We start from the raw sequence: 461373 nt of genomic DNA on the forward strand, positions 1-461373 counted from the left end.
GCATTGGCGGACCGGTCGGCAGCGGCAAGACGGCGCTGGTGCTGGCGCTGTGCCGCAAGCTCCGCGAGCGCCACCGCCTGGGCGTCGTCACCAACGACATCTTCACCCAGGAGGACGCGGAGTTCCTCGTCCGCAACCAGGCGCTCGCTCCGGAGCGCATCAAGGCGGTGGAGACGGGCGGCTGCCCTCACGCGGCCATCCGCGAGGACATCAGCCACAACCTGCTCGCGCTGGAGCAGCTCATGGAGACGCTGGCCCCGGAGCTGCTCATCGTGGAGAGCGGCGGCGACAACCTGGCGGCGCAGTACAGCCGCGAGCTGGCGGATTACACCGTCTACGTCATCGACGTGGCCGGCGGGGACAAGGTGCCGCGCAAGGGCGGCCCCGGCATCACCCAGTCCGACCTGCTGGTCATCAACAAGACGGACCTGGCGCCCTTCGTGGGCGCGGACCTGGGCGTCATGGACCGCGACTCGAGGAAGATGCGCGGGACGGGGCCCTTCGTCTTCACCCAGGTCACCAAGGACGTGGGCGTGGACGCCGTGGCCGAACACATCCTCTCCGCGTGGCGGGAGCGCACCGGCGCCCGGGCATCCTGAAGCACGGCGACATGGAACGCTCGCGGCGGCACCCGCGCCGCGAGCGAACCAGCGCGTTCAGCGAGCGCGCGTCAGGGGCTCGGCCACGTCCACCGTGAAGGTGTCACTCCACACGGTGCCGTACTCGTCCTTGACGATGGACAGGTCCACCGTGTGGCTGCCACGCGCGGTGGACGGAATCGACTTGGTCATCGTGAAGGTGAAGGCGCCGCCCGGAGGCAGATTCACACCCCAGTCGGACCAGTCCGTGTCCCAGCGTGCGGGCAGGCTGGAATAAAAGTCGTACCAGACCCAATCACAGCCACCCGCGTCGTTGTTCGTCACGGACACCGTCCAGGTGACGTCCGTGCCCGGCGCCGCTGTCACGGATTGCGGAGACACCGTCACCGTGGGCGGCGCGAGGACACATCGCGCGAGGATGTCGATGGACGCCGTGCCCTGCACCGTGTGCCCATCCCGCGTGGCGCTGAGCCCCACCGAGTACGTCCCGGGCACCGTGGTGTAGGGCGTGTACGTCTGGAGCCCCAGGTACACCGAGGACGACGCGGCGACCGTGCGCTGCGTGGGCACCCGGTCGGAGCCCCAACCCTGCGGCAGAAGGGTCGCGAGCTGGAAGGTGGACGGCGCGCAGGACGGCGAGTCGCGGTTGATGAGGAGGACCTCGAACTCCGGCCGGCCCCCGGGCCAATCCGTGGGGGCCAGGGACGTCACCTGCACCTCGTGTGGCGCGCGGACACAGGCCGCCTGCCGGTACGCGATGCTCACGGTGAGGCCCACCGAGGTCGCGGCGTCCACCGTCACGGAGAGGGTGCTGTAGGGGTCGTCCCACGTCGCGCCCGGCAGCAGGGCCGGGTCCGTCCACGACGGCGTCTGCGGCGTGAAGTCCAACAGGTGTGAGCCGTCCATCGTCACCGCGTCGACGTAGTGCACGAGCGCACCGCCGAACACCTGGCTCCCCAACGTCGATTCATAGACGCCCATGGGTTGGCGGTACTCCAGCCACAGCCAATCCGAGCTCCCGGGCCGCCGCCGCACCTTGAGCGCCTTCAGCCCTCCGGAGGCCACCACCGGCGCGAGGGTGAAGGTGCCGTCCACCCCGTCCACCTCGGCCACGGAGGACGCCGCCAGCCAGCCGATGCGCGCCTTCTGCGGCGCCGCGTAGTGGCCCAGGTTCCACCGGCCCATCGTCGAGAAGACATCGCCGTACTCATCGAGCGCGCCCTGGGTTCCCGGCAGGCCCAGCGCCTCCGTGCCGAAGTCACGGGTGCTCGCGTGGTGCAGCGACAGGTTGTGCCCCGCCTCGTGCGTCACCAGCTCCACGGCCCTGTCATGCGGCGTCAGGGCCTCCGCCACCAGCCAGGCGGTGGAGGCCGTCACGGCCCCGTCCTGCGTCTGCACGGAGCCGCACGACAGCGTGGCCTGCCCTGAATACCGGCAGCCCTCCTGGGGCATGGGGTGGACGATGAAGATGCGGTCGTACTGTGTGAAGTCCACGTCCGCGTCCACCGCCTGCACCGCGGCATCGCGCATGGCCGAGGTCTCGCTGCACGAGTAGGCGCGGTCCAGCGTGTACCAGCCCACCACGTCGCCGGTGGTGGTGGTGCGGCCCTCGGACACCTCGCTCCAGTAGTCCGCCAGCGAGCGACGCGTGGTGGAGAAGAACATGTCGTGAACGGCCTGCGACGTGAGGCCAGGCCGAGGCATGCCGGGGAACTCCGCCAGGATGACCAGGCTGCGCTGCACGCCGAGCGGCCCACAGGTGTTCAGCGAGGCCGCGGCATGCGTGTCCACGTCCGCGCCCTGGGCGACGAGCTGACCGTGTTTCTCGCGGCCCTGCACCTTCACCCGCTGGCCGCTGCGCAGCCCCGCGGGCGCGCCGTGTTCGAACACCACCTGACGGCGCTGGCGCCCCTCCGTCACGAAGTACTCCTCCCAGGACGCCACGGGAGCGGGAGGGTCCACGACGACGACCTCCAGCTCGCCTTCCCAGGAGGTCTCCCGGCTCACCGCTTCGTGCGGTGGCGAGGCGTCCCGTGCTTCATCCGCTTCGGGAACCTGCGCGCTACAGGCCGCGAGCCACACGGCCGACACCACGATGCTCCATGTGCGGGACATTGCCCCTCCGGCGAACGGACAACCGGCGCGGAGTGCGACCGTTGACCGCCGCGGCGTTGTGCCCGGCGCACCCGACACCCGCAACGCTTCCCGAACGAAGCCACGAGGAGTTCACGCGGGCGAGACACCGCGAGGCACTTGCCTCAGCAGGAGGAGTTCACGCGGGCGAGACTCCGCGAGGCACTTGCCTCAGGGGGAGGAGTTCACGCGGGCGAGACTCCGCGAGGCACTTGCCTCAGGGGAGGAGTTCACGCGGACGAGACACCGCGAGGCGCTCGCCTCAGGGGAGTTTCAGCGTGCTGCCGTAATTCACGTCCCAGTCGGCGTGACCGACGATGTAGAGGTCCCCGCCCAGGCGCGGATCCAGGCCCAGGGGGCCGAGGTGCTCGACGTCGGGCGCGTCCTTGAGCTGGCTCAAGGGCCCCACGCCGAAGTGGCGACCCAGGCTCCAATCGGTGTCGTGCGCCATGGCGATGGTGCTGATGGGCGACGGGTACTCGCCTCCCGGCAGGATGTGAGGGCCATTGCCCGCGGTGCCCCCGAAGGGGTCGAACTCCATCCACCAACTCGCGGGAATCTGGCCACCGGTGCGAGCGCTGGCGGCCTCCGCCCACGCGACGTGCGCCGGCGAGCCGTAGTAGCCCTTGGCCTGCGACCACTCCTTGAAGGAGCCGTGGCCCGAGGCCCTCAGGTCATCCCCGTAGGCCTTCTCGTCGTCCGCGCGCTTCTCCGCCACCGCGCGGTCCAACTCGGCCTGGAGCTTCTCGGGAGGAATGCCCAGGTCCAGCGGCTTCACGCTGATTTCGATGTGGTGGCGCACCGACACGCCAAACGGCCCCTGGGTGACGCCCGTCTCCACCCGGATGGTCTTCTTGCCGGAGCCATCACGGCCCGCCTTCGCCGCCACCGACTGGGCGGACGCGGTGCCATCCAGGGACATGGGGCGCCGGGCGACCGCCTTCGCGAGGTCGAGCCCATCCAGGGCCTGGTAGGGATTCCGGAGGGCGTTCGATGACTGTCGCGCCGCGTCACCCGTGGAGCGACGAGCCGTGTCGCTCTCCGCGCGAATGGGGAGCCTCGGGGCGGACGGAACGGGCCTGGAAACCTTGGACATGGGGGCTCGGGGGGCATGCCCCAGGGCAGACTGCCCTGGTCTCCGGATTATCGGCCGGAGCCTCCGGAAGTTGACTGCCCCGACCCCGGGTTACGGCGATTCCTCTTCGTCGAACATCGGGATGACGACGGCCGAGTAGCGCGCCTCCGGAAGGTATCGAATCTCCAGTTCCATTCCGGGCACCAGTCGTCGGGCATGCTCGGGCCGCAGGGTTCGCTGCTGCACCAGCAGCCACGGCGTGCCGCTCTCCAGGTCGTCGACCTGGAACGTCATGAGGGTGGTGGGCTCGCGGTTGCGGTCCCGAACGCCAGGCTCGGCCTTCACCAGGCGCGCCCGGGCCCGCTGTCCCTGCGTCCACACGTTCACCCGCGTTCGACGCGCCCGTCGCAGGATGACGGCGGCGATGAGCGCCATGGCGCCAGCGAACGCGCCCAACGCGAGCGCCCACTCCATTCCGTTGTCATGGCCCAGCATGGTGGCCGGAGCCTACCGCCTGTGCGCGACCCGCGGGAGACTCCGAGCCAGCCACCCGTGTCACGCGGCTTTCTTCTTCAGCATCCCGTTCGGGTCGATGACGAACTTGCGCGCCACGCCCGTGTCGAACTCGTGGTAGCCGCGCGGCGCCTCGTCCAGGGAGATGACCGTCGCGTTGACCACCTTCGCGATGGGCAGCCGGCCGTGGAGGATGGCCTGCATCAACTGGCGGTTGTAACGCAGCACCGGTGTCTGGCCCGTGTAGAACCGATGCGACTTGGCCCAGCCCAGGCCGAAGCGCATGCGCAGGTTGCCGTGCTGCGCCGCCTCGTCCTTCGAGCCCGGGTCCTCCGTCACATACAACCCGGGAATGCCAATGGCGCCCGCGGCCCGCGTCACCGCCATCAGCGAGTTGAGCACCGTGGCGGGAGCCTCGGTCGAGTGCTGCGCGCCATGGCCTCGCGCCTCGAAGCCCACCGCGTCCACGGAGGCATCCACCTCCGGCACGCCCACCACGGCGGCGATCAGCTCCTCCAGCTTGTCGCTCTTCGTGAGGTCAATGGGCTCGAAGCCCACGGACTTCGCGTGCGCGAGCCGCTCCTTGTTCATGTCCCCCACCATCACCACCGCCGCGCCCAGCACGTGCGCGGACGCCGCCGCCGCGAGCCCCACCGGCCCCGCGCCCGCGACATACACGGTGGAGCCCACGCCCACGCCCGCCATGACGGCGCCGTGGAAGCCCGTGGGCAGGATGTCCGACAGCATGGTCAGGTCGAGAATCTTCTCCATCGCCTGGGCCTTGTCGGGGAAGCGGATGAGGTTGAAGTCCGCGTAGGGCACCATGACGTATTCCGCCTGTCCGCCCACCCAGCCGCCCATGTCCACGTAACCGTAGGCGCCGCCCGCGCGCCCCTCGTTGACGTTGAGGCAGACGCCCGTCTGCTGCTCGCGGCAGGTGCGGCAGCGGCCACAGGCGACGTTGAAGGGCACGGTGACGAGGTCACCGACGTTCAGGAACTCGACGTCCTTTCCCTTCTCGACGATTTCACCGGTGATTTCGTGCCCGAGCACCAGCCCCTTGGGCGCCGTCGTCCTTCCTCGCACCATGTGCTGGTCCGAGCCGCAGATGTTCGTGGAGACCACCTTGAGGATGACGCCGTGTTCGATGGGCTTTCCCTTCGGGTTGGCCAACTTCGGGTAATCGATGGACTTCACCTCGACCTTTCCAGGGCCGAGGTAGACGACGCCGTGATTGCTGGGCATGGGCGGAACCCTCCTGGAGCTGCGATGCCAGGATTAAGGCTGGGGACCCGCCCCGCCACCGGCACGCACCAGCACGAGCGCAACGAAGGGGGTGCCTTCTCGTCCGCTGGACAGGCTGCGCAGGGGGCACGCTGGTCAGCGCGCTCGCCCCGCCCCATCTTTCACGACGTGGCGCTTTGAGGAGCGGGAGTGAGGGCCACGACCCAGGTCCGAACCCATGGACCGTGGCCACCTCACTTCCATCCTCTTCCCCTGCGTCCGTTACTGCGTCTGCTTCGGCGCCTGCGTGGGCGGCGTATCCTGCGCGGGCACTCGGGCGGGAGGCACCTTCCCCACCGGCGTCTTCCTGGCGCGTCCGAGGTACCGCTCGATGCGCCGCTGCACGTCCGGCAGCACATCGTTGGGGATGGGGATGGACAGGTTGTACTGGGCAATCTTCCAGGCGCTGGCCTCCTTCACGAGCACGCCGCTGCCACGGGCGGGGCCCATGTTGGCCGTGTCCAGCGCCTCATCGAACCAGGCCACCGCGCCATCCTTCGAGAACGTGATGTGACGCGACACCGCCTTGAAGTTCCAGGCCTTGCCCTTGGCGAAGTACGGCTTGGCCCAGGCGCGGAACTCATCGCGCGTCCAGCGCTCGGTGGCGTCGGTGCCCAGGTAGACGGCGTCGTCGGTGAAGTGGCCGAAGTAGCGCGCCTCATCCGCCGCGGCAGCGGCCTGGTGCCAGTCGTCCAGTACGGCGGTGACCGCGGCCTTGGGGTCCGCGGGAGCGGTGTTCGCGGGAGCGGCGGCGAGCACGAAGAGCAACAGGGAAACGGTAGGCACGCGGAAGACCTCGTCAGGCAGGGCGTTCAAGGTATGAAGCGGCACGGCCCGCCCCGCGTCAAGGCGAACGGGGCGGAGAGAAAGGCACGAATCGCATGGTCCTCGAGAGCTTCCTGGTGGGTGAGGGCGATGTGCCCACGGTGATGCTGCACGGATTCCTGGGTACGGGGCGCAACCTGCGCTCGCTCGCGGCGGCGTGGAGCGCGGCGGACCCGAGCCGGCGCCTCCTGCTGCCGGACCTCACCGGCCACGGCACGTCCCCCGCACCGCAGTCGAATTCGGACCTCTACAGCATGGCCCGTGACGTGGTGGACACCGCGCGGGCGCAGGGCTTCGACGGTGCGTTCGATTGGGTGGGGCACTCCCTGGGCGGCCGCGTGTCGCTCGCGGCGAGCCTGCATGTCCCGGAGGCGGTCCGCAGGGTGTCGCTGTTGGACATCGCGCCGGGGCCCGTCCCGGGTGACTTGTCGGAGAGCGGGAAGGTGCTGGGCATCCTGCTCCAGGCACCGGCCCGGGCGGAGAACCGCCGGGCGATGCGCGCGGAGCTCACGGGGCGAGGGTTGTCGGAGCCGCTGTCGGACTGGCTGCTGATGAACCTGGTGACGACGGACAGCGGCGTGCAGTGGCGCTTCGACCGGCAGGCGCTGGCGGAGCTGCACTCGCGCGTGAATGGCACGGACCTATGGGCGGCGGTGGAGCGCAAGGACGGTCCCCCCACGCGCTGCCTCCGGGGTGACCGGTCCAAGTACGTGACGGACGCGGACGTGGAGCGCATGGTGGCCGCGGGCTGCCCGGTGGAACATCTCCCGGAGGCCGGCCACTTCGTCCATGTGGACGCGCCGAAGGAAGTGCTCGCATGGGTGATGCGCTGAGCGCTGGCTGAATCTGAAGGACTCGCCAGCCGCGCGCATCGACGGCGGCGCTGGCGCCCATGTCCAGCGTCGCGGGCAGACCGGAACGGGTGGCGCCGGGCACATATGTCATTGGCGGATGGTGATATGCGCTTGAGTCGAAAGACTGAAGCCCTCACCTTTGCTGAGAGGACATGGCCATGCGCTTCCGGATGTGCGGTGCCGTCTTTCTTCTGCTCATCTTCTCGGCCTGCGCTGCGACGGAGCCCATCCCGAAAGCGCCAGCAGTACGCAATCGGAGGGTTGCCAACCTGCAGCGAGCAGCGACGCTGCCCTGGCGGGATGGCGGGCACTGTGTTGTCCAGGAAGCCAGCCAACCCTGGCCCATTCTCGTGGAGCGATGCTATCGAGCCCTCGACCACGACCGGGTCGAATTTCACGACACGACGGGAAGCTGCGCGGTTGCCTCAGCGGGCGCCGCTGCCGTCGGCGTCGGGCTTTGCGTGCTGATGGCTCCTGAAATCGTCGTGGGAGCAGTCATCGTCCTTGGCGTGATGGTGGTCGCCGTCGCCATCAAGGAGGAACTGAAGGCGTATGAGCTGCGCCACCTTGCCCCCGAGGAAGCAGGAGCCACGAGAGGCACGAAGGCACTCCCCCAGGAAGCGCAAGCGCAACGCAAGCCCACACGAGAACCTGAGCCAGCAGGGCAGGACTGGCAGCCTCCGATTCCGCCTGCGACCGTGGACCGGCCGCGCCACGCCCGTTGCGAACCGGTTCCGGTGCCTCACCGTGGTGGGGACGACAAACACAACGAGTGCGCCGATACGTTTCCGCCGAACCGGTATCCCGGCAACGACGTACTCGTGAACGGCAAGCGTTTTGATGCACTGCAGGTTGGCGCGCGCGTCCTCTGGGAAATCAAGATCTACCAGTTTGAAACGTACAGTGACTTCCTGCGGGTTCGGGTGGTCGAGAACCAGGTGCTAGAGTTCCAGGAGGACCGTGACGTGGCGGCAGCGTGTGGCTATGGCTTCGCTGTCGGGGTGAGCAGTGCCGCGCACCAAGAAGCACTCCTGGAACAAGACCCCAGCCTTAGAATCGTCGTCACGGGATGCACACGATGACCACGCCACAGCGCCTGATTCTGACCGCCTATGCGCCAAACCTCGTGGGATCTGATGGCCGCACACTCGCCATCGTCCGGGGCATGGAACAGGCGCTGCCTGGCTTGCGCCTGGAATGGGAAGTAGGCGATGGAGGACAGCCCATCGAGTTACCGCACCGCGCGGCATGGCTCGCCGACGCCGCAACACGCGGACGGTTCCCACTCCTGTGCAACGGCGACGCGAGCTACCCCGTGACCGTCTCCGGGATGCGACGCTCCGCATCTGCGAGCCCTCGCGGCCAGCCACAGCTCCAAATCCACGCGAAGTTGCCGCTGGACGCGGCCGTCCGCGCGGCAGCGAAGGCCATGATTGAAGCCGTGGCGGAGGGCGCTCACGCCTTTTGGGGACATGCCACACCGGATGACGCCGCCCTGGACATCGCGCACCAGATAGCGCCCACGCTGGAAGGGCCACCAGCCCCACGCCGGGGTCTGCCCGCACTGAAGCTCTTCGATCGCGTCCGCGCGCCAGAGATTCCCTACTATCTCGGATGGCTGAACTACTGGTCGGCCGCCGCCGCGCGGGCCATCGGGTTTCCAGACGCGGCTCGCGATGCCGACCTGCTCTCTCGGGCGCGCCGTACGGAGACGGGCGGCTGGGTCGTGCAGCTCACGGAAGCGCCGCTCGACTTGGAAGACCCGGCCCACCTGGAAGCGCTCAAGCAAGCCTACGAGCGATTCCCTGAGATTGGCGCGCGCACGTCGCCTTGAACCGGGCCAAGAAGCATCCGTCTCCTGACCGCTGAGGCAAGCGGTGTCGGGCGGCATCGCCGCGAAGCGCGTATGCCCCGCCCGGCCACGCCGCCGACTGTCAGATGCGCACGCCCAGCAGCAGGCCCGGCCACATGCGGATGCCGCCGGGCCCCTTGCCGAGCTTCCACTGCGGCAACCAGCTCACGTTCCGGTCCTCGTCCTGGGACGAAGGGTCATACGCGTTGAGGGACACACCGCCGAAGAGCGCGAAGCGGCGGCGCAGCTCCCAGCCCAGCGTGGCGCGCATCCGGAACAGGGTGTTCTTGGGGCCCGAGCCATAGAAGTTCGGCTGCCAGCTCCCGTATGACAGGTCCACGTCCAGCGAGTAGCGGTCCGCCATGTCCAACGGGAAGTGCACCCCCAATCCCAGGTTGAGGAAGGTGCGCAGCGAGTCCTCGCCGATGCCCACGCCCGTGGTGGCCAGCACGTACACCGTCCGGCTCCCGTACTTGATGCCCACCGACAAAGGCATCACATCGTCGGCGGACAGCTCGAGCACGAAGCGCCCCTTGCGGACGATGCTCAGCAGCCCCAGGGGCACCGACACGTCATCGGCGATGTTGATGAGGCCCAACTGCACGCCGCGCACGTCGGCCGCCACGTTGATGAGGCCCACCTGCGCGCCCGTGACGTCGCCGGAGATGTTGATGAGCCCCACCTGCGCGCCCGCGAGCCGCTCCGCCAGGTTGATGCCCGCGGCCGCCTGGAAGCCCTGGAGGCTCGACGCGGCGCGGTTCGCGGTGATGCTCACCTGGAAGCCCTTGAAATCGCGCTCGGTCATGTTGAAGACGGCGGAGACCTGCCCGCCCGTCCCGCCGCCGAACGCGAGGTTCCCGCCGAACGCCGTCTGGAGTCCGAAAATCTCTCCGCCCGCCACGTTCGCCACGCCAGACACCTGGAACCCCTCCACCGTCCCATCCACCCAGCCCACGCCCGCGGAGGCGCCCAGCCCCTGGAGCTGCACCGAGCGCACGCCCAGCACGCCCAACGCCAGGTGGTTGCGCCCACCCCCGCCCTTGAGCGAGCCCGTGGCCAGCGGCGGCACCAGCGACAGGTTCAAGGGCACGGAGGGCACCTCCAACCGCGCCACCGGCTCTCCCGTGGACAGCGCCTCCGCCCGCACGCCCGTGCCACCCCGCGCCGCCGTGCGCGTCAACGTCACGGGCACGAAGTGCTCGGCGCGCAGCTCCGAGCCGCCCTTCGGAGACACCGTCAGCTCCGCCTCGAGGCGCTGCGAGGGCCGCTCCAGCACCACATGGTAACGCCCCGCCTCCAGCCCCAACGCCAGACGCCGGCCCGCGGGCTTCTGCAGCTCGGCGACGAGCTGGTTGCCCCAGTCCCGCACGAAGAGGCGCCCCTGCACGTCCTCCGCCACGGTGAGGCGCACGCGGGAGCTGCGCAGGTCCGTCAGCACCAGGTCGCCACTGCCCGCGAGCTGGATGTCGTAGGCGGCGTGCTGCGGCCCCCCTTGCGAGCGCTCCGTGCGCGCCAACGTTTCATGGAAGGCGAACTGGTAGGCCTCGTGCAACGTGACGCGGCCATCGCCGCTGGAGTCCGCTGCGCCGCGCAGCCCCGTCACCAGGAAGTGCGTGAAGAAGGACGCGCCGATGCTGTCCGACTCCTGCGCCACTTCATTCGCCGAGCTGGAGGCCAGGTACGCGTGGCCTCGCACCTGGGACGACGCATCCGTGAGGAAGCCGGGCCGGTGCACGCCGCCCTTGAAGCGCGTCAGCCCGCCGGAGCCACACGAATCCAGAATCGCGATGCGCACGTCCACGGGCACCGCGCGCAGGCCCTGCTTCAGCGCGTCGTAGGACAGCCGCTCACCGCGCGGCAGCAGGCCGTCTTCATCCGAATGCCCCGAGTAGTAGAGCACCAGCTCGCTGCGCACGCCCTCCGCGTTCGCGGTCTCCACCAGCACCCGCATCCGCTCCAGCGCCGCGAGCAGCCCCTTGCGGTCCGCCTCCAGCAGCAACACGCGGTCCGCCACCGCCACGCCGCCCAGCTCCTCCAGCACGCGTGACATGGCGAGCGCATCCGAGCCCGCGTAGCGCAGCCGCTCACGGCCCTCGCCGCCCTCACTGGAGCCCACGAGGAGCGCGAAGCGGCGCAGCGTCACCGCGGGCTCCGCCACCGGCTGCGTGGCCGCGGCGGACGCCTGCCCCCAGACGCCCAGGCACACGGCCGCCAGCAGCCCCGCCAGGCGGACCCATCCTCCCGCAGTGGTGCGTCCCATCATCCGCGTCCCGCCCCACGCGTCAGGCCCGGCCAGCCCCACGTGTGCCCCCTCGGCATATCTCGACTGATGTCCCGGCGCGAGCCCGGCTCAAGGACTCCAGAGGGCGCGGCGCACCACCCAGGAGCTGCCACCCCGGCCGTCGCGCACCACCACCCAGAACGTCACCTCTTGTGCCTGGGCACCCGACGGCGGCTCCCACTCCGTGCGGTGCCGGCCTTCCTGCCCGCCGAACGTCGAGCCGCCCGTCTCCTGCGGCGCGAACTCGCCCAGCGTCGTGTGCCACGACATCTCCCAGCTCTCGCGCAGCGTCACCGCCTCCAGCCGCAGGCCGGGCACCACGTAGGTCTCCTGAAGCCCCGTCACGTCGTCGGACGTCACCACGAAGGGCCCCGGGCCTCGCAGCTCCAGCGGCGTGTCCTCGGGCCAGGCCACGTCGTCCACGCGCAGGCCCGGGATGCGCGGCTGCACGTTGACCTGCATGCCCTCCACCGCCGGGCACCAGAAGACCATCAGCTTCTGCGCGTACACCACCTCGTCGCCCGCCTGCACGCGCAGCACCAGCGGCATGCGCAGGCCGCCCAGGCCCCGGTACGGGTCCAGCTCCTGGACGCGCTGGAGCAGCGGCACGTCCTCCGCCAGCGTGGATGCGCCAGGACGAACGTTGACCGCCAGCTCGCCCGCCAGGGTGGAGCCCTCCGACAGCAGCACCCGGTTGGCCGCGTTCTCACACCGCCGGTCCTCGGTGTCCGCGCAGGCCCACAGCGCGTACTGGATGGGACGGCCCTCCCCCTTCGGGTCCACCAGCAAGGTGCGGTACGTCACCTCCTCGGAGAGTTCATCCAGCGTCTGCGGCGTGATTTCACACGCGGACGCCATCAGCTCCGGTGGCTCCGTGGCGATGCCGAGCACGCGGAAGTCATGCACGCGCGAAGGCTGGTCCTCCACATCGACGCACGCGGTGGCGCCCAGCAACAACGCGAGGCCGCCGTACTTGAGCAGGGCCTTCATCAGAAGCTTCCTTTCACACCCACCACGGGGAGGATGGGAATGCCCGGCACCTCGTACTCGCGACGGAACCGGTAATCATTGAAGACGAATTCGACGTTCTTCGCGTTGTAGAGGTTCTGCACGTCGAGATACGCCGTGAGCGTCCAGTTCTGGAACTGGAAGCTCTTGTCCAAGCGCACGTCCAGTTGGTGGAAGCCGCCGGTGCGCGCGGAGAAGTAGGGGCCGAACGTCGCGTTGAAGCGGTTGCGGTCCGCGTCGTACACGTCGGCGCCGCCCGCCAGCGGCGTCATGGGCCGGCCGCTGGTGTAGCGGAAGCGTCCGCCCAGCTCCCAGCCGTTGCCCAGCACGTAGCTGGCCACCAGCGTGAGGATGTGCGTCTGGTCCCAGGGGCTGAGGCCATACGTCGAATCGTCGGGCACGGCGCCGCCACCGCCAAAGAGTCCTCCGCCCTGGGGCCGGGGCCCCGCGCGGCCGTCCTCGGCGCGGCTGAAGGTGTACGACAGCCAGCCGGACCACTTGTCCGTGGCGGAGGTCCGCTCCTTCTTCACCATCACCTCGACGCCGTACGCGCGGCCGATGCCGTCGTTGGAGTACGGCTGCGTGAAGACACCGCCGCCCTCGTTGGTGACCAGTTGGCCGGGCGCCACCACGTTGTTGAAGCGGCGGTTGAAGAAGCCGGTGACGTCCACGTTGAACGCGTCGGTGAAGCGGTGCTCCACGCCGAGGCTGCTCTGGAAGGCGCGCTGGTAGGAGAGGTTCGGGTTGCCGTACGGCATCGTGATGAAACGGAACGTCTCCGGCGGCTGGCTGTACAGACCCACCGAGCCCTTGAGGTTGGTGCGCGAGGTGGCCGTGTAACGGACCCACAACCGCGGGTCCAACGCCAGGTTCCGCGTGTTGCCCACCGACTGGAGGTTGCCGCGCACGCCCGGCGTGAAGGTGAAGCGCCCCAACTGCAGGTCGGCTTCCAGGAAGAGCGCGCCGTCGAAGGCGCTCAGGGCAATCTGCTCCTCCAACTGCTGGCCCACCGGCTCGGCTCCGGGGAAGGGCACGTACTCGATGCCGCGCGGCGCGGGGAACGCCACGTCGTAGCTCTCGTGCTCGAAGACGAGGTCCAGACCGGTGCGCACGGTGAGCATGGAGGACAGCTCGATGCCGAGCACCTCGCGGGCGCCCAACGTGTACGTCCTGCCCTCCTGCCGCGCGAGGCCGAAGTCGATGTTGCTGCGGTCCAGGCCGACGAAGGGCGTGAACACGGACCACATGTTGCCCTTGCGGTAGGTCCAGTCGCCCTTCACGCGGTGGAAGTTCGTGCGCGTGTCCAGCTCCAGGTCGCGCTCCGTCTCGGGGCCGGTGGACACGATGCGAAGCTGGTCATCGCTGCCGAAGGCCATGATGTAGCCGGAGCTGCGCGCGCCATTCGCCGTCACCTCCGGCTCATCGTTCGGCGTGCTCCGCTTCGCGCCGAAGTCCACGCGCACCTGGTAGTCCCAATAGCGCGGCACCACGGAGAGCGTGCCCCCCTCCGTCTGGGGGAGGACGGCGGGCAGAATCGTGTCGATGTACGAACGGCGCGCGGCCGCGGCCACGCTGATGCCGTCCGTAATCGGGCTCTCCAGGAAGAAGCCCGCGTCCAGCAGGTCCACCTTCACCGAGCCGTGCAGCGTGTCCGAGGCGCCCTTGCGCGTGCCCACCTCGACGATGCCGCCCACCGCGCGGCCGTACTGGCTGCCGTAGCCGCCCGGGTAGAAGTCGAGCTGGTCGATGAACTCGGCGTTGACCACCGAGGGGCCGCCGAGGAGGTGGAACAGGAGGGGGATTTCAACCCCGTCCATCATCGTCGCCGTCTGGCCCGGGTTCGAGCCACGGACCAACAACTCGCCGGAGATGAAGGGCGCGCGCGCCACGCCGGGCAGCGACTGGATGACGCGGATGGGGTCACCGAAGGAGCCCGGCGTCTTCTGCGCCTCCTCACGGGTGATGGTGCGGCGCACGACCTCCTTCTTCGGCCGCTCGGAGCGAATCACCGTCTCCAGGCCGCCGCCCGACGGCGCGAGGTAGAAGTTCACCTCCGTCGTCTCGTTCGGCCGCAGCTCCTCCTTCGTCTGGTAGAGCTGGAAGCCGGTGGCCACCACGCGCACTTCACAGACGCCCGCGGGCACCTCCAGCGTGAAGCGGCCGTCCTCGTCGGACATCACCTCGGGCGCATCCGGGTCGTCACCGCAGCGCACCGTGGCGTTGGGCACGCGCGAGCGGCTGCCGCGCGAGATGAGCTGGCCGGTGAGAACGGCCTTCGGCTGCGCGGCCTCCGCTTCCGACGCGCCCTCCTCCGGCTCCGGCGCGCTCAGGGTGAAGTGATAGACGTACTCCACCTGCACCGCGGCGGGCACGCCGTCGACCTCGGCGGGAGAGAAGCGGAACTGACGCACGGCCGCCATCGCCGCCTCGTCGAAGCCATTGCCCACGGGCTCGGTGGGCAGTACCTCCGCCACCGAGCCGTCATCCGCGATGGTGATGATGAGCTTCACCGACGCGGTGAGCCCCTGCGCCAGCGCTTCGGACGGATATTGCGCCTCCACCTGCTGCACCAGCTCGGGCGGCTTGGTGATGGTGGGCTGGGCCTGCGCCGGCGCGGCCGCATCCGCGGGAGGTGCGCCGGACTGTGGCGCCTGCGCGTGCACGGGCACCGCCAGCAGGAGCGATGCGGCGGCGAGCGCGCCTCGGGCTTTCAAGGTGGAGGACATGGCGTGTGCAAGCATACGGGTGAGGGGGTTCGCGCTCCCGCTGAAAGAGAGACGGAGCGAAGGCGAGGTGGAATCCCGGCGACGTCTGTGGGGAGGGGTGCCCCTGACATGCCGGGCACGCCCCCGCTCCGCCTCTCTTTCAGCGGCAGTGACGGCATCAATCGAGGAGGAAGGTGTAGGAGTACTTCATCTCCGTGGCGACGGGCTCGCCGCCCTTGATGGCGGGCTTGAAGCGGAAGCGGCGGATGGCGTCCCGCGCGGCTTCGTTGAGGCCGTAGCCGGGGCCCTTGAGAATCTTCACCGAGGACACCTTGCCCTCGTGGTCGATGGCGATGGACAGCGTGACGGTGCCCTCGACGCCCGCACGCCGCGCCTCCTCCGGATAGGGAATCTTCACTTCGGAGGCCACGGTGGGCTCGGAGTCCACCTGGTAGATGGGCGCGTACTTGGGCGCGCTGTAGCCCTTCACCTCCTTGGGGTCTGTGGCGGTGTTGCCCGTGCGGCCGTAGGCGGTGTTGCCCACGGGCGCGGCGAAGGAGCCCGCGCTGGTGGTGGACGACATCGTCATGCCCACCACGAGCGGCGGCGGCTTGGCCGACGGCTCCGGCGGCGGCGTGTCGTTGGGCGGCGGAGGCGCATTCACGGGCGGAGGCGGAAGCGGCCGAGGCGCCGCCGCGACCTTCACCGGAGGCGGCTTCACCGGTTTGGGCGGTGGGGGCTTGGGCTCCTCCGGCTTGGGCTCCTCGGGAGGCGGCGGGGGCGGCTTCCGCACCTCCACCATCACCATCTCCACCGGGCGCACGGGCGCGGGGCGCGAACGGTCCACGCCCTCGCCCAGCACCCAGAAACCGCCGACGTGAATCCCCAGCGAGACGAACAAGAAGACGCCCACCACGACCAACGATCGGTCGTGCGCGGGCGGCGTGGATGCAGTGTCGAGGACCGCCTGACTCATGCGCTGATGCCTCGCTTCAAGGCGCGGCGGCCGCGGCCGCGGGGGCTGCGTCCTTCTCGATGTTGAGCGCGAACTTCGCGATGCCCTGGCCCTTCACCACGTCGATGAGCCGCATCACGCGGCCGTAGGGCAGGGACTGGTCGGCGCTGATGATGGCGCGCGTCTCCTTGTCCTTGGCGATGGCCTCCACGACCTTGGCCTCCAGCTCCTTCTCCGTCACCTCGGTGCCGTCGAAGAAGAGCTTGCCCTCCTTGTCCAGCACCACGTTGACCAGGCCCTGCACCGTCTCACCGCCATTGGCGGCGCGGGGCAGGTCCACCTCCACCGTCTCGCGGACGATGAAGTTGGCCGTCACCATGAAGATGATGAGCAGCACCAGCACCACGTCCACCAGCGGCGTGACGTTGATGCCCGTGATTTCCTCGTCGTTGTCCTGCGCGCCGCCAGCCATGGACTAACGGGCCTCCGAGCGCAGGGTGCCCACCAGCGCGTAGCCCAGCGCATTGGCGCGGCTGGTGAGGGTCTTGAGCTGACGGCTGAAGACGTTGAAGGCCACCACGGCGGGAATCGCCACCGCCAACCCCACGGCCGTGGCGACGAGCGCCTCGGAGATGCCGGCCATGACGGTCTGCTGCATGCCGCCGCCACCGCCCTGGGCATTCATGTTCCCCAGGTCATGGAAGGCCTTGATGATGCCGAGCACCGTGCCGAACAGCCCGATGAAGGGCGCGTTGTTGCCCAGCGTGCCCAGGTACGACAGGAAGCGCTCGTAGCGCGGGCGCTCGCGCGACAGGGTGGACGCAATCACCTGCTCCACGGTGTCCGGGCCCTGGTCCGCGCACGCCAGCCCTTCGCGCAGGATGGCGGCCTCCATGCCCTGGCGGCCTTGGATGGCGGCCTTCACCGCGTCCAACTCACCGCGCGCCAGCCGCACCGCCAGCGCCTCCGAATCCGGCAGCCGGTGGCGGGCGAAGTACACCGTGCGCTCCAACATGATGGCGATGGAGAGCACCGACAGGCACACCAGCACCCACAGCACCCACTCGGCGGAGGTGAGCGTCACGCTCAGGAGCTTGGTGCTGAGCCACCCCAGTTGCTCGGGATGCGCCTGGGCGAGTACGGCGATGGACGGCATGGTGTCTTTCCCCTCGCGAAAACACGTTGGCGCGAACGGAACACCGGCCCCGAATTGAAGTGTCACCTGCCCGTCGGATTTTTTCCGGGCCCCTCTGACGGCGAGGGTCCAGAATGCGCGGCATGCGAGGAAAAACGGTGGTCGTCACGGGCGCTTCCGCGGGCATTGGCGAGGCACTGGCGGTGGTGCTGGCCGGACGCGGCGCCAACCTGGTGTTGGCGGCGCGCAACGAAGAGGCGCTCCAGCGGGTCAAGGCGCGGTGTGAAACCGCGGGCGGACGCGCGGTGGTGGTGCCCACGGATGTAGGCGACGCGGAGGCGTGCCACCACCTGGTGGACCGCGCCGTGGAGGCCTTCGGTGGCATCGACGTGCTCGTCAACAACGCAGGCGTGACGATGGACGCGCGCGTGGACGAGGTGAAGGACCTGGGCCTCTTCGAGCGGGTGATGCGCATCAACTACCTGGGCTCGGTGTACTGCACCTACCACGCCCTGCCCCACCTCAAGTCCCGGCGCGGGCTGGTGGTGGCCGTCTCGTCCCTCACGGGCAAGACGGGCGTGCCCAACCGCAGCGGCTACGCGGCCAGCAAACACGCCATGCACGGCTTCTTCGACTCGCTTCGCATCGAGCTGCGCGGCACCGGCGTGGACGTAACGGTGGTGTGCCCCGGCTTCGTCGCCACCAACATCCGCGACAGCGCCCTGGGCGCGGACGGCCAGCCCGTGCGGCAGAGCAAGCACAACGAGCGCGCGGGCGACAACATGGACGTGGACACCTGCGTGGCCATCATCCTGAAGGCCATGGACCAGCGCGAGCGCGAGGTGGTGATGACCACCAAGGCCCGCGTGGCCCAGTTCCTCAAGCTGGTGGCTCCCGGTCTGGTGGACCGCATCGCCGCGAAGACCATCCAGGACCGGCAGCGCTGAACCGCGCGTGAGGCTCAGGCGGCCGGCGGAGGCGCGCCCGGCCGCTCCACGCGCGTCAACAATCCGGTGATGCCCTCGAAGGTGGCGTTGCCCACCTGGTGCAGGCCGAAGCCCCAGAGGAAGGCCGTCATGCCCGCGCCGAAGCCGCCCCAGGTGGGCGAGAAGACATTGAGGAGCTGAAGTCCCAGGGCCACCGCCACCGTGGTGAGCAGCGCCAGCACGCCCAGCTCCACCAGCCACAGGTGACGGGGCGACGGCAGCGGCATGCCGTCGAAGTCGCCCAGCCCCGCGGCCAGCCCTCCCGCGGGCGCATCCGGCAACGCGGGCAGACTGCCGCCGCTGGGCGCGGAGGGCGGCGGGACGGAGGGCCCCGTTGGCGCGGCATCGCCCTCGTCGCTTCCGAGCGACTCCAGGTGGAAGCTCCTCGCCGTGCGCTGGGACTGGCTGACGGCGACGAACCGGATGCGCGCCTCGCCATACTTCACCGCGGCCTCATGGGACGACTGCTCCACCAGAAGGACCATCGCCTCCTGCAGCCGCGTCTCCACGTCCTGGAGCGCCTGCGTCTGCGCCTCGGAGCCGCTCACCTGTCGAGCATCCTCCACCGCGCCGCGCAGCTCCTGGATGAGCTGCTTCACGTAGGCCGCGTGGGCGCTCTGGTACATGCGGACGGCGTCATCCACGTTCGTGCTCGCGCGCTCCCGCGCCTTCTCGAGCTGCGTGTTCACCTGGTGGGTGAGGGTCTCCCACTCCTCCTCGGTGAAGCCCCGGGGCGGCGTGCGGGATGCCAGGGCGGCGGACAGCTCCTCGCAGAGGATGTCGAAGTACGAGCGCCGCGCGATTTCGAGCTGCTTCCGGGCGGCATCCAACGCGCCCTGGGCCAGCGCCTTGTTCACCGTCGCCAGCAGCGACAGCAGCTCGTACTTGAGCCGGAAGCCCAGCGAGTCCTCGCCGTGGTGCTCCATCAGCGTCCGCGCCTGCCGGTCGATTTCCTGGAGCTGGGCCTCCAGGCCCGCGCGCGCCAGGCCATCCACGTCCAGCTCCCGCACCTTCACGAGCAAGGCGTCGAGCTGCTCGGCCGCGGGCTCCTCGGAGCGCAGCGCGCCTTCGACCTCCACCAGGAGCTGGCTGGCCTGCTCTGGACGCAGCTCCGCCGGCAGCACCTCCCACTTGCGGGAGGCGTCACACCACGCGCCGTAGAGCCGCAGGCGCGGCTCGAACGCCGCCAGCGCGTCGTCCCCCACGCCGATGCCCCGGACGGGCCGGCGAATCTCGGACACGAGCGCGTCCACCTGCCCCACCATCACCTGCCCCACCTCCCGCGCCCGCCCGACCTGCCCGTTCACCAGGAGCTGAAGCCGACGGTGCAACTCCAGGGCGCGCTGGAGCCGCAGCGCGCGCGGACGGATGCGCTGCGAATACAGCCGCACGCCGAACGACGACACGGCCCCGGCCGCGATGAGCAACGCGCCCCACAGCCACGGCGAGCTCACCCAGAGGATGAAGGGCTGCTCCACCGGCATGCCCGAGCGCACCGCCAGCCGCACGGTGCCGGTGTACTCGCCCGGCCCTTCCAGGCCCCGCAGGCTCACCAGCAGCGCCCCGCTGCCATGCGCGCTCACGGGGATGCCGCCATCCAGCGACGTGACCTCCAGGTTGCCGCCATCCGGCCGCCCGCCCTCCAGCGCGAAGTGCACGCTCTGGAAGCGCGGCTGGATGAGCGCGGAGTCCATGTCCGGCGCCTTGCGCTGGAGCTGCATCAACTGCGGCGCCGACACGACGCCGCTCACGCCCGCGGTCTCCTTGAAAGGCAGGCGCACGGTGGCATCAATGGAGTTCCAGCCCCAGCCCGCCGACGTCACCGCGGGCGAGGTGGCGACGAACTGCACCGCGGGCACCGCCTGCACGCGCGTGACGATGAGCGCGGTGGTCTCCCGCCCTCCCGAGTGCACCAGCACCACGTGGCCCGTGTAATCACCCGGGGCGGGGAGCCGTCCCGAGAGCTCGACGTGGATGGGGCTTCGCGTGGAGATGGGCGCCGTGGCGCCGCCGCCCGCCGCTTCCTTCACCACCGCCTGCAAGGGCACCTGCACCCCGTCCTGGGACTGGAGCGGATCCACCAGCACCGTCACGCCGCCGGGCAACTCACCGTCCACGCCCCCATCCACGCCGCCGTCCACGCTCGGCGCGGCCAGCAGGTCCACGCGCAGCACGTGCCGGAAGTCCTCCGACGCCGTGCGCAGCTTCACCTCGTTGCTGGCGGAGGCACCGGCCACGCGCAGCGCGGAGTCGGCGTGGGCCCTCCAGGGCAGCGCGAGCAGCAGGACGAGGGCCGGAAGACACACGGCCCCCCACGCACGGTGAACGACGGCGGGGCGGATACCAGCGGGTTGCATTCACTGACTGTATCAGGCGCCCCCCATGCCTCCACTTCGCGCCCTCACCCCCAGCCGAGCTGGTTCAACATGCTCCCGGACAGGCTGCCGCGGATGGTGTCGATGGGGATGCCCTCGTTGTGCCCCACCACCGACAGCGGCATGCGCGGCCCACCGCTGTGGTGCAGCGCGGCCAGCCGCAAATCCTGGGTGAAGCAGGGCGCGCCCGAGGACCCCGGCCCCGTGCAGGCGCGGTACGCCACGCGGGTGCGGCCCGGGTTGACGCCCAGAAACTCGTCCAGCGCGACGCTCATGGGCTGGCCCGCCGGGTGTTGGACGATCAGCACCAGGCTGCCCGGGGTGAAGGACTCGCGGGAGTCGGGCAGCTCCAACCAGCCCCGGGACTCGCCGTCGACCAGGTCCTCGCCGGGGACGCCCGCCACCTCGAGGAAGGCATAGTCCAGCTCGCCGGGTGTGGCGTCGCGGGGACGCGGATGCATCAGGTCCGCGGGGCTGTAGGGGCTGCGCGCCAGGCACCGCGTCACGCGGTACACCGTGCCGGGGTGCAACAACGTCCCGTCCTGGAGGACCTTGCGGCCAAAGCGCACGCGCAGCGACTCCAGCAGCCGGTTCTCGATGACATGGAAGTTGGTGAGCACCACGCTGGGCGACACCAGGAAGCCGGTGCCCAGCGCCGCGCCCACCTCCGGCTCCACGCGGCACACCTGCCGTTCGATGGAGGCCAGGCGCTTGCGCCAACGCTCGCGCTCCGCGTCCGCCCGCCCGCTGCCGAAGATGCGCTCCAATCCGACACGCGGAATGCTGCGCTGCACGGATGCGAGGTAGGCCTGGACGAAGCGATGGAGGCGCGGGTGGCGGGGCAAGGCCTGATGTGCGCCGCGAATCAGCTCTCGCAGCCAGCCCTCCGCCTCCGCCCGGTGGATGAGCGTGAAGACGCGCTCACGCAAACCTCCCGAGATACCCAGCGATTCCAGGTCCCTGCGACAGGTGGTGGCCACCACCTTGCGAAGGTGCTCCACCGAAGCAAAGGCGCTGGTCAGCGCCCGCTGCAGCTCGTCCCTCTCCGCGCCGTCGAGCTCCATGCTTGCCACCCACGACGAAACGACCCTGGGAGTGGTTGCGACTCCGTGATGCTGAGGGGAAAGCTGTGCATCCTCCGCGGGACTGCACAGCGGGGAGCGCGGACTACATTTCTTGGAGGCCCGTGATGTCACCACGAATCGACACATAACGCGCCCCCCAGCGCCGGGGCAGTGGCCCGGGGGGCAGGACGCAGCCGCGACTTTCGCTCAGCGCACCGCCCATATAGCGGGGGGTACGTAGGACACGAGGTCAGGTCGAGACTGGGTCGTCAGTGACGAGGCACCACCCTGTAGCGCGCCCGCCAGCGTGGGGATGACGCGGAAGCGCGCCTGGAAGGGCTCGCCCGGCCCTCGGGGCGGAAGCCACAGCGTCACCGCGCCATCCTCCGCGGACCACGAGGCCACCTTCCCCGCTTGGACGAGGGCTTCCAGGCTGGCGGTGTCCACCTGCACACCGGCAGGCAGCCCATGGCGCAGCACCAGCGGCAGGCCCGACGGCGTGGACGCCTGGAGCGTCACCTCCGAGGGCTGCCCCACCTTCGCGTCCGAGGGCACCTGCACGGCGAGCTCCAGCCCCGCCTGCGCCTCCTGCTTCCACGGCACCGCGGCGCGCAACGCCAGGGAGAAGCCCAGCCCCGGCACGGCGGGCTCCGCGCGCACCGTCCACGCGTGCGTGCCGCCCGAGCCCGGCGCCGCGGCCTCCATCGCCAACACCTCGCGCAAGGCCTTGGCGTCGAAGGAGCCCTCGGTGATGACCTGCCCGTCGCGCTCCAGCACCACCCGCACCTGCGCGGGCAATGGCTCACGGAAGAGCGCCACCACCGCCTGCAATGCCAGACGGTTGGCGCGCCCGCTGCCCCAGCCATTCACGGGCTCATAGGCGGCGAGCAGCGCGGCGCCCAGGTCCGCCAGGGGCGCCTTCGCATCGCCTTCCAGGGCGAGCACGGCCAGCGCGGTGGCCTCGGCCTCCGTCGGCGTGGCGCCCGTGGCGTCCACCACGCCGGCCTCCACGGGAAGGTAGGCCGCGCCCTCATCGCGCCGCTTCACGGCCTCGCGCACCTGCTCGCGCAAGGAGTCGCGCAGGGAGCCACTCACCGCGCCGCTCGCCAGCATCGCCGCCGCGGTGTAGCCGTCCTTGACGTGCGCCCGGTTGCGCTCCAGCGCGCCCTGGGCCCGCGCGTGGAAGAAGGCCGCGCGGCGCTGGCCCTCGGGCGTCCCGGCCGCCGCGCTCACCGCGCGCGTGCAGTCCGCGGTGGCGACCAGCAAGCGCTGCAGCGTCCAGCCATCGCCGCCCTGGCAGGTGCCATCCGGAAGCTGCGCCGCCGCCACCTGCGCGGCCAGCCGCTCTCCCAGACGGGACAGCACGGGGTTCTCGGGATGCGCCAGCGCGCCCTCCGCCAGCATCGCCGCCAGCGCCACGTCCGGCGCCCGGCTCCAGCGCAGCGCGCGCTGCGTGGCCCGCATCAACCCGGTCCGCACCGCCTCCACGTCCACCTCACCCGACTCCGGCGGCACGGGCGCCGTCAGCCGCCGCTCCGGCGCGTGCATCGCCTTCAGCGCCTCCGCGGAGCGCGTCTCGCCCAGCGCCGTCAGCAGCTCCGGCGCGCGCCCGGCCAGCAGCAGCGCGTACGCCACGCCCGCCGCGTCCTCGCGTCCGCCCGCGTTCAACAGCTCCGAGCGCAGCACGCCCAGCCCGCCGGGATACACCTGGAGCCGCACGCGCTCACTGCCCGCCTGCGCGTCCGGCGCGCCGGTGAGCGACAACGTGCGCGGCGCCGCCAGGGTACCGCCGCGCGTCTGGAGCACCGGACGGCCCGTGGCCCACACCGGGAAGTCCCGCACCACCGCGTCGGTGGCGCCCAGCGTCGCCCGGAGGGCCACCGGCCCCGGCGTGGCCACGCGCACCGTCACGTACTCCACCACGCTGCCGCGCGCGGGCACCCGCACGGTGCGGTTGCCCCCCTCCACCACGGCGCCTTGCGCCTCCACCTTCAAGGGCGCCTCCACCGGCGAGTCGGTGGTGTTCATCACCTGCACCGGCAAGCGCACCGCGTCGCCCGCGCGAAGGAAGGGCGGCAGCACCGGGTCCACATACGTGGGCAGCGTGCCCGTGAAGGACGTCTCCGCGCCGGACTGCGCACCGGAGCGGGAGTGCGCCAGCGCCAGCACCCGCCACTGGGTGAGGCGGTCTGGCACGCGCACCGGCACCGTCGCGGCACCGGACGCGTCCGTCACCACCAGGGGCTCGAAGAGGAAGGTCTCCGGGAACCAGGAGCGGCTGGGCGCCGCCTCCGCCTCCGCTTCCGACTTCCCGCCGCCGCCCTTCTTCTTCGCGCCATCCAGGGGGGCAACCTGCGCCCTGCGGAGGTCGTGCGCGACGGAGGGCTGCGCGACGTCCTCCTCCCTCTCCGCGTACATCTCCGCCGGTGGTGCGTCGGCGTCGCCCCTGGCGCCATAGCCCTCGTTCGCGCCAAACGACTGCACCAGCTTCGCCGTTTGCGGCGGCGCCCCGCCCAACGCATCCGCGGAAGCGCCGAACAGGCGCCGCGCGTTGTCGCCAAAGAGCGCCACGAACAGCACCAACCCCACCAGGCTCGCCAGGGAGCATCCCACCCCGGCGAAGAACGAGCGATTCATGGTGCCTCCCGGGCAACCCACGCGTTCCAGTTCTCCACGTCCTCCGGCAGCCGCGTCCCGCTCGACACCACCGACCGGGGGTCGGTGAGGGCCAGCAGGTCCGTGGGCAGCCGGGACAGCTTCAACTTGCGGCCAAAGGCATCCGTCACCTTCTCACCGCGCTTCTCGCAGGCCGCCAGCGCGTCTTCCCACAGCCGCGCCATGCCCGCCGGGTCCAGCGTCTGCCCTTGCGGCGCCTTCTCCTCCCACGTCCGCACCTGCGTGTGCAGCTCCGCCAGCACCGCGTAGAAGGGCTCCGTCAGCTCCGCGTCCGCGTCGAGGGACGTCACCGCGCTCGCCGACATGGAGGGCTCCGTCCCATCACGCTGCGGCGCGTCCGTCACCCGCAGCACCGCCGCCGCCGACGCGTTCGCGCCCCGGATGCGGCCCATGGCCAGCGCCTGCCCGTCGAAGACACCGAAGGCGGGCGAGGCCACCGTGGGCATGGTCTGCACCGAGCTCATCGCGTCTGGCCCTGGCAACGGCGCGAGCTGCGCCAGCGTCTCATCCACGCCGAAGAGGCCCACCGCCGCCGGGCCGTCCTGGCCATCCACGCGCGTGCGAATCTGGAGCCGCGCCAGCTCACCGGGCGCGTACCGCGGCTTCTCCGGTGACACCTCCACGGAGAGCTGCGCGCGCGGCGCCACGTAGACGCGGCCCTGCGCGCCTTCCCAATACGACAGCGCCCAGCCCTCGAAGTTCTCCGGCAGCTTGAACCGGACCGACCGCGTGGCCTTGTCCACCTTCTCCTCGAACCGCTGCTGGCCCGCCTGGAGCACCAGCGTGTCGGGGAGCTGGCCCAGGAACTGCGGACCGCGCAGCAGCTCGATGCGGACCTCCTCGCCGCCCCGCGCCAGCACGGGTGTGGCGCGAAGCCGCGTCTTGGGCACCTCCGCGGGGCGCAGGGCCAGCTTCGTCTCGCCCACGTCCTCTCCACCCTGGGTGCCCCGCACCTTCAACTCGTAACCCAGGAACGTGGTGGCCATGGAGCTGCCCCCCTCCTCCGTGTCCCCAGCGGGCAGCACGGAGAGGCGGGCCACGCCCAGGGCGACGCCCCGCTGCGCGGACTCGGGCAGCCGGATGCGGGCGAAGCGCTCTTGGATGCACGACGTGACGGAGGCCGGCAGGCTGCCATCCGCCGCGACGGGCACCCACGTCAGCGACTCCAGACCGCGCGTCCCCAGCCGCCAGCTCGCCGCCACCGGCGGGGACGCCGGCATGCTCAGGTTCCTGGGCAGACACGTGCGCGCGTCGCGGGCCGCGGCGTTCATCGCCGCCACCACCTCGTCGGGGACGCCAAAGGCGGTCTCCACCTCCACCTCCACCGAAGGCAGGTTGGGGTCGCTGACGACGAAGCTCGTGTGAAGGACGCGCTCGACCCCAGCGGACAGCGCGCGCGCGCGCAGGACCGAAGCCATGCAGGCTGGCAGCGCCCCCTCCCCGGCCACGACGTCCAGCACCGCGCCCGAAGCCCCCACGCGCAGGCCGAGCTCGACCTCCATCAACCCCTCGTCCCGCGACACGAAGCGCGCGCAGGGTTCGAGCGCGGGCAGTGACTTCTCCAGCGCCAGCATGTCCGCGAGCGAGGCCTCGTGCCCCGGCGCCAGCAGGCTGCGCGTCTCCCCCAGGCGCACCGTCGGCTCGGGCGGCGGCGGACGCACGGGCATGGGCGGCACCACGACGTTGACGGGCGGTCCCGGGTCGAGCTGGAAGGAGGCCACGCCGTCCTCGTCCGTCACCGCGCGCACGCCCTCGTCATGAGGGTCCCACGCACGCGTCACCGTCAGCTCGGCGTTGGGCAGCACCTGCCCCGCGGCCGTCGTCGCGCGCAGGTAGACGCGGTTGTTGAAGCCGGGCGCCAGTCCGCCATCCAACTCCGTCACCGTCGACACCGCGAGCGCGTCCTCGGACAGCAGCAGCGACACGCGGCCCTCGATGCGGTCCCCCGACGCGTCCCGCGCCACCACGCGCGCGCTGAGCCACGCCTGCCCGCGCAGGTCCATGGGCACGCGAGGCAACACCAGGCGGAAGCGGCCCGTGGCGTCGGTGCGAGCGCGGTCGGGCAACGCCCCCGTGGTCCACTCCGTCGGCGGGGGCCAGTCACCCTGCACGTTCCACGTCAGCGCCACCTCGACGTCGGACACCGGCGCGCCCGACGCGTACACCACCTGCCCTTCCACCACCGGCACGTCCTCGGCGCGCCAGAAGGGCCGGGCGCTGCGCACGTCCACGCGGAAGCGCGGCAGCGTGAAGGGTTTGACCTGGAACGGGGCCTGCGCCTCCACGGCACCACTGGACCAGCTCACCGACCACCAGCCCTGCGGCGCGCCCCGGTCCAGCGGGAAGCGGCCGGCCACCACGCCCCAGGGTCCCGCCGGCGCGCGCTCCTCCAGCACCACCTCGCCGGAAGGGTCCTTCACCCGCCACGTCCCAGGCCGCCCATCCAGCGGCGACAGGTCCTTGGACCGCAGCGCCACCGCGCGGAAGAGGACCTCATGCCCCGGCTCGTACAAGGGGCGGTCCGTCAACACGTGCGCGCGGGCCGGCGAGTACAGCGGGAGCGCCGCGTCCACGGTGTCCGTGCCCACCGGCGTCGTCACCCGCGCCCGGAGCTGGTAGTCGCCATCCGGCACCTCGGGCAGCAGGACCTTCGCGCTCAGCCGGTGGGTGTCCACGGAGCGCTGCCACGCCTCGCCCTCCGCGAGCGCGAGCGGCGTCTCCTTGCCCTCCGCGTCCACCAGGAAGACAGAGGCTGTGCCGCGTGACACGCCCCCGTGCATCAGCACGCCCGTCTTCGGGTGGGGCGCCATCACGACGGTCAGCAGCGACACGTGGCCCTGCCCGCCGCGCACCAGACCGTGGGCGTTGAGCTCCACCACCTGCCGGAACTGTCCGTCCGGACAGGCCGGGACGTTGACCCCCTTGAAGGCCCAGGCCGAGAAACACACGTCCCAGGAAGAGAAGGCCACTGCACCACCGACGAGCAGCGCGGCCAGGCCTCCCCCCACCAGCCGGCGGCGCCGGATGCGGATTGTCATCTTTCCTCCCCTTCCCACCACTCTATGCCGGGAAGGCGGGTCCCTGACGAGCCCCCTCCGTCGCACGACCGATGGCGGTGCGCTAGGGTCTCGCTCCTTTCGCGGTACCCCGCTCCGACATGCCCGCGCCGACGCCCAAGCCCCGCCCGCCCCAGGACGCCCTCCCCGCGCGCCTGGAATCGCTCCTGGAGTCCCTCACCGACCGCCACCTCGCGGACCGGCTGGAGCGCGTGCACCGCGCGGCGGCCGTGGCCATCGACCGGCTGGGGCACTTGAGCATCGCGAAGTACGAGCCCACCTCCGTGGAGACGGACGGCGGCGCGGACCTCTCCCTCTGGGAGACGATGGCCCCCGCCATTGGCGACACGCTGGTGGGCGTCAACCAGCTCATCGCCGCCACCCACCAGGAGTTCCCGCCGCCCTCGCGGCCCACGGGCCTGGGGGACGGAGGCTGGGCGCCGCCGCCGGCCAGCTCGGACGAGCGGCTGGCGCAAGAGGTGGAGGCGGTGCTGCACGCCGTCGCGGAGCGGCTGTCCAAGCGCGTGGCGGAGCTGGGCCAGCAGATGCGCCGCCCGGAGGTGGTGAGCGACCGCTGGACGCTGATGGCCGAACTGCAGTCCTTCCGCGCCGACTTCCGCGTCCGCATTGGCGACCTCGTGTACCTCACCGCCGCGGCCTTCGAGGACGTGCGCCGCGAGGACGTGGTGCCCGGCTACGCCAACCAGGTGGCCGCGCGGGCGGCCCTGCGCGCGGCGGCGGCGGACCTGCGCCGCTCCCTGCAAGGACGGCTGGAGCGCGCGGCCAAGGCGGAGGCCCGCGCGCGGCCGGCGCTGGCGCGGCAGGTGGCGGAGAGCCTGTCCGCCTTCGTGTCGCTGCCGGCCTCGGTGGCGCTGCGCACACCCCAGAAACACCAGGTGCTGGAGCTGCGCACGCGCCTGATGGAGACGGGCGCCGGGCCGGAGCTGGCGTCGGACGTGCTGCCGGGACTGGTGGAGCCCTACCTCGCCGCGCTGGAAGAGCAGATGGAGGAGGTGACGCGCACCTGGCTCGTCGTCCACGACCGCGCGGTGTGGGCCACCTGCGGCATGAAGCTGGAGCAGGCGGACATGCACCTCACGCTGGGCTCTCGCGGCGCGGAGCGCGTGCTGGCGGAGGCGGTGGACGCGGCGGGCGCGCTCCAGGGACGCTCGGCCCCCTTCGACACCTTCCTGCGCAAGGCGCGACAGGAGGCGGGCGACGGGCTGGAGGAGGCAGGGGCGCGGGAGCTGCTCGGCCGGTTCCGGGAGCGGCTCGCGGCCCTGCCCTTCAGTTGAAGCGGACTACGGCTTGGGGGCGTCGGCCTTCGCGCCCTCGGGCAGCGCGGGCGCCTCCGGCTTCGGCGGGAGGATGCGCAGCTCGTCGAAGCGCGCGGCCAGCGACTCGTGCGTCATCTCCTCCTGCCACTGCTTGGGATTGGTGTTCCAACCGTAGTCGGCCGGAACCTTGCCGCCACCCTGGCTGGCGTAGCCAATCATGTCCGGGAACTGCTTGGACCAACGACCCGCCGGGTCCGGCTCCTTGGTGATGAGCTGGCGGTTGGGGCGGTGCAGGAAGGGCTTGGGTGCGTCACTCATGCCCCGTAGCCTCTCCGAAACCCGCCCGCGAGGGTAGAGAGAAGACGCGGAGCCTCAGGCCGCCCGGCGGGTCCGCTTGCGGCGCCCGGGGCTCACCGGCGGCACCACGCGGGGCCCCATCTCGAACACCGCGGCGAAGAAGCGCGCCTGGGCCTCGCTGCCATACCGGTAGCGGCGCACGGCCCCACCCCACGTCTCCACCTCCACGCCCCAGCCTCGCCGGTCCTGGAGGAGCTCCACCCTCAACACCCCACCCAGGCCTTCCCCATCACCCAGTGCATCCATGCCCCGGGCTCTTGAAATCCCCGTGCCAGGGCGATCACCCGACATCACCGGCTTGCGGTGTCGGACATCCACCAGAAGACAGCGAGCCGGTAAGAAGTGCAGGAGGGACTGCCTGCCCGCTTGCTTGCGCGGTGGAAGGCCCCGGAGAGACCAAGGGGCACCCCAGGTCGCCTTGTGCCGCGCGATTCCTGCGTTAACTCAGAAGCATGACTCAATTCGAGAGCAACACCGGCGAGCGGTTCGCCGAATTCGTCCTCCCCGACGGCTGCGTGCTCTGCGGTGGAGAGGTGACTGTGCGTGCCTCACAGGCGGGTGCGCACAGCTACTGCCCGCAGTGCCACTGGCTGTCCAAGCCCAGCATGCGCGTGCGTGACAACAGCGTGGAGCTGTCGTTCGCGACCACCGCGCTCGCCTGAGCCCTCTCACTTCCGTCTCCGGGCGTGTGCCTTCGCGCCACGCCCGGTGACACCGCTTCAGGGCAGCATCCGCTCCGACAACACGAGCGCCAGCAGCGCCGCCTTCTCCCCTGTATCGAGGGCCAGCACTTCCTCGGGCAGCGTCAGGGACACCGGCCCCGGCTGGAGGGTCGTCCCCGGCTGACACGTGCGCCATCCGGCGTAACGGCCCGCCGTCACCGACAGCGTGTAGTCACACCCGCCCATGGTGCCCGCGATGGCGAAGGGCGCGACGATGAGGCTCGACGGCTGGCTGGCGAAGTTCCCCTCCAGCCGCAGCCCGGGCTCCGGCGTGCGCGGCAGCACCTGGAGCGCCACGGTGCCCTCCCCCACGCGCCCGAGCAGGCTCCCACCGTCCCACCCCACGTCGACATCACTGTCGCGCACGTGCCCCACCCAGGCGGCGCCGCGCTGGTGCAGCTCGATGCCCGGGCCGCGCACCGTGCTTCCGTCCAGGGAGAGCTCCACGGACTGCTCGCCCGCCTCCAGCCGGATGGGGCCGCCCTTTCCCGCGACGGACACCTGGGCCTGGACGGCGGTGGAGGCGAGCAGCAGCCCCACCGCGCCCAGGACGGCACCGGCCTTGCGGACCTTCGTCTGTGTCACGTGGCACCTGCCTTGCGCGAGTCCTCCGCCGCAAGGTGCGCCTCCGCCACGGCGGAGGCACGGCCCACGGCCCTGGCGCCCTCATGACGGCGCTGTCGAGGGACCGGCCCGCGGGGGCCGGCCCGCCCGCTCAGTGCGAGCCGTAGGAGCCGCTCGCGGCGGCAGGCACGTCGTCCTGCTCGCGCTCGCGTGCCCGTTCCACCTCATCCCAGGTGCGGCCGTCCTCGTAGCCCCACTCGTCGACGTCCACCTGGTAGCTGACCTGGGACAGCAGCCGGCCTCGGCACAACTGCGAATCCCAGTTGCCCTCCGCCACCGAGCTGTTCGCGCGGGACAGCAGGTCGCGCATCACCCATTCGGGGACGATGTCGCGGTCCGCCGGGTAGGCGAAGCGGAAGAACATCAGGTGCGCGAGCAGCACCTCCCAGTACCGGTCGAAGCGCGCGAGCAGCCGGGGCCAGTCGAACGTCCGCCCCGTCTTCAGGAGCAGGTGCGTCAGCTCGTGGCCGTCGAAGCGCTCCCGCTCCAGGACGAAGGACTTGCTCCAGTAGATTTCCTCCGCCGGAGGCACGTTGCACTCGCAGTTCAGCAGGCGGGCGCAGACGGCGTGCTCGAACCAGCCGTCATCCACGACGGTGATGCCATTGCCGGACGCGAAGATGAGGTCGACGAGGAAGTCGTCCCAGAAGGCCTTGTGCAGCCAGCCATGGACGTTGCTCTGGGTGTTCCAGCCATTGCTGGCCAGGACCTTCAGCGCGCGGTCCGCGTCGTCCTTGCGGATGAAGAGGTCCAGGTCCTTCGTGTCCCGATAGATGCCTGTGTAATGGGCGAACGCGTACGCGCCGCCGACGAGGAAAGGGATTTGCGCATCGGTCAGCAGTTGGATGGCGTAGGCCCTGGCGCCCAGCTCGGCGACCGGCCGTCGGACTTCCATCCGCCGTGGGTCTCCCCCGGGTGCACCCGAGGCTTTCGGTGGTTGCTCAGCCATGCGCCAAAAATAGGAGCGCGCTGCCGGGACGACAGCGGTCCGGCCGCGCGTCCGGCCGCAGGGCAGCCAGGCGTGCGTCAGCGCACGAGCATCAGCATCAACGGCGCCGTGGCGAACGAGAGCGGGATGCCCACCCCCACCATCAACACGGCCAGGTCCGGGTCCAATTCATGCTCGGCCGCCAGGATGGCCGCGCTCACCATGGGGCCCATGGCCGCCTGGAGCAGCGTGGCCTGCACCACCACCGGCGACAGGCCGGGCAGCGCCAGCAGGCCCAGCGCCGCCAGCGCGGGCACCAGCAGCAGCTTGTAGGACAACCCCAACGCCAGGGCGGGCAACCGGTGGCGGACGCCCGACAGCCGCAGTTGCAGGCCAATGGCGAAGAGCGCCAGCGGCGTCAGCAGCGAACCCAGCCGCTCCAGCACACCATCCAACCAGACGGGATAGGCCCAGGGCCGCGTGGCCAGCGCCACCACCAGCGCCAGGAACGGCGGGAAGGTGGCCACCTTGCGCGCGAGCTGCCCCAAAGGCAGCGGCGTCTCCGCGCCCGCCCGCGCCGCCGCCAGCGTCGCCAGGGAGGACAGCACGAGGAACGAGCCGAGCTGATCCACCACCACCGCCACCGGCAGGCCCTCGCGGCCCAGCAGCGCCTCCGCCATGGGCAGCCCCACGAAGGCCGTGTTGCCCAAGCCCGCCGTCAACACCAGCGCCATGATGGACGGCTTCGCCAGCCCCAGCCGGGGCCCGAGCAGCCGGAAGAAGGGCCCCGCGCCCAGGTAGTAGAGCCACGGCACCGACGCGGCGACCAGCAGCTCCGGCACGAAGACCAGTTGGTGCATGGCGCGCAGCACCAGCGCGGGCAGCGCCACGTACAGCACGAAGGTGTTGAACGCCCCGGCGGAGCCCTCCGGAAACTTCCCGCTGTGCCGGGCCAGGACGCCCAGCACCATGCACGCCCCCAACAACCCGATGACATTCCCCATGGCGCGCCGCAGCGTCGCAGCCCACCGGGTGGAACTCCAGCGCCATGGGGCGAAAGCCACGGGCGGCCGGCCCGCACCCGGAGGCCGCCCGTCATTCACATCCCATCGGTACCGCGGCTACGGCGCGGTGTAGTCGATGTCCACGTCAATCATCGCGCCGGAGTAGCCATGCACCATGACGTACGCCTTCGACTGGCCCGCGGGCACCGTGAGGTCGCACGTCTCATGGGGACCAACGACATACGGGCGGCAGTCATACGTATCGAACGTGGGCGGCGCGCCGAAGCGCACGTAGAGGTCGGGGTCATCCGTCTCCGCGCCCAGGCCTCGCATGTCCACCCGGAACTGCGTCCCGGGCTTCACGTCGTAGGTACCGAAGTCACGGTAGGTCCCCTGAGCCACGTAGGTGGACCACTGCGCCCAGCGCGGCCCCGTGATGAACCCCGTGAGCGGCACATACCGGATGTTCAAGTGGAAGGAAGGGTCCCCGCCATAGCCGGGGATCATGACGTAGGCGGTGTTCACTCCCGCGGGCACGACGAGGGTGCAACGCTCGTTGGCGGAGTACTCATACGGGCGGCAGTCCCATGCATCCATCGTGGGAGGCGCACCGAAGCGGACGTAAAGGTCCGGATCCCCCGTGCCCGTCATCTCCACGTCGAAGGTCGAGCCAGGCGCCACGGAGAAAGGGCTGTAATGGACGATGCCCGGTTCCCACGTCGAGCCTGACAGCGTCTCCGTCACGTACACGAAGCCATAGAGCGCCCGGGCGCCGTCGATGTCCCTCTGCGTCAGCACCAGGTCCCCCATCTGGGTGCCGTTGCAGTGCGGGTAGTGCATGACGGACGCGCGGTCGTAGGTCGTCAGCGCGCGCCAGTTGTTGTCCTCGAAGCACCCGCTGGCCTGCGTGCGCGTGTGCTCGTGACGGAAGCCGAGCACGTGGCCCAATTCGTGGCGCGTCACGCCCTCCAGCGTCCAGGGGCCCAGGCCGCCGAAGGCGCTGTTGTCGAAGAGCAGATTCCGGACAGCGCGCGCATGACTCGGGAAGAAGGCACGGGCGAAGTACGCACCGCCCGCGTTGACGGGGTTCACGTCGAACACGACGTCGTCATTGAGGGCATCGCACCGCGCATCCTCCGTGCTCACGTGCCTGAACTTCACATCGCTCGCGGCTTCCCATGTCGCCGCCGCCGAGGCCATCGCCTGGACCACCCGGTCGTAGCGGCTGCCAAAGGTGGTGCTCACGCAGTAGGTGAGGTCCCGCTTCTGCGTGTCGCTCCACTTCGCATCCAGGCCGCCCACCTGGTGGACGGTGAGCCGCCCGCTCCGGACGTGGTCCTCGTAGAACTCACGGAGCAACGCCTCGGACAGCACCGGCACGTCACCATCGACGATGAAGATGCCCGTGTCAGGCTCCTGGTACACCTGCGCGCGGAATACCTCCCAGGACAGCCCCTGCCCCACGGCCTCTCCGGGAACGGGGAAGCCGCCTTCGCCTTCGCCACAACCGGCGAGCAATGACAGACCCGTGAGGGCACCAACGAACTTGGACCGAAACATGAAGCTCCTTGCCGAGATGAGGGCTCGTGCCCCCACGGCATCGTCTCAGCCCCCAGGCTTCGTCACGAATCCAAGTTTCCTGATGAATCCCACTTCCGCCCGGCTCACTCCGGGGCTCCCGCGCAGCGACACTTTCGGGTAAGGGGCGCGGCCCCACGGCGCCGGTCACCAAAAGAAACGGGCGGCCATCCCGCGAGGGAGGCCGCCCGTCGTTCACGTCATGCCCAGGCCAGGACTACGGCTTGGTGTAGGTGATGGTCAGGTTGTAGGTGGCGCTCGTGAAGCCACGCACCATCACAAACGCGCTGGTCTGACCCGCGGGAACGGGGATGTCGCACGTCTCGTTGGCGCCGTTGACGTACGGGCGGCAGTTGTACGCCGACGTGGTGGGCTGCGCGCCCCACCGGACGTAGAGGTCCGGGTCACCCGTGCCCGTCATCACGACCTTGAAATTGGTGCCAGCCTTCACGCTGAAGGAGCCAATCTGGACGTTGGCGCTGCTCCCCACGCTGCCGGTCCGCGTCTCGGTGGTCACGCCGCCACCGGTGCCCCGGGGCGTCAGGTAGTTGACCGTCAGGTTGAACGAACCAGCGGCGTAGCCGTTCACCATGACGAACGCGGAGGTCACGCCCGCCGGCACCTCGAGGGTGCAGGTCTCGGTCGAGGTACCACCGAGGTACGGGCGGCAGACGAACGACGTCGCGGTGGGCGCGGCGCCCCACTGGACGTAGAGGTCCGGGTCACCCGCGGACCCCGTCCGCTGCAGCGTCGCGGTGAAGGTCGAACCCGGAACCACCGTGAAGGGGCCCCGGTGGAAGTTCCCACCCGTCGCGACGGTGCCCGTGAAGGTCTCCGTCCGCGGGTCGCCTTCCGGCGGCGGCGGGGGCGGCGGGGGCGGCTCACCGTTCGGCGTGCCGTAGAGCGCCTGGATGCCCTCGACGTCCTTCGCGGTCAGGACCAGGTCCCCGTTCTGGGTGCCGTTGCACTGCGGGTAGTGCATGACGGACGCGCCGTCGTAGGTCGTCAGCGCGCGCCAGTTGTTGTCCTCGAAGCACGTGCGCGCCTCGGGGCGGGTGTGCTCGTGGCGGAAGCCGAGCACGTGGCCCAGCTCGTGGCGGGTGATGCCCTCCAGCGTCCAGACGCCCAGGGGCTGGAAGGAGCTGGGGTCGAACACGACGTTGCGCGCGGCGCGCGCGTCACCCGGGAAGAACGCGCGAGCCAGGTACTGGCCACCGGCGTTGATGGGGCTCACGTCGAACAGCACGTTGTTGTTGCTGGCGGTGCAGTTCCCGTCCTGCGCGCTCACGTGAGTGAACTTCACGTGGCCGGCGGCCTCCCACTGCGCCGTCGCAGTGGCCATCGCCTGAACCATCCGGTTGTAGTTGTTGTTGAAGCGGGTGCTCACGCAGTAGGTGAGGTTCAGCTTCTGCGTGTCGCTCCACTTCGCGTCCTGGCCGCCCACGCGGTGGACGATGAGCTGCCCGTTCCGGACGTTGTTCTCATAGAACTCGCGCAGGTGCTTCTCGGTCGCGAACGGCGTGTCCCCGTCGGCGATGTAGATACCCGTCTCAGGCTCCTGGTACACCAGGGAGAGGAACTCCTCCCACGACATTCCCTGACCGACGACCTCGTCGGAAGCAGGGTTGGTGACATCGCCGCCGCCGCAACCGGCGAGCAGCGCCAGGCCCGTGAGGGCGCCGACGAACTTGGACTGTGACATGGACATCCTTGTTGGGATGAGTGGTTCACAGCCGACCAAGCAGCCGCCGTGCCAGAATCCAAGTCATTGCCGTTATTCAGATTTTTTATCGGCTCCGGGTTCAACGCGGTGTGCCGGGGCTCCAGCGCCCACACGTCTTTTCGTAAAGAGCTTTGACGCTATTGAACCAAAGTCGAGTAGTTCTAAGTGCTTACCCGTACGAACAGGGCCGACCTGATTTCAGTCACTCCGTCCGAACTCAGGACGCCGGCAAGATCTACCTGCCCTGGAAAGCGACAATTTGAACGGAAGCCTCGGCCTCAGAGCCCGACCAGGGCCTCCGGGCGGTTGAGGCCCCGGGCACGGCCCAGCGGCTGGAGGATGTCTTGCGGCAGCCCGTCCGCGGTGAGCAGGAGCGCGCGCACGGCGGTCTCCACCACGTCCTCGGCCCCCGGGCGGACCATGCCGCGGCGGGCGTCCTCCACGCGCTTGCCGCGGTAGGCGTCGAAGCGCTCCTTCACCTTGAGGGCCAGGTCCGCCACGGCCTTGTCGCCCACCTCCACGCGCAGCTCCAATTCGTTGCGGAGCTGCACGGGGTCGGCGAGCACGCCGTACCGGTCATAACCCTTGTGCGCGGTGTCCTCGTGCACCACCGCGTAGTCATGCGTGTTGGGCGCCACCACCTGCTGCTCCTTGAGCAAGTCCCGCATCACCGCGGTGACGGAGGCCGTCACGGTGAGCCGGTGGAGCTGCACGTCGAACACGAACTCCGAATACATGGGCTCCTCCACGGTGATGGGCTCGCGGAAGGTGGTGTCCCGGTGCCGCTGCACCTCGGTGCGCTGGCCCTCCGCCTTGTCCAGCGCGGCCTCCAGCACCTTCTCCTTGTCCAGCGACGCGGCGACCTTGGCCACCAGCAGCAGCTCCTCGGCGACGCAGGACTTGGCGTTGCACCGCGACGGGTTGCACTCACTGGGGAACTCGCCCCGGCGCGTCTCGCGCGCGGCCTCGCCACACTCCTGCAGGGCCTCGCGGCACTCCCGGCGCTCGCGCTCCCGGCAGCGCTCGGCGGCCACGCGCACCATGCTCAGCTCCGCCTGCATGCGCAGGTACTCGCGCAGCGCCGTGGCCTGCTTGCGCTCGACGTCCTCCAGGGTGCGCTCGGACTGGAGCAGCTTGCCCTCGTAGCCCGCGCGGCGCGGGTTGGGCACGGAGCGGTTTCCCGCCAGGTAGCGCTGCGTGCGCTGCGACTCCTCCACCACCTGCAGCGGCAACACCCGCTCCAGCGCCAGGTCCAGCCGCACGCCCTCGCGGCCCTCCGGGGCCTCCGTCACCACGCGCAGGGGCAGCTTCGTGGGGAGCATGGACGCCAGCCGCCCGGCCGCCAGCCGCTGCGCCACGTCCGGCGCGCCGGCCCGGTCCTCCACGGGCGAGGCCACCACGAGGAAGGCCACCTCGTCCCGCAGCTTCTGGCGCACGGCCTCGGCCCGCTCACGCGCCGCCGTGGCGCCCACGCGCTCCTGGTCCGCGCGGACATAGGCCACCAGCGCGTTGCCCAGCTTGCCGGACTTCTCCAAGTCGCCGCCGGTGGTGAACCAGCGCTTCGCCCAGGCCACCTGCACCCCGTCCACGCCCCGCTTCGCGGCCGAGTGGTCCGGCGCCACCGACAGCACGGCGTCGAACTCGGCGCGCGCGTCCTGGAGCCGCTCCGCCTTGAGCGCCACGTTGCCCGCGGCCACGCGCGCATCCAGCGTCTCGCTCAACAAGTCGCGCGCGGGCCCGTTGTCCCCGTTGAGCTCCAACGCGCGCACCAGCAGCTTCATCGCGCCATCCAGGTTCCCATCCGCGTGCACCGAGCGCGCCTCCGCCAGCACCACCTCGCTCCAGGCCTGACGCACCTTGCCCAGCTTCACCTTGACCTCGGAGGCCTCCGGGTCCGCGGCCAGCGCGCGCAGATACGCGGCCTCCGCGTCCGCCCACTTCTGCTCCTGGCTGGCGAGGTCTCCCTCCTTCACCGCGCGGGAGAAGGCGGAACACCCCGCCAGGACGAACGCCAGCGCCAGGGCCAACGCCCCCAGCCAGTGACGTGAAGGAGCGGGTGCGGGACGAGGGTTTCGGACGAACGCGTTCACACCCGCATCTTCGGGGAAAGCCTCCACCGGGTGAAGACTCGGGACGTCCTCCTGGCTGGCCGCCTTCCAGGGGCTCGCCGGACAACGGGGCGCGTCCGAAAAACGCGCGCCCCCACGCAATCCCTGTCCTGCCTGCAAGCCCTCACTGCGCGTGGCAGCGATTACCGTGTAGGTTTTTCAACAAGCACGGATTCTTGCGACGTGGGTTGCATAACCCCAAAATGAGTCTATATAGCCCCACCTCTTGGGTTATTCCTGAGTTTTTACAGTGCAGTTGCGATGATTCGGCGTAACTGTATATATTCACCCCATTCCCCGCCCCTGAGTCGTATATCCACCTGGAGCATTCTGGACCCGTCCCCATGGAACTTGCTCCCCGCCCGTTGAGCCCCGCTCCCCGTCAAGTCGTACGGACCGTGCTTCACGAGGCCCTGGAGAGCAAACTCGGTGGGGAGGTGGTTGTCAGGTCCACCACCGTGTCCGGGCGGATCTTCGTCGTCGCGAGGAAGGTGGCCTGGGCGGTCCTCAACAGCCCGGGGGCGCTCAACTTCTCGACGGTCCTCATCCGGGACCAGGTGGTGAGCCGCGAGGACGTGGAGCAGGTCGTGGCGGAGTGCCGGCAGAATGGCGGCAACTTCTGCGAGACGCTGGTGACGTGGGGCCTGGTTCCCCGGGACACCATGCGAGACATGCTGCGGCGGCACATGTCGGAGCAGCTCGAGGCCCTGCTGTCCCTCACGGACGCGCAGGCCCTCTTCGTGCCCCAGCCGCGCACCTACTCCAGTCAGTTGACGTATGGCCTGGATGAGTTGATTTCCGCGGCCCCGAAGCCGTCCACCCCCCACCCCCAGGTAGAAAGCGAAGTCATGGCGAACGTGAAGCAGTCCCTGGAAGAGACGCTGAAGATTGAAGGAGCCTTCGCGGCCTGCCTCGCGGATTCGAAGAGCGGCATGTGCCTGGGCAGCGTCGGTGGCAACGCCGCCTTCAACATCGAGACGGCGGCCGCGGCCAACACCGAGGTGGTGCGCGCCAAGATGAAGGCGATGAGCCTCCTGGGCATCAAGGACCGCATCGAGGACATCCTCATCACGCTGGGTGAGCAGTACCACCTCATCCGGCCGCTGGGCTCCAAGGACGGCCTGTTCCTCTACGTGGCCCTGCACCGAACCAGCGCGAACCTCGCCATGGCGCGCTTCAAGCTGTCGGACATCGAGAAGTCGCTTCAGGTGTGAGCAGCCCCCCTGGCGGATGAGCGCCCGCCCGCCTCACGGGCGGGGCGCCCCGCTGGCCTCTGGACGCGCCCGGGTGGATGCGCGCCGTGGCCCCTCCTCGTTAGAGAGTGGACTCCCTCCTGCTGAGCGCCGTGAGGCCCACGTCCTGGGTGGCGTGGGTGGCTCCGGACGCGCCGGGAATGACGCGGCGCAATGGCGGGTAGAGGAATGACACGTCCCATGAGGGGGGCGAGAGAGGCACCATGTCCTGTCCACTGCCACGACCCACCGAGTTCCGCCTTCCGCTGCGGGCCGAGTCCTTCTCCATCGACGAGCACCGCAACGTGCACTGCCGCTTCTACGGCGGCTGCATCGACGTCGCGGTGAAGAAGGACTGGGACAGCTTCACCTGCGCCAAGTGCCCTCTCTTCCACGAGGACCGGGCGCCCGGCGCCAGCGCCTACGCCTTCAACCAGCCCGCGGACCCGGGCCGGCCCTAGCAGCACCTGACGGACGTCACGAGGCTTCGGCGGCACGCGCTCCCCTGGGACGAGGAGCGCGCCTCCTCCGATGCCTTCGTTGACCACCCCACGCGCGCCGGGACTCCCGGAGGGAGTAGGCACGCGGGGCCCCTGACGCCAGCTTGGGCGCGACCTGCACGGGCAACACGCCCGCCTGCCGGGAGGCCGCCATGCTGCGCCAGCTCCTGCTCTCCGACTTCAGGACCGAGGGCCCCGCCGCGGGCCATGGCTGGCTCCTGGTGCAGCGGGAGTTTCCCTCCGTGCAGATCGCACCGCTGTCCGCGGGTCGCGGCGCACGGGTGCTCTCCCTGGACGCCGCCGAATGGAACGCGCAGTCCTTCGACCCGCTGGCCTGGGACGGGCGCATCCTCGACGCGGCCGAGAGCACCGAGTGGCTGGCCATCCACCTGACGGGCGCCAGCCGCGAGGCGCTCACGGTGGCCGCGCTCGAAATCCTGACGCGCTATCAGTGTCTGATTGCCCGCGGAAACGCGGCCTCGTCCGTGCCCGCCTTCCGCCGACTGTTGGCGAGACACCGAGCATTGCATGACCTGAAACATCCGGCGTCGCGCGCGGACTTCTACCGGGCGTTGGACACCTGGCAATGGGTGCTGCGGCTGCGGCCGGAGGTGGACGCCCCCGTCCAGGCCGCGGCGCTCCTGCGCGCGGTGGAGCAGCCTCGCGGCGCGGACCGCCTGGCGTGGATTCTGGAGGAAGCGGGCGCGGATGACGCCCTCTGCCGGCGCGTGAGGGAGCTGGTGATGCGCGGTGGACCGACTGGCAACGCCCGGGACGTGGCGCTGCTGGAGGCCGCGGACGCGCTGTCCTTCTTCACCCGGGATGCCTCGGCGTTCTCCCGCGAGACGACCCCGGAGCACCGCCGCCGCCACGTGGCGCGCACACTCGCGCGCCTGCGGCCCGAACACCTGCCCTGGCTGGGACAGGTGCGCGTGGCCCCTGCCATGTGCGCGCAGCTCGAGTCCCTGCTGGGCGCGGTCTTCCCTCCCGCGGACGCCCGCGCGGGCCCCCTGGCCCGGCCTGGCGTCAACACGGGCCCCAGCTAGGTGTGCACCGCGCGGTCCGTCGGGTCACCCAGTCGGTCATTCATGGTGACGTCCCCCGTCAGCCCCGCCGCCCGCTGACGCTCCGTCAGCTCGCGCAGGTTGCGCTCCTGCTTGTTGCCAAAGGCCCCGCCCAGAATCACAGCCATGATGAGGACGGCGAAGATGACGACTCCCAGAATCGTGGCGCCAAGGATTTCCATGGGCTGACACACCTTTCGAGCAGGGGCCGCGCCACCCTCCCGGACGCGGCCACGTGAGCTTCACCTGTCAAAGGTGTGTCGTCCCGCCGCTCGCGGCGCCGTCTCCCCGGATGCTCCAGGCCTGTCCGTCCGCGTGCCCGGCGGGCAGGCGGCCAGCTACCGCAGCGACGCGCCCGCCGACTCGAAGCGCGGCAGGTACAACCCGAAGCGCGTGCCCTCCTGCGGCGTGGAGGACACCTGCACCATGCCGCCATGGGCGCGCGCGATTTCGTAGGTGATGTAGAGGCCCAGGCCCAGCCCGTTGCGCTGCGCGCTGCGCATGTCCTGCGCGCGCACGAAGGGGTCGAAGATGTGGGGCAGCCGCTCCCCAGGGATGGGCAAGCCCCAGTTGTGCACCTCCATCCGGAGGCCTTCGTCCTCGTCGTGCACGGACACGGTGACCGACGTGTCCTCGGGCGAGTACTGCACGGCGTTGCCCACCAGGTTGGAGGCCGCCTGCGCGATGCGGTCCGCGTCCCATTCCCCCCAACCATTGCCCGCCAGGGTCAGCTCGAAGCGGCGCAGGGGGTGCGCCACCTCCAGCTCCTCCACCACCTGGCGCAACACGTCGTGCAGGTTCATCCGCGCGCGCGTCAGCGCATAGCCTCCGCCCAGGCGGGTGCGCGTGAAGTCCAGCAGGTCGTTGATCATCCGCGCCATGCGGTCCGCGGAGATGGAGATGCGGTTGACGGCCTTGCGCTGCGGCTCCGCCAGTCCGCCGTAACGCAACAGCAGCGCCGCGTTGCCGGAGATGGCCTGGAGCGGGTTGCGCAAGTCATGGCCCAGGATGCCCAGGAACTGCTCGCGGAACACCGCCGTCTGCCGCGCCGCCTCCTCGCGCTGGAGCCCCTCCTCCACGCGCTTGCGCTCGATGGCGTACCGCAGCGCCCGCACCAGCAGCGGCCCCGTCACCTGCCCCTTCACCAGATAGTCCTGCGCGCCCTCGTGCACGGCCTGCACCGCCAACTGCTCGTCGTCCGTGCCGGTGAGCACCACCAGCGGCACCGCCGGCGCGGCATGGAGCAGGCGCGGGATGTTGGCCAGCCCCTGCCCGTCCGGCAGCGACAAGTCCAACAGCACCGCGTCCACGCCGGAAGCCCCCAGGACCCGCACCGCGTCCGCCAGCCGCTCCACATGGAGGACGTCGAAGCGCGCGGTGGAAATCTCCTTCAGCTCCTCTTGGAGCAGCCGTGCGTCGCCCGGGTTGTCCTCCACCAGCAGCAGGCGCAGCGGCCGTCCCTCCATGCTCCGCTCGCTCATGGAGCCTCGGGCTTGGACGGCAGCCGGACGACGGAGAGCCAGAAGTCGTCGATGGAGCGCACCACGGAGATGAACTGCTCCAGGTCCACCGGCTTGGAGATGTAGCAGTTCGCGTGCAAGTCGTAGGTGCGCAGGATGTCCTCCTCCGCCTTGGACGTGGTGAGCACCACCACGGGGATGCGGCGCAGGGACGCGTCCTCCTTGATTTCCGCCAGCACCTCGCGCCCGTCCTTCCGAGGAAGGTTGAGGTCCAGCAGGATGAGGTCCGGCCGGGCCGCGTTCGCGAACGCGCCCTCGCGCCGCAGAAAGGCCAGGGCCTCCACGCCGTCGCGCGCCACCGACAGGCTGTTGCGCACCTTGCCCTCCTTGAGGGCCTCGATGGTCAACCGCACGTCACCCGGGTTGTCCTCCACCAACAGGATTTCAATCGGTCTGCCAGTCGCGTCGTGACTCATGTCTTCAAGACTCCAGGTGGGGCGGGACGGCGGGCAGGGTGAACCAGAAGGCCGTGCCTTCGCCGGGCCGCGACTCCACGCCGATGCGTCCGCCATGGCGCTCGACGATTTTCTTGCAGATGGCCAGGCCAATCCCCGTGCCTGGATACTCTTCCTTGCCGTGGAGCCGCTGGAAGATGACGAAGATACGCTCGAAGTACTCCGGCGCGATGCCAATTCCAAAGTCGCGCACCGTGAAGCAAACCTCCTCTCCCTGGGCCTCGGCGCTCACCTGGACGCGGGGCGGCGCGTCCCCATGGAACTTCAACGCATTGCCCACGAGGTTCTGGAACAACTGGGTGAGCTGCGTCTCGTCCGCGAGCACGGCGGGCAGCGGGCCGTGCTCCACCGTGGCGTGCGTCTCCTCGATGGCGGCGCGCAGGTTCGCCGTCGCCCGCGCCATGGCCCGGGACGTGTCACAGGGCCGCAAATCCTTGCCGCGCGTGCCCACGCGTGAGTAGGCCAGCAGGTCCTGGATGAGCCGCTGCATGCGGTTGACGCCATCCACCGCGTAATGGATGAACTCGTCCGCGTCCGAGTCCAGCTTGCCCTTGTAGCGCCGGCCCAAAAGCTGCGTGTAGCTGGCCACCATGCGCAGCGGCTCCTGCAAGTCATGCGACGCCACGTAGGCGAACTGCTGGAGCTCCTCGTTGGAGCGGGCCAGCTCCTGCACGTGCTGCTGGAGCGACTCCTCGGCGCGGCGCCGCTCCACACCCTGCGCGATGGCGTCCGACACCGCCGCCAGCGCCGCCACCGCGTCATCGTCCAAGGGCGTGTCGCGGTAGACGCCGAGCGCCCCCACGAGCTGCCCGCGCACCATCAGCGGCATGCCCGCGAACGCATGGATGTTCATCTCCCGCAGCCAGGCGTGGTCCAACACCCGCGGGTCCGTCCACAGGTCATCCACGCGGAGCTGCGTGCGCAGCCGCGCCACCTCGCTCACCATGCTCAGGCCGTCCACCCGCACCCGCATCCACCTGTCGCGCGGCGGCGCGGTGGACCCCGCGTTGCCCGCCAGCTCCAGGGTGTGCGTGTCGCGTGCGTAGAGCCACAACCGGACCGTCTGGGCGGCCAGGTGCGTCACCACCGCCTCCGCGCAGTCCTGGAGGATGTCTGGAACCGTCCCCTCCCGGGACAGGGCGAGGCTCACGTCCGCGCGCAGCGCCTCCAGCCTGCGCACCGCGGCCTCCCGGGCGGCCCGGTGCGAGGCCTCCTCCACCAGGCGCTGGGCGGAGATGTCCGTGGTGGTGCCCACCCATTCCCGGATGGAGCCGTTGGGGTTGAGCACCGGCACGGCCCGCACGCGTGAAGGGGTGTAGTGCCCCTCCGGGCGGCGCAGGCGCTGCTCGGACTCGTAGGGGCGGCGCTGCTCCACGGCGGCGAACCAGGTTCGGGCCGCCGCGTCGCGCTCCTCGGGGTGCACGGCGGTGAGCCAACCGTGGCCCCGCCACTCCGCGAAGGTCTGCCCGGTGTAGGCGCGCCACGACGGGCTGTCCTCCTCGATGTCGCCATCCGGGCGCGTCACCCAGACGGCCTGCGTGGACGCGGTCACGAGCGAGCGGAAGCGCTCCTCCATCCGCCGCGCGTCCTTGATGAGCCGGGCATTGTCCAGGGCCACCGCCGCGCGCTCCGCGAGCTGCGAGGCGAGCAGCATGTCCGACGGACGAAACCGCCGCCCGGACTCCGCATGGACCAGGGAGAGCGCGCCAATCGTCCGCCCGCGAGCCTTCAGCGGCAGCACCATGACCGAGCGCAGCCCCAGCTCCCGCGCGATGCGCAGGTGTTCCGCGTCACGCGCACCCGCCACCAGCAGCGCGTCCGGGACCTCGGGCAGCAACACCGGCTCTCCGGTGCGGATGACGGACAGCACGCCCGAAGGGTCCTCGTGGCGCGGCGGGTAGCGCACCCGCAGCTCCTCGCCGTAGCGCACCTTCTCCGGGTCCACGTGGGCCACACCCACCTGACGCGTGGAGCCATCCTCGTAGGCGATTTCGATGGCGCACCAGTCCGCCTGGGACGGCACCACCAGCCGCGTCAGCGCCGCGAGCGTCGCCTCGTAATCCAGCGAGGAGGAGGACAAGAGCGCGCTGGCCTCGGCCAGCAGGGACATGGAGTCCGTGGCGCGCTTCTGCTCCTCGATGTCCGTGCAGGTGCCAAACCACTTGAGGATGCGGCCGCCGTCGTCGCGGACCGGCTGCGCCCGGCCCAGGTGCCAGCGCCACACGCCGTCATGCCGGCGGCAGCGGTATTCCACCTCGTAGGGCTCACCGGTGCGCAGGGAGTGGGCCCAGCGCCGGTTCGCCTCCTCCAGGTCGTCCGGATGGAAGGCCCGCTCCCAGCCCGTGCCCACCGAACCCTCGGGGGACAGGCCGGTGTAGGCGAACCACCGAGCGTTGAAGTACTCATGCCGGCCGTCCGCGCGCGTCACCCAGACAAGGTGGGGAATGCTCTCGGCAACCTGCTGAAAGGCGTCCAGTCCGGGGAGCACCGGCTCCGGGGCCGCGTCCGGAGAACTTCGATGGGGGTGCGTCATGGAAGGCACACGACGTTAACAGCCCACATGGGAGCTGCCCTCCTGGGAACCTGCGGCTTTCCACCAGCCGACAGTCCCTTTCCTGGCACGCCTGGGCGCAGACATGCACAGAAAACATGATTTGCTGATTAATTCATGCCCGCAAGCGCATGGCATCTGTCACTGCATGGACGAAAGTGACAGAGCAGACATTTGCAATGGCAAAGAGATTCAGTAGCCTTTCACACGCAGACATCAGACGCGGGTCGGGGCCGGGGGGAGGTTTACTGTAAGCCTTTAGAGGACCATGGACCCCATTGACCTCCGTCGTCGCCGTCAATCCGGCCAGGTCGCGGTCGAGTCAGCGCTCATCATCCCGATGATGGTCTTCATCGTCCTCGGCACCATCCAACTGGGCATGGTGCATCACGCCCGGCTGATGACGGAGTACGGCGCCTACCGCGCCGCCCGGGCGGGCATCGTCAATCACGGCGACTGCAACATCATGCGGAAGGCCACCCTGACCGCGTTGTTGCCCACGCTGGCGCCCCTCAATGGCGTGAAGAGCCGCGTCGACACGCTCGACTTCACGAAGGACGTCCACGAGGAGTACCTGGGGACGCTGTTCACCGGGCCCTTCGAAAACACTTTCGTGCCCATCTTTCCGAAGTACGCGTCGGGCGGGCTGCCGCTGTTCCGGCTCGAGGTGGTCAACCCCAGGCTCGGGGACCTGGACAACCTCTTCGCAGTGTACGGCGCGCACATGCAAGCCCGAGAGGTCGACTACGACGATGTGCGGGATGACCGCATCGTCGAGGCGAATCTCCTCTCCATCCGGCTGACCTACTTCTACGAGATGCGCATCCCCTTCGCGAACTGGCAGTTGCACAGCTTCTACATGGGCCGCGAATACCTGGACCAACTGCGCGGCCTCCAGTTCGAGAATCAGCGCGTGGGTGGGCAGTCCGCCACCACCTATCTGGAGCAGCGCGGCGCCGCGCGCAGCCTGGACCACCGTCGCGTGAGCACGCTCGCCGGCCAGCGCACCTATGTGATGCCGCTGGTCGCGACCTGGTCCATGCGCATGCAGTCCAACTACTTCGACAACGACGAGCACGGGCCGCGCCGCTGCGCGGTCGATAGCTGAGTCCCCCACTCGGACTGGAGCAGCCCCCATGTTCCGCCTCCTCCGCAGGATGCGCCGCGATGAGCGCGGCCAGGCCATGGTCATTGGCGCCGTCGCCATGCTCGTGCTGGCCGTCAGCGTCATGGCGTCCGTCAGCATTGGCCATGGCGTCTACGAGAAAATCAAACTCCAGGACGCGGCCGACGCCCAGGCGTACTCCATCGCGGTGAAGGAGGCCCGGGCCTACAACTTCCTGGCCTACACCAACCGCGCGATGGTGGTGCACTACTCGGCCATGCTCACCGTGATGTCCTACGTGAGCCACGCCGTCTACCTGGACCAGACGATTCGCAACGTCGCGAGCGTGCTCAAGGTCATTCCTGTCATCGGCGGCATCTTCGCCGCGGTGGAACAGGCCCTGAAGTTATGGAAATCCGCCGTGGAGGTGGTCGCCAGGGCGCTGATTCCCATCCTCACCGGCTTGAACATCGCGCTGTGGCTGGCCCAGGAAGCCATGCTGTTCGGCACGCTCATGGACCTGGTCACCTCCGATGGAAACCTGGTCGTCCAGGGGACCGACCCCAAGGCCCAGGTCGGCCTGGCGATGACCTATGGCTCGGGAGGCTCCAACCCCGGGCTCTCGGTCCTGAACGCCGTCACCAGCACCAACTATTCGAACCTGAAGAACTTCCTCCACCCCATCGACGATGGACCTCGCAGCAGCGGCAGCGTGAGCATCTCCGACCCCACCGGCATGGGCACTCGCTCCAGGCTCTTGCGAGACAACAAGCTCTCCGAGCCGGACATGGCCAAGTACCGGCTGCTCATGGGCAACATCGCCAATGCCATGCGGCGGGAATGGACGGCCGTGGGTGACGGTCCCATCCTCATTGGCCGGCAATGGAACCTGAACCTGTGCCTGGCCGCCTTCCAGGTGCGCATCGAGAAGACGGCTGACAGTCAAATCAAGAGCTTCGACGAGAACTTCGAGAACAACCGCAAGGACCAGCTCTACGCCGCGGACGACATCCGGATTCGACTCCGCCCGCTCTGCTACTTCGGCCGCTGGCGCAATGTCTTCCAGTTCCGCTTCCGCGCCGCCGCGGATGCCCAAGGCGGCTTCCACCAGGAGTTTGGCCGCCGCAAGACGGACGACCACCACAACTGGGAGGGCATCACGCCCTTCGTCACCTCCGACCCCAGCTTCGTCCGGCCCTGGCAGTACCACTTCGGCTACCCGTGCAACGTCACCGTCCTCTCCAAGGACATGGGCGCGGAGAGCGGGGAGACGGAGGCGCCCTTCCAGATGAAGAACCTGCGGGACAACGCCTTCATGACGAACGAGTCCGCCTGGTGGAAGTCCGAGAAAGCGACTGAGAACGAAGTCGTGGGCGGCGGGTTTCTGGACATGACCTGGAAGTACGTGGGCGGCTACAAGATGAAGAGCGGGGCCCTGGACGGAGACGCGGCGCACTTCCGCGAGACGACCGGCGGAATGATGGCCATCGCCGTGGGCCGCGCCGTCTACCACCGCCCCGGTGTCTGGAAAGAGCAGCCCAACTTCTTCAACCCGCTGTGGACGGCCCGCCTGGCCCCGGTGAAGACGCATTGGGAGGACTCCGCCATGCGCGTGATGATTCGGGAGTGGGACCTCAGCGCGGGCTGGTTCAGGAACGCCTTCAATTACTGACGGAGCCACCATGAAGCCTCGCATCGCTCCTCGCCGCCGGCGCGGCTCCTTTCGGGCACGACGTGGCGCCGCCACCGTCGAGTTCGCCCTGCTGGCCCCGCTGCTCATCGTGCTGGTGCTCTGGTCGAACTACTTCTGGGACATTCAGCGCGTGCGCCTCAAGGGCGCCGAACTGGCCCGCTACGTCGCCTTCGAGCGCACCGTGAGGACGGACGTGGACCGCATCGCCGCGGACGCCCAGGCGCGCTACAAGGACCTGGATGGCTCCACGAAGACAGGGGACCTGCACCCCAGCTTCGAGGGCCGGTTCACGGTGTCCGTCACGGCCCGGAACGCGGATGCGCCCCTGACGTCGCGCTCCATGTCGGGACAAAACACGGGCGGCGGCTTGATGGCGGCCGCCAACACGGCCATGAGCGCGCTGGGCGGCACCGCGGCCGCTGTCGCACGGCAGATGGGGCTGGAAGCACGCGTGGGCGCCGTCCAGACCGACATCGAGCTCACCCTCCGCAACGCCTTCATCCCGGAGACCATCGCCATGTACACGACGGGCTTCGGCGACGACCCGTTGGACCTGCGGATGACGGAGCGGTTCTACCTCTTCCATGACACGTGGCGGGCCTGGGAGCCCGGCGACGTCCCAGCAGACAACGACGCCGCGTACAACCGCGTCGAGCAACGCACGTATGACCGCGTGCGGCGCATCGCCTACGCGGGCGTCTCCGCCAACTCGGGAGGCGCGCTCGACTCCATTGGAGACGTGCTCGGGGTGCTGGGCTTGGATTTCCCATTCTCCAACAGCTATCTCCGTGACTCCGTCTGGATTCGGCCCGTGACTGAACACCCCAAGCGCCCATCCAAGGATCGGTATTGGGCCACGGGCTCGGTGCGCACGGTGCCAGGAGATGCACTGCAAGCCGTCTACTGGGAGAACGACACGAAGTGGTGCTTCAACGACTGTGAGCCTGACGCCGTCAAGAAGAAGCGGGGGTTCTCGCAGGATGGCGGCAATGGCGACAACTGGCCCATGCGTGCCCACAACTGCCGCGGCCCGTTCTTCCAGGGAGCGACGGGCTCGTTGCGCCCCGAATCCATCTACTCCGACCAGTACATCTTCAGCATCAAGCGGCAGGACTATCACAACTACGAGGGGTCGGACGCGTGTGTCCAACCCAGCCCCACATCCCGTTGAGTGCGCGCATGGAATCACCACGCCCTCGGCATGAAGGGACCGCATGAGCCGGCTCACCGACAGGACAGGCGCGCTGACGCGGTGGCTCGGGCTCGGCGGCCTGCTGCTGCTGGTGCTCACCGCCGTCACGCTGCCAGAGCCGCCTCCGGAACCGGTGCCCGCCTCCCAGGCCGAGCCGGCCCCCGCCCGCGAGCCGGTGGCGCCCACGCCAACACCTTCCCCCATGCAGGACCGCTTCCCGGCCTTCCCCCGCACCACGCTCATCCCCATGGGCCGGATGGAGACCAACGGCAATCCCATGGAGATGGCGTTCTTCGAAACGCAGAGCCCGCCGGGCGAGGTGATGGAGTTCTACGCCCGTGAGTTCCGCCGCCAGGGCCGCCGCGTCACGCACCAACCGGACGGCGCGGGCGGCGGCGTGGTGAACTACTACGACGAGATTCGGGGCGCGCTCGTCTCCATCACCGCCATTGGCATGGGGAGCAAGCCCCAGCGCACGCTCGTGTTTCCCTCCATCGTGGAGACGCCCCAGGGCATGCACCTGCACGGGAGCGCGCCCGCCACGTTGCCACGGCCTCCCGGGGCCATGACGGTGCTGCGCGTGGATGACCGGAGCACGGGCCCGGCCGCGAACAGCATGACGCTCACCGAGGTCGCCACCGGCACGCCCACGATGCTGGCGGCCTTCTACCGCGAGGCCTTCGCCGAGCGTGGCTACACCCCATCCGAAGCGCGCTCGGGCACGCACGGCGTGGAGATGCTCACCTTCCAGAAGCGAGGCGAGCGGCTCTCCGTGTCACTGGCGCCCGTCGCCAAGGACGGTCCCCCCGAATCCCTTGTCACCGTGGTCCAGGAGTGGACCCCCCCTCTGACGGAGTCCATTCCATGACTGGATTGATGACGCGAACCCTGAAGTGGTTGCGGCGCCCGCGCACGCGGGGACAGGCCATGGCGGAGTTCTCGATGCTGCTGTTCGCCCTGATCATCTTCATGGGAGGCATCGCCACCTTCGCCCCCGACATGTTCGCGGGCTTCACCATCTACGTGCGCGGCTTCTACCTCGTGCTCGGATACCCGCTGGGGTGAGCGGGTCCTCGCGCTCACTGCTGAGGCAGCCGCGGAATGGCGATGGGCACGGCGCTCAGCGCGGGCTGCGCGCCGGTCCCCGATGCGCGCGCCACCCAGGTGGCGGTGTCATCGCGGATGGATTCGACACCGGACACCGGCACCTTCGGCGTCATGACCACGGTCACCACCCGCTGGTCCTCCTGGCGGTAGACGCGCTGCGCGGCCTTCCCCGCGAACTTCCCCGCGCGGATGTCCGTGGGCTTCTCCTCCGTCAGCGTCCCTCGCAGCTCGGGCTGGTCCATGTAGAGGTCCACGGGCAGGGAGATGGGCGCCGTGGGCGGAACCGAGACGGCCATCCGTTCGACGATGGGCCGCGCGCCGCCCACGACCCAGGCCACCATCAAGGTCCGGGGCTCCGTCTGATAGTCGAGCTCGACCTGATAGAGCACCTGCCCGTCCTCGCGCTGGGTCGTCCCCACCACGGCCACTCGCACGGGGAAGCGCGCCTGCTTGGAGCGATACTCGTACTCCACCCAGGTCCCCACCACGGGCTGGAACCGGGCATGGAGCAACGGAGGCGGCACCAGCGCCCGGGCCTCGGCGATGCGCGAGGGCGCCACGGTGATGGTCTCCGCCGGGGGAGGCGTGGCGGGCGCGTTGCCCGAAGCTTCCGCGGAGGCCCCCGCGAACCAACACACGACAGACACGGCTGCCAGGAGGCGTCGCATGCACGCGATGTTATGGCAAATCCATCCCATTTCCAGACAGATGCCTGACCTTTTGGAGAGACGATGACACGCACCGCTTGGAGCCTCGGCGTGTTGCTGTTCTGCCTGCTGGCCGCACCCGTGACGGCCCAGGACAGCATGCTGGGATTGCCGCTCGTGCTCCGTGACGGTGGCTGGGCCCGCTACGTGGGCAACACCCCGGCGGGCTCCGCCACCTTCGTGTTCAAGGTCGGCGCGCATGACACGCACGAAGGTCAGCGCGGGCGTTGGTTGTTGCTCGAAATCGAGGTGCCTGGCACGGGCCGCGTGTTGTTCGAGTTCCTCGTGAAGGGGAAGGTCTTCACCGCGGACCAGGTGCTGCACACGCGGGTCAGCGTGCCCGGAAGGCCGCCGCAGGAGACGAAGGACGCCTTCGCCAACCCGGAGCGACCCGGCGTCTGGAAACCCAAGCTCCTGCGCGAGACGACGGCGAAGGTGGCGGGCCGCGAGCTGCCCGTGACGGAGTACTCCTTTCCGGCCGGGCTCACCGCCGCGTGGTCCCCGGAGGTCCCCGGCGTGGGCCTGGTGGAGGTCACCGGCCCGGAGCCCTTCCAGCTCGTGGCCTTCGGCGTGGGCGGAGACCCGTGGAAGGGCATGACGGGCCGCTCGCACTGGCCCGCGCCGCCCGTGGCGAAGTAGCGCTCAACGCCCCTGCGCGCGGGGCGCGAGGCCGGCCTGGACCATCTGCCCGCGCGCCCGCTCCGCCTCATCGTGGGGAAGGCGGACCTCCAGCCGGAGCGTGTCGCCGCGCCCCGCCTGGAGCCACGTGCGCGGCAGCTCGCCGTCCTGCTTCCGCAGACGGAACCACTCCAGCTCCGTGAAGCGCGTGCGCCGACCCAGGTGGTCCACGAAGCCGTCGCGCCCCAGGAACAGCGACGGCACCAGTTGGAAGCCCAGGGCGCTCAGCCAGGTGGCCAATCCCAGACAGAAGCCTCCCAGCGCGGGCCGTGGCTCGGCGGATGTCAGGAGGTGAAGCCCCAGGAGGCCCAGTGTGGCCACCCCGGCCAGCACCAGCACATACGTGCCCACCTCCGCGCGTGAGCGCAGCGCGGTGAGCGGGCGGGCAAGCCACAACGACGCCAGCGCGTGGCACGACAGGAGCAACAGCCCTCCGGCCGCGACGGCCACGGCCACATCCACCTGCCCTCGCCGACCGCCCAGTGATTCGGCCTCCTGGAGCAACCAGGGGATGCAAGCGCCAAAGCCAGTCACCGCGAGGACATGAAACGCGAGGGAGGGCGTGGGCATCGTTGGCCGCCCATCGTACGCGGAGTGCAAGGACAAGGGCAGACAGGCAGGCGTGCGCCTCGCGTCTCTCCCGCTCCCCCACCCTTCGGACAGGGAGCGAGCAACTCCCACATGGCGAGTTCGCGGAACGCTCACCACCTTCCGCCAGCGGATATCGCCTGCGGGGGATAGGCCGAGTGAGGAGTGTGACATCCCATGTGGACCCCGTCTCCCCGGAGAGTTCGTCCCGCCCCGTGGCGCACGCGCGGAGGCACGCGCATGCCCGCCCGGCCCCTGGGCCCCGGCCTTTCAGCCACGGACGCCCACGCGCCGCCGCGCCCGCTTCGGGGACGGCCGCACGGAACGTCGTCGGTGGCGTGTGGTCTGGCGCTCGCGGCCCTGGGCGGCGCGGGCATCCAGGTGCTGGGGCCGTCCTGCCTGGAGCGGCTGCGGCGCCGCAAGCGCGGGCACCATCGCTGGTGGCACCGCTCCCAGGAGCCCCTGATGGAGTCCATGGAGACGGCCCTGGCCATGGCGCTGCTGGGCGTGTCCGTGCTCCCCCTGGTGGGCGAGGGCATCCCGCTGGAGCAGTCCGCCTTCTCGGACGACGAGGACACCGAGCGCCAGTACGCGGCGGCGAACGACGAGGACTCACGTCCAGTGACGGACTGGGATGATGACGCGGATGACCTCGACTTCGAGGCAGCCTTCGCGTCCTACTAGCGCGCCTGCTAACACGGGCGCATGACCGCGCCCCGCCCCAATCCCTTGCTGTCGGACCGCGACGTGGACTTCCAGCTCTACGAGGTGCTGGACGCCACGTCGCTGTGTGCCCTGCCCGCCTTCGCCGAGCACTCGCGCGACACCTTCGCCCTGCTGCTGGACAGCACACGCCGCTTCGCCCGCGAGGTGCTCTACCCCACCTACCGCGCCATGGACGCGCAGCCGCCGTCCTTCCAGGACGGCCGCGTCCACGTGCATCCGCTGATGCGCGACCTGTACCCGCGCATGGTGGAGCTGGGCCTGCTCACCGCCACGCGCCCGCCGGACGTGGGCGGACAGCAGCTCCCGCTCACCGTGCACGCGGCGTCCACGGCCTACCTCATGGCCGCCAACCTCAGCGTGTACGCCTGGCTGGGTTTGACGCTGGGCGCCGCGCACCTGCTGGAGGTGTTCGGCTCGCCGGAGGTGAAGGCCACCTTCATGGAGCCGATGTACCGCGGCGAGTGGACCGGCACCATGGCGCTCACCGAGCCCCAGGCGGGCAGCAGCCTCGCGGACGTGCGCACGCGCGCGACCCCCGCGCCCGATGGGAGCTGGCGCATCCAGGGTTCGAAAATCTTCATCAGCGGCGCGGACCAGGACTTCAGCGAGAACGTGGTGCACCTCACGCTGGCGCGCATCGAGGGCGCGGAGGGCGGCACGCGGGGCATCTCCCTCTTCGCGGTGCCCTCGCGGCGGCCCGAGGGCGGGAAGCTCGTGGACAACGACGTCCGCGTGGCGGGCGTCATCCACAAGATTGGCTGGAAGGGCATCCCCAGCCTCGTCCTCAATTACGGCGAGTCCGGCGACTGCCACGGCTGGCTGGTGGGGCCCGCCGGCCGCGGCCTGGCGTGCATGTTCCAGATGATGAACGAGGCGCGCATCATGGTGGGCATGAACGGCGTGGCCACCGCGACGGTCGCCTACCACGAGGCGGTGGCCTACGCGCGTGAGCGGCCCCAGGGCCGCCCCGCGGGCCTCCGCGACGCGTCACACCCGCAGACGCCCATCATCGAGCACGCGGACGTCCGGCGGATGCTGCTGCGCCAGAAGGCGATTGTCGAAGGCGGCCTCTCGCTGCTGCTCGCGGCCGCGTACCACGCCGACGTCGCGGGCCACGCCGCGGACGAACAGGCGCGCCAACGCGCGGGCCTGCTGGTGGACCTCCTGACGCCCGTGGCGAAGTCCTTCCCCGCCGAGCGCGGCTTCGAGTCCAACGCGCTCGCGGTGCAGGTCCACGGTGGCTATGGCTACTCCACCGAGTACCTGCCCGAGGCGTGGCTGCGAGACCAGAAGCTCAACAGCATCCACGAGGGCACCACCGGCATCCAGGGCCTGGATTTGCTGGGGCGCAAGGTGGTGGCGGGCGGCGGCGCGGCGCTCCAGGCCTTCGCGGAGGAGGTCGGCGCCACGGTGGCGCGAGCGCGCGCCGTGGACGTGACGCCCGCGTGGAGCGAGGCGCTCGAACAGGCCCTGGCGGAGACCACCGCCGTCGTGTCGGAGCTGGGCGCCCGCGGCATGTCCGGCGAGGTGGAGCTGATGCTGCGCCACAGCGCGGACTTCCTGGACCTCTTCGGCGTGCTCGCGGTGGCGTGGCGCTGGCTGGCCCAGGCCGCGGCGGCGAAGGAGGCCCTGGCCCGTGGCGCGCCGGAGCGCGACTTCTACGAGGGCAAGCTGGCGGCCGCGCAGTACTGGTTCGCGGTGGAGCTGCCCCGAGTCCCCCTCCTGGCCCGGCTCTGCCGGACAAGCGAGGATTCCTACGCGCGCATGCGCCCGGAGTGGTTCTGAGTCCACATCCTGGGGCGACCTGCCCCGGGCCCCTCACGATTCTCCTGCATGAATCGTTGGAGCTCGTAAGATGTGAAGCGTGACTGTTTCTTTCCACCTGTGCCAGCCCGGTGGAGGCGCTTCCTGCGGTGCCTGCTGCGGCCTCTATAACTTCCGGGACCATTCCCGCATGGCGGTGGCCGAGCAGCTCGCCATGCAGACGGAGCGGCTGCGCCGCGTACCGTGGGAAGCCTCGGCGTGGCAGGAGGCCGCGCGGGAGCTGCTCGAGGCGCGGCGCGCGGAGCCCATGTTCTCCGCGGTCCGGGTGTGTCCGCTGCTCGGCTTCCTCGACAACGAGCGCAAGCGGGTGGGCTGCCTGGCGCATCCGCTGACGACGGGCGGCGTGGACCTGCGCGACTGCGGCGTCTACCGCGCGTCGGTGTGTGAGACGTTCACCTGTCCCTCGTTCGGCTGGCTCACGGACGCCCAGGCGCGGCTGGTCCAGGTGGCCTGCGCGGACTGGTATCTGTACGGGCTGGTCATCACCGACGTGGAGTTCGTGCGCGGCTGCCTGCGCCTCCTGGAGTGGGAGCTGGCCGGCCCCGCGCGTCCGGAGGTGCTGATGGAGCGGCCCGACGCGCTCGCCGCCGTGCGCCGGATGTTCGCGCTGAAGGAGACGGCCCCCCGGCGCGGCACCCATGCCACCGTGTTCGGCCGCTTCAACCGCGACACGGACGGAGAGCCCGTGCCCCGCACGTTGGACTACGTGAAGCTGGGCGTGCGCGCGGCGCCGGAGGACGACGTGGTGCTGTGCCTCGGCTACGCGCCAGAGAACGCCACGGAGCTGATGGGCGCCCGCGAGTTGGTGCGCTCACACGTGAAGGGCGTGGCGCGCGCCCTGGCGGCGGTGGCCGCGTAGCGCGGACAGGCCCCCCCCGCCGTTTCGTCGGCCGGCGCACACCGGCCCGTGACGAGTGTCCACCCCTCAGCGCCGCTTTCCAACGCGCGCCTCCCACCCGAGGGCCGGTGCACGCAGTTTGCACAGGTAGGCGCGAAACGGTTCGAGTGGGAACTCTGGGGGAACGGGATGGGAAAAGGATGGGCGTGGGTGGGGATGCTGGGCCTCTGTGCGTTGGCGTCGGGTTGCCGTGAGCGGGAGCCCCGGGCGGACGTCACCGCCTCCAGCAATATCGAAGCGAACACGGCGGACGGCCTCGCCACCGCCGCGCCGGTGACGGGCGTGCGCGGTCCGACAGGCAACGCGGCGATTCAGCCCGCGACCGCGGTGTCGGAGCGGACGCCGGTGATGAACGCCACGGCCCAGGAGCTCTCGGACGCGTCCGCGCGGGCGGCCCCGCTGGAAGGCGCGCCCGTGCGTGCCCCCGCCCCGGTGGACCCGATGCCCGCGCGGAACAGCGCAGCGCAGGCGAACGCGGGCCGGGTGATGATTGGCTCCGAGGCCGTGCAGGCGAACGCGGATGAGGACTGGTACCTCGGCGCGGCGCGCGCGGCTCAGGATGCCTCGCAGGGAGGAACGGGCGGCTCCGGCGGCGAGGGCCTGGAAGAGGTCATCATCGCCAGCAGCTCCGTGAGCGGGCGCGTCACCCGCGTGAAGCAGAACACCATCACGGTGATGGACCGAGAGGGTGGCGAGTACGAGCTGGAGCTGGACCGTGGCAGCCGGGGCCTGCGGCAGGGCCGGAAGGTGCCGCTGCGCGAGCTGAAGGAAGGCACGCCGGTGCGCGCTCGGTTCGTGCTGATGGGGGGCCGCACCGTCGCGCGCGACGTGCAGATTCGCCGCTGAGTCCCGCCCATGGCGAGGCAGGCCCTCCCGCGAGGAAGGCCGCCCCGGCACGGCCACGCTCCTGCCCGTCCGCCCTGATGGCGAGCGGGCAGGAGGACGCGGGCTTTCGCTCCGAGCACACTCCGCCTAGACGTCGGAGTGGCATCCCTTGGAGGCGAGCCCATGCAGGTCCCCAGTCCCCGGCAGTCCCAGACGTCCGGCGGGCGCGGCGTGGCGCCTGGACCCGCGCCACGCAGGCGGAGGCGACACGGCGCGTGGCTGGGGCTGTTCGCGGTGCTGGGCACGATGAGCGCGTGCGCGTCCCGTGGTGCTGGCGCGGCCTCGCCGCCGATTCCACCGCAGCCCCGGCTCTCCGCGTCCCAGGTCGCGAAGCTGATGCCGCCGAAGCTGGCGAACCGCGAGGGCTGGGCCCGCGACGTGCTGGCCGCGTTGGAGGTGGAGGACCTCGTGCCGTCGCCGCCCGCGGTGTGCTCGGTGCTGGCCGTCATCGAACAGGAGTCCGGCTACAAGGAGGACCCCGCCGTGCCCGGCCTGCCGCGCATGGTGCGCACCCGCCTGGAAGAGCACGCGGACAAGCTCGGGCCCCTGGGCCGGAAGGTCCTGACCTCCGTGCTGGAAGGCAAGGCGAAGGGCAGCACGAAGACCTTCGACGCGCGGCTGAATGCCCTGCGCACCGAGCGCGACCTGGACCGGCTCTTCCGCGACATGCTCGCGTACTACGAGGACGGCTACCCGGGCGCCTTCAAGGTCGTGGACTTCACCAGTGGCCTCTTCGCCTCCGGCCGCCTGCACGAGTTCAACCCCGTCACCACCGCGGGCTCCATGCAGGTCAGCGTGCGCTACGCGATGCTGAAGGCAGGCGAGGACGCGGACCCCGCCCAGGTGCGCGAGTCCATGTACACACGCGCGGGCGGCGTGCGTTACGGCACCGCGCGGCTGCTCGGATACGAGGCCGCGTACCCGGAGCCGCTCTTCCGCTTCGCGGACTACAACGCGGGCGTCTATGCCTCACGCAACGCCGCGCTCCAGTCCCAGGTGAGCCGCCTCACCGGCCATCCCCTGGCACCGGACGGCGACTTCCAGCTCTATGACAAGCAGGGCGAGCCTCGAAGCCAGGACAGCAAGTCCCTGCAAGCGCTGCTCGCATTCCGCCAGCGCTACACGCCCGACCTCAGCGAACGGACGGTGCGCCGCGACGTGGGCAAGGAGAAGGAGCTGGCGTTCGAGTCCACCGACACGTTCCGCGCGGTGAAGCGCATCTACCAACGTGAAACCGGTGAGGCGCCTCCCTACGCCCAGCTTCCCCGGGTGACGCTCCAGAGCCCCAAGCTGAAGCGCGAGCTCACCACAGCGTGGTTCGCGCGCTCGGTGGACCGACGCTTCCAGCAGTGCCTGGCCCGCTACCAGGCGATGACGGCGAAGTAGCGGGCCTGGGACTCAACGTCCGCGCCTCACGGCGTGGTGAAGAACGAGCTGATGGCGTCCGCGCGCGAATGCGGCAGCCGGTCCATCGTGCTGAACGGGTTCTGCGCCAGGTCGTAGCCCGACACCTCCATGGCGGCGACACGCAGGTAGTGGATGGCGGCCGGGTCCAACGTGCCGGGGGGCAACCGCACCTGCGTCGCCGAACCGGGCACGTACAGATTGCGATGCAAGACCCCCATGCGCCGGGTCGTGTCGAACCGGTAGATGAGCACCCGATAGAGCGAGGGCGTCCCCACCACGGGCGGGAGCCAGGCGATGACGGGGCTGGCGGTGCCCACCTCGCGCGGCGTGCTCGCGGGCACACCGTCGATGGTCACCTCACGCGGAGGCGACACCCGCGGAACAACGGGACCCGCGACGTAACTGTCCAACTCCTCGTAGGTGTACATGTTGGCCCCCAGGGAGAACAGGGTGCCCGAGCCATCCGGCACCTCCTCCAACACCCGGAAGGTGTATTGCGCGGCGGCCACCATCTCCCAGGAAGACGGGAACGGATTGCCGTAGGACAGGCGTCGGGTGAAGTTGAACGAAGTCCCCCGGGGCAGCATCAGCGACAGAGTCTCCCCCGAGTACCCCACCCAGCCATCACTCAGGCCGTGCGCCGCGGGCATCACGTAGAACGAGGCGTAGTTGGCCGAAGCGAGTGGATGCACCCCCTCCGCGTGGCGGGTGAACTCCGGCAGCCGCCATTCGATGGGGAACTCCCGCATCGGGACCGGCCGCATGACGCCCGTGAGGGGCATCGGCGTCACCCCGTCCGGAACGAAGTCGAACGCGCCCATCTCCACGCTGCGCACCAGGGCCGAGTACCCCAATGGGCGGCCATCCGGCAGCGTCCCCGCCTGGAGCTGGGCGTGCTGGCTCACATACAGCCGGTCTCCCTTGTTGGCCTCGAAGACAGGCAGGGCATTGGCGGTGCTGGTGAAGACGTCCGCGTCGTTGGTGAGCAGGTGGGTCTGCCCATCCGCCACGGCGTCAAAGACATTCACGGCCCCGTAGAGGTTCACCTGGGCGGAGGCAATCTGGAGGCTCGACCCGGGCTCCGTCACCCCGTTGTAGGTCGACCACGGCGCCAGGTTCACCAGGTTCATCTGCAGCGGCGTCCACAGCGTCTGGCTGAACACCGTGTCGGGGCGACCCAACTGCTGGGAGCCGATGTCCACCTCGCGCGCGGACGTGATGATGAAGGAATTGCCGGTCCGCAGGTAATAGGCGCCCGACGGGATGCCCGTGAAGCGCCAGCCTTGTGGAGACGCCGAGCCAGACACGACGCTGAACGTCGTCCCCGAGGGCACGTAGATTTCGGGAGGATTCGCGGAGAGGTCTTCGCTCCGCTCGGCGATGCCCACCGCCGTGTGGAAGCGCGTGGTCTGCTTCACCAACACCACGTCCGCGGAAGGCGTTTCGGAATCGCCGGGCCCGGGCTCAATCACATCCACATCGGACTGTGGCTCGCCCGAAGGACTGTCCCGATTCACAGGCGACTGTCCGTCGCCGAAATCCGAGGCAGAACCCGGCTCACCCCCCGCGCAACCCAGCCAGGCCGCGCAGGTAGGAACCAGCAGCAGCGACCAGTGACGCAAACGCATATGACCCCCAATTGAGAAGAAGCGCCGAGCACCCTACCAAGGGCCTGCGACGTCTGCTGATGGGCGACCAGACGGGCTGCGTTGGGAATGGAGGATTCCGCCACGAAGGCACCGCCGGCCCGGCGACATCCCGGTCCGGCGGTGCGCGGCGCGCCTCAGCGCTTCGCGGGCGGCGCGAAGTGCTTGTCGGAGATCTTCATCTCCGTGACGGGGCCGTACTTCCGGGCCATCTCGCGGATCTCCGACGCCTTGCCAATGAGGACGAACGTCAGGTCCTCCGGCGTGGGCAGCTTGCGCTGGATGATGCCGTGGATGCCTTCCCGCGTGGTGGCGGACACGGCGCTGGCGAAGCCATCCACGTCACTGGCGTCCAGTCCGTAGAAGGCCAGCTCGGACAGCTTGCCCGCCACCTGCGACCCGGTCTCCAGCGTGGGCGGGAACTGGCCCAGCACGTACGACTTCGCGGACGTGAGCATGGCGTCATCCATGCCGGACTTCCGGTAGCCGGCGAGCACGTCCAGGGCCATGTCGATGGCGCGGCCGGTGGACTCCGTCTTCGTGTACGAAGCGATGACGACAGGCCCCGGACGCGAGTGGCGGACGAACACGGAGTTGGCGCCGTAGCTCAGGCCGGACTTCACGCGCAGCTCGGTGTTGAGCAGCGAGGTGAAGCGCCCGCCGAACACCGTCTCCGCGAGCTTCACGGACGCGCGGTCCGCGTCATCGCGGGCGATGCCGGTGTTGCCAATCCAGAAGTACGTCTGGGTGGCGTCCGGCTTGTCCACCAGCAGCACGCGGCGGCCCTTGGAGCTGGCCGTGGCGGGCACGGTGGGCACCGGCGTGGCGGCGCGAGCCCAGCCGCCCAGCGAGGCCTCCAGCTTCTTCGCGAGCGCCTTGGCGTCGAAGTCACCGACCACGGAGAGGATGAGCCGGTCTCCGCCCAGGTGGTTCTTGGCGTAGCCGAGCACGTCCTCGCGGGTCAGCGCCGGGAGCGACGCCTCGCTGCCGTTGACGGGCGTGCCGTACGGGTGCCCGGCGAAGTGGAAGGCCTGGAAGTACGCGCCAATGAGGCCGCGCGGGTCGCCGTCCTTCGCGGCGGCGATTTCGGAGGCCTTGCGCGCGCGGACCTTCTCCAGCTCCTTCGCGTCGAAGCGCGGGCGGGTGAGCAGGTCGGTGAGCAGCTCCACCATCAGCCCGGTGTCGCGCGACATGAACTGGCCGCTGATGACCAGGGCCTCCAGGTTGGCGGCCACCTGAATCGCGCCGCCCACGCCGTCGACCGTCTCGGCGAACTGCTTGGCGTCACGCGAACCGGCGCCCTTCTGGAGCAGCTCGCCGGTGAGGGCGGCCAGGCCCTCCTTGCCCGCGGGGTCACCCAGGGCGCCGCCGCGCACCCACGCGCTGAACGACACGAGCGGCAGCTCCTTGCGCTCCACGAGCTGGACCTTCGCGCCGTTCTTCAGCGTGACGACGGTGGCCTTGGGGAGCGTCACGCCCTGCTGCGAGGCAGGGGCCGCGGCGGCCTTGGGCGGGGCGGCGGCGGTTTGCGCGGCAGCGGGAACGGAGGACAACAGCAGCGTGGTGAACGCGGCCTTCCAGGAGAGGGGGGCGCTCATCGCGAGGCCTCCTTGCGGGTGTCGGGGGTGGCGGCCTCGGCGTCGGCGGGCACGAGCCAGCCAACGGTGCGGCGCTGGGAGTTGAAGACGCGCGTGGCGACCTTGCGGACGTCGTCACGCGTCACCTTCTCGTAGCGGGCGGGAGCCTCGAAGAGCTGGCGGTAGTCGCCACGGAACGTCTCCGCGGCACCCAGCGCGCGGCCCCGGCCGTTGTTGGTCTCCAGGCTGCGCCAGAACTGGGACAGGATGATGTTGCGCGCCTTCTGGAGCTCGGCGTCGGTGACACCGTCCTTGACGACGCGGGCCAGCTCCTCGGTGAGCAGCGCCTCCACCTTCGTGAGGTCCGCGCCGGGCGGCAAGTCCGCGTACACCCAGACGAGCGACGGGTCGAAGCCGGGGCTGAAGTGCGTGTTGACGCGCAGGGCGGCGCGCTCCTCCTCCACGAGGCGGCGGTGCAGCCGCGAGGACTCACCGTCGGAGAGGATGCTCAGGAGCAGCGCCAGCGCCTCGACGTCCGCGTCCTTCCCGGCCATGCCGTGGTAGGCGAGCTGGATGAGCGGGGCCTGGGCCTGCTTCTTCACGAAGATGCGGCGCTCTCCCTGCTGCTCGGGCTCCTTCGTGCGGACGGGCTCGGGGGCGGGCTGCGAGGGGATGGGCTCCAGGTACTTCTCCGCGAGCGCGAAGATCTCCTTGGGCGTCACGGCGCCCGTGAAGATGAGCGTGGCGTTGTTGGGCGCGTAGTACGTCTTGTAGTAGCGCTGGAGGTCCTCGATGCGCCACGACTCGATGTCGGACGGCCACCCGATGACGGGGAACTGGTACGGGTGCGCGACGAAGGCGGTGGCCTGCACCTGCTCCATCAGGGCGCCCATGTTGTCGTTGTCGATGGCGGAGCGGCGCTCCGAGTAGACGACGCCACGCTCGGACTCGGTGACCTTGGGGTCGATGGCCAGGTGCTGGAGCCGGTCGGCCTCGAGGTCGAAGATGACGTCGAGCGCGGAGCGCGGGAACCAGTCCATGTAGACGGTGACGTCCTCGGAGGTGAAGGCGTTGTTGGCGCCGCCGTTGGCCTCCATGACGCGGTCGAACTCACCGGGGCCGTACTTCTTCGCACCGTTGAACATCATGTGCTCGAAGAAGTGGGACAGGCCGGTGATGCCGGGATACTCGTTCCGGCTGCCCACGCGGAACCAGTTGTAGAGGACGACACTGGGGATGTCGTGGTTGGGCCAGACGACGACCTTGAGCCCGTTCTTGAGGGTGCGGGACTCGATGCCAGCGGCCAGCTTCGGCGCGGCGGCCACGGTGGGCTTCGCCACCGCCTTGGCCTGCGTCTGCGCACAGGCGACGGGGCCGGAGAGCAGGGCCAGACACGAGGTCCAGAGTAACGACTGACGGAACATCCGTGCTCCTGTCGGAGAAGAGCGCCCGGGAACGGGCGGCGGAGCACGATATTCCACTTGCCGCCCTCCCGGGTTGCCCAGGAGGACGGCGCGGTGCGACTGCTCAGGCGCCGAGCACGCCCCGGAGCACTTCCTGGAAGTAGTTGATGCTCCCAGTGTGCGTCTCGAAGTGCTTGGCGGACTGGTGGAGGCGCTGGATGACGGCCTCGAACTCCGCCTGGCTCACGTCGCGCAGGGACATGTAGAGGCGCACGGCGCCCTGGAGGTGCGAGAAGAGCGGGTTGCGGTCGGGGCGGCGCAGGAGGTGGCGGTAGAGCCGCTCGAACTCCTGGTCCGTTTCCGTATTGCGCACCGCGCGGCAGTAGGCGGCGGCGGTGGCCTCGATGAGGAGGAAGAAGGGCTGGTACTCGAGCGGCGGCGCCTTGGTGAAGCTGGGGGGCTTCGCGTCACCGGTGAAGAGCTGGGAGATGGGCTTGAGCGTCACGTGGGCAAGCTGCTCGCCCGCGCGAATCTGGACGCGCTCGCCCACCGGACGCACGTGCTTGCCCTCGCCGTCCCATTCCACCGCCACGTACAGGCTTTCGGGCGCGTCCACCCGCACACCCGCCTGCTCCAGTTCCGCCACTGCGTTCGCGTCCATCGTGTTTCGCTCCTCCGACTCCCTCTCTACCCTGCTCCAGGCAGCCCGTGCACCCCGCTTCATGGGGAAGCGGCCAAGAACCGGACACGGGTTCACGTTCCGTGATGGACCGTCCGTCGCCCGCCCCACAGCGAAGGCAGGGCCCCTGGGCCCCAGGGTGAACTGGAACCCGGAATTCAGGGCCTACCTTGGCCGAGAAGCTTGCTGATATGGATTGGGCCATTCCCATGTTTGAGAACTTCTTTCGCTCGCAAGGCAATGGCAATGACCCGCTCGAGTTCCTGGGGAAAAGTGACACGGTTCACCGGCTCCAGGGGCTCATTGACGACGCCAAGAAGCAGGTGACGCTGATCAGTCCCTACGTCAGCATCGAGAAGCTGCGTGACCTGGAGCGCAAGATTCGAAATGCGCTCGACCGCAAGGTTGACGTGACGCTGATCATGCGCGCCGAGGATGCACACACCCGAGCGCCCACGGGCCAGGGGAAGGAGATCCTGCTCAGCCTCATGAGCGAGGGGATGCGATTGGCCCACGTGAGCGACTTGCACGCCAAGCTCTACTTCTCCGAGCGCCATGCCCTCATCACCTCCCTCAACCTCCTTGAGTCATCCTTCAACAACAGCATCGAAATTGGCGTATGGGTCCCGGCGAACCGCCCTGAATACGCTCAAATCCTCAAGTTCATCCAGGACGAGATTCAACCGCACCGCAGGGACCGCATCGTCCGCTTCGACCCTTTACCCCGTCGGAAGAACGCCGCTCCAGAACCTCAACAGCCACCCCACGGCTACTGCATCCGCTGTCAGGTCGATATCGAGTTCGATATCGGCAGGCCGTACTGCGACAAGGACTTCGCGACCTGGGCCCGCTATAGCGACCCCCATTACGAAGACAAGCACTGCCATCATTGCGGAGCGGCTTTCAACGCGACCAAGAACAAGCCCCTCTGCCGAAGTTGCTTTGTGACGCTGAGGCCGCTTTTCGAATAAGCGGTGCCCCGGAGAAACAGGCGCTTCGAGGTAGGGCCCATGTCGAATCACCCCGAGTTCCCTCAGAAACCCCTCCCGGAGGCCGCGGCCGACGGGCAGTGGCCCATGGTCCTCCTGGGGCTGCTCGAAGCCTGGCGCGCCGCGCCGCATCGCGAACTCGCGGACCGCATCGCGAGGGTGGGTGCGAAAGTCGCGCAGGAGCAGCCGCTCTCCGGGGACTGGGAGACCCTCGCGAACACGCGTGATGCCACGCGGCTCTCGCTGCTCCTCGGTGCGCTGCTCGACAAGGGCTCCGTCAAGGCACGCTCGCGTCTGGAGTCCCTCGGGGATTGGCCCACGGACCCGCGTATCGACCGGTGGGTCGCGGCGCAGTACGCGGACCCGCCGTTCACCAGCACCGGCGCACGGCCCTTCTGGACGCGGCTCGCACCGCTCGCGCGGCGCATCCGCGATGCCCAGGCCCGGGAAACCCTCGCGAAGGCTCGCGCGGGATACGACTCGTCGGTTTCGTGGCAGGAGTTCCTCGCGGGCCATCTCGACCGCCTCCAGCCCGAACTCGACGCCGTGCGCGACGTGGACCTCGCGCCCGACCTCCGGAAGGCGCTCGACGCCATCGACCAGGCGCTGAATGAGGCCACCCACGCCACGAAACCCGCGCGCTCGGGTGATGCCGCCGCCCTCCTGGCGAATGTCCTCACGAATCCAGAGGACGATGACGCGCGCGCCGTGCTGGCGGATGTCCTCCTCGAAACAGGGCATCCCCGAGGCGAGCTCATCGCCCTTCAGCTCGAAGCCACCCGCCGGGCCCTGAAGTCCGCGGAAGCCCGACGGGAGCGCGAGCTCATCAAGACGGCCCGCGCGGAGCTGCTCGGTCCGCTCGACGCCGTGCTCAAACCCGGCTGCACCTTCACGCGGGGGTTCCTCTCACACGCCGCGCTCAAGCAGGGCAACGCACGCGCACTCGCGAGCGCCATCGAGAAGACGGTGGGCCACCCGCTCTGGTCCACCGTCGAGCACCTCGAGGGCTTCGGTGACCGCGACATCACTCCGCACGAGGTCATGCGGTCGCTGCGGTCGATTGCGCAGACCGACGTCGGCATCGACGTGCTCGCCAGGCTGCCGAAGCTGGAGTCCCTCGCGACGAACAGGCGGCACGAGGCATGGCCCGAGCTGGCCTCGAACCCCAGCGCCTTCCCAAGGCTCCGCGCGCTCGATGCCGCCTTCCATCCGCGGCAAATCCCCCTGTTCCTGACGTCACCGCTGGCCACGCGGCTGGAACGGCTCCAGCTCCGGCTCCATGCCTCCGCCGGACTGCACCTCGACGTCGACTTCCTTCAGACACACGTCTTCGAGCGCGTGGCCTCGCTCAAAGCCACCGACCTCACCTTGCGGCTCGTCCACAACGACGCCCGTGACTGGTCCAGTGGCTGCCGCTTCGTCCATGACGCAACAGGGGCGCTGACGGCCACCGTGTTCACCACCCCCATGAATGAACCCTTCGAGGCCATCGTCCAAGCCGACGTCCTGAGCCTCCTCGAACAGGCCGCGAGGCTGCGGCCCGTGAAGCTCGTCATGGCCCACCAGTTCCGCACCGCCCACCGAGACGCCCTTGACGCGCGGGCCCGTGAGCTGGGCGCCTGAAACGACAAAGGCCTCTGGACTTGAGTCCAGAGGCCTTCATCTCCGCGGAGTGCCCAGGGGCGGAATCGAACCACCGACACGGGGATTTTCAATCCCCTGCTCTACCGACTGAGCTACCTGGGCGTAAGGGGCAGCGCGCGGAACGGCGCCTTCATAGCGAGCCCTTCCCTACCCCGTCAACAGCATTCGCCAAGGACATGGCGGACAGGTGTCAGGCCGCCAGGGACATGGCCTCCCCGTCCCAGGCCGTGAGACTGGCCGTCATCCGGCGGCGCAGCTTCGTCCGCAGGCCCTGTTCGATCTGCCGGATGCGCACCGCCGTCACCCCGAAGCGGCGCGCCAGCAGCTCGGCGCTCACCCCGTCCTCCGCCAACATCCGCTCCTCCACCAGCGCCCGCTCGCGGGCGTCCAGCTCCGGCCAGGCCTCGTCCACGCTCGCCCGGAGCCGCCGCGCCCACTGCGCCCGGTCCACCAGGTCCTCCTGGGAGTCGGCGTCCGCCATCAGCATGTCCATGCGGGTGAACTCCGAGTCCTGCGACAGCGGCGCGTCCAGGGACACGTCCCGCGAGAGCGCCTCCATGGCGCGTGCCACCTCGTCCTCCCGCTTGCCCAGCGCCTCGGCGAGCCGCTTCTCCACCTCCGGGTGGCCCTCGCCCCACCGGGACTCCAGCCGCGCCCGCTCCCGGCGGAGCTGGAACACCACCCACGGCGCCCGCCCGCCGCCCATGCTCCAGTTGCGGCCCACGTAGGCCCGGATGCGCGCGCGAATCCACTGGCTCGCGTAGGCGGCGAACGGCACCCCGCGGTCCTCGAAACGTCCCGCCGCTTCCATCAACCCGACATTGCCCTCCGCCACCAGCTCCTCCATCGACAGGCCGGTCCACCGGTATTTCCACGCCAGCCGCCGCACGAGCTCCATGTGCGCACGCACGCGTGACTCCACGACCTCGGCCGCAACCACGAGCTCAGGGGACTCACAGGACATGTTCAGGCTGATGGCTTCCATGGACCTCCTCCGGGTTGAGCGCGCCCACACGACGGCGCGACGCAGAGGAAATTAAAGGCCCGAGCCCTATAAGAAAATTAGATACTTTGACGACAACACTTCGGTTATCTCTATGGTCATGAGCTGGCTCAACTACCACCACCTCCTGTACTTCTGGACGGTTGCTCGGGCCGGAAGCATCGCCAAGGCGGGCGAGGAGCTGCACCTCGCGCAGCCCACCATCAGCAGCCAGCTCAAGCTCCTGGAGGAGTCGCTGGGCCACAAGCTGTTCGAGCGGCAGGGCCGCAAGCTGGTGCTCACCGACGTGGGCCGCACGGTGATGCGCTACGCGGATGAAATCTTCCGCCTGGGCAACGAGCTGAAGAACGTCGTCTCCGGCCTGCCGCCCGGGCAGCAGCTTCGGCTCAACGTCGGGGTGCTCGACGTCATCCCGAAGCTGGTCGCGGAACAGCTCCTCAAGCCCGCGCTCGAGGCGGGTCCTTCGCTGCGCATCATCTGCCGTGAGGGTCCGCTGCCCCAACTGCTCGCGTCGCTCGCCCTGCATGAATTGGATGTGGTGCTCGCGGACGCGCCCAGCTCCGAGCCAGTCAGCGTGCGCTCGTTCAATCACTTGCTGGGCAAGTGCGGCGTGTCCTTCTTCGCGGCGGGGAAGCTGCTCGAGCTCAAGGAGAACTTCCCCCAGTCACTGGACGGCGCGCCCGTGCTGCTGCCGTCGGACGAGTCCTCCGCGCGCCGCTCCATGGACCTGTGGTTCGAACGCAAGGGCCTGCGCCCCGTCATCGCGGGCGACTTCGACGACAGCGCGCTCCTTCAAGCCTTCGGACAACGCGGGCACGGCGTCTTCGCCATGCCCACCGCCATCGAGGCGGAGGTCGAGCGCCAGTTCAACTGCTCCGTCATCGGCCGGACCGACGAAATCGAGACCTGCTTCTACGCCATCACCGTGGAGCGCAAGATTCGCCACCCCGCCGTCGTCACCATCGCCGAGGCGGCGCGCTCGCACATCTTCAGCGATTGAGCGTGATGCTCAGGCCGACGGGGGCGCGCGGTACACCTCCGCCCCCGCGACCACGGTGGCGATGACCCGCGCCTTCACCAGCGCCGAGGCGGGCCCCTCCAGCGGGTCCTCCGACAGCGCCACGAAGTCCGCGTCCAGACCCGCCACCAGCCTCCCACGGCGGTCCTCGTCGAAGGACGCCCAGGCAGGTCCCGTGGTGAAGCCCTCCAGCGCCTCGTGGGCCGTCAGCCGCTCCTCGGGCCGCCACCCCGACGCGGGCCAGCCGGACGCATCCTGCCGCGTGCGCGCCGCGTACAGCCCCGCCAGGACGTCCGGGTTCTCGATAGGGAAGTCACTGCCCAGCGCCAGGTGCGCGCCCGCGTCTCGGAGGCTGCGCCAGGCGTAGGCGCCCTTCAGTCGCGCCTGTCCGAGCCGCGCGTCCGCCCAGCGCATGTCGCTGGTCGCGTGGGTGGGCTGCACGCTCGCCACCAGCCCCGCGGCGCCCAGGCGGCGGATGTCATCGACGCGGAGAATCTGCGCGTGCTCCACGCGGTGCCGCAACGCCTGGGTGCCCGTCGCCTCCGACGCGCGCAGGAGCACATCCAGCACCAACGTATTGGCGCGGTCTCCAATGGCATGGATGCACACCTGGAAGCCCCGCGCCATGAAGGCGTGGGCCCGGGACGCGAGTTCCTCGGGTGGCAGCAGCAACAAGCCTCGCTGCCCGGGTTCGTCGCAGTAGTCCTCATGCAACGCCGCGCCCCGGCTGCCCAATGCGCCGTCGGAGAGGAACTTCACCGAACGCATCGCCAGCATCCGCCCCTGCCAGGGCCCCTGGTCGAGGTACGTGTGACGTTCGTCGCCCTGCCCCGCCGCCATCGCATAGACGCGCAGCGGCAGCGTGCCGGCGGCGTCCCACGACTGGAGCATGCGGAAGGCATCCAGCTCCATGCCGGCGTCATGCACGCCCGTCAGCCCCACCTGCGCGCAACGCGTCAGGGCGGCGCGCAGCCGGGCCTCCAGTTGCGCGCGGGACGGCGGAGGCATCACCGCGGACACCACGTCCATGGCGTTGTCCACCAGCACGCCCGTGGGCTCGCCGTGGACGTCCTTGAGGATGCGGCCGCCCTCCGGGTCCGGTGTGTCCCGGGTGATGCCAGCGCGCCGCAGGGCCTCGCCATTCACCCAGGCCGCGTGGTGGTCCACGCGGGTGAGGAACACGGGCGTCGAGGGGAAGCGGGCATCCAGTTCCTGGCGTCCCGGAAACGCGCCGCCGGGCCACGCGTTCTGGTCCCAGCCTCGCCCCAGCAGCCAGTCTCCCTGGAAGCTGGAGGCGGGCGCTTCGGACAGGCGATGGATGACCTCATCCACGGAGCCGGCCTGCTCCAGCCGCACCGTCGTCAGGCTCCGTCCCAAGCCATGAATGTGCGCGTGCGCGTCCACCAGCCCCGGCACCACGGTGGCCGCGCCCAGGTCCACCTGACGCGCGCCCGGCCCCGCCGCGGCGGTCACTTCGTCGCGAGTCCCCACGGCCAACAGGCGCCCATCACGCACCGCCAGCGCCTGGGCCCGAGGCCTCGCCGCATCCAACGTCCACACCCGCTCCGCCAGATAGACGGTCGTCTCCACCCGCGCCTCCTTCCACGTGCCTCAGCGCGGACGGACTCGCGCCACAGGACAGGTGGGACGCGAACTGTGCGTGAGCTGGGGTGCGGTGTCACGGCCCACGCGTGGTGGTTGCCACCGCGCCCAAGGGAAGCGGCGCGTCAGGCCTATTCGACCAGCCCGCCGTCCGTCGGCGTTCCCGCGTCTATGTCCGGGAGGGGCGTCGCGGGACCGGCTGGGGTGTCTGTCACCGTCTGCACGGGCTCACGAATCTGGTCCGGTCCCATCAGGGGCTGCTGCTCCTCCGCGCCCTCGGGCTGCGTGGTCCTACAAGCGAACGCGGCGGCTCCGGCCACGCATACGGCAATGAGTACGGCACGACGCATGTCGCCTCCTTATCGGGTTGCCGTCTGACGGTAGGGAGCGTGCACGCCATCGACAATCTGTCGATGACGGTGAACGTCCACCAGCGGATGCCCGGACATCTCGAAGGACGCTTGCTTCCACTGCCGGACACCAGGCCAGCAGCCGGTGGCATCCGTCGCGTCCGCGCCACGTGCGTACCGTTGCCAGGAGCGCTCACCCGGGAGGCCGAGGCCATGCTGGACGTCGTGGACGTCGGCAAGCGTTCGCTTGCCACCTATCGCGGAATCGCCCCCGAGACGGACCTCGACGAGCTGCACCAGCTCTCCGAGGACCTTCGAGGCGCCCGGTGCATGCACCTGAGCGCCACCCCCTATGGCGGCGGCGTCTCCGAAATCCTCCGCTCCCTGGTCCCGCTCTACAACGACCTGGGCATCGTCACCGACTGGAAGCTCATCCACGGCGACGACGCCTTCTTCCAGGTCACCAAGCGCATCCACAACGGCCTGCAAGGCGCCCCCGGCGAGCTCACTGAAGCCGAGAAGGCCACCTACCTGGCCAACGCACAGCTCAATGCCCACCGGCTCGTCACGGACTCGGAGAACTACGACTTCGTCTTCGTGCACGACCCGCAGCCCGCCGTGCTCGCCGCGCTCAGTCCCCACCTGGACGCGCGCTGGATATGGCGCTGCCACATCGACACCTCGCACCCCAACCCCACGTTCTGGGACTTCCTGTCGCCCTACCTGCACGCGTACGACGCCGCCATCTTCACCCTGCGGGAGTTCGTGCCGCCCCAACTCCCCATCTCCGACGTGCGCGTCTACGCGCCGGCCATCGACCCGCTGAGCCCCAAGAACCACCCGCTGCCGGAGATGCTCGCGCGTGATGTGCTGGAGTGGATTGGCATCCGCACCCACCGGCCCCTCGTCACCCAGGTCAGCCGCTTCGACCGGTGGAAGGACCCGCTGGGCGTCGTTCGCGCGTACCAGCGCGTGCGCCCCCACGTGCCGGACCTCCAGCTCGCGCTCGCGGGCTCACTGGCCCTGGACGACCCCGAGGGCTGGGACGTGTACGAGGAGCTCCGCGCCGCCACCGCGGGCGACAGCCTCATCCACATCCTCACCAACCTCGTCGGCGTGGGGAACATCGAGGTCAACGCGCTCCAGACCCTGTCCGACGTCGTCGTCCAGAAGTCCGTTCGCGAGGGCTTCGGGCTCGTCGTCTCGGAGACGCTGTGGAAGGGCACCCCCGTCGTCGGCGGACGCGTGGGCGGCATCCCGCTCCAACTTCCCGACGGCACCGGCGGCGTCCTCGTGGACACCGTGGAGGAGTGCGCCGAGGCCATGCTCCACCTGCTGCGCCGCCCCGATGAAGCGCGAATGCTGGGCGCCCGCGGACACGAACACGTGCGGCAACACTTCCTGATGCCACGGCTGCTCGTGGACCACCTGCGCCTGCTCAAACATCTGGCCTCCGTGCGCCCGCTGCCTCCGCGCGGCATCGTTCCCGCGTCCTTCTCGGCCGCGAACCTCCAGGGGGTGTGACATGCCGCGCCAGTCCCCATGGAGACGCACGGCCCCCGCGCTGCTCTGCGTCCTGCTGGCGGGACTGCTCGCGTCCGCGTCAGAGGCCCCCAGCGCCGGGACCCAGCCCGTCGTGGCCCGCTGCGAGCTGGACGGCGTGGTGGACCTGGGCGCCAGCAGCTACCTGGCCGACTGCGTGGCGCGCGCCGAAGCGGGCGGACACGGCGCGCTCCTGGTGCGGCTCGACACGCCCGGTGGCTCCTTGGAAGCCACGCGCGCCATCGTCCGCACCTTCCTCGCGTCCCCCTTGCCCGTGCTCGTCTGGGTCGGTCCCTCGGGCGCACACGCCGGCAGCGCGGGCGTCTTCATCACCCTGGCCTCCAACGTCGCGGCCATGGCGCCGGGGACCAACATCGGCGCCGCGCACCCCGTGGCCGGTATCAGCGGCCAGGACCCGGAAGCCGCGGGCGGAACACACCTGGCGCGCAAGGTGGAGAACGACGCCGTCGCCTTCGCGGAGAGCATCGCCCAACAACGCGGCCGCAACGTGGAGTGGGCCGCCTCCGCCGTGCGCGACAGCGTCAGCGTCTCCGCCGCCCAGGCCCGGGCGCTGCGCGTGGTGGAGTACGAAGCCGCCACGGAGGCCGACTTCCTGGCCCAGGCGGATGGCCGACAGGTCACCGTGGCGGGCGGAGAGTCCGTGCGCCTGTCCACGCGCGATGCGCGCATCGTCGAACTGGAGCCGAGCCTGTCGCAGCGAGCAATCCACGCGCTCGCCAACCCCGGCATCGTCTATCTGCTCTTCCTGGTGGCCGCGCTGGGGCTGGTGGTGGAGGTGTCTCATCCGGGCGGCATCGTTCCGGGCCTCATCGGCGGCGTGGCGCTCGTGCTCGCGCTGGTGGCCTCCTCGGCGCTGCCGGTCCGCGCGGGCGCCGTGGTGCTGATGATGCTGGGCGCCGCCCTCATCGTCGCGGAGCTGTTCGTCACCAGCGGCCTCCTGGGCGCCGCGGGCGTCGTGCTGCTGGGACTGGGCGGCCTGTTCCTCGTGGACCGCTTCGACCCGGCGTGGTTCGTGGACCGCTCCTTCCACGTGTCGTGGACCTGGCTGGTGCCCACCACCGTGGTGCTCGCGGGCGCGGCGGCCTACGTCGCCTATCGGAGCGCGCAGACCCGGCGGCTCCCCCAGCGAGTTGGCGACCTGGGGCTCGTGGGCGAACACGGCACCGCGCTGGCGCAAGTCACACCTCAGAACGGCGAGGTGTTCGTTCACGGAGAGCGCTGGCGCGCGACGTCCACCACGCCCATCCGCTCCGGCGCGCACGTGGTGGTGCGCGGCATGGAAGGACTCACCCTCTTCGTCGACGAGGTGCCGACATGATGCAACTGACCGGGCTGCTCGGACTGCTCATCCCCCTCGCCATCCTCTTCATGCTGTTCCTGTCCGGCGTGCGAATCGTCAACGAGTACCAGAACGGCGTGGTGTTCCGGCTCGGGCGCTTCGTGGGCCTCAAACGCGCGGGCTTCCGCTGGCTCATCCCGTTCGTGGAGCGCATGGTCATCATCGACCTGCGCACCGTGGCGCGAGACGTACCCCCACAGGACGTCATCACCCGGGACAACGTGAGCGTGAAGGTCAACGCCGTCGTCTACTTCCGCGTCATCCACGCGGACAAGGCGGTGCTCCAGGTGGAGGACTACCTCTACGCCACCAGCCAGCTCGCCCAGACGACGCTGCGCTCCATCCTGGGACAGGTGGACCTGGACCAGCTCCTCTCCGAGCGCGACCGCATCAACCACGAGATTCAACAGGTGCTCGACGCACGCACCGACCCGTGGGGCGTCAAGGTGTCCAACGTGGAGGTGAAGCACATCGACCTGCCCTCGGAGATGCAGCGGGCCATCGCGCGGCAGGCCGAAGCCGAGCGCGAGCGCCGCGCGAAAATCATCGCCGCCGAGGGCGAACACCAGGCCGCCGAGAAGCTCTCCATGGCCGCCAAGGTCCTCAGCCGCTACCCGGCCACCCTCCAGCTCCGCTACCTCCAGACGCTGGTGGAAATCACCACCGGCGGCAACCACACCATCCTGCCCATCCCGCTCGACCTGCTGCGCACGCTCGGCGGCGTGAAGGCCCGCCTGGAACAGGCCGATGACGAGCTCACGGAGCGCTACGGAGACGCGGAGGACGAGGAAGGTCCTCCGGCGGGCGGCCTGTCCTGACGGCGGCTAGGAAACGGGCGGCGGGAGCGATTCGTCGAAGAGTTCCTGCCGCTCCAGCTTGATGGCCCGACGGCTCAGCCGCAGCGAGGCCAGCACCAGCAGCGCCGTCGCGCCGAGCAACACCACGCCCACGGAGAAGGACACCACCGGAAGGGTCTCCGGAATCTGCGTCTGCCGCTTCGTCAGGTACAGCAGCGACGTCACCACGAAGGCCAGCAGCGCCGTGTAGGTGAAGCCGATGGCCCGGGCGAGGATGGCGTGCCGGCGGTCCAGGATGGCCACCTCCTGCCGCAACAGGCCGCGCCGGATGTGCCCCTCCGGAAGCAGGCGCCATTCACGCGTCATCTCCCGGATGCGCGTCGTCATGCGCGCAATCTGGTTGTCCAACCCCGTCGCCACGATGCCACACGCCGACACCATCACCGCCGGCGTCACCGCCGTGCCGATGAGCTGGATGGAGGAGAGGTCCACGATTTCCGCGACGCCATTCATGCCCCCTTAAGTTCCATCCCCTCTGAAATGACGCAACCGCTCCGCCGCGCCGCTCGCGGAAAGGTCCCCTCGGCGCCCCGCCAGGTCGTGACAGCGGAAGGAGGGGTGGTGGCAAGACGTGGCACTTCCACTGTCAAGATAGGTCCTTCGAGACCCACTCACGCCTCTGACAGCGCTACTGCCAAATCACCACTGTCGACTTGACAGTTACAATGGCGAGTCCTACTGTTTGAACCGTGAGCACGCCAAAGACACAGACCGAATGGAAGTTGGCGGAGCTGGCCGAGGCGGTGGGCGTCTCGTCGCGCACGGTGCGCTACTACGTCCAACGCGGGCTGTTGCCCGCGCCGCCCTTCCGGGGCCCAGACACCGTGTACGGGGAGGAGCACCTCGTCCGGCTCAAGGCCATCCGCGTTCTACAGGCGCGGTTCCTCCCGCTGGATGCCATCCAGGTGGAGCTGCAACGCCTGCCCCTGGATGAACTGCGGCGTCTGGCCGAATCGGACGCCACCCCCACGCCCCCGGTGTACGCGCAGCCAGCGCCCGCCACGGTGGCGCCAATGCCAACGGCGCGCAGACCGGACGCGGGCCTGAATCGTTACGAGCGCTGGGAGTTGCTCCCGGGGCTGGAGCTGCACGTCTCGGAAGCGGCGGACACGAAGACCCGGGCGCTCGCGGAACGCGTTCGCGCCCTCATCGCGGAGTTTCAGGAAAAGGATAAGCCATGACCCACGAGCAAGCAGGGCTGTACACGAAGCACGGCGCACAGGTTCCTCTCCAAGGTGTCGAGGTCACGGGTGAGCTGCTCGGTGGACATGCGCGCGTCCGCGTGCGGCAGCGCTATCGCAACGACGAGAAGCGCCCGGTGGAGGCCGTCTACGTCTTCCCGCTGCCCTCGGATGGCACCCTCTCCGCTTTCTCCATGACGTGCGCCGGCCGCCGCGTCGAAGGGGTCGTGAAGGAGCGCGAAGAGGCCTTCCGCACCTACGACAACGCCATCACCGACGGCCACGGCGCCGCGCTGCTGGACGAGGAGCGCCGCAACGTCTTCACCGCGCAGGTGGGCAACCTGCTGCCCGGCGAGGAGACCGTGGTGGAGGTGGAGTTCCTCCAGGCCGTCACCGCCGAGGAGGGCAGCGTCCGCTGGATGCTCCCCACGCTGGTGGCGCCCCGCTACATCCCCGGCAAGCCCACCGGCGACCGCACCGCGCACGGCCGTGAAGAGCCCACGTCCCAGGTGCCGGACGCGGACCGCATCACCCCGCCCGTGGGCGCCGTGAGCTACGGCCTGCGCATGGACCTGCTCGTGGACCTGGGCCGCGAGGTCGTGGTGGAGAGCCCGTCCCACGCCATCACCGTCACCCGGGAAGAGGGCTCGCGCGTGCGCGTCGGCTTCTCGCGGGGCGAGGTCTCCCTGGACCGGGACCTGGTGCTCAGCCTGCGCAGCCCGGACAACAGCGCGGTGTTCACGCCGCTCGTCACCCACCGCAAGGGCGGGGACGGCCCGGGCACCTTCGCGCTCACGGTGGTGCCGGACCTGCTGGGCATGGCCTCCGCGCCGCCGAAGCAGGAGGTCGTGTTCGCCGTGGACGTCTCCGGCTCCATGGACGGCGAGAGCCTGCCCCAGGCGCAGGCCGCGCTGCGGCTGTGCCTGCGTCATCTGCGCGAAGGCGACCGGTTCAACATCATCGCGTTCGAGAGCGGTTTCACCACGTTCCAGCCCCAGCCCGTTCCCTTCTCCCAGCGCACGCTGGAGCAGGCGGACCAGTGGGTGGCCGCGCTTCGTCCCCTGGGTGGCACGGAGCTGCTCGCCCCCATGAAGGCCGCGGTGCAGGCCGTCCCCGACGGCGTGGTGGTGCTGCTCACGGACGGACAGGTCGGCAACGAGAGCGAAATCCTGCAAGCCGTGCTCGCGGACCGGAAGTCGGCGCGCGTGTACTCGTTTGGCATCGGCACCAACGTCAGTGACGTGCTGCTGCGGGACATGGCAAAGCAGACTGGCGGCGCGGTGGAGTTCATCCACCCGGGCGAGCGCATCGACGACAAGGTGGTGGCGCAGTTCTCCCGCGCGCTCGCACCTCGCGTCTCCGAGCTGGAGGTCCGCTTCGACGGCGTGGAGTGCTCGGAGCTGGCCCCCGCCGAGCTGCCGCCCCTCATCGATGGTGTGCCCTGGACGCTGCTCGGCCGCTATGCCGCGCCAGGGACGGGCACGGTGACGCTGCGTGGGCGCTCGGGACGGGAGCCGTTCTCGCTCACCGTTCGCGTGGACCTGCCCTCCGTGTCGGACCGGCCCGCGGTGGAGAAGTTGTGGGCCGCCGAGCGCATCCGGAGCTGGGAGTCCGCGCAGCTCACCGGACGCCGCGCGGAGTCCATGAAACAGCGCATCATCGACCTCGCCGTCGCGCACCAGATTGTCACCCAGTACACGTCGTTCGTCGTCGTGGAGGAGCGCACGGGTGAGCGGCGGACGTCGGAGCAGGCCGAGACGCGCGTCGTCCCGGTGAACGCGCCCGCCGGCTGGGCGATGTTCGGGGCGCAGAAGGCCGAGGACATGCGCAACGCCTCCGTCGGGGGTAGCAGCCAGGGGATGCCGGCCCCGGGTGCGGCCTCCGCCGGTCCGCAGAGGCCCGCCATCCGGATGCGGCGCACCGCCGCGGCCCCTGGTGCCGCCGCTCCGCCCCCGCCTCCTGCTCCGGCGTATCGCAGCGCTCCTGCACCCAAGGAGTTCGAGGCCGTCGAGCGCGACCGGCTTGAAATGCGGGAGCAGAGCAAGTCCTCCAAGAAGAAGGGCGGGTTCCTCTCCGGCATCTTCAACGGGGCCTCTGCTCCGGAGCCCATGCCGGCCGATGGGTTCGCGGAAGAAGAGAGCGTCATGAGTCATGGGGCCGTCCCCGCCGCGGACGCGCTCGATCATGACGACGCGATCCTCGAGGGGGCGCCCTCCGTCGCCAGCGAGAGCCACGCGAGCGCGGAGGACCTGCTCAGGCGGCAGCTCGCCAATGGCCTCTGGGACGGCAGCGGCGCGGGTTCGGAGCCCGTGCGTCAGGCCCGCGCCACCGCGCTCGCCCTGCTGACGCTGCTGCGCGAGGGCATCACCAGCAATCACCCGCTGCACGGGGCGCAGGTGAAGAAGGCGGTCGAGGCGTTGCTGGCCCTGGCCTCCAACCTCGGCGGCGACGCGGAGGTGGCGGAGCTCGCGCTGGGCGTGGCCTGGCTCGCCTCGGCGGGCCCGCGCACCCGGGGCCGCATCGAGCAGGCCGCGCAGCCGCTGGCCGGCCTCAGTGGAAGGCTGGGCAATGAGGTCGCCCTGCGCGAGCACGTGGACACGTTGGCCGCGCGCTGACGAGAGGCACGGTGGGGCCGGCGCACCTGACGCGGTGTGCGCCGGCCCTACTCAAGTACCTGGAGACGCTCGCCGCGCGCTGCTGTGAGATCCTGCGGGGCCTGCGCACTCGATTCGGTGTGCGCTGGCCCGTGAGAGCGCGTGGACATGTTGGCCGTGCGCTGGGACTCGGCCTGACAACGACAGCGCCTCTGTTTGTGCTCGCTCCGCGTCGAGGATGCACGTGTCACGATGCAGGCAGCACCGCGTGACACAATGGCACTCCGCCGAGGTGGAACAAGGCAGCTCGTATCAGCGCTTCGGGCTGCCTTGGAGGTGTATGCAGCGCCGTGACGCTCCTCCCCTGGTGTGTGACTTGCAGTGCGGTGCATGACGTGAGCGCCACTGCGGGCTTCGCCAGAAGCGCCGCTGGAGCATGAAACGGGGGATGCCCATGATTGAGATGAAGCATTCGCGCACCATCACGAGGCCGCGATGGTGAGTCTGTGGGACATGCTGTGCATGATGATCGTGGCCAGTTCGCTCGGAGGGGCCACCTCGAGCGCCCAGCTCGCTGGGGGCGGCGTCGTCAGGTACGGGATTGGCGCGCTCCTGGGCGTTGGCCTGGGGCTCCTGTCCATGGCCGCCATGCGGAAGGCAGGTCACCTTGTCTTTCAATCCCTCCCGCCCGGCGATGCCTCGACGAAGACTCCGGCCCGGCTGACCCTGATCTACGTGGCGGCGGCGGTGTGGCTCATGGGCCCCAGTCCGGTGCTCAGCCTGTGGCTCACGGGATACGTCCTTCGGACCGTCCTTCCCTGAATCACTGGGTCTGTGCGCGCGTCAACGCTGACGCACCGCGCGACGGGCTCCAGCATGGACACGCCATCCGGCTGACACATGTCGCCGCCGTGGTTCGCGTACAGTGCGGTGCGCCATGACGCTCGCCACACTCCTGCTGCTTGCCACGATATCGGCCCAGTCGATGGAGGCCCCACCGCCCTCCGAGACCGTCACCGCGCCACCGTTGATGTCCTCGGCCGACGCGTGCGCGCCCGACGTCGAAGCCGAGTACCAGTCGGGCTTCGATGCGCTCGTGAGCGGCAATGACACGAAGGCGCTGAGGCTGTTCGAGCAGGTGCTCGCCCGCTGTCCTCAGCACCCCTACGCCGGTGAATTCGCCCGACTCACCCAGGCCCGGCTCCAGCCCGGTGGACGGCTGGCCACGGCCGCCGCGAGCACCGTGGGCAAGGAGCCCCACTCCAGCGCCGCGCGGGCCTCACTGGTCGTGGTGCAGACGCTGCACGGCGCCGCGCAAGGCGTCCTCCTGTGCGCCATTGGTGACTGCAGCGGGCAGGGCTACGCCGCGGTGTCACTGCTGGGCGCGGGCGCGGGCGCCGCGAGCACCCTGCTGCTCACGCGAGGCGGCATCACCGATGGACAGGCCGCCGTCATCAACTCCGGCACGGTGTGGGGCTTCTGGTTCGGCGTCGCGTCGTTGCTCGCATTCGACCTGAACGACAATGACGCGCTGGGCGCCGCCATCCTCGGGGGTGCGGGCTTCACCGGCGTGGGCGTCCTGCTGGCGCACTTCGTGAGCCCCACGTCGGGTCAGGTGTCACTGGCCAACTCCGGTGGACTCTGGGCGGGCGTGGTCACGGCGCTCTTCCTGGGGACTTCGGACAACAACGACACACGGGCCTTCTTCGGCGTCGAATTGGGCGCCACCGCCGCCGGCATCCTGTCCATGGCCATCCTGTCGAAGTACGTGGAGGTATCCCGAGGCCGCATGCTCATCATCGACGCGGGCGGCATCCTCGGCGGGCTGGTGGGCGCGAGCGCCGTCTACCTCACCGCGGGCAATGACGCGGGGGACGCCATCCTCATCGGCAGCGGCATCGGCGTACTCGGCGGGCTCGCGCTCACCACGTATCTCACGCGGAACTTCGACCTGCCGGATGCGCCGCAGGTGACGCTGGCGCCACTCACCACACCGCACGGTGGCAAGGGATTGTCGCTGGCCGGCAGATTCTGACGGGCTCAGCGCCGGCGCAGGCCGTAGAGGGACATCAGGAGCTTCTCGAAGGTGCGCGAGGGCAGCACCGCCTTCGCCACCACCGCCGCCCGCTGCGCCAGGTTCGCCACCGGGTAGCGCACACGTGGCGCTTCACGCTCCATCACCGCCAGCACCTTCTTCGCCACGTCCTCTGCGACCAGGCCGTCCCGTTCGCCAGACTCGATGGCCTCGAGCGCCGCTTCGAAGCGCTCTTGGTACGCGGAGCCCGCGCCCGCCTTCGCCACGCGGACTCGGTTCTGCGTGATGTGCGTTCGCACGTCTCCGGGTTGCACCAGCGTGGCCTCGATGCCGAACTCGGCCACCTCCTGGCGCAGCGCCTCGGTGAAGCCCTCCAGGGCGAACTTGCTCGCGCTGTAGAGGGACTGGAAGGGCAACCCCACCTGCCCTCCCAGGGAGCTGACCTGGATGATGCGCCCGAAGCCCTGCTTCCGCATCGTCGGCAACACGGCCTTGCACACGCGCAGCGCGCCCAGGAAGTTGGCGTCGAGCTGCGCGCGGGCCTCCTCGATGGAGGTGTCCTCGGCGGCCCCCGCGAGCGCGTACCCCGCGTTGTTCACCACCGTGTCGAGATAGCCGCGCTCCTGCGCCAGCACCGTCTCCACGGCCCGCTGCACGGAGTCATCCTGGGTGACGTCCATCACCAGCATCGGGTAGCCCGGCGGCGCGGCCTCCACGGAGCGGCGACTCGTGCCGTAGACGGCGTACCCGCGCGTGCTCAGCAGCTCCGCACACGCCTTGCCGATGCCCGATGAAGCACCGGTGATGAGAACCACTCGCTTCCGCCTCGCCGTCATCCACGCTCCGTGCGCCAGTCTTCCTGGCGCACAAACCATGACGGTGCGGGGCACGACAAGAGGCTCACGCCCCGCGAGACATCCGGTAGCGCCGGCTCAGACCGGCTTGCTCACGGTGACGCGGCGCTTCCCGGCGCGGCTTCGCCATCCACGGTGAGCTGGTGGCGCTGCACCTCCCTCACCATGAAGAAGGCCGCGGCGGACAACACGCCCAGGTCATCCAGCCACCCGAGCACCGGAATCACATCCGGAATCGCGTCCACGGGTGACAGGAAGTAGACCACCGCGAGTACGCCGGCGAGCTTCCGCCAGAGCGCCACGTGCGGGTCGCGCACGTACCGGAAAAAACGGCTCCCCATTCCACGAAGGCCTGCGATGTTCATACCTACCTCTACGCATGGGAGGCCCAGGTGATTGCGGCCCCAGCCCGCACCCAGCGTATGCCGTCCGGCCGCCTGGAGGACAGCCAGGCTCAGTCCGGAATGTCCTCCAACACCATCGCCCGACCCACCACTTCCAGCCGCGCCCGGTCGCCCGCCCGCAGCGGCGACTCAGGGGCTCCGCGCACGGTGAGCTCCAGGCCGTTGCAGGCAATCGTGTACTCGGCGGAGGGCCCCTGGAACTCGCGCGCCAGCACCTCCGCGCGCAGGGCGCCGCCGATCGCGACGCTGTCCGTGTCCGGCACCAGCTTCAGCGCCTCCGGGCGCAGCGACAGCAGCACGTTGCCCTTCGCGGGCGCACCCATCACCGGGAGGATGCCGAGCAGCGTCCGAGCGCCGTTGCCAAAGCCCACGCCCGGCAGCAGGTTGGTGCCGCCCAGGAAGTACGCCACGAAGGCCGTGCGCGGCGTCGCGTAGACGGCCTCCGGCGTGCCCACCTGCTCCACCTTGCCCGCACGCATCACCGCCAGCCGGTCCGCGAAGGCCATGGCCTCCTGCTGGTCATGCGTGACGAGCATCACCGTGGCGCCAAGCGACTTGAGCACCCGCCGCACCTCCATCCGCGTGGAGGTGCGCAGCGCGCTGTCCAGGCTGGAGAAGGGCTCGTCCAACAGCAGCACTCGGGGCCCCGGCGCCAACGCCCGGGACAACGCCACGCGCTGCTGCTGCCCGCCTGAGAGCGCGTGCGGCATGCGCGACTCGAAGCCCTCCAGGCCGAAGAGCTTCAGCATCTGGCTCGCGCGGGCGCGGGCATCCTGGCGAGACATCGCGGTGAGACCGAAGGCCACGTTCTCCAGCACGGACAGGTGCGGGAAGAGGGCGTAGTCCTGGAACACCATGCCCACGCTGCGCTGCTCGGGCGGCACGAAGGCGCCCGAGCCCGCGAGGGTGCGGCCCTCCAGGGTGACAGTGCCACCGTTGGGGCGCTCGAAGCCCGCCACCAGCCGCAGCGTCGTCGTCTTGCCGCACCCCGAAGGCCCGAGCAGCGCCAGCACCTCGCCGGGCTCCACCTCCAGGGACAAGCCATCCACCGCGGCGGTACCGCTGGAGGCATAACGAAGGGTGACGGCGTCGAGCGAGAGCAGGGACATGGCGGCCGGCGCACCCTACCGCGTTCCCGCGTGGCAGGGCGCTTTGCCTTACCCGGGAGACGAGCGGCCCTCTTGCGAGACGAGCAGTCCCACACCCAGCGTGGAGACCGCCATCAGCAGCAACGCCGGCGCGGCGGCCTCGGCGAAGCGGCCCTCGGCGGTGGCGCCCCAGACGCGCGTGGCGAGCGTCTCGAAGCCGATGGGCGCCAGCAGCAACGTCGCGGGCAGCTCCTTCATCGCGGTGAGGAAGACGAGCGCCGCGCCCGCGAGGAGTCCGGGCCGCAGCAGTGGCGCCGTCACCCGGCGGAGCACCGCGGACGGCGGCTGTCCCAGGGACGCCGCGGCCTCTGGCAGGTGCGGGTTGAGCTGGAGCAGCGACGCGCGCACCACCCCCACCGCCTGCGGGAGGAAGCGCACCACGTACGCGAGCACCAACATCACCAGCGTGCCGTAGAGAAAGGGCACCGCCTGCACGCCGAGGAAGACGAGCGACAACGCGAGCACGATGGGCGGCAGCGCGTAGCCCGCGTAGGACACACGCTCCAGCGCCACCGTGAGGCGGCTCGGGTAGCGAACCGCGAGGAAGGCCAATGGCAGCGCGCCCACCACCGCCGCCACCGCGCCCATCATCGAGGCACTCACCGAGTTCCACGCGGGCCCCAGCATCGGCCCCGACTCCACGGACAGGCCCTGCACGCCCCAGTACACGAGCACGCCCACGGGCAGCGCGACGCCCACCGCCACCACCGCGCCGCACAGCAACAGCGCCGGCACGCGCCAGCCTCGCAGCGACACTGGCGCGACGGCCCTCGCGGCGCCCTTCGCGCTGCGGTGGTAGCCCGCGCGGCCTCGCAGCCACAGCTCCAGGGCCAGCACGCCCACCGTCACGGATACGAGCGCCAGCCCGAGCAGCGCCGCGTAGCTGCGGTCATACGCGCCTTCGTATTGCACGTAGATGGCGCGCGAGAAGGCGTCGTATTGGACCAGCGCCACCGCGCCGAAATCAGAGAGCACATACAGGCCCACGAGCAGCGCGCCGGACGCGAAGGCCGGGCGCAGCAGGGGCACGGTGATGCGGAAGAAGGCCCGCGCGGGCGTGAGCCCCAGGCTGCGAGCGCCCTCCAGCCACGCCGGGTCCTGGGACAGCAGCCCGGCGCGCAGCGCGAGGAAGAAGTACGGATACGTCGACACGGTCAGCGCCAGCAACGCACCCGGGAAGCCGTACACGGGGGGCACGGGGAGGCCCCAGCGCGTCAGGGGCTCCTCCAGCGCGCCGCCCACGCCGAACGCCGCCAACAGCACGTAGCCGCTGACGAAGGTCGGCACGGCCAACGGCACGCACAACAGCACCGTCCAGAGACGGCGCCCCGGCAGGTCCGTGCGCGTGGTGAGCCACGCGAGCGGCAAGGCCAGCAGCGCCGCGCAGCCAGTCACCGCCGCCGCGAGCCCCAACGTGCGGCCGAGCAGGCCCCACGTCCGGTCTCGAAACAGCAGTCCCCAGGCTTCCGCGTCCGCTTCCGCGGCGCGCACGCACAGGTACACCGCGGGCACCAGCGCCAGCGCGGCCATGGCCACGCCAGCCACCCACAACCCTCCCGGGGCACGACGGCGCATCAGAGAACGCCGGTGTCCTGGAGCAGCTTCACGGTGCCGCGCAGGTCGTCGAGCTTCGACAGGTCGAGGTCCGGCGAGCCCACCTTGTCGAGCGCGGGCAGTCCTTCCGCCATCTTCACGCCAGCCACCAGCGGGAACTCGTAGGTCTCCTGCGCGAAGTACGCCTGCGCCTCGGAGTCCAGCAGGTACGCGGCCAGCTTCTTCGCCGCGTCCGCGTTCTTCGTCCCCTTGAGGATGGCCACGCCCGCCACGTTCACCAGCGCGCCCGGGTCCCCCGCGGCGACGAAGTGGTTGGCCACGGGCAGGTCGGCTTTGTTCTTCTTCGCGGAGAACAGGTAGTAATGGTTCACGAAGCCCGCGTCGATTTCACCGCGGCCCAACGCCTCGATGACCGCCGAGTTGTTCTTGTAGACGCGCGGCGCGTTGGCCTGGATGCCCTTGAGCCACTGGGTCGCGGCCTCGTCACCCTTGAGCAGCCGCAGCGCGGTGACGAAGGACTGGAACGACGCGTTGGTGGGCGCCCAGCCCAGGCGGCCCTTCCACTTCGCATCCGTGAAACCCAGGATGCTCTTGGGCAGCGCGTTCGCCTTCACCTTCTTCGTGTTGTAGGCCACGACGCGCGCCCGGCCGCTGGTGCCCACCCAGACACCCTGCGGAGAACGGAAGCGCGCATCCACCTTGTCCAGCGTCTCCTTGGGCAGCGCCTCCAACTGGCCCGACTTCGCCAGCGCGCCGAGCGCCCCCGCGTCCTGCGCGAAGAACACGTCGGCGGGCGTCTTCGCGCCCTCCTCCAGCAGCGTGGCGGCGAGCTGCGGCGTCTCGCCGTAACGCACCTTCACCCCGATACCCGTCTTCTCGGTGAACTTCTTGAGCAGCGGCCCCACGAGCTTCTCGTTGCGGCCGGAGTAGATGGTGAGCGTCTCCGCCGCGAGCGCGGGGGAGGACAGGGTCAGGACCAGGGAGAATAGAAGTAGACGAACCATGGGGCGGCACCCTAACGGAGGGGATGCCCGGCTTCCACCGGATGTGCGGTGTCGCCTTTCGGAGCACGGCGCAGGTGACACCAGCGCGTCGCCTCGCGCCGGAGTAGCCTCTGGGGACGCTTCCTCCCGACACCGTGGAGACATCATGCCTCGCCCGTTCATCATCGCCTGCGCCGCCGCCCTGCTCACCGCTCCCTCCGCGTTCGCGCAACCAGCGCCCGCCGCGCCGCAGGTTTCGTCCTCCCCCGCGCAGAAGAAGCTGGCGCCCAACCCGATGAACGAGGCCATGCGGCGAATCCGGAGCGAGCTCCAGACCGTGCCCGCGCCGCGGCCGGAGGACGTGAAGTCCGTCGACGCCATCATCGCCGCGCTCTACAACGTCATCAGCGGACCGGCGGGACAGCCGCGCGACTGGGAACGGTTCCGCTCGCTCTTCCACCCGGGGGCCCAGATGATTCCGATGCGCAAGGCGAAGCCGGGGCCCTCGCCCGTGGCCACGCCCTTCTCACCGGAAGCCTACGTCGGCTCCGCCACGGTGGCGTTCGGCAAGCGCGGCTTCTTCGAGAAGGAGCTGCACCGCCAGACGTCGGGCTACGGCCACATGGTCCACGCGATGAGCGCGTATGAGACGCGCGAAAGCCTGAACGGCCCGGTGCTGGTCCAGGGGGTCAACAGCATCCAGCTCGTCTTCGACGGCCAGCGCTGGTGGATCCTCAACATCGCCTGGACGGACGACAAGGCCACGGAGACGCCCGTGCCGAAGGACTTCACGCGGAAGTAGCACCCACGCCATGCGGCCCGCGGCCACTCGCGACATCCTGGTCGTCGGCAATTACTGCCATGACCTGCTCAGGCATGGGCACGGCAGGGAGACGCACGCGCTCGGCGGGTCGGCCGCGTACATCTCCGCCGTGCTGGATGCGATGAACCGGGATTACGCGGTGGCCGCCGTGGCGGGCGAGGACTTCCGTTACGCGCACCAGGTGCGGTACCCACCGCGCGTCGTTCCGGGCACTCGCACCACGCAGTTCATCGCGGACCTGACGGGTGAGACGCGGACGCTTCACGTCAGCGCGAAGTCGGAGCCCATCCTCCCCGAGGACATCACAGTGGACGCGCGCGTGGCGCTGGCGTGTGGCGTGGCGGGTGAGGTGTTGCCCGAGACGCTGCTGCGTGTCTCGGAGCGCGCCCGGCATGTACTGGCGGATGCGCAAGGGCTGCTGCGGACGTTGGACGCCCAAGGGCGGGTCCTCAACGTGAGGCTGGAGGACACGCCGTTCGACGCGATGCTGGAGCGGCTTCGCGTGCTGAAGGCCAGCGAGGAGGAAGCCGAGGCGCTGGACATCGAACGGGTGCGGCGGCGCACGTGCCTGGTGGTGACCCGTGGCCCTCGGGGGTGCACGGTGTACACGGCGGATGCGCGTCTGGATGTACCCGGTGTTCCCGTGGAGGAAGTGGATGCCACGGGCGCGGGGGACTGTTTCCTCGCGGGGTTCGCGTTGGGATTGCTGCGGGAGCTGCCGCTCGCGCGGTGTGCTGAGATTGCGAATGGGTTTGGCGCGCAGGCCGTGACGCAGGTCGGTGTGCCCAGGCTGGATGCCAGCCGGATTCCAGCAGACCTGCGTTGAGCTACCATCCCCTCAGTCAGCGTTGAGGACGTCTCTCTGGGGGGAGCATGGGACTGAATCGAGGCGTACTGCTGGTCTTGTTACTGGGGTGCGGCGGCCAATCCTACCTACGTACCGGCGACGGGAGCCTTTTTGGCCGCAGGAATGGCGATGTGTGGGTGCGCGGCCCCTGGCCCGCGATTCAGCCTTCTCGCGACATCGACGACGTCATCGACCAGCTCTGTCCCGCCATCATGCAAATGGACGGCGCACAGGCAAAGAACTTCGGCCAGGAGTACTGCGGCGCGATCTATACGCTTCGCGACGGCATGCACCATGCGAGCTTTCCGTCCCCGCTGGGCAGAACGACCATTGTCTTCGAAGACAAACGCAAGAGCTGCCATGCCCCCCGGTATGTCGATGACTCGCGAGGCTACGCATCCATCGTCGCGGACTACCACAGTCATCCATGGTTCCCATCGCCGATGTCTCCGGAAGACAGGCGCGCGAACCATCAGCGCTGGCTCATTCGCGTGCAGTTCGATGCGGAGTGCCGAGTCATGAAGCTCATCCCCAACCTCGGCGACCCTGAACGCCCAGGTGAGGTCTACGTCCGGCGAGGGAAGCGTTGGCAGCTCATCGGCATCATCACCCCCGCCGACAAGCCCTTCGGCTACATCACACCTGTAGACGATGCTTGAACACGCCGCTGCCGTAGCCAGGAGGGAACATGCCTCGCCCACTGCTGCTTTGCCTCTGCATCGCCCTGCCCGCCTGCGGACTCCTCCGTCGTCCAATGATGCCGGAGCGCGCGCCTCCGGAAGACGCGGCCCGATTTACGTTCCCCATCGACCTTCCAGCCGAAGGGCGAACACGGATTCCGGCGGACATCGCAGCGGCCATCAGCCTGGCGATGGATGACTTCCGGCCATTGGGCGTGCAGCCTCATCGCGGAGCGACCCCGGATGAAGTCTGCCTGTATCAACGGGCGTCGTTCGACGTCACGGTCGCCCCAGGGCCTGAAGGCGTGGTGTTCGTCCGGTTCACCGTGAAGGACGGCGCCTGTGACGAAGAGGGCCCTGCCACGGACATGGGCTCGACCTACGCAGTGGAGGTCTCGAAGCACCGCATCCTGGCGATTCAGCGCCCGTGAGACCTTGAGGCGGCCTCACGGGATTCAGGAGCGGAGGCCCTCAGGCCCCCGCTCCTCACCTGCGGACGACTCAGCCCTGCGGAGGCTCCTCGCCACCCGAGGAGCCACTGTCGTCGGACGCGGGGGCCGGCTCGGCGGCCGCTTCCGTCGGCGCCGCGGCGTCCACCGGGGCAGCAACCTCACCCGTGGCCTCCGCCGGCGCCGCGACCTCGCCCTCCGCCGTGGGCACCGCGCCCTCGACCGGCGCCACCGTCTCGCCGTTCTCCTCCGACTCGTCGCTTTCCGGCAGCTTGGAGATGGCCATGACCTTCTCCTGCTCGTTCTCCAGCGCAATCAGCCGCACGCCCTGCGTGTTGCGGCCGATGACGGAGATCTCCTTCACCCGCATGCGGATGAGCATGCCGCCGTTGGTGACCAGCATCACCTCGTCCGACTCCTTCACCTGGAGCAGACCCACCACCTTGCCGTTCCGCTCGGTGGTCTTGATGTCGATGATGCCCTTGCCGCCACGGCCCTGCTGCCGGTACTCGGCCTCCTGGGTCCGCTTGCCGTAGCCGTTCTCCGTCACCGTGAGGATGGCCGCGTCCGTCTCCACCACGTCGGCGCCCACCACCTCGTCGCCGTCCTCCAGCGTGATTCCCTTCACGCCGTAGGCCTGGCGGCCCATGGAGCGGACCTCCGTCTCCGGGAAGCGGATGCTCATGCCCGACGCCGTCGACAGCAGGATGTCCTTGCTGCCGTCGGTGATCATCACCGCCACCAGCTCGTCCCCGTCGTCGATGCCCAACGCGATGATGCCGCTGGAGCGGACGTTCTCGAACGCGCTCAGGTCCGTGCGCTTCACCACGCCCCGCTTCGTCACGAAGAAAACGTAGCGGTTCTCCGGGAAGTCGCGCGTCACCAGCACCTGCGCCAGCCGCTCGCCCTCGCCGAACTGCACCAGGTTCACCATCGCCTTGCCGCGCGACGTGCGGCTGGCCTGCGGAATCTGGTGCACCTTCAGCGAGTACAGCTTGCCCTTCGTGGTGATGGGCATCAGGAACGCGTGCGTGCTGGCCACGAACAGCTTGCTGACGAAGTCGTCTTCCTTCGTCGCCGCGCCCGTCTTCCCGCGCCCGCCGCGCTTCTGCGCCCGGTACTCGGTCAGCGGCGAACGCTTCACGTAGCCCGTGTGCGACAGCGTGACCACCATCGTCTCTTCGGCGATGAGGTCCTCGCTGGTCATCTCATCCACGGCGCCGGTGATTTCCGTGCGGCGCTTGTCGCCGTAGCGGTCGCGAATCTCCAGCAGCTCCGTCTTGATGACGTTGAGCAGGCTGTGCTCGTTGGCAAGGATGTCCTGCAGCCGCGCGATGTCGCGCACCAGGCCAATCAGCTCGCGGAACAGCTCCTCGCGCTGCAGGCCGGTGAGCCGCTGCAGGCGCATCTCCAGGATGTTCTGCGCCTGGCCCTCGCTGAAGCCCGCGCCCTCGTACTTGTGCGCCAGGCCCGCGTAGCTGGGCTCCTCGTTGCGGGCGCGGGAGACGAGCAGCTCCATCTGCGCCTTCGCCTTGGCGTAGTCGATGCGCTGGAGGGTCGCGAAGCGCTCGTGCTCGTACAGCGCGGGCGACAGGATGTTCATCAGGCCCCAGCGTGCCTCGTCTGGGTCCTTGGACGCGCGGATGAGGCTGACCACCAGGTCGATGAGGTCCTGCGCGACGAGCAGACCTTCGACGATGTGCATGCGCGCCAGCGCCTTGCGCAGCTCGTAGCGCGTGCGGCGCGTCACCACGTCGCGGCGGTGCGCGATGAACCGGTCCAGCATCTCCTTCAGGTTGAGCGTGCGAGGCTGGCCACCGTCGATGGCCAGCATCACCGCGCCGAAGGTCGTCTCCAGCGACGTCATCGTGTACAGGTTGTTGAGCACCACCTGCGAAATCGCATCGCGCTTGAGCTCGATGACGATGCGCATGCCCTGGCGGTCGCTCTCGTCGCGGATGTCGCTGATGCCTTCCAGCTTCTTCTCGCGCACCAGCTCGGCGATCTTCTCGATGAGCCGCGCCTTGTTCACCTGATACGGAATTTCCGAGAAGATGATGGCCTCGCGGTCACCCTTCTTGGAGGTCTCGATGTCCGCGCGCGCGCGGATGGTGACCTGGCCACGGCCCGTCTCGTAGGCGCGGACGATGCCCTCGCGCCCGGTGATGATGGCGCCGGTGGGGAAGTCCGGACCGGTGATGAACTCCATCAGGTCCCGGACCGTGCAGCCCGGGTTGTCGATGAGGTGCAGCGTGCCGCTGATGACCTCGGTCATGTTGTGCGGCGGGATGTTGGTGGTCATGCCCACCGCGATGCCGCTGCTGCCGTTGACCAGGAGGTTGGGGAACTTCGACGGGAGGACGAGCGGCTCTTCCAACGAGTCGTCGTAGTTGGGACCGAAGTCCACCGTCTCCTTGTCGATGTCCGCCAGCAGGTCCTCCGCCAGCCGCTCCATGCGCACTTCCGTGTAGCGCATGGCCGCGGGCGAGTCGCCGTCCACCGAGCCGAAGTTGCCCTGGCCGTCCACCAGCAGGTAGCGAAGGCTCCACTCCTGCGCCAGGCGCACCATGGCGTCGTACACCGACGAGTCACCGTGCGGGTGGTACTTACCGATGACGTCACCCACGACGCGCGCGGACTTCTTGTACGCGCGGTTGTGGAGGTTGCCCAAGTCGTTCATCGCGAACAGCACGCGGCGATGCACGGGCTTGAGGCCGTCTCGCACGTCAGGCAGCGCGCGCCCGACGATGACGGACATGGAGTAGTCGAGATACGAACGGCGCATCTCGTCTTCGATGTTGACGGGAATGAGCTCTCCAGCGCTGTCCGGAGGAGGAGGCGCGGAGGGCGATGCCGGCTTGTCGGTCGTGTCGTCAGCCATGAGCTCTGGAAGTTTGCGGAGGGGCCCGCCAAAGGGGGCCGCCATCCAGTGAGTGAGCGTTCGTAACCCCTGGATTTCCCAGCGTCAACAGAGGAAACAGGGGGGTCGTGCCCCGGACGGCGGGATGCCGGAAAGGGACCTCTTTTTGAACGCTTGGACGGGCCTTTTTCAGCCCTGCGGACGCAGGGGAGCGGCCAGGCGCTCGGCCTCCGCGCCCACGGGCCCTTCCGGGTCCAATTCCTTCGCTTTTTCGAACGCCGCCAGGGCCCCGGAACGGTCGCCCTGGAGCTTCAGGGCCACGCCCACGTTGAGGTGCGCGGAGGGCTGGTCGCGGTCCATGGCGACGGCCTCGCGGAACAGCGCCAACGCCTGGTCCACGTCTCCCGACAGCAGCGCCTCCTTGCCCGCCTGGATGCGCTTCTCCGAGTCGTTGACGAGCTCCACCTGGAACACGCTGCCGCCCACCACGTTGGCGATGAGCACGCGCAGGATACCGCCCCAGTAGAACGTGAGCCCCTCGGCGGCCACGACCGCGGCCAACGGCAGGTCCGGCAGCAACTGCTTGCCCCGGAACTTGAAGCGCACCCGCGTGTAGCGGCCCTTGTTGGCCCAGTGGACCATCTCCCCCTGGAGCTTGCGCAGCCCTTCTTCCATCCGCTTCGGGTCGATTTCGAAGGGCAGGACGCGGCCTGACGGCTCGCCGGACGGGAGCGCCTTGGGGGTCTTTCGGCCCGCTTCGGGGACGTCCGAGAACACGGGCTCGGCTTCAAGGACGGGAGGCCGGGAGGACTCGGCCTCCGGGGGCACGGCCGCGCGTGCCGACGAGGCCCGCTTGGGCGGCGTGGGGGGCTTCGGAGCGGCGGCCTTCTTCGGCGCGACAGCCGACTTCGGAGCGGCGGCCTGCTTCACCTTCGACTTCGACGTCGCGGCGGACGTGCCGCAGGCGGCGGGCTTCTTCGCCTTCGACGGACGCTTCTGGGAGGGGCTCTTGGCCATGGACACCACCTTAAACGAGCCACGGCGCCAGCGCTTGCATCGCCCCGCCAGATAGCGGGCTTTGCACGGTTCTTCGCACGCACGCCACACGACTTCACGCGGCGCGAGTCCCTTCCCGTCCGCACCTCGGGGAAGATGCGCGTCCCTTCCCGAAAGGACCTCCCCCCATGAGTCGCGTCCGGCCCGCCTTGCTCTCCGCCCTGCTCCTCGCCGCGCCCGTCGCCAGCGCCGCGCCGGGCAGCCCCATCGTCGCGGAGGACGCCTGGCCCCGCATCCGCAAGGCGCGCATCCAGAAGCTGCTCCCCGAGGCCATGGCCCGCGCCAACGTGGATGCCTGGGTCCTCATCTGCCGGGAGAACCACAACGACCCGCTGGCCATCCACGTCGGCTGTGAGAACGCGGGGGGCACCGCCGCCTTCCTGTTCTTCCGGCAGAAGCAAACCGTCCACGGCGTGGCCCTGTCCCCCGCGGGCGAGGCCACCGCGCTCAGGGACGTGGCCCCGCTCGACGAGGTCGTGCCCCTGGAGCGCGGCGCGGACCTCTACGCGCAGGTGGCCTCCCGGCTGGCCGCGGCGAAACCCGCGCGCATCGCGGTGAACTCCTCCACGTCCGTGATGGTGGCGGATGGCCTGTCCGCCACGCAGCGCGCCGCGCTGGAGAAGGCCCTGACGCCCGCGCTGCGCAAGAAGCTGGTGTCCTCCGAGGACCTCGTCTCCGAATGGCTCTCCGTGAAGCTGCCCGAGGAGGTCGACATCCTCCGCAAGGCCGCCGAGCTGACCTCGCAGATGCAAATCGAGGCCTACCGCGCCGTGGTGCCGGGCAAGACGCGCGACGTGGACGTGGCCCGCTTCCTGCGCAAGCGCATGGCGGAGCTGGGCGTGGGTGACGCGTGGGCGCCGGACCAGAACCCCAACGTCCAGAGCGGCCCCACCCGGGGCCACTCGCACGCCACCGAGCGCGTCATCCAGCCGGGCGACTTCGTCAAGACGGACTTCGGCATCCGCGTGGGCGGCATGTGGGTGACGGACATCCAGCGCTTCGCCTACGTGCTCGCGCCGGGCCAGACGCAGCCCCCCAAGGAGGCCCTGGAGAAGTGGGAGAAGGGCAAGAAGGGCAACCGGATTGCACTCGCCACGCTGAAACCCGGCGTGCGCGGCTGGGACGTGGACAAGGCCCAGCGCGACTGGATGCGCGAGGCCGGCTCGGAGCCCGTGATGTGGGGAACGGGGCACCCCGTGGGGTACTGGGCGCATGACGTGGGACCCGCGCTGTCGGGAGCACAGAAGGGCGCGCCCGCGAAGGGGCAGTCCGCGCGCATCGTCCGGCCCGGGCAGGTCTTCGCCTTCGACGGCTTCTACGCGTGGCCGGACGGCGGCGAGGGCGCCCAGCGCATCGTCTCCGTCGAGGAGATGGCCGTCGTCACCGAGACGGGCGCCGAGTACCTCATCCCGCCCCAGGAGGACCTGGTGCTCATCCCCTCCGCGCCCGGTGGCGCGCTGGGACAGGGTCCGTCCCACCCCGCCCCCTGAGACGTGTCGCATGTGACAATCCTGTCGACACAGCTCGGATAGGATGGGCCGAAGCGCACTCGGAGAGGCCCTTGATGCAGAACGTGTTGGTGATTGACGACGACGCCTTCGTGCTCTCGGTGGTGAGGGACATCCTCGAGAGCGCGGGCTACGGCGTGGTGACCGTGCAGTCGCCCTCCGAGGCGTTCAACCTGGACCTGTCCAGCATCGCGGCCATCCTCTGCGACTACAACATGCCGGACATGAACGGCTCCGACGTGCTCACCGTGATGCGGGAGCTGAAGGACTGCCGGGTGCCGTTCATCTTCCTCACCGGACACGAGGACCTGGATGACCTCGTGTCCGTGGCGATTCGCTACGGCGCGGAGCTGCTGCCCAAGCCCATCCAGCCGGTGGAGCTGGTGCGGCTGCTCATCAAGCAGCTCGCGTCCGCCGCCGCCTGAAGCGGCGCTCCCACGTCACCCCAGCACGGCCACCAACTGGCGGCACTGGGCCAGCAGCTCCCCTTCCCGCGTCCACAGTTGCTGGAAGTCCTCCGAGTAGCCCTCCGCCGCCTGCCGTGAGCGCCCCGTGCGCAGGAACTGGGCGTCCGCGCTCAAGCCGGGACGCGGCAGGTCATGGAAGAAGTGCACCGTGAAGTCCACGCTCGCCGCCGCGTGGAAGCCGTCCACGCGCGCGAGCACGGACGGCGGATAGGCATCCATCAGCCCCACCACTAGCGGCGCGTCCAGCACCAGCGCGTCCTTGGAGCGAATCCACCCGCCCGTCTCCGCCACGTCCGCGCCGGAGTACGGCGCCGAGCCCACGCAGAAGCGGTACTCGAAGAACTGGCAGAAGGTGGGCATGGGCACGTCGTCCGGCACCACCGGGACGTCCTCCGGCGGCGGCACCACCGGGCGCTTCACGTCGAAGTACTCCGTCGCGCCGCCCCGGGTCGCGCCGAACGTCGCCGTGGCCACGGCCAGCACGCCCGCCGCGCTCTCGATGCGCGCCGTCGCATGCGTCACCAACCGCCCCGCCCGCTCGATGCGCGTCTGGATTTCCGCGTCACCCGCCACCGCGGGCGCGCAGAAGTGCACGGTCAGCGTGCGCACCGGACGCCCCGCCTGGTCCGCCTGCGCCAGCGTGTGCTCCAGCGCGCGCATCACCGAGCCCCCGACGATGCCGCCATAGGCGCCCTTCCCCTGGTACCAGGGCGCGGAGAAGCGGATGCCGTAGCGGTTCGGAGAGAGCGGCTCGGGGGTGGTGGCGGCGAGGAAGGCAGCGGTCATGTCGCACCGCAGCGTATCAACGCACCCCGGCCCTGTCCGGCCCGAGTCTCAAGCAGGCAGGCGCCAGTCCACCGGCGGCTGGCCGTGCGACTCCAGGGCCGCGTTCACCGCGCTGAACGGACGGCTGCCGAAGAAGCCGTTGCTGGCCGACAGCGGCGAGGGGTGCGTGCCTTCGATGACGACGTGCCGCTTCGCATCGATGAGCTTCTTCTTCTTCTGCGCGTAGCGGCCCCACAGCAGGAACACCGCCGGGGATTCCCGGTCGCTCACCGCGCGGATGACGGCGTCGGTGAAGGCCTCCCAGCCGTGCCCCGCGTGGCTGTTGGGCTTCGCCTGCCGCACCGTCAACACGGCGTTGAGCAGCAGCACGCCCTGCTCGGCCCATGGAATCAGCGAGCCGTCGCGGGGACGGGGCACGCCCACGTCGCTCTCCAGCTCCTTGAACATGTTGAGCAGCGAGGGCGGCGGCGTCACACCCGGCTGCACCGAGAAGGCCAGGCCGTGCGCCTGCCCGGGGCCGTGGTACGGGTCCTGCCCCAGCAGCAACACCCGGACGTCCGCGTAGGGCGTGAGGCGGAAGGCGGAGAAGAGGTCCTCTTCCGACGGGAAGACGGTGGCCTCGCGCCGCTCCGCCTCGACGAAGCGCTCCAGTTCCTTGAACGACGGCGCCTCGAGCGCCTCACGCAAGACCTGCTTCCAATCCTCGGGCAACCCATCCGCGAGCAATGCGGCCTCCCCTCACCGTGGCGGCGGCATTGAAACACCGGGTGCTCAGGGGTCCCACCGCTTTCCATCCGGACCCGCCCGAAACCGGACGCGGGCGGCCCCTGCCCCAGAAACCAGCCGGGCAGGCAAGGCGGGTTCTTGGGCCCTGGGGCCAGAGCGCGCTAGCCTGGGCGGCGCCATGACGATGTACAACGAGTCACTCCGCGCGTTCCTCAAGCCCGTCCTGCCCTACATGGACGACGAGGCCGTGTCGGAAATCATGATCAACGGCCCGACCGACATCTGGATTGAGCGCAAGGGCCGGCTCACGAAAGTGGACGCGTCGTTCACCGAAGAAGGGTTGATCGGCGCCGCGCGCAACATGGCGCAGTTCGTCGGCCGCATGCTCAACGAGGAGCGCCCTCGCCTGGACGCGCGCCTTCCGGATGGCAGCCGTATCCACGTGGTGATTCCGCCCATCGCGCGCAAGGGCACCACCATCTCCATCCGCAAGTTCTTCAAGGAGAAGCTGACGGTCAACTCCTTGATGAAGTTCGGGTCGCTCACGCCGCAGATGGCGCGCCTCATCGAGGCGGGCATCGCCACCAAGCTCAACATGCTGGTGGCCGGCGGCACGGGCTCGGGCAAGACGACGCTGCTCAACATCGTGTCGTCGCTCATCCCGGACGAGGAGCGCATCCTCACCATCGAGGACTCGGCCGAGCTCCAGCTCAACCAGTCCCACGTGGTGCCCTTCGAAAGCCGGCCGCCCGACAAGTTCGGCAAGGGCGCGGTGGACATGGGCGACTTGCTCCACTCCGCGCTGCGTCTGCGCCCCGACCGCATCGTCGTCGGTGAGGTGCGCGGCGGCGAGGCCTTCCACCTGATGCAGGCCATGAACACGGGCCACGGCGGCTCGCTGGCCACCACGCACGCCAACACGCCCACGGACACGCTGCGCCGCATCGAGTCGCTGTGCCTCATGTCCGGCGTCGAGCTGCCCATGGTCGCCGTGCGCGCCCAGGTGGCCAGCGCCATCAACTTCATCATCTGCTGCGAGCGCCTCCACGACGGCAGCCGCAAGACGATTGCCCTGTCGGAGGTGCTGCCCCTCAACGAGAAGGGCGACTACCGCACCCAGGACATCTTCGTCTTCACGCCCGTCACCAAGGACGAGGACGACCACATCCTCGGCTACCACGCGCCCACCGGCATCATCCCCAACTTCGTCAGCAAGGCCCGCGCGTACGGCTTCAACGACCTGGACGAGTCCTTCTTCGACCCGGCCACCTATGGCCTGCCCCCGCCGCCCACCTTCCACGCCGGCGAGGCGTACTCGGTGCGCTGGGCCCCGTCGCTGAAGCACCGCGAGTCGGGCACGCCGGACCCCGCCCACTTCAAGTCGGAGTGGGCCGCCTTCGAGCAGCGCCTCAAGCAGGAGGCCCGCGACGTGAAGGCGGGCAAGGCCGCCGCCGCGCCGCCGCCTCCCGCGCCCGCCAGCCCGCCCGTGCAGGTGCAGGTGCCCGCCAGCCACCCCACGCCGCCGCCGTCCGCGCGCGTGCGCCCACCCGAGCCGCCCCCCGCGGCGAAGCCCGCCGCGCAGGCCGCCCGCCCCCCCGCCGCGCCGCCGCGTCCGCCCCCCGCCCCCATGGACGACGACGCGACGCCGCCGCCCACGCGCAACCCCTTCGCGGACGCCCCCGACGAGACGCGCACCGCCGCCGCGCCCATCGAGGCCAAGGTGGAAGTCTCCGAGGACCTGCTCGCGGAGGATGACGGCCCTCGCACGGTGCCCCCGCGCCGGCCGCCGCCCTTCACCCCGCCGGCCCGGGCGCCCTCGCCCAACCTGGCCTCGGGAGCCCGCCCGGCCCCCGGCGCGCGCCGCCCGGCGCCGTCCCGCTCCGCGGAGGACGAGGAGGAAGACACCGGCGGCTCGCACAACGCTAACGGCGGCTCCGAGAAGACACAGATTCGCCCGCCTCCGTCCGAGCGGCCCCGGCGCTGAATCCCCGCCCCGGCCCGGCGCGTCCAAATGGACCCCGGGCCGGTGGGGCGGCCTCCCACCACACGCGCTCCGACCTGAGAGGTTTCACTCGAAGCGCGGGCGGTGATTCCCGACCTTGCGAGGAGGTCGTGTCAGGGGGAAAGTGTTTGCGTGTGGATCTCCCTCCTCGCCGCGCTCACCCTGGCCACCCAGGCGCCCGCCGCGGCTCCCCCGCCGCCCCTCTCCGTCCTGGTCGCGCCGCCTGACGCGGCGGGAGCCCCCTCCCACGTCGTCGAGTTCGCTCAGGAACACGTGGCCGAGCAGCTCCGGGCCCGTGGGCTGGTGGTGGTCCGCATCGAGGACATCACCCGCAAGCTGACCGCCGCCAAGCGCCGCCCGCTGCTGCGCTGCAACCGCACGCAGCCCGCCTGCATCCGCTCCCTGGGCGCCGCGGGCAAGACGGAGCTGGTGCTGGTGACGGAGCTGGGCCAGTTGCTCAGCGGCTACCGCACCGGTGCGCGCATCTACACGTCCACCGACGGCGCGCTCGTCACCGAGCACCTCATCCCCGGGGTGCGCGAGGAGCAGTTGCTGGACTCGCTCACCCAGTCGCTCGACGCGGTGTTGCCCGTGGCGCAGACGGCCCTGCGCGGCCCGCCCCCGGCGCCGCCGCCCGTCGAGCCGCCCCCGCCGCCGCCTCCCGCCCCCACCGTGGTGGAGGCGAAGCCGCTGGCCCCCGAGCCCGTCCCCGAGCGCATCCACCCGCTGCGCGGCTGGTCCTGGCTGCCCGCCGCGGGAGGCGTGGCGCTCGTCGGAGCGGGCGCGTTTTTCTACAAGCAGGCCGGTGACAAGTACGGACAGCTCGACACCGGGGGGACGCCGGACACGCCGCTGCGCGACGCGGACGGGCTCGCGTCGTCGGGCCGCCGGGCCCAGACGATGAGCCGGGTGGCCTTCGGGTTGGGCGCGGCGGGGGTCGTCGCGGGCGCGGTCATGTTCCTGCTGCCGGGCGAAGAGGCTCCGGCGGTGCAGCCCGCCGTCACCCTGGTTCCCGGCGGCGGCATGGTGGGCCTGTCCGGGGCGCTGCCTTGAGTTCGAGGAGAGTCATGCGGAAGACGAGGATGCTCGGCGCCACGGGTACCGCCATCGTGGCCACGTTCGCCGCGGGCGCTTGCTACGACTTCGACGGCGCGCGGCAGCGCTGCAGCGACGAGGGCCGCTGCGAGCCCAACGTCGCCGCCTGCACGCCCCAACCCGGCACCGACTGGCCCGACGACACCTTCGCGGACACCGACTGCGACGGCGTGGATGGCCAGGCGGACGCGGGCCTCTTCATCGACCCGGTGGACGGGGACGACGACGCGGGCACCGGCACGCGGCAGGCGCCGCTGCGCACCGTGGGCCGGGCCCTGGCCATGGTGCGTGGCTTGGACGGCGGCCCCGGCCCCAGCCACCTGTTCCTGGCGGGCGGCGCTTATGACGAAGCGGGCCTGGTGCTGGACGTCCCCGTCTCGCTGCACGGCGGCTACAGCGGCCGCGGCGGCGGCTGGCGGCGCAGCGCGGAGCAGGTGGCCCGGTTCGATGCCGGCTCGCTGGGGATGACCGTGCGCGGCCTGCACGATTCGGGCGTCGTCGTGGAGTACGTGGACATCCACGCGGCCAACGCGACGGGGGCCGGTGAGCCGTCCATCGCCTTGCGCACGGTGGACTCGACGGGGCTCCGCCTCCGTCACGTCACGCTCGCCGCGGGCCGAGGTGGCCCGGGTTCCCCAGGTGCCGTGGGCGCTTCAGGCACCGAGGGGCTCCCTGGCGGAGCGGGCCAGGATGGAGGCATCAACAACTCCGACGTGGGCGAGGGGGGCTACCCCGCGGAGGCGAACTGCCCGGACGGCACCCAGCCCAACGGCGGCGCGGGCATGATTGGCAACGCCGGGAGCCGGCCTGGCAACGACGGTGAAGCTGGCAGCCCCGCGGATGGCGGCGCGGGAGGCAGGGGCGGCGACATGGCGGATGCCGCGTGCTCTGGAAATCAGTGCATCTGCAACCCGCCGCCGGGCGCCCCCGGTGGAGCTGGCGTGGATGGCGGCACGGGTGCCTCGGGCGAAGGCGGCGCGGGGTTGGGCCAGGTGCAGGACGCGACGTGGGCCCCAGACCCGCTCCAGGCAGGTGAGGCGGGCGGCGATGGCACCTCAGGCCACGGCGGCGGCGGCGGCGGGTCTGGAGGAAGCTGCTACGTGCCGGGTGTGAGCGTCGCGGGAGGCGGAGGCAGCGGCGCGGGCGGCGCGGGCGGCTGCGGCGGTGGCGGCGGCGGCGGCGGCGGCGGGGGCGGTGCCTCCATCTCACTGCTGCTCGCCGGTTCGCAGGTGGCCGTGGAGCAAGGCAGCGTGCTGCGGACGCTCGGCGGAGGCCCCGGAGGAGAGGGAGGCTCGGGCGGACCGGGCGGCGCGGGCGGCCCGGGCGGCGCAGGCGGCGTGGGCGGCAACGTCACGCGCTTTCGGGGCACGGAGCCCAACATCCTGTCGTACCAGACGACGGGCGGCCACGGCGGCCCCGGGGGTCCTGGAGGAAACGGTGGCCCGGGCGGCGGCGGCGGCGGCGGTGGTGGTGGCCCGTCCGTGGGCGTCTGGTGCGGGCCGGGCTCGGGGGTCGTCGTCACCGAAACGGGCATCACCTTCGAGCTGGGCCTGGGCGGTCCAGGGGGAGCGGGTCCGGGTCAGACGGGCAGCACGGGCGAGCAGCGGCAGGACGTCGGCTGCACCGCGCCCAACCCGTAGCGTCCGCTGTCCGACGTTGGAGTGCCTGTCCGTGGGCGAAGGCGTGCTGCGCCTGACCGCTCGACAGGCACTCCTGGACGGAGCACATCGCCCCACCCGGCTCCCTCCTGGTACGCTGCTTCCCGGTTAGAGATGGCTTCCGAGTTGATCTGCGATACCTGCGGCCACGCCGTACCTGCCGACACCGCCGTGTGCCCACGCGATGGGACGGTGGTGTTGACGTCGTTCGACGTACCCGCTCGCGTGGAGGAGCCGAACGTCGTGGTGCACCCCCCGGAACCGCTGCCCGCCGCACCGCAGAGAGACCCGCTCATCGGCCTGAAGCTGGGTGAGTACGAGCTGCGCTCACGCATTGGCGTGGGCGGCATGGGCCTGGTGTACGAAGGCATCCAGCCGCTCATCGGCAAGCGCGTGGCGGTGAAGGTGCTGCGGCCGGAGCTGGCCCACTCCACCGAACAGGTGGAGCGGCTGCTCGCCGAGGCCCGCGCCGTCAACGCCATCCGCCACCGCGGCATCATCGACATCTTCGGCTTCGGCCAGGTGCCGGACGGCCGGCAGTACATCGTCATGGAGTACCTGGAGGGCCAGGCGCTCGACGCGGTGCTGACGGAGAAGAACCGGCTGCCCGTGCAGGAGGCGCTGGCGCTGCTCGACGAGGTGCTCGCCGCGCTGGCCGCCGCGCATGGCGCGGGCGTGGTGCACCGCGACCTCAAGCCCAGCAACATCTTCCTGGTGCAGCAGCCGGACGGCTCGCGCTACGTGAAGGTGTTGGACTTCGGGCTCGCCAAGCGGGGCCAGGGCCCCACCGGCCGCACCGCGCAGACGCGCACGGACATGGTGGTGGGGACGCCGGAGTACATGGCGCCGGAGCAGGCGCGGGGCCAGGAAGTGGGGCCCATGACGGACCTCTACGCCCTGGGCGTCGTCACCTTCGAAATCGTCACCGGCCGGCTCCCCTTCGTGGGCAGCTCCCCGGTGGACCTGCTGATGAAGCACGTGGAGGCACGGCCGCCCCGGCCGTCGGAGTTCGTGTCCGATTTGCCGCCCGCGCTGGACGCCTTCATCCTGCAGATGCTCACCAAGGACCCGGAGACGCGGCCCAACTCGGCGGACGCGCTGCGGCAGCAGTTGCAAAAGCTGCGGCGCACCCTGCGGGCCTCCACGCGCTCCAACCCCAGCGCGCTCGCGCCCGGCTTCGAGAAGTCCGCCGCGGCGGAGGCGGACTCGCGCCGCCCCACCACGCCGGTGCCGGTGCCCCCGGAGCTGACGGCGGAGCTGACATCCCAGGAGCCGCGCACCGCCGGGGCCCCAAGCCCGCTGCGCAAGCACCTGCCGTTGATTGCCGCGCTGGCCTTCGCCGGGGTGCTGCTCACGGGCGCCGCGGCCGTCATCGTCCGGAGCTCGAACGCCAACGCGCTCATCCCGCCGCTCACGGGGCCGGTGAAGACCGCGCCCGTGCTTCCCGTTCAGGCCGCGGCCACCCCGCCCCCGCCAGCGCCGCCCGTGGAGACGCCCCCGCGGGCCCCGGTGGTGGAAGCCGCGCCGCTGGAGCCCCAGGTCCCGGAGGCCGTCGCCGGCACCGGGGCGGCCTCCGAGCCCGACACCCGCGCGAAGGCCGTGCGGGCGCGCCCCGAAGCCGAGGTCGCCGTCGCTCCGCCCCGGCCGATGAAGTCATCCGCGCCCACGCTGGAGGACATCCTCCAGAGCATCGACCGGCTGGAGCGCCGGGTGGAGCGGCTCGAGACGTCCGGGAAGCTCGACGCCCCCAAGGCGAACGCCGCGCGCAACCTGCTGGCGAAGTACCGCGACGACGCCCGCGCCGACACCAGCGCCCCCGCCCGCATCGACCTGCTGAAGAAGGTCACGGGCGTGGCGGGGATGATTCGCTAGCGACGCTCAGCGCGAGCAGGCCAGCGGCTGGTCCATGGCGTTGCGGGCGCGGTCCTCGCTCACCAGGCGCCAGCCCGCGAGGTCCTCCAGCAACATGTTGCGGTTCTGCCGCAGCACCGTGGGGTTCTTGCAGAGCTTGATGCTCCGGTAGTCGTAGTAGGGCGGCAGGGCGAGCTGCAGCTCCGCGAGCTCCTCCAGCTTCAGCTCCCCCAGCTCCTTGTTGAAGAGCTTCAGCGCCGCGTCCTCCACGCCGACGATGCCCCGCTCGAAGTAGATGGTGGCCAGGTCGTACGCGATGAGTTGGTCCTTCTGCAGGAAGGTGTGGATGCGGTGGGCGGCCACGGACTGCTCGCGCGTGCCCTTGATGCCCAGCGCATCGGCGATGCGCATGGCCAGGATGCGCTCACACGCGCCATCTCCCGGCGGCGCCGTGCCCAGCAGCACCCCCGCGAACAGCCGCCAGGCCCACTTGGGGCCGTCCTCGCGCGGCGTCTGGAAGTACCGAGGGCACTCCATGTGGCGGATGTAGAGGGCCACCAAATCCTTGGGCAGCTTGGAGAAGTCCGGCCGCGAGAAGGTGATGGGGCGCGGGTTGCGCTCGTACTGCCCCGCGCGGAGGCTCATCCGCTCGCCTTCGATGCTGTGCTTGAGCTGTTTCTCCACGTCGAATTCGCTCTCCAGCGGCGGCAGCTTGCTCGCCGTGTAGAGGTACGTCAGCGGAATCACCACGCCGGCCAGGCCCAGCATGAACAGAGTTATCCAGAGCAGACTCTTCACCCCCCCAGGCTAGCAGGGGCGGCACGCGGACGGCGTGTGGGTTAGAACCGCGACATGCCCGACTGGCACCCCGCCACCGTCACTGAAAGTGCGCCCGCCGCCGACGGCCTCACCGACCTCGTCCTCGACGTGCGGGGCACGCCCCTGGCCGGAACCCACGAGCGGCCCGGCCAGTACGTCCACCTGCGCCTGCCTGGGGTGGGACAGGGGCTGTTCGCCATCGCCTCCCCGCCCGGGCCCCAGGGGACGCACTGGGAGTTCCTGCTCAAGGTCGGCAGCCCCCTGCCCGACGCGCTCATCGGCCTGCCCAAGGGCGCCCGCGTCGAGGTGTCACGCCCGGAGGGCCGGGGCTTCCCCATGGAGCGCGCGCGGGGCCAGGACGTGCTGCTGTTCGCCACCGGCTCGGGCATCTCCGCCATCCGCTCCGTCATCACCAGCATCCAGCGGGAGCGCGGCGACTACGGCGAGGTGACGCTCTACTTCGGGGCGCGCACGCCCGGCGCCTTCGCCTACGGGGATGAACTGCAGGAATGGGAGGCCGGCGGCGTGCGCGTGGTGCGCACCGTCAGCCAGCCCGGGGCCAGCGGCTGGCAGGGCCTCACCGGCTACGTGCAGGCCCACCTGGGAGAAGGCCCCCTGCGCCCCTCCGCCGTCGCCTTCCTCTGCGGCCAGAAGGAGATGGTGCAGGGGGTGATGAAGACGCTCCAGGCGCTGGGCATGCCCACCAGCGACATCCACCTCAACTACTGAGCGGCGGAGGCCCCCGACGCGCCGAGCCCTTCCACCGTGGGCGACGTGTAGGCCACGTCCAGCAGCACGGCCGCCGGGTCGCTGTCGCCGTCGCGGCTGGCCACCTGCGGCGTCCACGCGGCCACGCCCACCCAGCGCCCATCCGGGCTGAAGCGCACGCGCCGCACGGACCAGTCGAAGCGGTGCTCGCCCTTCGCGCCCGCGTCGCCCTCCGTGAAGAGGTACACGCGCTTGTCCCAGCCCCCGCTGGCCAGCGAGCGCCCGTCCGGAGAGATGGCCGCCGTGGCCACCACGCCGTGGTGCAGCGGCCACTTCGACAGCACCTGACCGGAGCCCGCGTCCACGATGACGCCCGCGTTGAAGGGGCCCTGGGGCTCCTCCACGCCCTTGCGCTCGCGCTCATAGACGGCGCGGTCGCGCTCCGGCTTCTGCTCCGACAGCCCCACGCCCAGCCGCTGCCCGCGCGCGTCCACCGTGACGTCGCTGACGAAGGCCGGGAAGGTGAAGTCCGAACGCCGCGCGAGCACCAGCGCCTCCACCGTGGGCGCGCTGTCGGACGGGCCGCCCTTCAGCGCGAGCACCGCCTCCTGCGTGACTTCGTCGAAGGCCACCTCCACCCGCTCGGAGAACGGCGCGCCCAACACGCCCTGGAGCCCCTGCGGCACACACGCGTCGCAGATGGCCACGTCCACGCCCTCCACGCGCATGGACTTGAAGCGCAGGGACTGGGCCCGCGCCAGCCGCGCGGCCACCGTGCCCAGCGGCCCGGGGACGTTGACCGTCTCCTGAAGGAAGGGCACGTCGATGCCCGCCGAGGCGGCCGCCTCGCGGGTGAGGACCAGGGCGGGAGCCCGCGCATCCACCGCGAAGGACAGCGGCGCCTTGTCGTTCATCGTGCCGCCCAGCACCACCGAGCCGGCGCGGCGCTCGAAGCGCGTGCGCGCCTGCCCGGGACGCAGCGCCTCCACGGCGGTGCGCCACGCGCGCACGTGTTTGTCCCAGCCACCGGAGTACAGCGTCCCGTCCGGCGCGAAGACCAGCGCGCTCACCTGCCCCACGTGTCCGCGCTCCTCGGAGCCGTACTCCAACGCGGGCGAGGACAGCACCGTCATCAGTCCCTTGTAGCTGCCCACCACCAGCCAGGGCAGCACCGGATGGAAGGCCACCACGGCCAGCGGCTCCTCGGTGCGGCGCTCGCTCTTGAGGGCGCCCGTGGCGGCGTCGAAGAGGCGCACCACGCCGTCCTTCCCCGCGGTGGCCACCCACGCGCCGTCCGGCGAGAAGGCCACGCCCTCCACGTCGAACTCGTTGGGGTTGATGGCCGGGTCCGCGAGCAGCGTCGGCGCGGCGGAGCCCAGCTCCCAGACGGAGAGGAAGTAGGACTTGCTGCCCAGGCGCGAGTACGCCACGCGGGCCCCCTGGGGCGCGAAGGCCAGGCCCCAGATGAAATCCTTGTTGTTGAGGACGGCCCTGGGCACCAGGCCCGCGGCGCTGCCGGACAGCCAGGTGCCCGGCTCCGCGTCCAGCCGCGCGCTCAGCTCCGGGGACACCCGAGGGGGTGCGTGTGCACAGCCAGAACTCCCCACCGCCACCCACCCGCCCACCAGCAGTGCGACAGCCCCCCTCACGACCTTCATGTCCCCGAGCCTCCTGACGCCGAGGCGGCCTTCTGCCGCTCCTTCTCGACGTTGATTTCCGTGACGCCCTTGTTGTCGATGGACAACAGGAACAACTGCTTCACCGCCTCGCGCTTCTCGTTGAAGGACGTGCGCCCGGTGGCGCCGTCGAAGTCCTTCAGGTTGGAGAGCGACTCGCGCATCTGCGCGCGGGTCCGCGGCGCATCCTTCTGCTCCATGAGCTGGCGCAACATCCGGCCAGAGTCGTAGCCAATCGCCTCCAGCAAACCCGGGTCGCGGCCCGTCTCCGCCCGGTAGGCCTCCCGGTACTGCTGCACGAAGCGGCGCGTGGCCGGGCGCTGCGAGTCCACGAAGAAGCCATCCACGTACACCGAGCAGGTGACGAACTTGCCGCCGCGCTCCACCAGCTCCGGCAGGCCCGAGCGCCCCTTGGGGCTGCTCCACTGGTTGGCGCCGAAGAGCGTCACCGTCTTCAGCTCCTTCTTGCCCGTCGTCTTGCGGATGCGCTCCAAATCGCGCGGGTCGCAGGCGTTGGTGACGATGTCCTCCACCGCCAGCGCGGGCGCGACGAGGCTGACGCGGCGCCAGTCGTCCGGCATGAAGATGGCGTCGAAGTCGATGATGGGCTCCACGCCGCTCTTCACCTTCTCCAAGGCCTTGCGGCGGCGGAACGCGTCCAGGTTCTCCCCCTGCACGTCGCGCAGCCCTTCGATGTAGTCGCCGCGGTCATCCAGGTAGTAGCGGCCCACCAGCTTCTTGGCCTCGGTGGTGAAGGTCGTCTGGTCGTGCGAGTACCGCTCCGCGCCGCGCACCCCGCCGCCGCGCGCCACGACTTCGTCCCAGAAGGCATCCGCCAGCTCCACGCCGTAGGGGATGTTCGGGTAGAGCACCGCGAAGCGCTTGTAGCCCTTCACGTTCATCGCGTAGTCGGCGATGGCCTCCGCCTGCGCGGCGTTGGTGAGCATGTTGCGGAAGACGAAGGTGCCCAGGTCGGTGATGTTCTCCTGGCGGCTCATGGTGAGCAGCGGCACCTGGAGCTCCTCCGCCAGCAGCGCCGCGCGCTTGGAGTCGTCTCCGAGCAGCGGCCCCAGCACGGCGATGGCGCCGTCGTCGAAGGCGAGCTGCTCCATCGCCTGGCCCGTCTTGTTGACGTCGCCCTGCGTGTCCTTCACCACCAGCTCCACGCCGCTGCCTTCCAACCCGAGCTGGATGCCGCGCAGCACGGCCTCGCCAATGGGCTGGTAGCGGCCCGTCATGGGCAGCAGCACGCCCACGGTGCGGGGGCGGGCCTCCACGCGGCGGGTGGCGCGCGCCAGCAGCTCCCGGGCCTGCGGCGCGAAGGCATGGTTCGGCGCCTCCGCGAGGAAGCGGTTCAGCGTCTCCTCCAGCCGCGTCCAGTCCCGCAGGTGGTAGTAGATGCGCGCCAGCTTGAAGTGGATGACGGGCCACGCCGGGTTGGACGGCGACAGGCCCTCCGCCACGCGGGCGATGTCCACGAAGCCCGCGCGGCCCTCCACCAGCGCCTCCACCTTGGCCACCGCGGCGGCCTGCGCCTGGGAACCCTGGGCCTGACCGGCCTCGTCCACCGCCAATTGCAGCGCCTGGCCATAGAGGCCAGCGCCCTCGGCGGCGCGGGCGGCCTGGTTCAGCAGCGCGGTGCGCTCGGCGCCGGAGGCGCGCTCGGCGAGGCTTGCGAGCGTCTGGTACGCGTCGCGGTAGGCGCCCACCTCCATGGCGGAGACGGCCAGCTTGTACTTGGCGTCATCCGCCTGCGCGTGGAGCGGGTTCTCGAAGAGCAGCTCGTTGAAGCTCTTGCGCGCGTTGACGAAGTCCTTGGACTCGAAGAAGAGGACGCCCGCCTGATACAGCGCGTCCTGACCGGCGGTGGTGGCGGGATACGCCTTGCGCACCGACAGGTAGGCCTCCGCGGCCTTCTTCTTGTCCGGGGTGGACTGGGCCGTCTGGGCGGCCTGCGCCAGGGCCGTGTCCGCGGCGGGGTCCTTCTTCGCCTCCACCGTGGGACGCCGGGGGAAGGGGTCTCCCGTGGGGACATCCCCTCCGCTGTCACGGCCCGAAGGCGTGCGGGAGGAACGAGGGCAGGCCGTCAGCAGCAGGGCCAGGGCGATGACGAGCGAGCGGCGCAGGGTGGGCAGGACATCCATGGCAGGGGCGTGCATAGCAGTGGGGTGCGCCCCCGTCGACACCCGAGCGGGGGGAAGATTCCACTGCCAGAATCCCCTGTTTGCAGCGCCCGTGCCCACGGCCGCCCGCCGCGGCGCGGCGCCCGCTCGCAGGGCGAGCGCGGCATGAGGGCCGCACCTTCGCGGCCCCACGCCCGCGAACCGTCGTCAGCCGAACAGCTCCTTCACCTTGGCGAAGAAGCTCTTCGACTGCGGGTGCGACTCCTCGCCGGAGGCCTCCGCGAACTTCTCCAGCAAGTCGCGCTGCTTCGAGGACAGCTCGGTGGGCGTCTCCACCACGACGCGCACGTGCTGGTCTCCCCGCTGCTGGCTGTGCAGGTGGGGGATGCCCTTGCCCTTGAGCCGGAACACCTTGCCGGACTGGGTGCCGTTGGGGACGGTCATCTTCACCTTCCCGTCCAGCGTGGGGACGTCGATTTTCGCGCCCAGCGCCGCCTGCGTGAAGGAGATGGGCACCTCGCAGAAGACCTCGTACTCCTCGCGCTGGAAGAGCGGGTGCTCCTTCACGATGACGGTGACGTACAAGTCACCGGCGGGGCCGCCCCGGTCTCCGGGCTCACCCATGCCGCCCAGCCGCACGCGCGTGCCGTTGTCCACGCCGCCGGGGATGGCCACCTCGATGACCTCCTCGGAGGGCACCTTGCCGGAGCCCTTGCAGCGCGTGCACGGGTCCGGCACCACCGCGCCCGTGCCGCCGCAGTCACCGCAGGGCCGGGACACCGCGAAGAAGCCCTGCGTGTAGCGCAGCTCGCCGCTGCCGCCGCAGCCGGAGCACGGCCGGGGACCGGTGTTGCTCTTGCTGCCCGAGCCGGAGCACGTGTCGCACTTCTTCGGGCGCGGAATCGTCACCTTGGGACGACAGCCGAAGGCCGCTTCCTCGAAGGTGATTTCCAGGTTGTAGCGCAGGTCCGCGCCACGCGAGCTCGTCCTGCGCCCACCCCGGCCACCGCCGAAGATGTCGCCGAAAATCTCGCCGAAGATGTCGTTGATGTTGACGCCCTGGAACCCGCCCCCGGCGCCACCGAAGCCGTCGAAGGGGTTGCCCGCGTGCCCGAAGCGGTCGTACTTCGCCCGCCGCTCGGGGTCGCTCAGCACCTCATAGGCTTCCGAGGCCTCCTTGAACTTCTCCTCGGCCTCCGAGTTCCCCGGATTGCGGTCCGGGTGGTACTGCAGCGCCACCTTGCGGAACGCGCTCTTGAGCTCCTGCGCGGAAACAGACTTCTGGACGCCCAGGACCTCGTAGTAGTCGCGCTTCTGACCCGCCGCCGCTGGCATTGATTACAACCCCTGGAATTTGCTGTGCTTTTCTACGCTGCGTCAAAACTCGAGTCACTATAACGCAGCGAAACGCACCGGCAATCCAGCGGGAACACACGGAGCCCCCGACCCACCCGGTGCCAAGAGGGCAACCGGGCGGGGGCGCGGTGTGGCGAAGTCGGACCGTCAGACGGTCCAGACGCGGTTGGCCGTCAGCTCCATCCGGGCCAGCCTGCGTTTGAGCGCCGGATCCACGGCGCCGGTAGAGGCCCATTTGGGCACCACGAAGTGGAGCTCCGCGTTGTACAGCTTCGCGGCGCTGGCCAGCAGGCTCCAGCGGTTCTCCGCCGTGGGGTCTTCCACCATGTGCGGGGTGACGATTTCCAGGATGATGGGCGTGCGAGCCGAATCAGACTGTCGACAGGTGAAGTCGGGGCGGTGGTCCTCGATGGTGCCCGACAGGATGGGAGGAGGCATGAACCCGGGAAGGCGCGCCTTGATGTCCGTATAACCGATGGTGCGGAAGTACTCGGCCATCAGCCACAGGAGCCGTCGGCGCTCCTCGTCCTCCACCACCGGCTCACAGCCCGGATTGAGCAGGGCCTCTTTTTCGTTATTGGTTTCCATGGCTCCCCTGAACCTGTCCGCAGGGTTGAAGGTGGGCAATGGAACTGGCCTGTGCGCTGCAGGCGCCCGGTGGCAGGGCAGCCGACAAGGCATCAGACTCCAGCACCCGGTAGCCTTGGACGTTCTGGCGACTCAGTGACAGAGTCCGCCGCCGAACAGTGGCTCCCCGTCCTTCACCTCACGTCTACCGTCGGCTCCTCGGCTACCTCCGCCCGTACCGGCTGCTGCTCGCCGCGGGTGTGAGCGCGTCCGTGGCCGCGGCCATCGCCACGTCCGCCTATGCCTGGGTGGTGGGCCCCCTGCTGCGCGCGGTGCTCACCCACGAGCCCGTCACCGTCGCCGGGGTGTCGCTGCCGGGAGATGCCCTGCTCAAGCGGCTGCCCCTGCTCGTGGTCGCGGTGGCGGCGGTGAAGGCCACGGCCCAGTTTCTCCAGGGCGGGCTGATGCAGCGGCTGGGGCAGCGGGTGATGGCGGACCTGCGCGGCTTCCTCTATGGGCGGCTGCTCGGCCAACCGCCCGCGTTCTTCGAGAAGCGCCACTCTGGTGAGCTGGTGTCGCGCTTCACCGCCGAGGTGCCGCTGGTGGAGTTCTCCATCACGCAGGCGCTCACCTCGTACGTGAAGGACGGGCTGCAAATCATCGCGCTGCTCGTCACCTGCTTCCTCATCGACCGGACGCTGTTCCTCTTCACCTTCATCGTCGTGCCGGTGACGGTGCTGCCCATCAACCGCTTCGCGCGTTCGCTGAAGAAGGTGGCCGCGCGCTCGCAGCAGCGGCTGGGCTCGCTGACGGCCATCACCGCCGAGCAGCTCCAGAACCTGCCGGTGGTGCAGGCCTACAACGGCCAGCCGCGCGCGCTGGACGCCTTCGAGGTGGAGGCGGACAAGTACCTGAACGAGATGCGCCGCTCCCTCTTCCTGCGCGGCGCGGTGAGCCCCACCGTGGAGCTGATGGGCATCGCGGGCGTGGCCATGGCGGTGGCGTGGGGCGCGCGCGCGGTGGCGGCGGACCCCGCGCTGGCGGGGCGGCTGCTCTCCTTCATGGCGGCCGCGCTCCTCCTGTACCAGCCGGTGAAGTCGCTCAGCGGCACGCTGTCGCAGGTGCTGACGGGGCTCGCCGCGGCCGAGCGCCTCTTCGCCATGGCGGACGAGCCGTCCCCGACGGACGTGGGCGAGACGGCCGGGCCGCTGGCGCGCGAGCTGAAGCTGGAGGGCGTGCGGGCCACCTACTCGGACGGGCGCGAGGCGCTGCGGGGCGTGGACCTGGTGGTGCCCGCGGGCGCGCGCGTGGCGCTGGTGGGCCCTTCCGGCGCGGGCAAGACGACGCTCTTCTCCGTGCTGCTGGGCTTCCTCCCCGCCTCCGGGGGACAGGTGCTGTGGGACGGCGCGCCGCTGTCCACGCTGAAGCCGTCCAGCGTCCGCGGCCAGGTCGCGTGGGTGCCCCAGGAGCCGGTGCTCTTCTCCGGCACCGTGCGGCACAACCTGCGGCTGGGCATGCCCGAGGCCACGGACGACGCGCTGTGGGAGGCGCTGCGGCTGGCGCACGCGGACGACTTCGTGCGCGCGCTGCCCGGCGGGCTGGATGAGCCGGTGGGTGAACGCGGCGGCCGGCTGTCGGGCGGACAACGGCAGCGGCTGGTGCTGGCGCGCGCCTTCCTGTGCAAGCCGTCCGTGCTGCTGCTGGACGAGCCCACCAGCGCGCTCGACGCGGCCAGCGAGGCGGCGGTGGGCGAAGGCCTGGTGGCGCTGATGCAGGGGCGCACGGTGCTGGTCATCGCGCACCGGCTGTCCACCGTCCGCGACGCGGACCTGATTGCCGTCGTGGAAGGCGGCCGCGTGGTGGAGGCCGGCACCCACGCGCAGCTCCTGGCCCTGCGGGGCCGCTATACCCAGCTTCTGGGCGAAGGCGCCGTCGCGGCTTGAGCGGGTGGGCACGGGCGCGGTGTGCGCCCTGGCCGCTGATGGACACCGCGCACGCTTCCGTCCTTGCCCCCACCCGGCCCCTCTGCCACCGTCCCGCTCCGGTTCGATGCGACCCCGGGAGCCCCTGTCCCTCAACGGCCTGCTGCTCATCCCCGCGCTGGTGCTCGCGGCCGTGGCCTGTGTGGCGATCTCAGCGCGGCAAGGCACCCTGGCCTTCGCCGCCACCCTGACGCTGCTGCTGCTCCCCGTCGTCTTCCGGTTGTGGACACGCACCTGGTACCGCGGGCTGGTGTTGCGCGGCGTCGGCGTCTTCCTCATGGGTATGCACGTGCCCCTGCTGCTGGCCGGCGTGCTGGCCTACGGCCGCATCGGCTGCGCCGAGGGCGGATGTCCCAAGCTCTACCTGACAGGTGTGCTCGTCTCTCCCGTGGCGGGGGCGCTGGCGAGCGTCATCTACTGGCTCGTGGGTCGTCCCCCGGTCTAATTTCACAGGCTTCACCGGAGAGACTACTCTCTCCTGAAATGCTCGTTCCGCTCCGGCTTCGTCTGGCGTCAGGCCTTCCCCTGGCGTTGGCCGTGCCCTTCACAGTGTTCGTGTGGTGCTTCACACTCGGTCCCCTGCTGGATGGGACGGAGGGCGTGACGCGCGCGTTCCATGCGGCCGGGCCGTTTGGCGCGCTGGTGGTGCTGGTGCTGGCGCTGGAGGTCCCCCTGCTGGCCATGGCGCTGGTGAGCACGGGCATGGAGCGGCGGGTGCCCCTGTCCGCCATGCTGGGGCTGGCCACGCTGCCCTGGATGCTGGGGCTGATGGGCACCGAGGTGTTGGTGGATCGGGCACTGGCCGCCCTGCCCCGCCTGGACGTGGTGGAGGCGGGCGTCGTCCTGGCGGCCAGCACGGGTGAGGCCATGGCGCCCAGACTCCTCGGGGCATGGACGAGCACCGCGCTGCTGATGGGCGTGGCGCTGGGGCTGGTGCTGGCGCACTTCGGCTCCGCGAGCGTCCGGGAGGACGCGGGCCACCGCGGCCGGGGACTGCTCCTGGCCAGCGGCGTCTCCGCGTCCCTGGCGTCGGTGGCCATGGTGGGCGCGCTCGAGGCCCGCCACCTGCTGGGCTTCCTCACGGGGCTGGCGCGCATGCCGGAGTCCGAGCGCGCGGAGCTGATCGCCGCCGGACTGGCGGCGACGGCGAACCTGCGCGCGCTGCGGTGGACCTTCACGGGCGTGCTGGCGGTGCTGGGCCTCACGCTGATGGCGCGGCGGGCGGGCGAGGACTCCCACACGCCCCTGGGCTGGTCCGCCCGGCTCGTCCCCGCCACCGCGGTGGCGGTGCTGCTGGTGCTGGACGCGCACCCGGTGAGCTCGGCCACCGAGAACGCACCCGTGGCCATCCCCGCCGGACACGGCGAGGTCCCCGCACCCGGAATGACCGCGTCACCGTCGTGACCCGGCGCGCCCTGGCTCAGCCCGCCAGGATGAACGCCAGCATGCCCAGGCCCACCAGCAAGCCCAGCGCGAGCACCCACACCATGGTCATGCCCTCGCCGGGCCTCACCACCGGCGGCTCGACGTTCTCCACCACCACCGTCCCCGGCTGCTGGGTGGGTGGCACGTCGAAGAGGGCCTGAGCCGTCACCGGCGGCGCCTCCACCGCGGGCAACGTGGGCTCCGACGGACGCTGCGAACCACCCTTCATCTCCAGTCCTTCTCGCGCCAACGCCAGCACGCGCTGCATGTGGAGCAGGTAACGGTCCTGCCCCGTGTAGGTGCCCATGGCGAGCGCCGCGCGCAGCAAACGCTGCGGCACGAGCTCCGGGTCCGTCTGGACCACCGCGGCGGCGGCGGCCCTGGCGCCCGCGGCGCGCTCCAGATGGCCGGTGCGGACGCCCTCGCCGCTGGCCCACACGTAGTGGTCCTCCAGCAGCGTCAGCTCCTGCCGGCGCACCCGGCCATCCAGGTCCACCAACGACATCAGCTCCGCGCCGTCCGGGCACAGATGCCAGACGGTGCGCAGCCCATTTTCGCCCGGCGGGCCCTCCACCGCGTGGACGCGGTAGAGCGCCTGCACCGCGGACTTCAGCGTCTCCACGGAGGTTTCTGCCATGTGTGAACGGAGACTAGGGGCGGAGGGCCCGAAACGGAAGACGGCCCACCGCTTGTCCGCCTGGCTTCCCCGCTCCCCGAACGCATTGCGCCTTCCTACCTTGAACGAAAGGCGCTCGCCGCGTGTGGCACCGGACATCTCGCGCGGTGTGGCCGCCTGGAGGAGCAGGCCCATGCCCATCACCCTTCCCGACGAGCCCATCGAAACCCCGTTCGAGGTCCCCGAGAATCGCCGCGAGGTGACGGAGGAGCCCACCGACGCCTTCATGAAGTCGCAGGTGAGCTGGGACGGTTGGGCCGCGCACGGCGGCGGCCACGTGCCGGACGACTACGCGTGGACCTCCAACCCCAAGGAGCGGCAAGACGCACTCATGGGCGAATGGCCTGAAGAGACGTGAAGCTTCGTGCGCCTGCCTGCCCGCTGTGCTTAGCGTGCCGACCCCATGAGCCGCTCCCGCGATAAAGGTGATGAGTTCCAACGCCAGTTCGAAGGCGCCCCCACGCTCGACGGCCTGCTGGACCTGGCGGGCAGTTCGCTGAACAGCGCCCAGGTGCTCGAACGCATGCGGGAGGCCCTCGGCCAGGGCGTGCCGGTGAGCGACGTCATCCCCTCGCTGTTCGACGAGGAGCCGCGCTTCCCCTCGCCCGACATCGCCCGGCGGCTGTACCAGAACCTGCTGGGCCTCTGGGATTTGGTGGAGGAAGGCAAACAGGTGCGGATGGAGGACGGCGCGCGCCCGCCCCGCCCGAAGAAGGTGAAGGCCACCGCGCCCGCGCCCTTCCACCCCGGGGTTCCCACGAGCGAATTCGTGGAAGGCGCCTGGCGTTACCTGGAGGACGACGAGAAGACGCGCACGCGCTTCACCCACGCCTTCGAGAACCGACAGGACGCGCTGCTGGGCGCGCTTGACGCGGCGGCGCTCACGGACGAAGGATACGGGGTCGCCCGCCACCTGCTCCTCGAGCTGTACGCCATGCTGGAGCTGGGCTGGCCGCCGGGACTCACGTCCGTCAACCCGGCGGTGCTGGAGGCGGACACCGATGCTCCACCAGTGCCCCAACCGCTGAAGGACTACGCGGACGAGGCGCTCTTCGAGGCGGAGCAGGACGAGGAACAGCCCCTGTCCTCGCAGGAGCTGGAGGTGGTGCGGCGCCTCGTCCATCGCGGACTCGCGGCGCTCTGGGGCGCCCGCAAGGAGAGATGAAGGATGGCCAAGGACAGGGACGACAACGGCGGCGGCTTCTCCGGGAAGCGCTCCAAGAGCTGGCGTGAAATCGACGCGGGCCGCGCCAAGGGCAGCAAGTACACCTCCCGCCAGGATGACCCGGCGCAGCAGAAGCTGGAGCGCAGCGCGAGCTACCAGAAGTACAAGGCCGCTGCGGACGCGCTCTTCACCGGCGGCGAGCTGCCGGAGGGGCTGGCCAAGACGTTCGACCCCGAAGGCAAGCGCAAGGCCCAGAAGCAGGCCATGCAGAAAGTCACGGAGTCCGAGACGCGCGCCGACTGGGTGAAGGCCGTGGTGGACTACCTGGAGAAGTATCCGGAGATGCCCGAGGACGCGTACTTCCTCGACAGCCTGCTGGACCACCCGCGCGAGCGCATCGTCGACAAGGCGCTGGCGAAGCTGGAGGTGCTCGGCGAGGAAGGCAAGCTGAAGACCAAGGTGCCGCAGAGCCTGGACCAGCGCCTGAAGTCCGTCGAGCTGACCAGCATGGACCCGGACATGCAGGGCCGCGCCAAGGCGCTGCGCGAGAAGCTGCGCGCCTGAGTCCGCCGGTTCAGCGCACCACGGCGGGGCCGGGCCCGGGAGCGGGAGGCACCACGGTCCGCCCGCCGCGGTACACGAGCACCACCGCGCGCTGGTTGCCTTCGCCCGGCTCGTGCACCACGCGCAGCTCCTCGCCGGGGCGCACGTAGAAGGACGTCTCGCCGTCTTCCAGGGTCCAGCCCGCGCGCTTCAGCGCGTCCGCGTAGAAGGCGTCCACCTGCGCGCCGGACAGGGGCACGTGGAAGGCGAGCGTCCGTGAGCCCTCGCCATTCACGCGCAGGACCTGACTGGCGTGGGCGGGCATGGGCGCGAAGTCACCCGCCGCCGCCGGGTCTCTGCGCAGCGCGTGGTTGGCCTCGCCGAGGTACAGCAGCGTGGTGCGGTCCGGCTGCGGCTGGAAGATGACGGTGTACGTGATGCCTCGGTGGCCATCGATGGCGGTGAGCATCACCGCGCCGCTGGCGAGCTGGGGCTGCTCCTTTCCCGGAGGCACGTGCAGGCCCGCCGCGAGGAACGCGTCCGCGAAGCGCTGGACCAGCGCGTCGAGCCGCTCCTTGGCGTGGACCGCGCGCAGCGCGACGGGGATGCCGCCAGCCTCGACGATTTCGCTCGAGTCGACGGACTCCAGGACCTGCACGCGGGGCCACGCGAAGCGCGGCCGCTCCAACGGTGTTGCGTCGGGTGCACTGCTCGCCGCCGGGTGCTGAGGCGCCGCGCCGGGCGAAGCGCTCGCCACCGGGCCCCGTACCGCTGTTGGCGCAGCACCGGTCGAGGCGCTCGCTGCCGAGCCCCGAGCCGCCGCACCGGGCGAGGCGCTCGCCGCCGTGCCCCGTGCCACGCCAGATGCCCGCGCCGCTGACTCACGCGCCGCGACGGGCGCCGCGCCCACCGGCTTGCGCCCCACCACATCCTGAGCCGCCACGGGCGCCGCACCGGCCAGCCACGCCGCGCCCAGCAGCCCCCAGCTCCACCTCAACGGGGCACTCCGAGCCAGCGGTTCGCGCGGTTGGCGTTGTGCGAGCGGATGTTCGGCGCCTCGAAGGGCGTCACCTCCCAGCGCGCCTGACCTCCGGCGTGCGTGGAGCCGAGGTTCTCCTCGTAGCGGTCCTCCTCGCCACGGAAGCTCATGAAGAACTGGTCTTCATTGACACCGTCCGCCCCCGTGAGCCCCGCGAGCGCGGAGCCAGCGTTGCCACCGCCGCCGTTGGCCCGGTACACGCGCTGGGCCCACTCGTAGTAGTCCGGGTTCGCGCACCGGCGCGCGCCATTGATGTTGAGCGCGCAGGACCGGCCCTCCTCCACACCCGACAGGCCCCAGTCATCCAAGAGCATGCCGAAGCGCGCGGTGCAGCGACCTCCCGAGGCACGCCCCGCCGCGCACACCGTGAAGGCATCCGCCGCCCGGCGCTGTGACTCCTGAAAGAAGCCAGAGCGCCCCTCCTCCAGGTACCGGCCAATGCGCACGCCACGGATGCTCGAGGACGCGGTGCACCCCATGCCCTGCGTGCCCATGACGAGCGTGCCCCCGAGGTCCGGGTCGGCGGCGGCCATCACGAGCCCGCGCACGTTCCCCGGCAGCTCCGGGCGGCAGTCGACCTGGATGGGCTGCGCGCGGGCAATGGCCTGCTGGATGGCCACCCCCGTGCGGCCCATGCGCTGACGCCCGTCGAAGTCCGCGTAGCGGTTGTTGGCCTCCGCCTCGGCGGCGAGCACCGTGCCGCGACGGCCCCACTCGTTGACCTGCGGGTCGTGCATCACGCGCCCGGTGGCGTTCCACAGGGCGAAGTTGGCGGCCTCCTGCACCTTGAGCGAGAGCACGCCCACCTCGGCGAAGTAGATGCCGAACAGGAGGATGGTGACGAACACCATCGTGCCCAGCGCCGTCTCCACCAACGACTGACCGCGTGCGTGGCGATTGCGCATGTCAGTAGCCCCTGTCGCTGGGGCCACCGCCCCGGTAGCCCACCGAGTGCAGCTCGCGCAGCGTCCGCGCGTGGCCCGAGAAGCCCGCGGCGCCCAGGCTGTCCGCGGGCCGGTCATCGCGAGAGCCCTCGGCGCTCACCAGCGTGGCGCGCCAGAAGGGGTTGAGGAAGTTGGGAGGCTCACGCCACCCGCCGCCCTGCGCCGCGGGGCGCGGCCGGTGGTAGTAGACCTGTCCCGCCGACAGGGCCACCTGGTTGCGCTGCACGTCCTCACGGCCCGTGGGGCGGATGCGGCCCAGCGGACTGCTGTTGTCGAACTCCGTTTCGGTCCCCGCGAAGCGGAAGCGGAAGAAGAGGTTCCACGGGTCCGGACGGGCCCGGCGCTCATCGCTCGCGTAGTCCCGGTACAGGATGCTGTACAGCTTGGGCTGGCCGAAGTGGTTGGACGCCCCCGCCTGGAGCTCGTCCACGTTGTAGCCAATGGAGTAGGGCCAGATGCCAGGGCACACGACGCAGGCGCCCAGCGTGTGCGTCTCGTAGGGCGGCACGCCGTCCTCGGGCGCCTGCCCCGGAGGCAACCGCGCGCCATACACGTGCTGGTCCTCGTGCGTCTGCAACTCGTCGGACATCACCCACGCGTCCAGCGCGACGGGGGGAATGGGCGGCGCCGTGGGGCAGCGCGAGGGATAGACGACGCGCCCATGGTCATGCGCCGTGGAGTTCCGGCCGGAGATGGTGTTGTACGTCGACGGGTCCATCTGCGACGCCGAGCCGTACCGACGGAAGGCCGTGGAGACGGCCGCGCCACCCGTGCCGAAGCCAGCGCTGCCGCCCGGACGGTTGTGGACCCACGTCCACCCCATGCTGCCCATGGTGGCGTTGAGCGCGGGGATGCCGCCGCCAGACGGGCACAGCGTCCCGTCACCCACGCCGCAACTGTACGTGCCCGCCTTGATGGACTGGATGACGGCGTCCCGCTCCGGGACGTCGTTGCCACCGTTGAGCTCGGAGAAGCTCTTGGCCGCGCCCTCGGGCGGCGCGCGCAGCTCCGGATTGACGGTCTGGGCGACGCGCCGGGTGAGGTCCTGCCTCGCGATGTGGTCACTCAGGAGCCGGCCGTAGATGTTGAGCCCGGCCCGGTACATGTTGCCGGCCCGGCCCTGGAGCTGCTGCACCTGCGTGGCGGCGGCCGTGTCCGCGGCGAACCACACGGGCGGCGGGATGACGCCGGGGCAGGCCACGTCGTGGGCCGCGTACTCCTGGCTGCTGTTGCTGATGAGCGACTGGGTGCCGGCCATGGCCACCATGTGCGCCACCTGCGCGCGGTTCATCACCGCGATGGCGTTGAAGGCGCGCGCCGTCGCCACCGCCTGGCTGTAGGCCGCAGCGTCCGCGGCCATCTGGATTTCGACGCGCTCCTTGGCGCGCATGCCAAAGCCCAGCGTCATCAACACCATCAACGCGAGCAGCAGCAGCGTCAGCGCGAAGAACACCAGCGCCTGACCTCTGCGCGCGCGCCTCATGAGCCGTGGAGATTGCACGCGGGACCTCCCATGAAGTGCTCGGACATGACGGGCGTCATCATCCGCATGGCGGCGTTGACCTGGATGGGGAACAGGAAGTGGCCCTGCTCGCTCCAGCGCAGCATGCGCGTGCCCAAATCGCCCCCGGGCCAGCCATCACGGCCCAGGGTGGCGTCCGTCTCGCCCCACCACGCGGAGCGGCGCTGCACCGGCATCAGCGGGTTGGCGGCCGTGTAGCGCTGGATGTTGAAGTGGGCGAGCAGCATGCGGCTCATCACCCAGTTCGCGAACGGGATGCGCATGTAGTACCAGGCCACCATGCGGATCTCCAACGTGCGCGCCCGCAGCGCCGCCGCGTTGTCCGTGGGCTGGTCGAAGAGGAGGTCCTCGCCCCCGGTGAGGTCCTGCGCCCACCCCGAGTCCGGCGACTCACGGACGATTTCGATGAGGGGCTCGTTGAAGTCCCGCCCGTAGGAGCTGCTCACCCGGTAGTGGTTGTGACGCCGCGGGGAGAAGGCCGCCGCGAGCGCCTCCGCGCTGTCCGTGCGCGCCACGGTGGGCAGCATCGTCACCAGCGCGGCGTGCATCATCGGCAGGCAGTTGCCGTGGTTGATGCTGCCCGCGCGCACCGCACGGTACGCCGCCACCTGCGCCAGGATGCGCGCCTGCAGCATCATGAAGAGCTGCAGTGTCCCCAGCACGAGGAACACCACCAGCGGAAGGGTCAGCGCCGCTTCCACCGCGGCCTGTCCCGACTGACGTCGTGTGCGTGGGGTGCTCCGGTGGATCATGCGCGCCTCCACCATCCTCTTTCTCGTTGATTGAGGAATCGGTCAAATGGCCCGGCGGGCTGAAGACGCGCGATTTCACTGGGAGAACAGAAGCGGTATTCCCCGAAGTGCTAGAAACACCCCCTCGCGCGTCCACCGGTGGACACCCCACCCGGCACTGACCTCCGGTCACCGATTGAGGACGAATCCGCAGGCCGAATCGAGCACCACCTTGGCGCCCGCCAGGGCCTCCAGCAGCGCCTCGTAATGGGCGTGCTCCGCGGCGAGCTGCGCCTCCACGGCCTCGGTGGAGAGGCCCTGGTGCCCCAGGGACAGGCGCTGGCGGGCCACGGCGGCGTCGCGCTCGGCTTCAATGGCCTTGCGCGCCTGGGTGGCCAGCCTGGCCAGGTCCGCTTCGGCGGCCTTGTGGCCCACGGGCACCGCCGCGTCCACGAAGTCCGCGAAGCCCGGGAAGGCCAGCGACACCTCGTCGCCCTTGAGCGTCTTGCCCTCCTTCTCCAGCGCGGGCAGCAACGTGGGCTCGGACTTGGGCTTCCCGCCCGCGTCCGCCACCACCACATGGACGAGCGTTCGCTCCAGGAAGCGGGCGAGCTGACGGCTGGGCACCCGGGCGCCGGGGGAGGTGTCCTCCGGCTCCGGCAGTTGGACGTGGAAGAGCAGCTCCACGCCACGTCCCTTCTGGGGCCCGCGCCGCTCGATGAAGCGGAACGCGCTGCGGCCATAGGGCCCGTCGCGCAGGAAGCCGAAGAGGGCCTCCACCAGCGAGTGGCCGGTGGCGAAGTACTCCAGCTCCTCCGCCTCCACCGCGGTGTCGCGCCAGAAGGTGCCCAGCCGGGTGTGGTCCTCCATCACGTCGATGCCCGGCAGTCCGTCCACCTTCAGCGCGTGGCCGAACTGGAAGGCCACCTGGAAGGCCTCGACCTGCTCGTCGATGTCCACGCCGATGCCCACCCGGCGCGCCAGCTCCGTGACAGTCTCTTCCAGGCGCTCGTCCAGGTCGCGGGCGATGCCCCACAACCCGTCCTCCACGTTGGACGGCGCGTCCTCCCCGTCCTCGTCCTCGTCTTCGTCCGCCTCGATGCCCATGCGCTCCTGGGCGCGCTTCACCAGGCGCTCCACCGCGGGCTTGTCGAAGCTGCGCACGTCCAGCAGCGGGTCATACGCGCGCTTCACCTGCGCGCGCGCCGCCTCCACGCGGGCCTTCAACTCCTGCGCGTACGCCATGCGCGCCTCGCGGGGCAGCAGCGCCAGCTCCGCCAGCCGCGCCTCCACCTCTTCCAGCACCGCGTCCAGGCCGCCCACCGTCTCGCCGAAGACGCCCACCGCGTCCGCCAGCAGCATCAACACGTCGGAGGCCAGCGTGCCCGCCGGGTCGAAGACGTGGATGTCCACCGGGTGCGTCTGGCCAATGCGGTCCAGGCGGCCAATGCGCTGCTCCACCGTGGCCGGGCTCCAGGGCAAGTCATAGTGGACCAGGTGGTGCGCGAACTGGAAGTTGCGGCCCTCGCCGCCGACCTCGGTGCACACCAGCACCTTGGGCCCTTCCGGGTCGCGGAAGCGCGCCACCTGCCGGTCGCGCTCCAGCAGCGGCAAATCACCGTGGTAGCCCAGCGCCTCCACGCCCTCGCGCCCCAGCTCCGCCTGGAGCGCGTCCAGCGTGTCGCGGCTCTCCGTGAAGACGAGCACCTTCGCCGCGGGCTCCGTCTTCCAAATGCCGCGCAGCACACCCAGGAAGGCGCTGAACTTCGCGTCGCGCGAGGGCAGCCGCAGCGCGTCCGCCTGCCCCTTGAACACGGGGTTGGAGCGCACCGCGCCCGCGAAGGCCGCGGGGCTGGACTCCAGCCGTCGCAGCACGTTGCCCAGCGGCGCGCCGCGCAGGCTGCCCCCCGCGAGCACCGCCAGCGCGGCGTCGCGGACCTTCAGCTCCTCGGTGGACAGCGCCACCGGGTGACGGTGGAGCCGGCGCGTGGAGAAGCCGCCCACCACCGCGCGGCGGTTGCGCACCAGCCGGTCACTGAGGCTGTACGTCTCCGCCAGGTGCTGGAGCAGCGCGTCGCGGTCCTTCAGCGACGACAGCTTCGTGTCCTCGGGGAAGCGCTTCGCCAGCGCCTGCACCGCGGCGGAGGGCTTGCCCCCTTCCATCAGCGCGCGCACCGCGGCGGACAGCTCCTCCTGACGCTGCAGGCGCGCCTCGAAGCCCGCGACGGTGGGCGCCGTGGCCGCGTCGATGAGCGTGAGCAGCCCGTGGTACTCCGCCGGGTCCAACTGCATGGGCGTGGCGGTGAGCAGCAGCAGGCCCCACGTGTTCTTCGCCAGCACCTGCGCGGCCTCGAAGGCGCGCTCGCCCTTGAGGTGGTGCGCCTCGTCGATGATGACCAAATCCCAGAAGGCATCCTCCTGGGCCAGCGCGCGGCGGTGCTCCTCGCTGCGCTGGAGCATCTCCAGGCTCGTCACCACCAGCGGGAAGCGCGCCCAGGGCGACACGTCCGGCGCCTCCTTGAGCGACTGCGAATAGCGGTCCGAGTCCATCAGCGTGAAGAGCTGGTTGAACTTGTGGAACAGCTCCACCAGCCACTGCACGGTGAGGTGGCTGGGCGCCACCACCAGGCAGCGCCGCGCGAGGCCCGACAGGCGCAGGGCGCTGAACACCATGCCCGCTTCAATCGTCTTGCCCAGGCCCACCTCGTCCGCCAGCACGAAGCGCGGACGGCGGGCGGACAGCACGCGCTGCACCACGCCCACCTGGTGCGGCTTCACCATGATGCGGCTGGCCAGCAGCGCGCCCAGGGCGTCGCAGCGGCGCTCGTCGTCCAGCATCAGCGCCTGCTTGCGCAGGGTGAAGGCCCTCGCGTCGCCCACGCGGCCCTCGCGCAGGGTGGACAGCAGGTCGGAGCGCGGCGGCAGCGCCCGGAGCGAGGACTCGGGCAGCTCGTCCTCCTCGTCATTCTCGATGTAGCGCAGCACGTAGCGACGCAGACCGCGCGCGCCCGGCTCCTCGCGCACCACCACCGCCAGCCGACCCTTGTAGGTGATGACCGGCTCGCCCGGCGGCAGCGGGTACTGCACCAGGGCGCCGCCCTTGGTGGACACCAGCACCGGGGCGTCTTCCCGGGCAGGGAAGGCGACGAGCGCCTTGGCGCCCTCTTCCTGCAGCGACAACAGATGCCCCACGCCCCATTCGGGCTGCGGGAGGTAACGGACCTTGGAACCTTCGACGAGAGACATGAGCGTTCGCTCATAACCCCCTGTCTTCATGAAGGCCATTCCGTAGCGTCCCTGGCGACCCACCTCGTGCGGGAGCCCGCAGCTCGCGCCCCCGCCCCCCTGGGGCGGAGTCACCCCGTCCGCCTGGACGATGTCGTCCAGCGTGCAGTCTGGGTGATGCTTTCTTTACCGACGGCACGCCCGAAAGGGTGCCTTGGGGGGGAGTCACCACATGATGCGCCGTTGGACGTTCGCTCAGCGGGTGAGCGCGGGTCTGTCCGCCTGCCTGTTCGCCGGGCTGATGCTGCTCGCGACCCTGCTGTCCGCGGTGTACGCGCAGGCCACCACGCCCGAGGGCCACGGGGCGCTCCCCCAGGCACTGCTCGCGGGGCTGCTGGGCCTGGGCTGCGTGGCGGCGCTGGGCTTCGTCCTCCACCGCGCGCTGGCGCCGCTGCACGCGCGGCACGAGTCCAGCGAGCAGCACCTGCAGCTCCTCATGGACGGCGTGACGGACTACGCGCTGTGCTTCCTGGACTGCCATGGCCGGGTGACGGCCTGGAACGCGGGCGCCGAGCGCCTCACCGGCTGGGCCGAGGCGGAGATGGCCGGCCGCGACACGGACCGCATCTACCCCGCGGACCAGGTGACGGCGTGCGTGCCCCGCGCCCACCGCGAGCGGGCCGCGCGCGAGGGGCGGCTGCTCGCCGAGGGCTGGCGGGTGCGCCGCGATGGCAACCGCTTCTGGGCGGAGACGCTGCTCACCGCGCTCTATGACGCCCACGGCCGGCTGCGCGGCTTCGTGAAGGTGACGCGCGACATCTCCGAGCGGCGCCGCATCGAACGGGCCCAGGCGCTCTTCGCGGAAGCGGGCCGCGTGCTCCAGCCGCTGTCCGGCGCCCGCGAGGTGGGCGAGGCCCTCACCCGGCTGTGCGTGCCCGAGGTGGCGGACGCCTGCATCCTCTTCCTCCCCGCCGAGGACGGCACGGTGCGGCCCCACGCGGTGGCCTGCGCGGACACCGCCACCCCGCACCGCATGTGGGAACCGCTCCTGCGCTGCCCGGAGGACGGCGAGGTGGGCCCCGCCCGCGTGGTCCGCACCGGCCGCAGCGAGCTGCTCCCGGAGCTGGACGCCGCCCGCCCGCCGCTCGCGCTGATGGGCACCGCGCACGGCGAGCTCCTGTGCGCCATGGGCGTGACGTCCGCCCTCACGGTGCCGCTGGCCGTGGGCTCCCGCGTGCTGGGCGCGCTGTGCCTGATGTCCACGGGGACGCACCGCCGCTTCGGCGAGGTGGACCGCGCCTTCATGGAGGAGCTGGCGGCGCGCGCCGCGCTCGCGCTCGACAACGCCCGGCTGCTGTCCCAGGCCCAGGACGCGCTCGAGCTCATCGGCATCGCCGCGCATGATTTGGGCAACCCGCTCAGCTCCCTGCAACTGCGGCTGCGGCGCCTGAGCATGCAGAGCGCCGCCACGCCCGACACGCGGCTGCGCGAGGGACTGGCCGGGGCCGAGGGCGAGACGCGACGGCTGGGTCGGCTGGTCCACAACCTCCTGGACCTGTCCCGCCTGTCCGCCGGCCGCATGGTGCTGGACACGGAGCGGCTGGACCTGGCGCAGTTGGTGCGCGAGGTGGCCGAACGTCACGCCGACCAGGCCACCGCCGCCGGCTGCGCCCTCTCCGTGCGCGTGGACGCGGACGCCACCGGTGACTGGGACCGCCAGCGCCTGGACCGCGTCATCACCAACCTGCTGAGCAACGCCCTCAAGTTCGGCCGGGGTCACCCCGTGGAGCTGCGCGTCCAGGCCAGCGCCACCTGCGCGCGCTTCAGCGTGAAGGACGGCGGCATCGGCATTGGCGTGGAGGCGCAGCAGCGCCTGTTCCACCGCTTCCAGCGCGTGCACCCCGGCACCCAGCACCCGGGCACCGGCCTGGGCCTCTACATCGTCCGTCAACTCGTCGAGGCCCACGGGGGCACCGTCCACGTCCAGAGCCGGACCGGGGAAGGCGCGGAGTTCACCATCGAACTCCCGCGCGAGCTAAACAAGGATTCCTGCTTAGCGCCTGAAGCAGAGGTGTGACGTTGTAGGAACCCTGCCCTCCAGGGCAGTCCTCCATCTCCTTGAAAACACAGCGAGATGCACCCTGGGTGGATTGTTTTCCCAGAAGTTGAACAAATCTGCTCGTTGCAGATAATCTTCGTACGGCTAAAAAGGCTCGAACCGGGGAAACCCGGAAACGGGAGAGGCCAACCCACACCGCCCCACAGGCGACGGGTGACACGGCCCACTGGCCCCAGGCGCCATGGCGGCGTCGGCTTTCACACGTACGAGGAGTTGCACCATGGGTGGACTTGGAGCCCCCCGGGCCCTGCTCTCATCGCTCGCTGGGCTGTTGCTCGCCTGCGGCGGACAGGACGTCACGGACGAAGCCTCGATGAGCACGCTGCCGGCGGAGGAGAACTTCCTCGGCGAGGAATCCCAGGCCCTGCTGGGTGGGTGGCCATGGCCCAACCCCACGCCCACGACGCCGGCCGTCGCGCTGGCGCTGGAGGTGGAGAACGGCGTGGGCAAGCCCCTGCGCGTGCGCGAAGGCACCACCTTCTTCATCAACCAAATCGACATCCGCTCCTTCGTGACCTCACGCAGGGACCAGGGCCTGACCAACCTCATCCGCCAGAGTGACTTCGGCGGCCTGGGCTGGCTGGGTGTGCGCCAGGTGGACCAGGAGTCTGTCGGCGCGCCGGGGCCCTACACCCGCCGCCGCTACTACCGGGAAGCGGCGTGGATGAACCTGCCCAGCCACTTCATCGTGGAGCAGGTGGACGCGCGCGGCCGCATCACCGGCGTGCCCATCCTCCTCAACGCGGGCGTCGAGCATCAGCGCCGCCCCGGCATGGACGACTTCTTCATCCGCCGCTTCCGCGGCATCCAGACGGCCACCGGCTGCGCCACGCCGGATGACTGCTCGGCGTCCACGTCCTTCGAGGAGGAGGCCATCCTGGAGCTGCGCAACGCGTATGACCACGCCAAGCGCCAGACGCTCTCGCTGCGCCCCGAGACGCGCGCGCTGCGCCTGCGCTGGACGCTGCGTCCGGGCGCGCCCTACGAAATCCCCGTGGAGCAGGTGCGCAACGCGCAGTACGCCTATGGCTTCCGCATGGGCGTGGAGCCGCTCACCCGCGCGCGCGCGGACGGCACCTACGCGCCCGGCACGGAAATCTCCTTCCAGCTCACCCTGCGCGACGGCGCGGGCAACCGGCTCCACCCCAAGGGCTACCTGCCGCCGTACAACCAGGTGGCGCCCGACGGCACCGACTCCGGCCTGCAGTACTACCGGGCCTTCTTCGACGCGACGGCGACCTACTACCGGCGCAAGCACCGCGAGCGCATGCTGATGACGCAAATCATCGGCCCCGCGCAGCACATCCAGCCCATCCGCTCCGTCGTCGCGCTGGAGGCGTTCCTGGACCCGGCCGTGGACGAGCAGGTGGTGGCCACGCCCGAGCGGGACGGCGTCTTCTCCCAGTTCGCCACCCTGCCCTTCGCCAACATCCTCTTCGGCGGCGCCTTCATCGACCCGGCGCTGTGGGACGTGCCCAACACGGACACGTGGCAGTTCAAGCTGCCGCACAACGCCGCCCCCGGCACCTACCTGGTGACGGTGAAGGGCCGCCGCACGTACCTGGGCGAGGACATCCCCGGCTCCACCACCATCGAAATCCAGGTGGGCACCCGCCAGCGCACCGAGCCCAAGCTCACCACCGGCCCCTGCACCTCCTGCCACAGCCAGGGCGGTCAGCTCAGCGAAGTGCTGCACGCCAACGAGAACCGCGCCGCGTGCGCCGGCTGCCACTCCCCGCTCGCCTTCGAGCTGGAGGGCCCCATCTTCGTGCGCACCCACTTCATCCACTCGCGCTCGAACCGCTTTGACGCACCGCTCCACCAGTGCTCGTCCTGTCACCTGACGAAGGAGAGCATCCAGCGCACCAGCAAGGCCGCGTGTCTGTCCTGCCACAAGAGCTACCCGGACAACCACGTGGCGCAGTTTGGACCCATCGAGAGCATGTACGTGGGGGGTGGTGCGGAGTCTTTCCAGCAGTGCACCGGCGCCTGTCATACTCGGCACCCCGGCAGCGGCCTCTAACCCCCCGCGCGCACACCTCGGAGTGCCTCCATGGCCCAAGTGAAGATGCAGACGGCTCGCACCACGTTGAAAGAGCCGGATGCCGCCGCGGAGGATCTCCTGAGTCAACTGGGCGGGGACACCCCCCGCCTGGTGACGATGTTCGCCTCGCGGGAGCGGGACCAGTTGGCCCTCAACCGCGCGGTCCGGGCCCGGCTCCCCGCGGGTGTGCGTCTGATTGGCGCCACCACCGCGGGTGAGCTGGACAACACCGGCATCCACGAGGGCAGCGTGGTGATGAGCGCCCTCTTCGGTGACTTCGAGATTGGCCTGGGCCTGGGCATCGGCCTGTCCGTGGACGCCATCAGCGCGGGCGCGGCCGCCATCAAGCGCGCATGTGAAGACCTGGGCGTGCGGCAGCAGGACCTGGATCCGCGCCGCTACGTCGGTCTCGTGATTGACGACGGCTTCCGTTACAAGAAGGAAGAGCTGCTGCTCGGCATCCTGGAGAAGTGCCAGACGCTGGTGCTGGTGGGCGGCGGCGCCAGTGACGCCAACCGCGACCCGGCCAAGCAGTCCGCCCTGGTCCACGTGGACGGCGAGGTGGCCACCGACGCGGTGCTGGTGGCGCTCTTCAAGACGAACGCGCCCTGGGCCGCGCTGCGCTCACACTGGTACGTGCCCACCGGCGAGAAGCTCACCATCACCAAGGTGGATGAGAGCCACACCCGCGCGCTCGAAATCGACGGGCACCCGGCCGCCAAACGCTACGCCGAAATCCTGGGCGTGGGCGTGGACGAGCTGGAGTTCGGCACGCCCCGCGGCTTCGCCGTGCGCCCCACCGCCCTGCGCGTGGGCCGCGAGTACTTCATCCGCGCCGCCTGGAGCCCCCAGGAGGACGGCTCCATCCTCTTCGCCAACCTCCTGGAGGAGGGCACCGAGCTGGAGCTGATGAAGCTGGGGGACATGGCCGGCATGACGCGCAGCTTCTTCACCGACGAGGTACCCCGCAGGGTCCAGAACCCCCAGGCCGCCCTCCTTTTCCACTGCGGTGGACGCATGTGGTACGCCAGCGCCACCAATACCACGCAGCAGTTGGCGGAAACGCTGAGGGCCGCACCCACCGCCGCTGGTATGAACGTGCACTTCGAAATCTATTCGGGGTTCCACATCAACACCACGCTGACCGCGCTGGTCTTCGGGGCGAACTGAGCCATGGCCAACTCACAGCCTCCCTCGGAGTCTCCAGCGGACAACGCCTCCCTCCTGCTCGTGGCCAGCGAGCGGGAATGCCAGCGCGTGGAGGACGCGCTCAACCACGCGGGCGTCACGGTGCGCACGGAGCGCGCCACCACGGCCGCCGCGGCGGAAGCGGCGCTGTCGCGCACGTGGAGCCTGGTGCTGTGCGGCGCGGAAGTGCCCGGCGCGGGCTTCGCCGAAGTCCAGGCACTCTGGGGCAAGTACGGCAAGGAGCTGCCCTTCGTCGTGATGTCGCGCGACTGGAACGAGGACACGCTGGAGGCCAGCGTGCGCGCCGGGGCGCTCGACTACATCACCGAGGACCGCTTCAGCCGGCTGGTGCCCATGGTGCAACGCGAGCTGCGGATGACGGCGGACCGCCGCCGCCACACCGCCACCGCGGAGCAGTTGGAGCGCACCAACTACTTGATGGAGAACATCATCGACGCGATTCCGTTCGTCCTCTTCGTGAAGGACGCGGACTCACGCCGGCTGGTGGTGGCCAACAAGACGTTCGCGGATGCCTTCCGCGTCACCAAGCAGTGGCTGCTGGGGAAGCTGGACCATGACTACTTCCCCAAGGAGCAGGCCGAGTCGTTCATCGCCATCGACACGGAGATTCTCGAAACCAAGCAGATGAAGTCCTTCGAGGAGGTGGCCCGCGCCGACGGCGTGGACCGCATCTTCGCCACGCGCAAGCTGCCCCTGCTCGACGAGCACGGCGTGGCCCGCTACGTGATGGGCGTCACCGAGGACATCACCGAGCGCAAGCAGCATGAAGAGATGCTGCGCGCGTCCAAGGCGGAGCTGGAGGCGGCCAACAAGCAGCTCGCCGCCAGCCTGGAGGAGATCAAGCGCACCCGCGCCGTGTCCGCCCGCTCGCTGGCGTCCTACCAGCAGCGCGCGCTGCAGATGGAAATCATCCGCCAGCAGAACGAGGACCTGGACCGGCTGGCCCAGGAGCTGGCGGTGGCCAAGCGCAACGAGGAGGAGCGCGCCCGCGAGGCCGAGGCCGCCGTCCGGCTCAAGAGCGAGTTCCTGGCCAACTTCAGCCACGAGATCCGCACCCCGCTCAACGGCATCATCGGCTATTGCGACCTGCTGATGCGCGAGGAGGGCCAGCGGCTGACGGCCCATGGCCGCCGCGACCTCAACGTCGTGAAGACGAACGCCAAGACGCTGCTGGCGCTCATCAACGACATCCTGGACCTGTCCAAGATTGAAGCGGGCCGCGTGGAGGTCGTCACCGAGCTGGTGGACGTGCAGGAGCTGGCCGAGGAATGCCTGGCCACGGTGAAGGAGTACCTCAAGGGCAAGGACGTGGCCCTCACCACCAACATCGACCCGTCGGTGCGCACGCTCCGCTCGGACGCGCTCAAGCTGCGGCAAATCATGCTCAACCTCTTGAGCAACGCCGCCAAGTTCACCGACGCCGGCGAGGTGGCGCTCAACCTCGTGCCCGCGGGCGACGAGGTCCTGATGACGGTGGAGGACACCGGCGTCGGCATCCCCTCCGACCAGCTCCCCTTCATCTTCGAGAAGTTCCGCCAGGTGGACGGCTCCACCACGCGCAAGGTGGGCGGCACCGGACTGGGGCTGGCCATCGTGCGCGAGCTGTCGCGCGTGCTGGGCGGCAACGTCAGCGTGACGTCCACGCTGGGCCGCGGCACCACCTTCACGGTGCGCATGCCCACCTCCGTGGAGAACACGGACACCGTCCCGCCGCATCTGGAGCGCAGCGTGCCCGTGTCCGAGGTGGCCCAGCACGTGGGCGCCATGGCGCAGCCGGGCGGCACGGTGCTGGTGGTGGACGACGACCCGCTCACCCAGCAGCTCGTGTCCGGGCAGCTCGAGCCCGCGGGCTTCAAGGTGGTGGTGGCCGAGGACGGCATCGCGGCGCTCAAGCGCGCCCGAGAGCTGCGGCCCCAGGCCATCCTGCTGGACATCCACCTGCCCAAGCTGGACGGCTGGTCGGTGCTCAGCCAGCTCAAGAGCGAGCCCTCGCTGGCCGGCATCCCCGTCATCCTCATCTCCGTGGAGGAGCAGCGCGCGCGCGGCTTCTCGCTGGGCGCCTGCGAGTACCTGGTGAAGCCGGTGGAGCCGGACCGCCTGGTGGAGGTGGTGCAGCGCAGCCTCAGCCAGAGCACCGGCTCGGCCACCAGCGTGGGCGAGGTGCTGGTGGTGGACGACGACTCGGCCACCCGCGAGCTGGTCAGCCGCAACCTGCGCCGCGCCGGCTTCTCCACCACGGAAGCCCGCAACGGCGAGGACGCCCTGCTCAAGGCGCGCGTCTCGCCGCCCGCGCTGGTGGTGTTGGACCTGATGATGCCCAACCTGGACGGCTTCGAGGTGCTGCGCCGGCTGCGCGCGGAGAAGCTCCAGGTGCCCGTGGTGGTGCTCACCGGCAAGACGCTCTCCCACGACGAGGAGGCCCTGCTGCGCGACGGCTTCGCCGGCTTCGTGAAGAAGGGCGGCCACGCGCTGGAGGACGTCATCGCCCAGGCCAAGGGCCTGCTGCTGTCCCAGCGCGCCGCCACGGCGGGCAAGCTGGCCCGCGTGCTCTACGTGGAGGACAGCGCGCAGAACCGGGACATCGTCCGCCGCTACCTCAACGGCCACTTCGAGGTCATCGAGGCGGAGGACGGTGAGCACGGCCTGGAGCGCGCCATCCGCGACGCCCCGGACCTCATCCTGATGGACTTGTCGCTTCCCCGCCTGGACGGCTGGGAAGTCACCCGCAGGTTGCGAGCCCTACCGGCCGCGGCCACTGTTCCTGTCATCGCGGTGACGGCACACGCGGGGCGGGAGTATCAGGAAAAGGCGCATGCGGCGGGCTGCACCGCCTACCTGACCAAGCCCCTTGATCGTGACCAGTTGCTCGAGATGATTCGCAAGCATCTAGGGAGAACCCATGTCTGAAGAAAAAGCGCGCGTCCTGGTGGTGGACGACGACCCGGACCTGCTCGACCTCGTACAGCGCTCGCTGAGCGCCTACGGGTTCGAGGTGCTCACGCACACCTCCGCGCTGGGTGTCTCCAACCTCGTCCGCTCCGTGGAGCCGGACTTCGTCCTCATCGACGTGAACTTCCCCGCCCTCAAGGGCGACAAGGTGGTCAACCTGGCGCGCCAGTACGCGCTGCCGAAGACGAAGTTCATCCTGTATTCAGCATCAGACGAATCCAAGCTGCGCTCACTGGCGCTCGCTTCCGGTGCGGACGGATATATCTCTAAAAGCGTGCAAGGCGAGGAGCTGGCCCAGCGCCTGCGCGCCTTTCACCTGAAGCCCCGGCCGCCCACACCGACGCCTGCTCCAGCCACCTGAACGCCGGCTGACATGCCCGCGGGTCCCTCCATTCTGGTAGGGACCCGCGCGCTTCCACACCTTCCGGGAATCCCCCCACTCTGGAGGGCCGCATGAGCGCGTCCATGGATTACAGTCCTGCTGAAAGGTTACGACTCGAGTTGGCTGAACCCCTCTTCAACCCCCTCTTGAAGAAATGGGTCGGCAAAGGCGAGCTCGACTACGAGGTCTATTTGAAGACGCCCACGCTGCTGTCGCTCCAGGCGGCGGACGGCGAGCGGGTGGCGCACGACGAGCTGATGTTCCAGGTGGTGCATCAGGCGCAGGAGCTGTGGCTGAAGCTGGCCTCCCGCGAGGCGGTGGAGGTGGTGGCGGAGCTGGACCGGGACGCCTTGTGGGCGGCCTCGGCGCGGCTGGAGCGCATCTGCCGCGTGCTCCAGGCCGTGAAGCAGGAGCTGGCCATCATGGAGACGATGACGCCGGACACCTACCAGGTCATCCGGCGCAGCCTGGGCAACGGCAGCGGCCAGGAGTCTCCCGGCTACAACATGCTGCGCAAGGTGGCCCAGGGGCTGGAAGGCGCCCTGGACCGGCTGCTGGCCCGCCGCGGGCAGACGTTGACGTCCGTGTACCGCGCTGGCGGCCCGGACGACCTGAAGCGCATCTGCGAGCAGTTGGTGGACATGGACGAGGCCTTCCAGGGCTGGCTCCACGCCCACTTCCAGTTGGTGCGCCGCACCATTGGCGTGGACCGCTCCGTGAAGGCGCTGGACGGCCTGCCCACGCAGGTGCTCCAGGGCCGGATGACGCTGCCCCTGTTCCGCGAGCTCTGGGACGTCCGGCTGGAGCTGACGGCCGGCTGGCGGCGTGAGGGCGGCGTCGCCCCGGGCGCGGACCGGGGTTCACCGGGCGGAGGCTGCCCCATGGCCCACGCGGCACGGACCCAGCAGGTGGAGCGCCCATGACGGTGGAGGCCACGGCCCTGGCCCCCACCCCTCGCGCACTCCTCCACCTGCTCTACAACGGCGCCCGCGCGGTGGACGTCCTGGAAGCATCATTGGAGCTGGGGCTGCTGGACGCCCTGGAGCCCGGCCCCGTCACCCTGGGCGAGCTGGCCGCGCGGCACCGCCTGGTGCCGGTGCGGCTCTACAAGCTGCTCGACTGCCTGGAGAGCTTGGGGCTGGTGCGGCGCGAGCAACCCTCCGACGCCCTGGAGTCCGCGCGCTACCAGGCGGTGCCCGGCCTGCGCGCGGCGGCCCAGGCCGTCCTGGGTCCGCAGTCGCTGGAGAAGGACCGGGAGCGCTACGCCTGGCGGGAGCTGCACGGGCACCTGCCGCAAGTCCTCCGGGGAGAGCGCTCCATGCCCTCCGCCGCCTTCGACTGGCCCCCGCGAACGGACGCCCAGGTGGAGGGCTTCGAGGCCAGCATGGCCGCGGGCCTCCCGCCCATCCTGGAGACGTTCCGCGCCCACGGCCCACGGCTGTGGCCCGGCGGCGGGCGGATGCTCGACGTGGGGGGCGGCGACGGCACGCTGGCCGCCCACCTGGCGAGCGAGCACCCCCAGCTCCGGGTGGACGTCTTCAACCTGCCCGCCACCGCGCCGCTCGTGGCCCGCACCCGCGAGCGCTTCGGCCTCCCCGAAGCGCGGCTGGGCTTCCGCGGCGGTGACTTCCTCAAGGAAGCCCTGCCCTCCGGCTACGACACGCTCAGCTTCGTGCGGGTGCTGCACGACTGGCCCGCGGACACCGCGCGCACGCTGCTCACCGCCGCGCGAGAGGCGCTCCCGTCCGGAGGCCGCATCCTCATCTGCGAGGAGTTCCGCACCCCGGAGCGGCTCGCCGCCCAGTTCTTCTGGTCCTACTTCCTCATGGGCGTGGACACCTGCGTGAGCCGCCTGCGCGAGGTGGAGCACTACCTGCGCGTGCTGGACGAGACGGGCTTCAAGAAGGCCGAGGTCCTCCCCGGCCCCTTCGAACTCATCATCGCCCACCGGTAAAAACGACAGGGCGTGCCCCCCAATTGTCACCCCCACCGCCGCTTGGCGTCAGGGAAGCCCTGGTAGAATGGGCCCATCCCCGGGCCTCCCGGAGGCCAGCCAAGCATGCCCCCGTCTGTTGAAGCCCTGGCACGGGTTCTGCACAATTCCAACGACAGAAGTGTGTAGCAGCAGCACGGCAGCGACGCAGTCCGACGAAGAGGAGGGACTCCGCATGAAGAAGCAGGGTTCACGCAGGTCGGATGAAGGCTCGGAGAAGGCGGTTCGCGGGCTGGTGACGCCCGAGTCCGGGGCAGGTTCCTGGACGCCCCCCATGGCGGACGGAGAGGTCCGCATCCCCGTCGAGGAAGGCGTGGAGTTGAGGGGTCTGCTCCAGGTGCCACCGGGCGCCACGGGCGTGGTGGTGCTGGCCCGGGGCCACGGCAGCAGTCGCCGGGGTGCCACGGACCTGATGGTCGCGCGGATGCTGCAAAACGAAGGGCTGGCCACCCTCGCGGTGGATTTGCTGACGGCGGCGGAAGAAGAGGCGTGCCGGGAGCGCGACCTGCGCTTCAACCTGGGCCTCTTCGGCGGGCGCCTGTCGGGCGTGGCGCGCTGGCTGCGCCGCTCCCCTCGGACGACGGGGCTGCACATCGGTTACTTCGGGGCCTACACCGGCGCGGGCGCGGCCCTGGCCGCGGCGGCGATGCGGCCGGAGTACGTGGACGCGGTGGTGTGCCGCGGCGGTCGGCTGGGCCAGCCGGGCGCCACGCTGTCCAGGGTGCGCGCGCCCACGCTGCTCATCGTCGGCGCGGAGGACACCACCGCGCTGGAGCCGCACCGCCGCGCCATCAGCGCGATGACGGCGGAGACGCGCCTGGAAATCATCCCCGGCGCCACGCACCGCTTCGAGGAGCCCGGCACGCTGACGCAGATGGTGGACCTGGCCTGCCTCTGGTTCCTCCAGCACCTGGGCGCGCCCCGCTGGGAATCGCTGCCTCCGCAGCGCGTCGCCGGCGGCTGAGCGCCTTTCCCGAATGGAAGAAGTGGCGGGCCAGGGCAGCCTTCGTGGCTGCCCTGGCCCCCAGGGGACACCCTGGCGTGGGGGGAGAAGGCGCGCTGCGCCTGACGCCGAGGCACTCCGAACGGTGCCACGCCTCGCGCCGCGCTCCCAGTGGCCAGCGGTCCAGGAGGCGCTGTCCCGCGGTCTGACGCGCAGGCCCTGGAGCCTCAGAGGCTTGCCGGGCGCTGCACACCCAACTGGCACCCGAGGACCGCCAACTGCGCGCGGTTCTCCGAGCCGAGCTTCTTGTAGATGCTGGTGATGTGCGCCTTCACGGTGCGCTCGGTGATGCCCAGGCTGGTGGCGATGCGCAGGTTGTCCGCGCCCGCGGCGATGTAGCCCAGCACCTCGCGCTCACGCGGCGTCAGCCGGCGCAGCTCGCCCTGGAGCGCCGTCTCCGGCTGCGGCTGAAACCCCAGCGACGGCTGCGCGGGCGCCAGGCCCACGGGCAGCAGCCGCTCGCCCCGCACCACCCGCTCCACCGCCTCCACCACCTCCGCGCAGCCCACGTTCTGCTTCCACAAGTAGCCCGCCGCGCCGGCCTGGAGGCACTGCTCCACCAGCGCCGTCTCCCGGTGGCCCGACAGCACCAGCGGCTTCACCGCGGGGAAGAAGTCATGCAGGCACTGCAGCGCGGACATCCCGCTGACGGGCAGCTCCCATTCGGCCAGGTCCAACTGCAGGTCCACGAGCGCGACATGCGGCAACGTCTCACGCACGCGCGCGAAGAAGGGCTCGGGCTCCGCGAAGCCCGCCACCACGTCCATCCCCGCGCCTTCGAGCACCGCCTCCAAGGCCTCCCGGAAGACCTGCTGGTCCTCCAGGATGGCGACGCGGATGCGTTCCGATTCCATGGCCGTCCAACTCCCGCGAAGCCCACCACCCAGGCACCTGACGTGCGCCACCACCAACCCCTTCACCCTCCCCCGTTCATCCCCTGGAGTTCAACCCCTCTAAGGGAATTCCCTCAGACGGGGGGCGACACGAAGTGACGACTGGAGGATACTCGGGACGTCGTTTGATTCTGGAGTGACCATCCGCACGCTGAAGGGGGAAGCCATGTCGGAGTCGAAAATCCGCGTCCTCATCGTGGACGACGAACAGGACCAGCTCTCACTCGTGGAGCGGACCCTCTCCGCCTTTGGCTTCGACGTCCGCACCCACCGCTCCTCGCTGGGCGTGTCCAACCTGGTGCGCACCACGCAGCCGGACCTGGTGCTGCTGGACGTGAACATCCCGGCGCTCAGCGGAGACAGGGTGCTGGCGCTCGCGCGGGGCCAGGCGCCCCAGGGCACCAAGTTCATCCTCTACTCCTCCTCGGATGAGAGCCAGCTTCGCGCGCTGGCGCGTTCGTCGGGCGCGGACGGCTACATCACCAAGAGCGTGCAGGGCGAGGACCTGGCCCGCAAGCTGGAAGCCATCCACAAGAAGCCCGCGGCCGCCCCCGAGCCCCTGCCCATCGCCCGCTAGCGGCTCAGGTTGGCAGGTCCGTCACTTCCAGGAACACCGCGCGGAAGTCTCCCCGCGCGCCGATGAGCCGGAGGTTCTGCGCCAGCCCGCCCGTGGAACGGAAGAACATCACCGCCTCCGCGGGCGGCTTGATGCGCAGGAAGCGCGGCGCGTTGCGAGAGAAGTGGTTGCGCATGTCGCGGTTGATTTCGCACGTCGCGTAGTCGTAGTCCGGCAGGCGCATGGGGCGCCCGGCGATGCGCAGCACCTCCGCGATGAGCTCCTCGGCCTCCGCGTCCGGCAGCTCCACCGTGAAGCCCACCTCCCGGCTCATGGCCAGGATGTCCAACGGCTCCATGCGCATCGTCAGCGAGAGCATGCGCTGGTTGGTCTCCACGAAGCGCGGGGAGAAGCGCTTGATGGAGCCGAAGTCCAGCAAGCCCAGCCGCCCGTCTGGCATCACCATGAAGTTGCCCGGGTGCGGGTCCGCGTGGATTTCGCCCGCGCTGAAGAAGGGCACATACGTGGCGAGGATGAGCTGACGCGCCACCCGGAAACGCTCCTCGTTCGAGGGCTCCGTGGGCAGCCAGTCCTTGAGCGTGAGGCCCTCCAGCAGCTCCAGCGTGAGCACCCGCTTCGCGCTGTGACTGGCGATGACGCCGGGCACGCACAGCTCGGGCCGCGAGGCCACGCTGCGCGCGAAGCCCTCCGCCAGCGAGGCCTCGCGGCGGTAGTCCAGCTCCAGCAGCAGCTCGTCGCGGAACTCCTGGAAGTAGGCGGAGCCGTCCATGAGGCGAGACGCCTTCGACACCGTCTTCACCACCAGGCCCAGGTTCTCCATGTCGTGGGCCAGGGACGCGTCGATGCCGGGGTACTGCACCTTCACCGCCACCGCCCGCCCATCCTCCAGCACCGCGCGGTGCACCTGTCCCAGCGACGCGGCGGCCAGCGGCGCCTGGCTGAACTCGCGGAAGAGCGCCTCGGGCGGCGCGCCCAGCTCCTCCTCCACCACGCGGGCCACCTGCGCGTAGGACATGGCGGGCGCCTGGTTCTGGAGCCGCGCCAGCACCTGGCGCACCTCGGGGGTGAGCAGGTCCGGGTCCATGGACACGGCCTGCCCCAGCTTCATGGCGGCGCCCTTGAGTTCGCCGAGCGTGGAGACCAGCTTCTCGGCGGCCTCCTTGCTGAGCAGGTCCGGCGCGCCGCCCGCCAGCCGCTTCGCGCCGCTCTTGAGTACGTCCGTGCCCACCTGCATGGAGAGGCCCGCCAGCTTGCGAAGGCGGTTGAAGCGCCCCTGGGGAGGAAGCTTGTCGTCGGAGTCAGAGGCCATGGGAACTGAAGGGATTAACGAGGAGCGCCTCGCAAGACGCAAGACATGACACCCCCTCCTGACAGCCAGGCCGCCCTACCGGGAAGCGGACATGTCACCCAAGAGGCTACAGCGCGTACCAGCCCGCGAGCCCTCGCAGGCTCGAGGGACTCAGTCCCACCGCGGCCCCGTCCAGCGCCAGGGAGGCCTGCAGGGCCTCCCGCAGGGCGCCCGCGCTCGAATAACGGTCCGCCGGGCGGCGCGCCATCGCCTTGACCAGCACCCGTGACAACGTCGAGGGCAGGTCTCCGCGCGACGACGGCCCTCGGCATGCGGGGCCCGGCAGGGACGCCTCCGCCCCGCGCCCGCGCAGGTGCCCGGTGAGGAGCAAGGTGCCCAGCTCGCCCACGGCGTGGAGGTCCGCGCGCAGGGCCCGCGACGTGTCGTCGCCCGCCGTGCCAGACACCACCGGGTCGAGCGTGTCCGTGGCCGCCGGCGTCCGCTCCCCCGCGCCGGGCCCGTCCGCGGGAGGGAGCAACCGGGCGATGGCGAAATCCAGCAGCTTCACGTGCTGCCGGCCCAGTGCGTCCGGGACGAGGAAGACGTTGGCGGGCTGGAGGCTCCCATGGGCGATGCCATGCGCGTGCGCGGCGGCCAGCGCGTCACACACCTGGCACAGCAGGTCCACCACCAGCGCCGGGGACAGGGGCTCCTGGGTGAAGGCCGCGAGGCTCTGCCCCTCCAGGTACTCCATGACGAGGTAGGGACACCCGTCGCGCATGCCCAAATCGTAGAGCGACACGATGTGCGGGTGCTGGATGAGCGTCAGCGTGCGCGCCTCCGAGAGGAAGCGGGCGACCCGCGCCGAATCCCGCGTCACGTGCGCGTGGAGCACCTGGATGGCCACCTGCTTCTGGATGAGCGCGTGCTCCGCGAGCAGCACCGTGCCCAGGCTCCCGCGCCCCAGCTCGCGCAGCAGCCGGAAGTGTCCCAGTTGCTGACCAATCAGCGAGGGCGCGCCGGACGCGGACCGCGCCTCCGTGGCGAGCAGCGTCCCCACCCGAGACAGACACTCCGCCGAGGACTGCGCGCGGGCCGGACGCGCCCGGGACGGGCAGTCACAGGCCCCCACATGGGCGGGCACGCAGCCACACGCGGGCCCCATGGCCGGAGGGAACAGGGGAACGGAGGTGGTGAGGTCCATCCTGGACATGGAGGTCGGGACCACGCGAGCACATTCAAACGGACGTGAAGCCGTGACGGTGTCGTGCGGAACGCGCGCGATGGCGCTCTGGAGTCCCCCTCCTTTCAGACACAGGCAACCGCCCGTGACACGAAGACCCTATCGCCGCCAAGACACAGCTCGCGACGGCCCTCCAGGACGTGCGTCGAACGCGCAACGGCCGCGGTGTTCGCCGGCGTACGCACGGCGTCGAAGCGTCCAGCGGCGGAAGTTTCCATGTGCTCGGAGCACGAGGGCGGAGCCTGCACGAATGTGCTGCGCTCAACGCCCGTCATCTCGCCGCGGGGCGAACACCTGGCCCGCACGCGCGGGTACCTCCCTGCTCGACCGCGAACAGGGAGGCACCTCGCACCGGGTGCGTCAGCCGATGATGGGCTCGCAGAACCCTTCAGCACCGCACGTCAGCCCGAAGCAACACGCGGCCCCTTCCCCGCATGCGCCGTCCACGGGCACGCACGCCGGAGCGCCCGCGTCCAGGCCGCCACCGCCCGCATCCGGCGCCCCGCCGCCTCCGTCGGCCTCGTGGCCACAACCCGCGTCGTAAGGCTCCTCACCCGAGCCCGCATCGGGCTCACCGCTCCACTCACACGGGCCCAAGGTATCGCCGTGTCGCTCGTGCGCGGGCCATGCCGCCGCGCCCACCGACAAGGTGTGCGCGTTGGCGGGGTTGCCCGGCGGGTAGTGGCAGAGGGTGACCTTGCCAGAGGCCGCGGCTTCATCGTCCCTGCCACCCAATCCACCGCTCTGTGGAGACTGCGTGTCGGGTGAATCATCATTCACCGGTGAGCCGCCGCAGCCCCCCGTGAGCAGCGCGCACAGCGCCACCGCGACGGCGGAGGAGAACACAGGCTTGAGGCTTCGCATCGAGACGCTCCTGGTACGAGGGTCCAATGGCCATCACCCGCGCACGCCAGCGATGCGTTCAGGGCTCAGCCCCCGCGGATGCGGCCACCACGCAGGAAGGACCCAGGCATTCGTGCTCCGGCCACCCTTGAAACATCACGGAGCACGGCACGACAGCGAGGATGAAAACATGTGCTGTCAGCTCACGCTTTCGGCGCTGTATCGCGCGATGAGTCCGGTGCGAACGGCCTCGCGGTGAACCCGCGTGAAGAAGGCGCACGCGAGCAGGATTTCCACCACCGCCAGACCCGCGCCCCATAGCAACGTCGACACATGAAACGAGCCCCCGGCCGCGAGTGCGCGCATGCCCTCGAACACGTAGGAGGGCGGCAGGACCTTCGAGACGGCCTGCATCCACGCGGGCAGCGTGGACAGGGGATAGAAGACGCCGGCGAAGGGCGATAGCAGCGCGGGGATGGGCCAGACGAACCACTCCGACGCCGGCCCCAGTCGCAGCACCAGCGCGCAGCCGAAGATGCCCAGCGCGATGCCGAACAGGAACAGCACCAGCAGGAAGGGCACGAAGAGCGCGCCGTACATCGCGAAGGACAGGCCGAAGACGGTGCTGGCCAGCACCAGCATCACCACCAGGCCCAGGGTGCTCGTCGCGATGCTGGAGAGCACCAGGCCGCTCAGGTATTCGGAGATGGAGAGCGGCGACGCGAACATGTTGAGGAAGTTGCGCGACCACACGTCCTCGAAGAACACCATCGTCACGCCCTGCATGACGCGGATGAAGAAGTCCCACAAGAGGACCGCGCCCAGCAGCGCCGGGACGAAGTTGTACGGCTGCGCCGTGATGTCGTTGAGGTAGCGGCTCATGAAGCCCCACAGCACCATGTCGATGGCCACCCAGGCGAAGAGCGGCAGGAAGCGCGCGACGCTCCCCCTCAACAGGTAGTAGTGGCGCAGCGAGACGGCGGCGGCACGGTGGAGTCGCATGGTCAGTTCCGTCCCAGCGCGAGCGGCTCGCGCGCCACGGTGATGAAGAGCTCCTCGAGCGAGGGCTGGCCATGCTCGCGGGGCAACGTGCGCGGGTCCCCTTCCAGCAACACCTGGCCGTGCGACAGGAACATCACGCGATCACAAACCTCCTCCACCTCGTACATGTTGTGGGACGTCCACAGCACGCCGCCGGTGCCCTCCGCGGCGAACTCGCGGATGCGGGTGCGGATGTCGCGCGCCGTCGCGGGGTCCAGCGACGCGGTGGGCTCGTCCAGCAGCAGCAGGCTTGGCCGGTTGAGCATCGCCTTCGCCAGCGCCACGCGGGTCTGCTCGCCGGAGGACAGCACGCCACACTTCGCGTCGCGGTACTTCACCAGGTCGAACTGCGTGAGCAGCTCCTCGATGCGCGCGCCCAGCGCCTTCACCCCGTAGATGAGGCCGAAGACGCGCAGGTTCTGGTACACGGTGAGGTTGCCGGGCAGCGGCGAGTAGACGGCGGCGAAGTTCGTCAGCTCCAACGCCGCGGAGCGCTGGGACGCCAGGTCCAACTGCTGGATGTGGATGGTGCCGGACGTGGGCGCGAGCACGCCGAGCACCATGTTGATGGTCGTCGTCTTCCCGGCGCCGTTGGGCCCCAGCAGTCCGACAATCTCGCCCCGCCCCACCTCGAACGAGACACCATCCACCGCGGCCTTGCCGCCGTATTCCTTGCGCAGGCTCGCCACCGACAGCACCTTGGACACCCCGGCGCTCGCCTGCGCCCCGGGCCCCGTCCCTGAAGTCACCATGGCGCGCACTATGCCGTGGCCCGGGCCCCAGGCACGCGCAACCTGCACGCTGACGACTTCCCGACGCGCTCAGCGCCCGCCGCGGGGCAGACGCACGGTGAAGACGGAGCCCGCCCCGGGCCGGCTCTCCACCTCGATGCGCCCACCCATGGCGTCGACAATCTGCCGGCTGATGTAGAGCCCCAGCCCCAGGCCGCCGTAGTGCCTTTCGGACACCGCGCGCTCGAAGCGGCCGAACAGGCGCGGCAGGTCCTCCGCGGCGATGCCAATGCCCTCGTCACGCACGGACACGCGCACGTCCTTCTCGCCCTCGAAGGCCGCCTCCACGAGGACGGGCCGGCCCGCGCCGTACTTGGCCGCGTTGGTCAGCAGGTTCACCAGCACCTGGTCCAACCGCAGCGAATCCCACCGGCCCGGCAGCGGCCCGGGGACTTCCACGCGCACCGAGCAGCCCGCCTGGGTGAACACCTCTTCCATCCGGTCCACGGCGTCGCGCACGGCCTGTCCCAGGTCGATGTCCGCGGGCTCCAGCGTCAGCCGCCCCAGCGAAATCCGGCTGACGTCCAGCAGGCTGTCCACCAGCGCGCTCAGCCGCTGCACCTGCCGCATGGCCGTGGCCAGCCGGGGCCGCACCCGCTCCCGGCCCTCCTCGCCCACGGCGCGCTCGATGAGCCCGTGCTGCAGCTTGAGGCTGGTGAGCGGCGTCTTCAGCTCGTGGCTGGCCACGGAGAGGAACTCGTCACGCAGGCGCACCGCGGCCTGGGCATCCCGGTAGAGCGACGCGTTCTCCAGCGCCACCGCCACCCGCCGCGCCAGCTCCTCCGCCATGGCCACGTCGGCGGTGACCAGCCTGCGGCACGGCGCCGACGTCCCCAACGTGATGACGCCCAGCGTGCGCCCCCGCGTGCGCACCGGCACCGCGAGCAGGGAGTGCGGGTTCAGCGACTCCAGGAAGGCCCGGTGCCCGTGCCCCTGGCTCATGCGCTCGAGCAGCTCCGGCCCCACCTCGGGCAAGAAGCGCGTCTCCCCTGACAGGAAGCACTCGCGCGCCGGATGCAGCGTGCCCTCCACCCAGGACGGTGGCAGCGCGGCCAGCAGCGACACATCCCGCTCCTGCTCGCGGTGGGACGCGGCCACGCACCGCAGCTCACCGTCCGAGCCCACCAGCTCCACCAGGCAGTAGGTGGCCACGTTCTCCGCCGCCACCCGCGACAGGTGCTCCAGCGTCCACTCCACGTCGTCCAGGTGCTCGGCCAGCGCGCGGCTCGCCTCCAGCAGGAAGAAGAGCCGCTCCTCGGCCTCCTTGCCGACCTCCAGCGCCAGGTGCAGCTTGCCGCCGCGCTCCCGCAGCGCCTCGTACAGCGCCGCGCGCTCCAGCGCCTGCGCGCACTGCTGCGCCAGCGACGACATGAAGCCGCGCTCCTCCGCGAGGAAGCGCTGCGGCGTGTCCCACGCGAACATCAGGAAGCCCCGGACGCGGTGCTCCACCTTCAGCGGCAGCGCGGCCCACGCGCCCGTGCCCATGACGCCCAGCACGTCCCGCGCCGGCTCGGGAATGGCGCGCAGCACCGCCTCGTGCGTGCCGAACCACTGGGGCTCCAGTTGCGACAAGGCGCGGTCCAGGAGCGGCACCTGGTCCGCCCACAGCCCCCGGAGGCTGTCGAGCACGGCCGGCGCGTAGCCGAAGGAGCCCAGCACGTGGAGCCGTCCATCCTCCAACATGCCCAACACCGCGCCGCGCGAGGGCCCCGCGGGCCGCAGGTCCTCGTGCATCAGCGCCTCCGCCACGTCCTCGGCGGTGGCCGCGCGGGACAGCGCCGCGGTGACGGCCTGGAGACGTTCGGTGCGCTGCTGCACGCCGCGCGCCTCCGCGTACAGCAGTGCGTTGTCCAGCGACAGGCTGGCGCGCCGAGCCAGCTCCAACGCCAGCTCCAGGTCGGCCGCGCCCGGCGCGCCGGCCTCCTCGCACCGGACCAGCGACAGCGCGCCCAGGACGCGGCCTCGCGCCAGCAACGGCACGATGAGGCCCGCGCGGATGCCCAGGCGCCGCGCCACCTCCAACTGCGCCGCCGTGCTCACCAGCCCTGGCAGCGTCGCGTCCGGGACCTCCGGCAGCAGCGCGGCCTTGCCGGTGCGCAGCACCTCCGGGATGCCCCCCGCGGCCGCCAAATCCAAGGGCTGAAGACGCGCCAGCTCGAGGACCAGCGCCGCCTGCTCCGGCGCCCGGTGCGCGGCCGCCACGCGCTCCACGCAGCCGTCCGCGGTGAGCACGTCCACCGCGCACCAGTCCGCCAGCAGTGGGACGGCCAGCTCCGCGAGCCGCTGGAGCACCGTGCGGGACTCCAGGGAGGAGGACAGCAGCTCCCCCGCGCTCGCCAGGAACGCGATGCGCTCCTCGGCGTCGTCGCTCCCCCGCAGGCGAGCGGACGGCCCGGCGCCACCCGGCAGGCCCTCCGCCACGAAAGGTGGACGCACGTCTTCCCTCTCCGTGGAGCCGGGCCCTTCGGGCGCGTGCTCGTCCACGGACTCGGGCCGCGGGGATGAAGAAGGGCGGCGCGACATGGGTGCCCGAGATAATGACGCCGTCGCCATGCCGACAACGGCACTCCGACGTAGGTACGAGACAACTGTCAGGTGGATGACCTGCCAACCGGTGGCGCGGGATTAACCCGCGCCGCGCCGGCCCGCGCGGTTCTTGTCCCAGATGGCGTACAGGATGAGCAGGAAGGCGAAGAGCCGCACCACGTAGATGTAGTGGCGCCGCTCGTCATCCGTGTCCATCAGCGCCGCCACCACCGCGTTGCCCCCCAGCATCGTGAAGGCCAACGCGAAGAAGCCGAAGAGCCGGTCCTTGGACTGGACCCAGAAGCGGAGGAAGAACAGCGCGCACGCCAGCCACGCCATCGCCGCCGCACCGTTGAGCATGGGCTTGAGCATCAGGGCACCTCAGGATGCGTCCCAGATGAGGCCATAGAGCAGGATGGAGGCGCTGGACAGCGTGGCGATGAGCCGTGGCATGAACAGGTCGATGCTCGACGGCAGCACCACCAGGTCCACGAAGAGCAGCACGTTGCTGACCACCATCCCCACGAAGCACAACCCGCTCCACAAGAGCAGCCGCGTCCCCGTGCGCTTGTAGGCTCGCAGCAGCATCACCGCGCACGCCAGGCTCGTCAAAGCGCAGAGGATGTAGACCGCTTCAGCCATCACCGTCCCTGTCCTTCTTCAGGATGAATGCCTCGGCAAAGCCTCGTACCTTGTCCAGCGGCCGCGAGAAGATGAACGAAATGATGCTGACACGCTTCACGCTATACACGGCCGCCAGTTCCGTCACCGCCTGGACATCCTCCGACGACGCGGGACTGTAACGGTAGGATGGGGGCGAACCTCCATCGCTCACCAGCATGCGGCGCTGTGTCAGGTCCTCCAGTCGGGAGGTGGCGGAAGTATCTGTAATGCGCAGTTCCAGACTCACCGCCGATGCCGTCCACTCCCTGTCCGCGCGCGCACGAAGCAGGAGGAGCACCTCCAGCTTCTCCAGGGAGTCGATGTGCGTCGAGATGAAGCGCTGGACCCGCGGCGGGATTCCGGCGTCACTCACACGACCACCTTGCCCATGTTATTTTGTGCGTCAACCATTTCTCGCCCGGCGATGTTCACCGCCCGGGGCGTTGAGGTTGTCCGCCTGGCCGCTGTCCTCCGCAGGAGAGGAGCCATCCGCATGCTCCTGGCCGGGCCTGCCGGTGGACAGACCTGGCAGGTTCCTCAGCACGTCGATGAGCCGGGCGAGCGACCCCGCGTCCTCACCCCGTGCCTCCAGTGTAGCGATGTGCTCCGTCACCGGCAGGGGCAGCCAACCGTGGCTGGCGGTGGCTCGCAGCGCCGTCACGTCCATCAGCGCCAGCAGCATCGTCTCCGGGCGGCCGTGCATGCGCGGCAACCGCTCACAGTAGGCGAGCACCGAGCCGCGCCGCCCATTCACTTCCCATTCCACGGGAAAGGCCTGGAACACCTCGCCTCGGGTGGCGCGCCGCAAGGGCAGCGCCTCCTCGGCGAGGCGCCGTCCATCCTCCCCGCGAAAGCAGGCATCGGCGTGCAACACGCGCGCCTCGCGATAGGCCAGACATCCCGCCGCCAGACCCTGGGCCGCTTTGTTGGCCAGCAGCGTGTGCCCGCTGCCCGGCTCCACCAAGGCCAGCGGCATGGGCAGCGCGGCCAGTACCGCCTCCAGCCAGCGGTGCTGATTGCGGCTGGCCTCGGAGCGCAGCCGCTCCGCCTCCACGCGCCGCTGCGCCTCCAGCAGCTCGCGGGCGTGCTCGCGCTGCTGCGCCTCACGCAGGGCCTCCGCTTGCCGCCGCACCAGCTCCGTCTTGCGGAACAGCTCCACGAAGACGCTCACCTTGGAGCGGAGGATGGACGGCTCGAAGGGCTTGAGCAGGTAATCCACCGCGCCCATGGCATAGCCGCGCAGCTCCGGATGCGGTCCGCGGGACAGGCCCGTGAGGAAGATGAGCGGCGTGCCCCGGCTGCGCTCGCGCTCGCGGATGAGCTGCGCCGTCTCGAAGCCATCCATGTCTGGCATCACGACATCCAGGAGGATGACGGCGAAGTCCTGGGTGAGCAGGTGGCGAAGCGCCTCGCGGCCGCTGCGCGCGGTGATGAGCCGCTGCCCGAGCGGCGCCAGCGTGGCCTCCAGGGCCAGCAGGTTCTCCTGTTGGTCATCCACCAGGAGCAACGACGCGGGCTCCAGCGGCGGCGTGGGCAAGCGCTCGCGGGTGGGACCGCCGGTCAAGGTTGCACCTTGGAGCGCGGCACATAGGCCAGCCGCGCGAGCCACCCTCCTACGGTTCCCAGCGTCAATCGCGACATCTCGCCCTCCTCCCCTTCGCCCCCGGTTTGAAAATCCCCCACCACCGCCACGCGTCCGCCGCGTGCGTGCAGCGCGTGCAGGCCCGCCACACCATCCTCGTGCCCCGTGAAGAGCAGCCCCGCGGCCCGAGCCCCCTGGCTGTCCGCCGCGGACTCGAAGAGCGCGTCCAGGCCGGGCCGCTGCCCATGTTCGGGCGGCTCCACGGACAGGGCCACGCAGCCGCCATCCACCAGCAGGTGGTAGCCCGCGGGGGCCAGGTACACGCAGCCGGGTTGCAGCTCGTCCTTGTCGTCCGGCTCCACCACGGGCAGCGCGCAGCGGCGGCCCAGCGGCGCGGCCAGCGCGTCCAGCGGCCCCCGGTGCAGCGCCAGCACCACCGGCACCGAGAGGTGGGGCGGCAAGAGCGCCAGCACCGACTCCACGTCCGCCGCCGCGCTGCGCGGCGCCCCCATCACCAGCAAGCCCATGGGACTCATGCCACCCTCCGGTAGATGCGGCCGCAGTCCTCCAGCGCCTCGTAGGCCCCCGCGTGGGGCGTGCGCGCCACGGTCTCCTTGCGTCCCAGACACAAGAAGCCGAAGCGGGCGAGGCTCTCGAAGAGTCGGCCGTGCACGTGGTTGTGCAGTGCGCGGTTGAACGTCAGGAGCGTGTCCCGGCACACGATGACGTGGAACTCGTTGAACGAGCCATCCGTGGCCAGGTTGTGCTGCGTGAAGAAAATCCGGTCGCGCAGCTTGGGCTGGAGCAGCGCCCAGTTGCCGTCACGCGTGTAGTAGTCGCTGAGCGCGCCCTTCCCGCCCGCCTCCAGGTAACGGCGCGCGTCCTCGTCCGTCGGGAGCGGCAGCACCCCGGTGCGCGCGTCCGCCAGCAGGCCCTCGCTGGCGTCGGACGCATACAGCCGGCACTTCCCCCACAGGCCCTCCTCGTGCAGCAGGATGGCCAGCGCGTAGCTGTCCTCCCCGGTGCCGCAGCCCGCGTGCCACACCCGCACGGACGGCCAGGTGCGCAGCACCGGCACCACCCGGGCGCGGAAGTCCCGGAAGAAGGCGGCCTCCGAGAAGAGCGCCGGCGGCGTGCAGGACAACGTCCGCAGCAGGGCGTCCATCGCCTCGGCGTCGTGCAGCACGCGGCCCTGGAGGGAGGAGAAGCTGTCCAGCCGCTCCTCGCGAAGGTGGTGTCGCAGCCGCCGCAAGAGCTGCGGCCGGGAGCGGCTCCGGAGGTCGAAGCCCCACTGCCGGGCCACGCCCTCCAGGAGCAGGTCCACCTCCAGCGCCTCCAGCTCCGCGCCGCGCGCGCCGGGCCCCGTCATCCGGAGACCTCCGTACGCAGCCCTCGGGCCAGCGCCCCCCGGGGCGCGTGCAGCCACACGCGCAGCAGGCTGAGCAGCTTCTCGATGTCCACCGGCTTGGTGATGTAGTCGGACGCGCCAGCCTCCAGGCACTTCTCGCGGTCACCCTTCATCGCCTTGGCCGTCAGCGCCAGGATGGGCAGGTGGGCGAAGCGCTCCATGCGGCGGATGGCGCGCATGGCCTGGTAGCCGTCCATCTCCGGCATCATCACGTCCATCAGCACCAGCTCGATGTCGGAGGACTTCTCCAACTGCTCGATGCCCTCGCGCGCGCTCTCCGCGAAGGCGACCTTCATGCCGTAGCGCTCCAACACGGTGTTGAGGGCGAAGATGTTGCGCACGTCATCGTCCACCACCAGCACCTTGCGTCCCACCAGCAAGGGGTCGCGCTCGCGGGCCTTCTCCAGCATGCGGCGCTTGGGCTCCGTCAGGGCCGAGGGCGCGCGGTGGAGGAACAGGCTCGTCTCCTCCAGCAGCCGCTCCGGGCTCTGCGCGTCCTTGACGACGATGGCCTCGGCCACGCGCCGCAGCTCCGTCTCCTGCGCGCGCGTCAGCTCGCGGCCGGTGTAGACGATGAGCGGCGGCCCGCCCGCGCCGTGGGCCTCGCGGATGCGGCGGATGAGCTCCGCGCCGGGCATGTCCGGCAGGCCCAGGTCCAACACCATGCAGTCGAAGCGGCGCTCGGACAGCGCGGTCAGCGCCTCGGCCGCCGTGCCCACCGCCACCGTCTGCACGTCATCGCTGCCCAGCAGCTCCGTCAACGTCTGACGGTGGACGGCGTCGTCCTCCACGATGAGCAGGCTGCGGCCCTTGCGCTCCACGAAGTGCTTGAGGGACTCCAGCGCCGCCTGCGCGGCCTCCGGGTCCGCCGCCGCGAGCAGGTGGCCAATGGCGCCCAGGTTGAGCGAACGCTCGCGGTGGTCCTCCGCGGACACCGTGTACACGGGCAGCGCGCGGGTGGCCGCGTCGTGCTTGAGCCGGTCCAGCACCACCCAGCCCGCCATCTCCGGCAGGTCCAGGTCCACCGCCACGGCCGCGGGCCGCGCGTTGCGGACGGCGTCGAGCGCGCCCTCCACCTCCGTGGACACCAGCACCTTGAAGCCCGTGCCCTGGGCCGCGGAGCGAAGGCGCGCGGCGTGGTCCGCCAGGTGCGTCACCGCCAGCAGCACCCGGTCCCCGGGCTGGATGGAGCCTCGGTCGTCATCGATGTCCAACCGGTTCAGCGACGGCAGGGACGGCTCCGCGGACGGAGCCTCCACCGGCGCGGCCACCACCGTGGCGGGCAGCGGGCCGTACTCCCAGCGCGACGGCTCCGGCGGCGGGCGCTCCGCCATGAACGTCTGCGGCAGGTACAGGGTGAAGGCGCTGCCCCGGCCCACGTCGCTCTCCAGCCGGATTTCGCCGCCGAGCAGCCGCGCGATTTCGCGGCTGATGGACAACCCCAGGCCGGTGCCGCCGTACTTGCGCGCGGTGGAGCCGTCCGCCTGCTGGAAGGCCTCGAAGATGATTTGATGCTTGTCCTTCGGAATGCCGATGCCGGTGTCCACCACGGTGAAGGCCACCACCGCGGGCGCGACGGACAGCGTGGCGTGGTCCGGAGACCAGCCGCTCTTCGCCAGGCCGATGTGCAGCGACACCGTGCCGGCCTCGGTGAACTTGAAGGCGTTGGACAACAGGTTCTTGAGCACCTGCTGGAGGCGCTTGGCGTCCGTCTCCAGCTCGCCCGGCAGCGAGTCCGCCAGCGCGATGTGGAAATCCAGGCTCTTCTTGTCCGCCACCTGCCGGAAGGTGCGGTCCACGAACTCGCGCAGGTCGCCGAAGCGCAGCGGCCCCACGTCCACGGCCATGGTGCCGGACTCGATTTTCGACAGGTCGAGGATGTCGTTGATGAGCTCCAGCAGGTCCGCGCCCGACGCGTGAATCGTCTTCGCGAACTCCACCTGCCGCGACGTGAGGTTGCCGTCCACGTTGTCGCTGAGCGTCTGGCTGAGGATGAGCAGCGAGTTGAGCGGCGTGCGCAGCTCGTGGCTCATGTTGGCCAGGAACTCGGACTTGTACTTGGACGTGAGGCTGAGCTGTTCGGCCTTCTCCTCCAGCGCGAGCTTGGCCTGCTCCACCTCGCCGTTCTTCCGCTCCACCTCCGACTTCTGCTCGGAGAGCAGCCGCGCCTTCTCCTGCAGCTCCTCGTTGGTGCTGCGCAGCTCCTCCTGCTGGCGCTTGAGCAGCTCCTCCGACTGCTGGAGCGAGGTGGCCTGCTGCTCCAGGCGCTTGTTCGTCTCCGTCAGCTCTTCCTGCTGCTTGCGGAGCTCGTCCGTCAGCGCCTGCGACTGCTTGAGCAGCGCCTCCGTGCGCATGTTGGCGGCAATCGTGTTGAGCACGATGCCGATGGACTCCGTGAGCTGCTCCAGGAAGCCCATGTGGACCTCGCTGAAGGTGTGGAACGAGGCCAGCTCGATGACGGCCTTGACCTCCCCTTCGAAGAGCACCGGCAGCACCACGATGTTGCGCGGCACCTCTTCACCCAGGCCGGACGCGATGCGGATGTAGCTGTCCGGCACGTCCGACAGGAGGATGGGCTCCTTCTCCAGGGCGCACTGCCCCACCAGCCCCTCGCCGTACTTGAAGGTGTTGGCCAGCCCCTTGCGCTGACGGTACGCGTAGGACGCCAGCAGCTTGAGCATCTGGTCGCCGGCGTCCGCGCGCTCGGAGATGTAGAAGACGCCGTGCTGGGCATCCACCAGCGGCGCCAGCTCCGACAGGATGACCTTGGACACCGTGAGCAAATCCCGCTGCCCCTGGAGGACGCGGGTGAACTTGGCCAGGTTCGTCTTGAGCCAGTCCTGCTCCGTGTTCTTCCGCGTGGTGTCCTTCAGGTTGCGGATCATCTCGTTGATGTTGTCCTTCAGGGCGGCCACTTCGCCCTGCGCGGACACGGTGATGAACCGCGTGAGGTCACCCTTCGTCACGGCGGTGGCCACCTCGGCGATGGCGCGCACCTGCGTGGTGAGGTTGGCGGCGAGCTGGTTCACGTTGTCCGTGAGGTCGCGCCAGATGCCGGCCGTTCCAGGCACGCGCGCCTGTCCGCCCAGCTTCCCTTCGATGCCCACCTCGCGGGCCACCGTCGTCACCTGGTCGGCGAACACCGCGAGGGTGTCAATCATGCCGTTGATGGTGTCCGCCAGCTCCGCGATTTCACCCTTCGCGTCCACCACCAGCTTGCGCTTCAGGTCGCCGTTGGCCACCGACGTCACGACCTTGGCGATGCCACGCACCTGGGTGGTGAGGTTGGAGGCCATGGAGTTCACGTTGTCCGTGAGGTCCTTCCACGTGCCGGCCACGCCCTTCACCTCGGCCTGACCACCCAGCTTTCCTTCCGTACCGACTTCGCGCGCGACGCGGGTCACCTCGGACGCGAACGAGTTGAGCTGGTCCACCATCGTGTTGATGGTGTTCTTCAGCTCCAGGATTTCGCCCTGAACGTCGACGGTGATCTTCTTCGACAGGTCACCCTTGGCGACGGCCGTCGTCACCTCGGCGATGTTGCGCACCTGCGACGTCAGGTTCGACGCCATGGAGTTCACGTTGTCCGTGAGGTCCTTCCACGTGCCGGCCACGCCCTTCACCACGGCCTGACCGCCCAGCTTGCCTTCCGTACCGACTTCGCGTGCGACGCGCGTCACCTCGGACGCGAACGAGTTGAGCTGGTCCACCATCGTGTTGATGGTGTTCTTCAGCTCCAGAATCTCGCCACGCACGTCCACGGTGATCTTCTTCGACAAGTCGCCGTTCGCCACGGCCGTCGTCACTTCCGCGATGTTTCGCACCTGAGACGTCAGGTTCGACGCCATCGAGTTCACGTTGTCGGTCAGGTCCTTCCACGTCCCACCGACACCGCGCACAACGGCCTGTCCACCCAGCTTGCCTTCCGTACCGACTTCACGCGCCACGCGCGTCACTTCGGAAGCGAAGGACGAGAGCTGGTCCACCATCGTGTTGATGGTGTTCTTCAGCTCCAGAATCTCCCCGCGCACGTCCACGGTGATCTTCTTGGACAGGTCGCCGCGTGCCACGGCCATCGTCACTTCAGCGATGTTTCGCACCTGCGACGTCAGGTTCGACGCCATCGAGTTCACGTTGTCGGTGAGGTCCTTCCACGTCCCACCGACGCCGCGCACGATGGCCTGGCCGCCGAGCTTGCCCTCCGTACCCACTTCCTTCGCGACGCGGGTCACTTCGGAAGCGAAGGACGAGAGCTGGTCCACCATCGTGTTGATGGTGTTCTTCAGCTCCAGCACCTCGCCCTTGGCATCGACCGTGATTTTCTTCGACAGGTCACCCTTGGCGACGGCTGTGGTGACTTCGGCGATGTTTCGCACCTGCGACGTCAGGTTCGACGCCATCGAGTTCACGTTGTCGGTCAGGTCCTTCCACGTTCCACCGACACCGCGTACGACGGCCTGGCCACCCAGCTTGCCTTCCGTACCCACTTCGCGCGCGACGCGCGTCACCTCCGAGGCGAACGAGTTGAGCTGGTCCACCATCGTGTTGATGGTGTTCTTCAGCTCCAGAATCTCGCCCTGCACGTCCACGGTGATTTTCTTCGACAGGTCGCCGTTCGCCACGGCGGTGGTGACCTCCGCGATGTTGCGCACCTGAGACGTCAGGTTCGACGCCATCGAGTTCACGTTGTCCGTGAGGTCCTTCCACACGCCGGCCACGCCCTTCACGTCGGCTTGGCCACCCAGCTTGCCGTCGGTGCCCACCTCGCGGGCCACGCGCGTCACTTCCGACGCGAACGAGTTGAGCTGGTCCACCATCGTGTTGATGGTGTTCTTCAGCTCCAGCACCTCGCCCTTGGCATCGACCGTAATCTTCTTCGACAGGTCACCCTTGGCGACGGCCGTCGTCACCTCGGCGATGTTGCGCACCTGAGACGTCAGGTTCGACGCCATCGAGTTCACGTTGTCCGTGAGGTCCTTCCACGTACCGCCCACGCCCTTCACCACGGCCTGTCCGCCCAGCTTGCCCTCCGTCCCCACTTCACGCGCCACGCGCGTCACTTCGGAGGCGAAGGACGAGAGCTGGTCCACCATCGTGTTGATGGTGTTCTTCAGCTCCAGAATCTCCCCGCGCACATCCACGGTGATCTTCTTCGACAGGTCACCGTTCGCCACGGCGGTGGTGACCTCGGCGATGTTGCGCACCTGGGACGTCAGGTTCGACGCCATCGAGTTCACGTTGTCCGTGAGGTCCTTCCAGGTGCCGGCCACGCCCTTCACTTCGGCCTGACCGCCCAGCTTGCCCTCCGTACCGACCTCGCGGGCAACGCGCGTCACTTCGGAGGCGAACGAGTTGAGCTGGTCCACCATCGTGTTGATGGTGTTCTTCAGCTCCAGCACCTCGCCCTTGGCATCGACCGTGATCTTCTTCGACAGGTCACCCTTGGCGACGGCCGTCGTCACCTCGGCGATGTTGCGCACCTGAGACGTCAGGTTCGACGCCATCGAGTTCACGTTGTCCGTGAGGTCCTTCCACGTACCGCCCACGCCCTTCACGACGGCCTGTCCGCCCAGCTTGCCTTCCGTACCGACTTCACGCGCCACGCGCGTCACTTCGGAGGCGAAGGACGAGAGCTGGTCCACCATCGTGTTGATGGTGTTCTTCAGCTCCAGAATCTCGCCGCGCACATCCACGGTGATCTTCTTCGACAGGTCGCCCTTGGCGACGGCCGTCGTCACCTCCGCGATGCTGCGCACCTGGGCGGTGAGGTTGGAGGCCATGGAGTTCACGTTGTCCGTGAGGTCCTTCCACGTGCCGGCCACGCCCTTCACCTTGGCCTGACCGCCCAGCTTGCCGTCGGTGCCCACCTCGCGGGCCACGCGCGTCACCTCGGACGCGAAGGCGCCGAGCTGCTCCACCATGCCGTTCACCAGCCGGGCGGTGCGGAGGAACTCGCCGCGCAGGGAGTGGCCATCCACCTCCAGGGCCATGGTCTGCGACAGGTCGCCCTTGGCCACCGCGCCGATGACGCGGCCCATCTCGGTGGTGGGCTGGACCAGGTCGGCCACCAGCGTGTTCACCGACTCGACACAGTCACCCCAGGAGCCGAGCGCGCCCACCACGTTGCCACGCTGGGTGATGCGGCCCTCCTTGCCCACCACGGTGCCAATGCGCTCGAACTCGCGGGCCATGCGCTCGCTGAGTTCGATGATTTCGTTCAGCGTGTCCGCCACCTTGCCGGCGCTGCCCACCTTGTCCACCGGCATGCGCACGGAGAAGTCGCCCTTGCGCACGGCGGTGAGGACCCGCAGAAGCTGGCGCGAGTCGAGCGACTGAGAATCATCCTCCCGGGCTCTCGGCGGAGGGGGAGCCGCGAGGGGCGCGCGGCGGGAGGAAACCTTCTTCGTGGGCATATGCGTTCCTGGTCGGTCCCGGGGCGGAGGAGCACCAACCTCCGACCTGCGGGAATCTCGCAGCTCAGGCTCTTTCTCTCCCGATTTCGCAGACTTGGACCAGCCCCCCCGGGCCGCCCGGCTGGCCATCAGGCGACACTCCAGAAGGCCTTCGTCGGGCAGCCAACACTGCTCCGAGCGCGGCGCCACCGGGCGTGAAGCCCCGCCGCTCGCGCTGAGCGACCTGGCAGCCTCAGTTCCGAACGCGAGGCGCTGGCGCGCGGACGCGCACCTGCATTTCGGCGTCGCCCGCGACCACGTTGCTGAGCACTTCCCGCTGCGTGGGTGACAACCGTGCCACGGCGCGCAGCGCGGCCACCAGCACCAGCGACTCCAGCGGAGACGGCACGCCGATGCCGTCAGGCCCTGTCTTCAGCGGCAACGGCAGGCGGGGCGCGCGGCCCGCGGCAGTGAGCGCGGCCACGGCATAGGGCGGAGACGTGTCCAGCGTGACGGCAATCGCGGGCAGTTGGGTGGCGACCTCCCCCTGACCGCGCGCCTGCATCTCCATCAGCATCTGAAGCGCGCCGGGCTTGAAGTACAGCGCGAGCCCCGCGCGCCCGTCGCCCATGTGGAAGACACACCCTTCGAAGGCGTGATTCAACGGACCGGTGACGGCCACCTCGAAGGGCTGGCTGTCATCCCAGTGCGTCCAGGGCTTCGCGTCCCAATACTCCGTCGCCGCCTGCACGAAGAGCAGCGCCTTGTCGGACCCCAGCCCCGACAAGCCTCGCTGCCCCCAGGCCAGAAAAGTGGCGATGGCCGCGCACGAAGCAAGTGCCTGCGAAGGCGGCGCCTCCACCATCAGCCCCAGCCCTTCCGCCGCGGCGGTCAGCGCGGGCTCGCAGCGGACCTCCGCCGCCTCCACGCCCTCCAGCAGGGTCCGCAGCCCCGTGACGTCATCCGACTCGAACACGGGGGCCGCCGGCTCACCCGACTCCGAGATACGCAAGTACACCTGCACCTGCGTGGTGCCCTGGCTGAGTGGCACGGGGCCCAGCTTGAACAGATAGAACATGGGGGCCTCAGGCGCGCTTCGCGTCCAGGGCCTTTCGGACCTGTCGCATCAGCGCATAGATGTCGAAAGGCTTCTGGAGGAAAGGCATCCCCGGATAGACGCGCCGCAACGCGGACACGTCCACGGCACTCATCCCCATGAGTGTGACATCCTTGTAAGCTGGCTCGGTCCGGATGCGCTCGATGAGCGCGGGTCCGTCCATGACGGGCATCATCCAGTCGGTGAGGACCAGGTCTGGCCTGAGTTCCGCCATCCGCTCCAACGCCTCACGGCCGTGAGACGCCGTCAGCACGCGGTAGCCCTCCTCTCGAAGGAGGTCCGCCAGGGCTTCCAGGATGCCCTGCTCGTCATCCACCACCAGGACCGTCTCCATACGGGTGGCACTACTCCTCGCGGTTCGTTCAGTAATGGCCAGTGCCCGGGTGTCGGGCAAGTCCCGTGAGCAGGGTATCCACGGCGATATTGAAGGGTGGCAGCACCTCGATGCCCTGGGATGTGATGACGAACTCCCTCAGGGTGGGGTCATAGTGGGTGTCACGCATTTTGAAGATGCTCAGTAGCCTGCGCAGGCGGCCTTCAAGCTCGACATGTCTCAAGAAGAAGAGGTTCTCCGCTACAGCGGAAGGACCCACTTCCATTGGCACGTCCAACACCGGACCGAACAGCCGCGGCGTCTCCATGCCGAACAAGGTGGTGGTCCCTGTCTCGCGCAGCGCCTGCGTGAGGGCGGCGAAGAACGAGTTCATGCGCATCGGGTCCGGCGACGACTGCTGTATCGCGCTGAGCCCGTCCACGAACACCCGCTTCACCTTGCGCCGCCGCACCTCCGACACCAGTTGCTCGGCCAGGATGTCCAGGACGCACTCGGCGGGCGGCTGCCAGAGGATGCCCAGTTGTCCATTGTGCGAGGCGCTGCTCAGGTCGATGCCCGCGGACGCCACCTTGCCCAGCAGCCGGTTGGGCGGCTCGTAGAAGCCCATGAGGAGGCAGGACTCGCCCTGCTTCAGCCCCTCATACAGGAAGCTACAGCCCAGCATCGTCTTGCCCGCGCCGGGAGGGCCGAGCAACAGCGAGGTGGACCCCGCCGCCAGCCCCTCCGGGAAGAGCGCGTCCAGGGACGGCACGCCGAAGTGGACGCGGAGGGCGCCCGGGTCCGGTGGCGGCTGACGCGACACACGCGACTCCAGCCGGGGGAAGACCTCCAGTCCCTCGCTGCTGATACGGAACGTGTGAACGCCCTGCAACGTGGCGCTGCCGCGGAACTTGCGCACCTGCAGCTCGCGCCAGGAGCGCACGCCCAGGGTGCGCTCGCGCAGCTCCAGGATGCCGTCCACCATGGTGTATTCCGGATGGACGGCGGGGCCGTTGGCGCTGGTGAGCATCAGCGCCGTGAAGCGCGCCAGGCCCGCGGCGACCTGCAGCTCATGGATGAACTTCTTGAAGTCGCGGCTGCTGCCCGCGGCCTCCTGCGCCTGCACCAGGCCATCCAGCACCAGGATGCTGGCGTTGTGGTTGCGCACCTCGCGGCGCAGGAGCTCCAGGAGCCCCGGCAGGCCCTGCTCCTCCAACATGCGGAAGCCGCTGACGTAATAGACGCCCTCGGGCAGCAGCGCCGAGTCGAAGAAGGCCATGTCCCGCATGTTCGCCAACATGCGGGCATGGGACTCCGCGAGGAGCGTGACGTACAGACAGCGCGCCCCGGCGCGGCCCTGGTGGTAGCAGAGCTGGTTGGCGAAGAGGGTCTTCCCCGCGCCCGGCTCACCCACGACGATGTAGACACCCGAGGCGACGAGGCCGCCGCCCAGCACGGAGTCAAGCCCAGGCACGCCCGTAGAGACGCGTGCGTCCTGCCGCGAGGGTTGCTCGGAAGAGGACATGATGCCCGTTCCATACAGGAATTCGTCCGGGCGCGCGCCGTTGATGTGAGAAGAAAGCGGCCCACGGGTGGCCCCCGTGGACGGACACGGTGCCGCGGCGTCAGCGGTCCGCGTCCAGCAAGGCGCGCAGGTCGTCGGGGATGGGCATGGGCGTCAAGATGCCCACGTTCGCGCCCCCCGTGTTACCCAGCGGCGCCCTTCCAAGCCATGAGCCCGGAGCGGCGACCAGCAACCTCGCCACCTGTCCCCACAGCTCGCCCAGGTCACGCTGACGCCACCCGAAGCCCAGCATGCGCCAATGCACGCGAAGATGTGGCACCGCGTACGCCTGGCTCAGCACGTGGGCCCGCTCGAGGTGCCGCCAGGCGCGCGTCGGCTCGGCACGGGACTCGGCCTCGGTGGCCTCGCGCAGCTCCGCCTCGAAGGCGGCGCGCAGCTTGGGCTTCATCGACATCAGGAGTTCCTCCCGGTCAGCGACGTGGAGGACCACCCTGCCTCGAAGCGCCCGGCCGGACTTGTAAGAACACGCTATCGCGTGGAAGGCCGGACCCACTGCACCACGCCGGCGATGTCCGACGGGTTGAGCCCGAACGTGCGCCGGAAGGTGTGGTTCAGGTGCGCGCTGTCGGTGAAGCCCGCGGCGTGCGCGGCCTCGGTGAGGGACGCCCCGCGTTGCAGGTGCTCGGCGGCGCGATGCAGCCGCAGCCAGAGGATGTAGGGCCGCAAGGGGAAGCCCACCTCGGCGCTGAACAGGTGGGACAGCCGCCCCACGGACAAGCCCACGCGCGGCGCCAGAGCGGACAGGCGTACATCCTCGTCGAGCGCCGTGGGCAGCAGCCGCAGCAGCTTCTTCACCGCGGGATGGGTGGGCGGCGCGGTCCCCGCGTCGGCCTGAAGCGCTTGGAGCAGCGCCTGCGTCCAGGACTCGGCCTCCGCCCAGCGCACGGGGAGCCGGGCGCCGCCCCCTCCCAGGAGCGCCTCCCCCGCGCGCCCCCACGCCGCCGCGTCCTCACCGATGCCCAGGGTCCGGAGCTGGCGGCCCACCCGGTCCTCCGCGGGGACGTGGAGCAACACCGTCTCCATCGCCCCCTGGACGACGGCATGTTCGACGTCCGGAGGAACCACGGCCGCGCGACCTTCCACCTCCCGCTGGAGGGCATCACACAGACGGACCGGCGCCCCCAGGGAGAGCAGGACCTGGAACGTGGGGTGCGCGTGCCGGTCCGTGGGTGCCAGCGGCCCCGCGTACATCAACCATCGGGGACCGAAGAAGACGCGTCCCAGCCATTCTCCTGGCGACGAGGAGCGCGGGCTTCGACGGGCGCGGCGAGGAGGCGTCATGGGGCTTGCTTCGCACGCATCCTCGCACGATACCCCTCGCTTGACGCTGGCCGATGCACCCTGGGCGGATGGGACGGGTGGCACCCGCGCGCCAGGGTGCATTGATTGAGGGGAACCCGGGACACGGGAGAGCCCCCGCTCCAAGGGAGGGAGCGTGTGATGGCGCAGAGGGAGCCAGGCCTGGAAGCAGGCGCCAAAGCCGTCAAAGCCGTCCTCCATGCCCGGCGTGGACATGCGGCGCTGGTGGACAACATCGACGGCATCGTCTGGGAGGCGGACCCCTCCTTCCGCTTCGTCTTCGTCAGCAAGCAGGCGGAGCGACTGCTCGGCTATCCGGTGGAGCGCTGGCTCGAGGAGCCCCAGTTCTGGGTGGACCACCTGCACCCGGAGGACCGCCACTGGGCGCCCGACTTCTGCATGTCCGCGGTGCAGCAGTGCCTGCCTCACGAATTCGAATACCGGATGCTCGCCGCCGACGGCCGCACCGTCTGGCTGCGCGACATCGTCACCGTGCAGTCCGAGGAAGGCCGCGCCCGCAGGCTGCACGGCATCATGGTGGACGTCACCGAGCAGCGCTCCGCCCAGGAGCGGCTCGAGCACACCGTGTCCCTGCTGGAGGCCACGCTCGACTCGACGGCGGACGGCCTGCTCGTCGTGGACCGGGACGGGCGCGTCACCGCCTACAACCGCCAGTTCAAGCGACTGTGGGGCTTGAGCACGATGCAGGACTGCATGCAGGACGCGGCCCTGCTGAACAAGTTGCGTGAGCAAATCAAGGACCCGGAGCCCTTCCTCGCGCGGCTCCGGGCGCTGTACGAGACGCCCGAGCAGGAGAGCTTCGACGTCATCGAGCTGCAGGACGGGCGCGTGCTGGAGCGGTACTCCCTGCCGCAGTGGCGCCGGGGCGTCATCACCGGCCGCGTCTGGAGCTTCCGCGACATCACCGAGCGCGTCCGCGCGGGGCGCGTGCAGGCGCGGCTGCTGGAGGAGGCCCACGAGGCCATCCGCGTGCGCGATGACTTCCTCACCATCGCCGCGCACGAACTGAAGACGCCGTTGACGCCCCTGCGCCTCCAGCTCGAATTGATGAAGCGCGCCATGACCGCGAAGGAGCCAGTCCCCGAGGAGCGGGTGGACAAGGCCCTGGCGCAGGTGCACCGGCTGACGGCGCTCATCAACGATTTGGTGGACGCCACCAGCGTGGAGGCGGGCAGGTTGAAGCTGCGGCGCGCGCCGGTGTCACTCCACGAGCTGGCGCGCGAGGCGTGCTCGGACTTCCGCTCCATCAGCCCGGAGCACGCCTTCACGTGCGAGCTGCCCCCGGAGAACCTCCAGGTCCTGGGCGACCGGGACCGGCTGTTCCAGGTGCTGGCCAACCTCCTGGAGAACGCCATCAAATACAGCCCGATGGGCGGCGCGGTGCACGTCACGGTGTCGCGCGCACAGGACAACGCCGTGCTCACCGTGACGGACGCGGGCATCGGCATCCCGGAGGAGGAGCAAGCCCGGCTCTTCGAGCGCTTCTTCCGCGCGCGCAACGCACCGGTGTCGGGCTTCGGCGGCTTGGGCCTGGGGCTCTACATCTGCCGCGACATCGTCGAACAGCATGATGGCCACATCTGGGTGGAGAGCGAGCTGGGCCAAGGCTCCGTGTTCCACGTCTCGCTCCCCTTGCTCCCGCCGCGGGACGCCGAGGAGTGAGCCGCGTCAGCGCAGGATGGGACCGGCGCTGAGGCGCGTCACCGCGCCGTGCAGCATGCCCAACTGCCGGGGCACCCGTTCGAGCAGCGCGCCGAAGACGGGGTCATCCGTCTTGCAGGACACCTGCAACGGCGGCAGCGGCGCCGGCGCGCGGCGGGCGTTCAGGGACTCCGCGAGGTCATCCAGCGCCCGGCCCGCCTGATGCGCCAGGTGCCTCAACTGGCCTGGGACCTCCGCCTCCGGCCGCTCCATGCCCAGGGCCGTCACCACGGTGGCGAAGCGGCGCGCATAGGTGATGACGGCCATGCCGGACTCCAGTTGTTGGGGAGGGCCGTGGTACTCGGCCGTGAGCCTTTCGAACGACGCCTCCGCGTCCAGCAGCGCAAGGCCGAAGCTGCGCCGCGCCGCCCCCACCTCCGGCCGGTCCGCGCTGCGGCGGGAGATGACCTCGCGCAGGTAGTCCCCATCCGCGCGCAGGGCCGCCGCCGCGGCATCCGGGAACCGTCTTCGCTCCGGCATGGGCCACAGCACCCAGGCGCCTAGCAGCGCGAGCGTACACGCCACCAGCACGCCCAGGGCGCGCTGCCCCGCCAGACTCCAGTCGCCCGAGCTCAGCGTGGCCAGCAGCAGGTAGTCCGGCGTGAGCAGCACCTGGAAGGCGCCGAAGTTGATGGGCAGGAGCGCCACCGATACCGCCGTCAGCAGGACGATGACGGTGAGCAGCGCGGACGGTGAATGCACGCGCGTGGCAATCACCGCGGCCAGACAGGCGCCCAGCAGCGTCCCGCCCACGCGTTGGAGCGCGCGCTCCTCGGTGATGGCGGAGTAGGGCTGGAGGATGGCGATGACGGTGAGGCTCACCCAGTGCGCGTCACGGATGCCCAGCGCCTGGGTCACCACCAGCGCCACGGTGGCCACCAGCCCCACCCGCAGCGCGTGGCGGAACACCAGTGAGTCGGCGCGGAGGTGGTCGCGCAGCGGCGCCAGCCAGGAGCGCACGCGCCGCTCCTCGCGCCCCACCAGACTGCGGCCCCGGTCCGACACCGGGTCGCCGTGCAACAGCCCCGAGGCCGTCTCATGCGCCACGCCCGCGAGCTGCCGCAACTTCCCGAAGAGCACGTCCACGTGAAGCGACAGCGGGTCCTCGCGGGAGCGGATGCCCGACGCGGGCCGGTCGCCTCGCCGACGGGAGCGAGGGGCCAGGCGGGGCGCGCGCGGCACGCCGTCGTTGCGCTCGTGCAAGAGCACCTGCTCCACCCACCCCGCCATGGCCGCGTAGGCGTCACACAGCGAATCCACGCGCCCGCGCAGCGGCAGGAAACGGGGCTCGCGCACGGCCCCCTCCATGGCCTCGGCCAGGGCGATGAGCTGGGCGGACATCGGCTCGCAGGTCTCCAGCAACACCAGCAGGTGCTCGCCCCGCCGGGACTTGCCCATGTGGCTGCCGCGGCTGGCGCCCAGCGTGGCGCGGGCGTGCTCCATGAGCGGCCGCACGTTCATGTGCCGCTGCGCCGCCTCCACCCAGGCCTGTGAGCCAGCGCCTTCCCGCGACAAGCGGCCCAGCTCCCATGACGCCTCCGCCAGCGCCCGGTACACGCGCGCGATGGCCCGCCGCGCGGGCTGGTAGGGCCGCAGCGGCCACAGCACCAGCGACAGCACCATCGCCCACAGGCCACCGAAGAGCAGCCAGCCACCACGCGCCAGCGCGTCCTCCGGCGCCACGGCGGGCGCACCCAGCGACACGACGAAGATGACCGCGAGCTGACCGCCCACCGAGCCCGCCGTCTCGCCATAGCTGCGCGCGTAGGCCGCCGCCGTCACGCCCAGCCACATCAGCGACACGTCCAGCCACGGCGTGGTCCCGCCCGGCGCCCCCAGCGCGCCCACCACGGCGCCGAGCAGCGTCACCGCGCCCAGCTCCTTCGCGCGCGTCCGGTACGAGCCGCCCTTGTCGGCCAGCGAGACCAGGAGTCCGGACAAGCCTCCCCAGCTCGCATCCTTCACCCCCAGCAGGAAGGCGAGGACCAGCGGAACAGCGGTGGCGAGCGCGGTCCGGAGCCCCGCGCCGATGGCGGGCTTTCCTGGCCGGACCCGGAGAACGGAGCGCAGGTGTCGCAGCAGTCGGCGCATCCTGGAGCGTTGACACCGCGCGGCGCGGAAGGAACCTCCGCCCTCCCTCTCCGGGCACCCCGGCGGACAGGGGAACCAGCGAGCCCGGGCCCGGGCGGCCACGCCCCACACGCACGGGCTTTCACGGACCGCCCGGGCCGCACATGCCGTAACGTGACGCTCCCGCCAAGGAGCGACATCTCGTGGAGACGCTCGTCCGCATCGCCGAAGGCCTGGGCCGCTTCTCGTCGCGCTTCGTGCCCAGCGCGTTCGCCATCGCCGTCCTGCTCACGCTGCTCACCATGGCGCTGGCCACGGGCTGGGCCGGCGCCGCGCCGCCCGCCGTGTTGGATGCCTGGGGCAGCGGCTTCTGGGAGCTGCTCGGCTTCTCCATGCAGATGGCGCTGGTGATGTTCACCGGCTACCTGCTGGCGCTCACGGGGCCCGTGCGCGCGCTGCTGGAGCGCGCGGCGCGGGTGCCTCGCACGCCCCGGGGCGCGGCGGCGTGGATGGCCTTCGTCTCCATGGCCCTGGCGTACATCAACTGGGGCCTGTCGCTGGTGGCCAGCGCCATGCTGGTGCGCTTCATGGTGAAGCGCCGGCCGGACGTGGACTACCGGCTGCTGGTGGCGTGCGCGTACTTCGGACTGGGCGCCACGTGGCACTCCGGCCTGTCCGCCTCCGCGCCGCTGCTGGTGGCCACGCCCGGGCACTTCCTGGAGAAGAGCCTGGGCGTCCTGCCCATCAACACGACGCTGTTCTCCCCCTTCAACCTCGGCCTCACGCTGGCCGTGGTGGCCGGGCTGACGCTGCTCGCATGGCTGCTGCATCCGCGCCCGGAGAACACCGTGCGCGTGGACCCGGCGGTGCTGGAGTCCCTGGGCGACTTCGTGCCGCCAGAGCGCCCCGCCGAGCGCGGCTTCGCCGTCTGGCTGGACCACTCCCGGCTGCTCAACACCGTCATCGGCGTGCTGGGGCTGCTGTGGCTGGCGCGGCACCTGTGGATGAACGGCGGCTGGCGCGCGCTCAACCTCAACGTGGTGAACTTCACCTTCCTGGTGCTGGCGGTGCTGCTGCACGGCACGCCCGCGCGGCTGCTCAAGGCCAGCGAGGAGGCCGGCACCGTGCTGCACGGCATCGTGCTCCAGTTCCCGCTGTACGCGGGCATCTACGGCATCTTCAAGGCCACCGGCCTGACGGAGCGCATCGGCGAGCTGTTCGTGTCGCTGTCCACGCGCGAGACATTCCCCGCCATCGTCTACCTGTACAGCGGCGTGGTGAACTACTTCGTCCCCTCCGGCGGCTCCAAGTGGGCCATTGAAGCACCGTACCTGCTGGACGCCGCGACGCGGCTGGGCGTGGCGCCGGAGAAGGTCGTGCTGGCCTACGCGTGGGGTGACATGGCCACCGACCTCATCCAACCCTTCTGGGCGCTGCCGCTGCTGGCCGTGGCGCGCTTGGAGTTCAAAGAGTTGCTGGGCTTCTTGCTGGTGGCCTTCCTCGTGTATCTGCCGCTGGTGACACTGGCCTTCTTCCTCTTCGGCTGAGCGGCATGGTGAACAGAAGCGTCATGATTCTGTGCTAGACCAGCCCCGCAGGGTGGGCCTGGGGGCCCGCTTCATCACGAGAACGAGGGGACTTGAGATGGCGAAGATGCTGACGCGGAGCTTGCTGTGCGCGGTGCTGGGGATCTCTTCGGTGGCCATGGCCCAGGACGCGGCTCCGGCCGCGGGAGAGGCCACGGCCAAGGCACCGGACGCGGACGCCGTGCGCGACACCTGGAACTACTTCTACAAGGGCCAGGGCCAGGGCCCGGTACTGGTGGAGGCCAAGCTCTGCACGGAGGTCGCCAAGGAAGGTGCCAACAAGTACGAGTGCACCGCTGAAGTAGGCCCCGAAGGCATCAAGGCCGGCACCAACGTCATGCTGTGGCAGGCCTACCTGGTGCCCCAGGGCGACTCCGTCGAGGACCTGATGGTGCAGACCAAGCAGGGCGCGGTGGTCCGCGAGACGAAGGACGTGAAGGTGAAGGGCGAGGGCTGGCGCGCCCGGCAGTGGACGGGGCTGCGGCTGAACAAGCCCGGCACGTGGACGGTGTCGGTGATGCGCGGCGACCAGGTCCTGAAGGAGATTCAGGTCAAGGTGTTCTGATTCAGCCCTGAAGCAGGTTGAAGCACCCGGCGCCCGCCAGTGGCCAACAGGCCCCCTGGCGGGCGTTTGCTTTGGGCGCCTGTGCACACACAGGTGCCTCGGTGGGACAAACGTCCGTCGTTTTTCCTCCGACGTTCCCTGGCGGACAGGGAGTTTTTTCAGCGAACCGGACACGTCGCTCTGCCTCCAGGGCAATGTTCCGCCCGCCCTCAGAGGGGGCCCGCCCTGACGGGGCCGCTGGCAATGCCCTTGCACAAGGTGGGTTCCGGTTGAGGGGCAGGGGGTTGTCGGGGCTGGGGTTGGGGGAGAGGCCGGGGCGGGGATGGTCGGGCGGCGATGGGCAGTCGGGTTGTTGGCATGCGTGCTTCTCCTGGCGGGGTGCGGGGAGAAAGCGCATGCGGCGGCCCGCGCTCCGGGCTTGGAGGTGGTGGGGTCGGCTGCAGGTGAGGGCGAGGGGGTCCTGGCGTGGACGCGTCCGCTGGTGCTGGGGGACAGCGAAGCGCCACATACCGTGGTGGCTCCCGACGGGGACGTCCTCGTCGCGGCGACCTACCGTGAACCTCTGGACCTTGGGGGAGGCCCCCTGCCCTTCAACCACGTATCAAACGCGCCACATCTGGTGGTGGCGCGCTTCTCACCGGAAGGCCTCCTGCGCTGGGCGCATGGGCTGACACCCGGTGAAGACACACCACGCGCCCACGTGGGAGGGCTCGTCGTGGACGCCGAAGGACGCGTGTGGCTGAGCGGTGTCTCCGCGGGCTTCACGCTGGCGGGGCGGGCACTGCCCACGGGTCCCTTCATCGCCAGGCTTTCCGCGCGGGGCGCCCTGGAGCGCGTGCGCGGCTTCGACGGTGACGGCGCGCTCACCGTCAATGCCCTGGCACCGGACGGCGGCGGCGTGGTGCTGGTGGGAGACTTCAACGGACGGCGGCACTTCGGGGATGTCGAGCGGCAGTCCCCGCCGGGCCAGCGCTCCGCCTTCGTGGTGAGCCTGGACGCGGAGGGGAAGACGCGCTGGAGCCGCGCGTGGACCGCCGGCCACGAGGGACTGGTGACGGCCCGGGCCGTCACGGTGGATGTCTTTGGCGGTGTGTACATCGCCGGAGCCTATGCGGGCGCTGTCTGCTTTGGCGGCCCCTCGCTGGTCACGGTGCGGCAGCGCACGCCCTTCGCCCTCAAGCTCACGCCCGAGGGCCACCATGCCTGGAGCCGGGATTGGCGCGGCGCCGAAGGCACCGCCAACGCGGTGGCGGTGGGCCCCGACCGCGTCTTCGTGGCGGGCAACTTCTCCGGGCGCTTCTACTTCAAGGGCAAGCCCCACAGCTCCGACAGCGCCCACGGCTTCGTGACAGCCTTTGACGCCACGGGCAAGGAACACTGGGCGCGCTCCTTCGCGGCCACGGCCACCGCGTTGGCCACGGACGACGCGGGACAGCTCACCCTGGCCGGCGCGCATGATGGCGGCCTGGACCTGGGGCGCAGCGAAGCCCCCGCGGGCCTCTATGTGGCCCGCCTCCATCCCGAGGACGGCGCATCCCTCTGGGTCCGCGCCTTCACCAGCCCCAGCGCCACCCTGGCGCGCACGGTGGGGGTGGACATGGAGGGCCACGCCGTGGTGGCCGGCGCGTTGGCCAGGGCCCTTCCGGAAGGCACGCCCTACCCTCGCCCGCAGGATGGCTTCCTGCTGCGTTTGAGGCCTTGAGGCTCAGCGGACCCATCCGCCCTGTCGCCAACGCCAGGAGCCCCTATCAGGGCCCCTCCGCCTCCGGAGCCGCGCTTTCAGGAGCGGGCGAGGATTCCTGCTGCAGCTTCTGGAGTCGTTGTTCCCGCTCCAGTTCGTCCGCAAGGACGGCGGCATGAAGCTGCTCCGCGAACGGACAGTCCTTGATTCCAGCCTCTCTCGCGGCGCTACGAAACACTTCAGCCTTGGACGTCGGCGTGACATTGGCGATGGCGTCCCAGAACCGCTGTCCCTGAGACGTCCGAGCACGCTCTGCAGCCCACGAGGCGGCCAGGGTCAGGACATCCTCCTCCTTGATTTGAAGCTCGCGAACCTTCGAGCGCTCCACGGCGTGGCAGGCATTCTCCATGTCCCACTTGTAGAAACCACAAGCGGAGGCAAACACGGCAACAAGCCCTCCAAGGAACGGGCGGAGCATCACTCGAATGTTCATGGCCATGAAAACTATCGCAACACCCGTGTCCCCCCAATGACGAAGAGCGAAGAGGAGCCCTCCATGAGGCGCCTCCGGCGACTGCAATGAGCCCCGCGCTGGTGAACGGCCCCAATCGGACGGACTGTTTCCAGCTCGAAAGGCAATGCCACTCCCATGCGCGGCAAGACCCAGACGTGCTCAACGCTCAGCGCCCTGTTGATGGGCTTCGCCACCCCGCAGGGAAGTCCTGCGCTTGCTGCGGAGGCCCCCGTGCCGGAGCTGTCTCCCGGCATGTTGTCCGCGATGCAGCGAGACCTGCATCTGTCCGAGCGCCAGGTTCGTCAGCGTCTCACCCTCGAAGGCCGAGTGCATGCGATTGAGGGCGGGCTGCGCAAGGCCGTGAAGGAGGGCTTCGGCGGGGCTTGGATGAACCCAGATGCCACCCACCTGGTTGTCGGCATGACCCGGCCTGGGTCGCGACCCACACGAGTTGGACGCCGACCCCCTGGGTGGTGACCGATGGGGCTGGGGGGGTCGTCTCGGTGACGGGCTCGCAGGAGCGGAGCCTCAACAGCAGCGTCTGCCGCGCGGGGGCCACGACGGGTTGGCGATGTGGTGCCATCACGGCGAAAAACGTGACCGTGAATTACGATGCGGGCCCCGTTTACGGCCTGACGCGAACCACGGCCTGTGCCGACTTCGGCGACTTGGGAGGGCCCTTCCTCTCTGGAGCCGAGGCGCAGGGTGTCTCTTCAGGCGGCCGGCAAGGTTGCCCCACCCCCGCTGGAGGGTTCATCTACTTCCAGCCCATCAACCCCATCCTGATGACCTACAAGCTTTCGCTGACAACAGCCAGGAGCGGCCCACTGGGCCTCAACACCTTTTCAACGCTCCATAGCGGACTGTGCCTGGACGTCAGTGGCGCTAGCAGCAGGAGGCCCGCACGGCACGCCCCAGCTCTCACTCCTGCCCTATTCCGACGGAACCGTGCGGGCCGCCTGCTGCGCACGCCGGTAGCCGCCCGGCCCGACGCCATGCCAGCGCTTGAAGGCCTTGTTGAACGCCACGGCGCTGACGTAGCCCACGCGCTCGGCCACCTGGGGAAGGCTGTCATCCGTCTCGCGCAGCCACTGCGCGGCCTTCGTCATCCGCCACCGCGCGAGGTACTGGAGCGGTGGCTCGCCGACGAGTTGGTGGAACCGCGCCGCGAACCCCGAACGGGACACGCCCACGGAGGCCGCCAGCCGCTCCACCGTCCACGGCTCGCTCAGGCGCCCATGCATCAACCCGAGCGCCGCGCCAATGGCGGGGTCCGCCAGGGCCTGCAAGCCCGCGCCTTCCGTGACGGTGGCAGCGGCGCGCGCACGGAACGCCTGGACCAACAGCACATCCGCGAGCCGCCCCAACACCAGCGCGCTGCCCTGCCTGCGTGCCGCGCTCTCCTCGGCGATGAGCTGCACCGTCGAGGACAGTGACGCGGCCACCTCCGGCTCCCGCGCGGAGAGATGGATGGCCGAAGGGAACGTGGACAACAACGGGCTCTGGAGTCCCGCGCTGAACCGGAAGCAGCCCGTGATGAGCGTGCTGACCTGTCCGCCGCCACCGAGCCGCCTGGGCGCCAACACCGGGCCTCGCAGCGCCTCGGCGGAGATGAAGTCCTGGGCCGCGGGCGTCCGTCGTCCGCCATCATCCAGCACGTGCCCCGAGCCCCGAGGCACCAGCACCACATCGCCCGCGGACAGGTGGAACGGACGCTCCACACCGTCCACCCGGAGCCGCGCCTGCCCGTGGGCCAGCACGTAGAACATCGCGCTCTCCTTCTTCGGCAACCGCATGGCCCACGGCGCCCCCAGCTCGAAGCGGCCAAAGAGCAGCGTGGTGAAGCGCATCGTCTCCAGGACCTCGGAGACGACGTCCGCCTGGCGGGCCGCCGCGTTTGGACGCTTGGACAAGAGAGATGGACGCGGTGGCATTGAGAATCCATAGCGCCGACGACACCCTTCGTCCATCACCACCCTGGAGCACGACATGAATCCAGCCACACCTGCTCGCGACGCGGGCGCGCTGATGGACGCCCACCTGGAATGGATTGCCACGGACATCGAACGCTGGCTCGGCCTCTTCGCCGAGGACGCCATCGTCGAGTTCCCCTATGCCCCCTCCATCGACATGCCAGACCGCCTGCTCGGCAAGGAGGCCATCCGCCAATACTTCGCGGAGACACCGAAGCACTTCCTGGGGCTCGTCTTCTCGGACGTCCGCCGCCACCCGATGGCCAGCCCGGACGTGGCCATCACAGAGGTGCATGGCTCCGCGACCATCGCCGCCACGGGCAGGCGGTACGAGCAGGACTACATCATGGTCCTGAAGGCGAAGGACGGACGCATCATCCACTACCGTGAATACTGGGACCCCATCCGGGGGCTTCAGGCCTTCGGCGGCACGGAGAATCTCCAGCGCCTGGTGAACCCGTCATGACGGCGCCACAAGGACAGACGGGCGCACGCGCCCTCGTCATCGGGGCCGCGGGCAACACGGGACGGCACATCGTCTCGCGGCTCACGGAGCTGGGCATCCCCGTTCGCGCGGCGACACGCCAGGGCAAGCCGACAGGACATCCGCTCGCCGACGCCGTGCGCTTCGATTGGGCGGAGGCGACTGGCCATGACGCGGCGTTGGAGGGCGTGGACCGCATGTATCTGATTGCCCCGGCCACGGACGCGGACCCCGCCGCGCTCATGCTGCCTTTCGTCGAGCGCGCGCGGGCCCACGGCGTCCGCCGCGCCGTCCTCCTCAGCGCCGCCGTCGTCGCCGAGGGCACACCCGGGCTCGGGGTGGTGCATCAGGCGCTGCGTGAGCGCATGCCGGAGTGGGCGGTGCTCCAGCCGTCGTGGTTCATGCAGAACTTCGTCAATCCAGGCCATCACCTGGGCGCTGCCATCTTGAAGGACGGGCGGATGGTCACGGCGACGGGAAAAGGCCGCGTGGGCTTCGTGGATGCCCGGGACATCGCGGAGGTCGCCGTGCGGGCACTCACCGACGCGCGGGCCCATGACACCGCGCACGTCATCACGGGGCCGCGGGCCCTGGGGTACGACGACATCGCGGACATCCTCACCCGCGTCACGGGACGCCCGGTGCGACATCACGCCGTGAGCACGGATGAGGCCCAGCGCTTCATGGAGGCCTCGGGCATCCCCGCGTCCTACGCCCGGTTCCTCGCCCAACTCGAGGATGCGATACGCAAGGGCGTGGAGGACCGCGTGACAGACACGGTGTCACGTGTGACGGGGCGCGAACCACGTGCCTTCGAGGCCTTCGCGCGCGCCCACGCCGAATCCCTCACCGCGTGAGCAGCACGGCCCTGCTGTCCACGTTGAGGACCTGAACGCCGGATGGCAGGGACACCAGCGGCGTCTCCCAGTGGGCATGACCGCACACCACCAGCAATTCGCCCTGGGCCGGCAGCGCTTCGCGGATGGACGCGCTGCCGCGCCGACCCATCGCGGGGGCATCCGGCCCCTGGTGGAGCACCAGCAGCTCCGGAGCCTGACGCAGTACCTGGGCGACGCGCTGGAGAAAGTCCTCCTCGTCGCGTCGGCCCGGCCGTTCCGGACGGCCGATGATGCCCCCACGCCGCCCACGCGCAGGCCGTCCACCTCGGCCACCTCGCCATCCAGCAACTGCTGATACGGACGCTGGCGAAAGAACGTCGCCTGCTCCCGCGCGGTGCCAAAGGTGTCGTGGTTGCCCGCCACGCCCACCACCCAGCGGAACCAGGCTCCAAAAGCGTCCCAGACGGTCCGGACGTCACCAGAGGCACCCCGCACCCGCGCGGTGTCATCGGAGTACAGGTCCCCCGCCAGCACGACACCGGTGTGCTCTGGAGGCGGGAGCACCCCCTCGGCGCCCAGGGAGGCGAGGCCATCCGCCAGGACTTCTCCGAGCAAGGCCACCTCGCCTCCCAGCGAGGCACGAGGCGCCACCCCCTGCAGGTCCGACGTCACCACCAGGGCATCCACCCCCGGTGGCAACGTGTCGACCTTCCCATGCAGGAGGGGCAGGTTTCGTGTCTCGACTCCACCTCGGGGGGCCGCCGAGAGGTGGGGCCATTCATGCAACGGCTTCGGGTCCAGCGTCAGGATTCGCATGGCGCCCAGGGTCGCCACCGGGCGAAGCATCCTGACAGCCGCGGTGCTCCTCGCGCCGCGGTCAGAACAGGCGCAGCAGGGCCAGCGAAATCTCCGTGGCGGAGGAGCGGACGCCGCTCAGGAGGCACTGGGCCACGCCAGGAACGGAGGAGACCTCCACCGTCTTGATGGCGAGCGCGTTCTGGTAGCGACCGCTGGACACGCGGCCCAGGATGGTCACCATCGACGTTCCCACGGGCCGCACATCCACGCCGTTGATGAACTCGATGGTGCTCTGGGTGCCGTCGTTCCAGGTAATGACATTCTGGGTCGGGGCGCTCGCGAGCAGACAGCTCACCGTGCTGGTCCCGGTGATGGTGAAGATACCGGAAGCCAGACCGGGGTCCGTCGAATCCACACAGGACGACACCCGGCCCGTGCCCGTCACGTCCACCATGCGGGGGAAGAACGCGATGGCGGGCGCATAGATTTGATTCTGATTGCCCTGCGTGCACTCCACCAGCGTCGCCTGCGGCGGGGGTGGGGGAACCTGCGCGGCCGCCGTCCCCGGGACGACAGCGAACGCCAGCATGGCGGCAAAGCCACTCACGCAATTGAAAACAGAGAATGAGGACTTGAGAGACAGACGCTTCATTGGAAACCTCCTGCCCATCGGGGGAGGCGCCAAGATTGAGAGGGGACCTCAATGCAGCCATTGCCTCGGAGAGCCGGTCCCCGTCAGCCGCTTGCCAGTCCTCTCGGCGGTCTCTCAGAAATTGCAAACATCCCGTCGGGCGCGGAGCCTCCCCGGATGGAGGAGGCCCCCGCGTCCTACGTCAGTTCGCGTTCAGCCATTCGCGCAGCTTCGTGGTGGTCAGCTCGATGGCGCCCCGGGCCGCGGGCGTCTGCGCCAGCGCGTTGAGCATGACGAAGTCATGGTGCGTCCCCAGGAAGCGCACCTGGGTGACGTTGACGCCCGCCTCGGACAGCTTCGCGGCGTAGGCCTCGCCCTCGTCGCGCAGCACGTCGTTCTCATCGGTGATGACCAGCGCTTGCGGCAGGCCCTTGAGCTGGTCGAGCGACGCCCGCAGCGGAGACACGTGCGGGTCCGCGCGTTTGGCCGCCTCCGGGAGATAGGCATCCCAGAACCACTTCATGGCCTTGCGCGTGAGCCAGGGGCCCTCGGCGAACTCCTGGTAGGAGCCGTTGTCGAAGTTGGCATCGGTGACGGGATAGAAGAGCACCTGGAAGCGGAGGGGCGGACCGCCGCGCTCCTTCGCGAGCATGCTGACCACGGTCGCCATGTTGCCGCCGACGCTGTCCCCCACGATGCCCATGCGCCGCGCATCCACCTTGAATTCGTCCGCGTGCTCCGCCACGTACTTCGTCGCGGCATAGGCCTCTTCGATGGCCACCGGGAAGCGGTTCTCCGGCGAGCGGCTGTAGTCCACGAAGACAGCGGCCACGTTCGCGCCCTTCACCAGCTCCCGCACCAGGCGCTCATGCGTCTTGGAATCGCCCATCACCCAGCCCGCACCGTGGATGAACATCACCACGGGCAGGCGCTCCTTGCTGCCCTTCGGCCGGAAGAGCAGCGTCCGGACGGAGCCCTTGGGCCCCACGGGCAGCTTGCGCTCCTCGACGTCCGCCTCGGGCATCGACACTGGAATGGATTGCGCCTTCAGCAGGACGTCCCGCGCCTGGTCTGGCGTCAGCGTGTACAGCGGCGGGCTGCCCGAGGCCGCCAGGTCCGAGACGAACTTCTGGGTCGATGGCTCCAGCTTCATGCGCTTTGACTCCTTCGATGGACGTCCACGGACGGACGCAGTCGGAAAGGTGCCAACCGGCGCGGGGACGGCAGCAACCCACCAGCCGAGGACCCGCCGAAGCGTCCAGCGCCCGGGCCCGGAGCGCGGGAGGCGGCGGCCGCCTGACAGCCCGGAGGCGAACAGAGGCGAGGCTTGCCGCTCGCGCAGGCCCGCCGTGCTCGCGTTAGACTCACGGGAAGTCACCCACAGGGGAGCGACGGATGAACCGATTCGCGCTACGGGACCTCACGAACCGCCTCGATGCCCAATCGCAGTGCGAGGACATCGTCCGCATCCTCTCCACTCAGGAGTTTCCCTGGGACATCGAGCAGGCGCTCAGCTTCGCCCTGTTCCGAACCTACGCGGTTCCCAGCATTGGCGTGCTCCTGCACGAGACCGGCGAATTCAACCAGCGCACCCAGAAGCGCTACGACGACACCGTGCTCATCCTCGACACCATCCTCGAGCACGGCATGTCCAGCCCGCAGGGCCGGAGCGCCTTCCGGCGGATGAACCAGATGCACGGCGCCTATGACATCTCCAACGATGACATGCGCTACGTGCTCTCCACGTTCGTGGTGATGCCGGTGCGCTGGCTCGCGGACTTCGGCTGGCGCGCCCTCACCCCACACGAGGTGACGGCCTGGGCGAACTACTACCGCGCCGTGGGCCGCCACATGGGCATCCAGGACATCCCGGAGACGTACGCCGCCTTCGCCAGCTTCCTGGATGCGTACGAGGCGGAGCACTTCGCCTTCGACGCGCGCGGCAGGGCCGTGGCGGACGCCACGCTGGAGCTGCTCACCACCTTCCCTCCGACGAACCTCGCGCCCAAGCGGCTGGTCCACCTGTTCGCGCGCACGCTGATGGAAGACGCGCTGCTCGACGCGTTCCACTACCCCCGCCCGTCCAAGCTCAGCCGCACGGTGTTCCGCCTGGCGCTCAAGGCCCGCGGCACCTTCGTGCGCCATGCGCTGTCACCGCGCGAGACGCCGCTCCACGGCCGGCAGCGCCCGAACATCCGCAGCTACCCGCAGGGCTATGCCGTCGAGTCGCTGGGCACCTTCCCCAAGACGTGCCCCGTGAAGCACGCCACCGGGACGGCGCCCGCGGCCCAGGGCGGCGCCTGCCCCGTCACGGCGGCGCGCGGCGTCTCCGCTCGCGGCGGGGGCGACGCATGAGGGGACGGGAGCGCCCGTCCTACTCACTCACCCGGGTGGCCGTGAAGGCCCGCGTGACTTCGCATTGGTAATCCTCGTAGCCGGTGGGGTTCGTCGGGCCCCGCTCCACCTTGTACGTCCCGCGCCACGTCAGCGGCTGGGTGGCGCTCTCGGGTACGGCATCCAGGCGCCCCTTCAACGCATAGACGTGGAGCTGTCCCTTGTTGGTCACGCTGTGATTGCCAGAGGCCTCCAACCGCAGCTCGCCCTCGCCGAAATACTGCCCTTGCATCGTCCGCTGCCCAATCCGGGCGAAGAAGTCTCCGTCCACCTCTTCGTACATCCAGGAGATGACCACGGGCTCCGTGGGGAGCCGGGCATCGACGGCCAGACAATCCGCTGGAAACTCCGAGCTGTCATCGAAGGCGAGCTGCCAGGTCCCGACGATTTGACAGTGGGAGGTGCACTCACCGCCCAGGTCGGGGCCATTGCAGCCGCTGCCCATTCCACTGCCCGAGGTCAGCATCGCCAGGGCAACGAGGACGGGGATGCGCAGGCACTTCAGGGCCTTCGAGGAACGGCTCGGCGTGACTTCAGCGGGCATGCGGTTTCCAGTCGTCTGTCTTTGATGCGACATCCAACATAGCCGACCCGTCCCGGGCGGAGAATGCGCCCACCCCGCACGGGCGTCCCGACTAGGTTCCGGTTTTCCCCGTTTCAATCCAGTCTGGAGCCATTGATGCGTGCGTTGAAGTCTCTCCTGGCGTCAGCCCTGATGGGGCTGCTCCCCGCCTGCGGGCCGGAGTCCTCCCCTGCTGACGCCCCCCATCCAGCACCAGAGGCCACCGGGACGCACGAGCAGCATGTCCGGCTCTCCATCAAGAACGCGGACCCTTCCATCATTCGCGTGGGCGGCACGTACATCTCCGTGGAGTCGGATGGGAGCCGGCTCTACGTGCGCATGGCGTCCTCGGTGAATGGGCTGGCGGGCGTGGCCCGGCAGCTCGTCTGGAACAACCCGCAGGGACTGGGCGAGGTCTGGGCGCCCGAGCTCGTCATGGATGGCGCCACCTATGTCATCTACTTCGCCGCGGGCACCGGCAGCGCCCACCGCATGTATGTCATCCAGTCCGCGTCACCCGACCGGGGTTACTCGGCGGCGGTGCGGATGGCGCTGCCCGGGGACAAGTGGGCCATCGATGGAACGGCCTTCACCTACCAGGGGCAGCGCTACTTCGTCTGGTCGGGCTGGGAGGGTGACACCAACGGCGAACAGACGCTCTACATCGCGCGGATGTCGAGCCCCACCACCATCACCGGCGGACGCCATGTCATCTCCCAGCCCCGGGAGTGGTGGGAGAAGGTCGACGTCAATCCGCCCACCCGCGTCAACGAGGGGCCCGAGCCCATCATCGACCCGAGCGGCCAGCTCCACGTCGTCTACTCCGCCAACGGGAGCTGGGCCACGAACTACTGCCTGGCGGACCTGCGCCTGCGCGCGGGCGGCGACCCGCTGTACGTCTGGGATTGGTTCAAGTCCAACGGCTGCCTCTTCAGCGCCAACGGCGGCATCATGATGAATGGCTGGCACCCCACCCTGTACTCCAAGGGCGTGGGGCACCACTCCTTCGTCCTGCTCCACGGTGACCCGAACACCAGTCCGCCCGCGGGCCCCCAGTTCCCGCTCGCCTTCCACGGCGTCCCCAACGGCGACAACCCCAATCCCTTCTGGTCCGGCCGGTACTGGTACTCGGGCACCTTCCAGTGGTGGGGCAACATCACCTACTCGCGCGGCGACCAGCGCAACACGGGCTGGAGCTTGAAGTTCTACGAGTAGTTCCGACTTGGCGTCAGCTTCCCGACATCAGCGCTTTTGTGGGCGAAATAATCACCCCAGGAAACTCTCGCCCACATGCCCCGACAATCATTTCAACGAAGCACACGCTACGGGCGGCCGAGGCCGCCTGGGGGGGAAGACGCCATGCTCAGCCTGTTCAAGATCAAGAGCAACCACACGTTCCAGAATCCGATGCGGAAGGAGATCGACCAGACCACGCAGGGCAAGAAGAGCGACTACGCCCACGCGGTCGGCGGTGTGAATCAGATTCTCGACCGGGGCAACATCGGCATCTCGTCGCGTTCGCAGGCGAGCGTCATCGACAACGTGAAGAAGGTGGAGACGGGCGAGCGCAGCGAGGTCAACGCGCACCAGCGCGAGGCGCTGAACTTCGGCCGGGATGCCTTCGAGAGCGCCAAGAAGGGCCAGTACAAGCAGGCCAGCGTCGAGGCCTTCGGCTCCACCGTCAACGCGCTCGCGTCTGGCTTCAAGTCCCTCTACACGGAGACGCCGCTGGAGCAGCGCGGCATCACGCCCCACTGAGGCTCACCGTGAAGCCCCCTGGCCCAGGGGGCTTCGCGCCCGCGTGAGGCGCGCAGCCCCGCGCCTCACGCTGAGGAGTGCCCGGCGGTGGCCACCTCCGCCGAGCGATCATGCGCTGGCGGGTGCGTCAGGGACCGCGCACCCGTCCATGAACCGGGGCTGCTCGAGCGCCGTGCTTCAGCGCGCGTCCACCGGCTGCGTGCGGCAGGTCACGTTCGCGGGCATGGCCCACAGGGCGTCACCGCGCGTGTTGGAGTAGGCCCGGAAGAAGACGGTGCCACCCACGCGGGTGAAGGCCTCTGGCCTGGAGCCGCCCAGGGGCGTGAGGTCCGCGACCATGCCGGTCCGTTCCAGCGAGCCGTCCGTCACCCACGGCTCCAGCCCCGTGGTGCCATCCGAGTTGCTGAAGAGCAGCGTTCCCGCTCCGGTGTTGAACAGCGGGGAGCTGCGCTCATCGGAGGTGTTGAGCCCCCGGCCGAGCTCCCACGTCCCGCTCGCCGTGCCGTCCGTCGACCACAGGCTCACCTCACGAGGCGCGGGTCCGGGCGTGCCGATGCCCATGGACCAGTAGAGCCGCCCACCCGCGACGGTGGACGTCTGGACGAAGGGCCACGCGCCCGGCTCGCCCGCGAAGCGGTTGGGCACCGTCGTCACCGTCGCCTTGCCGCCGCCCGCGAGCGACACTCGCGAGATTCGCAGTCCCGTGCCCTCCGGCGTGGCGGCGGACAGGTAGACCTGTCCACCCAGCGCGCCCAGCAGCCCCAGGTATCCGCCAAACGACTCCAGCCGCACCGTGCCGCCCGGCGTGCCGTCCGTGCGCCACACCTCGGTGATGGGGCCCTGGTCATGCAGGATGAACACGCTCAGGCCGGTGTCGGTGTGCGCCGAGCCCATCATCGGGACCTGCCCCGCATCCAGGCGTTTGACGAGCACGGTCCCACGCTCGGTGCCATCCGTCCGCCACAGCGCGGTGCCATTCGCCGCGTCTTGCAGGATGAACAGCCGCTGCCCCGGAACCGGCAGCACCTGGGGAACCAGGTTGTACTGCGTCCCGAAGTCCCTCAGCCGGAACGTCCCCGCCTCCGTGCCATCCGACCGCCACAGCTCCAGCGGCCCCGGCACCGTGGGCCGGCGGAAGAAGGTCACCACATTCCCCACCGCTTGGAGGTACTCCAAGTAGGAGCTGTTGGGCCCCTCCGCCAGGTCCCGAACGAGCCGCGTCCCCGCCTCCGTCCCATCACTGACCCACAGCTCGCGGCCGAAGAGCGAATCACTCACCAGGAAGAAGAGCCGCGTCCCCACGGCGGTGAGCGAGCCCAATCCCTGGCCACCCGCCCCGAGGAACTCCCTCACGGGGACCGTGCCCTCGGACGTTCCATCACTGCGCCACAAGATGCTGCGGTCCGGATAGAGGTCCGCCGTGAAGAAGAGCGTGCCCTGCACGTTGGTCAGCCAGTCTGGAACCGGAGCCCCCGGCGACGGCAGCGGCGCGTCCGGCGGCAGGATGTCCTTCACCTTGTAGACCGCCCCGGGCGCGCAGGACTGGGACTGCCGCACCTGCTCCACCACGGGAGCACTCACGTCCTCCACGACGCCACCGCAGCCCAGACCACTCAGCCCCGCCAGGACACACCACACCCCTACGCGCATGTTCACTCCTTGCTGGCCCCTGAAACCCGGGGACGGTGGGAAGTGAGGTGGCGTGCGGCCACTGCCCCGGAGGGCATGTGTCTGGGAAGGAGCCGACGTTTGTTGGAGCCCCTTCCACCCAAGGGATGACTGCAATGAAAAGTCACGCTGCGGCTGTCTTTTGACGCAACACCTGGCACGTTCTTCAGCGCGCCAGGGAGATGCGGCATCATCCCCGCCTTCCATCCCCGGAGGGAGCCGTCCATGCGCGCCTCGCGACTCGTTGCCTCGATGACCGCCGTTCTTGCCCTGTCACTCACCGCCTGCGGAGTCGAAGACGCCAGCATGGACATGCCCGAGGCCGAGACGCTGGACAGCGTCGAGCAGGCCCAGGGCATGCCTCCGCACTGTCCGAACAACGACCTCGTCTATTGGACCGAGAACGTGCAGGCCTGTATGAGCTGCGGTTCGGTGCGTCAGCCCGGACAACAGGCCACGCAGTACGCGGCGTGCCGGTCCAACGCGGCGAACACGCGCACGCTCATCAACGTCCGGTACTGCATCCTGGGCTGCGACCCGCTCTAGGCGCCAGGCCCCGCGCTAATGCACACGGCGTGAGAGGTGTTCGGCGAAGAAGTCGAACATGCGCACGTCCGTCTGCGTCCGGCCCAGGGGCTGACAATGAAACTGGGCCCCGTCCTCGCGAACGAACCGGGCGAGCACCTTCTCGCCCGGCAGCGCGTGATACAGCGCCTGGGATTGACCGGGCCAGAACTGCTCGTCATCCGGGTCGGTGATGAGCAGGGGCGTGGAGATGCGGTCCACGACATCACGCAAGTGATAGCGGGACACCTCCGTGAAGGTGTCGAACGGCGTCCGCATGCCGTAGGGCCGGCTGCGGAAGGCCAGCACGCGTTCCAGCACCGGGTCCGCCTCCGCGTCGCGCATCGCCGCGTTGAACGCCTCCCGGTCCCCCGAGCGCAGCAACGCGACGAGCTCCGGCGGCAGGTTCGACGTCCACGACGTGGAGACATCCATGACCCCTGGGTCCGCCACGGCGGCGACGAAGCGGTGCTCGAAGGCCAGCGCCCGGGGCAGCCAGAAACCCGCCTGGCTGATGCCATAGGCCAGCAGGGCCTGGGCGTCCACGTCCGGACGGGCCACCAGCGTGTCGACCACGGGGACGAGCACGGCCTCCCAGTCCGGCCGGAAGGGAATGCCCTTCTCGAACAACATGGACTGCTGGCCGGGCCCGTCATAGACAAAGGCATTGAAGCCCCGTCGCAGCGCGCCCGAGACGCCTGAGCCCCACAGCGCCGTGAGCGAGCCGTCACTGCCATTCGTCAGCACCAGCGTGGGCCGCGCCGTGCCCGTGGCATCGGGCCGCAGCAGGTACCCGGGGAGCGCCCCGCCCTCGTAGGGAATGTCCACCCGGGTGAAGCAGCCCTGGGAGTGGTCGACGACCGCGTCCCAACACTTCCGGTGCAGGGAGAAGGTCGGCGCCAGGACACGCGGGTCCGCCATGCCCGTGGTGAAGACCAGGGCGCGGGAATAGGCCTCCGACGCGGCCAGGAAGGCCCAGCGCGCACGCTCGGCCTGTCTCCTGGCGACACTGGCTTCCGCCTCCGTGCTCAGCCGCTCCGCCCGGGCACGCCAGGCACGGAACCAACCGTCCGCGCTGCCGTCCTCGATGGCCGCGAGCGTCGCCAACACCTGACCCACGTCGCCCACGCCCTGCGCGGCGAGCCCGAGCGCGAGCCGTGCCTCGAAGTCGAAGTCCGGGTCCTCGAAGAAGCGCTGGGGAATCCCCGCGCCGGTGTGACCAAGGGTCGTGGGTGCTTCGCCCATGGCGTCCTCCCGAAGGAGAACGTCCTTCCGGTGCGACTGGATTCAAACAACCAGCCTGGCGGCCCGAAGCCCGCCGAGAAGTCCCGCCCCTCGGTGCGACACCCCCGAGGCCAACCGACCCGGGGGTTTCCACCACGAACCTTCTCATTCTCGATACACAATATCAGACATTTGCATTGCCTTATCGGGCCGTGGCACATTTCAAATCGCTGACCCTCGTGGCAGCAAAAAGCAACACGCCCACACTTCGACCCAGGAGTTCGCCATGAAGAAGGCCCTCTACTCTTTGGCTGTGCTGATGCGGTTTGCTCGCGCGGACAAGCTCTCCGTCCCGTATCACTATTACTAGCCAAGGACCGTCAGGCATTGTGCCCTGACGGTTGGACTGGAAGAACCTGTCGACGTGGGAGGAGTCCACGCGCTCCCTCCCGCGCCGCTGATGTCCCTGTCTCTCCCCCCAGGAACGCTTCCATGCCGCAGGTGCGCCTTCCCCCTGGGCCCAAGGGCCACTTCATCGCGGGCAACCTGGTGGAGTTCTCGGAAGACCCGCTGGGCTTTCTCACACGCTGCGCCCGGGAATACGGCGACGTGGTGCGTCTGGGAAAGAGGAACTTCCTCCTCAACGACCCGGACCTCATCGAGAAGGTCCTGGTCAACGGCGACGGCAACTTCGTGAAGCTCGCCGGCGTCGGGCAAGGGCAGCGCCACCGAGGCGGCTTTCCCGAAGCGATGATGAACAGCGAGGGCGAGGACTGGCTGCGCAAGCGGCGGCTCGTCCAACCCGCGTTCCATCGCAAGCACGTGGCGGCGTGTGGCGACACCGTGGTGTCCCTCACCGAGCAGATGCTCCAGACCTGGCGCCCGGGAGACGCGCGCGACGTGCACGCGGAGGTGTCCGCGCTGGCGCTCGGCATCGTCAGCCGCTTCCTCTTCCACACGCCCATCGACGACGAGGCACGGCACGTGGCCGACGCCGTGGACGCCGTCATGCGGCACACCGACAGCCCCCTGCGCCCGCCCATGTGGGTGCCCACGCCCACCAACCTTCGTCTGCGCCGGGCTCTCGACCGGCTCGACACGCTGCTCACGACGCTCCTGCGCCGCTACCGGGAACATCCCGAATCGCGCACGGACCTGCTGGCCCTGCTGCTGTCGTCTCCCGTGCCACTCTCGGAGGCCCAGCTCCGAGATGAGCTGGCGACGATGATCCTCTCCGGCCACGAGACGACGGCGGATGCGCTCGTGTGGGCCTGGTACCTGCTGGCCCAGCATCCCGAGGCCGAAGCCCGCCTGAGAGAGGAGTTGGACACGGTGCTGGGTGGTCGCCTGCCCGGGGCCGAGGACCTTCCGCGCCTGAGCTTCACGGAAGCCGTGGTGAAGGAGGCCATGCGCCTGTACTCGCCGGCGTGGATCACCAGCCGGGAGGCGCTGCGCGACTGTGAGCTCGGGGGCTTCCACGTCCCAGCGGGCACGACGCTGGCGGTGAGCCAATGGGTCACCCACCGCGACCCGCGCTACTTCGATGCGCCCGACGCCTTCCGCCCGGAGCGATGGCTGTCCGAGGACGCCACGCGCCGGCACAAGTACGTCTACTTTCCGTTCGGCGGCGGCCCGCGGTTCTGCATCGGCGCCGCGCTGGCCATGATGGAGACGGTGCTCATCACCGCCTGCGTGGCGCGGCGGTACCGGCTGGAGCTGGCCCCAGGCTGCGTGGTGCGGCCCCGGCCGGCGCTCGCGCTCCAGCCCCTGGGCGTCCGGCTCATTCCCCATCCCCGCGCGGCGCGGGGACTCGAAAGCGAGGCGCGGCATGCGGCACGAGCCTGAGGGCTGGGACATCCGGCGCGAGTTCTTCCGCTCGTCCTACCTGCTGGGCGCGCCCTGGGACACGGGACGCCCGCAGCGGGCGTTCGTCGAGCTATGGGAAGCCGGCGAGATTTCCGGCGAGGTGCTCGACGTGGGGTGTGGCTTCGCGGAGAACGCCCTGTTCCTCGCGGCCCAGGGGCTGCGGGTGTGCGGCGTGGACATGATGGAGCCCGCCATCTCCCGGGCTCGCGACGCGGCCTACGCGCGAGGACTCACCGCGGAGTTTCACATGGGCAACGCCCTGATGCTGCCGTCGCTGGGCCGGCACTTCGACACCGTCATCGACTCGGCGCTGCTGCACGTCTTCGAGCCCGGGGACCGGCAGGCGTTCGCCGCCAGCCTCGCGAGCGTGCTCCGTCCCGGCGGGCGCTACCACGCGCTGTACTTTCGAGAGGGCCCACGGGCCATCTCTCCCGAGGCCCTTCGCGCTGCGTTTGGTGAAGGCTGGCGCCTGCGGACCCTGCGCGAGGCCCACTACGAGCAGACGGACCCGGAAGGCGCGCCAGCCTGGCTCGCCTCCCTGGAACGGGTGGCGTCGTAGACCGGGGCGCTCACGCGTCCCCCGCCTCTTCCATCAGGAAGTCGATGACGGCGCGCACGGCGGGCAGTTGGCCCCTGCGATGCGGCGTCAGAATCGTCGTCGTCACCGTGCCGGCGGTCCATGCCGGCAGCACGTGGACCAACCGCCCCGCCTCCACGTCCGCGCGCGCGAGCGTCTCTGGCAGACAGAGGACGCCCAGGCCGGCGATGGCCGCGTGCAACAACACCAGGGACTCGTCGGAGGTCATTCGGACGCGCGGCACCACGGTGACGGCTTCACCGTTGCGCCCGCGCAGGTCCCAATGGGTGGCGGTGGCGCTGGTCAACATCCCGTCGTGTTCGTTCAGGTCCTCGGGCCGGCGAGGCTTGCCGCGCTCCGCCAGATAGCCCGGTGACGCCAGCAGGATGATGGACTCCGTCGACAGCTTTCGCTGCACGAGCCCGGAGACTGGCAGCGGCGAGAAGTGACTGCGCACCGCGATGTCGAAGCCCTCCTGCACCAGGTCCACGAAGCGGTCCGTCGCGTAGAGCTCCACGCGCAGCTTGGGATGCGCGCGCGCCAGCAAGGGCAGACGCTTCGCGAGCCGGAACTGCGCCGTGGGCACCGCCGCGGTGATTTTCACCACGCCGCTGGGCTCCGACTGGCGGCGGCGGACCACGTTCGCCGCGGCCTCCGCTTCAATCACAGCCGCTCGGGCGTGCTCGTAGAAGGACTGCCCCACGTCGGTGAGCTTGAAGCTCCGGGAGGTGCGCTGAATCAGCCGCGCACCGAGCCCGTCTTCCAGTTCGGCCACCCGCTTGCTGACCGTGGACTTGGGAATGTTCAACCGGCGGGCCGCCGCGGCGAAACCGCCGCTCTCCACCGCTTGGACGAAGATATGGAGGTCATTGAGATTCAAATCCCGCCTCATCGTCCACGGGTGTGGACCTTGCGTTCACGACCCGCTGTCTACACGGCGCGCGCCGACGCGGCCATCTTGTCTCCATGGAAGGCAGCTCGCCTCCAGTCCCACACAGGAGACCTCTCATGGAACTTCCCACCCTCTTCTACGGCATCCCCTCTGGCTGCTCATTCGGCTCCATCGTCGCGCTGGAGTGGCTGGGGCGCCCCTATCGGCTGTGCCGCATCGCCATGCCGGAGGACGTCACCTCCCCCGCCTACCGCCGCATCAACCCCGTGGGGGAGACGCCCGCGCTGATGACCGGCTCGGGAGCGCTCGTCCGCGAGAGCATGGCCATCCTCAACCACCTGGGCACACGAGGCGTCGACACCGGGCTGGCGTTCGCGCAGGGCACGCCGGAGTTCGACCGGCTGAATCAGATGATTGCCTATCTGAACACCACCTTCTTCGGGGCCTTCGCGCCGCTCTGGGACGTGCTCGACCACGACGGACTGTCGGACGTGGAGAAGAAGGTCCTCAAGGACTTCGGCGCGCGCAACGTCGTGTCCGCGCACGCACAGCTCGATGGCCTGATGGGAGACGGGCCCTGGCTGCTCGGGGAGCACCGCACCCTGGCGGATGCCTACTTCGCCGGCATCGCCCGGTGGACGCGGTATCACCAGGTGCTGGACCGCCGCGACTATCCGAAGCTCCAGGCGCTGTTCGAGCGGCTGGAGGCCGACCCCGGCGTTCAGTTCGCCCACGCCATCGAGAAGGGAGAGTCGCCTCGGGGCAACGGCGCCTTCCAGGGCCACGTCCGTCTTGACGAGGTCCTCCAGCGGGTGGCCGCCTGAGACACGCGGCGCGTCCGGTGCGGCACCGTGAGCCCACGTCGGTGGCGCGCGCCCGGCGTGGGTGATGGAGCAGCACAGGAACGGATGCGTCGACCCGTGGGGGCCCGCGCCAAGGCCGACACATCGCGCCCAGCTCGCGCAGCCGAACCTTCAGGAGGCGCAGCTCCAGCGCGGTGCGGGCCAGCACTGGAGCCGATGCGCCAACCCGTGGGGGCCCGCGCCAAGGCAGGCCCATCACTCCACGCCCAGTTCGCGCAGCCGCGCCTCCAGGAAGTGCCGCTCCGGCGCGGTGCGGACCCACGCCAGCGCCCGCCGGTAAGCCTCCACGGCCTCTTCCTTGCGTCCCAGGCGCCGCAGCAGGTCCGCGCGCGCGGCGGGCAGCAGGTGGTAGTCCGCCAACCGCCCCGAGGCCTCCAAGTCATCCACCAACGCGAGCCCATGCTCGGGCCCCCGCGCCATCGCCACGGCCGCCGCGTGGTTGAGCGCCACCACGGGCCCGGGCGTCAACACACAGAGCCGCTCGTACAGCGACGCAATCTGCGCCCAGTCGGTGTCCTCCGCGCGCGGCGCCTGGGCGTGCAGCGCCGCGATGGCCGCCTGCACGGTGTACGCGCCCCGTGCCCCCATCGCGAGCGCGGCCTCCAGCTCCGTAAGGCCCTCCGCCATCTGCCCCTGGTCCCACAGCGCGCGGTCCTGCCGGTCCAGCAGCACCAGTCCACCGTCCGCCGCGACGCGCGCACGGCGGCGCGCATGGTGAAGCAACATCAGGGCACGCAGGGACGCCACCTCCGCGTCGCGAGGCAACAGCGAGCGCGCCCACCGGGCCAGCCGCAGGGCCTCTTCACACAGGTCCACCCGGAGCAACTCGGGCCCGTCCGTGGCCGCGTACCCCTCCGAGAAGACGAGATAGAGCGTGTGCAGCACGCTCTCGGTGCGCTCGGCCAGCGCGTCTGGCGCGGGCACCACATAGGGGATGCGCGCGGTGCGAATCTTCCGCTGCGCGCGCACCAGTCGCTGGGCCAGCGTGGCCGGAGACACGAGGAACGCGCGGGCAATCTCCTCCGTCGTCAGGCCACACAGGCAGCGCAGCGCGAGCGCCACCTGGGATTCACTCGACAGGGCGGGATGGCAGCACGTGAAGAGCAGCCGCAACGAATCGTCGGGCACCGCCTGCCATTCCGCGCCATCGGGAAGCGGTGCCAGCGCCTGCTCGATGCGCGCCACCACCTCCAGCTCGCCCACGCGGGCATCCAGCCGCGCCCCGCGACGCACGCGGTCCACCGCCTTGTTGCGTGCCGCGCGCATCAGCCACGCTGCGGGCTCACGCGGCACGCCTTCACGCGGCCACTGCGCCAGGGCCGCGGCGAAGGCCTCCTGCACCACTTCTTCGGCCGCGCCGAAGTCGCCATCCAGCGCGCGAATGAGCGTGGCCACGAGGCGCCCGTAGTCCTCACGGTGCACCCTTTCCAGAATGGTGGCGGGGTCCGTCATCACACGCGTGGCCAGCCCGACAGGCGTCAGGCCTCGGGCGGGGTGAACTCCCGCACGGGCCGCACCTCGATGGAGCCATGGCGCGCGCTCGGGATGCGGGAAGCGATGCCAATGGCCTCGTCCAGGTCCCGCGCGTCCACGAGGTAGAAGCCACCCAACTGCTCGCGCGTCTCGGCGAAGGGGCCGTCCGTCGTCAGGCGCTTGCCGTCACGGATGCGCACGGTGGTGGCCGCCGCGGTGGGCTCCAGCTCCTCGCCCGCGATGAAGTTGCCGCTCGTGTGGAGGGCCTCGGTGAAGGTGGCGTACTCCCCCATCACCCGCTGGATGTCGGCCTCGGGCAGTGACTCGAAGGCCTTCTCGTTCTCGTAGATCATCAACAGGTACTTCATGGGTCATTCCTCACGGGCGCAGGGGAGAAGAGCCTCCCTGCTTCCGTGGTCGAACGAAAGTCCCCAGAATCGACCGTCATTTTCGCGGGGGTTTCTTTTCGATTTTCCGCTTTCGAGGCGATTCGCTCAAATGACCGCATCGGCCCGGACCCATTCTGGCGAAGCATGCGGTCCTTGCGAGGAACCGCATCCCGAAGGGCGGCGTCGTGGCCGGGCCGCCCTCGGGAGGGATGACCCTTCATCCGGCCCGTGAGGAGTCACCATGAAGTACACGCATCTGGGACGCTCGGGGCTGTCCGTCAGCCGGCTCTGCCTTGGCACGATGAACTTCGGCTGGACGGCCGAGGAGCCGGAGTCGCACGCCATCATGGATGCCGCGCTCGACCACGGCATCAACTTCTTCGACACCGCCAACGTCTACGGCTTCGGCGAGAACAAGGGCCGCACCGAGCAGGTCATCGGCAACTGGTTCGCACAGGGCGGCCGGCGCCGCGAACGCACCGTGCTCGCGACCAAGCTCTACGGCCCCATGGGCGAGTGGCCCAACGAGGGCAAGCTGTCCGCGCTCAACATCCGCCGCGCGCTGGACGCCAGCTTGAAGCGCCTGCGTACCGACTACATCGACCTCTACCAGTTCCACCACATCGACCGGGAGACGCCCTGGGACGAAATCTGGCAGGCCATGGAAGTGGCCGTCGCCCAGGGCAAGGTGCTCTACGCGGGCAGCAGCAACTTCGCGGGCTGGCACATCGCCCAAGCCCAGGCCGTGGCGGCGCGCCGCAACTTCACCGGGCTCGTCAGCGAGCAGTCGCTCTACAACCTGATGGCGCGCACCGTGGAATTGGAGGTCATTCCCTCCGCGCAGTTCCACGGCGTGGGCCTCCTCCCCTGGTCTCCGCTCCAAGGCGGACTCCTGGGCGGCGTGCTCCGCAAGGAACGCGAAGGCAAGCGCCGGCTCGAGGGACGCGTCCAGGACGCCCTGGAGAAGCACCGCGACCGCATCGAGCGTTACGAGGCTTTCGCCGGGGAACTCGGGCATGAGCCGGGAGACGTCGCGCTGGCGTGGCTGCTCCACCAGCCCGCGGTGACCGCGCCCATCATCGGGCCGCGGACCTCCGCGCAGCTCGAATCCGCCATCCGTGCGCTCGATGTCACACTTGATGCAAAATCCCTGTCACGCTTGGATGACATCTTCCCAGGCCATAAGCCCGCTCCCGAGGACTACGCCTGGTGACGCGCTGAGCGAGACATAAATCGCCACAAAGCCCTCTCATCTGGTTGGAAAAGACACCCATCTCGCGCGACGCGGCGCTATTGACGGCAGGCAATTCCTTTCATATTTCCTGCCGCCGTGGCCGCCCGTGACTCACGGGTATCAGGCCGCCTCCCGGGCCCACTCGGGAGCCCCGCGGTCCCCCAACCCAAGAGAGGTTTTTCATGAAGTCGACGGCCGGAATCGTTGTCATGGCGCTGGTGATGCTGACCGCCTGCGGTACCCCGCCCTCCGAGAGCCAGGCCCCGGCAGGCGCCGAGGAGCACGTGGTCTCCCAGGAGGCCGCGCTGCGCGGTGACTGTTACGTCACGGTCGAGTGCGCGAATGGCTCGACTCGCGAGTGCTCGGGTTCGGCGTTCTCGTGTACGTCCGGCCCCGCCTACAATGGTCATGTGAGCTGCGATGGCGTCGTGACGGCTTGCGGTCTCATCAACGATCCGCAGCCCACCTGCAACACCTGCAGCCGCATCTCGGATGGCTGCTGCAACCCGTTCTGCTTCGGCGACCCGGACTGCCGCTGAGGGTCAGCACCTGACGCCGGGCGCGGTCCTCCACGGGCCGCGCCTGGCGTTTCCCAACGTCACTCGAAGCCCGGGCGCGTGAGGTACTCCGCGTGGACCCGCTCGTACGTGACCCAGAAGTTGAGTGAAGGCTGCCCGCGCAGGCGGTCCACCAGCAGGTCCAGGTGCGTGTGCCAGCCGCCCGCCACGCTGCGCCGCGAGTCCCGGCCGTCCAGACGCACGTGGGTGACGGTCAGCAGGACCTCCTCACCCCGCTCGGCCAGCTCGAAGCGGACCTCCGACGGGTCTCCGTGGTTCTCCGCCCAGGTATAGGCGAACAGGTGGGGCGGCTCGCAGGCCGTCACGCGGCCCTCGTTGACGTGCCCCCGCGTCATGTCCGCGTGGCGCGACGGCGGGTCGCCCGCGTCCTGTGACAGCTCCGCATGGCGGAACTCCAGCGCCACCTTGCCGCCCACCTTCGTCTCGGTGACGCCACCCGCGAGCCACAAGCGGCGCTTCTCCGCCTCGGTGAGGTAGGCCCAGACACGCTCGATGGGCCCGGGCAGCAGACGCTCGATGCGCACGGTGTCGGAAGACAGCATTTGGGCGTGGGAGTCACGTTTCATGATGGTCTCTGATGAGGTGAGTCGACAAGGGACAGGTTCAGCCCAGGTGACGCGCGTCCTCGGGGAAGTGGTCCGGGACGAGGTCGAGCTGGAGGCCGTGCTCCAGCCAGGCCTTGGCGCCCGCCAGCACCATGTTGAAGCCGCCGGTGCTGTCCAGCGCGCTCGCCACCACGGCCTTGTCGTCCCCGTGGAAGCCAGACTCGACGACGCGCACATAGGTGCGCTCCGGCGACAGCGCGGTGAAGGTCCACTCCACGAACGTCACCGCCGGCGGGTCGTTCCACTGGATGCGCAGGCGCGCGCCGGGCTCGAAGTCGAGCACCTTCACGGTCGCCGACACGCCGTAGCAGTCCCAGAACCACTGCGCCGTGCCACCGGGACGCAGCGGCTCACTCCCTCGGCTGAACCAGAACTTCGTGGTGATGGCCGGATCCACGAACGCCGCGAAGACCTCCGCCGCGGGACGGCGAATCATCATCGTGGCCTTCGCGACCGGTGCCGCCTTCGAATCCTGCGTCGAGGTCATTGCCGTTCACTCCCCTCGCGCCGGGACCTCCGCCCCGCGCACGCGACATTCATCCAGTTGGTTTAACTTCCGCCACCCAGCGTCGCCTGTCAACCAAACGGTATAATATCGTCGCCGTCGCGCCAGGTGGGCGAAAGCCCGACCCCCTGTCATGCGCCGTGGCCACCCAGGCCCGGGGACGCCACGTGCCACCGCCCCACACGAAGCGTGACACCCCGTCCGCGTGTCTGTCTTTCAGCGGGTGACGCGAAAGGCGGGCGGGTCGATGCGCGTGGCGCGGCACTCCGGACAGGCTCCGGGCCGCGTGAAGCGCCTGCGCTCCTTGAAGGTGAAGCCACACGCCAGACAGGTGGCGGGCAGCAGCTCCAGACGAGAGCCCTGCGCCTTGAGCGACTTCTCCAGGTGCTCCAGGTGCCCCGCCACGTCCTTTTCGGAGATGCCCACCAACGCGGAGAGGTCCTTGGCCGTCAGGCCGCCTTCCGGGGCCGAGGCCAGCGCCGCCTCCAGCGCGCCGCGCACGGTGCTGCCGCGCGCCGGAGGGACGGGAGCGCTCACGCGCCCTTCGCTCCCGGGTCCGTCGCCAGCTCACCCCCCAGGTGCATGCCCGTCTGGCACCGGTAGTCCGTCACCAGCGACGCGAGAATCGTCGTCACGCCCACCACCACATGGATGGCGGCGACCAGCGGGCGTCGCTTCGCATACCCCAGCACGAAGGGCGCGAGGATGGCCGCGGCGCCAAAGGCATGGTCCGCGATTTCATGCGCCTCAATGGGAATGAGCTTCGTCAGGCTCAAGCGGTAGTCGGTCAACGCGGACACACCCAGGATGGTGGCGCCCAGGGCCACGCCAGCGGACTTTGCCACGGGGTCCCCGGACAACACACCCGCCGCGAGGGTGGCCGCGCCGCCCTTGTAGTCCATGAGGGAGTGCAGGTCCTGGGGCACCCACCGGCGCAATGGCAACCGTCCCAGGAGCGGCCGGGACAGGATGCCCGCGGCGGCGCCCCGGTCCATGGCGCGGCGGAGGCCCCGCCGTACGCGCCCCTCGGGGGCCGGTGGTGGGACGAGTCGGGGGGTGGACGAACTCCAGGTCTGCGGCTCAGCCATGTGGCGCTCCTTCCGGGCATCCCGTCGTGAAGTCGCCACTACGGTAGCCACGCGGACCCTGACGCATGGCGATACGCCCCTCGCCTGCCCGGGCACCGGGGGTAGGAACCCTGTCCACCTGCAAGTTCTTGCCTGCCAGGCAGCCAGGGGGGCTTCCACTCGGCGGCCCGCCCCGGGCAGACTAGAGGCCGCAGCAAGGCCCTTCAGATTCTGAGAGGGCGATATCCGCGGCAACCCAGCCGCTTTGGAACGAGAGAACGCGATTCATGGCAACCGGTACCGTCAAGTGGTTCAACGATGCGAAGGGCTTCGGTTTCATCGTGCAGGACGGCGGCGGTGAGGACGTGTTCGTCCATCACAGCGCCATCAACATGGATGGCTTCCGCACCCTGCAGGAAGGCCAGAAGGTGGAGTTCGAAGTAGGCCGCGGCCCCAAGGGCCTGCAGGCGCAGAACGTTCGCGCGGCCTGAACGGCGGTCCGGCGAAGCCAGGAAAGCCCGGTCTCGCGCGCTGGCGGGTCCGGGCTTTCTCATTTTCCATGCGATTGCCACGTTTTCCCAGAGTCATCGGTTTTGATGACGGTCCCTTCGCACGCCGGCCGGGCGCGGCGGTTCCGCTGGCGGGTGTCGTCTGCGCGGGCACGCGCTTCGAAGGACTCGTCTGGGGACGCGTGCGCCGGGACGGCTGGAATGCCACGGAAGCGGTGTGCCGGTTGCTGGAGGGCGGCAAGTTCCTGCCGCAGCTTCACCTGGTGTTGTTGGATGGCATTGCCTTTGGCGGCTTCAATGTCGTGGACCTGCCCGCCCTGGCCGCGCGGCTGAAACGCCCCTGCGCGGCGGTGATGCGGCGGCCACCGGACCTGGACGCCGTGGAGCGCGCGCTGCGGCGCCTGCCCCGGGCGGACGCGCGCTGGGCCAGGCTGAAGCGCGCGGGCCCCATCCACCAACTGGGAGGCTTCACCTTCCAGGTCCAAGGCGCCGAGCCCGCATGGGTGGCGGAGGCGCTGAACCTGGTGACGGACCGCGGCAACGTCCCCGAGGCGCTCCGGCTGGCGCATCTGATTGGCTCGGCCGTCGTCACCGGCGAAAGCAGCCAGCGCGCTTGACGCCGCCCGCCCCGCCGGGTTTCACGCCGCAGCGCAGCTTTGCACCCGCAACACATGCGGATGCCCACGCGAGCGAAACTTCCATCGCCGCCAGATAAAACAGACAAACATGCACACCCTTCCATCCATGACCCTGCCCTCCAGGGCTACGTGGAACGGCGTCTGTTTTCATGTTAATCTTTGCCTCGCGAGGAGGGCGCACGCATGTTCGAAGTCATCAATGACAAGAATCGCCGTACCGTCACCGTGCGGTTGAGTGGGTTCGTCAGGCCGAACGAGATGCGGGACTTCGCCAGTCGGTACCGTCACGAGACAGACTCCTACGGAGGGGGACGCCATCTGGTGCTCGCGGACATGCGGGGACTCAGGACGCTGGAGCCCGAGTCGGCCGTCCTCTTCGGTGAGGTGGTGGCCTATGGCCGGCAGATGGGCTGCGTGATGTGCGCGCACGTCTCGGACTCCACCATCGCCCGGCTCCAGACGGCGCGCGTGGCCTCCGCGGCGGCGGCGGACAACGACATCACCTTGGACTGCGTGTCATTGGAGGAAGCGCATGCCCAGCTCGCCAAGGCGCGCTCGCGCTACTTCCTGGGCACCCCGCAGGAGAGCGCGACCGAGCACGCGGCGCGCTGAGCACGCGGGGCCCGTCAGGCCTCGCGTCCGTTGCGCCACGTGAGCCGGTAGGTGACGCCTTCTTCGGTGAAGGCGCGCACCGCCACCTCCGCATGGGTTGCGCCCACGGCCCGAAGTCCGGCCCGCAGCGCGCCCTGGGTGAAGTAGCGGATGGCGCCGGCCTCGTTCATCCACAGGTCCACTTCGCTGGGTGACACGTCATCCAGCCGCGTCTCCGTGTAGTTGTTGCCGGAGCGGAACATCTGCCGCGCCCGGCTCACGCACCTGCGGGGGCCCAGCAACTGAATCACCCCGAAGGCGGCGCGGCCCAGCACCGTCTCGCGGTAGCCGTCCACCATGCGCTCGCCGAGCAGCGCGTAGCCCACTTCGTCCGTGACGTCGGCGTGCAGCTCGCGCGCGGCCACCCGGACCGCCGAGCACCACGTGTCGAAGCTGTAGGCCGGCTGAAGCTTGCGCTCCAGGTCCACGCCCACCTCCCGCAGCCGCTCGCGGAGCACGGGGGTCACCCGCGCGCCCAGGCCTCGCACGAAGAGGCCCTCCAAGGTGTGCTCGAAGACGAGCTTCTCCGGCATGTTCAGCAGTGTACCCTGCCTCCGCTAGGATGTGCCGCGAGGGGGTAGGAATTCCATGGGTCTGCAACGAGAGCTCGCCATCCTGGCCATGAAAGCCACGCCGCTGCCGGGGAAGAAGAACTTCCTGGAGGAGGCCGGCATCGCCACGCCGGTGCCCGCCCTTCGCGGTTCCATTGGGGCGGTGGCGCACGAGCCCTTCCTGGCGTTCGACACCAAGCGGCTGATGGACCTGCTGGTGGCCTTCACCATCGGTGACTTCCGGGGCCGCGCGGGGTGCTCGGATTACTTCAACCCGCACAGCCCCTGGTACAACGTCTTCTACGGCGCCTACGGCATCCGCTCCTACAAGCGGGACGGCAGCCCGTGGGGCTTCACGCGCGACGGCCGGCCGGACCTGGACGAGATGCTGGAGATTCCCCGGCTGGACTACAACTTCCTCACGGCCGGGGAGCTGGGCTGTCCCGCGTCGAAGATGTGCTTCGAGGTGCTGGACGTGCGGCAGGGCCGCGAGGGTCCGTGGCACGTGGCGGACGTGGGCTGCATCATCCCCAGCGGCCTGCACCGGGTGGAGGACGCGGACGCGCCGGACCTCACGTACTACGCGGTGTTCGGCGTCCCGGAGGAGGATTACCTCCTGGGCCGTGAGAGCTACGAGCCGGTCCGCATGCGCGGGCGCATGTACTTCCGCCCCGTCGCGGAGCGCACCACGCTCGTCTGGGGCGGGCTGTGTCCGGACACGCCGGACGGCCAGCGGCTGATGGCGACCATCGTGGACGCGATGACGCCGCTGTACGCCGGCGGCTGAGCGCCCGGGGACGGACCCGCACCGTCCCCGGGAACCGCCGGCTCAGGCGGCCTGGCCGCGCTTCGGCTCCGCGTCGGGCAGCGGCACGGCGGGGGTGCCTTCGGACGGGGGACGGCGGCGCTTGAAGCCCAGGCGCTCCATGCCCGCGAACACCACCGGCACCACCAGCAGCGTGAGGAAGGTGGAGGTGATGACGCCACCAATCACGGCGATGGCCATGGGCGCGCGGAACTCCGAGCCCGTGCCCGTCCCCACCGCCGTGGGCACCATGGCGATGGCCATGGCCGCGCTCGTCATCAGGATGGGCCGCAGCCGCCGCGGGCCCGCCTTCAAGAGCGCCTCGTCCACCGAGTCACCCTCGCGCAGGTTCTGCAGCGCGCCGTCGATGAGCAGAATCGCGTTCTTCGTCACCAGGCCCATCAACAGGATGACGCCAATCATGGCGCCCATGGACAGGTGGTAGCCCGTCACCACCAGGCCCAGCAGCGCGCCCACCAGGGCCAGCGGCAGCGACGCCATGATGGTGAGCGGGTGCTTGTAGGACTCGAACTGGCTGGCGAGCACCATGTAGATGAAGACGAAGGCCAGGCCGAACGCCGCGCCAAAGGCGTCGTTCTGCTCGTCCATGTTCTTCATCATGCCGTCATAGACGAGCGCGTAGCCCGGCGGCAGCGGCTGGGCGGCCACCCGCTCCTTCAGCTCCCGGGCGATGTCACCCAGCGCCGCGCCGCGGCCCAACTGCGAGTACACGGCAATCTGCCGCTCGCGGTTCTCATGCTCGATGAGGCTGGGGCCATTCTTGCGCGCCACCGTGGCCACGTCCGTCAGCGGGCGCAGGCCGTTGGGCGTGAACACCTCCAGTTGGCGCACGCGCTCCGGCGTGGCGCGGTCCTGCTCCGACAGGCGCACGCGGATGTCCGTCTCGGTGGTGCCCTCGCGCAGCTTCGCCACCACGTCACCGCCAATGGCCAGCCGGAGCTGGGTGGCCAGCGCGGCCGCGCTCAGGTCCACGTCGCTGGCGCGGGCCCGGTCGATGAGCACCTGCATCTCCGGCTTGGGCGGGTTGGACTCCACGCGCACGTCCGCGGTGCCCTGCAGATCCCTCAGGATGCCGGCCACGCGCTCCGCCTCCGCGTTGACGCGGTCCAGGTCCGGCCCGGTGATGCGGACCATGATGGGGTAGTAGTCGCCCATGCCCTCCAGCACGGGCGGGTCGCTCAGGTTCACCCGCGTGGCAATCAGGCCCGGCTCCAGCAGCGCGCGCGCCTCCTCCTTCAGCACGGGGATGCCCTTGACGCGGGCGTCCTTGCCCAGCGTGAGCACGCGCAGGCGGGACTTGTTCACATCGCCGTCCTTGCCGACGATGGCGTAGATGTTCGTCACCTCCGGAATCTGGCGGAGGAGCTTCTCCGCGTCCGCGGTGCGGGCCTCCGTCTCCTGGAGGCTGGCCGAGTCCGGCAGCGTCAGGTCCACGAAGAACTGCGAGCGGTCCTCGGCGGGCATGAACTCCACGCCCAGGTTGCTGGCGCCGCCGAAGGACACCACCAGCAGCAGCACGGTGAGGCCCATCGTCGTCCACTTGTGCGACAGCACCCAGCGGAGGATGGACTCGTAGACGCGCTCGGTGCCGTCCAGGAAGCGGCGCAGCGCCGCGGCCACCGCGTTCTCCTTGCGGACCTCCCCCGGCGCGCGCTGCTTCGCCAGCCGCGCCGACATCATGGGGTCCAGGGTGAAGGAGATGAACAGCGAGATGAGCACCGCCACGGAGATGGTGATGCCGAACTGGCGGAAGAACTGGCCGACGATGCCGGGCATGAAGGCCACCGGCACGAACACCGCCACCAGGGACAGCGTGGTGGCGAGCACCGCCAGACCCACGTCCTTCGTGCCGTTGGACGCGGCGCTCACCGGGTCCTCGCCCTTCTCCAGCCGGTGCGTGATGGCCTCGCGCACCACCACCGCGTCGTCGATGAGCAGACCGATGGCCAGCGACAGGCCCAGCAGCGTCATCTGGTTGAGCGTGTAGTCCAGCACGTACATCACGAAGAACGTGCCAATGACGGAGGTGGGCAGCGCCAGCGAGGAGATGAAGGTGCCGCGCACGTCCAGCAGGAACACGAGGATGATGAGCACCGCCATGGCGCCGCCGAAGATGAGCGCCACCCAGACCTCGTGCGCGTTCTCCCGGATGAGGTCCGACTGGTCGATGAGGAGCGTGGCCTGGAAGCCCTGCCCCACCGCCGGCGCCATCTCCGCCATCACCCGCTGCACCGCCTCGCTCACGGACACGGTGTTGGAGCCCGGCTGCTTGACGACCTCCAGGATGATGGCGTCCTGGCCGTTGAGGCGCGCCAGAGTGCGCCGCTCGGCCACGCCGTCGGTGACGCTGGCGATTTCCCCCAGGCGCACCTGCGCGCCCGTCGCGCTGCGCGCCACCGGCAGGTTGCGAATCTCGTCCACGTTCTGGAACTGGCCCAGCGAGCGCACCGTCATCTCGGACGCGCCAAGCTGGAGCCGGCCCGCGGGCAGGTCCAGGTTCTCCTGCGCCACGCGCTGCGCGATTCCCAGCGGCGACACGCCCGCGGCGCGCGCCTTGTCCAGCTCGATGTCGATTTGCACCTCGCGGGTGTCACCGCCGGTGACGCGCACCTCGGCGGCGCCCTCCAACTGCGAGAGCGCGGGCTTGATGCGGTCGTCGATGAGCCGGCGCAGCTCCTGCGAGGGCAGGTCCGCGGACACGGCGTAGGTGAGGATGGGCATCGCGCTCAGGTCCAGGCGGCCCACCACGGGCGCGTCCGCGTCCTGGGGCAGCTTGCTGGCGATGCCGGCCACCTTGTCGCGCACGTCCTGCACGGCCCTGTCCAACGGCGCGCTCAGCTTGAACTGCACGATGACGAGGCCCACGTTCTCCCGGCTGAAGGAGTGGATCTTGTCCACGCCGCTGATGCCGGCGATGGCGTCCTCGATGGGCTTGACGACCTGGGTTTCGATTTCACCCGGGCCGGCGCCCTTGTAGACGGTGTTGATGACCACCACCGGGAAGGACACGTCCGGGTAGAGGTCCGTGCCCAGCCGGCCCAGGCCCATGAGGCCCAGCACGACGAGGCACAGCGACAGCATGGCGGTGAAGACCGGCCGGCGGATGGAGACGTCGCTGAGAAGCATTGGAAGGGCTCCCCTACTTCACGGAGACGCGGGTCCCCTGCGACAGGGCCGGCGTGGGGTGGTCGACGACGGCATCCAGCGGCGAGGCGGCCAACACCACCACCTCCCCCAGTTCGCGCCGCTCCAGCACCTGCACGTCCACGCGGCGCACCTCGCCGGAGTTCACCACCCAGACGTGGTCTCCGTTGAGGGCCGACAGCGCGGTGCTCGGCAGCACCTGGGCATCCTGCGCCTCGCCCAACGAGAGGACGGCGCGCGCCAGGGTGTGCGCCACGAAGCGGCCATCCGCGTTGGGCACGGACAGCTCCACCGGGACGCGGCGCGTGGCCGGGTCCGCGGACGGAAGGATGGTGCGCACCTCCGCCTCGTCCGTGGAGACGCGCGCGCCCACCGACTCCACGCGCACGCGGGAGCCCGGCGTCAGCCGCGAGCGCAGGGCCTCCGACACCGTCGTCCGCAAGAGCAGCGTGTCCAGACGCTCCAGCTTGAACAGCGGCGTGCCCGGCGCCACCGTGGCGCCCACCTGGTCGGGCGCGTCGGTGAGGGTGCCGTCGAAGGGCGCGCGCAGGTCATGCCGGCGCCGGGCCGCCCGCGCCTGCGCGAGCTGCGCCTTGGCGGCCATCCACTGCGCCTGGGCCTGCGCGGCGTTGGCGCTGGAGGTGCGGTTCTGCAGGTCGCTCACGCCGCCCTGCTGCTGGAGCTTGTCGTTGCGAGCGGCCACGTCGGCGGCCATGGTGGAGGCGGCCTCGGCGGCGACCACCGCGGCCTCGGCCTGGGCCACCTGCGCGTCGGCGATCTCCGGGTCGAGCTGCGCGAGCACGTCCCCCTTCTTCACCACCTGCCCCCGGACCACCTTCACCGTCGCCAGCCGACCGCCCACCTCGAAGCCCACCATCAACCCCTGCGCGGGGAACAGCGTGCCCGTGACGGGCTCGCTCGGCGCGGCCTGCACGGTGCGCGCGGCGACGACCTTCACCGCGGGCGGGGCCACGGACGCCGGCTTCGCGGGCGGCGACGCGGAGGCATCCGCCTTCTGGCAGGCGCTCAGCGACAGCGCGGCGGTGGCGAAGCCTGCGGCGGCAATCACGCGGACAGCGGACGGCTTCCAGGTGGGTTTCACGGGCGTTTCCTCGGGGTGTGGCGAGTCTTCGCGACGGCACGGGTCCGGCGCGGGGCGGGCTTCGGAAGGGTGCGCGGCTTGCGCGCGGGCGGGGACGGCGGCGGGGTGGCGGAGACCAGGTGCGCTGGCAACGTGCCGCCCTGGCACAGCCGCTGGAGCGTGTGCGCCCAGGCCGTCAGGTCCGGCTTCTCCTCGAGCCGCGCCATCTGCGTGGAGAGCAGCAGGAAGGAGCCCACGATGATGGAGCCGAAAATCCGGGGGTCCATCAACGGGTCCACCACCCCCGCCTCCTGGAGCCGCCGGAAGTCGCGGGCGATGCGCTCCACCTGCACGTCCGTCACCCGCCACAGCAGGGATTCGAACTCCGTGCCCTGGCTGCCATTGGTGAGCACCAGGGACACGTCGCGGAACTGCCAGACCCACTCCAGCGCCTCCAGGTCATGCGAGGCCTCCAGTTCGAGGAAGCGCCGGTAGCGCTCGCTGTTCTCGAGCCGGTCCTCCGCGCCAGGCACGCCCTGCGTCTGGAAGAAGCGCTCGAAGGTGGCCATGCGCCGCGCGTTCAGCGAGTCCAGGCCGGACTGGAAGTCCCCCACCACCTCCCCGAACAGCGCCTCCTTGGAGGGGAAGTGCAGGTAGAAGGCGCCCTTGGACAGCCCACACGCGGCGGTGATGTCCTCGATGCGCGCCCCCTTCAGCCCCCGGCGCACGAACTCCGCGCGGGCCGCGGACACCAAGGCACTGCGAGCGTGAGGGTCCGCGGGACGTGGCATGAATGCCCGATAACTAACCCGCCGGTCAGTTACGAAGCAAGGTTTCTGAACGCCGGGTCAGTAACCCCGGGGCCTCAGACGGGGCGGCGGCTCATGTGCGGGCGAGCGAGGTGCACAGCGGGCACGCGGCGGGCGCGTGCGGGGCATCCCGGCGATGCAGGTCCAGCACCGCGCGGGAGATGTCCGCGAGCTCGCGGCGCACCTCGCGGCGGGCGCCCTTCACCCGGGCGATGCGCATGTCGTCGTAGCGCGTGGTCTGATGTCGCATCCAGGCGATGACGGCCGCCTCGGCGCGGCGCTCCAGGGGGATGCGCTCCGTGCGCGCCACGGTGCCGCTGCCCACGGGCGTGGCGTGCGTGGCGACGAGCACGGCCATCCGCTTCGCGTGAGGCAGCCACGCCGGAGAGAAGGCGAGGAAGCGCAGCACGGCGTTGGCGAAGTCGACCTCGTAGGCCTCCTGCTCCCGGGCGCGGCGCTCGCGGCCCGCGGCCAGCTTCTTCTCGTAGGCGGGCGTGGCGCGCTCGGCCTCCAGGGCGGCCTTGGCGTGGACGATGTGGGCCTCGGGCGCCCACACCCCCCGGGAGAACAGTTTGCGCCCCACCTTCTCCGCCACCGTCCACGAGGGGCCCGCGGCCTTCACCCGGCGGGTGAGCCCGGCGTCGCCCGGCGGCAACAGGGCCCAGCCGTCCGGCACGGTGAGGACGCGGCCGTCGGGCGCGCGTACGCGGCGAGGGTCCGAGGTCGGCGCGAAGGTCAGGGATTCAGGCATGGCGAGGTCCGATGTCGGGGGGCGGCCACATAGCGCAGCCAACGTCAGTCAGGGAAGCACGGGGGCGTCCAACCCTGGTAAATGGCGGCCTCGCGCCAGGTGTTCCAGGGTGCGGGAGGTTCTCTACGCGTGGGAAGTGCCGGCATGTCCCTCCTCAAGCTCACCTTCCTCGGTACCTCCGCCGCGCAGCCCACGCTGCACCGGAACCTGTCCGGACTCGCGGTGAAGGCGCACGCCGACTTGCTGCTATTCGACTGTGGCGAGGGCAGCCAGCGACAGATGGTGCGCTATGGCACCGGCTTCACCGTGGACGCCGTGTTCTTCACGCACTTCCACGCGGACCACTACCTGGGAATCATCGGCTTCCTCCGCACGCTGGGAATGACGGGCCGCTCCGAGCCCATGCGCCTGTACGGCCCGCCCTCCGCGAAGCGGGTGCTCCAGCAGGCCGTCTACCTGGGCGTGGAGTCCATGTCCTTCCCCGTGGAGATTCACGAACTGAAGGACGGCGACGTGGTGCGGCGCAACGGCTACACCATCCACGCCATCGCCGCGGACCACCGCATCAACGCGCTGGCCTACGCGCTGGTGGAGGACGAGCGCCCCGGCCGCTTCAACCTGGAGGTGGCGCGCTCCCTGGGCGTGCCGGAGGGCCCGTCGTTCGGGAAGCTCCAGCGCGGTGAGGCGGTGACGCTGGAGGACGGGCGCACGGTGAAGCCCGAGGACGTGCTGGGCGCGGCGCGGCCCGGTCGCCGGCTGGTCATCTCCGGTGACACGCGCCCCTGCCCCGCGGTGGTGAAGGCCTCCAGGGACGCGGACCTGCTGGTCCACGAGTCCACCTTCTCCGACGACGAACAGGAGCGGGCCAAGGAGACGCACCACTCCACGGCGAGGGAAGCGGCGCGCGTGGCGAGGGAAGCGGGAGCGCGGCGACTGGTGCTCACGCACCTGTCCAGCCGGCATGACACCGACCCCTCGAAGCTGCTCGCGCAGGCGCGCGAGGAGTACGAGGGGCCGGTGGAGGTGGCCTTCGACGGGCTCACCGTCGAGCTGCCCCTGCGGGACTGAGGCTTACTGAATCTTCTCGGACTCGGCGCGCAGGGCGGAGGCGGACTCGGCGTCGACGCGCTGGACCAGCTCCCACTCCAGCTCCTCGTCGCGGGTGATGTTGCCGCCGTCGGCGCGCACCGCGGGCTCGGAGATGTCCTTCGCGCGGCCGGACGTGTTGGAGGCGCCCGCGGACTCGGTGACGAGCTGACGGGTGAGCTCCACCGAGCACTGGCCCGGGCCCTTCTCGATGCCACGCACCAGGTAGCGCACCTGGGTGGTGCCCAGCGAGGACGGCGCGCCCTGCATCAACCACTCGGTGGTGGCCTCGAAGCCGCTCTGGCCCGCCTTGAAGGAGTAGCCCTTCTCCTTCAGCAGCGCGAGCGCCTGCGGGTACACCTCCGCCACGGGCTTGCGGTAGACGTGATTGCGGGCCTTCTCCAGCAGGAAGGCTTCGCGGCGGCGGCCGGCGCAACCAGTGGTGGTGAGGGACAGCGCGGCGACCACGAGGAGCGCGGCGGCGCCGCGCGACAGCATCGACAGGTTCATGTTTCTCAAGACTCCATGGGAGTGTGAGGCGGCCAACCATCCCTCAACCGGCTTCCCGCAGCAAAGTCTCCCCGGGGGTGCTTGCCTGACGCAACCATCCCACCCGCTCCGCCCGTACGGGTGGGACTGCGTCCGGCGGCATACATCCGGCCTCGCCCGGACCCAGCGCATGCGGGGAGGGATGCACATGGTGGATCTCCACCATGATTCCCATCAGCGACGACAACCCCACCCTGCGCACGCCCGTCGTGACGTACGCGTTGCTCGGCATCATCGGCTTCGTCTGGGTCTTCATCCAGGGCGCCGGTTTCGACGCCTTCCGGCTGGCGGCCAGCGTCTGCAACCTGGGCATGGTGCCGGGCGAGCTGACGGGCAGGGCCCCGCTGGGGCTGCCGGTGCCCTTGGGAGATGGGCTCGCGTGCGTGGTGGACAACGAGCCCATCAACCTCCTCACCCCGCTCACGTCCATGTTCCTGCACGGCGGCTGGGGACACCTGCTGGGCAACTGCCTCTTCTTCTGGGTCTTCGGCAACAACGTCGAGGACAGCATGGGCCGCCTGCGCTTCGTGGTGTTCTACCTGCTGTGCGGCCTGGCCGCGGCGGCGGCCCACCTCGTGGTGGACCCGGGCTCGCCCGTGCCCACGGTGGGCGCGTCGGGCGCCATCTCCGGCGTCATGGGGGCCTATCTGCTGCTCTACCCCCGGGTGCGGGTGAACATGCTGTTCATCATCGTCATCTTCATCCGCGTCTTCCCCGTGCCGGCCTGGGCGGTGCTGCTGTGGTGGTTCGGCGTGCAGCTCGTCAGCGGCCTGCCCCAGCTCAACACCGTGAGCGCGGAGGCGACGGGCGGCGTCGCCTTCTGGGCCCACATCGGCGGCTTCGTGGCGGGCATGGCGCTCATCAAGCTGTTCCAGAACCCGCGCTACACGAAACAGCGCACGTCGATGCGCCACCGGCTCCACCCCAACCATCCCTGACGGCGTCGGCCGCGCTCCCGGAACACGGCGCTGCTTTCGCATCCCTGAATTGCCAGACATCACGCACCGCTGCGTATCCAAGCCGTTGGGGCCAGACACCAAAGGATGACGCAGATGCGCGGTGGAGCGACGAAGCGAAAGGCATTGGGTTTGACGATGGGCGCGGTGCTCGTGCTCACGGGCTGCGGCACGGAGGGCGTGGAGCCCGTGCAGCCGCCCGTGGAGACGCAGGCCGTGGAGACCGCGGACGCACGGGTGGCGGACGGAAAGCCGGTGGACATCATCGCCATGGAGAAGCAGTTGCGGAAGGCCAGCCTGGCGCCGCCGGCCACGTGCAATGACCCGTCCTGTGAGCCCGGTGGCGGCTGGGAGCCCAACCCCGACTGGCCCTACTACACGCTGTTCTGGCGGGCGAACCTGCTGTCCCTGCGCTGCATCAGCGTGTCGGACCTGGATGGCAAGGATGAGCTGTGGCTGGAGTCGGAAGTCACCGGCGACCACCAGTCGGACATCATCTGGAACAGCGACTACGTGTATCCGGGCACGGTGTTCCACTGGGACCCGCTGAACCCGCATCCGCCGTCGCTGCAGTTCACGACGCAGACGGTGGGCGCGGGCGGCAAGCTGGTGGCGCTCTGGGACCGCAGCGAGCACATCTTCGACCTGGAGGAGCAGATTGGCTGGACCACGCTGCGTGGCCAGACGGGCACCTTCACCGCGACGCTCGAAGGCCACGGCGGCAAGTACGAGTTGACCTATCAGGTGCAGTCCACGGGCTGCGCGCCGCGCACGCAGCCGTGCCCCGTCAACTTGTAACCGTGCGGTGACATCCACGCGCCCGGAGGGGGACGCCACGCTTGACCTCCCCTTCCGGGTGCGCCAGAGTGTCGCGCCGGACGCGCCAGGGTTTGGCGCGGGCTCCCAGACAGGTGCCAGACATGACGCTGCGACGACTCAGTGGTGGACTCCTCGGGGCAGTACTCCTTCTGACCAGCCTGGCCGGATGTACCCGGCGCGTGCCGCCCGTGGATGACGGACCGCGTCCCCCACCGGAGCCCACCGCCACCACCACGGTGTACGTGGCCCAGCGCATCCGGACGTTGGACCCGGCGAAGCCCCAGGTGCAGGCGCTCGCGGTGAAGGACGGCAAGGTGCTGGCCACCGGCACGAAGGACGAGGTGCTCGCCGCCGCGGGCCAGGACGCGCGCGTGGTGGACCTGGGCGCCGTCACGGTGGTGCCCGGCCTCACCGACGCGCACGGCCACCTCGCGGGGCTGGGCCAGGGCCTGGTGACGGTGAACCTGGAGGGCGTGGACACCAAGGCGGAGGCCCTGGAGCGCATCTCCTCCGCGCCGGCCTCCGCGTTCCAGGGCGAGTGGCTGCTGGGCCGGGGCTGGGACCAGAACGACTGGCAGGACAAGGCCTTCCCCACGCGCGCGGACCTGGACCCGCGCTTCCCCACGCGGCCGGTGGCGTTGAGCCGCGTGGACGGACACGCGCTGTGGGTCAACGGCGAGGCGCTGCGCCGCGCCGGCATCACCCGCGACACGAAGGACCCGGCGGGCGGCCGCATCCTGCGCGGCGAGAATGGAGAGCCCACGGGCATCCTGGTGGACAACGCCATGACGCTGGTGGAAGCCGTGTTGCCTCCGGCCACGGACGCGCAGCACGCGGCGCAGTTGACCGCGGCGCTCCAACGCGCCGCGCAGGTGGGCCTCACCGGCGTCCACGACGCGGGCATGGACCTGCGCACCTTCCGGCTGCTCCAGCGGTGGGACAAGGAAGGCAAGCTGCCGCTGCGCGTCTACGCCATGGCGGATGGCCAGACGGGGGACCGGGAGACGTACCTGAAGGACGGCCCGTTCGAGGGCCGCATGCTCACGCTGCGCGCGGTGAAGCTCACCTTGGATGGCGCGCTCGGCAGCCGCGGCGCTGCGCTGCACCAGGACTACAGCGACGAGCCCGGCCACCGGGGCCTGCTGCTGCTGACGCCCGAGGAGTACGAGGCGCGCGTGCGCGCGTTCATGGCGCGGGGCTTCCAGGTGGGCACGCACGCGATTGGAGACCGGGCCAACACGGTGGTGCTGGACGTGCTGTCGCGCTCGGCCGAGGCCACGGGCACGCAGGACGGGCGGCACCGCGTGGAGCACGCGCAAATCATGCGCCCGGAGGACTTCGAGCGGCTGGGCCGGAGCAACTTCATCGCCAGCGTGCAGCCCACCCACGCCACCAGTGACATGCCGTGGGCGGAGGCGCGCGTGGGAACGGAGCGCATCCGCGGCGCCTATGCCTGGCAGCGGCTGAAGGCGTCTGGCGCGGTGCTGGCGCTGGGCAGCGACTTCCCCGTGGAGCGTCCGGACGTGCTGGCGGGTCTCTACGCGGCGCGCACGCGGCAGGACTCACGAGGTCAGCCGGAAGGCGGCTGGTACGGGGGCCAGCGGCTGAGCGGTGAGGAAGCGCTGGAGGGCTTCACCGTGGGCGCCGCGTACGCGTCCTTCGCGGAGGGACGCCGTGGCCGGCTCAAGCCGGGCATGGACGCGGACTTCGTCGCGCTGTCGGTGGACCCGGTGGACGCGCCGGCCTCCGAGCTTCCCGGCGCGCAGGTGCGGCTGACGGTGGTCGCGGGTGTCGAGGTGTTCCGGGCATTCCAGCGTTGAGTGACGCCAGCGGGAATTGGTTCACGCTGGTGTTTCCGCCGTGTCGTGGAGTGCTCTAGCATACGGCTTTGCCGCCACCCTCCTGTGGGCCAGACCGGCTCACAGGATGAAGCGGGGGGTATCGCGAGCGTGACAGCCTCATTGTCCGGAGTGCATTACAAGGGCTTCACCGTCCAGAACCTGCTGGCCTACGTCCACGAGCGCTTTGGCGAGGACACCGCCAGGACGGCCGTGGAGTCGTTGAGCGCCGAGCTGCAACCCCACGCGGACCCGCGCACGACGCTGGCGGTGGGCTGGGTGCCGGTGGAGACGTACTTCGGCATCATCCAGCACGTGGTGGACCGGCACTTCGACGGCAAGCCGGAAGGGGCCCACATGGTGGGCTACGAAGTCACCCTGCGGGACATCCACTCCATCTTCAAGATGGTGCTGCGCTTCACCACGCCCACCATGGTGCTGGGAATGGCGCGGCGCATGTGGCGCTCCTACTGCGACCAGGGCGAGCTGCTGCACCAGGAGGAGAACGGCATGGGCATGCTGCTGCTGCGCCAGTTCACCTACCTGACGCCCGTCACCGTCCATGAGATGGCGGGCGGCTTCAAGGCCTACCTGGAGTGCTCCAGCGCCAAGAATCCGCGCGTGGAGGTCATGGAGCCGGACAAGGACGGGACGCTGCGCTGGCGCATCGTCTCCGACTGACGCGGCCGCTCACGACAGGTTCACGCGAAGCGTCCTGTACATCCGTTGGATGAGCGGGGCCAGGTGCGCGGGGATGACCTTCGGGTCCACTGACGACTGCCTCAACTCCTCCGTTCCGGCGAGCGTGAGGCCGTAACTCCCCTGGTCCACACAGTCCGGGCACCCATAAACAGGCTCCCACGCGTCGGCGCGCGCCCGCGTCACGTCCTTCAAGAGTCCGTTCAACTCGAACTGGCTCAGCAGGAACGCCTTTCGCGACTCGCGCATGCCCTTTCGCTCCGCGTAGGCCACATGGGAAGCGCCGTCCGAGGAGATCTCGAGGCGGAAGTAACACGACCCCTGGCATTCGCCGTAGCTCGCCTCGAAGCGAACCACGAACACGTCCTCGTCCAGCTCCTCCCCACCACCACAAGCCATCAACAGCACTGCCACCAGCGCGGCCTGAATTCGCATGTTGTCTCCTCGGATGAAGAATGCCGGGCGTCGACCTGCCAACGACGCACCGGAATCTCCATATCGAGGGACAGCCACGTTCACCCTCGACGCCCCGTCAAAACCCCGCCGTTCGCTCCGAATTGCGCGGGTTACAGGTCCGCGCTGAAGCTGAGCCCCTGGATGCGGCGGTTGAGCGTCTTCTGCGCCTCCTGCCGCTGCTTCGCCAGCTTCTCCAACTCGGCGGCGATGGCCTCCAGGCGGTCCTCCTGCTCGTTGAGCTTCGCGACGAAGCGCTCGGCCAACTCGCGCTGCGACGCCCCGCTCTTCAGCGATTCGATGTTGGAGCGGATGCGCTCCTGGTCGCGGAAGAGCTGGTTGCGCTCGTCCTGCAAGCGCTGCTCGTCCTTCGCCAGCGCGTCCACCTGCTCGCGCTGCGCGATGACCTCCTTCAGCGCGGCCGTCATCTTCTCGTCGATGAAGCGCTGCGAGACGAAGTAGGAGACTTGGTCCAGCCCCATGCTGGAGATGAGGTACTGGCGCTGCCCGCGCGTGCGCTCGGTGATGCTCAGCGTGTCCTGCGAGCCCGCCGCCAGCTCCCGCTTGAAACGCCAGAAGCCGTCCGTCGTCTCCGTGGGCTCCGGCGCGTCCTTCGCCAGCTCCCAGCCCGTGCGCGGGTGCTCCACGAACAGCACCTGCGGACGCGGCGCCTTGTTCCTCGCGATGTACGTCGTGCGCCGCAGATGGAAGTACTCCGCCACCAGCATCCCGGAGTTCACCACCACGCGGAACACCGGCCCGTCCTCGACGCGGTCCTCGATGGACATCACGCAGCCCAGCTCCACCGCGTAGGGCACGAAGCGCCGGTCGTTCGGCTTCATCGTGTCGAGCATCGCCTCGCCCACGTAGCGCTCGTCCTCGGACACCGTCACCGGGCCGCCCTCCAGCGTCAGGCCCGTGGTGTTCTTCAGCTCGATGCACGCCATGGGGTTCTTCTCACGCGTGGCCCGGTTGTAGAGGAGCACCCGCTTGCCCTCGAAGGGCTTGTGCAGAATCGGCACCAGCGCGCTCTGGTTGCGGTGCACCGTCACCGGCCGGTCCACGCCGTACTCGAAGAGGTCACCCACCTCCTTCGTGAGCGTCGTCACCGCGCTCTGCTCCATCACCTCGCGCAGCTTCGGCCCACCGCGGCCAGGACCGCCCGCCACGGCCACCGCATGGGCCTTCTCCGCCCGGGCGCGGCGCGGCGCGGGCATGGGGGCCGCCGCGGCGGGCATGACGGGCGCGGCCGCCTCCGCCATCATCATGTCCATGGAGCCGCCGAAGCTCTCCTCGGGAATCACCGGCGCGGCGGCGGCCTCCGTCTTCACCTCCACCACCGGGCGCTGCATGTACCGGGGGTTGTAGAGGTCGTGCACGAAGGACACCGGCAGCCCGGCGATGAGCGACAGCTTCACGTCCACCCAGTCTTCGTCCCCGGTGTTGTCCACCAACGCCCAGCCCTGGAGCAGCGGCGGCTCGCCCTCGTCCAGGAGGATGCGGTAGCTCGTCTTCCACACCGGCGACTCCACCACGTAGCTGACGAACAGCTCGCGCTCACCTTCGCCCGAGGTGAGGATGGCCATCCGCTTGGAGTCCTTCTTGTACGAGGACAGCACCGTCGCCAGGTAGAACTCCAAATCCTTGCGCACCGCCTCGTCCAGGAACTCCAGCTCGGACACGTCCAGGATGTCGAAGGTCCGCAGCGAGGCGCCCACCAGCAGTGATAGGAACGGGCGCATCAGGCTCGTCTCGCCCGCCGCCACCGCCAGCGAATCCAGGCCGATGATGGAGCCCTCCACCTGCGCGCCGCCCACGCGCACCCGCACGCGCGCGCCCTTGATTTGCCCCAGGAGCGCCGTGAGGCTGCCGTCCTCCGGGATGCGGATGGTGGCCTCCGCCAACAACTGCTCCAGCGGCTTCGTGGAGTCGTAGCTCACCGCCGACACCGAGCCGCCCGACAGGTCCAACACCGTCAGCGACTTCAGCACGTCGTTCATGTCGCGCGCCTTGAAGTCCAGGTGGAGCGTGTCGTTGCCGCTCACCTTTCCCCGGCGCTCGAAGTAGCCGACGCCATGCTTGTAGAGAACGACGCGGCGAATGGACAGGTTCGTGGTCATGGGACGCGGAACTCCAGAAAGTTGAAGGCGGGCCAGCGCCCCGGTGTATCAAGGTCAGACAGGGGTGGCGCAATGCCCCTCACCGCCGAGGTCGCCCGAATGCGAAAGCCTGTCGCCTCCTCCATGTCCCGCCCCGTGGTGCTCTGCGCGTCCCTGGCCCTCGGCATCGCGTGCAAGAGCGTGGAGTCCCACACCACGCCCTCGGACAGCGCCACCGCGCCACCGGAAGTTTCCGCCCAGGAGCAGCCGCCCGTGACAGCGCCAGAGCCAGAGACGCCAACGCGGCGCGGCAACTCGCCATGGCTGAAGGCCCGCGTGGGGGACCGCGTGGCGTATTCCTTCTCCGCCAACCGCAAGGCCATGGGTCGGCAGCAGCCCGGCACCATCCCCGAGGCCGCGGTGGCCGGCGTGGTGACGCTGGAGGTCTCCGCCGTGGAGCTGCCCTGGGTCTGGGTGACGCTCTACTTCACCGATGACAGCGGCGCGCCTTCGCGAAACCCCATGCTGTCCCGCCCGCTCGTGTTGCCCGTGCGCGCGGACGAGTCGCGAGCGCTCACCGTTTCGCATGAAGGCAAGCAGAGCACCGAGCAGCTCAGCGCCGCGGGCCGCCAGTGGGAGGCGAAGCGGTACCTCCATGACAAGCGGGCGTTCGACGGCCCCTTGGAGAACAGGCTCTACGCGGCGACGCCGGGCCCGCTGTACCTCACCAACGGCTTGCTCGACGCGAGCACCACGCTGGCGGGCTTCGGCATGGGCGGCGGTTCACAGCTCACCGTGCTGGAGGCACGACAGGGACAGGAGGGCGCCACCGCCCGTCCGCAGCCGCTCACCCGCCCCTGGGGGCCGGGGACATGGCTCGACGTGCAGGTGGGCGGCGACACCGAGTCCGTGATGCGCACCTGCCAGGGCGCGGAGCGAGGCTTCCTCTTGCGGCAGCAGGCACCGCCACCTCGGACTGGCGCGGCCTGCCCGGACTTCGCCCAGGCGGACGCCGTGCCCTTGGAAGAGGCCGTGCTCGCGCGCATCTGGGAGTCCCTGGACCTCCGCCAGTGGCCACCGTCGCCCACGGGCCTCGCACCCGCCGGGAAGGAGACGCTGACCGTGGGCTCGCATCGCGTTCCGGCGCTCCGGTTCGAGACGCCTCGGCCCCACGTGAACAACGTCGTCACGCAGGTCTACGCCGCCGACCCGTGGGACGAGGCGCTCTCCGGAATGCCCCACGACGCCCGCTTCCAGCCGCTGTCCGACCAGCTCATGCCCAGCGGTGGCGGCATGCAGGTGCTGGACTGGGGCGTGTGGGTGCCGGGCGGTACGCCGTAGGTCCCTCGAGGTCAGGCTCGCGCGCGAACGTCGAACAACGCGCGCAGGCCGTCCACGAGCGCGTTCGTTCCATAGGGCTTGCCCAGCGTGGCGAGCGCATCCCGGAGCGCACCGAACAGCACGCGTGCATGCTCCGGGTTCCTTTCGCTCCGGTCGATGGCGTGCCCCACCCGCTCAATCTGGTCCTTCCAGGTGGCCAGCACGCCTTCGTAGGACGCGGGGACGGGGACGGCGTTTTCGAGCAAGAGTCTCACCAGCGCGATGACGTCGGTGAAGTCATACCGCCGCGTCTTCGCGTCGTAGAAGTCCGAGAGGTGCACGGTGTCGTGCGCGAACCAGGAGCCCCACCAGAGGCGACGGCGCGTCCTTCTCCGGCGCCAGCAGTCCGAACCCGTCATCGAGGATGAGGTCGTGCGGGATGACGAGGTCCCCGTCATGCACGAGGACGCGAGCGGTGGGCTCCGCGCTGCCAGCGACCTTCAGCTCGGCTTGCAGCGCCGCGAGCGGGACGGCGCGGAGCCCCAGCTCGACGGCGAAGGACCCCTTCTCCACCTTCGCGCGGAGGCTCTTCTCGCAAAAGGCGAGCGCCTCGGCCTCGGAGTCGAACGTCTTCTCGGTCTGCTTCGACTTCCCACCGAGCGCGCCCTCCCGCAGCGTCACGGCGGCGCCGCCGCGTTCGAAGGACCAGCTTCGCTCCGTCCCCTTCTCCCGGGCGATGAGAGTCAGGGAGGCACGAGGCACGGGAGCGGGGAGCGATGGCTTCGACATCGCCCCCCCCTATGCCAACGCCCATGCCATGCGCATGAGCGTTCGTTCTGAACGCCCTCCGCGCGACGACTACCCGGCGACGGAGATCTTCACGTCGATATTGCCGCGCGTGGCCTTCGAGTACGGGCACACCTCGTGGGCCGCGTGCAGGAGCTTCTCGGCCTCGTCCTTCGGGATGCCCGGCAGGATGCCCTGGAGCTCCACCGCGAGCCCGAAGCCGCCGTCCGGCGTCTTGCCAATGGTGACGGTGGCGCGCACGCCCACGTCGCTGCCCAGGCTCTTCCCCTGCATGCGCGCCACCAGCCGCAGCGCGCTCTCGAAGCAGGCGGAGTAACCCGCGGCGAAGAGCTGCTCCGGGTTGGTGACCGCGCCACCCGGGCCACCCAACTGCTTGGGCATGGCCAGGGGCAGGTCCAGGACGCCGTCCTCGGACTTCACGCGGCCATCGCGGCCTCCGTGGGTGGTGGCGGCGGTGCTGTACAGCGGAGAGATAGAGACGGGAGCCATGGTGTTCTCCTGGGGCGTTACTTCGAGGAATCAACGTGGGACTGCGAAAGCACTTCGAACAGCCGCATGACGTCGCGGCGAAGACGGGTCGCCTCCTCCAGCGTCAGCCCCAGCTTGCAGGCCATCGCCTCGGGAATGGACGTGGCCTTGCGGCGCAGGGCCCGTCCCTCGGTCGTCAGGTAGATGCGCACCGAGCGCGCGTCCTCCGCGCTCCGCTCACGCCGGACCAGCCCCTGGGACTCCATCCGCTTGAGCAGCGGCGTGAGCGTCCCCGAGTCCAGATACAGCCGCTCCCCCATCCCCTTCACCGTCTCGCCGTCCGTCTCCCACAGCACCAAGAGCACCAGGTACTGCGGATACGTCAGGCCCAGCTTCGACAGCAGCGGCGCGTACGCCTGCGTCATCGCCCGGGCCGCCGCGTAGAGCGGGAAGCAGATTTGCCGGTCCAGGCTGAGCGGGTCATCCATCGACATGGGAGATGAATAGGGCACAATTAAATTGTGCGCAACCAATTCGGACACGAAAAAGCTCCCGGCGCCTGGGCACCGGGAGCGATTCGCTGCGTCAGCTCCGCCCCGGCTCAGCGGGTGGCGAAGGTGTCGTCCTCGAGCGTGGCCTTGGCGGCGGCCACGGCGGCCTCGATGTCCAGCTTGCCGCCGGTGATGACCTTGCCCTTGAGGTCGGGGTCCGCCTCGACCGTCTGGATGAGCAGCTCACGCACCTGCGCGGCCGTCAGGTTGGGGTTGGCGGCGAACATCAGCGCCGCGGTGCCCGCAACCGTCGGGGTGGCCATGGAGGTGCCGCTCATCTCCTCCCACTGGGGCTTCCCGTCGCGGCTGCTCGGCACGGTGCTGTAGACGTCCTCGCCCACCGCGGCCAGGTCCACGACCTTGTCGCCGTAGGACGAGAAGTCCGCGAGCTTGTCGTTGTTCTTGTCCATGGCCGCCACGGTGATGACGTTGGGCAGCTCGATGTTGGCGGGCATGTCCGGCACGTCGTTCAGGTTGCTGCCGTAGCCGTTCGCCGTGGCCGCGACGAGGAGGATGTCCGCGTCGGCCAGCTTCTGCACCGCCTCCGTCCAGCGCTTCACGTCCGCCGGGTTGCGGTACTCGTTGCCGAAGCTGGCGTTGACGGCGCGGATGTTCACGCCGTGCTCCATCTTCATCTTCACCATGTAGTCGACGCCGCGCTCGAAGTTCGTGAGCAGGTCCGCGCCGTTGTACAGGCCGCCCAGGCTCATGATCTTCGCCTTGCCCGCGGCGACGCCGGTGTTGCCCTCGCCGTTGTCCTCGGCGGCGATGATGCCGGCCACGTGCGTGCCGTGGTCGGTGCCGCTGCCGCGCATCACGTCGCCGCTGTTGTAGCCGACGTTGTAGCCGTAGATGTCGTCCTTGACGCCGTTGCCGTCGTTGTCGATGCCGTCACCCGCGATTTCGTTCGGGTTGACCCACATCGAGTCGTCCAGGTCGGTGTGCTTGAAGTCCACGCCGCCGTCGAACACGGCGATGACCGGCGGACCGGAGAGCGGCTTGTTCGGCTCCTGGATGGGGCCCGCGCCCGTGGCCTGACCGGCGGCGTCCAGGCTCCAGCTCTTCAGCGTGCCCGTGTCGCGGCGCGCCTTGTCCTCGACGGACAGCGTCCAGGTGCCCTTGGTGGACTCGCCCTTGAAGGCGCTCAGGTCGAAGGAGCCCTTGATGTCATCCGCGCTGCCGCCGGTGCGGTTGTGGATGGTCTCCGTCTTGCCGGAGGGGCTGGTCAGCTTGACGACCAGGTCACCCTTGAAGGTGTGCGCCAGGTCCAGGTTCAGCTTCAGCGAGTCCAGCTTCACGTCCTTGTCGAAGGACACGGTGGACGTCGTCGTCTGGAGGTCGTTCACCTTCGCGTTGGGCGTGGCGGACGCCGACAGCGTGGTGGGCGTGCGGGCCGCGCTTCCCGCGAAGGGGCGGACCGCGACGTGGTTGGAGCCGAACGTGAAGGCCGAGGCCGGCAGCGAAGACTGGGTGCCCGGCGGCATGCCCGTGGGGCGGTCCACGAAGTTGCCCTTGGGGCGGTCCACGAAGTTGGAACGCGCGCCGCCCGACGAGCCCGAGTCGAAGCCGTCCTTCGTCTGGACCGGCGCCTTCTCGGCGGGCTTGGCCGCGGCCGCCGGCTTCGCGGCGTCACCAGCACGGGTGGACTGCGACACGGGCGACTTCGGCTTGCGAGAGATTTCCATGGTGGGGGTGCTCCGTGGGGGGCAGAAAAAACCGCCGATAAATGATTGTCGCACCGTGTCGGACAAAGTTTCCAACGGGCTCCTAGAAGCCACGCAACCCAGGAGATCCGCCCCTTTGCGACATGTTACATGCCGGGTCGCGGCGGACGCCGGGAGGGCGGGGCCGCGAGAGGACGGGAGCACAGGATGCCAAGGACGGTCACCGCCACGCGCTACGTGACGCCCCTGCGGGAAGGCGGCTCGCTGCCCGCCATCATCGAAGCGGACGACACGGGCCTCTACGTCGTGAAGTTCCGCGGAGCAGGCCAGGGCGCCAAGGCGCTCATCGCCGAGCTCATCGCCGGGGAGCTGGCCCGGGAGCTGGGACTGCGGGTGCCGGAGCTCGTACTGGTGGAGTTGGACCCGGCGCTGGGGCGCAACGAGCCGGACTCCGAGATTCGCGAGCTGCTCAAGGCCAGCGCGGGCCTCAACCTGGCCCTGGACTACCTCCCCGCGTCCGTCACGTTCGACCCGGTGGCGGACCCCGCGCCGTCGGCGGCGGAGGCGTCCGGCATCGTCGCCTTCGACGCGTACATCACCAACGTGGACCGCACCCCACGCAACCCCAACATGCTGACCTGGCACCGGAACCTGTGGCTCATCGACCACGGGGCGGCCATGTACTTCCACCATTCGTGGGATGACTGGGAGGCGCGCAGCCAGGGCCGCTTCGCGCCCATCAAGGACCATGTGCTGCTGCCCTGGGCCACCGCGCTGACGGAGGCCGGGAAGCACCTGGGCGCGCGCGTCACCCGGGAGGTGGTGGAGCGCATCGTCGGGGCCATTCCGGAGGCGTGGCTCACCGGCACCGAGTCCCCCTTCCCCACCGCCGAGGCCCACCGCGCGGCGTATGCCACCTGGCTGCTGCGCCGGCTGGAAGCGGTGCCCGCGTTCATCGAGGAGGCGGACCGTGCCCGCGCCCAGCTCGTTTGATTACGCCATCATTCGCGTCGTGCCGCGGGTGGAGCGCGAGGAGTTCATCAACGCGGGTGTCGTCCTCTTCTGCGCCACCCAGCGTTACCTGGGCGTGCGCGTGGAGCCGGATGAAGCCCGCTTGAAGGCGCTGTGGCCCGACGTGGACGTGGAGATGGTGCGCGGCCACCTGGAGAGCTTCCGCCGCGTGTGTGAGGGCGGGAAGGGCTCCGGCCCCATTGGCCGCCTGACGCAGAAGGAGCGGTGGCACTGGGTGGTGGCGCCGCGCAGCACCATCATCCAGACGGGGCCGGTGCACTCCGGCCTGTGCACGGAGCCGCAGCAGGCGCTGGAGCACCTGCTGGACTCCGTGGTGCGGTTGAAGCGCGTTACTCCCGTACCCGGCGGCCGGTGAAGCGGACGGACGACGCGCACCCGGTGGACAGGGTTCCCCCGAGACCTGGTCGCGTTCGACGAACTCGTTGCGGAGCCAGATGCCGCCCTGGATGGTGTCCTCCAGGCGCCTGTTGTGGATGGCGATGCGGAGGGCGTGCTCGTTGCCCAGCGGGGCCAGCTTGTGCTCCTCGTCCAGGCGCGACTGGATGTGCAGGAACTGGTAGCCGCCCGATGCGCCCTCCGAGCCGATGAGGACGTCCGGCTCGCCGTCGCCGTTGATGAAATAGGCGTTGTTCGGTGTCCGGAAGTCGATGTCGGGGAGCTCGAGCGTCATCGCGTCCATCTTCCCGCGGCGAATCGTCCAGCGCTGCTCCGCGGCGAGCCCCTCGGCGGGGCCCTCCAGGGCCTGGACCCCCTCGGAGCACTCCACCGACACGTTGGCCAGCGTCTCCGGGGCCAGCGTCACGTCGTAGAGGTACGTGTCATCCTCGCCGCAGCCTGTGAGCGCCACCACCACGGCGGCCATGGCGCCCCATCGGTATTCACGCATCGCTCTCCGCTCCTTCCGTCACAGGGCTCGCGCCACAGCAGCGCGAGCGGAGGAGCCTACTCCTTCACGCGCTTGCCCGTGAAAGGGATGGTGATGGTGCATTCGGGGACGTCCCATTTGTCCGCAGGGGACTGCACGCGCTCACGCATGGTTCGAAACCACAGGACCCCATGAATGGTGTCATCCAGGTTCTTGGTCTCCACGACGACGGAGAAGGCCTGGTGGTCGTAGTGCGTAAGGCTAAGCCCATTGGCGAAGACGTAGTTCGTCTGGAAGTGCAGGAACTGGAAGCCCCCTTCCACCGCGGCCGACCCATGAAGGACGTCGGGCTCACCCACGTTCCCGTTGATGACGTAGTACCCGGTCCCCGGCACGCGGACGCGGACGTCGGGAATCTCGAGCGACAACGAGTCCATCTCCCCTCGCTGGAAACGCCACTGCTGCCGCGCCTCCAGTCCGTCGACGGTCCGCTCCTCTGGGACGGGCCGCCTCCGGCATTCGATGGGGACGCTGCTCAGCGCCGCCTCATCCAGCGACACGTCGTACAGATACGTGTCCTCTTCGCCGCACGCCATGAGCCCCGCCGCCGCAACGGCCACCACGCTCCATCGATATCCACGCATCGTCATTCACGCCTCTCAGAATGGGGCTTGTTCCGCCCATGCACTCACTTCCTCGCGGATGCATGGGTGCCACCGTCAACCGTTACTCTCGGACGCGCTTGCCCGTGAACGGGATGGTGATGGCGCACTGAGGACTCGTGTTCCACGCTCGAAACTTGAGCATGCTTCGAACCCGCATGAATCCGTGAATGGTGTCATCCAGGGTCTTGGTCTCGATGACGATGGTGAACGCCTGATCCGACCTCGCGTGCCCCATCCTGTCCAAGCCTTCCGTGAGGTGGACGAATTGAAATCCCCCACCTGCCGCAGCCGCCCCGTCAATGACGTCTGGCGCGTCATCCCGACGATCGATGACAAACGACCCGATACCCTCAGCGAAGAAGTCGACATCGGGCAGCTCAAGCGACAGCGAGTCCAGCTCCCCTCGCCGGATACGCCACCGCTGCTGTGCCGCCAGTCCTTCAACAGTCCGATCCTCTGGAACGTCCTGCCCGGAGCATTCGATGGGGACGTTGCTCAACGCCGCCTCATCCAGCGACACGTCATACAGATACGTGTCGTCCTCGCCGCACCCCATGAGCCCCATCAGGGATGCGACGGCCACACCCCACGTGTATCCCCGCATGAACAGCCCTCCCTCGGTTGCACCGGTCCAGCGCCGTCCCCCTCGCGGGCACGGAGCCTTCAGAAGAAAACCACAGGGTGGCTGGAACCCGGCACCACTCGTTGCGCTGTGAAGGGCTTCTCGGCACGGTGTCCTTGTCGTCCGTGACAAGGAGTGCGGCCAGGCAGGCAGGCCCACGGCGTGCCGAGCACCTGGCGTCATCCCAAGCCGGCACGCCGGGCGGTTAGTAGTTTCTTTCCGATGAGTGCTTCCCCGCTGCGAATCGTCACCTACAACGTCCGCTACTTCGGCCACATGCTCCGCGGACTGGCGAGCACGGTGGGCCCGAAACGCCGGGTCGCCGCGGCCCTGGCGTCGCTCGACCCGCTGCCGGATGTCATCTGCCTGCAGGAGGTGGAGACGTCCTCGCTGCGCAGCAACATCGCCTACCGGCCCAAGAGCCCGGGCGAGACGCAGCTCACCGCCTTCATGGGACGCATGGTGGAGACGTTCGGCCTGCTGGGGCGCGAGATGCCCTACGAGGCGTTCTACTTCCGCGCCCACCACTACAAGCTGGGCGAGGTGTCCCTCTACACCACCGGGCTGGCCGTGCTGGTGAACACGCGCAAGCTCGAGGTCGCCACGCACAACGTGGCCGCGCCCCAAGCCATCACCCACCACCACGTCCAGCGGCTCAAGGACCGGAAGCAGAGCCGCATCTGCGCGCACATGCGCCTGCTGCGCCGCGAGGACGGGCACCCCTTCCACATCTTCAACACCCACCTCAGCCTGCCCACGCCCTTCGCCCGCGAGTTCTGGGCCACGCGCGACAAGATGGGCTGCGGCGTCAACCAACTCCACGAAGCGCGCAAGCTGACGGAGTTCATGCACACGCTCTCCGGCGACGAGCCCTACATCGTGTGCGGCGACTTCAACTCACCGCCCGCGTCGCCCGTGTACCGCTTCCTGACCACCGATGGCCGGCTCACGTGTGCCCAGGCCGCCGTGGGCCAGATTGACCCGAACGTGGCGCGCGGCTTTCCCACCGCCGGCTTCATGCACATGCGCATGCACCTGGACCACGTGTTCTCCGGCTCCGGCGTGCGCTGGTTGGACGCGCAGGAGACGTCGCCCTTCGGTGACCTCCGGAGCCGCTTCCACGGGCTGTCCGACCACATGCCCATCATCGCGCGCTTCGCGCTGGACGGCGGCAGGACGCTCGTCACCCCGCCGCCGGGACTGACGCACTAGCTCCCGGAGAGTTCCCGCTCCACCGCTTCCCAGGCGTCGAGGATTTCACGCGTGCGCAGCTCCGCGAGCGCGTGAAATTCGGGCGCCAGGTGCGCCACCTTGTCCGGGTGGTACTGCGAGATGAGCGTCCGGAACGTCCGGCGCGCCTCATCCACGGGCGTGCCCGGGGCGATGCCCAGCACCGTCCACGGGTCCTTCTTGGGAGGCTCCGGCGGAGGGGGTGGGGCCCGCGTCCCCCGGGGCGGCGTCGCCTCGTCGTCCCAGGAAGGCCGGGCCCGAGCGCCGGGGCCACTGCTGGCGGGCCGGGGTGGCGAACGGGGCGCGGGCTCCGCGCGGCGCCGGCCAGGGCGCTGCGCCGGGTCCGGCGCGGGGATGCGCGGCGTCAACCGGCTGAGGGCCTCTTGGAGAAACCAGAGGTCCTCGAACGGTGTCCCCTGCTTGCGCACCACCCCGCAGGGACGCCCATCCCGGAGCAGCAGGTAGCCCGTGGCCGCCGCGTAGGCGTCATCCCGGCTGTCGGGGTGGAGCCGGTCGGCCAGGTCCCCCAGCGGGTCTCTCCACATGCCGTCGGCGCCGCCCTCGTCGGCCACCAGCACCTGTGACACCACGTCCCCGTGGAGCCGCTCCAGCGAAACGAAGGGCTCGCGCGCCTCTGGGGGACGCATGGACGCCCCGTGACGGACGCCCGTCACGAGCAACAACCCCCGCGTTGAATCCACCCGGGCGAAGAGCTGCTCACGCACCTGTCTGTCGGAGAAGAAGAGGACCCACTGCACGGTGGTCAGAGCCTACCCGGTCAACGCCGCCCCGCGTGTGGTCCAAAACCATGTCACGCGCACCCCAGCAGGGAGGGCCGTGACACCGGCGTCGTCTTTAGGACTTCGTCGATACAGGACGCTCGTTGGCCCCCCGGTGCACTCCTTCTCGACGGTGGAGCGAGCTTGCGGAAGAGTCCTGGCCGCACATGCGCTGCTGCCACCGTCACGCCTCCGAGTCCATCCCCTCCGGCCCCCATTCCTTTTCGCTGCCCGGCGCCACGGAACACTATGCCGCCGAGCGGCCGGTCCGCGCCGAACACGTCCGCATCGAAGTGGACCTCGACTTCGACACACGGAGCATCAACGGCCTCTGCACCACGCGCGTCTCCGCCGTCCGTCCCGTCCACACCCTCACCTTCGATGCCGTGGACCTCGACGTCTCGGAGGTCCATGTCGATGGGCGCCCCGCGCGCTACACCAACTCCGGCGCCCACGTGCGCGTGGAGCTGGGCTCGCCGCTGGAGGCGGGACGCGCGTGCGACGTCGCCATCCGCTACACGGCCCGGCCCCGGCGGGGCCTCTACTTCTGGGGCCCGGACTCAGCCTATCCCCAGCGGCCCCGGCAGGCCTGGACGCAGGGCCAGGACATCGACTCGCGCGCGTGGTTCCCGTGCCTGGACACCCCCGCGCAGAAGGCCACCTCGGAGGTCATCGCCACCTTCCCCGAGGCGATGACGTCCCTGTCCAACGGCAAGCTCGACAGCGACCGCGTCCACGACGGGCGCCGCACGCAGCACTACCGGATGGAGCAGCCTCACGCCCCGTACCTCATCACGCTGGTGGTGGGCGAGTTCGAGGAGGCCACCGACACCGCGGGCACCGTGCCCCTGCGATACCTGTTCCCCAAGGGCCGCCAGGAAGACGCCCTGCGCTGCGTGCGCCGCACCCCGGAGATGGTGCGCGTCTTCCAGGAGGTCACCGGCGAGCCCTATCCCTGGAGCAGCTACGCCCAGATTTTCGTCACCGAGTTCATCCTCGGCGGCATGGAGAACACGTCCGCCACCAGCCTCACGGACACCGTCCTCCACGACGCGCGCGCCCAGCCGGACTACAACGCCGAGCCGCTCATCTCCCACGAGCTGGCCCACCAGTGGTTCGGTGATTTGCTCACCTGCCGCGACTGGCCCCACGGCTGGCTCAACGAGGGCTTCGCCACGTGGTTCGAGATGCTCTGGAAGGAGCGCGCCGACGGCCAGGATGAAGCCGACCAGCACCGGCTCGTCGACCTGGAGGCCTACCTGGGCGAGGTGCGCGAACGCTACGCCCGCCCCATCGTCGCGCGCCGCTTCCACGCGCCCATGGATGTCTTCGACCGGCATCTGTACGAGAAGGGCGGGCTGGTCCTCCACGAGCTGCGCCGCAGGCTGGGTGACGACCTCTTCTTCAAGGGCCTGCGGCACTACGTCGCGCGCCACCGCCACGGGTCCGTGGAGACGGTGGACCTCGCGCGCGCCTTCGAGGAGGCCACCGGCCACAACCTGGATGCCTTCTTCGACCAGTACGTCTTCGCGCCCGGCCACCCCGAGCTGAAGGTCGAGGTCCGCTACGACGCCGAGGAAGCACGGCTCCGCGTCCAGGTGCGGCAGACGCAGTCCACGGGCAACGGCGTGCCCCTGTTCCGCCTGCCCCTGGACATCGTGCTCACCGTGGACGGCCGCGACGCCGTGCACCGCCTGGAGGTGACGGACGCGGAACACGCGTTCCATCTGGCCTGCGCCAGCGCGCCCTCGCAGGTGCGCGTGGACCCTCGGCGCGGCGTGCTCGGCACGGTGACGGTCGACAAGTCCACCGGGCTGTGGATGGAGGAGCTTCGCGCGGCGCCCGAGATGCGCGCGCGCACCGAGGCCGCCACCGCCCTGGGACGAGACGGCGGGTACCGCGCCGTGGAGGCCCTGGGCGTGGCGCTCGACGACCCGCGCCTGTTCTGGGGAACGCGCGCCGCCTGCGCGAAGTCCCTGGGCCGCATCCGCACCCCGGAGGCCCGCGCACGGCTGCTCGCCGCGCTCGGCACCGCGCACCCTCGCGTGCGCCGCGCCGTGGTGGCCGCGCTGGGCGAGTTCCGCCGGGACACGGAAGTGACCTCGCGCCTGCGCGCCCTGGTGACGGGCGGAGACGCCAGCTACTTCGTGGAGGCGGAGGCCGCGCGCAGCTACGGCAAGGTGCGCGCCCCCGACGCGCTGGCCGTGCTGGAAGCCGTCACCACCCGGCCCTCGTACCAGGACGTCGTCGCCGTGGGCGCGGTGGACGGGCTCGCCGAGGCGCAGGACCCGGCCGCCTTCTCCGTCGTCCTGGCGCGCACCGCCCTGGGACACGCCGCGCCCTTGCGCCGCGCCGCCACGCTCGCGGCGGCGAAGCTGGCGGAGACCGCTGGCCGCAAGCGCGAGGCGGTGGACCTGCTCACCGAGCTTCTTCGGGATCCACTCTTCCGCGTGCGCATGGGGGTCTTCGAGGCGGCGCGCGCCTTGGGCGACCGGCGGCTCATCGCGCCACTGGAGCAGACGCCGCTGTCGGACGCGGTCGCACGGCGCGCGGCCCGCGAGACGGTGCGCTTCCTGCGCGAAGGCGAGCCGCAGGCCCACGAGGTGACGGCGCTGCGTGAAGAGGTGGACCGACTGAAGGAGGAGACCCGCGCCTTGCGGGAGCGCATGGAGGCGTTCACGCTCAAGGCGCCCGAGCCCGGCGTGAAGAAGCCCACGCCCTCGCCGCGAAAGCAGCCCCCGCCGCGCGCGAAGCCCGGGGCGCGCAAGCCCGCGTCCCGTGGGCGGCAGGACAAGCGCCGTTAGCCGGGCGCCTGAGTGGCTGCCCGCCTGTCGAACCTGGCGTCCATGAAGGCGACACGGGCCTGGGAGGCGCGGCCTGTGCCTCCAATGCCTACTTGTATGGAAAGGGACACGCCCTCCGCATGGTGCGTCGAGGCGTTTCGAGCCCACCCATTCCAAGGCGCCGGCCGGCCGTGCGAGCCCGCGCCATTCCGAGGACAACATGCCTGGCGCCACAGACGAGCTCAGTGCGTGGCTGGACGCCGCCGTGGACCCGTTCATCGCCTGCGACGCGAGCGAGCGCGTCCGTGTCTTCAACAGCGCGGCGGAACGTTTGTTGGGCTGGAAACGCGAGGAGCTCATGGGCCGGCCCGCCTCGCGCCTCTTTCCCCAGCGGCTGCGGCGGCACGAAGGGAAGAGCCTGCTGCGCCACCTGCTCTCCCGCCGCCCCGCGCTGGGAGGGCGGGCCACCCGGGTGCTCGCGCGCCGGAAGGACGGCGCGGAAATCCTGGTGGAGCTGACGGTGGGTGCCTCTGGCCAGGGCGAAGGCGAGCGCATCGTCCTCAACTTCCGTCGGCTGCACGAGGTCATCGACACGCTGGATGAGCCCGTGGAGCGCGCCCTGCCCCGGCGTGAGTCCGCGAGCCTGGCGGGTGACGCGCTCTTCCGCACCGTCGTGGAGAACGCGCCACTGGGCATCCTCTACTTCGACCCGCGCGCCATCGTCATCGCGTGCAACGAGCTGTTCGTGCACATCATCGGCTCGCCCAAGCGCGTGCTGGTGGGCCTCAACCTGCTGTCGCTGCGAGACGAGAACATCCTCCACTGCGTCCGCGAGACGCTGGCGGGCCACACCTGCGACTACGAAGGGGAATACCGCACCGTCACCTCTGGCAAGCAGACCCCGGTCCACGTGCACTTCGCGCCCTGCTTCAACACCTCGGGACAGGTCGAGGGCGGCATCGGCATCGTCGAGGACATCTCCGAGCGCCGCCGCGCCGAAAGCGAACGCGAGCGCCTGTACCATGAAGCCCAGGAAGCCATCCGCGTGCGCGATGACTTCCTCTCCATCGCCTCGCATGAGCTGAAGACGCCCCTGACGCCGCTGAGCCTGCGGCTGGCCACGCTGGAGCGGAGGCTGGAGCGCGGCGAACACGTGGAGCCCGCCACGCTGCGCCACGCGCGCCTGCACCTGCTGCGCATCACCAGCCTCATCAATGACTTGCTGGACGCCTCGCGCATCGAAGCGGGACGGCTCGCGTTGCGCCCGGAGGCCACCCACCTGGAAGGCCTGGTGGAGCGCGTCCTGCGCGGCCTGGAGCCCCAGCGCGGCAACCACACCGTGCACTTCGACGCGCCCGAGCAGTCCGTGCAGGTGAACGTGGACCCGTTCCGCATGGAGCAGGTGCTGGCCAACCTGGTGGAGAACGCGTTCAAGTACAGCCCGCATGGCGGCTCCGTCCGGGTGAGCCTGCTCCAACGCGGCGGCGTGGCGTTGCTGTCGGTGTCGGACGAAGGCATCGGCATCCCTCCGGACCAGCAACGGCTGCTCTTCGACCGCTACTTCCGCGCGCGCAACGTGTCCGCCCGCTCGTTCGGTGGACTGGGCCTGGGGCTCTACATCAGCCGGGACATCGTCGAGCGCCATGGCGGCCGCATCTGGGTGGAGAGCGAGCCCGGCCACGGCTCCACCTTCCACGTCGCCCTGCCCTTGATGACGGGCGTGCCCGCTCAGCCCCCCTGGAGGCGCCGGGGCAGGTCGTCCACTGAAACTCCGCCACCCACCCTTCCGCAAAAATGACAGGGCGCGGTGTCTTCCATCGGCCAGCAGACCGGGTGAAGCGCCTGGATTCGCACGCTTCCAACGCTGGCATGGCGGCTGCTCTAGCGAAGGGCAGAGGATGGACTCACAGGGGGATGACGATGACCACGACAACCGACACGCCTGCTTGGACCCGTGACAACGAAGGCTGGCTCGTCCGCGTGAAGGTGGGCGGACGCATCCAGGAAGTGCGCTGCACCACCGAGAGCCAGGCGCGGTACTTCGCCACGGTGCTGGCGATGAACCCGCCCAAGCCCTCGAAGCTGCGCAACTAGGTGGCGGAGGGGCTCACGGGTTGCGGCGAACGATTTCGGCGTTGAGCACGTTCGCGAACCCGACCCATCCCAGATACGGCGTCACCATCCAGGCCGCGGGGCGATCCACGTCCTTGGTGGTGGCGATGTAGGCCGTCACACTGCCGAGCAGGGCGAGGTTGTCCACCAACGCCTTGCGCGGCTCGTGGCGGCCGAAGAACAGCCAGGACCAGGCGGCGTTGAAGCCCAACTGGACGCCCCACCACGCCAGGGCCTGCGAGCGCGCCGCGCCCGCGGGCGCCGTCCAAACGCGCCAGCCGGAAATCGCGATGAGGCCATACAGCACCGTCCACACCGGACCGAACACCTTCGGCGGCGGCTGGAACGGTGGCTTGCGCAGGCGCCGGTACCACCGGGTGTCTCCGGAGCTGACACGGGCGCCCAGGGCCGCCGCGCCGAACGTCAGCGCGCCGAAGATGCCCAGCGCCACCGCGGATTCCTTGCGCAGCGTGGGGTTGAGGGCCGTGCGCATTACCGGGCCCGGAATGTTCCGCGTCGTCGGCTCCACTGTCCAATCCATCCGAGTCCTCCCATGGGGGCGTGCCCGCCAGTGTCGGGTGGAAGGTGGTACTGGAGTCCCTTGGCCGCCACCCCGGCTGGCGCCGGTGTACAAGGTGACTTTCCCCTCCATGGATTGAGAGGCGTCTCATGGCGAGCGCAGAGGAAATCCTCGGCTTCTGGTTCGACCAGCCGCGCGAGCGGTGGTTCCTACGGAGCGAAGCGTTCGACGACGAATGCAGACGCCGCTTCCTCCCCGCCGTCGAGCGCGCCGCCGCCGGTGAGTTGGACGCCTGGCGGGATGAGGCCCGAAGCTGCGTGGCCCTGCTCCTGCTGCTCGACCAGTTCCCGCGCAACCTCTTCCGCGGGACGCCCCAGGCCTTCGCCTCGGATGAAAGGGCGCGCGAGGTGGCCCGGCATGCGCTCGTCCGGGGCCTGGACATGTCCCTGCCGCCCCTGTGGCGGTGGTTCATGTATTTGCCCTTCGAACACAGCGAGTCCGTCAACGACCAGCGGCTGTCCGTGGCCTTGTTCGAGGTGCTCGCGCTGTACCACGCGGACAGCCGGGAGGCGCTCGACTACGCCCGGCAACACCGCGACGTCATCCAGCGCTTCGGCCGTTTCCCACACCGCAACGTGACGCTGGGACGTCCAACGACTCCAGAAGAAACCGACTTTCTCCAAGAACCGGGCTCGTCGTTCTGAGGAATTCACCGGGAGCGGGCCCCACGCGCCCCGGGTAGCTGCCGCCGCGCTTCCCCCTGCGCTAGTGTGCACTTTCGCACGCTTCGCAAGAGGGGGACGTGACAGGCGAGCGCTGGAAGACGGTCCGTTCACGGTGGCAGGACCACTGGCGGCTGATGGTGGGCGTGGCGGCGCTGGCCACCACGCTGGCCGCGCTGTGCCATGGGTTTGACGCGAAGCTGGGAGGACTGCTCGCGGAGGCCGAGCGCTCCGCGTACGACGCCGCCGTCACCCGCTTCACCGAGCGTCCCGACAGGTCCTCGCAGGTGGTGCTGGTCACCATCGACCAGCCGAGCCTGGAGCGCATCCGCGACAACCCCCAGTACACCCTCAACTTCGGGAGCTGGCCCTACAGCCGCAACCTCTGGGCCCGCGTGGTGGAGCAGCTCGAGGCCGAAGGGGCGCGGGCCGTCGTCTTCGACGCGGTCATGGACGAGCGCGGCTCCGACGAGTCCATGGACCTGGCCTTCGCCCAGGTGCTTCGGACCACGGCCATCCCGTTCTTCCTGGGCGTCTCCACCCACCCGGACGCGTCGCCGCTGCCTCCGGTGGACTTCCAGGCGGAGCCCACCGCCCGGCAGGCCCCCGCGGGGGTGGAGGAGCCCCCACCTGGGGACGAGACCTTCCCCGAGGAGGCCTTCCCGGAGGAGACCGGAGCGGAGACCTTCCAGGACGCGCCCGCCAAGACGCTCCTCCCAGACGTCCCCCCCGAGCAGATGGCCCGCGCCGTGGCGTTTCCAGCGCGTGCGGAGGGCAGGTCGCTGCCCGCGCTCGACTACGAATCCTCTTCGCGAGAACGAGCGCCCAGCCACCCGGTGCACCCCATCCCCGTGCTGGTGGGCGCCGTGGAGGGCTTCGGGCTGGTGGAGCCCGAAGCGGATGCAGACGGGTTCATGCGGCGCACGCGCTTCGCGTACTCGGACGGTCACAACACCTTCGCCACGTTGCCGGTGCGCGTGGCCGCGAGCCTGCTGGGCGCCAGCGCCGTGGAGTTCTCTGGACGCACGCTGCGCCTGGGCTCACGCACCTACGCCGTGGATGCGGATGGCAGCGCGGGCATCGACTTCGGCGGACAGATGCACGACCGCTTCCACAGCGTGTCGCTCTTCGCCGTGCTCAACGCCTGGGTGCTGCGCGGACAGGGCCAGCCCACGAAGCTGCCGCCGGAGATGTTCCGGGACAAGGTGGTCGTCATCGGCGGCAACGCGGTGGGGCTCAATGACGTCAAGGCCACGTCCTTCTCGTCCCATGAGCCGGGCGTCGTGAAGCAGGCGGCCGTGCTGGACACCTTGCTGGGGGATGGACGCTTCATCACCCAGGCGCCGCTCCCGGTGAGCCTGGCGCTGGTCTTCGTGGTGGCGTTCGCGTCGGTGGTGCTGCTGATGACCACGCGCTGGACGCCGTTGGAAATCGCGTGGCCCCTGGGGCTCTACTTCGGCCTGGGCTGGGTGACGGGCCCCTTCCTGGGGCTGACGAACACCTACGTGCTCACCGCCCTGCCCGCGTTGGCGGGCGTGGTGGCCAGCGTCAGCGCGGTGGCCTTCAACCACCTGGTGGCCAACGAAGAGACGGCGTTCATCCGTCAGGCTTTCAGCCGCTTCATGGAGCCCAAGCTCGTGGAGCAGATGATTGCCCAACGCGAGCTGCCCCGGCTGGACGGAGAGAACGTCGAAATCACCGCCTTCTTCAGCGACATCCGCGGCTTCTCCACCTTCAGCGAACGCTTCAAGGACGACCCGCGCAACCTGGTTCGCATCCTCAACACGTATCTGACGCGGGTGAGCGCGGCGCTGTTGAAGGAAGGCGGGTGCCTGGACAAGTACATTGGCGACGCCGTGGTGTGCCTCTTCGGCGCGCCCATGCGGCAGGCGGACCACGCGCTTCGCGCCTGCAAGGGCGCGCTCGCGGCGAAGACCGCGGTGGACCGGCTGCGCGAGGAGTTCCGCGCCCAGGGCCTGCCGGACATGTTCACGCGCATCGGCCTCAACAGCGCGGTGAACTTCGTGGGCAACTTCGGCAGCGAGCAGCTCTTCAGCTACACGGCCATCGGGGACGGGATGAACCTGGCCGCGCGGCTGGAGGGCGCCAACAAGGCCTACGGCACCGTCATCATGATTGGGGCGCGCACGTACGAGCTGGCGCGCGAGCACATCGAGGTCCGCGAGCTGGACCGGGTGCGTGTGGCGGGCAAGACGGAGGCCGTCACGGTGTACGAGCTGCTCGCGCTCAAGGGCGGCGTGGACGCGCGCACGCGGGAGACGGTGGCGCGCTACCACGCGGCGCTGGCGCTCTACCGCGAGGCGCGGTTCACGGAGGCCGCGGCGGTGCTGGACGCGCGGCGCGCCGAGGCCCCGGAGGACGGGCCCACCCAGGCGTTGCTCGCGCGCTGCCAACGGTATGCGGAGGCGCCACCGCCTGACTTCGACGGCGTGGCGAACCTGGACAAGTGAGTGGTGTGGAAAGGAGTTGGGGAGACATGGGGATGAAGACACGGGTGGCATGGGCCGCCGCCCTGCTGACGCTGGGGGTGCCGGCCGTGGCCTCGGCCGTGAAGGTGGGCGAGCCGCTGTACGTGAAGGCGAAGAACACGCGCGTGCTGGCCACGCCGTCGGGCTCGGACAACGCCGTGGCGGTGCTCCAGCCGGGTGAGCAGGTGACGTGGGGCGGCGCGGACGCGAAACAGAAACAGTGGCACCGGGTGACCACCGCCACCGGGAAGAAGGGCTTCGTGTTCCAGACGAACCTGTCCACGACGCCGCCCAACATGGAGCTGGTGACGGACGGCGGCGGCAAGCAGCAGGTGGACCCGAAGAAGTTCGTCGCCAGCGGGGCCGCGGTGAAGGCGCTCAGCCCCGGCGCGGAGCGCTACGGCAAGGACAAGGGCGGTGACCACCAGAAGGCCGTCGCGAACATCCAGGCCCTGGAGAAGCTGGCGAAGAAGGTCTCCACGGAGGACATCGCCGCGCACGTGACGGCGGCGGGCCTGTTTCCGGTGGTGGGCCCTCGCGACGCCCAGGCCAAAGCCCCGCAGCAACCGGCGGCGAAGAAGCGGAGTGGCAAACAATGATGCGCACGGGTTGGAAGGTCCTCGCGCTGGTGGGCCTGGGCGCGCTGTCCGCGTCCTGCAAGGGCTTCAACGCCGCCGGGCTCACGAAGGGCGACAACATCCTGGGGAAGCTGAGCACCGCGAACACCGAGGCGAAGCAGTGCACGAAGCTCCACGCCGACCCCAGCGTGAAGGAGGAGTACGCCCTGGGGGGCGCGCTGGCCATCCACTACGTGCAGCGGGGCCACGGCTTGATGCTGGATGGCGCCGACGACGCGCTCCACCGGTACCTCAACGTCGTGGGGAAGAACCTCGCGGCCCAGTCCGCCCGGCCCACGCTCGAGTGGACCTTCGGCGTGCTCGACGACACGTCCCAGTTCAACGCGATGTCCGCGCCCGGTGGCTACATCTTCGTCACGCGCAAGCTGCTCCAGGGACTGGAGAACGAAGGGGAGCTGGCGGGGGTGCTGGCGCATGAAATCGCGCACGTGACGCTCAAGCACGCCATCCGCCAGTACGGCGCGACGAAGGTGAAGACGTGCGAGCTCGTCACCTATGGCGAGGCCATGCTCGCCCCCGCCTGGGTGAAGGCGCTCTCCGCGGGACGCAATGGTGATGGAACGCTGGACCTGGACAACGAGCCGGGCCTGCTCGGCTACCTGAGCGAGAAAACCATCGAGCTCATGGAGAAGGGCAACTCCCGGGAGCAGGAGTTCGAAGCGGACCGCATCGCCGTCGAGCTCATGCTGTCCGCGGGGTACGACCCGCAGGCCTACCAGGCCCTGCTCGCCAAGACGGAGGACGGCGGCGGCACCTTCGCCAACCACCCGAAGAAGAAGGAGCGACAGGACCACATCCGGGCCCACGTCCAGTCGCTGAAGCAGCCCGACGGCGACTTCAACGGGCTGGCCACCACCGGGCTCCGCTCGCCGCCGCTGAGCCCCGCCTTCGCCGCGGTGCGCGGCGGAAGCAGCACCCGCGGCGTGGCGAAGGACCGGAAGTAGCGCGGCTCAGCGCACCGTGGCCTGACTCAGGGCCCGGTGCACCGACTCCAGGGCCTTGCGCGCCTCCAGCAGCTCGGCGCGCTCGGCGGTGAGCGAGGCCACCTGCTGGGCCAGCACGTCGCGCTCGCCCTGGAGCGCCTCCACGGCGCGGCGCAGGGACGTGGACTCGTCCTGGGCCGTCTCCAGTTCGCCGGCGAGCCGCTCTTCCTCGGCCAGGCTGTCCACCAGGGACTGCTTGCCGCGAGCGACCTCTTCTTCCAGGGCCTCGTGCTCCTTGGCCGCGGCGTGCAGCGCCTGACGCGTCTCCTGGAGCGACAGCAGCGCCTCGTCACGCTCGCCCTCCAGCGCGGCCAGCTCCCGCTCCAGGTCGGCCAGCAGCTTCACGCGGCCTTCCATCTCCGCGGACAGGCGGCGCGCCTCGTCCATGCGCAGCCGGGCCTCCTCGGTGGCCTTCTCCGCCTGACGGCGCGACACCTCGAGGTCCTGCGTGAGGGACAGGTTGAGCGCCTTCACCTTCACCAGCTCCGCCTGGAGCGTGGTGATGCGCTCCACCGCGCGCTGGCCCGCCTCCGCCACGGTGGCGGGCAGGGGCTCCGGACGCGGATTCTCACGCACCGCCTTGAGCCGGGCCTTCAGCCGCTCGCGGCGGGACGCGGCGTCCTGCGATTCGTCGCGCGGCGGGGCCGGACGCTGCACCTCCACCTGGGTGGGCGGCGCTTCGACACGGGCCACCGGCTCCGCCACGGTGGCGGTGACATGCGGCATGGAGACAGGGGCCGACGCCTGCGTCATGGGGTGCGCCTCCGGAGGAGGACTGACGGCGGCCATGGGGCCGTCGAAGTGCAGCGCCTGGGGCGGCGCGGCGAACGTCATGGGTTCCGCGGGCGGCTCGGCGTCGAGCAGCGCCTCCACGTCCGGCGGCGGCGAGCCGAACGTGACGGGCGCGTCGGCGTAGGCCTCGGGCTCATCGGCGTAGGCCTCGGGCTCCTGCACGGCGGGCGCGTCGATGGGCGCCTCGTCCTCCAGGGACGCGGCGTAGGCGGACTCTTCCGGCGCGGGCTCGTGCGAGCGCAGGGCGACGTCCATGGCCTGGGCGGCGGAGGGACGCGGAGCGCGGGAGCGCTCGATGCGGGCGCGCACCTCGGCGGAGAGGTCGGGGGCCTCGGCGGTCGCCTCGGGCGCGGCGGCGGAGGCCTCTTCGGGCTCCTGCTCGGCGGAAGGCGTGGGCTCGACGGGGTCGACGAGCCCGGTCAGCGCGCCCAGGCGGAGGCGCGGCTTGGCGCGGGACACGTTCTGTTCAAAGGCTTTCTTCATGGTTCTCAGCCGGCCTGCTGGGTGCCCTTCTTCTGGGCAGCGGCTGCCGCGGCCACCAGCCGGGGCAGGATGTTGTCAATCATGGCCTGGATGTCGTTGGCACCCTTGGACGACGGGTCCGCGACGAACACCGGCCGGCCCTCACTGGAGGCCTGCGCGAACTTGGTGCACTGCCGGATGATGGTGGGCAGCAGGAACTCCGGATAGTGCGTCTGGAGCGCCTCCAGGGCCTCCTTCGCCAGCTTGAAGGTGGCGTTGAAGGAGTTGACCACGATGAAGACGTGGTCGAGCACGTGGTTCAGGTCCTCCTCCAGGCTCTGCACCGTTTCGAACAGCAGCTTGAGGCCGTGGAAGGACAGGAAGTCCGCGAGCACGGGGACGAACAGGTCGTTCGCCGCCATCAGCGCGTTGAGGTTGAGCAGGCCGAAGGACGGAGGCGCGTCGAAGACGACGACGTCGTACTGGGCCTCCACGTCCTTGAGGGCGTTGCGCAGCTTGAACTCGCGGCCGGCCATGGGCATCAGCGCGAGGTCCACCGTGGACATGGTCAGGTTGGACGGGACGAAGTCCAGGTTGGGCAGCGAGGACTTCTGGATGACCTTGGCCAGGGGCGTCTTGCGGACGAGGACGTCCAGGAGGGTCTTCTCGAAGTCCTCACCCTCGTAGCCCAGGCACTTGGTGGCGTGGCCCTGGCTGTCGAGGTCGATGAGGAGCACCGCGTAGCCCAGCTCCGCGAGGCGCCACGCGTAGGACGTGGACAGCGACGTCTTGCCGGTGCCGCCCTTGAAGTTGAGAAAGAGCTGACGCCGGTGGCCCAGGCGCGCCGGGAACCGGTCGAGCGTGGTGCGCAGTTCCCAGATGTCGTCCGGCGTGTAGGCGTCCTTCCGCGATTCCTCCGGAATCTGCTTCGGGGACACGCCGAGCATCTCGGCGACCTGCTTGGAGCTGTACGTCGGCGCTTCCATGGACGACCCTTCAAAAGACGTGCGGGACGGCTACCTTGCCTCAAGCGGCGAAGTATTTGTGCCCCCTTCGAATCACCGCTCCCCGTGCGGACAACAGGGTGAGCGCCTCCTGGGCGAGCTCCGAGGGGGCCGAGAGCGCGACTGCCAGCTCGACGAGCGAGCGGCCACGCACGGCCATGCGGACCTCGGTCAGCATCTGGGTGCAGAGTGCTTCCACGGGGGACACGCTGGAGCGCGCGGGTGCCGGACGGGCGGGCTCGGGGGCGCGGGGCGCGGGGGTGGACTGGCCCGGCACGGCGCCCATGGCGACGAGGGCCGCCTGGACGGGAGACAGTCGAGCAGAAGGCGCGGGCGCCGGGGCTCGAGGTGCCGGCGTGGGGCCTGGAGCCTTGGCGGCGACCTGGGCCTGGGGCGGATTCCCCGGGGTGGCCGGGCGCTGCGCGGGTGCGGGGGCGCCGGCAGTGCGCGCCGGTGCACCGGGCCCAGCGACAGAGGGGCCACCCTGGGCCGAGCCCGGCGTGGACGCGGGGGCGCCGCGAGCGGAACTCGCGTTGGCGGGTGCCACGGCTCCAGGTACGGGGGTCCCGCCGGAGCCGGTCCGCGCAGGCGTCGAGGACGGCCCGCCCGTAACCTGCGGCGGGGAGGCAGCGCCCTGCGTGGCCGCGGCAGCACCAGCGCCGTGAGGCACGTTGCTCGGAGCAGCCCGAGCCTGCGTCACAGCGCCTGCGCCGTTCTGGGGGGCACGCGCCTGCGACATAGGCGCCGCGCCTTGCACCCCACCAGCCTGAGCGACGTGACCGTGAGATGCGGGCACAGCGCCGTTCTGAGGGGCACGTGCCTGCGACATAGGCGCCGCGCCTTGCACCCCACCAGCCTGAGCGACGTGACCGTGAGATGCGGGCACAGCGCCTTGCACAGCGCCGTTCTGAGGGGCACGCGCCTGAGCCACGGGCGCCGCGCCTTGCACTCCACCAGTCTGAGCAACATGCCCGTGCGACGTGGCCACCGCGCCTTGAATTCCACCGGCCTGAAGCGCACGTGCCTGAGGCGCCGTCACCGCGCCAGGAACCACACCGCCGGGCGCGTTCAGCGCCTGCGCGGACACCGGCGCACCAATCGCCGCCTGGCGGACCCCTGCGCCCACGGCCGCGACGGCATACGCGGGCTGTTCCACCACCGCCTGGACGTGAACCGCCTCCGGCGCCACGGCAACCACCGGTGCCACGGCCTGCGTCACCGCTCGGGGCTCCTCCAGCCGCGCTCGCACGGGCTTCACGGGCAGCGTCGCCAGCCGGCGAATCTCCCGGCGGCGGTGCGTGTCGTCCAGGGACACCACGGCGGAGACATCCTGCCCCAGGATGCGCGACAGGCTCTGCGCCGCGGCCTTGCGCACGCGCACCTCCCGGTCACCCAGCGCCCCCAGCAGCAACGTGCGCGCGCTCTCTCCACTGCCCGCGCCCAGCGCCAGCGCCGCGAGGGCGCGCGCTTCCGGGTCCGCGTCGTGGATGGCCTCTTCACCCAGCCGCCGCGCCGTCTCGCCTTCCAGCCCCAGCGCCAGCAGCGACGCCCGGCGCCGCACCGAACGGTCCGAGTCCTTCATCGCCTGCGCCAGATGCGGCGCCGCGTCCTTCGGCGCCAGCGTCAGCAGCGCCTTGAGCGCCGCGATGCGAACCTCGGGCACCGGCGACGCCAGCAGCGGCGACACCACCGAAGCGCCCTCTTCCTGGCACAGCGACGCGAACGCCTGGAGCAGCGCCACCTGCGCCGTCGGGTCCGTCTCCGCGTGCAGCGCCGACGCCAGCGCGGGCGCCGCGGCTGACTGCGACAACGCCTTCAGCCGCTCCGCCGCGCGCACCCGGGCCGCCGAGTCCTGCGCCGACAGCTCGCGGATGGAGAACCCGAAGAGCGTCTCATCGGTCCCCCCGCCAAACCCCGCGTGCGAGGACAGCTCCGCATGCTGCGCCGCGCTCACGCCCAGCCGGCCCGCCTGGAGGAACCGCTGCGCCTCGCGCGCCACCGGCGACAGGCCGTCCCCGTCGACAGTCGGCGCCACGGGCGGCTCGCTCACCGGCGCGGGCGTCATCAGCGTCGCCGGGGCGACCGTCTCCCGCAGCGCCACCGACGAGCCGCGCGTGGGGACCACGAGCCCGCGCGCGACCGGCCCGTTCTCACCGCGCAGGATGACCTCGCTGCGGAGCTGCGAGATGAACGAAGCCAGGTCCAACCCCAGGTCGTCGTCCTCGTCGTCCCGCTCCTGGGCGGTCGCACGGATGCGGCCGACGTCCAGGAGCTTGTCCATCATCTGGTTCCGCTCGGCGCGCATGACCTGGTTGAGCCGGTTGAGCTCCTCGCGCTCCGCCTGGAGGCGGCCCACGCGGACTTCCAGCTCCGCCACCTCACGGCGTAGGCCCAGCTCGCGCTGATGCGTCTCCGCCACCTCGCGCTTGAGGTGCTCCATCTCCTCGCGTGTCGAAGCCAGCTCGCTGTGGAGCTGTTGGGCACGCGCCTCGAAGTAGACGATCTTTTCGAGTGCGCTCTTGAGCAGCGCGTCCGGACGCTCGTCGCTCACGACCTCAACAGCCTCCCCGCGAGGCACGCGGCGCGGCCTGCGGATCCGAGTCACCGGGGGTTTGTTCCGGATTCCCGGTACCTACCGGGGCGCCCACCCTACGTCAGACGTCCTCATTTCGTAAACCACGGAAACACCAAGGCTTTTTCCAACCCGTCCCGGCCCGCCATTGACAACGTCGCCCGGGCCGAATTTTCGGCTTCCGCGCGATTCCGAGGCGGCTCGCGGACACATGTGTCGCGGGGGGTTGAAGCGCACGATTCCGGACGCTCCAACAGGCCCTCCCGGAAGCCCCGGAATGTCAGACCCCGCTCGTAATCTGTGTTCCACGAGGCACCCAACGGACGTCACTTCTCCCCGGAGCCTCTCCGCCTCGATGCGGGGGGACGAAGCCCTCTTTTCGACAGGTTTCCCGCACGCCATGGAACAACGACTGGCAACCCTCATTGGAAACGCGGTCCGCGCGGCGCGACAACGGTTGGAGCTGACACAGGCCGACGTGGCCGAGCGCGTTGGCATCGCCACCGAGGTGTATGGCCGCCTGGAGCGTGGTCACATGCTCCCCAGCGTCCGCACGCTGCGCAAGCTCTGCCTGGTGCTCAACTGCTCGTCCGACGTGCTGCTCGGCATGGCCGGCGCGGGCATCGAAGGCGCGCCTTCGCTCGCGGAGGACCCCCCGGAATACCGCGAGCGCCCTGAAGTCCGCCGCCTGCTGCGCACGGTGCGAAAGCTCGACGCACCGCGCCTGCGCCTGCTCGGACAGGTAGCGCACGCGCTCGAGACGTAGCGAGCCGAAGCGGACCCGGTCAGGGGCCGTAGACACCCTGGCCGGGACGTGAGGGGTGGGGAGGGACGGACGGATTGCGCCCTGGCGCAAGCGCTTGGCGCGTGGAGTGAAGCAGCCGCGACGAGGGGGGCGTACTGAATGCTTCATGACCCCCGTCCGCCCCTCCCCCCCTTCCGCCGACCTGCCGCAGCTCGCGGTGCATGCGCTGTGGTGGTGCTGGTTCCCGGCGTTCATCCTGAGCTGGGACGCGCTGCCCACCGAGGGGCGGTGGGGCATGTGCGTGCTGGGTTGGGCGATTGGCTTCTGGAACTACGCCGTCCTGCACAACCACATGCATCTGGCCATCGTCCGGCCCCGGCTGGGGAACTGGGTGGTGTCCCGGACGCTGGGCATGGCGTGTGGGTTCCCCTTCCGCGGCTATTACATCCACCACCTCAACCACCACCGCTTCGACGACGGACCCGGGGATTGGGGCCGCCGCCGCCCCGGTGAGCGGGTGTTCCGCTACTGCCTGCGCTCGGCGCTGACGCCGTGGCTGTGGCCGTACGAGACGCTGGGCCATGTCTGGCGCTGGGCCAAGAAGAAGAACCAGCGGCTGGAGCTGGCGGTGGACTTCCTGCTGGTGGACGGCCTGCTGCTGGCGATGGTGGTGTGGAAGCCCGCGCTGGGACTGGCCTGGTGGGCGGTTTTGCTGGTGACGCAATTCTGCATCCACTGGCTCAACCTGGCGGCCCACTTCGAAACCAACTCGGAGAAGAAGGACTCCCTGGGGACCACGTCCTACTCGGCCTTCTACAACCGTTGGTTCTTCAACGCGGGCTATCATCAGGCCCACCACCTGAAGCCCCAGGTGCCCTGGTACGAGCTCCCGGCCCTCACGGAGAAGCTCGCCGGCACGGCCAGGGTGCGTCCGGAGCTGACAACCGAGCTTTCTCCCATCAATCCGTTGTGGGTCGCCCGGGTGGCGAAGCGCTATTCTGCCAAGCCGTGCGATCGGCAGACGGAGTCGAAGATTACCTCCGGGACCCCTACGGCCGTTATCTAGCCGGGGAGAGCTTCCTCCACTGGTACGCCTCGGCGGACCTGTGCGGCTTCGTCATCTGGGGCCGCCCCGGAGAGGCCCAGGTGCGCCGGCTCGTCCAGGTGCTGGACGTGGAGCTCGCTCCCGCCAGGCCCCATGCCTCGCTGGTGGACGCGCGCAGGCTGGAGGCCGCCGACCCCATGGCCTTCGCGGCCCTGGTCAAATACATGCAGCCCCGGGAGAAGGCCTTCAGCACGTCGGTGCTGAAACAGGCGCTGGTGCGTCCCGAAGGCGTGGTGGGCGCGGTGGTGGGCGGCTTCTACACGCTGCTGTCCGGGGCCTACCCCAGCCGCGCCTTCACCGGGCCTGACGCGGCGTTGCAGTGGCTGGGGCAACCGGAGGCGGAGGCCGCGGCGCTGCTGGCGGAGCTCAACGGCCTGGTCGCGGAGGCCACCGGGCAGTCGCCGCTGCTGCGCGAGCTGCACCAGGTGATGCGCGCGAAGCTGCCGGAGGTGAACCTGTCGGACGTGGCCCGCGAGATGGGCATGTCCGAGCGGACGTTGCAGCGGCGCCTCAAAGAGGCCGACACGTCCTTCCAGGCGGAGCTGAACTCGGTGCAGGTGCGCATGGCGCAGACGCTGCTCCGCGAGTCGAACATGAAGCTCACCGCGGTGGCGGTGGAGGTGGGCTGCGCGTCGCTCCAGCACTTCAGCAGCCTCTTCCGCAAGCTGGTGGGAGAGTCCCCCAGCGCCTGGCGCGACCGGCAGCAGCAGGGCGGTGGCGCCCCCGCGTCACGCGCCGCCTCCGAGGAAGAGGTGGCCGCCCCGCCCGCGGAGGCCACCGCGCCGGTGAGCCGCCCGCCCGAGGTGCCCGAATAACCTACCCACACCGACGTGGGCAGGGAGCGAGGAAGCCGTTGGCATCCAGAAATCCGAGCCAGCCACCACAGGCACTCAACATTCCCATACAGCGCCTAGCCCGAGGCGCGTCGCCTGGGGGTGCCGTACAAGTGTTTGACGGACCGGTAACGTCCCCCCACGTCGCTGAGAAGTCCCAGGATTTCTGTTCTCAGGGAGATTCCTCACAGGCCTCCCTGGTTTGACAATAATTATCTCACGACACTACAAACTCTCATCACGACGCCCACCGCAACGGCCCTTCCGGTGGCCTCGGAGCCGCCTCCCTTGACGCCCGGTCAATTACAGACAGCGCTGACGGACGCCATTCACCTGGCGCGACAGGTGGACCTGCGCCGGTGCGAGGAGCAGGAGACGCCGCACCTGCTCCAGGAGACAGTCCCCGCGCTGCGGCAGGTGCTCCAGACGGGGGCCCAGGCGCTGGGCGCGGTCTGCGCCCACTACGAGTCGGAGGAGAACACCGACGCTGGCGCTGGCGAGGCGAGGCAGCGCATCGCGGACCTGGCCTTCGTCGCGCGGCTGGACCTGGGCGAGCGGCTGGAGCGCCTGAGCGCGATGACGGCGGCCGAGGCCCCGTGGAGCGTCATCGCCACGTGTGGGAGCGCGCGGCGGCGGCTGTTCAAGTGCGCGGCGGCGGTGGAGCGCGCCCTGTGCGAGCTGGAGGGCCTGTCCCCGAAGCTGGAGGGACTGCTCACCCAGGAGCTGAAGCGCTCGCTGAAGGTCCGGCAGGCCTACGTGCTGTTCCGCCGGGGGCTGCTGACGCGCACGGAGCCGACGGCCGCGTTTATGGCGCCCGTGCTGCGCCGCGCCGCGATGTGCTTCTCCGAGCTGACGGGCAAGGACGTCTACGAGGACCTGCGAATCGAGGACCGCACCGAGCTGCGGCGGCTGCAGGCGGCGGTGCTCGCGTGGCTGCGGGGCCAGGACGGCCATGCCTTCGATTCCGGCCGGCGGCTGTGGCAGGACATCGCGGTGTTCGCCGAGCTGCTGACGCAGGTGAACCTCCGCCCCGAGCTGCGTGAACACGACGGCGCGCTGCTGGAAGCGCTGCTGCGGCGGATGGAACGCGACGCCACGCTGAGCCCCGAAACACTGGCAGAGCTCGCGCGTCCGCTGCTGGGCGTGGATGACATGCTCGATGACTGCATCGAGAACCCCACCGCCGTGGAGCGCACGGAGTGGCGGGAGACGCTGGAGCGACTGGCTCCGAATCTCCTGGGAGGACACGCCAGCCCGCCTCCGCCCGGCTCCGACACGCTGTTCGCCGACCGCTGAACGCCGTCCCCCTGGCCTCGAAAGGAGCGCCGCGCCGTGATTCAAGCCAGGAATCTGGGCGCCGGCTATGGGCCCCGGGCGGTGTTGGCGAAGCTCTCCTTCGGCCTGCCCTGGCGAAGAACCAGCGTGGTGCTGGGCCCGGGTGGCAGTGGCAAGAGCACCCTGCTGCGCGCGCTGGTCAACGGCCGCAGTGGTGACGGCGCGGACTTCTGGGTGCGAGGGGAGCTGGCCCTCCCCGTCTCGGCGCAAGCGGTGGTGCCACAATCGCGGCCCTCGGAGCACCGCTGTCTGGGCGAGCTGCTCGGCGACGACGCGCGGCGAACGCTGGAGTCCGTCTGGGCCTGCGCGCCCGCGGCGGCGGCACGGCTGGACCGGCTGCGCGAGCGGCCCGTGACGCTGCTGCCCGAAGGCCTGTGGCGACTGGCCCTGCTCACGGTCGCCGTCGCCAGCCGGGCGCCGCTGGTGCTGCTGGACGAACCCGAGGTGGGACTCACGGGAGATGGGGTCCGGTGGCTCGCGCGCCGGCTGCTGATGCTGCGCGCCGAGCGCACCGTGGTGCTCGTCACCCAGCACCTCCCCCTGGCGCGCATGGTGGCGGACCACGTGTTGCTCATCGACGACGGTGTCCTCGTGGAAGAGGCCTCGCCCCGGGACTTCTTCGACGAGCCCGCCACCTCCCGCCGCGCGGGGTGACGTCAGGCGGCGGGGAGGGGCGCCGGCCGCAGGTTGAGCACGAAGCGGACGCCGCCCTCGGGAGGGTTCTCCGCCGACAGGGTGCCGCCCACGCGCTCCACCTGGTCGCGGCACACCGACAGCGCCAGCCCGGCGGCCTTGGCGCGGGAGAACGTGAAGAAGGGCTCGAAGAGGCGCGGCAGCACGGCCTCGGGGAAGCCCGGACCGTTGTCCTCCACCTCCAGCCGCACGCCGTCCTGGGACGCGTGCGCGCGAAGGACGATGCGGCCCGGGCGGCGGGGCTGCGCGGCATCCACCGCCTGCGCCGCGTTGACGAGCAGCTTCACCAGCACCTCCACCAGCCGCCCCAGGCCCATGCGCACGCGCGGCAGGTCCGGCGCCACGTCCTCCACCAGCTCGCTCAGGCCTCGCAGCTCCGCGGACGCCAGCCAGCGCGCCTTCGCCAGCGCCTCCGCCACCGCGCAGGCATCGTCGTCCTGCGCGTTGGTGCGCGAGAAGTGGCGAAGCTCCGTGACGATGTGCTGGATGCGCAGCACGCCCTGCTGCGTCTCGTCCACCACACGCCGCAAGTCCTCCAGGTCCGGCGTGGGCTCGCGCAGCTCCTCCTCGATGTAGCCCAGGTTGGCCTTCACGTAGGACAGCGGGTTGTTCACCTGATGCGCCACGCCCGCCGCGAGCTGCCCCACCAGGGCCAGCCGCGCCATCTCCGCGCGGTGGAGGTCCGCCTGGGCGCGCAGGCGCTCGCTCTCCGCCAGCCGCTCCAGCGCCACCAGCCGCTCCTGGTCCGCCGCGCGCTCCGCGTCTCGCAGCCGGCGGAACGTCTGCGAGCCGAGCACGGACACCCACGCGACGAACACGAAGGACAGGCCCTGCGACACCGTCGCCTGCCACGTCGCGCCCGACGCCCAGCTCACCCACAACAGACACACCAGCGTCAGGACACACGCCACCTGCGTCGGCCGCCGATGCCCCGGGGTGAAGACACAGATGATGAGCGGCACCGCGTACAGCGAGGGGAAGAAGGGGCTGACGATTCCGCCGGTGAACTGGATGTCCAGCGTGAGCCCGGCGAGGCTGACGACGGCCGCCGCCATGCCGATGTTCCGGGGCGACCACCAGCCCGCCCCCACCGCGATGCCGAGGAAGATGAACGCGGCGCACCAGCCCAGGTGAACCCAGTACATCTCCGGGACGACGCGGCCGAGCGTCAGCGGCTGCATGACGAGCGACAGCGCGAGCACCACCGCACACAGGATGAAGTTGCGGCGCCGCAGTTGGAGTTGCGACTCCAGCTCGGGAGGCGAGGTGGCGGAGAGCGTGGCCGGGCGCACGAGGGGCTTCCTGTGACGAGAAGTGAGGCGCGCGTGAGACAGCCCGACGGTACAGCGGTCCGGCGGTGATTTCAGCCCACGTGCCGTGTGGCCGCGCACGCACCCTCGCCCCACGGCAGGTCAGCGACTTGGGCGGCTGGCGCCACGCTGAAGTCGGCGGGCCTTGCCCAACCGCGCGGTCCCCGCTCGCGAGCGTCGTGGCTCCGGCGCCCGCTTGCCCGCGGGGAGAATCGGGTCGGGGCAGACCCCACGCAGCTTGCAGGCCTTGCACTCCGCGCCGCTCCACACCGCCTCGTAGAGCGCCGTCACCCGGTCGATGACGTCGAAGTCCTCGGTGACGAAGCCCAGCTCGAAGTTGCGCGCGGAGTCCCCCTTCGCGCCCAGCCCCGCGCCCGTGAGATTCGCGCTGCCCAGGTAGGCCCAGGCCCCGTCCACCACCACCGCCTTGAAGTGCACGCGCGGGCAGACCTTGAGCGACAGGCCGCCCTCCACCAGCCGCGAGCGGGCATCGAAGGCCGCGCGGAAGGGACGGCTCGGCAGCTCCGCGTGCAACAGCCGCAGCGACACGCCCCGCGCCGCCAGCGTGTCCAACACGTCCACCAGCGGCACGAAGCGACCACCGTGCTCCACGAACATCGCCTTCACGTTGGCGGTGGCCATCCACACCGACTCACGGGCGTGGAGCAGCTTCTCCAGCACCACCTCCCGGTACAGCGCGCTGCCCGACAGGAGCTCCGCCTCGATGGGACGCATGGTACACACTCCATCACACACATCCCCACCCAGCCATCTATTCAACAAATGACCTTGAGTCACTTGACGGATGACCCGGGGTCATCTACCTCTGCGTCATGGTCAGCAACCCGGCGGAGAAGGCAAAGCGGGCCCTGCCCCAGCGGGCACGGAAGGACGAGGACAAGGAAGCGCGGCGGCGGCTCATCCTGGATGAGGCGCTGGCCCTGTATCAGGCGACGTCCTACGCCGACGTGAAGATGGCGGACGTGGCCGGCCGGGCGCTCCTGGCCAAGGGGACGGTGTTCCTCTACTTCCCCACGAAGGAAGCCCTGTTCCTGGCGTTGCTGGAGGACCTGCTCTTCGCGTGGTTCGACCGCCTGGAGTCGATGCTGGAGCCAGTCGAGTCCCCGTGGACGGGCCCCCGGCTGGCGCGCACCGTGGCCGAGTCGCTCGAGGGAGAGGAAACCCTGACGCGGTTGCTGGCGCTGCTGCAGACGGTGCTGGAGCAGAACGTGACGGCCGAGCAGCTCCGCCCCTTCAAGGAGCGGCTGATGGCCGCCCTGCTCCGCGGCGGCACGTTGGTGGAACAGCGGCTGCCCTTCATGAAGGAGGGCGACGGTCCGCGCTTCCTCCTCCACGTGCACGCGCTGGTGACGGGCCTGCGGCAGATGGCGGACCTGGCCCCGGTGGCGCGCGAGGTGCTGGAGCAGGTGCCCCACCTGGCCCTGCTGCGCGTGGACTTCACGGCCGAGCTGACCACCGCCCTCACCACCCTTCTTCGCGGGATGGAATCCCGCTGAATCCCTGCCCTGCCACACCCCAGGAGAACCCGATGCTCGAAGCCACCGCCGCCGTCGAGTCGCAGCCCTCCTCCGACCCCGCTCACATCCGCGCCGTGTTCGAAGCCCAGCGCGCGCACCGCTGGACGATGTCCCGCACCACCGCCGCCGAGCGCATCGCCCGGCTCAAGCGCCTGCGCGAGGCCATCATCACCCGCCGCAATGAGCTGGCGGACGCCATCCACGCGGACTTCCGCAAGCCCGCGGTGGAGGTGGAGCTGACGGAGCTGCACCCCACGCTGGAGGAGCTGAACCACACGGTGAAGCACCTCAAGGGGTGGATGAAGCCCTCGCGCGTGGGCACGCCGATGCTGCTGGCGGGCTCGTCCAGCTACGTGCGTTATGAGGCGCGCGGCACCGTGCTGCTGCTGGCGCCGTGGAACTACCCGTTCAACCTGGTGGTGTCGCCGCTCATCGCCGCCATCGCCGCGGGAAACACCGTGATGTGCAAGCCCAGCGAGAAGACGCCGAACACCTCGCGCTTCCTCGCGCGGCTGGTGAAGGACGTGTTCCCGGAGAACGAGGTGGCGCTGTTCGAGGGCGGCGCGGAGACGGCGGAGGCGCTGCTGGACCTGCCCTTCGACCACATCTTCTTCACCGGCAACACGCGCATTGGCCGCATCGTGATGGAGGCCGCGGCGAAGCACCTGGCCAGCGTGACGCTGGAGCTGGGTGGCAAGTCGCCCGTCATCATCGACGAGACGGCGGACATCGACGCCGCGGCGGAGCGCCTGTGCTGGGGCAAGTTCATCAACGGCGGCCAGACGTGCGTGGCGCCGGACCACGTGTTCGTGCACGCGTCGAAGGAGCGAGCGTTCCTGGACGCGATGAAGGCGGCCATCACCCGCTTCTACGGCGGCACGGAGCAGGAGCGGCAGGCGAGCCCTGACTTCACGCGGCTGGTGGACCCGGCGGCATGGCGGCGGGTGAAGGACCTGCTCGACCGCTCGGTGGCCGCGGGCGCGAAGGTGGAGGTGGGCGGGGAGGCGGACGGGCCCTCGCGCTACATCGCGCCCACCGTGCTCTCGGGCGTGACGACGGACAACCCGGTGATGGAGTCCGAAATCTTCGGGCCGCTGATGCCGGTGCTGACCTACCAGTCGCGGGAAGAGGTCTACGCGCACATCCGCTCGGGTGGGAAGCCGCTGGCCCTCTACGTCTTCAGCCAGGACAAGCGGACCGTGGACGACATCCTCCAGAACACCACCTCCGGCGGGACGCTGGTGAACAACGTCCTGGTGCACCTGGCCAATCCCAACCTGCCCTTCGGCGGCGTCGGCACGAGCGGCCTGGGGAATTACCACGGCCATTTCGGCTTCAAGACCTTCAGTCACGAGCGGGCGGTGATGGTCCAGTGGATGAAGTCGCTGGCTTCAGTGTTCTTCCCGCCGTACCGCGGGAAGATGCAGGAAATGGCCTCCCGCGCGACCCGGATGATGGAGTAGGCAACGAAAGCCGGGGCAGGCGGTGTTCTCATGAGGAGGACACCGCCAGAAGGAGCCAGGCGATGCGCGTGGTACGGCTGGAAGAAGAGCGGATGCCGGCGGGCTTGCAGGAGGCATTCGACCGCCTCCGGGCGAACCGCTGGGAGATGGCGCGTCGCGGCGTGAAGGAGCGCCTGGCCCGGCTGGAGACGCTCAAGGAGCAACTGGTCGCTCGCCGCGAGGCCCTGGCGGACGCGCTCTACGCCGACTTCCGCAAGCCGCGCGCCGAGGTGGAGGCCACCGAGGTCCTCCCCGTGCTGATGGAGCTGGCCTACATCCAGAAGCACCTCAAGTCGTGGATGAAGCCCCGCAAGGCCTCCACGCCGCTGCTCCTCACGGGCACCTCCAGCCACGTGCAGTACGAGCCCCGGGGCGTGGTGCTGGTACTGGCGCCGTGGAACTACCCGTTCCACCTGCTGATGTCGCCGCTGGTGGCCGCCGTCGCCGCGGGCAACACCGTGATGTGCAAGCCCAGCGAGAAGACGCCGAACACGGCGCGCTTCATCGCGGAGCTGCTGAAGGACGTGTTTCCGCCCGAGGAGGTCGCGCTGGTGGAGGGTGGCCCGGAGGTGGGCGAGGCGCTCTTGCGGCTGCCCTTCGACCACTTCTTCTTCACCGGCGGCTCCCGCGTGGGCCGGCGGGTGATGGAGGCCGCGGCGAAGCACCTGGCCAGCGTGACGTTGGAGCTGGGCGGCAAGTCGCCCGTCATCGTCGACGAGACGGCGGACGTGGACACCGCCGCCGAGCGCGTGGTGTGGGGCAAGTTCCTCAACGGCGGACAGACGTGCATCGCCCCGGACCACGTCTGGGTCCACGCGTCCAAGGAAGAGGCCCTGCTGGAGGCGATGAAGGCCGCCCTGGAGCGCTTCTACGGACGCACCGAGGAGGCCCGCCGCGCGAGCACGGACCTGTGCCGCATGGTGGATGACAGCGCCTTCATGCGGGTGCGCCGGTTGATGGACCGCACCGTAGAGGCCGGAGCGCGCGTGGTGACCGGCGGCGGGCTGGACGCGGATTCGCGCTACATCGCGCCCACGATTCTCGCGGACGTGACGCCGGACGCGCCCATCATGGACGAGGAGATTTTCGGACCGGTGCTTCCGGTGCTGCGCTTCGAGTCCCTCGACGACGTGCTGACGCAGCTTCGCGAGGGTGGCAAGCCCCTGGCGCTCTATGTGTTCAGCCAGCACGAGGCCACGGTGGAGCGGCTGCTGCGGGAGACACGCTCCGGCGGCGCGTGCGTCAACACGGTGGTGCTGCACAACGTGAATCCCAACCTGCCCTTCGGCGGCGTGGGCCAGAGCGGCGTGGGCGCCTACCACGGCGAGACAGGGTTTCGGACCTTCAGCCATGAGCGCGCGGTCCTGCGCCAGGGGCGCACGTCGCTGGTCCACCTGTTCTTCCCCCCGTACACGGGTAAAGCGCAGAAGCTGGCGCGGCTGGCGAGCCGCCTGTTCGAGTAAGGCGCCCGCGCTGTTCGGGCAGCGCCACTCTTTGAGAGCCTCGCTGTCTGGCGCCCGCCCCTGTTTCTCAGGATAACGGGGGCCATGGGAACGAACGGACGATGGCTCGTGGCACTGTGGCTGGGATTGGGGCTCGGCTTGGGGGCGTGCGACTCCGACGACCCGCCGGGCGAGGACGCCGGCGTGCCGGACGCGGGCAATGGTGACGCAGGAACGCCGGATGGCGGCGGCGAAGTGGAGCCAGACGCCGGGACGGAGCCCACCTCCGAGCAAGGTGACGGCGTCTCCCGCGAGACGACGACGGTCGAAGGCATCGCCGTGGACCGGTACACCTGGACGGACTCCCAGGGGCGTCCTCGCACGGTCTCACTCAAGCGTCAGTCTTCCGCGGGCAATGGCGGCTACGCCATCCACATGACCTACGACGTGCCCGAAGGCGCGGCGTGGCGCACGGTGTCGGTGACGGGCACGGCCGGCGGCGAGACGGGCTTCGGTTACTTCGTCGCGCATGAGCTGTACCGCACCTTCGACAACGGCACCTCGGGCACCATCGCGGGGAAGCATGGCGAGGATGACTCGCCGCTGGGGCTCGGCTTCCCGGTGGAGGCCACGCGCTCGGAGCTGACGGCGGCGTCCACCTCCGCCAGCCACACCTTCACGCTGCGCTATCCGAAGTGGGGCACGCGTGCGGCCATGGCGGATGTGACGGCGGCGACGGCGGCCGCGTCCTCAGCGCACCAGAAGTTCATGGTGCCGGTCAGCATCCGCTGGGTCTTCGAGAAGGGCACCGACTTCCCTCGCATCGACACCCGCATGGACCTGGGCGAGGCCACCGCGGGACAGCTCTCCTTCGACATGCGCGGACCCTACGGCGTCGTCGAGTTCGCGGACGCCAACGCCGGCGCGACGCTCAACAACGTGCAGTGGGGTGACTCGCGCCACCACTTCACCACGGGGGTGCAGGCCGCGGGCGCGCTGACGACCCAGGCGAACTGGACGTGGAACGAGCCCATCGGGAACACGCGCAAGTACCACGCGCTGCTCGCACGGCATCCCGCCACGGGCGTGCTGTACGAGCTGGGGCTCGTGGAGCTGAAGCTCGGCCAGGACACGGGGCTGGTGTATGGCGGCTACAGCCTCAACAACGGGACGACGCGGGCCGCCTCTGGCAATGCCCTGCTGGGCCCGGGCTTCGGCGCTGGGGAGTGGCCCTTCCAGTCCGCGCAGTACAGCGGGGTTTCGGCCGCGTCGCCGGTGACGGGGAAGAAGTTCGCCTGGGGCAGCAGCCCGTTCTACGGCTCCGCGATCGCGTCGGTGTACTTCAACAACGGCGTCTCCCTGCCCATCACCGCGTTCCCCGCGAGCCGCGCGCTCGTGTACCGCACCTGCCTGGTGCTCGGGGTGTCGACCTACACGGACGCGAATCCGAAGTCGCTCGCGCGGGTGACGGCGGAGAGCGGCGCGCCGAGCTGCGCGACGGCCTCCCCGCTCTGATTCACCCCGGGTGGATATGCATGGGAGGGGGTGGCCGTTCCCCTCCCTCCACGCGCAGAATCACGGAGGGCCGGCGCAATCACGCCGGCGCCCGTGCGTAGCTCTCTTGCTCGCCGCTTCCCGGTAGACCCTGTACGGCCGCCATGACCGACTCGTCTCACGCCCTCACAGCCGCGACCCGCGACGGGGGCTTCCTGTCGCGACTGCCCACGGTGCTGCAACCGCACCGGAGCCTGCTCACCTACTACTTGGTCAGCGCGCTGCTGGCCGGGCCCGGCTTCCCCATCCTGGGGCTCATCCGCTACTTCAAATACCAGACGCTGCGCTACACGCTGGACGCCGAGGGCATCACCGTCCGCTGGGGCATCTTCTTCCGGCGCGAGGTGTCCCTGACGTACGCACGCATCCAGGACATCCACCTGTCCAGCAACGTGGTGGAGCGCTGGCTCGGGCTCGCGCGGATTCAAATCCAGACGGCCAGCGGCAACGCGCAGGCGGAAATCACCATCGAGGGCATCCCCGACTACGGCGCCCTGCGGGACTTCCTCTATTCGAAGATGCGGGGGAGCCGGGAGCGCCACGCGCCCGCGAGCGACGCCGCGCAGGTCGCGGCCGCGGGTTCGGATGAGCTGGCGGCGACGCTCCGGGAGATTGCCTCGGAGGTGCGGGCGCTGCGGTTGAGCCTGGGCAGCGGGGAGAAGCAGGATGTCTGACGCCTCGCACGGCTGGCTCCTGCGCCTGTTGAAGGTGCCCCCCGCGCCCCACATCCCCGAGGGGGCGGCGGTTCGCGTCTTCCGCTCCGCGCCGTCCCACCGCCACCTCCAACTGCTCCGCTGGGGCCTGCGGCAGTTCGGCGTCATCGTGGGTCTGCTCTTCACGTGGATCGCGGTGAAGAACCGGTTCGTCCCGCACATCCCCTACCAATACGCGGACACGGTCTTCTTCGTCGTCGAGCTGTTTGCGTGGCTCGCGTTCGCGGTGCAGGTCCCCATCACCTTCCTGGTGGCGTGGCTCGACTACGAGTACCGCTGGTACATCCTCTCCGACCGGAGCCTGCGCATCCGGGAAGGGCTCGTCTCGCTTCAGGAGAAGACGATGACCTTCGCGAACATCCAGCAGGTCTCCATCCGGCAGAACCCGCTCCAGCGGCTGTTCGGCATCTCCGACGTGAAGGTGGAGACGGCGGGTGGCGGCGGAAGCAGCGGCCCCAAGGACGTGGACGCAGCGGCCCACGAAGGGCTGCACGAGGCCCACTTCCGGGGCGTGGACAATCCGGAGGAGATTCGCGACGTCATCATGGCGCGGGTGCGCATGCACCGGGACGCCGGACTGGGCGAGCCGCTGCATCCCGAGCCGGCCCTGCCGCTCTCCACGGCGCCCTCGGCCGAGACGCTCGGCGCGGCGAAGGAGCTGCTGGGGGAGATGCGGGCGCTCCGGAGCGCCCTGGCGGCGAAGGGCCGCGTGGAGCCCTGAGCACACGCGGCGCCGACGCCCCGCATCGACGTTCCCGCAGAGACACCGCTCGGCGGGACACGCGCGGCGCCAACGCCCTGCATCGACATTCCCGCGGAGACACCGCTCGGCGGGGCACGCGCGGCGCCAACGCCCTGCATCGACGTACCCACTGGGCGGCCTCCCGCCCGGCGGGCACAGGCGGCGGGCCGATGCGGGGCCAGCACCGCCACGAAGCGTACCGTGCCCGGCATACACCGGGCGCGGCGTCTCAGCTCCGCAGACCCGGCGCTTCCTGGCCGGTGCGCGCGACGTATTCGGTGTAGCCGCCGCCGTACTGGTGGATGCCCTCGGGCGTCAGCTCCAGCACGCGGTTGGACAGCGCGGCCAGGAAGTGACGGTCGTGCGAGACGAAGAGCATGGTCCCCTCGTAGCGGGACAGCGCCGTGATGAGCATCTCCTTCGTCGCCATGTCCAGGTGGTTGGTGGGCTCGTCCAGCACCAGGAAGTTCGGCGGGTCGAAGAGCATCTTCGCCATCACCAGACGGGCCTTCTCACCACCGGACAGCACGCGGCACTTCTTCTCCACCTCGTCACCGGAGAAGCCGAAGCAGCCGGCCAGCGCGCGCAGCGAGCCCTGTCCGGCGCGGGGGAACGCGTCCTCCAGCGCCTGGAACACCGTGCGCTCACCGTCCAGCAGGTCCATGGCGTGCTGCGCGAAGTAACCCATCTTCACGCTGCCACCCAGGGCCACGTTGCCCGTGTCCGGCTGCGTGGAGCCCGTCACCAACTTGAGCAGCGTGGACTTGCCGGCGCCGTTGACGCCCATGACGGCCCAGCGCTCCATGCGGCGCACCAGGAAGTCCAGCCCCTCGTAGATGGTCCGCGAGCCGTAGGCCTTGTGAACGCCCTTCAGGCTCACCACGTCGTCGCCCGACCGGGGCGCCGGCTGGAACTCGAAGAGCACCGTCTGGCGGCGCTTGGGCGGCTCCACGCGTTCAATCTTCTCCAGCTTCTTCACCCGGCTCTGCACCTGGGCGGCGTGCGAGGCGCGCGCCTTGAAGCGCTCGATGAACTTCAGCTCCTTGGCGAGCATGGCCTGCTGGCGCTCGAACTGCGCCTGCTGCTGCTTCTCGTTCATCGCCCGCTGCTGCTCGTAGAACTCGTAGTTGCCCGTGTACGTGGACAGCGAGCCGCCGTCGATTTCGACGACCTTGTTCACGATGCGGTTCATGAACTCGCGGTCGTGAGACGTCATCAGGAGCGCGCCGTCGTAGTTCTTGAGGAACTCCTCCAGCCAGATGAGGCTCTCGATGTCCAAGTGGTTGCTGGGCTCGTCGAGCAGCATCGAATCCGGGCGCATCAGGAGGATGCGGGCCAGGGCCACGCGCATCTTCCAACCGCCCGACAGCGCGCCCACGTCGCCGTCCATCATCTCCTGGGTGAAGCCCAGGCCCGCGAGAATCTCCCGCGCGCGGCCCTCCAGGGCGTAACCACCCAGCTCCTCGAAGCGACCCTGGACCAGGCCGTAGCGCTCCACGAGCTTGTCCATGTTGTCCGCCTGGTCCGGGTCGGCCATGGCGGCCTCCAGGTCCTTCAGCTCGGCGGCCACCACGCTCACGGGGCCCGCGCCATCCATGACCTCGGCGGCGGCGCTGCGGCCCTCCATCTCACCCACGTCCTGGCTGAAGTAGCCAATGGTGACGCCCCGGTCGACCGCGACCTGGCCTTCGTCGGGGTGCTCCTGGCCGGTGATCATCCGGAACAGCGTCGTCTTGCCGGCGCCGTTGGGACCGACGAGCCCGACCTTCTCCCCCTTGTGGAGTGCCGCGGAGGCCTCGATGAAGAGAATCTGCTGGCCGTTCTGCTTGCTGATGTTGTCGAGACGAATCATGTGCGTGCGGGGGGCCCGGAAGCGGGTGCGGCGCCCTTATGCCACGTAGCGCGCCCCGGGAAGAATGTTCCGAACCCCTGGAAAGTGACTTCTCTTGCACGGAAGCGGGCAGGCGGCGGGGCCCCCGGCCCCAGGCTGGAAGTGGGACCTGCCCCCACTCGGGCCGTGGCGTAGAGTCCGCCCGTGCTGACCGTCGACGCCCACCCCTCCCTGGACACCCTGGCCTTCACCACCACCTTCCCCGGTCCCCTGGGCACCCTGCCCTCCCCGGAGTGGCTGGTGGCCCTGCTGAAGCCCGGCGCCACGGCGCCCCTGTCCAGCGACGACACGGTGCGCGGCGCCATCCGGGACATGCTCCGCCACGGCGGCTACAAGCCCACCGGGCGCGGCAAGCCCGCGTCGGAGTACCTGGTGCGCGCGTCGGGGGACGGCTCGCTGGGCGCCATCAACCTCGCCGTGGATGTGTGCAACGCGGTGTCGCTGCACAGCGGCCTGCCCATCAGCGTGGTGGACCTGGACCGCGCCGCGGCGCCCTTCCGCGTCGGCGTGGCCTCCGAGGGCGCGCAGTACGTCTTCAACGCGTCCGGGCAGAGCATCGACCTGGCGGGCCTGCTGTGCCTCTTCGACGCGGAGGGGCCGTGCGCCAACGCCGTGAAGGACGCGCAGCGCACCAAGACGAACGCGGACACCCGCCGCACCCTCACGGTGCTCTGGGGGGCCAAGGCCCTGGGGGACCGCACCGCGCGCGCCTTCGGCTGGTACCGCGAGCTGCTGGAGCGGGCGGGGGCCACGGTGGAGCCCCTGCACTGACACGCTGAGCCCCTTGAAACCCGGCGCCCGACCATGCAGACGGAGGGCATGGTCGGACCGGGATTCAGCAGAGGGCTGCTGCTGCTCGCATGGCTTTACGCGGCGAGCGCGGCGGCACAAATCGTCAACGTCCAGGCGCTGTTCGACGAGAACACGGGCCCCGGCCGCTCGGCCGCGGTGGACCTGGGCATGGACTGGCGCACGGGCAGCATCCAGCTCTTCAGCCTGCGCGGCGCCTTGCTGGGCCAGTGGCGGACGGAGAACCACACCTGGCTGGGCGTCGTCCGAGGCGAATACGCCTTCGCCGCCGAGGAGCGCATCGTCTCCAAGGTGATGGAACACCTGCGCTACCGCTACCGGCTCACGGAGCGGCTCTCCGGCGAGGCCTTCGTCCAACACGAATTCGACGAGTTCCGCCGCATCCAGTTCCGGGCCCTGCTGGGCGCCGGTCCCCGGCTGAAGGTGCTGACCGACAAGAAGGCGACGCTCGTGGTGGGGCTCGCGCTGATGCTGGAGCACGAGCGCATCCGCCGCGACAGCGAGCCGGACGCGGGCCAGTTCCGCACCGACCCGCGGCTTTCCAGCTACATCCTGGGCCGGCTGGAGTTCATGGAGAACGTCGCCCTGGTGGAGACTCTCTATGTGCAGCCCCGCGTGACGAACCCCACGGACATCCGGCTGCTCAACGACACGATTTTCGAGGTGAAGCCCAACGCGCGGCTGTCCGTGGGCATCGGCTTCAACCTCACCTTCGATAACGACCCGCCGCTGGCCGTCCCCAAGCTCGACACCCAGCTCCGCACCACCGTGGGCATCCGCCTGTAGCGAGCAGCCAGGCGCGCTTCACCTCCAGGGAGTGTCGCCCCGCCGACGCCAGCCGACCCTCGCTTGCTTCCCCGCCCCCGTCAGGTGGAGCGTGTGGGTGTTGGCAACTGTCTTGCTACTGCGTCCCGCAGGTCAGCAATCGGGTGGCGAGGTGGGTGATGACGGAGCAGCAGGTGGAGCAGACGGATGTGGTGGCCAAGGCAGTGACCCTCTTCCCGAAGGACACGGTGGTGAGGGCACTGTCACTGATGCAGCGCTATGGCCTGGGCCGGCTTCCGGTGGTGGACGAAACGCACGGTGAGCTTCTTGGCGACGTGACGGCCGATGACCTCACGCGCGTGTGGGAACACGCCCCGCTGGCCTGTATGTCGGAAATTCTTTCACTGAAATCCCTGCAGGGCGAAGGCCTGGACGAAACCCTCCAGTGGGGACCGCGCATCACGCTGGTCTCCCCCCTGGTCGAGGTGTACCAGACCAGCAAACGCTGGGTGCAGTAACCAGTCGCTCAGGCCTTCGCGCGGACGAAGTCGACGAAGGCCTTGAGCACGGGGGGCAGGTGCCTGCGGCTCGGGTAGTAGAGGAAGAACCCTGGGTAGACCGGGCACCAGCCCTCCAACACACGAACGAGCCGCTTCTGGCGGACCAGGGACTCCACCTGGGACTCGAAGACATAGGCCAGCCCCATTCCGGCGAGCGCCGCTTCGAGAATCTCCACCTGGTCGCTCAGCGCCAACCGGCCGCGCGTCTCCACTTCCAGCTCCTTGCCGTTGCGCTCCAGCTCCCACGCGTAGCAACCGCCGTGGGTGAAGCGGAGCTGGATGCAGTCGTGCGCGGCCAGGTCCTTCGGCGTCTTCGGCGGCGGATGCCTCGCGAAGTACGCGGGCGTCGCGACGATGGCCGAGCGCAGCGGCGGCCCCAGGGGAATGGCCACCATGTCCGCGGCCACGCGCTCGCGAAAGCGCACCCCGGCGTCGAAGCCCTCCTTCACGATGTCCACGAACGAGGCGCCGTCCACGACGTCCACATCGATGCCTGGATGTTTTTCCAGGAAGGGCTCCAGCACCGGTAACAATGCCAGCCGCGTCGCAACCCGGGCGGCGGTGATGCGCAGCTTGCCCACGGGGGCATCCCGGAACGTGTTCAGGTCATCGAGCGCGTCATCGATGTCCCGGAACGCCGGCCGCAGCCGCTGGGCGAGCCGCTCGCCCGCCGCCGTGAGCCCCACGCTCCGGGTCGTCCGGTGGACCAGCCGCAGGCCCAGCTTCTCCTCCAGCCCTCGCAGGCTGTGGCTCAGCGCGGAGGGCGTCACGCCCAGGGCGCTGGCGGCGCGGCGGAAGTTCAAGCACCGGGCAATCTCCAGGAACACCGTCAGCTCACGGACGTCGGCCTGCATGGGCGCTCACTTTACTGGTGAGTGGGGCTCAACAGTCTTGTGCATTCCATGCGCATTCTCTCATGAGCGTCCAGGGCGTAGTTCTTCTCGTGTCACCCGCTGAAGAGGAACACACCCCATGAAGACCTGGCTCATCACTGGTGCATCCCGTGGTTTCGGCGTTCTCATCGCGCAGGCGGCGCTCGACGCGGGTGACCGTGTCATCGCCACGGCGCGCAATCCCCGGAGCATCCCCCTGGCGGACCACCCGAGGCTGACGTTGGCGAAGCTGGACGTCACCGACGAGGCGGAGGCCCGCGGCATCGTGGCCAGCGCCGGCCGCATCGACGTGCTCGTGAACAACGCGGGCATCGGACTGCTCGGCGGCGTCGAGGAGGCGAGCGCCGACGAAGTCGAGAAGGTGTACCGCACGAACGTCTTCGGGCTGCTCGCCGTCACGCGCGCGGTGCTTCCCGTCATGCGTCAGCAACGCTCCGGGCACATCATCAACCTGTCGTCCATCGGCGGCTACCAGTCCGGCGCGGGCTGGGGCGTGTACTGCTCCACGAAGTTCGCCGTGGAGGGACTGAGCGAGGCGCTGCACCAGGAGCTGGCGCCGCTGGGCATCCACGTCACCGTCGTGGAGCCCGGCTACTTCCGCACGGACTTCCTGGACGCGGCGTCGCTCACCCGCGCCGCGAACAGCATCCCCGACTACGCGGACACCGTCGGCGTCACGCGGGCACGCGCCACCGAGCTCAATCACCAGCAGCCCGGCGACCCGTCGAAGCTCGCGACCGCCCTGCTCGAGCTGGCGAAGATGGAGCGCCCGCCGCTGCGCCTGGCCCTGGGCAGCGACACGGTGAAGAGCATCGAGGACAAGAACGCCTTCGTCGCCCGTGAGCTGGCCGCCCACCGCGCGATGTCCCTGTCCACGGACTTTGTCTCCTGAGTCCGCCGACCAGCTCGGCACGGAGGCACGGAGGCACAGCCACCGAGCCGCGATGATTCGCCGAGCACACCAGCAAGGCAGCGGCAGCGTCCCATCAGACACTGCCGCACCTCTGCCTGACGGAGCCGGTGTCCCTCTCCCCTACCCAGCGAGGCTCAGCCGAGCGCGGGGGTCAGCGCCTTCATCCAGATGACCACGGCGGCGGCACCCGCGTCCGGCACACCGACGGCCCGCGCGCCCAGGTAGCTGGCACGGCCCAGGCGCGGCTGCATCTGGGACGTCGCCTCCGCGCCCGCCTCGGCCGCTTGGACCGCGGCCCCCCAGGCCTCGCGCGGTGACTTCCCTTCCCGCACCGCCTTCGCGAAGGCATCCGCGGCGGGCCGCAGCGCGTCCAGCATGGTGCGATCTCCCGGCCGTGCCCCACCCAGCTCCGACACGGCGCTGACGGCCACGTCGAACGCCTCCGCCCACGCAGAGGCATCCACGGGGCCCTCCGCCAACCGGCGCGCGGCACGCAGCAGCGCCGTCGCGTAGAAGGGCCCCGAGCTGCCACCAATGCTGCGCCGCAAGGCATTGCCCAGCGCCGTCAGCGCACGAGAAGGGTTTGTCCACGAGGCGTCCGGCAGGGCGCGAATCGCCTCGGCGCCACGCACCAAGCTGAGGCCCAGGTCACCATCCCCCGCCGCGCTGTCGAGCGCCGTCAGCCGAGACTCCGACACCTCGAACGCCTCGGCCACCCGCAGCGCCGCCTGTCGGACGCGGTCCATCCCTGGCAGCGGTGTCTCCACCGCGGATGCCTCTGCCGATTCAGGCGACTCGGGCCGTTTCTGCACACGAGGCGCTTGCGGCAACCTCCCTGCCCCAGGCCACGCCGGTGCCTCCGCCGCCGCGTCCAGCCGAGCCAGCCGCGCGTCATCCACCTTCAGCAACGACAACGAACACCCGGGCATCTCCAGCGCGGAGAGGAACGTCCCGCTCCAGGCGCGCTCCACGCGGATGCCCCCCTGGCGGAGCACGGTCAGCGCATGCCGCGCGACGATGGCCAGCTCCATGGGCGGCGTGCCCCCCAGGCCATTGACGAGCAACACCACGCGGTCTCCAGCGCTGATGCGCCGGTCCTCGACGATGGTGGTGAGCAACGTATCCACCAGACTGTCCGCGGACCGCATCGGCACGCGCCGCACGCCCTGCTCACCGTGGATGCCCAGGCCCAGCTCGATTTCGTCCTCGCCCAGCGTGAAGCCGGGCTTGCCCGCCGCGGGCACGGTGCAAGGCCCCAGGGCCACGCCCATGGTGCCCAGCGCCTCCGCCGCCTCGCGGGCCTCGCGGGCCACATCCTGAAGGGATGCCCCCGCCGCGGCCGCCGCGCCCGCGACCTTGTGCACCAACACCGTGCCCGCGATGCCCCGGCGCCGCGCGGGCTCCACCGTGTCGTGCAGGGACACATCGTCCGCCACCACCACGGTCTCCACCGGGATGCCCTCGGCCCGCGCCAGTTCGGCGGCGAGCCCGAAGTTCAGCCGGTCCCCCGTGTAGTTCTTCACGACGAGCAACGCCCCCGCGGGCCCCGCGACGGCGCGGAGGGCGGCCAACACGGCGTCGGCGCTGGGAGAGGTGAAGACATCGCCAGCCACCGCCGCGTCCAACATGCCCGCGCCCACGTAGCCCGCGTGCGCGGGCTCATGGCCACTGCCACCGCCGGAGAGGACCGCCACCTTGCGCGCGGCGGCGTCCACCGGCGTGTCGGCGCGGAGCACCACCGACTCACCGTCCAGCAGCGCCTGCCCGGGCGCGAGCGCGACGAGCCCTTCGAGCATCTCCCGCACCACCGCTCGCGGGGCGTTGACCAGCTTCTTCATGGGGGTTCCTCGTTCAGACGCCGTCGAAGAAGTCGACCGCTCCGGTCTCCAGCGAGTACTCGGCGCCGACGATGCGCATGCCTTCGTTCTGGCAAAGCTGCTCCAGCAGGCGGCTGCCGTGCCGGAGGTGGTCGCAGGAGTTGCGGATGTTGGCGCGCACGGCTTCCTTCATCAGGAACTCGGCGTCCGCCTTGGGCCCGGCGGCGCTCACCACCGTCGTCACCGGCTCACGGCAGCGCTCCACGATGTCGCGGATGTTGTCGGAGGGCGCGCCCTTGCCGTCACGCACGAAGTCCAGCGTGGCCTGCACGGCGCCGCAGTGCGAGTGCCCCATCACCACCGCCAGGCGCGTGCCGAACTTCGCCGCCGCGAACTCCACGCTGCCCACCAGCGACGGCGCCACGACGTTGCCCGCCACGCGGATGACGAACAGGTCCCCCAGCCCCTGGTCGAAGATGTACTCGGCGGGCGCCCGTGAGTCCGAGCACGCGAGGATGATGGCGAACGGACTCTGCCCCGCCACCAGCGCCTGCCGGGCGGACCGGCCGAGCGGGTTCTCCACGCTGCGCACGTTGAGGACGAAGCGTTGGTTGCCCTCTCGGAGTTGCGCGAGGGCGTCCTGGGCGGTCATCGGGGGCGTTGTCGTCATGTCGCGAGTCCTCGATTGGTGTGGAGCAAGAGAGAGGGAAAAGGTGGCAACCCGACGGACTGCTATACACCAGCCAGCCAGCCGAGGGGTGCCCCGGCAGCTCGCGCCGGGAGGAAGTCGCGGGCGTCAAACGCCCAGTTCGTCACGAATGCGCCTCACGATGTCCCCTGGCGGCGGCGTGACGTCGACGCTCACCGCGCGGGACGGAATCTCCATGGTCGCCATCTGACTCTTCAGAAGGGACGCCGGCATGAAGTGCCCCTGGCGCTGTGAAATCCGCCGGGCGAGCACCTCGTGCGGTGCGTGCAGGAAGATCCACTTCACGTGCGCCGGGTCCAGCTCCTCCAGCAGCGTGCGGTAGGCCTGCTTGAGGCCGGAGAACGCCATCACCACGTCCTCGTCCTGCGACAGCGACCGGGCCACCTCGTCGCGCAGCTTGCGCAGCCAGGGTGCCCGGTCCTCGTCCGTCAGCGGCGCGCCCGCGGCCATCTTCATCACGTTGGAGCGAGGGTGCAGGTCGTCCGCGTCCACGAAGCGCCAGCCCAGCTCGGCCGCCAGGGTGCGGCCCACCGTCGTCTTCCCCGCTCCGGACACCCCCATGACGATGACGACCATTGCGGCGCTTCCTCCTGGTTCAGGGGTCTCCTCCTCATCGTGGGGCGCCCGAGGCCCCCGCGCCACCCCTCCGTCGGCGGAATGACCACCGCATCACGCCCTGGGAACGTCGGACCTCGGGGGTATGCTGCACCTCATTCGCCGCGGGGATGCGGCACGGAGGGTCGGTCATGGCGGACATCGCGGATGGGGAACAACTCTCGGTCCAGGGCTCGGGCTCCAAGCCCTACATCCTCAAGAACACCGGCGGCGTGTACTCGTGCTCATGTCCCGCCTGGCGCAACCAGTCGGTGGGCATCGAGCGGCGCACCTGCAAGCACCTGCGCCGCGTGCGCGGTGACGCGGCGGAGAACGCGCGCATCGGCGCGGACGCGGCCGGTGGCGCCACGCCGCCCCCTCGCGCGGCGAAGAGCGCCTCGGCCAGCGACGACACGAAGGCCCCGCCCCTCCTGCTGGCCCAGTCGTGGGAGAACGACGTGGACCTCACGGACTGGTGGATGAGCGAGAAGCTCGACGGCGTGCGCGCGTACTGGGACGGCAAGCAGTTCTGGTCCCGGTTGGGCAACCCGTTCCTCGCGCCGGAGTGGTTCACCGCGGGGCTGCCGGACTTCCCGCTCGACGGGGAGTTGTTCGGTGGACGCAAGCGCTTCCAGCGCACGGTGAGCGTCGTCCGCCGGCAGGACCGGAGTGACGACTGGAAGGAGCTGTCCTTCGTCGCGTTCGACGCGCCCGGCGTCGAGGGCACCTTCGAAGCGCGGCTGGAGCGCTGCCGCCAGTGGATGGAGGACACCCGTCCCGCGTACGCGAAGTGGCACGAGCACGCGCGCTGCGGCGGCACGGCGCACCTGCGCGAGGAGCTGGCGCGGGTGGAGGCCCTGGGTGGAGAGGGCCTCATGCTGCGCCAGCCGGGCTCACGTTACGAGGCGGGCCGCTCGCACACCCTGCTCAAGGTGAAGAGCTTCAAGGACGACGAGGCGCGCGTGGTGGGCCACGTGGCCGGCGCGGGCCGCCACAAGGGACGGCTGGGCGCGCTGGAGGTGGAATTGCGCAATGGCAAGCGCTTCAGCGTGGGCACGGGCCTGTCGGACGCGGAGCGCGCGGCGCCGCCCCCCGTGGGTGCCATCATCACCTTCCGCTACCAGGAGCTGTCGAACGACGGCATCCCGCGCTTCCCGTCGTACGTGGGTGTGCGCGTCGACGCCGCGCCTTTCACCGCGAGCTGAGGCCAGCCGTCCCACGGCAGGAGTCGCGGGTCCGCTGGTCGACGGAGCGGCGGCGCATTGCCACCTGACAGACGGTGCATGGCGGGGGTGATGCGCGCGGAAGGCGCGCCCTGGTGTCTGCTTCCAGGAACCATGCACTGCGAGCTCTGTCTGACCGAGCATCCCTGCGATGTAGCGTGTGGCGGCGAGCCCTGGACGCAGGTGTACCTGTCCACCGGCGACCTGGAAGCGCCTCCCGTGGACCTCACGGGCCAGACGCTGGGGCATTACCGGCTGGTCCGCCGGTTGGGCACTGGCGGGATGGGCACCGTCTACCTGGGCGAGCAGACGCGCATTGGCGCGCGGGTGGCGGTGAAGGTGCTGCACCCCCACCTGGGACGGGATGAAAGCCTGCGCGCGCGCTTCTACGCGGAAGCACGCACCGTCAACGTGGTGGGCCATCCGAACATCGTCCACATCTTCGACATCAACGAGGCCCCGGGCGGCATCCACTACTTCGTCATGGAGTACCTGGAGGGCGTGCCCATGTCGCACCTGCCCCGGCCCATGGCGCCCGCGCCGCTGGTGACGCTGCTGGCGCAGGCGTGTGACGCGCTGGAGGCGGCGCACCGGTGCGGCGTGGTGCACCGGGACTTGAAGCCGGACAACCTCTTCGTGGTGCGGCACGCGGGGGAGCCGCCGTCGCTGCGCGTGCTGGACTTCGGCGTGGCGAAGGCGCGCCGGCCCCATCCCGGGGACGACGAGACGGCGGCGGGCATCATCCTGGGTACGCCCGCGTACATGGCCCCGGAGCAGTCCGCGGGGCAGCCGGTGGACGGGCGCGCGGACATCTACGCGCTGTCGGTGACAGCCTATTACCTGGCGACGGGGCAACTGCCTTTCGAGCGAGGGCAGATGGTTGAGCTGGCCCTGGGCACGGGGCCCGTGGGCGCGCCGCCGCCGCACCTGCTGGTGCCGGGGGTGCCGCCCGCGCTCTCCGAGGTGCTGCTGCGCGCGCTGGCCCGCCGCTGCGAGGACCGCTACGCCACCGCGTTGGAGTTCAAGGAGGCCCTGCTGTTGGCCGTCGCCCAGCCGCTCGCGGCCACGCCGCCGGCGGATACGCCTCCGCCGATGAGCCACACACCGATTCCGTCCCTGGCATGGCTGGACACGGAGAGTCCCGTGACTGAATCCAACATCCTCACGCCGCCCCTGACGTGGGTGGCCCGGGTGCGTCGCCGCTCGGGCGCGGGCGACGTGGAGGTGCTGTGCACGGAGCTGAGCCGCGGCGGCCTGTTCATGTGCTGCGCGGACCCCTTCCCGCGCCTGTTCAACCGGCTGGAGTTCACGCTGCTGCTGGCCGGCGAGCTGGTGGAGTGCGCGGGCGAGGTGGTGCGCCACGTGGACGCCGCGCAGGCGCAGACGTGGGGCATGTTGTCCACGGGCGTGGGGGTGCAGTTCATCAACCCCTCCGCGCGCCTGTGCGACCTCATCCGCCGCGTGCAGCCGCACCGGCTGACCACGCCCGCCTCCACGCTGATGCGCGCGGAAGTGGTGCTCTGACCCGCCTTTCGCCATTTTGAGCGAGGGGCCGCGATTCAAGCGGCCTTCGCCGCATCAACCCGCGATTTCGATTCGGCGGATGCTGCCCCCGCCTTCGGATTCGACACACAGGTCGGCCGTGCCGAAGCCCGGAACACGCTACGCCACTCCCCCCTCATTCCACGCGGGGAGAGCCACTCATTTTCCAGGGTAGCCGTTCGCGTCCAGCGCCTCGTAGTACTGGTCAATCCAGGCCCGAGTGGGCCCCTGTGGATCTTCCTCCAAGCAAAACTGATTCAGCACCTTCCGCGTCATGGCCAGCGCGGAAAGGGACATGTCCGTGGAGATTACTACCGAGGGATATGCCGTCGTACCCGTGGAGTCGCGGACCTCATCCAGCCACAGGTCGAGGGGCAGAAAGTACTCTCCATGCATCTGCGGAGCCCCAGGGGGAAAGAGCGGCTTGTCGCCAGCGTTGAGGCGTAGGTGGATGCGCACAGCCCGGTTGCGACTGGCATTGGCCACGACGAGGATGGGCACACCATCTCGCTCGGCGGGGAACAGCGACTCCCAGTCCTTCACATGCTCGGGCTTCTCAAGACAGTCCCTAAAGAACTCGGCCCAAAACATCTCCAGCAGGAGGAACTCCAGGTCGTTTTCTCTGAAAGCCAGGAAGGGGAAGAACGGATGCTCTCGCAGTTGCTCAAGGTTCATGGCGCCTCAAGTAACGCCGTTATTGGAAGCTCCGCAGGAGTCGATATCGTGCAGAATGTCTCTTTGAGTTCCACTGACTCCGAAGGACTTTTGCCCTAAGCCCCGATCATCCATGTTGTCCACCTACACGAACGCAGCGTAGGTCTTTTCAGCGACGACGTGCGGCAACCGCGTTCAGTGGGAATCAGGGCGACGCAACCAACGTGCTGCTTATCTCAGGATAGCCATGACGAACTGAAGGAGAGAGAGTTCAAGGTGGGTGCGAACGGCAAAGGACCGTTCGAAATCGCCCAGAATTTGCGTCCAGACATCATCAGCTAACAGTGCCAAAGTGGAGTGTGGCAACAAGGCTACAGGATGAGATGAATGACGGTCGCTGAAGAGGAGGACGTGGTGATGGAACTGGCTTTCGTCGTCAAGTTCAAGGACGGCATTGATCTCTTGCTTCTTGCCGAGCTTGGCCTGGACAAGGGCAGCAACGTAACGTTCGACAAGGATGGGAAACAAGCGACGTTTTCTTTGGCGAAATTCGACGCCAAGTCCGAACGAGAACTCGACCTCGACTCTTCTGAGCTGTCCGACGAGCAGCGTGCTGCCTATGTGGCGTACTGGGCGCAGCGAGATCTCTCCTCTGTCCAATCAAAGGAAGTAAAACAACTCCTAGCGCACGCGGAGCGGCATCCATTCCGACATGGGATAGAGAGGCAAGGGGGAGGCTCCCTTCAGAAGGGGACCTATTCATTGGGGTCACTCACACGCATGCTCCATACTTGGCTGGAGCGTGACATCAGCGAGGACGTTGTTGGGGAAATTGGCAGCTACGGTGGTGCAGTCTGGCTACGTTCGTCCGTGCCCGACAAGGATACTGGAGAGCCAATTCCATTCGAGGTTCATGCGGACTCACGCGCCATCGGGGTGGCCCTCTTCCTCGCGTTCGTAAGTCATTGCAATGGCACAAACCATATCCGTGCGCGACGGAGCAGCGGCCAGATCATGCTCATGTCTACCGATGGAGAGCGGGAGTTTAACAGCGGTCGCTACTTCTATTTTTCGCAATCCCCCTGACGCAACCAGTCCTTCATCGCCACTAACTGACGACCGAGCGGCCTACGGTGCTCACCGTTGCCTACGCCGCTCACCCTGTGCGCGTCCCTCGCGGTGCTTCCATGCCGCAGGCCCCGCCTACCTCCGTTTGGATAAACGACCCCGCGCGGCTTTCTGCCTCACAGGAAGCTGCGCAGTAATCTCTCGAACTCACTGTCAAACTCGCGTTAACAGGTTCGGCCCGACAAGCCACGTCAGCGCACGGTGAACGCCCGCGAGGCGCCTGAGTAGGGCCGCACGTTCCCATCCCAGCCCGACTTCCAGTTGCCCTCGTGGACCAGCCGGTACGTGCCGGGCACCGTGTCCGCGGGGATGTCCCACGTCACGGTGACGTGGGAGCACGCCAGCGTGGGCACGCAGTTCTCGCGCCGCCACTGGTAGCGCGTGGACCAGTCCGAGTCCGTCGCCACGTCCGTCCAGCCACCTCCAGCATCACGCCGCTGCACGCGCAGCAGCGTGCCCTCCGTACGCAGGTCGTTCTTCGGATGGCCGCCCCAGAAGGTGACACTGACGGTACCGCCGCGCGTGTACGCGGCCTTCGCGTCGGTGACGACCTCTCCGAAGTCCACCCAGAGGAGCTTGTCGTCGAACACCACGCCGGGCTGGAGGCTGAGCTGCTCGCCGCGCAAGTCCCTCGGCGTGGGCCCAGGCGGCACGCCCGCGCCGTCCCGTAGGGACGTGGCCAGCGTGTCGAACGACTGCTGGAGCGCCGCCAGCGTCCAGGGCCCGAAGTGCGTGGACGCACCTTCGTAATCCTGGCGCGCATACTCCTCCCGCGTGGACACGTAGCCCGAGTACGCATTCGACAGCCCCGCGATGACGACATCCGTCACGCCCGTGGGCGCCAGCGCCGTCTCCACCGTCTGGCGCAGGCGGCGGCCGGCCATGGTGGTCAACTCGAAGGGCACCGCCACCAACGCCAGGTTGCCAATGGTGACGAGCTGCATCGGCAGCACCTCGGGCGTCCACGGATAGGGCCGCATGCTGCCCGTCTCCAACGCGATGGGCTTCTCGCCCTGGCACGGCGTGGTGGTGAGCGAGCAACTGAACTGCCCCCAGGCATTGCTCGTCCCGGAGCAGGTGACGCCCTCCTGCCCCACGCCAGGACCGTCCTCCGCCCCCGCGAGCATGGACACGCCGATGGCGGCCGGACAGGTGCTGCGCGGCGTGCCGTCCGCGAACGAAGGCGCCACATCCACCGCGTCCATCTTCACGTAGCTGTGCCGGTAGTCCACCCCTCCCTTGAGGGGCGTGGCCGCCTCCGCCCACAGCTTCGCGGCGAAGTCGTACTGCTTCCGGGCCGAAATCGACGTGTCCTCGAAGTCGTTGGCGCCGCCGCCGTTCGTCCCGCCCAGGATGTTGGGCGTCACATCCCCCTCGTTGGCGTTGGCGAAGGCGGCCACGAAGCCGTCCCCGTGGGACTGCTCGGACAGGTACGAGGCCAGGCCCTTGTTGTCGCCGCTGATGAGCGTGTTGTCGTTGCCCATGGACGTGGCGTGCACGGCGAACCAGTCGATGAAGCCCAGGTCCGTCCCGTCCTCGCGGGTGAGGCGCAGCAGCGTCATGCGCGTGTCCACGTCACGCGCGTACCGGGCGCGCTCCTCGGCCGGGTTGAGCAGGTAGGCTTCGGGCGAGCGGTTGCGGCTCGCGCCCAGCAACTCCCCAGAGGACACGCGCAGCGTCCCCTCGGAGAGCCGCTCATGGGCCCGGACGATGGAGGCGACGATGCCGGAGACGATGGCCTCGAAGTTCTGCGGCGAGAAGCCCAGCGTCGTGAGGTTGTAGAAGGTGTAGTGCGAATAGCCCCCCGGCCCGGAGTGGGTGTGGGTGGCGCTGAGGAGCACGTTGTCGTCGGTGTAGAGGTCGCCGTAACGCGCGCGCAGCCGCTCCACCACCTGCTGCTTCACGGCCTGGAACACCATGCCCAGGTCGGCGCTGACGAAGACCACGCGCTTGCCGTTGCAGGGCGAGGCGATGACGAACGCCCGCGAGAGGAGCCGCTGGTGGATGCCGGAGGTCTGCTGCTCCACCATGCCGTAGCCCATCATCCCCACCTCGGCGGCGGGGCCGGTGATGTCGGCGCTGGCCGCCCCGAGGAGGAAATTCCGCGCGTCCTCACACGCCCCGGACAAGGCGGGGCCCGCCACCTCGGGATGCGGAGAGGTCCGCCAGGCCTGACCGGCACCGTGGGCCGCGGTCGCCGTCGCGAGGACGAGCAAGAGCGCCAGCGAGCGCCGGATGAAGTGGGTGCGCATGGTGGCCTGCCTCCAAGGCGCCAGGGGAGACACACCCCCGGGATGGAAGTGGATAACGCTCCGGGGCCATCGCGCAGTTCCGGAAGCTCGAGCCGTCGAGAGGGCTACAGTCCGCGAAGTTCCCCGAACGGACAGCAGCCCTCGCATCGCACGTCCCGTGCGCCGTGGCCACGGAACGGTGAGGCAGCGCTCACATGCCCGGCCGGTTCGCCGGGGCCTTGGGGGGCGAGGCGTTGAGGGCCACGCGGAAGGTGGTGCCCCCGCCCACGGACGACTCCACGGAGATATGGCCCCCGAGCGCCGTCACGATGGTGTCGCAGATGGACAACCCCAGGCCGGTGCCCAGGCCGGAGGACTTGGTGGTGAAGAAGGGGTCGAAGATGCGGCGCAGGTGTTCAGGGGGGATGCCCTGGCCCGTGTCGCTCACCACCACCAGCACCCGGCCGCCCACCTCCACGCGGGTGGTGAGTCGGATTTCGTTCGTCTCCGACGCGCCCTCTTCAATGGCGTGCGCCGCGTTGATGATGAGGTTGAGGAACACCTGGAACAGCTTGCCCTCGTTGCCCCGCACGAGCGGCACCTCGCCATAGTCCTTCACCAGCCGGGCGCGGGCGCGCACCACGCTGGCGGCCATCTGCGACACGGACTCCAGCACCTGATGGACGTCCACCGGCTCTTCCTTGCCGTCCTCCACGCGTGAGAAGACGCGGAGCTGGCGGACAATCTGCCGCATGCGCTCGGCGCCCTCGCGGGCATCGTCGAGCACCTGCCGCAGCTCCACGATGTCCTCCGGCGACAGCATGCGCGGGCGCCCGCTGCCCACGGCGCTGTGCAAGAAGTCCAGGTTGGACAGCACGTAGGCCAGCGGGTTGTTCAGCTCGTGCGCGATGCCGGCGGCCAAAAGGCCCATGGAGGCCATGCGGTCGGTCAGCATCAACTGCGCCTGGGTGCGCTTGCGCTCGGTGAAGTCGCGCGCCACGGTGATGCGCGCGGGCGAGCCGTCCAGCACCACCGCCAGCGTCACCAGGTCGGCGATGACCACCTCGCCGTCGCTGCGCACCAGCGGCATCTCCACCACGCGCGCCGCGCTCTTGCCCTCCAGGGCCTGGCCCAGGTGGAGCTGCGCGGCGCCCCGGTCCTCGGGGCGGACCAGGTCCAGCATGTGGCGGCCCATCAGCTCGGACGCGTCCCGGAAGCCCAGGTACTGCACCAGCGCCGGGTTGACGGAGAGCAGCACGCCGTCGCCCACGTGCACCAGCACCGGGTCCGGGAAGGCCTCGATGAGCAGGTGGACGCCGGCCTCGGTGCGCCGCAGCGTCGTCTCCGTGCGCACGCGCAGCGCGTTGGCCGTGCGCTGCTCCAACGCAAGCGACAGCGCGCCCGCGGCGCCCGACAACAGGTTCACCTCGATGGGCCCCCAGGGGCTCGGCTCGCGGCAGTTGTCGAAGCCGATGACGCCGAAGAGCTGGTCATGCACGTGCAGGGGCAGCAGCAGCACGGAGCGCACGCCCTGCGCCTCCAGCATGGGCGCCAGCAGGTCGGTGAAGTCGCGGGGCACGCCCTGCACGGGCTCGCCCCGGAGCAACTGCTCGGCCTGGTGGGGTTGCAGCGAGCCGTGGAAGGGCAGGCCGTGCATGTTGGGGTCCTCCAGGTTCGGAGGAACTCCGGGGGCCACCCACTCCGCGCGCTGCGACGCCAGCAGGGTGCCGTCCTCGCCGGTGTGCATCTCGAAGACGTACACGCGGCTGGCGGCGGACACGTGGCCCAGCGGCTCGACGACGGCGCCGTACAGGTCCTCCGGACGCGCGTGGCCCATCATCCGCCGCTGCACCAGCACCATGGCTTCCAGGTAGCGCTCGCGGGTGGTGACAGCCTCCTCGGCGGAGCGCCGCGGCGTCACGTCCAGCAGCGTGCCCATGACCTCGCCGGGCACGGACGCCAGCGCGCGGGCGGACAGCTCCACCCAGCGCAGGCCCTGGCCACCGCCCACGTCCACGCGCACCTCCCGGCGCGGCGCGGGCGCACCGGGCGCGGCCGACAACACCGCCAGGGCGCAGTCCCGGTCCTCGGCGTGGATGGCCTCCAGCAGCGGACGTCCCTGCCAGACGGACACCGGCACACCGGTGAGGCGCTCCCAGGCACCGCCGAGCAGCGTGAGCCGCCCCTGCGCGTCGAGCTGGAACACCACCTCGTGCAACAGCTCCGACAGGTGATGGAAGCGCTCCGACTCCACCGCGCTGCTGGCGAGCGAGGGCTGGGGCTTCATGGGCGTCAGCAAGGAGCATCCCTCGCCGGAGGGGACCACGCCTGAAGCCTTCTCGGGAGCGTCGATGACTGCCGCTTCCCGCTGCTCGTCTGCCACTTGCCGGCCTCCTAGCGCCTCAACGGAGAGGGGCCGGGGCCCTGACAGCACGTGCGGCTGCCGGGAGCGAATCCAGACCCTGCGGTTCCCCCTCCCGTGGCGACGTCAGCCCGAAGCATATTGGGTGTCAATATCTGGAAGTCAATGAAGGCGGGAGAACTTCACGCTCCGTCTCCGGGCTCCCACCCGCCCGGAGCACCTGTCCGGGGCCGCTCCCGCCGGTCGCCAATGACGCGAGCGGGCACTCCCGCGACGATGGCCCAGGCCGGAACGTCCTGCGTCACGACGGCCCCCATGGCCACCACGGCGTGGTCGCCCACGCTGACACCGTCAGTGATACCGGCGTTCGCCCCCACCCAGACGTCCGCGCCGATGACGAGCCCTCGGGATGTCACGGGCTGGTCACGAACCGGCCGGTCCGGGGCGATTCCATGGTCGAAGGCATAGAGGGTGGCGCCGGTGGCGATGCGAGTCCCCTCGCCGATGCGGATGCCCGCCGCGCCGCCGTCCAGGCTCGCCCGGGCGTTGATGCTCACCCCCGGCCCCAGCACCACGGGGCCATGGAGGAAGACGTCCGCGGCGATGCTGCACCCCCGGCCGATGACGACGGTGCGCCCGAGCTCGGCGAAGATGCGTGCCTCGGGGGCGATGAAGCACCCTTCCTCGATTTCCACCGTCTCCATGTCGCGCAGGTGCTGCTGCACCTCGCGCTGCCAGGCCTCCGCCCACCCGCGGTGACGCGGCTTGAGGACGAAGTAGAGCCACGGCATCCAGGAGAGCCGTCGCTTGTGCTGCTCACGGCGAAGCGCGTCCAGGTCCACGCCCGTTCCCTATCACGCTCCGGTGGCCAGACGTGCGGGTTCCCAGGTGAAGCGGCACCGCTCGCGCTCCCGCGCGGTGGCCTCCGCGTCCTCCTGCGTGGGCTCCAGGCGTGACACCAGGTCGCCCGGCTCCCAGGTGTAGGGCTCGCCGTTGAGGCGCACCTGCCCGTCCACCAACGCCTGGGAGACCTCCAGCACGGGGACCTGCTTCAAGTCCCGCAGCAGGGCCTCGAAGCGCCCCTGCCGCGCCGGGTCCAGGAAGCGGAAACGGAAGCGCGCCAGGGCCGCCAGGTGGAACCACATGGGCCGGAAGGCCACGCCCGTGAGGGAGAGCCGCTTCGCCATCAGCAGGAGCATCTCCGTCGCCTCGCGCGCCAGCCCCAGTCCGGGCACGTCCTGCCCCGGGAGCCGCTGACGGCCCTCGCCAAAGCGGGCGCGCGGGTGGCGCAGGCTGAGCCAGTTGACGAAGAGGAAGGGCTCACCCGCCAGTGAGCGGCGCTCCACGACACAGTCCACCAACAGGTGCTCCTGGCCGCCCGCGCTGCCGAGCACCTCCATGCGGTCGCCCTCCCCCACCGAGCCCACCTGCACGCGCACCCGGCTGTACCCCAGGCGCTCCACGTAGGAGAGGATGCCGTAGCGGAAGAAGGCGTACTCCAGCACCTGCGCCGTGTAGTAGCCCAGCACCCGTGGCTGGAGCCTGCCGCCGCCCAGGCCCAGCGAGCCCTCCAGGTCCTCCTGGGTGATGGGCTCGTCCAGCGGCGTGGCGCCTTCACGCGTCAGCAGCCGGGCGATGTGCTGGTAGCGCGCGCTCAGCGGATCATACCGGGCCTTGATGCGGCGGCGCCCCTGCCCCGCCAGCACGAGCACCGTGCCCGCGAACACCTTCCACGCGTCGCGGTGGTAGCCGCCGCCCGGGAGCCAGACGCTGGGGATGCCCCGCAGCGCGCGCGCCACGGCACGGTCCCTGCGCCGCGCGCCGTCCAGCGACAGGCCCACGCGGCCGAAGCGGTCGCCTTCCAACACGTCGCTGCCCGCGATGACGAAGGCCACGTCGGGCCTGGGCATCCGCGATAGGAGCCCGTCGAGCAGGGCCAGGTAGGTCCGGTCATCCGTGTGCGCGGGGACGCGCGTCTCGTCCACCTCCGGCGCGAGCGCACCCCAGTCACTGCCAGACAGCGAGCCAATCCAGGCCCGCTTCTGCCCCGCGAGACACTCCGCCGTGCCGTCGGGCGGGTGGGCGTCCAAGTCCAGCACCACGGCCTGCCCCTCGAAGCCGTCCGCGTGCAGCGCCGCGAGCGCCACCGCGATGTCATTCACGGCGCAGAAGCCGCCACCACGCGCGGGGGCGGCGTGGTGGAAGCCGCCCGCCATGTTCACCACCGGGCCACCTCGCGCCACCGCGAGCCGCGCGGCGGCCAGCGTGCCACCGCAGACACGGCGCAGGTTGGACAGCAGGGCGTCCACCGGTATCTCCGCGGGGTCGGTGGCGAAGATGCGCGCGAGCGTCTCGGGCTGGCCGAGCGATTCCAGGTAGGCGGCGTCATGCACGCGCGCGAGGTCCGCGAAGCCGACGGGCTGCGGGTGGTGCACGTCCCGGGAGCGCAGGGCGCGCGCCTCCAACAGGTACCAGGTGGTGAAGTCCACGCCGCGGGGCTCGATGCCCACCGAGGACTCGATGCCCGTGAGCGGCAAGCGGTAGGACTCGTCGTAGAAGGCGGGCACCGCGGCGCCGCCCCACCTCATCCACGACAGCCAGTCCCGCGGGCTCATGACCCCATGTCTCTCACGGGGGTGCCCTGGGGGCCAGGGGCCACGAGCCACCTCGGCTCGGAGGCCCGGGTGAGCTTCGCGAAGTGAACGGCGTCGAGCGTCATGACGCGGACCGCCACGCCAGCCGGCGCGACACCGGAACGAGGGGCACCGCGCGCCCTGGCCCGCCCGCCGCTGGCGGAATCACGGCTCCGCTGTGCCACGAAGCGCCCCCAAGACACGCGAGGCCCGGCGACGACGGCGCCACCGCGATGGAAGCGACCTCACTCCACCGGGCGCCGTGCCTCCGCGCGCAAGGCGGGACTGCGGCGGCGCAGCGCCCGCGCGCAGACGGCCATGAGCAGCGCCCACGCCAACCCGGCCACCCAGCCGCCCAGCACGTCCGTGGGGTAATGCACGCCCAGATAGACACGCGTCAGGCCCACGAGGAAGGGCAGCAGCAGGGACACCGCGAGGACATAGATTTTGAGCCGCTTGCGCTCGGCGAGCTGTCCCAGCAGCGCGCCCAGCGTGAGGTACACGGTGGCGGACAGCATCGCGTGCCCACTGGGGAAGCTCTGGCTCATCACCTCGGTGAGGTGCGGCACCACGGACGGGCGGGGCCGGGCGAAGAACTGCTTGAGCAGGACGTTGAGTCCCGCGCCGCCCAACGTCGCGCCGAGCACCAGCAGCAACGTCCGGTAGCGCCGCACCAGCAGCAGGAAGCCGCACACCGCCAACGTGACGAGCGCCAGCACCGGGACGCCGCCCAGCGCCGTCACATCCTCCGCCGTGCGCCGCAGCCACCAGGGCCCCCGAGGCCTCGCGGGGTCCTCGGGGCTGCGCAGGGCCAGCAGCACGCGTTCATCGAGCTGCTGCGTCTCGCCCTCGAGCACCTCGTCGGACAAGACGATGAAGCCGAGGCAGCAGAGCAGCAGGAGGAGCAGCAGCCCCAAGAGCCGCGTCACCGCCACGTCCCATCCCGACATCCACTGCCAGAGCCTGCGCCACATGTCCGTGACTGTATGCACTCACGCGCGGAACGGGGCGACGCTCACGCGGAACGTCCGCTGGCGCGCGCTAGGGACGCTCGACGACCTCCACGCCCAGGGCCACCTGCCCCACGCCCGCCACCCGGACCTTCTGGACGATTCGCCCGACGTCCCCGTACGTGAGGGACTGGTCCGCCTTGAGCAGGAGCCTCCGCCCCGGCTGCTTCCGCATCTCCGTCTGGAGCCGGGCCAGGAAGGCGGCCTCATCGGGATAGAGGTCGTCTTCGACGTACAGCTTCCGGTCCGCCGTCATCGACAGGAAGAGGGGCTCTTCGGCCGCCTTCGCCTCCGGTTGGGAGGCCTTGGGCAGCGTCACGTCGCGCCCGCGCTTCATCAGGGGCGTCACCACCATGAAGATGATGAGCAGCACCAGCACCACATCCACGAGCGGGGTGACGTTGATGTCGCTCTTGATTCCACCCCGGCCAGCACCAGCGGACATACCCATGCGCGGTTGCTCCAATTGAAGAGGCAACCCGAGAGGTAGCTGGGCATGAAGGGACGCTGGCGGGCAGCCCGCCAGGATTCCGTCACCGTTGCGTCATGGTGACGAGGGCCTCTCGGCCGCTAGCCCGGCATGCGGATGTGGTCCTTCCCCGCGCTGCCGAAGGCCGCGCCGAGCACGCAGAAGACGTGCAGCACGAAGCCGGGGATCAACAAGAGCCAGTAGCCAGCGCCCACCATCAGGAACCACAGGACGGCGCGGATGAACTGCCCCTTGTAGAGCTGCCCCAGCCCGGGGATGAAGAAGGACAGCACCCCGGCGATGAGGAAGTTGAAGCGACGCTCGCGGATGATGTCGGTGGCCATGGCGGTCTCCAGTCCTGCTCCCCATATAAAGGAGGGGCCAGGGCGGCGAAAGCCCTGGAGTGAACGGCTGGACGCTCGGGCCACGAGCGGCACGGTCTCCCCGAGCCTGGCTGCTATCAAAGAGCCCCCAGGAGGCACTTCCATGGCCATTGCCACCATTGACCCGGCGACGGGCAAGACGCTGCGCACCTTCACGCCCCTCACCCCCGAGGAGCTGGAGGCGAAGCTCCAGACCGCCGCCGAGACGTTCCGCACCTACCGCCAGACGACCTACGCCGACCGCGCCGTCTGGCTGAGGCGCGCGGCGGACCTGCTGGAGGCCGAGGCCGGCCGCTACGGCCGCATCATGACGCAGGAGATGGGCAAGCCCCTGGAGGCCGCGAAGGCCGAGGCGAAGAAGTGCGCCACCGCCTGCCGCTACTACGTGGAGAAGGGGGAGGCGCTCCTGCGCGACAAGCCCGTCGACCTAGGCAGTGGCCGGGCCTTCGTGCGCTACCAACCGCTGGGGCCCGTGCTGGCCATCATGCCGTGGAACTTCCCCTTCTGGCAGGTGGTCCGCTTCGCCGCGCCCGCGCTGATGGCGGGGAACGTGGGCCTGCTCAAGCACGCGCACAACGTGCCGCAGTGCGCGCAGGCCCTGGAGGAGCTGTTCCTCCAGGCCGGCTTCCCACGTGGCGCGTTCCAGAACCTGCTCATCGAGACATCCGAGGTGAACCGCGTCATCGAGGACCCGCGCGTCCGCGCGGTGACGCTCACCGGCAGCGAGGGCGCCGGACGCGCGGTGGGCGCCGCCGCGGGCAAGGCCATCAAGAAGGTGGTGCTGGAGCTGGGCGGCAGCGACCCGTTCGTCGTCATGCCCAGCGCGGACCTGGAGAAGGCAGTGGAGACGGCGGTGTCCGCGCGGCTCATCAACAACGGTCAGTCCTGCATCGCCGCCAAGCGCTTCATCGTCGCGGACGCCATCTACCCGGAGTTCGAGCGCCGCTTCGTGGAGCGCATGAAGCGCGTCACCGTGGGCGACCCCATGGAGGCGAAGACGGACCTGGGCCCGCTGGCCACGCGGAGCATCCTGGACGGGCTGCACGCGCAGGTGGAGGCCAGCGTGAAGGCCGGCGCGAAGCTCCTGCTGGGCGGAAAGCCGCTGGAGCGCCCGGGGAACTTCTACCCGGCCACCGTCCTCGCCGAGCCGCCGCCCGAGGCGCCCGCCTTCCACGACGAGCTCTTCGGCCCCGTGGCCACGCTGCTGCGGGCCCGCGACGTGGACCATGCCATCACGCTGGCCAACGCGACCCCGTTCGGCCTGGGCGCCAGCGTGTGGACGCAAGACGAAGCCGAGCAGCGCCGCTTCATCGACGGCATCGACGCGGGCATGGTGTTCGTCAATGCCCTGGTGGCCTCGGATGCGAGGCTGCCGTTCGGCGGCGTGAAGCACTCCGGCCACGGACGCGAGCTGGCGGACGTGGGCATCCACGAGTTCCTCAACATCAAGTCGGTCCGCATCGCCGAGCCAGACGGAGGCGCGAAGCAGGCGCCTCCCTCCAGCAAACTTGGCGAGTAACGCGCACGCGTCGCGCGTGGGCTCAGCTCCCCGCGCACTCCACTCGGCACGCCGCCTTGCACTGATTGACCTGCGTGGTCGTACCCACGCAGGACGGATAACAGTTCGCCAGACACGGTGTCAGGCGCTGCTCGGTGGACGAGGGCTCGAAGCCCACGTCTTCGGCGTCCTCCGCCGGACCACAGCCAGAGACCATGCAACCCGCCACCGCCAGCATCGCGACGATTCGCTTCATGCGCACGACTCCTTGCAGGTGATGAAGCGAGGATTCTCCATTCCAGACACGCACCGGACAAGGGACCCCGCCGGTTCGGATTGAAACCCGTTGGCGCGACACGTCATGTCCCATGGCAGGCTTTGTCAGCGCGCGGGCTATAATGCGGCACAGCAATCCCTCGCAGCCCCCCGGAGCGTGCCCATGAAGAAGGTGTTCCTCGCCGTGCTGTCGTTGTCGCTGCCCGCCTTCGCCGCGCCCGAGTTCGACCCGGAAGACGTGTCGGTGGACCCGGAGGAACTCGTGAGCCAGGAGGCGTTCGACGAGGCCAGCAAGGGCCGTGACCTGCTCCCGTTCTGCTGGAACCTCCACTACACCTCCTGTGCCCGTCAGAACGCGACGCAGGCTTGTACGGATGGCATCTGGTCCGACTACGTCTGCGTCTGCCGGCCGCTCGGGACGCGCAACGTCTGGGACTGCCCCGAGGTCCGCTGACCCGCCCCAAGCCAGGGTCCGGGCTGACATTCGTGCCACCCGGGCCCTGACATGGAAGTCGTGACTTCCTACCAGGGAGCAGCCGCGCTGCCTCGGAGACCGTGCGGCATGGGTGTTGCTTTGTTGCATCCGCAATCACCCCTCTGGAGGCACCGTGCATTCATCGAAGTCCGTCGCGCCCCTCGGCTCGCGATTCCGTCACTGGGCCGGCCGAGCAGTCCTGCTCATCGCCTGCGTCGGCAGCATGGCCACCTCCCGCAATGAGCCGCCGCCGTCCCCCAAGCCAGACGGTCCGCCCCCGGAGGAGCCGACGATCGCGACCTTCAGGGGGAGGCCTTTTGACTTCACGGACCAGCAAGCGCTCGTGACGCGTCGCGTGCTCGTCTCCATCCCGCCGCAGGAAGAGGCGCTCTCCGGAGACATCGTCGTGGAGGCCGAAATCCAGGCCCGCTGGCAGCCCGCCACGCCGCCGCCCCGAGGAAGCGCCTCGCTGTATCTGTCATTGACGCGTGAGGACGGAGACGGCCACAGCGAGCCCGCCACCATCCCCTACCCGGAATACGACCCACCGCTGAACCCTCTCTCGCGACGGGTCCACCTCTCCCACTTCATTGAATGCATCCCCCTCCAGCCCTGCTCGTGGGAGGCAGACCTCGATTTCCACCTCGACGGCGATGCGCAGGGCACGGTCCACATCCAAGAATGGATGTTGCGCGTCCGGGTCAGCCCCAGCGTCGTCGAGAGACCCCTTCAAGGCTCCGTTTCCATCCTCGGAGTCGAGGAGCCCTGAGGCCCCGACATAAAAGTCGGGGTTTCCCCTGGGCCCGCCCCGGAATCTCCTCGGGGCCGATACGGCATGGGCGTTGCTTCGTTGCATCTGCAACCGCCCCCCGGGAACCCCGTGCCTTCGTCGACGTCCGTCATCGCCCCTGACTCCCCGCTCCGAAGTGGACTCATCCGTGCCGCGCTGCTCCTCACCAGCGTCGGCACGCTGGCCACCTCGGAGCCCCGCGCGACCATCATCATCAGCTTCCCCGACCATCCCATCCCCCCCGTCACGCTCACGAGCCAGCAGGGCCACACGAAACGCCACGTGACGGTTCGCATCGCGCCCCAGGCGCAGGCCTTCTCCGGGGACGTCTCCGTGTCAGCCAGCATCCTGGCGCGGTGGATCCCCGCCAGTCCGTTGCCGGCCACCGGCGCGCCCCCCACGCTTCACCTGGCCTGGACACACGCGAACCAGCGAACCGCCTTCGCGTCCAACCTCCGGATGGTCGAACACGACGCCTTGCAGTTCCAGGGCAGCGTGGACGTTCCGCGTCCCATCGACTGCGAAGCCCAACAAGAATGTCTGTGGGAGGCCGACCTCGAATTCAAGCTCGAGGACAAGGCCCCGGGGCGGTTCGAAGTCTTTCAATGGGAGCTGCGCGCCGAGCTCCATCCGAGCTCTGGCAAGAAGCTCCCCGCGAAGGATGTCTTCCTCACCGTCGCGCAGCGCTGAATCACAACCAGCGACAGCCAGGGCCGGACACCCACGTCAGGGTTTCCTCACGGCCCGGTGAAGGCTCCCCTCGAAACAACCCTGGCATGACCGTTGCTCTCCGGCCCCAGCATCCACCCCTGGGGGTACCGTGCATTCCTCGAAGTCCTTCACCCGCGCAGGCGCATTGATTCGCAACGGGGCTGCTCGCGCGGCGCTTCTCCTCGCCTGTCTCGGAACCGTGGCCACGTCCCAAAGCCACACCACGACGGCTCAATTCACCGGGCCGACGTTCACGATGTCCGCGGAGCAAACCAAGGTCACCCGCCACGTCACCATTCGCCTCACGCCGAAGGAGGACATCAGCGCCTCCGTGAGCGTGGACGCACATGTGAAGGTCCGATGGACGCCGGAGGATGCGAGCGCGCCCACGCCCCGCTTCCATCTGCGCTGGGCCGACGCCCTCCGGGATGGCCATGACGAACCGCCCTTGAGTGCCCAGCCGCTGCCCGTGGATCACCACGCCGAGTACAGCCTCACCCCGAACTGCACCTCCAGGCAGGAGTGCATCTTCGAAGGGGACCTGGAGTTCCACCTCGACAGCGAGGCCCCGGGCACCCTCGACATCACCGAATGGAACCTGGGGGTCGCCGTCTATCACGACACCCCGGACGAGCTGTCCAAGCAGGACATCTTCATCACCTTCTCGGACCGCTGAAGCATGGCCACCGCACTTGAACGGCCGACGCCGGGCAGCGCCATGCTCCATCCCGCCATCCTCGTGGCGGTGGCGCTGCTCATCCTCAACGACCACGTGTTCAAGGCGCGGTGGCCATCCTGGTGGACCGGTAAACTCTCGGACGTGGCGGGGCTCGCCATGTTCCCGCTGCTGCTCCAGGGTTTGTGGGAACACCTGAGCCCCCGCGATGCCCGGAACTTTCAACCATCCCGGGCGGTGCTCCACGCCTGCGTCCTGGCGACAGGCGTGTGCTTCTCCGTCATCCAGGTCTCCGAGCTCGCGGGGGACGCCTGGCGCTGGGGGCTGGGCCTCCTGCAATGGCCCGTGTACGCGGCCTGGGCGCTCGTCACGGACGCGTCCTGGATTCCGCCCGTGCGCCCCGTCAGGCACACCGCCGACGTCGGGGACCTCCTGACGCTGCCCGCCTTGTGGGTGGCCTTGAAGGTCGGCTGGCAGCGGTGCGCGCCCGTCGACACACAGCCGTGACACACGCCACGGCGAGGTGAGGCTACCGCGTCCGGACGCGGCCACCGGGCGCGCCGTGGACCTCCTCCAACGCCTGCGTCACCGCCTCCACCTCCGCGCCCAACTGCTCCACGCTCTGGCGGAGGCCCTGGCCCGCGACGTCCTCGTCCACGGTGTCCGCCGAGCGCACGCGCAGCACCTGCGCGTAGAGGCCCTCCAGCGTGTAGTAGAGGCGCATGTGCTCGGCCTCCAGCCGCGCCGCCGCGGTGACGAGCTCCGCGCGCTGGTGCCGCTGCGCATCTAGCGCGGCCAGGGCTCCGGACAGCCGCTCCTTCACCACCGCGTCGGACTCCGTGGCCACGCGCGCCGCCAGCGTCTCGCGCTCCTCCGCCAACCGCTGGGACGCCTCCGCGGGCACCAGCGCGCGCAGCTCCCGCTCGCGGCGCACCAGCGCGTGACACCCCTGCCGCAGGGCCTCCACGGTGCGCTCGGGCGCGTGCACCACCTCGCGCAGCACCGGCGGCCCGTCACGCAGGGCCTCCATCAACCGGGCACAGAGGGCATCCACCTTCGCCACCCGGGGGTCCTCGTCCACCGCGCCCGAAGGGGTCCGCGGCGGAGGCTCGGCCTCACCCGCGCGGGACTCGTCGCGGCGGGGCCGCTCCAGGTGCTTCACCGACGCCAGCAGGAGCCCCAGGGCCACGAAGGCGAGCCACCACAGCCGCCGGGGCTGCCCCAGCGCCATGAGCACGCACGTTATCGCGATGGCGACGTACGCGGCGCCCCGGCCGGGGTTGCGCGAGCGGTTGGAGCGGAGCGCCTGCTCGGCGCGGCGGGCCTCGTGCTTCGCCTCCCGCCGCCACTGCTTCTCCCACTTGCGGCGAATCTTCCGGGGCGGCATCTGCCCGGTGCGGCGCACCCAGGCCTCCACCGCCGCGTCCTCGCGCGCGCGGCCCTCCGACAGCGCGTCCTCCAACCTGAGCAGGCGTTCATGTTGGAGCCGGGTGGGTGTGGAAATCGGTGGTTGAGAACGTCCGCGGGGCACGAGGTGACGATAACGACGACACCCCCTCCCTGGGAGGGCAAGCGCACCATTCGCCGCCTGCTGAATATGCAGTCCGTAAGAAACGGAAATGCTCAACCGTTTGCATTCGCCCAGGGAAACTCCGTAGAGAATGTGCGCCGTCGGGGGGCGAAAAAGGGGGCAGGTGCCGTGGAGTTACCGGAGGAGAAGGGGGAGAGTGCTGGGTGGGAACCCGAGACCATCCGCGCGTTGCGGGGTGAGCAGAGCCGCGCGGCCTTCGCTCGCCTGCTGGGCGTCACCCCGCTCACCGTCTATCGCTGGGAGCTGCCGAGCGAGGCCCCCCAGGCCCGCCGTCCGCGCGGCCGCGTGGCCGTCGCGCTCCGCCAGCTCGCGGCCCGTGGCGGCGCGCCGTCCCCCACCGTCACGTTTTCCAAACGTCAGGAGCTGCACCCCGAGGAGCTGGCGCGCATCCTCCCCTGCGTCACCCATTTGACACGCGCCGAGTGGCGCGCCGCCGAGGAGGACCTGCTGTCGCTGCTGGCCTCGGGCGTGCTGCGAACCCCGGTGGCCGGGCCATGGCGGCGGTGGGACTGGCGTACCTCCAACGCTGGGGCCGCGAGGACAGCCGGGGCGCCTTCACCACGCTGTTGCCGCACCTGGCCACCGCGGAGGCCGGCATCCTCCCTGAAGAGGTGGAGCTGCGCGTGCTCGCGATGGCGGCCAACCTCTACGCGTCTCCGGACGGCAAGCTGTTCGACGCGAACAAGTCCGCCGCGTGCGTGGCGCGCGCGGAGGCCCTGCTGGCCAACCACGATGACCCGGAGGTGCGCTGCCAGTTGCGCATGGCCGAGGTGGCCTGCGGCTTCTACCTGGGCGAGGCGGAGCGCATCACCCACGGCTCCGGGCGGCTCAGCGAGGCGCTGGTGGGCGTCAAGGACCCGGCGCTGCGGCTGCTGGCCGAGGACGCCTGCGCGCACGAAGCGGCCCTGCGCGGCGAGGCCACCGCGGCCACGCGCCGCTTCCGCGACGTCGCGCAGGGCGCGGCGCGCATGGGCTACGCCTTCCTGGAGGCGCGCAACCTGGCCTTCCTCGCCCAGCGCAGGTTGGAAGAAGCCTGTGAGCCGTCCGAGGCGCTCCAATTGGTGCGCCGCGCGCGCGAGGCCGCCTACGGCGGGCGCATGGCCCGGGGCTTCTCCTTCATCTTCGCCGCGCGCGCGGAGGCCGAGGCCCTGCTGCGGCTGGCGCGCTTCACGGAAGCCGAGACGGTGTTGGACGAAGCGGACGCCGTGGTGGAGGAGCTGCGCTGGACGCCGCTCTACCTGACGGTGACGCGCGCGCGGCTGTACCTGCTCACGGGCCGGTACTCCGGCCTGCGCCGGCTGGCCCGGCACCTGACGGCGTACGACGGCACCATCCAGCGGGCCCTCACGGGCGCCTACGCCCAGTTCGCGGAGTCACTGGCGGACCTGGCCGAGGGCCGCGCGCTGCGCGCCGCCGAGGGCTTCGCCGCCGCCGGTCAGCGCGTCCTGGAGCTGGGCGGCTGGCCCTACCTGCGCCGCGAGTGCCTGCTGTATGAGACGTACGCGCGCGTCTACGCGTGCCAGCGCGACGAGGGCCGCGTGCTGCTGCGGCGGGCTCGCGCCTTCCTGGAGCGCATGCCGTCGGCGTGGCACTCCGCCCTGCTCCACCGCTTCGAGGCCTTGCTGCACGTGCTGGATGGCCGCACCGCCGAGGCCCGGGAGCTGCTCCAGGCCTCGCTGGGCACCTTCAGCCTCACCGGCGACCTGTGCATGGCCGTCTACACCCGCCACCTGCTGGCGCTGCTGGCGCGCATGGACGGCGACCCCGCCGCCGGCGAGCTGCTGGCCGCCAGCGAGGCGGAGCTGCACCGCGTGGGCATGGCGGTCCACCAGCAGCACTTCATCCACTACGTGGCCCATGAGCCCTCCGTGGGCGTCGACCCGGCCACCGCCAGCGAGGGCCGGCGGCTGGGAGCGGAGGCGCTGGTCGTCCCCTTCGAGCGGCTGTCCGTGCGCGGCATGGGCGCCCCCCTCATCCAGCGCGAGCTGATGGCGGTGGTGGAGGGACTGTTTCCCCAGAGCGCCCCCCGGCTGGAGGAGCTGGACTCGCAAGGCCAGGCCACGCCGGTGGCGGGCGAGTCGTCCGTGCCGGCCACCGAGTCCGTGGAGTTCGGGGACGGCTGTGGCCGGCGGCTCCGGCTGGGCGTCGCGGGCACGCTGCCACCGGATGGCCGCGCGCTGCTGACCGCGCTGTCCCGACTGGGCGGCTTCGCGATGGAGGTCGCCACCCTGCGGGGCTTCGCGCAGTCCGACCTGCCCGCCGACACAACCAGCGGCGAGGACACGCGCGACGCGGACGTCCCCGGCTTCATCGCCGCGTCCCCCGCCATGAAGCGGCTTCGCGCCGACCTGGCGAGCCTGTCCTCCAGCCGCGCGACCGTCATCGTCACCGGTGAGTCCGGCGCCGGAAAGGAGCTGGTCGCCCGAGCGCTCCACGCCCTGTCCGCCCGCTCGCAGCAGCCCTACGTGGCCTTCAACTGCGCCGCCGTGCCCCGGGACCTCTTCGAGGGCCAGCTCTTCGGCCACCGGCGCGGCGCGTACACCGGCGCGGCCACGGACCACCCGGGCGTCATCCGCGCCGCGCACGGCGGCACCCTGTTCCTGGACGAGATTGGCGAGCTGCCCCTGGAGGTCCAGCCCAAGCTGCTGCGCTTCCTGGAGAACGGCGAGGTCTTCCCCCTGGGCGAGACGCGGCCCGTGGAGGTGGACGTGCGGGTGGTGGCGGCCACGCACCGGGACTTGAGCCAGTTGGTGAGGGAGGGCCGCTTCCGAGAGGACCTCTACTACCGCCTCCAGGTGGTGCCGGTGCGCGTGCCCCCGCTGCGGGAGCGGCGCGAGGACGTGGTGGCGCTCGCCCGGCACTTCGTCCGGCAGCTCACGCCCCAGGGCATGGACCCACCCCAGTTGGGGCCGGACGCCATCGCGGCGCTGATGGCGCACCCGTGGCCCGGCAACGTGCGCGAGCTGCGGAACGTGATTGAGCGGTCGATGGCCTACGGGCCCTTCCCGGCGGTGCTGGGAGCGGAGCAGATGCGCATCGCGGGCTGAAGTCAGAGGAGTGTCCTCAACCCGCGATGCGCTCCGCCCTGTTTCCCCACACCCCTGTGGGAAGCGACTCCAGAGGAACGTGCCTCTGGAAAAACACACCCGCGGGACGGAGAGGGGGGAAACTCCGGCCCGGGGTGCCGAGGCCACCGAAGCGGCCTCCATGTGGAAGGTTCGTGCTGGGACGCCCGCGCAGCGCCGGATGCACTTGTCCTGAGTGTTAAGCACCCGGCGTGCCAGTGCCCGGGAGGGCCATTGACTCAAATGGAAATCATCCGCGCGCCCGTCCGGGGCCCGGGCATATCCAATGGGTGCAGCACGGCATCCATCTGAATCATTCCGGAAACACTGGATGTGTCCTACCCAGGGGCCGAGCAGCCTCGCTGATGGCCGGGGTGAGCCGGCGGGGGCGGTGTGGGACAGCGGATCGGATGGAAGTGGGTTAAGGGGGAGGCCGATGACCCACGCTGCCTCGTCCCGCCGGTTCCAGGCCTTCAGCCTGGGGGTGCTCGCCTTCACGCTGGTCGTGATTCTGTGGGGGGCCTTCGTGCGCGCCACGGGCTCCGGCGCGGGCTGTGGTGACCACTGGCCGGTGTGCAACGGCGAGGTCATCCCCCGCGAGCCCAGCGTCCAGACGCTCATCGAGTACACGCACCGGCTGACGAGCGGCCTGGTGATGATTCTGGCGCTGGCGCTCTACGTCTGGGCGCGGCGGGGCCACGCCAAGGGCCATCCGGTGCGGAGCGCGGCGGCCTGGGCCCTGTTCTTCATGGTGACGGAGGCGCTGGTGGGCGCCGGCATCGTCCTCTTGAAGTACGTGGCGGACAACGCGTCGGTGGGCCGGGCGCTCTGGATGGGCGTGCACCTGGTGAACACCTTCCTCCTGGTGGGCGCGCAGACGCTGGTCATCTGGTTCGCCCGGGGCCGGGCGGCGCTGAGCCTGCGCGGCCAGGGGCTGCCGGGCGCGCTGATGGGCCTGAGCATCCTGGGGCTGCTGGTGCTGGGCGTCAGCGGCGCCATCGCCGCGCTGGGCGACACGCTCTTCCCCTCCACCACGCTGGCGGAGGGCCTGCGCCAGGACGTGTCCGAGACGGCGCACATCCTCATCAGGCTGCGCGTGCTGCATCCGTTGATCGCCGTGGGGATGGGCGCGTTCCTGGTGGTGGCCTCACGCTGGGTGGCGCGGCTGCGGCCGTCCGAGGACGTGCGGCGCGCGGCGTCCGCCATCACGGTGCTGTACGCGGTGCAGTTGGGCGCGGGCGTCACGAACCTCCTCCTGCTGGCGCCGGTGTGGATGCAGCTCGTGCACCTGCTGCTGGCGGACTTCGTGTGGATGTCCGTGGTGGTGATGTGCGCGTCGGGCCTCGCGGCGGATGCGCCCCGGCTCGTGGCCGAGACGGCGCCCGCGTCGAGCGCCGAGCCCGTCTGACGGACGGTCAGCGGCGCGGGGCGCCACACCATCACGCCTCAGCGTGAACGCGCGGCCGCCCCCAGTCGCAACCCCTTGGGCACCACGAGGCGCTCCACCCCGTCGAACAAGCCGCTGGCGAGCAGCGCCAGCGCCGCGGCGGGGACGGCGCCCTCCAGGATGAGCCTCACATCATCCAGCCGGATGCCCGTGAGAATCGGCTGGCCGTAGCCGCCCGCGCCCACGAGCGCGCCCAGGGTGGCCGTGCCCACGTTGATGACCGCCGCCGTCTGGACCCCCGCGAGGATGGACGGCGCGGCCATGGGCAGGTCGATGCGCCACAGCCGTGCTCGCGCGGGCAGCCCCAGGGCCTCCGCCGACTCGCGAACCTCCAAGGGGATTCCCGCCAGCCCGGCCGCCGTGTTCCGCACGATGGGCAACAGGCTGTAGAGAAACAGCGCCGCGATCGCCGGGCGCGAGCCAATCCCCAGCAACGGAATCATCACCACCAACAACGCCAGCGACGGCACGGTCTGGATGACCCCCGTCAGCCCCAGCACACCCCGCCCCAGCCGAGGCCGCCGCGCGGCCACCACGCCCAACGGCACGGCGAGCAGCACCGCCCCCAGCAAGGACACGCCCACGAGGAACAGGTGCTCGCGCGTGCGCTTCCACACGCGGGAAACCAGCCCCTCACCGCGCACCTCCGAGGTGACGCCCAACGCGCGGCCCAGGAAGTCCGCGGCCACACGCCCCTCCGGCACGCGCTCCAGCCGCGCCTGCGCGTTGAGCTTCACCATGTCCTCCTCGGACACGCGACCTTCCAGGCGAAGCATCGCGGACAAGGCGTCGGGCGCGCGTGACGCCAAGTCGTCGCGGTACAGCAGCACGGCGTCGTAGGCGGGGAAGTGGTGCAGGTCGTCTTCCAGGACCCGCAGCCCGTACGCCAGAATCTCCGCGTCCGTGGAGTACAGGTCCGTGAGCTGGAGCGCCCCGCTCTCCATTCCTCGATACGCCAGGTCATGGTCGAGCCCGCGCACGTCTCGCTGGGGAAGCTGGTAGCGGCTTCTCAGCGCGGGCCATCCATCCGCGCGGTCCATGAACTCATTGCTGAAACCGAAGCGCAGCTCCGGGTGCTTCTTCAAGTCGGAGATGCTTCGAATGCCCAGCCGCTGCGCCTCCGCCTCCTTCATGCCCAGCGCATACGTGTTGTTGAAGCCCAGCGGCTCGCTCATCCGCAGACCGGATTCCGCCAGCGCCTCGCGCAGCGCCGCATCGTCCGGCAGGTGGCGGCCCGACAGCAGCTCCTGTCGCAACGTGCCCGTGTACTCGGGATACACGTCGAGCTCGCCCCGCCGCAGCGCCTCCCACAGCACCGCCGTGCCGCCCAGCTCCCGCCGGTGCGTCACCTTCGCCCCCGTGCTCCGCGCGAGCTGGGTCACCGCCTCGCCCAGGATGACGGACTCGGTGAACTTCTTGGAACCCACGCGCACGGTGGGCGTCCCCTCTCCAGGGGCCGAGGACCGTCCACAGGCACTCGCGAGCAGGCAACACACCACCACCCAGGCCCTCACGCCGAGCCCTCCGTTCCGCCACCGGGCAGGGGCCGCTGCGCCTGGATGAAGCGCGTGACGAAGTCATCCGCGGGCCGTGCCTCCAGGTCCGCGAGCCGTCCCTGCTGCACCACCCGCCCCTCTCGCATCAGGAGGATGCTGTCACCCAGGAAGCCCGCCTCGGCCAGGTCATGCGTCACCAGCACCACCGTCTTGCGCAGGCGCGCGAAGATGCCGCGCAGGTCGCCCTGCAGTTCGTGACGCACCAGCGGATCCAAGGCCCCCAACGGCTCGTCCAGCAGCAGCACGTCCGGGTCCAACATCAACGCGCGCATCAACGCCACCCGCTGACGCTGCCCCCCTGAGAGCTGCGAGGGATAACGCGCCAGCGCGTCCGTGGGGAAGCGCGTCAGCTCGACCAGGGACTCCAGCCGCTCGCGCAGCTTCGTGGCGGGCCAGCGCAGGTGGTGGGCCATGAGGGTGACGTTCTCCTCGCCCGTGAGGTGCGGAAAGAGGCCGCCGCCCTGGAGCGCGTACCCCACGCGGTGCCGCACCGCGAGCAGCGCCTCGCCCTCCGCGGGCAAGGGCTTCCCATCGAAGAGCACGCGGCCGGTGTCCGGCGGCAACAAGCCATTGAGCAGCCGCAACAACGTCGACTTGCCACAGCCGCTGGGCCCGAGCAGCACCGTGGTGCGTCCCGTGGGCAGCGTCAGGCTGAGCGGATGCAAGGCCTGCATCGACCCGTAGGATTTGGAGACGTCCTGAAGCTCGTACACGCGGTGCCGTCCTTCGCTTCGCCAGCATCAAGGCAGGGTGAATGCGCCGTTGCAGACCGCGGGGAACGGCGCCTCGGACGCGCGATGGCTGCACGCGGCGAAGAGGGCCCGGTCCTCCCATTCCACGGCGGCGGCCCACACGACGAGCGCCCCTTCCGGAGCGGGCACGGTGAAGCGCGAGCAACGCGTGTCCAGGTTCTCCAACTGGCAGGACACCTCTTCCACCGCCCCCGCGCCGGGCAGCGATTCCCACAACGCCTCCACACTCCGCGAACGCCACCGCGCCGTCACCGCGGGCCGGGCCGGCGTGTAGAGGCTCCACAGGAACGAAGCGTCCTCGCAGCGGAGGCGTCCCGAGCGCGCCGTGGACACGGAGAGCTGACACCCGTCCGGGACGGCCAGCGGACGCCACGGCAACCGCGGTGGAACGAGCAGCGCGTCCGCGCCCAGGGGTTCGCCCTCCGGAGTGCCATTCGACGCGAGGTACTCGAGCAGCTCCACGCAGCGCGCCAGCAGCGGGCGGGCGTTCGCTCGCGCCACACACCCGAGCTGCCGCACCCGGTCCAGCTCGCCCGTAACCGCCGAGACATAACCTCCCGCGCGGCAGTCCCCCGCGGCACACGCCTCGAAGCGCACCGCGGGCCACGGCCTGCCCGCGAGCGGCAGCGCATCCTCGACAGACGTCACCCCGGCCCCCAGGCGCTGGGTGACGCGGACCTGGGCCTCGGCGAGCGCCTGCTCGAGCGTCATGCCGTCGCGCTCGGCCAACCAGACGGTGAGGCCCTCGCAGCGGTACAGCCGGGAGCGCTCGCTGTCCGGCACGGGCACGCAACCTTCGAAGAGGTCGCGGGCCTCGGGCACGAAGGGCCCCACGGACGTCGCGCCCTCCGGTGCCACGGGCGGCACACGGGCCGGAGACATGGCGCACGCGCACAAGGCCCCGGCCAGGTACACCGACAGCAACCTCGCGGCGGTCCTCATGCTCGCGGAGTTAGGCGCCGCCGTCGTGCCACGTCAACCCGTCAGGCCCGGTGAAACGTCGGCGCGTTCACTCGAAGGACTCTTCCAGCCCTCGCGCCCGCTGCAAGTGGCGGTCAGCGAGGTTCCCCGTCCTGTCGAGCATGAGCGTGAAGCCCCCGTCATTCTTGTAGTCCGCCTGCGCCTGCTTCACCAGGTGGAGCCCCTGCTCCTGGTCCTCGACGACGCGCTTCAAGAAGGCCTTGTCGAAGTCCTCGCCCTGCGCTTTCCGAAGCGCTGCCAGGTGCTGCTGCGCCTCGCTCACCCCGCGCTCGATGCGCGCATCCGCGCGCTGCATCGGCATGCTCTGGTCGTCGCCGCCCGAGCCCCCCACGCCCTGCCCCTGCGTGACCCTGGGCTGGACGAGGTCCGCCACCACGACATCCATGGACGGAGAGCTGCCCCACTGCTTCAGCGAGTCGAGGTGCCTGCGGTGGTCCTCGACCATCCGGAGGGCGAACTGACGCACCTGTGGATTGGCCGACTTCTCCAGCGCCAGGTTCGCGGACGCGATGGCGCTCGCGTCGAAGAGGGCGAGCCGCGCCAGGAGCAAATCCCGCTCCGCCAACACGTCCCGCGTCTGCCGCGCCTGGCTCGCCTCCGCCCGGGGCGCGAGCCCCACGAAGGGAGCGCCCCCCAGCATGGCCGCCAGGACCACCACGCCGCCCGCACTGCCAAGCCTTCCAGCCATGTCCACCTCCAGACTGTCCGAAGGTGGGCGCCGCACATGCCGTCCGGCAAACAGGGCCTGCCCGGCGGGACCTCCCCATGGGGCCCCGTGGACACGCGGCTCAGTCCTGACGCCTGCTCGCTGGCACCACGGTGTTCGCGCCCGCCGCGCCACCGCCCAGGGGCACCACGCCCAACGTGACGGCGGCGCCCTCCTGCGCGCTCGTGTGGGAGGCCTCGGCGCGGAGCATCGGCAGGCCGTGCGGCTGCTTCTGGAGGTACTCGATGAACTTCTCGCGGACCACGCAGCGCAGGTCCCACGCCTTGCCCGAATCCGACGCGCTCACCAGGGCGCGCAGCTTGATGGTGCGCTCGGTGCAGTCCGTCACCTGGAGCCGGACGACCTTGCCGTCCCAGAGCCCCTTGCCGTCCGTCGCGACGATGCGCTCCAGCTCCGCGCGCGCGGCCGGCACGTTGGTGCGGAAGTCCGCGTAGATTTCGGCCGTGCCCAGGATGTCCGGCGACACCTTGCTCCAGTTCTGGAAGGGCTTGTCGAGGAAGTGGCTCATCGGCACCACCAGCCGGCGCAAATCCCACACCTTCACGACGATGTACGTGAGGGTGATTTCCTCCACCCAGCCCCACTCGCCCTCCACGATGACGGTGTCGCCGATTCGCACCGGCTGGGTGATGGAGAGCTGGATGCCCGCCAGCAGCGTGGAGATGGACTTCTGCGCGGCGAGGCCCAGCACCAGGCCCGCGATGCCCGCCGAGGCCAGCAGCGACACGCCCACGTTGCGCACCGCCTCGAACTGGAGCAGCAGCAACGAGCCCGCCACCAGCACGATGGCGCACTCGATGACCCGGCGCATGACGGCCAACTGCGTGCGCAGCCCGCGCACCCGGGCCACGTTCTGCCCCTCCGTGCCCACGCGGTCCTCCACGAAGCCCGCGGCCAGCCGCACGAAGCGCACGAGGAACCACGCCACCGCCACGATGACGACCGAACGCGAAATCACGTCCACCAGGTGCTGCGCGGGCGGCGGGAACAGCAGCAGCCGCGTGCAGGACGCCACCATCACCGCGGCCACCGGGTGACGCAAGGGGCCCTTCGCCGCCGCCACGAACTGGTCATCCCACCCTGACGCCGTCATGCCCGCCGCACGCGCGCCCACCCGCAACACCACCGCCTCCGCCAGCCGGCCCGCGAGCCACGCGCCCACGAGCAACACGCTCAGGCCCAGCCACTGCCACAGCTCCAGCACCCACACCGGCCGGACGAAGAGGAACGGCGGCAGCTTCTCCACCATGGGCGAGCCGTACACCGTGAAGAGCGTGTCGATGGCGCGCACCGTGTCCTCGCTGACCACCCAGACCGGCCCCTCCGGGGCGTCCACGCGCTGCAGGCGGATGTCCACCGAGCCCCGCGGCAATGGAATCTGTCCCAGCGATTCGTAGACGGAGTCGGGCGAGTCGCCTTCCGGCTTCTGGCTGATGTTCGCGAAGTCCAGCCACAGCATCCGGTCCAGCACGAAGACGAGCCGCTTCGCCAGCCGCAGGCCCTCCGCCGCCTGCTGCTCCGGCGGCAGATGTGACAGCGACAGGTAGTGGGGCGCACGCACCGCGTCTCGCGCATGCGCGGTGTCCAGGAAGCCTGCCGCCGTGGCCATGGGCGTGCGGCGATCCACGTCCGCGGGTGGCTCGCCCAGACCTCCATTCAGCGCGAACCCCGGCAGGGGCAGCAGCAACAGCAGGAGCAAGGCGAGCGAACGGCGCATGTCGGTTTCCTGGAGGAATGAAAACTGTGATTTGACCTCCAACAACCACGAAGAGCACCCTGTGTCCAGGACCCACGCCACGGCGCGTCACGTCGGCGCGCCCGCCCGGCGTGCGGGCGAGAAGGCCCCAGTCGAGGGGACGCTCGCCGGTGACGGTTGGGTCACCCGAGCACATCCAAGCGCGTGCGCGGGGGGTTCCATCGAGCAGGCGGACCCGGACCAGGACGCCCGACACGGACTGATACGCTCGGCCGCATGGCGCGGATTCTCATGGCGGCCCATCCGACGGCGGGACACACCAATGCGTTGCGCGCGATGGGAGGGCGCCTGCGGGAGTTGGGCCATGACGTGGCCATGGCCGTCACGGTGCCTCCGGCGCTTCCTTCCGCCCTGATGCCCGAGCCGCTGCGCTACGCCACCCAGCTCCCCGAGGCACTACTCCGCGACGGCTTCCGGCTGGTCCCCTTGCGGCCCGCCCCTGCTTCGCTCTGGTACGGCGCGCGCATCACCCGCGCCCGGGGATTGGATGAGCTGGCCTTGGCCCTGAAGCTGTTCACCGCCGGCATGGAGGCCCAGGCCCGAGGCATCGCGGCGGACATCGAAGCCTCCGGCATCGACGTGGTGCTGGCGGACTACCTCATGCCCGCGGCGCTGCTCGCGGCCCGGATGACGCGGCGGCGATACGTCGCGCTGTATCACTCCGCCCTCCCCTTCCCTGTCGAGGGCGCGGCCCCGTTCGGCAGCGGCCTCCCGGATGACGCGCCTCGCGACACCGCGTGGATTCGGGCCGAACAGCGAGGCGTCGAGCTGCTGCGAGGCTTCGACGCTCGCGTCGCCCGGGCGGCGAAGGCGCTGGGCGTCTCGATGAAGACCGACGGCCTGCTGGCGACCCCCATCTCCGAGGACCTCAACCTGATGGCGACCACGCCCGAGCTGGAGCCCGGCTTGAAGCCATTGCCCGGCCCCGTGGAGCTGACGGGCCCGTGCCTCCCGAAGCCCACGCTCGCGAACCAGGACGACCCCGTGCTCGCTACCCTCCGGCCCGGGCGCACGCACGTCTACGTGTCACTGGGCACGGTGTTCAACGGCCAGCCGCAGGTCTTCCACGCGATTCTGGATGGGCTCGCACGCCACGACGTGGACGTCGTGGTCAGCGCGGGCGCCAGCTTCGAGCGGCTCCAATCCCGCGCGGGCCCCAGAACGCGGGTGTTCCGCCACGTGCCACAGGTGCCCCTGCTCCAGAAGGTGGACCTGGTGGTGACGCACGGCGGGAACAACACCGTGCAGGAGTCGCTCGCGGCCGGACGGCCCATGGTCGTCGTCCCCTTCGGCGGCGACCAGCTCGCGAACGCGCGGCGCGTGGAGCGGCTCGGCATGGGCCGCGCCGTGCTTCCCTCCGCGCTGAGCGCGACCTCCATCGCCCACGCGCTCACCGAAGTGTCACAGGCCCGCTTCTCCACGCGGGCCCGCGCGCTCGCCGCGACGCTGGAGGGCGTGGACGGAACAGAGCGCGCGGTCCGGGCCGTGCTTCGACTCATCGAGACATGACACGGAGACGGAGCGTCCCCCTCTGCGCGCTCCGCCCCCGCATCCGTCCCCCCCTACCTCACGGCGTGCAGGCGCCGTGCGTCACGCTGCTGCACGGGTCATCGTCCCCGCACCGCGTCCAACGCGCGCAACGTTCGGCGTTGAAGTCTTCGAACGCCTGCACGCTCGTCGTCCGCCGGCCCTGGCCCGCGGACACGAGGCACATCTCGAAATCCCGCAAGGGCGTGTTGGGAATCTCGTAGAGCTCCTCCGTCGCCGAGTTCAACATCCCGGAGCTGCCCGCGCACTGCATGGCATTGGCGAGTGACGAGGCACGCACCTCCACCACGCGCAGACCACACCGGGCCGGCTTGCTCTGGACGCCCACGGCGAAGATGGTGCCGTTCGGGTCACAGGTGAGGTCCGCCACGGACTGGCACATCCCGCTGACACACACGGCGTTCGACCGGCAGAACTGGCTGTTCCCGGACGACGTGCAGCAGGACTCGCCCACCTCGCCGCAGTTGCGGCACCGCTCGCCCGCCGCCTCCATCACACACGACAGCGTGCCGTTGCAGGAGGTCGTGGCGCCACTGACGCAACAAGCGCCACCTTCGGCGCCACACGGTCCACAGGTGCCGCTCTGGCAGGTCAGCCCGGCGTTGCAACTGTTGGCGTCCGTGCGGCAGGCACAGCCGTTCGTTCCATACTGACTGGGGTCACATGACGAGCTGCTCTGGCAGCTACCGCAGCCCGCCAGGATGGCCATGAAGAACATCAACAGCCCCCGCAGGGGAGAAGTCATTTTCACGAGGAGAATCCTTGTTCTTGGAGTGAATGAGGAAGGGACCACCGCGCGGCTCACGGGCGCAGCACCAGTTGGACGCGCTGGCCCTGGCCATCCGTCGCGAGCACCGCCACGCCGAAGTCATCCGCGAGCGCGAGTGCCCGCGTGACGCGGTACTCCGCCTTCTTCAGGTCCTCCGGAAGCAAGTCATCCAGGCGCAGGGCCTGCTTGGCACCCGGCGGCACGAGGAACGCCGTCTGCGTCTTGCCATCGTCGGCGGTCGCGTTGCCCAGCACCCATCCGCCGTCGTTGATGGCCACGGCCTTCGCGGACACGAAGCCCTCGGGCAGCGGCAGCCACTGGAGCTCCTTCTTGTCCGACCAGATGAAGGGCCGGAAGTACTTCTCCCCTTCGAGGACCGCGCCCACGAACACGCCCACGTCGTTCACCGCGTGGATTTCCGACTCGGTCTCCACGAACACGTCCACCTTGTCGCCGTAGACGCGCGCGGCCCGGAGCCCCTTGTCCGTCTCCAGCGTCACCGCCGCCTCACCCAGCGCGTTGAAACGCAGGCCCCGGGTCTTCAGCTTCGACACGAGGGACAGCGGCGCCGGTCCCACCTCGTCCACGAGGAAGAGGCCCTCGGGCTTGTGCGGGTCGCGCACCAGCAGGGTTCCGTGGGCGTTGGCCGTCACGGCCTCCCAGCCGTCCAGCCACACCTCGGGTTCAGCCTTCACATCGTCCGAGCGGAACCGGAACGCGTGCGCGCCCTTGGACGTATACGCGGTGCCGAACACGTCACCCGCCGTGTTGATGCCCACCACGTGAACCTTCTCGGCGCGCAGCACCCCGTTCAGCTTATGCGTCTCACCCTTCGCGGTGACGAAGACGTCCGAATCCGTCTCCCGGTCCCGGGCCACCAGCGCGCCGCCATTCAGCAGCCCCAGGAGCGCGAGGCGGTACTCCACCTGGACATAGCGGACGAACTCGAACGGCTTGCGGACACACTCCGGGACGCTCAACCGCACGCTCCTGCGGACGCCACCGGACGCCGCGTAGATGACCGTGGGCCCCGTCCAGTTCGGAGGCAGGCGGACGGTGAACCGCGCGGACCGTTGGGCCTCGGGAATGCGCACGGGCAGCACGCCCACGCGCGCGTCCACGCTCATCAGGTCCACCAGGATGCCGCCCGTCGGCGCGGGGCTGCTGAGCACCACGTCGCCGTACAGCTCCGTGGCGTTGGGCGACGGGCAGCGGCTGACGGGGGTGGTGACGACCATCGACGACAGACGGGGGCGTGGCACGCCGCCATAGGCGATGAACTGGCGCATCGCGACGGGCTCCGTCCAATAGTGTTTCCAGATGATGTCCGTGTAGCCATCGATGAAGACGCTGGAGCCGGACGTCAGCACCAGCTCGACGTTGTGGGGGCACGCCGCGCTGTTGCAGTACGGGTCATCCGCGCCGCGCACCTGCCGGGCCAATGCCTTCAGGGTGCCCCGCACCCGGGTCACGCTGTTGGCGCTGCCCAGGTAGTAGGGAGAAGGCAGGGTGTCGTTGAAGGTCCAGGTGATGACGTTCCCGGAGCGCGAGCCATACATGCGCAGCACCAGGTCCGAATTGATGCCGAACTGCCGCGCCGGAACGTTGAGGTTCAGCGTGCCCGCCGCCTTGGGCAACAGCCAATAGCCGGTGGAGTAGTCATTGCCCCTCACGTGGATGCGGGCGGCGTTGAGGCGGAGGTTCGTCCCACGCACGACGTCATCAATGACATCCGCGTGGGCCGCTTGCGCCAGGAAAAAGCCGAGCAGGGCCAGGGGCCACAGCCCGTTGAGACTGCGCTTCATGAAGACCTCGGTTGAAGTGGGTGGTGGAATGAAACGAATGAGACTCAGCCGCCCCGGCTGGCCGAGGCCTGCGCCATCAGCGCCATGACGCGGGCGCGGGTGGCCGGCTGCTGACCGGGGCGCATCGACAGGGCCTGGAGCATCCGGAGGACGGCGTCGCTGTCATCCATCCGGACCGTGAGGACGTTCAGCAGGGGCGCCTCGGCCCCCACCGCCAGCCCGCCCGAGATGACCCAGACGCTCAGACGCTCCAGCTCGGCGCCGCCCAAGGTGCGCCCGTTCAGCGCGTCCAGATACACCGCCTGCACGGCGCGCTCGGTCTCGGACGACAGCGCCTCCAGCAACATGCCCGTGGCGGCTTCCTGCGGCGCGGTGCGCAGCGCCGACGCGGCCGCGGCGCGCACGGTGGGCGACGCGTCACGCAGGTGGGGCGAAGCCAGGTCCATGACGCGCTCCGCGCCGCTGTTGCCCAGCGCTCGCAGGGAATGCTCCAGCGCCTCCGGACTGTCCGCCTGGATGAGCGCGTCCTCCAGCGGGCGCAGGAACTCGACCGCCTCCGGGCTGCCCGCGGGCAGGTGCGAGACGACGGCGCCCAAGGCGTATGCGGACGCGCGCTCGGTGCCGACATCACCGGAGGCGCGGGCCTCCGCGTTCATCCGGGCCAGCAGCCGCCCCGTCTCCGGCTCCGGCTCCCGGAAGAAGCCCGCGCGCTGCACCATCATCGCGTGCGCGCCGGGGTGCTCGCGGGCCTCCTTGGAGACAATCAGCTCGCGCAGGGCCGCCTGGGCCTCCGCGTGCCCCGCGCCCGCCAGCAGGTCCAGCATCAGCTCGCGCATCGCGGGCGCGACACCCGGCCGCTTGAAAAGCGCGCCCAGCTCCCCCGTCCGATGCGGCTCCAGTTTGAGCGCCGCGATGGCCCTCCGCGCGAAGGTACCCGTGTCCCCCACGGCGGCCGGGTCGTTCGCGGACGCCAGCGCCTCCAGCATCAGGTCCACCGTCATCCCGGCGGCCTGGCTCGTGGCCAGCGCGCGCTCCTCATCGCCCTCGAAGACGAGCTGCGACGGCGCGCGGACAATGGACTTGGCCTCCGTCGAAGGCGGGAGCGGCTTCTGCTGGCGCGTGGAGAAGGTCAGGCGCAGGCGGACGCGGCGTGACAGCAGCGGGCGGCCATCGGTGTGCGTGGCGTCCAGGATTTCGTTGAGGGAGACGGCGGCCAGGAATCCGTCCGGGTCCCGGTCGAACTGCGTGAGGGAGCTCAACTTCTGCTGGAACGCTGGCACGTGCGAGGCGGCGCGCAGGGACTGGTAGCGCGTGCGGCGGCGCGACAGGCGCGCGCGGTCATCCTGGAACTGGAAGTTCGCCTCGACCTGCCCCAGGTGCGTGGACTCGACGGCAGTCCACTCGGTGGCGTCGCGCAGCTCGGTGGGGAACAGCTCCGCCGCCAGCGACTGCGTGAACTGCCGGAACATGGGGGGCTCCGCGTCCGAGTACCGGACGCCCACGAGCGCGCCCTGGCCATTCAGCTCCAGCCACGCCGACGCGGACTCGGGCAGATGCTCCTGGAGGGAGGCCGCGTCGGGGAGCAGGGACTGGCCGGAGAACGTGACCTCATGCCGGCTCAGGCGCTTCAACGCCAGCCGCAGCCGCGCCCCATTCTCACGGACCTCGAGCGCCTGGAGCGTGAGCTCGCCATCCAGGTTCATCACGCCATCGAACCGCTGGAGCTCCTCACCGCCAGGAACGGTGAACGCAATCCGCTGCAAGTCGTTCCAGACGAAGTGATACGTGCGCTCCTCCCCCACGGTCCACTGATAGAGCGGCAGCCGGGAGGGGCTCACCGCCGCCTGCGGGGTGGCCACGACGGGCGCGGAACGGTGGAAGAAGTGCCAGGCAGGCACCGCACCGGCGAGCAGCAGGGTGGTCAGCGCGGCCGTGCGGACGGCGAGCTTCGAGCGACGCATGAAGAACTCCCAACAGGAAAAGAAAGGGGCCGCCGCGGGAAGCAAGACACCACGGCGGCGAACTTCGGACCTGGCGCGCGCCACTCACGCGCGCCAGGAAACAGTGGCGTGGCCTAGTAGATGCGCACCAGCGGCAACGACTTGCTCTCGTCGTAGATGTTCCACGTGTGACCGAAGCCGGTCCAGCTCACGATGGCAACCTCGGCCTTCAGCGGACCCAGCTCGCCGAACAGCTTGATGGCGCCGTCCAGCGTGCGCGCCGTGATGTCCAGCTTCGAAGAGACGCGCAGGAAGAGCGTGTTCGGGTTCGTCGGGTGCACGGGGGAGCTGATGTGGAGCCCGATGTCGCCGTACAGCGGGAGGCTGACGCGGACGATGACGACCTCGCCCTTCACGCCCGCCTGGAACCCCGGGAAGCCAATGCCCACGGACGCGAAGCCCTTGGCGGCCACGAACGGGGTGATGGTCCCGTACAGGTCCGCGCCCAGCAGGTCCTCCGCGCAGTTGCGCGTGACGGCGCCACCGATGTTGATCTTCACGCCCACTTCCGCGGACACACCCGCCGCCACCGTGACGGGGACGTAGAACACGAAGAAGGTCGAGGAGGCCTTCGCGGTGTCCTTGTCGAAGTAGAGCGTGTCGTCGAAGAACGTCTTGCGCAGCGGGTAGTGCTCGTCGTGCTGGTAGAGGGTGATGGTCAGCACGCGGGCGTCACCCTTGATGCGGATGCCATTGCCCTCGGTGCTGGCCTCACCACTCAGGTGCGCCATCTCGAACCGCGTGGGACCGAACACGTTCGCGTAGGCGTTGAACTCGGCGTAGACGCGCGCATCGGTGTCGCACCAGGCGCCCGACTTGTTACGCGCGTTCGCGGCGCCGCCCTGGAGGACCTCCCAGCCCGCGGCGAAGTCGTAGCCGCCGCCGAAGGTGTCGCCGCCCACATAGCCACCATCGCTGAACTCACCGCTGTGCCGCACCGTGCCGGTGGACGGGTTCGTCGGCGTGCTCTGGTCGCGGATGAAGGCGCCGTAGATGCCGAGGTACTGGCTCAGCAGCGTGGTGTTCAGCGTGTAGTCCTTCAACTTCAGGTCCGGCAGCTTGAGCCGCTGCGCGTTGCGCACGAAGCTCTCCGGGCCGAAGTCGTTGCCCGTCAGGGAGATGCACGCCTGGAGGTCGGCCTGACGGCGCGGGGCCATGGCCGCGTCGAGCATCGTCTTGTAGCGGCGCGGGCTCCAATCACAGACGCTCGCCTCACGGGCGTCGAGGCAGCCCTCCTTCTCGGCCTTGACCAGCGCCACCTCGATGGACTTGTCCAGCCCGTAGAGCTGCTGCGCCGTCCGCTTGTCGAGCTCCACCGTCGAGTGGTCGCGCTTGCGAAGGATCTCCGCGGCCACCTCCCACTCCGCGTAGATGGACTGACGCTGACGCAGCAGCTCCTCGAAGGACTCCTGCTCGACCTGGTGGTGGTTGAGCACGTCATCCGGGACGCCGTGGAACTTCTCGCTCTGCTCCTGGTGCCACGAATCCGACGGCGTGGCCCAGTTGCGGGCCTCCAGGTTGTTCGCCAGGCGCGCGGCCTCGGTCGAGAAGACGTAGCCCTCCGTGCCCTTGGGATACGCGCCGGGCGTGAAGCGGAAGTAAGCGTTCTTCGCCACGCGCTGCTTGCTCCAGATGGGGGCCAGCTTCTCCTGGTCCCGGCTGTAGAGCGTGCGGTGCGCGATGCCGTCCTTGTCGTACGCGGCCTGGAAGAGGGCGCGGTAGTCGTCGCCGAACCGGCCCGCCTCGCGCTCGAAGCGGCTGTAGCCCAGGTACTTCTCGTCGACGAACTCCTGGCAGGACGTCACCTGCGCGCCGTTCTTCTCCCAGCCGCGGATCTGCTCCAGGTAGGCCTGCTCCGCCTTGGTCAGGTTCTCCAGTTGCTTGCGGTAGAGAATCTGGCCCTTGAGAATCTGGCCCGTGAGGTTCTGGTCCAGGCCCTGGAAGCGCGTCTTGACCGGACGGAAGGACTCGTAGGCCACGGTGTCGACACCGCCGCCCAGCTCGTCAGGGAGCAGCGCCAGGCGCTTGGGAGCCGCATCCCACTGGGCCTTCCACGCATCCTGGACGATGCCCTGGCAGTAGCCGTCGTGGACGCTGCCGCAACTGCTGGCGCGGTAGTCGACGTCCACGCACTGCTGCAGCGTGGGCTTGGGGCAGTCCTGCGCGAGGCTCGCGGGAGCCGCCAGCACCGTCGCGGACAGGCTCGCCCAGCGCAGGTGGCGCGCGAGCTGTTTCGTGTGTTTCCGCTGATTCATGTAACGCATCGTCCTTGTTGTGGGACCGGCTCCGGGCTCGGCCCGGGCGGGGCCTAGAGCACGGCGCGTGCCGTGGGTGTTTCACCCGGGCTCCCGAGGAGCGACACGGGGAACGCGAGGCCCCACGGGCAACAAGGCGATGCGAGGTGTTGTCTGGGAAGCTACGGGCGCGGGTGACGACAAGGTCACCCACGCCGTGAAACAGGCTACTGGATGGTGTAGGCCACCGTGCCGCTGCAGGAGCCGCTGGAGAAGCAGCCCGCGCGCATCTGGTACGTGCCCGCGGTGGGCGCGGTGAAGGTCACCAGGGACAGGAGGCTGCAGCTATCGTCGTTGGCGGCGACCTGGGTGTTCGTCGCCGCGTTGAACAGGCGCAGGTAGGTGTCACCGGTGCCCGTGGCCTGCGGCAGCGAGCAGGTGCCGAAGGTCAGCGTCTGGCCCGCGGCCAGCGTCACGTTGACGTTGGTGGTGTTCTGCTGGGCGCTGTTGGTGTTGGAGGCGGTGAAGGTGAAGGTCTCGACCGGCGGGGGCGGCGGAGGCGGCTCGTAGCCTTCGCACAGACGCTCGCTGGTCGCGACGGCGCAGTACGCGTCGATGGCGGGACGCGCATAGGTGATGGACTCGCCGCCGCAGCCCGTGTCGGTGCACTGATTCACCACGTTGCAGCCGCCCCGGCTCACGTAGTCCGTCACGCCACGCACCAGGATGCCCGCCACGGTGACGTCATTGTTCTCGTAGACACCCGAGCCGGAGTTGCCACCAAACGTGTCCGTGTTGGCGACGAAGTAGTCCCGCGTGGCCGCGCGGCCGTCGCGCACCCAGCCGCCGTCATCAATCTTGAACGGGATGCCGCTGCCGGAGCCAATCACGCTCACGCCGGTGTTCAGCGGGAGGGCCGTGCTGCCCGGGCGGATGGGCGCCGGCACGAAGCGCGGCGTGGCCGCGCGGTCCAGGCGGACGACGGCGTAGTCCAGGTTGCGGCCGCCCGTCGTGCCCACCTGGCGCGCGACGACGGACGAACAGGCATACACGTCCGCCGTCGTCACCGTCTTCAGGGCCGTGGCCGACGTCCGGTAGAAGTTGAAGACGAAGCGCGTGTTCGAGCAGTCCGAGGAGGTGATGCAGTGGCCCGCGGTGAGCACCAGGTCGTCATCGATGAGCGTGCCCGAGCAGAACGCGGGCGTCGGGTCCTCCAGGAAGCGCTGGTCCGAGCAGAGGTTGTAGGCGGTCCGCAGCGGGGACGCATTGAACGTGACGTTGTTGGGATTGGAGGTGTTGATGGCGGAGGGCCGCATCAACGCCACGGTGGACTGCTCGGCGCGGTCACGCAGCACGGACGCCGGATAGGCGTAGACATCCGTGCGGTGGTCCACGCCGTAGACGACAGGCTGCTGCTGCGCGCCTGTCTCGGGGGACTTCTCACCGGGGAGCTCTCCTTCGGGCGCCGGACCACAGGCCGCGACGGAGAGGCTACACAGCAACGCGCCGAACAACGTTCTGCGAGAGGCGGTACGGGTGATGCGCATGGGCGACCACTCCTGGCGATGAGTGCCCGCCGGAAGGGGCGGGCAACGACACGCTACGCCCGGCCTTCGCTCGATTTCCTGAAACTCCAGCTACATAAGGGATTCCACGAATAATCAAATGTCCAACATCCGCCACTCCCAACGCCGCCTGCTTTCGCGTTCGGGATGAGCCCAGGGCAGCAACGGGCGCGGGCGGCGAGGCCCCCGCGCCCGCACATCCCTCCGACGCTACTGGATGTTCCACACCACGGTTCCGCTGCAGGCGTTGCCGGCATAGCAGCCCGCGCGCATCTGCAGGGTGGTGGTGGTGTGCGCGATGTACGTCAGGCTGGAGCCCACGCCGCCGCACGCGTTGTCATTGGAAGCCACCAGCGCGGCGTCGCTGAAGAGCCGCAGGATGGTGTCGCCCGAGAACGACGCCCCCGCCTGGCCGCAGGTCGCCACGGTGATGCGCTGGCCCTCGGCGACGAAGACGTCCTGATTGACGGTGTTCTGCTGGGCGAAGTTGGTGTTGCGGGCACTGAAGGTGAAGCTGCCGCGGGTGGGGGCCGCGTCGCCAGAAACCATCCAGGCGACGTCCCCGCTGCAAGCGCCGCTGGCGTAGCAGCCCGCGTTGACGACGTAGTTGCCGTCAGCGGGGGCGCGATACGTGATGCTGGAGCCCTGACCACCGCAGGCGCCATGACTGTAGGCCACCTCGGTCCCCCTGACGCCGCGCAGGCGCAGGTACGTGTCACCCGTGAAGGACGCGCCCGCCTGGCCGCACGTCCCGATGGTCAGCGTCTGGCCCGCCAGCATCGCGATGGCGTAGTCGGTGGTGTTCACCTGGGCGCTGTCGGTGTTGCTCGCGGAGAAGGAGAACGGGGTGCCCGGGGGCGAAGGGGGCAGCGGCGGGGGCGGCGGCGGCAGGGGGGGCGGCTCGGAGCCATCGCACAGGCGCGGGCTGGCAGCGACCCTGCAGAAGTGGTCCACGGCGAGACGCGCGTAGGTGATGTCCTCGCCACGGCAGCCCGTTTCGGTGCACCGATTCACGACGCGACAGCTCCCCCGGTTGATCAAACCCATTTCACCCCGGACCCGGATGCCCGCCACGGTGAAGGTGTCGTTCTCGTAGACGCCCGAGCCCAAGCTGGCACCCGACGTATCCGTGGTGGCGACGAAGTAATCCAGCGTGCCAGCGCGGCCGTCGCGCACCCTGCCGCCGTCATCAATCTTGAACGGAATGCCGCTGCTCGAGCCAATCACGCTCACGCCGGTGCCCACCTGCAGGGCCGTGTTGCCCGGCCGGATGGGCGCTGGAACGAAGCGCGGCGTGGCGGCGCGATCCAACCTGACGATGGCGTAGTCGAAGACGCGCCCCCCTGACACGTTCACACTGTGCACGACGACAGAGCGGCAGGAGAAGACGTCCGCCGTCGTCACCGTTTTCAACGCCGTGGCGGACGTGCGGTAGAAGTTGAAGACGAAGCGCGTGTTCGGGCAGTCCGAGAGGCGGATGCAGTTCCCCGCGGTGAGCACCAGGTCGTCATCGATGAGCGTGCCCGAGCAGAAGGCCGGCGCCGGGTCCTCCAGGAAGCGCTGGTCCGAGCAGAGGTTGTTGGCGCTCCGCAGTGTGGACGCGTTGAAGGTGATGTTGTCGGGGTTGGAGGTGTTGATGGCGGAGGACCCCATCAGCGCCACGGTGGACTGCTCCGCGCGGTCACGCAGCACGGACAACGGATAGGCATAGACATCCGTGCGGTCGTCCAAGCCGTAGACGACAGGCTGCTGCTGCGTGTCTGTCTCGGGGGACTGCTCACCGGGAAGCGCGCTTTCGGGCGCGGGACCGCAAGCCAGGACGGAGAGGCCACACAACAACGCGCCGAAGAAGCTCCGGCGCCAGGGGACACGGGTGATTCGCATGGAGAAACCTCTCAGGGGGTGGGCCCGCCGAGAAGGTCGGGCGAAATCACTCTACGCTCGCCCTTGAGTCATCTCGTTGATTTTCCAGGATTTCCGGAACACCGCCCGTGCCCTCACCTCGAACTGGCCTAGCGCGTGTCTGCAAATGAGAGCCAGAGCCGGATGGAGGTGATGAGGACCATCGCCAGGGGGTTGGCTGCACGCTTCTCGTAGCGTGTCGCCACCCGCCGGTTCCGCGCGGCAGCACTTGCGGTAGGCCGCGTGGCGCAAAGAGCGAAGTGGCTGGGCGATGGAGCAACGTCCGGGGTCACTGCTTCGGCGCGGGCTTCCGGGCCGAGGTGTCGCGCAGGTCCGCGCGCACCACGGCGTCGCCGAAGCGCTCCACGTTGACCAGCCAGGCCGCCGCGTTCTTCACGTAGCGTGCGGTGCCCGCCGTGTCCCACTTGTTGTAGAGGCGCGTGAAGCCGCCGTCGAAGATGGCCCGCTTGCCGTTCTTGTCATGGAAGGCCGCCACCAGGTTGCCCGCGGAGCCATGAAGCAGCGGCGTGAGCTGCTGGCTCGGCTGGATGGTGGCGATGGTGATGCCCTCGTAGAGGTACTCCAGGCCGGTGGTGAGCAGGTGCCGGCGCAGCAGCCCCGGCCCCTCCCCGTCCTTGCGCAGGCCGACCGTCTGGTCGCCGGGGATGTTGCCCTCCATGGCCGTGCCGAGCAGCGCCTGGCCCACCACGTTGGCATCCGCGTAGTAGGGCGCGTTGTCGCCCCAGATGTACACGCCATGCCCCGCGTCGAAGAATTCCTTGATGACCTTCACATGCTCGGGCGTCAGGCGCTGCGTCGAGTCGGAGATGATCCACAACTGACACGCCTTCTGGAGCCCCTCGCGCAGCGCCTTGGGGCTGGGGGCTTGATTGACCCAGCGGAACACGGAGAAGCCCTTCTCCTTCAGCGCGGCCTTCGGCAGCGAGAAGTCGAAGTCCTGCGTGTAGAACTGGAGCACCGCCACCGTCTGTCCTTCGAAGGCGCCATCCACCGCGAGGTCGTTCTGGTTGCCCTTCGCGTTGCCAAAGCCGTCGCGCGCCGCGGGGCGCACCGTTTCACGTACCTCCTGCGTGCCATCATTGCGCGTCACCGTCCGGAGGACGCTCTCCATGGGGGCGTTCTCACCCGCCGCCTTGTTGTACTGCGCGAGCGCTGGCGTGGAGGACAGGAGGAAGGCAATGCAGCAGAACAGCGGACGGAGGGCACGCACGAGAACCTCGATGGATGAAACCTGGGCCCTCTTCCACGCACGGCCCCGCGAAAAGTTCTTCGGCTCGCGTCCGCCACGAGGACAGGCCCGGGCGGAGCCCCGAAGAAGCGCTACCGCGAGCGCTGGCCCTGGTTCGCGGACACGCCCTCGTCGATGAACCACACCAGCGTGCCACTGCAGGCGCCTGCGCCGTAGCAACCCGCGCGAATCGTCACGGAGACGTTGGTGGTCGGGAAGTGCACCACGCTGGCCCCCCGGCCGCCGCACGCGTCGTCATTGGCGATGAGCTGCGTGCCGCCGTTGAAGAGCCGCAGGTAGGTGTCACCATTGAAGACCGCTCCCGGCTGGCCACAGGTCGCCGCGACGAAGCGCTTCCCCGCGGGGACGGTGACAGTCTCATTGACCGTATTCTGCTGGGCGCTGTTGGTGTTGCTGGCCGAGTAGCTGAATGGGTTGCCCGGCGGCGGGGGCGGCCCGATGCGGCATCACGCTACGCACGGCCCTGACGACATCTCATGCCACTCTGAAACAATTCAAACAGCGCCACCGAATCATCAGAGTGTCATTATTGGGGCTCAACACCCTGAGCCACCGCGAGCGGCGCTGGGTGTCCCGTGCCCTTGGCGGCCACTGGATGCCTTTGCACTCCCGCACCCTGGGAAAGCAACGGGCGCGGATGGCCGTGAGACCACCCGCGCCCTCACGTCAAAGCAGCGCTACTGGATGTTCCACACCACGGTGCCGTTGCAGGCGCCGGTGGAGAAGCAGCCGGCGCGAATCTGCAGGGTGGTGGCCGAGGTCGAGGTGTACGTCAGGCTGGAGCCCCGGCCGCCGCACGCGTCGTCGTTGGCGGCCGCCTGCGTGGCGCCGCTGAAGAGCCGCAGGTAGGTGTCGCCCGTGAAGGACGCGCCCGTCAGGCCGCAGGTGGCCACGGTGAGGGTCTTCCCCGCGGCGATGGAGACGTTCTCGTTGACGGTGTTCTGCTGGGCGCTGTTGGTGTTGCTGACGTTGAAGTTGAAGCTGCCGGAGGTGGGGGCGGTGGTGCCGCCGGAGATGGTCCAGGCGACGGTGCCGCTGCAGCTCCCCGAGCTGTAGCAGCCCGCGTTGATGCTGTAGTTGCCCGTGGTGGGGGCGACGTAGGTGATGCTGGAGCCCCGGTCGCCGCAGGCGTCGTCGTTGGCGGACACTTGGGAACCCGCGGCGTTGCGCAGGCGCAGGTACGTGTCACCCGAGAAGGACGCGCCCGTCAGGCCGCAGGTCGCGATGGTGAGCGTCTGCCCCGCCGTCAGCGCGATGGTGCGGTTGGTCGTGTTCTGCTGGGCGCTGTTGGTGTTGCTCGCGGAGTAGGCGAACGAATCCGGCGGCGGAGGCGGCGGCGGGGGCGGCTCGGAGCCGTCGCACAGACGCGCGCTGGCGGCGACCCTGCAGTAGTGGTCCACGGCGGGACGCACGTAGGTGATGTCCTCGCCACGGCACCCCGTCTCGGTGCACTGGTTCACGACGCGGCAGCTCCCCTGGTTGACGTAGTCCGTGTCACCCCGGACCAGGATGCCCGCCACGGTGAAGGTGTCGTTCTCGTAGACACCCGAGCCCGAGTTGCCGCCAAACGTGTCCGTGGTGGCGACGAAGTAGTCCAGCGTGCCGGAGCGGTTGGTGCGCACCTTGCCGCCGTCATCAATCTTGAACGGGATGCCGCTGCCGGAGCCAATCACCGTCACGCCGGTGTTCACCGGCAGGGCCGTGTTGCCCGGCCGGATGGGCGCGGGCACGAAGCGCGGCGTGGCGGCGCGGTCCAACCGGACGATGGCGTAGTCGAGGTTGCGGCCCCCCGCCGTGGTCAATCCGTGCGCGACGATGGACCGGCAGGAGAAGATGTCCGCCGTCGTCACCGTGTTCAGTGCCGTGGCCGACGTGCGGTAGAAGTTGAAGACGAAGCGCGTGTTCGAGCAGTCCGTCGCCGTCTCGATACAGTGCCCCGCGGTGAGCACCAGGTCGTCATCGATGAGCGTGCCCGAGCAGAAGGCTGGCGTCGGGTCGTTCAGGAAGCGCTGATTGGTGCAGAGGTTGTAGGCGCTCTGCAGCGTCCGCGCGCTGAAGGTGACGTTGTTGGGGTTGGAGCTGTTGATGGCGGATGGCGCCATCAGCGCCACGGTGGACTGCTCCGCGCGCTGGCGCAGCGTCGGGCGCGCCGTGTACGCGTAGACGTCCGTCCGGTTGTCGGTGCCGTAGATGACTTCCTGCTCCTGCGCTCCCAGCTCCGGGGACTTCTCGTCCAGGGAGTCCATCTCGGAAGCGGGGCCACAGGCCGCGACGGAGAGGGAACACAGCAACGCGCCGAAGAAGCTCCGGCGCAAGGGGGTACGGGTGATTCGCATGAGGCGACCACTCCTGATGAGGGCCCGCCGAAAAGGTCGGGCCGTATCACTTTACGCCCGCCCCTGACGCCATTTCATGCAATTCCGTCACATTCTGAACAACGGCACAGCCCCTCAAGAAGTTATTATTTGATTTCACGGCCCATAAGCACCCTCGAGTATCGCGTCACTGCGTCCCCCCGAGGCCTTGGCGGCCTCGACATCCAGGCCCTCGCCATGTCCGCGCCCACGTCCCTCGAACACCAGGGACGCGCCGTTGAACGAGGCCGTGCGCGGACATGAAGGCAGCTTCAAGCCGGAGCGCAGCAAGTCACACGGCAGCGAGCGCGCGGACTCGAAGGTCGCGTCTCCGTCGGACTCCGTGCGCAGGAAGTTCACCCGCCCCGCCTCGAAGCGCAGCGACACCAGGCCCTGCCCCAGCAGCCTCTCCACCTCCGCGCGGGAGCGCTCCTGCCGCCAGGGCTCCTCTCCCCCCTGGGAGAACGTCAGCCATTGGCGCCACTTCAACGGCGCCATGCCCACGGCCTTCGACTCCTCGGCGCGCACGCGCACCGTGCCCCGGAAGGCCTGACAGTGCGTGGTGTCACAGACAGGTCGGTGAGGATGCCGGCTGTGTTGCTCGTTGTGAGCCACCACCCGCGCCAAGGCAATCCGGGCCTCGCCCGTCAGCGTCACGTCCTCCGCGGACACCACCCCCGCGGTGTATTGCAGACGCGTGGTGCGGAAGATGAAATCGGAGCCACGCCGCGCCTTCAACGCGCTGGGCGTGGTGGGCACCCCAGGCGGCGGGCGATACGGCGGCGGCGCGGAGCTGATGAAGACCCCCGCGTAGTCGCGCCCCTCCTCCGGCCCCCCGGGAAAGCGCACCCGCCAGGGCGCACCCAGGCACACCGCCGCGCCTCGCCGCGTCAGTGACGCCAGCGGTGACCACGCCTCCGTGCCCGCACGAGGAACACCGTCCTCCAACGCGAAGCCCGCGCCAGCACAGCGCGCCTCCACGTCGCCTGGCGGCAGGAGCCCCAGCACCTGCACCCGCGCGGCGTCCAACCCCGCCTGCTTGCGCGCCCGCGCGAGCGCCCGTGGCACCTCGTCCGCGAACTGCCGAGGCATGACACCCGGGCGCATCACCACCACCACCAGGTCCGCATCCACGGCGGCAATCCAGCCGAACTGGGGCCGGCTCGCCGCGTCGCGCACGGTGCCCGTCTTCGTGGCCACGCCCGCCAGCGCCTTGGACGCGGGCAGGTCCGACAGCGTGCCGCGCGCGGCGTTGTCCGCGAGCAAGGCGATGACGTCCGGCCGAGCCTCCGCCAGCAGCCGGTACGCCTGCGCCACGCCCCAGGGCGACACGGACACGGTGGAGCGCAGGCCAATCGTGTCCGCCATGTCCTCCGGCATCCGCGTCAGCCCGAGCGCCCCCAGCACCGGCCCCCAGACACCAAAGGCCTTGGGCGCCGAGCCCTGAGCCTCCCAGTCCAGGAAGTAGCCGTTGCACGAGCGCAGCATGGCGACACGCGCGTCCACCTGCGCCGGCAGGCCCGCGCCGCAGGCCCACTCCTGCACGCCCGCGCGCGGAGGAAGCACCGGGTGCCGCGCGCCCGCCGCGTACACGAAGGGCTTGAGCACCGAGCCGTAAGGCAGCGCGCGCTGCACGTCACCTTCCGACCACAGCACCTCGCCGGAATGGCGGCTCAGCACCACCGTGGCGGGCGTGGCCGCGCGGACGCCGACACCGGCCAGTTCGTCGATGGACAACGGCGACGCCCACCGCGCGCCGTCCTGGCACTGCCGCAGCCGGCGAGACAGCGCGGCGGGGAAGCCCGAAGCGGACTCGCTCAACACCCGCGCCAGCGCGCGCCGGGCCCGGGGCGTATCCACGTCCGGGGAGCGGGCCAGGTCCGACGCCGCGCGCGAGAGCGAGAGGTAGGGCCCCTCCTTCCACGCGGGCAGCTCGCCGCTCACCGCCACGGCGAAGGCTTCGTGGAAGAGCCGGTCCTCGCTGGACTGGGGACAGGCCCACCACAGGAACTGGTGCGCCAGCTCGTGCCGGAGCGCCAGGCGCAGCCGCTCATCCAACACGCCCGGCGTGTTCTGCCGCAGCTCCACCCACCCGGGCCGCCCCTGGCCATTGCGCTGGGGAGAGAGGGCGGCGCCCTTCTGGAGGGTGATGGAGGCCGGCGCCTTCGACGGCGCCCCACCCGCCGCCTCGACGTAGCGGGACGCCAGGGCCGTCCAGGCGGCCTGCGCCTCGCGGCGAAGGTCCGCCTCGGGAGTGACGTCGCCCCGGGTGACGAAGGTGGGGGTGGCCGCGAGCAGCACGGCCACCGTGACGGCCAACCCCATGGACTACAGGTCGCCCAGGCGCTTCTTCGAGGGCACCACCTTCAGCACGTCCGCGCCCGTGCGGCCGTGGATGCTGGCGGCGTACATGTCCTCGATGTGCGCGGGCGGCGCGGAGAAGGTGCCGGCGAACTGCGCGCGCAGCACGTAGCCCACGGTGCGCGGGCTGTCGCTCCACCAGGCCGGCTCCTCGAAGAAGAAGGTCGCCCGCTCCGGGTTGAGCACGCGGCGCTTGAGCGCCTCGGGCACCAGGGGCAGCGCGTGCGGCGGACCGCGGAACGCCTTGTCCTCCTGGAGCGGCACGAAGCCCGCGGGCACCGCGTCCTCCACCACGTAGTAGGCCGAGCGCACGCGGTTGTCGCCGCGCGCGTCCATGGTCAGCTCCACGTAGACCTCCTCGCCCTGGGCCACGGTGTCACCGGCGCCCAGCAGCACCTTCCCGCCCTCGCGCAGCGCGTAGTAGGCGCGCTGCAGGGACATGCCCTCCGCCTTCGCCTTCACCGCGGGCAGCGGGGTGAGCGTGGTGGCGCGCAGCGTGGCCACGCCGTCGAAGCCGCCCACGTCCACGGTGCGCGTGCCCGGCTCCAGCACCGCCACCAGGCCCAGGCCGCGCGGCGAGAACTTCACCGGCGACTTCACGCCCTTCACCTCGGGCGCCTTCATGCCCTGCATCGCCTTCGCGTCGCGCTCCAGCAGCCACAGCGAGTGCAGCAGCGCGGTGCTCCGGTCGAAGGTGGACAGGTCCGGCTCGGACAGCAGCTCCAGGATGCGGCGCCGGGCGCGGGTGATGTCCAGCGTGCCGAACGAGGCCGCGTGCGCGGCGATGGCCGTCATGCCCACGCGCCGCAGCGGGAAGCGGAAGAAGGCCTCCGACTGCTCCAGCGGCTGGTTGGGGTTGTGCGAGGCCAGCGTCGCGTAGCCCTGCGCGCTGCGCGACACCAGGGTGTTGATTTGCGACTGGAGCGCCGGCTCCTTCATGATGCCCGCCTTCTCCGCGGCCAGCACCGCCAGGGCCAGCGGGTACAGGTCCCCGCCCTCGGCGCCCTGCACCAGCGCCCGCACACGCGCGGCCTGCTTCGAGCCCTCCAGTCGCGCCAGCACGTACGCGCGCGTGGCGTCGTACTCGGGCGGCAGGCCCTCCTGCGCCTCCAGCCAGCGCGCGCTCTCCACCAGGCGCGGGTCCGCGCGGTCCACCAGCCCGGCCTCGGCCGCGTAGGCCAGGCCGTCCAGCGCGATGAGCGTCAGCGGCAGGCTGGGCGTGCTGTAGCCGCCGAACCAGGTGAAGCCGCCGCCCTTCACGGACAGGTCGAGGATGCGCGCGGTGCCCTGCACGGAGCGGCTGCGCGCCTCCGCCAGCAGCGCCTGCGTGTCCGTGTCCAGCTTCGCCAGCGCGCCGGCCTGCTGGAGCACCTGGTACACCGCCACGTTGGGCACGGTGGTGGACACGAGCTGCTCCAGGCAGCCGTACGGATACGTGAGCAGCTCGCGCACGTTGGAGAGCGCCGCGTCCACGATGGACGGCTGGAGCACCAGCTCCACCCGCGACAGCGTGGCCTCTTGCGGCGCGGGCACCTCCAGCGCGCCGCCGCCCCAGGCGCTCACCTTCACCACGTCCTCCACCGCGGAGGGGGACACGTCGAAGCGCTTGAGGTCCTTCAGCGGGTCCTTGCCACCCGCCACATTCACCATGAGCTGCGCGGCGCCCGTGGACGCGGCCTTCAACGTCAGCGGCACCACCTGCTCGCCGCCCTTGGCCAGCTCCACCTTGTGCTCCAGTTGCTCCGCCTTCAGCGCGCCCAGCGACGCCAGCTTCACGTCCAGCAACTGGCTGCCCGGCGACTTCTCGCCCGCGGACAGGCGCACGGAGGCGAGCGCCTCGTCCCCCTCGCGAAGGAACTGCGGCAGCGCGGCGTAGAGGTTGAGGCCCCCGCGCGTGGCGAACTCCGAGGTGCCTTCACCGAAGCGGCCGGACGTGTCCGCCGCCACCGCCGTCACCACCCACAGCGTCTGGTTGGAGGGCAGCTTGAAGCGCACCGTGGCGCGCCCGTCCCGGTCCGTCACCACCGCCGGGTCCCAGTGCGCGGTGTCGCGCTCCAGGTCCTTCGTCTGGCGGCTGGGCGGCTTGATGGAGGCGAAGGCGTGGTCCGGCAGGCCCGACATCTTCCGCGCCAGGGCCTCGCCGTAGCCGTAGCCCTGGAACTCCGAGGAGAAGAAGTTGGACACGTTGTTGCGCGCCGGCGGGTAGAAGAAGTCCAGCACCTTGGGGCGGAACTCGCTCTGGATGGCGTAGACGGCCTTGTCCACCACGCCCACGGACAACTGCGCCACCACGCCGCGGCCCTCGTGGTCCACCACGCGCACGTCGATGCTCTGCTCGGTGAGCGGCGTGGCCTCCACGCGGCGGGGCTGCAGCTCCACCGTGAGGGTGCGCTCGCGCGGAATCACGCGGAAGGCCACCGTGCGCTCCTCCCAGCGGCCCGTGGCCGTGGGGTACGCAATGGACGCGTAGACGGCACTGCCGAAGCGCTTCTCCACGTTGAAGCTGTGCACCAGCGTGCGGCCCTTCAGCGCCACCACCTGCGTGTCGTAGAGCGAGGCGCCCGCCAGCGTCACCCACACCGGGCCCGCGTCACGGCCACCCTCGCCCCAACCGTCCGGCATCAGCGCCACCAGCTTCGCGGTGTCCCCGGGCGCCAGCGTCCCGGACAGCGAGGCCAGCGTCAGGTTGGGCACCCGCGCCACCGGCTCGTCCGCGCCGCCGATGACGAGCAGCGACTCCTCGCCCTGCCACGTCTCGCCGTTCTTGTCCTTCACCACCACGCGCGCCAGCACCGTGCCCACCTCCGAGGTGGGGACCTTCTCGCGGTGCGTGCCGTCCGCCGCCGTGGAGAACGAGCGCTTGCCCAGGCTCTTCTCCGCGCCGTCCGCCTTGCGCAGCACGAAGTCCACCTCGCCCTGCGTCACGCCGTAGGGCTTGCCCGACAGCGTGGTGGCGCGCACCGCCAGCGTCGCCTCGCCCGCCTTGGCCACCACCGCGTCGGAGTAGCGCGCCAGGCCCAGCACCTCCACCTTCGACAGGAAGAAGGCGGCGGTGGCGTTGGCGAAGGTCTCCTGGTCATCCCGCGCGCGGATGGTGAGCGAGTAGCGGTACGGCAGCATGTCCTCACCCGCCGCCAGCGCGGGCACGGCCACCTCGATTTCGGCCTCGCCGTCGGCGTTGAAGCCGCTGGCGCTGGACCAGGGGTCCTCATACGCGCTGCGCGACTCCACGGAGGAGAACAGGCGCTCGGGCACGCTCAGCTTGCCCTCCGTGCTGGAGGCGCTGCCGTACGTCACGTCACTGCCCTGCCCGCCCTTGCCGGCGTCATCCACCCAGGCGGGGGCGTCCAGCAGGCTGCGGTAGAGGAACACCTCGTACTTCGCGCCGTCCGGCGTCCCACCGGCGTAGCGGCGGGCGCGCACCTTCGCGCGCAGCGTCTGCCCGGGCACCACCGTCTCCGAGCCGGGCTCCACCTCCAGGTAGAACGTCGGCTTCACGTAGTCCTGCACGCGGGCCTCGCCCTGGTGCGGGTGCTCGTCCACTTGCGCCTCCACGCGCAGCACGCCGGTGCCCAGGTCCTCCGGCACCTTCAAGGTGCCGTGGAAGGCGCCGAACTCGTCCACCGCGGCGCGCGTCGTCAACGCGCGGCCTTCCTGCGAGATGAGCTTCACCTCCACCTGGCGCTTCTTCGGCGTGAAGAGGCGCGCCAGGTAGGTGTCCGGCTGGCGCACCACGCCGCGGAACTTCACCTCGTGGCCCGGCTTGTAGATGGGCCGGTCGCTGTAGATGAACACGTCCGGCGCCACCGCCAGCGCGGAGTAGAAGTCCGTGTCGACGATGGCGGTGTCCCCGCCCACCGACGCGGTGGCCATGATGCGCGGCTCCGACACCGCCAGCGTCACCTCGCCCTTCTCGTTCGTCTTCCCGGTGGGGCCCTTGCCCTTGGGCAGGTACACCTGCACCTCGGCGCCCGCGCGCGGCTTCTGGTCGCGGCCCGCCACGCGCACCAGCACCTGGCCATCCGTCTGCTTGAGCTGCACCGTCAAGTCACTGACGACCAGCACCACCTGCCCCTCCACCCGGCCCTGCACCAACTGGAGCACGTAGGTGCCCGCGGGCAGCGGCGCCAGGGTGACGCGGCGCTCCTGGAAGCCGCTGGAGCTGCTCGCGTAGAAGCCGGGGACGTTGAACTCGCGCTCGGCGCCGCCGAGGTCCAGGTTCAGCCACTGGCTGCGCGTCACCTTGAAGCCGGGCGGGATGCCCACCAGCCGCTCGGGGCCCTCGGCCACCTTGGACAAGGGCTCACCCGCGCCCGGCGTCTCTGGCGGACGGGGCAACACGTCGCCCACCACGTCACGGAAGTGAGGGTTGAGCGTTTCGAGCAGGAACATGCCCGGCGTGCGCACCGCGTTGAGGCCGCGGCTGAGCGCGCGGCCCGGGTTCTTCAACGTCGGCGGCGTCTCGTACGCGCGCCGCAGGTCCCCCTGGGCGCGGATGAAGGCGTCCAGGTTCTCGGGCTGGAGGACGCGGAGCTCGACGGGCCCCTTGTCCTCGAAGGCGACGTCCACCGCCACCGGCTCCTGGCTGCCATAGGAGCGCGGCACGGTGATGTAGAGCGGCTTGGCCAGGGCCATGCCGGACAGCAGGAGCGCGGACAGAGCCGCCATGCGGATGACGCACTTCATGACCCGAAACCTCCAGGAACCAGCGAATCTCCCTGCACGGTGCCGCGCAGGCCCAGGTACGGCAGCGACTCCAGGTCGCGCCGCGCCACATCGATTTCCGGGGGCGGCGCGCTGGGCATCGGCGCTTTGCGGCTGACCCGGAACTCAGACAGATATCCATCCAGGGTGAGCCCGCTGAGCAGCCGGCCCGTGTTCACCCCGAAGGCCACCGACGTGGGCTGACGCAGCCCCGCCACCACCGGGCCCGCCGCGCTGAGCATGTTGGGCAGTTGGCCCGCGCAGGCCTTGCGCAGCCGCTCCAGCTCCGCCTCGCTGGACGCCAGCACCACGTGGTTGCAGTGGGTGGCGCGCACCAGCTTGTTGAACCCCTGGGAGAACAGGCCATTCAACGCGACCGCGTCCTCGGGGCTGCCCCACAGCACCGCCAGCTCCACCGGCATCAAGGCATCACCGCGCGGCGTCCACACCATCGCCACCTGCCGCGTGCGCGTGGGGCCCTTGCCGCCGTCCTCCTCCCAGTATTCCTTGAGCGTCTCCGGCGCCAGGGACTCCGGCAGCTTGAGCTGGAAGGCCAGCAGCACCGGCGTGTCCTCCGGCACCAGCTTGAGCAGGTCATCGGAGAGCGGCGCGGTGTCCAGGCGCGCGGGCCCGTCCATCAGCTTGCTCGCGATGCCCCGGGGCACCAGTTGGTTCGCCGTCACGCCGAACTGCAGCCGCGTGCCGGGCGCCAGTCCCAGCACGCTCGACAGGAGCTGCACCTCGCGGCCGTAGGCGTCCGCGTCGTAGCCCAGCTCGACGTCGACGCCGTCCGTGGGCTTCAGCTCCGGCAGCTCCGCGCACAAGCCATGGAGCACCGCCACCGGGTGGCGCGCGAGCACCAGCCGATCCGCGAGCCGGCCCGCCCACAGCGTCTGCTCCGCCACCAGCCAGCGCTTCATCTCATAGGCATCGGCGTGCCCACCGCCCGGGCAGTGCTGCGCCGTCATGCCGCCGCGGCTGGCCACGCCGTCCAGCGCGTCATACGCGGACGTCGCGGCGCGGCCCGGATTGGGAAGGATGAAGGCCGGCGTGCTGGAGCGCGCGTCGCCGCCGAACCACGTCACGCGGAACGGGGTGTCCAGGAGCTGACCCGCGAAGAGGTCCAGCACCGCGCCCTTGAAGCCCGCCTGGAGGTCCTCACCGGTGGAGCCGAAGAAGGCAGCCCACGCGCCGACGAAGCCCTGCCCCAGCGGCTTCTGGAGCTGGTCGCGCAGCCACGCGTTGGCGGCCAGCGCGTCACGCACCTTGCCCGGACGGTACACATCCACCCAGAGGGCGGAGGGCGCGGCGGTGCCGGGCACCTCGAGCTCCGTCATCGAGGGCTCGGGCATGCCTTCCGCGCTGGCGCCCGCGCTGGGAGGCCCCTTGCGCTCGTCACCCATCAAGTTCGTCACGGTGCCGCCGCCGTCGCCGGACGAGCCGCTGCGGCGCCCCAGGACGAAGGACCCGGCCACGGCGCCGCCCACGAGGACGGTGAACAGACCGATGAGGAGCGCCTTGGGAGGGCCGCTCTTGGGAGATGTCATGACATCCACTCCTTGAAACGGAAGAAGCCGAGGAAGGAAGCGTTGCGCGGCACCGGGCGCCACTCCAGCGGCGCCTCGGTGGCCAGGTTTCGGAGGACGCCGGTGCGCACCGCGGCGCCCTTCTCCCCCGGGTGGTAGACGACGCGCGCGGGTGCGTGGGCCCGGTCCTCCGGGCGAACCACCAGCATCAGATGGAAGATGGGGCCGGCGTCCTGCTCCTGGCGGAAGGCCAGCACGTCGCCGGTGCGCAGCGACTCGCGCGTGGCGTCATCGCGGCCCAGGAGCTGGAAGTTGCGGTGGAGCAGCACCTCCGCGTCCGCGAACTCGGAGGGCTGGCCCTGGCCGTCGCGCCACAGCGGCGTGACGAGCCGCTCGGGTGCCACGCGCTTGTAGGCGACGCGGTAGGCGAAGCGGATGAGGCCCGCGCAGTCACGCTGGTCCGGGTGCCACGCGGCGTCCTGCTTACGCACCTGCGCCAGGGCCACCTGCGCCACCTCGCGCCGCAGCAGCACGTCGCGGGACTCGGGCGCAGCCGCGCTGAGCGCGTCCGGCTCCGCCACGCCCGACGCGGGCGCCACGGAGGCATGCAGCAGCACGAGCAAGGGAAGGACGCGCATGGAGGTGGACCCCGAAAGACGCGGAGGCGTCAGTACTCGCCCTCGCCGCCACCGCCGGACTGGAGCTCCTTGAGGGCCGCGTCCAGATTCGTCGGCCAGGCCGCGTGCTTCGGCTTCGGGTCCTGCGAGGGCACGTACACCTCCGCCTGACCGTTGCCGAGCATGTTCACCCAGGCCAGCACGCGCGTCGTGCCCGGCGTGGCCAGGGGGATGCGCACCATGCGGCGCACCTCGTTGGGCGTGCCCTCGAAGAGCGCCAGGTTCAGCGTGGCCACCGTGTGGGCCTTGTCGCCGCTGGGCCAGTAGTTCGTGGCCACCAGGTACACGCCCTTGGGCGGCGCGCGGTGGATGTAGAGGTAGGGGCCGTACGCGGGCTGGTCGAAGTCACCGCCCTGCGAGTTGAGGAAGAACGTGCCGCCGGAGGGGCTCGCGGTGTCGGCCCAGTAGACGTGCGCCATCTTCTGCACGTCGAGCGCGTCCCCCACGGCGCTCTCCGCGGTGGGCTCGTAGAGGTGCAGGTCGGTGTAGACGCCGTCGGTGTCGCTGGTGAGGACGACCTTGAAGGGCACCGGCGGAATCTGCGCGTAGCTGGTGGCCTGCGCGCGCGCGGTGCCGGCCTGATTGGTGGCCATCACCGTGACGATGTTCTTCCCGCTGGCCGCCGGGAACTTGCGGCTGAAGCGCCCGCGGTACGTGCGCATCAGGTAACGGTCACCGTTGATGGACACCACGATGGGGTCGATGGTGGTGTCGCTGACGGTGCCCTCGATGAGCATCATCCGGTCCACCGTCCAACCGCCCGAAGGCGCGGACAGCGTGACGGTGGGCATCGTCTGGCCCTTGCCAATGGGCACACCCTGCTGGCGGGGATTGGCCGCGGGCGACTGCGACAGCAGCACGGCGAGGAGGACAGGCAGCATCACGCGTCCTTGAAGAAAGGAGGTCCGCGAGCGTTCGCGGGCGGACAGACTGCGGCAGCACTGCCCTCCTTTTCAAGTCGCCTGCCAGCCGGCTGGGCGGGCGAACACCCCACGACGGGGCCGGACGTGTGGGCGAAAAGCCACGCCTGGCCGCCTGCCCGTGGTGCTCCAGCCGCGCTTTCCCATTTCCTGAGAGGCGCCGCACGCGGTGGGGGGCGACCCACCGCGTGTCGGCGGCATCCCTCAGGAGGCCGTCGGGCTCTGCGCCTCGGCTGGAGCCGGCGCGGCCTGCGCTTCCGTCTTCTCCTCGGCCTTCTCGTCGGCCTTGGCTTCGGCCTTCTCGTCGGCGCCACCGCTGGCACCCGCCGGCTTGCCAGCGCCCGGGGCTCCCGGCGGAGGCGTCCGCTTGGCGGCGGTGGCGGCCTGGCGAACCAGCTCGCGGGCCTTCTGCGCCACCTTCGGCGTGGGCGCGAGGATCATGAACATCAGACGCCCTTCCATCCGGGGCATCTGCTCCACGACGGCCACGTCCTTCAGGTCCTTGGCCACGTCGTCGAGGATGGCCGTGCCCTGCTCCTTGTGCGTGATTTCACGCCCGCGGAACTGGATGACGACCTTCGCCTTGTTCCCGTCCTCGATGAACCGGCGGGTGTTGCGGACCTTGAACTCGTAGTCGTGCTCTTCCGTCTTCGGACGGAGCTTCACTTCCTTGAGCAGGACCGTGACCTGGGCACGCTTCGCTTCCGAGGCCTTCTTCTTCTCCTCGTACTTGAACTTGCCGTAGTCCATGATCTTGCAGACCGGTGGACTGGCCATGGGGCTGATTTCGACGAGGTCGAGCCCCTCGGTACGAGCGCGATCCAGGGCCGCCTCGAGAGGCATGACCCCGAGCTGGCTACCGTCAGACCCGACGACGCGGACCTCACGGGCACGGATACGACGGTTGGTTCTCTGGTCGCGGCTCCCGCCGCGGTTGCTTCTCTGTTCGCGAATGATGGTGACTCTCCTCCGAATTGGGTTTCAGGCCTGCCCACCCAAAGGTGTGGCAGGCAGGTCCGTGACAACAAGGGACCGTACACACATGTGAAGCGCCCCGCCCTGCTAGGGACCCAGGCCTGGCAGTGTAACCCGCGGACCCAGGAGTGCATCCCAGTGCCCGCTCGCCCGGTAGAAAGGGGAGCCCTGGGTGAACTTTCCTCTTTGGGAGACGGTAACGCCAGAGATAACGCCCGAGCCGTCCACCTGCCGTGGAACCATGCCCCCAATGTACCCCCCAGGGGCCACGCCCGGGCGCCCCCGGGCTCCGCCCCCCAGGGCCGGGAATTGCCGGGTGGAAAACACACCGGACGGACAGGAACGTCCGGCCCGCCCATCCCCCTACCCGGACCCCGCGTCAGGGCAGCAGGCCCACGCTCCGTTCCGCCCACTCGGTTCCGGGGGCGGTGCGCAGGTCATCCACGGGAGGCGGCAGACGCTCCCAGTCGGACGGGCTCTCCGGCGGCACCTTGTTCGTGTTGGACACCCGGGCCCGGTAGAGCTGCCCGTCGTACATCACCAGGCGTCCGGCCGCATAGGTCACCAGCGGTGAGCCGGGCGCCCGGGTGGCCCGGTCCGTCCACATCTCCAGCGCCCGGGTGGGCGTGCCCGCCGGCAATCCGGTGTCCACGAACGCGAGCGGCGCCACCGCGCCATTCACGTTGCCCGTGGCCGTCACCACGCCCGAGGTGCCCGTCCCCCCGGTCAGCCCGTGAACGAGCCGGCGTCCGCCCTCCCAGCGGTTGTCCGTCAGCGTCACGGGCGAGCGGATGGCGTTCCCGAACCCGAAGATGACGCCGGGGTCCGTCGCGGTCGGGTAGACCTCCGCGTAGCCGAAGTCGAGCCCCCGGAACGCGTTGCGCTCCCAGGTCAGCCGGTCCGTGTTCGCGGCGGTGCCGCCCACGTAGAGCCCCAGGCTGAGGGTGTCCGCGAAGTAGTTGTCGGTGAACTCGACGTTCAGCGGAGCATCCCCGGACTCCGCGCCCACGAAGAAGTTCAGCAGCGCCGCGGCGCCGCCCAGGAAGACGTTGTGATGGAAGCGGATGTGGCCACCGCGCACCTGCGCCTGGGCGTTGTGGTCCTGGTACTGCTGGAAGGCGGCCCGCCAGTCCAGGGCGCCGTAGGCGATGACGTTGTGGTGGACTTCGGCGCCGTCACCCAGGTTCTGGAGCTGGAGCGCCTCCGTGCCGGTCCGCACCAACCGGTTGTTGTAGACCTTGAGGCCCGAGCCCAGCGGCGTGGGCGCGCCCTGGGTGGAGCCGAAGTAGATGCCCTCGCTGGCGGTGTCGTGGATGTAGAGGTCGTGCAGCCGGATGTCGTTGAGCGGCGGCACGGTGCCGCCCGAGCCCGACCGGTTGATGCGCAGGCCCGCGAAGCCCGCGCGGGTGATTTCGATGAACTCCACCTCGAAGCTGTGCGCGCCGCCGATGCCCAGCCCCATGTGGCCTTCGCTGAGGAACGCGTCGTCGCTCAAGAAGCCGTAGCGCTCGCGCGATGAGGCATAGGCGCCGCAGCGGTGGCCGGGGAAGTCCGCGTGGCCAGTGCCTGACTCCGGGTCGTAGCGGCCGGTGAGCACCCAGTGGGAGCCGCCGCCCATGGACCAGATGTAGCCCTGCGTGCTGCCCGGCCGGGGCCGCATGAGGACCTGTCCCCCGCTGTTGGTGATGACCAGCGGCCGGGACGCGCTGCGCTGCGGCAGGTTGCCCAGGTTGATGAGCGTGTAGTGGCCAGCGGCGACGTACAACCGGTCCAGCGTGCTCCAGTCCACGTCCGGGAAGCGCGCCTGCACGTCCGGGACGTACAGCTCGCCATTCGCGTTGGGGCCGGGGAGCGTGAAGGTGTTTCCGGGCGGTCCGAAGCGGCCAAAGGGCTCGCACGCCGAGGTCCCCGCGTCCCCCGTCCCCGCATCCGTCAGGCCCGCGTCCGAGCTGCCCGCGTCCGGCGAGGTGCCGCTGTCCGAAGGCCCGTCATCAGGGTCCCCCGAACACGCCGTGGCCACGAGAGCGAGGAGGACGAAAGCGGCGGCGCGTCGGTGCATGGACCAACTCCTGAGGCAGTGAGCGCTTCGGTGGACTTCCCGTGAGAGAGTGGGCGGTACCCGCATCGGAGTTACACCATGAGTTCGCCCTCCTCGCCCATCGCCGCCGTGATTGCAGGACTGCTCGACACGCTGAACCGGGAGTCCCTCCCCGTCGCCGCGCCGCCCTCGGTGCAAACTTTCGATGAAGCCGCGCGAGCGCTCTATTCCATCGCGGCGCAGACACGGGCCACGCGGTTCTCCGTGTGGGCCGACACGCTGGATGACGGACAGGACGGCGCGGGCATCAGCCTCTTCTATGACGTCCCCGAAGCGCCGAACCCAACGGGGCTGCTCGGCGGCGAGCAGCGCGCGGTGCGACACCCTGTGGACGTGTCGCTGCATGGGCCGCTCACCGACGCGATGGCGGCGCTCGCGAAACGCGGCGCCGATGCCCTCCGCCCCAACCGAGGCAGCGTGAACGTCCCCTTGGACGCCGCCTCCCCGGAGCTGGAGTTCCGGGTCGTCTTCCAGCCGGGGACGCTGGGGCCGTGGGTCATCTCCGTGGCGCGGGACTCACGGGTGCGCGACGCGTTCCCTCCGCTCTCCTCGCTGCCACTGTCCGCCGAGGAAGCCCGCTTCCTGTCCGAGCGCTTCTTGAAGCTCGACACCCTGCTCCAGGGACAGATGGTGCTGTTCACCGGAGCGCGAGGCTCGGGCCGGACCACGTCGTTGCACGCGGCCATCGAGGCCCTGCCCGACGACGTGCGGGGACTGGCCGCGCTGGAGGCGCCGCGTGCCTCCGACATCCGCATCGGCATCACCCGCCCCGACGGCGAGACGGCGATGCCCGGCACGCTCCGCGCCTTCCTCCGGCAAGACCCGGACCTGGTGTTCGCGGACGAGGTCCGCTCCGATGACGCGATGAAACTGCTCATCAACTCGGCGCTGACGGGGCACGGAGCGGTGGGCGTGCTCGAAGCCACGACGCCCGAAGCCGCGCTCCAGCGGGTGCGCGCCGCGCTCCCTGGCATTCCCGTGGCGCCGCTCTTCGTCCACCACAGCGTGGACGCGGCGTCTGGCGAACGGTCCATGGCGCTGTACCGCGTGGCCCAGGACAACGCGGACCACCTGGAGCGGTGGAAGCCCGACTGAGCCACGCGCGGGTGTCACGCGGCGAGCAGGTGGCGCGGGGGCTCCGCGCGCTGACGCACACGAAGCACGGAGGATGTGCGAAACCCAGGGGCATGAAGCGTCATGCCCCCGCCACGGAACGCAATCGCGAACCCCTCCTCGCCGTCCTTCGCGAGGTCCTCCCCGCCTCCGGCACGGTGTTGGAAATCGCCAGCGGCACCGGGCAACACGCGGTGTGGTTCTCTCGCGCGCTGCCCCACCTCACCTGGCAACCCACCGACATGGATGCCGACGCCTTGGAGAGCATCGAGGCCTGGCGTGAAGCGGAGGCCCTGCCCAACCTGCTGCCACCCCGCCGGCTGGACGCGAGCGCCGAGTCCTGGCCCGAGACTCGCGCGGACGCCATCCTCAACGTGAACATGATTCACATCAGCCCCTGGTCCGCCTGCGAGGGACTGATGCGCGGCGCGGGCCGAGTGCTCCCGCCCGGCGGCCTGCTCGTCATGTATGGCCCCTACTTCGTCGAGGGCCGCGAGACGGCGCCGAGCAACCTCGAGTTCGACGCCTCGCTCCGCGACAGGAATCCGGCGTGGGGCGTGCGCACGCTGGAGGCCGTCACCGCCGAGGCCGCGCGGCACGGACTGGAGCGCGAGCGCGTGGTGGACATGCCCAGCAACAACCTCACCGTGGTCTTCCGTAAAGCCCGCCCCTCGGTCGCACCGCACTGAGACGGCGCCAACACCCCTCGGGCGGAGTGAGGACCGCCGCACACGCCCGAGCCCCCCCGCCCGCTTCACGCGCGCGCCGCACGCCACTAACCCCACGGGTGGCGCGATGGGGAAGGGGGCACCATGCCGGAGGATGAAACAGAAACGCGCACGCCCGAGACGCCGCTGTTCACCTCGGTCGCCCAGCCTCATGCGGCAGCGCCTCCAGGCCGCAAGCGGCTCTTCAGCCTGGTCCTCGTGGCCGTGGGGCTCCACGCCGCCATGCTCTTCGGCGTGGCCACCCTCTGGCGCGGCGTGCCGCGACGCATGGAGGGCGAGGCGACGCACGGCGAGGTCCTCGTGCTCCGACTGACGACGCCGCGCGCGCGGTCCGCTCCGGCCACCACCACGCCGCCCTCGTCGGACACCTCCGCCGCGGTCGCCACGCCGGACACCACCACGGCCCCCAAGCAACCCTCCCGGCTTCGCGCCGCGCGCAGGCCCCGACCCTTCCGAGCCCCCACGCCCCCGCGTGTCCCGCCCGAACCCCGCCCCCAAGCGCCCCCGCTCACGCGGCACGAGCCCGTGCCCGCGCCGAACATGCCAGCCTCCGGGCCCGGCGCGCCCACGCTCGCAGAGCCCCTGTCCGCCGCGCCGCCCGCGGGCCCTGCTTCAGACATCGAGGGCAGCCTGGCGGGACGTTCCGTCGCGGGCGCCGTCCAGCGCTCGCTCGGCCCTGGCGTCCCGGGGCTGCTCGTGGAGGCTCCTCCCGAGGTGTCCCCGGACGACACGGCGGACGCGGACCGCCGCGCGTTCGAACAGATGTTCCGCGACCGCTTCGAGGACCTGCCCTACCCGCATCAAGCCCGGATGGCGGGGCTCGAAGGCCAGTTCGTGCTGCGCATCTCCGTGGGCGTGCAAGGCCAGCTCGTGGACCTCGGCGTGGTGGGCGCCTGCCCGCACTCCATCCTGTGTGATGCCGCGCTGGACGCCGTGCGCAAGGCCGCGCCCTTCCCACCACCGCCGCCCGCGCTCGGCGGCAGGGTCACCGTCGAGCTGCCATTCAACTTCCACCTGGAATGAAGCCCGCCCCTTCACGGCAGCGTGCGAACAAGCAGGCGCCCGGAGGGCCCCCAGGTGGCGACCCGGGCCGTGCGCCGCCAGCCGTGCCCGGGAGAACGCTTGCACGCAGGCATGCATAGGTTCACCAAGCGATGCCGAACGTGCCGCCGTGGATGTGGATGGCCTTCTGGGCCACGGTGTTGGTGCTGCTCGCGGTGGACCTGCTCGCCCATCGCGGGCGGCATGGCGAGTCCCACCGCGCCGCCATTGTCTGGAGCGGCGTCTGGATTGCCGCGGGGTTGCTCTTCGACGTCCTCATCTGGCGGGTGCTGGGGGCGCGGGCCGCGCAGGAATACCTGGCGGCCTACTTCATCGAGAAGAGCCTCAGCCTGGACAACGTCTTCGTCTTCCTCGTCATCTTTCGCAGCCTGGCCATCCCCACGCGCGTCCAGCACCAGGTGCTCTTCCTGGGCATCTTCGGAGCGCTCGTCTTCCGCGCGCTCTTCATCTTCCTGGGCGCGGCGGCCATGGAGCGCTGGGGCTGGGTGTCCTACGTCTTCGGCGGCATCCTGCTCTTCACCGCCTGGCGCGTGCTGCGCGAGAACCCCGCCGAGCAGTCCGACAACAAGGCCGTCCGCTGGCTCGCGAAGCGGCTGCCGGTGACGCACCAACTCCACGGCAAGTCCTTCATCGCCAGGCTCGCGGATGGTCGGCGCGTGGCCACGCCGCTGCTGCTGGCCCTGCTGGGGCTGGAGCTGACGGACATCGTCTTCGCGGTGGACTCGGTGCCCGCGGCCTTCGCGATTACCGACCAGACGTTCGTGCTCTACAGCTCCAACGCCTTCGCCATCCTGGGGCTGCGCGCGCTCTACCTGGTGCTCGCGGGCACGGTGGGCAAGCTGCGCTACCTGCACTACGGATTGGCGGGCGTGCTCGCGTTCGCGGGGCTGAAGATGGTGCTGGAGCCCTGGCTCCACGTCCCGCCCATGACGTCCGTGGTCATCATCGTCGCGCTCATTACCGCGGCCGTGTGGGCCAGCCAGCGCGCCCGGCGACGGGAGGCACGCGCCCAGGGGACCTCCCGGCCCGACACCACCCGGAAACGGGAGGCATGAGCCAGGAGCCCCTGGAAACCTCGCACGACGACTCAGTCCACGTCGACGGCCTGCCCGTGGGCGCCCGCGCCACCCAGCACGAAGCCGTCGAAGGCCACGTTGGCCATCAGCTCCACGCGCTCCTTGTGCTTCTTCAGGAGCTCCACGTTGGCGGTGGCCGCCTTCTTGGACTCCTCGGACAGCGGCTCCACTTCGTCGTTCGCGCTGTCCGCCTCAATCGAGTCGAGCGTGTCCTGGAGCTGCGCCCGTGACTCCTCCAACTGCGCGCGCTCCGCGTCGGTGAGCGAGTCACCCGCCAGCCGCTTGTCCACTTCCGCGAGCTGGGTGGCCATCATCTTCTTGCCCTGCTCGGCCATGCCGCGAATTTGGTCCGTGCTGTCCGCCACCATGGAGGCGTAGACGGTGCCGGTGATGCTCTGGAACTCAGCGGGCGACATCCCCTGCGTCTTGAGCGCGCCGATGTACGCGGTGCGCACGTCCACCATGAGCGCCATGAACATGTTCGCCGCGTCCATGGCCGCGTTGAAGCCCGCCTTCCCTTCCGCGTCGCCCTCGTGCTTCGCCTCGAACTCCTTGGACTTCACCTCGAAGTCCTTGAACGCGGGCAGGGCGGCCTCACGCACCGACAGGTAGGCGAGCAGCCGCTTCTCGTCGAGCGGCAGCACCTGGCCCTCCGGCGGCGGCGTGAAGGGGTTGCTGGAGTTGAGCTGCTGCAGCTCCTGCTCCTGCGTCTGCATCTTCTGCACGGCCTCGAAGCTGCCGCCGAACGTGTTCTTGGCCCAGATGCCACCCGCCAGCAGCAAGCCGATACCCGCCAGGACGAAGACACCACAGCCGATGCCCAGTCCGATGAGGACCTTCTTCATGAAACCCTCCAGGGAAGACGTGTCACCACGGACCCAGTGCTAGCCGGGCTCGTCTCCTGGAGCAAGGGCCTCGGCGTCAGAGGTGGGGGGCGGCGTCCCCCGAGGCAGGCGAACCAGGAAGGTCGTCCCGTCATGCGCGGAGGAGTGGACGCGGATGGCGCCGCCGTGCGCATCGACAATGTGTTTCACGATGAAGAGGCCCAAACCCAGCCCACCCCGAGGCCCCTTGTGCTCGGGGCGCTTCATGGGCTCGAACATGCGGGGCCGCAGCTCCGGGTCAATGGGTGGCCCGGGGTTGTGCACGGTCAGCACGACGCTGTCGCGCAGGCCACGCGTGCGCACGCACACGACACCGCCATCCGGGCTGTAGCTGAGCGCGTTGTTGACCAGGTTGGTGATGACCTGCGCCAGCCGGTCCGGGTCCCACGCGCCATATCCATCGCCCCGGCACTCGAACTCCAGCGTCCGTTCGGGCCGGGCGAGCCGGACCTCCTCCACCACGTGCCGCGTCAGCACGTGCAGGTCCACCCACTGGGACTCCATGGGGATGCCACCGCCCAGGCGGGCCTGGGTGAAGTCGAGCAAATCCCTGAGCATGCGCGTGGCGCGCCCCGCGCTGGAGAGGATGCGGCCCAGCGCCTTGCGCTGCCGGTCATCCTGACCGTCCCGCCGGAGCAGCGCGGTGGCGGCCATGCTGATGGCGGAGAGGGGATTGCGCAGGTCATGGCTGACGATGCCGATGAGGAGCTGCTCGAACTCCGCCCGCCGCTTCGCCTCCTGCTCGGTGGCCCGCTGCTCGGAGATGTCCTGCATGGCGCCCACCATGCGCACCGCGCGGCCGTCGGCATCGCGCACCACCTGCCCCCGGTCGGCGATGACGGCCCAGCTCCCGTCTCCCCGCAGGAAGCGGTACTCGTCCGTCCAATGCGCCGCACCCTGGTCGATGACCATCTGGATGTCTTGCGCCACCCGTTCCCGGTCCTCCGGATGGATGCGGGCGCTCCACCCGTCGACGTTGAGCGCCGCCTCCTCGACGGTCAACCGGAACTGGACGGCGGCCAGCTCACTCCATTCGATGTCCCCCGTGTCCAGGTTCCAGTCGTAGATGACGTCGCTCGTCGCCAACGTGGCCAGCCGGTAACGCATCTCCGACTGGCGCAGCACTTCTTCCGCGCGGCGCCGCTCGGAGATGTCCAATGACACACCCGCCACGCTCACCACGTTGCCGTCCGGGCCGATGACGGGAGACACGCCCGTCATGAACCAGGACCCGCTCATCTCCACTTCCAGGATGAAGGACTCGCCCTCCTGGGCACGCATCGTGGCGGCCAGCAGGTCCGGACGGTCCCGGTATACGTCGTAGGCGGAGCGCCCCACGTACGCGCCTCGCTCCAGCCCCAGCGCGCTCAGCCGCTCGCCCTCGAAGAGGGTGATGACGCCCTGCGCGTCCGTGGCCCAGAGGACGACGGGCAACTGCGTGACGATGCGGCGCAGATGCTCGCGGGCTTCATCCCGCTCGCGCTCCAGCCGCTTCGCCTCCGTGGAGTCCGTGGAGAAGCCACACACGCCCATGACCCGGCCCTGCGCATCCGGCAGGGGGAACTTGAGCGTCTGGAACACGTGCACGCCGTCGTGCAGTGACACGTGTTCGTCGGTGGTGAACTGCTTGCCGGTGACCAGGACCTGCCTGTCATTGCCGGAGAAGATTTCGGCCACCTCCGCGCTGAACAGCTCGTGGTCCGTGCGGCCCACCACGTCGCGCCGGAGCAGGCCGGACGCCTTTTCGAAGCCGTGGTTCACGTACAGATACCGGCCCGCCGTGTCCTTCGCGTAGACCACCGTCGGCGCATGGTCGAGCAGCCCATGCAGCCAGGCGCCCGGCGCGCGCTCGTCCTCCAGGGAGGACTGCCCCACCGCCTCCTCGAGCCCGATGTCCAACACCTGGTTCAAGGCGCGCAGCTCCGCCAGTCCAGGGGTCCATCCCTCCGCCTCCAGCGTGTCGAAGATGGCGCTTCGCAGCGCCCCGTATTCGAGCACCAGCGCGCGCATGCTGAAGCCCGCCAGATAGCGCTCCCGCCCATGCTCCCGGCCCAGGGCGCGGGCATGCGCCAGCCGGGTCTCCGCGGATTCGGTCCGCAACACCGCGCCCAGCTCGGCCACCAGCTTCCGCATCCCCACCGGGTGCTCTCGCTCTGGAGGCACCAGCGCCCCGAGCACGGAGCCCACGCCCACCCGCCAGCGCAGGGCAATCTCCTCCCGAAGGGCCTCGAGCAGGTCCGGGAGCGTGCGCGGTGGCGGACTGCGTGGACTCATGCGAGCGCCTTCGTGGTCGGAGACTGCGCGGGCCTGTCCATCACCAGCCCCCCGGCCAGGTACGCCCGCCTCTTCAGGCGAAGCGGGATGAGCGTGGATGTTACCACTGGGATACACCCCAGGACTGGACCGGGCTGCCCGTCTACAACCTTGGCTCGGGTGTTGCCTCGCGGAAGGGCCTGCCGCGCCAACGCCTCGTTCGTCAGGCGACTCATCGCTGGCAGGGCACTGGCGCGCACGCGCCCCAGATGCCCCGCCCCTCCAGGCGGGCCCGTGCCTCCAGGGATTCGAACTCGGCGCGCCGAGAACGTCCCGCGGGAGGCACATGGAGGACGCAGGCATGCCCCCGCTCCACCAACAGCGTGTTCACCTCCCGCCCGTCCACGGACACGTATGCGAGCAGCCGGCCGAAGCGGTCCTCACACGCCTCGCCGTATGCGAGCGTCACCCGCCTGCCCTCGACGAGTCCCCGGTTGAAGGCATACGCCTCCGGGCCAAAGCAGTCGCCTCCCGCCCCCGTGCGCTCCGGGGTGTCCGCCAGCAGATACCGGACGCGCTCACCGCCCTCCAAGATGACGGTGTCCCCGTCCAGCACCTCCACCACCCGCGCCGAGGTGGGCCCGCACGACGCCCCCGCATCGCCCCCACAAGCACCGAGCAGGCCCGCCAGCGCGGCGCACGCCATCCAGCTTCTCGCCTTCCTCAGAGCGCGCATGGGCGGTTCTCCCCTCCCGGCGTGCCCCGGTCGCCGCGGCCGTACCGCGCCGACGGTGGCGTGGGACAGAAACTCCCGGGCCAGTCGTTCCGCTGTGGGTCGCTGCGGCTGGGGTCGAGCTGCGACGACACACCCGGCACCGCCGCGCTGGTCCACGTCACGACGTCGAGGACGCGCTCGGCCACCGAGAGTTGGAGCTTCCGGTCGCCGGCGGTGTTGGCGAGGTTGAAGGAGAAGGTGCTCAGCACCGCGGGAAGACCGCCGTTGCGGCTCGAATCCTCGCTGCGCGCCAGCACGGCCCGGCCTCCCGCCCGCACGGCCAGACACAGCGCCGAGTCGAACGTGGACTGGCTCCCGCTCTCGTTGGAGAGCGAAACGCCATTGAGGTCCACGTCGCGCAGCGCGAGCACCTCGACCCATTCCCCCGTGGCGTCGGCCACGGCGCTGGGGTCCGCCATGAACTCGGTGAGGACGACCGAGCCCACCGTGGGCGTCCTCCGCGCACGGGCCCGGCCCGTGGTCCGGTCGATACACTCCGGAACGCCCGTCCCCGCGTCCGCGCCAGCATCCGGCGTGCCCGCGTCACCCGCCCCCGCGTCCAGCCCGTCCTCGCCGCAGACGCGGTTCGCCCGGCCCGGTGTTCCCAGGTTGCCGCGCGTGCCGTAGGGCGCGACGGCCGGACACCACGCCGACAGCGCGTCGTTGCGAACGGCGTCCGCGAGCGGCGCGGACACCTGCGTGGCCACGCCATCCACGGCGGGGCCGTAGTCGACCGAGTCCACCACCTCCGTCCCCACGCGCACCTGGAGCCGTCCACCCGCGTTGCGCAGGTCCATGCCAAAGGTCGCCACGGGCGGTGGCAGTCCACCGTTGAGCGCCGCGTCGGAGCGACGGGCCACCACCGCGTACTCACCCGCGGCCAGCGACAGGCACCCTGGTCCCGACAAGGCCGCTGCGCCCGCCTCCGCCACCAGTGTCACCCCGTTGAGGTCCACGGGCGCCGTGGCCAGCAACTCCACCCATTCCCCCACCGTGTCGTCGCCCTTGGGGTTGGCCATCACCTCAGTGATGACCAGCTCACCGGGCCGAGGACGCACCACCGGCCTCGTTCCACCCTCACCACCGGCCATGCATGAATCCTCGCTCCCCGCATCCAGGGAGACCCCTCCATCCCCCACCGGGCCACACGGTGCGTTCGCGGCACCGGGACTGCCTCGGAATGGCCCTGTTTCCCCCGCGTCTGGCGTGTCGCACCAACGCGCCAGATCATCATTGCCCGCCACGTCCGGCACCCACCGGCCGTCGTAGATTCGGGACACACCGCTCTTCGCGGGCGCGGAGAGCTGGACCTCATCCAGCAAGCGCTCACCGCACCGCACGCCCAACCGGCCCGCCGAATTCCCCAGGGCCCCCAGGCCGTCGCCATACGCGTGGTCCACGTGCGCGGGCACCGGTCCCTCCCGCACATCGCCCAGCACCACGTAACCGTTGGGCTCCACCGTCAGGGACTCGGTGAACAGATAGGCGCGCTCCTGCGAACCGTCCGAGCGGGACGCGTAGAGCGTCAGCCCGTGCAGGTCCACCGCGAGGCGCGTGGGGTTGTGCAGCTCCACGTACTCCTGGCCCGTGTCCGTCCCCACCGGGTCGTTGAGGAACTCGGTGATGACCAGGTCACCCGGTAACAGTCCCGAGCACGCCACGTCCGCTCCGTCCTCCAGCGAGGTGCCTCCACAGGCCCACGCGCCCGCCAGCCCCAACACCAACGCCCAAGACGCCCATTTGCTCCACCCCACCATGTCGACCTGCCCCCTCGCGTTCATCGCCTTCAAAAGCGTGTCTCCCACTCCAGTTGGAAGAGGTGGCGCGGCGGGTCCGGAGGAACGCGCGCCACGCTGGCATCCTTGAGGTCCTTCACCCACGCGTACCGGGCGCGCGCCGACATGACGCGCGACACCGCCCAGGTCGCATCGAGCGCGGCCCGCAGCTCCTGCCGGAGGCGGCTGCGCTCGGAGAGGTCCTCGTCCTTCCACACCACGCGCCCGTGCAGCCTCAGCGCGGACACAGGCTGAAAGCGCACGTCGAACACGGCCAGCGCGTCGTGTCGGAACGCTCGCGCCTCGGGCGTCCGCACGCGCGCGTGTCCGTACTGGAGCGCGACCGACAAGCCCTCCACGACGTCCGAGCGCACGCGAGCGATGACGCCCTGCCGCGCGCTGGCGCACAGACTCGCCACGTCCGGCTCCAGCGCGGTCTCCTCCGTGCACGCGCCCGTCCCACCCACGCCGCTGTCACGCAGCTCCACTTGGAGCGAGGGCTGGAAGCGAGGCCACGCGAGCAGGTCTCCGCGCGCGGAGGCTCGCGCATGGAGCGTGCCCGCGCTCCCCGGCACCGCCCCATCCGCGGGCAGCATCCACGCATCCACCTGCCCCCGCAGCCGCCACGCGCCCTCCTCCCGCTGGAGAAAGCGCACCCGGGCGCCCAGCTCGTTGCGCACGCGCAGCCCCTCCAGGGCATCCGGCCCCGAAGGCGCGCCGCTGTAGGGATTGGCGAAGCCCCGCCCGTAGTAACGGAGTGACAGCTCCAGCTCGCGGGCCTCCCCGGAGAGCACGGTGCGCTGCAACACGCCCAGGCCGCCACCGCCACCGGGCGCGGCGTCGAAGCTCCGGGTGCCCTCGACGAAGAGGTCCAGCGCGCCCCGTCCCCACGCGGCGTCGAGCCCCAGCGCACCGAAGGCGCCGCCCGCCGGATAGCGAGCGTTGGGTTGGAAATCGAGGGGGGCGCCGTCCTGCCCCCACACGGGCCTGGCCGCCCAGCCCGTCACGCCCACGTGGCTCCGCGACGACGATGACAGCGTCGCGTTGCCCCCGCCCGCCCACTCATGAAAGGCACCGGGAAGTGTCCGCGCCGAAAGCTTCTCCTCGCGCCGGCCGGGCAGCGATACCCAGACGTCTGGCGCCTTGCACCCGCCCCGCGCGCCCGGTGACGGGCACAGCGAGCGGTCCAGCACGGCATGCCGAGGCAACGCCCGGGACTGGTACGACGCGAAGCCCGTGAGTGAGAGCGTCGCGTCGTGCCCCACCGGACCTCGCACCGTGCCCGCCACGCCCCGGAAGCTCTCGTCCCAGCGAAAGTCCGGCGTGACGTCGGACAGGCGCGCTTCGGGCTCGCAGCCGTCACCGCTGACGAGGCACTCTCGCTCCAACCCCGAGGGCGGCCGCACGCCATCATCGGGAAGGAAGCCGTCTGGAGAAGGCAGCGCCGTGGTGTCCAACGTGAGCCGCTGCCCGAAGCCCAGCCGATACGCGCCCGCCAGCACCGTGGCGCGCTCACCCGTCCACTGCACATACACCTTGGGGAGCTGCACCTTCGTCCCGGGCGCCTCCACCACGAAGGCCCGCCGCCGCGCGTCCCGCCGCAAGGGTCCCAGGCTCCGCCGCGCGAGCGTGGCCAGCAGCCCCACGCGAAGGTTCGCCACGCCTCCCGCGCGCACCTGCAGGGCCAGGGGCGGTGGCAGTCCATCCGAGGCCGAGAACGCCATCATCCACCGCGCGTCGCCCGACAACCCGCCGGACCTCCGCGTGTCGAGAAACGGCGCGAGCCGCCGTGACGCGGTGCCCGTCAGCCGTCCCCCCACCGCGCTGCCTTCGCCCCGCGTCCGCAGCACCGCGTCCACGTCCGAGTAGGTCAGCCCCGGCAGCGCATACAGCGTGGCGCGCGTCGCCAGTCCCGGGTCCACGCCCGTGCGCCGCAGGGCGAGCAGCGCGGAGAGCGTCTCGGCGGAGATGGCTCCCTCCTCCACCAACGCGAGCAGGTCCTGCGCGCCCGCCGCCTCGGGCTCCACTTCATACGGCGCGGCGTGCACGGGCGACGCCCACGCCAGCCACCACCCCAACCACCATCCCACTCCGAGCACCTGACGCACGCCGTGCGCCCAGTGCACATCCGAGACCACGATTCCCTACAAGGGCGCCCTTTTCCTTCACCGTCCGCGACGCGGGCCGGCCGTCCAGGGCCTGGACGCGGGCGGTGCGCGGCTCAGGCGCGGCCCAACCTCGGGTCCACCTCGAGCAAATCCCACGCGAGGAAGTACGCGGCCTCCGCACGGCTCTGCGCGGCTTCGTAGCGCAGGCGCGACTCCTCACTGCCATCCAAGGCCGCTCGCGCTTCGCGCAGGTCGGACTCGATGGTGAGCAGCAGGACCGCCAGATGCGGATGTTCCAGCTCCATGAGGGGACTCCAGAATAACCTGCTTTTCATGCCGAGTGGGAGTCCCGCGCGGCAATCGTCCGGCGTGTGCACGCGCGGGGCCAGCTATGCTGCCCCTCGGTTCCATGGGCCACGTCCACATCGTCCGAGACTTCCCCTCCCCCCAGGAGGGCTTCGCGCGCACCGTGCGCGTCTACACCCCTCATGCATACGATGCGCGGCCGGACCACCGGTTCCCGGTGCTCTACATGCACGACGGGCAGAACGTCTTCGCCCACCCCGAATCCGCGCTCTTCGACACGTGGTGCGCCAACGTCGCGCTGGAGCACGGCGTGGACGAAGGGCGCCTGGAGCCGTGGATCATCGTCGCGGTGGACTCGGGCGCGGGCCGGGTGCACGACTATTCGCCCTGGGGCGAGCCCCGCATGCGGATGCAGGCGCGCGGCGCGGCCTACGGCCAGTTCCTGGTGGAGCACCTCAAGCCGCTGGTGGACCGCACGTACCGCACCCGTCCGGGTTCCGAGTGGACGGGGGCCATGGGCTCGTCGCTGGGCGGGCTGATTTCGCTCTACCTCGGCTGCCGCTATCCGGACGTGTTCGGCCGCATCGGCGCGCTGTCGCCCACCGTGACGTGGGGCGCCAGCCAGCTCTTCGACGCGTGGGCCGCCCACAGCCGCCGTTGGACGCGCATCTACCTGGACGCGGGCGCGCACGAGTACACGGACGCCAGCGGCGTGCCCGTCTACTACGGCGAATCCACGCGCGCCTTCTACGAGCACCTCCAGCGGCTGGGCTACGCGGACCACGAGCTGGCGCTGGTGCTGGACCCGCACGGCGAACACCACGAGCGGGACTGGCAGCGCAGGCTCCCCACCGCCATGCACTGGCTGCTGGGGTGAGGCGCGCAGGATGAAAACCCGCGCGGCGGTGCCCCTCGCGCAGCGGCTCGTCTACGTCCAGGTGGTGGAGGGCCTGCTGGAACACGGGCTGCGAGGCCGCGTCTCGCCGCGCCTCAAGCACCGGCTGCGGCAGGCGGGCATCGACTTGGATCGGCCGCTGCTGCCGGCCTACCCGGTGCCGCTGTGGATGCAGTGCCTGAACGTCATCGTCGAGGAGTCCTTCCCCGGACTGTCCCGGGAAGACGCCTTCCGCCAGCTCGCCGAGCGCCACATCGAGGGCTACGGGCGCACCCTGGTGGGCCGCGCGGTGTACGGCGTCATGCGGCTGCTCGGTCCCCGGCGCCTGGTGCAGCGGCTGCCCCAGACGCTGCGCGCCACCGACAACTACACGGAGGTGGAGCTCCTCGAGCAGGGGCCCACGACCTTCACCATGCGGATGAACTCGGTGCTGGACGCGCCCGGCTACGCGGAGTCGCTCTTCGAATCGCTGCTGCGCCTGGGCGGCGCGGAGGCGCCTCGCGTGTCACGCACCCACGTGGCGGCCGACAGCACCACGTACCTGATCACCTGGACGGAGCGCTGAGCCCCCGCCGCTACGTCTTGGCCTGGATGAAGCGCACCGTGTCGCGCAGCGCGTCCATGTCCGTGTGGCGGGTGAGGTACATCTCCTCGCCCAGGAGGCTGTGGTAGATGGCCGGCAGCTCGCGGTGGAGGATGAACGCGGTGCCCAGCTTCTTCTCCACGTCCGCGTGGGAGTGCGCGTAGCGGCGGGACTTGCGGCGCGCGCTGTGACAGACGTGGTAGCGCGGCGTGTAGCGAAAGTCCGCCACCGGGTCTCCCGTCACCACGCGCGCCCAGAGCCGGTACACGTCGATGTCGCACGTGTAGTTCATCATGTCGACCATGAAGCCGCCGGGCGGGCGCAGGTTGGCCTCCAGCACCATGAAGCGGCCATCCGGCAGACGGAAGAACTCCAGGTGGAACCAGCGCTCGCGCAGGCCGAACGCGGCCACCACCTGGCGCCCCAGCACGTCCAGCGCGGGGGGAATCTCCGTGTGGCTCCAGAAGGAGATGTCCCGCTGCTCCACCACCGTCTCCATGCCTCCGTCGCTGTACTCGTGACTGAGGTTGAAGACGATGACGCCATGCCGGTCCACGATGCCGTCGTAGGTGACGATGGTGCCGCGCACGAAGGGCTGCGCCACGTACGTGGTGGGCAGCGGATGGGCCAGGGCCGCGTCCACCTCCGCGTCGCTGGCCACCTTGAAGGTGTTGGCGGCGCCCACGCCCACGTCCGGCTTGAGCACCATCGGGTAGCCCACGCGCGCGGCGAACGCCTTCACCTGGGCGGCATCACGGACACGGATGAGGTCCGGGTGCGGCACGCCCGCGGCATGGAACACCTCCGCCATGCCGGACTTGGAGCGCAGCCGGTGGATGTCCTCGGGCTGCAGGCCCGGCACGTTGAAGTCCTGGCGCAGCCGCGCCTCCACCTCCAGCCAGGACTCGTTGAGCGAGTCGATGCGGTGGACGCGGCCGTGCCGCCAGGTGAGGTAGCCCATCGCGCGGGTGAGCGCGTCTTCATCCGTCAGGCTGGGGACGAAGAAGTATTCCCGCAGGGACTCACGCAGCTCGGGGCGGAGCGACTCGTAGGACGCGTCGCCAATGCCCAGCACGGTGACGCCCCGCTCCCGGAGCGCGGAGATGAAATGGAAGTAATGCGGAGGAAAGTGGGGGGAGATGAAGACGAAGTTCATGGCTCCTCGGGACACGGGCGACCATATCGCGCCGCGCGCCCGCGCCCAGTTCCTGACTGAACCTCCGGGGGCGGAAAGACACTCCTGCCCGCCGGAGGTTGCCTGGAATCAGGGCTTCCCAGCGTCCAGCGGAACGCCTCAGGCGTTCGGCCGGACCATCGTCACCTCGAAGTGCCGCAGGGCGACGGGACCGGTGGTGGGGCCCTCGCGGTACATCTTGCCCGAGTCCTGGTCCACGTAGAACCGGTTGTTCGGGTTGGTGTCGGCGCCGCGGTCGCGGTGGTTCGTCGCGGGGTCGTGGAACGTGTAGTAGGTGCGGCCCTGCTCGTCCACGCCGCGGCCGGTGATGAGGACGAAGTGGTCGGTGATGCCGTCCACGTTGTCCGAGTTCTGACCCGGGCGGTGGTTGACGCCCACTCCCACGGGCTTGCCCGCGTCGAGCTGGCTGTCGATGTAGTTCAGGCCCCGCTGCGCCGCCGCGCGGTCCACCGTCACGCCGCCGCCCGTGGCGTCACCCGTGGCCACCTGGATGCGGTTGCCCGGGCCCGTCACGGTGACGCCCGACTGGGCGGCCATGGCCTGCACCGCGCGGAAGCACGCCACGTCACCCGCGCGCTCCACCTGCGAGCCGTCGTACTGGCTGATCCACTTCGCGCCCGTCTGGACCGCCGGGCGGTCCCCCGCGGGCGCGATGACCGCCGTGTCGTTGAAGTCCGTGGGCGTCGCGCTCTCGGCCGCCGTCGTCGTGCCGGACGTCAGGTTCTCCGGACGCGGACGCGGGATGGGGACCTCGGCGGGCAGCGCCGTGGTGCCGGACGTCAGGTTCTCCGGACGCGGACGCGGGATGGGGACCTCGGCGGGCAGCGCCGTGGTGCCGGACGTCAGGTTCTCCGGGCGCGGGCGCGGGATGGGGACCTCGGCGGGCGTCGCGGAGGTGTTGCCACCGTCGCGGTAGCCCCGAGCGTCCAGCGCGCGAACCAGCGCCGTCTCGCGCCGCGTCTGGTCGGCGCGCAGCCGCGTCTCGTTGTGGTCGAAGCCCGCAGCGCGCAGCTCGCCGGCGTCGTTGCGGAACGCGTTCACACGCGCGTCGACCAGCGCCTCGGGCGTCACGCCGCGGGGGTCCTGCGCCAAGCGGGGCAGCTCGCGGTTGATGAAGTTCTGCGCCGCGCGAGGTGACTGCGTGTGCAGGTCGTAGAAGGTGGAGGCCAGCAGCGCGTTGTTCGGGTCCAGGCCCGCGCGCTGGGCGGCGGCCTGGTACTGCGGCGTCACCCGGCCCAGCTCACGGTTCCAGAGGGCGTCCGCTTCCGCCGGCGAGTTCGCGCCCGTGCCCTGGTAGGAGAACGAACCGCGGTTGTGCTTGGCATTACCCGGGTCCGTGTGGCCCCCGTAGCTCGCCGTGAAGCCGCCGTTCGGCGTGCGGTTGCCTTCCGAGGTGCCAATCACAATGGCGGACTCGGAGTTGGTCCCGCCCTGGCGGAACGCATTCAGGTCGATGTTGCGATAGCCATTCTGGGTACCGGAGACACTCGCGGTGCCCGCGGGCGTGACGCCCTGCGCCATGCCCGCCTGGGAGGTGCCGGCCTCGAAGCTGTCACGCCGCTGTGACCCACCCGTCTGCAGGCCCTCCGGACGCGGCATCGGGCGAGGGGCGTTGGCCGCCGCATCGAACCCGTCGCGCGCACCCGGGATGGTGAGCGTCTTGCCCGTGATGATGCGGTCCGGGTCGCGGATGTTGTTGGCGCGAGCCAGGGCATCCACGGTGGTGTTGTTGCGCCGCGCAATGGAGGTGAGCGTGTCACCCTGACGAATTCGGTAGGAGGTGCTGCTGCCAGACATTGTCGGCTCCATGGGGGGGCGATTGATTCAGACGCCTCCATGGTTTTCCGGATCAATTTCTGAAAGTTGCGTAAGCCGCGAAAGCAACAGTAACAGCGTTTTAATCCAGTATTCCCAAACGCCAAATAACGCAACGCAACAATGAGGTAGACTCAGACACCCCACTGGGTTCTGTGACGCAAGCGTTGCAATCGCAAACTTGCGTCACAGGTGGGTCAATAATTGACCTGAAGCTGCACCCGCGTCACGTGGCCCTGTTGCTGGATGTAGGGGTAGCGCGACGAGGTCCGGTCCGCGATGAGATAGGCGCCCGTCAGCTCGAGCGCCTTGTTGATCTGCCACTCGGCGCCCAGCTCCACCTCGCGCACGTCGTAGCGCGGCGCGTTGGTCTCGAACTTCTTGCCGCCTTCGTAGATGGTGCCGCGGATGTAGGGGATGAGGGACACGCCCACCACTCCGTCCAGCTTGTACATGAGCTGGGCATAGCCGCCCCGGAGCCGCCGACTGTCGATGAGCAGGCCATCGACGGGCCCCTCGCCCAGCGAGGGACCTCGGCCCAGGTTGTACTCGGCCTGGAAGCCCAGCGGCTGCGGGTAGATGGTCAGGCTGACGATGGCCCGCGCATCCACCTGGTCATCGCCCCGGGCGAGCGCATAGGGCGCACCGTCCCGAGGGGAGGCGCTGAGATTGAAGCGGCCGTAGTACCCGCCCACGCCCGCTTCGACGAACTGCGAGCCGAACAGGAAGGGCCACGTGACACGCACGACACCATGGGGCGTGTCATTGCGCTCGGCGCGGTTGGCCGTCTGGCCATTGTAGACGCCAAAGCCCACCACGCCGTAGTCGCCCGAGCCCTTCAGGCCGCTGTCGACGAGGAACTTGAAGCGCTGCCGGATGGTGTCGGGCGCCCAGTAGAAGAAGACGCCCAAATCCCGCTCATCCTTGAGCGCGCTGTTGATGGCGTCGTTGCGGTCCAGCGCGAGACGGTTCTGGCTGGACTGGAGGTTCTCGAAGCCGAACGGCACCTTCGACTGGCCCACGCGCAGACGGAACTCCTTCTTCGCGTCCAGGAAGATGTCCGCGTACCAGTCCCGCATGATGGTGACGTGGTACTGGTCCCCGATGACCGAGGCGAAGTCCGGCTGGAGGTAGATGGACACCCGGTCATGGACGTCGCCAAACAAGATGACGCGCGCCCGGCGGATGCCAAAGCCATTGTCCTTGCCGAGGAAGCGGTCGCCCTGGTCGTTGATGAGCGCGTCATTCACCCGGAAGCTGGGGAGCCGGTTGTAGCGGAACTGCGTGTAGCCCCGGATGCGGATGCGCTCGTACCAGGCCTGCTCCTTCTTCTCGGGAGGCGCGGACGGCTCGGGCTTCTCCGGCCGGGCGGGCTCAGGAACGGGCTCGGGCGCCGGCGCTTCGGGCGATGCGGCCTCACCGGGGGCTGGGGGCACGGCTTCGTCTTGTTGCGCGTGCGCCAACGGGGACAGCAGCAGCGCGGTACCGGACAGCAGAGCCTGGAGAGCAACACGGAACGATGCGGTGGAGGACATGAAGGCGCGAACCTGCCGACGGCGCGCGAAGGCGCGTCCGGGGTCGAAGTTGCGCTCCCGTTACAAGACGGGATGCAGGGCCGCAACGCAACGGACCCTGTTGTTGCCCCACCGTCACAGGCTGCACGACCGTGTCACCCAACGGCCCAACACACGTCACCCGTTCGTGACATGTGTCGGGCCGCGCCCTTCACGAACTTCAGCGCTTCCAGCTCCCGTCCACCAGCCGCTGGATGCGCAGCTCGAGCGGGGGGTGGCTGGAGAAGAGCGCCATCATCCCGCCACCGCGAATGCCGAACGCCTGCATGTTGGACGGCAGCATGGCCGGCTCGCCCTGCTGCATGCGCAGCCGGTCCAGGGCTCGCGCCATGGCTGAGGGGTCCACCAACTGCGCCCCGCCGTCGTCCGCGCGGAACTCCCGGCGGCGGCTGTACCAGGCCACGATGATGCTGGCGCCAATGCCAAACACGATTTGGAGCACCAGGCTGGTGATGAAGTAGGCCGGCCCCGTGCCGCCGCTCTCCTCGCCGTCCTCGGAGCGGCTGAGGAAGCGGTCCACGAAGAAGCCCACCACGCGGCTCAGGAAGATGACGAAGGTGTTGAGCACGCCCTGCAGCAGGGTGAGCGTCACCATGTCACCGTTGGCCACGTGGGCCACCTCATGGCCGAGCACGGCCTCCACCTCGTCCCGGCGCATGCCGTGGAGCAGGCCGGTGGACACCGCCACCAGGGCGCTGTTGCGGTTGGCGCCCGTGGCGAAGGCGTTCATGTCCGGGCTGTCGTAGATGGCCACGTCCGGCATGCCGATGCCCGCGTCCCGCGCGAGCCGGCGCACCGTCTCCAAGAGCCACTGCTCGGCCTCCGAGCGCGGCTGCTGGATGACCTGCGCCCCGGTGCTCCACTTCGCCATGGGCTTGGACAGGAGCAGCGAGATGATGGAACCGCCGAAGCCCATCACCGCCGCCATGATGAGCAGCCCTGGCAGGTTCAGGTTCACGCCCTGACGGACCATCAGGTTCTCCACCCCGATGATCCGCCCGACGATGGCCAGCATCGCGACCACCGCGAGGTTGGTCAGGACGAACAAGGTGATGCGCTTCGCGAAGCTTCCCTTCATGGCCCTCTCTCCCTAGAAAAAACCTTGGGGACAACATTCAGCAGCGCGAGGCGAATGCAAGCTCCGCCGGCCGCTTCTTGTCCCATTGGGACTAGAACAGCCTCCCAGGAGGCCGCTTCCCAAGGTTGTTCCTTCAGGGAACGAAGGTTTTCTCTATGGAACGGCGCCGCGGGCCTTCTACGGGGTGCCCGCCAGGCCGCCAGGCCGCGCGCCAGGCGGTTCCTCGCGCCGGTCCAACAGCAGCGGGGTGGCGAGCCGGCTCTCGGGATGCATCTCCAGCAGGAGGTGGAGGATGCCGCCGATGCCGGGCATCACTCCCGGGGTGAAGGCGTTTCGGGACCAGCCGCCCACCGGCCCCCGCTCTTCCAGGCCGGAGAGGATGGCCGCATCCCAGCCATCCCGGTCCGCGCCCACCGCCTCCGGGTCCAGGCGGCGCCACCGCTCCAGCAGCTCCCACAACCCCAGGTCGCCATGGCACAGCGTGTGGCTCCAGCCGAAGCCCTCGCGGAGCCCGGCGGCGACCGCCCGGCGCGCCACGTCCAGGTGGCGCGCGGAGCCGGTGCGGACGTGCAGGTCACACGCCGCGAGGCCAATCCCCGTGCTGCCATGACACCAGTTGGTGAGGAAGCGCGAGCCCACGCCGTTGCGCGCGTCCCGCCAGTTGCCCACGTCCGGGTCGAAGAGCGTCTCCTCGAAGTCGAAGGCCGCGTGCGCCAGGTCGAGCCACGACTGCCGCTCCGCCTGGGTGCCCGCGCCGCTCAGCGTCAGCCGCGCGAGCGCCCAGCCCATGCCCGTGGCGCCATGGGCGAAGCCGCCAATGGCCTCGGGGAACATCGACGTGGCCCAGCGCGCGCCGGACGCGTCCCGGGTGGCCGTGGCGACAATCCTGCGCCCGGCCCTGACGGCGACGTCCCGCCACCGCTCCTCGCGCGTCAGGCTGGCGAGGTTGAGCAGGGGGACGACAACGCCGGACACGCCATCGAGCACGTCCAGCAGCCGGTCGTCCTCGAAGCGCTGCTCCGCCAGCAAGGCCGCGCGGGCCCGGGCACGCTCCAGCATCCAGGGCTCGCCCTGGAGTTCGTAGAGCGAGCTCCACGTCCACACCTGGGAAGCCAGCCCCAGGTAGGCGCCCACCGTCTTCGTGGGGACCTGGTCCTCCGTGGCGCGGAGCACGGCGAGCGTGCCCTCGTACAACGCGTCCAGGCCCGCCACCGCGTCCGCGCGTCCCTGGGCGTGCTCATGCAGATATTCGGCGAGGCAGAGGGCGACGCCGCCCTGGCCCGTGTAGACATCCGCCGCCAGGGGCCGGATGGCCCAGCCGTGCTCGGCGAGGATGGGGCTGACCCAGGTCACGGTGCCGTCGGTGCCCTGGATGGCGTTGTCGCGTAAGCGCTCCAACAGGCTCGCCGCCATGGCCCTGCGGCGGCGGTCGAGGTGTTCCCGCTGGGGATGGGGCGGAAGCTGCTGCCGGGGCGGCGGCGCTCGCTCGTTGAGATACGCGATGACCAACGCGCCCTGGATGGTCATCTCCTCCAGCGGGAAGTCGGCGGTCCGCCAATCCGCGAGGTGGTGCTGGATGAGCGCCTCGTCCACGGTGGCGGTGAAGACGGGCACGTCGCCCGCGAGCATGTCGCGCACCTCGCCGTCGATGAGCTCGGGCTCCGTGGGCGCACCGGGGGAGGACTCCGCGTTGCGCCGCAGGATGTCGCGTCCCCGAGCCACGGCCGCGGGCTCGTCGTGCAGCGACGCGGGATGCCACAACATGCGGATGATTTCCGCGTAGACCTGCGTGGGCCTGCGAATGCGACGGACCTCCCGGCCGCCGAAACGACGCAGCAACGGGTGGGGACCGGCGTCCCGCTGCTGAAGCGTGGCGGTGACCTCATTGAAGCCCGCGACCACCTGGTCCCAGTACAACGCCAGGACAGGCGTGGGACTGGGGTGGTTCTTCGACGCGGAACGCTCCACCTGCGTCATGCCCATCCGCGCCGCCCCGGTGCCGCCATCCACGATGGTGGGCATGGGAATCAGGGGCTGCTGCCCCGGCAGGGAGCCCGCGGCGGAGATGTCCAGGCCCGCCAGCGCCAGCCCATCCGCGCGAATGGGCAGGATGCCGGTGCGCAGCACGGTGCGACGGATGAGCGCCGCGGCGATGTCCACCGCCTGCCCCCGGCCCGAGGCGGGAACGAAGGGGTCCGGACAGAACAGGCTCTCCACATCCACCACGATGGGCACCGGGCCCGCCGCCACGATGTTCTCCGAGTGCAGGTCCGTCCCACCCACCAGCCGCATCACCGCGAGCCAGTGCCCCAGGTTGCGATAGAAGCGTGACAGCTCGGCATCGCCCTCGCAGTAGCGGTGCTCGACGAACTCCGCCCAGCCGTAGCCGTCACGCGCCACGACACCAGGAACCCGGATGCGCACCTCCTCCGGGACGCCCGACAGCACGTCCTCGAGCAGCTCACGCACGGACTGGTCCAACTGCACGGACCGGGGCTTGTACATCACCTTTCCCAGCTCGAGCTCCAGCCGCGCCACCGCCTGGCCTCCCCGGTGCGTGTCCCCTTCCCCCAGGAAGATGGCCTTCAAATCGCCCTGGGGCCGGCCCGACAGATTGCCCAGCAGCGCCCGGTCGGCGGCGAAGCGCTCCGCGAGCTGAAGCACGGCGCCCACCTGGTTCTGGCACAGGGCCGCCAGCCGCCGATGCAGCGTGGGGTAGCGGCCGCGCAGATGGGCGTCGAAGTCGGGCGTGCAGGTCAGCTCGAGGAACTGCGTCCAGCGCTCGCGCTCGTCCTCGGCGGTGAGCCGTCCCGTCAGCGTGGCGGCGTGGAGCTCCAGCAGGAACATGCGGTTGAGGCGGAGCTGCGCGGTGTCGCGAAGGCGGCGGGCGGCGGCCTCATCCAGGACGGCGCGCTCGGCATCCCCCAGCTTGCGAACCTGACCGAGGCGCTCCCGCAGCGCCGCGAGGAACGGCTCGATGAGCCTGTCGACTGGACGCGCGAACCAACCAGAGTCGGAGTTCCCGGACATGCACCGCACCTCGTCGTGAGTGGCCGTACGAACGCCCGAAGGGCTGGCGCCGGAAGGCGGGCTTCCGACGCCACCTCGTGGCGCTCAGCAGGGGATGATGGGCGCCGAACGACTCAGCAGCAGAACCCCGTGCCCGAGGCGCTGCACGAGCTACAGCCCGTGAAAATCATCAGGGACTCGTCGGTCAGCGCGGCCTCCGTCGCGTCGCCACCCACGTACAGCGGTCCCGCCGGATTCGACACCCCGTGAGCCTCCTCGGAACCGGAGAGCCAGCCCGCCAGGATTTCCTGCACGCGTGCATCGGTCATCTTCGCCATGAACGTCCTCCCATCGGATTGAACGAACAGCGTCATGCGCGGGGAACTCACCGCCGGAACGCGGTCAGCGCCCGCGCAGGCAATGACAAACCAGACGTTTCAAGGGACCGTCTTGTCCGGGCGCGCCATCCGAGCCGCCATCCGCGAACTTCTGGACACCCCGCGCGCGACGGCAAGCCCGCAGCGACGGTTGGGAATGAACGGGGGACATTCCCATGGAAGATTTCCACCACAATGAATGACACGAGTCACGCCGGCCCTCTGTCACCTTGACGCAACTTTTCCGTCACGAGGTGAAATGCCTCTCAAGTTCGAGCGCGTGACGGAACCGACACGTGGTTTTGACGCAGCCCCAGGCAACTTTCTTTGAGCGGTTGGGAAAATGGGTCCAACTCCATTCTTCTGCTAAGGGAAGACCCCCCAATGGTAGCCATTGCCCGCAACTCCCCTGCTGCTTCCAGCAGCGCGTCCCGCGCTGCCTCGCCCACGCTGCGCAGTGGCGCGCGCGGCGCGGCCGTGACGACGCTCCAGAACAAGCTGCGGGCGGCGGGCTTCAACCCGGGCGCCTCGGACGGCGTGTTCGGCCCCAAGACGCTGGCGGCGGTGCAGTCCTTCCAGCGGGCGCGGGGCCTCCAGGTCGACGGCATCGTGGGCCCCAAGACGTGGAATGCCCTCAACTCGGCGGGCGGCGCGGGCGGCTCGGGTCCCACGCTGCGCAATGGCGCGCGCGGTGAGCCGGTGCGGGCGCTCCAGCAGCGGCTCAACGTGCTGGGCTTCAAGTCGGGCACGGCGGACGGCGTGTTCGGTCCCCAGACGCTGTCGGCGGTGAAGGCCTTCCAGCAGTCGCGTGGCCTGACGGCGGACGGCATCGTCGGTCCCAAGACGTGGGACAAGCTGGGCATCAACGTCCAGGGCCCCGTCACCAACCCGGGCGGCGGCGGTGGCGGCCGGGTCGTCACGGGCTATGTGAATGGCCAGGCCCGGCAGATTTCCCTCTCCGGGGTCCCGAACGGCAAGGAGATGCGCACGGACGCGGCGGCGGCGTTCAACCGCATGCACGCGGCGGCGCGCGCGCAGGGCATCACCCTGAAGGTGAACAGCGGCTTCCGCAGCATGGCGGAGCAGGAGGCGCTGTACCGCGCGTACAAGAACGGCACGGGCAACCTGGCCGCGCCTCCGGGCTACTCCAACCACCAGGGCGGCATCGCGGTGGACGTCCAGACGGGCGGCACCGGCACCTCGACGTACCGGTGGATGGCCAACAACGCGAAGAACTTCGGCTTCGTGCGCACCGTCCCGTCCGAGCCCTGGCACTGGGAGTACCGGCCCTGAGACCGTGAAGCACCGAGTTCCTCGTCGTCCGTGTCGGTCAGGAGAGAGACATGAAGAAGCTGCTCATGGCGTTCGTGGTGCTGGCGTTTCCCGGCGTAACCGCCGTGGGCAGCCTGGCCTATGCGCCGGCCGCGGACGCTCAGGGGTCCCGCGTGTCCTGCACGTACACGTACTTCCACGACGAGGCGCTCACGGAGTACTTCATGACGCTGCGCTGCTCCTGCGCGGAGCCGGACTGCTACAACAGCGTGGAAGTGACGCCGTTCTACACGGTGGAGTGCATCGACGCCTGCTGAGCCCGCTTCCGGCCGGCTGTGGCCCTAGCAGGGAATGTCCTGTCCCTTGAGGATGGGGACCAGCTTCTCTCGAACCTCCGTCATGAACGCAGCGAGGCCATTCTTCTCGCCTCGCTGCTTCAGGAGGTCCAGGGATGCTTCCTCGAGACACTGGTGTTCGCGGCGCCAGTCGTCTTGAGTCAGCTCCGACAGCGCGCGCTTGATGTCGGTCTTCGCGCCGTGCTTGCGAGCATCGAGTTCGTGAGACTTCGTGAGCGGGTCGATGGACAGCCGTTCGCTGAGGCGTTGTAGTCGATTGGACTCCTCGTGCCCCTGCGGCTCGAAGCCGGAGAGCACCCACGCTTCGCGCTTCGGCTCCGCCAACGCGATGACCACTTGGAAGGGCCAGGGGTACGAACGCCGAACCTGCTCAAGCCCGATGCGACGTGACGCATCTCCATCGCTATCACGTACCAGCACGACAGCGGTCGGCGGGTGATTGAGCGAGCGGAAGAGCAGCAGCGCCTTGCGAGCCATGAGCGCGTCGGGCTTCCCCGACTCATCTCCGAAGCGCCCCATGATGGGCTTGAGCCCTCGTCGCGAAAGTTCCTCCTGTACGTTTTGCCACCGCACGAACCGGTTATCCGGCGTCGGGTGAACTCCACACCACCTGTACAGTGAGTCGCGAACCTCGGGTTGCGCCCATTCGACGCAATCGGCGATGACCCGGTCGGCAATCACACATGCCGTCTGCTGGTCCGCTCGGGCTTCGCAGACGACGCCGAACACATAGGCGGACTCACTCATTCGGAGTGGCCTCACCCAGCCTTCCAATCCAGTCCTCCCCCACGCTGCTCCAGAACTCGCCCGGTGCCATCAGCCCCTTCCACTTCTCGAATTCGGGGTGCGCGGTCAGCTTTTCGCACCGCGCGAACCCGTTCTCCGCGAGGAAGGTCATGCGGACCTCCTTCGGGTCGAGGTCGTTCAGGATGAAGGGGGAATGACTGGTGGCGATGATCTGAACGCCAAGGTCGCGCTTCTGGATGGCACGCAGTGCCGCGATGAGACGGGACTGGGCCGCGGGATGGAGTGACAGCTCGATGTCGTCCAGGAGCACGAGTCGGGGCTTTGATGGGCCCATGAGCGCGGTGAGCAGGCCGAGCACCATTAGCGTGCCTTCGCCCGCCGAATCGGGAGCAACTCCCTTCGCGCCCTTCATGTCGAAGACGACTTGGTTGCCCCAGAGCGTCCGCTTCTCGGGGACCTCGTGACGCTTGTCGTCCAATGAAATGGTACGAACGGCCGTTTGCTCAACAGCGGCACGCTCAATGCGAATACGCCTTACCGAAGGGACGATTTCCTTGAGGGCCACCTCGATTTCGGTGAACACCTCATCCTGGCTCAACTTGAGATTGGCCAGCACGGACGAAAGCCCTCTTCCGTCCGAGGCCAATGAAGGAACGACCTCGTCGCTATACGAAGGCGCCGCTAGCAGACTGGGTACAAAGCGCAAAATGGCAGTGGCGCTTAGTGCCTCCCTTAGAAGCACCAACTGAGAATAGTCCACATCCGATTGAAGCCCGCCCGAATTTGGGGCGAGCGAAAACGGAAGAGCGTGGGGGGCTCCGCGCTGACTTCCTTGAACCCTAAACCCGTCCCTTCCAACCTTGCCGCGAAGCCAAAAGGGCAAGATCAGCTCTTCCTTCTGCACCGGCTCCAACGGGCTGTAAGCCGTCACGGAACCGTCGATACCCGTCCATTTTCCTACTGCCTCAATTTCGACAGAAGCCCTGCTCCCATGCGACTGGAAAAGAGGACCAGGCCAGTAACTCCAACCTCCTGTCAGTAGATTGCTGGCAACCACCGACAGCAGGTGCAGCCCCTCCAACAGCGTCGTCTTGCCCGACGCATTCGGGCCCACCAGGACCGTGAAAGGCTCCAGCTCCAAATCGAGCGAGCGGTACGCCTTGAAGTTGCGGAACTGAACCTTCTCGATCACGGCAACGCCTCCCGTCCCCCATTCTCCCCTCCCCTGGCCAGGGGAGGGAAGAAAGGTCCTACAGCGACTCAGCTCTTCGTAATCGGACGGTAGCGGATGCGGTGCGGCTCCAGGGCCTCGGGGCCCAGCCGCTTCTTCTTGTCCGCCTCGTAGTCCTCGAAGTTGCCCTCGAAGAAGAACGCCTTGCTGTCGCCCTCGAACGCGAGGATGTGCGTGGCGATGCGGTCGAGGAACCAGCGGTCGTGGCTGATGACCACCGCGCAGCCCGCGAAGCTCAACAGCGCGTCCTCCAGGCTTCGCAGCGTCTCCACGTCCAGGTCGTTGGTGGGCTCGTCGAGCAGCAGCAAGTTGCCGCCGCTCTTGAGCATCTTCGCCAGGTGCGCGCGGTTGCGCTCACCGCCGGACAGGTCCTTCACCCGCTTCTGCTGGTCCTGTCCCTTGAAGGCGAAGCCCGCCAGGTACGCGCGGCTGGGCACCTGCCCCGCCTTGCCCAGGTCCAGGTGATCCAACCCGCCACTCACCTCCTGGAACACCGTGTTGTCGCCGTCCAGGGCGTCGCGGCTCTGGTCCACGTAGGCCAGCTTCACCGTCTCGCCGATGCGCAGCTCGCCCGCGTCCGGTGACTCCACGCCCGTCATCATCCGGAACAGCGTCGTCTTGCCCGCGCCGTTGGGACCGATGACGCCCACGATGCCACCCGGCGGCAGCTTGAAGCTGAGGTCCTCGATGAGCAGCCGGTCGCCGTAGGCCTTGCGCAGCCCCTTCGCCTCGATGACGAGCCCACCCAGCGGCGGGCCGGGCGGGATGATGACCTCGCCCGTGGCGTCGCGCTTGTCCTGCGACTGGTTGAGCAGCTCCTCGTAGGCCGCGATACGCGCCTTGCTCTTCGCCTGACGCGCCTTGGGCGAAGCGCGCACCCACTCCAGCTCGCGCTTGAGCGTCTTCTGGCGGTGGCTCTCCGACTTCTCCTCCAGCTCCAGGCGCTTCTGCTTCTGGTCGAGCCAGCTCGAGTAGTTGCCCTTCCAGGGCACGCCCTCGCCGCGGTCCAGCTCCAGAATCCACTCGGCCGCGTTGTCCAGGAAGTACCGGTCGTGGGTGATGCAGACGATGGTGCCCTTGTACTCCTTGAGCGCCTGCTCCAGCCACGCGACGCTCTCCGCGTCCAGGTGGTTGGTGGGCTCGTCGAGGAGCAGCAGGTCCGGCTTCTCCAGCAGGATGCGGCACAGCGCCACGCGGCGCTTCTCACCGCCGGACAGCTTCGTCACGTCCGCGTCGCCCGGAGGCAGGCGCAGCGCGTCCATGGCCATCTCGATGGTGCGGTCCAGCTCCCAGCCGTTCACCGCGTCGATGGCGTCCTGGAGGCGGCCCTGCTCGGCCAGCAGCTTCTCCATCTCCGCGTCGCTCATGGGCTCGGCGAACTTCGCGCTGACCTCGTTGAAGCGGTCCAGCGTGCCGCGAATCTCCTTCAGGCCCAGCTCCACGTTCCCCTTCACGTCGAGCGAGGGGTCGAGCTGCGGCTCCTGCGCCAGGTAGCCGACCTTCGCGCTGGGGTCCGGCTTGGCGACGCCGAAGAACTCGGTGTCCACGCCGGCCATGATGCGCAGCAGCGTCGACTTACCGGAGCCGTTGGGACCGATGACGCCAATCTTCGCGCCGGGGAAGAACGAGAGGTAGATGCCCTTGAGGATCTCCTTGCCGTTCTTGACCTTGCGCAGGTCCTGCATCGTGAAGATGAAATTCTGGGCCATCTGGGCCTTCCTGCTTTGAGGCGGAGTGAGGGGCTCTGCGGATACCAGGGTGGAACAGCGCACTCAAGGTGAGAGCGTCCCCTCCCGCCCCTCTTTTGGGGCCGCATCTGGAGGTCCGGAGGAGACCGAGCAGGCGGCGCCCCTTGCCCCCTGTCCCCAGGCAACGTCCGCCGCGTACCCGCGGCCCGCACGGGCCCTCTTGCGTGATTGTCGGCCTCCTCTGGGACTCCCGCGATAGACTGTCGTGTGGCGAGCTTCTTGTCCGGGGGGACACTGGATGTTGCTTCGATGCGTGACGCCGCTGCTCATTCTCACGGTCGTCACGGGATGTGCGACACCGCGAACCGTGCGGTTGGAAACCGGGCATGACTCCTTCGTCGTCACCCCAAGAGTGGAACCAGGCGCGGAGCTGGAAGCGGCCGAACTTGACGACAGCGAGTTTGAAGCGGCCATCGCGGGGATCGCTCGCGACGTGCGTCCTCAGCGGAACCCCATGCAGCAAGCGCGAGACCTCTTCGGCGTTCCAGCCCGCAGCGGAGTCTATGGCTATGAGGGCCGCCCTCCCCGGTTGATCCCTCTGCGTCGCGGCGACTCAAGCGGCCCTCCCCATGTCATACCGGCGGGTGATCGCGGCGTCACCTCTGCTGGAGGAGCGGCTGACTTTGGAGCGCGAAGCGGCGCGGACCACAACCGACGCCCGGATCAGCTTGGCACGCGTCTTCAGCCATCGAGCACGGCACCATGCTGAATCCATCGCGATACTTCAGGCTCATGGAGAACGTCCAGGCAGGGAACTGGTACCTGGGGGACCCGCTGACGCGACAGGGCCTCGAGATGGAGAACTTCAGGGAGTTTTCGTCAGGGCAGCCCGCCCAAGCACCCGGTCGCCTGGTGGTCCCTATCGACGAGCCAGGAAGACGATTGGATTTCAGCACCGCGGGTGCTGGCGCGACCCCCATCGTGCATGTCAAAGCGGCCACCCTCTTCGTGGAAATGGCCCCGAACGACGTGCAACTGATACCTGTGGATATCGAGGGTTGCCCCGATGAGTACCTCATTCTCGTGGCAACACGGCTTGTCCGATGTATCGACGACGCTGCTTCCGAAGAGGTGCTGTATTGGAAGCCAGAGGATGAGCGGCCGGACAAGGTCGGCATGTATCGAAGTGTTTGGGGGATGCGGATTGACCCTACGCAGGTGGGCGACGCCAAGGTGTTTCGTCCCTGGGGATGGTCCGGGGTGCTCATCGTCTCCGAGGACATCAAGACGGCCCTGGAGCGCGCGAACGTCACGGGCGTCGAGTTCGAAGAGGTGTAGCGCAGGACGAACGTGAGCGACGCCCGCACCACCTGCACGTTCTGGAGAATCGTCCCCCGCTCCTTGGGCTCCGCCGCGCTCCGGAGAGAATTCAACGCATCCTGAACGCTGGGGCATCGAGCGCGAAGAACAGGAACAGCGGAAGCCCCGCCGAAACACCCGCGCACAAGGTGAGCGCGGTGACGACGAGGGCCTGCTTCCACGGGATGAAGCGGTCCGAGTACGCGGCCAACAGCAGCACGACCGCGGACACCACGACGTCCAGCCATGCGAACGCGCTGATGCGATTGGCCGCGGCCTGTTCGACGAGCAACCGCACGTCGAGCCCGTGCTCGGCGACGAACGGCAAGAAAGCCGCGTAAGGGATGGCCACTCCCGCCACGGTCAGGAGCAGGAGGACGGACTTGAGATGCGGGGGCTTCACCGCGCCAACATAGCCGGTGGGCTCACTCGAGCGTGGCCAGAAGCGGCGCGCCGTTGGCCTCGCACCAGCGACGGTACGTCTGGAGCCGGTCCTCGGGCGTGACGCGCTTGAGGACCTGTCCATCCTCCGAGAGGTACTCGATGGCCCCCCGCGTGTTGATGAGCAGGACCACCGGCTCGGTTCCCGTCACCCGCCAGCTATCGACGTTGCCGGGCGGCTCATAGACGTAGCCACCAGGACCAATCACCTCGCCCGTGTCGAGCAGCTCGCGTGTGCCGGAGACATTGAAGCCGTGCGTCTCCCCCGTGTGGCGGTGCCGGGGGATGACGGTGCCTGGCTCCAACCGGAAGAGGTAGATCCAACCGGCGCCCTCCCGGAAGAAGCGCAGCGGCTTGAAGGAGAGGCCCGGGGAGGTCATGGGAATCCAGGGCATGCGCTCGGGGTCGACCGGGTGGGAGGCGAACGTGGACGGCGGCGGGGTGTGCATGGCGGCTCCAGTGAGGAAGTGCCGTCAGGGTGCGTCTTCCATGGCCCGGCCATTGAGCCAGAATTGACGAATCTCACTGGGCCAAATTATGGGAGGCCCTCGCCATGGACCTTCATGTCGACCTCCAGGACCGCAGGGACGTCGCGGGGCAGCTCTACCGGGGCTTGCGCGCGCGGATTCTCGATGGGCGGCTGCGTGACGGGGAACAAGTGCCACCGTCGCGAGAACTGGCCCAGCGACTGGGCGTCGCGCGCAACACGGTGAGCGTGGCCTATGCCTGGCTGACAGCGGAGGGCCTGCTCGTGAGCCGAGGCCGCGCGGGCAGCTACGTCCAGAACGCGCCCCGAGAGCGCGGTGCACGCGCGAAGGCCGCGTCCGGCGTGAAGCTGCGTCCCCGTGCCGTCTGGCGCGATCTGCGTGTCCCTCCGCCCTCCGACCCACCGGCGCCGTATGACTTCCGCGTCGGCACGCCGGACGTCACGCTGTTCCCCTTCGAGACCTGGCGACGTCTGCTGGCGCGGCAACTGCGCGCCACCGCGATGACCTCGGCCTATGCGGACCCACGGGGACACCCCGAGCTGCGTGAGGCGGTGGCCCGCCACGTGGGCGTCTCACGCGGCGTTCGCGCGGACGCCTCGGACGTGCTCATCACCCATGGGGCGCAGCAGGCGCTGGACCTCGCGGGCCGGGTGCTGCTGGAGCCTGGAGACCGCGTCGCCGTGGAGGAGCCGGGGTATCCCCCCGCGAGACTCCTGTTCCAATCGCTCGGGGCCCAGGTGGTGCCGGTGCCCGTCGACGCGGAGGGGCTCGTGGTGGACGCGCTGCCGGACGACACGCGGCTCGTGTACGTCACGCCGTCGCATCAGTTTCCGCTGGGCATCGTGATGTCGCCTGCCCGCAGGAGGGCGTTGCTCGACTGGGCGCGGCGGCGCGACGCGGTGGTCATCGAGGACGACTACGACAGCGAATTCCGCTTCGGGGGACGGCCGCTGGAAACGCTCCACAGCCTGGACCGCTCGGGCCGAGTGCTCTACGTCGGCTCGTTCTCCAAGGTGCTGCTCCCCTCGCTGCGCCTGGGCTTTCTCGTCGCGCCGCCCTCGCTCCAGCGCGAGCTTCAGTTGGCGAAGCAGGTGACGGATGGGCACAGCCAGCTTCCCGCCCAGGTGGCCCTCGCGCGCTTCATCGACACGGGCGCGATGGCCCGACACCTGCGCAAGACGCGGCGCGAGTACGAACAACGGCACACGCGGCTGTCCGACGGACTCACGCGGCATTTCGGCGATGCGCTCGAACAACTGCCCTCTGTCGCGGGCCTGCACCTGTGCGTCATGTTCACGCGGGGCGGCGCAAGGATGGAGCAAGTGCTCACGCGGAAGGCACGCGCGGAAGGGTTCGGCATCGAGGAACTCTCCCGCTACTACGCGGGTCCTCCCTCGCGGCACGGCTGGGTGCTGGGCTACGGCGGCATCACGGTGGAGCGCATCGACGAGGGACTCCGGCACCTGCGCGCGTGCCTCGCGGGCGCTTTTTAACGCCCTCCCTATCGGCTCGAAACGGCACCTGAGGGCAGGAGCTTTGCTCATTCTCGGTTCGAGTCTTGAAAAGGGAGTGTCGCTCTCGACCCTGCAGCAGCGCCCTCCAGAGAGGTGTTAGCGTCTGACAAGCAATGACAGGACAAGCTTCGCCTGAAGAGCGACGTTCCTCGGAACGCCGCACGAACGGATGGCAATTCGCGCTATTCGCCCTCTCGCTGGCGCTGTTCGCCATTCATGTCCTTATCCCGCTGGGGGCACTCGCCTTCATCGGCACCGCAATCGCAAGCGCCACTGGCGCGTCATACGTGCTCTCCTCGATTGGCGCGCTCACTCCCGGCATCTTCGACGGGGCCGTCTACCTTGCGAGCGCATTGCTGCTGTTTGGCGCCATGCTGGCGGGCGGCGTCATGGTGTGGAACTTCATCGGCCAACTACGAAGCGCATCCGCCGCGCCGCCACGTCTGCTCAAGCGGCCATGGCTCCTCGTCGGCATCCTCTTCGCAGTGGCTTGCTGGCTCGTGTCCCCCTCGGACGCGGGCCAGAGCCGGAATCCTGTCCTCGTGGGCGCCTTCGTTTTGGCCACGTCGATCTGGGCCATCCTGTATGCGGGCTACCTGCTTTGGAGCCTCGGCGCAGGTGGACTGGCGTTCGCGTGGCGCATGGGCCGTCTATCTCCATTTGCAGCAGGCATCCTGACGCTGGCGTGTCTGGGAAGCACCGCGTCGGCATTCCATCTGGTGGCGGCAACGGAAGAGTCCCGTCCCCAGGCGCCCCTCTTCGCTCGAACTCACGCGGAAGAACCCTGTCGCTCCGCGTCGTTCGAATGCACACGCCAGTTCCTGCTCGCATCGTCAGCAGCGAACGATGCGCCACGGGCACTCACCGCTCACACGCCCGCCTCCTCGTTCAAGGACTGCATCGAGAGCCGCTTTCAAGACCGTGCCATGCTCGAAAAAGCGGAGCGCATCGCGAACAGACTGGTCGGCACCGCGAATGCATCGGATGTCGTCCATGGTGCCCTCCTGAGCGTGTGTCTCAACGAGAAGCGCCACCACGATTTCGAACAGTACTTTCTACGCTCCGTTCAGTACGGCGCGCTCAAATGGCTGCGGGGCGTGAGAACGTGCCCCATCGACGATGAACCCGAGCCCTTCTGCGAACTCAGACCTGACGACCAGTACGTCCGGTCTGAGACCCAACACGTCGTCCAGCAGGTCCTCTGCTCCTTGGGCGAACAGCATCGGGAGGTACTCCTGATGCGGTACTTCGACGACCTGAGCGAGTGGGAAATCGCCCAGCGCCTGGGCATCGACTACGCAGCAGCTCGCAAGAGGGTGCAGCGAGCCCGGGATAAATTCTTCGACGAATTTCATCAACGTTGTCGCTGACTTACGCCGCGCGGTCACAATTAAATCGCTGCTGGATGTGGAGCCTCGAACCGCCCGCCCAAGCGGGCCGAACGGAGGCGTCATGCCCACAGCAGTCGTCGATGTATCCCTGGTCCCCAACGACCTTCCCCCTTCGGTCAACTTCCACCTCTGGGAGCCGTGCAACATGCGTTGCCGGTTCTGCTTCGCCACGTTCCAGGACGTCCGGCAAACCGTCCTTCCCAAAGGCCACCTGCCTCGGGAAGAAGCGCTGCAGCTCGTGAAGCTTCTCGCGGCCCGGTTCCAGAAACTCACGTTCGCAGGGGGCGAGCCGCTGCTTTGCCCGTGGCTCCCCGAACTCGTCCGCGCCGCGAAGGGACAAGGCGCAACCACCATGTTGGTAACCAATGGAAGCAGGCTCACGCACGAGCGACTCTCGTTATTCGAGGGCGCGCTGGACTGGGTCACCCTCAGCATCGACAGTCCCTTTCCGGAGACCCACGTCGCCCTGGGGCGTGCGGTCCAAGGCAAGGCGATTGACGCCGGGGACTACCTGAACATCGCGAACCTCATCCGGGACGCAGGCATCCGCTTCAAGGTCAACACGGTCGTCACTTCACTCAATGCACACGAGGACCAGACTGAATTCCTCCGGCGACTCATGCCGGAAAGATGGAAGCTGTTACGGGTCCTCCCAGTGGACGGGCAAAACAGCGGCAAGGTCGAACCGCTCCTTTGTTCTGACGAAGCGTTCCTTGGATTCGTCGCACGACACCAGTGCCTCGCCACCGAGGGAGTGACCCTGGTTCCCGAAGACAACGAGGACATGCGTGGCAGCTACGCCATGGTGGATCCCGCTGGCCGGTTCTTCGATAACGCGGAAGGGCGCCACCGATACAGCGAACCCATCCTTCATCGAGGAATCGACGCAGCGTGGTCGCAAGTCCATTTCTCCATGCCGCGCTTTGAACGGCGAGGTGGCAACTACGACTTCGGGGGTGCGCGATGAGCAAGCACACCTTCATCTGCCTCGCGGGAATCTCGGGCGCCGGGAAAGATACGGTTGGCGGCATGCTGATTCGGCATCACGGCTTCGAACGCGTCGCCATCGCCGACCCCATGAAGCACCTCATGATGTCGCTCTTCCAACTCACTCAGGAGCAACTCTGGGGGGACGGCCGCAACATCGTGGACCCACGACTGGGCCGGGCGCCACGGGAGCTCTATCAGCGCTTCGGACAGACCTGCGTCGACTTGGATCCCGAGGTATGGCTGCGTCCGTTTCGCCAGCGGGTCGACGCGCTCCTCGCCGCGGGAACCCGCGTGGTCTGCACGGATCTACGAACCTCGGCGGAGTTTCGGGCGGCGCGAGCACTGGGCGCGGCCCTTTGGTTGGTGACCCGACCTGGAGCAGGTGCCCCAGGCGCCCTGGCGGACCACGCCACGGAGCGAGAGGCCACGAGCATCGACCCCGCGTTGTTCGACACCGTCATCCTCAATGACGGCGGCCTCGACGCGCTCCAATCGCGAGTCTTGCAGAGCATCCGCCGGTAGGGTCCAACCGGGACGCTCGAGTGCGGGGATGTGCCCGCCACACATCCTCCACTCGAAACCCCACGTACGTGCATCCTCCCGTCAGTCTCGACACACCGCCCCCGTCGTCGCCCGCGGCCGGAGCCCGCACCTCCGAGTCCACTCAACCCCGGTAACGGAGCTCGCCATGTCCTCGACGCAGACGTTCTTCTTCGCCGCGGTGGGTGACGTCCACGGCCACATGCACCGGATGGTGAGTCACCTCACGGCCTGGGAGGAGCGCAACCGGAAGCCGCTCGACTTCGTGCTCCAGGTGGGCGACTTCGAGCCCCACCGCGACGACGCCGACCTGACCACGATGGCGGCGCCGATGAAGTACCGGCATCTGGGCGACTTCGCGGCCTATCACCAGCGGCGACGCCGCTTCCCCTGGCCCCTCTACTTCATCGGAGGGAACCACGAGCCCTACGGCCACCTCGACCTGCACCCCGAAGGCGCCTCGCTGGCGCCGCATTGCCACTACCTCGGCCGAACCGGCGTGGTGGAGCTGAACGACCTGCGCGTGGCGGGCCTGTCCGGCATCCACCGCGAGGCCACCTTCACCAAGCCCCGCCCACCGCTGGCGTCGATGGGCGACGTCTCCAACAAGGACTTCACCTTCTTCAACGAGCAGGACGTCGAGCGAGTCCTCGCGCTCGGACACGCGGACGTGCTCCTGCTGCATGACTGGCCCGCCGGCATCATCCCGCCCGAGGAGGCCGCCAACTTCGAGGGCCTGCGCCGCAGCGCGAACCCCGAACTCGTCGGCAATGAGTACGCACGGCTGCTCGTGGACGCACTCCAACCTCAACTGGTCCTCTGTGGCCACCTGCACCGGCGCTACGCCAGCACCGTCCAGCATCCCAACGGTCAGCAGTCACGCGTGCGGTGCCTCGCCAGCCTCGACCAGGGCGCCGACGCGTTCGCCGTCTTCCGAGTCCACGGAACGACGCTCCAGGAAGTCTCCGAGCAGGCATGACAGCGGGTGGACAACGCGACGCGCCACCTCCCCTGGGGCCGAGGCGAACCGTGGGCAGGCGCACCCCGCCGCCTGCTCGCGGCCACGCCTGAACGGGGCACACAAGGCAAGCGAAGCGGCATCGAAGGTGTTACAGGAGGCGGCGCCATGTCCGCCCCCGCCCTCGAACTCCAGGGACTCTCCAAAAGCTACGGAGAGTTCACGGCACTTCACACCGTGGACCTCGCCATCCGTCCCGGTGAAATCTTCGCCCTGCTGGGCCCCAACGGCGCCGGCAAGACGACCCTGATTGGCAGCGTCTGCGGCCTGGTGAGGAAGACCTCCGGCAGCATCCGCGTCTTCGGCAAGGACCTGGACCAGGACCCGGTGGCCTCGCGCTACGACATCGGGCTCGTGCCGCAGGAAATCAACTTCGACCCCTTCTTCACCGTCGCGGAGTCGCTGCGCATCCAGCTCGGGTTCTACGGCCGCGCCGCGGACGAAGCGCGCATCGACGAGGTGCTCACCGCCCTCAACCTGCAAGCGAAGAAGGACGCGTACACACGCGCGCTCTCCGGCGGCATGAAGCGCCGCCTGCTCATCGCCAAGGCGCTGGTGCACAAGCCCCGCCTCGTCTTCCTCGACGAGCCCACCGCCGGCGTGGACGTGGAGCTGCGCCGGGACTTGTGGACCTACGTGCGCAAGCTCGCCTCGGAGGGCACCACCATCGTCCTCACCACGCACTACCTGGAAGAGGCCGAGGAGCTGGCCGACCGCGTGGGCATCATCAACGAGGGCCGCCTCCTCATGGTGGAGGACAAGAACACCCTGCTGCGCCGCTTCGGCGAGCGCCGCGTCGTCATCACCTTCGAGCAGCCGCAGCCGGGCCTGTCGGAAGCCGGCAAGCGCTTCTCCGCGCGCCTCTCCGACGACGGCCGCGCCCTCACCTACGTGGAGCGCGATGGCTGCGCTCCCTCCGGCGAGCTGCTCCGCGCCCTCTATGCCGAAGGGCAGCTCATCTCCGATGTGGAGACGCGCCGCTCCCGCATGGAGGACGTGCTCATCGAAATCCTCCGCGGCCGTCCGCAGGTCGCCTGAGCCCACTCATGAACGTCCTCGGGATGAAGACACTTCTGGCGAAGGAGGTCCGGCGCTTCATGCGCGTGCCGGGTCAAACCGTCCTGTCGCCCCTCATCAGCACCACGCTCTATTTCATCGTCTTCGGCTACTCCATCTCCGGCCGCATCCAGACGGTGGAGGGGTTGCCGTACCTGCACTTCATCGTGCCGGGCCTCGTCTTCCTCGGCATCGCCAACAACGCCTTCCTCAACAGCTCCTCGTCGCTGTTCATCACCAAGATTCAGGGCACCGTGGTGGACCTGCTGGTGGCGCCGCTGGGCCCCGGCGAGCTGATGGCGGGCTTCATCGGCGGCGCCATGGTGCGCGGCCTCGTGGTGGGCCTGCTCACGTGGGCCGTGGCCACCGTCTTCACCGGCTTCAGCCTGGAGCACGCGGGGGTGGCCGCGTACTTCCTCGTGCTGTCGTCCTACGTCTTCAGCGTGCTGGGCATGCTCGCCGCCGTGTGGGCGGAGAAGTTCGAGCAGATCAACTTCTTCCCCACCTTCGTCATGCTGCCCCTCACCTTCCTGGGCGGCGTCTTCTACTCGGTGCGCGAGCTGCCGGCGCCGTGGAGCACCGTCAGCCTCTTCAACCCCATGGTCTACATGGTGGAAGGCCTGCGCTACGGGATGCTCGGGCGCAGCATCTTCTCGCCCCTGGGCGGCGGCGGCATCCTCCTTGCCGTCGCGGTGGTGGCCACCCTCGTCACGTACGCCGTGCTGCGCTCCGGCTACAAAATGAAAGCCTGATTCACCCCGGATAGTCGGCAGGCGAGCACCGTCCGCTCGCCTGCCCCCTTCCTTCCCTCTGGGGTAATTCGCGACTGAGCAATTCCCACGAGGTAAGAAAGGGCGATATCCTCACCGCCACACATGGCTGTGCCATTCGGGAAGTACGAGCTACTACGTAAGATTGCCTCTGGGGGAATGGGTCAGGTCTTCCTGGCCCGCGAACACGGGACGGGTTTCGAGCGGCTTGTCGTCCTCAAACTCATCCTTCCCCACCTCGCGGAGGACGACGAATTCCTCTCCATGTTCCTGGACGAGGCGGGGCTCGTGGCGCGCCTGACGCACCCGAACCTCATCACCATCCTCGACCTGACGGAGATTGAGGGCCGCCACTGCCTGGCGATGGAGTACGTGCAGGGCGACGACGTCCGCCGCCTGGACAAGACTTCACGCACGCAGGGCAAGCCGCTGCCGGTGGGGCTCGTGCTGCGCATCATCGCGGATGCCGCCGCGGGGCTCGACTACGCGCACCAGGCGCGCGACGCGCAGGGCAAGCCGCTGCGGCTGGTGCACCGGGACGTGTCGCCGCAGAACATCCTGGTGGGCTTCGACGGCGGGGTGAAGGTCATCGACTTCGGCGTGGCCAAGGCGGCCACCAGCAGCCAGAACACGGCCACCGGCGTCCTCAAGGGCAAGTACCCGTACATGTCCCCGGAGCAGGCCAACGGGCTGTCCATCGACGCGCGCAGTGACTTGTTCGCGCTGGGCGTCGTCATGTGGGAGCTGCTGACCGGCAAGCGCCTCTTCAAGGGCGAGTCGGACATGATGACGCTGCGGCTGGTGAAGGACTGCCAGGTGCCGCGGCCCTCACAGCTCAACCCGCGGCTGCCGCCCGGGCTGGACGAGGTGGTGCTCAAGGCGCTGTCGCCCTCGCCGGACCAGCGCTACCCGGACTGCGGCTCCTTCCGGCTGGCCCTGGAGGACTACGCGCTCAACCTGCGACTGCCCTCCAGCAGCGCGCACCTGGCCGCATACCTGCGCGAACTGTACGCGGACCGCATCGCCCACGAGACGGACCCCGCGAAGCTGGACCAGCTCGCCGAGGACGCGGATTTGGACTCGCGCTCCAACTCGTCGCTCAGCGGCGTGCCGGGGATGCTCGGGCCCGCCGGACGCTCGTCCGCGTCGCGGGCCATGCGCGGCTCGCCCCATGGCGCCCCTGGGACGCGCTCGCGGCAGGTCGTGGCTCCGCCGCCTCCCGTGCACGAGAAGACGCGAGGCACCGCGCCGCTGGCCCGTCCGCCGCCGGAACCCACCCGCGCCGTCCCCTGGCTGCCCGTGGTGACGGCGGGCCTGGGCCTGCTCATCGCGGGCGCCGCCGTCATCTTCCTGCGCACGCCCGCGGACGCCACGCCCGTGCGGCCGCCGCCGGTGGAAGTGGCCGTGCCCCACCAGCCGGAGGCCCCCACCGACGTCCAGCCGACGCCCAGGCTGGACCCGGAGCCCGCGCGGCACGTGGAGCTGCCCGTCATCACCGAGCCGCCCGGAGCCCGGGTGAGCGTGAATGGCGAGGAGCGTGGCGAGACGCCGCTGCGCTTGGAGCTGGAGCCGGGCGCCGCCCCGGTGTCGGTGACGCTGGCCCTCAGCGGCTACGAGCCCGTGACACGGGAGGTTTCCGCCACGGACGAAGAGCTGCGGCTGGAGCTGCGGCGCGCGGGTGGAAAGCCCGGCACGGGGCCGCAGGGCAATCGGCGCCCCACCGCGCCCAGCGGACAAGGTGGCGGCCTGGGCATCAAGACGGGCCGCTGAGCCTCGCGCGGAAAATCCGCGCGAAATCATTTTCTGAGACGGCGCGGACGCCGGGCCCTCCAGGGGATTGGAACCCCCTGACAGGCCCACCGCGCCATGACCCCAGAATCCCTCCATCGCTCCGCCACCGGCCCCTCGGAGGGCCTGCCGCGCCGGCGCGCGCCCCTGCTGCTGGCGGTGTGCGGCGGTGTGGCCCTGCTCGCCGCGGGCGTGGCCCTGCTCACGCGTGACACGGACGGAACCTCCACCACCTCCGGGCAGGACGCCGCCCAGGAGGCCGGAAGGAAGCACGCGGGAGGCGGTGGCCAGCGCGGCGCCTTCGCGGGCCCTGGCGCGGCCGGGGAGGAGGAGCCCCCTCCGCCCCGCTTCGAGGAGGCCGTGTGCTGGCGGGAGCTGGAGCGCTTCGACGCGGCGGTGTCGATGGAGAACTTCCGCGCGTGGGCGGCGCCGCTGCTCGCGTCGGGGGATTCGCTCGTCACCGACTACCTGACGGAGCGCCTGTCGGAGCTGATTGGCAATGACGCGGACCGAGCGACGGAGGTGCTCACGTGGGCCCGCGACGCCGGGGCCGATGAGTTCGAGGTGCTGCTGGCGGCGCTGCGGCGCTCGGAGGCCGTCCACCACGGCCAGGTCACCACGCGGATGCTGGCCCAGGGAATGGATGCCACGCTCGAAGGAGGCCGCCGCGCGGGCATCCTGTCCGCGCTGGACACGCAGAAGCGCTTCGACCCCTCCGCGCTGGACACGCTGAAGACCTTCGCGAAGGACCCCGTCTCCGGCGAAGCGGGCTGGGCGGCCACACGCACCATCGCCCGCGTCATGAAGCGGGACTTCGAGGGCCGGGGCAACGTCGCGCCCTACATGGACGCGTTGCTCGCCATCGGCACCGAGTCCCCCGACGAGAACATCCGCTACCTGGCGCTCTCCACGCCCATGCACGCCACGCCGGTGCTGGATGAGCAGACCCGCGCGCAGTACGCGAAGGTCCTCACCCAGGAGGGCAGCCCGGACGGGCGCGAGGCCGCCGCGCACAACCTCTCCGTGTCTGGCAACCGGCAGGAGGTGTTGGATTTGTTCTCCGAGGCCTTCGGCAACGAGCGGGACACCTGCGTGCGCTGGGCCCTCTTCCGCTTCGCCGCGCGCGCCTCGGGACGGGAGGCCCTGCCCGTCATGGCCCAGATGGCCATGGCCGACCCGCGCTTCCAGCCGCTCTACCAAATCTTCGAGCAGCTCTACGCCAGCGGCCACCACGACTTCGTGCGGCTCTGGAACAACCTGCCGAACCAGGACCCCTTCGGCTGCCTCGTCGGTCACGACTGAGCACGGGAGCCCCCATGTCACGCCTCTTCCGCCCCGCCCGCCGCGCGATGGGTCTGCTCGCGCTCACCCTCTGTCCGCTGCTGCCCGCCGCCGCCCAGGCCACGGCCACCGACGCGCCGCCCGCGCTGCGCGCCAGCACCTGCTCGGTGCGGGGATTGATGGATGACATCCGCCGCGGCCTCGGCTCGGGCTCCGCGGCCTACAAGCGCTACCTGCGCACGCTGCTGCGCGAGGCCGCCGTCACGCTGCCGGACGCGGAGCTGCGCGACGCCTTCGCGCGGGAGACGGACCCGCTGATGGCCGAGCACCTCGCGGCGGCGCTGGTGGCCCGCGCCGAACGCGAGGCGGACACCACCGCCATGGACGCGGTGGCCCGTCGCGCGATGGAGGACGCCGACCCGGCCGTGCGCGCCGCCACGCTGCGCGCCATGCGCCGCACCGGCGCGCTGGAAAAAACAGGCGACCTGTACGAACGGATGGTGCGGGACGAGTCCCCGCAGGTGCGCCAGGAAGCGGCGACGAACCTCATCGAGGACAACGCCCACGTCTACGCGGGCCAGTACGGCCCGGCGGCGGACACCGCGGTGGCGTCCGCGGCGGCGGCCAAGGACCCCGCGGTGACGGCGCGCATCCTGGACAACCTCTCCACGGAGAAAATCAGCGCCGAGTCCGCCGAACGCATCCAGTCCCTGCTGCGCAGCGACGACGCGAGCGTGCGCAAGGCGGCCGTCAACGCGCTGGGGGGCGTCCCGGCGGAGCAGATGCAGGGGTCCCGCGAAGCACTGCTCGCCATGTACCGCGAGGAGAAGGACCCCGGCGTGCGCAAGGCCCTGCTCCAGAGCGTCGCCCAGCTCGGCTTCGAGGGCGCGATTCCCGACCTCCAGCGGCTGCGCGCCATGGACCCGCGCCTGGCGGGGGAGGCCGACGCGTGGATTGAGGTGCTCGGCATGGGCCTTCAGGAGTGGAGCCTGCTCCTGAGGGAGAAGCAGCGGTTGCAGCAGGCTCCGTGACAAGCGGTTCATTGAAAGGAACACATGATGCGTCGCACCCTGAAGAACTCCCTGGCCGCGCTCGCCGCGCTGGCCTTCATCCCCGCGTCCGTGACGGCCCACACCGTCAAGGGCACCCACACGGGCTCCGTGACGGCCCTGACGAACTACAGCAGCGGCACCTTCCACGGCGCCGTGGACATTGGCGCCGGTGGCCGGTGCAACTACTGGGGCGCCGAGACGGGCGTGGTGGGCTCCGTCTATTGGGCGGTGACCATCCGGACCAACGGCGTCGTCTGCAACGGCAACGGCAGCGGCAACCAGAACGAGGCGCGCCACGCCTGGCAGAGCGGCTGGACGTTCCGTCAGTGGCACTGGATCAAGACGGCGGACTCGCGCAACCGCACGTGTGACCGCTGCCAGGTGGGCAACATCGGCGGCACCGGCAACTCCACCGGTCCCCACGCGCACCTCCAGCAGGACAAGCTGGGGACGAAGGACACGTCCTGGTACCGCGGCTACGTCAGCGTGGGCACGGCGGTCACGCGCGCGAAGACCATCGGCGTGCTCGACTGATGAACGGTCTCGCGTAGGCCGTGGAGGGCCCGGACAACTCACCCATCGGAGGTCCGGGCCTTCCACCTCATGGCGACGCGGCTCAGCTCAGCTTCATGCCCTTGGGGCGGGCGAGCAGGCGCTCGATATAGGCCTCCAGCGCTGGACGGCCCGTCTTGCTGCCGAAGATGCGCATCCAGATGAGCATGGAGCCAATCATCACGTCGGCCGCGGTGAAGCGCTCACCGAACAGGTAGGGCCCGTTGCCCAGCTCCCCCTCGATGACGTTCAGCACCGTCTCGAAGTCCGTCCAGCCGCGCGAGGGCCCCGTCGGGAGCTTCATCAGGTGGTCGCCCATGGCCGGCTCCACCTGCGACGTGGAGTACACCATCAACGACAGGTAGCGGCCCCGGTCCTTGTCCCCCGGCTTCGGCGCGAGCTGGGCTTCGGGGAATTTCTCCGCCAGGTAAAGACAGATGGCCGTGCTCTCGAACAGCCGCGTGTCGCCATCCACCAGTGCTGGCAATTTCCCAGCAGGGTTGATCTTCAAGAACTCAGGCGACTTGTTTTCCTTCTTGTCGAAGTCGATGGGGACGATTTCATACGGCGCGCCACACTCATCCAACATCCACTTGGCGATGACCGCGCGGCTTCGAGGATTGAAATAGAGCTTCATCGTTGGACCTGACCTTCCCAGTGAAGAGCCGGGCCTGTCCTAACAATGAAAGAGGGTCGCGGGTGTGAAGAAAGCCGCCGCGGGAAATCCCCCCATGCGTCAGGGTTCAATGGTGGAATCTCCTTGATGCGACACGCACCCGACTGGGCTCGCTTCGCGAGCAAGCACTGGGAGCAATCCCCCACGCGGCTGCGGTTGGGCTCGCCGCTCATTCCACCGGAGCAGGCCTTCCAGGGGCTCGTGTCGGTCAGCGCGCCCTTCCGCTTCGGCACGCGCTTCCGGGCCCTGCCCGACGTGCGCTTCTTCGCGGACACCTCCCGTCTGCGCGCGCCCGGCACCCTGCTGCCCGGGGACGAGGATGCGGACGCCACCGCGTACCTCCAGCGCGTCGGTCGCGAGCTTGGCGCGGCGCGCAGCTTCCAGTGCTTCGTGGAACAGCCGCTCATGGAGGACTACGCACAATGGGAGCGCGTGCGCCGCTTCGTCGACGGCGTGTTGATGCACGTCGGCGTGCCCGTGCTGCCCATCATCAGTGACGTGTGGCTGGGCCGCTTCAGCCAGGCGCCGCAGGGCGCCGCGCGGCACGAGCACCACTCCCGCTTCACCGTGGTGCTCCAAGGGCGCGTCCGCGTCCGCCACTGGGAGAAGGACGCACGGAAGGCTCGCACGGTGGAGGCCCAGGCCGGCGACGTGTTGTATGCGCCGTCCCACCTCTGGCAGGAGGAGACGAGCGACGAGGGCGCCCTGGCGCTGCGGCTGTGGATTCCGGTGCGCGGCAGCGAGCCCCAGGAGGCCGTGAAGGCCCTGGCGGTGAAGTTGCTGAATGCCCAGCACGGTGAGGATGACACCGTCCCGTACCTGCCCTACCCCGGCAAGCGCGGGCCCGCGCGAGTGCCCCGGCTGGACGGCGTCGCGAGCGCGCTGCGCGACGTGACACACGGTCCGGACCTGCAGCAGGTGCTGCGCATCACCTGGGCCCAGCGGGTCAGCGCCTCCGCGCTGGAGCCGGTGCCTCCGCCGCGCGCGCACGAGGCCCTGGAAGAGGACGCCTTCGTGCGCAAGACGCACCCGGGACGCGTGGTGCGGATGCTCGACAGCCCGGGACAGTGGCTGTGGGCCGTCAACGGTCACGCCTTCGCGGGCCCGGGCCCCTTCGCCGCCACCGTGCTGGACGCGCTGTCGCCGGGCGTCCCCGTGCGGGTGGGCGCCCTGTGGAGCCTGGGCCGGGGCGCGGCCCAACGCGAGCAAGTGCGCGCCTTGCTGGAAACCCTTCATGCGCTTCGCGGAATCGAGCGCGTGCCCGCTCAGGAGGCGTGACGCATGGCCCGCATCGACATCCAGCGCCGGTTCGACTGGGACCTCTTCGTCACGCGCTATTGGAACCGGCGGCCGGTGCTCTACCAGGCGACGGGCGCCAGTCCCTTCGAGGACGCAGATGCGTTCGACGCGGCCCTCGGCGCCTCGCGTGGCGCCATGGCCCCACCCACGGCCATCGAGGCGCGCACGGACGTCCAGTTCACCATCGACAAGGGCCAGCCCGTCCAACCAGGCCCCTGGCTGCCCCGGGACACCGACGGTTCACTGGACGGCTATGACGCGCGGCTCGCGGCCACGCTGGGCTCGCGGCGCTACGCGCTCATCATCTCCCTGCTGCACTCGCATGGCTTCGGGCTCTGGTCTCGGGAACGGGCCTTCTTCTCCGAGCTCTGGCGGCGCGTGGGAATTCCCCTGTCGGGCGGAATCACCACGCTGTTCCATGGGAACTACGAGCACAGTCCGGTGGGCGTCCACCTGGACCGCTTCACCACGTTCCTGTTCTGCCTGCGGGGCCGCAAACGGATGCGCTTCTGGGCCAAGCGCCCCTGGAGCATGCCCGTCACCACCCTGGTGGACTACGCGCCCTATCTGGAGAAGTCCTTCACCGCGGAAGTGGGACCGGGCGACATCCTCTACTGGCCCGCCAGCTATCACCACGTGGGCGAAAGCGCGGGCGAAGGCGTCGCCACCAGCGTCAACGTGGGCATTCCCATCACCGGGCACCAGACGCGCGACGACGTGGAGGACCTCTTGAACGCGGGCCACGGCCACGCACCGCGAGCGCGTGACGCGGCGCGAAGCCCTCCGCTGGTGCGAGGGATTCTCGACGGAGAGGGCATCCTGTCGCGCGAATTGCCTGTCGCGCTGCGGCTGGCCGCCAATACCTTGCGTGAAATCACCCACGACACACGAACACAGGCGAACATTCGCACCCTGTGGCTCAACCGGCTCTCCTCGGGTGGCTTCGAGCCCTCACCCCCTCCCGCGCGACGAAGAGTCCTCAAGGACACCGACGTTCTTCACGGGAATAAAGCCTTCCCCATCCTGGTGGAGAAAACAGGCGCGGGATGGTGCTGCTCGGCCAACGGTAAGGCATTGCATGTTTCAGGCCCCCGGCAACCCGTGAATAAACTTGTCGCGACACTGAACACGGCGCGCGAGGTGCCCGTGAGCGAACTCCTGCACCCCTTTCCCTCGCGCGGCGCGCTGCCGCACCGTGTCTTGGAATCCTTGCCCGCAACCCGGGCGGGCATGCGTCGGATGCTGGAAAATCTACTGACATTTCGAGCCATCCACGTGATTGGCTCATCACGCGGCAAATAAACACATCTCAACTTGACTCAAGTGAATTACACATTTTACCATGCTTGAGCAGTCTGACCCCAACGTGTGGAGGATTTCCCATGGTGAAGGCGAAGACGAAGGCGAAGGCGTCCAAGCAGACCAAGAAGCTGACCCAGGTTCTGCAGGAGCTGGAGAAGACGGTGAAGCCCGCGGACGCCCGGAACGCGTCCCGTAGCTGCGCCCCTCGCATCTACTGCGTCTGACGTGCCACTGGCGTCTGGCTTGATGTTTCACACGCGCGTCCCGGCCTTGCCGGGCCGCGCGTTTCTATTTTCGCCCACCGGGACAGGGTTGACTGATGACGCGCAGGGCGCATGTGCTGCCATCCCTTGCATTGCCACCCGCCGCCCCACCTCGCCTCCCGCCCCACACCCGCCGACTGATGGACGCCATCCGCGCGGGACGGGCGGACAGCGGCTTCTTCCCGCCCATCGCCCGGCCCGGCCCCGAGCGCGTGCTGCATGAAGCCCGCCCTTTTCAAGGCGCGGACGACGCCGCGCGGTTGAGCGCCCTGCTCTCACGCCCTGAATTCCAGCCGCTGGTGATGCTCTATGAAGCACTGGGTGAAGGATGCGAAGCCATCGCGCGACAGCACGCGGGCCTGTTCGCCGCGCGCGTGGTGCGCATCACCAACGGAGCGCTGTTCGGCCCGGTGCTGCTGGAGGCCTTCACCCTGTGCGCCGCCACGCCCGCGGCGGACGGGCCGCATCCAGGCGTGCGACGCCTGGGGGACGGCTTCCTGGCCTTCTTCGGCCTCTTCGTGAAGCGGCTCGCGCGTGACGCGAAGGCGGGCATCTTCCAGCGCGAGGGCTTCGAGGGCCCCATCACCCACCTCTGGACCAACCCCGAGGAGACGCACAACGGACGCCAGCACGTCCTGCGCGTCCAGTTCCGACGGGGCGGCGCGCTGGCCTACAAACCCCGGCCCGCGAGCGGTGAGTCCCTCTTCCTGGCCGAACCCGCACGGCGCACGCCGCGCTCGTTCTTCGACTGGGTCAACGGCCTGCCGCCAGCGTCCGGCGAGGTGAGGCTGCCCACGCTGCGCGTCCTGCGAGGGCGAGGCCGCGACGGCGCGGCCTACAGTTGGCAGGACTGGATTGAGCGTCCGGCCCAGTGGGGGACGCTTCGCAGCACGTCGCGGCTGAAGCTCCAGGCCTGCCAACTGTCACCGCCCCAGGCCGCGCGCTTCTGGCACCGCGCCGGCGCGCTCACCGCCACGTGCTTCGCCGTGGGCGCGTCCGACCTGCTGGGCAGCAACCTGGTGGTGGGCGTCCGGCGCGGACAACGCGAGCCCCTGCCCCACCTGGTGGACCTGGAGGTGTTCTTCTGCCCCGTGCGCCGGCTGCCGGAGACGGGGCTGATTTCGGACAGCGCCCGGAGGGGCGACCACCACATCGGCTTCGAGTGGCGAGCCTGGTGGTGCACCACCGGCGGCCCGCTGCTGTGCTTCTTCCCTGGCCGGGGCGGAGCGCTCCAGCTTCACCCCCGAAGGCAGGCGTGGGCCCGCGACGAAGCCCGGTCCGTGGTGGCGGACACCGAGGGCAACGTGGGCTACGCTGCCTACCTGCTGCCCTTCCTGCGCGGCATGTTCGACGTGTGGACGAAGCTGCTGATGGAGCGGGAGCGGGTGGCGGACTTCCTGACGCGCGCGGCGCGGCGGCACTCCGTGCGCGTGCTCGTCAAACCGTCGGACGCGTACGGCGCCGCGCAGGAGCAGATGATGCTGTCGTCCCAGCGTCAGGTCCCCGCGTCGGTGAGCCGAGGCCGCGTGCGATTCAGCGACGAGGAGCGTGAACAGTTGGCCCGCTTCGACGTGCCGTACTTCTTTCGCAGGGCGGACGGCGGCCCCCTGCTGATGATGGACGCGCCGCCCGCGTCTCCGGCGTTCCGGCCCGTGGGGCCACAGCAATTCGTGGACGCCTTGGAGGCCCCCGCCCCGCACATCCTCAGCGGAGAGCAGCTCGGCTTGATGAACCTGGGCGTGGCCCTGCGAGACGCGGTGGATGCCATTGCCCAGGACCTGCGTCACCGCGTCCAGGAAGCCCCTGAGTGGGGCGTGCGTCTGGCATTGGAGGAGGACCGCCGCAAGGGCGCGGTGTCTTTCGACTGGCCGGAGACGGGCAAACGCCTGACGTTCTCCTGGAACCGCCGCACCGTGCGGCTGAGCGACGCGCCCCTGGAGGCGGCGCCCGCTCCCCGGAGTGGAGAGCGGGCACGGCGGGCCCGACCTACCGCTTGAAGTGGTCAGCGATGACGCTGGCCACGCAGCACGTCAGCTTCTTGCCGGTGGGGATGTGGAGGAACTCATTGGGGCCGTGGGCGTTGCTGCCCGGGCCCAGCAGGCCGGTGATGAGGAATTGCGCTTCCGGGAAGCGCTCACCCAGCATGCCCATGAAGGGGATGGTGCCGCCCTCGCCCATGGCCATGGCCGGACGGCCGAAGTAGGCGTCGGACGCGGACTCCACCGCGCTCGACAGCCAGGAGGCCAGCGGCGGCGCGTCCCAGCCGGTGCTGGACTTCTCGCCATGGAACGACACCGTCGCGCCGTACGGCGGGTCCTTCACCAGCGTCTGCGTGAGCGCGTCCATGGCCGCCTTGGGGTCCACGCGCGGGGGAATGCGCATGGACAGCTTCACGGTGGTGAAGGGCCGCAGCACGTTGCCCGCGCTGCTCAGCGGCGGCATGCCGTCCACACCCGTCACCGACAGGGCCGGGCGCCAGGTGCGGTTGAGCACCAGCTCCGCGCCGTCGTCCGACATGGGGCGGATGCCCGGCACCCAGGGGAACTTGGAGAAGACCTCGTCTCCCAGCACCTTGGCCGCCGCGCGGGCCTGCTCGCGCCGCGCCTCCGGAATCTGCGTGTACAGCGCCTCCACCAGCACCTTGCCCGTGGACTCCTCCTCCACGCGCGACAGCACCTGCCGCATGACGCGGAAGGACGACGGGACGATGCCGCTGGCGTCACCGGAGTGCACGCCCTCCGTGAGCACGTCCACGCGCAGGTCGCCGGCGACCATGCCGCGCAGCGACGTGGTCATCCAGAGCTGCTCGTAGTTGGCGCAGCCCGAGTCCAGGCACACCACCAGCGACGGCTTGCCGATGCGCGGCGCCAGCGCCTCGATGTAGGCCGGCAAGTCGTAGCTGCCGCTCTCCTCGCACGCCTCGATCAACACCACGCAGCGCGCGTGCGGCAGGCCCTGCTCGCGCAGCAGGCGCAGGGCGGTGAGCGAGGCGAAGGCGGAGTAGCCGTCATCCGCGCCGCCGCGGCCATAGAGCTTGTCGCCCTCCCGCAGCGGCGTCCACGGCGTCAGGTCCTTGCGCCAGCCCGTCATCTCCGGCTGCTTGTCCAGGTGGCCGTAGAGCAGGACGGTGTCGTCCCCCTTCGTACCCGGCACCTCCATGTAGATGACCGGCGTGCGCTCGCGGCCCTTCTCGTCCTTGAGGCGCACCACCTCCAGCACCAGGCCGGGCAGGTGCGGCGCCTGGGCCTGGCACCAGTCCGCCACGAGCTGCACCGCGGCCTCCATGTGGCCGGAGCGGACCCAGTCCGGGTCGAAGGCGGGCGACTTGTTGGGGATGCGGATATAGCGCTCGAGCGCGGGGAGGATTTCCTGCTCCCAGATGCGGTCGGACGACTCGGTGGCGGTCTGGACGTTCATGGCCATGTCAGGCCGAATCCAGAACACGGGACAGGGGCCCCTGTCGACAACGGGAATCCGGACAGGGGCTGGACGGCCGTGATGGCCCCCATCGGATGCGCTGAAAACGCCGCGCCCCGGCACGCTTGGAGGACGTACCGGGGCGGGCGTCCTGCCCTCAGCGGCTCACTGCTCCGCGGGGATTTCGCGGACGGACAGCCACTTGAAGTCCACGTCGTTGGCGCTGTCCCACCGGAACACCGCGATGGGGCCGCCCCAGGTGATGGGCATGGCGTTCACCGCGCCGCCGCAGTGGCTGGCGTCGCCGCCCCAGGTGCCGGAGTCCACCATGTCGTAGACCTTCTTCCAGGTGACCTTGTCGGCGTTCTCGTTCAGGTACATCTCCAGGCGAACGGCGTCCTTCCCGTTGACCTTGGTGTTGCGCATGATGGACTTGAAGCCCACCCAGCGCCCGCGCAGCGCGGACGTGCCGGACTTGTACGACGCCTGGTCGTACGACACGTGCCACGTCTCCTTCTGCCAACGCACGCGGCCGTCGTAGTGCAGCGAGCCCTTGTAGCTGCTGCCCTCGCAACCCGAGTGGTTGTCGTTGTGCTTGCCGCCACGCGCGTACCACGCGAAGTTGTCCGTGACGTCGGACACGGAGTTGACCTTCACGAAGCCGGTCATCTCGATGTTGCGCCAGTCGTTCGCCGCCTGCATGTAGCCGCGGCTGGCCAGCACGTCGCGGTCATACGTCGGAATCTTGGACGCGCTGTAGCCCGTGGAGGTGAACACGGACATGCGCACCTTGCTGTTCTTCATCTTCCAGGAGCCGTCCGAGTTGCGGCTGATGGAGTTCTGCGGATCGAACCGATTGTCGGACGTCGCGTTGTCCGCCAGGAACCACTGCTCGCCGCCGGCCTTGGTCGGGTAGAGCATCTTCACGCCGAACCTGTCCTGGCTGGGCGTCGGCTCGGGGTTCGGCTCCGGCTCCGGCTGCGGCTCGGGTTCCGGCTCGGGTTCCGGCTCGGGATTCGGATTCGGGTTCGGCTCGGGCTCCGGGACGGTGGAGCCGGAGAGGGCCACCATGTCCGTGATGCTGCCCCAGGTCGTCTGCGTGCTGCCGTAGAAGGTGACGCGCACGTAGCGCGCATTCACCGTGGGGAAGGTGACGCGCTCGAAGCCAGCCGACTTCCCGGAGGAGATGCCCACGTAGACGCGGGTGAACGTGGTGCCATTCGTCGACGTGGCGATGTCGAAGAGGTTGATGCGCTCGTTGCCACGGAACCAGGAGATATCCAGTCCGTTCAACGGCTTCACCGACCCCATGTCCGCGCGAATCCACTGGCCCGCGCCGGAGGCGGACCAACGTGTGGCGGCGTTGCCGTCAATCGCCATCGACGGCGGGGTGGGCCCGTCGAAGGAACTGGCGGTAGCGGAGACGAAGCCTCCTGCGGCCAGCGCGGGTGTCGCGAACGCGCCGACGGCCAGCGAGAACGCGGTGACAGACGTGCGGAAGCGCTTCCATCCCCCCCGGGACGAAGTCGAGTGCTGTCGATTCAAGTGACTACCTCTGGTGAGGCCGCGAGCTTCCGCGACTCAACGGCGAGGCCAGGGCCCCGCCGGAGCGCCGCGTTCCCCCCGCGGCGCGTGGACTTCCATCCTCTGGCCTCCCGGGGCACCCCCACGCTCACGCGGAGTATGCCCAGGGGAAGCAGCCAGAGGTGTTACCGACTCAACGATGAACTGCGGGCCCAAATACCCTTTGAGTCGATATGGAATTCCCACCGCATTTCCCAGGCATGTTTTCAAACATGCCCGCTCGCTCACCAGCGTCAGACGGGGTGATACACCCCACGCTTTATCAATCTTTTGCGGGGAGTCTTATCACAGCCACAGCCGAACCCTGCAGCCGCACGGTGTCTGTCTTCAATGGCTGCAACTTTTCGGAACCGCCGAAGCGAGCAGCTTCCGTCCACAGCAGCAGCTCCGAGCCCGCGGGCACCGCATGTTCCAGCAGGCCGCGCAGGCAGAGCAACACTTGCAGTCGCTGTCCGCCCCCACGCCGTTCGAGCACCAGGGCGTCCGGTCCCAGGGCCCGAGCCTCGTAGGTGCCCCGGCCCGTCTCCACCAGCGCGGGCTCGGATGCGCGCAGACGGAGAAGCTCGCGGTAGAGCGCTCGCACGCCGGCGTGTCCCGGCTTCTCCGCCTCGCTCCAGTCGAGCCGAGAGCGGGTGAAGGTCTCCTCCGCCTGCGGGTCCGGCACCTCGGTGCCCGCGAAGCGCGTGAAGCCGGAGAACTCCTTGCGGCGGCCCTCCGTGACGAGCCGGCCAAGCTCCGCGTTGTGGTCGGTGAAGTAGAGGAAGGGCGTGCTCGCGTTCCACTCCTGCCCCATGAAGAGCAGCGGCGTGTAGGGCGACAGCAGGAGCAGCGCGCTCATGGCGCGGTAGGCCTCCGGGCTCACGTCATGGCCGAGCCGGTCGCCGAAGGGCCGGTTGCCCACCTGGTCATGGTTCTGGATGCAGTAGACGAAGCGCCACGCGTCCAGCCCGTCCGCCTTCGTGCCCCGCGCGTGGCCCAGGTTCTTCGACACCTGGCCTTCGTAGAACCAGCCTTGGTTCAGCGTGCGCGCCAGGTCCTCCGTGCTGCCCGTGTAGTCCTGGTAGTACCCCTCGCTGTCGCCCGCGAAGGCGCGGCGCATCTGGTGGTGGAAGTCATCCGCCCACACGCCGTCCAGCCCCACGCCGCCGTCGGACGCGGGCTTCATCAGGCGCCGCTCGTTGCGCTCATCCTCCGCGATGACATGCACCTGCCGCCCCGGCGCGCAGGCCCGCGCGCGCGCGGCGATTTCGGTGAGCAGGTGCGGCGTGCCGTCGTCGATGATGGCGTGTGCGGCATCCAGGCGCAGGCCGTCCAGGTGGTAGTCGCGAATCCACATCTCCACGTTGGCCAGCACCTGGGCGCGCGCGTGGGCGCTGCCTTCGCCGTCGTAGTTCACCGCGTCACCCCACGGCGTGTGGTGGCGGCCGGTGAAGTAGTGCGGCGAGTACGCGCGCAGGTAGTTCCCATCCGGACCGAAGTGGTTGTAGACGGCGTCCATCAGCACCGCGAGTCCATGCGCGTGCGCGGCGTCCACCAGGCGGCGCAGCCCCTCCGGACCGCCGTACGCCTGCAAGGGCGCGAAGAGGTCCACGCCGTCGTAGCCCCAGTTGCGCCGTCCGGGGAAGGACGCCACGGGCATCAGCTCCAACGCGGTGATGCCCAGCCCCTTCAGCCCGGCCAGGTGCGGGATGAGCGCCTCGAAGGTGCCCTCGGCCGTGGCCGTGCCCACGTGGAGCTCGTAGAGGACCAGCTCCCGGGGCGACACGCCCTTCCAGCCCGCGTCCGTCCACGCGAAGTCCGGCACCACCACCTCGGACGGCCCGTGCACGCCCTGCGGCTGCGAGCGCGACCAGGGGTCCGGGAAGGGGCCCTCGCCGTCCACGCGCAGCTTGTAGCGCAGCCCCGCGCCCTCCCCTTCCAACACCGCGCCGAAGCAATCCCCCGGCTCCGGCGTCATGGGCAGCACGCGGCCGGGAGTCCCCTGCGCGTCGTGCAGCACCACGTCCACCCGCTGGTGGCCCGGGGCCCAGACCCGCCACCGCACCCGGCGGCCCTCTTCCACCCACGCCCCCAACAGGGGCACCTGCGACCGCGAAGTCCTGGACTCGTCCACTGGCACCATGGGGGTGTCCCTGTAATGCGCCGCCCCTGCCCTTGAGGAGCACTCCGTGCGCGCGGGAGCGGCCACGTGTTCACGGGTGGGCATGGCTCCCAGCGGGAATGGGCACCGGACGACGGTGTTCCCGGCGCTGGCAGCGCCTTCGCGAGCCCCCAGGGCCGCCTTGTCCACACACGCCGCCCCCGGGATGATGCGCCCCCGGCAGCCGTCCTCCCCATTGGAGTCCCCTGGAATGAGCACCCCGCACCCCGGCCTGGAACCGCTGCCGTCCGACCTCGACGACGACGTGCGCGCGCGCGTCGCCGCCATCGAGGTCCTCTCTCCGCGCGAAATCGACGCGCGGCTGACGGACCTGGGCTACCGGGGCCAGGAGGACGCCCGGCGCGCGGCGGCCGTGCTGGCCTACCGGCACCTGCGCCGCATCCGCCGCCTGCACCTGGAGGGGCTCGCCCCCGAGCCGGGCTCCCGGGAGAACTGCCTCTTCCTGGGCCCCACGGGCTCCGGCAAGACGTTCCTCGTGGAGCTGCTGTTCCGCGAAATCCTCGCCGTGCCCACCGTGCTGGCGGACGCCACCCAGTTCTCCGAGACGGGCTACGTGGGCGACGACGTCAACACGCTCCTGTCGCGGCTGTACGAAGTCGCGGACCGCGACCCGGAGTGGGCCGCCTGCGGCGTGGTGTGCATGGATGAGTTCGACAAGCTCGCCACCAGCCGCTCCGACAGCCGCTTCGCCGGGCAGCAGACCACGAAGGACGTCAGCGGCTTCGGCGTGCAACGCAGCCTGCTGCACATGCTGTCCGCCCCCAGCGCGGACTTCCCGGCGGACTTCGGCTTCACCAGCCGCCAGCGGCCGAACCGGATGGAGCTGTCGTGTGTCACCTTCATCGCCTGTGGCGCCTTCAGCGGACTCAAGGCCACCGCGGAAGGCATGGAGCGCGGTGAGAACATCGGCTTTGGCCGCGAGCCGCTGGCGTCACGGCAGGAGAGCATCGCCACGCGCGTGACGGAGGAGCAGTTGGAGCAGACAACAGCCTTCGCGCGCTATGGCTTCATCCCGGAGCTCATTGGCCGCTTCAACCGGCTCGTCTCCTTCTCACCGCTGGACGCCGCCACCCTGGGCGACATCCTCCAGAACAACGTGCTGCGCGCCTACGAGCGCGAGTTCGAGCAGGAAGGACTGCGCCTCGAGGTGGAGCCCGCCGTGCGCGAGTACGTGGTGGCGCGCGCGCTCAAGCGGGAGACGGGCGCGCGGGGCCTGCGCACCACCCTGGCGCCCTTGCTGGAGCGGGCCGCCTATGAGCACTTCGGACACCGGGACACCGACGCCACCCTCCGGCTGGTGCTGGAGGACGGCCAGGTCCAGGCGCGGGAGGCGTAGCTTCCCGCCAGCCGCCTGACGGCCGAGCGGGCGCCCGGCTCAGGTGATGCTGACGTGCCAGGGAGACGGGCCCCGTGCACACCCCGCGTGCACACGCCTTACGGTTCTGCTGGGCAATGGAATCCGGAGGGCAGACACCATGCATCACACTCGGGAGATTCCCAGGGAGGGTTGGGCGGACTACCTCGCCCTGCTCAGCAACCTGGAGCGCGACCACTGGGTGCGAATCGAGACAGAGAGCGCGGACTTCGGCGACCAGCCACTCGCGGGCCGGCTGCCCTTGGTGGAGATTGGCCTGGAGTCCAAGGGGAGCGACCGGGGCGCCGTCGAAATCATCGTGGGGCGTCCGGGCGGTGAAGTCACACACCGCGTCCTGAAACCCGACCACATCTACGCGGACGAGAGCGAGAGCGGCGAGCTGGAGTGCCTCGACATCGAGGACGCGGACCACGTGAAGACGCTCATCTACTTCGAGCCGGTGCGCGCCAGCGAGGAGCCTGGCATCGGCGCGCCGTCATAGGGGTACGGCCGGAGGGCGCCCTCCCCCGCGGGAGGCGCCCTCCGGCCAGACAGCCACCCTGGCCACGCCGCATGGCACGGCCAGGGCACGAGCTTCATGAGCTGGGATTACGGATACAGCGCGCGGGCGCCCTGCTGGTCCAGCGTGGTGAGCACCAGGTCGCGCGTCTGCGTCCCCGAGCACTGCGGGTAGTGCATGACGGACGAGCGGTCATACGTGGTGGTCAGCGCGCGCCACTGGCTGTCCTCGTAGCAGCCGCTGGTCGTGGAGCGGGTGTGCTCGTGGCGGAAGCCCAGCACGTGACCCAGCTCGTGGCGCATGATGCCCGCCAGGGTCCAGGGCGCGATGTTGCCGAAGGCGGAGTTGTCCACCAGCACGTTGCGGCCCGAGCGCCCAGAGTTCGGGAAGAAGGCGCGCGCCAGGTACTGGCCACCCGAGTTCACAGGGCGGATGTCGAAGAGCACGCCCGTCTGCGTCGCGGTGCAGCTTCCGTCGAGCGAGGTGACGTGCGTGAAGTTGACGTTCGCCGCCGCCTCCCAGGCCGCCGTGGCGGCGTTCATCGCGTTCACCACCGCCGTCTTGTTGGTGCCGAAAGTGCTGCTGACGCAGTAGGTCAGGTTCCGCGCCTGCGTGGCGGTCCACTTGATGTCGCCGCTGGGCGCCTTGGAGCTGCTGGTGTTGTAGACGGCCAGCCCGCCCCGGACCGTGCCCGTGTCCGCCCCGATGGAGCTGGCGAAGAAGGCGCGGAGCTCCTCCTCGCTGTCCAGCGCCATGTCGCCGTCGAAGATCAGCTTGCCTTCGGGGTCCTCCACCACGGAGGCCCGGAACTCTTCCCACGTCATCTTCGGCTGCTCGGCCTCGGGGGCCTCCGAGCTACCGCACGCGGAACCGAGCAGGGACACACCAGCCACCAGTGCAACGGAGCGGAACATGCGCATCTTCGATTTCCTCTGACGACTCACTTCGGGGGACGCCCCGGCCGTCTGGCGCCTGGCGCCTGGCTCGGCACGGAGCGCTCAGCCATTGAGCAACTCCCGCGCCAATGTGACGCCTGGAGGACAAAGCTGGATTCAAAGCCTTAAATGGACAACATGCGCTCCATGTTTGAACACAAACAGCGTAAACAGCCGTGACACATCTCCTGGCAAGACCGCGACGCCATGGGGGAATGGCGTTCTCCAGGGGGAACGCTCCAAAACCAGACAACGCTGTCCATGAATCAGGCACCCGCCCCGTGGGTCAGCCCCGCGCCATGGGAGGCAAAACGCCCGTTGCAAAACGCCAGTCATTGGAAAATGCAATCTCATACAGCCCGTGTCAACACCCGCGACACAGCCGGACGGCGTTTCTTCAATGCGGACACACCGCGAGGCGTGCGCGCCGAGGGGAAACCCGTACTCCGGGTGTCGCGTCGATTCCCGACGCCCCGGTCCGGCGAGGCTCGGAGAGGCTGCCCGGGCGCCGTCGGGCGTGATAGGCGGGAGCGCTGGACCTGCCGTGGCCTTGCACCTGTTCGACATTCCCGCGTGGTTGCACTCGGCCTGGCCCCACATGGTGGCGGCGCTGACGGTCCTCATCAGCGTGCTGGCCAGCGCTCACGCGGTGCTGCACAAGCGGGACGTGCGTGCCGCGGTGGCGTGGGTGGGCCTGGCGTGGCTGGTACCGGTGCTGGGCGGGGTGCTGTACGTGCTGCTGGGCATCAACCGCATCCGGAGGCGCGCCCGGTCGTTGATGCTGAAAGAAGAGCACGGCCGCTTCCTGCCGGCGCCCGAGGTCGCCCCCATGAAGGCGGAGGCTCTGAGCCAGCCCCACCCGGAGGCCGCCCCGCTGGCGCCCCTGGTCCGGCTGGGCGACGCGGTGGTGGGCGTGCCGCTGCTGCCGGGCAACCGCATCACGGTGCTGGAGTCCCGCCGGGACGCGTACCCCGCCATGCTGGAAGCGATTGACGCGGCGCGTGTCTCCATCTCTTTGTGCAGCTACATCTTCGACAATGACCTGGCGGGCCGGCGCTTCGTGGAGGCGCTGGGCGCGGCGGTGCAGCGCGGCGTGGAAGTGCGGGTGCTGGTGGACGCGGTGGGCTCTCGCTACACGTGGCCGCCCATCCTGGGCCGGCTGCGGCGCGCGGGGGTCCGCGCCGCGCGCTTCCTGCCCTCGCTGATGCCCTACCGGCTGCCCTTCGCCAACCTGCGCAACCACCGCAAGCTGCTGGTGGTGGACGGGCGGGTGGGCTTCACGGGCGGCATGAACATCCGCAAACACTTCTGGCCCGGCGAGCACGCCGCGGTGGACCTGCACTTCCGCGTCGACGGCCCCCTGGTGGGCCAGCTCCAGGAGACCTTCGCCGAGGACTGGGCCTTCACCACGCGCGAGCGCCTGTCCGGCGAGGCGTGGTTCCCTCCGCTCAGCGCCGCCGGCGGCGTGCTCGCGCGCGGCATCGCGGACGGCCCGGACGAGGACTTCGAGACCCTGCGCACCGTGCTGCTGGGAGCGTTGGCCACCGCGCGCACGTCGGTGCGCATCATCACGCCCTACTTCCTGCCGGACACGGCGCTCATCACCGCGCTGAGCGTGGCCGCGCTGCGCGGCATCCAGGTGGACATCCTGCTGCCGGAGAAGGGCAATCTGCCGGTGGTGCAGTGGGCCACGTACGCGCAGCTCTGGCAGGTGCTCCGGCCCGGCTGCCGCATCTTCCTCACCGCCCCACCCTTCGACCACACGAAGCTGATGGTGGTGGACGGGGTGTGGTCGCTCATCGGCTCGGCCAACTGGGACCCGCGCTCCCTGCGGCTCAACTTCGAGTTCAACGTGGAGTGCTACGACGCCGCGCTGGCCTCGGAGCTGGAGGGCGTCATCGCGGCGCGACTGCGCAACGCCCGGCCGCTCACGATGGCGCAGGTGGACGCCCGCTCACTGCCTGCCCGGTTGAGGGATGGGCTGGCGCGGCTGTTGTCGCCCTATCTGTAGACGCCCGCGCGGCCGCCGCGCCCTCACGCGGCCACGCGGCGCCGTGTCCAGGGTGGCGCGGGCCTACAGGAGCGCGCGGCGCATCCGCCAGTACGTCTCCTTCGCGACGCGGAAGCCCCGTGAGTCCTGGGGCAGCAAGGTGCGCAGCAGGTCCGCGGACTGCGTCTGGAGCGGCCTCACGCAATGGGTCTCCACCTGCGCGCGCAGGAAGCCCAGCGGATCTCTCCGGCGATACTCCGCGAAGTACGTCCGCAGCTCGTTGCGCGTGCGCGCCTGCCCGTTGTCCGCGTACTTGGCCACGTAGGGACTGAAGTCCGGGTAGAGTCGCCCCGCGCCGAACTCGCCGTGCAGCGTCGTCTTCATGAAGTTGCCGATGAGCAGGTCATCGAAAATCCGGTAGCGCACCGCCGTCATCAGGGAACCGCGCGGCGCCTCGAAGGTGATGCCCCGGCGGAAGCGGCGGCGCTGGAAGTCCACCACGTGCTCCTTGCCGCCCACGCGGAAGCGCAGGAAGTCCAGCGTGCGCCCCAGGTGCTCCACGTCACGGAAGTAGGCGATGAGCGCCCGCGCCTCCTCCGACTCCAACTGCTCGCTCCAGTCGTCGCCGAAGACCTTGGGGCTCACGGGCTGCAAGACATTCTCACGCGGACGGATGCGCTCCGTCTGGCCGCGGATGAAGTCGTGACGGACGAAGGCGGGCAGCAGCGTGCAGGTGCTCGACTCGAAGCCCCGGGCGTAGTCCTCCAACGCGGTGGTGTACTCGGAGGCCCAGACGCTGTCGGCCCGCTGGTACTTGTGCATGGAGCTGAAGGGGATGAAGTAGCGCGCCCCGTAGAACTCCGCCTGCCGGGCGATGGTCCGCCCCACCGGCGTCTTCGCCGCGGCGTGCGGCGCGATGCGCTGCCCGTCCTCGGTGAAGAAGTTGATCATGTCCGCGTCGCCATACCCGGACAGGGCCATCAGGTAGGACTCCTGATAGCCACTGATGACCTTGCGCACGAAGCGGCCCGCGCCCCGGTCCCCCGCGTCGTTGAGGTTGACCAGCAGCCGTCCCCCCACGTCCACCAGCAGGACGGCGTCCTGATTCACATCCGGCAGGCACATGACGCGGATGCGCGGCGACAACTGCGTCCACACGCGGTCCACCAACACGTGCACCTTGAAGCCCTGCGCACTCAGGTCGTCATGCATGCGACTGCCGAAGTGGTTGGGCACCAGCAGCGTGCGCTCCCGGAGCTTCTCCAGCGACTCCATGCTCAGGTGGTCCGGATGGCCATGGGACACCCACACATAGGGACAGGCCCGGATGGCCTCGCGCTGCTCGACGGGAATCTCGTGCGACAGCGTCCAGCTCCCGAAGTACGCACTGCCGTCCGTCCACGGGTCGGTCACCAGCACCGGGCCGTGGTCGTGGCAGATGAGCGTGGCGTTCCCAATGGTCTCGAAGCCCAGTTCCATGCGTCCGTCCCCCTCACCGTGTCTCTGCTCGCAAGTCCGCCGTCTCGGCCGGACCAACGTGGCGATGGGCGAAAACCGGCTGCACTGCCCGCCAGCATGGAGAAGATGATTCGTTGCCTGGACGGATGCTCCCCATCCCTGCGGGCGCGAACCCGGGCATCCTCGCGCCCCGCGCGGCGCACTTGCGCGTGCCTCCCCGCCGCACGAAAGGGCACGCGCCTTCCCTCATTGGGGAACGCGCGCGGCCCCGCACCGGCAGGCAGGCTCAGCGCTTGCGCGCGACGAGGGAAAGAATCTGCGCGCCGTAGCGCTCCGTGAGGGAGGGGCCGACGCCGTGAATGGCCATCAACTCCGCGCCATTCCCCGGACATGCCGAGGCAATCGCCACCAGCACCTTGTCCGTGAGGATGCGGAAGGCCGGCACCCGCCGCTTGCGCGCCTCCGCCAGCCGCCAGGCTTTCAAGGACTCCACCATCTGCGGCGCGGGCTCGGCCGCGGCGGCGCCACGGCGGCCTCGTGTAGCGGCCGGCGTGCGCTTCGTGCCCTCTCCACGGGCCGAGGGCCGAGGCGTGTCGTCCTCGCCCGAGGGCGCATTCGCGCGCCAGTGCGAGGCCGGGCTGTCATCGCGGGAGGCCGACGCCACCCGCTTCCCCCGGGTGGCCTTCTTGGCCGAGGCGCGCTTCGTCGTGGCCGTCTCGCCCTTGCGCCGCTTGCGCTTGGCGGCCTTCTCCAGGGGCACGGGCAGGAAGACCTGCTGCGGGTCCACGGCACGCGTGCGCCGGCCCTCGTTCGTCAGCGCGAGGCGCTGGAACGAGATGACCTGCCCATCCTTGTCGAACGAATCCACCTCCAGGCGCGTCAGGCCCGCCCGCACCAGTCCTCCCACCAGCCGTTCGAAGTCGCGCCGTGGCAGGGACTCACCGAAGAGCTCCCGGTGGAGCCGGCCGGTGGCCTGCCCATCCCGCTCCTGGAGTGACTCCAGGATGCGCTCCAGCCAGTGCCGCTCCGCGGAGGTGGGCTCGGCGAAGCGCAACGTGGCACAGGACTCCGGCGCGCAGACGTCACACAGGCCGCAGGGCTCACCCGAATCCTGGGTGTCACCAAAGTGCCCCACCAACTGCTTCATGCGGCAGCCGTGGGCCTCCGCGTAGCGCCCCATCTGCTCCAGGTGCAACAGCTTGCGGTCCCGCTGCGCGGTGTACGACGCGGACCAGGTGGGCCGCCCGCGCATCACCGTCTCGTCGGGCGTCATCACGACGCCGCCGTGAATCCAGAGCTGCTCCAGCGCCTTGTCGAAGACTTCCGGGTCACCGCGCACGCGCCCCTGGAGCACGGCCTTGGGCTCGAGCTGCGGCGCGGTGGACTTGAACAGCCGCTCCAGGACGTACGCCTCCGGGTAGTCCCGCTTGTGGAAGAACTCGTGGGTGCGCCGGTCGATGTACGAATGCAGCAGCACCGCGCGCGAGGGCTTTCCGTCGCGGCCCGCGCGGCCCAGCTCCTGATAGTAGCCCTCCAGGCTGGCGGGGAGCGCCGCGTGGATGACGGTGCGCACGTCCGGTTTGTCGATGCCCATGCCAAACGCCGTGGTGGCCACGATGACGTCCAGCGAGCCCTTGAGGAACTCGGCCTGCACCCGGTCTCGTTCGGAGGGCTGGAGACCCGCGTGGTACGCGGCGGCGGTGAAGTCTCCCGCGAGGAGGTCCGCGAACTGCTCGGCGTGCTTGCGCGTGGCCGCGTAGACGATGGCGGGCCGGTTCTCCTCGTCCTGGAGCAAACCCTGGATGGCGTCTCCGCGTGCGCTGGGATTGAGCTCGCGCACCTCGATGCCGATGTTGGTGCGGCGGAAGCCATGAATGAACGTGCGCGCCCGGCCATCCGCGCCCTGCAAGGCGAGCTGCTGGACGATGTCCCGCTGCACGTCCGGCGTGGCGGTGGCGGTGAGCGCCACCACGGGCGCGGGACGCAGCAGGGGCAACCGCGAACCCAACAGCCGGTAGTCTGGCCGGAAGTCGTGTCCCCACTGGGAGATGCAGTGCGCCTCGTCCACGGCGATGAGCGCGGGGGGGCGGCGGGCCAGGAACTCCACGAAGCCGGGGACCCCGAGCCGCTCGGGCGCGATGAACAGGAAGTCGAGCCGGTCCTCCAGGTAGTCCGCACACACCTGCCGCGACGTGGCCCGGTCTCGTCCGGAGTGGATGCGGTCCGCCGCGAACCCGAGCGACTGGAGCCGCGCCACCTGGTCCTCCATCAGCGCGATGAGGGGGCTCACCACCAGCGTGGTGCCCGCGCGCGCCAGACCCGGCAGTTGGTAGCAGAGCGACTTGCCCGCGCCCGTGGGCATCACGAGCAGCAGGTCCTCACCGGCGGTGGCCGCACGGCACACGGCTTCCTGGTAGGGTCGGAAGTCCGAGAAGCCGAACGCGTCCTTCAGCAATGAACGCAGCGCGTGGGGCGGAGTCGGCGCGCGCGGCCTCCGCTCGGGCCGCTGTCCAGAGGAGGCGGCTGCCGCGGCCCGCGCTCGGTTCACGGGCGTACGCGAGCCTCCCGCGCTCCAACCACCACCCTCCGACGCGGGCAGGCGCGAGGTGGCGATGGCGCTCGAAGCCACCAACGAGGGCGACGGCACATCCTCCTGATACGCCGAGCGGGCCCCTCCGCCGCCGGACGTCCTGGTCCGCCGCATTCCAAAGAGCGGCTCCTGAGCGCCATCGAACGCGCCCCTCGGGCCGTGCCCCGGCATGTCGGCGGCGTCCGAGGCGGCAGCATCGAACGCACCACGCCGACCGTTCCCCGGCATTCCAGCAGCGTCAAACGCGCCGCTCCCTTCCGAGCGCAGCGCGGCCCCACCGGCGCCAACCTCCCTGGACGTGCGCGCCCCACCGGCGCCACGCGCATTGGCGCCAAGACCTCCAAACAACTCCTGGGTCTCACCGCGCGACCCGACCGCCCCCATGCCGCGCCCACGGCCCGCGTCGGCCTGAGCCACCGGAAGCCGGGACGAAGCCTGCGGTCCTCCAAACACCCCGTCCCGCTCCCCACCTCCGCCCTGGACCTCGTTCCGAAGCGGCGAAGCCATCCTCGGCGGGGCGGTGGCCCCGTGGCCCACCACCTCGATGACATACGCCTCGATGCCCCGGATGAACTCGTCGAGCTGCCCTTCACCGCGCTCGATGCGCTGGAGCCACGCTTCCCATTGCCCCGTCATCGCCGGCGTCTTCACGTCCGGATGCACCACCTGGATGAGGTGGATGCCTTTCTCCGTGGCCTCGAACACCTTGCCCTTGCGGCGCAGGTACTCACGGTCCAGCAGCACCTCGATGATGGACGCGCGCGTGGCCGGAGTCCCCAGGCCCGTCTCGCGCATGGCATCCGCGAGTTCCTTCTCATCCAGCGACCGGCCCGCGGACTCCATCGCGGTCAGCAGCGTCGCGTCCGTGAGGCGCGGCGGCGGACGCGTGCGCTTCTTCACCGCCTCCACATCCTCCACCGTCTGCGGCTGCGCCCGCTCCAGGCCCACGGGCAGCGACTGCGGCTCGTCCTCCGGCTCCCGCTCCCCGTCCTCGCCCTTGCGCGCCTCCGCCTTCGGGCGCGGCGCCTTCTGACCACCGCCGATGTCCAACACCTTCCAGCCCACCCGCTCCACCTGGGTGCCAGTGCTCTGGAAGCGGTCCACCACCGGCGGCGCTCCCGCGGACGTCACGGCGGTGATGACCGTGGTGACGCGCCACACGTGGTCCGGGTGCCACGCCTGGAGCAGGCGCCGGCACACGAGGTCGTAGACGCGCTGCTCGTCCGGAGACAGCCGTACCCCGCCCGGCGGCGTGGGCGTGGGGATGATGGCGTGGTGGTCGGTGACCTTCGCGTCATCCACGTAGCGCTTGCTCAACGGCCGCGAGCCGGTGCCCTCCGCCAGGTCCTCCTCGTAGGGCCCACGAATGGCGTTCACCACCTCCGGCAGCGTGTCCGCCACCGTGCGGGACAGGTGCCGGCTCGCGGTGCGGGGGTAGCTCAACAGCTTGTGCTTCTCATAGAGCGCCTGCGCCACCTCCAAGGTGCGCTGCGCGCTGAACCCGTAGAGCCGGTTGGCGTGCCGTTGCAGCTCCGTCAAATCGTAGAGGTACGGCGGAGGCAGCTTCTTCTCCTCCGACTCCAGCGACTCGATGACGGCCCGGCCGGTGCGAACCCGGTCAATGACGGCCTGCGCCTCCACGCCATTCGCGTCCAGCCGCCGGGCCTCGCGCACGCCCTCGAACCCAGGCGGCGCCACCGGCTTGCCGTCCGGCCCTGAACGAAACCACGTGCCCTGATACCTCGCGTCCGGCGGCACGCCCTTCGCCCGAGGCGCGAAGGTGGCCACGACCTCCAGATAGTCGCGCGGCACGAAGTCGCGGATGGCCAGCTCGCGCTCCACCACCATGGCCAACGTGGGCGTCTGCACGCGGCCCACGCTCAACATCTCACCATGTCCCCCGTGCGCCAGCGTGTACAGGCGCGACAGGTTCATGCCCACCAGCCAGTCCGCCCGGCTGCGTCCCTTCGCCGCGGAGGCCAGCGCGTCATACTCGCGTCCGTCCGCGAGCCGACGGAAGCCCTCCTGGATGGCCCGCTCCGTCAGCGACGACACCCACAGCCGCCGCACCGGCTTGCGGCACCCGGCCGCGTCGTAGATGTAACGGAAGATGAGCTCACCCTCGCGCCCGGCGTCCGTGGCGCACACCACCTCGGACACCTCCGGCGCGTTGAGCACCTGCTTCACCACGTCGAACTGACTGCGTGTCTCCTTGGAGACAACGAGCGGCCAGTCCCCCGGGAGCATGGGCAGGAGCGAGCGGCTCCACTTCTTCCAATCCGCGCGAATCTCGTGCGGCTGCGCCAGTCCCACCAGGTGGCCAATGGCCCACGTCACCACATAGCCGTTGCCGCGCAGCCACCCCTCACCGCGCTCGTTCGCGCCGAGCACGCGGGCGATGTCACGCGCCACGGAGGGCTTCTCCGCCAGCACGGCCAGCAGGGAGGACCGGCCCGGGGAGCGGCTTGCTCCGCCCGCCCGTCCTTCGCGCCTGTCGTCCCGGGGCGTCTCGCCCATCTCTTCCCACCTCATGTGCCCAATCCCCTCCCGCCCGCCACACCACCCACCAGGGAGGGAACCTGGAGCGGCGGTGTGAATTCCTCCCCTATCGCGTCAGCCTGACATCGCCGAGCCCGGCCGCGCCCTACCCGTCGCGCCTGCTCGCTCCACGTCCCACCCGCCACCTTCCAGGTCTCTGAGAAGACGCGGAAAATTCGCTCCGCCAACACCCCTCGGCAGGCGCCACGAAGGCTGGCGCGCTCGCGCAAGCAATTGGCGCGGAGGCGGAAAACTCCATCCTGGGTCTGAGCCAGTATGCCCTTGTCGCCAGTCACTGCGGCGGACCGAACGGGGGGGAGGACGTATGTCGCACGTCGCGCATGGACCGGGTCGGGGGGCAGCAGGGGGAAACACGAGGCACGGTGCAGTTTCGCACGGCGACAAGGGGAGCAGGGCCACGGCGCAGCAGCCGGGGCACTTTTCCCGGGGGGAGTGGCTCAACGCCACGGGGGGAACGTTGGAGGGCGTCGTCATTCCGGAGCTGGCCACCTTCGCGGGGGCGAAGCGGGCGCAGTTGGCGGTCCTGACGAAATCCGTTGTCACGGAAGCAATCCAAACGCGGTTGAGGGACGTAACCCGGGTGGCATCCATGCGCCCGCAAACGTTCGGACGCGCCCAGACTCAAGCACGGCTGCGGGCCCTGTCACGGCCCGCGGTGCCCTGGGACGCGGCAGTACAGGTGAGGGAGCGGCATCCTCGCTCCCACGTGGTGGTGCTGGGGGCACCGGCCACGTCCACCTGAAGGGGCCAAAGGCGGTAGGGGGAACGTTTCAAAGGCAGCTTCGCTGGAGGGGTCCAAGGCCCTCCGGACACTTAGGGGCGGGATGGAAGACGGCGCCGCGGGGGCGGCACCGTCCGTGGAAGGGGGACCCGGGGTCACGCTCGCCAGAGGGGGAGGGCGAACCCGAAAATGGGTCGAAATCCGGGGGATGCTCCGAGTCCATCGGGGCATCCCTCGTTGCTTTGCGGGCTACGGCCGCGTGGCCAAGCTTCACTCGATGTGAAGCGACGCCGTCCGGTCCACCATCCTGGCCAGCGTGAGCCACAGCGCGTCCCCGGCGTCATCCACGGAGGCGAAGTAGTCCACGTCGGCAGTGAGCGCCTTGCCGTCCAGGATGACACGGGCCGGAGGCGTGGCCGCGGTGTAGCCGCGCAGCACCAGCACGGGGTTGCGCAGCCCCCGGGTGCCGGCGTCGAAGTGCAGCGAGGCGCGGTTGTTCGCGGCGACCTCGGCTTCCCAGGTGGCGTACACCGGGTTGTAGCCAGGGACGTCGAAGGCCACCAGGTCGTCCCGCCCCACCCCACCAGGGCCCTGCGTCAGGACGCGGCCCTCGGAGGCGGTGAACCGCACGTGCTGCCACGTCTCCACTTCGCGCACCTGGGAGAACACCGGGTCCGAGTCCTTCGTCCCCAGCACCATGAAGACGGAGTAGCTCTGGTACGGGTAACCGGAGCGCATGCCGTCGTCGCCGTAGCGCGGATACTCGCGGTAGCCCAGCGCGCCGTAGTTGCTCCCCCAGGCCATGCGGTGTGAGCGCGTGGGGCCCTGCTCGAGCAGTTGGTATTGGTTGAGCTGGTAGGTCCAGTTCCAGTCCACGGGCAGCGGGCCGTCCACGTCGACCTGCCCCCAGTGGACGTAGTTCCAGTAGCCGCCCGCGGGCTTCTGCTCCCACGTCTGGGTCTGCACCACGCCCATCTCCGCGTTCGCCGGGTTGATGAACATGCGCGTGTAGGGCACCACGTTGGGTTCGCGGTAGTCCCAGCCGTTGGCGCGCGACAGCACGCCCTCCGCGCTCAACGTCGTGAAGCGGTAGCGGTCTCCCCACCCCACACCGGTGATGTCCGCGTTGCCGTCCCCGTCGAAGCGCATGTCTCCATACGGAGAGCGCACGTCCGCGTGGATGGCGTCGGGCGGCGCGAGCGACGCGTCATGGGTGATGGCGTAGAGCGGGTGGCTCCTGCCGGTGGCGAACAGGTAGTGCACCGTCACATTGACGACGTGGCCGTCGAGCGTGAGCGGCCAGCGGAACTCATGCAGCGCGTGGTGGCGGCCCTCGAAGACGGTGCGCCCGGTGCCTTGGATTTTCTCCGTCCAGTTGCCCCACGTCTCCGAGGCGCGCAGGTGGCTCGCCACGATGCCCCAGCCCGGCACTTCGTCCGAGCCGTCACAGACGCGCGGCGTGCCCGCCACGTCATACGTGTAGCGGCGCACGTAGCCGCCCGTCCAATCGGCGGGGTCCGGGGCATCGTTGCGGACCAGGGACGCCGAGCGCGGCTTGCAGTGCGCGTCTCGCCATTCGTAGCGGTCGGCGCGAAAGCCTTCCAGGTTCACATCGCGCTCCAGCCGGAGCGGTCCGCAGCCCGTCTCCCTGGACGGGTCTGGACGGGCGTCCTTGCCACTGCAAGCGGCCAGCAGCGCGCCCAGGAGCGCGGGCGTGGCGAGTGACGCGGCGGTCTTCAGCAGGTGGGGCTTCATCGGGGTGCGTCCCTCGGGCGGCCAACAGCGGTTCCCGCCCCTTCCTGCCAAACCCGCCTACCGTGAATCAATGCGGGCCCGCGCGTGAAACGGATTCACGCGCGGCCCCCATCCATCCCACGGGGCGCGTGCCCGGACGTCCGCTCAGCGCGCCGTGGCGTTGCCCCGCGACTGGTGCCACGCGGCCAGCACTTCCCGCTCCCGCTCCGCGGAGAGGCCCGCGCGCAGCTTCGCCTGCCGCTCCGGTGGCAGCGTCTTGAACCACGCCACCGTGTCGCGGAGCGTCTCCTCCAGCGGCCGGAACGTCAGCCCCGCGGCCAGCGCCTTGGCGATGCTCAGGTTCCCGAGCCCGCCCATCTCACCATCCCGCGGCACCCATGCGGGCATGTCCGACCAGGACTCCACCTTGTGCTGCGTGAGGAACGCGGTGTCCACCCACGTGAAGCGCGCGTCGCTTCCCAGCGCCTTCTTGCTCGCCTCCAGGAAGTCGCGCATCAGCAGGGCCTGGCTGGGGCCGGTGGCGTTGTAGATGCCCGTCACGCTGCGCTCCACGGAGCGGATGATCCACGCGGCCAGGTCACGCGCGTCGATGAACTGCAACGGGTCCGCGCCGTCACCAGGCGCCAGGACCTCTCCGCCCTGGGCCACGCGCAGCGGCCAGTAGGAGAAGCGGTCGGACGAATCCGCGGGCCCGACGATGAGGCCCGGGCGCACGTTGAGGACGCGGCCCGGCATCGCGGCCTCGGCGGCCTGCTCACAGAGCGCCTTGAGGGCGCCGTAGTGCTTCATCACCTCTTCCGTCGTCGGGTCGTCCACGGTGGCGACCGCCGCCGTCTCGTCGAGACCCTGCTTCGTCATCTCCTGGTAGACGGAGATGGAAGACACGAAGGTGTAGTGTTTGACGTGAGGCGCCAGCAGCTCGGCGGAGGCGCGGACGATGCGGGGCACATAGCCAGAGGTGTCCACCACCGCGTCCCACGTGCGGCCCTGGAGCGCCTTCAGGCCCTCGCCCTTGTTCGGGTCGCGGTCACCCGCGAGCTTCTCCACATCCGGGAAGAGGCCCGGGTTCGTCTTCCCGCGGTTGAAGAGGGTGAGCGTGTGGCCGCGCGAGCGCGCGTACTCCACCAGCGCGGGCCCCAGGAACGCGGTGCCGCCCAGGATGAGGATGCGCAGCGGCGCGGCGGGCGCGGAGGCCTGCTCGCCCTGGCCCTGCGTGGACGTGGCGCCGGCGCCAGACGCGCCCGTGGTGGCACAGCCCATGGCCCAGAGCGAGCCGAGCGCGGCCGCTCCCTGAATCACTCTCCTGCGAGACAGCGTCATGCGGGACTCCTCCTGCGTGTGTGGACGGACTGCGAGGGAAGGCATGGGTTGCTAACGGACCGCGGCTTCTTCGGAGACGGACGCCTCGAGCGTGGCGGGCGTGGCGTCCGCCTGCCGCCGCTGGTGCCGCGCGAGGTACAGCGACACGGCCAGCCACAGGCCCGCCAGCGGCACGGCCGCCAGGGACAGCCCCGTCGTGCCCAGCCCCAGCTTCGTGAGGCCGCCCTGGAGCCACGCGCTCACCGTGTCACTGCCGCGGTACACCACCGTGTCGATGAAGCTCTTCGACTTGTAGCGCGCCTCGCGGTCCACGGTGGTGAAGAGCACCTCCCGCGATGGCCGCTCCAGCGCGTAGTGACTGGCGCCGCGCGCCGCCTTGAAGAGGATGAGCACGCCCAGCACCGGCATCGCCGCGAGCCCCAGGAAGCCCAGGCCCGTCAGCACCGGCGCCACCGCCAGCGCCGCCCCCAGGCCCAGCTTGGAGATGACGCGCCCGGTGACGAGCGTCTGCAGCGCCAGCGTCGCGAGCTGCACGTAGAAGTCGATGTTCCCGAAGAGGGCGGTGCGGCTGGCCGCGTCCGTGCCCAGCTCGGCGACGAGCCGCACCTCCTGGAAGTAGAGGAACGTGGAGGTCGCCGCGTAGAGCAACACCTGGAGCCCCATGGCGAGCAGGAACGGCGACGTCACGATGAGCCGCAGCCCCGCCAGCACGCCGCCGCCCACCGGCCCCTGCGCCGCCGCGGGCTGCTGTTGGACGTCCTGGGCCCAGCCGCTCAGCCGGCGCACGCACTGCGCGCTCACCTCCAGCAACACCACGGAGATGAGGATGAGGTTCACCGGGCCCACGGGCTCGGCGAGCCGGCCCACCAGGAAGGGCCCCACGAGCATCCCCGTCGTCCCTCCCGCCGCGATGAAACCAAAGAGCCGCTTGCTCTGCCCGCTGGCGAAGACGTCCGCCATGAAGCTCCAGAAGATGGAGACGACGAACAGGTTGTAGACGCTCAGCCAGACATAGAAGACACGCGCCACCGTCTCGCGCGCCACCCCGAGCTTCAACAGCACGAAGAAGCCCAACAGGTTGACCAGGAAGAACCGGTAGACGCGGGGAATCACCACCCGCCGGGGCCAGCGCGACACCAACGCGGAGAAGGCAGGCACCGCCGCCAGCATCACCAGGAAGGTGGCGGTGAAGAGCCAGTCCAGCCCCTTCACGCTGCCCGCCGTGCCCATCTCGTTGCGGATGGGCCGGAGGATGGCGTAGCCGCACATCAGCGTGAAGAAGTACAGGAACGACCAGCGGACGGCACCGACCTCCTCGTCCCGAACGTCCACGAATCGCCTGAGCATGGAGGAATTCACGTGAGCGGCCCAACGAGGCCCCGGGCAACCTATTCCCAGGACCTTGCGCGTGGAACGAGCGCGGCGGGCAGATGTCGCGCGGACTACGTCCCGGCGGCGAGCACCGCGCGGAGGGTCGCCTCGACCCGGGGCAGCGCTTCCTCGATTTCCTTCACCGAGGTGGCCCCCACGCTCAGCCGGAACCAGCCCGTGTCCGCGTCGAGCCCGAAGGCCTGGAAGGGCACCACGCCCAGGTTGGCCTTCTCCAGCAGCAGCTTGCGGATGTCATTGTTGGTGCGAAGCCCGCCCTTGCCCACCAGGTCGAAGCGCACCGACAGGTAGATGGCGCCCTGCGGCGCGATGTGCTGCACCGGCAGGCCCGCCTCGCGCATCCGCGTGAAGCCCTGGTGGAGGGCCTCCAGCCGCGCCTCCACGCGCTCGTGCATCACCTTCAGGAAGGCCCCCGTCGCCGCGGTGTCATCGAGGTACCGCGCCACCGCCACCTGCTCCGCCTTGGGCGCCCAGGCCCCCACGTGGCCCAGCACGTCGCGCATGCGGGAGATGATGGACGGCGGCCCCACGCCCCACCCCACGCGCACGCCCGTGGCGGCGAAGGCCTTGGAGATGCCGTCCACGAACACCGTGTAGGGCGCGACCTCGGGCACCAGCGCCACCGGCGTGACGTGCTTCGCCGCGCCGAAGCTCAGCACCCAGTAAATCTGGTCGTACATGAGGATGAGCGGCTTGCGGCCCTGCTTCTCGCGCTCGCGGTTCTCCGCGACCACGCGCTCGCAGATGGCGCCCAGCACGTCCGGCTCAATCATGGTGCCGGTGGGGTTGAGCGGGCTGCACAGGCACAGCAGGCGCGCGTTGCCCAGGTGCGGCGTGAGCTGCTCCACGGTGGGCATGAAGCCCCGCGCAGCGTCCGTCACCACCACCGCGCTCTTCGCATCCATCATGTGCGCGTAGTGGTTGTTGTTCCAGGAGGGCACCGGGTAGACGACCGTGTCTCCCGCATCCAGCACGCTGCGAAAGGTGCCGTAGATGACGGGCCGCGCGCCACCCGCGATGACGATGCCCTCCAGCGGGTACTTCAGGCCCAGCGAGCGCTCGTAGAAGCGCTGCACGGCCTGGCGGAGGTCGAGCACGCCATCCGACGGGGGGTAGTTCGTCTCGCCGGCCTGGAGCGCCGCGGTGATGTGGTCTCGCAGGCCGTCGGGGATGGGGAACTCGCGCGGGTTGAAGTCGCCCACGGTGAGGTTGCACACCTTCTGGCCCTGGGCGACCCGTTCGCGAATCTCCGCGGCGATGCGGAGGATTTCACTGCCGACGATGCCGCGCGCCATGGTGCCCACGGTGGCGTCGTCCTTCGAGGGACGGGGAAGCGAGGTCAAATCGAGGGGGGCCATGCGAGTTGCTCTCCGGTTCGTGCGCGTCAGGGGCCGCGCGGACTGCCTGCTGCGCGGACGATAGTCGCGGCCCCACCTCCATGTGTCATCCATTCGTGAGGACCTGACACCGAGGCACTGGCCCTCTGGCCGCTGCCCGTGCGAGACGAAGGACCCGAGTCCCGAAGCAGGTGGGCTGACTGGAGAGTCACGATGACGCTGTCCGGACGCAGGCTGACGTCGCTGGGGTTGGTTGGGTGTCTCGCGCTCGCGGGATGCTCGAAGAAGGAGGAGCCCCAGGCGGCGCCCCAGCCCCAGGCCCCGAGCATCCCCTCCACCCGGGCCCCGGAGGGCACCATCCCTCGCGAGGGCGAGGCCGCCGCCCAGCCGCCTGTCCACACGGCGACAGGCGTCGACGAGGAAGTCGCCGCCATTCCCTCCGGCGAGGCCGTGCCGCCCGTGGAGGTCCCCCCTTCGGACGCCCCTCCCGAGGACCCGAAGAACCGCGAGTGGACCACCGCGCCGGTGACGCTGAAGCGGGGCCCAGGCCAGGCGGTGACGCTGCGCTCGGTGCGCACCGGCACCCACGCGGACTATGACCGTGTGGTGTTCGAGTTCGACGGGGCCCGGGTGCCCGGCTATCAGCTCGAGTACGTGAACAAGCCCGTCATCCAGTGCGGCTCGGGCGACGAGACGCCACTGGCCGGACAGGCCGCGCTCCAGGTCACCCTGACACCCGCGCGGGGCCATGACGACCAGGGCCGGGCCACCGTCTCCGCGCTCGAGATGAAGCCCAAGCTGCCCACGCTGCTGGAGCTGGTGCGCACGTGTGACTTCGAGGCCGAGGTGACGTGGGTGCTCGGCACCAAGGCGCGCACCGACTACCGCGTCATGGAGCTGAGCGGCCCCACGCGCCTCGTCGTGGATGTGAAGCGCTGAACGCGCGGTGGCGTCACCCGGCTCGCAGCTCGCGGGCCAGTGCGTCCAACGCCTCCAACAGACGGGCGTGCCGGCTCCGCGCTCGCGGGTCCTGCGCCCTCAGCGCCATGGCGAGCGCCGCGGGCAGGTTCACCGCGGCGTCGCCCCGCAGCCGCTCGCGGTACTGCCGCGCCCAGTCCGGCGGCACGCGCAAGGTCCAGTTGCGCTCATCCACCGTGCCGGGCGTGTTGTACGTCTCCGGCATTCCCAGCAGGTCGGTGACGAACATCATCACGTTGCGCGCGCGGCTGGCGAACAGGTCCGCCACCTTCGCCTGCGCGAGCAGCCCCGGCCGCGTGGACAGTTCGCGCGCGAAGGCCTCGCGGTCCTCGGGCTCTGGACACAGGCGCCACGCCAGGTACTCCGCCTGGGCGCGCAGCGTGCCCTTCCATTGCCAGTCCGCCACCAGGCGCCACAGCGACTTCGTGTCGTGGTTGCCCACCATCACCCAGTCATCCGGGCCCACGTTCTCACTGCGGTACACGTCCGCCGGGTTGTCCAGGTCCGCCTTCTGCGTCACCCGGAAGCGGCCCAGCCCGTACTGCGCCAGCACGCGCTCCAGCGGATACGGCAACGTGCTGAGCACCTCGGCCAACAAGTCCCCCACCTGTCGCCCGTTGCGCCGGGCCGCCTCCACCACGGTGTCGAAGAGGACGCTGTAGCGGCGCACCTGTTCGGGCGTGAGGTCCTTCACCCAGCGGTCCGCGTAGCGCGACACCGCGCGGTCCACCTGCCCCGCGTGGACGAGCGCGAAGTGCGCCAGCTCCGGGTGGTCGGGCAGGTCCGGCGAGGAGAAGAGCCGCGCGCCATGCTGCACGGACCAGAGCGCGTCCGGCAGGTCCGCCCGGTACACCCACGGGCACACCAGGCCGTGCGGGTGGTCCAGGCGCAGGCCGTCGTACTCGCCCAGCATCTTGTCCATGCGCGCGTTCATGAAGCGCAGCACGGGGCCATTGCGACTGCCGGCGTTCGCGCCCGCGTCGTCCGCCTCGAAGTACTGCCCCGGGTCCATCACCGGATAGTTCCAGGGCTGACCGTCCGGGTTCGTCCGGCTGGGCGGCGCGCCCATGAGATAGGTGCTCAGGAAGAGGCCCTGCCACGCCCACGCGTCGCGCGGGGACAGGCCAATCTGCAAATCACCGTACAGCTTCAGCCGCCAGCCTCCCGCGCGCTCACGGAGCCGCTGGTGCTGCGCGTGGACGAGGAACTGACAGAAGGCGTAGCGCTCCAGCGAGTCCGCGTAACGCAGCTCCAACTGCGTCATGCGCGCCACGGCCGCCGCTTCCTCTTCCGGGCGAGGACTCCACAGGCGTCCATCCAACGAATCCGCCCAGCGCCGCCAGTCCGGCTCCCGCTTCTCCTCGCACAACACGTCGAAGAGCGCGTCGCGCACCAACCAGGCCCGGTGCTGCTGGCGGAAGGTGTCGAAGCGCGAGGCCAGCGACTTGATGGCGGCGGAGGCGTCCGGCTCCGTGCGCTTCTGCCGAAAGGTCTGCCACGCTTCGTTCAGCAGCGTGGTCTGTTCGCGGAAGGCGTGACGGAAGCGCGCTCCGGGACTGAGCGACGCGGGCCGACTGGCGGCCAGTCCCGCCACGCGTCCCGGCGGCAACAGCGCGCCCCACGGCTCGGGGGACTCCAGCGCCGCGAGCGCCACGTTGAGGAGGTTGCGCGAGAAGAGCGTGCCGTCATACGGCGACGCGTTGTACTCGGTCACCTGCCCCTGCGGGCCGAGCTGGATGCCGTTGAAGCCCAGCGCTCGGGAGAACGCCAGGAAGTCGGCGGCGCCCTCCGAATATGGCGAGCCCCAGCCCGTGTCTTCTTCTGGAAGGCTGGGGAAACTCGGGTCGTGGATGCTGAGCACCAGGTTGCGGACGTCGAGCGCGCCCAGGGCTTCGGTGACGAGTCGATGATGATTTTCGGGCAGCAAGGCGCGGGACATGGCGGAAGGGGCTGACCCTATGGCCCCTGGCGCGATGCGCCAACCGTCCTGTCGTCCCGATTCAGCGACTTCGTTGTCGAGCCCTCACTCGTGGCGTGCCTGCGGCGCGGGCCGAGGCTCACCGCGCCCCCCGCCGTGCGAGCGCGACTCGGGCGGCTGCATGCGGAAGAGTTTGCGCAGCTTGCGGGTGGCCCACGTCCGGCCCTCCACCAGGATTTCGTACACCGTGGGAATCACCAGCAAGGTCAGCAGCGTGGACGTAATCGTGCCGCCAATCACCGCGCGGCCCAGCGGAGCCCGGAAGTCGCCGCCCTCGCCCGCGCCAATGGCCACCGGCACCATGCCCGCCACCAGCGCGAAGGTCGTCATCAGGATGGGACGCAGACGGATGCGGCCCGCTTCGATGAGCGCCTCGCGCAGCGGCATGCCCTTCTCGTGCGACCACTTGGCGAAGTCGATGAGCAGGATGGCGTTCTTCGCGACGATGCCCATCAGCAGCATGATGCCGATGAGGCTCATCAGGTTCAGCGTGTCGCCGGTGAGCAGCAGCGCCAGCACCACGCCGATGAGTGACAGCGGCAGCGAGATGAGGATGGCCAGCGGGTCCAGGAAGGAGCCGAACTGGAGGACCAGGATGAAGTACATCAGCATCAGCGCCATGCCGAGCGCGAGAAACACGCGCATGAAGACCTCGGCCTGGTCCGCGGACTCACCGCCCGTCGTCAGCGTGTAGCCCGGAGGCAGCTTCACGCCGTCCAGCCGCTTCTGGATGTCCGACCCCACCTCCGACAACGAGCGCCCCTGCACGTTCGCCTGCACGTTGATGACGCGCTGACGGTCCAGGTGCGTCACCTGCGCGGGCCCCAGCGTCCGGCGGATGTCCGCCACCTGGCCCAGGGGCACCAACCGGGGCTGGCCGTCCGGCGCCGCGCCCACGGAGATGGGGAGCTGCGCCAAGTCGTTGGGGTTGTCACGGGCGCTCGGCGCCAGCCGGACCATGACCTCGCGCGTCTCGCCAATGGGGTCCACCCAGTCACCGACGTCCAGGCCCGCGAAGGCCGGCCGCAACACCTGGGCCACCTGCCCCACCGTCACGCCGAGCTGCCCCGCGAGCCCGCGGTTCAACTCCACCTCCAGCTCCGGCTTCTGCCCGCGCGTGGACAGGCCCACGTCCACCGCGCCCGGCACCTGCGCCACTTCCTTCTGCACCTGCTCCGCCAACTGCGTGAGCACCCGCTGGTCCGGTCCGCGCAGCTCGTACTGGAGCTGTTTGAAGGCGCCGCCGAAGCCCGAGGTGAAGACGGAGACGGTGGCGCCGCCGATGCGCTTCATCTCCTCGCGGAACTGAACGCCCAGCGCGTCCTGACTCACGTCGCGGTCCGCCTTGGGCGTCAGCCGCACGTACACCAGCGCCTGGTCCACGCCGGGCGCGCTGAGCGCCAGGGGCACGCCGATGGTGGCGTACGTGTACTCCACCTCGGAGTGGGCGCTGAGGGTGCGCGTCACCTCGTCCACCTTGCGCCGCGTGTACTCCAGGCTGGAGCCCGGCGGCGTCTCCACCAGCAGCTCCACCTCCGCGCGGTCGCTCACCGGAACGAAGCCCGCGCCGCCCACGGTGGCCTGGAGCGCCAACGCTCCCACCAGCGAGCCCACCGCCACCAGCACCATGGCCAGCCGGTGGTCCAACGCCCAGGCGATGACGTGCTTGTAGCGATCCGCCTGCCGGTCGAACCACGCGTTGAAGCGGTTCAACACGCGTGTGATGATGTTCGGCCGCTCCTTCTTGGGCGGCTCCGGCCAGTACGCGCTCAGCATCGGGTCCAGTGAGAAGGACACGAACAGCGACACCAGCACCGCGCAGGCAATGGTGAGGGCGAAGGGTTTGAACCACTGGCCCGCCACGCCGTACATGAAGGCCACCGGCACGAAGACGGCGACGATGGAGAACGTGGTGGCCGACACCGCGAGGCCAATCTCCGACGTGCCCTCACGCGACGCCGTGTAGTGGTCCTTCCCCATCTCCACGTGGCGGACGATGTTCTCGCGCACGACGATGGCGTCGTCGATGAGGATGCCGATGGCCAGCGTCAGGCCCAGGAGCGACATGGTGTTGAGCGTGAAGCCGAAGGCCCACACGCTGATGAAGGACGCCAGCACACTCACCGGCAGCGCCAAGCCCGTGATGACGGTGGAGCGCCACGAGTTGAGGAAGACGAAAACGACCAGCACCGTGAGCAGCGCGCCTTCAATCAGCGCGGACTGCACGTTGTCCACGGCGCTCTCCACGCGGATACCAGCGTCGCGCACGATTTCGAGCTTCACGCCCGCGGGCAGTTGTTGCTGGAGCGCGTGCACCCGCTCGCGCACCGCGTCCGCCACTTCGGTGGTGCTGTAGCCGCGCGCCTTGAGCACTTCGATGCCCACGGCCTGCTTGCCGTTGAAGAGCGCCAGCGTGCGGGGCTCCTCGGAACCCACGAAGACGTCCGCCACCTGCCCCAGGCGGATGGCCTGCCCGTTGCGCGCCGCCACCACCATGTCGCGGAAGTCCTCCACCTTCTCCAACCGGCCCTTGAGGCGGATGGACTCCTCCGACAGCGGCGCGTTGATGCGGCCCACCGGCGCCGCCAGGTTCTGCGCCTGGAGCGCCGCCACCACCTCCGCCACGGACAGCCCGGCGGCCTGGAGCGCCTCCGGCTTGAGCTGCACCGTCATCTCGCGCGCCACGTCGCCCACGACGTCGGCCTGCGCCACGCCGGGCACCGAGCGCAGCTCACCCACCACCGTCGGGTCCGCGACCAGCGACAGCGCCGCCACATCCAGTCCCTCCGACGTGAGCGTCAGCGACAGGATGGGTTGGTCCGCCGGGTCGAAGCGCGTGAGGATGGGCTCCTCCATCTCCTGCGGCAGGTCCGCGCGCTTGCTGGAGATGGCGTCCCGGATGTCCTGTGACGCCTCCTGGATGTCCTTCTCGAAGTCGAAGAACACCGTGAAGGTCGCCAGGCCGTCGGTGGCGATGGACGTCGTCTCCTTCGGGTCCACCCCGCTGATGGCGAAGATGGCGTCCTCGATGGGCTCGACGATTTCCCGCTCCACCGTCTCGGGTGACGCGCCTGGGTAGACGATGGTGACGTTGACGACGGGAGGCTGGATGTCAGGAAACTCGTCCGTCTCCAGGAGCCCCAGGGACACCAGGCCGAAGACCACCAGCGCCAGCATCGCGGTGATGGTGACGATGGGACGCTTGATGGCGAAGTCGGAAATGAACACGGACGTGACTCCTGCTGGGAGCAGTGGTGGGACGGTGCGGCCTCACGGCGAGGGAGGCGCCGCCCCTTCTTCCGGTGGCTGCGTGGACGCGGGCTGCGGCGTGGGCTGCCGCTGTCCGGACGACGGCGGCGGTGGCTCGGAGCCCCCCACGCCCGGACCGGAGTCCTCCACCGGCTTCGCGTCCGGCCGTGGCGGCGTCACCTTCACGCGCGCGCCCTCCACGACCTGCTCTTTCGCCGCGCCGAGCACCACGACGTCACCGTCTTCCAATCCGGAGCGGACCTGCACCTGCCGCGACACCTCGTCGCGCATGCCCAAAGTGATGTTCACCCGCTGCACGCGGCCCTGCTGGATGCGCAGCACCGAGGGCTCCGTGCCGGTGTCATCGATGGCGTCGATGGGAATCGCGAGCGCCTGCTCCGCGCGCGAGGCCACGCGCCCCTCCGCGAAGAGGCCCGCCAGCAACTGCAGGTCCGTGTTGGGAATCGCCACGTAGATGCGCACCTGGCCGGTGGCGGGGTCCACCACCGGGTTGATGCGCTCCACCACCCCGCGGAACGAGCGGTCTCCGTAGCCCGTCACGTGGAACTCCACTGGCGTCTCCACCCGCACCTGCTCGAGCTGCGCGGCGGGCACGGAGGCCTCCAGCCGCAGCGTGCGGGGGTCCACCACCGTGAAGAGCGGCGCGCTGGGCTGGACGACGTCACCCGCGCTGGCCTGCCGCTCGCTCACCACGCCCGCGAAGGGCGCCACGACGCGCGCACGGGCAAGCTGCTCCTTCGCCAGGGCCTGCCGCGAGCGCGCCTCCGCGAGCTGCCCCTTGGCCTGCTCCAGCGTGAGCTGCGCCCGCTCGAAGTCGCGCTGGGTGACGACGCCCGCCTTCGACAGCTTGGCGCTGCGCTCCAGCTCGGCCTCCGACACCTGCAACGCGCTGCGGGCCGTGCGGACCGCCGCCGTCGCCGCGATGAGCTGGTCCTTCAACGTCGCATCCTCGATGCGCGCCAGCTCCTCGCCCTTCTTCACCACCTGGCCCTGCTGGGCGTTGATGTCGAGGATGGTGCCCCCGACTTCGGCGCGCACCGCGGCCGCCGTGCGCGCCTGCAGGTTGCCGGAGATGCCAGGACCCGAGCGCAAATCGCGCACCTCTGCGCGCGCCACGTTCTCCTGGCCGAGCGAGACCTCCAGCTCCTCCTGCGGAGGGGGCGCCTCTTTCGCGTCCTTGCTGCACCCCGTGAGGGCGCACAGCCCCAACGCCACCCCGCCAAACACTTGCCGTAGCCGAGCCCGTCTCACAGCGCATCTCCCCTCTCCGCCACCGCGGCGAGCCGGCTAACCATGGTGTCGGCCCCCTGCCCCCGGTAGCCGTTGACATCAGCGTCCACCGCCAGCAAGCAGGGCGAGCAGGCATGCCGACGGGCCCTTGGGGCCCGCCCGGCCTGAGGCGACTAGGGAGCGGGAGGGACCTCGCTCATGAGGAGCGTGCCCGTCTGGAAGTGGGCCGACTTGCCGCACGTGTCCGGCTGCGTCCGCCCGGGGCAGCTCACCGGCTGCGGGGCGCGCGTCGACTGCGTGAAGCAGCGCGCGCCGTCGACGTCCCACTCGGCCTCGTGCCGCCACGCCTCCGAATCCGTCTGCACGCCCACGCTGTCGTACAGGTTCACCCAGTTGCCGTCTTCCGTGTGCGAGGTGCCGTCGCCGCAGAAGTCCGCGCGCACCATGCGCGTGCAGGCCTGGTGGTGGTCCGCGAGGCTCTGTCCCTCCGCCGTCGAGGCCCACGGCCGGTAACCGAAGCGCACGCACTTGGCGATGGCCGCGCCCTCGCACGCGAAGGTGAAGCGCCCGGCGTCATCCACCTTGGCGCCGCCGCCCTCCACGCCCTGCCGGTGGTCCCAACGTCCCGCCACCGCGATGGCCCCCACCGCGGAGCCGTCCGCCGCCACGCACGTGGGCTTCCAGAGGCTCTCCGCCGCGTCGAAGAAGGAGACGCCGTACACCCAGACGTCCGCGTCCGCGCCCGTCCCAGGCTCGACGCTGTCGACGCGCAGCTCCACCGTGCCACCGTCACCGAGGTTGCCCGTGAAACGCGCGCCCAGGAAGGCATGGCCCGACACCGCGGTGCCCGCGGCGGCGCCGTGGAAGACGCTGCCCTCCAGCCGCACGCCGTTCAGGACGCTTTGCCCGAGACGGGCACCCGCGAAGTCCACGGACACGAGCGTCTGCCCGAGCTCCGTGGTGTTCAGGTTCCGGCCATTGAGGTTGCGGCCGTTCAGGTTCCGCCCGTTGGGCGCCACCAGCTCCGCCACCCCCGAGCCCAGCTCCGGCGCCGTCTCCGTCGTCACATCGCCCGCGCAACCCACCATGCCCATGGCCACGCTCAGCGCCGCCACCGTCTGCTTCCACACGCCCATCGCCCACCACCCTCCCGTCCCGACCACGGCACCAATGTCCGCAGTGACCGCTCGCTCAGCAACTCAAGCGAGGACCCGCAGGCACTTGCATCGTCGACTGCGCATCAACACCCCAAGACGCCAGGGCGGACACGGGGTTCCTCCGTCGGCTAACGGGCGGAGCGCATGTAGGGCAGCCAGGCAGGCATTCAGGGCACGGTGGGCGCCATGTCCGCGCACACCCGCATGCCCACCGTCACGTCCCGGAGCGACGGCTCTGGCAACTCCCGGTTCGAGGCTCGCGCGGAGGTGGCCGCGAACGCGAAGCTCCCGCCCCGCGCCACGGCCTTGCCCGGCTCCAGCCAGGAACGGGTCCATTCCCACACGTTGCCGGACATGTCGTCCACGCCGAACGGGCTGCGCGAGGCAGGGTGGCTCCCCACCTCGTCGGGACCGAAGCCTTCGGGCTGCTTGCCGTACGTCGTGTCGATGTTCGCGTCGTCGGGCGCCAACGTGTCGCCGTGCGGGTATTCGCGTCCGTCCGCGCCGCGCGCCGCGCGCTCCCACTCCAGTTCAGAGCAGAGCCTCGCGCCTGGGACACGGCCGCTCTCCGACAGCCACGCGGCATAGGCCTCCGCCTCCGCGAAGGTGATGCCACTCACGGGGAAGCGCAGCCAGTCCTGCTCCGCGCGCAGGCTCCGCTTGGCATAGCGCAGCGGCGCTCCGGCCCGCGCCACGTACGGCGCGTTGCCGGGTTGGAAGCGCAACCGCCAGGCGCCGTCTTCCTGGCTGAGCTGGAGCAGCCCCGCGTACCCGCCCGTGCCCACGCGAGGCAGACGCTGCGCGCGCTGCTCCGGAGGCAGGGCCTCCACGAAGGCCAGCCAGTCAGCGTACGTCACCTCGTGCCGGGCGATGAGGAAGCCGGGCACCTCCACCGGATGCATCGGCACCGCGTTGAAGAAGTCGCGCACGCTGGCCTCGGCCGCGCTGCCGAACCGCACCCCGCCTGGAGGAACGAAGACGAAGCCCTCCGGCACGCTCCCCACGCGCGGGAGCGGCACGGCGACCTGACGTTCCTCACCCCGCGCCAGCAGCACCCATTGAAGGACCGGCTCGTATCCCAGCGCGCGCACGGAGACTTGATACGTGCCCGGCGGCACGGGCACCGCCACCCATCGGCCCGGGGCCGTGCCCAGGGCCTCTCCCAGTTGGAGGTGGCCCTGCGCGTCGCGGCCCAGCGGGCGCAGCTCCACCTCGGCCCCCTGAACGGTCGTCTCCAGGGTGAGGCGCGCGGGCGCATTCCAACGCCGCCAGCGCCTCCCCTCCAAATCGTAGAGCCGCAGGCGCTGGAGCAGCGCGGGCAGCGCGGAGGCGTCCTCGTCCTGCTCCGCCCACAGGGCGCGCTCGTAGAGGAAGTCGGCCAGCGCCTCGCGGACGTCATGGCGGCCCGGAGCCAGGGCCAGGGCCCGCTCGAGCCGTCCCGCGACCTCGTCGAAGCGGCCCCGCAGCGCTCCCGCCCGCGACCCCACCCGGTGCCAGCGCCGTTCCGCGTCGGCTCGGCGGCCTCCGTCGTAGAGGCGGAAGGCCTCGGCGCGCTCGGCGCCCAAGGTGCCCCACTCCTGGCGCACGCCATCCATGGCCTGTGACGCCTGCCCGAGCTCGGCGCGCACCTGCTGGTCCAGCCCCCAGCGCTCGCGCAGCTTCAGCCCGCCGTAGACCAGGCCCAGGGACACGACGAAGCCCACCACCAGCGCCTGCCGGGTGCGGCGGCTGCGCACCATGGTGCGGCGCGAGGCCTTCAGGAAGTCTCGCTCGCGGCGGGTGAGCTCCCCCGCGTCGAGCACCTTCGTCTCCTCGAGCTGACGGGGTCCCCACAAGGACTCGCGGGGGAAGCCCAGCTTCTCCCAGTGCGCCGCGGCGGCCTCCAGCCGGGACTGGACTTCGCGGCGCTCGGAGGCCTCGGCCAGCCAGCGCGCCAACGTGCCCCAACCGGAGAGCAGCGCTTCGTGGGCCAGCTCGTACGACGTGCCCTCCTGCGCTTCTCGAGCCACCAGCAAGCGCGCGTGGACCAGGGCCTCCAGCGCGGCGCGGTAGCGCGGGTCGTCGCCCACCAGCTCACGGTCCGTCTTCCGGGCGCGGGTGCCATCCGCGGTGACGAGCCGCAGCAACACACCCCGGGCCGCGACACGCTGGTCCGGCAGCAGGCGCGCCACCGCGGCGTCCGCGTGCCTCGCCAGCGCCCCCGCCACACCGCCCAGTGAGTCCAGCACCGCCTGCGTCATGACGCCCGCCGCCGCGTCGCGGGCTTCCCACATCTCGGCGAGCGCGAACTGGAGCACGGGCAGGCCGCCCTCGGCGGCCGACAGCGTGGACGTGACGAGCGCATCCACCAGGGCGTCGGACTCGAAGCGCACACCCTTCACGCGCGCGGGGCCCGTCACCGCGTCGCGTGTCTCCTCGGGTGTCAGGGCGCGCAGCAGATACAGCGCGCGAGGGACCTCCGCGCCCAGGCCGGGCACGGCGGACAAGCGGGTGAGGAAGTCGCTGCGCCCGGTGGCCAGGAGCCGCACACCGCTGGCCCCTTCCGCGAGGGTGCCCAGGGCCTGCCCCGCGAGCTCCGCCTCCGCGGGCGTCGCCAGCGTCACGAGCTCCTCGAGTTGGTCCACGTAGATGAGGAGCCCGTCCCGCGTCCCCAGCTTCACGCGGAGCTGGCGCACCAGGGCGGTGGGCTCGGCGTGGAGGGCGGATGCCAGGGCCTCCTCGTCGGTCTCCAGGACGGGCGCGAGGGCCGCGGCCAGGGCGGACACGGGCTTGCGTCCAGGGACCAGCCGCACGGCGCGCCAGTGGCGGCCGTCCTCCAAGCCGCCTTCCGTGACAGCGGGGAGCAAGCCCGCGAGGCACAGCGACGACTTGCCCACGCCCGAGTCACCGGTGATGAGCAGGAAGGACTCGGCGCGCATCCGCTCCAGCACGGCGCGCTGCTCGCGGCGGCGGCCGAAGAAGACGGCGCGGTGCTCCGCCTCGAAGGCCTGGAGGCCCCGGTATGGATTTCCCTCGGGCACCGCCTGGGCCACGTCCTCGCGCGTGAGGGACTCCAGGGCATCGAGGAGCTGCGAGGCCGTGGCGTACCGCTCGGACGGCTCCCGGCGAAGGCACTTGTCGATGACCGCCGCCAGCGCCGCGTCCACGCCGGGCACGGCTTGGGCCAACGGGCCCGCGTCCCGGTTGCGCACCCGCTCCGGCAGCTCGCGCCAGGGCACGTCGCGGAACGGCCCCTTGCCCGCGCACAGCTCGTAGAGGACGACGCCCAGTGAGTACACGTCACTGCGCGCCGTCAGGGGCTCGCCGGCCCAGGCTTCTGGGGACATGTAATAGGGCGTCCCCACCAGAGAGCCCCGGGGGAGGGACGGCAGGAAGACGCCGTCCAGCGAACGCGCCCCCAGGTTGGGACTGGCTTCCGGGTCCAGCTCGGCGGGCAGCTCCGGCGGCGCGGAGGGCGTCGGCGCCTCGGTGTCCGTGGCGCCCGCGGCCCGGTCCAGCAGCTTCGCGAGGCCGAAGTCGAGCAGCTTCACCTCGCCACTCTCCGTGAGCACCGCGTTGCCGGGCTTGATGTCCCGGTGAAGCACCCCCCGCCGGTGCGCCGCGCTCAGCCCCCGCGCGAGGTCCCGCCCCATGGCCAGCACGCGCTCCCAGGGCTGCGGCTTGGGCAGGCGGTCCAGGCTCATCCCCCGAATGAACTCGGAGACGAGGTAGGGCTGATCCTCCAGTTGCCCCACCCGGTAGAGCGTCACGACGTTGGGGTGCTGGATACGGGCCGCCGCCCGGGCCTCCACGAGGAACCGCGCCAGGGCGTTGGGCCCCAGGGCGGGGATGAACTTCACGGCGACAGGGCGCTCGAGCAGCGTGTCATGGGCCAGGAACACCCGACCCGTGCGCCCACGCCCGATGGCCCGCACGAGGCGGTACTCGTCGAACTCCTGCGGAGGAGTCCACGTATCTGGAGGCTGAGCGGCGGCCGGAGAGCCCACGTACCGTGCCTATGCATCCGTCCGCCAGGGGTCAACTGCACGGGCCCCAGGGATGTGCACCCCAGGCTCCGAGGCCCCCGGAGTGTCCGTTGCCGAGCAGTGGAGATGTTCTCCTTCCTTCGTCCGCCCTAGCCGCCCCGAACCTTGCCTTTGCTGGGTTTGAGCATGTTGCGGATCTTGTTCTCCAGGTCCTGCGGCAGGCAGGGCTTGGCGACGAACTCATCCGCGCCGGCGTCCCGGGCGTGCTCGGCGTTGCCCGCGAGCACGTGGCCCGTGAGCGCCATGACCGGGATGTCCTTGGTGCGCAGGTCCTGCTTGATGCGCCGCGTCGCCTCCCAGCCGTCCATGACGGGGAGGGACAGGTCCATCAGGATGATGTCGGGTTCGCCCTCGCTGGCTTTCTCCACCGCCTCCATGCCGTTGCGGGCGGTGTCGACCTCGAAGCCGACGAACTCCAGGTACTCGGCGTACATCTCGCGAGCGTCATCGAAGTCGTCCACCACGAGGACACGCTTCTTGTTCCCGCCTGCTGCGGGCTCCGAGGAAGCCGACGTGTCCTCCGCCGGAATGGTCATCGCCGTGCTCTTCATGAAACCGACGCCTCTCGGGTTGGAACGGGCGTTGAGCAATCTATACACGCCCCTCCCGACGTGCCCACCCCACCCTGCTCTTCAACGAATACGCCTCGAAGTGCCGAGACATGTTCACTGTGAAACAAGCGGGAGCGGGCGGAGGCACGTCTGGGGGTGTTCAGTTGTTGGGGCGGTAGACGTTAAGGTGGCGCTGGTTGGGCGTCCCGTCGGACTCCTCAATGCGGACGAGCACCCATCGCTCGGTCCCCGTCATGAAGAACCGGGCCGTTCCCACGGGCTTCGTTCCAGGGCGAGGCAACACTGGCGCCCCCACGGTCACCCATGAAGTCTCGTCCCACCGGCGGACATAGTGGTTCACGGGTCCACCGGCGACTTCGGGTTCGGAGACCAACGACACCAGCATGCCGTCCGGGTCGAAGTCGAAGACTTCCACCCGAGCGTCCGTCTCGCCTGGGTACATGCCCTCGACGTTGGCGCTGAGAACCTCCACCCCACTCACACCGCCCAAACGGGTGATGTACGGCCGCCTTCCCGCTCCAGCCGATTGAGCAACACTCCCGACGACAAGACGATCTGCCGCGTCCAGAGTGGAAACAACTGGCACCGCCGCCGCGCCACCCCCAGCGGCGTAACGCGTTTCCCAATGTGCCCCAGACCATCTCCTGGCATGCGTGGTCGCCGCCCCCCACTCTTCAGTCTGCGAGGCCCAAACAAAAACCAGGCGCCCCATCGAATCGAGCACCCAATTGAATCCGGAGTAGATAGCGCCCGGATGCAGTAATTCCGACGCGCCGCTCAACGCCTCCCATCGGCCTTCGTTCCAACGAACAACATACAATGACGGCGACGCTCCAGGAGCACGCTCCAGAACAACCAGGAGCCGTTCCTGTCGAGGATTCACGGCGAAGCCAAACGAAACGATTTTCGCATCGGACTCGAGAGGCCGCACAGGCGCTCCCAAGGGCGACCACCGGCCTTCGTTCCAATGATGGACATGGATGCTGGGGTTCCCGTCGCCCATCTCGCTATTCCACGACACGAAAATCTCACCTGTCGGCGTGGTCCACAGAGAACAGGCCTTGATAACAAGCTCTTCCTCGCCTCCCCCAAGTACGTCGCCCAACCGTTCCCAGGTCGTCCCAGACCACCGCATGATATGAACACCGTAATTGGAGGGGGCCACACCGTCGACGAAAGCAACGATGGGCCGACCGTCCTCATCCAGCGCGGCCGAGAAAATCGAAACGTTTGGGCCCTCCGGACTTGAGGCAGAAAGGGGACCTCCGTACAGAAGATGCCTGGGAACCGTCCACTGCCAGGTGAACGCCACGACATCCAGTGGGTTACCCGCCATGTCCGCAACGGACGAGGAGAGACTCACGGAAACGTCCGCGTCGACGGGGAGCTGCTCCACCGGAGCGAGGGTCAGCAGGGTGCCATCAGCCGACAGGCGTAGCTCCGCGGCAACTTCTGCCTGATTGACCAAGAGCCTTACAGACTCGGCGGACAACGAAGTGGGGTCGAGGGCCTCAGAGAAAACCGCCTGAATGGGGGCATGCACTGAGACATCCTGCGCGCCTGTTCGAGGGAGCTGAGACACCACTCTTGGCATCGTCCTGTCGACCACCAGCGTGCGCAGCCCGCTCGTGTAAACGCGGTCCCCCAATGAAACTCTCGCGGAGAAGGCATGTGGGCCTTCGCTGAGGGACTGCGTGCTCCAGCGCAGCGAGTACTCGGGCGGAAGCAGCACGGCGACGGACACTCCGTCGACGAACAACTCGACCGACTCCGGCACCAACTCCGTGACCGAGACGCGCACATCGACATCGGCATGGGTCGCCGTTCGCGACAATGTCAGTGTCACGACAGGGCGAACATCCCCCGCATCTGGAGGATCGGGCACGACTGTGATTTCGGGCACGTTGATACAGGCCCACATCAAGGAACAGAGGGAGACTGCCAATACGCGAAGGGAGCTCATGTGTCCGACCTGCCCATGCAGCGGCCATTCCGGGCAGCCCATGCTGGCGCCTCTCAAAGAGCCTGAAAATCCAATGGCTTGGATGTTGGGATGGTCCTGGTTGTACCTGCGGCCGACCGCGTTCTGGACGCGGGATCCGGGCAGACAGACGCCATGAGGGCACCTTCCGTCCAGAGCCAAAAAAAGAGCCCTCCATGGATGTCCATGGAGGGCTCTGAACAACTCATCTGAATCTCAGGTGCGTCCGAACATCACGGGGGCGCAACCGGAGCGGGGTGCTGAGCCAGGCCACTCACAGACAGGTCCGTGGTGAGCGGCTGTCCCAGGTAGTTCTCGTAGGTGCCGTTGACGGAACGCGACGGCAGATCGGAGAACTTCACGACGATCTGAAGCCCACCAAAGCTCGTGCTCGGGATGGAGTTCGGCCCGTAGTACGTGAACGCCCAGCGCGTCGTGTAACCCGAGTTGTTGATCTGGAACGTCGGGAGCTCATTCGGGATGCGCGTCGGCACGGGCGCATTGGGCTCAACCGGCGACAGCGGGAACCCCAGCGCGTTGCCCACCTCACCCGGGTAGTCTCCAATCACACCAGGGGTCGCGCCGCCGATGTCCCAGTTCACGTGGGCATAGACAGGCCCGTTCACATTCGACGGGCGGGTGATGGGGTAGTTGAAGGACAGGAAGACGTCCTCGCCATTGTTCAACTGAGACGCCGCCGGGGCGCCCGCCGGTGACACCTCCTGGTAACGCGCCCCAGAAATCGACATCTGGCGCACGGCCGTCTGGTCACCCGTGAAGAAGAACCCCGTCCGCGAATACATGCTGCCGCCCTCGGCGGACACGGCGCGCACGTCAATGTTGTACTCACGGCCATCCGCGATGGAGTTGCCCAGGTTGATGCTGGCGCTGTAACCACCGCTGTTGACCGTGGCCGTCACCGGCAACGTTTCCGCCGCGTACTCGTCCGTCATGCGAACGAACAGCGACCCCGACTGGATCGGCTGGTTGAAGAACAGGTGGACGAGCTCGCCGGGGCGCACCAGGTTGCGCAGGGGGTGGAAGTCAGCGCCACCGCCCCGGAGGCTGGCCACGTTGCTGCTCTCGATGCTCAGCGGCACGTTCTGCGGCCGCGAGAAGGGCAGGCTGATCAGGCGCGTGGTGGCGTTGGCGACCACCTCGGCCGCCGTGTACGTGGCGACGTGGCCGCCCGTGTCGGGGAAGCCGTCATTGTTCAAATCAAGGGGGGAGATCCACAGCTTGAACTGCGGCGTCCCGCTGCGGCTCAGGCGCGCCAGCTCCGCCGCGCTCGGGATGCCCGTGAAGGACACCAGCCCCTGGTCGTTGGCGACCGCCTCCACCACCACCGAGCTCACCATCGACGTCGACGTGTCGCCGCTGCCGATGGAGCCCGCCGGCGTGGCCTCGATCGTGGCCCGCGCACCCGCCGCGGGACGGCCGTGCGGCGTCACCACGAGGAAGTTCAGCGTGCCATCCAGGCGCGACAGCGTGATGGGACCGAAGCTCGCGTTGCCGTTGTTGATGGGGACGTTGCCCGCCGTCGACGGCACCGTGGCCACCGCGCGCATCGTGGCATAGCCCGCCCGCGAGAACGTCAGCAGCACCTGCGCGCCGCCCGGCACGTTCGTGTACGTGAAGTTGCCCTTGTCATTCGTCGTGGCCTGCACGGCCTCCGCCGAACTGCCAATGGTCATCTCTACCGTGACACCGCCCATCGGACGCAGGTCCGTGCTCAGCACCTGGCCTGACACCGTGCCCTTGGGCGTGGACGGAGAAACCACCGTCACCGAGTCCGGCACGCGCACGCCATCCGCGATTCCGTCGCCGTCCGCGTCCACGAGGTCATCACCGCAACCCAGTGCCAAAAACGGAACCACGGCCATTACCAGATGCTTCTTCATCATCCCCACCTTGAAAGGAAAGTCCCCAAGTATCGCGGCCTCAACACTCCGAGGCGCCAGCCGGACACTCTCCGACACATGCCCGTGCCGTCAAGAAGGCCTCCCTTGATTCGCTGCGCGTTCTCACCCTCTGAGACTGCTTGGCGGGGCGTGTCATGGATCACTCGGACAACCCCGCATGCCCTCTCGGGCCTGGGTCCCCATCGACCCAACTCGGCGCGGCGCCCACGCAGCAGGTGGGCTGCTAGCGTGCGCCCATGCCGGATGTCTTGGATGTGAACGACCCATGTCTCGGCTGCGCCATCGTGCGCGGCTCGACGCGGCCCGTGGGGGGCGTCATCGCTCGCGCGCCAGGGCTGGTGCTGCATGGCGTGGCCGGACCCAGTCCCGTCCCGGGCTGGGTCGTCATCTCCAGCGAGCGGCATGTGCGCGGCTGGTACGACCTCGACCCGGACGCGGCGAGCGAGCTGGGCTGCTTCACCGCCCGGGTCATGCGTGCGCAACGCGAGGTCCTGGGCGCCGAGCATGCCTACGCGTTCGCCATCGGTGACGTGCTGCGGCACTTCCACCTGCACTTGGTGCCCCGCTACCCCCGGACGCCCCAACGTCTCTGGGGCCGTGCCGTCTTCGACGCCCCCGCCGACGATCACCTCCCAGCGGGGGATTTGGAGGCCGCCGCCCAGGCGCTCGCCGCCGCGCTGTCCGGCTGAAGCCCGGCGCCGGCCCAGCCTCGCGTGATAGAGACAACGGCCTTCCTCCCGTCGAGAGGTGCCGACTTGTCGTCCGAGCCCCGCAACCGCGTCCTGGAGAAGATGCTCGAGCGGCTCTACGCCGCGCTCGCCTCCGGCCCCAGCCTCAACAGCCGGCCGCACCACAGCCGTCAGCGGGTGGACCTCGCGACGCTGAGCCGCTTGGATGGGACGCCGCCTCACGCCGTGCTCGCCGCCCTGCTCGGCGAGAAGGCTCAGGCCCGGCTCGGCGTGAAGCCGCCCGCCCCCGCTCCCGTGGCCGCCCGCTCGCGAAAGGCGACGGCCCAGGCACGCATGAAGCGCGGCGAGGCCGAGCCCCAGCCGGATGGCGCGATGCCCACGGAGCATGGCGCATCACTCCGGATAGACGGAGCATCGCTTCAGACAGATGGCGCATCGCTGACGGAGGCCGGTGCATCGCTTCTGACGGATGGCGCATCGCAGCGGGAGGCCGGTGCATCGCTTCTGACGGATGGCACATTGCTGCGAGAGGCCGGTGCATCGATTCAGACGGATGGCGCATCGTCGACGGGGGACAGCTCATCACTCCCGGAGAACGGTGAATCACCTTCGCCGGACGACGCGGCACTGAGGGAGCACGGCGCATCGTTCGCCATGACCTCCACGGAGCCCGCGCTGTTCGAGGAACCGGGCACGCGGTCTCGCGAGGAAGAGGAGCAACAGGCCCTGCTGCGCAAGCTGGCCACCATCGTCGAGGACGCCCGCACCTTCGAGCAGGACACCGGCGCCCATGTGCTGCACGTGGGCTTCCCCCTGCTGCACCTGCCGCCGGGCGCCAAGGACAAGCGCGGCTTCGGCACGCGGCGCATCCTGGCCCCCATCGCCTTCGTCCCCGTGCGCCTCACGCTCAAGAAGGGCCGCGTGCCTTCCGTTGAACTCGAGGGCGCCGAAGCCGGCGTGGACCGCGTGACGCCCAACACGGCGCTGCTCGCCTGGTTGGAACAGCAGACGGGGCAACGCCTCGGCGACCTCTTCGCGGATGAAACAGGCGAGGACCCGTGGCGCGAACTGAACGAGCTGGTCGCCGCCGTGTGCAAGGCCCTGGAGCTGCCCGCTCCGGCCGCGTTCACCTCGGAGACGCTGCTGGCGCCCATTCCTCGCAACGATGACGCCCAGCCCCAGGCCGCCATCCTTCCCAGCGCGGTGCTTGGCCTGTACCCGCTGTCCAACCAGAGCCTCGTGGACGACATGCGCGCGCTGTTGGACGGCGAGCCGGTCTCCGGCCCCCTGGAGAGCTTCCTGCGCGTGGACGTGTCCCTGGGCGAAACCCCGGGCCACGGCGGCGGTGAGCCCAACCTGGAGGGCCACAAGCGCGCGGGCGAAGAGCGGCTCGTCACCCTCGCGGATCCGTGCCAGGCGCGCGCGGTGCGGCTCGCACGCAGCAGCCGAGGACTCGTCATTCACGGGCCTCCGGGCACCGGTAAATCGCAGACCATCGCCAACGCCATCGGTGATCATCTCGCTCGCGGTGAGCGCGTGCTGCTCGTCTGCGACAAGCGCACCGCGTTGGACGTTGTGAAGCACCGGCTGGACCACCTCGGACTGGGCCACTTGTGCGCCGTCGTCCACGATGCGCAGCGAGACCAGCGCGACCTCTACATGGGGATTCGCGAGCAGCTCGACACCCTTCCCGAGGCTCGGACCGACGCGGCCGTGGCCAGGGAGCTGGGCCGGGTCGACGCGGAGCTACAATCCCTTCATGACGAGCTGACCACCGCCGACCGCGCCCTCTCCGAGCGTCCCGCCGGAGGCACCGCGCCCTCCTTCCATGAGCTGGTGGGACAGTGGTTCTCGGTAGAGGCCCCCGCCGCCCTCACGCCCGCGGTGGCGAGCCTCACCGACGCGCGGCTGGGCGACGTGACACCTCGCGAGCGCGAAGTGCGCGAGGTCCTGGAGCGCGGCGGCAAGGAGGCCTACCCGGAGAACCCCTGGCGCGAGGCGCTGGGCACGGACCTCGCCACCTATCTCGCCACGCCCCTGGCCACCTACCGCGAGCGGATGACCGCCGCGGACAGCGCGGCCCGGGACGCCGATGCGCTCGCGTCTCCAGACGTGCCCGTGTTTGGCGCGGACCCTCGCGCGGAGGGCGCGGCACGGGCGGCGTTCGCGGAGAAGCTGGCGCCCCTCTTTGAGAGCGCCAGCCCGGAGTCCCTCGCGCGGTGGGGCTCGGCGGCACCCGACGCGGTCCGGGCGGCGAAGACGCAACTCGACGGCTTGGAAGCACAGCGGCAGGTGCTCGCGGAGGGCCCACTGGACGCGGAGCTGTCCCTGGTGCACCGCGAGCAACCCCAGGCCCTGGGCATGCTGTCCACCACCCTGGCGGCGCTGGGCTCGTACCTGGACATCGCTCGCAAGTGGTACGCGTTCTTCTATTTCGCGCGAAAGGCCGGAGCGCGCCGCGTGCTCCAACAGTTCGGCCTGACGCTGAGCGTCCTCGCCGCCGAGCGCGTCACCCGCTTCTTCACCGGCGCCAGGGCGCGCGCGCTGCTCAACGAATACCACCGCGCCACGCTGGCCCCCGGCGCGAGCGAAGCACTCCACGACGAGGCGCTGTCCCAGACGCTTCGCACCCATGCGGCCCTCTTCGAACTGCTGGGCGAGCTGGAGCGCACGCCGCTGCTCGCGTCGTGCCGGGAAGCGGTTCGCGGCGCGCTGAAGGCCGACGTGGGCGCACGCGCGGCGATGCTCGCCGGACTTCGCCAGTCCGCCGCCCGGGGCGACGCCATCGCGCGGCTGGAGGCTCGGCTCACCGAGGCGGGGCTGTTCTCTCCCACCTGGCTCGACTCGCACTCGCGCGGCCTTCGCGCGGGCGAACGGCTGTCCACCGCCACCTCGGCGATGCTGTCACGGCTGTCCACCGTGGAGGGCCTGCTGCGCATGCGCTCCGTGCTGGCGGGAATGCCTCCGGCGCTGGAGTCCGCCGTGGAGCGGCTGGCCCGAAACGGCGCGGAGGCCGATGCGGGCTGGCGCACGGTGTTGAAGGCCACGCTGGCGGCGGAGGCCTCCTCCCGACTGCGAGAGGACCCGGCGCTACAGCACATCGACGCGGAGCGAGTTCGCGCCGCGCATTCGCACTACCGCGTGTTGGAGCAGAAGAAGCGCGGGCTCGTGCGTGATGCCCTGGTCCACCGCTGGACCCACCGCCAGCGTGAACGGCTGCTCGCGGGCACGGGCGGCCGGCTCAACGGCCAGGGCGCGGAGCTGCGCCGGCGGCTGATGCTCCGGGGCGAGCGCGCCATGCGAGTGCGGCAGGTCATCGCCACCGGTCAGGGCATCGAGGGGGGCGACCCGCTCTTCGACGTCCGCCCCGTGTGGATGGCCAGCCCGCAAACGGTGGCGCAAATCTTCCCCCGCCGTCCCATCTTCGACGTCGTCATCTTCGATGAGTCCTCGCAGTGCCGGCTGGAAGAAGCGCTGCCCGTGCTCACCCGCGCCCACCGCGTCGTCATCGCCGGAGACCCGAAGCAGCTCCCCCCCACGCGATTCTTCGAGTCCGCCGTGGTGCAGAACGCGGAGCAGGAGGCGGAGACCGAGCAGGGCCTCTTCGAGGAGCAGCAGTCCGAGGTGGAGGACCTGCTGTCCGCCGCGCTCAACCTCGACATCGACCAGTGCTACCTCGACGTGCACTACCGCTCCCAGAACGCGGACCTCATCGCCTTCAGCAACGACCACTTCTACGACAAGCGGCTCCAGGCCATCCCCGCGCATCCGTCCCACCGCGCGCCCCACGCACCGCTGCGGCTGCTGCCCGTGGGGGGCATCTATGACAAGCGCGCGAACGTCATCGAGGCCCGGGCCGTGGGCACCCTGGTGAAGGAGCTGCTCGCTCGACCCGCGCCCCCGTCCATTGGCATCGCGTGCTTCAACCTCACCCAACGCGACGCCATCAACGACGTGCTCGACGCCATGGCCGCCAGTGACGCCGCCTTCGCGAGTCGCCTGGCCGAGGCACGCGTGCGCCGGGGCTCGGGCTCTTTCGAGGGGCTCTTCGTCAAGAACCTGGAGAACGTCCAGGGCGATGAGCGCGACCACCTCATCATCAGCACCACCTACGGTCCGGACCGGCAGGGCCGCTTCTACCGGCGCTTCGGTCCCCTGGGCAGCGCGGGTGGAGGCCGCCGACTCAACGTGCTGGTGACGCGCGCCCGCGAGCAGATTCACCTCGTCACCTCCATTCCCCGCGAGGCCTACCAGTCCGCGCCCCCCATGGAGGCGGGACGGCAGCCCAACGGCGGCTGGCTCCTGTTCGCCTACCTCCGCTTCGCCGAAGCCCTGGAAACGGCCTATGCCCAGGAGGCGCAGCGCGAGTCCGGCGACAGCGCGCTCCAGGTGAACGCCCAAGGGCAGCGGGCCGAGGTGTTCCCGCGGCCCACGGAGGCGGGCTCGGTGTTCGCCCAGGCCCTGGCCGGACATCTGGCCGAACAGCACCGCGTGTCCTCGGACATCCACTGGGGCAATGACGGCTTCTGCGTGGACATCGCGCTCCACCACCCCACCCGGCCGGGAGACGTCACCGTCGGCGTGCTGTGCGACGGCACGCGCTACCCCAAGGCCACGGACCGCGTGGAGTGGGACCTCTTCCGCACGGGCATGCTGGAAGGACAGGGCTGGCAGCTCGTGCGGCTGTGGACGCCGCACTTCTTCCGCGACCCCGAGGGCGCCACCACCCAGGTCCTTCAGGCCTCGGGCGACAAGCTGATGCGCGAGCCGTCCGCCGCGCCCCAGGAGGCCATTTCCTCCCGGAGCGGCGTGCACTGATGCAGGGGCGCCGCCGTCACGGCGCCTTCGCCTCCGCCAACCACAACACCCCCAGCTCCAACTCCAGCGCCTCGAAGGGCTCGGCGCGGACGCGCTCGTCCCCCGTCCAGGTGCCCTGTTCGACCCACTTTCCACCGCTCAGCCGGTACACCTCCAACGTCCGCGCCTGAGGGTCCACGAGCCAGACGTGCCCAATGCCTTCCCGGGCATAGATGCGCTTCTTGCGCGAGCGGTCCAACGAAGCCGTGGAAGGCGAGAGCACCTCGCAGACCCAGTCCGGCGGCAACGTGAAGAAGGACGTATCCGGGACTTCCGGCATGCGCTCGCGTCGCCAACCCGCCAGGTCCGGCACCAGGACGTCCTCACCGAGGTGCAGCTCAGGCTCATCCAGGAAAGACCAACCACCCGGCCCTCCTCGGCCTCTCTCGAAAGGGCTGTACAGCTCGCCCCCCAGCCTGGACGTGGCCCGCGCATGCCGGATGGCCGGACGGGGCTGCGCGATGAGCTCCCCGTCGATGATTTGCCCCACCCAGTGCTCGGGCAGCGCCACCAGGTCCTCGTAGGTCGCCGGACGCTTCGTCTCCTGCCCCATTCCCGTGTGCCGCTCCTCTCCCACTTCCAGCCCCTGCATCATTGCCCCCGCCTCCCCGGAGTGGAACCCCACCCCGTGCTGCCTGTCCAGGAATGACCTTACCTCCTGGGTCTGACAACCGGAATCCAACCCGAGAAGCACCCATGGACCTCTCTTCGGAGAGAAGGAAGAATGGTTGCTGTCCCATGCGTTCCTCCCGTTCTTTCGCGTTCGTCCTCTCGCTGTTCCTCCTGTCCGCGCCCGTGCTCGCGGACAACAACGCGGATGAAGCGGACATCGCGTTCGAGCTCGGCAACGATGCCTACTCCAAGGGCCAGTACGCCGAAGCGCTGCGCTCCTACTTCACCAGCTACCGCCTGGTGCCCAACCGCAACGTCCTCTTCAACATCGCCCGCTGCTTCGAGGCGCTGGGCAAGTTCAACGAGGCGTACCGCTACTACAACGACCTCCTCTCCGAGGACCTGCCCAAGGAGGACGCCGCGGAGGTGTCGCGCTCCGTGGACCGGCTCCGCCCCAAGGTCGCGCTGGTGCGCGTCACCACCAACCCCAAGGGCGCGGACGTCTACGTGGACCGCATGGACCTGGGCAGCCGGGGCCGCTCGCCGCAGACGCTCGCGCTGACACCCGGCCGTCACAAAATCATGGTGAAGAAGGACGGCTACCGTCCCGCGGAGGCCACCCTCTCCCTGGTGCGCGGCCGTGAAACGGACCAGACCTTCGACCTGGCCCTCATCACCGGCGGCGTGGAGGTGACAGGCACGCCCGAGGGCGCGGAGATTCGCGACGCCCCCAATGGCAACGTCCTGGCCCGGGTGCCCGGCCGCGTGCGGCTGCCCCCTGGCCAGCGCGTGCTGCACGTGCGCGCGCCGGGCTATGCCCCCAGCCAGTACGTGGTGGAGGTCCCCGCGGATGGCAACGTGCCCGTCAGCGTGGCCCTGCGCCCCCAGGACCGGCCCACGGGCCGGCTCGTGGTGACAGCCAACCGCGACGGCGCCACGGTGCGCGTGGATGGCAAGCCCGCGGGCTTCACGCCCACCGTCGTCACCCTGCCCGAAGGCGAGCACGTCTTGGAGGTGGAGAGCCGCGAGGTGCGCCCGCTCCGCCAGACGGTGAAGGTGGTCGCGGAGGAAGAAGTGAAGGTCCACGCCGAGCTGCGCTACGCGCCGCCCCCCGTGCGCGCCGCCTCCAAGAGCCTGGTCGCCGTCGACGAGGCGCCCGCCTCCACCACCGTCCTCACCCAGGAGGAGCTGCGCGCCTTCGGCTGGCGCACCGTCGCCGAGGCCGTGGCCGGCGTGCGCGGATTCTACCTCACCGATGACCGGACCTATACGTACATGGGCGTGCGTGGCTTCTCGCCGCCGGGCGACCTCAACACGCGCATCCTCATCCTCTGGGATGGCCACTCCATGAACGACGTCTGGGCCGGCCAGGGCTTCGCCGCCCATGACCTGAGCGTGGACATCCTGGAGGTGGAGCGCATCGAAGTCGTCCGCGGCCCGGGCAGCGCCCTCTACGGTACGGGCGCCTTCTTCGCCGTCATCAACGTGGTGCCTCGCGAGTCGCTGGGCTCCAACAAGAACTTCGAGGTGACGGGCGCCGTGGGCGCGCTGGGCGCCACCCGCGGCCACGCGACAGCGTCGTGGGAGGACGGAAACCGCTCGGTGCTGGTGAGCGCCTCCGCCATGGGCGCGTCGGGCGCGGACACCACCCGGCTGGGCCCCACGGGCCCCATCATCACCGGACTGGACGCCGAACGCGCCGCGGGTGGCTCGCTCCGCGCCCGCCTGGGCGACCTGTCCTTCCAGGCCCAGTTCAACGTGCGCACCAAGGAGCTGCCCACCGCGCCGTACGGCACCGTGCCCGGCACCGAGGGCAACATCGTGGAGGACCTGCGCGCCTTCGCCGAGGCCCGCTACGAGCGCCAGTTCACCGAGCGCTTCAGCCTGTCGGTGCGCGGTGCGTTCGACCTCAGCCGCTACGAGGGCACCTACGTGTACCCGGTGGAGGACGGCGGCTCCCGGACCGAGGGCGGCGCGGCGGACTGGATGACCGCGGAGGCCCGCGCGCGCATCGGCCTGTTCGAGGGCAACGTCTTCACGCTCGGCGTGGAAGGTCAGGCGCAGTTGCGCGTGCGGCAGGACGCCGGGGACCAGCCCCTGGAGACGCAGGCGCGCACGCTGCTGTCCGCGTACCTGCTCGACGAGTGGAAGCTCCACCCGCGGCTGAGCGTGTCCGCCGGCCTGCGCCTGGACAAGTACGTGGACCTGGACAGCACGCCCATCACCCCGCGTCTGGCCGTCATCGCGCGCCCCTATGAGCAGGGCCTCACCAAGCTGGTGGCCGGTAACGCCTTCCGCGCGCCCAACGTCTACGAGCTCTACTACGCGGACGGCATCTCCCAGGGCTCGGCGGTGAACCTGCGGCCGGAGACCATCACCACCTTCGAGCTGGAGCACTCGCACGACCTGACGGACGAGCTGCGCCTCACCGTGGCCGGTTACCACAACCGCATCGCCAGCCTGGTGCAGCTCAGCGCGGAGCCCACCCCTTCGGGCGACTGCGGCACCTCGGCGTGCTTGCGCTTCATGAACACCGACGGCACCACGCTGGCCTGGGGCGCCGAAGCCGGCGTGCACTGGCAGCCGGGGCGCTGGCTGATGGTGGACGTGAGCTACTCCTACGTGACGCTGCGCAATGCCTCGGAGGAGGTCGCCTCCGCGTCGCCCGCGCACCTCGTCGCGGGCCGGATGATGATGCCCATTGGCGCTGGCGACATGCGCGTGGCCACGCAGGCCATCTACCAGAGCGCCCGTCCCACCGGCCCCGGCGGGGCGGAGAGCGGCGAGGCCCTGCTCGTGGGCTTCGGCCTGTCGGGTGACTACGGCCCGCTGCGCTACTTCGCCGGCGTGCACAACCTGCTGGACACCCGCTACTCGCTGCCCGTGTCGGACGAGAACTCCATCGCCCCGGTGCCGCAGTACGGCCGAACCTTCACCCTGCAGCTCACGGGAACCTTCTGACATGGCGGCCCACGCCGACGTCGCCTTCGCCTTCATCTCGCCAGGGCACGCGCTCTACGAAGGCGAGCTGGAGCTGCGCTTCCGCGTGCTGCGCGAACCGTTGGGCTACAGCCCCTCCGACGTGGCCTTCCCGTTCGAAGCGGACAGCCTGCACCTGGTGGCGCATCAGGACGGCCGCGTGCTCGGGTGTGTGCTCTTCCACCCCGAGGACGCGCACGGCGGGCGGCTGTTCCAGATGGCCGTGGCGGCGCACCTCCAGGGACAGGGCCTGGGCGCCCGGCTGGTGCGTACGCTGGAGGCGGAACTGGTGCAGCGGGGCTTCAACCACGTCCACCTGCACGCGCGCGCGCCCGCCGTCCCCTTCTACGAGCGCCTGGGTTACGCCGTCCACGGCGAGCCCTACACCGAGGTGGGCATCCCTCACCGCAACATGCGCAAGACACTTGGCGCCTAGGGCCGGCACCCGCCTGTTACCCGGCAACCAACCTGAAAGGCCCTCTTCCGCTCCCCACCTCTGAGGAGCGAGGGTTGCTGGTAACCTTGGAGAAGCCCAAGAGCCCGCCAGCTTCAGGAGACCCGATGAACGGAGCGAATGACGGAGGTTCCCCGCCCTCTTCCCGTGATGTCGAGCCCGACGAGGAGCACGGTGATTCCGGCCCCGAGCAACCCCGGCGCCCGCCCATCTACGTTCTGGAAGGCAACACCCTGCACACGCGGCTGACGCGTGAGTTGGGCGTGAACTATCCGTTCGTCAGCGACGGCATGGCGTTCGTCTCGCTGCCGCCGCTGGTCCTCGCCGTCTCGGAGGCGGGAGGCGTGGGCATGCTCGGTGTCGTGCCGGAGCCGCCGGACGTCCTGGATGTCCGCATCCAGACCGTGCAGGCGGGCACACAGAAGCCCTTCGGGGCGAACCTCCTCATCGCGCCCGACGGTGGCCAGCACCGCGTCACCCGCGAACATGTCGAGGTCTGCATCGCCCGGCGCGTGCCCATCGTCTCGTTTCAAGGAGACCTCCCGCCCGCGGAGTGGGTGTCTTCGCTGAAGCGCGCGGGCATTCGCGTGTGGGTCCAGGCGCCCTCGGTCGAGATTGCACGGCAGGCCCTGGCCCTGGGCGCGGACGGGCTCATCGCGCAGGGACGGCAGGCCTCCGGCATCAACCACAGCGGCCTGCCCACGCTGGCCCTGGTGCGCGCGCTGCGCGCCATGACCGACACCGTGCCCGTGCTGGCCTCGGGCGGCATCGCCGACGGACTCAGCGCCGCGCGCGCCCTCTTCCACGGCGCGGACGGCGTCTGGGTGAGCACGCGCATGGTGGCGTCCGTGGAGGCGTACGCCCACCCGGGCTACAAGCAGCGCATCGTCGATGGCGACGCGGGCGACTCGGACTTCACCACCGTCTTCGGCGCCGACTGGCCCGGACAGCGCATGCGCGTGGTGCGCAACCGCGTGGTGCGAGAGTGGACGGGGCGCGAGGGGCGCGTTCCCATGCCCACCCCCGGCCCCACGCGCGTGGGCACCACCCGGCTGTTTCCGGGCACGCCGGGCGGCGCCTCCGTGGACATCCCCAGGTTCAGCGCCTTCATCCCCACGCCCGACACCGAGGGTGACTTGGATGAGATGGCCATGCCGGCCAGCGGCGCCAGCATGGCGCGCATCGAGAGCATCCAACCGGCCGGGCAAATCGTGGTGGAGCTGATGGAGCGAGCGCGCCGGGTGCTCGCCGATCCGCACGGCCTGGAAGCCGACACCGATGAGGACGACCGGGGCTGATTTGGAGTAGAGCGCCCTTCATGGGTGCAACGTGGCGCCGGGCGACACATCTGGGGTGGCTGGTCTTCGCACTGTGTGGCGCCACCGCGGTGGTGCGCGCCGCCACCGCCGAGCTGCCGCCGCCCCCGCAGCACCTGTCCCCCGCCACGCGTGAGCAGGTGGGCCAGGCCGCCGCCAACCAGGAGGCTGAGTGGCGGCGCAAGTCGCGCCAATCCTTCCCGGGAGACCACTGGTCCCAGGACGACGACTTCGGCGCGTCCGAGCGCAAGTGGGCCGTGGATGAAGCCCGCCGCCGACAGGTGCCCGTGACGGAGGTCCTGGAGGCCGTCGACGAGGAGCTGCACCACCGCCCCGTGCAGCCGCCGCGCAAGGCCACCGCCAGTCCCTGCAAGCCGCGCCCCTTCTACGACTGAGCCCGCGCCCCGCGTCCATGATGCCTCCCCCTCGCAGGCTGCTTCGCTTCGCCCACCGCGCCGCCACCCTCACCGGCCTGCGGCTGGCCCTCTTCGCCGCGCTGGCGCTGGCCGCGAGCTGGCGTCCGCTCCAGCAAGCCGGCGGGATGAACGACTTCCGCGACGCGCACCTGCTGCACTCGTACGAGGACGCGGGGACTCGCACGGTGACGCACTACGGCCAGCTCCCGCTGTGGAACCCCTGGGCCTGCGGCGGGCAGTACGCAATAGGCAGCCCGCAGACGCGGGTGGCTTCGCCCACGCTGCTGGTGTCCACGTTGATGGGAGCGCGGCCCGCGGAGCCGCTGCTGCTGTGGGCCTTCCTCGTGCTCGGCATGGAGGGCTTCTTCCACTACGCGCGGCGGCGCGTGGGCTCCGCGCTGGGCGCCTTGGCCGCGGCGCCGCTGTTCGGCCTGGCGGGCTTCACCGCGCTCTCGTGGTCCATTGGCTGGCTGAACTTCGCGGGCTTCCTGCTGCTGCCCTGGCTGCTGTGGGGCACGCGCCGCGCGGCGGAGGGCCACTTGCGTGGCGCAGCGGTGGTGGCGGGTGTCTTCGCGCTGCTGCTCGGCTTCGGCGGCACCTATCCGGTGCCCATGGGCGCGCTCTTCGTCGCGCTGGAGGCCGGCCGGACGCTGCATGGCCTGCGCGGGACGGCTCGTCGCAAGTCCGCGCTGTGGGGCCTGGGCGTCACGGCGCTGTTCACCCTGGGCGCCTGCGCGTTCCGGCTGTGGCCGCTGGTGGAGACCATGCGGTCGGCGCCGCGCATCATGGCGGGCACGCCGGGCAACTCCGCGGAGGAGCTGGCGCGCATGCTGCTCCAGCTCCCGGCGCGCTCCGGCCACAGCGACCCGGGCAACTTCTTCCTCGCGCCCGCGGTGCTCGCGCTGATTCCCCTGGCCGCGTGGGCGTGGCGCCGGGCTTTGTATCCGGCGGTGCTGGCGTCGCTGTGCGTGTGGATGGCGGCGGGTTACTCCGCGACACCGTCGCTGTTCGGCGCGCTGCGGCTGCTGCCCGTCTTCGGGACGCTGCGCTACCCCGAGCGCTTCCTGGTGCCCGCGGGCTTCTTCCTCGCCGAGCTGGTGGCGCTGGGCCTCGCCGTGCTGCTGGTGCGTGTGTGGCGTGTGCCCCCCGCGCGCACGGCCGCGTCGTGGTGGCCCACCGCGGCAGCGGTGGCGTGTGTCGTCATCGCCGTGGGCTGGGGCTTCCAGGTGCGCGCCTTCGACCGGCTCAGCCGCTGGTCGCAGATGGTGCCCTCGCCCGGCCCCATCCCCGAGGAGGCGGAGCGCCCCTTCGCGCAGGCCCGAGGAAACCGCTGGGCCCAGGGCTACTTCCTGGCGCTCAACCGGGGCTCCATCGCCTGCGGTGAAGCCTGGCCCGTGCCCATGTCGGAGCGCCTGCGCGGCGACCTGCCCCAGGAGGAGTACCTGGAGGACGTGTCCGCGGGCACCGCGCGCCGCGTGGAGTGGACGCCCAACCGCGTGACGGTGGACGTGACGGCGACGCGGCCCACGGTGCTGCTGGTGAACCAGAACTGGCATCCCGGGTGGAAGTCCTCGGAGGGCGAGGTCGTCTCCCACCAGGGGCTGCTGGGGGTGCGGGTGGCGGAAGGGACGCACCGCGTGGTGCTGCGCTTCCTGCCGCGCTCGGGCCTCGGCGGCGCGGGAGTCTCCGCGCTCGCGTGGCTGGGGATGGGGCTTGTCGCATGGCGGTTGCGTGGGCGGCTGGGGCTCGCGGCCATTGGGGTGGCCAGTGTGCCGCTGGCCGCGTGGGGCGTGTTGCTGGCGACGTCCACGGAGCCGGTGGCCCGCGCGGTGCCGCTGAATCCGGACGGCACGCCCATGTTCGTGACGGCGCCCCCCTCCGACGCCAAGCGCCTGGACGCGAAGTTCGACGTCCCGGTGGAGCTGGTCGCGGCGGAGGTGCCGTCAGCGCCGGACGCGGAGGGGCTCATCCACATGGTGCTCTACTGGCGCGTCACCGGGCCCGTGCACCGCTCCGTGGGCGTCTTCGTCCACCTGCCAGGCCCCCCGGGCAGCAAGCGGAAGAACGCGGACCATCCCGTGCTGGGCGGCACCTTCTTCCTCGCAGGGGCACCCAGGGACGTGCTGCTGCGCGACGCCTTCTCCGTGAACACGAAGGACTGGGACGGGGGCGAAAGGAAGGTCCTCGTGGGTCTGTGGCGGGCCGGGGGTGACGGCTCGCGCATCGGCGGACGGGGCGCGGATGGAAAGCCGCTGACGTCGTCACATGTCGAGGCGGGCACACTCACCGTGCCGCCCAAGCCACAGTCCGAGGAGAAGCCCTGAGCCCGGCGGGCCGGGACGCATGACGCGGCACGGTGATGGGGTTATGACGTGCGCATGCGAATCCTGCACACCATGCTCCGCGTCGGTGACCTCGAGCGCTCGCTCGACTTCTACACCCGGGTCATCGGCATGAAGTTGCTGCGCCGTCACGACTACCCGGACGGCAAGTTCACCCTGGCCTTCGTGGGCTTTGGCCCCGAGGACACCCACCCCGCCCTGGAGCTCACCCACAACTGGGGCGTCGAGAAGTACGAGCTGGGCACCGCGTACGGCCACGTGGCGCTGGGCGTCAGTGACATCCATGGCACGTGCGACGCCATCCGCAAGGCCGGCGGCAAGGTGGTCCGCGAGCCCGGCCCCATGAAGCACGGCACCACCGTCATCGCCTTCGTCGAGGACCCGGACGGCTACAAGGTGGAGCTCATCCAGAAGGACGCCTGAGCCGCACCCCGCCCTGCCTCCCCCACCCCACCCGTCCTGGCGCTCACGCAACGCCTGCACACCCGGCCTGGGCCCGTTAGTGTGGCCCCCGTGAGCTCCGCACCCCTCTTCGTCCCCAATCACGCCCCGCCGGACCGGCCGCGAGACACCGCGCTGCTCTTCCTCGCCCGCGGCATGGAGATGCTCGTCCAGGAGCACGCGGACGGCGTCTCCATTCCCACCGGCGCGGACTTCCCGGAGCTGGCAGCGGACGCGCACTACCTGGGCCAGTTGGACGGCGTGGACTGCTACGCGGCGGGGTTCACCCGGGAGTTCATCGCCCCCCAGGGCTACCAGGTGGTCACCGCTCGCACGCTCTACCGGCGCGTGGACGATGCCCGCTTCGCCGTGGCGGGACGCGCGCTCGCCATCGTGGAGTGGGACCTCACGCACCGCTTCTGCGGCCGCTGCGGCCAGCCCACGCAGCTCGTCGCCGGAGAGCGCGCCCGCCGCTGCCCGGTGGACAAGACGCCCTTCTACCCTCGCATCGCGCCCGCCATCATCGTCCTCATCACCCGCGGCGACACGATGCTGCTGGCGCGCAACGCCCAGTTCCCGGAGCCCATGTTCAGCACGCTCGCGGGCTTCGTCGAACCGGGCGAGTCGCTGGAGGAGTGCCTGGCGCGCGAGGTGAAAGAGGAGGTCGGCATCGACGTGAAGAACCTCCGCTACTTCGGCTCGCAGCCGTGGCCCTTCGGCCGCTCGCTCATGGTGGGCTTCACCGCCGAGTACGCGGGCGGCGACATCGTCGTGGACCCGAAGGAAATCTCCGAAGCCCACTGGTTCAGCCCGGACCAACTGCCGCGCATTCCTCCGCGGCTCAGCATCGCGCGGCAGCTCATCGACGCCTTCGTCGAGCGCGTGAAGGGCGCCGCCCCCTAGCCCCCCGGACGGGGCGCCGGCCCCCCGCTGGTTCCGCGCTTGACCTGGCGCGGCCGGTTGGGGTTGAAGCGCCCCTCCTCTCGACGAGCGAAGAAGCCATGCCCGCAGCGCGCCCGCACATCGAACCCCGACGCGTCCCCACCGCGGACTCCGTGGTGGTGAAGGAGATTTATCTCAGCGTCCAGGGGGAGTCCTCCCACGCGGGGCTGCTGTGCGCCTTCGTGCGCCTCACCGGCTGCCACCTGCGCTGCACCTACTGCGACAGCGAGTTCGCCTTCCACGGCGGCGCGCGCCGGAAGATTCCGGACATCGTCTCCGAGGTGCTGGGCATGCGCACGCCCATGGTGGAAGTCACGGGCGGCGAGCCCCTGCTCCAGCCCGGCGTCTATCCGCTGATGGAGGCGCTGCTCGACGCGGGGCTCAAGGTGCTGCTGGAGACCAGCGGCGCCATCGACGTGCGGCTCGTGCCCCCGGCGGTGCACAAAATCGTCGACATGAAGACGCCCTCCTCGGGCGAACACCTGCGCAACGACTACCGCAACTTCACGTCGATGAACGCCAACGACGAGCTGAAGTTCGTCATCGGCTCGCGCGAGGACTACGACTGGGCCAAGGCGCTCATCGCCGAGCACCAGCTCCTCCAGAAGCCCTACGGCACGCTGTTCTCCACCGTGTTCGACAAGCTCCACCCGCGACAGCTCGCCGAATGGGTCATCGAGGACAGGCTGGCCGTCCGCTTCCAGCTCCAGATGCACAAGTACATGTGGGACCCGAACGAGCGCGGCGTGTGAGCGCGGCGCCGGTGATTCACGTCTGGAAGTCTCCGAACAGCAACACGGTCATCCAGCACGCGGCCAGCCCCAGGTTCACCCACCCGAGCGCCGTGGTCACCCGGGCCTGATTCCGCCCGCGCTCGGCGCCTTCGCCCCGGGCGATGCGATGCAGCTCCCGGAGGCCCAGCACCACGCCCGCGAGCCCCGCCACCAGCGTGGGCAACGGCAACGTCAGCGAACAGGGCAGACACACCAGGCCCACCACGTTGAGCGCCAGCGCCACCTGGACGACGCGCGACGGCCGCGCCTCCTTCCGCATGATGGCCACGCAGGGCGCGCACGCGCAGTAAGGCGACTGGCCCACCAGCTCCGTGCAGTCGCCGCACAGGAAGGTGCCGCAGCGCATGCAGGTGGCCACCGCGGGGACGTCCGGGTGGTTGCCGCAGACCGCTCCGGTGGGCGTCATGACGCGGCCCTCCCCTTCGCGGTACCGCGGTCAGAAGCCCGAGGGCAGCGGAGGACGGGCGGTCAGCGCCGCGACGCCGTGCAACCCCAGGCCCAGGAACACGGCGGCCAGCACGGTGCAGGACATGAAGCCCGCGACGATGAGGCCCTTGCGCCGGTGCTCGAACTGGCTGAAAGCGTAGAAGGGCATGTAGCAAGGGATGAGCAGCACCATCATCCCCGTGCCCACGCTCCGCTGAAAGGCATGAACGAGCAGGGTGGCGGCGCATCCCAGCGCGATGACTGCGAACAGGATGGCGAGCGGAAGCAGCGGCACGCCCCCCACTTAGCACGTTCCACCCTTTGCGGCGCTGGCGTGCACATATTAAGCACGCCCCGACGTCAACCAGCCGAGGTACCAGCCGATGAACGCCGCCAAGACGCTGCTCAACTTCATCCTCGCGGGGGCCCTGCTGGGCGTCGTCGTCGCCTCGTGGCTCGGCCCCAACTACCTCGGCTGGTACAACGAGACGCCCTACGCCACCCAGACGATGTGCAACCTGCCCGAGGTCATCCGCAAGACGTCCGCGGACCTGATTTCGTACCAGGGCATTGGCGGGGCCGCGGGCGCGGCGGTCTTCCTCATCCTGGGAGTCCTCTTCGTGCGCTGGACGCACCGGCGCGCACGCCCCCTGGAGAAGCAGACGCCTCCCACCACCCCGCCCGCCGCGGCCTGACGCACAGCTCAGGGCGCCTGGGACACGGGGGGCGCCTGCACGATGACGCCGGGCCCCTGCGCGACGATGGCGCTGCCCTCGCTGTCCTCGACGATGACCAGGATGGCGAAGGTCGTCGTCTCCGCCACGTCCGGCGCCACCCACGTCGGGTTGCGCGCGGTCGGGTCACTGAAGCGGCCCGCGGGCTGCTCCGGGAGCTGCTTCCAACTGAAGGACATGGCGTCTCCGTCCGGCTCCTCCACCTCGAAGATGAAGGACACCACGTCCCCGCCCCGCACGATGGCGGGCGAAGGTCGCGGCCCCGTGTGGACCTGGGGAGGATGGTTGGCGCGACAGGCGACACACAGCCCCAACAGCGCCAACGCCCCGAAGACTTTCGAGTACGAGCGAGACATGCACCGGCCCCTTTGAATGGTGGAGCCAGGGTAACGCGTTGGAAGGGCGGCAGGTATTGCCCCAGCGGCGTGAAACATTTCGAACACCGGGGCACCGCGCTCAGGCACGCCGCTTCGAACCGCGCGACGCGGCCAGCATCCGCAGCTTGTCGGCGCGCGACAGGCGCTTGATGGCGGCCTCCCGCCGCAGGGCCGCGCCCCGGTCCTCCGCCGCCTCGCTCCACACCAGGGTGACGGGAAGTCGCGCCCGCGTATAGGCCGCCCCCCGGCCCCGGCCATGGGTGGCCAGCCGGCGCTCCAGGTTGTTGGTGGCGCCGGTGTAGAGGGTGCCGTCACAGCACCGCAGGATGTAGACAGTCCACGAGGGCGATTCGTCCGGCACGTCGCGCCGCACTGTACCGCCCTCGAGGACCGTCCGCCCTACTTCCGCCCGGAGGCGTCCCCTTCGAACGGACTCAACGCGCGCAGCCGCAGTCGCCGCGCGGGGTACCGCCGCGCCCCAGGTGCTCCCGCCGGGGCCATGACGCCCGCGACCGGGGCCAACGGGTCGCCCTTCCACGCCGCGAGGAGGTGCTCCTCGCTCACCAACCCCAACAACCCACCCCCATCCCCCACCACCCCCAGCAACCGCACCTGGTGCCGCTCCATCTTCCGAAGGGCCGCCAGAAGAGTATCCGTGGGAAAAACGGTGGCGATGAAGGAGGACCAACTTTCCATCCAAGCCTGTTTTCGCCGCATTGCCACGTCCTCCGTGTTGTCTCCTACATCTCCCTGCAACAGTCCTGCCGTACAAGGGAGCTGCTCACCAATGAACACCGCATCGCCCCGCGGTCCGGCTTAGAATGCGGCGGTGACTCGTCGACAGGTGGCACGGCTGGGACGGATGGCGGACCTCTTTTCGCGGACGATGACGCGCGGGAAGGAGGGCCTGCTGACGCTCAGCTTCCGGCCCGATGAGCTCTACCGGGTGCCCACGGACGACGGGGCCTCCATCGCCCTGGGGCGCTACCACGCCCGAGGCGAGAAGCGCTTCGCCGAGCCCGTCATCCTGTGTCACGGGCTGGGCGCGAACCGCTTCCACCTGGACTTCGACGAGCAGTACAGCATGGCCCGCTACCTGGCCCGCGCGGGCTTCGAGACGTGGGTGCTGGAGCTGCGCGGCCGAGGGCTGGCGGGCGACTGTCCGGACTTCAACTTCGACGACCAGGCCGAGCACGACGTGCGCACCGCGGTGCGAACCGTCTTGTCCACAGGTGCCAGGGAAGTGCTCTGGGTTGGGCATTCCAAGGGAGGGCTGATGCTCTACGCCCACCTGGCCAAGACGCCCCAGGCGCCGGTGCGGGCGGCCGTCGTGCTGGGCGCCCCCTTCACCTTCGCGGTGCAGCCGGGCCTGCGCACCTTCATCCAGAAGGTGGAGCCGGTGCTGAAGCTGCGGGTCATCCCCACCAGCCGCGTCACCAGCATCGCCCTGTTCGGCGCGCCCCCCGGCCCCATGAGCCGCTACATGATGTTGGCGGAGAACATGGAGACGGACGTGGTGCGGCGCGCGCTGGCCAACGTGCCGGCCGACATCGCCGGCGGCGTGGGCCGCCAGTTCGCCCGGTGGATCACCACCAACCGCTTCACGTCCTACAACGGCGAGTTCGACTACCGGGAGGCCCTCTCCCGGGTGAACATCCCCTTCCTGCTGATGGCGGGCAGCAAGGACCTGCTGGCCCCGCCCATGGCGGTGGCCCGCGCCAAGGAGCACCTGGGCGGCCCGGTGAAGGTCCTCGTGGCCGGCAAGGCCCATGGTTTCGGGGCGGACTATGGCCACGCGGACCTGGTGCTTGGCCGCCGGGCCCCGGACGAAATCTTCCCCCTGGTGGAGGCGTTTCTCTCCTCACACGCGACGCCGCCGCGGCCCGGGTGAGGTTGTCCGGCCCTGCCCGGCGTGCTAGCGGAACGGGCCTCGTGTCATGACTGACGGCTTGCCACCCTGGAGCCCACCTACCCACGAGGCCTCGCGCATGCGCCCTTCTCCCACCCGCGCCTCCCTGGTCCCACTCTCCATCGCGCTGGCCATGGGCGTGGGCGTGGCCGCCTGCACCAAGCCCGTGATGGAGACGCCGGAGTCGCTGGTGGTCGCCAGCGTCAACGGCGAGGTGCTCAGCCGGGCGGACTTCGAGCAGGAGCTGTGGCGGGAGATGGCCCTGTCGGACGTCACCCAGCGCACCGCGGAGGACGTGGAGCCCTTCAAGCGCGCGCTCCTCGAGACGTACATCCACCGGATGCTGCTGCTCCAGGAGGCGCGCAAGCACAACATCTCCGCGTCCCCGGAAGAGGTGGACCGGGGGGTGCTGCGGCTGTCGGGTGACTATCCGGCGGGCAACTTCAACGAGGTCCTGGCCCAGGGCCAGCTCTCCATGTCCGAGCTGCGCTCGCGCGAGGCGAGCAGGCTGACCATCGAGAAGCTGTTCGCCAGCCATGTCTATTCGCGGGTGGCGGTGACGGAGGAGGAGCTGCGCGCCTGGTACGCCGCCCACGACACGGACTTCCATGAGCCCGAGCGGGTGCACGCCGCGCAAATCGTGGTGAAGGGCCTGGACGAGGCACGGCGGCTGCAAGCCCAGCTCAAGTCGGGCAAGAAATTCGCGGACCTGGCGCGCAGGTACTCGCTCAGCGCGGACGCCAAGGTGGGAGGCGACCTGGGACTGTTCCCCCGAGGGCAGATGCCGCCAGCCTTCGACGAGGTGGTATTCAAGCTGGGGGTGGGGCAGGTTTCGGACGTGGTCTCCACCGAGTACGGCTTCCACCTGTTCCGCGTGCTGGAGCGCAAGCCGGCGCGCAAGCGGGAGTTCGCGGAGGTGCGGCAGTTGGTGGAGGGGAAGATGCTGGAGCAGAAGCGGGCGCAGGCGCAGGAGACGTTCGAGAAGGAGCTGCGGCAGAAGGCGCAGGTCCAGGTGAACGAGGCCACGTTGCAGGCCATCCGCGGGCGTCCGGTGCCTCAGCAGGCGGCGGCGGAGTGACGACGGAATCGAAGTCCGGGGCGTCGGTTGGACGCGCCCGGGGTGGTGCGGAAGGATGGCAGGAATGAAGAAGCTGGTGTCGGCAATCGCGTCGGTGGCGCTCCTGGGCAGCGGAACGGCGGCGCAAGCGGAGCTCGTGGACAAGGTCGTCGCGGTGGTGAACCGCGACATCATCGCGCTGTCGGAAGTGCAGCAGCGCGCGGCGCCGGAGATGTCGCAGGTCAATGACCCGGATCCGCGCAAGCGCGGTGAGATTCGGATGCAGTTGATGCGGACGGCCCTGGATACCCTCATCGGCGAGAAGCTGATGGAGGCCGAAATCGCGCAGCTCGGCATCAGTGCCAGCGAGGCCGAGGTCGACGAGCTGGTCGCGGACGTGCGCCAGCAGAACAACATCACCGACCCCGCGCAGTTCGAGCAGTTGCTGGTGAATGAAGGCCTCACCATGGCCACGTACCGGGACATGATGCGCAAGCGCATCACCCGCGACCGGCTCCTGCGCATGAAGGTGGGTCCCCAGGTGAAGCTCACCGAGGAGGATCTGAAGGCCGCCTATACCCAGTACACGCGCATGGAGAGCGGTGACTCGGAGGTCCACGCGCGCCACATCCTGGTGCAGGTGGACTCCAAGGCCACGCCGGAGCAGGTGGAGGCCGCGAAGAAGCGGGCAGAGGCCATCGCCACGGAGGCGCGGCGTCCGGGCATGGACTTCGCGTCGCTCGCCCGCGCCCGCAGCGAGGGCCCCAGCGCCGCCGACGGCGGTGACCTGGGCTGGTTCAAGCGCGGCGTCATGGTGCCGGCCTTCGAGCGGGCGGCGTTCACCCTCCCGGAGGGCGGCGTCAGCGAGCCGGTGCGCACCAACTTCGGCTGGCACGTGCTGAAGGTGGAGGAGCGCCGCGCGGTGGCCGCCGCCTCCTACGAGGAGATGCGCTCCAAGCTGGAGGGCAAGCTGCTCCAGGAGAAGACGGAGAAGTTCCTCGACCAGTACGTGCAGGAACTGCGGCAGAAGGCCAACGTCGACGTGAAGATGTAAGCCGCCGTGGGCCTTCCGCTCGTCGGAATCTCCCTGGGGGACGTGTCGGGCATCGGGCCGGAGGTGACGGCGGCGGCCCTGGCGAAGCCCTCGGTGCGCAAGGTGCTCGTCCCCGTCATCTTCGGGGACGGGCCCACGTTGGAGCGCTTCCCCGCCTTCCGCCGCTATGTGCGCGTGGCACCATCGGCCCTGGGCCGCGTGGACGCCCCCACGGTGGTGGAGGTGACGCGGCTGAAGGAGAAGGACCGCGCTCCTGGAAAGCCCTCTCGCGAGGGAGGCCGGGCGCAGTACGCGTTCGTGACGGCGGCCATCGACGCGATGCGGGCCGGGCACGTGGACGCGCTGTGCACGGCGCCCGTGTCGAAGGAGCAGATTTCCCGCGCGGGCATTCCCTTCATGGGCCACACCGAGGTGCTGGCGGAGGCCTTTGGCGTGGAGGTGATGATGTTGATGGATGGGCCCCGCGTGCGCGTGGGGCTCGCCACCAACCACGTGCCCCTGGCGGAGCTGCCGCGACTGCTGACGGTGGAGGGCCTGACGGCGCAGCTCAAGCTGATGTCGCGGAGCCTGGAGCCGGTGGTGGGCCGCAAGCCGCGCATCGCCGTCCTGGGGCTCAACCCGCACGCGGGTGAAGGTGGCTTGTTGGGGCGCGAGGAGGTCGAGGTGATTGGCCCCGCCATCCGCAAGGCCCGCGCGGCCCGGGTGGACGCGCACGGCCCCATTCCGGCGGATGGGCTCTTCGCGAAGCCGGACGAAGTGGGCGCGCGGTACGACGCGGTGCTGGCCATGTACCACGACCAGGGGCTCATCCCGGCCAAGGCGCTGGACTTCGAGCGCACGGTGAACGTGACGCTGGGCCTGCCCGTGCCGCGCACGTCGCCGGATCACGGCACGGCGTACGCCATCGCGGGCAAGGGCGAGGCGAGCTGTGTGCCCATGGTGGAAGCGCTGCTCAAGTCCGCACAGCTCGCCACGGCGCGTGAGCGTGGAAAGCGCGGCGTGGCGCGAAGCCGGTAGCCGTTGTCTCGGCGCTTCCTCCTGAAGACTTGAAGCACAGCGCGACGCGGCGGCCCGTGGCACGGCCTCCGGCGCTCATGGCCCCGGAAGAAGCCGGCCGACGTGCTCCGCCAGGTCCTCGCCGTCCTTCGCGGGGTCGATGATGTGGATGTGCGCGCCGGTGCCGCCGCCTGGAATCACCAGCACGCTCACGCGGCCCCTGGGACACTCGCCCAGGCATCCGGACGCAATCACCCGCGTCCGCTCCGTGAGCCCTCGTCCCGCCAGGGACTCACGCACGCGGCGCGGCAGGTCCACGCCGCCAGCGCTCGCGTCCAGGCGCACCAGACACCGGTGGCAGACGTGCAACTCCGTGGGCTCGGGCGGCTCGGTCGCGGACATTCCGGAGGAAGCATACGGGCCGCCAGAGCGGCCCGGGCCTCAGAAGACGAACGGGAAGCGGATGGGCTCCTGCATGCGCACCTGGTGCACCGGGAACTTCCAGCGGCGGACCACGTCCTCGACGCAGCGAGCGAGCGGCGTGGCGCGCAGGGCGCTGGTGTCCATGCTCACGTTGAGCGTCTCACCGCTCGGCAGCACCGACCACTGCATCACGAAGCGGCCCCCGGCCTCCACCGGCGACCCCTGCGCATGCGACCGCAGGCACGCGGTGATGGCGGGCTGATTCGTCACCACCACCTGCTTCACGTCCTCCGGCGTGAGGTGCTCCTTCACATCCAGCGCGGGCGGGACATAAACCGTGCGCGAGGGCTCCTCCGCCTTCAGCGCCTCGGCCTCCGCCTCATCCGTGAAGCCCAGCTCACGCGCGAACTCCTCGTCGAGGTCCGAGTACGGCCCCTTCGGCGAGGCATCCGCCTCCACGGCGTCCGCGACCACCTCACCGGGAGACGACTGCACACCCTCCCGCGCCGTCGAGCCACCTGCCTCGTCGTCGCCGAAAGCGAACTCCACGGGCGCCGCCGGAGTGGTGGTGGGCACGGCAGCGGCGGCAGCCGCATTCGCCCGCACCTTGCGCGCGATGGGCGCCGTCTGCGCCACGGCGAGCGTCTCCGCGTGAGGAACGGGCGCGCGGACCTGCGCCTGGGGCGAGCTCGCGGCTGGACGCAATCCCTCCACGACGGACTGCAGATTTCCCCCCGCCGGTAGTGGCACGGCGCCCACCTGCGAAGACGAAACAGCGCCCGTCACAGGAGGTTGCGACACCGCGCCTCCCACGGAGGCCAGGGGTGCGACCGCGCTCGCCTCCGCGAGATGGCCCGGCAGCGCCGCGGCCTTCGACGAATCCACATCGGACACACGCGCCGCCTCGACGGAACGCGCCTGCGTCGTCCCCGCCGAGCCCTCGCGAACCGACAAGACCGCGACCAGGAGCAGCCCCGCCGCCAGCGCGCCCACCGCTGCAGCGCCCATCAGCGCGGCGGGACGCAGCTCCGTGCCATGCGTCTGCGCTCCAGCGGCCGTGACGGGCTTGCCCCATCCCGTGGGCGGCGACACACCATCCCACTGCGAGGCCTCCGCGTGCAGGTCCTGCGACATCTCGGATGTTTCATGGGCGGCACGCGACCACGCGTCCTCGCCCAGCGGCAACAACAGCGAGCCCAGCGGCGTGATGTGCTTCGCCCCAGGTGAAGTGCGCATCCACTCGGGAATCTCCACCGCGGGTTCGGGCGGAGACTCCACGACATGCGCGGTGGAGGGAGGGTGGTGTGTCATCCACGCCGTCTCTTCCTCCGCCAGGGTAAGCAGCACGCGCAATCCGCCCGAGACCTCCGCCACGGACGAGGTGTCACACGCGACGTCCTCGGACGACTCGGACTCGAAGAGTTCGCGGTCGAGATACGCGTCGAGGTCTCCCGCGAGCACCTCGTTCACATTCACGTTCCGCCGAGGCTCCAGCGCACCTGGAGTGCCCCGACCCTGCGTACGAAACTGGTTTTCAGCTCCGGTAAGAAGCTCGTCCACACGCCCTCCCTCGCCCGCGCTGCACCCACCGGCCCTGACTTCGACAGAGCGTGCAACGTAGGACCCAGTCCTGGTCGCGCCACCCCCAGTGTTGTTCCTCGAACGCTGTGTCCCGTGTGGGCACCGCGCCTGTCCACTGGTTCACCCGGTCCACTCACGGAGGATGGCGCGCGGCCCCGCAACTTCGCGTCCCCGCACTTCATTCCATGCGCATGCGCACGCACCACGCGGCGGCGCGCAGGTCGCAGTCACATGCACGTTGGCCGCATCTTCACGATGTGCTCAAAACACACGGTGACTCGAATCCTGCTCGCATCCATCGTGTTGGCCGTCACTGCGTGCGGCCATGCCCCCACCCGGAGTCAGACCGGCATGACGACCTCCTCCGCCGATGACGTGAACACCCTGACGAAGCTCGAAGGCGACGTCATGCGCGCCATCCAGACGAAGGACCTGGCCACCCTCAAGGCGCTCACATCCGAGGACTTCATCTACCGCGGCGCGGACGGCGCGGAGATGAACCGCGAGACGTTCGTCACCGGCGTCAACGAAATCCCGGGCCACATCACGTCCATCGAGGCCGACGGCATGAAGACCCACGTCTTTGGTGACACGGGCATCATGGCGGGCATCCAGCGCTCGCGGTTGCGCATGACGGACGGCAGCGAGGCCTCCGACGCGGTGTACTTCACCGACGTGTGGCAGCGCCGCGACGGAAAGTGGTTGATGGTGTTCGCGCACAGCAGCCCGGTGCCGCCCACCGACGCCGTGCCGCAGCCCCAGTAGCCTGCCCCACCGTCCCACGCCGGCGTTTCACAACCCACACCCCTCGGCGCGCCATGGGACGTGGCGCGCCACACCTTGCCTCCCCGCGCCGCGACAGGGCTATCCTGGCACTCCCAGAAACGGAGGATGCCAAGATGACCCTCTTGCACGGTGAGCGCCGCTGGAGACTGCCCGCCCAGGGTGAAGACTGGCTCGTCATCCCTTCCGTCGACCTGGAGCGCCTGAAGCTCCAGCGGGAACCGGTGCCGGATGTGTTCGTCACCACCGCGCTGACCCGCTGGCTGGCCTCACCCGCGGCGCACACGCTGTACGCGATGTACGAAGCGCTGGGCGGCAGTCGCCCGCTGGGATTGTCGGGCCTGGAACGCCGCCGGTACGAGCAGCGCCTCCAACAGCGGCTCGCCGACGCCTTCACGCATGGCGAGCTGGTGGCCCTGCCCGAGGCGCGCCCCGTGCTCCTGCCCGCCCCCTGGTCCGAGCCTCCGCCGAACAAAGAGGAGGAAGCCCAGGTCGAGGAGCAGACGTGGCTGGCCATCGAGCTCAAGGACGAGGAAGGCACCCCCGTCCCGAATGCGCACTACCGGGTGACGCTCCCGGACGGCAGCACGCGCGAGGGTACGCTCAACAAGAACGGCTACGCGCGCGTGGAGGGCGTGAACCCTGGCCAGTGCCAGGTCACCTTCCCGGAGCTGGACGGTCTGAGCTGGTCATGACGGCCTCGATGTCCGCGGCCTCCTTCGGGATGGCCGCGGTGAGGACCTCGTGGCCCTCCGGCGTGACGAGCACGTCGTCCTCGATGCGGATGCCGCGAACGTCCGCGTAGCGCGCCAGCACGTCACGCTGGAGCCGGTCCTTCGCGCGCGCCGTGAGCCGCGCGTCCGACAGGATGGCGGGCACCTGGTACATGCCCGGCTCAATCGTCAGCGCCATGCCGGGCTCCAAGTCCCGGTCCAAGCGCAGCGAACGGTGACCGAAGTCCGGCGAGCGCGTGCGCCCCGGCGCATAGCCCGCGCGGTCGCCGAGGTCCTCCATGTCATGCACGTCCAGGCCCAGCAGATGGCCCACGCCGTGCGGGAAGAAGAGCGCGGTGACGCCGTCCACCACCAGCTCCTCCGGGTCGCCACGGAGGATGCCCAATGCCACCAGGCCCCGCGCCATCTCCTGGTGCGCGGCGAGGTGCACGTCGCGGTAGCGCACGCCCGGGCGCACCGCGGCGATGCTGGCCTTCTCCATGCGCAGCACCAGCTCGTACAGCTCCCGCTGCGTGCTGCTGAAGCGGCCCGTCACCGGCCACGTGCGCGTCACGTCGCACGCGAAGCCCCCCGGGCTCTCTCCGCCCACGTCCGCCAGCAGCAGCTCGCCCGCCTGCAGCGTGTGGTCGTAGCGCAGGTTGTGCAGCACCTCGCCGTGCACGGTGACGATGGGCTGGTACGCGGGCCGCACGTCGCGCGAGACGAACTCGAACTCCATCGCCGCGCGCACCGTGGCCTCGAGGATGCCCGGCCGCGTCGCGCGCATGCCCGCCAGATGCGCCGGCACGGTGACGGCCGCGGCCTGCCGCAACTGGGCCACCGCCGCGTCGTCGTGGCGCAGCCGCAGGGAAATCATCGCGTCCGCCAGCGGCACGTCCACCGGCGCCAGGTGCCCCGGACGCACCTCGCGGCCGAGCAGCGCCGCCACGTCCAGGCACGTCTCCATATCCGGCGTGGGCAGCGTGGCCACCTCGCGGCCCTTCAGCGCCGCGGGCAGCTCGGCGCGCGAGCGCACGGTGCAGCCCGTCCGCTCCGCGATGTCAGCGAAGCCGGGCACCACGCCGTCCCACAGCGCGTCGTCGGGGCCGGGCTCGGGCAGGTACAGCGTCCAGCCCTGGCCGTCGTACAGGCCCATGCCATCCGGCGCCGCGAGCCCGAAGAGGTAGAGGAAGTGACTGGAGGCGCGGAAGGGGAACTGGTCCGCGGCGTAGTTGCGCGGACGGGGGCGGCTCGACGCGAGCATCGCGGGCACGGCCCCCAGAATCCGGGAGAGCTGCTCCCGCCGTCGGGTGAGAGCGGAGCGCTCGGAAACGGAGGGGAGCAACATTCTGGAACCTCGGGTTCAGGCGCCCAGCGGGCGCTGCGGCAACAACTTGAAGAGGAAGGCCAACAGGTCGTCGAAGTGGCCGCCCTTGCGGAAGACGGCGTCCACCGGCATGTCGATCTTCCCGTCATGGCCGGTGACGAAGACGACCTTGGTTTTCGGCATGTGGTGACGCACCAGCGGAATCAGCCCGGTGCCAAAGCCGTCCCCCAGACTCTGGTCCAACAACACGGCGTCATACGCGCGAGGCCGGTTCAATAATCCCGCCGCCTCCGAATAGGAGCCCGCCGTGACGACGGCGAACCCCGCGTCCTCGAGCAGCGCGGACAACGTCAACCGATTGGAAGGGTCGTCTTCCACGAGCAGCAGGCAACGCCCGAAGGTCCAGTTCGTCTCCATCACTTGCTCCCCCGAGTCACGTCATTCCGGTCCTGGGCCCCTGCCTCCGGGCCCGTGAAGACGAGTTCCACGTACGTGCCACCCGAGGGGCCCGCGCCGAGGTCCAACTGCCAGCCGTGCCGCACGGCCGTCCGGTGGACGATGCTCAGGCCCAGGCCCGCGTGGTGGGAGCGCGTGGTGAAGAAGGGCTCCAGGGCCCGCGAGTACGCCTCCGGCGCCAGTCCCTCTCCGGTGTCCTCCACGCGCAGGCTCACGCCCGTCTCCACGTCCCGCGTTCGCACCGTCAACGTGCCGCCCTGGGGCATGGCCTCCAGCGCGTTGTCCACGAGGCAGCGCACCAGCAGCGCCAGGTCCTCGGACTCCAGGGGCACGGCGCCCTGCTCCGTCAAGTCGCGCACCACCGTCACGGACGCGGGCACCTGGGCCTCGGCGAGCGCGTGCTCCACGCCTTCACGGGCGCGAGAGCGGGGACGCGGGCCCCCCACGGGCGGCGGCGCGCGCTTGGAGAGCACGTCCTCCGCGGACGTCAGCTCCTTTTCGATGAGCTGGAAGAACGTCTCCACGCGCGGGTCGGCGCTCCAGAGGTCCGTCTTCTTCACCTGCCGCATCAAGTAGAACGACGCGTTGCGGATGCTGGCCAGCTTGTTGCGCAGGTCATGCCGCAGGGTGGAGGCCACCACGTCCGCCACCGCCGCGCGATCACGCGCCTGGAGGTCTCTGCCTGCCATGGGTCAAATCCTCGCGCCTTGCGGCCCTTGTTGAGGCCGGCCTCGCACCCGTGCAATCGCCTGTACCAGCTCGCGCAGCGGTACCGGCTTGGTCATGCACACCACGGCGCCCTGCGCCGCCACCCGCCTCAGCATCTCCGGCACCACGTGGCCGGACACGGCGATGATGGCCACGGAGAGATTCGCCGCGCGCACCTTGGACACCAGCTCCGGACCGCTCATCTCCGGCATCACCAGGTCCAGCACGCAGACGTCGTACTCCCCCGAGCGCAGCGACGACAGCGCCTCCTCGCCGCTGTAGACGGCGCGCGCGCGCAGCCCCACCGTGCTCAGCGCCCGCACCATGCCGCGCGCCACCTGCTCGGTGTCGTCCACCACCAGCACCTGGGGCGCCGCCGCCGCGCGCAGCACCGTGTCCAGGGCGTGATTCACATCGAAGGGCTTGGGGAGCACGGTGAAGGCGCCCTCGGCGAGCGCGTCATCCACCAGCTCCTCCGCCGTGAAGGCCGTCATGAGCACCACCGGCATGTCGGGGCGCTCCTGCTTGATGCGGCGCAGGAGCTCCACGCCATGCAGGCCGGGCATGCGGATGTCCGTGAGCACCACATCCACCGGCTGCTGCTCGAGCAGGCGCAAGGCCTCCTCGCCATTGGCAGCTTCGAGGACCGTGTGGCCCTCCAGCTCCAGGTTCGCGGCCAAGGTGATGCGGAGCGACTCCTCGTCGTCGACCAGCAGGATGCGCGCGGGGGCCACTGCGACGTCCTCCATCATGCGGCCTGGGCCGCCGCTGCCGCGGGGAGCTCGATGAGAAACTCGCTGCCCCGCTCCGCTTCGCTGCGCACAGAGATTGTGCCGCCGTGACGTTGCACCATGTTGGCGACAATGGCCAGTCCCAAGCCAGTGCCCCGCGTCTTCGTGGTGAAGAGCGGCTCGAAGATCTTCGGCAACACGTCCGGGGGAATCCCCGCCCCGTCATCCACGACCCGGATGCACCAGGGTTTGGACTCACCACCTTCCGCCATCACTGAAACCTCCCCATTGCGCCCCACGGGCATCGCCTCCACCGCGTTTTGCACCAGGTTCACCAGCACCTGACGGAACTGTTCCTTGTCCAGGTTCGGCACCGGCAATGACTCAGGTACGCCATTGAGGATGCGGACGCCCTCGCGCTGCGGGACGACACCAATGGCCTCGTCCACCAGCGGACGCAGCGGACACGGCTGGAGCGCCGGTGGCCGCTCGCGCGCGAAGTCGAGCAGGTCGGAGATGATTTTCGCACAGGCATTCAGCTCGCGCTCCATCAGTCCGAGGAATTGAGGAACCCGTGGGTCATCCGCGGCCCCCGCTGGGTCCTTCGTGAGCTTGCGGGAAAGGTAGGCGTGGGAGTTGCGCACGGCGGCCAGCGGGTTGCGCAGCTCGTGTCCCACGCTGGCGGCGAGCTGCCCCACCGCGGCCAGCTTCTCCACGCGGATGAGGTGCTCCTGGAAGCCGCTGAGCTCGCGCAGCGCGCGGTCCAGCTCCCGCGCCTTGGCCTGCTCGCGCTCGCGCGCCAGCTCCAGCTCCGCCCGGCGCACCGCCACCTCGCGCAGCTCGCGCAACATGCCGCGGCACGAATACACGAGCACCACGTCGATGAAGCCCACCCAGAAGGCGTGCTCGACGAAGCGCCACAGCTCCGGCTGCAGCCCGCCGTAGAGCGACGGCGTCCCCAGCGTGCCGCGCAGCACCTGGTCCACGACGGTGGTGACGCTCGCGGAGAGCAGTACCCACGGGTCGCGGTACAGCGCCAGGAAGGCCAGCGAGCCGAAGATGTGGAAGTGCGTCTCCACCCGGCCGTCCGTCAGGAAGATGAGCAGCGAGGACCAGAGCGCCTGGCACACGGCCACCACGTGACGGGTGAGCGTGGAGCCCGGCCGCAACCGGGCCATCACCACCGGACACGCGCTGAGCAGCGTGCCCACCAGCAAGGCCGCCTGCAGGTGCGCGCCGCGCGACGGGCCCACCAGGGAGATGGCGAGACCCACCGCCCACTGCCCCAGCATCAATCCCGCGAAGAGCCGGTCGGTCCGGCTGCGCACCGAGAACAGGTGCTCCTGAAAGAGCCTGGCGGCGCGCTCCTTGAGCGCCAGCGGCGGCCCCAAGGCGCTGTCCTGCTCCAGGCTCATGGCGCGCTCCCGCGAGGGCTCGTGAGCTCGCAGCCATAGACGGCGTGCGCGGTCCGCTCCGCCCCCGCGTCCTCCGCGGCCAACAGGGCCTCCACCGCCGCGCGGCCCACGTTGTCCCCCGCGTGGCCTCGCGCCGAGGTGATGCCGCCCTGGAAGCGCAGCGTCCCCCCCGCGTCATAGAAGAGCACGTGGCCGGAGGTGACGGCGCCAAAGCGCTCCGACTGGGCACCGCCCGCGTCACGCAGCACGGTGACGCCGGGAATCGCGCCAGCCGCGCGCCACAGCTCGCCCTCCTCCCACGCCTGGCCCGTGCCCTCGGGCTTGAGGAAGAGCACGAAGGCGTCCAGCCGTCCCTTCGCCTTCGCCATCACCAGCGACAGCTCGCCGATGCTGGCGCGGGTGCAGGGGCACATCGGGTGCGCCAGCATCACCAGCGTGGGGCGGCCCTCTACACGCGGCACCTCGATGCCGGTGGGCCAACGGGAGGGGGGCTCCAATGACTCGCCCGGCGTGAGGGCGTAGCGGGCCATGGCCAACGAGCCCACCGTGACACCGCCCAGCCAGAGCACGCCCGTCAACACCAGCCACCCACGCTTGCGCACCGGCGGCTTCATCGCTCCGCCCCCGGAGGCGCCCAGGCCTCGCGGCCATCCCCCTCACGCGGAGTCGAGACGGGCAGGAAGAGTGAGGCTGTCGAGTGGACGGTTGCGGTGACGAGGTGGGGCGCCTCGGCGTCGACCCGCAGCACCTGGAGGCGCTGGGCTTTCATGGCGTGACAAGCCACACGATAGCGCCCAGCGCCCCAGGTCTGTCATGGGTTTGGATGACAAATGTTCGGAAGATGGGTCGCGCGACCGCCCGGCTGAATGTCTGTGATGGGAATGAAGCGGTGCGCGCGGGACACCGTCACCGGTGGTGCGAGTGGAGCGCGTCCGCGTAGTGCTGGAGCTGCCGTCTCGCGGCGTCGAACGCGTCCGTCACCGCATGGTAGGCGTCCTCGTGGGCCGTGCGCGCCTCCGGGTCCCGGGCGGCGACGATGTTCCGCCCCGGCACACTCACATCCACCCGCACATGGAAATGCCTGCCGCGCTGCTTGTGCCGGTGCGGCTCCTCCACCACCACATGGCACCCCACGATGCCGTCGTAGAACTGCTCCAGCTTGTCGGCGTGGTCGCGGATGTACTCGCTCAGGGCCTCGCTCGTTTCCATGCCCCGATAGGTGATTTGCAGCGCTCGGTTCATCGTCAGCCTCGCGTGGTGGTGCCCCCGGCAGGGAGGCATCGGGTTGCGGAGGACGTCCGTTGCATTTGCGCGGCCAGCGCCAGGTCCGCGAAATTCCTTCACCCGCCCGTCGACTTCACGCGCGGTTTGCGGCGATTTGGGACACCGCCGCAGTCCCTGCGTGGCGTTTTGCCCCGTCGAGGCGGTGGAGGGGACCAGGGCTTGCTCCGCCCCTTGCTCAGGTGGGCGCGGACACCTCGAGCACCGCCGCGCCGTGCACCTTTCCGTGCCGGAGCGCGCCGAGCGCTTCGTTGGCGGCGGACAGCGGGAAGACCTGCACCTGCGTGCGCACGGGCACGCGCGGCGCGAGCGCGAGGAAGTCCAACGCATCCGCCCGGGTGAGGTTCGCCACCGAGCGCACCACCCGCTCCTCCCACAGCAGCGCGTAGGGGAACGTGGGGATGTCGCTCATGTGGATGCCGCCGCACACCACCACGCCCGCCTTGTCCACCGCGCGCAACGCGGCGGGGACCAGCGCGCCCACGGGCGCGAAGAGGAGGGCCGCGTCCAAAGGCTCGGGAGGCACTTCATCCGAGCCACCCGCCCACTCCGCGCCCAGCTCCCGGGCGAAGCGCTGGCCCTCCGCGTCCCCGGGCCGCGTGAAGGCGAAGACGCGCCGCCCCTGGTGACGGGCCACCTGGAGGATGAGATGCGCCGCCGCGCCGAAGCCATAGAGGCCCAACCGGTGCCGCGCATCCCCCGCCATGCGGAGGCTGCGAAAACCGATGAGGCCCGCGCACATCAGCGGCGCGGCGTGGACGTCCGAGTACTCGGGTGGAAGCGGAAAGCAGAAGCGGTGATGCGCCGTCGTGAACTCCGCGAAGCCGCCGTCCACCTGGTAGCCGGTGAAGCGCGCCCGCTCACAGAGATTCTCGCGGCCGGACTGACAGAAGCGGCAATGGCCGCAGCTCCAGCCGAGCCAGGGGACGCCCACCCGGGTGCCCACCGGGATGGCCGTCGCGCGCTCGCCCGCCGCCTCCACCGTCGCCACGATTTCATGCCCAAGCACCAGCGGCAGCTTGGGGTGGGGCAGCTCGCCATCCACGATGTGCAGGTCCGTGCGGCACACCGCGCAAGCGTGCACGCGGAGCAGCAGCTCCTCCGGGCCGGGACGGGGGATGGGCCACCGCGACTCGACCAGGGGCTGGCCCGCGGCCCGAAGCACCATCGCGCGCATGCTCCCGTCCATTCCGCACCCCCAGGCGCCGTGGCCCCTGGAGGGAACATGGGATGCGTCCTCAAATCTGCACACCCGCGAGCAAGCCCGGCCAGGTGCGCACGACGGTGCGGCCCCCATCCGAGACCTGCCTCCATTCGGGGCCGAAGCCCAGCTCCCGCCACTCGTCCCGGCCGTCCCAGGAGACGAGCGTGTTGGCGCTGACGCCGCCGAACACCGCGAAGTTCCGCGCCACCTGCCAGCCCGCCATCAGCCGGACCTGCCCCAGGACATGGTGCGTGTCCTCGAACAGGTTCTTCGTGTGGAGCGTGCTGCCCACCAGGTCGATGTCGACGAAGAACCGGCCCGCGGGGATGTGGCCCCCCAAGCCCGCGCCCATGACGTAGCGGCGGCGGTCATCGTCGATGGCGGGGCTGTAGCCCACCGTGAACAGCGAGTAGATGTGACGGCCGCCCAGCTTCACGCCCACGTTGGCGAGCGCCACGTCACTGCCCCACACCGCCACGTTCGCCTGGCCGCCACCCACGAAGCTCAGGAGGCCCACCGCCTCGCCGTCCGAATGCCGGGCCACGTTGAGGATGCCCACCTGCGCGCCGGACACCTTGTTGGCGATGTTGACGATGCCCACCTGCGCGCCGTCCACCTCGCCCCCCAGGTTGATGATGGAGAGCTGTCCGCCGGAGAGCTGACGCGCATAGCTGACGCCCGAGGACATCTGGAGGCCGGACAGTTCTCCCGCCACATTGACGCCCGCCGACGCCTGCAGCCCCGACATGGGCCCGCCCGCGACATTGACGCCCACCGCCATCTGCAGCCCCCGCACGAAGCCACCCGATACATTGGCGCCCACACCCAACTGCGCGCCCATCAGGCCCTGCCCCGCGACGTTGACGCCCACGCCCATCTGCGTGCCGTTCACCGCGCCCGAGGCGATGTTTCCACCCACCGCGAGCTGCGCGCCCTCCGCGTTGCCTCGCACCACGTTGACGCCCACTGTGGACTGGAGGCCCAGCAGGTCCGCGTTGGAGACGTTGGCCCCCACGGAGAGCTGCGCGCCGCGCATCCCGCCCGCTCCCACCCAGTTGCCGGCGATCGCCATCGCGACGCCGTCCACCCGCCTCGCGTGCGTCGACACCAGGCCAATGGACACGTTGTTGACCACGTTGCCGGTGTGGAAACCCGACGTGCTCAGGCCCGGCACCAGCGTGAGGCTGAACGGGATGTGCACCTCGTCCACTTCGGACTTCGTTTCGGTGGGTGCGGTGGGTGCGTCGGCATCCTGGGCGGCGCGCACCTCTCCGCGGGCCACCGAGACCACCACCGGCTTCGCCTCAGACGCGGCATCGGCATCTTTCGGCCGCGCCGCCTCGGCCGCGGTCTCGCGCCCGGTCCTCCGCGCGTCCGCGGCGCCAGGGACTGTCGGAGTCTCGGCCACGGGCACGAGCGGCGGCGCGGCCAGCACGCGTGAGGCGTCCGGCCCATCGATGGCCGCGGCGGCAGGCTCGGCGGGCCCAGACGCCGTCGTCGCCACGAGCGGCGGCGCGGCCAGCACGCGTGAGGCGTCCGGCCCATCGATGGCCGTCGGAGCAGACTTGGTCGGCGCGGACGTCGCCGTCGCCACGAGCGGAGGCGTGCCCGGCACGCGTGAGGCGTCCGGCCCCTCGACGGAGACCGCGGCGCGCTCGGGGGACACGGCCCCTTGCTCCTCGGCCGAGGCCGAGAACGCCACTGCTGCCGCCATCATCCCCGCGCACACCGAGACCTTGCGATTCATCGCCTGGACCTTCCTGGACTGGATTGAGAACGGCCCGGCCCACGCCGCGCGGGCACCGAAGCCGAAGGAGTCGCCGGGTGCGTCACCGCCCCGCTCGTGACAAGGGAACACCGGCCCCGCCAGGAACTGTCACCTGTCCACTGCCGCGCATCCGCAGCCCGAGAGCGGCAACCTGCGGGCCGTTAACATGCCGGCCCATGTCATCCCGAGCTCCGAACGCCCCGTCCCGCCGCGACGTGCTCACCGCGACCCTGGGGGGACTGCTGCTGCCCAGCCTCGCCGCCGCGCAGTCCACCGCGAAGCCCTCACCGAAGGCCCCTGCCCCCTCCCGAGGAGAGTCGATGCTCACACGCCCCATCCCCCGCACGGGCGAGGCCCTGCCCGTCATCGGGCTCGGCACCTGGCAGACCTTCGACGCCGCGCCGGCCGAGCAGGCGCCGCTGGCCGAGGTGCTCCGCACCTTCCTCGACGCGGGCGCGCGCCTCATCGACTCCTCGCCCATGTACGGCCGCTCGGAGCAAGTCACCGGTGCGCTGCTGGAGAAGCTGGGCGAGACGAAGAAGCCCTTCCTGGCCACCAAGGTGTGGACCACGGGCAAGGACGCGGGCCTCGCGCAGATGCGCAAGTCGCTGCGCCTCATGGGCCACGGCCGCATGGACCTGATGCAGATTCACAACCTGGTGGACTGGCGCGCGCACCTGCCCGTGCTGCGCGAATGGAAGGCCGCGGGCACCATCCGCTACCTCGGCGTCACGCATTACGCGCACAGCGCCTTCGACGAGTTGGAGCGCTTCATCCGCGAGGAGAAGGTGGACTTCGTGCAGCTCCCCTACTCCGTGCTGGAGCGCGACGCGGAGAAGCGCCTCTTGCCCGCCGCGGCCGAGCACGGCGTCGCGGTGCTCGTCATGCAGCCCTTCGCCAGCGGCACCCTCTTCGACCGCGTGCGCGGCCGCCCGCTGCCGGACTGGGCCGCGGACATCGACTGCACGAGCTGGGCGCAGGTGTTCCTCAAGTTCATCCTGGGCCACCCCGCGGTGCACTGCCCGCTGCCCGCCACCCGCAAGCCCTCGCACGCCGCGGACAACGTGCGCGCGGGCTTCGGCCGGTTGCCCGACGAGAAGCTCCGCGCCCGCATCGCGAAGGAGCTGGAGCGCTGAAGCGCGTTACAGCTCGGGGTCCGGCGTGTACTGGAGCTCGCCCGTGGGCTCCAGCACCAGGCCCGTGCCCGGCTCGTCCGCATCGTCGTCACGGCCCACCTCCAGCACGGACTCCTTCGCGTCCCACTGGCCCAGGTAGTACTCGCCGCCCGCGGCCATGCAGGCGCGGCCTTCCGACACCAGCGTCTCCACCACCTCCTGGTGGTCGCTGGTGGCGCGCAGCAGCGTCCACGCCTTGCCGTCCTCCTTGAAGCCCTCCACCAGGTCCTTCAGCTCGGCGTCGCGGGGCATGCCCTCCGGCAGCGTCTGGCGCTCCCACGTGCGCGGCTCGCGCGCCGGCTGACGGGCCTTCCACGCGCGCGCCAGGGCCAGCAGCTTCTCCTCGGCCGCCTCCTGCAGGGCGTGCATCTCCTCGGGCAGGTCAATCTCCTCCAGCGCCAGCACCGCCGTCTCCAACTGCAGCGCCTTGAGGCTCCACTCGTTCCACGCCGTCTTCAGCATCCGAACCCTCGCTTTCCTGCCCGGCCACCTACCACACGCCCGGCTGCCCTGGCGGCGGCCGGGCCACCGCCATGTGCCCGGCGGCCTCCGCGCTGCCTACCTTGTGCTCCCAAGGGAGGCAGCCATGGCCAGGAAGCCAAAGGACACGCAAGACGTTACCGGGCATCTCACCGACCTCATCAAGGGCATCAAGGTGGCGATGATGACCACCGTGGAGGCGGACGGCAGCCTGCGCAGCCGCCCCATGTGGACCCATGAGCGCGACTTCGACGGAGAGCTCTGGTTCTTCACGCGCGAGCACTCGCCCAAGGTCGACGACGTGGCGCACGACCACCACGTCAGCCTCGCGTACTCGGACCCGAGCCGGGACCGCTACGTCTCCATCAGCGGCCGGTGCCGGCTGGTGCTGGACAAGGAAAAGGCCCGCGAGCTGTGGAACCCCACCCTCAAGGCCTGGTTCCCCGAAGGCCTGGACGACCCCGAGCTCGCGCTCCTCTGCGTCCGCGTGGAGAAGGCCGAGTACTGGGACACGCCCAATGGCCGCATGGTGCAGCTCGCCGGCATGGTGAAGGCCGCCCTCACGGGCAAGCCCTACGCGCCCGGCGACAACCAGAAGCTGGACCTGGATGACAGCGCCTCGCTGCCCCATTGAGCGAGACCCGCGCCGCCCTCCGGCGGCGCCCCGACATCCCCATCCCTGGAGCGGTGGAGCGGGGCCTCCGCGGAGGCCCGTCTCCGCCCTCCCACTCCCACCTTCTTCGGCGCCCATGTGGGGTGGGGAGGGTCTGCATGAACCCATGCTGACACTGTCCTGGGAGTGTGACGTGGATGTCGCCCTTCTGACGACCTGGTGTTTCTCTGACAGCGTCGATCTGCTCGCCTTGTACCTCGGGCTGGCCTGATCCATGAGTGCGGCGCTTACGGGTGGTAAGAGCCGCCACGCTCATCACGTTGAAGTGACGAACGCTTTAGAGTATCAACCATCCGCTTTCGAGATTTTCCACCTGCACGACCGGTATCGTACCGACCCGCGGTGGCCGACTCGAATACGTCTAACGAAGGAACATCACGATGGAAAACAAGAGGTCGGTGTCGAAGCCTGACGGCAAGCTCGCGGTGCTGATTCCGGGCTTGGGCGCTGTGTCCACCACGCTGATGGCGGGCGTCGAGCTCGCGCGGCAGGGCAAGGGGCACCCCATTGGCTCGCTCACGCAGATGGGCACCGCGCGCCTCGGCAAGCGCACCGACGGCCGCACCGTGAAGCTCAACGAGCTGGTTCCTCTCGCGGAGCTCCAGGACATTGCCTTCGGCGCGTGGGACATCATCCGCGAGGACGCGTACGAAGTGGCGGTGCGCTCGGGCGTGCTGAGCGACAAGCACCTGGAGGAGGTGAAGCCGTTCCTCCAGGGCATCAAGCCGAAGCAGGGCGTGCACGACCCGGAGTTCGTCCGCCGCATCGAGGCGAACCACATCAAGTCCACCAAGACGCACCGCGAGAGCATCGAGGCGCTGCGCCAGGACATCCGTGACTTCAAGAAGGAGCTCAACGCGACGCGCGCCGTGATGGTGGTGTGCAGCAGCGTGGAGACCTTCCGTCCGCTGCCCGAGTCCTTCAAGACGCTGGCCGCCTTCGAGAAGGCGCTGGACGAGAACAGCCCCGACATCAACCCCACCGCGCTCTACACCTACGCGGCCATCAAGGAGGGCGTGCCCTTCGCGAACGCCACGCCCAACGCCAGCGTGGACACGCCGGCGCTCCAGGAGCTGGCCAAGAAGGAGGCGGTGGCCGTCGCCGGCCGTGACCTCAAGAGCGGTCAGACGATGATGAAGACGGTCATCGCGCCCGCGCTGAAGGCGCGCATGCTGGGCCTGGACGGTTGGTTCTCCACCAACATCCTGGGCAACCGCGACGGCGAGGTGCTGGACGACCCCGCGGCCTTCAAGGCCAAGGAAGTCACCAAGTCGAGCGTGCTGGACACCATCCTGCAGCCCGAGCTGTACCCGGAGCTGTACAAGAAGTACGCGCACAAGGTGTCCATCCACTACTACCCGCCCCGCGGCGACGCGAAGGAGGGTTGGGACAACATCGACATCACCGGATGGCTCGGCTATCCGATGCAGATCAAGGTCAACTTCCTCTGCCGCGACTCCATCCTGGCGGCCCCGCTGGTGCTGGACATCGCGCTGTTCCTGGACCTGGCCAAGCGGCTGGAGTGGCGCGGCATCCAGGAGTGGATGTCCTTCTACTTCAAGAGCCCCATGGCGCAGCCGGGCCTGCCGGTGGAGCACGACCTCTTCATCCAGCTCACCAAGCTGAAGAACACGCTGCGCGTCGTCGCCGGCGAGGACCCCATCACCCACCTCGGGCTCGACTACTACGGAGATGACCTCCCGCTCTCCAAATAAGGTCACCGCGCTCACGTGGCTCTCCACCTTCCTGGGGTTGAGCCACTTGACGCTGGTGTACGCCACCGGCCGGCTGCGGTGGGACCACGTCGCGGCGGACGCGCTGATTCTGGGGGTGGCCTGGGCGGGCCCCCGGTTGCAGCGCTTCCTCCGCGGTGGGCTCGCTTTGTGGCTGACCGGAATGCTGCTGGACAGCCAGGGACTCTGGCTGTTCCTGCGGGGCCCCATCCACACGGGCGACCTGTGGGAGCTGGAGCGCCAGTGGTTCCCGGCGCCCGGCGGCACCCACTGGCCCGACTGGTGGGCCACGCGCTTCACGCCCGCCCTGGACCTGCTGTGCGGCTTCGCCTACGCGGCCTATCTGTACGAGGTCTTCGTGCTGGCCCTCTTCTTCTTCGTGAAGAAGGACTCGCTCTTCGAACGGGTGTGCTGGGGCTTCCTGGCGGTGAATGCCCTGGGCATCGTCATCTACGTCGTCTACCCGGCCGCGCCCCCCTGGTACGTGCTCCAGTATGGCCCCGGTCCCGCCGACCTGGCGGCGCCGCCCAACCCCGCTGGCACCGCCCGTTTCGACGCGATGTTGGGGATCAGCTACTTTGCGGGCTTCTACTCGCGAAGCACCAACGTGTTCGGGGCCATGCCCTCTCTCCATGCGGCGTATCCCTTCCTGATGACGATGTTCGTTTGGTCGCGTGGATGGGCATGGCGCATCGTCAGCGGGCTCTTCGCGCTGCTGGTGGCGTTCTCCGCCGTCTACCTGACTCACCACTACGTCCTGGACGTGCTCGCGGGCCTGGGCGTGGCGGCGGTTGCATATCTGGCGGTCGAAAGCGTCTACGCCCGCATGACGGCCTCCACTCCGTGGAGCGTGCCGTTGACTACAAGAGGAGACACCCGTGCTTGAGAACCTGATGGCGTGGTTGACCGGAAACCTGTCTCCGTCCGCCCGCATCTGGACGGCGCTGGCGCCGGCCATCATCGCCTGTGCCTACTTCATTGGCGGGCTGCTCCTCTTCTGCATCCGCTGCGCCTTCAAGGGCATTCCCCGCGACGAGGAGACGCTCAAGCGCGGCAGCACGGTGCTGGTGGGCTTCTTCCTCCGGCACTACTTCTTCTGGGTCATCCAGCCCTTGTGGGCGGTGATTCTGCGCTCGGGCCTGCCGGCCAACGCGCTGTCCATGCTGTCGGGCCTGCTGGGCATCTCGTCCGGCGTGGCGGTGGCCGCGGGCCGCTTCGCGCTGGGCGGCTGGCTCTTCCTCTTCGCCGGCATCCTGGACGTGATGGACGGGCGCATCGCCCGCGAGCGCAAGGAGGCCAACCCCGCGGGCGCGGCGCTGGACTCGGTGCTGGACCGCTACGTCGACTCCGCCATGCTGATGGGCCTGGCCTGGTACTACCGGGGCACGTGGGTGCTGCTGCCCGCGCTGCTGGCGCTGCTCGGCTCGTCGCTGGTGCCCTACGTGCGCGCCAAGGGAGAGGGCCTGGGCGTCAACGTGCGCGACGGCGCCATGCAGCGGCTGGAGCGGGTGCTCTTCATGGGCGCCGGCACGGCGCTGTCCCCCATCCTGGAGGCCGTCTTCTGGCCCGAGGAGAAGCACCCCATGCACTGGCTGGCGGTGGTGGGGCTCGTCTTCGTGGCCGTCATGAGCAACGTCACGGCGCTCTCGCGCTTCCGCAACCTGGTGAAGGCGCTGGCGCCCAAGCGTCAGGAGGCGCGCTCCGGCAAGGCCATCCTCGGGCTCAACGCCCTGGCGGGCGCGCTGGCCACCGCGGTGGACTTCGCGCTGGTGCTGGCCCTGGTGGAGTGGGTGGGCATGATGCCCGCCTGGGCCACGGTGCTGGGCTGCGGCCTGGGCGCGGTCGTCAACTACTCCATCAACCGGGTGCTCACCTTCAAGAGCAACGGCGCGGTGGCGCGGCAGCTCGCGCGCTACTCGGTGGTGAGCGGCACCAGCGCGCTGCTCAACGCGGGCGGCGTGGCGCTGCTGACGTTGCACCCGCAGCTCGCCTATGCCCTGGGATGGTGGCTGGTGCGCGGCGTGGTGTACTTCGCGTGGAACCTGCCGCTGCAGCGCGACTACGTCTTCAACAACGAGGCGCCCGCCGACGACGACCTCCTGGAGCAGCGGCCCCATGCGGCGTGAACGCCGCTTCCAGGGGATGAAGGGCCTGGCCCTGGCCGCCGCGCTCGTGCTGCCCTCCGCGGCGGTAGCGGCGGCGACGGGCGCGGTGCTGGAGCCGAAGTTCTCCTCGAGCGACAACTACGGGGAGAACTTCTCCTTCATCGGAGACCTGGACGACGGCACCTTCATCTTCGCCCAGTTGACGGTGACGAACATCGGCCCGGGCTCGCGCACCGGCATCTGCCGGACCACGGTGCTCACGCCCGGCCAGAAGGCCTGGGCCGCGCAGACCAAGGTCAAGGCAAAGGACTGGGGCTACGACGCGGACACCGGGACGCTGAAGATGGGCCCGTGCTCGGCGCGCTCCTCGGCCGAGGGCACGCGGGTGGAAATCCCGCTGGATGGCGGGCGGGTGCTCCTGGAGTACGCCGCGCCCATGACGCGCCAGACGGTGGACGGCTCCCTGGTGGAGGTGGGCAAGGACCGCTACCACCACGAGCTGACACTGCCCTTCAGCGCGTTGAAGGCGACGGTGAAGCGCCCCAAGGGCACGGACGTCACCGGCGCGGGCGGCGGGTACGCGGACCACACCCGCTCCACCATCGCGCCGGCGAAGCTGGCGAAGCGCTGGGTGCGTTTCCGGGCGCTGCGCGGCGGCGAGAAGCTGTTGCTGCTGGCGCGCGAGGGACACGAAGGGGACTACGGCCCCGTCTATGCGATGGCGGAAGGCGCCGAGGCTCGCACGCTGGAGCACTTCACCCTCGCGCGGGACGGCGTGAAGGAGCGGAGCTCCTGGAAGGTGGAGCTCTTCGCCAACGGCTCCCCTGCCATGGTGCTGCGCTCCACCTCCCTGCTGCAGCGCAGCGCGCCCGTGGAGGACCTGGGCAGCGTGCTGGGCGGCATCGTGCGGACGGTGGTGGGCTCGCCCGTGACGTACCTGCACCGCGGCGTGCTGGAGCGCGAGGGACAGCCACCGGTGACGGGGCTGATGGAAGTCACGCTCGAGGGCGACTTGTGAGCTTCACGCTGTTGCGAGAGGTGCACCACGTGCCGGGCGTGCGCGGCTGGGTGCGCAAGCAGGTGCTGCGCTCGGTGGCGCGCTGCGTGGAGTGGACCACGAAGCTGCCGGGGCGCGGGTTGAACGTGTCGCGGGTGAATGACTGGCTCCACGTCGGCGGCGCGGTGCCTCGCTCCCGGTACGCGGAGCTGAAGGCGCGCGGCATCACCGCGGTGATTGACGTGCGAGGCGAGCGCTGTGACGACGCGGCGGCGCTGGCGGCGCTGGGCATCGAGCTGCTGAACCTGCCGGTGACGGACCGCTACCCCCCCTCGGTGGAGCAGTTGATGCGCGGCGTGGCGTGGGCGCTGCCCCGGCTGGCGCAGGGCGGGCAGTTGTTCACGCATTGCGAGCACGGCGTGGGCCGAGGCCCGCTGGTGGGGCTGGCGGTGATGGTGGCCCGCGGCTTCGAGGCGCCCGCCGCCTACCGCGAGCTGCGGCAGGCGCGCTGGCAGTCCACGCTGAACGACCGGCAGCTCAACGGGCTCGCGGACTTCGTCGCCGCGTGGCAGGCCCGGTCGGCGGAACGCGCGGCCTAGGGCGTCCCGCCGCCTTCCTCCGCGGCTACGGCGCCTTCACCAGCGTGGTGCCCTGGGACAGCCACGCCCGCGAGCTGCCTTCCACGGCGTAGGTGAAGTCGTCTCGCGAGCCACGGGCGTACACCTCCGAGACGAGCCCCGTGTCATCCGGCACCGCGCTCCCCAGCCGCAGCGCCTGCGTGGGAAGCCCCTCCCCGCTCACCTCCACGAGGATGCCGGGCCGTTCCAGGCCCGCCTGCGCTTCAGGCACCTGCGCGTCGACCCATCGCGTGGCCTCCAACCGCTGAAGCCAGACGAGCAGGCTCTCCACCTGCGTGCCGTCGAGCGTGAAGTTCGCGGGCGCCGGCTTCGGCTCGAGGAGCGCCCACGCCGAGCCCTCCTTCGCCACGACCAGCCGCGTGTCCCCCTCCTGGAGCAGCAACCGGTTCACCTTCGCCGTGTCGAAATCCAGCAGGCGCAGGTCGCGCAGGTCCGTCAGACGCTTGCGCAGCCGGACGGCTTCCGTCGCGTTGACGGTGAACAGCCGCGCATCTCCCTCCAACTGGACGGGGATGGGGTCCAGCGAGGCCGGCGCGGACGGACGGCCCAGGTGCAGCGCCACCGCCTTGCCATTCTTGAGCCGTGCCTCCACGGTGTCGCGCGCGCTGCCCAGGGCCTGCGCGGCCTGCGTGGCGCGCTCGCCCACGAGCTGGTCCTCCACCTCGGCCGCCGCCAGGTCCTGGGCGAGCCGTTCCACCACGGCGGGGTTGAAGCGGAAGCCCTCGGGAACCTGCGTCCCTTCCGCGAGCCGCCACCCGCCGGGCGTGCCGTCCGAGGTCACCGTCACGGGCGACTCATCCCCGACGCGCAGCACCATCTGCGAGATGTCCGAGACCTCCAGGCGCATCAGCCGGGCATCGCGCCAGTCCATGGGGCGCCTGCGCCACAGCCAGCCGAGCAGGACCGGGTGCTCGAAGACATCCGGGGCCGCCCCGGTGCGCACGTACGTTCCGCCGGTCGACGCGCCATCCTTGCCGAGCACCCACTCCATGGGGGGCGCACCCTCCAGGAGGATGCGGACCTTCTGGGCCCTCGCGCTGTCCATCCAGAAGTCGGCGTACCGGTCCGTCTCCACCGTGACGAACTTCGCGCCCGACACGCGGGACAGGGACTCCAACGCGTTCTTCACCGACGCCGCGTCCGCCGGGAACCGCGCCTCCGGCTGGCCAGGGTCCCACACCGTCCAGCCCGCGCCGTCCCGCTGCAACGTCGCCTTGCGGACCCCACTCAGCTCCAGGCCCGTGACGCGAGCAGGGTCGAAGCTCGGCAGGCGCCGCGAGCTCGCGCCCTCGGTGCCGGGCGGCGTCTCCGTCGACGCATCCTTCTGCGCGAACACGAGAATCAGCGCGAGCAGCACGACGGCCGCGCCAACGGCGATGAGCATCCCCTTCTTCATGGCTCTCCTTCTGCTCCGGACAGGCAGCGGTCCGCTGCCCGTGACCTCGGGAGAACCCTTACTTCACCCCCCCACGTCTCGGCATCCCCCTCCGTGCCGCGAAGGCGCCTTGCCTACCCTCCCGGGGCGGTTCAGGCTCCACCCACCGTGCCCTTGCGCCGCCACGCGGCCGGCGTCACCCCGTGGACGCGGCGGAACTGCCGGATGAAGTGCGTGACGTCCGCGTAGCCCACGCGCTCGGCGATGATGTCCACGCGCTCGTCGGTGCCCCGGAGCCGACGGCGGGCCTCCGCCATGCGGCACTCCAGAATCCACTCGCCCACCGTGCGGCCCGTCTCCTGCCGCACCACGCCCGCGACGTACGCCGAGGAGCGCCCCAGCGCCTTCGCCACCTGCGCCAGCGACAGCGGCTCCAGGCAGTGCGTCTCGATGTACGTCAGGGCCTTGCGGCTCAGGCTCAACGAGGGCGGCTCGCTGACCGCGGGCTGGGCGGTGATTCGCTCCAGCTCGATGAGCACCAGCCGCAGCAGCGCGAGCGCCGCCTCGTCGCGGCCGGGCTCGCTCCCTGACACCTCGTCCGCCAACAACCGCATCCACCGCACGAGCCGCCGGCGCTGCGCCACGGAAGGCCGCAGCACGGGGTGACAGCCGCCGCGCACGCGCAGCAGGGGCCCCAGGCGGGAGACGCCGTCCTCTCCGCCCAGCACCTCGGGGGAGAACCCAACGCCCCACCCCTCCGCGTTCGAGATGCCGCCCCGGTGCGCATCCCCCGGAGGAATCAGGTGGATGTCGCCCGCTCGCAGCACCAGCTCCCCCGCGTGGCGGATGCGGGACTCGCCGCGCGTCACCAGCGCCACCACGGCGTAGGTGTGCACGGCGGTCGTCCCTGTCGCCCCCAGCTCGCGGGCATGCAGGCGGCCCGCCCAGATGGGCAGCCGCCCCTGCTCGAAGTGGTGGAACGACGGCTCCGGGTGCGCCGGGCCGTCCGGGCAGGACTTGTTCGGCATCACCCCGTCGTAGCGAGCGGGCCTCCGGAGCGCAATGACACTCATCCCTCGCTCACGGGGCCGGCCAGTTCCAGACTCAGGCTGTGGTTGAGCATGCTCGCCGCGATGGCCGCCGCGGACGCCGCCGCGATGGCCGCCTGCATCCGCTGGGACATGTCGCCCACCGCGAAGATGCCCGGCACGGACGTCTCGCCCGTGGGCAGGGCCTTCACGAAGCCCTCCTCGGTCAGCTCCAGCCCCAGCTTCTGCACGAGCGGCACCTGCCGCTGCGGCGGATGGTCGAAGAGCACCTCGCGGGGAACCCGGGTTCCGTCTTCCAGCTCCACCGCCGCGAGCGCGGCGCCGTGCGCGCCCTCGCCCGTGACGAGCCCGCGGATGCGCCGCTCCTCGATGCGCACGCCCACCCGCGCCAACTGGGCTCGCCGTGCCTCGGGGACCGGGAAGGCGCCCTGGGTGAAGACCACCAGGTCCTCGGTCCAGCTTCGCAGCACCAGCGCGAAGTCGAGGTACATCTCGCTCGTCGCGAGCACACCCCAGGGACGCGCCTGCACCTCCCAGCCGTGGCAGTAGGGGCACTGGAAGATGGAGGTGCCCCACAGCTCGCGGTAGCCGGGCAAGTCCCGGGGCACGTCCACCATGCCCGTGGAGAGCAACACCCGGCGCGCTTCCACCACGCCGCCGTCCTCCAGCTCCACCCGGAACGCCGCGCCCACGCGCTCGATGTTCCGCACGCGCACGTCGCGCACCTCGACGTCGTAGGGCTTCAACTGCTCCCGCGCGATGTCGCGGAACTCCTGGGGCGGGATGCCGTCGCGGGTGAGGAAGTAGTGCACCTCCGTGGCCGCCGCGTTCCGGCGCGGCCCCGCGTCGCACAGCAGCACCTTCCGGCGCGCGCGCCCCAGCATCAACGCGGCGCTCAACCCGCCGGGGCCACCACCCACCACCACCACATCCTTCACGTCCTTGCGTTCCATGTCGTGCGTCCTCATCGCATCCGCCGGGTGCCTGCAGGCCAGGGGCAGCGCCACGCCCCCAGGTGCCTCGTGCGGCGCGAAGTCCTGGGGGCCTGCGTCCTGCGTCCTCTGGCGCGTCATGGAGGAAGAGCTAACGGGTGGCGTTCAGCACCGGGAGGGCGCGGCTTCGCACCGAATCGGCGGATCCTCGCGTGCCTTCCCACGCCCGCCCCCTGGGAGGGCCTGCGTCCCGGCGACCGCGGCTGCTCGGCCGCACTCCGGGTGCTGAATGGCTGGTACGCGAGTTGCTCTCCCACCCCCCCATGGAGAACGTCATGCGCTACGCCGTGGTGATGGGAGTCACGCTGGCCTCGTGGGGCGCCGCCGCCGAGGAGCGGTGGACCGCGCCGTACCAGGTGGAGGACGCCTCGGGCCGCACGGTCCGCGTCATCCTGGGAGAGGCGGCTCCGGACGACGTGGCCTCACGGCTCCGGGTGATGACGCTCGTGGGCAAGCAGGGCCTGGCGGAGGCCCGTTTCCAGCGCACGGAGCCGGTGTGCGTGGGCGGCGAGGACGACTCGGACCTGCCGCCCGTTTGCCACACCGTGGGCGTGTACACACAGCTCCCGGGCACACCGGACATCGGCGAGCCGCTCGTGGCCCTGGCTGGCGCCGTGAATGGCACGGTCGGCGCCCCCGACGCCACGACACCCCGGAAGCGTCCCGTGCCGGGGCATTGGACGTCGACCCCGTTCGAGCGCGCCGTGGACGAAGGCGCGGACCCCTACATGCCCGCGGACGCACCCGCCCCGCGCTACCGGTGGCACCCCGGCGCCGATGGACGCGTGGCGCTGGAGCTCCAGCACTACGAAAGGACGTCGTCGCAGGTCACCCTCGAAAGCTGCACCGAGGAGCGGCAGGGGCCCTTCACCCGGCTGGAGTGCGTTCCAACCCCGCCCTTCGTCACCCCGGACATCCCGCAGCCGCTCTCGATGCTCTACGCCGGGCGCACGCTCCTGGTCGCCAGCTTCGAGGACTACGGCGAACCGGAGACGACCCTGGTCGCCTCGCTCCACGTCGCCGGGGACACGCAGTACCTGGTCCGCGTGGGCCTCAAGGGGCAGGCCGTCACGGGACTCCTCTTCCGCGAGGGGAACACGTGGCGCCTCCTGCTGCGCCCGGCCGACTACCCCGTCCTCGGGTGCTGAGCCGCCCGCGAACCTACCAGCGTCGCTCCGGCTCCATCGCCGCGGGCCGCCGGTTGTCCGTGGGCTCCAGGCCGCTCGCGGTGGAGCAGCGGCACACCTCGCAGCCGCGGTCGTGGTCCATGGTGCAGTTCACGCCAGTGACACACGACAGGTTGCGAGACTCCACGCAGCGCGTCTCGCCCTTCTTCTCGTCACGCTCGGCGCCGTGACGGCAGCCGGCCGAAAAAGCCGCCGCTCCCACGAGGGCCAGCATCCACCACCGCCGTCCACTGCTTCGCATCTGGCCCACTGGCATCGCGCACCTCGGTGTGAGTTCCCGAAGGGACACCGTCTCACGGACACGGTGTCCCCTGGCGCTGGTCATATCGAGCGACGGATGCGCCGGCCAGCGGGGACGCTACGCCTCGGGTGCGGGCTGCTCGGACTGCTCTTCCGACGCGGCGCCGTGCTTGCGCCGCCAGCGCTCCACCATCAGCAGCAATGACGGGAAGCCCAGCAGCACGATGACCAGGTTGATGCCGAAGCCCAGGTTCGCCAGGTCGCCAATGGAGTTGAGGCCCGGGTGCTTCGCCAGGATGAGCGCGACGAAGCCGATGGCACTCGTCAGCAGACCGCCCGTGATGGCCCGGCCCGTCTCCGCGTACACGGAGACGAAGTCCGCGCCGCGCTCGCCCAGCCGCTGCACCAGGTGCACCCCCGCGTCCACGGTGGTGCCCACGAGCACCGGCAACACCATGATGTTGAGGTAGTTGAACTGGAGCCCCAGGAGCGACATCAGGCCCACCAGGCCCACGACGGACAGCAGCGTGGGCAACATGCAGATGAGCGCGGTGCGCAGCTTGCCCAGCGTAATCCACATGGCCACCAGCACGCTCAGCACCGCCGCCGCGAGGATGCGCGGGCCCTCGCGCGACACCATGTCCAGGATGTCCGCCAGGATGAGCGCCTCGCCCGCCGCGGACACCTGACTGCCGTCCGGCATCTGCAAGCCGCGCACTTCCTTGGCGAACTTCCGCGTGCCTTCGCCGTCCGACAGGCTGACGCCACCGGCGTACACCAGCACCACGCCGCCGGTGCTGCCATCCAGGCTCTCGAACTGATGCCGCACGCTGGTGGGCAGGGCCTCCTGCGTGAAGGGCTTCGCCTTCGCCATGTTCAGCGCGCGCACCAGCGTGTTGCGCGTGGCCTCGGGCAGCCGCTCCGGATCCAACTTCTCCAGCTTCGCGGAGATGGCCTGGAGGATGGCCTGCTTCTCGTCCTGACGCTTGGGCACCAGGTCCGCCAGCGCGCCCACGAAGTCGATGGTGGACTCCTTGCCCCGCGCCACCTTGCGCGCCTCGAGCTGGCGCACCACCTCGCGCTCCATCTCCGAGGAGTCGGTGAGCACCACCACCGGCGTCTGCGAGTAGCCCAGGATGTCATTCACCTTCTGGTCCAGCACCGCCGACGCCTGCTTGTAGTCCTCCAGCGTGCGCGAGTCGTAGTTGAACGAAATCCGGTACGCCTGCGACACCAGCGCCAGCACGCCCACGCCCACCACGATGCCCACGCCCCGGTACGAACGGGGCAGCCACCGCGCCAGCAGGCTCAACGGTCCAGCCGCGTTCTCCTGCTGCACCCGCGGAGACCAGCCGAAGCGCGTGGCCAGCCCCAGCAGCGCGGGCAGCAGCAGCACGTAGGAGAAGATGCTCACCAGCATGCCCACCGCGGCGATGATGCCGAACTCGCGGAACGCCCTGAACTCCGACATGGCCAGGCTGAGGAAGGTGAGCGCCGCCACCAGCGCCGCGATGAGCGCGGAGAAGCCGGTGTGCCGGAAGGACTCATCCACCGCTTCCTCGGAGGTCATCCCCTCCGAGCGCAACGTCGTGTAGCGCCCCAGCAGGTGGATGCCGTGCTCCACGCCCAGGCCGCCCAGCACCGCCGCCAGGAAGCCCGTCAGCAGATTCACCTGCCCGTAGGCCAGCCCCACGAAGCCGTACGTCCAGCCCAGGCCCGCCATCACCGGCGCCATGGTGAGGCCCACCGACAGCGCGCTGCGGAAGTGGAAGGCCAGGTACGCCAGGAGCAGCACCATGGCCAACGAGGACGCTCGCGCCAGGTCCTCCACGATGACGCGCTGCTGGTCGATCTTCTTCTTGAAGGTGCCGGTGACGGCCGTCTTGAAGCCGGGCCCGTACTTCGACAGGTCCTGCGTCGCCAGGAAGTCCTCCACCTGGCTCACGACCTTCTTCGAATAGTTCAGGTCCGCGGCGCTGCCCCGCGGCTTGGCCATCAGCACCACCATGCGCTCGGCGGGGTTGATGTAATAGAGGTCGCCCTGACCGGAGAGGCGCTGGTTCGCGCGGCCGGTGTACTTCTGCTCGATGTCGGAGAAGTCCACCGACGGAGGATCCTCCTCCACCAGTGACACGAAGAGCGGATTGGCCTGCTGCTTCTCCCAGAGGATGCGCGCGTCGATGCGGTCCTGGATGGTCACCAGGTCCTCGACGTCCACGTAATAGAGCGAGTGCTCGTCGAAGAAGGCCCGCGGCCGCTGGTGGGAGACGTAGCGGATCTCCGACAGCGCGCCGAGCTTGGGCGCCATGTCGTCCGCGAAGCGCTTGAGCACCTCCGGATCCGCTCCCATGCCCACCACCACCACGTTGCCCTGGCCACCGAAGCGCTTGCGCAGCTTCTCGATGTCCTGGACGCTGGGGAAGCCCTTCGGCAGCAGCCCCACGAAGTCCGCGTTGAGGGTCAGCGTCCGGGCGAAGAAGGCCCCCAGCACGGTGAGCACCAAGGCCAGGAGCAGCGCCTGATAGGGCCTCCGGTGGTTCCGCACGGCCAGGCGGCCCATCGCGCCTTCGAACCGCTCCGACCAACGCTTCTCACTCATGTTGCGACACCTGCATGTGTTGATTGGCCGAATCGCCGGACACCTTGGGCACGCGCTAACGGGAGAGTCAACGCGTTTATGCCGTGAGGCGGAAAGTAAGGTTGCGAATCACCTGCCCTTTCTAACCCTCTCCCCGAGCGAATGCTCGTCCGCTCACCGTAGCTGACGCGTGTCTGCCTTAGAGGACGTGGTGGGTTGAACGCGGCGCGGGAGCGCTGTCAGGTATCCCTACCTGGTGGGCAGACAGGCAGACGTGGACGCCTGCATCGTACCCACGTCATGGGCACGTTCCTCCGCATCACGTGCTCGCGCGTGCGGGCACACGAGGGAGGGGAAGCCGCTCCGCCCTCCGCGCGACCGGGGGGGCCGGGACGCGGTGGGCGGCGTCAGGCCCATGATGGAACCACATCTCAACGACACCTCACCCTCGGGCGAGCCGAGGTGGATGGGGCGTGTGGAGCGCATGCTCGGCGCGTTGGCCGCGCACAACCACCAGCGGCCGGTGGTGGCGCTGCTGCTGGCCCTGCTGCTGGCCGTGGGCGGCGGGCTGCTCGCGCGAGGGCTGCACCTCAACGCCAACCTGGTGGACCTGCTGCCGTCCTCGTTCGAGAGCGTGCAGGACCTGCGCGAGCTGGAGCAGCGCTTCGGCGCGCTTGGCTGGGTGGCGGTGATGGGTGAAGGCGGAGACGCCGAATCGTTGAAGCGCTTCGCGGACGACCTGGCCCCGAAGCTGGAAGCGCTGCCGGGCATCCGCTTCGTCGAGGTGCAGCGCCCCGGCGCCTTCTTCCGCGACCGCGCGTTGTACTTCCTGTCGGAGGCGGACCTCCGGGAGGTGCACCGCCGGCTGGAGGCGCGGCTCAAGTGGGAGCAAGCGCGGGCCAACCCGCTCTACGTGCCGCTGGTGGACGAAACGCCGCCGTCGCTGGACTTCTCCGACCTGGAGGCGAAGTACGCGGGTGGCGCCGGGCTGCGGATGTCATCGAGCCAGGGCGACTACTACCTGGATGCGGACCAGCGCCGCGTGGTGCTGCTGGCGAAGCCGGACACCACGTCCGCGGACCTGGGCTTCTCACGCAAGGTCACGGATGAGGTGCGGGGGCTGCTCGCCTCGGAGGACCTGTCGAAGTACGGGCCCGGCTTCAAGGCGGCCATCACCGGCACCTTCCAGAAGAAGCTCGACCAGCAGAAGCAGATTGCGCGCGACATCGGCGTGGCCTCCGCCTTGGCCACCGCGCTGATGCTCCTCTACCTCCTGTTCCATTTCCGCAGCGCGCTGGCCGTGGGCATGGTGCTGACGCCCGTGGGCGCGGGCCTGGCGTGGACCTACGGCCTGGTGGCGCTCGCCTTCGGTGAGGTCAACCTGCTGACGGGCTTCCTCGGCGCGATTCTGGGCGGCCTGGGCGTGGAGCACGGCATCCACCTGCTGGGGCGCTACCTGCACCTGCGCGGCGAGGGCCGCACCTCCGTCGACGCGACGCGCGAGTCCTTCACGCACACCGGCGGCGCGGCGCTCGTGTCCGCGCTGGTGGCGGCGCTCACCTTCTTCGTGCTGGGCACCTCGCGCTTCCGCGCGTTCCACGAGTTCGGAATCATCGCGGGCGTGGGCATGGTGGTGCTCATCGCCGCCTACGTGCTGGTGCTGCCCGCGATGTTGGGATTGGCCTCGCGCCTGGGATGGAAGCCGCGGCGCGCGTCGGTCACCACCTCGCGCTCGCCCATGGGGAACATGCTGCTGCGCCGCCGCAACCTCGTCGCCGGGGTGTCCGCGGTGATGCTGCTGGGGTTGCTGAGCCAGACGGGGCGCGTGCGCTTCGATTTCGATTTCGGTTCGCTCGAGGACCAGGACCTGCCGTCCTTCGTGCTGGACCGCGAGGTCAACCGGCTCATCGGCTACTCCCAGTCGCCCGTGGTGGTCCTCACCCGCACGCCCGAGGAAGAGCAGGCGATGGTGGAGCGGCTGCACGCGCGGCAGCGGGAGCGCGGCGCGGACTCCACCATCGACTTCGTGGCGTCGCTGTCCTCGCTCGTGCCGGCGGACCAGCCCCAGAAGCAGCGCGTCCTCCAGGACATCGGCACGCTGCTGGAGCGCGTTCCCATGGACCGGCTGGACGCGCGACAACGCGAACAGGTGGCGGCGCTGCGCGAGCAGGCCGCCTCACCGCCCTTCACCCGCGCCGACCTGCCGCCGAGCGTGCGGCAACAGTTCGTGGGCCGCGAGGGCAAGCCGGGTGGCTTCGTCATGGTGTACCCGTCGGTGGACCAGTCGGACGGGAAGGCGGTCCGCGCGCTGGCGCGGGAGATACGCGGCGTGGGGACCCCGGACGGCACGCGCGTCTCCGCTGCGGGCGAGTCCATGGTGATGGCGGACATCCTCGACATGGTGACGCACGAGGCACCGCTCATCCTGGGCGGCACCACGCTGGCGGTCCTGCTGGCCATGTGGCTGACGCTGGGCGGGCTGCGCATCGCCCTGCTGTGCATGGCGCCCACCGTGGTGTCCCTGGTGGCGCTGTTGGGGCTGATGCCGCTGCTGGGACTGGAGTTCAACTACCTCAACATCCTGGTCATCCCGATTCTCATCGGAACGACGGTGGACGCCGGCGTGCATCTGCTGACGCGGCTGTCGTCGCCAGGGAATGACTTCGTGTCGGTGTATTCGGAGACGGGGAAGGCCATCTGCGGCGGTCTGCTGACGAGCGCGATGGGCTTCGGTGCCCTCTTCCTCGCCGACCACCCGGGCCTCAACTCCATTGGCGCACTTGCGAATCTGGGCTTCGCCACCAACCTCCTCGTCATGCTGGTGGCCTTCCCGGCCCTGCTGCTGATGCTGTCCCAGCGCAGGCTGCGACGCCATCCGGTCCGCAAGGACACACAGGAATCAAAGCCGCCGCGCCGCACCGAGCGCGGTGAGCCCACGCACGCGAATTGACACACACACCCACGACGGAGGGAGCGACATGGCGAAGCAGATGACGCGGGGTTGGCTGTGGGCAGGTGCGCTGGCGGGCACCTTGGCGCTGGGAACCGCTTGCAGCGCGACGGAAGGGCCCGTGCAGGTGGCGCAGGTGGACCCGAACAGCGGACAGATGGTGACGCCGGGCACCGCGCCCGGGAACACCTCTCCGACGCCCACCACGCCCACGACGCCGGGCACGACGCCGCCGGGCGCGACGACGACCACGCCCGGCACGACACCGCCGGGCACGACGACCACGCCGGGCACGACCACGCCGGGCACGGGCGGCTCGGGTGTCCCGAACACCACGCCCTACAGCACGGGCGCGGAGGGCACGACCTCTGGCATTCCGGGGACCACGCCCTACGGCGCGGACGCGGGCACCGGTGGCTTCGGACTCGGCACGACGCCCGGTGTTGGCACCACGCCGGGTGTTGGAACCACGCCGGAAGTGGGCACGACGCCGGGCGTCGGCACCACGCCTGGAGTCGGAATCACGCCGGGCGTGGGCACCGGCGCCGGGACGTCCAACACCGTTCCAGCACCCTCGGGCGTCCTGAACGACGCGGGCACGGGCTACTAGCCCTCGGCCGTTCGCGAAACATCAGCGTCAGGGCGCCGCGCGAAGCGTGCTCCCTGGCGCTACGGGGCTACGCAGCGATTACGGGATGCTAGCCCTCGGCCATCTGCGAAACGTCAGCGTCAGGACGCCGCGCGAAGCGTGCCCCCTGGCGCTGCGAGGCTACGCCGCGATTACGGGCGACCAGCCCTTCTCCGCCTGCGAAACATCAGCGCCAGGGCGCCGCGCGAAGCGTGCCCCCTGGCGCTGACAGTTCCACATCGCGATTGAGGGAGCCTGCCCAGGTGCGTGGTCCCTGGACAGCGACCCGCGCGCCTGCTTTGTCCCGGCGCGATGGACACCTCCGTCACGCGCATCCTGTCGCTGCGAGTGGGCATGCCCCGGGAGCTGGGCGTCCCCGGCGCCAGCGCGCCGATGGAGCGCCCCTGGACCAGCGCCATCTTCAAGGACCCGGTGACAGGCCCCGTGTGGCTCTCGGCCACGGGCCTCGCCGGTGACGGACAGGCGGACCGCAAGGTCCACGGCGGCCCGGAAAAGGCCGTCCTCGCCTATCCCCTCTCCCACTACGACTTCTGGCGCGAACACCTCGCACGAGACGACATCGGCCCGGGCGCGTTCGGCGAGAACTGGGTCTTCTCCCACGGCACCGAAGCGGACATCTGCATCGGCGACGTGCTGCGCGTGGGCCAGGCGCGCGTCCAGGTCTCCCAACCCCGTCAGCCGTGCTGGAAGCCCGCGCGCCGCTGGGAACGAAGAGACCTCGCGCTGCTGCTCCAGCAGACCGGCCGCACCGGCTGGTACTACCGCGTGCTCGAAGAGGGCCTCGTCCAGGCCGGCGACACCCTGGCGCTGCTGGAGCGCCCCTTCCCTGCCTTCACCGTCGCGTTCGCCAACCACGCGATGCACGCCCAGGCCCCCGAGGCCGCCGCCGCGCTCGCGAACTGTCCGCTGCTGACCACAAACTGGCGCGACTCACTCCGGCGGCGCTCGCAGGGCAACCGGGGCAACGACCGCCCGCGTCTTTTGGGCCCCAACGAAGACGCCTGAAAAACACCTCCGTCGCGGCAAGCCGTCTTCGCATTTCATTCCCAGCGCCGCTTGGAGAGCAAGCAGCCATAGGAGGGGCCTCTGCAGTCCGCACATCGGCTGCTCACGTTCCCGGCCAGCAGCAGGCAGACACAAACCTACCGGAGAACGAACCATGACCAAGTTCCTCAAGACCAAGGCCGTCCTCGCCTCTCTCGCCGCCGGTGCCCTCGTGTTCGGCACCGCCTGTAAGTCGGACTCGAGCGCGACCCGTGACACGTCCACCACGGGCAGTGACATGGGCACGATTGACAACCCGAACTCCGGGACGAGCACCGACACGAACACGACGACGCCCCCCGGAACGGGCGGTACGGGCATGGATGACCCGACCATGACACCCATGCCGGATGACACCGTGGACCCGAACAACGTCGACCCCAACATGGACCCGACGCTGAACCCGGGCACGGGTGGCACCGGCACGGAGGTGGACCCGAACCTCGACCCGAACATGGGCGCCGAGCCGGGCACCGGTGGCGCGGGTGACGTGGAGCCGCGCAACGAGGACCTGGATGTGGAGGACGACACCACGCTGGAGCCCGGCACGGGTGGCAGCGGCATGACGGATCCGGACACCCGGATGACGCCGCCCACGCCGCTGCCGGAGTCCGGCACCCAGCGCTAAACAAGCGCCTGACCCCAGGAACAACGATGCCCGCGTCGAACAGACGCGGGCATCACCTTTTTCAGCGCGGAAGAATCTCAGCTCACACTGAAGCCGGGATACGGCTTCGGCGACTTCACCGGCTCGATGATGCGCTGGCTTCCGCCAGTGCCCGGCGTCCCCGCGGGGCCGCCATCCGGTTGCACCACGGGAGGACTGCTGCGCGGCGCACGCGTGTCGTCTTCAGTGTCCGCGTTCCGGTCGGGTGCATCGGGAACGGCCTCGGGTGGAATGTGCAACACGTCCTTCTTGCTCATGGCAGCCTCCTTTTTCCCCAACCTGGGTCCCCCAGAGGAAATGGGCACCTGGCGCCTGTCTGCTTGTCTGGCCGAATGCCATTGAACCGACGCTTGCCGCGTGAACGCACCCACGCCTGCCGTGCGTGACCACATTGAGGACGAGCGGGCAGCCACTGCCCGTCGGTGGCACCTTCCAGGAGAGCCACGCTGAAATTAGTCAACAGAACCTGAATCGAGGTTCACAACCTGGGCGGGATGCGATGAGCGTGAAGTTGTCACTGGCCGGCAGGCGGCGGGGAACCGAACACCTCTTCTCCCCACCCGAGGGCCCGCTCCCCTGGCTGCGCCGCATCTCCGAATGGTTCGAAACCCAGCACGGTGAGCTCATCGAAAGCACCCACCTGGGCACGGGGCCGCTGGGCGCGCCGATGCTCCGGTTGCGCCTCCACCCCGCCGCGGGAGAGGTCGCGTTCCTGGCCACCTCCGGCGCGCAAGTGTCCGTCTCCGCGGAGACCTCCGCCGTGGGGCCCGGCTACCACCTCTTCCTCTGCGACACACTCAAGGACCTGGGCGAGGCGCTCGACCTCGTCTGGGCAGGGGGCCGCTCCACCGCGAAGCCAGGAGACCCCACCGGCTATTTCCACACGGGCGACGCGGGCCCGGTGGACGTACACATGCTGGCGTCGCTCCAGGAAGCCGTCGGCCAGGTGCTGCGCATGCGCCGCCTGGGCGAGTCTGGCTTCGCGCTGTCCATGCGCTTTGGCCACACCTTCGAGTATCCCGGCGCGCTGCTGACACCGCTGGGGCCTCGCGATGCGCGCTGGCTGATGGACGTGTACGCGGACCCTCGCCGGGGCATCGACGTGTTTCCCTGGTGGACGCCGGGCATTCACGCGAGCACGCGGCTCAACCGCGCGCGGTGCCGCCTGTGGACGGACGTCGTCTGGCGCACGCCGCTGCTGGAGGACGAGCGCCGCCTGCTGCGCGACGTGGCGCGACTGCTGGAGCAGGCCTGGCGCGAGGACCCGACCCTCCCCTACCCGTGGCGGGAGTGGCAGGAAGTGCTCGGGTTCCTGGGCGTGGGTGGCACGCTGGCCGAGGAAGTCCACCGGCGTGCCTCCGCCGCCGCGGGAGGCCCCCCTGTCGGCTACCGGCGCGGCGAGGTGCAGGTGGCGCTGCCCGAGGGCTGGGAGATTCGCATCCCGGGCTCGCTCGCGGAGGCGCACCTCCAGGATGGAACGTGGGTGGCCCGCGACCACCGGCGCAGCGTCCGCTTCGTCCCGCTGGGGGACGGCGGCGCGGACAGCCTCACCCCGACCTTCGTGGAGCGCCGCGCGATGGATTTGGAGCACCACGGGGAGCGGGTCAGCGGACGCGCCTCGCTCCGCGTGGGCCCGGGCGAGTGCCGGCTGACGGCGCTGTGTACGTCGGGCAGGCGGCGGGCCTTGTGTGTGGTGAGCTTCGACGACCCGGACGAGCAGGACTGGGCGCTGGGGACCTGGCGCTCACTGGACCACGCTGCCGCCGCGTGACGCTTGCCAGCCCGCTGGGGCCATCCCACATTGGGCGGGCTTTTCCTCCAGAATCGAGAGCCTGCAATGAGTAGGGAAGTCTGGCCGGGCAAGCCCTGGCCTCGTGGCGCCACCTTCGATGGTTCAGGGGTCAACTTCGCCGTCTACTCCCAGGTCGCGACCCGCGTGGAGGTCTGCCTCTTCGACCCAGCGGACCCGACGAAGGAAATCGGCCGGTTCGACCTGCCGGAGTCCGCGGACTTCGTCCACCACGGGTACGTCCCGGGCATGGAGCCGGGCACGCTGTACGGCCTGCGCGTCCACGGCCCCTACGAGCCCGCCAAGGGCCACCGGTGCAACCCGCACAAGCTGTTGGTGGACCCCTACGCCAAGGCGCTCTACGGCGATGTGGACTGGCGGCAGCCGGTGTTCGGCTATCCCCTGGACCACGCACAGCAGGACCTGGTGCGCGACGAGCGTGACAGCGCGGCGGGCGTCCCCAAGGCCGTGGTGGTGAGCGACTTCTTCGACTGGGGCAATGACCGCCGCCCGGACATCACCTGGCGCAAGACCGTGCTGTACGAGGCCCACGTGCGCGGCCTCACCATGCGCCACCCCGGCGTGCCCGAGCACCTGCGCGGCACCTACGCGGGCCTCGCGTGCCCCGCCGTCATCGAGCACCTGCAGAAGCTGGGCGTGACGTCGGTGGAGCTGCTGCCGGTGCACGCGTTCGCGGACGACTCGTTCCTCGACGACAAGAAGCTGTCCAACTTCTGGGGCTACAACACCCTGGGCTACTTCGCGCCGGAGCAGTACTACGCCAGCCGCAAGACGCCCGGCGCCGCCGTCGCCGAGTTCAAGGCGATGGTGAGGGACCTGCACGCCGCGGGCATCGAGGTCATCCTCGACGTCGTCTACAACCACACCTGCGAGGGCAACCACCTGGGGCCCACGCTGTCGCTCAAGGGCATCGACAACGCGAGCTACTACTGGCTGATGCCGGACGGGCGGCACTACCTGGACTTCACCGGGTGCGGCAACAGCGTCAACGCTTCCAACCCACAGGCGGCGCGGCTCATCATCGACAGCCTCCGCTACTGGGTGACGGAGATGCACGTGGACGGGTTCCGCTTCGACCTCGCCACGGTGCTGGGCCGCACGGGTGAAGGGGCCTTCGACCGGAACGCGGCGCTGTTCCAGATTCTCCACCAGGACCCGGTGCTTGGCCGCGTGAAGCTCATCGCGGAGCCCTGGGACGTGGGGCTCGGCGGCTACCAGGTGGGCGGCTTCCCCCCGCCCTGGCGCGAGTGGAACGGCAAGTACCGGGACGCGCTCCGCCGCTTCTGGAAGGGCGACGAGAACCTCGCCAGCGAGATGGGCTACCGCATCACTGGCAACGCGGACCTCTACGCGGAGGCGCGCCGGCGGCCCCAGGCGAGCATCAACTTCGTCACCGCGCATGACGGCTTCACGCTGCACGACCTGGTGACGTACAGCCACAAGCACAACGAGGCCAACGGCGAGCACAACCGGGACGGCGCGGACGACAACCAGTCGTGGAACTGCGGCGTGGAGGGCGAGACGGACGACGCGGACGTCATCGCACTGCGCGAGCGGCAGAAGCGCAACCTGCTGGCCTCGCTCTTCCTCTCCACCGGCATCCCGATGATTGTCGCCGGCGACGAGATGGGCCGCACGCAGGGCGGCAACAACAACGCCTACTGCCAGGACAACGAGCTGTCCTGGGTGGACTGGAGCCTGGATGAGCGCCGGCAGAAGCTGCTCGCGTTCACCCAGAAGCTCATCCAGTTCCGCCACCGACAGCCGGTGCTCCAGCGCCGCCGCTTCTTCAAGGGCCAGCACCTGTGGGACTCCGAGCACAAGGACCTGACGTGGTTCCGTCCGGACGGCTCGGAGATGAAGGCGGAGGACTGGGAGAAGCCCTTCGTCCGCTCCCTGGCGTTCCTGCTGGGCGGTGACGCCATCCCCACGCCGGACGAGCGTGGGCAGCGCATCTTTGGTGATGCATTGCTCGTCCTGCTCAACGCGCACCATGAATCGGTGACGTACAAGGTGCCGCCCGCGGCGCAGGGCCAGCGGTGGGAGTTGGAGCTCTGCACCTCCGACGACAGCAAGGGCCCGGAGCAGGCCATCGGGGAGACCTTCGAGCTCATCGGCCGCTCGCTCGCGGTGTTCCGGCAGGTCGAGGGCTGAGCCGAAAACCCGCGTGTTAGGGTGCCCGCCGAGTTCGTCTCCGGCGGGCACCGCCACCGCGCGCGGAGTATACGGAGGAGCCGTGTCCCGGGATGCGCAGGAAGAGGGTGTGGAGCAGGTGTACGGCGAGATTGCCTCGGCCTACGAGGTGCTCTTCCCCGCCCTGCACCGCTACGAGGAACGGGTGGAGCGGTTCCTCTCCGCGGTGGTGACCCCCGGCGCTCGCGTGCTCGACGTGGGGTGCGGCCCGGGACTTCACACGCGCGGACTGGACGCCTCCATCGACGTGGTGGGCACCGACCTCTCGGAGGAGATGCTCGCGCTGGCCCGCGCGGCCCGGCCCGGTGGCACGTGGTACCGCCACAGCTATCACCAACCCTTTCCTTCCGAGTGGGGCCGCTTCCATGTCGCCCTCGCCATCGGCTGCCTGGACTTCTGCGATGACCTGCCGCGCGTGCTGAAGCACCTCGCGGACGCGTTGGAGCCGGGCGGCACGCTGCTCTTCACGGTGTTGGAGCGACGCCCCGGATTGGACGGGCACGAAGTCCCGACGCAGCGGATTCAAACAGCGGGGCCCGAGGTGACGCTGCACCTGTACTCCTTCGAGGAGACCGCCCGCGCCGTCACGGAGGCAGGGCTGCTCCCGCGCACGTACACGCATGCGCCAGGCTGGGTTCAGCTCACGGAGCAACGGACCTTGTGGTTCGGCTGGTGGGAAGTGGAACGGCGTTGAACCCGCGTGTGCCTTCGGTTGGAGTGAGCCTCCGTTCCGGAGGCACCGACACGTGAATCCGTTTCGAAGGAAACCGCTGGCACGCGAGCTCCGAGCCCGACGAAGCGAACTGATTTCATGCCACGGAGACACACCGCGCCTGGGCACAGGCGCACCGCAATGCCATACCGGCGCCCTCCTCTCGACGCGGCGCCGCTCGCCGCCAAGGTCCCCTTCGATGTCGCGACGCCTTCCCCGCTGGCTTTGTGCCTGTGCGCTGTTCACCTGGAGCACCGCGTGCGTTCGCTCGCCGCCCCCGGCGGAACAAGCGGTCCCTGAGGAGGCGCGGACGCTGGCCTCGGATGAATATGTGCTGGCGGAGGACGTGAGCGTGCGGAAGCTCGCGCCCGGCGTGTGGCTGCACGTCACGGTGGTGACGACGGAGCGGTTCGGCCGCGTCTCCACCAACGGGCTCATCATCGAGGACGGAGAGACCTCCTTGCTGGTCGACACGGGGTGGGATGCACGACAGGGCGCGATGCTGTTCGACTGGGCCCGCGACACACTCCGGCGCCCGGTGCGCGCGGCGGTGGTGACGCACTTCCACGACGACCGCCTCGGGGGTGTTCCGGCGCTCGTCCCGCACGGCATCCCGGTCCATGGCCTGGAGGCAACGGCGCGCATCGCCACGGAGTTGGGACTGCCGGGCCCGACGGAGACCTTCACCGAGACGCAGTCGGTGGGGTCGCTCGAGGTGTTCTTCCCCGGCGCGGGCCATGCGAAGGACAACGTGGTCGTGTGGCACCGGGACAGCGGCGTGCTGTTCGGCGGATGCTTCGTGAAGGACGGCGCATCGAAGAACCTGGGCAATGTGGCGGACGCGGACGTCGCGGCCTGGCCCGCGAGTCTGGCGCGCGCACGGCAGCGCTTCCCCGAGGCGAAGGTGGTGGTCCCTGGCCATGGAGAGGTCGGAGGGCCCGAGCTGCTGAGCCACACGGAGGCCTTGCTGCGCTGACCGTTCGCGTCTGAAAGCAACCGGGCAGGCGTGAACGATGCGACGGCGCTTCGCCCGCGAGGACGGGAGCGTTGGCCAGCGCACCGAGGTGGGTCGTTTCGCGCTCGCTCGCCTGCCGGTGAGGGTCCGTCCCAGGACATTCCCACACGGCTCCAGGGTTCGCGGACATGGGCGGGGGTCCTTGCCGTCCATACCGTCCCGCGGAGAAGCACGGGCCATTGGGTGTTGGGGACGGAGGGAGACATGAGGCTTGTGGCTGCGGTGTCGCTCGCGATGGTGGCGAGCGCGTGTACCTCGGTGCGGATGGAGCAGCGGGAGGGTTGCTGGGTGAAGCAGACCCGGGCCTTTCCCTCCACACTCAAGGAGGAAGTGGGGCCCTGCGCACGGCCCCAGCCGGTGTGGTCCGAGGACCGGCTCACGCGGTTGGTGCAGGAGTGCGTGATGCACACGGACTATCGCTGGCAGAGCAGCGCGCTGATTGCATGGAACCGGAGCGAGCCGCTCCCGGAGCGTGAGTCCGAGGAGAAGGTGCTCACCGCCTGCATGGCCCGGGCGGAGACCATCCTGGGGACGGAGAAAGGCGCGCTGGAGCAGCGGTTGAGCGAGGTGTCGCAGGAGCGGGACACGCTCAAGGCCAGCATCGAGAAGGAACGAGGCCAGCACCAGGCGGCCTTCACGGAGCAACTCACCCGTCACGACGCCAACATGGAGCGGGCGCGCGACCAGATGCACCAGAGCAACAACCTGCTCGCGGAGGCACTGGGGGAAGCGGCGAAGAAGCCCGCGCCCTCGGCGGTGGCGACGGCGACCTCGACGTCCAGCAGCGAGGGGATGGCGAACACGCAGACTGACTCCACGCAGCGAAGCGACGCGACGCTCCGGGGGGACGTGTCATCGACGCGGAGACGCTCGTCCTCGAAGGAGTCGCGTTC

The 461373-nt window shown here is 69.9% G+C and carries 392 protein-coding genes, 1 tRNA gene and 1 pseudogene (2 of these 394 only partly in view); 184 read left to right on the top strand and 210 right to left on the bottom strand.

Translation table 11 applies throughout. The annotated features are described in order from the left end of the window. Positions 1-599, top strand: partial view of an urease accessory protein UreG gene (ureG, locus tag A176_RS29850; protein WP_002635577.1) — the 3' portion only. The gene continues 136 nt to the left of window position 1, outside the view; 599 of the gene's 735 nt are visible here — the last part of the coding sequence; its start codon lies beyond the left edge, outside the window; its stop codon occupies positions 597-599. Positions 600-656: 57 nt separating this feature from the next. Here the strand turns inward: ureG and A176_RS29855 are convergent, their stop codons facing one another. The 5 genes from A176_RS29855 to A176_RS29875 all read right to left on the bottom strand — a co-directional run bounded on the left by A176_RS29855 (position 657) and on the right by A176_RS29875 (position 6435). After that, the gene (locus tag A176_RS29855; RefSeq protein WP_002635576.1) at positions 657-2714 is read right to left on the bottom strand and encodes a hypothetical protein; all 2058 of its coding nucleotides are present in this window, start codon (positions 2712-2714) and stop codon (positions 657-659) included. Positions 2715-2994: 280 nt separating this feature from the next. Beyond that, a complete protein-coding gene (locus A176_RS29860; RefSeq protein ID WP_002635575.1) occupies positions 2995-3828 on the bottom strand; it encodes a hypothetical protein in 834 nt (277 codons plus the stop codon). A 90-nt stretch (positions 3829-3918) separates the two neighbouring features. Next, complete coding sequence (locus tag A176_RS29865) at positions 3919-4302, bottom strand: hypothetical protein (RefSeq protein ID WP_002635574.1); 384 nt, start codon at positions 4300-4302, stop codon at positions 3919-3921. A 60-nt stretch (positions 4303-4362) separates the two neighbouring features. After that, positions 4363-5565 carry a formaldehyde dehydrogenase, glutathione-independent gene (gene fdhA, locus A176_RS29870; protein ID WP_002635573.1) on the bottom strand — a complete coding sequence of 401 codons (1203 nt, stop codon included), beginning with the start codon at positions 5563-5565 and terminating at the stop codon, positions 4363-4365. 261 nt (positions 5566-5826) lie between these two features. Next, positions 5827-6435, bottom strand: coding sequence for a nuclear transport factor 2 family protein (locus tag A176_RS29875; RefSeq protein WP_002635571.1), 609 nt, complete (start codon positions 6433-6435; stop codon positions 5827-5829). A gap of 50 nt (positions 6436-6485) precedes the next feature. Between A176_RS29875 and A176_RS29880 the strand changes: the two genes are divergently transcribed. From A176_RS29880 to A176_RS29895, 3 genes are all read left to right on the top strand, one after another. After that, positions 6486-7262, top strand: a complete 777-nt coding sequence (locus tag A176_RS29880) for an alpha/beta fold hydrolase (RefSeq protein ID WP_002635570.1) — start codon at positions 6486-6488, stop codon at positions 7260-7262. A gap of 179 nt (positions 7263-7441) precedes the next feature. After that, complete coding sequence (locus A176_RS38360; RefSeq protein WP_082282950.1) at positions 7442-8365, top strand: DUF6310 domain-containing protein; 924 nt, start codon at positions 7442-7444, stop codon at positions 8363-8365. Further along, positions 8362-9117, top strand: a complete 756-nt coding sequence (locus tag A176_RS29895) for a DUF5953 family protein (RefSeq protein WP_044889432.1) — start codon at positions 8362-8364, stop codon at positions 9115-9117. Before A176_RS38360 ends, A176_RS29895 begins: the two co-directional genes overlap by 4 nt. Before the next feature lie 100 nt (positions 9118-9217). Here A176_RS29895 and A176_RS40915 read toward each other — a convergent pair whose 3' ends face one another. The 6 genes from A176_RS40915 to A176_RS29925 form a co-directional block, all read right to left on the bottom strand. Next, entirely contained in the window at positions 9218-11398 is a 2181-nt protein-coding gene (locus A176_RS40915) for a caspase family protein (protein ID WP_002635567.1), read from the bottom strand. An 87-nt stretch (positions 11399-11485) separates the two neighbouring features. Beyond that, positions 11486-12406 (bottom strand): hypothetical protein, encoded by a 921-nt coding sequence (locus A176_RS29905; RefSeq protein ID WP_002635566.1) that lies wholly within the window; start codon positions 12404-12406, stop codon positions 11486-11488. Then, positions 12406-15165, bottom strand: coding sequence for a TonB family protein (locus A176_RS29910; RefSeq protein ID WP_002635565.1), 2760 nt, complete (start codon positions 15163-15165; stop codon positions 12406-12408). Before A176_RS29910 ends, A176_RS29905 begins: the two co-directional genes overlap by 1 nt. 142 nt (positions 15166-15307) lie before the next feature. Next, positions 15308-16105: an energy transducer TonB gene (locus tag A176_RS29915; protein ID WP_044889267.1), complete on the bottom strand. Its 798-nt coding sequence runs from the start codon at positions 16103-16105 to the stop codon at positions 15308-15310. A gap of 16 nt (positions 16106-16121) precedes the next feature. Then, a complete protein-coding gene (locus A176_RS29920; protein WP_049872407.1) occupies positions 16122-16556 on the bottom strand; it encodes an ExbD/TolR family protein in 435 nt (144 codons plus the stop codon). Positions 16557-16559: 3 nt separating this feature from the next. Next, the gene (locus A176_RS29925; RefSeq protein WP_002638783.1) at positions 16560-17240 is read right to left on the bottom strand and encodes a MotA/TolQ/ExbB proton channel family protein; all 681 of its coding nucleotides are present in this window, start codon (positions 17238-17240) and stop codon (positions 16560-16562) included. 113 nt (positions 17241-17353) lie between these two features. Between A176_RS29925 and A176_RS29930 the strand changes: the two genes are divergently transcribed. Next, positions 17354-18166 (top strand): SDR family oxidoreductase, encoded by an 813-nt coding sequence (locus A176_RS29930; protein ID WP_044891098.1) that lies wholly within the window; start codon positions 17354-17356, stop codon positions 18164-18166. Between the two features lie 14 nt (positions 18167-18180). On the opposite strand, the gene A176_RS29935 is transcribed toward A176_RS29930, so the two are convergent. The 4 genes from A176_RS29935 to A176_RS29950 form a co-directional block, all read right to left on the bottom strand. After that, on the bottom strand, positions 18181-20562 hold the full coding sequence (locus A176_RS29935; protein ID WP_044891097.1) for an AAA family ATPase: 2382 nt from the start codon (positions 20560-20562) through the stop codon (positions 18181-18183). A 44-nt stretch (positions 20563-20606) separates the two neighbouring features. Further along, positions 20607-21644 carry an effector-associated domain EAD1-containing protein gene (locus A176_RS29940; protein ID WP_002638780.1) on the bottom strand — a complete coding sequence of 346 codons (1038 nt, stop codon included), beginning with the start codon at positions 21642-21644 and terminating at the stop codon, positions 20607-20609. 207 nt (positions 21645-21851) lie between these two features. Then, positions 21852-24281: an alpha-2-macroglobulin family protein gene (locus A176_RS29945; RefSeq protein ID WP_002638779.1), complete on the bottom strand. Its 2430-nt coding sequence runs from the start codon at positions 24279-24281 to the stop codon at positions 21852-21854. Further along, positions 24278-27358 carry an MG2 domain-containing protein gene (locus tag A176_RS29950; protein ID WP_002638778.1) on the bottom strand — a complete coding sequence of 1027 codons (3081 nt, stop codon included), beginning with the start codon at positions 27356-27358 and terminating at the stop codon, positions 24278-24280. The genes A176_RS29945 and A176_RS29950 overlap by 4 nt, the downstream gene beginning before the upstream one ends. A gap of 119 nt (positions 27359-27477) precedes the next feature. Here A176_RS29950 and A176_RS29955 point away from each other — a divergent pair, with 119 nt between their 5' ends. Then, positions 27478-28671: a hypothetical protein gene (locus A176_RS29955; protein WP_002638777.1), complete on the top strand. Its 1194-nt coding sequence runs from the start codon at positions 27478-27480 to the stop codon at positions 28669-28671. 6 nt (positions 28672-28677) lie between these two features. On the opposite strand, the gene A176_RS29960 is transcribed toward A176_RS29955, so the two are convergent. Together A176_RS29960 and A176_RS29965 are read right to left on the bottom strand one after the other, a co-directional pair. Further along, positions 28678-28971, bottom strand: a complete 294-nt coding sequence (locus A176_RS29960) for a hypothetical protein (RefSeq protein ID WP_002638776.1) — start codon at positions 28969-28971, stop codon at positions 28678-28680. 54 nt (positions 28972-29025) lie between these two features. After that, positions 29026-29256 (bottom strand): hypothetical protein, encoded by a 231-nt coding sequence (locus tag A176_RS29965; protein WP_002638775.1) that lies wholly within the window; start codon positions 29254-29256, stop codon positions 29026-29028. 206 nt (positions 29257-29462) lie between these two features. Between A176_RS29965 and A176_RS29970 the strand changes: the two genes are divergently transcribed. Then, on the top strand, positions 29463-29672 hold the full coding sequence (locus A176_RS29970; RefSeq protein ID WP_021781626.1) for a hypothetical protein: 210 nt from the start codon (positions 29463-29465) through the stop codon (positions 29670-29672). 57 nt (positions 29673-29729) lie between these two features. Here A176_RS29970 and A176_RS29975 read toward each other — a convergent pair whose 3' ends face one another. From A176_RS29975 to traC, 6 genes are all read right to left on the bottom strand, one after another. Then, on the bottom strand, positions 29730-30317 hold the full coding sequence (locus tag A176_RS29975) for a hypothetical protein (RefSeq protein WP_002638773.1): 588 nt from the start codon (positions 30315-30317) through the stop codon (positions 29730-29732). Positions 30318-30447: 130 nt separating this feature from the next. Then, entirely contained in the window at positions 30448-31251 is an 804-nt protein-coding gene (locus tag A176_RS29980) for a nucleotidyltransferase family protein (protein ID WP_002638772.1), read from the bottom strand. A gap of 131 nt (positions 31252-31382) precedes the next feature. Next, the gene (locus A176_RS29985) at positions 31383-32288 is read right to left on the bottom strand and encodes an AEC family transporter (RefSeq protein WP_002638771.1); all 906 of its coding nucleotides are present in this window, start codon (positions 32286-32288) and stop codon (positions 31383-31385) included. A gap of 117 nt (positions 32289-32405) precedes the next feature. Continuing rightward, the gene (locus A176_RS29990; RefSeq protein WP_002638770.1) at positions 32406-33848 is read right to left on the bottom strand and encodes a pre-peptidase C-terminal domain-containing protein; all 1443 of its coding nucleotides are present in this window, start codon (positions 33846-33848) and stop codon (positions 32406-32408) included. Positions 33849-34083: 235 nt separating this feature from the next. Beyond that, complete coding sequence (locus A176_RS29995; protein ID WP_002638769.1) at positions 34084-35568, bottom strand: M57 family metalloprotease; 1485 nt, start codon at positions 35566-35568, stop codon at positions 34084-34086. A 299-nt stretch (positions 35569-35867) separates the two neighbouring features. Further along, positions 35868-37679 carry an outer membrane exchange accessory lipoprotein TraC gene (traC, locus tag A176_RS30000; protein ID WP_226994023.1) on the bottom strand — a complete coding sequence of 604 codons (1812 nt, stop codon included), beginning with the start codon at positions 37677-37679 and terminating at the stop codon, positions 35868-35870. A 476-nt stretch (positions 37680-38155) separates the two neighbouring features. On the opposite strand from traC, the gene A176_RS40305 reads away from it, so the two are divergent. From A176_RS40305 to A176_RS30015, 3 genes are all read left to right on the top strand, one after another. After that, complete coding sequence (locus A176_RS40305; protein ID WP_226994024.1) at positions 38156-38911, top strand: hypothetical protein; 756 nt, start codon at positions 38156-38158, stop codon at positions 38909-38911. 242 nt (positions 38912-39153) lie between these two features. Further along, positions 39154-39390, top strand: a complete 237-nt coding sequence (locus A176_RS30010; protein WP_002638766.1) for a hypothetical protein — start codon at positions 39154-39156, stop codon at positions 39388-39390. A gap of 191 nt (positions 39391-39581) precedes the next feature. Next, positions 39582-40475, top strand: a complete 894-nt coding sequence (locus A176_RS30015) for a hypothetical protein (protein WP_002638765.1) — start codon at positions 39582-39584, stop codon at positions 40473-40475. Here the strand turns inward: A176_RS30015 and A176_RS30020 are convergent. The 4 genes from A176_RS30020 to A176_RS30035 all read right to left on the bottom strand — a co-directional run bounded on the left by A176_RS30020 (position 40472) and on the right by A176_RS30035 (position 45001). Then, positions 40472-40675: a hypothetical protein gene (locus tag A176_RS30020; protein WP_002638764.1), complete on the bottom strand. Its 204-nt coding sequence runs from the start codon at positions 40673-40675 to the stop codon at positions 40472-40474. The two genes, A176_RS30015 and A176_RS30020, sit on opposite strands and share 4 nt — an antisense overlap. 156 nt (positions 40676-40831) lie before the next feature. Beyond that, entirely contained in the window at positions 40832-41959 is a 1128-nt protein-coding gene (locus A176_RS30025; RefSeq protein WP_002638763.1) for an ATP-binding response regulator, read from the bottom strand. A gap of 11 nt (positions 41960-41970) precedes the next feature. Further along, positions 41971-42429, bottom strand: coding sequence for a response regulator (locus A176_RS30030; protein ID WP_002638762.1), 459 nt, complete (start codon positions 42427-42429; stop codon positions 41971-41973). 4 nt (positions 42430-42433) lie between these two features. Continuing rightward, complete coding sequence (locus A176_RS30035; RefSeq protein ID WP_002638761.1) at positions 42434-45001, bottom strand: PAS domain-containing protein; 2568 nt, start codon at positions 44999-45001, stop codon at positions 42434-42436. Positions 45002-45287: 286 nt separating this feature from the next. Here A176_RS30035 and A176_RS30040 point away from each other — a divergent pair, with 286 nt between their 5' ends. Genes A176_RS30040 through A176_RS30060 form a run of 5 tightly spaced genes read left to right on the top strand, consistent with a single transcriptional unit; the run spans position 45288 to position 50074 of the window. Continuing rightward, complete coding sequence (locus A176_RS30040) at positions 45288-46127, top strand: TadE/TadG family type IV pilus assembly protein (protein WP_002638760.1); 840 nt, start codon at positions 45288-45290, stop codon at positions 46125-46127. A gap of 28 nt (positions 46128-46155) precedes the next feature. Continuing rightward, positions 46156-47796, top strand: coding sequence for a Tad domain-containing protein (locus A176_RS30045; protein ID WP_002638759.1), 1641 nt, complete (start codon positions 46156-46158; stop codon positions 47794-47796). 10 nt (positions 47797-47806) lie between these two features. After that, positions 47807-48988 (top strand): TadE family protein, encoded by a 1182-nt coding sequence (locus tag A176_RS30050; protein ID WP_002638758.1) that lies wholly within the window; start codon positions 47807-47809, stop codon positions 48986-48988. Between the two features lie 43 nt (positions 48989-49031). Continuing rightward, positions 49032-49877: a hypothetical protein gene (locus tag A176_RS30055; RefSeq protein WP_002638757.1), complete on the top strand. Its 846-nt coding sequence runs from the start codon at positions 49032-49034 to the stop codon at positions 49875-49877. Positions 49878-49885: 8 nt separating this feature from the next. Continuing rightward, positions 49886-50074 carry a hypothetical protein gene (locus A176_RS30060; protein WP_226994026.1) on the top strand — a complete coding sequence of 63 codons (189 nt, stop codon included), beginning with the start codon at positions 49886-49888 and terminating at the stop codon, positions 50072-50074. 14 nt (positions 50075-50088) lie between these two features. On the opposite strand, the gene A176_RS30065 is transcribed toward A176_RS30060, so the two are convergent. Then, positions 50089-50784 carry a hypothetical protein gene (locus tag A176_RS30065; protein WP_049872408.1) on the bottom strand — a complete coding sequence of 232 codons (696 nt, stop codon included), beginning with the start codon at positions 50782-50784 and terminating at the stop codon, positions 50089-50091. Between the two features lie 63 nt (positions 50785-50847). Here A176_RS30065 and A176_RS30070 point away from each other — a divergent pair, with 63 nt between their 5' ends. Next, the gene (locus A176_RS30070) at positions 50848-51462 is read left to right on the top strand and encodes a hypothetical protein (protein WP_002638754.1); all 615 of its coding nucleotides are present in this window, start codon (positions 50848-50850) and stop codon (positions 51460-51462) included. A gap of 3 nt (positions 51463-51465) precedes the next feature. On the opposite strand, the gene A176_RS30075 is transcribed toward A176_RS30070, so the two are convergent. Further along, a complete protein-coding gene (locus A176_RS30075; RefSeq protein WP_002638753.1) occupies positions 51466-52071 on the bottom strand; it encodes a hypothetical protein in 606 nt (201 codons plus the stop codon). A gap of 258 nt (positions 52072-52329) precedes the next feature. Here A176_RS30075 and A176_RS30080 point away from each other — a divergent pair, with 258 nt between their 5' ends. From A176_RS30080 to A176_RS30100, 5 genes are all read left to right on the top strand, one after another. Beyond that, positions 52330-52773, top strand: a complete 444-nt coding sequence (locus A176_RS30080; protein ID WP_226994027.1) for a hypothetical protein — start codon at positions 52330-52332, stop codon at positions 52771-52773. Positions 52774-52794: 21 nt separating this feature from the next. Then, positions 52795-54600, top strand: a complete 1806-nt coding sequence (locus tag A176_RS30085) for an acyl-CoA dehydrogenase (RefSeq protein WP_002638751.1) — start codon at positions 52795-52797, stop codon at positions 54598-54600. A gap of 79 nt (positions 54601-54679) precedes the next feature. After that, positions 54680-55498: a hypothetical protein gene (locus A176_RS30090; RefSeq protein WP_044891092.1), complete on the top strand. Its 819-nt coding sequence runs from the start codon at positions 54680-54682 to the stop codon at positions 55496-55498. Between the two features lie 195 nt (positions 55499-55693). After that, positions 55694-56383 carry a hypothetical protein gene (locus A176_RS30095; RefSeq protein WP_002638749.1) on the top strand — a complete coding sequence of 230 codons (690 nt, stop codon included), beginning with the start codon at positions 55694-55696 and terminating at the stop codon, positions 56381-56383. Between the two features lie 162 nt (positions 56384-56545). Next, positions 56546-57808, top strand: a complete 1263-nt coding sequence (locus A176_RS30100; protein WP_002638748.1) for a DUF1615 family protein — start codon at positions 56546-56548, stop codon at positions 57806-57808. 26 nt (positions 57809-57834) lie between these two features. Here the strand turns inward: A176_RS30100 and A176_RS30105 are convergent, their stop codons facing one another. From A176_RS30105 to A176_RS30120, 4 genes are all read right to left on the bottom strand, one after another. After that, entirely contained in the window at positions 57835-59457 is a 1623-nt protein-coding gene (locus tag A176_RS30105) for a hypothetical protein (protein WP_044891090.1), read from the bottom strand. A 155-nt stretch (positions 59458-59612) separates the two neighbouring features. Further along, entirely contained in the window at positions 59613-61073 is a 1461-nt protein-coding gene (locus A176_RS30110; RefSeq protein ID WP_002638746.1) for a M16 family metallopeptidase, read from the bottom strand. After that, positions 61070-62476, bottom strand: a complete 1407-nt coding sequence (locus tag A176_RS30115; protein WP_002638745.1) for a M16 family metallopeptidase — start codon at positions 62474-62476, stop codon at positions 61070-61072. Before A176_RS30115 ends, A176_RS30110 begins: the two co-directional genes overlap by 4 nt. A gap of 103 nt (positions 62477-62579) precedes the next feature. Then, positions 62580-63116 (bottom strand): hypothetical protein, encoded by a 537-nt coding sequence (locus A176_RS30120; protein WP_049872409.1) that lies wholly within the window; start codon positions 63114-63116, stop codon positions 62580-62582. Between the two features lie 227 nt (positions 63117-63343). Between A176_RS30120 and A176_RS30125 the strand changes: the two genes are divergently transcribed. Next, positions 63344-64105: a phospholipase D-like domain-containing protein gene (locus A176_RS30125; RefSeq protein ID WP_044891101.1), complete on the top strand. Its 762-nt coding sequence runs from the start codon at positions 63344-63346 to the stop codon at positions 64103-64105. Between the two features lie 39 nt (positions 64106-64144). Continuing rightward, a complete protein-coding gene (locus tag A176_RS30130) occupies positions 64145-65746 on the top strand; it encodes a TIGR02996 domain-containing protein (RefSeq protein WP_002638742.1) in 1602 nt (533 codons plus the stop codon). Positions 65747-65796: 50 nt separating this feature from the next. Here A176_RS30130 and A176_RS30135 read toward each other — a convergent pair. Together A176_RS30135 and A176_RS30140 are read right to left on the bottom strand one after the other, a co-directional pair. Continuing rightward, positions 65797-65869, bottom strand: a tRNA-Phe gene (locus tag A176_RS30135). A gap of 88 nt (positions 65870-65957) precedes the next feature. Continuing rightward, a complete protein-coding gene (locus tag A176_RS30140; protein ID WP_002638741.1) occupies positions 65958-66752 on the bottom strand; it encodes a sigma-70 family RNA polymerase sigma factor in 795 nt (264 codons plus the stop codon). Positions 66753-66870: 118 nt separating this feature from the next. On the opposite strand from A176_RS30140, the gene nhaR reads away from it, so the two are divergent. After that, complete coding sequence (gene nhaR, locus A176_RS30145) at positions 66871-67770, top strand: transcriptional activator NhaR (protein WP_044891100.1); 900 nt, start codon at positions 66871-66873, stop codon at positions 67768-67770. Positions 67771-67779: 9 nt separating this feature from the next. On the opposite strand, the gene A176_RS30150 is transcribed toward nhaR, so the two are convergent. Beyond that, positions 67780-69378 carry an amidohydrolase gene (locus A176_RS30150; RefSeq protein ID WP_002638739.1) on the bottom strand — a complete coding sequence of 533 codons (1599 nt, stop codon included), beginning with the start codon at positions 69376-69378 and terminating at the stop codon, positions 67780-67782. 401 nt (positions 69379-69779) lie between these two features. Between A176_RS30150 and A176_RS30160 the strand changes: the two genes are divergently transcribed. The 3 genes from A176_RS30160 to A176_RS30170 are packed head-to-tail and all read left to right on the top strand — an operon-like array spanning position 69780 to position 73460. Continuing rightward, positions 69780-71264 (top strand): glycosyltransferase, encoded by a 1485-nt coding sequence (locus A176_RS30160; RefSeq protein ID WP_002638737.1) that lies wholly within the window; start codon positions 69780-69782, stop codon positions 71262-71264. 1 nt (position 71265) lies between these two features. Further along, a complete protein-coding gene (locus tag A176_RS30165) occupies positions 71266-72621 on the top strand; it encodes an NfeD family protein (RefSeq protein WP_002638736.1) in 1356 nt (451 codons plus the stop codon). Further along, a complete protein-coding gene (locus A176_RS30170) occupies positions 72621-73460 on the top strand; it encodes a slipin family protein (protein WP_044891086.1) in 840 nt (279 codons plus the stop codon). The genes A176_RS30165 and A176_RS30170 overlap by 1 nt, the downstream gene beginning before the upstream one ends. A 6-nt stretch (positions 73461-73466) precedes the next feature. Here A176_RS30170 and A176_RS30175 read toward each other — a convergent pair whose 3' ends face one another. Next, positions 73467-73952, bottom strand: coding sequence for a DUF2721 domain-containing protein (locus tag A176_RS30175; RefSeq protein ID WP_002638734.1), 486 nt, complete (start codon positions 73950-73952; stop codon positions 73467-73469). A 236-nt stretch (positions 73953-74188) separates the two neighbouring features. Here A176_RS30175 and A176_RS30180 point away from each other — a divergent pair, with 236 nt between their 5' ends. The 4 genes from A176_RS30180 (at position 74189) to A176_RS30195 (ending at position 79309) form a co-directional block, all read left to right on the top strand. After that, the gene (locus tag A176_RS30180) at positions 74189-74680 is read left to right on the top strand and encodes a MerR family transcriptional regulator (RefSeq protein ID WP_002638733.1); all 492 of its coding nucleotides are present in this window, start codon (positions 74189-74191) and stop codon (positions 74678-74680) included. Continuing rightward, positions 74677-77295: a VIT domain-containing protein gene (locus tag A176_RS30185; protein ID WP_002638732.1), complete on the top strand. Its 2619-nt coding sequence runs from the start codon at positions 74677-74679 to the stop codon at positions 77293-77295. Before A176_RS30180 ends, A176_RS30185 begins: the two co-directional genes overlap by 4 nt. Before the next feature lie 474 nt (positions 77296-77769). After that, positions 77770-78096, top strand: a complete 327-nt coding sequence (locus tag A176_RS30190; protein WP_002638731.1) for a hypothetical protein — start codon at positions 77770-77772, stop codon at positions 78094-78096. A 115-nt stretch (positions 78097-78211) separates the two neighbouring features. Further along, positions 78212-79309 (top strand): hypothetical protein, encoded by a 1098-nt coding sequence (locus A176_RS30195; RefSeq protein ID WP_044891085.1) that lies wholly within the window; start codon positions 78212-78214, stop codon positions 79307-79309. A gap of 5 nt (positions 79310-79314) precedes the next feature. Here the strand turns inward: A176_RS30195 and A176_RS30200 are convergent, their stop codons facing one another. The 5 genes from A176_RS30200 to A176_RS30220 all read right to left on the bottom strand — a co-directional run bounded on the left by A176_RS30200 (position 79315) and on the right by A176_RS30220 (position 84273). Beyond that, entirely contained in the window at positions 79315-80145 is an 831-nt protein-coding gene (locus tag A176_RS30200; protein ID WP_002638729.1) for an SDR family oxidoreductase, read from the bottom strand. 110 nt (positions 80146-80255) lie between these two features. Beyond that, positions 80256-80504 (bottom strand): YkvA family protein, encoded by a 249-nt coding sequence (locus A176_RS30205; RefSeq protein ID WP_002638728.1) that lies wholly within the window; start codon positions 80502-80504, stop codon positions 80256-80258. Between the two features lie 113 nt (positions 80505-80617). Beyond that, positions 80618-81676, bottom strand: a complete 1059-nt coding sequence (locus tag A176_RS30210; RefSeq protein ID WP_002638727.1) for an ABC transporter ATP-binding protein — start codon at positions 81674-81676, stop codon at positions 80618-80620. A 48-nt stretch (positions 81677-81724) separates the two neighbouring features. Next, complete coding sequence (locus tag A176_RS30215) at positions 81725-83290, bottom strand: ABC transporter permease (RefSeq protein ID WP_044891084.1); 1566 nt, start codon at positions 83288-83290, stop codon at positions 81725-81727. Beyond that, positions 83290-84273 (bottom strand): iron ABC transporter substrate-binding protein, encoded by a 984-nt coding sequence (locus A176_RS30220; RefSeq protein ID WP_002638725.1) that lies wholly within the window; start codon positions 84271-84273, stop codon positions 83290-83292. The genes A176_RS30215 and A176_RS30220 overlap by 1 nt, the downstream gene beginning before the upstream one ends. 145 nt (positions 84274-84418) lie before the next feature. Here A176_RS30220 and A176_RS30225 point away from each other — a divergent pair, with 145 nt between their 5' ends. Genes A176_RS30225 through A176_RS30240 form a run of 4 tightly spaced genes read left to right on the top strand, consistent with a single transcriptional unit; the run spans position 84419 to position 87033 of the window. After that, positions 84419-85054, top strand: coding sequence for a hypothetical protein (locus tag A176_RS30225; RefSeq protein ID WP_002638724.1), 636 nt, complete (start codon positions 84419-84421; stop codon positions 85052-85054). Positions 85055-85064: 10 nt separating this feature from the next. Then, complete coding sequence (locus tag A176_RS30230; RefSeq protein WP_002638723.1) at positions 85065-85901, top strand: PfkB family carbohydrate kinase; 837 nt, start codon at positions 85065-85067, stop codon at positions 85899-85901. Between the two features lie 47 nt (positions 85902-85948). Then, positions 85949-86581, top strand: a complete 633-nt coding sequence (locus A176_RS30235) for a hypothetical protein (RefSeq protein ID WP_044891083.1) — start codon at positions 85949-85951, stop codon at positions 86579-86581. A 29-nt stretch (positions 86582-86610) separates the two neighbouring features. Beyond that, on the top strand, positions 86611-87033 hold the full coding sequence (locus A176_RS30240; RefSeq protein ID WP_044891082.1) for a hypothetical protein: 423 nt from the start codon (positions 86611-86613) through the stop codon (positions 87031-87033). A 70-nt stretch (positions 87034-87103) separates the two neighbouring features. Here the strand turns inward: A176_RS30240 and gyrA are convergent, their stop codons facing one another. Both gyrA and A176_RS30250 read right to left on the bottom strand, forming a co-directional pair. Next, complete coding sequence (gene gyrA / locus A176_RS30245) at positions 87104-89932, bottom strand: DNA gyrase subunit A (RefSeq protein ID WP_002638720.1); 2829 nt, start codon at positions 89930-89932, stop codon at positions 87104-87106. Between the two features lie 168 nt (positions 89933-90100). Next, on the bottom strand, positions 90101-90928 hold the full coding sequence (locus tag A176_RS30250; protein WP_002638719.1) for a tetratricopeptide repeat protein: 828 nt from the start codon (positions 90926-90928) through the stop codon (positions 90101-90103). Positions 90929-91095: 167 nt separating this feature from the next. Between A176_RS30250 and A176_RS30255 the strand changes: the two genes are divergently transcribed. Both A176_RS30255 and A176_RS30260 read left to right on the top strand, forming a co-directional pair. Beyond that, positions 91096-92457, top strand: coding sequence for a M24 family metallopeptidase (locus tag A176_RS30255; protein ID WP_002638718.1), 1362 nt, complete (start codon positions 91096-91098; stop codon positions 92455-92457). Between the two features lie 74 nt (positions 92458-92531). Then, entirely contained in the window at positions 92532-92900 is a 369-nt protein-coding gene (locus A176_RS30260; protein ID WP_002638717.1) for a response regulator, read from the top strand. 15 nt (positions 92901-92915) lie between these two features. Here the strand turns inward: A176_RS30260 and A176_RS30265 are convergent, their stop codons facing one another. Both A176_RS30265 and A176_RS30270 read right to left on the bottom strand, forming a co-directional pair. Then, on the bottom strand, positions 92916-93728 hold the full coding sequence (locus A176_RS30265) for an acyl-CoA thioesterase (RefSeq protein WP_002638716.1): 813 nt from the start codon (positions 93726-93728) through the stop codon (positions 92916-92918). Positions 93729-93776: 48 nt separating this feature from the next. Continuing rightward, a complete protein-coding gene (locus A176_RS30270; protein ID WP_002638715.1) occupies positions 93777-94454 on the bottom strand; it encodes a uracil-DNA glycosylase in 678 nt (225 codons plus the stop codon). 178 nt (positions 94455-94632) lie between these two features. On the opposite strand from A176_RS30270, the gene A176_RS30275 reads away from it, so the two are divergent. The 4 genes from A176_RS30275 to A176_RS30290 all read left to right on the top strand — a co-directional run bounded on the left by A176_RS30275 (position 94633) and on the right by A176_RS30290 (position 101081). Continuing rightward, positions 94633-96438, top strand: coding sequence for a TadA family conjugal transfer-associated ATPase (locus tag A176_RS30275; RefSeq protein WP_049872410.1), 1806 nt, complete (start codon positions 94633-94635; stop codon positions 96436-96438). Positions 96439-96588: 150 nt separating this feature from the next. Next, positions 96589-97509 (top strand): hypothetical protein, encoded by a 921-nt coding sequence (locus A176_RS30280; RefSeq protein WP_002637856.1) that lies wholly within the window; start codon positions 96589-96591, stop codon positions 97507-97509. Between the two features lie 14 nt (positions 97510-97523). Continuing rightward, complete coding sequence (locus A176_RS40920) at positions 97524-99191, top strand: hypothetical protein (RefSeq protein ID WP_002637857.1); 1668 nt, start codon at positions 97524-97526, stop codon at positions 99189-99191. 132 nt (positions 99192-99323) lie between these two features. Beyond that, positions 99324-101081, top strand: a complete 1758-nt coding sequence (locus A176_RS30290) for a serine/threonine-protein kinase (protein ID WP_044890385.1) — start codon at positions 99324-99326, stop codon at positions 101079-101081. Between the two features lie 6 nt (positions 101082-101087). Here the strand turns inward: A176_RS30290 and A176_RS30295 are convergent, their stop codons facing one another. Then, positions 101088-101828, bottom strand: a complete 741-nt coding sequence (locus A176_RS30295) for a transglycosylase domain-containing protein (protein WP_002637859.1) — start codon at positions 101826-101828, stop codon at positions 101088-101090. An 84-nt stretch (positions 101829-101912) separates the two neighbouring features. Between A176_RS30295 and A176_RS30300 the strand changes: the two genes are divergently transcribed. Further along, on the top strand, positions 101913-102608 hold the full coding sequence (locus tag A176_RS30300; protein WP_002637860.1) for a ferredoxin reductase domain-containing protein: 696 nt from the start codon (positions 101913-101915) through the stop codon (positions 102606-102608). Here A176_RS30300 and A176_RS30305 read toward each other — a convergent pair. The 4 genes from A176_RS30305 to A176_RS30320 form a co-directional block, all read right to left on the bottom strand. Next, positions 102602-104245: a WD40 repeat domain-containing protein gene (locus tag A176_RS30305; protein WP_002637861.1), complete on the bottom strand. Its 1644-nt coding sequence runs from the start codon at positions 104243-104245 to the stop codon at positions 102602-102604. The two genes, A176_RS30300 and A176_RS30305, sit on opposite strands and share 7 nt — an antisense overlap. Continuing rightward, a complete protein-coding gene (locus tag A176_RS30310; RefSeq protein WP_002637862.1) occupies positions 104242-106407 on the bottom strand; it encodes a penicillin-binding protein activator in 2166 nt (721 codons plus the stop codon). Before A176_RS30310 ends, A176_RS30305 begins: the two co-directional genes overlap by 4 nt. 186 nt (positions 106408-106593) lie before the next feature. Continuing rightward, on the bottom strand, positions 106594-107721 hold the full coding sequence (gene dnaJ / locus A176_RS30315) for a molecular chaperone DnaJ (RefSeq protein ID WP_002637863.1): 1128 nt from the start codon (positions 107719-107721) through the stop codon (positions 106594-106596). A 168-nt stretch (positions 107722-107889) separates the two neighbouring features. Next, positions 107890-108330, bottom strand: coding sequence for a hypothetical protein (locus A176_RS30320; RefSeq protein ID WP_002637864.1), 441 nt, complete (start codon positions 108328-108330; stop codon positions 107890-107892). A 158-nt stretch (positions 108331-108488) separates the two neighbouring features. Between A176_RS30320 and A176_RS30325 the strand changes: the two genes are divergently transcribed. The 3 genes from A176_RS30325 to A176_RS30335 all read left to right on the top strand — a co-directional run bounded on the left by A176_RS30325 (position 108489) and on the right by A176_RS30335 (position 111695). Next, the gene (locus tag A176_RS30325; protein WP_002637865.1) at positions 108489-110252 is read left to right on the top strand and encodes an ABC transporter ATP-binding protein; all 1764 of its coding nucleotides are present in this window, start codon (positions 108489-108491) and stop codon (positions 110250-110252) included. Positions 110253-110358: 106 nt separating this feature from the next. Further along, the gene (locus tag A176_RS30330; protein ID WP_002637866.1) at positions 110359-110736 is read left to right on the top strand and encodes a hypothetical protein; all 378 of its coding nucleotides are present in this window, start codon (positions 110359-110361) and stop codon (positions 110734-110736) included. A gap of 92 nt (positions 110737-110828) precedes the next feature. Further along, positions 110829-111695 (top strand): hypothetical protein, encoded by an 867-nt coding sequence (locus tag A176_RS30335; RefSeq protein ID WP_226994028.1) that lies wholly within the window; start codon positions 110829-110831, stop codon positions 111693-111695. 16 nt (positions 111696-111711) lie between these two features. Here A176_RS30335 and A176_RS40315 read toward each other — a convergent pair whose 3' ends face one another. Continuing rightward, a complete protein-coding gene (locus tag A176_RS40315; RefSeq protein ID WP_226994029.1) occupies positions 111712-112353 on the bottom strand; it encodes a hypothetical protein in 642 nt (213 codons plus the stop codon). Between the two features lie 172 nt (positions 112354-112525). Between A176_RS40315 and A176_RS30345 the strand changes: the two genes are divergently transcribed. From A176_RS30345 to A176_RS30355, 3 genes are read left to right on the top strand one after another with little or no spacing between them, the layout of a single operon-like run. Further along, entirely contained in the window at positions 112526-112750 is a 225-nt protein-coding gene (locus A176_RS30345) for a hypothetical protein (RefSeq protein WP_002637870.1), read from the top strand. A 45-nt stretch (positions 112751-112795) separates the two neighbouring features. Beyond that, on the top strand, positions 112796-113557 hold the full coding sequence (locus A176_RS30350; protein WP_002637871.1) for a hypothetical protein: 762 nt from the start codon (positions 112796-112798) through the stop codon (positions 113555-113557). Positions 113558-113560: 3 nt separating this feature from the next. Next, a complete protein-coding gene (locus A176_RS30355) occupies positions 113561-114121 on the top strand; it encodes a hypothetical protein (RefSeq protein WP_002637872.1) in 561 nt (186 codons plus the stop codon). Between the two features lie 10 nt (positions 114122-114131). On the opposite strand, the gene A176_RS30360 is transcribed toward A176_RS30355, so the two are convergent. The 5 genes from A176_RS30360 to A176_RS30380 all read right to left on the bottom strand — a co-directional run bounded on the left by A176_RS30360 (position 114132) and on the right by A176_RS30380 (position 121582). Beyond that, a complete protein-coding gene (locus A176_RS30360) occupies positions 114132-115097 on the bottom strand; it encodes a hypothetical protein (RefSeq protein ID WP_021781376.1) in 966 nt (321 codons plus the stop codon). Then, positions 115094-116044, bottom strand: a complete 951-nt coding sequence (locus tag A176_RS30365; protein ID WP_002637874.1) for a hypothetical protein — start codon at positions 116042-116044, stop codon at positions 115094-115096. The genes A176_RS30360 and A176_RS30365 overlap by 4 nt, the downstream gene beginning before the upstream one ends. A gap of 1 nt (position 116045) precedes the next feature. Next, positions 116046-117566 (bottom strand): pilus assembly protein, encoded by a 1521-nt coding sequence (locus A176_RS30370; RefSeq protein ID WP_226994030.1) that lies wholly within the window; start codon positions 117564-117566, stop codon positions 116046-116048. Next, on the bottom strand, positions 117563-118372 hold the full coding sequence (locus A176_RS30375) for a TadE/TadG family type IV pilus assembly protein (RefSeq protein ID WP_002637876.1): 810 nt from the start codon (positions 118370-118372) through the stop codon (positions 117563-117565). The genes A176_RS30370 and A176_RS30375 overlap by 4 nt, the downstream gene beginning before the upstream one ends. Positions 118373-118525: 153 nt before the next feature. Next, positions 118526-121582 carry a helicase-related protein gene (locus A176_RS30380; RefSeq protein ID WP_002637877.1) on the bottom strand — a complete coding sequence of 1019 codons (3057 nt, stop codon included), beginning with the start codon at positions 121580-121582 and terminating at the stop codon, positions 118526-118528. A gap of 211 nt (positions 121583-121793) precedes the next feature. On the opposite strand from A176_RS30380, the gene A176_RS30385 reads away from it, so the two are divergent. From A176_RS30385 to A176_RS30420, 8 genes are all read left to right on the top strand, one after another. Then, positions 121794-123638, top strand: a complete 1845-nt coding sequence (locus A176_RS30385) for a sensor histidine kinase (protein WP_002637879.1) — start codon at positions 121794-121796, stop codon at positions 123636-123638. A gap of 262 nt (positions 123639-123900) precedes the next feature. Continuing rightward, positions 123901-125703 carry a cytochrome c3 family protein gene (locus A176_RS30390; protein ID WP_002637880.1) on the top strand — a complete coding sequence of 601 codons (1803 nt, stop codon included), beginning with the start codon at positions 123901-123903 and terminating at the stop codon, positions 125701-125703. Between the two features lie 30 nt (positions 125704-125733). Then, entirely contained in the window at positions 125734-126894 is a 1161-nt protein-coding gene (locus tag A176_RS30395; protein ID WP_002637881.1) for an FIST signal transduction protein, read from the top strand. Positions 126895-126897: 3 nt separating this feature from the next. Continuing rightward, on the top strand, positions 126898-129840 hold the full coding sequence (locus tag A176_RS30400; protein ID WP_002637882.1) for a response regulator: 2943 nt from the start codon (positions 126898-126900) through the stop codon (positions 129838-129840). Then, on the top strand, positions 129833-130243 hold the full coding sequence (locus A176_RS30405; protein WP_002637883.1) for a response regulator: 411 nt from the start codon (positions 129833-129835) through the stop codon (positions 130241-130243). Before A176_RS30400 ends, A176_RS30405 begins: the two co-directional genes overlap by 8 nt. A 92-nt stretch (positions 130244-130335) precedes the next feature. Beyond that, entirely contained in the window at positions 130336-131187 is an 852-nt protein-coding gene (locus A176_RS30410; RefSeq protein WP_002637884.1) for a tryptophan 2,3-dioxygenase family protein, read from the top strand. Beyond that, positions 131184-132218: a methyltransferase gene (locus tag A176_RS30415; RefSeq protein ID WP_002637885.1), complete on the top strand. Its 1035-nt coding sequence runs from the start codon at positions 131184-131186 to the stop codon at positions 132216-132218. The genes A176_RS30410 and A176_RS30415 overlap by 4 nt, the downstream gene beginning before the upstream one ends. A gap of 214 nt (positions 132219-132432) precedes the next feature. After that, complete coding sequence (locus A176_RS30420) at positions 132433-133221, top strand: dienelactone hydrolase family protein (RefSeq protein ID WP_002637886.1); 789 nt, start codon at positions 132433-132435, stop codon at positions 133219-133221. Positions 133222-133427: 206 nt separating this feature from the next. Here the strand turns inward: A176_RS30420 and A176_RS30425 are convergent, their stop codons facing one another. Further along, complete coding sequence (locus A176_RS30425; protein WP_002637887.1) at positions 133428-134114, bottom strand: response regulator transcription factor; 687 nt, start codon at positions 134112-134114, stop codon at positions 133428-133430. 205 nt (positions 134115-134319) lie between these two features. Here A176_RS30425 and A176_RS30430 point away from each other — a divergent pair, with 205 nt between their 5' ends. Next, positions 134320-134730: a response regulator gene (locus A176_RS30430; RefSeq protein WP_044890414.1), complete on the top strand. Its 411-nt coding sequence runs from the start codon at positions 134320-134322 to the stop codon at positions 134728-134730. Positions 134731-134734: 4 nt separating this feature from the next. Here A176_RS30430 and A176_RS30435 read toward each other — a convergent pair whose 3' ends face one another. The 18 genes from A176_RS30435 to A176_RS30520 form a co-directional block, all read right to left on the bottom strand. After that, entirely contained in the window at positions 134735-136039 is a 1305-nt protein-coding gene (locus A176_RS30435) for an ABC1 kinase family protein (RefSeq protein ID WP_002637889.1), read from the bottom strand. Between the two features lie 106 nt (positions 136040-136145). Beyond that, a complete protein-coding gene (locus A176_RS30440; protein WP_044890413.1) occupies positions 136146-137231 on the bottom strand; it encodes a serine/threonine-protein kinase in 1086 nt (361 codons plus the stop codon). 390 nt (positions 137232-137621) lie between these two features. Then, positions 137622-138125, bottom strand: coding sequence for a hypothetical protein (locus A176_RS30445; RefSeq protein ID WP_002637891.1), 504 nt, complete (start codon positions 138123-138125; stop codon positions 137622-137624). Between the two features lie 177 nt (positions 138126-138302). Beyond that, a complete protein-coding gene (locus A176_RS30450) occupies positions 138303-139106 on the bottom strand; it encodes an ABC transporter permease (RefSeq protein ID WP_002637892.1) in 804 nt (267 codons plus the stop codon). A 2-nt stretch (positions 139107-139108) separates the two neighbouring features. After that, positions 139109-139897, bottom strand: coding sequence for an ABC transporter ATP-binding protein (locus A176_RS30455; protein ID WP_144429645.1), 789 nt, complete (start codon positions 139895-139897; stop codon positions 139109-139111). 69 nt (positions 139898-139966) lie between these two features. Beyond that, positions 139967-142372, bottom strand: coding sequence for a sensor histidine kinase (locus A176_RS30460; RefSeq protein ID WP_002637894.1), 2406 nt, complete (start codon positions 142370-142372; stop codon positions 139967-139969). A 189-nt stretch (positions 142373-142561) separates the two neighbouring features. Continuing rightward, positions 142562-142834, bottom strand: coding sequence for a DUF5985 family protein (locus A176_RS30465; protein WP_002637895.1), 273 nt, complete (start codon positions 142832-142834; stop codon positions 142562-142564). 9 nt (positions 142835-142843) lie between these two features. Beyond that, positions 142844-143104, bottom strand: coding sequence for a DUF5985 family protein (locus A176_RS30470; RefSeq protein WP_002637896.1), 261 nt, complete (start codon positions 143102-143104; stop codon positions 142844-142846). Then, positions 143097-143498, bottom strand: a complete 402-nt coding sequence (locus A176_RS30475; RefSeq protein ID WP_002637897.1) for a hypothetical protein — start codon at positions 143496-143498, stop codon at positions 143097-143099. The genes A176_RS30470 and A176_RS30475 overlap by 8 nt, the downstream gene beginning before the upstream one ends. A gap of 30 nt (positions 143499-143528) precedes the next feature. After that, entirely contained in the window at positions 143529-144689 is a 1161-nt protein-coding gene (locus A176_RS30480) for a response regulator (protein ID WP_002637898.1), read from the bottom strand. Next, entirely contained in the window at positions 144686-145243 is a 558-nt protein-coding gene (locus tag A176_RS30485) for a chemotaxis protein CheB (RefSeq protein ID WP_002637899.1), read from the bottom strand. The genes A176_RS30480 and A176_RS30485 overlap by 4 nt, the downstream gene beginning before the upstream one ends. After that, positions 145240-146076: a CheR family methyltransferase gene (locus A176_RS30490; protein ID WP_002637900.1), complete on the bottom strand. Its 837-nt coding sequence runs from the start codon at positions 146074-146076 to the stop codon at positions 145240-145242. Before A176_RS30490 ends, A176_RS30485 begins: the two co-directional genes overlap by 4 nt. After that, positions 146073-152528, bottom strand: coding sequence for a HAMP domain-containing protein (locus tag A176_RS30495; RefSeq protein ID WP_193409810.1), 6456 nt, complete (start codon positions 152526-152528; stop codon positions 146073-146075). The genes A176_RS30490 and A176_RS30495 overlap by 4 nt, the downstream gene beginning before the upstream one ends. 232 nt (positions 152529-152760) lie before the next feature. Next, positions 152761-153585 carry a hypothetical protein gene (locus A176_RS30500; protein WP_002640891.1) on the bottom strand — a complete coding sequence of 275 codons (825 nt, stop codon included), beginning with the start codon at positions 153583-153585 and terminating at the stop codon, positions 152761-152763. Between the two features lie 7 nt (positions 153586-153592). Then, the gene (locus A176_RS30505; RefSeq protein ID WP_002640890.1) at positions 153593-153958 is read right to left on the bottom strand and encodes a response regulator; all 366 of its coding nucleotides are present in this window, start codon (positions 153956-153958) and stop codon (positions 153593-153595) included. A gap of 28 nt (positions 153959-153986) precedes the next feature. Then, positions 153987-155462: an ATPase domain-containing protein gene (locus A176_RS30510; protein ID WP_002640889.1), complete on the bottom strand. Its 1476-nt coding sequence runs from the start codon at positions 155460-155462 to the stop codon at positions 153987-153989. 100 nt (positions 155463-155562) lie between these two features. Continuing rightward, positions 155563-155916, bottom strand: a complete 354-nt coding sequence (locus tag A176_RS30515) for a DUF3703 domain-containing protein (RefSeq protein ID WP_044890377.1) — start codon at positions 155914-155916, stop codon at positions 155563-155565. Positions 155917-155990: 74 nt separating this feature from the next. Next, positions 155991-156803, bottom strand: a complete 813-nt coding sequence (locus A176_RS30520; RefSeq protein WP_226994031.1) for a helix-turn-helix transcriptional regulator — start codon at positions 156801-156803, stop codon at positions 155991-155993. 159 nt (positions 156804-156962) lie between these two features. Here A176_RS30520 and A176_RS30525 point away from each other — a divergent pair, with 159 nt between their 5' ends. Next, positions 156963-158504: a PAS domain-containing sensor histidine kinase gene (locus tag A176_RS30525; protein ID WP_044890376.1), complete on the top strand. Its 1542-nt coding sequence runs from the start codon at positions 156963-156965 to the stop codon at positions 158502-158504. Between the two features lie 6 nt (positions 158505-158510). Here A176_RS30525 and A176_RS30530 read toward each other — a convergent pair whose 3' ends face one another. Beyond that, a complete protein-coding gene (locus A176_RS30530; protein WP_044890375.1) occupies positions 158511-160634 on the bottom strand; it encodes an FUSC family protein in 2124 nt (707 codons plus the stop codon). A 182-nt stretch (positions 160635-160816) separates the two neighbouring features. Between A176_RS30530 and A176_RS30535 the strand changes: the two genes are divergently transcribed. The 3 genes from A176_RS30535 to A176_RS30545 all read left to right on the top strand — a co-directional run bounded on the left by A176_RS30535 (position 160817) and on the right by A176_RS30545 (position 164466). Next, positions 160817-162160: a short-chain fatty acid transporter gene (locus A176_RS30535; protein WP_002640882.1), complete on the top strand. Its 1344-nt coding sequence runs from the start codon at positions 160817-160819 to the stop codon at positions 162158-162160. A 97-nt stretch (positions 162161-162257) separates the two neighbouring features. Beyond that, the gene (locus A176_RS30540; RefSeq protein WP_002640881.1) at positions 162258-162764 is read left to right on the top strand and encodes a hypothetical protein; all 507 of its coding nucleotides are present in this window, start codon (positions 162258-162260) and stop codon (positions 162762-162764) included. Between the two features lie 427 nt (positions 162765-163191). After that, positions 163192-164466 carry an SMP-30/gluconolactonase/LRE family protein gene (locus tag A176_RS30545; protein WP_226994032.1) on the top strand — a complete coding sequence of 425 codons (1275 nt, stop codon included), beginning with the start codon at positions 163192-163194 and terminating at the stop codon, positions 164464-164466. Positions 164467-164512: 46 nt separating this feature from the next. On the opposite strand, the gene A176_RS30550 is transcribed toward A176_RS30545, so the two are convergent. Both A176_RS30550 and A176_RS30560 read right to left on the bottom strand, forming a co-directional pair. Further along, positions 164513-164944, bottom strand: coding sequence for a hypothetical protein (locus tag A176_RS30550; RefSeq protein ID WP_144429646.1), 432 nt, complete (start codon positions 164942-164944; stop codon positions 164513-164515). 947 nt (positions 164945-165891) lie between these two features. Beyond that, positions 165892-166872, bottom strand: coding sequence for an AraC family transcriptional regulator (locus A176_RS30560; RefSeq protein ID WP_226994033.1), 981 nt, complete (start codon positions 166870-166872; stop codon positions 165892-165894). A gap of 76 nt (positions 166873-166948) precedes the next feature. On the opposite strand from A176_RS30560, the gene A176_RS30565 reads away from it, so the two are divergent. The 3 genes from A176_RS30565 (at position 166949) to A176_RS39165 (ending at position 168610) form a co-directional block, all read left to right on the top strand. Then, a complete protein-coding gene (locus A176_RS30565; RefSeq protein WP_002635954.1) occupies positions 166949-167398 on the top strand; it encodes a nuclear transport factor 2 family protein in 450 nt (149 codons plus the stop codon). Further along, entirely contained in the window at positions 167395-168273 is an 879-nt protein-coding gene (locus A176_RS30570) for an NmrA family NAD(P)-binding protein (RefSeq protein ID WP_002635955.1), read from the top strand. The genes A176_RS30565 and A176_RS30570 overlap by 4 nt, the downstream gene beginning before the upstream one ends. Positions 168274-168349: 76 nt before the next feature. After that, positions 168350-168610: a hypothetical protein gene (locus A176_RS39165; protein ID WP_158513117.1), complete on the top strand. Its 261-nt coding sequence runs from the start codon at positions 168350-168352 to the stop codon at positions 168608-168610. Positions 168611-169132: 522 nt separating this feature from the next. On the opposite strand, the gene A176_RS30580 is transcribed toward A176_RS39165, so the two are convergent. Continuing rightward, positions 169133-169705 carry a hypothetical protein gene (locus A176_RS30580; protein WP_002635958.1) on the bottom strand — a complete coding sequence of 191 codons (573 nt, stop codon included), beginning with the start codon at positions 169703-169705 and terminating at the stop codon, positions 169133-169135. A 181-nt stretch (positions 169706-169886) separates the two neighbouring features. After that, positions 169887-170837: an alpha/beta hydrolase gene (locus A176_RS30585; protein ID WP_002635959.1), complete on the bottom strand. Its 951-nt coding sequence runs from the start codon at positions 170835-170837 to the stop codon at positions 169887-169889. A gap of 242 nt (positions 170838-171079) precedes the next feature. On the opposite strand from A176_RS30585, the gene A176_RS30590 reads away from it, so the two are divergent. After that, the gene (locus tag A176_RS30590) at positions 171080-172039 is read left to right on the top strand and encodes an oxygenase MpaB family protein (protein ID WP_002635960.1); all 960 of its coding nucleotides are present in this window, start codon (positions 171080-171082) and stop codon (positions 172037-172039) included. A 19-nt stretch (positions 172040-172058) separates the two neighbouring features. Here the strand turns inward: A176_RS30590 and A176_RS30595 are convergent, their stop codons facing one another. Then, positions 172059-172622 carry a hypothetical protein gene (locus tag A176_RS30595; protein ID WP_002635961.1) on the bottom strand — a complete coding sequence of 188 codons (564 nt, stop codon included), beginning with the start codon at positions 172620-172622 and terminating at the stop codon, positions 172059-172061. Positions 172623-172757: 135 nt separating this feature from the next. Here A176_RS30595 and A176_RS30600 point away from each other — a divergent pair, with 135 nt between their 5' ends. Then, a complete protein-coding gene (locus tag A176_RS30600; protein WP_002635962.1) occupies positions 172758-173855 on the top strand; it encodes a glycoside hydrolase family 43 protein in 1098 nt (365 codons plus the stop codon). A gap of 144 nt (positions 173856-173999) precedes the next feature. Beyond that, entirely contained in the window at positions 174000-174398 is a 399-nt protein-coding gene (locus tag A176_RS30605) for a hypothetical protein (RefSeq protein WP_002635963.1), read from the top strand. Between the two features lie 177 nt (positions 174399-174575). Here the strand turns inward: A176_RS30605 and A176_RS30610 are convergent, their stop codons facing one another. Continuing rightward, complete coding sequence (locus tag A176_RS30610) at positions 174576-176048, bottom strand: hypothetical protein (protein ID WP_002635964.1); 1473 nt, start codon at positions 176046-176048, stop codon at positions 174576-174578. A gap of 243 nt (positions 176049-176291) precedes the next feature. On the opposite strand from A176_RS30610, the gene A176_RS30615 reads away from it, so the two are divergent. Next, complete coding sequence (locus A176_RS30615; RefSeq protein WP_021781368.1) at positions 176292-176612, top strand: hypothetical protein; 321 nt, start codon at positions 176292-176294, stop codon at positions 176610-176612. A gap of 15 nt (positions 176613-176627) precedes the next feature. Here the strand turns inward: A176_RS30615 and A176_RS30620 are convergent, their stop codons facing one another. Next, the gene (locus A176_RS30620) at positions 176628-177875 is read right to left on the bottom strand and encodes an alpha/beta hydrolase family protein (protein ID WP_002635967.1); all 1248 of its coding nucleotides are present in this window, start codon (positions 177873-177875) and stop codon (positions 176628-176630) included. A gap of 265 nt (positions 177876-178140) precedes the next feature. On the opposite strand from A176_RS30620, the gene A176_RS41295 reads away from it, so the two are divergent. The 3 genes from A176_RS41295 to A176_RS30630 all read left to right on the top strand — a co-directional run bounded on the left by A176_RS41295 (position 178141) and on the right by A176_RS30630 (position 180279). Then, the gene (locus A176_RS41295) at positions 178141-178224 is read left to right on the top strand and encodes a cittilin family RiPP precursor (protein ID WP_226994427.1); all 84 of its coding nucleotides are present in this window, start codon (positions 178141-178143) and stop codon (positions 178222-178224) included. Positions 178225-178346: 122 nt separating this feature from the next. After that, a complete protein-coding gene (locus A176_RS30625; protein ID WP_002635968.1) occupies positions 178347-179699 on the top strand; it encodes a cytochrome P450 in 1353 nt (450 codons plus the stop codon). Beyond that, positions 179683-180279 (top strand): class I SAM-dependent methyltransferase, encoded by a 597-nt coding sequence (locus tag A176_RS30630; protein WP_002635969.1) that lies wholly within the window; start codon positions 179683-179685, stop codon positions 180277-180279. The genes A176_RS30625 and A176_RS30630 overlap by 17 nt, the downstream gene beginning before the upstream one ends. Before the next feature lie 10 nt (positions 180280-180289). Here the strand turns inward: A176_RS30630 and A176_RS30635 are convergent, their stop codons facing one another. After that, positions 180290-181177 carry a LysR substrate-binding domain-containing protein gene (locus A176_RS30635; RefSeq protein ID WP_002635970.1) on the bottom strand — a complete coding sequence of 296 codons (888 nt, stop codon included), beginning with the start codon at positions 181175-181177 and terminating at the stop codon, positions 180290-180292. A 128-nt stretch (positions 181178-181305) separates the two neighbouring features. On the opposite strand from A176_RS30635, the gene A176_RS30640 reads away from it, so the two are divergent. Next, positions 181306-182013 carry a glutathione S-transferase family protein gene (locus tag A176_RS30640; RefSeq protein ID WP_002635971.1) on the top strand — a complete coding sequence of 236 codons (708 nt, stop codon included), beginning with the start codon at positions 181306-181308 and terminating at the stop codon, positions 182011-182013. Between the two features lie 234 nt (positions 182014-182247). Here the strand turns inward: A176_RS30640 and A176_RS30645 are convergent, their stop codons facing one another. After that, positions 182248-183504, bottom strand: coding sequence for an RNA polymerase sigma factor (locus A176_RS30645; protein ID WP_044890370.1), 1257 nt, complete (start codon positions 183502-183504; stop codon positions 182248-182250). 26 nt (positions 183505-183530) lie between these two features. After that, a complete protein-coding gene (locus tag A176_RS30650) occupies positions 183531-183893 on the bottom strand; it encodes a YciI family protein (protein ID WP_002635973.1) in 363 nt (120 codons plus the stop codon). A 262-nt stretch (positions 183894-184155) separates the two neighbouring features. Between A176_RS30650 and A176_RS30655 the strand changes: the two genes are divergently transcribed. Both A176_RS30655 and A176_RS30660 read left to right on the top strand, forming a co-directional pair. Next, positions 184156-185127, top strand: coding sequence for an aldo/keto reductase (locus tag A176_RS30655; protein ID WP_002635974.1), 972 nt, complete (start codon positions 184156-184158; stop codon positions 185125-185127). A gap of 203 nt (positions 185128-185330) precedes the next feature. Beyond that, complete coding sequence (locus A176_RS30660) at positions 185331-185687, top strand: hypothetical protein (RefSeq protein ID WP_044890369.1); 357 nt, start codon at positions 185331-185333, stop codon at positions 185685-185687. Between the two features lie 59 nt (positions 185688-185746). Here the strand turns inward: A176_RS30660 and A176_RS30665 are convergent, their stop codons facing one another. From A176_RS30665 to A176_RS30680, 4 genes are all read right to left on the bottom strand, one after another. Beyond that, positions 185747-186292: an SRPBCC family protein gene (locus tag A176_RS30665; protein ID WP_044890368.1), complete on the bottom strand. Its 546-nt coding sequence runs from the start codon at positions 186290-186292 to the stop codon at positions 185747-185749. 37 nt (positions 186293-186329) lie between these two features. After that, complete coding sequence (locus A176_RS30670; RefSeq protein WP_002635977.1) at positions 186330-186818, bottom strand: SRPBCC family protein; 489 nt, start codon at positions 186816-186818, stop codon at positions 186330-186332. A 234-nt stretch (positions 186819-187052) separates the two neighbouring features. Beyond that, a complete protein-coding gene (locus A176_RS30675) occupies positions 187053-187373 on the bottom strand; it encodes a transcriptional regulator (protein ID WP_002635978.1) in 321 nt (106 codons plus the stop codon). Next, entirely contained in the window at positions 187370-187831 is a 462-nt protein-coding gene (locus A176_RS30680) for an SPW repeat domain-containing protein (RefSeq protein WP_002635979.1), read from the bottom strand. Before A176_RS30680 ends, A176_RS30675 begins: the two co-directional genes overlap by 4 nt. A 359-nt stretch (positions 187832-188190) precedes the next feature. Between A176_RS30680 and A176_RS30685 the strand changes: the two genes are divergently transcribed. The 3 genes from A176_RS30685 (at position 188191) to A176_RS30695 (ending at position 189662) form a co-directional block, all read left to right on the top strand. Further along, entirely contained in the window at positions 188191-188394 is a 204-nt protein-coding gene (locus tag A176_RS30685; protein ID WP_002635980.1) for a cold-shock protein, read from the top strand. Positions 188395-188462: 68 nt separating this feature from the next. Next, a complete protein-coding gene (locus A176_RS30690; RefSeq protein ID WP_002635981.1) occupies positions 188463-189029 on the top strand; it encodes an endonuclease dU in 567 nt (188 codons plus the stop codon). Between the two features lie 204 nt (positions 189030-189233). Then, positions 189234-189662, top strand: a complete 429-nt coding sequence (locus tag A176_RS30695; protein ID WP_002635982.1) for a hypothetical protein — start codon at positions 189234-189236, stop codon at positions 189660-189662. A gap of 14 nt (positions 189663-189676) precedes the next feature. On the opposite strand, the gene A176_RS30700 is transcribed toward A176_RS30695, so the two are convergent. Next, the gene (locus A176_RS30700; protein WP_002635983.1) at positions 189677-190234 is read right to left on the bottom strand and encodes a DUF2378 family protein; all 558 of its coding nucleotides are present in this window, start codon (positions 190232-190234) and stop codon (positions 189677-189679) included. A 55-nt stretch (positions 190235-190289) separates the two neighbouring features. Between A176_RS30700 and A176_RS30705 the strand changes: the two genes are divergently transcribed. Further along, positions 190290-191039, top strand: a complete 750-nt coding sequence (locus A176_RS30705) for a hypothetical protein (protein WP_002635984.1) — start codon at positions 190290-190292, stop codon at positions 191037-191039. 42 nt (positions 191040-191081) lie between these two features. On the opposite strand, the gene A176_RS30710 is transcribed toward A176_RS30705, so the two are convergent. The 4 genes from A176_RS30710 to A176_RS30725 form a co-directional block, all read right to left on the bottom strand. Beyond that, positions 191082-194204 (bottom strand): efflux RND transporter permease subunit, encoded by a 3123-nt coding sequence (locus tag A176_RS30710; protein ID WP_002635985.1) that lies wholly within the window; start codon positions 194202-194204, stop codon positions 191082-191084. Positions 194205-194217: 13 nt separating this feature from the next. After that, the gene (locus A176_RS30715) at positions 194218-195324 is read right to left on the bottom strand and encodes an efflux RND transporter periplasmic adaptor subunit (RefSeq protein ID WP_002635986.1); all 1107 of its coding nucleotides are present in this window, start codon (positions 195322-195324) and stop codon (positions 194218-194220) included. Further along, on the bottom strand, positions 195321-196055 hold the full coding sequence (locus A176_RS30720) for a TetR/AcrR family transcriptional regulator (protein ID WP_002635987.1): 735 nt from the start codon (positions 196053-196055) through the stop codon (positions 195321-195323). Before A176_RS30720 ends, A176_RS30715 begins: the two co-directional genes overlap by 4 nt. A 130-nt stretch (positions 196056-196185) precedes the next feature. Then, on the bottom strand, positions 196186-196863 hold the full coding sequence (locus A176_RS30725; RefSeq protein WP_002635988.1) for a DUF2293 domain-containing protein: 678 nt from the start codon (positions 196861-196863) through the stop codon (positions 196186-196188). Positions 196864-197007: 144 nt separating this feature from the next. Here A176_RS30725 and rnz point away from each other — a divergent pair, with 144 nt between their 5' ends. After that, on the top strand, positions 197008-197931 hold the full coding sequence (gene rnz / locus A176_RS30730) for a ribonuclease Z (protein WP_002635989.1): 924 nt from the start codon (positions 197008-197010) through the stop codon (positions 197929-197931). A 3-nt stretch (positions 197932-197934) separates the two neighbouring features. Here rnz and A176_RS30735 read toward each other — a convergent pair whose 3' ends face one another. Further along, positions 197935-198459, bottom strand: a complete 525-nt coding sequence (locus A176_RS30735; protein ID WP_002635990.1) for a hypothetical protein — start codon at positions 198457-198459, stop codon at positions 197935-197937. 203 nt (positions 198460-198662) lie between these two features. On the opposite strand from A176_RS30735, the gene A176_RS30740 reads away from it, so the two are divergent. The 4 genes from A176_RS30740 to A176_RS30755 all read left to right on the top strand — a co-directional run bounded on the left by A176_RS30740 (position 198663) and on the right by A176_RS30755 (position 202792). Further along, a complete protein-coding gene (locus tag A176_RS30740) occupies positions 198663-199436 on the top strand; it encodes a rhomboid family intramembrane serine protease (protein ID WP_002635992.1) in 774 nt (257 codons plus the stop codon). A 114-nt stretch (positions 199437-199550) separates the two neighbouring features. Beyond that, positions 199551-200252 (top strand): hypothetical protein, encoded by a 702-nt coding sequence (locus A176_RS30745; protein ID WP_002635993.1) that lies wholly within the window; start codon positions 199551-199553, stop codon positions 200250-200252. A gap of 122 nt (positions 200253-200374) precedes the next feature. Continuing rightward, complete coding sequence (locus A176_RS30750; protein WP_226994034.1) at positions 200375-202093, top strand: amidohydrolase; 1719 nt, start codon at positions 200375-200377, stop codon at positions 202091-202093. Positions 202094-202243: 150 nt separating this feature from the next. Beyond that, on the top strand, positions 202244-202792 hold the full coding sequence (locus A176_RS30755; protein ID WP_002635995.1) for a hypothetical protein: 549 nt from the start codon (positions 202244-202246) through the stop codon (positions 202790-202792). Positions 202793-202801: 9 nt separating this feature from the next. On the opposite strand, the gene A176_RS30760 is transcribed toward A176_RS30755, so the two are convergent. Together A176_RS30760 and A176_RS30765 are read right to left on the bottom strand one after the other, a co-directional pair. Next, positions 202802-203245, bottom strand: coding sequence for a hypothetical protein (locus tag A176_RS30760; protein WP_002635996.1), 444 nt, complete (start codon positions 203243-203245; stop codon positions 202802-202804). A gap of 131 nt (positions 203246-203376) precedes the next feature. Further along, entirely contained in the window at positions 203377-205383 is a 2007-nt protein-coding gene (locus tag A176_RS30765; RefSeq protein WP_002635997.1) for a hypothetical protein, read from the bottom strand. Positions 205384-205482: 99 nt separating this feature from the next. Here A176_RS30765 and A176_RS30770 point away from each other — a divergent pair, with 99 nt between their 5' ends. Beyond that, positions 205483-206703: a DUF6068 family protein gene (locus A176_RS30770; RefSeq protein ID WP_144429647.1), complete on the top strand. Its 1221-nt coding sequence runs from the start codon at positions 205483-205485 to the stop codon at positions 206701-206703. 11 nt (positions 206704-206714) lie between these two features. Here A176_RS30770 and A176_RS30775 read toward each other — a convergent pair whose 3' ends face one another. The 5 genes from A176_RS30775 to A176_RS30795 all read right to left on the bottom strand — a co-directional run bounded on the left by A176_RS30775 (position 206715) and on the right by A176_RS30795 (position 210193). Next, complete coding sequence (locus tag A176_RS30775; protein WP_002635999.1) at positions 206715-207023, bottom strand: hypothetical protein; 309 nt, start codon at positions 207021-207023, stop codon at positions 206715-206717. Further along, entirely contained in the window at positions 206980-207471 is a 492-nt protein-coding gene (locus tag A176_RS30780) for a WGR domain-containing protein (protein ID WP_002636000.1), read from the bottom strand. Before A176_RS30780 ends, A176_RS30775 begins: the two co-directional genes overlap by 44 nt. A gap of 69 nt (positions 207472-207540) precedes the next feature. Beyond that, positions 207541-207978, bottom strand: coding sequence for an organic hydroperoxide resistance protein (locus A176_RS30785; RefSeq protein WP_002636001.1), 438 nt, complete (start codon positions 207976-207978; stop codon positions 207541-207543). A gap of 17 nt (positions 207979-207995) precedes the next feature. Further along, the gene (locus tag A176_RS30790; protein WP_021781367.1) at positions 207996-208451 is read right to left on the bottom strand and encodes a MarR family winged helix-turn-helix transcriptional regulator; all 456 of its coding nucleotides are present in this window, start codon (positions 208449-208451) and stop codon (positions 207996-207998) included. Between the two features lie 107 nt (positions 208452-208558). Beyond that, positions 208559-210193: a S8 family serine peptidase gene (locus A176_RS30795; protein ID WP_002636003.1), complete on the bottom strand. Its 1635-nt coding sequence runs from the start codon at positions 210191-210193 to the stop codon at positions 208559-208561. A gap of 186 nt (positions 210194-210379) precedes the next feature. Here A176_RS30795 and A176_RS30800 point away from each other — a divergent pair, with 186 nt between their 5' ends. Next, positions 210380-211165 (top strand): HipA family kinase, encoded by a 786-nt coding sequence (locus A176_RS30800; RefSeq protein WP_002636004.1) that lies wholly within the window; start codon positions 210380-210382, stop codon positions 211163-211165. Then, entirely contained in the window at positions 211143-211559 is a 417-nt protein-coding gene (locus tag A176_RS30805) for a DUF3037 domain-containing protein (protein ID WP_002636005.1), read from the top strand. Before A176_RS30800 ends, A176_RS30805 begins: the two co-directional genes overlap by 23 nt. Before the next feature lie 587 nt (positions 211560-212146). Here the strand turns inward: A176_RS30805 and A176_RS30815 are convergent. Beyond that, positions 212147-212719 (bottom strand): hypothetical protein, encoded by a 573-nt coding sequence (locus A176_RS30815; protein WP_002636007.1) that lies wholly within the window; start codon positions 212717-212719, stop codon positions 212147-212149. 76 nt (positions 212720-212795) lie between these two features. After that, on the bottom strand, positions 212796-213338 hold the full coding sequence (locus tag A176_RS30820) for a hypothetical protein (protein ID WP_002636008.1): 543 nt from the start codon (positions 213336-213338) through the stop codon (positions 212796-212798). Positions 213339-213578: 240 nt separating this feature from the next. Between A176_RS30820 and A176_RS30825 the strand changes: the two genes are divergently transcribed. Next, positions 213579-214568 carry an endonuclease/exonuclease/phosphatase family protein gene (locus tag A176_RS30825; protein ID WP_002636009.1) on the top strand — a complete coding sequence of 330 codons (990 nt, stop codon included), beginning with the start codon at positions 213579-213581 and terminating at the stop codon, positions 214566-214568. Here A176_RS30825 and A176_RS30830 read toward each other — a convergent pair. Then, positions 214565-215344 (bottom strand): hypothetical protein, encoded by a 780-nt coding sequence (locus tag A176_RS30830; RefSeq protein ID WP_002636010.1) that lies wholly within the window; start codon positions 215342-215344, stop codon positions 214565-214567. The two genes, A176_RS30825 and A176_RS30830, sit on opposite strands and share 4 nt — an antisense overlap. A 188-nt stretch (positions 215345-215532) precedes the next feature. Here A176_RS30830 and A176_RS30835 point away from each other — a divergent pair, with 188 nt between their 5' ends. The 3 genes from A176_RS30835 to A176_RS39445 all read left to right on the top strand — a co-directional run bounded on the left by A176_RS30835 (position 215533) and on the right by A176_RS39445 (position 220242). After that, the gene (locus A176_RS30835; RefSeq protein WP_002636011.1) at positions 215533-218169 is read left to right on the top strand and encodes a M1 family aminopeptidase; all 2637 of its coding nucleotides are present in this window, start codon (positions 215533-215535) and stop codon (positions 218167-218169) included. Between the two features lie 199 nt (positions 218170-218368). Continuing rightward, positions 218369-219946, top strand: coding sequence for a sensor histidine kinase (locus tag A176_RS30840; RefSeq protein WP_226994035.1), 1578 nt, complete (start codon positions 218369-218371; stop codon positions 219944-219946). A gap of 122 nt (positions 219947-220068) precedes the next feature. After that, positions 220069-220242 carry a hypothetical protein gene (locus A176_RS39445; RefSeq protein ID WP_193409811.1) on the top strand — a complete coding sequence of 58 codons (174 nt, stop codon included), beginning with the start codon at positions 220069-220071 and terminating at the stop codon, positions 220240-220242. 13 nt (positions 220243-220255) lie between these two features. Here A176_RS39445 and A176_RS30850 read toward each other — a convergent pair whose 3' ends face one another. Next, positions 220256-220753: a TspO/MBR family protein gene (locus A176_RS30850; RefSeq protein ID WP_002636014.1), complete on the bottom strand. Its 498-nt coding sequence runs from the start codon at positions 220751-220753 to the stop codon at positions 220256-220258. A 176-nt stretch (positions 220754-220929) separates the two neighbouring features. Between A176_RS30850 and A176_RS30855 the strand changes: the two genes are divergently transcribed. The 4 genes from A176_RS30855 (at position 220930) to A176_RS30870 (ending at position 225573) form a co-directional block, all read left to right on the top strand. Next, positions 220930-221484, top strand: a complete 555-nt coding sequence (locus A176_RS30855) for a DUF924 family protein (protein ID WP_002636015.1) — start codon at positions 220930-220932, stop codon at positions 221482-221484. Between the two features lie 98 nt (positions 221485-221582). Next, entirely contained in the window at positions 221583-223973 is a 2391-nt protein-coding gene (locus A176_RS30860; RefSeq protein WP_002636016.1) for an adenylate/guanylate cyclase domain-containing protein, read from the top strand. Positions 223974-223999: 26 nt separating this feature from the next. Further along, on the top strand, positions 224000-224590 hold the full coding sequence (locus A176_RS30865; protein WP_002636017.1) for an SH3 domain-containing protein: 591 nt from the start codon (positions 224000-224002) through the stop codon (positions 224588-224590). Continuing rightward, entirely contained in the window at positions 224587-225573 is a 987-nt protein-coding gene (locus A176_RS30870) for a M48 family metalloprotease (RefSeq protein ID WP_002636018.1), read from the top strand. Before A176_RS30865 ends, A176_RS30870 begins: the two co-directional genes overlap by 4 nt. A gap of 6 nt (positions 225574-225579) precedes the next feature. Here the strand turns inward: A176_RS30870 and A176_RS30875 are convergent, their stop codons facing one another. From A176_RS30875 to A176_RS40325, 3 genes are read right to left on the bottom strand one after another with little or no spacing between them, the layout of a single operon-like run. Then, positions 225580-226887 carry a hypothetical protein gene (locus tag A176_RS30875; RefSeq protein ID WP_002636019.1) on the bottom strand — a complete coding sequence of 436 codons (1308 nt, stop codon included), beginning with the start codon at positions 226885-226887 and terminating at the stop codon, positions 225580-225582. 5 nt (positions 226888-226892) lie between these two features. After that, positions 226893-227852: a ParA family protein gene (locus tag A176_RS30880; protein WP_002636020.1), complete on the bottom strand. Its 960-nt coding sequence runs from the start codon at positions 227850-227852 to the stop codon at positions 226893-226895. Between the two features lie 40 nt (positions 227853-227892). Beyond that, positions 227893-230421, bottom strand: a complete 2529-nt coding sequence (locus A176_RS40325; protein WP_002636021.1) for a HEAT repeat domain-containing protein — start codon at positions 230419-230421, stop codon at positions 227893-227895. 421 nt (positions 230422-230842) lie between these two features. Here A176_RS40325 and A176_RS30890 point away from each other — a divergent pair, with 421 nt between their 5' ends. The 5 genes from A176_RS30890 (at position 230843) to A176_RS30910 (ending at position 235114) form a co-directional block, all read left to right on the top strand. Beyond that, the gene (locus A176_RS30890) at positions 230843-231208 is read left to right on the top strand and encodes a helix-turn-helix transcriptional regulator (RefSeq protein ID WP_002636022.1); all 366 of its coding nucleotides are present in this window, start codon (positions 230843-230845) and stop codon (positions 231206-231208) included. A 145-nt stretch (positions 231209-231353) separates the two neighbouring features. Continuing rightward, positions 231354-232253, top strand: coding sequence for a fatty acid desaturase family protein (locus tag A176_RS30895; RefSeq protein ID WP_002636023.1), 900 nt, complete (start codon positions 231354-231356; stop codon positions 232251-232253). Positions 232254-232333: 80 nt separating this feature from the next. Then, on the top strand, positions 232334-233107 hold the full coding sequence (locus tag A176_RS30900) for a helix-turn-helix transcriptional regulator (RefSeq protein WP_002636024.1): 774 nt from the start codon (positions 232334-232336) through the stop codon (positions 233105-233107). A gap of 306 nt (positions 233108-233413) precedes the next feature. After that, complete coding sequence (locus tag A176_RS30905; RefSeq protein ID WP_002636025.1) at positions 233414-234421, top strand: hypothetical protein; 1008 nt, start codon at positions 233414-233416, stop codon at positions 234419-234421. A gap of 36 nt (positions 234422-234457) precedes the next feature. Then, positions 234458-235114 carry an ATP-binding cassette domain-containing protein gene (locus A176_RS30910; protein ID WP_002636026.1) on the top strand — a complete coding sequence of 219 codons (657 nt, stop codon included), beginning with the start codon at positions 234458-234460 and terminating at the stop codon, positions 235112-235114. Positions 235115-235116: 2 nt separating this feature from the next. On the opposite strand, the gene A176_RS30915 is transcribed toward A176_RS30910, so the two are convergent. Both A176_RS30915 and A176_RS30920 read right to left on the bottom strand, forming a co-directional pair. Next, positions 235117-236445, bottom strand: coding sequence for a sensor histidine kinase (locus A176_RS30915; protein WP_002636027.1), 1329 nt, complete (start codon positions 236443-236445; stop codon positions 235117-235119). A gap of 120 nt (positions 236446-236565) precedes the next feature. Beyond that, positions 236566-237198, bottom strand: a complete 633-nt coding sequence (locus tag A176_RS30920) for a phospholipase D-like domain-containing protein (RefSeq protein WP_002636028.1) — start codon at positions 237196-237198, stop codon at positions 236566-236568. Positions 237199-237296: 98 nt separating this feature from the next. Here A176_RS30920 and A176_RS30925 point away from each other — a divergent pair, with 98 nt between their 5' ends. The 6 genes from A176_RS30925 (at position 237297) to A176_RS30950 (ending at position 243933) form a co-directional block, all read left to right on the top strand. Then, positions 237297-237980 (top strand): TetR/AcrR family transcriptional regulator, encoded by a 684-nt coding sequence (locus A176_RS30925; RefSeq protein ID WP_002636029.1) that lies wholly within the window; start codon positions 237297-237299, stop codon positions 237978-237980. Positions 237981-238012: 32 nt separating this feature from the next. Further along, positions 238013-239464 (top strand): aldehyde dehydrogenase family protein, encoded by a 1452-nt coding sequence (locus tag A176_RS30930; RefSeq protein WP_002636030.1) that lies wholly within the window; start codon positions 238013-238015, stop codon positions 239462-239464. A gap of 62 nt (positions 239465-239526) precedes the next feature. Continuing rightward, positions 239527-240966, top strand: a complete 1440-nt coding sequence (locus A176_RS30935) for an aldehyde dehydrogenase family protein (RefSeq protein WP_002636031.1) — start codon at positions 239527-239529, stop codon at positions 240964-240966. Positions 240967-241050: 84 nt separating this feature from the next. After that, a complete protein-coding gene (locus A176_RS30940; RefSeq protein ID WP_002636032.1) occupies positions 241051-242460 on the top strand; it encodes a hypothetical protein in 1410 nt (469 codons plus the stop codon). 143 nt (positions 242461-242603) lie between these two features. Beyond that, complete coding sequence (locus tag A176_RS30945; RefSeq protein WP_044890360.1) at positions 242604-243173, top strand: PH domain-containing protein; 570 nt, start codon at positions 242604-242606, stop codon at positions 243171-243173. Further along, positions 243166-243933 carry a PH domain-containing protein gene (locus A176_RS30950; protein WP_002636034.1) on the top strand — a complete coding sequence of 256 codons (768 nt, stop codon included), beginning with the start codon at positions 243166-243168 and terminating at the stop codon, positions 243931-243933. Before A176_RS30945 ends, A176_RS30950 begins: the two co-directional genes overlap by 8 nt. A gap of 250 nt (positions 243934-244183) precedes the next feature. On the opposite strand, the gene A176_RS30955 is transcribed toward A176_RS30950, so the two are convergent. Beyond that, positions 244184-245806, bottom strand: a complete 1623-nt coding sequence (locus tag A176_RS30955; protein ID WP_002636035.1) for an ABC-F family ATP-binding cassette domain-containing protein — start codon at positions 245804-245806, stop codon at positions 244184-244186. A 183-nt stretch (positions 245807-245989) separates the two neighbouring features. Between A176_RS30955 and A176_RS30960 the strand changes: the two genes are divergently transcribed. From A176_RS30960 to A176_RS30970, 3 genes are all read left to right on the top strand, one after another. Further along, positions 245990-246616 (top strand): phenylalanine--tRNA ligase beta subunit-related protein, encoded by a 627-nt coding sequence (locus A176_RS30960; RefSeq protein WP_002636037.1) that lies wholly within the window; start codon positions 245990-245992, stop codon positions 246614-246616. Positions 246617-246664: 48 nt separating this feature from the next. Beyond that, on the top strand, positions 246665-247441 hold the full coding sequence (locus tag A176_RS30965; protein ID WP_044890408.1) for a DUF481 domain-containing protein: 777 nt from the start codon (positions 246665-246667) through the stop codon (positions 247439-247441). 158 nt (positions 247442-247599) lie between these two features. Beyond that, the gene (locus A176_RS30970) at positions 247600-247938 is read left to right on the top strand and encodes a CBS domain-containing protein (protein ID WP_002636039.1); all 339 of its coding nucleotides are present in this window, start codon (positions 247600-247602) and stop codon (positions 247936-247938) included. Between the two features lie 8 nt (positions 247939-247946). Here A176_RS30970 and A176_RS30975 read toward each other — a convergent pair whose 3' ends face one another. Beyond that, on the bottom strand, positions 247947-248834 hold the full coding sequence (locus A176_RS30975; RefSeq protein ID WP_002636040.1) for a LysR family transcriptional regulator: 888 nt from the start codon (positions 248832-248834) through the stop codon (positions 247947-247949). 118 nt (positions 248835-248952) lie between these two features. Between A176_RS30975 and A176_RS30980 the strand changes: the two genes are divergently transcribed. Next, complete coding sequence (locus tag A176_RS30980; RefSeq protein ID WP_002636041.1) at positions 248953-249765, top strand: oxidoreductase; 813 nt, start codon at positions 248953-248955, stop codon at positions 249763-249765. A 155-nt stretch (positions 249766-249920) separates the two neighbouring features. On the opposite strand, the gene A176_RS30985 is transcribed toward A176_RS30980, so the two are convergent. The 3 genes from A176_RS30985 to A176_RS30995 form a co-directional block, all read right to left on the bottom strand. Further along, positions 249921-251624 (bottom strand): dihydroxyacetone kinase family protein, encoded by a 1704-nt coding sequence (locus A176_RS30985; protein ID WP_002636042.1) that lies wholly within the window; start codon positions 251622-251624, stop codon positions 249921-249923. Between the two features lie 13 nt (positions 251625-251637). Further along, a complete protein-coding gene (locus A176_RS30990) occupies positions 251638-252273 on the bottom strand; it encodes a carbonic anhydrase (RefSeq protein ID WP_044890358.1) in 636 nt (211 codons plus the stop codon). Between the two features lie 126 nt (positions 252274-252399). Further along, the gene (locus A176_RS30995) at positions 252400-252888 is read right to left on the bottom strand and encodes a gluconokinase (RefSeq protein ID WP_002636044.1); all 489 of its coding nucleotides are present in this window, start codon (positions 252886-252888) and stop codon (positions 252400-252402) included. 170 nt (positions 252889-253058) lie between these two features. Between A176_RS30995 and A176_RS31000 the strand changes: the two genes are divergently transcribed. Further along, a complete protein-coding gene (locus A176_RS31000; protein WP_002636045.1) occupies positions 253059-254111 on the top strand; it encodes a DNA ligase in 1053 nt (350 codons plus the stop codon). 132 nt (positions 254112-254243) lie between these two features. Then, positions 254244-255653, top strand: a complete 1410-nt coding sequence (locus A176_RS31005; RefSeq protein ID WP_044890357.1) for a serine/threonine-protein kinase — start codon at positions 254244-254246, stop codon at positions 255651-255653. A 177-nt stretch (positions 255654-255830) separates the two neighbouring features. Here A176_RS31005 and A176_RS31010 read toward each other — a convergent pair whose 3' ends face one another. After that, positions 255831-256346 (bottom strand): hypothetical protein, encoded by a 516-nt coding sequence (locus tag A176_RS31010; RefSeq protein ID WP_002636047.1) that lies wholly within the window; start codon positions 256344-256346, stop codon positions 255831-255833. A 366-nt stretch (positions 256347-256712) separates the two neighbouring features. Between A176_RS31010 and A176_RS31015 the strand changes: the two genes are divergently transcribed. After that, positions 256713-257411 (top strand): hypothetical protein, encoded by a 699-nt coding sequence (locus A176_RS31015; RefSeq protein WP_044890356.1) that lies wholly within the window; start codon positions 256713-256715, stop codon positions 257409-257411. A gap of 233 nt (positions 257412-257644) precedes the next feature. Here A176_RS31015 and A176_RS31020 read toward each other — a convergent pair whose 3' ends face one another. The 7 genes from A176_RS31020 to A176_RS31050 form a co-directional block, all read right to left on the bottom strand. Further along, complete coding sequence (locus A176_RS31020; RefSeq protein ID WP_002636048.1) at positions 257645-259705, bottom strand: neutral/alkaline ceramidase; 2061 nt, start codon at positions 259703-259705, stop codon at positions 257645-257647. 190 nt (positions 259706-259895) lie between these two features. Then, on the bottom strand, positions 259896-262067 hold the full coding sequence (locus tag A176_RS31025) for an ATP-binding protein (protein ID WP_002636050.1): 2172 nt from the start codon (positions 262065-262067) through the stop codon (positions 259896-259898). Between the two features lie 161 nt (positions 262068-262228). Continuing rightward, positions 262229-262888, bottom strand: a complete 660-nt coding sequence (locus A176_RS31030) for an acyltransferase (RefSeq protein ID WP_002636051.1) — start codon at positions 262886-262888, stop codon at positions 262229-262231. A 12-nt stretch (positions 262889-262900) separates the two neighbouring features. Then, positions 262901-264661 carry an arginase family protein gene (locus tag A176_RS31035; RefSeq protein WP_002636052.1) on the bottom strand — a complete coding sequence of 587 codons (1761 nt, stop codon included), beginning with the start codon at positions 264659-264661 and terminating at the stop codon, positions 262901-262903. A 263-nt stretch (positions 264662-264924) separates the two neighbouring features. Then, positions 264925-265653, bottom strand: coding sequence for a phosphatase PAP2 family protein (locus A176_RS31040; RefSeq protein WP_002636053.1), 729 nt, complete (start codon positions 265651-265653; stop codon positions 264925-264927). A gap of 67 nt (positions 265654-265720) precedes the next feature. Next, positions 265721-266140: an ExbD/TolR family protein gene (locus A176_RS31045; protein WP_002636054.1), complete on the bottom strand. Its 420-nt coding sequence runs from the start codon at positions 266138-266140 to the stop codon at positions 265721-265723. A 119-nt stretch (positions 266141-266259) separates the two neighbouring features. After that, the gene (locus A176_RS31050; RefSeq protein WP_002636055.1) at positions 266260-266502 is read right to left on the bottom strand and encodes a hypothetical protein; all 243 of its coding nucleotides are present in this window, start codon (positions 266500-266502) and stop codon (positions 266260-266262) included. A gap of 142 nt (positions 266503-266644) precedes the next feature. Between A176_RS31050 and A176_RS31055 the strand changes: the two genes are divergently transcribed. Beyond that, positions 266645-268060: an NAD-dependent succinate-semialdehyde dehydrogenase gene (locus tag A176_RS31055; RefSeq protein WP_002636056.1), complete on the top strand. Its 1416-nt coding sequence runs from the start codon at positions 266645-266647 to the stop codon at positions 268058-268060. A gap of 22 nt (positions 268061-268082) precedes the next feature. On the opposite strand, the gene A176_RS31060 is transcribed toward A176_RS31055, so the two are convergent. Next, on the bottom strand, positions 268083-268295 hold the full coding sequence (locus A176_RS31060; protein WP_002636057.1) for a hypothetical protein: 213 nt from the start codon (positions 268293-268295) through the stop codon (positions 268083-268085). Between the two features lie 183 nt (positions 268296-268478). Here A176_RS31060 and A176_RS31065 point away from each other — a divergent pair, with 183 nt between their 5' ends. The 5 genes from A176_RS31065 (at position 268479) to A176_RS31085 (ending at position 271474) form a co-directional block, all read left to right on the top strand. After that, complete coding sequence (locus tag A176_RS31065; RefSeq protein ID WP_002636058.1) at positions 268479-268769, top strand: hypothetical protein; 291 nt, start codon at positions 268479-268481, stop codon at positions 268767-268769. A 364-nt stretch (positions 268770-269133) separates the two neighbouring features. Next, complete coding sequence (locus A176_RS31070) at positions 269134-269559, top strand: hypothetical protein (RefSeq protein ID WP_144429650.1); 426 nt, start codon at positions 269134-269136, stop codon at positions 269557-269559. A 111-nt stretch (positions 269560-269670) separates the two neighbouring features. Next, positions 269671-270270: a hypothetical protein gene (locus A176_RS31075; protein WP_002636060.1), complete on the top strand. Its 600-nt coding sequence runs from the start codon at positions 269671-269673 to the stop codon at positions 270268-270270. Between the two features lie 277 nt (positions 270271-270547). Continuing rightward, complete coding sequence (locus A176_RS31080; RefSeq protein WP_002636061.1) at positions 270548-270967, top strand: hypothetical protein; 420 nt, start codon at positions 270548-270550, stop codon at positions 270965-270967. Positions 270968-270970: 3 nt separating this feature from the next. Next, positions 270971-271474 (top strand): hypothetical protein, encoded by a 504-nt coding sequence (locus A176_RS31085; protein ID WP_144429651.1) that lies wholly within the window; start codon positions 270971-270973, stop codon positions 271472-271474. A 22-nt stretch (positions 271475-271496) separates the two neighbouring features. On the opposite strand, the gene A176_RS31090 is transcribed toward A176_RS31085, so the two are convergent. Then, positions 271497-272429 carry a hypothetical protein gene (locus A176_RS31090; protein WP_002636063.1) on the bottom strand — a complete coding sequence of 311 codons (933 nt, stop codon included), beginning with the start codon at positions 272427-272429 and terminating at the stop codon, positions 271497-271499. A gap of 623 nt (positions 272430-273052) precedes the next feature. On the opposite strand from A176_RS31090, the gene A176_RS31095 reads away from it, so the two are divergent. Then, positions 273053-275605, top strand: a complete 2553-nt coding sequence (locus A176_RS31095; RefSeq protein ID WP_226994037.1) for a sigma-54-dependent transcriptional regulator — start codon at positions 273053-273055, stop codon at positions 275603-275605. A 454-nt stretch (positions 275606-276059) separates the two neighbouring features. Next, positions 276060-277031 carry a COX15/CtaA family protein gene (locus A176_RS31100; protein WP_002636065.1) on the top strand — a complete coding sequence of 324 codons (972 nt, stop codon included), beginning with the start codon at positions 276060-276062 and terminating at the stop codon, positions 277029-277031. 38 nt (positions 277032-277069) lie between these two features. Here the strand turns inward: A176_RS31100 and A176_RS31105 are convergent, their stop codons facing one another. The 5 genes from A176_RS31105 to A176_RS31125 all read right to left on the bottom strand — a co-directional run bounded on the left by A176_RS31105 (position 277070) and on the right by A176_RS31125 (position 282803). After that, a complete protein-coding gene (locus A176_RS31105; RefSeq protein ID WP_002636066.1) occupies positions 277070-278584 on the bottom strand; it encodes an ABC transporter permease/substrate-binding protein in 1515 nt (504 codons plus the stop codon). Continuing rightward, entirely contained in the window at positions 278581-279339 is a 759-nt protein-coding gene (locus tag A176_RS31110) for an ATP-binding cassette domain-containing protein (RefSeq protein WP_002636067.1), read from the bottom strand. Before A176_RS31110 ends, A176_RS31105 begins: the two co-directional genes overlap by 4 nt. Positions 279340-279366: 27 nt before the next feature. Continuing rightward, entirely contained in the window at positions 279367-280320 is a 954-nt protein-coding gene (locus A176_RS31115) for a hypothetical protein (RefSeq protein WP_226994038.1), read from the bottom strand. A gap of 67 nt (positions 280321-280387) precedes the next feature. Then, positions 280388-281047, bottom strand: coding sequence for a DUF4142 domain-containing protein (locus tag A176_RS31120; protein WP_002636069.1), 660 nt, complete (start codon positions 281045-281047; stop codon positions 280388-280390). Between the two features lie 100 nt (positions 281048-281147). Beyond that, positions 281148-282803 (bottom strand): mechanosensitive ion channel family protein, encoded by a 1656-nt coding sequence (locus tag A176_RS31125; protein WP_002636070.1) that lies wholly within the window; start codon positions 282801-282803, stop codon positions 281148-281150. A 255-nt stretch (positions 282804-283058) separates the two neighbouring features. Between A176_RS31125 and A176_RS31130 the strand changes: the two genes are divergently transcribed. Further along, on the top strand, positions 283059-284351 hold the full coding sequence (locus A176_RS31130) for a glycosyltransferase (protein WP_002636071.1): 1293 nt from the start codon (positions 283059-283061) through the stop codon (positions 284349-284351). A gap of 58 nt (positions 284352-284409) precedes the next feature. On the opposite strand, the gene A176_RS31135 is transcribed toward A176_RS31130, so the two are convergent. From A176_RS31135 to A176_RS31205, 16 genes are all read right to left on the bottom strand, one after another. Then, positions 284410-285135, bottom strand: coding sequence for a hypothetical protein (locus A176_RS31135; protein ID WP_226994429.1), 726 nt, complete (start codon positions 285133-285135; stop codon positions 284410-284412). Positions 285136-285191: 56 nt separating this feature from the next. Then, positions 285192-286964: a hypothetical protein gene (locus tag A176_RS31140; protein WP_002636073.1), complete on the bottom strand. Its 1773-nt coding sequence runs from the start codon at positions 286962-286964 to the stop codon at positions 285192-285194. A 44-nt stretch (positions 286965-287008) separates the two neighbouring features. Next, positions 287009-288925: a HEAT repeat domain-containing protein gene (locus tag A176_RS31145; RefSeq protein ID WP_002636074.1), complete on the bottom strand. Its 1917-nt coding sequence runs from the start codon at positions 288923-288925 to the stop codon at positions 287009-287011. Between the two features lie 113 nt (positions 288926-289038). Beyond that, positions 289039-291219: a hypothetical protein gene (locus A176_RS31150; RefSeq protein WP_002636075.1), complete on the bottom strand. Its 2181-nt coding sequence runs from the start codon at positions 291217-291219 to the stop codon at positions 289039-289041. A 206-nt stretch (positions 291220-291425) separates the two neighbouring features. Further along, positions 291426-292745: a serine protease gene (locus A176_RS31155; protein ID WP_002636076.1), complete on the bottom strand. Its 1320-nt coding sequence runs from the start codon at positions 292743-292745 to the stop codon at positions 291426-291428. A 228-nt stretch (positions 292746-292973) separates the two neighbouring features. Next, positions 292974-294647: a trypsin-like serine peptidase gene (locus A176_RS31160; RefSeq protein ID WP_002636077.1), complete on the bottom strand. Its 1674-nt coding sequence runs from the start codon at positions 294645-294647 to the stop codon at positions 292974-292976. Between the two features lie 307 nt (positions 294648-294954). Then, positions 294955-295896: a hypothetical protein gene (locus tag A176_RS31165; RefSeq protein WP_002636078.1), complete on the bottom strand. Its 942-nt coding sequence runs from the start codon at positions 295894-295896 to the stop codon at positions 294955-294957. 110 nt (positions 295897-296006) lie between these two features. Beyond that, positions 296007-296141 (bottom strand): hypothetical protein, encoded by a 135-nt coding sequence (locus A176_RS40825; RefSeq protein ID WP_002636079.1) that lies wholly within the window; start codon positions 296139-296141, stop codon positions 296007-296009. A 471-nt stretch (positions 296142-296612) separates the two neighbouring features. Next, entirely contained in the window at positions 296613-298271 is a 1659-nt protein-coding gene (locus A176_RS31170; RefSeq protein WP_002636080.1) for a trypsin-like serine peptidase, read from the bottom strand. Positions 298272-298406: 135 nt separating this feature from the next. Then, complete coding sequence (locus A176_RS31175; RefSeq protein ID WP_002636081.1) at positions 298407-300614, bottom strand: SpoIID/LytB domain-containing protein; 2208 nt, start codon at positions 300612-300614, stop codon at positions 298407-298409. 3 nt (positions 300615-300617) lie between these two features. Beyond that, positions 300618-305336, bottom strand: coding sequence for an alpha-2-macroglobulin family protein (locus tag A176_RS31180; protein WP_002636082.1), 4719 nt, complete (start codon positions 305334-305336; stop codon positions 300618-300620). Further along, complete coding sequence (locus tag A176_RS31185) at positions 305333-306901, bottom strand: hypothetical protein (protein WP_002636083.1); 1569 nt, start codon at positions 306899-306901, stop codon at positions 305333-305335. The genes A176_RS31180 and A176_RS31185 overlap by 4 nt, the downstream gene beginning before the upstream one ends. Beyond that, on the bottom strand, positions 306898-307518 hold the full coding sequence (locus A176_RS31190) for a DUF1175 family protein (protein ID WP_002636084.1): 621 nt from the start codon (positions 307516-307518) through the stop codon (positions 306898-306900). Before A176_RS31190 ends, A176_RS31185 begins: the two co-directional genes overlap by 4 nt. Before the next feature lie 29 nt (positions 307519-307547). Continuing rightward, positions 307548-308438 carry a DUF2135 domain-containing protein gene (locus A176_RS31195; protein WP_002636085.1) on the bottom strand — a complete coding sequence of 297 codons (891 nt, stop codon included), beginning with the start codon at positions 308436-308438 and terminating at the stop codon, positions 307548-307550. A gap of 243 nt (positions 308439-308681) precedes the next feature. Further along, positions 308682-309434, bottom strand: a complete 753-nt coding sequence (infC, locus tag A176_RS31200) for a translation initiation factor IF-3 (protein ID WP_082282862.1) — start codon at positions 309432-309434, stop codon at positions 308682-308684. Between the two features lie 397 nt (positions 309435-309831). Next, positions 309832-311511 carry a carbohydrate-binding protein gene (locus A176_RS31205; protein WP_002636087.1) on the bottom strand — a complete coding sequence of 560 codons (1680 nt, stop codon included), beginning with the start codon at positions 311509-311511 and terminating at the stop codon, positions 309832-309834. 78 nt (positions 311512-311589) lie between these two features. Between A176_RS31205 and A176_RS31210 the strand changes: the two genes are divergently transcribed. From A176_RS31210 to A176_RS31225, 4 genes are all read left to right on the top strand, one after another. Next, positions 311590-312645: an ATPase, T2SS/T4P/T4SS family gene (locus tag A176_RS31210; RefSeq protein ID WP_002636088.1), complete on the top strand. Its 1056-nt coding sequence runs from the start codon at positions 311590-311592 to the stop codon at positions 312643-312645. Positions 312646-312737: 92 nt separating this feature from the next. Continuing rightward, positions 312738-313352, top strand: a complete 615-nt coding sequence (locus A176_RS31215; RefSeq protein WP_021781361.1) for a DUF938 domain-containing protein — start codon at positions 312738-312740, stop codon at positions 313350-313352. A gap of 123 nt (positions 313353-313475) precedes the next feature. After that, positions 313476-314414, top strand: a complete 939-nt coding sequence (locus A176_RS31220; RefSeq protein WP_002636090.1) for a TonB family protein — start codon at positions 313476-313478, stop codon at positions 314412-314414. Between the two features lie 131 nt (positions 314415-314545). Further along, the gene (locus A176_RS31225) at positions 314546-315508 is read left to right on the top strand and encodes a TerC/Alx family metal homeostasis membrane protein (protein ID WP_002636091.1); all 963 of its coding nucleotides are present in this window, start codon (positions 314546-314548) and stop codon (positions 315506-315508) included. A 32-nt stretch (positions 315509-315540) separates the two neighbouring features. Here the strand turns inward: A176_RS31225 and A176_RS31230 are convergent, their stop codons facing one another. From A176_RS31230 to A176_RS31255, 6 genes are all read right to left on the bottom strand, one after another. Next, a complete protein-coding gene (locus tag A176_RS31230) occupies positions 315541-316374 on the bottom strand; it encodes a hypothetical protein (RefSeq protein WP_002636092.1) in 834 nt (277 codons plus the stop codon). A 39-nt stretch (positions 316375-316413) separates the two neighbouring features. After that, on the bottom strand, positions 316414-318687 hold the full coding sequence (locus A176_RS31235; RefSeq protein WP_002636093.1) for a sensor histidine kinase: 2274 nt from the start codon (positions 318685-318687) through the stop codon (positions 316414-316416). A gap of 211 nt (positions 318688-318898) precedes the next feature. Further along, positions 318899-319402, bottom strand: a complete 504-nt coding sequence (locus tag A176_RS31240; protein WP_044890353.1) for a thermonuclease family protein — start codon at positions 319400-319402, stop codon at positions 318899-318901. Further along, positions 319390-321222, bottom strand: coding sequence for a lamin tail domain-containing protein (locus A176_RS31245; RefSeq protein ID WP_226994430.1), 1833 nt, complete (start codon positions 321220-321222; stop codon positions 319390-319392). The genes A176_RS31240 and A176_RS31245 overlap by 13 nt, the downstream gene beginning before the upstream one ends. 5 nt (positions 321223-321227) lie before the next feature. Beyond that, on the bottom strand, positions 321228-323354 hold the full coding sequence (locus A176_RS31250; RefSeq protein ID WP_044890352.1) for a hypothetical protein: 2127 nt from the start codon (positions 323352-323354) through the stop codon (positions 321228-321230). An 83-nt stretch (positions 323355-323437) separates the two neighbouring features. Then, positions 323438-323629, bottom strand: coding sequence for a hypothetical protein (locus A176_RS31255; protein WP_002636097.1), 192 nt, complete (start codon positions 323627-323629; stop codon positions 323438-323440). Positions 323630-323733: 104 nt separating this feature from the next. Here A176_RS31255 and A176_RS31260 point away from each other — a divergent pair, with 104 nt between their 5' ends. After that, positions 323734-324507 (top strand): alpha/beta hydrolase, encoded by a 774-nt coding sequence (locus A176_RS31260; protein ID WP_002636098.1) that lies wholly within the window; start codon positions 323734-323736, stop codon positions 324505-324507. A 10-nt stretch (positions 324508-324517) separates the two neighbouring features. Next, positions 324518-325090, top strand: a complete 573-nt coding sequence (locus tag A176_RS31265) for a DUF2378 family protein (RefSeq protein WP_002636099.1) — start codon at positions 324518-324520, stop codon at positions 325088-325090. Positions 325091-325100: 10 nt separating this feature from the next. Here A176_RS31265 and A176_RS31270 read toward each other — a convergent pair whose 3' ends face one another. From A176_RS31270 to A176_RS31295, 6 genes are all read right to left on the bottom strand, one after another. Continuing rightward, entirely contained in the window at positions 325101-326264 is a 1164-nt protein-coding gene (locus A176_RS31270; protein WP_002636100.1) for an ATP-grasp domain-containing protein, read from the bottom strand. 138 nt (positions 326265-326402) lie between these two features. Then, the gene (locus A176_RS40925) at positions 326403-328100 is read right to left on the bottom strand and encodes a LysM peptidoglycan-binding domain-containing protein (RefSeq protein ID WP_002636101.1); all 1698 of its coding nucleotides are present in this window, start codon (positions 328098-328100) and stop codon (positions 326403-326405) included. A 215-nt stretch (positions 328101-328315) separates the two neighbouring features. Continuing rightward, the gene (locus A176_RS31280; RefSeq protein ID WP_002636102.1) at positions 328316-329653 is read right to left on the bottom strand and encodes a porin; all 1338 of its coding nucleotides are present in this window, start codon (positions 329651-329653) and stop codon (positions 328316-328318) included. Positions 329654-329852: 199 nt separating this feature from the next. Beyond that, complete coding sequence (htpX, locus tag A176_RS31285; RefSeq protein WP_002636103.1) at positions 329853-330770, bottom strand: protease HtpX; 918 nt, start codon at positions 330768-330770, stop codon at positions 329853-329855. A 177-nt stretch (positions 330771-330947) separates the two neighbouring features. Further along, positions 330948-333800 carry a type 2 lanthipeptide synthetase LanM family protein gene (locus A176_RS31290; protein ID WP_002636104.1) on the bottom strand — a complete coding sequence of 951 codons (2853 nt, stop codon included), beginning with the start codon at positions 333798-333800 and terminating at the stop codon, positions 330948-330950. A gap of 113 nt (positions 333801-333913) precedes the next feature. Next, positions 333914-334117 carry a DUF6229 family protein gene (locus A176_RS31295; protein ID WP_226994039.1) on the bottom strand — a complete coding sequence of 68 codons (204 nt, stop codon included), beginning with the start codon at positions 334115-334117 and terminating at the stop codon, positions 333914-333916. A gap of 423 nt (positions 334118-334540) precedes the next feature. Between A176_RS31295 and A176_RS31300 the strand changes: the two genes are divergently transcribed. Together A176_RS31300 and A176_RS31305 are read left to right on the top strand one after the other, a co-directional pair. Then, positions 334541-335449, top strand: a complete 909-nt coding sequence (locus A176_RS31300) for a peptidoglycan-binding protein (protein ID WP_002636106.1) — start codon at positions 334541-334543, stop codon at positions 335447-335449. 50 nt (positions 335450-335499) lie between these two features. Continuing rightward, positions 335500-335745 (top strand): hypothetical protein, encoded by a 246-nt coding sequence (locus A176_RS31305; protein ID WP_002636107.1) that lies wholly within the window; start codon positions 335500-335502, stop codon positions 335743-335745. 24 nt (positions 335746-335769) lie between these two features. Here the strand turns inward: A176_RS31305 and A176_RS31310 are convergent, their stop codons facing one another. From A176_RS31310 to ettA, 3 genes are all read right to left on the bottom strand, one after another. After that, the gene (locus tag A176_RS31310) at positions 335770-336531 is read right to left on the bottom strand and encodes a hypothetical protein (RefSeq protein ID WP_044890349.1); all 762 of its coding nucleotides are present in this window, start codon (positions 336529-336531) and stop codon (positions 335770-335772) included. After that, positions 336524-337723: an AAA family ATPase gene (locus A176_RS38380; RefSeq protein ID WP_082282863.1), complete on the bottom strand. Its 1200-nt coding sequence runs from the start codon at positions 337721-337723 to the stop codon at positions 336524-336526. The genes A176_RS31310 and A176_RS38380 overlap by 8 nt, the downstream gene beginning before the upstream one ends. A gap of 68 nt (positions 337724-337791) precedes the next feature. Continuing rightward, positions 337792-339471, bottom strand: a complete 1680-nt coding sequence (gene ettA / locus A176_RS31320) for an energy-dependent translational throttle protein EttA (protein WP_002636110.1) — start codon at positions 339469-339471, stop codon at positions 337792-337794. A gap of 277 nt (positions 339472-339748) precedes the next feature. Between ettA and A176_RS41350 the strand changes: the two are divergent. Together A176_RS41350 and A176_RS31325 are read left to right on the top strand one after the other, a co-directional pair. Further along, positions 339749-340123, top strand: a pseudogene (locus A176_RS41350) (AHH domain-containing protein); the annotation flags it as partial. A gap of 89 nt (positions 340124-340212) precedes the next feature. Then, positions 340213-340788, top strand: coding sequence for an imm11 family protein (locus tag A176_RS31325; protein WP_044890348.1), 576 nt, complete (start codon positions 340213-340215; stop codon positions 340786-340788). A gap of 91 nt (positions 340789-340879) precedes the next feature. Here the strand turns inward: A176_RS31325 and A176_RS31330 are convergent, their stop codons facing one another. Next, positions 340880-341212, bottom strand: coding sequence for a DUF2834 domain-containing protein (locus tag A176_RS31330; protein ID WP_002636112.1), 333 nt, complete (start codon positions 341210-341212; stop codon positions 340880-340882). Positions 341213-341234: 22 nt separating this feature from the next. Continuing rightward, positions 341235-341699, bottom strand: coding sequence for a cupin domain-containing protein (locus tag A176_RS31335; protein WP_002636113.1), 465 nt, complete (start codon positions 341697-341699; stop codon positions 341235-341237). 104 nt (positions 341700-341803) lie between these two features. On the opposite strand from A176_RS31335, the gene pdxR reads away from it, so the two are divergent. From pdxR to A176_RS31390, 11 genes are all read left to right on the top strand, one after another. Beyond that, positions 341804-343231, top strand: a complete 1428-nt coding sequence (gene pdxR, locus A176_RS31340; protein WP_002636114.1) for a MocR-like pyridoxine biosynthesis transcription factor PdxR — start codon at positions 341804-341806, stop codon at positions 343229-343231. Positions 343232-343365: 134 nt separating this feature from the next. Beyond that, complete coding sequence (locus A176_RS31345; RefSeq protein WP_044890347.1) at positions 343366-344622, top strand: sigma-70 family RNA polymerase sigma factor; 1257 nt, start codon at positions 343366-343368, stop codon at positions 344620-344622. Between the two features lie 82 nt (positions 344623-344704). Then, complete coding sequence (locus tag A176_RS31350; RefSeq protein WP_044890346.1) at positions 344705-345610, top strand: viperin family antiviral radical SAM protein; 906 nt, start codon at positions 344705-344707, stop codon at positions 345608-345610. Positions 345611-345672: 62 nt separating this feature from the next. Continuing rightward, complete coding sequence (locus A176_RS31355; protein ID WP_144429652.1) at positions 345673-346155, top strand: deoxynucleotide monophosphate kinase family protein; 483 nt, start codon at positions 345673-345675, stop codon at positions 346153-346155. Between the two features lie 166 nt (positions 346156-346321). Further along, positions 346322-347152, top strand: a complete 831-nt coding sequence (locus A176_RS31360) for a metallophosphoesterase (RefSeq protein WP_002636118.1) — start codon at positions 346322-346324, stop codon at positions 347150-347152. Positions 347153-347299: 147 nt separating this feature from the next. Further along, a complete protein-coding gene (locus A176_RS31365) occupies positions 347300-348229 on the top strand; it encodes an ABC transporter ATP-binding protein (protein WP_002636119.1) in 930 nt (309 codons plus the stop codon). A gap of 23 nt (positions 348230-348252) precedes the next feature. Continuing rightward, positions 348253-348999 carry an ABC transporter permease gene (locus tag A176_RS31370; RefSeq protein ID WP_237076900.1) on the top strand — a complete coding sequence of 249 codons (747 nt, stop codon included), beginning with the start codon at positions 348253-348255 and terminating at the stop codon, positions 348997-348999. A gap of 123 nt (positions 349000-349122) precedes the next feature. Beyond that, on the top strand, positions 349123-350787 hold the full coding sequence (locus A176_RS31375) for a serine/threonine protein kinase (RefSeq protein ID WP_049872415.1): 1665 nt from the start codon (positions 349123-349125) through the stop codon (positions 350785-350787). Between the two features lie 96 nt (positions 350788-350883). Further along, positions 350884-352107: a hypothetical protein gene (locus A176_RS31380; protein WP_002636122.1), complete on the top strand. Its 1224-nt coding sequence runs from the start codon at positions 350884-350886 to the stop codon at positions 352105-352107. 14 nt (positions 352108-352121) lie between these two features. Next, entirely contained in the window at positions 352122-353117 is a 996-nt protein-coding gene (locus A176_RS31385) for a HEAT repeat domain-containing protein (protein ID WP_002636123.1), read from the top strand. A 24-nt stretch (positions 353118-353141) separates the two neighbouring features. Next, positions 353142-353672, top strand: coding sequence for a hypothetical protein (locus tag A176_RS31390; protein WP_082282864.1), 531 nt, complete (start codon positions 353142-353144; stop codon positions 353670-353672). An 82-nt stretch (positions 353673-353754) separates the two neighbouring features. On the opposite strand, the gene A176_RS31395 is transcribed toward A176_RS31390, so the two are convergent. After that, on the bottom strand, positions 353755-354327 hold the full coding sequence (locus A176_RS31395) for a glutathione S-transferase family protein (RefSeq protein ID WP_002636125.1): 573 nt from the start codon (positions 354325-354327) through the stop codon (positions 353755-353757). Positions 354328-354453: 126 nt separating this feature from the next. On the opposite strand from A176_RS31395, the gene A176_RS31400 reads away from it, so the two are divergent. From A176_RS31400 to A176_RS31410, 4 genes are all read left to right on the top strand, one after another. Then, positions 354454-355644: a hypothetical protein gene (locus tag A176_RS31400; RefSeq protein WP_002636126.1), complete on the top strand. Its 1191-nt coding sequence runs from the start codon at positions 354454-354456 to the stop codon at positions 355642-355644. A gap of 3 nt (positions 355645-355647) precedes the next feature. Beyond that, positions 355648-356967 (top strand): JmjC domain-containing protein, encoded by a 1320-nt coding sequence (locus A176_RS31405; protein WP_002636127.1) that lies wholly within the window; start codon positions 355648-355650, stop codon positions 356965-356967. A gap of 80 nt (positions 356968-357047) precedes the next feature. After that, on the top strand, positions 357048-357191 hold the full coding sequence (locus tag A176_RS39450; RefSeq protein ID WP_002636128.1) for a hypothetical protein: 144 nt from the start codon (positions 357048-357050) through the stop codon (positions 357189-357191). A 179-nt stretch (positions 357192-357370) separates the two neighbouring features. Then, a complete protein-coding gene (locus A176_RS31410; RefSeq protein WP_002636129.1) occupies positions 357371-359227 on the top strand; it encodes a DUF4135 domain-containing protein in 1857 nt (618 codons plus the stop codon). Here the strand turns inward: A176_RS31410 and A176_RS31415 are convergent. The 3 genes from A176_RS31415 to treZ all read right to left on the bottom strand — a co-directional run bounded on the left by A176_RS31415 (position 359217) and on the right by treZ (position 364353). Further along, positions 359217-360653 (bottom strand): M20 family metallopeptidase, encoded by a 1437-nt coding sequence (locus tag A176_RS31415; protein WP_002636130.1) that lies wholly within the window; start codon positions 360651-360653, stop codon positions 359217-359219. The two genes, A176_RS31410 and A176_RS31415, sit on opposite strands and share 11 nt — an antisense overlap. A gap of 159 nt (positions 360654-360812) precedes the next feature. Beyond that, complete coding sequence (locus A176_RS31420; RefSeq protein WP_002636131.1) at positions 360813-362192, bottom strand: discoidin domain-containing protein; 1380 nt, start codon at positions 362190-362192, stop codon at positions 360813-360815. A gap of 301 nt (positions 362193-362493) precedes the next feature. Further along, entirely contained in the window at positions 362494-364353 is a 1860-nt protein-coding gene (gene treZ, locus A176_RS31425; RefSeq protein ID WP_044890345.1) for a malto-oligosyltrehalose trehalohydrolase, read from the bottom strand. Between the two features lie 229 nt (positions 364354-364582). Here treZ and A176_RS31430 point away from each other — a divergent pair, with 229 nt between their 5' ends. Both A176_RS31430 and A176_RS31435 read left to right on the top strand, forming a co-directional pair. Beyond that, positions 364583-365728, top strand: coding sequence for an AAA family ATPase (locus A176_RS31430; protein WP_002636135.1), 1146 nt, complete (start codon positions 364583-364585; stop codon positions 365726-365728). Positions 365729-365867: 139 nt separating this feature from the next. Further along, the gene (locus A176_RS31435; RefSeq protein WP_002636136.1) at positions 365868-366248 is read left to right on the top strand and encodes a DUF5335 family protein; all 381 of its coding nucleotides are present in this window, start codon (positions 365868-365870) and stop codon (positions 366246-366248) included. 107 nt (positions 366249-366355) lie between these two features. Here A176_RS31435 and A176_RS31440 read toward each other — a convergent pair whose 3' ends face one another. Beyond that, positions 366356-367186 (bottom strand): M57 family metalloprotease, encoded by an 831-nt coding sequence (locus tag A176_RS31440; protein WP_002636137.1) that lies wholly within the window; start codon positions 367184-367186, stop codon positions 366356-366358. Between the two features lie 613 nt (positions 367187-367799). On the opposite strand from A176_RS31440, the gene cls reads away from it, so the two are divergent. After that, complete coding sequence (cls, locus tag A176_RS31445; RefSeq protein ID WP_044890399.1) at positions 367800-369212, top strand: cardiolipin synthase; 1413 nt, start codon at positions 367800-367802, stop codon at positions 369210-369212. A 63-nt stretch (positions 369213-369275) separates the two neighbouring features. Here the strand turns inward: cls and A176_RS31450 are convergent, their stop codons facing one another. The 6 genes from A176_RS31450 to A176_RS31480 all read right to left on the bottom strand — a co-directional run bounded on the left by A176_RS31450 (position 369276) and on the right by A176_RS31480 (position 382341). Beyond that, entirely contained in the window at positions 369276-370670 is a 1395-nt protein-coding gene (locus tag A176_RS31450) for an MBL fold metallo-hydrolase (protein ID WP_002636139.1), read from the bottom strand. Positions 370671-370935: 265 nt separating this feature from the next. Then, positions 370936-375771 (bottom strand): DNA topoisomerase 3, encoded by a 4836-nt coding sequence (locus A176_RS31455; protein WP_193409812.1) that lies wholly within the window; start codon positions 375769-375771, stop codon positions 370936-370938. A gap of 1018 nt (positions 375772-376789) precedes the next feature. Then, on the bottom strand, positions 376790-378274 hold the full coding sequence (locus A176_RS31465; RefSeq protein ID WP_002636141.1) for a hypothetical protein: 1485 nt from the start codon (positions 378272-378274) through the stop codon (positions 376790-376792). Positions 378275-378418: 144 nt separating this feature from the next. Beyond that, a complete protein-coding gene (locus A176_RS31470; protein WP_002636142.1) occupies positions 378419-379594 on the bottom strand; it encodes an NAD-dependent epimerase/dehydratase family protein in 1176 nt (391 codons plus the stop codon). A gap of 51 nt (positions 379595-379645) precedes the next feature. Continuing rightward, positions 379646-380941 carry an NTP/NDP exchange transporter gene (locus A176_RS31475; RefSeq protein WP_044890397.1) on the bottom strand — a complete coding sequence of 432 codons (1296 nt, stop codon included), beginning with the start codon at positions 380939-380941 and terminating at the stop codon, positions 379646-379648. 95 nt (positions 380942-381036) lie between these two features. Next, entirely contained in the window at positions 381037-382341 is a 1305-nt protein-coding gene (locus tag A176_RS31480) for a pyridoxal phosphate-dependent aminotransferase (protein ID WP_002636144.1), read from the bottom strand. A gap of 192 nt (positions 382342-382533) precedes the next feature. Here A176_RS31480 and A176_RS31485 point away from each other — a divergent pair, with 192 nt between their 5' ends. Then, positions 382534-383259 carry an AMIN-like domain-containing (lipo)protein gene (locus A176_RS31485; protein ID WP_002636145.1) on the top strand — a complete coding sequence of 242 codons (726 nt, stop codon included), beginning with the start codon at positions 382534-382536 and terminating at the stop codon, positions 383257-383259. A gap of 13 nt (positions 383260-383272) precedes the next feature. Here A176_RS31485 and A176_RS31490 read toward each other — a convergent pair whose 3' ends face one another. The 8 genes from A176_RS31490 to A176_RS31525 all read right to left on the bottom strand — a co-directional run bounded on the left by A176_RS31490 (position 383273) and on the right by A176_RS31525 (position 399415). Beyond that, positions 383273-385237, bottom strand: a complete 1965-nt coding sequence (locus A176_RS31490) for a 4-alpha-glucanotransferase (RefSeq protein WP_002636146.1) — start codon at positions 385235-385237, stop codon at positions 383273-383275. 84 nt (positions 385238-385321) lie between these two features. Beyond that, positions 385322-388504, bottom strand: coding sequence for an efflux RND transporter permease subunit (locus A176_RS31495; RefSeq protein WP_002636147.1), 3183 nt, complete (start codon positions 388502-388504; stop codon positions 385322-385324). 42 nt (positions 388505-388546) lie between these two features. Next, a complete protein-coding gene (locus A176_RS31500) occupies positions 388547-389797 on the bottom strand; it encodes an efflux RND transporter periplasmic adaptor subunit (RefSeq protein ID WP_044890343.1) in 1251 nt (416 codons plus the stop codon). 152 nt (positions 389798-389949) lie between these two features. Then, positions 389950-390912 (bottom strand): ADYC domain-containing protein, encoded by a 963-nt coding sequence (locus A176_RS31505; protein ID WP_002636149.1) that lies wholly within the window; start codon positions 390910-390912, stop codon positions 389950-389952. 188 nt (positions 390913-391100) lie between these two features. Continuing rightward, on the bottom strand, positions 391101-394919 hold the full coding sequence (locus A176_RS31510) for an nSTAND1 domain-containing NTPase (RefSeq protein WP_044890342.1): 3819 nt from the start codon (positions 394917-394919) through the stop codon (positions 391101-391103). 128 nt (positions 394920-395047) lie between these two features. Further along, a complete protein-coding gene (locus A176_RS31515; RefSeq protein WP_002636151.1) occupies positions 395048-395509 on the bottom strand; it encodes a response regulator in 462 nt (153 codons plus the stop codon). 160 nt (positions 395510-395669) lie between these two features. Then, complete coding sequence (locus tag A176_RS38385; protein ID WP_226994040.1) at positions 395670-397493, bottom strand: Ig-like domain-containing protein; 1824 nt, start codon at positions 397491-397493, stop codon at positions 395670-395672. Between the two features lie 251 nt (positions 397494-397744). Continuing rightward, on the bottom strand, positions 397745-399415 hold the full coding sequence (locus A176_RS31525; RefSeq protein WP_044890341.1) for a carboxypeptidase-like regulatory domain-containing protein: 1671 nt from the start codon (positions 399413-399415) through the stop codon (positions 397745-397747). 254 nt (positions 399416-399669) lie between these two features. Here A176_RS31525 and A176_RS31530 point away from each other — a divergent pair, with 254 nt between their 5' ends. Beyond that, complete coding sequence (locus A176_RS31530) at positions 399670-400122, top strand: HIT family protein (protein ID WP_002636154.1); 453 nt, start codon at positions 399670-399672, stop codon at positions 400120-400122. A 66-nt stretch (positions 400123-400188) separates the two neighbouring features. Further along, a complete protein-coding gene (locus tag A176_RS31535; protein WP_002636155.1) occupies positions 400189-404940 on the top strand; it encodes an AAA domain-containing protein in 4752 nt (1583 codons plus the stop codon). A gap of 16 nt (positions 404941-404956) precedes the next feature. Here A176_RS31535 and A176_RS31540 read toward each other — a convergent pair whose 3' ends face one another. After that, positions 404957-405574: a Uma2 family endonuclease gene (locus A176_RS31540; protein ID WP_002636156.1), complete on the bottom strand. Its 618-nt coding sequence runs from the start codon at positions 405572-405574 to the stop codon at positions 404957-404959. Between the two features lie 143 nt (positions 405575-405717). On the opposite strand from A176_RS31540, the gene A176_RS31545 reads away from it, so the two are divergent. The 8 genes from A176_RS31545 (at position 405718) to A176_RS31580 (ending at position 415233) form a co-directional block, all read left to right on the top strand. Beyond that, positions 405718-408552, top strand: coding sequence for a TonB-dependent receptor domain-containing protein (locus tag A176_RS31545; RefSeq protein WP_002636157.1), 2835 nt, complete (start codon positions 405718-405720; stop codon positions 408550-408552). Between the two features lies 1 nt (position 408553). Further along, positions 408554-409006 carry a GNAT family N-acetyltransferase gene (locus A176_RS31550; RefSeq protein WP_002636158.1) on the top strand — a complete coding sequence of 151 codons (453 nt, stop codon included), beginning with the start codon at positions 408554-408556 and terminating at the stop codon, positions 409004-409006. A gap of 125 nt (positions 409007-409131) precedes the next feature. After that, complete coding sequence (locus A176_RS31555; RefSeq protein ID WP_002636159.1) at positions 409132-410322, top strand: NAD(P)H-dependent flavin oxidoreductase; 1191 nt, start codon at positions 409132-409134, stop codon at positions 410320-410322. 20 nt (positions 410323-410342) lie between these two features. Next, a complete protein-coding gene (locus A176_RS31560; protein WP_002636160.1) occupies positions 410343-410735 on the top strand; it encodes a hypothetical protein in 393 nt (130 codons plus the stop codon). 17 nt (positions 410736-410752) lie between these two features. After that, positions 410753-413080, top strand: a complete 2328-nt coding sequence (locus A176_RS31565; protein WP_002636161.1) for a hypothetical protein — start codon at positions 410753-410755, stop codon at positions 413078-413080. A gap of 54 nt (positions 413081-413134) precedes the next feature. Then, positions 413135-413521, top strand: a complete 387-nt coding sequence (gloA, locus tag A176_RS31570; RefSeq protein ID WP_002636162.1) for a lactoylglutathione lyase — start codon at positions 413135-413137, stop codon at positions 413519-413521. Positions 413522-413611: 90 nt separating this feature from the next. Further along, positions 413612-414442: an NAD(+) diphosphatase gene (nudC, locus tag A176_RS31575; protein ID WP_002636163.1), complete on the top strand. Its 831-nt coding sequence runs from the start codon at positions 413612-413614 to the stop codon at positions 414440-414442. Positions 414443-414540: 98 nt separating this feature from the next. Then, complete coding sequence (locus A176_RS31580; RefSeq protein WP_002636164.1) at positions 414541-415233, top strand: radical SAM protein; 693 nt, start codon at positions 414541-414543, stop codon at positions 415231-415233. A gap of 16 nt (positions 415234-415249) precedes the next feature. Here A176_RS31580 and A176_RS31585 read toward each other — a convergent pair whose 3' ends face one another. Continuing rightward, positions 415250-415681 (bottom strand): B-box zinc finger protein, encoded by a 432-nt coding sequence (locus tag A176_RS31585; protein WP_002636165.1) that lies wholly within the window; start codon positions 415679-415681, stop codon positions 415250-415252. 30 nt (positions 415682-415711) lie between these two features. After that, positions 415712-415996 (bottom strand): hypothetical protein, encoded by a 285-nt coding sequence (locus A176_RS31590; protein WP_044890395.1) that lies wholly within the window; start codon positions 415994-415996, stop codon positions 415712-415714. An 88-nt stretch (positions 415997-416084) separates the two neighbouring features. On the opposite strand from A176_RS31590, the gene A176_RS31595 reads away from it, so the two are divergent. Further along, positions 416085-416396, top strand: coding sequence for a hypothetical protein (locus A176_RS31595; RefSeq protein ID WP_002636167.1), 312 nt, complete (start codon positions 416085-416087; stop codon positions 416394-416396). Between the two features lie 8 nt (positions 416397-416404). Here A176_RS31595 and A176_RS31600 read toward each other — a convergent pair whose 3' ends face one another. The 3 genes from A176_RS31600 to A176_RS31610 all read right to left on the bottom strand — a co-directional run bounded on the left by A176_RS31600 (position 416405) and on the right by A176_RS31610 (position 417508). Next, entirely contained in the window at positions 416405-416791 is a 387-nt protein-coding gene (locus A176_RS31600) for a hypothetical protein (protein ID WP_226994041.1), read from the bottom strand. Between the two features lie 100 nt (positions 416792-416891). Then, the gene (locus A176_RS31605) at positions 416892-417185 is read right to left on the bottom strand and encodes a GIY-YIG nuclease family protein (protein WP_002636169.1); all 294 of its coding nucleotides are present in this window, start codon (positions 417183-417185) and stop codon (positions 416892-416894) included. A 26-nt stretch (positions 417186-417211) separates the two neighbouring features. Beyond that, a complete protein-coding gene (locus A176_RS31610; RefSeq protein WP_002636170.1) occupies positions 417212-417508 on the bottom strand; it encodes a CBS domain-containing protein in 297 nt (98 codons plus the stop codon). A 166-nt stretch (positions 417509-417674) separates the two neighbouring features. Here A176_RS31610 and A176_RS31615 point away from each other — a divergent pair, with 166 nt between their 5' ends. The 4 genes from A176_RS31615 (at position 417675) to pdxA (ending at position 421849) form a co-directional block, all read left to right on the top strand. Further along, positions 417675-418703 (top strand): alpha/beta fold hydrolase, encoded by a 1029-nt coding sequence (locus A176_RS31615; protein WP_044890339.1) that lies wholly within the window; start codon positions 417675-417677, stop codon positions 418701-418703. Positions 418704-418800: 97 nt separating this feature from the next. Continuing rightward, entirely contained in the window at positions 418801-419799 is a 999-nt protein-coding gene (locus tag A176_RS31620; RefSeq protein ID WP_002636172.1) for a peptidylprolyl isomerase, read from the top strand. Between the two features lie 64 nt (positions 419800-419863). Then, positions 419864-420832, top strand: coding sequence for a peptidylprolyl isomerase (locus tag A176_RS31625; RefSeq protein WP_002636173.1), 969 nt, complete (start codon positions 419864-419866; stop codon positions 420830-420832). Positions 420833-420838: 6 nt separating this feature from the next. Beyond that, entirely contained in the window at positions 420839-421849 is a 1011-nt protein-coding gene (gene pdxA / locus A176_RS31630) for a 4-hydroxythreonine-4-phosphate dehydrogenase PdxA (protein ID WP_002636174.1), read from the top strand. A gap of 75 nt (positions 421850-421924) precedes the next feature. Here the strand turns inward: pdxA and A176_RS31635 are convergent, their stop codons facing one another. After that, a complete protein-coding gene (locus A176_RS31635) occupies positions 421925-422230 on the bottom strand; it encodes a hypothetical protein (RefSeq protein WP_002636175.1) in 306 nt (101 codons plus the stop codon). Positions 422231-422269: 39 nt separating this feature from the next. Next, a complete protein-coding gene (locus tag A176_RS31640; protein ID WP_002636176.1) occupies positions 422270-423727 on the bottom strand; it encodes an AgmX/PglI C-terminal domain-containing protein in 1458 nt (485 codons plus the stop codon). A gap of 456 nt (positions 423728-424183) precedes the next feature. Here A176_RS31640 and A176_RS31645 point away from each other — a divergent pair, with 456 nt between their 5' ends. Next, the gene (locus A176_RS31645; RefSeq protein WP_002636177.1) at positions 424184-424597 is read left to right on the top strand and encodes a DUF4440 domain-containing protein; all 414 of its coding nucleotides are present in this window, start codon (positions 424184-424186) and stop codon (positions 424595-424597) included. A 134-nt stretch (positions 424598-424731) separates the two neighbouring features. Further along, entirely contained in the window at positions 424732-425310 is a 579-nt protein-coding gene (locus A176_RS31650) for a carboxypeptidase-like regulatory domain-containing protein (RefSeq protein WP_002636178.1), read from the top strand. Here the strand turns inward: A176_RS31650 and A176_RS31655 are convergent. From A176_RS31655 to A176_RS31695, 10 genes are all read right to left on the bottom strand, one after another. Continuing rightward, on the bottom strand, positions 425273-426676 hold the full coding sequence (locus A176_RS31655; RefSeq protein WP_002636179.1) for an aminopeptidase P family protein: 1404 nt from the start codon (positions 426674-426676) through the stop codon (positions 425273-425275). The two genes, A176_RS31650 and A176_RS31655, sit on opposite strands and share 38 nt — an antisense overlap. A 15-nt stretch (positions 426677-426691) precedes the next feature. After that, positions 426692-427072, bottom strand: a complete 381-nt coding sequence (locus A176_RS31660) for a response regulator (protein ID WP_002636180.1) — start codon at positions 427070-427072, stop codon at positions 426692-426694. Continuing rightward, positions 427072-427800 carry an ATP-binding protein gene (locus A176_RS31665; protein ID WP_002636181.1) on the bottom strand — a complete coding sequence of 243 codons (729 nt, stop codon included), beginning with the start codon at positions 427798-427800 and terminating at the stop codon, positions 427072-427074. Before A176_RS31665 ends, A176_RS31660 begins: the two co-directional genes overlap by 1 nt. Before the next feature lie 3 nt (positions 427801-427803). Beyond that, on the bottom strand, positions 427804-428571 hold the full coding sequence (locus A176_RS31670) for a response regulator (RefSeq protein ID WP_044890335.1): 768 nt from the start codon (positions 428569-428571) through the stop codon (positions 427804-427806). After that, entirely contained in the window at positions 428568-429965 is a 1398-nt protein-coding gene (locus tag A176_RS31675; RefSeq protein WP_002636183.1) for a sensor histidine kinase, read from the bottom strand. The genes A176_RS31670 and A176_RS31675 overlap by 4 nt, the downstream gene beginning before the upstream one ends. Further along, positions 429962-430579 carry a hypothetical protein gene (locus A176_RS31680; RefSeq protein WP_044890334.1) on the bottom strand — a complete coding sequence of 206 codons (618 nt, stop codon included), beginning with the start codon at positions 430577-430579 and terminating at the stop codon, positions 429962-429964. The genes A176_RS31675 and A176_RS31680 overlap by 4 nt, the downstream gene beginning before the upstream one ends. Beyond that, positions 430576-430734 (bottom strand): hypothetical protein, encoded by a 159-nt coding sequence (locus tag A176_RS39170; protein ID WP_002636185.1) that lies wholly within the window; start codon positions 430732-430734, stop codon positions 430576-430578. Before A176_RS39170 ends, A176_RS31680 begins: the two co-directional genes overlap by 4 nt. 137 nt (positions 430735-430871) lie before the next feature. Then, on the bottom strand, positions 430872-431207 hold the full coding sequence (gene hpf / locus A176_RS31685) for a ribosome hibernation-promoting factor, HPF/YfiA family (protein WP_002636186.1): 336 nt from the start codon (positions 431205-431207) through the stop codon (positions 430872-430874). Between the two features lie 217 nt (positions 431208-431424). Then, positions 431425-432435, bottom strand: a complete 1011-nt coding sequence (locus A176_RS31690) for a zinc-dependent alcohol dehydrogenase family protein (RefSeq protein WP_082282868.1) — start codon at positions 432433-432435, stop codon at positions 431425-431427. A 49-nt stretch (positions 432436-432484) separates the two neighbouring features. Continuing rightward, positions 432485-434197, bottom strand: a complete 1713-nt coding sequence (locus A176_RS31695; protein WP_021781352.1) for an LA_2272 family surface repeat-containing protein — start codon at positions 434195-434197, stop codon at positions 432485-432487. A gap of 197 nt (positions 434198-434394) precedes the next feature. Between A176_RS31695 and A176_RS31700 the strand changes: the two genes are divergently transcribed. After that, the gene (locus A176_RS31700) at positions 434395-435354 is read left to right on the top strand and encodes an aldo/keto reductase (RefSeq protein ID WP_044890333.1); all 960 of its coding nucleotides are present in this window, start codon (positions 434395-434397) and stop codon (positions 435352-435354) included. A gap of 6 nt (positions 435355-435360) precedes the next feature. Here the strand turns inward: A176_RS31700 and A176_RS31705 are convergent, their stop codons facing one another. Then, positions 435361-435855 (bottom strand): hypothetical protein, encoded by a 495-nt coding sequence (locus tag A176_RS31705; protein ID WP_002636191.1) that lies wholly within the window; start codon positions 435853-435855, stop codon positions 435361-435363. A gap of 124 nt (positions 435856-435979) precedes the next feature. Between A176_RS31705 and A176_RS31710 the strand changes: the two genes are divergently transcribed. The 6 genes from A176_RS31710 to A176_RS31735 all read left to right on the top strand — a co-directional run bounded on the left by A176_RS31710 (position 435980) and on the right by A176_RS31735 (position 441980). Continuing rightward, a complete protein-coding gene (locus tag A176_RS31710) occupies positions 435980-436507 on the top strand; it encodes a pyridoxamine 5'-phosphate oxidase family protein (protein WP_002636192.1) in 528 nt (175 codons plus the stop codon). Between the two features lie 419 nt (positions 436508-436926). Next, a complete protein-coding gene (locus A176_RS31715; protein ID WP_002636193.1) occupies positions 436927-438261 on the top strand; it encodes an inositol-3-phosphate synthase in 1335 nt (444 codons plus the stop codon). Next, complete coding sequence (locus A176_RS31720) at positions 438239-439165, top strand: phosphatase PAP2 family protein (protein WP_002636194.1); 927 nt, start codon at positions 438239-438241, stop codon at positions 439163-439165. Before A176_RS31715 ends, A176_RS31720 begins: the two co-directional genes overlap by 23 nt. Then, positions 439158-440405, top strand: coding sequence for a GtrA family protein (locus tag A176_RS31725; RefSeq protein ID WP_002636195.1), 1248 nt, complete (start codon positions 439158-439160; stop codon positions 440403-440405). The genes A176_RS31720 and A176_RS31725 overlap by 8 nt, the downstream gene beginning before the upstream one ends. Further along, positions 440395-441402: a hypothetical protein gene (locus tag A176_RS31730; protein ID WP_002636196.1), complete on the top strand. Its 1008-nt coding sequence runs from the start codon at positions 440395-440397 to the stop codon at positions 441400-441402. Before A176_RS31725 ends, A176_RS31730 begins: the two co-directional genes overlap by 11 nt. Beyond that, complete coding sequence (locus A176_RS31735) at positions 441399-441980, top strand: protein-tyrosine phosphatase family protein (RefSeq protein WP_002636197.1); 582 nt, start codon at positions 441399-441401, stop codon at positions 441978-441980. Before A176_RS31730 ends, A176_RS31735 begins: the two co-directional genes overlap by 4 nt. Positions 441981-442005: 25 nt before the next feature. On the opposite strand, the gene A176_RS31740 is transcribed toward A176_RS31735, so the two are convergent. The 3 genes from A176_RS31740 to A176_RS31750 all read right to left on the bottom strand — a co-directional run bounded on the left by A176_RS31740 (position 442006) and on the right by A176_RS31750 (position 445396). Continuing rightward, the gene (locus A176_RS31740; protein WP_002636198.1) at positions 442006-443415 is read right to left on the bottom strand and encodes a DUF4340 domain-containing protein; all 1410 of its coding nucleotides are present in this window, start codon (positions 443413-443415) and stop codon (positions 442006-442008) included. Positions 443416-443546: 131 nt separating this feature from the next. Beyond that, positions 443547-444467: a helix-turn-helix domain-containing protein gene (locus A176_RS31745; RefSeq protein ID WP_002636199.1), complete on the bottom strand. Its 921-nt coding sequence runs from the start codon at positions 444465-444467 to the stop codon at positions 443547-443549. After that, positions 444464-445396, bottom strand: coding sequence for an NAD(P)/FAD-dependent oxidoreductase (locus tag A176_RS31750; protein WP_002636200.1), 933 nt, complete (start codon positions 445394-445396; stop codon positions 444464-444466). The genes A176_RS31745 and A176_RS31750 overlap by 4 nt, the downstream gene beginning before the upstream one ends. Before the next feature lie 314 nt (positions 445397-445710). On the opposite strand from A176_RS31750, the gene A176_RS31755 reads away from it, so the two are divergent. Next, positions 445711-446583 (top strand): hypothetical protein, encoded by an 873-nt coding sequence (locus A176_RS31755; RefSeq protein ID WP_002636201.1) that lies wholly within the window; start codon positions 445711-445713, stop codon positions 446581-446583. Between the two features lie 13 nt (positions 446584-446596). Here A176_RS31755 and A176_RS31760 read toward each other — a convergent pair whose 3' ends face one another. Both A176_RS31760 and A176_RS31765 read right to left on the bottom strand, forming a co-directional pair. Further along, a complete protein-coding gene (locus tag A176_RS31760) occupies positions 446597-446836 on the bottom strand; it encodes a hypothetical protein (protein ID WP_002636202.1) in 240 nt (79 codons plus the stop codon). Between the two features lie 144 nt (positions 446837-446980). After that, positions 446981-449461 carry an efflux RND transporter permease subunit gene (locus tag A176_RS31765; RefSeq protein WP_002636203.1) on the bottom strand — a complete coding sequence of 827 codons (2481 nt, stop codon included), beginning with the start codon at positions 449459-449461 and terminating at the stop codon, positions 446981-446983. 394 nt (positions 449462-449855) lie between these two features. Between A176_RS31765 and A176_RS31770 the strand changes: the two genes are divergently transcribed. The 4 genes from A176_RS31770 (at position 449856) to A176_RS31785 (ending at position 454711) form a co-directional block, all read left to right on the top strand. Beyond that, a complete protein-coding gene (locus tag A176_RS31770; RefSeq protein WP_226994043.1) occupies positions 449856-452390 on the top strand; it encodes an efflux RND transporter permease subunit in 2535 nt (844 codons plus the stop codon). A gap of 28 nt (positions 452391-452418) precedes the next feature. Next, the gene (locus tag A176_RS31775; RefSeq protein WP_002636205.1) at positions 452419-453000 is read left to right on the top strand and encodes a hypothetical protein; all 582 of its coding nucleotides are present in this window, start codon (positions 452419-452421) and stop codon (positions 452998-453000) included. Between the two features lie 330 nt (positions 453001-453330). Further along, positions 453331-454044 carry an MOSC domain-containing protein gene (locus A176_RS31780; protein ID WP_002636206.1) on the top strand — a complete coding sequence of 238 codons (714 nt, stop codon included), beginning with the start codon at positions 453331-453333 and terminating at the stop codon, positions 454042-454044. Between the two features lie 154 nt (positions 454045-454198). Further along, entirely contained in the window at positions 454199-454711 is a 513-nt protein-coding gene (locus A176_RS31785) for a hypothetical protein (RefSeq protein WP_002636207.1), read from the top strand. A 77-nt stretch (positions 454712-454788) separates the two neighbouring features. Here the strand turns inward: A176_RS31785 and A176_RS31790 are convergent, their stop codons facing one another. After that, positions 454789-455007, bottom strand: coding sequence for a hypothetical protein (locus A176_RS31790; protein WP_002636208.1), 219 nt, complete (start codon positions 455005-455007; stop codon positions 454789-454791). Positions 455008-455249: 242 nt separating this feature from the next. Between A176_RS31790 and A176_RS31795 the strand changes: the two genes are divergently transcribed. From A176_RS31795 to A176_RS31815, 5 genes are all read left to right on the top strand, one after another. Further along, entirely contained in the window at positions 455250-456521 is a 1272-nt protein-coding gene (locus A176_RS31795) for a hypothetical protein (protein WP_002636209.1), read from the top strand. 66 nt (positions 456522-456587) lie between these two features. Beyond that, positions 456588-458714 (top strand): glycogen debranching protein GlgX, encoded by a 2127-nt coding sequence (glgX, locus tag A176_RS31800; RefSeq protein ID WP_002636210.1) that lies wholly within the window; start codon positions 456588-456590, stop codon positions 458712-458714. A gap of 82 nt (positions 458715-458796) precedes the next feature. Further along, positions 458797-459447, top strand: a complete 651-nt coding sequence (locus A176_RS31805) for a class I SAM-dependent methyltransferase (protein WP_044890330.1) — start codon at positions 458797-458799, stop codon at positions 459445-459447. 217 nt (positions 459448-459664) lie between these two features. Then, entirely contained in the window at positions 459665-460441 is a 777-nt protein-coding gene (gene bla, locus A176_RS31810; RefSeq protein ID WP_044890329.1) for a subclass B1 metallo-beta-lactamase, read from the top strand. 243 nt (positions 460442-460684) lie between these two features. After that, positions 460685-461373: the 5' portion of a hypothetical protein gene (locus A176_RS31815; RefSeq protein WP_226994044.1), read on the top strand. It continues 274 nt past the right edge of the window; the window shows 689 of its 963 coding nt (coding positions 1-689); it begins with the start codon at positions 460685-460687; its stop codon lies beyond the right edge, outside the window.

It is taken from the genome of Myxococcus hansupus (genome assembly GCF_000280925.3).
GTDB lineage: Bacteria > Myxococcota > Myxococcia > Myxococcales > Myxococcaceae > Myxococcus > Myxococcus hansupus.

What these genes read in the sequence shown, in the direction of transcription:
- A176_RS31610 (WP_002636170.1), bottom strand. Translation starts at nt 417,508, where the DNA reads ATGGAAAGTTGGTCCTCCTTCATCGCCACCGTTTTTCCCACGGATACT.
- A176_RS30625 (WP_002635968.1), top strand. Translation starts at nt 178,347, where the DNA reads ATGCCGCAGGTGCGCCTTCCCCCTGGGCCCAAGGGCCACTTCATCGCG.
- A176_RS30045 (WP_002638759.1), top strand. Translation starts at nt 46,156, where the DNA reads ATGTTCCGCCTCCTCCGCAGGATGCGCCGCGATGAGCGCGGCCAGGCC.
- A176_RS31655 (WP_002636179.1), bottom strand. Translation starts at nt 426,676, where the DNA reads ATGTTGCTCCCCTCCGTTTCCGAGCGCTCCGCTCTCACCCGACGGCGG.
- A176_RS30370 (WP_226994030.1), bottom strand. Translation starts at nt 117,566, where the DNA reads ATGAGGCGCGCGCGCAGAGGTCAGGCGCTGGTGTTCTTCGCGCTGACG.
- A176_RS29950 (WP_002638778.1), bottom strand. Translation starts at nt 27,358, where the DNA reads ATGACAATCCGCATCCGGCGCCGCCGGCTGGTGGGGGGAGGCCTGGCC.
- A176_RS31440 (WP_002636137.1), bottom strand. Translation starts at nt 367,186, where the DNA reads ATGCGCATGTTCCGCTCCGTTGCACTGGTGGCTGGTGTGTCCCTGCTC.
- A176_RS30980 (WP_002636041.1), top strand. Translation starts at nt 248,953, where the DNA reads ATGAAGACCTGGCTCATCACTGGTGCATCCCGTGGTTTCGGCGTTCTC.
- A176_RS31385 (WP_002636123.1), top strand. Translation starts at nt 352,122, where the DNA reads ATGTCACGCCTCTTCCGCCCCGCCCGCCGCGCGATGGGTCTGCTCGCG.
- A176_RS31465 (WP_002636141.1), bottom strand. Translation starts at nt 378,274, where the DNA reads ATGAAGCCCCACCTGCTGAAGACCGCCGCGTCACTCGCCACGCCCGCG.
- A176_RS30010 (WP_002638766.1), top strand. Translation starts at nt 39,154, where the DNA reads ATGTCCTGTCCACTGCCACGACCCACCGAGTTCCGCCTTCCGCTGCGG.
- A176_RS31390 (WP_082282864.1), top strand. Translation starts at nt 353,142, where the DNA reads ATGATGCGTCGCACCCTGAAGAACTCCCTGGCCGCGCTCGCCGCGCTG.
- A176_RS30125 (WP_044891101.1), top strand. Translation starts at nt 63,344, where the DNA reads ATGTTTGAGAACTTCTTTCGCTCGCAAGGCAATGGCAATGACCCGCTC.
- A176_RS30015 (WP_002638765.1), top strand. Translation starts at nt 39,582, where the DNA reads ATGCTGCGCCAGCTCCTGCTCTCCGACTTCAGGACCGAGGGCCCCGCC.
- A176_RS31710 (WP_002636192.1), top strand. Translation starts at nt 435,980, where the DNA reads ATGGCCAGGAAGCCAAAGGACACGCAAGACGTTACCGGGCATCTCACC.
- A176_RS31175 (WP_002636081.1), bottom strand. Translation starts at nt 300,614, where the DNA reads ATGGGGTTGGCCGTCACGGTGGCCGTGCTGCTCGCGGCCACCCCCACC.
- A176_RS30750 (WP_226994034.1), top strand. Translation starts at nt 200,375, where the DNA reads ATGACGCTGCGACGACTCAGTGGTGGACTCCTCGGGGCAGTACTCCTT.
- A176_RS30120 (WP_049872409.1), bottom strand. Translation starts at nt 63,116, where the DNA reads ATGGACGCGAACGCAGTGGCGGAACTGGAGCAGGCGGGTGTGCGGGTG.
- A176_RS29945 (WP_002638779.1), bottom strand. Translation starts at nt 24,281, where the DNA reads ATGAATCGCTCGTTCTTCGCCGGGGTGGGATGCTCCCTGGCGAGCCTG.
- A176_RS29995 (WP_002638769.1), bottom strand. Translation starts at nt 35,568, where the DNA reads ATGTCACAGTCCAAGTTCGTCGGCGCCCTCACGGGCCTGGCGCTGCTC.
- A176_RS30095 (WP_002638749.1), top strand. Translation starts at nt 55,694, where the DNA reads ATGCTGGGCCTCTGTGCGTTGGCGTCGGGTTGCCGTGAGCGGGAGCCC.
- A176_RS30600 (WP_002635962.1), top strand. Translation starts at nt 172,758, where the DNA reads ATGCGTGCGTTGAAGTCTCTCCTGGCGTCAGCCCTGATGGGGCTGCTC.
- A176_RS31180 (WP_002636082.1), bottom strand. Translation starts at nt 305,336, where the DNA reads ATGAAGTGCGTCATCCGCATGGCGGCTCTGTCCGCGCTCCTGCTGTCC.
- A176_RS30055 (WP_002638757.1), top strand. Translation starts at nt 49,032, where the DNA reads ATGAGCCGGCTCACCGACAGGACAGGCGCGCTGACGCGGTGGCTCGGG.
- A176_RS31635 (WP_002636175.1), bottom strand. Translation starts at nt 422,230, where the DNA reads ATGTCCGCGACCGAGCCGCCCGAGCCCACGGAGTTGCACGTCTGCCAC.
- A176_RS30485 (WP_002637899.1), bottom strand. Translation starts at nt 145,243, where the DNA reads ATGAGTCCCATGGGCTTGCTGGTGATGGGGGCGCCGCGCAGCGCGGCG.
- A176_RS31035 (WP_002636052.1), bottom strand. Translation starts at nt 264,661, where the DNA reads ATGAGCCCGCGGGACTGGCTGTCGTGGATGAGGTGGGGCGGCGCCGCG.
- A176_RS30240 (WP_044891082.1), top strand. Translation starts at nt 86,611, where the DNA reads ATGCCTCGCCCACTGCTGCTTTGCCTCTGCATCGCCCTGCCCGCCTGC.
- A176_RS30710 (WP_002635985.1), bottom strand. Translation starts at nt 194,204, where the DNA reads ATGCTTCTCAGCGACGTCTCCATCCGCCGGCCGGTCTTCACCGCCATG.
- A176_RS30530 (WP_044890375.1), bottom strand. Translation starts at nt 160,634, where the DNA reads ATGCGCCGACTGCTGCGACACCTGCGCTCCGTTCTCCGGGTCCGGCCA.
- A176_RS31020 (WP_002636048.1), bottom strand. Translation starts at nt 259,705, where the DNA reads ATGCGCACCCACTTCATCCGGCGCTCGCTGGCGCTCTTGCTCGTCCTC.
- A176_RS30470 (WP_002637896.1), bottom strand. Translation starts at nt 143,104, where the DNA reads ATGGCTGAAGCGGTCTACATCCTCTGCGCTTTGACGAGCCTGGCGTGC.
- A176_RS30965 (WP_044890408.1), top strand. Translation starts at nt 246,665, where the DNA reads ATGGTCGGACCGGGATTCAGCAGAGGGCTGCTGCTGCTCGCATGGCTT.
- A176_RS30690 (WP_002635981.1), top strand. Translation starts at nt 188,463, where the DNA reads ATGCGATTGCCACGTTTTCCCAGAGTCATCGGTTTTGATGACGGTCCC.
- A176_RS31785 (WP_002636207.1), top strand. Translation starts at nt 454,199, where the DNA reads ATGACCAAGTTCCTCAAGACCAAGGCCGTCCTCGCCTCTCTCGCCGCC.
- A176_RS30255 (WP_002638718.1), top strand. Translation starts at nt 91,096, where the DNA reads ATGAGTCGCGTCCGGCCCGCCTTGCTCTCCGCCCTGCTCCTCGCCGCG.
- A176_RS30185 (WP_002638732.1), top strand. Translation starts at nt 74,677, where the DNA reads ATGACCCACGAGCAAGCAGGGCTGTACACGAAGCACGGCGCACAGGTT.
- A176_RS30365 (WP_002637874.1), bottom strand. Translation starts at nt 116,044, where the DNA reads ATGCGCAATCGCCACGCACGCGGTCAGTCGTTGGTGGAGACGGCGCTG.
- A176_RS31190 (WP_002636084.1), bottom strand. Translation starts at nt 307,518, where the DNA reads ATGCGCGTCCTTCCCTTGCTCGTGCTGCTGCATGCCTCCGTGGCGCCC.
- A176_RS31620 (WP_002636172.1), top strand. Translation starts at nt 418,801, where the DNA reads ATGCGCCCTTCTCCCACCCGCGCCTCCCTGGTCCCACTCTCCATCGCG.
- A176_RS30895 (WP_002636023.1), top strand. Translation starts at nt 231,354, where the DNA reads ATGACCCCCGTCCGCCCCTCCCCCCCTTCCGCCGACCTGCCGCAGCTC.
- A176_RS30925 (WP_002636029.1), top strand. Translation starts at nt 237,297, where the DNA reads ATGGTCAGCAACCCGGCGGAGAAGGCAAAGCGGGCCCTGCCCCAGCGG.
- A176_RS31435 (WP_002636136.1), top strand. Translation starts at nt 365,868, where the DNA reads ATGCATCACACTCGGGAGATTCCCAGGGAGGGTTGGGCGGACTACCTC.
- A176_RS31755 (WP_002636201.1), top strand. Translation starts at nt 445,711, where the DNA reads ATGCGCTACGCCGTGGTGATGGGAGTCACGCTGGCCTCGTGGGGCGCC.
- A176_RS30130 (WP_002638742.1), top strand. Translation starts at nt 64,145, where the DNA reads ATGTCGAATCACCCCGAGTTCCCTCAGAAACCCCTCCCGGAGGCCGCG.
- A176_RS31245 (WP_226994430.1), bottom strand. Translation starts at nt 321,222, where the DNA reads ATGAACGCGAGGGGGCAGGTCGACATGGTGGGGTGGAGCAAATGGGCG.
- A176_RS30225 (WP_002638724.1), top strand. Translation starts at nt 84,419, where the DNA reads ATGCCTCGCCCGTTCATCATCGCCTGCGCCGCCGCCCTGCTCACCGCT.
- A176_RS30665 (WP_044890368.1), bottom strand. Translation starts at nt 186,292, where the DNA reads ATGAAACGTGACTCCCACGCCCAAATGCTGTCTTCCGACACCGTGCGC.
- A176_RS31770 (WP_226994043.1), top strand. Translation starts at nt 449,856, where the DNA reads ATGATGGAACCACATCTCAACGACACCTCACCCTCGGGCGAGCCGAGG.
- A176_RS30065 (WP_049872408.1), bottom strand. Translation starts at nt 50,784, where the DNA reads ATGCGACGCCTCCTGGCAGCCGTGTCTGTCGTGTGTTGGTTCGCGGGG.
- A176_RS30400 (WP_002637882.1), top strand. Translation starts at nt 126,898, where the DNA reads ATGGCCAACTCACAGCCTCCCTCGGAGTCTCCAGCGGACAACGCCTCC.
- A176_RS31160 (WP_002636077.1), bottom strand. Translation starts at nt 294,647, where the DNA reads ATGCGAATCACCCGTGTCCCCTGGCGCCGGAGCTTCTTCGGCGCGTTG.
- A176_RS30265 (WP_002638716.1), bottom strand. Translation starts at nt 93,728, where the DNA reads ATGACCGCTGCCTTCCTCGCCGCCACCACCCCCGAGCCGCTCTCTCCG.
- A176_RS30205 (WP_002638728.1), bottom strand. Translation starts at nt 80,504, where the DNA reads ATGGGGAGCCGTTTTTTCCGGTACGTGCGCGACCCGCACGTGGCGCTC.
- A176_RS29930 (WP_044891098.1), top strand. Translation starts at nt 17,354, where the DNA reads ATGCGCGGCATGCGAGGAAAAACGGTGGTCGTCACGGGCGCTTCCGCG.
- A176_RS31305 (WP_002636107.1), top strand. Translation starts at nt 335,500, where the DNA reads ATGAAGAAGCTGCTCATGGCGTTCGTGGTGCTGGCGTTTCCCGGCGTA.
- A176_RS30780 (WP_002636000.1), bottom strand. Translation starts at nt 207,471, where the DNA reads ATGTCGAAGCCATCGCTCCCCGCTCCCGTGCCTCGTGCCTCCCTGACT.
- A176_RS31720 (WP_002636194.1), top strand. Translation starts at nt 438,239, where the DNA reads ATGACCTCCCGCTCTCCAAATAAGGTCACCGCGCTCACGTGGCTCTCC.
- A176_RS30940 (WP_002636032.1), top strand. Translation starts at nt 241,051, where the DNA reads ATGGGAACGAACGGACGATGGCTCGTGGCACTGTGGCTGGGATTGGGG.
- A176_RS30050 (WP_002638758.1), top strand. Translation starts at nt 47,807, where the DNA reads ATGAAGCCTCGCATCGCTCCTCGCCGCCGGCGCGGCTCCTTTCGGGCA.
- A176_RS31195 (WP_002636085.1), bottom strand. Translation starts at nt 308,438, where the DNA reads ATGCTGCCTGTCCTCCTCGCCGTGCTGCTGTCGCAGTCGCCCGCGGCC.
- A176_RS30405 (WP_002637883.1), top strand. Translation starts at nt 129,833, where the DNA reads ATGTCTGAAGAAAAAGCGCGCGTCCTGGTGGTGGACGACGACCCGGAC.
- fdhA (WP_002635573.1), bottom strand. Translation starts at nt 5,565, where the DNA reads ATGCCCAGCAATCACGGCGTCGTCTACCTCGGCCCTGGAAAGGTCGAG.
- A176_RS30195 (WP_044891085.1), top strand. Translation starts at nt 78,212, where the DNA reads ATGACGCTCGCCACACTCCTGCTGCTTGCCACGATATCGGCCCAGTCG.
- A176_RS31350 (WP_044890346.1), top strand. Translation starts at nt 344,705, where the DNA reads ATGCCCACAGCAGTCGTCGATGTATCCCTGGTCCCCAACGACCTTCCC.
- A176_RS31795 (WP_002636209.1), top strand. Translation starts at nt 455,250, where the DNA reads ATGAGCGTGAAGTTGTCACTGGCCGGCAGGCGGCGGGGAACCGAACAC.
- A176_RS31270 (WP_002636100.1), bottom strand. Translation starts at nt 326,264, where the DNA reads ATGAACTTCGTCTTCATCTCCCCCCACTTTCCTCCGCATTACTTCCAT.
- A176_RS30615 (WP_021781368.1), top strand. Translation starts at nt 176,292, where the DNA reads ATGCGCGCCTCGCGACTCGTTGCCTCGATGACCGCCGTTCTTGCCCTG.
- A176_RS31740 (WP_002636198.1), bottom strand. Translation starts at nt 443,415, where the DNA reads ATGAAGAAGGGGATGCTCATCGCCGTTGGCGCGGCCGTCGTGCTGCTC.
- A176_RS30220 (WP_002638725.1), bottom strand. Translation starts at nt 84,273, where the DNA reads ATGGTTCGTCTACTTCTATTCTCCCTGGTCCTGACCCTGTCCTCCCCC.
- A176_RS31310 (WP_044890349.1), bottom strand. Translation starts at nt 336,531, where the DNA reads ATGAGTGAGTCCGCCTATGTGTTCGGCGTCGTCTGCGAAGCCCGAGCG.
- hpf (WP_002636186.1), bottom strand. Translation starts at nt 431,207, where the DNA reads ATGAACCGAGCGCTGCAAATCACCTATCGGGGCATGGAAACGAGCGAG.
- A176_RS31145 (WP_002636074.1), bottom strand. Translation starts at nt 288,925, where the DNA reads ATGCGTCGCTCGAAGCTCGCCGTCCGCACGGCCGCGCTGACCACCCTG.
- A176_RS30260 (WP_002638717.1), top strand. Translation starts at nt 92,532, where the DNA reads ATGCAGAACGTGTTGGTGATTGACGACGACGCCTTCGTGCTCTCGGTG.
- A176_RS30610 (WP_002635964.1), bottom strand. Translation starts at nt 176,048, where the DNA reads ATGCGCGTAGGGGTGTGGTGTGTCCTGGCGGGGCTGAGTGGTCTGGGC.
- A176_RS30200 (WP_002638729.1), bottom strand. Translation starts at nt 80,145, where the DNA reads ATGACGGCGAGGCGGAAGCGAGTGGTTCTCATCACCGGTGCTTCATCG.
- A176_RS31120 (WP_002636069.1), bottom strand. Translation starts at nt 281,047, where the DNA reads ATGGCTGGAAGGCTTGGCAGTGCGGGCGGCGTGGTGGTCCTGGCGGCC.
- A176_RS29955 (WP_002638777.1), top strand. Translation starts at nt 27,478, where the DNA reads ATGCCCGCGCCGACGCCCAAGCCCCGCCCGCCCCAGGACGCCCTCCCC.
- A176_RS38360 (WP_082282950.1), top strand. Translation starts at nt 7,442, where the DNA reads ATGCGCTTCCGGATGTGCGGTGCCGTCTTTCTTCTGCTCATCTTCTCG.
- A176_RS31140 (WP_002636073.1), bottom strand. Translation starts at nt 286,964, where the DNA reads ATGAAGCGCAGTCTCAACGGGCTGTGGCCCCTGGCCCTGCTCGGCTTT.
- A176_RS30935 (WP_002636031.1), top strand. Translation starts at nt 239,527, where the DNA reads ATGCGCGTGGTACGGCTGGAAGAAGAGCGGATGCCGGCGGGCTTGCAG.
- A176_RS31235 (WP_002636093.1), bottom strand. Translation starts at nt 318,687, where the DNA reads ATGAGTCCACGCAGTCCGCCACCGCGCACGCTCCCGGACCTGCTCGAG.
- A176_RS30435 (WP_002637889.1), bottom strand. Translation starts at nt 136,039, where the DNA reads ATGGCCTCTGACTCCGACGACAAGCTTCCTCCCCAGGGGCGCTTCAAC.
- A176_RS30305 (WP_002637861.1), bottom strand. Translation starts at nt 104,245, where the DNA reads ATGAAGGTCGTGAGGGGGGCTGTCGCACTGCTGGTGGGCGGGTGGGTG.
- A176_RS31700 (WP_044890333.1), top strand. Translation starts at nt 434,395, where the DNA reads ATGTCATCCCGAGCTCCGAACGCCCCGTCCCGCCGCGACGTGCTCACC.
- A176_RS30375 (WP_002637876.1), bottom strand. Translation starts at nt 118,372, where the DNA reads ATGGTGGAGGCGCGCATGATCCACCGGAGCACCCCACGCACACGACGT.
- A176_RS30660 (WP_044890369.1), top strand. Translation starts at nt 185,331, where the DNA reads ATGAAGTCGACGGCCGGAATCGTTGTCATGGCGCTGGTGATGCTGACC.
- A176_RS30670 (WP_002635977.1), bottom strand. Translation starts at nt 186,818, where the DNA reads ATGACCTCGACGCAGGATTCGAAGGCGGCACCGGTCGCGAAGGCCACG.
- A176_RS30590 (WP_002635960.1), top strand. Translation starts at nt 171,080, where the DNA reads ATGAACCGATTCGCGCTACGGGACCTCACGAACCGCCTCGATGCCCAA.
- A176_RS31450 (WP_002636139.1), bottom strand. Translation starts at nt 370,670, where the DNA reads ATGGAACTGGGCTTCGAGACCATTGGGAACGCCACGCTCATCTGCCAC.
- A176_RS29920 (WP_049872407.1), bottom strand. Translation starts at nt 16,556, where the DNA reads ATGGCTGGCGGCGCGCAGGACAACGACGAGGAAATCACGGGCATCAAC.
- A176_RS30030 (WP_002638762.1), bottom strand. Translation starts at nt 42,429, where the DNA reads ATGAGTCACGACGCGACTGGCAGACCGATTGAAATCCTGTTGGTGGAG.
- A176_RS31475 (WP_044890397.1), bottom strand. Translation starts at nt 380,941, where the DNA reads ATGCTCAGGCGATTCGTGGACGTTCGGGACGAGGAGGTCGGTGCCGTC.
- A176_RS30975 (WP_002636040.1), bottom strand. Translation starts at nt 248,834, where the DNA reads ATGCAGGCCGACGTCCGTGAGCTGACGGTGTTCCTGGAGATTGCCCGG.
- A176_RS31625 (WP_002636173.1), top strand. Translation starts at nt 419,864, where the DNA reads ATGAAGAAGCTGGTGTCGGCAATCGCGTCGGTGGCGCTCCTGGGCAGC.
- A176_RS30880 (WP_002636020.1), bottom strand. Translation starts at nt 227,852, where the DNA reads ATGGAAGCGCCGACGTACAGCTCCAAGCAGGTCGCCGAGATGCTCGGC.
- pdxR (WP_002636114.1), top strand. Translation starts at nt 341,804, where the DNA reads ATGGACCTTCATGTCGACCTCCAGGACCGCAGGGACGTCGCGGGGCAG.
- A176_RS30080 (WP_226994027.1), top strand. Translation starts at nt 52,330, where the DNA reads ATGCCCGCCCGGCCCCTGGGCCCCGGCCTTTCAGCCACGGACGCCCAC.
- A176_RS29935 (WP_044891097.1), bottom strand. Translation starts at nt 20,562, where the DNA reads ATGCAACCCGCTGGTATCCGCCCCGCCGTCGTTCACCGTGCGTGGGGG.
- A176_RS31065 (WP_002636058.1), top strand. Translation starts at nt 268,479, where the DNA reads ATGAAGAAGGTGTTCCTCGCCGTGCTGTCGTTGTCGCTGCCCGCCTTC.
- A176_RS31745 (WP_002636199.1), bottom strand. Translation starts at nt 444,467, where the DNA reads ATGAGTGTCATTGCGCTCCGGAGGCCCGCTCGCTACGACGGGGTGATG.
- A176_RS31790 (WP_002636208.1), bottom strand. Translation starts at nt 455,007, where the DNA reads ATGAGCAAGAAGGACGTGTTGCACATTCCACCCGAGGCCGTTCCCGAT.
- A176_RS40920 (WP_002637857.1), top strand. Translation starts at nt 97,524, where the DNA reads ATGCGGAAGACGAGGATGCTCGGCGCCACGGGTACCGCCATCGTGGCC.
- A176_RS31290 (WP_002636104.1), bottom strand. Translation starts at nt 333,800, where the DNA reads ATGTCCGGGAACTCCGACTCTGGTTGGTTCGCGCGTCCAGTCGACAGG.
- A176_RS31375 (WP_049872415.1), top strand. Translation starts at nt 349,123, where the DNA reads ATGGCTGTGCCATTCGGGAAGTACGAGCTACTACGTAAGATTGCCTCT.
- A176_RS30740 (WP_002635992.1), top strand. Translation starts at nt 198,663, where the DNA reads ATGATTCCCATCAGCGACGACAACCCCACCCTGCGCACGCCCGTCGTG.
- A176_RS31705 (WP_002636191.1), bottom strand. Translation starts at nt 435,855, where the DNA reads ATGCTGAAGACGGCGTGGAACGAGTGGAGCCTCAAGGCGCTGCAGTTG.
- A176_RS30310 (WP_002637862.1), bottom strand. Translation starts at nt 106,407, where the DNA reads ATGGATGTCCTGCCCACCCTGCGCCGCTCGCTCGTCATCGCCCTGGCC.
- A176_RS31525 (WP_044890341.1), bottom strand. Translation starts at nt 399,415, where the DNA reads ATGATGAAGAAGCATCTGGTAATGGCCGTGGTTCCGTTTTTGGCACTG.
- A176_RS30320 (WP_002637864.1), bottom strand. Translation starts at nt 108,330, where the DNA reads ATGGAAACCAATAACGAAAAAGAGGCCCTGCTCAATCCGGGCTGTGAG.
- A176_RS31335 (WP_002636113.1), bottom strand. Translation starts at nt 341,699, where the DNA reads ATGCACACCCCGCCGCCGTCCACGTTCGCCTCCCACCCGGTCGACCCC.
- A176_RS31365 (WP_002636119.1), top strand. Translation starts at nt 347,300, where the DNA reads ATGTCCGCCCCCGCCCTCGAACTCCAGGGACTCTCCAAAAGCTACGGA.
- A176_RS39165 (WP_158513117.1), top strand. Translation starts at nt 168,350, where the DNA reads ATGACCGCACACCACCAGCAATTCGCCCTGGGCCGGCAGCGCTTCGCG.
- A176_RS31135 (WP_226994429.1), bottom strand. Translation starts at nt 285,135, where the DNA reads ATGACTTCTCCCCTGCGGGGGCTGTTGATGTTCTTCATGGCCATCCTG.
- A176_RS29855 (WP_002635576.1), bottom strand. Translation starts at nt 2,714, where the DNA reads ATGTCCCGCACATGGAGCATCGTGGTGTCGGCCGTGTGGCTCGCGGCC.
- A176_RS30060 (WP_226994026.1), top strand. Translation starts at nt 49,886, where the DNA reads ATGACGCGAACCCTGAAGTGGTTGCGGCGCCCGCGCACGCGGGGACAG.
- A176_RS30990 (WP_044890358.1), bottom strand. Translation starts at nt 252,273, where the DNA reads ATGACGACAACGCCCCCGATGACCGCCCAGGACGCCCTCGCGCAACTC.
- A176_RS30025 (WP_002638763.1), bottom strand. Translation starts at nt 41,959, where the DNA reads ATGGAGGGACGGCCGCTGCGCCTGCTGCTGGTGGAGGACAACCCGGGC.
- A176_RS30655 (WP_002635974.1), top strand. Translation starts at nt 184,156, where the DNA reads ATGAAGTACACGCATCTGGGACGCTCGGGGCTGTCCGTCAGCCGGCTC.
- A176_RS30745 (WP_002635993.1), top strand. Translation starts at nt 199,551, where the DNA reads ATGCGCGGTGGAGCGACGAAGCGAAAGGCATTGGGTTTGACGATGGGC.
- A176_RS30685 (WP_002635980.1), top strand. Translation starts at nt 188,191, where the DNA reads ATGGCAACCGGTACCGTCAAGTGGTTCAACGATGCGAAGGGCTTCGGT.
- A176_RS30645 (WP_044890370.1), bottom strand. Translation starts at nt 183,504, where the DNA reads ATGACGGACCCCGCCACCATTCTGGAAAGGGTGCACCGTGAGGACTAC.
- A176_RS30235 (WP_044891083.1), top strand. Translation starts at nt 85,949, where the DNA reads ATGGGACTGAATCGAGGCGTACTGCTGGTCTTGTTACTGGGGTGCGGC.
- A176_RS29860 (WP_002635575.1), bottom strand. Translation starts at nt 3,828, where the DNA reads ATGTCCAAGGTTTCCAGGCCCGTTCCGTCCGCCCCGAGGCTCCCCATT.
- A176_RS29905 (WP_002635566.1), bottom strand. Translation starts at nt 12,406, where the DNA reads ATGAAGGCCCTGCTCAAGTACGGCGGCCTCGCGTTGTTGCTGGGCGCC.
- A176_RS30920 (WP_002636028.1), bottom strand. Translation starts at nt 237,198, where the DNA reads ATGCGTCCCATCGAGGCGGAGCTCCTGTCGGGCAGCGCGCTGTACCGG.
- A176_RS30705 (WP_002635984.1), top strand. Translation starts at nt 190,290, where the DNA reads ATGGGTCTGCAACGAGAGCTCGCCATCCTGGCCATGAAAGCCACGCCG.
- A176_RS29990 (WP_002638770.1), bottom strand. Translation starts at nt 33,848, where the DNA reads ATGTTTCGGTCCAAGTTCGTTGGTGCCCTCACGGGTCTGTCATTGCTC.
- A176_RS30985 (WP_002636042.1), bottom strand. Translation starts at nt 251,624, where the DNA reads ATGAAGAAGCTGGTCAACGCCCCGCGAGCGGTGGTGCGGGAGATGCTC.
- A176_RS30585 (WP_002635959.1), bottom strand. Translation starts at nt 170,837, where the DNA reads ATGAAGCTGGAGCCATCGACCCAGAAGTTCGTCTCGGACCTGGCGGCC.
- A176_RS31695 (WP_021781352.1), bottom strand. Translation starts at nt 434,197, where the DNA reads ATGAATCGCAAGGTCTCGGTGTGCGCGGGGATGATGGCGGCAGCAGTG.
- A176_RS30790 (WP_021781367.1), bottom strand. Translation starts at nt 208,451, where the DNA reads ATGTCGATGGATGACCCGCTCAGCCTGGACCGGCAAATCTGCTTCCCG.
- A176_RS31380 (WP_002636122.1), top strand. Translation starts at nt 350,884, where the DNA reads ATGACCCCAGAATCCCTCCATCGCTCCGCCACCGGCCCCTCGGAGGGC.
- A176_RS31400 (WP_002636126.1), top strand. Translation starts at nt 354,454, where the DNA reads ATGCGACACGCACCCGACTGGGCTCGCTTCGCGAGCAAGCACTGGGAG.
- A176_RS38385 (WP_226994040.1), bottom strand. Translation starts at nt 397,493, where the DNA reads ATGAGCTCCCTTCGCGTATTGGCAGTCTCCCTCTGTTCCTTGATGTGG.
- A176_RS31550 (WP_002636158.1), top strand. Translation starts at nt 408,554, where the DNA reads ATGGCGGCCCACGCCGACGTCGCCTTCGCCTTCATCTCGCCAGGGCAC.
- A176_RS31670 (WP_044890335.1), bottom strand. Translation starts at nt 428,571, where the DNA reads ATGATGGAGGACGTCGCAGTGGCCCCCGCGCGCATCCTGCTGGTCGAC.
- A176_RS30070 (WP_002638754.1), top strand. Translation starts at nt 50,848, where the DNA reads ATGACACGCACCGCTTGGAGCCTCGGCGTGTTGCTGTTCTGCCTGCTG.
- bla (WP_044890329.1), top strand. Translation starts at nt 459,665, where the DNA reads ATGTCGCGACGCCTTCCCCGCTGGCTTTGTGCCTGTGCGCTGTTCACC.
- A176_RS31565 (WP_002636161.1), top strand. Translation starts at nt 410,753, where the DNA reads ATGATGCCTCCCCCTCGCAGGCTGCTTCGCTTCGCCCACCGCGCCGCC.
- rnz (WP_002635989.1), top strand. Translation starts at nt 197,008, where the DNA reads ATGTCCCTCCTCAAGCTCACCTTCCTCGGTACCTCCGCCGCGCAGCCC.
- A176_RS30345 (WP_002637870.1), top strand. Translation starts at nt 112,526, where the DNA reads ATGCCCATCACCCTTCCCGACGAGCCCATCGAAACCCCGTTCGAGGTC.
- A176_RS31255 (WP_002636097.1), bottom strand. Translation starts at nt 323,629, where the DNA reads ATGGAGCTGGAACATCCGCATCTGGCGGTCCTGCTGCTCACCATCGAG.
- A176_RS30630 (WP_002635969.1), top strand. Translation starts at nt 179,683, where the DNA reads ATGCGGCACGAGCCTGAGGGCTGGGACATCCGGCGCGAGTTCTTCCGC.
- A176_RS31645 (WP_002636177.1), top strand. Translation starts at nt 424,184, where the DNA reads ATGACGACCTCCTCCGCCGATGACGTGAACACCCTGACGAAGCTCGAA.
- A176_RS30290 (WP_044890385.1), top strand. Translation starts at nt 99,324, where the DNA reads ATGGCTTCCGAGTTGATCTGCGATACCTGCGGCCACGCCGTACCTGCC.
- cls (WP_044890399.1), top strand. Translation starts at nt 367,800, where the DNA reads ATGGTGGCGGCGCTGACGGTCCTCATCAGCGTGCTGGCCAGCGCTCAC.
- A176_RS31325 (WP_044890348.1), top strand. Translation starts at nt 340,213, where the DNA reads ATGCTGAATCCATCGCGATACTTCAGGCTCATGGAGAACGTCCAGGCA.
- A176_RS31680 (WP_044890334.1), bottom strand. Translation starts at nt 430,579, where the DNA reads ATGAAGCCGCCGGTGCGCAAGCGTGGGTGGCTGGTGTTGACGGGCGTG.
- A176_RS30875 (WP_002636019.1), bottom strand. Translation starts at nt 226,887, where the DNA reads ATGAAGAAAGCCTTTGAACAGAACGTGTCCCGCGCCAAGCCGCGCCTC.
- A176_RS30855 (WP_002636015.1), top strand. Translation starts at nt 220,930, where the DNA reads ATGGCGAGCGCAGAGGAAATCCTCGGCTTCTGGTTCGACCAGCCGCGC.
- A176_RS31545 (WP_002636157.1), top strand. Translation starts at nt 405,718, where the DNA reads ATGCGTTCCTCCCGTTCTTTCGCGTTCGTCCTCTCGCTGTTCCTCCTG.
- A176_RS29895 (WP_044889432.1), top strand. Translation starts at nt 8,362, where the DNA reads ATGACCACGCCACAGCGCCTGATTCTGACCGCCTATGCGCCAAACCTC.
- A176_RS31580 (WP_002636164.1), top strand. Translation starts at nt 414,541, where the DNA reads ATGCCCGCAGCGCGCCCGCACATCGAACCCCGACGCGTCCCCACCGCG.
- A176_RS31595 (WP_002636167.1), top strand. Translation starts at nt 416,085, where the DNA reads ATGAACGCCGCCAAGACGCTGCTCAACTTCATCCTCGCGGGGGCCCTG.
- A176_RS30770 (WP_144429647.1), top strand. Translation starts at nt 205,483, where the DNA reads ATGCGAAAGCCTGTCGCCTCCTCCATGTCCCGCCCCGTGGTGCTCTGC.
- A176_RS30380 (WP_002637877.1), bottom strand. Translation starts at nt 121,582, where the DNA reads ATGTCTCTCGTCGAAGGTTCCAAGGTCCGTTACCTCCCGCAGCCCGAA.
- A176_RS30110 (WP_002638746.1), bottom strand. Translation starts at nt 61,073, where the DNA reads ATGAGCGCCCCCCTCTCCTGGAAGGCCGCGTTCACCACGCTGCTGTTG.
- A176_RS30840 (WP_226994035.1), top strand. Translation starts at nt 218,369, where the DNA reads ATGCCTGGCGCCACAGACGAGCTCAGTGCGTGGCTGGACGCCGCCGTG.
- A176_RS31010 (WP_002636047.1), bottom strand. Translation starts at nt 256,346, where the DNA reads ATGAACCTTGAGCAACTGCGAGAGCATCCGTTCTTCCCCTTCCTGGCT.
- A176_RS30510 (WP_002640889.1), bottom strand. Translation starts at nt 155,462, where the DNA reads ATGTCCTCTTCCGAGCAACCCTCGCGGCAGGACGCACGCGTCTCTACG.
- A176_RS29970 (WP_021781626.1), top strand. Translation starts at nt 29,463, where the DNA reads ATGACTCAATTCGAGAGCAACACCGGCGAGCGGTTCGCCGAATTCGTC.
- A176_RS30695 (WP_002635982.1), top strand. Translation starts at nt 189,234, where the DNA reads ATGTTCGAAGTCATCAATGACAAGAATCGCCGTACCGTCACCGTGCGG.
- A176_RS31455 (WP_193409812.1), bottom strand. Translation starts at nt 375,771, where the DNA reads ATGAGGTGGGAAGAGATGGGCGAGACGCCCCGGGACGACAGGCGCGAA.
- A176_RS31410 (WP_002636129.1), top strand. Translation starts at nt 357,371, where the DNA reads ATGGACGCCATCCGCGCGGGACGGGCGGACAGCGGCTTCTTCCCGCCC.
- A176_RS31490 (WP_002636146.1), bottom strand. Translation starts at nt 385,237, where the DNA reads ATGTCCCGCGCCTTGCTGCCCGAAAATCATCATCGACTCGTCACCGAA.
- A176_RS30945 (WP_044890360.1), top strand. Translation starts at nt 242,604, where the DNA reads ATGACCGACTCGTCTCACGCCCTCACAGCCGCGACCCGCGACGGGGGC.
- A176_RS30820 (WP_002636008.1), bottom strand. Translation starts at nt 213,338, where the DNA reads ATGCGGGGATACACGTGGGGTGTGGCCGTCGCATCCCTGATGGGGCTC.
- A176_RS30385 (WP_002637879.1), top strand. Translation starts at nt 121,794, where the DNA reads ATGATGCGCCGTTGGACGTTCGCTCAGCGGGTGAGCGCGGGTCTGTCC.
- A176_RS31230 (WP_002636092.1), bottom strand. Translation starts at nt 316,374, where the DNA reads ATGAAGAAGGTCCTCATCGGACTGGGCATCGGCTGTGGTGTCTTCGTC.
- A176_RS29965 (WP_002638775.1), bottom strand. Translation starts at nt 29,256, where the DNA reads ATGGATGCACTGGGTGATGGGGAAGGCCTGGGTGGGGTGTTGAGGGTG.
- A176_RS30525 (WP_044890376.1), top strand. Translation starts at nt 156,963, where the DNA reads ATGGCGCAGAGGGAGCCAGGCCTGGAAGCAGGCGCCAAAGCCGTCAAA.
- A176_RS30450 (WP_002637892.1), bottom strand. Translation starts at nt 139,106, where the DNA reads ATGCGACTCCACCGTGCCGCCGCCGTCTCGCTGCGCCACTACTACCTG.
- A176_RS31115 (WP_226994038.1), bottom strand. Translation starts at nt 280,320, where the DNA reads ATGAGGACCGCCGCGAGGTTGCTGTCGGTGTACCTGGCCGGGGCCTTG.
- A176_RS31430 (WP_002636135.1), top strand. Translation starts at nt 364,583, where the DNA reads ATGAGCACCCCGCACCCCGGCCTGGAACCGCTGCCGTCCGACCTCGAC.
- A176_RS30605 (WP_002635963.1), top strand. Translation starts at nt 174,000, where the DNA reads ATGCTCAGCCTGTTCAAGATCAAGAGCAACCACACGTTCCAGAATCCG.
- A176_RS31780 (WP_002636206.1), top strand. Translation starts at nt 453,331, where the DNA reads ATGGACACCTCCGTCACGCGCATCCTGTCGCTGCGAGTGGGCATGCCC.
- A176_RS30930 (WP_002636030.1), top strand. Translation starts at nt 238,013, where the DNA reads ATGCTCGAAGCCACCGCCGCCGTCGAGTCGCAGCCCTCCTCCGACCCC.
- A176_RS30970 (WP_002636039.1), top strand. Translation starts at nt 247,600, where the DNA reads ATGACGGAGCAGCAGGTGGAGCAGACGGATGTGGTGGCCAAGGCAGTG.
- A176_RS40915 (WP_002635567.1), bottom strand. Translation starts at nt 11,398, where the DNA reads ATGATGGGACGCACCACTGCGGGAGGATGGGTCCGCCTGGCGGGGCTG.
- A176_RS30890 (WP_002636022.1), top strand. Translation starts at nt 230,843, where the DNA reads ATGGAACAACGACTGGCAACCCTCATTGGAAACGCGGTCCGCGCGGCG.
- A176_RS30595 (WP_002635961.1), bottom strand. Translation starts at nt 172,622, where the DNA reads ATGCCCGCTGAAGTCACGCCGAGCCGTTCCTCGAAGGCCCTGAAGTGC.
- A176_RS30950 (WP_002636034.1), top strand. Translation starts at nt 243,166, where the DNA reads ATGTCTGACGCCTCGCACGGCTGGCTCCTGCGCCTGTTGAAGGTGCCC.
- A176_RS30620 (WP_002635967.1), bottom strand. Translation starts at nt 177,875, where the DNA reads ATGGGCGAAGCACCCACGACCCTTGGTCACACCGGCGCGGGGATTCCC.
- A176_RS30735 (WP_002635990.1), bottom strand. Translation starts at nt 198,459, where the DNA reads ATGAACCTGTCGATGCTGTCGCGCGGCGCCGCCGCGCTCCTCGTGGTC.
- A176_RS39445 (WP_193409811.1), top strand. Translation starts at nt 220,069, where the DNA reads ATGACCACGACAACCGACACGCCTGCTTGGACCCGTGACAACGAAGGC.
- A176_RS31100 (WP_002636065.1), top strand. Translation starts at nt 276,060, where the DNA reads ATGACCCACGCTGCCTCGTCCCGCCGGTTCCAGGCCTTCAGCCTGGGG.
- A176_RS30140 (WP_002638741.1), bottom strand. Translation starts at nt 66,752, where the DNA reads ATGGAAGCCATCAGCCTGAACATGTCCTGTGAGTCCCCTGAGCTCGTG.
- A176_RS31045 (WP_002636054.1), bottom strand. Translation starts at nt 266,140, where the DNA reads ATGGGTATGTCCGCTGGTGCTGGCCGGGGTGGAATCAAGAGCGACATC.
- A176_RS31560 (WP_002636160.1), top strand. Translation starts at nt 410,343, where the DNA reads ATGGGTGCAACGTGGCGCCGGGCGACACATCTGGGGTGGCTGGTCTTC.
- A176_RS31730 (WP_002636196.1), top strand. Translation starts at nt 440,395, where the DNA reads ATGCGGCGTGAACGCCGCTTCCAGGGGATGAAGGGCCTGGCCCTGGCC.
- A176_RS31690 (WP_082282868.1), bottom strand. Translation starts at nt 432,435, where the DNA reads ATGGACGGGAGCATGCGCGCGATGGTGCTTCGGGCCGCGGGCCAGCCC.
- A176_RS39170 (WP_002636185.1), bottom strand. Translation starts at nt 430,734, where the DNA reads ATGAAAGCCCAGCGCCTCCAGGTGCTGCGGGTCGACGCCGAGGCGCCC.
- A176_RS30230 (WP_002638723.1), top strand. Translation starts at nt 85,065, where the DNA reads ATGCGGCCCGCGGCCACTCGCGACATCCTGGTCGTCGGCAATTACTGC.
- A176_RS30800 (WP_002636004.1), top strand. Translation starts at nt 210,380, where the DNA reads ATGCCAAGGACGGTCACCGCCACGCGCTACGTGACGCCCCTGCGGGAA.
- A176_RS31260 (WP_002636098.1), top strand. Translation starts at nt 323,734, where the DNA reads ATGGGCCACGTCCACATCGTCCGAGACTTCCCCTCCCCCCAGGAGGGC.
- A176_RS30330 (WP_002637866.1), top strand. Translation starts at nt 110,359, where the DNA reads ATGCGACCCCGGGAGCCCCTGTCCCTCAACGGCCTGCTGCTCATCCCC.
- A176_RS30515 (WP_044890377.1), bottom strand. Translation starts at nt 155,916, where the DNA reads ATGTCGATGAAGCCCAAGCTGCGCGCCGCCTTCGAGGCGGAGCTGCGC.
- A176_RS30430 (WP_044890414.1), top strand. Translation starts at nt 134,320, where the DNA reads ATGTCGGAGTCGAAAATCCGCGTCCTCATCGTGGACGACGAACAGGAC.
- A176_RS31225 (WP_002636091.1), top strand. Translation starts at nt 314,546, where the DNA reads ATGCCGAACGTGCCGCCGTGGATGTGGATGGCCTTCTGGGCCACGGTG.
- A176_RS30815 (WP_002636007.1), bottom strand. Translation starts at nt 212,719, where the DNA reads ATGACGATGCGTGGATATCGATGGAGCGTGGTGGCCGTTGCGGCGGCG.
- A176_RS31600 (WP_226994041.1), bottom strand. Translation starts at nt 416,791, where the DNA reads ATGTCTCGCTCGTACTCGAAAGTCTTCGGGGCGTTGGCGCTGTTGGGG.
- A176_RS30100 (WP_002638748.1), top strand. Translation starts at nt 56,546, where the DNA reads ATGCAGGTCCCCAGTCCCCGGCAGTCCCAGACGTCCGGCGGGCGCGGC.
- A176_RS30490 (WP_002637900.1), bottom strand. Translation starts at nt 146,076, where the DNA reads ATGACGGGGCCCGGCGCGCGCGGCGCGGAGCTGGAGGCGCTGGAGGTG.
- A176_RS30505 (WP_002640890.1), bottom strand. Translation starts at nt 153,958, where the DNA reads ATGGAGACGGTCCTGGTGGTGGATGACGAGCAGGGCATCCTGGAAGCC.
- A176_RS31060 (WP_002636057.1), bottom strand. Translation starts at nt 268,295, where the DNA reads ATGAAGCGAATCGTCGCGATGCTGGCGGTGGCGGGTTGCATGGTCTCT.
- A176_RS30250 (WP_002638719.1), bottom strand. Translation starts at nt 90,928, where the DNA reads ATGGCCAAGAGCCCCTCCCAGAAGCGTCCGTCGAAGGCGAAGAAGCCC.
- A176_RS31480 (WP_002636144.1), bottom strand. Translation starts at nt 382,341, where the DNA reads ATGGCCCCCCTCGATTTGACCTCGCTTCCCCGTCCCTCGAAGGACGAC.
- A176_RS30650 (WP_002635973.1), bottom strand. Translation starts at nt 183,893, where the DNA reads ATGAAGTACCTGTTGATGATCTACGAGAACGAGAAGGCCTTCGAGTCA.
- A176_RS30540 (WP_002640881.1), top strand. Translation starts at nt 162,258, where the DNA reads ATGGCGAAGATGCTGACGCGGAGCTTGCTGTGCGCGGTGCTGGGGATC.
- A176_RS30640 (WP_002635971.1), top strand. Translation starts at nt 181,306, where the DNA reads ATGGAACTTCCCACCCTCTTCTACGGCATCCCCTCTGGCTGCTCATTC.
- A176_RS30020 (WP_002638764.1), bottom strand. Translation starts at nt 40,675, where the DNA reads ATGGAAATCCTTGGCGCCACGATTCTGGGAGTCGTCATCTTCGCCGTC.
- A176_RS31295 (WP_226994039.1), bottom strand. Translation starts at nt 334,117, where the DNA reads ATGGCGAAGATGACCGATGCACGCGTGCAGGAAATCCTGGCGGGCTGG.
- A176_RS30700 (WP_002635983.1), bottom strand. Translation starts at nt 190,234, where the DNA reads ATGCCGGAGAAGCTCGTCTTCGAGCACACCTTGGAGGGCCTCTTCGTG.
- A176_RS30955 (WP_002636035.1), bottom strand. Translation starts at nt 245,806, where the DNA reads ATGATTCGTCTCGACAACATCAGCAAGCAGAACGGCCAGCAGATTCTC.
- A176_RS31760 (WP_002636202.1), bottom strand. Translation starts at nt 446,836, where the DNA reads ATGCTGGCCCTCGTGGGAGCGGCGGCTTTTTCGGCCGGCTGCCGTCAC.
- A176_RS31080 (WP_002636061.1), top strand. Translation starts at nt 270,548, where the DNA reads ATGTCCGCGGAGCAAACCAAGGTCACCCGCCACGTCACCATTCGCCTC.
- A176_RS31095 (WP_226994037.1), top strand. Translation starts at nt 273,053, where the DNA reads ATGGCGGCGGTGGGACTGGCGTACCTCCAACGCTGGGGCCGCGAGGAC.
- nhaR (WP_044891100.1), top strand. Translation starts at nt 66,871, where the DNA reads ATGAGCTGGCTCAACTACCACCACCTCCTGTACTTCTGGACGGTTGCT.
- A176_RS31485 (WP_002636145.1), top strand. Translation starts at nt 382,534, where the DNA reads ATGACGCTGTCCGGACGCAGGCTGACGTCGCTGGGGTTGGTTGGGTGT.
- A176_RS30795 (WP_002636003.1), bottom strand. Translation starts at nt 210,193, where the DNA reads ATGGAAATCTCTCGCAAGCCGAAGTCGCCCGTGTCGCAGTCCACCCGT.
- A176_RS31300 (WP_002636106.1), top strand. Translation starts at nt 334,541, where the DNA reads ATGGTAGCCATTGCCCGCAACTCCCCTGCTGCTTCCAGCAGCGCGTCC.
- A176_RS30115 (WP_002638745.1), bottom strand. Translation starts at nt 62,476, where the DNA reads ATGTTCCGTCAGTCGTTACTCTGGACCTCGTGTCTGGCCCTGCTCTCC.
- A176_RS31085 (WP_144429651.1), top strand. Translation starts at nt 270,971, where the DNA reads ATGGCCACCGCACTTGAACGGCCGACGCCGGGCAGCGCCATGCTCCAT.
- A176_RS30075 (WP_002638753.1), bottom strand. Translation starts at nt 52,071, where the DNA reads ATGCCCACGCCCTCCCTCGCGTTTCATGTCCTCGCGGTGACTGGCTTT.
- A176_RS31185 (WP_002636083.1), bottom strand. Translation starts at nt 306,901, where the DNA reads ATGACATCTCCCAAGAGCGGCCCTCCCAAGGCGCTCCTCATCGGTCTG.
- A176_RS29980 (WP_002638772.1), bottom strand. Translation starts at nt 31,251, where the DNA reads ATGGAAGTCCGACGGCCGGTCGCCGAGCTGGGCGCCAGGGCCTACGCC.
- A176_RS30760 (WP_002635996.1), bottom strand. Translation starts at nt 203,245, where the DNA reads ATGCGAATTCAGGCCGCGCTGGTGGCAGTGCTGTTGATGGCTTGTGGT.
- A176_RS30500 (WP_002640891.1), bottom strand. Translation starts at nt 153,585, where the DNA reads ATGTTCTATCTGTTCAAGCTGGGCCCCGTGCCACTCAGCCAGGGCACC.
- A176_RS31715 (WP_002636193.1), top strand. Translation starts at nt 436,927, where the DNA reads ATGGAAAACAAGAGGTCGGTGTCGAAGCCTGACGGCAAGCTCGCGGTG.
- A176_RS30085 (WP_002638751.1), top strand. Translation starts at nt 52,795, where the DNA reads ATGACCGCGCCCCGCCCCAATCCCTTGCTGTCGGACCGCGACGTGGAC.
- A176_RS31405 (WP_002636127.1), top strand. Translation starts at nt 355,648, where the DNA reads ATGGCCCGCATCGACATCCAGCGCCGGTTCGACTGGGACCTCTTCGTC.
- A176_RS30520 (WP_226994031.1), bottom strand. Translation starts at nt 156,803, where the DNA reads ATGACGCCTCCTCGCCGCGCCCGTCGAAGCCCGCGCTCCTCGTCGCCA.
- A176_RS30390 (WP_002637880.1), top strand. Translation starts at nt 123,901, where the DNA reads ATGGGTGGACTTGGAGCCCCCCGGGCCCTGCTCTCATCGCTCGCTGGG.
- gyrA (WP_002638720.1), bottom strand. Translation starts at nt 89,932, where the DNA reads ATGGCTGACGACACGACCGACAAGCCGGCATCGCCCTCCGCGCCTCCT.
- A176_RS30495 (WP_193409810.1), bottom strand. Translation starts at nt 152,528, where the DNA reads ATGCCCACGAAGAAGGTTTCCTCCCGCCGCGCGCCCCTCGCGGCTCCC.
- A176_RS30410 (WP_002637884.1), top strand. Translation starts at nt 130,336, where the DNA reads ATGAGCGCGTCCATGGATTACAGTCCTGCTGAAAGGTTACGACTCGAG.
- A176_RS31215 (WP_021781361.1), top strand. Translation starts at nt 312,738, where the DNA reads ATGAAGCGTCATGCCCCCGCCACGGAACGCAATCGCGAACCCCTCCTC.
- A176_RS30105 (WP_044891090.1), bottom strand. Translation starts at nt 59,457, where the DNA reads ATGCGTTTGCGTCACTGGTCGCTGCTGCTGGTTCCTACCTGCGCGGCC.
- A176_RS30565 (WP_002635954.1), top strand. Translation starts at nt 166,949, where the DNA reads ATGAATCCAGCCACACCTGCTCGCGACGCGGGCGCGCTGATGGACGCC.
- A176_RS30165 (WP_002638736.1), top strand. Translation starts at nt 71,266, where the DNA reads ATGCCGCGCCAGTCCCCATGGAGACGCACGGCCCCCGCGCTGCTCTGC.
- A176_RS31155 (WP_002636076.1), bottom strand. Translation starts at nt 292,745, where the DNA reads ATGCGCATCACCCGTACCGCCTCTCGCAGAACGTTGTTCGGCGCGTTG.
- glgX (WP_002636210.1), top strand. Translation starts at nt 456,588, where the DNA reads ATGAGTAGGGAAGTCTGGCCGGGCAAGCCCTGGCCTCGTGGCGCCACC.
- A176_RS29880 (WP_002635570.1), top strand. Translation starts at nt 6,486, where the DNA reads ATGGTCCTCGAGAGCTTCCTGGTGGGTGAGGGCGATGTGCCCACGGTG.
- A176_RS29915 (WP_044889267.1), bottom strand. Translation starts at nt 16,105, where the DNA reads ATGAGTCAGGCGGTCCTCGACACTGCATCCACGCCGCCCGCGCACGAC.
- htpX (WP_002636103.1), bottom strand. Translation starts at nt 330,770, where the DNA reads ATGAAGGGAAGCTTCGCGAAGCGCATCACCTTGTTCGTCCTGACCAAC.
- A176_RS31505 (WP_002636149.1), bottom strand. Translation starts at nt 390,912, where the DNA reads ATGGGCGTGTGGAAGCAGACGGTGGCGGCGCTGAGCGTGGCCATGGGC.
- A176_RS30355 (WP_002637872.1), top strand. Translation starts at nt 113,561, where the DNA reads ATGGCCAAGGACAGGGACGACAACGGCGGCGGCTTCTCCGGGAAGCGC.
- A176_RS30570 (WP_002635955.1), top strand. Translation starts at nt 167,395, where the DNA reads ATGACGGCGCCACAAGGACAGACGGGCGCACGCGCCCTCGTCATCGGG.
- A176_RS29940 (WP_002638780.1), bottom strand. Translation starts at nt 21,644, where the DNA reads ATGGAGCTCGACGGCGCGGAGAGGGACGAGCTGCAGCGGGCGCTGACC.
- A176_RS31540 (WP_002636156.1), bottom strand. Translation starts at nt 405,574, where the DNA reads ATGATGCAGGGGCTGGAAGTGGGAGAGGAGCGGCACACGGGAATGGGG.
- A176_RS31210 (WP_002636088.1), top strand. Translation starts at nt 311,590, where the DNA reads ATGAGTTCGCCCTCCTCGCCCATCGCCGCCGTGATTGCAGGACTGCTC.
- A176_RS41295 (WP_226994427.1), top strand. Translation starts at nt 178,141, where the DNA reads ATGAAGAAGGCCCTCTACTCTTTGGCTGTGCTGATGCGGTTTGCTCGC.
- A176_RS31360 (WP_002636118.1), top strand. Translation starts at nt 346,322, where the DNA reads ATGTCCTCGACGCAGACGTTCTTCTTCGCCGCGGTGGGTGACGTCCAC.
- A176_RS40315 (WP_226994029.1), bottom strand. Translation starts at nt 112,353, where the DNA reads ATGGCAGAAACCTCCGTGGAGACGCTGAAGTCCGCGGTGCAGGCGCTC.
- A176_RS31395 (WP_002636125.1), bottom strand. Translation starts at nt 354,327, where the DNA reads ATGAAGCTCTATTTCAATCCTCGAAGCCGCGCGGTCATCGCCAAGTGG.
- A176_RS29925 (WP_002638783.1), bottom strand. Translation starts at nt 17,240, where the DNA reads ATGCCGTCCATCGCCGTACTCGCCCAGGCGCATCCCGAGCAACTGGGG.
- A176_RS31765 (WP_002636203.1), bottom strand. Translation starts at nt 449,461, where the DNA reads ATGAGTGAGAAGCGTTGGTCGGAGCGGTTCGAAGGCGCGATGGGCCGC.
- A176_RS30190 (WP_002638731.1), top strand. Translation starts at nt 77,770, where the DNA reads ATGGTGAGTCTGTGGGACATGCTGTGCATGATGATCGTGGCCAGTTCG.
- A176_RS30445 (WP_002637891.1), bottom strand. Translation starts at nt 138,125, where the DNA reads ATGCGAAGCCTCAAGCCTGTGTTCTCCTCCGCCGTCGCGGTGGCGCTG.
- A176_RS31220 (WP_002636090.1), top strand. Translation starts at nt 313,476, where the DNA reads ATGCCGGAGGATGAAACAGAAACGCGCACGCCCGAGACGCCGCTGTTC.
- A176_RS30835 (WP_002636011.1), top strand. Translation starts at nt 215,533, where the DNA reads ATGCGCTGCTGCCACCGTCACGCCTCCGAGTCCATCCCCTCCGGCCCC.
- A176_RS31775 (WP_002636205.1), top strand. Translation starts at nt 452,419, where the DNA reads ATGGCGAAGCAGATGACGCGGGGTTGGCTGTGGGCAGGTGCGCTGGCG.
- A176_RS30550 (WP_144429646.1), bottom strand. Translation starts at nt 164,944, where the DNA reads ATGGCCATGAACATTCGAGTGATGCTCCGCCCGTTCCTTGGAGGGCTT.
- A176_RS31000 (WP_002636045.1), top strand. Translation starts at nt 253,059, where the DNA reads ATGGCGGACATCGCGGATGGGGAACAACTCTCGGTCCAGGGCTCGGGC.
- A176_RS31005 (WP_044890357.1), top strand. Translation starts at nt 254,244, where the DNA reads ATGCACTGCGAGCTCTGTCTGACCGAGCATCCCTGCGATGTAGCGTGT.
- A176_RS30170 (WP_044891086.1), top strand. Translation starts at nt 72,621, where the DNA reads ATGCAACTGACCGGGCTGCTCGGACTGCTCATCCCCCTCGCCATCCTC.
- A176_RS30850 (WP_002636014.1), bottom strand. Translation starts at nt 220,753, where the DNA reads ATGCGCACGGCCCTCAACCCCACGCTGCGCAAGGAATCCGCGGTGGCG.
- A176_RS30415 (WP_002637885.1), top strand. Translation starts at nt 131,184, where the DNA reads ATGACGGTGGAGGCCACGGCCCTGGCCCCCACCCCTCGCGCACTCCTC.
- A176_RS30870 (WP_002636018.1), top strand. Translation starts at nt 224,587, where the DNA reads ATGATGCGCACGGGTTGGAAGGTCCTCGCGCTGGTGGGCCTGGGCGCG.
- A176_RS31555 (WP_002636159.1), top strand. Translation starts at nt 409,132, where the DNA reads ATGAACGGAGCGAATGACGGAGGTTCCCCGCCCTCTTCCCGTGATGTC.
- A176_RS31660 (WP_002636180.1), bottom strand. Translation starts at nt 427,072, where the DNA reads ATGGAGACGAACTGGACCTTCGGGCGTTGCCTGCTGCTCGTGGAAGAC.
- A176_RS30295 (WP_002637859.1), bottom strand. Translation starts at nt 101,828, where the DNA reads ATGCTGGGCCTGGCCGGCGTGGTGATTCCGCTGACGTACCTCTACACG.
- A176_RS30035 (WP_002638761.1), bottom strand. Translation starts at nt 45,001, where the DNA reads ATGACGCACCCCCATCGAAGTTCTCCGGACGCGGCCCCGGAGCCGGTG.
- A176_RS31055 (WP_002636056.1), top strand. Translation starts at nt 266,645, where the DNA reads ATGGCCATTGCCACCATTGACCCGGCGACGGGCAAGACGCTGCGCACC.
- A176_RS31355 (WP_144429652.1), top strand. Translation starts at nt 345,673, where the DNA reads ATGCTGATTCGGCATCACGGCTTCGAACGCGTCGCCATCGCCGACCCC.
- A176_RS31265 (WP_002636099.1), top strand. Translation starts at nt 324,518, where the DNA reads ATGAAAACCCGCGCGGCGGTGCCCCTCGCGCAGCGGCTCGTCTACGTC.
- A176_RS39450 (WP_002636128.1), top strand. Translation starts at nt 357,048, where the DNA reads ATGGTGAAGGCGAAGACGAAGGCGAAGGCGTCCAAGCAGACCAAGAAG.
- A176_RS31345 (WP_044890347.1), top strand. Translation starts at nt 343,366, where the DNA reads ATGACAGGACAAGCTTCGCCTGAAGAGCGACGTTCCTCGGAACGCCGC.
- A176_RS31470 (WP_002636142.1), bottom strand. Translation starts at nt 379,594, where the DNA reads ATGACGCTGTCTCGCAGGAGAGTGATTCAGGGAGCGGCCGCGCTCGGC.
- A176_RS30175 (WP_002638734.1), bottom strand. Translation starts at nt 73,952, where the DNA reads ATGAATGGCGTCGCGGAAATCGTGGACCTCTCCTCCATCCAGCTCATC.
- A176_RS29985 (WP_002638771.1), bottom strand. Translation starts at nt 32,288, where the DNA reads ATGGGGAATGTCATCGGGTTGTTGGGGGCGTGCATGGTGCTGGGCGTC.
- ettA (WP_002636110.1), bottom strand. Translation starts at nt 339,471, where the DNA reads ATGGCCCAGAATTTCATCTTCACGATGCAGGACCTGCGCAAGGTCAAG.
- A176_RS29960 (WP_002638776.1), bottom strand. Translation starts at nt 28,971, where the DNA reads ATGAGTGACGCACCCAAGCCCTTCCTGCACCGCCCCAACCGCCAGCTC.
- A176_RS31675 (WP_002636183.1), bottom strand. Translation starts at nt 429,965, where the DNA reads ATGAGCCTGGAGCAGGACAGCGCCTTGGGGCCGCCGCTGGCGCTCAAG.
- A176_RS31130 (WP_002636071.1), top strand. Translation starts at nt 283,059, where the DNA reads ATGGCGCGGATTCTCATGGCGGCCCATCCGACGGCGGGACACACCAAT.
- A176_RS30825 (WP_002636009.1), top strand. Translation starts at nt 213,579, where the DNA reads ATGAGTGCTTCCCCGCTGCGAATCGTCACCTACAACGTCCGCTACTTC.
- A176_RS31370 (WP_237076900.1), top strand. Translation starts at nt 348,253, where the DNA reads ATGAAGACACTTCTGGCGAAGGAGGTCCGGCGCTTCATGCGCGTGCCG.
- A176_RS31585 (WP_002636165.1), bottom strand. Translation starts at nt 415,681, where the DNA reads ATGACGCCCACCGGAGCGGTCTGCGGCAACCACCCGGACGTCCCCGCG.
- A176_RS31515 (WP_002636151.1), bottom strand. Translation starts at nt 395,509, where the DNA reads ATGAAGAGCACGGCGATGACCATTCCGGCGGAGGACACGTCGGCTTCC.
- A176_RS40925 (WP_002636101.1), bottom strand. Translation starts at nt 328,100, where the DNA reads ATGTCTGGCAGCAGCACCTCCTACCGAATTCGTCAGGGTGACACGCTC.
- dnaJ (WP_002637863.1), bottom strand. Translation starts at nt 107,721, where the DNA reads ATGCCAGCGGCGGCGGGTCAGAAGCGCGACTACTACGAGGTCCTGGGC.
- A176_RS30420 (WP_002637886.1), top strand. Translation starts at nt 132,433, where the DNA reads ATGAAGAAGCAGGGTTCACGCAGGTCGGATGAAGGCTCGGAGAAGGCG.
- A176_RS31530 (WP_002636154.1), top strand. Translation starts at nt 399,670, where the DNA reads ATGCCGGATGTCTTGGATGTGAACGACCCATGTCTCGGCTGCGCCATC.
- A176_RS30040 (WP_002638760.1), top strand. Translation starts at nt 45,288, where the DNA reads ATGGACCCCATTGACCTCCGTCGTCGCCGTCAATCCGGCCAGGTCGCG.
- A176_RS31240 (WP_044890353.1), bottom strand. Translation starts at nt 319,402, where the DNA reads ATGCGCGCTCTGAGGAAGGCGAGAAGCTGGATGGCGTGCGCCGCGCTG.
- A176_RS30455 (WP_144429645.1), bottom strand. Translation starts at nt 139,897, where the DNA reads ATGGTGACTTCAGGGACGGGGCCCGGGGCGCAGGCGAGCGCCGGGGTG.
- A176_RS30725 (WP_002635988.1), bottom strand. Translation starts at nt 196,863, where the DNA reads ATGCCTGAATCCCTGACCTTCGCGCCGACCTCGGACCCTCGCCGCGTA.
- treZ (WP_044890345.1), bottom strand. Translation starts at nt 364,353, where the DNA reads ATGGTGCCAGTGGACGAGTCCAGGACTTCGCGGTCGCAGGTGCCCCTG.
- A176_RS29910 (WP_002635565.1), bottom strand. Translation starts at nt 15,165, where the DNA reads ATGCTTGCACACGCCATGTCCTCCACCTTGAAAGCCCGAGGCGCGCTC.
- gloA (WP_002636162.1), top strand. Translation starts at nt 413,135, where the DNA reads ATGCGAATCCTGCACACCATGCTCCGCGTCGGTGACCTCGAGCGCTCG.
- A176_RS30465 (WP_002637895.1), bottom strand. Translation starts at nt 142,834, where the DNA reads ATGCTCAAGCCCATGCTCAACGGTGCGGCGGCGATGGCGTGGCTGGCG.
- A176_RS31040 (WP_002636053.1), bottom strand. Translation starts at nt 265,653, where the DNA reads ATGTGGCGCAGGCTCTGGCAGTGGATGTCGGGATGGGACGTGGCGGTG.
- A176_RS30680 (WP_002635979.1), bottom strand. Translation starts at nt 187,831, where the DNA reads ATGGACCGGGGCGCCGCCGCGGGCATCCTGTCCCGGCCGCTCCTGGGA.
- A176_RS31415 (WP_002636130.1), bottom strand. Translation starts at nt 360,653, where the DNA reads ATGGCCATGAACGTCCAGACCGCCACCGAGTCGTCCGACCGCATCTGG.
- A176_RS30425 (WP_002637887.1), bottom strand. Translation starts at nt 134,114, where the DNA reads ATGGAATCGGAACGCATCCGCGTCGCCATCCTGGAGGACCAGCAGGTC.
- A176_RS30275 (WP_049872410.1), top strand. Translation starts at nt 94,633, where the DNA reads ATGACGATGTACAACGAGTCACTCCGCGCGTTCCTCAAGCCCGTCCTG.
- A176_RS30765 (WP_002635997.1), bottom strand. Translation starts at nt 205,383, where the DNA reads ATGACCACGAACCTGTCCATTCGCCGCGTCGTTCTCTACAAGCATGGC.
- A176_RS31665 (WP_002636181.1), bottom strand. Translation starts at nt 427,800, where the DNA reads ATGGCAGGCAGAGACCTCCAGGCGCGTGATCGCGCGGCGGTGGCGGAC.
- A176_RS30300 (WP_002637860.1), top strand. Translation starts at nt 101,913, where the DNA reads ATGCCCGACTGGCACCCCGCCACCGTCACTGAAAGTGCGCCCGCCGCC.
- A176_RS29865 (WP_002635574.1), bottom strand. Translation starts at nt 4,302, where the DNA reads ATGCTGGGCCATGACAACGGAATGGAGTGGGCGCTCGCGTTGGGCGCG.
- A176_RS30785 (WP_002636001.1), bottom strand. Translation starts at nt 207,978, where the DNA reads ATGGCTCCCGTCTCTATCTCTCCGCTGTACAGCACCGCCGCCACCACC.
- A176_RS31050 (WP_002636055.1), bottom strand. Translation starts at nt 266,502, where the DNA reads ATGGCCACCGACATCATCCGCGAGCGTCGCTTCAACTTCCTCATCGCC.
- A176_RS31750 (WP_002636200.1), bottom strand. Translation starts at nt 445,396, where the DNA reads ATGGAACGCAAGGACGTGAAGGATGTGGTGGTGGTGGGTGGTGGCCCC.
- A176_RS31015 (WP_044890356.1), top strand. Translation starts at nt 256,713, where the DNA reads ATGACGGTCGCTGAAGAGGAGGACGTGGTGATGGAACTGGCTTTCGTC.
- A176_RS31170 (WP_002636080.1), bottom strand. Translation starts at nt 298,271, where the DNA reads ATGCGAATCACCCGTACCCCCTTGCGCCGGAGCTTCTTCGGCGCGTTG.
- A176_RS30350 (WP_002637871.1), top strand. Translation starts at nt 112,796, where the DNA reads ATGAGCCGCTCCCGCGATAAAGGTGATGAGTTCCAACGCCAGTTCGAA.
- A176_RS30395 (WP_002637881.1), top strand. Translation starts at nt 125,734, where the DNA reads ATGGCCCAAGTGAAGATGCAGACGGCTCGCACCACGTTGAAAGAGCCG.
- A176_RS30440 (WP_044890413.1), bottom strand. Translation starts at nt 137,231, where the DNA reads ATGTCCAGGATGGACCTCACCACCTCCGTTCCCCTGTTCCCTCCGGCC.
- A176_RS30995 (WP_002636044.1), bottom strand. Translation starts at nt 252,888, where the DNA reads ATGGTCGTCATCGTCATGGGGGTGTCCGGAGCGGGGAAGACGACGGTG.
- A176_RS31615 (WP_044890339.1), top strand. Translation starts at nt 417,675, where the DNA reads ATGGCGGACCTCTTTTCGCGGACGATGACGCGCGGGAAGGAGGGCCTG.
- A176_RS30865 (WP_002636017.1), top strand. Translation starts at nt 224,000, where the DNA reads ATGGGGATGAAGACACGGGTGGCATGGGCCGCCGCCCTGCTGACGCTG.
- A176_RS31650 (WP_002636178.1), top strand. Translation starts at nt 424,732, where the DNA reads ATGACCCTCTTGCACGGTGAGCGCCGCTGGAGACTGCCCGCCCAGGGT.
- A176_RS30210 (WP_002638727.1), bottom strand. Translation starts at nt 81,676, where the DNA reads ATGTCCCTGCTCTCGCTCGACGCCGTCACCCTTCGTTATGCCTCCAGC.
- A176_RS31205 (WP_002636087.1), bottom strand. Translation starts at nt 311,511, where the DNA reads ATGCACCGACGCGCCGCCGCTTTCGTCCTCCTCGCTCTCGTGGCCACG.
- A176_RS31125 (WP_002636070.1), bottom strand. Translation starts at nt 282,803, where the DNA reads ATGCGCCGTTCGCTCGCCTTGCTCCTGCTGTTGCTGCTGCCCCTGCCG.
- A176_RS31280 (WP_002636102.1), bottom strand. Translation starts at nt 329,653, where the DNA reads ATGTCCTCCACCGCATCGTTCCGTGTTGCTCTCCAGGCTCTGCTGTCC.
- A176_RS30215 (WP_044891084.1), bottom strand. Translation starts at nt 83,290, where the DNA reads ATGCGCCGTCGTGCCCCGGGAGGGTTGTGGGTGGCTGGCGTGGCCATG.
- A176_RS31150 (WP_002636075.1), bottom strand. Translation starts at nt 291,219, where the DNA reads ATGAATCAGCGGAAACACACGAAACAGCTCGCGCGCCACCTGCGCTGG.
- A176_RS30580 (WP_002635958.1), bottom strand. Translation starts at nt 169,705, where the DNA reads ATGAAGCGTCTGTCTCTCAAGTCCTCATTCTCTGTTTTCAATTGCGTG.